Here is a 461,373-nt window from a genome sequence, read left to right as displayed (position 1 = left end):
AGGTGGTAAAGAAACTGCTGAGCCAAAAGACTATGGTTTTATGCAGCAACGCAGTTTTGAAGATTTAGACGGACACCTTTGGGAAGTTCTGTATATGGATCTGGCGAAAATTCCACAACAGTAACCCTATTAAAATGGCAAAGCTTAATTCTTATTTAACATTTAACGGTAATTGCAGAGAGGCGATGTTGTTCTACAAAGCATGTCTTGGCGGCGAACTCGATCTGCAAACTATAGCCGATTCACCTTTAAGCGAACAGCTGCCGGAGAAAATGAAAAGATGTATTTTGCACGCCACCCTTAAAAGCAATACTTTGACCATTATGGGATCGGATATGGCTCCCGAAAACCTGACAAAGGGAAATGCCTTCTCGATGATGCTCACGTTTGACAGCGAAGAAGAAACCCGAAAGGTTTATGCTGACTTATCGAAAGACGGTCAGGCTACCCATCCGTTAGAAAGGACTTTTTACGGAGCTTTGTTCGGAAATCTCACGGATAAGTTCGGACATCAATGGATGCTCTGTTACTCGTGCGAAGAAAAAAAATCTTTATCTGTTGGGTGTAATTAGTTTTTGATAATTATACCCAATCGGATAAAAACTCTACATTGACTATTAACGAGAACTAACAATAACAATAACAATAACTAAGAACTATCAACCAACAACTATCAACAACTATCAACCAACAACCTTTAAAATCATGAAAAAAGATAAAATTATATTCTGGACTACAACGATCATCATTTTTATTATGGAAGGAGTCATTCCGGCCTTGACCTCACAGACTGAACTGGCTAAAGAAGGAATAAGACACATGCAATATCCGGCCTATTTCGGTAACGCATTGGTGGTTTTTAAAATAATTGGAGCTCTGACAGTAATCATTCCTCAAGCACCAAAATTTGCAAAAGAATGGGCGTATACCGGTTTTGGCTTTGTATTTATATTTGCGAGTATCAGCCATTTCGCTGTTGACGGCTTTGGATTTCAGGCGATACTGCCTTTGATATTCCTGGGTATATTGGTGATTTCCTATAAATTATATCACAAACTAAATGAATACGATTATGCACTTTCGGAAAAATATCAGCTGCAATAAAAAAAAGTTGCAAACTATCGATATAAAATGAGACGCCTAAGCTAAAAGGTTGTCTCATTTTTTTATTTCTTTATATTAAACCAGACAGGTTTTTGAAACCTGTCCGGTTTATTAAATGTAACGTTTAGATACTATCATTTAATTTTTCCGCCCAGTCGATAATTTCTTTCTTCTGAGCCGCACTAAGTACAGCATCTCTGTGAATCAAAATATAGGAACTTAAAGGCATTTCGTTAGACTTTATCTGACTGATGATGCGGTTTAATTTAGTTCCTTGTTTTCTTTTCGAATATTCTCCCCATTTGCTAAAATTCAAATCATTTTTTCCTTTTTCGATATGATTTTCCATAAAACTCCGTATGGGCTGTAGATTAGAATACCAGGGATAACGGGTATTGTTACTGTGACAGTCATAACAGGAAGTTTGCAGAATGGCTTCAACATTTTTAGGAACATGATGAACTTTAGCAATAGAAACCGTACTAACCTGCCCGTAATCAGAATTTCGGGCAGGCTGGTACAATTGCAGGAGCAAAAAAATAAGGATTCCAATGAAGGCTATTTTTTTGGCACGCGATTTCATTTTACATTGTTTTTTTCACCGAGCCGCAATCCAGCATTTTTGCACCATAATAAGGGTTTTGGATCTCTTTTGTTTCACTGATCCACAAAGCACCTTTACCTTCGTTGGCCATTGGACAATATTCCTGATATAGAGTTTGCGTGGTTCCAAGTAGTTCTATGATATCATTTACATCTTTACTCAGCATTACAAAATGTTCTCTTTGGTGCACGATGTTTCCGCTGGCTTCACCTATATGTTCGGCGTGTTCTTTGGCATCCTCTGCAATCTCAATATATTCTGTTTTCAATTTAGCCTCTATCGAGTTCGTATCGAATCCTTTTAAAACCTGAAATAATTCCTTTCCGGCATCTGCTGCACCTTTGGAATCATCTTTCACTAATGCATTTTTCAATTGCAGATATTTGGTAACCGTTTCCTGAATCGGACCGTTTTGCATTTTTCCTGTATCAGCATCGGTTTCATTCTCTTTATGTGTAGAATGAGGATCCGTTTGAGAATCTGTTGTTATGGTTTCTTCGCTTTTCTTGTTACAGGAAATCATTACCAATGCTAGGACTAGTGTGGAGAGAATTATATTTTTCATTTGTTTAAATTTTAATTAATTGTTTTTTCTTGTTGTACTGCAATTCGGAAATTGAACTACAGCAAATTTTTGTGAATCACTTTTCAGTTTTATCTGCATAGATTTATGAAACAAGAACATGCGGTCGTAAACCGAAGTCTTGTTTGATGATTACTTAAAAAGTGAATAGAATACAGCTGGTGTATGGAATTAAGATTCGGCACACTATAGGCTGTCAAAAATACAATTAGCTTATTTTAGGGATTAACCAGAGAGATTGAAAACCCGAAGAAATAGGGGATTCTAAATTATGAAACTTTTGCTTTTTAGTAGAAGTACAAAAAAGAATGTCTTTAGAATGTTGTTCCTCAAAAACAATGATACCTCCGTTACAGGAAGACGCGCATCCACAGGCAGAACGTTTGCATTTTCCGCTATTGTTAGTATGATTTTTATCGTTTGAGCCGCTGATCTTGCAGCAGTCATCGTCCTTTTCAGTTGTAGCGATTTTCTCTTTCACAGCAGGTTTCTCACACGCAACAGTTGTCGTTGGCATCAGGAAGATACCAAGTAAAACAATGAGTATGAGGTGAAATCGTTTCATGAAAAAGAATGTGTGGGACGAAAGTACTTATATTATTTTGAAGCACATGAATTAAAAGTGTTAAAACTAATTTTTAAGAAAGTATAAAACAAATTGCATTTTGAAGAATTATTTTAGAAAAAATCTTACACAGAAGCGGAAGTACTGTTGTTTGTTAACTATTTTATTATAAGTTGGTTATCATTAATGGGTCGATTTATTTAACATTTTTTATATAAAAAAAAGAGTTAAAATTTTGGCTTTCGTTATTTTAATATACTTTTGTTCTATCAAATTAGTAGAATATAAAAATTACAAATTGATAAAGAGTATAGAAAAGAATATTGATTACTGTTTTCAGTTATTGAGAACTAATAGGAGATACATTTCCTTTAAATGTATGCTGATGGCAAAGTAATTTTTTAATCTGATTCTATAATTCCGGTGAGATGAAATCCTTGTTTGAGATTGAAATCCTGCACAGACCCATTTAAAAAATAGTAATCAAAAATAATAAAAAAATGAAGAAACGAATGCGTAGATGCTAAAGAAAAAGAACCATTTCTGCGGGAACAGAAATGGCAAAGCTTAAAGAAATTGTACATCTCTATAAGGAAAGCACGAGCGGAGTATATCCGACTTCGGGGCTCCTTATGTATTAAACTGAAACAAAGTAATGAAAAAAAAATTAAACAGATATATAGGATTATGTATTTTGTTGATTTCCATAGGTATTAAAGCACAGGAAATTAAACCCCTAATCCAGTCAAAACTTGAAGGAATTGTAATCGATGCTGTTACAAAAGAGCCCGTTATTGGTGCTTCAATAAACATTAAAGGAACTACTCACGGGGTTGTAACGGATATGGACGGTAAATTTTACTTTCAAACCGGACAAAAACTTCCTTATACGATAATTGTCAGTTATTTGGGTTATAAAAAAGCGGAAGTTATTGCCAATGAAAATCCAGTTGTGGTTAACCTTACTCAGGAACAAAATACGCTCTCAGAAGTGGTGGTTACTGCACTGGGTATTACAAAAGAAAAAAAATCTTTAGGATATACCACACAAGCAGTTAAAGGAAAAGAATTGTCGGACACCAAAGAAACCAATTTTCTAAACAGTCTTAGCGGTAAACTTGCGGGTGTTCGCATAACCAATTCGCAAGGTGATATGGGATCTTCGCGTATCATTATTCGTGGGGAAACGTCTATTTCCGGAAATAATCAGCCTCTTTTTGTGGTCGATGGGGTTCCGGTGGACAACTCACAGCTGGGAAGTACCGGAGGTACTACCCGTGATTTTAAAAATGCGATTGCCGATTTAAACCCACAGGATATTGAATCCTTAAGTGTATTAAAAGGCCCTAATGCCGCTGCTCTTTACGGTTCTCGTGCCGCACATGGAGTAGTACTTATCACCACAAAATCCGGGAAAAGTCAGAAAGGATTGGGGATAAGCGTTAATTCCGGAATCACGATCTCTCAGGTGGCTACTTTACCTAAATTTCAAAATTCATACGGACAAGGATCAAACGGTAAGTTTAGTTTTGTAGACGGTAAAGGTGGCGGAATCAATGATGGAGTGGATGAAAGCTGGGGCCCTAGATTAGACGGACGTCTTATTCCGCAGTTCTATTCCAATGGTGTTGCAGTACCATTTGTAGCTCATCCCAATAATGTAAAAGACTTTTTCAATACTGGTGTTACGTACGATAATAGCGTATCGATAGCCAAATCAGATGAAAAATCAGATTTTCGTTTAGGAATAAACAATCAGAAACAATTAGGAACAGTGCCTAACAGTGAAGTAAACAAAACAAACTTTACAGTTAATACCAATTATCAAATTTCTAAAAACATAAAAGTAGGAGTAACTGCTAATTATATTGTTACCGATGCGCCGGCACTTCCGGGTGGTCCGCAAGGTAACCGTGCTGCAGGTGTGATGTTGCAGTTCCTTTGGTTTGGACGTCAGGTAGATATTGACCAGCTTCGAAACAACAGAGAGGTGAACTGGAACAACAGCTATTACAGCAATCCATATTGGAATGCGTATTACAACACTACCAGCCAGCAGCGTAACCGTATAATTGGAGATATTCATTTGGATGCCAAAATTATCGACGGACTTAATTTTAAATTCCGCACCGGAGTTGATTATTATAATGATCGCAGAAAATACACGATTAAGTATGGTACAAACGGAACTCCATTTGGTTCCTATGCAGAAGATGCTTACACGGTAAATGAAAGAAATACAGAAGGAATTTTTACGTATACCAAAAAACTAACCGAAGACTTTAGTGTGGATGCTCTTGCCGGATTCAATATTCGTAACCATAGTGATGCCAATAACTATCAGAAAGCGCCACGTTTAGCCGTACCGGATTTGTATACCTTAACGAATTCAAGAGATCCGTTGACTTCATCCAATTCACTATCCAGATTAAGAGTATACAGTGCTTATGCTTCAGCACAATTTGGGTATAAAAACTATGCTTATTTAAACGTAACTGCCCGTAACGACTGGTCATCTACTTTACCAAGCAGTAACCGTTCTTATTTCTATCCTTCCTTCAATGGTAGTTTTGTAGTTTCTGATGCCTTTAATTTGAAAAGTAATACACTTGATTTCTTAAAGCTTCGCGGAGGCTGGTCTGAAGTAGGAAACGATGCCGATCCGTATCAATTGTCTACGGTTTACGATTTTCAAACGGCATTTGACGGAAACCCTATTCAAACTTCAGCGAAGAAAAAGCTTAATGAGAATTTAAAACCGGAAACCACTCGTTCTACGGAATTGGGAATAGAATCTTCGTTCTGGAAAAACAGACTGCACTTAGATGTAGCGTACTACAATACCAACAGTTTTGATCAGATTTTAGAAATCAAAACAACGGCTTCAAGTGGTTACAATTCGCAGTTAATCAACGCGGGTAAAATAAACAATCGTGGTATTGAAGTTCAGTTAGACGGAACTCCGATTCAAACCGAGAATTTTAAATGGAATGTAGGTGTTAACTATTCAAAAAACATCAGTGAAGTAAAAATTTTGGACTACGACAAACAAATCCAAAATTATACGATTGGTACATCAGGAGGTGTTGATGTATTGGCGTCGGTAGGGCAGGCTTATGGAGCACTTTATGGTACTGCCTATCAGCGTGATGCAAACGGAAACATAGTAGTAGGCACTAACGGATTACCGAAAGCTGATCCGCAAAAGCGAGTATTAGGACATTATACTCCGGACTTCTTAGCAGGTATAACCAACACTTTGAGTTATAAAAATCTGGAATTTTCATTCCTTATTGATGCCAGTGTAGGCGGAGATATTTTTTCGGGAACTAACAGAACAGGTACCTATACCGGAGTACTGGCAGAGACCTTGGCTGGTCGTGATGCAGCAAACGGAGGTTTAAATTACTACTATCCGGGCAACAATACAGCTAATCCAAAAACATTGGTAACAGGCGGTGGAGCACCAAGCGGAGTAACAGTTTATGATGACGGAGTGCTCTTTAACGGGGTTTATGCTGATGGAACTCCAAATACTCAGGTAATTAGTGCGCAGGAGTTTCATAAAGCATCTTACAATATTAGTGAAGCCTATATTTACAGCTCGACTTTTGTAAAACTGAGAGAAATAAAACTGGGATACAATTTCAATAAGAAATTTGCCAGAAGACTGGGATTAGAAGGAGCAAGTATTACTGCTGTAGGCCGAAACCTTTTATTCATTTACAAAGATGCACCGAACATTGACCCTGAAACCGCTTTCAACACCGGAAATGCTCAGGGATTGGAGAGTTTGTCTTTGCCAACTACGAGAAACTTCAGCTTGAATGTTAATCTTAAATTTTAAAAACGCGAAATCATGCTAAAAAAAATAGCTTACATAACACTATTTGCGGTAGCGCTTACTTCTTGTAGTGACACTCTGGATGATATTAATAAAAATCCAAATGCAACCGAAACACCTTTAGCGCCTTACTTGTTAACCGGAACGTTAAAGCAGGGAGCTGATTTGTACTGGGGATCTGACAACAACTTTAATGCCTCGTTATTATTTGTACAGCATTGGGCGAAGGTTCAGTATACAGAACCGGACAGATATGACGTATCGAACACTTCTTTCACTACTTTGTGGGATAAAGGGTACGCCACTTTGATTACAGATTTGAATACGATTCTGAAATTTCCGGATCAGCAAGCCAATCCAAATTACAAAGGAATTGCGTTAACCCTGCGTTCATGGACATTTTTATTGCTTACAGACGCTTACGGAAGCATTCCGTATAAAGAAGCAGGTTTAAAAGTAACTCCGGCATACAACACACAAAAAGAGGTGTACACCGGTTTACTGGAAGATTTAAAACAAGCGCAGTCTTTGCTAAATCCAACAAGTGGAAGCGTAACCGGAGATTTGGTTTATAAAGGTGATATTTCAAAATGGAAGAAACTGGTAAACTCACTTCGTTTGCGTATTGCATTACGAATTTCAGACAGAGAACCTGCTCTGGCAAAACAAGCGGCGATCGATGCCACTACAGATGCTGCCGGAGTAATCAGCAACAATAATGAAACTTTTAAGTTTACTTTCACCAGTTCGCCTCAGCAAAATCCTGCTTCGGCCTGGTTTGAAACCCGTGATGATTTCCGTATTTCGAAAACACTGGTGGATAAGTTAAACGAATTCTCGGATCCTCGTTTACCAGTTTACGCACAGCTGCCAACAGATGCAAGTGTTGGAAAATATGTTGGAGGTGCTAACGGATTATCGAACAGTGACGCCAACAGTCAGGGATTTGCTAAAACATCAAAGCCCGGAGCTTATTTTTTAACCTCGTCATCACCGGCTGTAATTGTTTCTTATTCTGAAGTATTGTTTAATCTTTCCGAAGCAGTGGCTCGAGGTTATATCGCCGGAGATGCAGAACAATTGTACAAAAATGCCATTACAGCATCGTTCAATCAGTTTGGAATTACAGATGCCATAACGATTTCAAATTACCTGAATCAGGCAGCGGTAAAGTATGATGCAGCAAATTATGCCAAATCGATTGGTACTCAAAAATGGATCGCATTCTTTGGACAAGGTCTTGATGCTTTTGCAGAATGGAGAAGATTGGACTATCCGGTATTGAAAGCAGGTCCGGCTACCGTTTTAAACGGACAGATTCCTTCTCGTTTCTTTTATCCGGGAACGGAGCAATCGTTGAATGGAGCCAGCTACCAAACAGCTGTATCTGTTCAGGGAAGAGATTTGCTGACTACAAAACTATGGTTTGACGCAAAGTAAGAGGTGTTGCATAAAAGCTACTCGGCTTAAATATTTCCATAATCAATTTATAAAAGTTCAGAGAAAATTTTCTCTGAACTTTTTTTGTATAAAATGTTTGTTGTAAAAAGGATGAATCTTCTATTTAAGTTCAAAATGTTGATTATCAATGAAAAAATGCCGAAATTTGTTAGAACTACAAGTCTGTTTATAATGCTGGAGATCAGATTTTTATTAGAGACAATTTAAAGTACAATTGAAAACTCATTATCTGCCATGAAAATCACGAAGCACTCGGGACATAAGGTTCCTTTCGACAAAGAAAAACTGAAGCTTTCCCTTAAAAAATCAGGAGCCGCTTCTGATGTTATAGAAGAGGTGTTATATCAAATAGAAAAGCAAATCTACGATGGTATCTCTACCAAAGAAATCTATAAAATGGCATTTGGACTTTTAAAAAAAGCAGCAAACGGACATGCGGCGCGTTACAATATCAGGCTAGCCTTGCAAATGCTTGGCCCCGCAGGTTTCTACTTTGAGAAATTTATCGCAAGATTGTATGCTGCAGAAGGATTCAAATCTAAAGTTAATCTGACGCTCCAGGGTAAATGCGTCTCTCATGAAGTAGACGTTGCCATTATGAAAGACAATATGATAACGATGATTGAGTGTAAGTTTCACGGAAGCAAAGAAGGCGCATCAGATGTAAAAGTGCCGATGTATATTCTTTCCCGGTTTAATGATTTGAGAGAAAAACGACATATTATTTTTTCTAATAATGAAACTTTCACGTCCTGTATTATAGTGACTAACAATCGTTTTACTAAAGACGCGCAGGATTTTGCAAATTGTAGCGGAATTTCTCTTTTAAGCTGGGATTATCCCGAAGATAAAAATCTTAAAAACAAAATTGATAGGGGAGCACTTTATCCAATTACCTGCCTGACAACACTATCTATGGTCGAAAAAGAAAAATTGCTTTTCCTCGATCAGATATTGGTAAAAGATCTTCTTGACGATCCTGAAGGACTAAAGAAAATTGGGATTAGTCCAAACCGAATCAAGAATATAGTACACGAAGCTTCACAAATCTGTAAACTTATTTAAGATGAAAGTAAAATTTATAGGAGGTGCAGGAACCGTTACAGGTTCAAAAACACTCATAGAAACTCAAAATAGCAGGATACTAATTGATTGCGGACTTTTTCAGGGGATAAAAGCACTGAGAGAACTCAACTGGGACCCGTTACCTGTTTTACCCTCCACAATAGATTTTGTACTTCTTACACATGGCCATCTGGATCATTGTGGCTGGCTGCCCCGATTAGTAGCACAAGGTTTTAAAGGAAAAATATACTGTACCGCTCCAACCAAAGCCATAGCAAGACTGGTACTTCTAGACAGTGCCAAAATTCAGGAAGAAGAGGCCGAAAGAGCCAACAAAGAGGAATACTCTAAACATGAACAAGCAGAACCGCTGTATACCGTAGAGCAGGCAGAAGCTGTTATGCCATTTTTCAAAATAATACCACCAAATACGACAGTTGAGATTGCAGATGATATAACTGCCGCGTTTGAAAATGCGGGACATATTATCGGAGCCTGTAGTATTACTGTAAATGCCGAAGGTAAAACGTTAGTATTTTCGGGGGATATCGGACGTGATGACGATGTATTGATGTTTCCGCCAACCAAACCCGTAAAGGCCGATTATATTTTTCTGGAAAGTACCTACGGAAACAAACTGCACGCAGAGTTAGACGTGAAAAAAGAACTGGAAACACTGATTAATAAAGCCATAGCAAAAAAAGAAACTGTAATCATACCTGGTTTTGCTGTGGAGCGCGTACAATCGGTGATGTTTTTATTGTGGAAGCTTAAAAAAGAAGGGAGAATTCCAGACGTTCCCTACATTCTCGATACTCCAATGGGGAGTAATGCTTTGCATGTGTTTTTAGAAAACCCGCAATGGCACAAACTATCGGTCGGGGATTGTCACGAAATGTCTAAAATGTTCACTATTGTTTCGGAGTACGAAGAAACCATGCGGATTATAGAAAATCCTCAGCCCAAAGTGGTTCTCGCAGCCAGCGGTATGGCAACAGGAGGAAGGGTATTGTCCTATTTTGAACATTACATAAGTCTCGAAAAAACCACCGTTATTTTTGTAGGTTATCAGGCAGAAGGTACGCGTGGAAGAAAATTGCTTGAGGGTGCGAAAGAAATCAAAATATACGGAAACTACTATTCTGTAAGAGCAAAAATCTTTCAGATAGAAGGACTCTCTGCGCACGGAGATCAAAAAGATCTTTTAAACTGGTTGTCTGCTCTTGAAAATACTCCGAAATGTGTTTTTCTCGTACACGGCGAAAACCTGCCTGCCGATGAATTACGAATTAAAATTCAGAAACAGTACCATTTTAAATGTACCGTTCCGTTAATGGGGAATGAAATTGATGTTTAGAATAGGTTTGCAAAATGGACAAAATGGAATTGCACACTAACGCATACAATATCAACAGCTAATCACAACTTAAACCATACAAATCCAATCCACCAAGAAGTATGGTTTTAAAAGTATTGTTTTTCCCTTGGATAAGGACTCTCCTCTCGGGAAATTTGCATTTTGACAGGTTTGCGTTTTTTCCCCACAAAAAATCGTCATTGTAAACAAAATAGGCTGGTCCTATATTGGCAAAAATTTTTGTTTTGGTACTGTCAGCATCACTGTAGCGGTATACGATACTATCATCCATTTTTTGTATTTTTCTTTGAATGGCGAAGTAGTTCTTTCCGTAATTAAGTTTTAAGGGTTTTATGCTACAAAGAAGAGGTTTACCATTTTTGGCAGTATCATAATTTTTGAGAGTTAAAGCTATAAAATTCTCTCTACAATCATCAATTCTGCAAAGTACTTCATCAACAGTCATTTCTGACACCCCTTTGGTTCCATAAATGTAGTATTTTGGTTCAATAATTTTCTTGATTTCTTTTTCTAAGATGTCGCTTTTAATAAGTTGAACAATCCCTAAAGTATCATAGAATTTGAATTTCATATTCTTTGAAGCAAACGGATTGTAAAAAAAAGTTTCTAATGAATCTGTCTCGTTTATTTTTTGGTAGATTTTCTCATATTCAGATATTTTTTCAGAATTAAAGATTTCAATAACTATGGCTGTCGTAGTAGGAGTCAGATTATAAACCGGATAAATAGTATTATCCTTTATTTCTGATTCAATTTGTGCAGTCTTAAAAGCTTCATTTTTTAAACTGTCGCTTATAATTGCAGTTTTTTGAGTTTTCTCCTTTTCAAAACGATTACAGGCATAAAAACATATAATGGAAGCTAAACAGAAAAGTATATTTTTAAACATGTGTAGTTATGATATTGGATTATAGTTAAGCCAAATGTACATTAGTATTTAGAAAAAAAGAAAACTAATTTTAGCAGAAAGAAAAGTAAATCTCTATATTCCGATCTAATTGTTATTGAATATAGCAGAAGAAGTAAAGAAAGTATTTTAACAATAAAAAAATGAAAGAACAACTTACTGAAATCATAAATCAGGTGTATCATAAAAACAATAGAAATCTTTTTACATTTTTAACAGGTGCGGGAATTTCTGCAGAAAGCGGCATACCCACTTACAGAGGTGCAGACGGTATATGGGTAAAAGGAACCAAGTTTCATAAACCGGAAGAATTTGGAACCTTTAAATATTTCAAAGAGAATCCAGAAGAAGTTTGGCAGTATTCACTGTTTAGAAAAAGGATGTTTGAGAGCGCTCACACCAATGAAAGTCATCATGAAATTGTAAAAATTGAAAATCTCCTGCAAGACAGATTCCATTTGATAACGCAAAATATTGACAATCTGCACAGACGCGCCGGTACCGAGAGAATCTATGAAATACATGGAAAAACCAGAGAAATTAAATGCTCGAACGGATGTAAGGAAATAGAAAGTTTGCCTGCTGAAATTAAAGGAAAAGATATCGATGAGGATTTGACCAAAGAATACATCGAATTACTTAAATGCAAACAATGCGGCAGCTGGATGAGACCCAATATTTTGTGGTTTGATGAATATTACGACGAAAAAACAAACAAAAAATTTAGTTCCTTAAAGATCGCCAAGAATTCGGGTATTCTTTTTATTGTGGGAACATCCGGAGCAACAAATCTGCCCATGGCTATTGCCGAAACTACTTTGAAGTACGGAGGAACTATAGTGGATATTAATACCGAAGACAATTTATTCACAGACCTGATTAAAGAAAAGAAGCATAAAATAATCATTCGCGAAACTTCGACCGTGACATTAAAAACAATAAGAGAGATATTGGAGACTATAATCGGGAAATAGATTATTTTATATTTTATCCACATCCGTTACATGGTGCATTGTAATTTATGAAATGCCTTTTTTAAGCTTAAAAAAGGTACTGTTTCTATGGGTCAAAGAAATTTCTTTCCACAAGTTAATTATAGCTTATTACTACTAAACTTTAAACTCTTTACCTTGAAGAAAACTGGGAAACTGTATCATAATATAGTCGCGGTTTATTTAACATTGCTTTAACATTATTGCTTTTAGGCGCTGTAGTTTTGTCTCCTAAAAACTTAAATATTGAACAATACAATGAGAAAAGTTATTTTTATTTTGATTATTCTTCTATCGGCCTATGGTCATGCTCAGGTTACAAGTTCAGCAATGTCAGGAACGATTAGATCAAACAAAGGAGAGCCCCTGCCCGGAGCTACAGTGGAAATAGTTCATAAACCTACCGGAACTAAATACTATTCGACAACAGGGTTTGATGGCGGATACGCAGCACAGGGTTTAAGACCGGGAGGCCCATATACTTTAAAGGTTACTTACATAGGTTACAAAACAACTGAAATTACAGATATTAATGTTGGTCTGGGGAACAATCTAACCGTAAACGTTAAAATCGACGAAGAGCCAAACGCTTTACAGGAAGTGGTAGTGACAACCAAATCCAATGGAAATTTTAATAAAGGAAAAACGGGCGCGTCACAGCAATTTACAAATAGGGAAATCGTAGCAGTTCCTGTATTAGGAGCACGTTCTGTAAACTCTATCACTAAATACAATGCAAACGCCGGTGCTAATGGTACTTTTGGTGGTCAGGATTCAAGATTGAATAATTTTACTATTGACGGATCCGTATTCAATAACGGCTTTGGTCTTGGGAGTGAATCTCAAGCAGGAGGAAGAACAGGATCAACAGCTATTTCGCTTGATGCTATAGAGCAGCTGCAGGTTAATATTGCCCCTTACGATATTCGTCAGTCGGGATTTCTTGGGTCCGGAATTAACGCCGTAACAAGAAGTGGAACAAACGAAATCGAAGGATCGGTTTACAACTCTTTCAGAAGCAATAAATCCAGTTTTATTGGAACACATCCCGGAAAAGATGTGACGATCAAACCTGGAAAATTTGATGAAAAAATATGGGGAGCACGTATTGGAGCACCCATTATTAAAGATAAATTATTTTTCTTTGGAAACTTCGAAACCATTGAAAATACAAGTCCGGCAACAACATGGACTTCAACAGGATCGCCACAAGGCGGGGCTCAGATATCAGAACCGACTTATCAGGAAATGCAGACTCTTTCTAATTATATGAGAGATAAGTTTGGTTATGAAACAGGTCCATGGGAAAATTATGACGCCACCAAAACCTCTAAAAAATTCTTAGCGAGAATAGACTGGAATATTAATGATAATCATAAACTTACAGCCCGTTATGTACATCATAATTCTTCGTCAGACGAGCTAACTTCAAATTCCAATTCATTAGGTTTTGGAAACAGAAGAACAAGTGCATTAGCAATGTCATTCAAAAACAGTGGTTATACGATCTTAGACAATACCAGATCTTTTGTATTGGAATTGAACAGTAAATTAGGCAATTCATGGTATAATAATTTTATCGCAGGTTACGATAAACAAATTGAAGACAGAGGACTTCAGGGAGGAGGATTGTTCCCTACAATTGATATTAAGAAGGGTACGGCAAATTATATATCTGTAGGTTTAGATCCGTTTACGCAAGGAAACAAACTTAGCTATTCAACGCTGCATTTCACAGATAATTTAACCAAAACTATTGGTAAACATTCCATTGTTTTAGGAGCAAATTTTGAATACTTTAAATCAAGCAATTTATTCTTCTCCGGATCAAATGGTGTTTATATATTCAACTCTTTAGCAGATTTTTACGCAGCAGCAGATCAATCAGCAGCAAATGGAGGAGCACCTTCTAATGCAACAGCTACTTCACCTGCTCGTTTTCAATACAGATATTCCGCTTTACCGGGCGGAGTTGAACCTTTACAGGTCCTGAAAACAAACAAACTGGATTTATACGCTCAGGACGAAATAAAACTAAGTGACAGATTTAAACTGTCAGTAGGACTTAGAGCGTCCAGAGTATGGTTTGCAGACACTGCGTTAGAGAACCCAACAGTAACGGCGATGACTTTTGCAAACGGAGAAAAATTCAATACAGGAGAAATGCCTGATGCACAATATTTATTTGAACCAAGAGTAGGTTTCAATTTAGATTTTAACGGAGACGCTTCAACTATATTAAGAGGAGGTTCAGGTGTATTTACCGGAAGAGCTCCTGCAGTATATCTGTCAAACCAAATTGGGAATAATGGTGTACTTACAGGTTTTATCGATGTAAGTGGTGCTGCTTTAGCCACAGGAGGTTATGGTTTCACGCCAAGACCTGCACAATATTTCACCCCGTCGACTCCAACGCTTCCTTCCACTTTTGACTTAGCCTTTACAGATAAAAAGTTTAAATATCCGCAAGTATGGAAAACCACGATGGCAATCGACCAAAAACTTCCATTTGGATTTGTAGGTTCGATTGAAGGAGTAATCCAAAAGAATATCAATGCAATCAATTATTATAATGCAAATTTTGATGCACCGGTAGGAACTTTTTCGGGAGCAGATAACCGACCAAGATATTCAAGAAATGACAACGGAACAAGAGTAAATGATAATGTTTCAAACGGGATTGTTTTGACCAATTCTGATAAAGGATATTTTTATTCTACAACCTTTAAATTAGAATATCCATACCAAAAAGGACTTTGGGGATCCTTCGCCTACACACATTCTGAAGCGGCAGATTTAATTTCTCCGGGATCTATTGCTTCAGGGTCATGGACAAGTGCCAGATCTGTTAACGGAAATAATGATTTGGATGTATCATTATCCAACAATAACACACCACATCGTTTAGTTGGTATCATTGGATACAAAATTGAATACGGAAAAGGTTTAGGAGGTGCTACTTCCATCAATCTTGGATATATCGGAGAAACAGCGAATCCTTTTACTTATGCTTACAGTGGTGATATGAATGGCGACAGAGTAAACGGAAACGATCTGTTATACGTACCAAACAGTGCATTCCAACTAAGTTTTGCTCCTTTAGTAGTATCAAGTACGGTAAATGGAATTACAACGACCAGAACTTATACAGAGGCAGAACAAAGAACAGCATTTGATGCCTACATTGATCAGGACAAATATCTTCGTACCAGAAGAGGTCAGTATGCAGAAAGAAATGCTGCTATTCTGCCGATGCTGCACAGATTAGATTTGTCTATTTCGCAAGACGTTTATATTAAAATTGCAGGTAAAAAGAACTCTTTCCAATTTAGAGCAGACATTCTGAATTTTACAAACATGATCAATAAAAACTGGGGAGTGACACAAAGAGCTACTAACCCGAACGTATTGGCTTATTCTTCTACAACCGCAGGAAACGTACCTGTTTATACCCTGGCTACACAAACAGATCCTGACGGGAATAGATATTTAATTAAAGATACATTCCAGAAAAACGCTTCCACATTTGATGTTTGGCAGGCTCAGTTTTCAATCAGATATATTTTTGGAAAATAAACGGATAGTTTCTTTTGAATACATTTTAAAAACGGCATTGAATTTTGTTTCAATGCCGTTTTTCTTTTTAATCTTCGGATTAAAAATAGAGAATCCGGGGTTCCTAATGTCATACTTCCGGAAAGCTCTTAAATGTAAGGCGATCTCACAAGAGTTTTAGTGCTGAACATACTTTGTACGATTCCTTTTTTAACTTATCTTCGCTGTCAACTCATTTAAAAATCTAATTTGTGAAAAATAATCAGGAAGTCGTAGAAGAGAATCAGCTTAAACGTGGGCTGACCAACCGTCACATTCAATTAATTGCTTTAGGAGGATCAATAGGAACCGGTCTTTTTCTTGGTATTGGCCCGGCGGCCGTACTGGCAGGACCATCAGTTATTTTAGGATATGCCGTTGCCGGAATTATTGCTTTTTTCATTATGAGACAGCTTGGTGAAATGGTTGTCGAAGAGCCAGTTTCGGGAAGCTTTAGTCACTTCGCGTATAAATATTGTGGTTCTTTTGCGGGTTTTGCCTCAGGTTGGAATTATTGGATTTTATACATTCTCGTGAGTATGGCCGAACTGACAGCTATTGGAGTTTATGTACAGTTTTGGTGGCCCGAAATTCCGCTGTGGGCGTCCAGTTTATTTTTCTTCCTGGTTATTAATGCATTGAATTTCGCTTCGGTAAAAGTTTACGGGGAAACCGAATTTTGGTTTTCAATCATAAAAGTGGTAGCTATTATTGCCATGATCCTTTTTGGTACTTATCTGTTGGTAAGCGGTACAGGAGGGGAGCAGGCGACCATTCATAATTTATACAATGATGGAGGTTTTTTCCCAAAAGGCTTCTTTGAAAAAACGCCATCAGGTAGTTTTCAGGGATTATTGTCTGCAATGGCACTGATTATGTTCTCCTTTGGCGGTTTAGAACTAATTGGAATTACCGCTGCTGAGGCAGAGAATCCGGAGAAAAACATTCCAAAAGCAACCAATCAGGTTATCTATAGAATCCTTATCTTTTATGTAGGAGCATTGGTTATTTTATTTGCTTTGTCACCATGGCAGCAAATTACCACAGACAGTAGTCCGTTTGTAATGGTTTTTCAAAATTTAAACGGAATGGAATTTGAATTGTTCGGTACCAAAATATATTTTACACGCCTGATTGCCAATGTGTTAAATCTAATTGTTTTAACCGCAGCTTTATCAGTGTACAACAGCAGTGTGTACAGTAACTCACGTATGTTGTATGGTTTAGCAGATCAGGGTAATGCGCCTAAGTTTCTAAAGAAGCTAAACAAAAAATTCGTGCCTATTAATGCGATTTTAATTTCTTCCTGCTTTGCAGCGATCTGTATTTTAATCAATAAAGTAATTCCCGAAGAAGCTTTTAGCATTTTAATGTCTTTAGTGGTATCTTCTTTAATTATCAACTGGGGAATGATTTCGTATACGCATTTACGATTCAGACGTACAAAAGAGCAGGAAAGTACCATAACAATGTTTCCGTCTATATTTTATCCGGTAAGTAATTATATCTGTCTGGTATTTTTAGTAGGTATTCTAGCTATTATGTGGATGACGGATATGAAGTTATCTGTAGAATTAATCCCTATTTGGCTGGGTATTCTTTTTATATTTTACAAAGTTTATAAAACAAAAAAATAAGTGACTTTTACGGGATTACTTTAATATTTCCGTTGGGAATTATTTTTAAACACATAGAAACATAGGCGCTGACTTCTCGAAAGGCGTTTCACTTCGTTAAAAAGCACAGAGTTCTTTACTATATGAAAGAAATATGTCTCTTTTTGTATCTTTTTTAGGTATAAAAACTATATTTCTGTGTGTTTAAATAAAAAACTTTGTAAGCAGCCTCCAAATACAATACTATGAGCAACACATTTTTGAACAACAACCAAATTGGAGTAACAGCTTCTTTTTCTGAATTGGTACAGACTCCTTTCAAAGGCGAAAGGAATGCGCTGTGCTGGCAGAGAAACCTGGATGGAGATTTTAGCGAAATTGTGGCCAAATTATCTTTAGAAGCAAATATCACAGAAGTTTACCCCGAAGATCTAATCGCACTTGAACTTACCGAAAAGGGGAGTATAGCCAGAGAAACAATCTTAAACGATCTACAACTATTAACGGATTATGGAGCTTTGCCTTCACTTAATTTACTAAAATGTTACGAACGTGATGACGAGTTTGATTACATATCGACAGATGTATATTCCTTCCATGTCGATCGTTCGCCCATTGCAACCGATACTTTTTTATGTACTTACCACGGGGCAGCAAGTGATATTGTTTCTAATTCGCAGGCAGAACAAAAAATCCTAATTCCGGAGATCAGGGCAAAGCTGCAAGAGCTACACGATGGACCGCCGGAAGAGTTTGAGAGTTTTTTAGAGGAAAATTATTTCGATTTGCATTATCAGTTACATCCCAATGCAGAACCTGTTAATTTAGGAGTAGGAAATCTTTGGCGTTTGGCGGTAGATCATCCGAAACAACAAGTACTGCCTTGCATTCACAGAGCACCCATAGAAAATGACGGAGAATATCGATTGCTGCTGATTTGTTGAGGAATGAAATAAAATTTGTTCCGGATCTTCTAAGAGGTAAATTACGAAGGCTTAAGGCAGTATAATTTTATCCATTATTTCCAGTTTGTGTTATTTTTTCGAATATTTCATTTAATGTATCTTCCATAACTTTGGCTGTGTTCGTGCCACTTTGATTCGTAATAATAAATGCACCCAGATCGTATTTTGGAATTATATAAATGTAACACTGAGAGCGTGGTACTCCACCATGATGAATGTAAAAAGTTCCCAGTTTTTTATCATCTGTGGCTATATTCCATAAATAACCAATACTAAACTCATCGTCAAATTTTACAATTGTTTTATGTGATTCAGCTGCGATTTTATTATTCTTCAACTGAAACTTAATATATTTCGCCATATCAGGTATTGTTGATTTCATATTACCGGATGCTCCCCATGGCAATTGCGGCATTGGTGAGGTGATTACATTATTATCACTGTGATAACCGACCGCAAGTCTTTTGGCTTCCTGATTAGAAAGACTAATTTTTGTGTTCTGCATTGCAATGTCTTTAGCAATGAAATTGGTTAATAGTTCTTCATACTTTGTTTTATAAACTTTCTCTAAAATAAAAGCTAAAAGTTGAGTACCTGCACTAGAATAAGAGTATTTATATCCCGGAACAGTATCAATTTTGACTTTATGAAGGTCTCTTAAAAAATCCTTTTGTCCATAATTTTTAAAGAGTTGATTAATTTTTGCGGGAGTATCGTGGTTTGTAAAATTCTGTAGAATTGTATTGGCTTCAAAGGGTAACATATTTGGAATTCCGCTTGTATGTGAAAGCAAGTGTTTGACAAGAAGAGGCTGCTTTCCATACTTTAGATTTGGATAATTTTGTGGTAAATACTTTTGCACTTCATCTTCAATATTCAATTTCTTCTCGCATACTGCTTTTGCAGCAAGTGTCCCTGCAAATGTTTTACTTAAAGAACCTATTTCATAGATCGTTTCATTATCAGGGCAGTTATTTTTTCCTTTTTCTAATTCTCCATAATGACCAATAAATTCCTTTCCTTGATAAACTAATACAATTGAAGTAGAATGAATTAAAGGTTTTTTTATCATTCTATTTGCAGCGCTATCGATTACTATTTTGATAGTAGTATTTTCTGGTTTTGAGTTTTGAGCCAAACAAAAGATTGAGGATAACAGAAGAATTAGAAGGAATCTATTTTTCATAGTTTTATAATGTTATATTTTTGATTCAGAGCTGGTTATGTTTTTAAACGCCTTTGTACACAATAGTTGGTTTCAAATATGCATATTAATCCATTAGAAAAGGAATAAATTTAGTGTTATTAAATTATTGTTTACTTTAAATTTTGCACCAAATTAGGGAAAGAATTGATAAAATTTTACATCATCTTTCATTTTTAAAGTTGCTTCTTACTTTATTTTTAGTAAATGAATTCTTAATAGTAATGTAAGGTAATTTTAAATCTGCCATAACTTTGGCTTTGAGATTAAATTGTTTTTTTGAAATAAAATTTTTTATGGAAAAGAACAAGGATTTAGGCAGAAGAAGGTTTCTTAGAAATTCTCTATTGGTTGCCGGAGGAGTTTTCATCGCCCCATTGATTGAAAGCTGTAGTAATGATGACAAAACAGACAATGATGGTGCTCCGGACGGAATGAAAAACGAAGGGTTTGAGACTGGTGTTGCCAGTTTTGATCCTACTGAAACCGGAGTGATTATCTGGACAAGATATTCAACTGGCTCAGATGCCGAAATTAATTGGGAAGTAAGTAAGAATGCCTCGTTTACTGAAATAACCAGAAAAGGACAGGCAGCAGCATCTTCTACAAACGATTTTACAATAGCGGTAGATGTTCAGAACATTCCATCGAATACAAAATACTATTATCGATTTTATAATGCCAAAACCAAGCAAGTAACGGTTACTGGTGAAACACGCACATTGCCGTCTAAAACAGACAGTGTAAATGAGGTAAAAATGGCGGTTGTTTCCTGTTCTAATTTTCCGGCAGGGCTTTTCAATGTGTACGGAGCGATCGCTTCTTCAGATGCCGATGTAGTGGTACATCTTGGAGATTATATTTACGAATATGCGCCGGGACAGTACGGAACAAACCCTTTTACCAATCCGCTGGGCAGAGAACACAAACCCGCCAGAGAAATTACAAGTCTTAGCGATTACAGGGAACGATACAGACAATACAGAGGAGATAAAAACCTGCAGTTGCTGCATCAGAAGAAACCTTTTATATGCGTTTGGGACGATCATGAATTTGCCAACGATACCTATAAATCCGGTGCCGAAAACCATCAGCCTTCCGAAGGAGATTTTCAGGTGAGAAAAATGGCCGCTTTCCAGGCTTATAGCGAGTATATTCCGCTTAAAACAGGAAAAGATTTTAGAATTTACAGAAGTTTTAATTTTGGTACTATTCTTTCTCTTTACATGATGGATACCCGAGTGATTGCGAGAGACAAGCAGTTGAGTTACGGTGATTATATCGATAATAGCGGAAATTTTGACCAGACAAAATTCAAAACCGATTTATTAAGCACCAACAGAAAATTAATCGGAAGCGAGCAAATGGCGTGGCTGGGATCGCAGATCAATGCAGATACCGCTAAATGGAAAGTATTAGGTCAGCAAATCCTGATGACCAAAATGCTGATTCCTGCGGAGCTATTAATGCTTCTGAATCAAATTTTAGGAGAAGTTTCTAAACTAGGAAGCGCAACACCGGCGACTATGAAAGCGCTTACCACTACAATCTCTCAACTTGTGGTGATTAAAATGAGATACAAACAAGGAGATCCTTCATTAACGGCTCAGGAAATTGCAAGAGTTACCACAACTTTACCTTATAATTTGGATGCCTGGGACGGTTATTTTGCCGAAAGAGAGCAATTATACGCGATGCTTTCCGGAAAAAATGTAGTGGTTTTGGCCGGAGATACTCACAATGCATGGATGGGTAAACTTACGGATATGCAGGGAAAACACATAGGAACTGAAATAGCGTGTAGTTCGGTTTCATCACCGGGATTGGAATCTTATTTCGGAATTACTTCAGACCCTACAAAAGCAATAGAATTAGCACAAGCCTTTACAGTCCTGATAGATGATTTAGAATATGCCAATTTGTACAAGCGAGGATATACCTACCTTAAATTTACAGCATCCGGTTCTGAAGCCGAATGGCGATTTGTAGACAGTGTAACAACCGAAACCACCAATACGGTTACAGAAAAAAAATATACGATAGCATAGGAATTTTATTCGACAGAGTTCCTTATGAAAAGCTGCTCAAATGTCTCTGACTTTGCGCATTTTTTGCACTTAAAAATTATTAAAGTTTATAAAACTAGTAGAGTCCCTTATGAAAAGCTGCGCAAATGTCTCTGACTTTGCGCAATTTTCTTATTAGTTATAAATCATAATCGTTTCAAGAGTCTCAGATTCTTTTTTTATCATTTAATAAGTATTTAAAAATAAGTTAAATCTTATATTTTTGTAAAAAAGATTTAAAAATGAAAGAGGGATACATAATAAGAGATCAAACGTTGCCACATTTTATAACTTCAACAGTTGTGGACTGGGTAGATATTTTTACACGTCAGGTTTATAGAGATATAGTCATTGAGAGTTTAGCATACTGTATTGAGAATAAAGGAATGATTTTATATGGTTATGTTATTATGAGCAATCATATACATCTAATTATTCAATCTAAACATGGAAAATTATCAGATTTATTAAGAGATTTTAAAAAATTTACCGCGAAAAATATACTTGGAAAAATTCAAAATATCCCTGAAAGTAGAAGAGAATGGATGTTAGAACGTTTTAAATTAGCAACCCACAGTCATTCAAGAAATAAAGAATACCAATTCTGGCAGTATGGAAATCATGCAGAAGAAATTTATAGTAATGAGTTTATGTGGTCAAAATTAGATTATATACATTTAAATCCAGTAAGCGGCGGAATTGTTGCTAAAGCATCAGATTATATTTATTCAAGTGCAAGTAATTATGTATGTGATTCAGGACTGCTAAAAGTTGAAAAAGCTGATAATCCAGTAATAAATGTTTTAGACCATAAATCGTTTGTTCGTTATAATAAATATTAATTTTTTAGTTAAAAGTCAGAGACTTATAGAGGCTTTTGTTCTTTCATGAAGACTTGAGTAGGTAGCGCAAAGTCGGAGACATTTGCGCAGCTTTGGAAAAGAACACTGCGGAGAGCTGAAGCAAAATGCGCTGAAAATTGCTGACGCCCTGATTGCCAACAAACAGCAAACCTATACCTGGCAGGAGGAACTTTTACCCAGTATAAAAAGCTCCGCCCAAAACGTCCTGAAGAAAAACAGTGTACTGATACAAGAGCAATATACCATAAAACTATTGGTATTACAGCAGGAAGAAGTAGTATTGAGAGAAAGACTAGCGGGTAAGTAGCTGCTTAAGATTTACAGGTATTGATTGATTTTATAGTAGGACTAGCGAATGGTTTTATTTTTTATTGAAAAACTTGAGTGGAGAACGCAGATTTTCTTGTTTTGCATTTGGAAATTTTCTCTTGTTATTTGAACCTTCTCCATTTTCAAAAATAAATTACCGGTTAAGTAAACTAGGAAAGTTTTAGAAAAAGTCCATTTCTTATGAAATAGACTTTTTAGTTTGAAAAAAGGAACAATCTGTAAAAATTGAGATAGGCAAGATTTTAGAAAATTTGCATATTTTTAATTGAATTTATTGATTTGTTACCTCTAAAGTGAAGCTTCCTATTCCAACTGGAGCACGGCCGTTGACTGCTTCAATAACTTTGGCTGCTCCAGATGCAGTGAATCCTCCGTAAAGTTCAATTAATCCAAAACCAGATTCTACAAGTTCTGCGGCAATCTTAGCTCCCATAGCTTCATCCGGTACCGGAATAAATGTGGTATGCTGCGGATGAAATGCTTGTTCGAAACGGTCTTGTATTGGGTCACTGCCACTTTCAAGAATAATGAAGGCTTCGCGAGGTGGATTACCTTCGTGAAAGGATAAACTAAAAGCAGCCGCCAAAGCCAGCGATTCGAATCCGAAAGTAACCGAACTCACTTTGGCTCGACTTCCAATTGCTTCACTAACCTTTGCTCTCCATACAGGTGAAATAGCACCACACAGTTCGATTAATTCTGCACCATCGTCTGCCAGTGTAATGGCAGCTGCCAGAGATTCAGAAGGGTCACCGATGGCTACAATTGTCAACTTACCAGATGCACTTTCACGAACAAACTTGGTTTTATTAGGTAGAGCTCCATAACCTTCATATATAATAGCCTTGTTTAGAGGACGTTGGTTTTCTTTTAAATCTACTTGTTTTACTGTTTTTTCCATGATTATTTTTTGTTTTATTATTTAGTAAGGCAAAGATCTGCGGAAATTTGAGCGCTTTTTTTGATGTAGATCAAAATCGTTTTTAGTATCGGAATACTACTTAATGCTTCTTGAGATATGTTCTAAAGACAAGCAATCAGAACAGGATAGAAATACAACAGGTTTTATTTATTGGTATTTTTTTAAGCAAAATTTAATTTAGTAAATTTGATTTTAAATCAAATGATGCACATCGGCAGGTGTTTATCTCAGAACTTATACAATCATTTCCCAAGAGCTATGAATAATACAAATCCATTAATTCAACAATTTAAGAAATATGGAGCGCTGAGTTCAAGCGTGGAAATGGCTATTGAGCAAAAAACTAAGGTATTTACAAAGAAAAAAAACGATCATTTTTTGAAGCAAGGACAGCTACTAACAAGTTATTTTGTGGTAAAGAAAGGTGTTTTCAGAGCTTATATTAATCGGAATGAGAAAGAAATAAACGTATGGTTTGGAGAAGAAAACCAAATTTTTGGGGCCATAATGCCGATGTATGCCAATAAACCTTCACCAGAGTACATACAATTTTTAGAAGATTCAGAAGTATATGCCATTGCAGTAGATGATTTAGAGATTTTATACGAACAGTACCCCGAGTTAAATCGTATTGGCAGAAAAATTGCCGAAGAGCTGTGTGTTATTCTCGAGGATAGAATTACTTCGTTGCATACCGAAAGCGCTACAGAGCGTTATCAATCACTTATGGAACAACAGCCTAGTTTAGTACAGCGTATTAATTTGGGGCATATTGCTTCTTTTTTGCGTGTAACACAGGAAACTTTAAGCAGAATACGCAAACGCTGACGATTTTGACCTACATCAAAAAATACAATCTTTTTGCTTGCGATCTTTGCAGAACTAAATAATTAAGACATGCAAAAAGATAAATTAAATTGGTTTAAGAATGTAGAACATCGTACGCATCCACATCCCGGACTGAACTGGTTAACCGTCACTCTAAGCGTACCGGACGTAGCCAGTGCAATAGATTTTTATACCGGAGTAATGGAAATGGTTTCCATTTCTGAGTTGGAAGATCAAAACAATGGAGAACTATTGTTTGCAAGAATTCGGTATCGCGGAAACAACTTTGTACTCAATAAAGAACATTGGGATTTTCAGGCAGTAGCTCCAATTACTTCAGGGCAGGTACCTCCTTTTGTTTTTTACCTGTATGTAGACGATGTAAAAACATTGGTTGCCGAAATTAGAAAAGATAAAGAGGCCAAAATTATTGCTGAACCGGAAATGCAGTTTTGGGGAGATTTAAAAGCAAGAATTCAGGATCCGTTTGGTTACATCTGGGATTTGGCAGAAAAAGCGAATTAAAGATGAAGTATTTATTTTTAGGTTTAGCCATTTGCGCAGAGCCAGGGCAAAACCAATGCAAATCGAACAATCCAAAAGCGGTAAATGTGGTGTTATTCAAATTCAAATCGGAAGCATCATTGGAGCAGGAGCAAAACTTTAAAAGTGAAATGCTGAAAAAGCACAGTACAGTTTCGGGACTTATCGATATTTCTTTTGGAGAAAACGTTACAGATATAGCAAAAGGATTTACCCGTGCGGAAGCAGCCCGGTTTAAGGACCAGAAATCGTTAAAAGTATTCAGTAAATCAGATCCTGTTGAAGAGCTAAATACCAGTTATATCAAACCGGTTTTACAAGAGATTCTGGTATTCAATTCTTTTTCTTAACTTAGTAAAAGCAATACTGACGCAAAATTGAATGGACAACGCAAAGTCGAAGATATGATTCAATGGCTTGCTGGGTACTTCACAGAGCAGGAGGGATGATAAAAAAATGTTAAAAACATTCTTAATTTTAAAGTGGCACAGTTCGTGCTTGAAAGGAAAACATTGAATAATCTGAATGCTTAATCGGTATTCTAAAAAATTAAAATAATGAAAAGATTTAAATGTATTTATGTTTTTGTAGCGGTATTATTATCAACAATTACATATGGCCAGGAAAGTTTAAAAATGTTTGTAAAAGAAAGTAAAGTGTCCTGTATGGGGGTTGGTCCTATGGAATGTCTGCAGGTAAAGTATGACAAGGACAAAGAATGGCAGTTATTTTACGATCATATTGAAGGTTTTAATTTTGAAAAAGGAAATCGATACGAGATCTTGGTAACGAGAACCAAAAGACAAGCGCCTATTCCTGCCGACGCTTCTGCCTACCAGTACAAACTGAAAAGCATTGTTTCGAAAACTCCTGTAAATGCCGAAAAAGGAATTTACAATACCAAAATGATCTTGACCCAGTTAAACGGAAAAAAGATAAATAGCGGGAAAGCATTTATTACCATTAATGATGAAACCGGAACAATAAACGGTAACAACGGATGTAATATCTTCAATGTAAAGTATACAAAGCTTTCTGCAAAAAATCAAATTAAGACCGATTCTCCTTTTGGAACTTTAATGGCTTGTGAGGGTGAAGGCATGAAATTGGAGCAAGATTTTAGTACTGCGATCACAAAGAAAAAGTTCAAAATTGTAAAGAAGAACAACAAAGTGCAGTTTAGAAATACTAAGAACAAAGTGGTGATGGAATTTTCGATACCCACTCAAAATCAACTGTGGAGTTTTATTGCAAAAAACAATTGGAAACTAATCGCACTTGAAAATGTTGGACAGGATTACGGAAAGGCTTCTATTAAGTTTAATCCTGCAGAAAAAAAAGTAAGCGGAAGTACAGGCTGCAACAACTTCGCTGGAACTTATGCAACTACTGGTGATCACATTTCTTTTGATAGGGTAGCGGCTACAGCTATGGCATGCATTGGTGAAGAAGGAAACAAAACAGAGCAAAAAATGCTATCTTATTTAAACAACAAAGACTTGCGTTTTGACGTAGCCGATCAAACTCTTAATTTTTATCTTAACGATAGACTAGTTATGATGTTTGGCACTATAAAATAAGTTTGTTCTATAAGTCATCTTAAAATAAAGGATGATTTATAAAAAATAATTGCAAAACCAGTGAATTAGCTTCACTGGTTTTTTTATGACTTAAAGTTTTAAATTACATATTTACAAATTGACGTAAAGTCAGAGACGTTTGCGCACTGTTTGTGAGGTACACTTTACAGATAAACTAAATAAAATTGACTATAAATTGAATATTTTTTTAACTGCGCAAAAACACTGCGTACTGCAAGAGTAGCTTTGTCCAATAACTAATTAAAACAAAAAAGATATGAGCGATTTTTTAGATTATGGTGTAATTAAACGTAAAATTGAAAGTGAAGTGTGTTCTGAACATAATGAATATTCCAAATTTATAAAAACCGCAAAGGGATTTCAAATTAACTCTTGTTGTGAAAGCTTCAAGATGAAACTCACTGAAAAAGTTAAAAAAATTATAACAAAACAAACAGAGATTGCTGTTCAGAAGATGTTTAAAAAAGTCTTCAAAAAATAAATTATTAATGAGCATTTATTGTTAAATTTTTTTAGACTTTTAATTGGTTCTTTTTTGGAAATATTGTGATTAAATAAATAATCTATTTGTGCGTGATGCACTTTAACTAAACTAAAAGAAATGGAAAATAACTTTGATAAATTAAAAGAGATTGCTGGAATTAATACAAAGCTGAGTCAGTTTGCTAAACTTGCTAACCCAATTCCAGAAAGTATAAGACAAATTATTGAAATGCAGGATAAATTAAAACTTGCAATTCCTACTTTCGATTTTCCAAAAGTTGATTTTCCAAAAGTTGATTTTCCAAATTTTGTTTTGCCTAAAATAGAAATACCAAAATTTGACAATTTATTTCATGATAAATTATTAGAAACTTTAAAAAAAATTTCTAATATAGGAGAAAACTTAAAAAACAATCCTGAATTACAATTTGGTTTTATTACCGATTTAGAAATCTTAAATTTAAAATCTGCCGAAGAGTTAAAAGAATCTTTAGTATCTGATCTTACTGACATTGATATTCAAGAAAAAGAAAAAATTTTGAATGATAATCTAATGCCATATTTAGAAAATCATAATCTTGAGAGTCTTTGGATTGGGGCCACCCAAGTCCTAGAATCAGAAAATAATCCTGATAGATTAAGACAATGTTTAATCTCTTTGAGAACTATCCTTGAGTATTTAATAGATCAAAAATTGGCGCCACTTGAAAAAATCAAAGACGAAGAGATGTTTAAAAATAATTTTAAAAAATATCATTTAGGAAAACAAAATATAGAATTGGTAAAAATTAAAAGAGCACAAAAAATAGAATATTTTACATCAAAGTTTGAATTTAGAACACTTGAAGATTTTACAAAAAACGAAATTCAATATGTTTGTAATTGTTACTCTATTTTATGTAATGTTCATCAACCAAATATTGGATTAACAGAAAATCAAGTTAGAAGTTTAAAAGTAAAAACAGGAATAACAATTTGGTTATTGATGTATTTGTATGATTTTTTAGAAAAATAAAGTGTTTTTGTCAGGGTATAAAATGAATAATTTTAGCACTACGTAAATTAGACTGCAAACTATAGGAATTTCTTAGCTAACTATAAAAATTAAGATAAATATTAAAACTATATGTTTAAGGTGATTAAACATATAGTTTTATAAAATAATAAAGAAGATAATGAATCAAGAAGATATAACTAAATATTTTGCGTTATTAGAAGAAGTTGAAACATCTAATAAATTAATTATGCTGGGGTTAGGAGAGATTCAAAACATTGGTTTAAGCAATAATTTTCATTTTTTACCTTTTCAACTTTTATCACAAGGGTTTGAGAGATTCATGAAATCATATATTTGCCTTGCTTATCAAAATGAAAAGAATCAATACCCAACTTTTAAATACCTTAAAAATCTGGGTCACGATTTAGAGTCATTATTAAAAGAAATTATCGATAATTATTATTTTGATTTTAAACAACCTCAATATAAAGATGATCTTGAATTTTTAAAAAATGATGTAGAATTAAAAGAATTACTTTTTATAATATCGGAGTTTGGCAAAAAGTCAAGATACTATAATTTTGATCTAATAACTGAAAATAAAGTGATTCCGTTAAACACAAAGGATTTATGGACAAAATTTGAAAACAAACATTTACTAAGAGATGAAAAATTATTATCAAAACTATTAAGCAGAGAAACTGAATATGAAGTTTTTTACAAATTAAATAGCACTGTAATAGTAATTTTTGAACGATTTGTTTCAGCCTTATCAAGACAAATTATTTTTAACTGTATTGGAAAAAAGGCGAAACAAATAGCTTATGTATCTTTTTGTGATTTTGGACTACTTTACGAAAAAGATTTTGGAAATAGAGATTATCGAAAAAATACAACCCGATATAAAGAAATACCAAAGAAAGTATATAAAAGAACTTTAAAAGATAATTTAGAGAGAAAATTAAATCCTAACATAAAATATAAGAAGATTTTAAAATCAGAGTTTGATGGAGATTGGCCATTTTATGCTGATGAAGTAGTCATTGAGTGCAGATATAAACATTGGTGTGTTATTGAAATTGAGGGGTATGATTATGCATTAAATGGATCTGCAAAAGCGCGATATAAACTTGAAAATCCGCTTGATGCTGGAATGGTAGTAATGGATAAAAATTCAAGTGATTTTATTAAAATGGCATTAGAATTATAAAAAAAATATTATCTAAAAATATTTCAAATAATAGGAAAAGTAATGTAAAAGTTGAATTTAAAACTATATGTAAGTGCCAAGCAATGTTTTCCTTTTCAAGAATCTTATGAAAAGTTGGGTGTATATCTCCTCCTGACTTCGAACTGATAAATATTAATCAGATTATAAATTGAATTAATAGTTTTAAACAGAAAAAGAGACTCTAAGGTCTCTTTTTTGCATTATATTTTCTATAAATAATCATTTACCAATCAACTTCTCAAGCCTCGCCATCATATCATCTTTCTCTTTCAACATACGCTCGTATAAAGCGATTTTTTCTTCGTGTATTCTTAAAACCTCTTGTATTGGATTAAATACTGGATGAAGATTAATTGCAGAGGCTCCATCTTTGAAATCTGAAAATGTATTCGAAATAATATTTATCGCTTGTTCTTCATCAAAGTTCTGAAAAGCTTCCACCGGAATTCTTAAGATGGCAGAAATTTGTTTCAGCAGCTTGTCTTCGATTACCTCTTTTTGTTCGAGCATCGAAATTTTCTTTTGGTTCCAGTCTTCTCCCAGATCATAAGCCAATGCTTCTTGTTTGATGTTAAGCATTTCTCTAAAACGTTTTACGTTTCTTCCCTGATGTATTTTCTGTTCCATAGCGATTGTCAATTTTTCTAAAGGCTCAAAGATAAAGCCATTTGGCTTAAAAACCCTGAGTTTCAAAGATAAAAAAATATCCGAGAAAACATCTTTTTTGTCAGATATTATACCAATTTTTATTTAGGGTATAATATCCACTTTTCGAATAGATTATCCTTTTTAAAGAACAGAAATTCGTTTGCGAATTTTAAATCACTTTAGCATGAACAAGAATACAATATCGTTCGAAACCAGCTCTTGGGCAGGGGAGGTGTCGGGAAATCCAATTAAGGCAGTCGAAGCCTTTTTTGCCTTTGCAGATCTTGATTATTACAAACAAAATCTAACCGAAGTGGTAGTTTACAGTTATAAGAGTGAAGTTTACGAAGCGAACAATCCCTCGAATGCTTTTGTTTTTTATACGGCTATGAACAATTTTCTTAAACTGTGTTACTGCCTGCAAGAAAAAAGCAAAAAATGGAAAGTTACAGCATCTTTGCCCAGTGAAATGTTTTCTCCTCTTTCTTCGCTGACAAAGGAAGAATACGACAATCCTTTTATAGTATTTCAAAAAGCATTTAACGAAAAGACTCTGGAAGAATTTGAATCATTTTTATGTCTAATGCTGGAGCTTTCAATGTCACCTAATCCTACAGATCCTTACTCAGACCTTACGACGCCCTACATTTATTTAATCAAAATGCTCGACGCAGTATATTTAATGAAAGAAAGAGGTATTGAGAAAATCAAGGAATGCAAATCGGCCTGATATTGTGGTGGGATAATTGTTTACGCTTTCTGCTTTTGCCCATTCAGGGCAATTTCATTTGTTTCATTTATATCATAGTGCGTTGCACTCTGCTTGCGCTATAGGACTTTCAGTCCTTAATTTCTTTGTGAATACCATTACATCAACTACAAATTATTTTAGGGGTGTACTTTGACGAAATACTAATCTTTCTAGTTTCTTTATTTGTATAGAATGGAAAATTGCTTTTACTTTAGTCAATGAATTTTATTTCATTATACTTAAAAGTAAAAGTTCAAGTTAATTGAAGTCAATTAAAAATTGAAGACCAATGAGAAACACTTTTTTTGCCCTTTTTAGTTTTGCACTGCTTTTTAGTTGTCAAAATAACCCTAAACCTGTAGAGAAAAAGGCTGTCAAAAAAGTAGAAAGAAAATCTCAGAATAAACTTCATGAAAATGATAATAAGGTATACAACTTTGGATCTGTTGGGGCTATACCTAAATATCCGGGCGGTATTCAAAAATTTCATATTTTCCTAACGAAGAATTATGTTGCACCTAAAGAAGTGGCTGAAGATGAACAACTGGCTGGTGCAGTTTTTGCCTCGATGATAATAGAAAAAGACGGAACCTTGTCTGATATAAAAATTCTTCGTGATTTTGGATATGGTTCAGGAGAAGAATTAGAAAGGGTTTTAAAATTATGTCCAAACTGGATTCCGGGAACTATAAACGGAGAACCGGTAAGATGTTTGTTTAGTATACCTTTTTATGTTCAATAATAATCAGCTATCAAAATATATGTGCGTAAACGGAAAAGAAATTAAACTTTGTACCTGTGTTCCAAATGGAATGAGTACTATTATTCACCACAAGAATTCTCGAAAAAACAGGCAAAAAAGACGTGTTGACTTTACCTGGACATTAGAAAAATGTATAGGCTACAGTAAAACTACTATGGATGGAATGGGATATATGCCTGAGAACGCTTTAACAGAAGATTTGACAAACGAGGCACTGCTTGTTTGTCTTAATACCAGAAACTGTTTTGATTTTGAGTACCAGCCCAGTGAAAAAGATAATCTTCAAATTTTTACTCCAGAAGGCTCTCTTAGAAGACACTTATCTTTTATTTTTAAAAATGGAGAATGGATAGCGGAATCGCATATGCCTTTTATGTATGAGATGGAAAAGATAAATTTTGGCAAAGTAACTTTTGAAGATAAAACGGAAAACCCCTTCTAAAAAAGTAATATTCCTTTAAACATTCTATTTTTCAGGACTTATACAAACAAAGCTTTTAACCATAATAGTTATAAAAATAAACTGCCCGATACAGGGCAGTTTACGGCTAAAGATTTTTACATTATTCTTTTATTGAAATCGCTAATACTAAGAGAACTGGAAAGACCAAATTCTTTAATACGATTTAAATACTCTTTTTTGAGCTCTCCACAATACTTTTCAATATTTTCTATGTCACCAAAAGCAAAGGATAGGGGGTCTAAATTAAGCCCGGCACCTTCATGATTATAAACAATTTTTACATTTTTTCTTGTTTTTATATCACAGTTTGTGACATTGTTGAAACCAATATCTACAACACATTCTTTCTCAATTCCAATAAAACTATCTTCCTTGATAACAGAAAACTTATTATTGCGTAAATCAATATATTCCAGATTTTTTAGATTTTTAATTCCCTCTATTTCTGATATTTTATTAGTAGCAAAATTCAACATGGTGAGATTACTTAATCCTTCTAATCCTTCTATTTTTGAAATCTCTGTTTCGCTTAAATCCAATACTCGTAAATTTTCCAGATATTCTAAGCACTCTATTTTTTCGATTTCGCTTGCGTTATGCAGCAAAAGCTGTTTCAAGCTGGTCATTTCTTTTAGACCTTGAAATGACTTTATAATACAAGAACTCAGATTTAATTTTTCTAAATTTTTCATTCTATCCAACCCTAATCTGTTGAAATCCAAGTCAAAACAAGAGGAGAGATCTATGTGGTTAATATTTTCCAGTTCTTCAATATCTTCAAAACTTTCGATTCTTGCATTTCTCAGACTTAACTTCCTCAATTTTTTTGCATGTTCTAATCCCTGAATAGATTTTACTTTAGTATAATCTAAGCTTAAAGACCTTAAGTTTTGAAGATTTTGAATGTTTTCAAATTTAGAATCAGAATCCACATCAGTAGCGGATAAATTCAGTTCCTGTAGATTTATTAAACCTTCAATACCTTCAATATTTGACAAGGGATTAATGCTTAAATCTAATTTTTTAAGCTGTTTAAAAACACCTATATCTTTAATATTTTTGATTTCACAATCTTGTACAATTAAGTCTTCTAAATTATCAGATACAGGTAATAAAAAGTCAAGGCTATTAATTGGGATTTCTTGTAAACGCAACGCTGTTATGTTATCATCTTTATCAACTGTATAAGTATTTTCGAAATCAATCGCTTCATCAGATTTGATCATTTTAATATCAAACTGATTCTCTATTTTTTTTATAAATGCTTTCATTATTTACATCCTAAACTCTTAAACCTTTCCAAATTAGTACTTCCTTTTACTGAAACATTAGGGTTTGCTTTCCCTATGATTGATTCAATATATCTAAAACAATCAAATTCATTAAGTTTATATTTTTTACCATTAAATCTTTGCGCTGATTTTGATATCGCATCATTCAAATTACGAGTTACTTCGATTGTTTTTTTGTCTGCTGCATCGATATCATCAAGAGATATTTTACTCGCTCCAGTTTTGATTTCGATTATATCATTTCTACCCATTGTCAAATGCGTCATTTGTTGAACTCCTTTTGAATCAGTAAAGATCAATCTATAATGATTTCCGCTGCCAATATTTACATCCTGCCTTATAATTGTAATTACATCAAGCGCAAAAAGATCAAATGTTGAATTACTATCTTCTACATAAGCATAAAAATTTGGGTTATTTCCATGTAACCCAATCGGATCCTGACTGATATATCCTCCAGTTTCAGGACTATAATATCTAAACCTGTTGTAATATAATCCTGTCTCAGCATCTTCGTACTGTCCCAACTGTCTAAAAGGAATAAAACTTCGATCACCTTTTAGATTGTGTAATTCACCATAAATATCATAATCGGTTTCCCAAACCAGCTTGCCCTTCTCATTATAAGCTTGTACAGGTCTGCCGATATAATCATTAATAATAGAAAACTTTTCCTCGCCAACAATTTTAGCGCTTGGTACAAAAGAACGGTCTTCGTAGACCAAAGTAATTAAATTCTCAATGGGTTCTGGCTTGTCGTATACCAAGTCATCTTCAGTAGCAATTAATTTAGGTCGATCTTTTAAATCATACTTCCATTCGTGAATAAGAACGTTGCCATCCCAAACATAGCGATTTATTTTTTCGTTTGCAATCTTTGCGGTGCGTCGGCCCAGGGCATCGTATTCAAAATGTACTTTCTTCCCATCAGGATTGGTGATGCTCTCGAGCATACCATTCGCCAGCCAGTTATACATGGTATCTCCGTCCTGCCACTGCTCGTGTTCTTGCTGTAATCTGGTTTCTTCGATTTTGTTACCCGCCAGTTTATCGATCCAGTTGGTTGGTTCTTCGAATTTTAATTCCTCATTGATGTTTCTGGAACTTTTGTGTATCAGGTTACCCAGTTCGTCGTATTTGTAATGGTACTTCTCATCCTGTAACAGTTTACCGCCTTTACCGTATTTACGATCGCTGCGATCGGGAGTTTTGTAAAGATTTCCTACTGCATCCGGGGTTTTGTACAGCTGTTCTTTTCCATTATAATCTGCCTTTGCCAGATTACCAAAATCATCATAATCAAAATAAGTGATATTGGAGGTCATTTGGTTTACTGTGCTGCGTAACTGCTGGTTGGTATCCCAGTTATAAAAACGAGATCCGGTGCGTTTGCCATTGGCAAATACTTCCTGTTCTTTTTGTTTTCCGCTGTTGTTGTAACTGGTTTTAATGTGGAGTCCACCAGTGGTAAAGCGTTCTATTTCTCTTCCCAGTTCGTCGCGTTTCAGGGTGGTTTCCCACTTCTGATGCTGTTCTTTGAGCTCGCTGCTTTGGGCTTCTATTCGTTCAAGTTGTCCTTTTGAGTCGTAATACGTACTGATCTCTGCTCCTAAACTAGTGCTTATATGGGTACGCTGTCCCAGTTTGTTGTAGGTCGCGGTAAGTACAATGGCATTTTCTGCTTTGTCGAGCTGCTGTTTTTGGGTTTCTTTTACGATACGATCCATTTCGTCTCGCTCTAAAAGAATGCTTACATTTTGATTTACGGCCTCCGTTAAAAGTCCATTTTTATTATAGCTATAGGTTTCCCAGCTGCCATCGTGGTAGTCGACTCTGGTGATACGTCCTAAAGCGTCCTGCTCATATTCGGTAAATCTGCCGTTGCCATGATCGATTCTGGTGACTTCACCTGCGAGATTCCGCTGGTATTTTTTGACCATACCATCAAATGCAGTTTCTTTTACAATTTGTCCGGCTTTGTTTCGGGTAAAATAGTAGACTTCGTTGTCTTCGTTTTTGATGGCTTGCAGCTGTTCCATCTTGTCGTAATCAAAACGCACTTTTACGCCATTTTGCTCGCGTGTAGAAAGACTTCCCATTGGGGTATAACTGAACTTAATACTGTTTTTATTGTCTTTTAAACCTATTACTTCATCATAATTGTTGTAGGTAAACTGTATGACATTGCTGTCTTTCTCTACAATTTGCCTTACCCTGTCCAATGCGTCATAACTAAAGTAATCAGCCATTTGCATTGGGGTGTAAATCGCCTGTACGCGTCCACGATGGTCGTACTCCCACGATTTTAATTTTTCACTATTCTCACGCCATTCGATAAGATTGTATCGATCATCATAAATCAATTCGAGTTTGTTGTTGTTTTTGGCCACTGTAGCCAGTAGCCCATTATTATAGTAACTAAAATGAGTAGTGGTTTTATCAGGTGCAATAATGGTTTTGAGCTGATCCGGTCTGTCTTCTTTGTACAGATAAACGGTTTTGTTCGCTTCGGGATCTATGGCTATCGATGGGCGGTTTTCCTCATCATAAATCATGATTTCTTCGGTGCCATCCGGATAAACGGTGCCGGTTTTGTTCCCTCTGTCATCATAATTAAAACCAAGAATGCGTCCTTCAGGATCAATCTCGCGATAAAGTTCCATAAACTCGGTATAATCGTAAAAGGTGCTATTGCCCATAGGGTCTTTAACCTGCGTAATCAGCTGACTTGGCTCGTAATAATAAGTGGTTACGGCATAGTTGGAGTCTGTTATCAGATTGTAACCTTCCTCAGGATGGTATTCCATCCAGCCTTCCTGCCAGCCGCCATCTCCCCAGGTATGGATACAACGGTTTTCATTATCGTATTCCCAATAAAAAGTTTGTCCGTTACGGTCGGTCTTTTTGACCATTAAATGATTTTCATATTCAATGGTTGTTGGTTTTTGAAGTGCATCGATAATCGCACTTATGTTGCCTTCCTGATCGTACTCGTAGGCTACCAAAAGTTCGTCCTGTTCCGGTCCGACAAGTTCCAACTTTTGAATGAATCCGCCTTTTGTGCTCACTTTGATCTCTCTGCCTGCAGCATCAATGATTTTTTTCAGACGATTGGCTGTAAATTCAAAAATGACACTAAGTCCGCTAACATTACTAATTTTGGTAAGCTGGTATTTTTTTCCGTCAAACAGAGTAAAATCATAAAAGAGTTTGCTATCGTGATCGTAAGCCTCATAACCATCCTGAGTTCTTTTTAAAGTTATTTTTTCTTCACGTAAGTAAAATTCTTCCTCAGGCAGTAGCATCGGAAAAGCCACAAGACGTCCGTCATCCATGCGAAGTCCAAGGGCATCGTCTTCGGGGTATAATTCAACTGCTCTGTCATACACACTATGGGTTCCATGACCAAGCCAACCCACATATGGAGAATCTGAATACCAACTGCGTTCCCAGTTTAAAGAAATTGGACTGGCAATACTAAAATCGCTTCCTTCATAAATTACTGCTCCATTGATTGCGTTTACGGGGTCATTAACACATTTTCGAAGTGCATCTTTGAGGCCATCAGGACCTTTTGATCCCTTAAGGTTAATCTTTTTAACAAGTCCTCTCACTTTTTTCATTAAGGTACTAAAACCAATACTTGCTAATAAGCCTGTAAGGACTCCTCCCCAATCAGGAGGATAGGGGCCGCCAACCATCACGGGTTTCCCGGTAGGGATAGGCAAGGAGAATGAGGTTGGAGCAAAAAGAGTTGGGGCAAAAGGTAACATTTTCTTGCCTATTTTGGTTTTCCCTAAAGACATCGAGAGGGGAATCCCAATATCATTACAAGTCATTAACATGTGTCCTTTGGGGCTCATTCTGGTACCGTCTGAGAAAACTGTTTTAGAAGCAAAAAAGTTCATACTTTCATGACCAATGATAGGAGTCATCAGCCAGGGCGGTGTAAAAAGCGGAATGTGCATCAAAGGTATTATGATACCGCTGGTGTCTGAGTTTCCACGTTTAAATCCGTTTACATGTACAGTGGCACCTAAAAACGGAATATAATCGAATGGATCGATGACAATACCTATATAAGGATGGAAAGGGTTAAAAGGGGGTAGGGTAGTGAAATGGATGTCAATCCCCACTACAATGGTTAAATGGTTATCGGTTAATAGCATAAGTAGGTGTTGCTTAATTATTTGGGGGTTCTCTTATATTTTGGGGCTTATTTATTTGGTATTAAAAAACATTATTTTATAAATGATTATCATCCTGATTAAAGTTATAGCTTTTTTATGGCGCATTATTTTTACTTTATTTCTTGTAGGAAGAAGAGGAAAATTGAAATACAGTTATGAACGAAAATACAACAGTATTTTGGATGTTCAAACTAATTTGTAAGATTTATTATAAAAAAATAATGGAAAATTGTTATGTGTTTTACTTTTCTAAAAACGACAAAATTGGATAATATCATATAGTTTAAGTTGTATCATATCAGCTGATTATGGCTAGTTTTTCAGGAAGATACTGTTTTCTAACGGTTACAACAATCTGGTTGGCTGTTCGAAATCTGTAGTCTATGACTTTACATTGGCTTTATAAATTTGGTTTAAATGCTCTGTTGGGATTAATCTAAAAAATGATTTGATTTTTTAAGTTAGCTTGAAAAGAATTACGTCTTAGCTTTCTGTTACACAATTGCAGGTAGTTCCGGAACGATATCTGAGCTCTCTAAAGAATAATTATCTGTTTTTTTTCTTATTGTAATTGCAAAAAGATTAATAATCTGATAAAATATATCTAAAAAGAATATTTCTCTGATTTTAGGTTTGAACTAAAATAAATCATCTTTTATTTCAAAATTTGCAAGGTAAAAAAACTAAACATTCCCATCAAATGAAAGCGAACATACAAGAAGATTTAAGAATAAGCGAAAAGCAAGATATTGAAAACGCCCAGAATACAATCAAAAATGATTTTGCATTCACATTGGAGAGTATTTATTTCAATGAAAACTATATTCCGTCCGAAAGTACGCGTACAACAACAAACTTTGCTAATTTGGCAAGAGGAGCGAGCCGTCAGGAAAATTTGCGCAACACTATTAACATGATTAACAATCGTTTTAATACCCTGGCGAACTGGGATAATCCTAATAACGATCGCTATACTGTTGAATTAGAAATTGTTTCTGTTTATATAGATATTGATGGCAGTGGCCAAACATTCCCAACGATTGAGGTTTTAAAGACGCATATTATCGATCATAAAACGGGTAAACGCATTGAAGGCATTGTTGGCAATAACTTTTCTTCTTATGTACGCGATTATGATTTTAGCGTATTGCTTTTAGAGCATAACAAGGATAAAGACAACTTTAGCATTCCTGATAATTTTGGCGAATTACACGGCAATATATTTAAGCACTTTGTAAATTCAGAAACGTACAAAGAAAACTTTATCAAACCACCCGTTATATGTTTGAGTGTGTCAGATAATAAAACGTATCATCGTACAGGAAACCATCACCCGATATTAGGTTTTGAATATCAGGTCAGCGATTCTTCTTTAACAGAGCAATACTTCAAAAAGATGGGCTTGCAGGTTCGTTATTTTATGCCCGCTAATTGCGCTGCACCTTTAACGTTTTTTTTCTTTGGTGATTTACTGGCTGATTATACAAACCTTGAACTAATCAGTACGATTAGTACTATGGAAACGTTCCAAAGGATTTATCGACCTGAAATTTATAATGCCAATTCTCTTGCAGGATTATCCTATAAGCCTAGTTTGAAAAATCAAGACCATTCTTTAACCAAAATTGTATACAACCGGGAAGAGCGCACCCAGTTAGCAATTGAGCAAGGTAAGTTTGCAGAAAAGCATTTCATTAAGCCTTACAAAAACATCCTGGAACAGTGGTCAGCCAGTTTCGGTCTTTAACTACAATACATTAAAATTATACTATATCATTATGAAGAAATTACTATTACCTACCTCAATTGTTGGGAGTTTACCCAAACCTGCCTGGCTTGCACCACCCGAAAAACTTTGGTCACCGTGGAAATTAGAGGGAGAGCAGTTACTTGAAGGGAAACAAGATGCTTTGCGTATTTCTTTGCAGGAACAACAATTGGCAGGTCTGGATATTATTTGTGATGGCGAGCAGACACGCCAGCATTTTGTAACGACTTTTATCGAGCATTTAAGCGGCGTAGATTTTGAAAATCGTAAAACAGTAAAAATCCGTAACCGTTATGATGCAAGTGTTCCGATGGTTGTAGGTGAGGTTGCACGTCAAAAAGCAGTTTTTGTTGAAGATGCCAAATTTTTACGTAAACAAACAAATAAGCCTATAAAATGGGCATTGCCTGGCCCGTTGACAATGGTAGATACCTTGTACGATGACCATTACAAAAGCAGAGAAAAACTGGCATGGGAATTTGCAAAAGCACTTAATGAAGAAGCCAGAGAACTGCAAGATGCAGGGGTAGATATTATCCAGTTTGATGAACCGGCATTTAATGTGTTCTTTGATGAAGTAAACGATTGGGGTATGGCAGCATTAGAAAGAGCCATTGAAGGTTTAAACTGTGAGACTGCGGTACATATTTGTTACGGTTATGGAATACAAGCCAATACTGACTGGAAAAAGACATTAGGCTCAGAGTGGCGTCAGTATGAAGAAATTTTTCCGAAAATTCAAAAATCTAAAATTGATGTGGTGTCATTAGAATGTCACAACTCCAATGTGCCTTTAAATTTAATGGAACTGGTACGTGGTAAAAAAGTAATGGTAGGTGCTATTGATGTGGCAGCCAATACTATCGAAACACCAGAAGAGGTAGCAAATACACTGCGTAAAGCTCTGGAGTTTGTAGATGCCGAAAATCTTTATCCTTCCACAAACTGCGGTATGGCTCCTTTGTCTCGAAGTGTAGCCAGAGGTAAGCTAAATGCTTTAAATGCAGGAGCAGAAATTATTCGCAGAGAACTTGGGATTTAGTTCCAATTTACCGATAAAAAAGGTATAAACAATACGCTCAAATAGCCATATGAAACTTTTAGAAAAAACACAGTTAGGTGATGTCAACCTAAAAAACAGAATGGTCATGGCGGCGATGACCAGAGGCCGTGCAGACATCAATGGGGTAGTGGGTGATATGGCAATAGAATACTATAGTCAAAGAGCAAGCGCAGGTCTGCTGCTTACTGAAGCCATTAGGATCACCGAAGAAGCAACCGGCAGTCCGAACACTCCGGGTATTTTCACGGATCAGCAAATAGAAGCATGGAGAAAGGTTACAACGGCGGTACACAATAAAGGGGGTATTATTATCGCTCAGCTTTGGCACACTGGTCGCATTGGGCATTCTACCGACAGGAACGGCAAGCTTCCCTTTGCACCATCACCGCTGTCTATTCGAGGTATGCAGCATTTCACGTCCCAGGGTATGAAAGATTATGAGATCCCTTTGGAAATGACAATCCCTCAGATCAAGCAAACTATAAAGGATTTTGGCCAAGCTGCAAGAAATGCCATAGCAGCAGGATTTGATGGAGTTCAGCTACACGCTGCTAATGGTTATTTACCCAACCAGTTTCTGGCTGAAAGTGCCAACCAAAGGACAGATGAATATGGCGGGAACATTCCTAACAATGCCCGATTTGTGTTAGAAGTAATGCAGGAACTAATCGGTTCTGTAGGGAGTGAAAAGGTGGGCATTAAAATAGCTCCTTCCCATACCTATGGTGATATAGTACTGGATGACGTTGCGGGTACCTACACTTATCTCATTGAAGAATTGAACAAACTCGATTTTTCCTATGTGGAACTCATGAGATCCGCATCCTACATCGCTTCACCTGAAGGTCATGGCAGTAACAACGAGATTGAATTCTTTGGCAGCAAAATTCGTCAGACGGTAATCGCTAATGCAGGGTATGACAGGACTTCTGCTGAGGCAGAACTTGAAAAAGGAATTGCAAAACTTATTTCCTTTGGCAGGTTATACATTGCAAACCCTGACTTGCCTGAACGGTTTGAAAAAAATGCAGCGCTCAATGCGCCGGACAGGACAACCATGTATGGAGGCGGGGAGCGTGGTTATATTGATTATCCGCTTTTGAACGAGTAAAATGCTGTACAGATAAAGGCAATTAAGGCCATAGTTTATTTGTGTAAAATATTTTTATAATCTTGCCTCTACGGGGGAATAATATTAAAAACAAATTGAAGAAATTATTAAAAGTATTAAAGAAAGCAGGTTTCGACGGTTTCCTGTTAATGATAGCCACCATGATTTTGCTGGCTTATTTTTTACCGCAGCCAGGAATGGTAAAAGAACCTGTTTCATTGGAGGAGATTGCCAATGCTGGTGTTTCCTTGATTTTCCTGTTTTATGGCTTACGGCTGAGTGTTGAGAAACTAAAAACCGGGCTTTCCAATTGGAAAATGCACATTGTCGTCCAGTTGACAACCTTTTTGTTTTTTCCGCTCATTGTTTTGGCATTTCGTCCTTTGTTTATAAACAACGGATTTGAGCTGCTTTGGCTGGGAGTTTTTTTTCTGGCGGCTTTACCGTCTACAGTATCTTCTTCTGTGGTCATGGTTTCTATCGCTAAGGGAAATATTCCTGCCGCTATTTTCAATGCGAGCATTTCCAGTTTGATCGGAGTAGTGGTTACGCCGCTCTGGGTTGGTCTGTACATCGCTTCGGCAACTGGCAATTTTGATGTTACTGATATCGTTATAAAGTTGATTCTTCAGGTTTTACTGCCTGTCATTATTGGCATTAGTCTTAATTCCCGTTTTGGGGCCTTTGCCGAAAAATACAAGAAACAGCTCAAATATTTCGATCAGGCAGTGATTCTCACTATTATTTATACCTCTTTTTGCAAATCATTCTCCCAGCATCTTTTTGAGGGTTTCACAGCCCTAGAACTTGTCGGACTTGCCGCAGGGATGATGGCTTTGTTTTTTGCCGTATTTTTTTGTGTCGGACTACTTAGCCGTATTTTTGGCTTTTCAGACGAAGACCGTATCACGGTATTATTCTGCGGATCTAAAAAGTCATTGGTACACGGTACCGTCATGTCAAAAGTACTCTTTCAGCACAGTACTATAACCGGCATCGTATTATTGCCGCTCATGCTTTACCACGCTTTGCAGTTAATTGCCGCTAGTATCATCGCTCAGGGTATGGCTCGACGAAAAGAAACATAGTTCTGACATTCAATTTGACGGATAAAGGATTTTTTCTTGAAACTGTACTTCAATGTCAGTTCCATTCTGTAAAAATTACTTTTTAGATTTTTATACTGTAAAGATGAGTTTTGCAGGTTAATATGTTCTTGGCTTGTTTAAAGTTAGATTTTTGTGTTGTTTTTGGTTATATTTGAAGAATTTTATTCTGATTTAAAATAACAAAACTTACTTAAAACAAAATAATTTATGGAGCAGATAGATGATATAGATCTTCAATTACTAAATATACTTCATAATAATTCTAAATACACGGTAAAAGAGCTTGCTAAAATGGTAAATCTTTCCCCGTCGCCTGTTTTTGAGCGAATTAAAAGACTAGAAAACAACGGTTATATTAAGAAATATATTGCATTGCTTGATGCTGAAAAATTAAACAGAGGGTTCATCGTTTTCTGCAATATCAAACTCAAACAGCACGACCGTAATATTGGAAATCAGTTTGTTAGTGATATTATGAAAATTGAAGAAGTTGTGGAATGCTATAATATCTCAGGAGATTATGACTTTTTAATGAAAGTCTCTGCCAAAGACATGAAGCATTATCAGGATTTTGTTTTTAATAAATTGGGATCCGTTGAAAGTATAGGAAGCACCCAGAGCACCTTTGTAATGTCGGAAATAAAAAATATGTATGGATAGTTTCGCGATGGTTAATTTATTTGGCGCAGACAAAGTTTTTTTTATCAGCTGTACAAAATCTGTAGAGGTTAAATAGTAAAAATTATTGATTAGACGTATATATGTTATTTTTTTATGATCTACGGAAGTAAATTTTAATGCTAATCTTTTGAAGAGAAAAAGCAATTAGTAATTCCATATATCTGTTAGTAAAATTCTTAAATTCATTTGTATTATAATTGCATAACTGAAATTTGCAAAAGAAAAGAGTGTAATAAATGACTTCAAAATTTGTTTTATTTTTTATTCTAACGTTATCAACCTGTTTTGGACAAAGTATTACAGATCCTTTGCCAACCGCTGAAAAAGGGCTTAACGAATGTATTAAAGCCAATAGCAAAGGAGAATTAAATTGCAGAAAAGAATACTACCATGAACTTCAATTCTGGGAAACTGAGGTTTTCAATGCTGTTTCAGAAATTATTAAACGAAATAAAACTGAAGAGGAAAGAGCCGCATTTGAAAAAGAACAAGTGGAATGGAAAGAGACAACATATTATTATTTTGCAAAGACTATGAAGGAGTTTCAGTTTAAGCATCGTGGTAAATTTGTGTGGGATAATGATCCTGGTTTAAAATCTGATGCCAGACTCTTTTATCAAAAAAATGCTAAATACTACACAGATAGGATTTCTTATTTATTAAGTTTAGTGCAAAAGTAAATGATTTATGAAGTTAAAAACTCTATTTACATAATTTAAAAATATCTATAGTGCTGTTTAAAAATAACTATTCACTGAAACACAATATTTATTCTATTGTTTTTGCATTTATTGTTCTGTCTTTTAGCAATGTAATACTAGCCCAAGATACAAAGAAGTATACATTGATTCCTGATGTTAATTTTGAATTAGCTTTACAGGCGTATAGATATGATCATGGGGAAGTTGATGGAAAAGTCCTGACATCTGATATTGCAAGGCTAACTGAACTTAATATCACAAATTTCGGTATAACCGATTTAACGGGATTACAGGATTTTGTTTCATTAAAAAAGCTTCTGTGCAATAGAAACAAAATAGGCGCTTTGGATTTATCAGGTAATTTGGCATTAACTACCTTATCCTGTGAAGAAAATAAGTTGAAGGTATTGAACTTAAGTAAAAATCAGGCACTAGTACATTTAAATTGTTCCGAAAACAAATTAACATCTTTAGATCTAACCGGTAACAAGGAATTAGTTAATTTGTTTTGCGAAAAAAATCAATTAGCAACCGTTGATTTGAGTCAAAATGCGAAATTGACATCCATAGCTATTAGCGGAAATCAATTGGAGAATTTAGATATTTCCAAAAATACAAATCTGGATAGATTGTTTTGTGGCGCAAATAGGCTTTCTGTCTTAAATACAAATGATAATATTGCTTTAACTGTCCTGGATTGCAGTGTAAACGGAATCAGACGATTGGATTTATCTCAGAATGTTAATTTGAAAAATCTCGGTTGTGTAGAAAATGAATTAGCAACTTTAGATCTGTCTCAAAATCTCCGTTTGTTTAATTTACATTGTGGAAAAAATCCGCTAACCGAATTGAATTTGACTCACAACCCAGACTTGAACTTTTTGTCTTGTACTAATACGCAAGTAACCAATTTAGATCTGAGTAAAAATATTGTTTTAACAAGAGCTTATTTGGACGAAAATCAGCTGAATGTTTTGGATGTCACGCAAAATTGCGAGTTAGAGTTTTTGAGCTGTTCTAAAAATAAACTGGAATCATTAAATATTTCTAATGCTCCATTAGTTGAGTTGATATGTCATAAAAATCGTTTGGTTGCAATTGATTTAAGCCAAAGCCCATTATTGTTAAGTGTGGAGTGTTCACAAAACCAATTAGTTAATTTGGATATTTCTAAAAATCCAAAACTTTATGCACTCAGTTGTCAATCAAATTCATTAACAAGTTTGAATATTAGCAATGGAAAAAATAAGCAACTGTCAAATTTCTATGCCTATTCTAATCCCAATCTGAAATGCATACAAACTGATAAAGATATTGTTCCTTTGTATAATTGGCGAAAAGACGACATTGCGGGTTATAATACAAATTGCAACTGAACATTTTTTTTAAAATTGACAACTATCTGCTGGTTATCACCTTTAGTGATCACTACAGAGCAAAACTTCAACATTTTTTATGCATGATTTGAAGAAGTTTTTTTGTTATTCTTGATAAGAAATACTCGAACTCATGTTTGGGATAATTACGCTCAACGGGTTAAATTAAATTCTGTCAATTAGTCTGTAATTAATTTGAATTTTACAGGTTGAAAAAATAGATTTGAGTTTTTCTCAAAATAAATTCCATTTTCTTTTCTATCAAATTTTACTTTGTAATTATGGATTATGGTAGTTTGTGCAATTACATTTACCTGGTAAGTATCTCCAATTTTATTTGCTTCGGATATATCCTGAACAATACCGTTAATCACAATCGATTTAGGAACAACAGCAGTGTCATTTAATTTAAAACTAACGATATATCCTCTTTCACTATTACGGTTATAACTTTTATAGGTTTGATTTTTAATATCTAAAAGTGGTCCGGAACAGGAAAAAAGAAAAAAAAGCCCAAAAGAAAGTAATAAAAAGACGGCTTTAGGAATACTATTTTTCATATTTTTAGCGTTTTACAACTACAAATTTAAATTAAATTAAACGATTCAAAAATAATGAAATTAAAACATATTATTAGAACACTACTTGTAGGATTGGTTTTTACAGCTTGCAGTAAAGATTCTGATTCTGACAGTAAAGGAGCTGCTACCACGCCAGACGAAATTAACAACTTTGTTTGGAAAGCTATGAATTCTTGGTACTACTGGCAGCCCAACGTTGCCAATTTGTCCGACGAAAAAATCACTAATACTGACGCATATAACAATTTAATCAACGGAAAAACACCCGATGCGCTTTTTTATTCACTCTTATATCAAAGAGGAACTGTCGATAGATTTTCCTGGATTGAAAATAATAATGAAATAGTGCGCGTTTCAAAAATTGCAGAAGTCGAGAAAAAAGGTGGTATTAATTACGCAATCTACCCTAAAGACGCATCCAATACCAATATGGTTGCATTAATTAACTATATTGTACCTAATTCACCAGCAGCTCTGGCAGGATTGAAAAGGGGTGACGTTATTACAAAAATAAATGGAAGCCAGCTGACTTCAGGTAATTATAATCAATTAGAAAATGCGCAATTCACCATTACCTTGGCGGCAAGCGTGCAATTTGCAAACAATAGTTTAGTAACTACAGATAAAACAGGAACTGTGACTGTAACAACAGCAGAAATTAATGAAAACCCGGTTGCTTATTACGAAAAGAAAGTATACGGAGCAAAGAATGTTGGTTATCTGGTTTTTAATGGTTTTAAATCCGATTATAATGATGAACTCAATTTGGCTTTCAGTAAAATGCAAGCGGATGGAATTAACGAATTGGTTTTAGATCTAAGATACAATGGAGGCGGTTCATTGGAAACGGCAGTTGCACTGGCTCAAATGATTAATGGCAGTTTTACCAATAAACCCTATATTTATTTAGACTTCAATAATAAACACAATAGTGAAGACGGCTATGAAAATCTTTCTGATAAGGTAAATATTTTTAATTTGGTTGACAATCAACCCACTTTTCAAAGGCAAGAAAATATAAACAGCCTTGCTTTGACAAAAATATATGTACTGATAAGTTTTCAAACTGCTTCTGCCAGCGAGCTCACGATACAATGTCTAAAAAAATACATTAACGTAATCACAATAGGAGAAGAAACCGTTGGTAAATTTGTTGGCTCAAACACATTATATGATTCTCCTGCTAATGATTATACGTCCTATGTCAATCGAAGCACTAAACACAAATGGCAGTTGCAACCCATTACTTTTTCATATTACAATAAGGATAAAGACGCAAATCCAACGAAAATTAAACCTGATTACGAAATCAATCCTTACAGCACTTTCTTAAATCTGGTGGAATTTGGAAACGTAAAAGATCCTTATCTGAATAAAGCTCTCGAATTAATTACAGGTCAAACTATGCGAACGACAGCAAAAACCGCCGATCCTTCTTTTTCATTAAAAATTGATAATCTTGCTGTATTCAATCCTACAAATACTGCCAAAGGTTTGTATATAGAGGATTTTGGAAGGTTAAGAAAAGAATAAATAGCAACGAAACTAAATTTAGAAATTAAAAACATCACTTTTAACTAAGACTATTTTAACTTAGATAAAAATGCATGTTTAAAGCATAAACCAGCTCTTTATAATTTCAATAAAAGAGCTTTTTTATGTACACAAACCTCTTTTGACTCAGTTGAGGGAATAATTAATAATTGAACGCATGGATTTGTTTTCGCTTAAACAGACCAGGCGATTTTCGAATTTTGTTTTCTGGAACCTTTTATAAGCTCTTCAGATAATTAATTAAGAAAGTATAATACTCCGGATAAAACGCACATAAATTTTTTCTTTGCACTAGTTTTACGCATTTTTCCCTTTTATTGTCCTGCATTATAAATCCATTTGCTTCGGTTATATAAGTTTCATCAGCCAGTAATTGTTCCAGATCTGATAAAGAAATGACAAATATGCCCTGAACTTCTTCCAGCTGAAGATTAAAGTCGTGCATGTTAAATTTACGTTCCAGCAAGTATACATTGGTGAATTCTCTGTCAATTATTGAAGGAAGCGTGATACTCATTGGTACAAAGCCTGCGTATTGCAACTGCGAGATTTCTACATCAATTCCAAGCTCTTCTTTTATTTCCCGGACTCCGTCAAGAGGAGTTTCTGTGTGAAGAAGATGTCCGGCTACTGTAGTGTCCAACAGGTCAGGATAATCCTTTTTTAATTTTGAACGCTGTTGAAAATAAAGATTTATTTCTGAACCTTCTCTGTAATACATCCAGCAGTGAAAAGTTTCATGCCACAATCCTTGTTTATGAACTTCATTTCTTGACGCTATTCCTGTCTTAGTATAAAATTTATCAAATACATTAAATATTTCGTCCATCTCTTCTTGTCATTAGTATCCGGATTAGAGAAATTCTTTTCTGGTAATCAGTAAATACTTTTATGTTCCTTATTTCAAATCAATACGTAAATGTAAAGGAAATACAAACAAATACCAGAAATTGAGAAGGAGAAATAAATCAATTTTTGAACTAAGTTGAACAGCAATATTTAATATCAAAAAAATACGATAAACCAAAAGAGAAAAAAATCCTATATCCTTAACGCAATTTCGAACCGTAGTTCAGCTCCAATTAATTCTCTGATAGCACCACTTTAAGACTGTTTATTTCAAACAGACTAAGAGTTTATTGTGAAAAAATCGAACCACAAATATTAGGCCGTGAAGGCTTGAAAAATCTAGATGTTTGTGTATAAAAAAAGAGACAACTATTATATAGTTGTCTCTTTAAGTGACCTCTACGGGACAAATTACAATAAATTTTTTGGAAGATTTGAAGCGATTGGCGTACTACAGGTAGACGCTGTCTTTCATTGGCTTTCTAATTTTGGTTTAGATGTACCGTTGGGGATTGATACAAAAAATATAAAAAACTCAATTGATTTATCGATTTAGCTAATATATAAATTTACATATTTTAGGGCGAATTTGAAAAGATTGCCGTATTTAAGGCAAAAGTGTCTTTGTTTGGCTCTGTGAATTACTGTCTAGGATTTTGGTTTTGTGGAACAAAGTTAATCCCTTTCAATAATGTTTTAAGGGGATTTGTTGTCATGGGAAAATTCTTGTTTGGTTATTTTTTAAAATATTGGTTTAATCCTGAAATGCTGAATTAAGTAAAGAAAGTTCTAAAAAGACAGTAAAGCTTTTAAAAAAAAGTGGATAATCTATTTCTATTTCATTATCATCGATGATTTTCAGTAGATTTCCAGGATAGATATACAAAAGATGAAAAGACGATAAACTTTCCATTTTGCCAATCATGGCATTATAGAGAATAAGTTTTATGTTCTTTCTTATATCTTCTTTAGAAAAAAGTTTAAAAATTTCCGAATCTGCAAGTGCGGAATAATTTTGATTAGCAAAGCCAGCGACATCATACGACTTCAGGGCTTTTTCCTTAATTAGTGCTTTATCTTCCTGTTTCAGGATTCCCTCTTTGAAACGTGAAGCGCTGTCTGACTTCATTCTTGCAGAGTTCTTGTCCTGCGGAAAAGTCACAAAATCAACAGCTTTGTTTTTCAGTATTTTTAGCTCAGGTGATTCTTCTTCAACGTTGATCCTGTATCCAAACATTGCCATAACTGACTTTAGTTCGTTTTCACGAGACGAACCCAGTACATTTGAAACATCTATGTAATCAATCTTCTTATCATAACTGTGAGTTCGTAAAATTCCATTGAGCGCGCGTTGAAAGATATTGTTTGGCAAAAGATTAATATAGTCAGTGGGCAGATCCAGCCATGAAATGGAGAGATCAGCAGCATCAAAATTTTCATTTATAAAATGGATTATGTCCGCCGGATGCTGTTTAATGTATGAAGCTAGCAGCTCACGGTAACCTTTTTCTGAAATATTCTGTATTTGATTAATGAGTTCTATGGAACGCAATGGATTTATAAAATCTTTGTCTTGAAATATTTTTAAGGTTACGTCAAGACTGTACATTGAGTAGTCTTTACGGTTGTAATACTTGCACCAGAAATGGCTGATTTCAGCTATGTTGATTTTTCTTTCCTCATGCAGGGACAGCCTTATGTAATTATGCACCATATCCCTCAGGGCGAAACTTCCCCTGTATTTGTTTTTTTTGATAAAATATTCAAGTGTAAGGCACTTGTAATCATTATGCTGCGGATGTAATCCATAAGCATACAGATATTTTTTTGTGGCTTTCAGCATCCAGAGCGCTTTAAAACTTTCTATATGATATAAAGCAATAAAGTCCTGCAGAATTTTATTGCCAAGGGTAGCATTCCCATTCATATAGTGATCAATTGCACTGAATAGATTTTTATACTTGCCTTGCTTTATCTGGTGTATATACAGATTTTGCAGGATATAAGGAATTACATCCTGTAAATCGAATTCATCACTTTTAGCCAAAAGCTCAGTGATTGCTGGTGCTGTAAGTGCTTTGGCATGTTTGCTGAAAAATGATTTCTCTTCTCTGATGTCCTTATCAAGTTCACGATAAAAATACCTGGTGTCGTAATGCTGAGAAGCCATAAGATTTAAAATTAACGATGCGTTATTGGTCGTGATGTAATACAGCATTGCAAATAGATAGCCGTCGCTTGTAATATCTTCTTCTGTATATCCATTATGGATCAAAGCTTTGAGGTAGGTAAATATAACCTGGTCCTGTGTGGAGATATGGTCCCTTTGAACCATGTTAATAATCAGAGATAGGTCATAAAAGTCTATGATTTCCAGTGCTTCAGGATCTATCGAGCAGAGATTTTCCCTAATCTGAAAATAAAAGGATTGGATGGCTTCAAAATCAATGACATTTTCCATAAGTTGACGGAACTGTGCGATTGAAATGTATTTTTTAGTGATGTTGTTTTTCTTTGTTTCAGAAAGTTCGTAAAAATTTAATCTCGACAGGAACCTTTTTTCGCCTGCCATTATTGAAGTGTAAACCTTGTTGCTTACCTTCTCAAGAGTCTTTGAGTAGTTTATATTTAATTTTCTGAGATAGGTCACAAGACTATCATGAAAGAGCGCTACACGGTTGAGACGGATTTCAAATAGATAGGGGTGTTCCTCTATAAATTCTTTTACGATATCACCTAGATCTGAGTCAAGAAAAAAATCAATTTCAGAATGCATGGTATAGGTGTGGGAACAGAGGAACAGAGCCAGTGCCTGTTTGCCTTTTTCATTGGTAATTATCTGCTGGTAATAATTATCAATGCTTTCTAACTGATCATACTGAGGTAGTTTTTTTTCTTTTTTGTAATGCTCTGCAACGTATTTCACCAAAATGGGATATCCCTGGGTGATAGTGAAAATTTTGCTTGCAATGCTGTATTTCGAAATGTGGTACAGTTCATTTAGCACTTTGGCCGTCTGCTCCAGATTCCAATTTCCTAAAGTATATTTTTCCCAGGATAACACTCGCTGCAAAGGACGGCTGAGAACGATGGTTTTAGTGCCTTTGTGCAGTTTATCAATGAAGGTGATAAATTTTTCTAAGTCACTTCTGTTGTAGTTCTCGACATGATCCAGTCCATCTATTATTATTGTTTTATTATTGGTTATAAGATGGTTTAGGATCACCTTTTCATCGCGTTCGCGATAATCACCGAAGATATTTTTAGATAGTTCACTTAGGAAGTTCTCGTATTTCAACCGTTTGTCATAGTCTTTGTCCTGACTTGAAGTCCAAAAACGGTATAGGATATTATTGGGGTACTGATCTGTAATTGTATTGACAAAATGGCTTTTTCCGACTCCAGGTTTTCCTTCGATAAGCAGGATATTTTCCACTAAAAGACGCTCACGAGCCACATTGACGGTCGTTTCCAGAAGCTCAGTACTGAAGAGTGCTATTGATGGGAGCTGTTCTCTTGATATTTTTAATATTCTCTGGTCAAGTCGGCCATTAAAAAAGTACTCAATGATATTCTTCCTGTTTTCATCCAGTGCATATAGCTCATGAATTTTTTCTATCATTTCTTTACGGCTCATGGAGATTATAAATACTCCTGAAAAATTATAGGCTGGCATGCCAAGTACTTCGCTATCTGGTATAATGTCGATCTCCTTAAAAATGATGATATTGCTGTGACCCGAGAGTTTATGGGATTTTCCTTTTATTGAAATCTCATTTCCGGAAACGGCCAGTTTATCAAGGGTCATTGCATCCATATCCTTGATTTGAAAAAAATAATGCTCAAGACCGCAACGTATTTTTACATCATCAAAATTGTTTTGAATGGCTGCCTCGATTTCCATTTCATCTATATTTCTTTCAGCATCCATTTTAGCTAGCAGCAGTGATGAGGCAAGCCATTGGTAAGAGTATCCGATAAAGGCGTATTTCATATTTTTTAAGTGTAATATTTTCAAAAAGGACAAATAGTTATCCAAACCATTTTTTATTCAATGGATCAACAATTATTTTGGAAGAAATAAAGATGGCAATTTCAACTCTTATTTATTCTGGAAACTCGTTTTCGCTACCTTGGAACAAGGTATGTTTGGTAAACCATCCCATTCTTTTAACATCCTGCCTGATCATTTCCTCATGATCTGGCTCATACTTCTCAATTTTGTCTATATGGGCGAACAAAAATCTATGGCTTCGGTTGGATGATATTAAGATTAAGGATTTGCTTTTATATCCTGTAAATAGATTAACACTTTCTATTGCCAGAGTATTTAGGGTATTTATCATTTCCATATCCATCTGGTCCGTGTAAAAAGTGAACAGCACACCCACGCCGTCATAATCGCCGAACCGCCTTCCGAAATTTAGTCCAGAAACGTCTTTGTAACGGTTGTGGAACTCGAAATAGCTTTTGGCGATGGATCGTCTGGTAAGCCTGTCGAATGACAGCATTGCTTTGGCAAGGTTTAACCGCATTGGTGTCAGATTTTGAAGATATTCATTTTTTAGGATTTCATTCTGCACAAAATCGTCGATGAAATAGCTGGCTTTATCTGCTTCTGCCTTATTTTTTACTTGCTGAATATCGGAAAACGAATCCCAGTCACCATCGATTTGCAGAAAGATGCCGTTAGAATCATCGTTGAGAAACGGCGGGAAATTTCTAGCATTTTTGAAGAAGTGGGAAAGAAGATCCTTTTCCGTACCCGAGATCAGAATGTAGTTTTGTGTCAGCTGCTTTTGGAGCGCAAAAAATTCCTTCTGCGTTTCGAGAGGAAAGTCGTACTCGTCGCCTGGCATGATTATGGTGATCCTCCCCTTAAATAGTTTCTCCCTTTTTTCAAGATAATCTATAAAATCAGGAAGCGTATCAAGCTGGCTGATAATAGTTTCGAAGGAATCTTTATCAAATAAGGTTACATAATCATCGTTTTTCGTGGAATGGTTAAAGGGATAAAATTTTACTCCTTCTCCCAAATTGATTACAATTCGAAATACTTTGGTGATTTGTTCTCTTGGAAAAATCTCCATTTCCCTGTCGGGATGCTTGATCTGCACTTCTGCAGCTCCGAATAAAGTACGGCAGGCACCATGGATCTGTTTTACAGCCTTTTCAATAGTGTTGTTGAAATACCTGAAATGATTTCCCTTAAATTCGTAGTTCTTAACTGAGATGACGATTAGCACCGAATTGAAAATAATCAAGAGGTCGCAGATTTCCTTTTTATCGCCATTTTCATATTTTGGTCCAGGAAAACACCAGTACTTCAAGAACGATCTGTAAGCAAGAGTGTTTACAAAATCTTCACCTAATTTGCCTTTGTCTTCAATTATCATAATTTTTTGCTTTTCGAGAACGAAATTTAGTAAAAAAATTAATGGATTTGAATTTAAGTTTGCGCGGGCTATTCCTATGCTCATGGTAATTCTGATAATTAAAGTAATTCCAATCAACAAGCTAACTGATATTTGGGAAGTATATAGAAACTATACCGTTGTACTTCGTGGGTCTTCTAACCGAAGTTTTAATTAATTTGTATATTTGATAAACTTAAAATCAAGCAGTTATGAAAGGATTTATATTTGTGCTGGATGAAGAAAACGTGCCGCACTTTATTAATGTCAATTCTATTGTCACTATTAACGGAACTAACAAAGGAAGGAATGCAGAACTTCATTTAAGCAATTGCTCCATGTTCACAGCGAAAAAAACGGTAGAGGAAGTAGCCAAATTAATCGAAGCTTCCCTTGAAGACTAGTTATATTTTCCATTTATTTTCTGGTTATAGTTGCTTGGACTTTCTGTTTTGGACATTGTCACTATTTCCTGTATCTATTGTCAGTTTTGCTGACCCTGCTAGCCCTGAATAGATAATTGTCATTCAATAGGTCTTCAAGTTCTTGGTCAAACACCCACTCATGATGGATGTAATTCCAGAAAATCTGAAAATATTCCTTATCATTTGGATCTCTAAACACAACAGCGCCTATGCATCTGCTGGCTTTGGAATCATACTTCAGGGCAAATGCATAATTGTCCAGGGCATTTGCCCAATTAGCCGCATTTTTCGAGTGCAGAGGAATAAAAACAAAAGCGCAGTCGGTTCTTGGAACGTACATTCTATAGGGAGTCGTAAAGTCCTGGTTTTCGGATTCCTGCACACACAATGAGTATTTCTGCTTGAAGGCGGCCAGCTCAAACCTATTCAGCAGGGCAAGTTCGGCCAAAATTGGATAATATTCGGTTTCATAGTTGGCCATTTTAATATTTTTTGCAAAGTTTTCCATTATACCCGAAATATCAAATTCTGAAGTTGTCTGGTCGAAATGCAATAGCGAATTGATGTATTTTGCATTGAAATGGTCAGCGTCGGGCGTCTCGAGAAAATGCGAAAGGAAATATTGTTCGGGAAGGGCTGCAGATGCCCTTTTGTCAAACAGGAACAGGCGTTCCCTGAAGGACAGATATTCATTGATTTCACAAGGTGTTAGGAGCAGTCTGCAGATCCATGTGTAATCCTCTTCATGAAATAGATGAATCAATCCAATTTCAGTGCTTTCGTAAAACTTGATCTGTCGCAGTTGTTCTGAAAAATCCTTTGCCTGATAGATTATGATTTTCCTGCTTGGATTGTCCTTGGCCTGGGCAATGTTAATTTTATGCCCTTTCTCGTTTTCTATGTGGATATCTGAGTATTCGCTGAGATATTTCGTGGTGGCTTTTATCTGTTTTACCGCCTTATTCAAAATCTTGCTTTGGAACAATTTTCTATCGTCGCTTGCATCGAGTTCCTTTTCCTTGATCTGGAAAATAAAAAAAATGTCCTCTATCCAAACCACATTGTCGGCAAACTCCAGCTGCTGTTTGCTGTTTAGCCCCTTGAAATCATTCTTGCTGAATGTGAATTCCCTAAAAAAGATATTTTGATTTATAAATGAAATTTGATTTTCCGACTGCGTTTTCATGTGTAATATTTTTTTTTGATGATGGAATTTTGAACGGGGAAAGCAAGTTTTTCTTTTAATTATTTCAGCAAGATTTGATGGATGGCGTGCCCAGTAATGAGGTTAGTTTAATATATCCTTTTCGCCCTCATTTTCATGGGGCATAATCGAAAAATCAAATGCTGGAAAATCCCTGATGGACCAGCGGGGCCTAAAAGCAAGCTCCTCTCTTGAAAGCATCCTGTAGCAGTCTATTCCCTCTTGCACAGCAAGATCCTGAATTCTGTTCATGTGTGAGGTGTATTTCGCAACGAAGTTTTCATGCGACGTTCCTTGATTGAAAATCGGTTCATATTCTTTTCGCAAACCCTCGAATTCAAATGCGTCTATAACTTCAAGTATTTTTTCTTTTGCATCGCAGGCTGCATTCACATTTCCGGAAAATTGCAGGATTTCATATTTAAGGATCATGCAGCATAGCATGTTTTCCCTGTATTCATTCTGTTCAAATGCTTCTGCAAGCTTGTCGAGATGATCGCAGTTCCTTCTTAGCTTCTCGAGCACTGACGGATCAACAGGCTGGAGCAGATCAAAGCTTCTGTATTTCCAGCATGAGAGATAATGAAGGTGAAACGCTTTCTGGTATTCCCATTTTATGCCCGCCAGGGTCAAGATGCCGATCGAGATGAAATATCCGCAATTCTCGGCATAATCCACTATGCTGTTAAGACGCCAGCGGAATATTTTTTCAAGTTCAAGCCATTGCTTAAAGACAGTGGTGTGAAGAAGATTCTGGACTCGTCCCGCAACGTAGACGGAATTCTTTGCCAGATCGCTGAAAAGGATGCTGGATTCGGCATCAATGATCTTATTGAAGGCAATGATTCGCAGTCCAATTTTTTTTTCATTTTCAATAACCTTCTGCATGGATTCGTAGAACTTCAGTATTGAAGAAGCTGGTTCTCCGCTATTGGAAGACAATTCTTCAAAAGCATTCTCAATCTGGAAAAAGGAGCCTGAATCCTCCAGATGGCCGATCTTTTTTACAGCCCGGTCGTACTGCTCTTTGGATATTATGTCCAAAAGATATCTGGTATTGAGTATAGTATGTTCGATTATCGCCCGACCCTCCGGGTCAAATTCGTCGGAATATTTCTTGGCGCTTTTCAGAAGGTCCATCGCCTTGTAGAGATCCCCGCGCTGAAAATAGGCAATGCCGCAAAAAAGGTAGAATCGGGGAGTTGCTGTGTTTCTTGGCCAGCTCCTTTTCTCCATTTCAATTACGGTGTCAAAACGGTGTGCATTTACAAGATCCGCGCCAAACTTGTCTATATATTCTATATTTTCCGATACGCTGTATACTATGTTGTCGGAATCAATGAGAAGGCTGCTGGAATTTGGGCTGTTTGACGGAAATCTGTAGCTGTTGATCCTTCTGAGAAGAACTCCGCTTGCATACGTTTCCTCGTAGATTTCCTGCACTGCCTGTTCAGAAAGAATTTTGGTGAAATAAATCTTCTGCTTTGCTTTTTGCTGCCATTTCCCATTTCTGCCCTTGATCTGATCCAGAATATTTTTGACGTTTTCGAAGTAGAAACAAGCTGAAGGATGGTGATAAAAAACATAGTAGGCGGGCATGCCGTTATTGAGCAGGTAGCTTATATTGGATGTTGAGATCTGAAGTCCGAAACTTCCATCGGTTCCCTGTTTGATTTTATTTGTCGCCTTCAGCTGGACAGCAAACCTGTAATTGGTGTATACGCTACCTCCTGATGCAGATTCTTTTTTCAGTTCGATATGAAAATCTATCCCTTTGTCACGCATCGTTTCAGATCGTATCTCAAATTTTTGTACAGGGAACCGCTTCCTGAACAAAACACTTGAAATAGTTTCAAGACTTTCATTTGGATTCACTTTTGGAAGATTTTCGTCGTCGAAGTCCTTGACTGCCATTTTAAAAAGCTTTATCTGTAAAATTAAATAAAAACTCTCATAATTTCATTAGGCGTGAAAAATCATGAAAAAAAACATTATCTGTATTTAGTGTGGGGATGTCCGTTAAAATCAAACAAAAAACTCAATCCAGGAATTGGATTGAGTTTGATAATTTGTAGTAGAGTGATTGTCTGGTGGCGATATCAATATAAAAAGCCTGTTGCGGACCAAGCACATTTTTTAATATGCTCTGCGAGAAAGGTATAAGTGCGCACCCTTTTTTAAAGTTTCAGCTATTTTTCTCGTATGTAAGCTGCGCTAATCCCGTTTCAAATGTTTGCGCGGATATAAACTCTAGTCTCTGTTCAGGTCTGCCGTCCTGAAAAAGCCTGGTGCCAGCACCTAAAAGAATAGGAATTACAGATATTACAAACCCGTCTATAAGGCTGTGCATCATCAGTTCATTTATGAGTTCGGCACCGCCGTCGCAATAAATATTTTTACCATTTTCATTTTTTAGATGTTTAATTAATCCGGGGATATCGCCATTATAAAAAATTGTTCTTCCAATTTGGGGCCTTTCGGTTCTTGTAATGACATAAACATCCCGATTCCCATTGTCATAATGTGATGGGCCTATTTCTTTGAGAACATAATCATATGTTTTTCGTCCAACTATCACGGTATCGATTTCAGAAATAAAGTCTGCATAGCCGTAATCCTCGCCCTGCTTTTCCACAAGCTTTAGAAAGCTTAGGTCATCATTTGGCTTTGCAATGTAACCATCTAAACTCATGGCAATGAAAAGTTTTATTTTTCGCATCTGTTTTAAATTTTTGTTGTTCTGCCAAATGTAGCGGCAGAAATTTAACCGCGCTTTGTAAAAATGCGACAAATTAAAGCAATGACGGTGAAAAGCCTGTATATCGCTTGATTTCATTGGTGAGATGGGCATGGTCATAGTAACCGCATTCAAAAGCAATATCTGACAGGCTTCGATTGTGATCTGATTTTCTGATAATATTCAGAGCATTCTGAAAGCGGATTATATTTGAGTATTCTTTCGGGGACAAGCCGATATAATTTTTGAAATTGCGTTCCAGCTGCCTAACTGTTGTGCAGTGCTTCTGGGACAATTCGTGGATGCCCATATATCCCTTAGCAGCATCAATGTCATTGATAACCGGCTGCAGGGGGTTGTAGCTGCTTTTCATCCGATCAGTGAAAAAGCATTCGAAATAATTAAAGGGGTCTGCTATTACCCTGTCGATATCAAATGATTTGGATTTTTCGAATTCGACAGTATTATTACTGAGTGCGCTTTGAGGATCATAGCAGTAGAAGTTGGAAAATGCTGCGGGCTTCAGGCATGCTCCCAATAAATGGGTATCGGTTTCAATTATGCTGTCTTTAAAAGAATTCATTGCTCCGACAACATAAGTTTTTCCACTGTCCATAGAAAGAGAACCGTTGTCTGTCATGCACTTGCTTCCAATATTAATCAGTATTCCCGAACATCCGTCCGGATATACGCGTTCCAATTCTGCTTTGGATTGGCTTCCTCTAAGTTCCCAAAAAAAGCTAATGAAAGGTTCCAGTTCTTTGCTGACTCTAATTATTTTGTATTCCATTTATTGCTGGTTTTAAGTTATAGGAAATGAATATAATAGGAATGCTTTGCGCAATTTTTATGTAAAGTTATGTATAAATCTGAAACACCAAGCATCATTGCACTGCAGGAAAAGAAAAAACGCAATGCTTATAGGACCGGCTGGAATTCCGAAGTGTTTTTCACTGTTCAATCAGGTAATTCTACCTGCGTTTTTTTCTGTTTTATTTTAATAAATTTGGCTAGCTGCATTTTTTATTCTGCGCCTTCTAAACTTAAATAATGCTTTAATTATAATTTGTAATAATGAAAGACTACTTTCAAAATGATGTGCCCATACTGCTAAAGCTGTCAGAGCATAAAGAACTGCTGGACGGCTTTCCTGGTGAAAGCGGAGATTCCCAGTTTGATGCGAGACTGATTTATAACCAGAGAAGACCTGAAGAGGCGCAGCTGATTATTTATTATAAGCCCTCTGATCATCTGTACCAGAAATTCAGAGCACTTGCAGAAGCAGGAACCAGCATCCTGGACTTGGTAAATCCTGCATTATCGCCATATGAATGGGTGAACCCGGAGTTTTTTGAGTTTTCTGAAAGCTCTCTGATAGATTTTCATGAAACTAATTATTTCGATCATGACAAGAAATCCGTCATACTGGTTCTTCGAAATTTCTGTCTTTTCCAGAATGGAAGGTATGCCGCTGCCGCAAGATTCAGCCTGGCAGACAATGCCCTTTCCCATCTCACAGGATATATCCAGTACGGCCAGCTTGGAACTTATGATTCAGATGACAAATTCATTGAACGGAATCATAACAGATGGACCAGGTTTGGTCCTGTCGAATTTATGCTGTCATTAAGCCATTCCTATAAACAGGGCGAACCAAAAAAGGATTTTGTAATAACCAGAGATGCACAGCTGGTTCTAAGGGATGACAGCGAGAAAGTAAAAGATCTGGATCTGCTTTCCCTCGGAGAAGACTTATGCCTGCTGATGTCCCTGTACTGGGAGAAGAACATTGATTTTTTCAATGCCCTGCTCAGGGTGAATGATAGGGATAATTATGGCACCAGGGAAGTCTTTAAGCTTTCCGGCGATAACTTTGATTCCTCGCAGGAATTTCATTTGAAGGACAAATATCAGAATATTTACGATTTTGCAGATTCGGTAAATTTTGAGAAATTCCAAACTTTCAGGGAGCTTATACAGGAGGCTGTTCCCAGACTGTTAAGGATAAAGCACCTTGATGATATTTCAGCTTTCATGGTCCTTTACAACATCGTTGAAAAGTTCAGGAATTATTTTTTAAATGAGCCCTTGGACGGCAGTGCTTTCACTGTAAAGGAAGAATATGTATTTACGGGATCAGAAGGCTCTATTAACAGGTTCATAAAAAAGAAGATAAAAGAAATCGGTGAAATAGTCGCGGACGCAGATAAACAGGAATTTGATTCTAAAGCTTTTGAGAAAGTATCCTTTATTAAAAAGACCGGCCTTATCGATCAGTTTGAGGGTTTTATAAAATATCTCAATCTGGATCCGGACGATTATGATGTGGAATTTGGCCAGCTTATTAAAGCCAGAAACCTCATTTATCATGGAAATCCGCCCGACAGGGATTTATCGCTGTGTAATAAGGAGCTTAAAGCGCTTGTCTATGATATCACACTTGCCATTATTGCCTGATACTTTTTAGCATTCAGCTTGTGGTGTCTTGGGAGCTTATTTTAAAAATCGGAGCATCCAAAATGGACGGGAAAACGATTATTGATCATCAAAACCATTCGCCTGCGCTTTATGTCAGCAGGAAAAGAGACAATTATTAGTTAATTGTCTCTTTAATAAGTGTGAAGATTTTCAGCGAAAGAATATCGCCTAGTATGTTGTTATTTAGTTCCTTGCAACTGAGAATACCGGAAGGCTTTCAATCTGTATGGTCTGCGTTGGATATGCAAGCTCAATTCCTTTTTCTGTAAAGGCACTGAAAATCTCAAGATAGACGGCCTGCTGGGCGTCCATATAGAAATTGTAATCCGGGTCATCGACGTAGTAGACGAATTCAAAGTTAAGGCTGAAATCCCCAAAACCTGAAAAATGCCCCCTGTCATAGCTCAGTTTATCTTTCGAGGCTATTATGTCTCCGACAATACCGGGAATGTCCCTAAGCTGTCTGTCAGTGGTCTGGTAGGTGACACGGATTGCGAAAACAATCCTTCTTCTTTCCATCCGTTTGAAGTTGCGCAGCCTGGAGTTGGTCAGGTCTGTATTGGAACAGACAAGCTGTTCTCCGTTCAGGGTTCTGATTCGGGTGGTCTTTATCCCGATATATTCGATAACGCCGCTGTCTGTGCCCACCGTCACAAAATCTCCGATTTCAAATGGACGGTCAAAGAAGATGACAAAATAGCTGAAGAGATCTCCAAGCACGGTCTGTGCCGCAAGCGCGATAGCAATACCTCCGACACCCAGACCCGCTACAATGGTTGTCACATTGTAGCCCATATTATCAATCAGAAATACGGCGCCTAATAGCCAGATGATGATATTGACGATAGCGATAAGCCCGCCTGCCTGCTTTTCTTTGCTTTCGCTGTCCTGGTCGCGTTTGATAAAGGACAGCACGAATTTTTTGAAAGCGGCAATTATAATTTTGATTATAAAAAAAGTGATGGCAATCATATATGCCGTATGAAGAATATTTTTTGCCCTTAGGCCCAAGGCCAAAGTCTGCAGGGCAAAATAAACGGTGCTTATGTACAGCAGGGGAAGAATGTTCTTCTCAATGACTTCCATTGCGAATTCATCCCAGGATGTGGCGGTTGCAGCCGCCCATTTTTTGAGCCGCTTGAAAATGTACACTTTGAATATTTTTATAATCGCGAAAAGGACAATTATAATTATCAGTGCTGTGAGCCATTTATATATTGTGTTTCCCCAAAGCGGGGTGGTTAAAATCTCATTCATGATCTTTGATTTAATTGTGTTAAAGAAATGGATACAGGCATGCAGTGCGCAGCGTAGTTATCTGTCTTGGCAGAAACTGCTCCAAATCGAAATCCAGCAGCTATTTCTGCTATTGGATCCTGTATCCGATGCAGATTACAGTTTCGTCAGCATTTACAGCATCTGCATCTGTTTTGTAAAGTACGGTGCCCGACTCGGGGGCTCTGAGAGTTTTTTTCCTGTTGCCGAAAATATCGGTCAGATTGCCTATCTTCTGGCTTTCTTTGATTTTATCCCCTGGCTTAATGGAGCTGCAGAATATGCCCTGAAATGGAACCTTTATGCAGGCCTTTCTGTTATACCTGAATTTCTTTGCGCGGGAAGGCTTTGTTGTGCCATTATTGTAGATTTCCAATTCTGCCATAATCCTGTAAAGCGCTTCTTCAGCCGATGGCTGGCTGGAGGATCCCTGTTTTTCATATCCGCCTAATGTCATGCTCAATGACGGAATTCCCAGCCTGACCGCCTGCTTCACGGCGCATTTTGAAGGCTCTCCTGATGAGAGCGGGTACGGATGGCTCAGGATGGTGCCGAGCCCGCTTGCTTCACTCAGGCGGTACGCCAGCATTGTCTGCTGCATGAATTCCGCATTGTCGTAGTAGCACATAAAAGCTATCGGATCACTGCCGGAATCGCAGCCGTTCAGCTCCAGAAATACATCAGTGGCATCAAAGACAGCTGTCGAAATAAAATCGGCGATCAATTCTGCCGCGGTTCCCTTGGCGCTGCCCGGAAAAGCATCGGAAAGATGGGACATTCGTATGTTGTCGGATTGGGAGCTGCGGCCGCTGTAGCGCTGCACATCAGCGTCGGGAATAATAATGAGGTTTCCCTTGAGCTTTTCAGGCATTATCTCACGGCGAAGCTGCAGCAGGGAAGCGGCGGCGGAAAATCCGCCTTCGCGGATTCCGGCGGCTAGGGTAAGGGTTGGACCTTTTTCACGCCCCCTGATTAGGGTCACAGGAAGATCAGCCCAGACCGAATCCGAGGATTTCAAACAGATGACCGTATCGGTTATGGAAGCATCCTGTTTTTCGAGGTATCTCTTAAGCGAGTTTTTTTGTGACTGGGCGCTATGGACTGCCAAAAGCGATATAAAAGAAAGAATTAAATTTTTCATTGCATTAAATGATCGATGATTATTCCGTCTGAATACAGAATAGCCATAGTGATTTGCAGACCGTCGGCGGGTCTGGTTTTAATTGGTTTAAACAGGTTTTCAGCTGTATTGGAAAGCGCCGCGGGAGTGCGGGCTGCCATAGTTTTACAGGGCATATCAGACTCTTGAAGCCGAATGTTAAAAACGGGCTTTTCTCGTAAGCCGTCACTTTTTATGTTTGGTTTTGCATCTGGATAGCGCGCTGTTATACAGGCTGGCAATCGCAGATGGCAGCAGAGAACATAAAAAACGGCCTTCTTTTACGTTATGCTGAGCTGACTATTGATAGTTATGCCATCGAATAGGTAAATTCGGAATTTAATTTTGAGTCTAGAAAAAATGGAGTCTGTGCAGTGAGTTTTTTAAAGCGTCTGCAAATGCAGTGTCCAGCTTAAAATAAGCGGTGCTTTTGCTGTGAGGAAGCGAAAGCGCGTCATCAGTAAATTTTTCTGTTAGGGATTTTAAAAGCGCAGCGGTTTTATGCTTCTCTTTCTTGTCTTGGGAAGAAGCGTTTATGCGGATTTTCTTTTTGCTATGGGGCGCATCAACGGCGCACTGGTGGGCTTTCCTGCCTGAAATATTCTGCATTTCGGCGCAATCGGCAAGCACGGAAGAGACGCTGTGGATTTCAACGCCGTAAAGCATCCGCATGGCAAGGAGCGCCATTATCAATATGCCTTTAAAATGCTTCATGCTAAAGAGAAAATGCTGATTTTATTGTTTGTTCCGGCCAAATATAAGGCATTTTAAACAAAATCAGCCGGCATAAAACAAATATAGCAAAGATTTAACTTCATGCCTTTATGCAGTCTTGCCCATCCAAAAGTGTAAATGCCGGTTCCGCATCAGAGTGCAAAAAATAATGCTGCGAACCGATAAAGGAAAATGCTATTTCGGCCTTTTCTATTCTATGGCTAAAATGGCGCGCTCTTCGGGTTTGCTTGACCATTGCACCTGCCAGACGCGTCCGTCGATCTGGTCCAGCAGAATGAAATTGTATATATTGGTGGTGGGGCTGAGGACAAATCTGTTGTTTTTTTCCTGATCGGGTGCTGCAAGCGCCTTGAGCGAAAGGGGAGACTCGAACCTGTTTTTTCCAGTGTCCCACTGAACCTGCCACATCTGTCCGTTTCGGGTGTTGAGTTTGATATAGGTCCACATATTATTAGTGGGGTATAGCCTGTATCCAGTGTCAATGCAGGGAAATGCATTTGCATTCGAAGCGGACTGGCTCTGGGCGGATGCGCTTATAGACATTGCGAATACCAGAAGAGAAAATAAAGTTTTTTTCATAATTTTCAGATAAGTTAGTTAGCAGTAAATTAATGTTTTATCAAGAAAAGCACCAAATAATGTGCCGTAAATTGCTAGATTTCCACATGTAAAAGATTCATGCACACTTTATTGTCTGAAACGTCAAGTACGGGCACCATATGGCTGGGACAGCAGAGATGCTAAGAAAAATTTCTTAAATTCGCCTTAAGTTGCAGGATATCGTGTCCTGTGGTTCTGCTGGACTAATAGCGAACAAAATTTTAAATAGTAACCTAAAGGACATAATATTGACAACAAAAGAATTCTTAGTGTTTCTACAGCAGGAACATCATTTGATAATAAATCATAAAGACGACTACGGCGAAGCCCAGACAGGCAAAATTATTTCAATTGATGGAGATTCTGTGAGGTTTTATTGGACCTGTGACGATGAAAAGACAAAAGCACGAGGCTTGGTAACTTATAACATGGACGAATTTAAACAGCAGGTCGATCCATTTGTGATTGTAGACAGAACGTGTACTTTTAGCGATGAAAAGTATGGTAGGCTCCAGAGCATGATAAAAAACAACTGGCACAAGGTAATCAATACGATGCATTCCTCCTCCCAGAAAAGGTTAAAGGTTGATGGCTGCATTGATCTATTAGTCAGCGAAATCGGAGTGTCTAAATTACAGGCTTCAGGGATTATAAAATCTCGCTTGGCCGCGGGCACATTTAAATATGTTAAATTAAAATTAGGCACATATATTGCGCTTGGCATTAACGAAATCGCACTAGAAAATAAAAAAAGATATCTTTCTTCGATTTCAAATGAAATCAGAAGCCAGAGCGAGCGTATCAATTATGTCATCAGCCACGGCCAGACTGTCGGAAATTACAGGGAGAGGCTTTTCATTTCCGTCCTGCGGAAATTTGTGCCCAAAAAATTTCACGTCGCAACAGGATTTATAGAGGGTAGCAGCAAGCAGATTGATATCATAATTTATGACCAGCACAATTATATTCCAGTTTTTAGGGAAGATGATCTTGTAGTGGTAAAAAAGGAAGCCGTGATTGCCGTAATTGAAATCAAAACGACATTAAGTTCGTCCACACTTAAAGATTCTCTTGAAGGTATTGACAGAATATGCGAAGGCCCGATGAGTTCTGTTCCTTTTTTCAAGGGAATTTTCGCTTTTGAAACAGAATGGAACAATAAAACGGCCGCCGATAACATTGCCATATTTTACGATGAGAATAAAATTGACGCCATTCATGAGCATCTAGATGTGGTATGCGTTCCTGGCAAGATCTGCGCTTTTATAGATTATAATAATCTGGATAATGATGAGTATTCCTGTCCTTCATTGTATACCTTGGAAGATGCTAAGGGCATAAGTATAGGGGAGTCCTTTTTCTTTCAAAGGCTATTTTCCTTCATGGAGGTTGAAGTTTCAGCGCGGAAAATTAATGGATTGTATTTTGACGTATTGCGTGAAACTGCACATAGACCGCTGCATAAGATATTGACCGATGAAGACTGGACACCATTTCATATATTTTTTACGGAACTCGGCAGCACGGCAGATTTCGACGCGGATGAATTTGACCAAGCAATGGAAATCAAAAAAAACAACGTCAAGCAGCGCGTGAAAGATGTCAGGGATTGGATGGCTGGTGAAATGGACAGAAACCAGCTGATAGAAAAGTATAACAGCATATTTTAAAATTTAAATCGTTCTCTTTTCTTTAAAGTGCTAGTCTAAATGGCTTAAGGAATATGAAAGGGAGAAAGCGGCATACCCAAAAAACATTGATATGAATTTAATTTTTAGAACTGCAGCAGCAGATGATCTGCCCGAAATCATCAGGCTTCTTTCTGATGATGCCCTTGGGCAGGGCAGGGAGGATTTCCAGCTTCCTTTGCCACATGCCTACATTAAGGCGTTCGAGAAAATCGATGCCGATCCCTCGCAGGAACTTATCGCCGTGACTAATGAGGCCGGAGATCTGGTGGGAACCATGCAGCTGAGCTTCATCCAGTATCTAACCTATCAGGGCGGAGTAAGGGCGCAGATAGAGGCGGTCAGGATAAGGAGGGAAGACCGCGGAAAGGGATTCGGAAGGCTTATGTTCGAGTGGGCCATAGAGAGGTCAAGACAGCGCGGGGCACATCTGGTCCAGCTTACCACAGACAAAAAAAGGCCTGAGGCTGTGAAGTTTTACGAGAGCCTGGGCTTTATGCCGACCCATGAAGGCATGAAGCTTCATCTATAATTGCTGCATGTGAGGCCTGCGCAGTTATTTCGTCATTAATTGGATGCAGAGAAAAAAAAACATTTTTTTTCAGCTGATCGCGCAAAAATTCAGAATGTCTACAAAATCAGGTTGTTACTTTGCGTAGCATAAAAATAGGAAGGAAGTAACCGCCTGCCTGCAATCCCGCTTTACTGCGGAGGGCAGGTTTCTAATTTTACAATGCAGGATGCCACTTTGCAATCGGATTGCATAAACTATTTTTTACATTTGTCCCATGAGATGGAAAACAACAATATTATTACTTTACATTCTAGGGCTGCTTGCGGTTCCGTGCAGTGACGTATACAATAGCTGTATTTCCTCTAAAACTGCGCAGAAAGAGCTGTCCCATAACCACAGCAGTGATAATGACGACCACTGCTCGCCATTCTGCCAGTGCTCCTGCTGCAGCGTTTCGGTAATAAAGTTCAGCTTTAAGATGCCGGACCTTAATCTTCCCCAGCAGCCTATCAGTTCCAAGAATACTGTCATTAAGGACTGCCAGGTAAATTCAACCTACACGGGCAGCATCTGGCAGCCCCCTAAATTTTTCGTTTAGATTTTTCGGATTGCGCTTATCACGTGAAGTGATTTTTGTCAGGACTTAACGGTCCTGCCCAGCATGCATTTGATTTTCCGTATCCATTCGGGATGCCTGCGCGCGCTTTTCATTGTCCCCATTTCTGCATGGGAGGACAGACTATTTTCTAAACGTTAAAATTAAATGCATAGTGTTAGATAGTATAATTAAATTCAGCATAAAAAACAAAATCATTATTGGGTTAATGACTTTGGTTCTCATATTATGGGGCGCCTGGAGCGCAACGAAACTGCCCATAGATGCCGTTCCTGACATCACAAACAATCAGGTTCAGATTTTTACGACCTGCCCTACGCTTGCAGGACAGGAAGTGGAGCAGCTGGTAACCTTTCCCATTGAACAGAGCATTGCCACTGTGCCGAAGATCCAGGAAATCCGAAGCATATCGCGATTCGGGCTTTCTGTTATCACAGTTGTGTTCGATGAAGAAACGGACATCTATTTTGCCAGACAGCTCATCAGCGAAAGGCTGAAGGAGGCAACAGACCGAATCCCGCAGGGGATCGGAACTCCTGAAATGGCTCCTGTGAGCACCGGTCTTGGCGAGGTGTACCAGTACATTATCCATCCTAAAAAAGGAAGCGAAAATAAATACAATGCCAAAGACCTGCGAACCATGCAGGACTGGATTGTGGCAAGGCAGCTCTACGGAACTCCCGGGATTGCCGAAGTGAACAGTTTTGGAGGGGAGCTCAAGCAGTATGAGGTTGCCGTGAACCCTGACAGGCTGAAAGCTATGGGGGTTAGCATCCCGGACATCTTTACGGCACTTCAGAAAAACAACCAGAATACCGGAGGAGCTTATATTGACAAGAAGCCAAACGCATATTTCATCAGGGGAATCGGTCTTGTGACCTCACTTGATGATGTAAGAAAGATCGTGGTTAAGAATACGGGAGCCGCGCCAATTTATGTAAGCGATGTTGCCGAGGTGCGCTTCGGAAAAGCTGTGAGATACGGTGCCCTGACCTATAACGGGCAGGTAGATGCAGTCGGAGGCGTGGTGATGATGCTTAAGGGTGAAAACAGCAACGAGGTGGTGAAGCGCATCAAAGAGAAGCTGCCGACCATCCAGAAATCGCTTCCAGACGACGTCGTTATCGAGCCATACCTTGACCGTACGGATCTTGTGGGACGCGCCATCAGCACCGTAGAGAAGAACCTTGTAGAAGGTGCATTGATCGTGATATTCGTGCTGGTGCTGTTTCTGGGGAATTTCCGCGCAGGGCTAATTGTGGCATCAGCAATTCCTCTTGCCATGCTTTTCGCGCTTGGACTGATGAATGTCTTTGGCGTAAGCGCCAACCTGATGTCACTGGGTGCCATTGATTTTGGCCTTATTGTCGACGGTGCGGTAATTGTGGTGGAGGCAACGCTCCATCATCTTGCTATGCGCAAGTCGCTCAATAATCTTACCCAGGATGAGATGGACGAGGAAGTTTTCGAGTCGGCATCCAAAATACGTACCAGTGCGGCCTTTGGAGAAATTATCATTTTAATTGTATATATCCCGATTCTTACCCTTGTGGGCGTTGAAGGGAAAATGTTCCGTCCGATGGCGCAGACCGTAGGATTCGCAATCTTTGGAGCCCTGATACTGTCTCTAACCTACATCCCGATGATGTGCGCACTGTTCTTGTCTAAAAAGCCGCAGCACAAGGAGACTTTCAGCGATAAGATGATGAACAGAATACAGAATATCTACCAGCCGCTGCTTGCTAAAGTGATCGAGATCAAGTATGCCGTGGTCGGCGTAACGGTAGCCATATTCCTTATTGCCGTATTCTGCTTTACAAGAATGGGAGGAGAATTCATCCCGCAGCTGCAGGAGGGCGATTATGCTTTCCACTGCATCCTGCCTCAGGGAAGTTCGCTGAACCAGAGCATTGAGACCTCGATGCAGGCCTCAAGAATCATCAAGCAGTTTGACGAGGTTAAAATGGTGGTTGGAAAGACGGGAGCCGCAGAGGTCCCTACAGATCCTATGCCTCCTGAGGCCACCGATCTTATGGTGGTTCTAAAGCCGCAGAAGGAATGGAAGTCGGGAAGGAGCTACACGGAACTTGCAGAGGCCATAATGGAGAAGCTCGAAGTGATTCCAGGAGTGTTCTTTGAGAAGAACCAGCCAATCCAGATGCGTTTCAATGAGCTTATGACAGGAATCAGACAGGACGTTGCCGTGAAAATTTTCGGTGAGAACCTGGACACGCTTTCGCAGTACGCCAAAGAAGTGGGGCAGGTGATCCAGAGCGTTCCCGGAGCGACTTCTCCGCAGATTGAACGAGTGAGCGGCCTTCCGCAGATCAATATCGAATATGACAGGACCAGAATTGCCAATTACGGGCTTACCATAGAGGATGTGAATGACGTTGTCAGCACGGCATTTGCAGGAAAGAGCACCGGACAGGTTTATGAAAATGAGCGACGTTTCGACCTTGTGGTGCGCCTTGACAGCGTTCACAGAAGCAGCATAGACGATGTGAGCAACCTTATGATCCCTACCAGCACAGGGGTTCAGGTGCCTCTGTCCCAGGTGGCAAAAATCGACTATAAGCTTGGACCTGCGCAGATCAGCAGGGAAGCAGGGAAAAGAAGGATTGTAATCGGATTTAATGTGGCTGGACGCGATGTCCAGAGCGTAGTGCAGGACATCCAGAAAAAGCTGGCTGAAAAAGTGAAGCTGCCGCCGGGATACTATTTCACCTATGGAGGACAGTTTGAAAATCTTCAGGCAGCCAGCGCAAGGCTTATGATTGCCGTGCCGGTGTCGCTTCTTCTGATTTTCGGTCTGCTTTATTTTACGTTCCGTTCCTTCAAGCAGGCTACGCTGATCTTCACTGCGATTCCAATGAGCGCCATTGGGGGCATATTTGCCCTTATGCTTAGGGGCATGCCTTTCAGCATCAGTGCCGGAATCGGATTTATCGCATTATTCGGGGTGGCGGTTCTAAATGGAATCGTGCTCATCGGAACATTCAACCAGCTTGAAAAAGAGGGTATGGACAACATTTTTGAAAGGGTGAAAGAAGGAACCATCACAAGGCTTCGTCCGGTGCTTATGACCGCGATGGTGGCTTCATTGGGATTCCTGCCGATGGCCATCAGCAGCAGCGCTGGTGCCGAGGTGCAGAAGCCGCTTGCCACCGTTGTAATCGGAGGTCTTGTAACCGCAACGTTCCTTACGCTTTTCGTTCTTCCCCTTCTTTATATCATTTTTAATACAAAGTTTGACTTTAAAGGAAAATTTAAATTGAGAAATACAACTGCCATCATTGTCCTTTTCATTGCAGGTCTGGGATCAGCAAATGCGCAGCAGCGCATCCCGATCGAGAAGGCTGTGGAAACTGCCCTGCAGAGCAATCAGCAGCTGGATATCAATAAATCCGAAATCCAGGCGGCCGGGCTGAATGTGAAGACAGCCTTAGACATCCCTAAAACGGGAGTCTTCGCGGAGAACGAGGATTTGAGGCCGTCTGACAGGACAGGGATTCTGAAAATCGGTATCTCGCAGAGTTTTGCATGGCCGGGGCTTTATGCCGCAAGAAAAAGCTATTTCAAAAACCAGCTCCAGTACAGCCAGCTCAATACGGTGCTTTTAAACGCCACAATCAAAAGGGATGTGCGAACGGCCTACTACAAGCTGTGGTACCTTCAGGACAAGCAGCTTCTGTACCAGCGTCTGGACAGCATCTATACCCAGCTAGCAAAAACTGCCGAAGTGCGCCTGAAGGCCGGTGATGTGGCGCAGCTGGACAGGATTGCCGCAGAGGCCAAACTTCTGGAATTGAAAGCTTTTTCAGAGCAGAACAAGAAAGACATGACCGTGCAGCAGCAACAGCTGATGATGCTTATGAACCTGAATGAGTGGCTGCTTCCTGTGGAAGCCCCGCTTGGAAAGGCGGAAGTGAGCTTTACCGAAAGCGGCGGGAAGCATCCCCTGCTTACCCTGCAGGAGCAGAATGTGAAGATTGCGTCGTCAAATGTTTCAGTAATGAGAAACAGCAATATGCCTGAGCTGTCCGGAAGGGTTTTCAGCCAGAAGCTTTATGGGCTTAATGATCCATACACGGGGTTTTCTGCCACTGCATCTTTCCCGCTTTTCGGGGCCGTATCGGCGCATAATAAGGTAAAGGCGGCTAAGGCCGAGAAGGAAGTGCAGGAAAAGAATCTTGCCTATCAGACCCAGCTGCTGGCGACCCAGAAGAATTCATCGGCGGCTGAAATTGAGAAAAACCTTTCCCTGCTGAACTTCTATGAGACTTCAGGGCTTAAGCAGGCGGAGGATATCATCAAAGCTTCCACGCTGAGCTACCGCTCAGGGGAAATCAGCTTTGCCGAGCTTGGACAGTTTCTGACCCAGGCGGTAGGCATACGCCAGAATTATCTTGATGTGCTGAACCAGTACAACCTGTCTGCGGTGCAGTTTGATTATTTCAACAATAAATAAATAATATAACAGCCTGCGGGAGCGGCAGAGCCCTTCCGCAGGATAAATCTAAATATAGAGCATTCATGAAAGTCAAAATTCAATTATTAATCGCGGCGGCCGCAATTTTCTCACTGGCAGGCTGCGGACAAAAAAGCGGCGAAAGCGAAAGCGGAGCCAAAACCGAAAAGGCCGAGGGAGCGAAAGAGGAGGGACACAGCGAAGGGGAAGCTGCCACAATTGCGGTGCTGACCCAGGAGCAGATGAAATCGGTGGGGGTTCAGCTCGGAACCATTGAGAACAAGAACCTGACTGCATCGATTAAAGTAAACGGCGCCTTAAGGGTTCCAAACAATAACAAGGCCAATGCAACCTCTCTGTACGGAGGTGTTATCCAGACCCTTAGAGTGCAGCTGGGCGACCAGGTGCGCAAGGGCCAGGTGATCGCAACAATCGAGAATCCCCAGTTCGTGCAGCAGCAGGAGGAGTACATCACCATCAACAGCCGCATCACCAATGCGGAGCAGGAGCTGCAGCGCCAGAAAGACCTTCAGGCGGGTAATGCCGGAGCCCTGAAGAATCTTCAGAATGCCACTGCGGAGGTAAATGCGCTGCGCGCACGCAAGGCCTCGCTTGCCAAACAGATCCAGCTTATGGGAATAAACCCCGGAAGCATCACCCCGGCGAACCTAAGGGCGGCATTAACGGTTACCAGTCCGGTTACCGGCACGGTAAGCGCCGAATTTGCGAAGATCGGAAGCTATGTTGACGTCTCATCTCCTGTTGTGGAGATAGTGGACAACCAGCTGATCCACCTTGACCTTCAGGTTTTCGAGAAGGATCTTCCCAAGGTAAAGGTGGGGCAGAGCGTAAGCTTCACCCTGACCAATAACCCTGAGGCAACCTACACGGCAAAGGTGTTCAATATCGGCTCTTCTTTTGAGAATCAGAGCAAGAGCGTTGCGGTTCACTGTACCGTGACGGGAAATAAGGCAGGACTTATCGACGGAATGAACATTACAGCGCTGGTAGGCGTAGGCACCGCTCTTACGGCTGCAGTGCCAAATGGTGCCATTGCCGAGGCGGACGGGAAGTTCTACATCTTTGTGAAAACGGACAAGAAACCTGAGGAGCATGAGGAGGCGGAAGCTGAGGGAGGCACCGAAGAGGGCGAAAAGCACAGTCCTGCAGAGGAAAAGAAAATCGATGCGGCAAGCATGAACTTTGAAAAAGTGGAAGTGACAAAAGGAGTTTCGGAAGTGGGATATACAGCCGTTACGCCTGTGAAGGAAATACCTGCGGGAAGCAGGATTGTGACCAAGGGAACCTTTTTCGTAAATGCCAAACTGAGCAATTCCGGAGGCCACGAACATTAAGAGACACTAAGGATTTAATGCAGATTCCTGTCCGACAGTAAGTGTTTGCCTGTGATTAAGCCAGGGAATAGGGATTCACCCCCTTTAATCTCTATTTCATGGTCTCGGACAGGAAAACCTGCATTAATTTAAAATATGCCGGCAATAAAGGCCGATTATGAAGTATCTGCCTGCTAAAAAAGTAAGCTGCGAACGCGGAAATTAAGAATAAGCTTCGTAAATTTACTGTAACTGCCTAACAGATAGGTCTTGTTGCCGGTTTTATTTTTAATGTAAAAATTATATGAAGAAAACGACAGAAGAAGCCTTTAACGGCAAAAGCATACGGCCTACCACGATGCGCATTCTGATCTACGAGTATATGGAAACCCTCACGGCGGCATTATCGCTTGCGGAGATCGAGAAGTATTTCCACAAGGCCGATAAGGTGACCATCTACAGGACGCTTCAGACATTTCTGGAAAAAGGGCTCGTGCATAAGATTATGGACGACAGCCAGGCCAGGTACCGCTTATGCGCCGATTCATGCGAAGAGGAAGAGCATAATGACAGGCATCTCCATTTCTACTGCAGGAGGTGCGGGCAGACTACCTGCCGCGAAGAGATCATGCTTCCGGAAAGCCTCTCGGGCAGCCTTCAGATCGATGAGATCCAGATTCTGGCCAAAGGAATCTGCGAGAAATGCCTAACTGCGAAATAATTCAGATCATATAATGGGAATAAAGGATAAATGTAAAATCTTAATTTTAAAATATGCTTCTAAACCGTAAAATATCAGTGCTGTACTTTGTCAGGGAAATCAGATCCCAGATCATTCTCATTGTCATTTTTGCCGCGGCTATCGGGATGCTGGATATGCTTCCGGTGTTCAGGAAAGTCTCGCTTCCCCTGAGCATCCCCGCACTGGTAGGAACCGCAGTTTCGCTGCTGCTGGCCTTCAGGACGGCGCAGTCCTATGAGAGATGGTGGGAAGCCAGAATGGTATGGGGGGCGATCGTAAACGATTCGCGCACCCTTATCAGACAGGTCATGCAGTCCGCTTCGAAAGAAAACAGGCATTTTTCAGAGCAGTTTGCCGAAAGGCAGATCATCTGGGTATATGCCCTTGGGGAGGCGCTGCGCCGCCAGCCCTTCAGCCCAAAGGTGGAAGCCTACCTGAAATTCCATAACGTGGCGGGGGCAAACATTCCCAACGCGCTGCTGGACAGGCACTCGCAGGATGTAGCCGAAATGGAGCATAAGGGCATTATAACGGATTTCAAGACCGTGCAGCTCAATGAGACCATATCGCGCCTCTGCGACCACATGGGAAAATGCGAACGGATCAAAAATACTGTTTTTCCAAAGTCATACAGCCTGCTGGTGCACACGCTGATCTATGTCTTTGCCGCGATACTTCCCTTCGGTCTTGAGGACTCGCAGCTGGCTGTTGAACTGCTGCTGACCATTCTGATTCCGCTGCTGTTCATTGCAATTGAATCAACTGCCATCATCATGCAGGATCCCTTTGAGAACACGCCGGTGGATACCCCTATGACCTCGCTTGCACTGACCATCGAGATCAACCTCCTTGAGATGACCGGTGCGAAGGATATTCCTGAGAAGCCTAAAAATAGGCTGTACTACGAGATGTAGGCCGCTCAGCCGCCAAAAATCTTATCTGATGGATATCCAAGTTGAACTATATATGTCTGCCAAACTGGTTCTGGCCGCTTTCCTGGGCGGGATTATCGGTCTGGAAAGGGAAAGGGAGCAGCAGAACACGGGACTGAGGACCTTTGCCTGCATCTGCGCGGCTTCCTGCCTGTTTGTTTCCATTGCGGGCCATCTTACGGAAGATGTCTCGGCTGTAGCCAGGATGCTTGCCGCCATTGCGACCGGGCTTGGATTCATAGGTGCGGGAATAATCTTCAGGGACCAGCGGAATCTTCCTAAAGGCATCACAACCGCCGCGGGCCTTTGGACCACATCGGCGGTGGGAATGGCCGTAGCACTGGATATGCTGGTAATAGCCGTTTCGGCAACATTCATCATACTACTGATTTTCAGCATAAACCATTTTTCATGGTACAGAAGACTGGTCGATAGATTAATTAAGAGTAAAAAAAGGACTAACTAAACCAATGGACTGCCTTTTATCGGCACTTGGACGCTGACAGCAGAATGGTGCCGAATTTTTTAACCTTATAAATTATATATCATGGAACACAAACATAAATACGATAAAGACGGTAAACAGATCTGCTGCACGCAGACCGAGAAGGTGTATGTGAACGCGGGCGCAAAGGAGCTCCTGAAGGGGCACGCTCCCGATGACGGCCACAATCATGCGCACAGCAGGGACGACGGGCACAGCCATACCCACAGCGATGATGACGGCCATGACCACAGCACTGCGGAAGGCGGAGCATTCAAGATGTTCCTTCCCTCGATAATTTCCCTGGCGCTGCTGCTTCTTGCCATTTCTTTTGACAACTGGATCAAACTGCCGTGGTTTACCGGCACCCTGCGCTTCGTGTGGTACCTGGTAGCCTATCTGATTGTCGGGTTTCCGGTTATCAGGGATGCCTTTAAAAGCATCACCAAAGGGGAGGTATTTTCCGAATTCCTTCTGATGAGCATAGCCACAGTCGGCGCCTTCATCATTAAGGAATATCCTGAGGGGGTTGCGGTAATGCTTTTTTACGCCGTGGGGGAAGTTTTCCAGACCCTTGCAGTATCAAGGGCACAGCGCAACATCAAAAGCCTTCTGGACCAGAGGCCCGATGAAGTGACGATCATTTCAGACGGAAAGGCGAAAACCATCAAAGCCGAACAGGCCCAGATAGGGGATATCATCCAGCTGAAACCTGGGGAAAAGCTTGGCCTTGACGGCGAGCTTTTAACCGACAGCGCTTCATTCAATACGGCGGCCCTTACAGGAGAAAGCAAGCCGGACACCAAATCCAAAGGCGAGGCGGTCCTGGCGGGAATGATCAATCTCAACGTGGCGGCACAGGTGAAAGTCACCGCGGCCTTTACCGACAGCAAGCTCAGCAGAATACTGGAACTTGTACAGAATGCGACCTCGCAGAAGGCTCCGACAGAACTGTTCATCCGCAGGTTTGCCAAGATCTATACGCCTATTGTGGTTTTTCTGGCTATCGGAATCTGCCTTCTGCCTTATTTCTTTGCGGACAATTATGATTTCAGCAGCTGGCTTTACAGGGCTCTTGTCTTTCTGGTAATTTCCTGTCCGTGCGCGCTTGTCATTTCCATACCGCTGGGCTATTTCGGCGGAATCGGTGCGGCGAGCCGCAACGGGATACTGTTCAAAGGGAGCAATTTCCTTGACGTGATGGCCTCGATCCAGAACGTGGTGATGGACAAGACCGGAACGATGACAGAAGGGGTATTCAAAGTGCAGGAGACTGTCTTCAAGCCTGAGTTTGACAAGGATGAGATCCTGAAAATGGTCAATGCGGTGGAGAGCCAGAGCTCGCATCCTGTTGCTACGGCAATCCATGAATACGTGGGTGAGGTTGACAGCTCGATAAAACTGGAAAGCACCGAGGAAATTGCGGGCCACGGACTGAAGGCGGTGATCGGCGGCAAGGAGCTGCTTGCGGGTAACTTCAAGCTGATGGACAAGTTCGGGATTTCCTATGATGTTGATCCGGCTTCGATAGTATACACGACAATCGCGGTAAGCTACGACAAAAAGTATGTCGGGTATATCACAATTGCGGACACCATCAAGGAAGACTCGCAGCTGACCATAGACCTGCTGCACAAGCTGAATATCAAAGCGACGATGCTCAGCGGGGACAAGGGAAGCGTTGTGAAATTTGTAGCCGACAAACTGGGCATCGATAATGCCTACGGCGACCTTCTGCCGGAAGACAAGGTTAACAAGGTGAAGGAGATCAAGGCGCAGTATGGAACGGTTGCCTTTGTCGGTGACGGGGTGAACGATGCGCCTGTGGTTGCGCTCAGCGATGCGGGCATCGCAATGGGCGGGCTGGGAAGCGATGCGACCATCGAAACGGCCGATGTCGTGATACAGGACGACAAGCCTTCAAAAATTCCCATGGCCATCAATATCGGCAGACAGACCAAGAAAATCGTATGGCAGAACATCACTCTGGCTTTCGTAGTGAAGGGCGTAGTGCTCGTTCTCGGAGCAGGCGGACTGGCCACGATGTGGGAAGCCGTATTTGCCGATGTGGGCGTATCGCTGATTGCGATTCTGAATGCCGTGCGCATCCAGAAAATGAAATTCTAAATTGGATAATGCAGAAATCCTAAAGACTTAAATCCAAAAGATTTAATGCCATCATTCAGCTGCCGGCCAAATGATATCCGCTTACGGATAATCATCTGGCTCTGACGGCAGGGATTCTTTGTGCCCTTATCCAATCGTAATATCCATCAGAAATGCCTGCCGCAAACGCACAGGCAGAAATATCAAACGTGCAGTTTTACCGGCAGTTCATGGTAATGCAATGCCGTATCTGCAGGTATAGCGCATTGAATCGAATTTTATGCGAAATGAAAAAACGAAAGAAGAAATACTATCCAAATATACAGAAGACATCGAGGGGACAGAAGGGCAGGCCGGTTAGAAAGAAGAACAGGTATTCTGCTGTCAATATCGGAAAAACGATCATACTGGCAATTCTGGGAATTGTGATTGTTCTTGGAATTTTTGCCAGGGCAAGACATTTTATCCTGTACCATGTGCAGGACAGGCCGCATGAGCAGGCCAACGGGAAATTGACCAATGAAGGCGCCGGACGCCTGCCCGCGTCCCCGAAATAAAAAATCTGAAAAAAACTTTATAGAAGGTGAATTGTTAATTCAAAACCGCAGGCTTTTTCGAAGGTTCTGCGGTTTATTCTATAAAAAAAAATAAACCGGGCATTAAAACCAAATGATTTGCAGAATATGAAAAAGTATGCCAATATTTCCAATGTAATCCTTACCATTCTAAGGGACAATCCTGATCGTGATTTTGCTCTGGAGGAGCTTTCGGGCTTAATTTTTCCGACAGATCCGATACAAGAGGAGAAGCATAACCAGGCAGCCGTTCTGGATGTGCTGATTTTTCTGGACGACCAGAAAATGATTTTTCTGGATTTTGAGACGGATCGCTCTAGGCTTGCCAAATAAAACTGATAAGATCAAGGGCGGCAGCCCGTATTTCCGGAGAGCCTTCCCCGAAGGGAAGGCAGTTCCGGAAAAGCCTAATTAAGCTTTCAGACCAGCACGCTGAGTACGGCAGGCTCTGCCGAAATTCTGCAGGTGTTGGTCCTTAATTTATAATGCTCCCCGTCGATCTGCGCGTCGGTGAAGATCTTCATGGGCATTTCGATCTGCAGGCTCTTCACCAGATGGTGCTGTGCCTTTTTGAATCTGCTGACCGATCGGGTCAGTATGCGGTATCCAAGGGCTATTTTTTCGAAAAAGGAAAGCTCCGGAATGAGGACCAGGTCAAGCTTTCCGTCGGTCAGCATCGCATCGGGGGTAAGGGTCATATTATATCCCATTTCATTGGAATTGGAAACAAAGACCATAAAGGGCTTTATTGGTATGACCCTGTCATCAAAGGATACGATGGCCGGCTGCGCGCTGTACTCGAAAGTTGAGGCAACCGCGGCCCTGACATAGGAAAAAAGCATCCTTTTTCCCGAATGCTCATACTTTCTGATGATCATTGCGTCGATGCCGATGCCGGTGTTGCTGAAAAAATAATGCTGGTTGATTCTTCCCGCATCGATTCTTATCTTTCTTCCTTCCCTGATCACTTCAAGCGATTTTCCGATATCATGAGGTATGTTGAGATGCGACGCAAGGCCGTTTCCAGACCCCAGCGGGATGATTCCCAGCTTCACATCGGTGCCGATCAGGCAGGAAGCCACCTCATTTATGGTTCCGTCGCCTCCGCAGGCCACGATGATGTCGGGATTCTGCTGCAGCGCCTTCTGGGTGAGGACAAGCGCGTGCTTTCTGCTCATGGTGTAATCAGTGCTGATCTTATACCGGTCAGAGGGAAAAAACTGCCTGATGTAAAAATCGGGCAGGCTGTGGCGTCCTCCGCCGGAGACGGGGTTTATGATGAAATGTATATAGATCATTGCTTATTTTAAAAGTTTGTTTGTAAAAAGGTAATCAGCGGTCTGGTACCAGGCGATGGTCTCTTCAAGAAAGGGCCTGTCCATCGGAAGGGGGCTCAGGCTGTTGTCCGATTTTTTCCAGCTGTAGAAGGCCTGCCTCTTCTGGTCGGAGAGTATCATCACCCGGCTGCCCTTCATGAGCGCGAGCTTGCGGTATGTTCCCAGGAATGCGCGCTGCTCGAAATCGGGGTCAAGGATGTCCCTGCCGAAGAAATCGGATTCGTAGTGCCATTTGAACATCGAAAATACGGTAGGCCAGAGATCGATCTGCGAGCACTGCTTATCCACCTTGCGGCTTGCCGTTTCGGGCATATTCACAATAAAGGCGGGGATATGGTAGTTGGCAATGTCTATCTCATCCTTTCCTGCGCTGCTGGCGCAGTGGTCGGCAACGACAATGAAGACGGTATTCCTGTACCAGGGCTTTTTGGACGCCTGGGCAAAGAGCCTTTTCAGGGCATAGTCGGCATACTTGACAGCCCCCTCGCGTCCCGTTCCGGACGGGATGTCAATGCGGCCCGAAGGATAGGTGTAGGGCCTGTGGTTGGAGGTGGTCATCACGAAATTCAGGAACGGTTTTCCCTGCTTATGCTTCTGGTCGGCAGTGCTGATCATTTTATTGAAAATATCTTCATCGCAGATTCCCCATGCATTTTCAAAGGTGACCTCGCTGTCTGCGATATTATGCCTCACTGTGCTGATGCGGTCGCTGAGCACGCTTCCGCGCCCGCGGTCATAAATGCTGAAGCCGTTGCCTCCGAAATAGGAGTTCATGTTGTCGAAATAGCCGTCGCCGCCGTAAAAAAAGCTGCAGTCATAGTTCTTGGACCTGAAGACATTGCTGATGGTGTACAGGTCTTGGTTTTCCGGCCTTTTGACGATCGACTGGCCCGGAGTGGGAGGAATGCAGAGCGTCAATGCTTCCATGCCCCTTACCGTTCTGGTGCCCGTGGCATACATGCCGGTGAAGAAAACGCTCTTCTGGGCAAGGCTGTCCAGGAAAGGGGTCAGGTTCTGCCTGTTTCCGAATTCGGCCATAAAATCCGCACTGAAGCTTTCCATGAGGATAAAGACCACGTTGCTGCGCTGCAGCGGAGACTGGGCGTCCTTTATGCTGCGGTGGATCGAATACCCTGTGGAGGCAAAGGATACCGTGCTGTCTGCCAGTTTTGATTTGACTATGCTGAACGCGCGGTCATTGCCGATGGAGGTGTAAAACTGCTCATACTTCATCTGGTTATTGCGGAAAGCGGCAAAAAAGGAATAGATCCCCGATTTGGAAATTTCGGAATTGTAGCGGTTTGGCGACCATTCGGCCTGGCTGCTGGAGATAAAAGTGATATAAAATGATGCCGCCGCCGTGAAGAGCAGCAATATGGAAACCCTCTTCACTATGTCCGTGTTGCGGGCGAATGCGGCGGCAAAGGCCTTTGATCTGTGGAAAAACAAAAGCACCATAGCCGTTACTGCCGCCACTGATACAATCAGAAGGGGAAGCGGATAGGACTCCTGTATATTGGCAATGACCTCGTAGGTGTAGATCAGATAGTCCACCGCAATGAAATTGAAGCGGGTCCTGAATTCCTCCCAGAAGGTGATTTCGGCCAGAAAGGTGAAAACCAGTATGAAGACATTCAGCGCCGTAAAGAACCAGATTATAATCCTGTCGGCCAGCGAGCCGGTCCATCTGCCCGCAAAAACGGTATAGTACAGAACGGCAGGGTAAGAAATCAGCGCAATGGTTCCGATATCAAAAAAAAGCCCTGTCAGCAGCGTGCGGATGACATCAAAAATGCTTAGCGAAACCTGGCCATGCTGCCAGATGAAAAGGATGATGCGCAGCAGCTGCGAAAACAGCAGAAACCATAAAATAAAATGAACCAGCAGCGCGTATCTGCCGGTTCTCAAAGACAATTTACCCATAACTCAATAATAACTCAGCAAAGTTTACATTGCAATGTTGTAGTCATTCTGAATTTTTGGTTTTTATTAAGAAATATTAACCCTGTTTATGAAAAAAAGCGCATTGCAGCCTGCAGCGCCGACCTGTTAAGACCCCAGCGGAAACGGCCTGCACAAGCAGATGCAGACTCTAGAACTTGACGCTGAAGCAGTGGAAATCGTTGTAATAGGAGTAGGAGATCTTCCATCCGCTTATCTCGGTTATCTTCCTGATGATGGCCAGACCCAGCCCGCTGCCGTTTGCCGAGGCGCCGCCGCTGAAAAAACGTCCGAAGAGCTTCTCAATGGGAAGCGGTTCGGCTTTTCCGGTGTTGAGGACCATCAGCTCGCGGTCCAGAGTCCTGATTATGATATTTCCCTCGGTGCGGTTATGGCGGATGGCATTAAGCACCAAATTGTTGATCAGGATTTCGGCAAGGACCGGGTTTGCTTCTATTTCGAGCCTCTGGGACAGCTGCACATTGACGGCGACCCATTTCTGGCCGGCCTGTTCCGTAAAGAAGTCCAGATGCTTTTCTATATGCTCATTGACGGAAAGGCTGGTTTTTTCCAAATAGATCTCATGCTCTATTTTGGAGAGCAGCAGCAGATTTTTATTGAGCCTGTTGAGCTTTGCCACATCCCTGCTCAATGCTCCCAGCACGCGTGTCTGGTCCCTGTCGAGCCGCATCTGGAAAAGGGTGTCGATCTTGTTCTGGAACAGCGCCAGGGGAGTCTGCAGCTCATGGGCGGCATTTTCGACAAACTCCCGCTGGCTTTTGTAGATGGCCGTATTTTTTTCGATCAGCGCCTCAAGGCTTCTGTTCAGGCGTTCAAATTCGTCGATGTCAGTCTCCAGGAAATGAGGGGGCTTGTTCTTGTCGATCTCAAATTCATGGATCTGGTCCAGGGTGTCATAGAAGGGCTTCCACCGCTTGGAGGCCGTCTTTTTGGAGAGCCATACAATGCCGAGGAAAAGCACCAGAAGGATAAAGGTGAACATGCCTGCGATGGTGAAAACCATCCTTTCCATTTCCAGAAGGTGGATCTTTTCGGTATACGTGTATTTTTTGCCGGCAATTTCCACAGGGGCGTATATGATTCGGAACGGCTCTTTCTCTTCTGCCGTCGAGTCTTCGATCATGGTGCCCACAATGGAATCTCTGGTGACTCCCATATCGGGCATAATGGTGAAATGCAGGTTGTACCTGTTCCAGGTTTTGATGTCTTCGGGAGTGAAGTTGCGGCTTGACTGGTTAATGAATGCGTTTTTATGCTGCACGAGAACCTCCTCGGTTTCGTAGATGAAAAGCCACTGGCTGACATAGTAGAAGATTGGAGCGCAGATTATCAGAATGACGGCGGCAAGCACGAGAAAATCCCTCGTGGTTTTGCCCAGAAGTTTTTTACGGTTCATTTTTCCCATTTGTATCCTTCTCCGTAAACGGTTTTAATATAGTCGCCCGAGCCGGCTTTGGAGAGTTTCTTTTTGAGGTTTTTGATGTGGGCGTAGATGAAGTCATGGCTGTCGAGCATATCGGCCATGTCGCCTGAAAGGTGTTCGGCGATGGCTGCCTTTGACAGGACCTTGTCATTGTTGCCGATCAGGAACAGAAGAAGGTTGAGCTCCTTTCTGGTCAGTTCTAGCTTTCGGTCATTGACCAGCACGGTTTTGGTGAACACCTCGATCCTGATCTCATGGAACACCACGCTGTTGCTTCCCTTGAAGTTCCTGCGCCGAACCAGCGCCTGCATCCTTACCAGCAGTTCGGCAAGATGGAAGGGTTTGGTGAGGTAGTCGTCGGCGCCCAGACTGAAGCTTTCCAGCCTTGTCTCCAAGGTCTCTTTTGCCGATATGATTATTACCCCGTCGGTCTTGTCTTTGCTTCGAAGCTCCCTGAGGATATCAAAACCATCTCCGTCGGGAAGGCCCAGGTCAAGCAGTATGCAGTCGTAGTCATAATTGTCAATCTTATGGATGGCCTGCGCATAATTGTGCGCCGTTTCGCATTTTACGCCGTTGTCCTTGAAATAGCTCTGTATGCTTTGAGCGATATCCTGTTCGTCTTCTATGATTAAAATTTTCATGATGCCTTTTTCTTACCTCCCCATGACAGTGCATATACCTACTAAATTTAAGAATTTATGGCCAAATATGCGCTGCGGGGGATCATTTTTTTAAATACGGCACTGCCGTGCATATTACAGGATGTAATAATACGGCTCAATTTTGAATTAATTCTGAATTTTTACCTCCAGAGTTTTTTTTTGCGCAAAAACTTCCTTTAGCTTTCCGGTCTCTGATAAAGATTCCCCCAGCAATGAAAACTGGATGCCGGGAGAATCAAATCAAAAAAAACAGAGTTTGGGTACATGCAAATGTTCCTGTTGGGCTATATTTTTCAGCGCTGGACCATGCTTGAAATTATGTTGATGCTCAATGCCAGTATGGTAGTGTTGAACATAAAGGAGAGCACCCCGTGCACCAGTGCGGTCCTTCTTATCTTCCTGTCCAGTATGGCAACATCGGACACCTGAAAGGTTGTGCCGATCACAAATGAGAAATAGACAAAGTCGAGATAGTCAGGTTCGCCTTTTCCGGGAAAATCAAGGCCATTGAGCGAATAATGCAGATTGGCGTATTTGAAGGCAAATGTGGTATGGACCACCGCCCAGGCCGTTCCCACCGATGAGAGTGTCATCACCACATGCAGCGCCAGCTCGGAGCCTGACTTCTGCTCGGCCGAAACATACAGCAGCACGATCCCCAGAAGGCTGACGGCCGTTGTAAGGAGCATGAACAGGGAAAGCACAGCGCGTCCCGAGTCCTGGTCTTTGGCATTCTTCTTGAGCTCGGCCACACGGCAGGTGAATATGGTGAACCAGGAGAAAAACAGCTGGGTGAGCGAAAAAGCCAGCCATACCGCCATGATGTGCACCGAAGGCCTGCTGGTTCCTATTTCAAGGACAACGGCTGTGAGCAGCCCCGCCGAAGCGGATATTGCCAGCCTTGACCTGTTGCTGAGCCGGTTGATAAATACTGTTCCATTCATATGAAATTATTTTTATGGCTTGTGCCGGTTGTTTGAATCCTATTGGTAAATGTTCATGTTTTCATCGTATACGGGGCTTTCCACATCCAGAAAGTTCAGCACGCTGTGAAAGACATGGTACTGCGACACCGTTTTATTGGTTTTCAGCTTTTTTGAGCCGGGAGATACCCAGACGACAAAGGGTATCTCGAACTGCTCTTTTGGAGCAATGCTCATCGGCAGGCCGTGCATGTAGAGATTATTTTCCCCGAGGGACTCTCCGTGGTCCGATACAAAAATCATCGTGCTGTCAAATTCCTTGAGCTCTTTCAGGTTCTGGATCACGCGGCTCAAAAGGTAATCCGTATAGACTATCGTATTGTCGTAGGCGTTCATCAGCTCCTCCTTTGAGCAGTCGGCAAGCTCGACGCTGGTGCAGACCGGATTGAAATACTGGAACGCCGGAGGATACTTTTTGCTGTAGCTGGGGCCGTGGCTTGTGCTGGTATGCAGCACCAGAAGTATCTTGTCGCTGCTGCTGGCCAGGATCTGCTCCCGGAAAAGGTTCAGCAGGATCTCGTCGTATGCGCATTCGCTGCCCGGACATGCAGCGCCCAGGTATTTCCGGTCCTGGTAATTTTTGATATGAAGCGGCGGCTCTCCCCAGTTGGCGGTCCTCCAGATGACCTCGACACCGTTACGGTACAGGTAGTTGGGCAGAATCTCATAGAGATCGCCGGTCTTTTTATGGTCCAGAATAGCCTTCACGCCGCCGGTGGTATAGGTTGCCGAGGAGACAGCATTGAAGATATGCAGGTTTTCAGTTTTGGAAAGCAGCGGATTGGTGTTCTTCGGATAGCCGTACAGCGAGAAATTGGCCCTTCTTGCCGATTCCCCGATGACCAGCACCACAATGGATTTCTTCCTGTTCCCGATGCGGGCATCGGGAAGCAGGATTTCCTTCTGGTTTTTCTTGTACTGGTGCACGTAAAACAGGGAAGTGTTGACCGCATAGGACCATGGCATTGCCAGCCCTCCCAATTTTTTGGAATTCTTGTCGATCCAAAGCCAGCCTGCCGAATTGATAAATACCAGCGCAAGGGCAATAAACAGGCTGCCTGAGCAGAGCAGCGCGAACCTTTTGAGGGGCTCCTTTATTATCTTTATCCTCAATAGCGCCGCCGCGGGAAGTATCCCGAGCGCGAGCACATAAAGCACCAGCCTGATCGAAAAGTAGGCGCTTGATTCCGCATAATTGGTGTTGAGGATATTCCCGATCATGCTTTCATCTATGATCACGCTGTAGGAATTGATGAAATACAGGGCTGCGGCGCTGAGCGCAAAAAAGAGCGAAATGAGCAGTCTGCCGAAAATTCCGGTAAGGTAAAGCAGCAGGTAAAAGACCAGGAAATCCAGCACCAGCATCAGCGCGATGAGGCTGGCAATGGTCATAATGCCGCTGAATCCCGCGTAATTCAGGTTCCCGAGCACAAAAGAGAAGAAGGGGATATGGAAGAACAGGCAGTTGGCCAGGCTGATTAAGGCTGCCATGCGGGCTGCCGGGAGTTTACCTTTTAACATACGCGGCGGTGATTTTATATAGTGATATGGTCAAAACGAACAAAGACAGGCAGAATATGAAAAGGTGCTCCTGCATGATCCTGAAGGCCAGCGCAAGCCAGCATCCCGTGAAGGCAATGATGAAGAAGGGGTGGTATTTCCTGTTTCCGATCCATTTCCAAATGCGGTACCTTGTTGAGATAAATATGCCGGCAAGGGCGCAGCTGTAGCCTATGATTCCCCCGACAAGAACATCAATGGGGTAATGCGCTCCCAGGGCAACCCTTGTGAGTACAAGCGCGAGACCTGCTGAAACAAAAAGTGCGCACCAGATGATCCTGTTTCGCAGCCTGGCAGGCATAAAGGCAAACATAAGGATGGAAAGCGCCGTAAAAATAGTGATCGAATGCCCAGAAGGCAGGCTGTTGTGCCCTGAGAGGGTCCTTCCGATTATGGTAAAGCTGCCGGTATCATAAAAAGCTGCCGGCCTTGGGACATGAAAGAGCTTTTTCAGCACGCTGGAAAACAGGCAGGAAACCAAAAGGGCAGAGGCAAGAGACTCCCATATCTTAGGCGCGTGCAGCACAAAAATGCTCAGCAGTGATGCCACCACCAGCGTATTTCCGGTTTCGGTGAGATTGTACTGCATTTCAGGATATTGGGACAGGGCGGCATTCAGCATAAAGAAATATTCCCGCTGGATCAGGATATACGATTCGGCGCGCAGCGCATCGAGCATGAAAAGGAATGCGGCGATGAGCAGCAGCAGCACCGCAGGCAGGAAAAAAAGCGAAGGCCGCAGCCTTGAGAAGTTGAATGAAACATAAAGATCCAAAAGGGGATTGGCCTTTTCGGACGTGATTTTTTCGATGGGCCCATCGGCATTTTCGAGGAATAACTGGCGCATTGTCTGGGACTTTGTTAATGATGGCTTTACATTGGCTTAACCAGGGCAAAACATATCGGATTATTTTTGCCGAAAGTTTACAATCCAATTTTGTAATCATCCTGAATTTCCGGACCATCATAAGCGGCGTAAGGAATTTTTTATGCTTCAATGCGCTTACATACAGCGCTTTACGGGTTTCGTTTTTTCTTCAAAATAATCTCCGGAGCGGCGGGAAAGGCGATAGGGGCAATGGAGGGATGGAGGCCAGGAATTTTACAATTGAAAATTAAAATTATATAATGGTGCGCATGTCATAATTTGCTAATTTTAGTCCGTGAAATTCATCTGCATCATACTGGCTCTGATCATAGTTGCCCTTTCCAGCATTCCATGCGAGAGGGGCGCAGGCCCGGCGCGCGGGGCGAACGCCGCTTTGAGCAGCCCTTCGGGCACTTTCCAGCCAGCAGATGCATGCTGTCCGTTCTGCACCTGCGTGTGCTGCCGCAATATCCCGGCTCTTGCGCCTGCTTTTGTGCTGCAGTCCCCTGCGGCGCCTTCAGCCGCTTTCTTATGTCCGGGCTATATGAAGCGCAATGCCTATTCCGCCTTTCGCTGCTCCATCTGGCAGCCTCCCCAGTCAGGCCGCTTTTTTTTCACCTAGGGTTCCGGAGAACCCTTAGGGTCGGATCTGCGCAGACCTGCTGCAGCTTCCGCTTTTCCATTCACGTCCAGACCGCTGCAGACGGGGCCCGGCCAATAGCGCCTGAGCCCCCGGCCGCCATTTCTGCGCTGTCCGCACCCTGCCCGCCGCCATGCTGATGGCGCGGTCCATGGCCGCAGGCTGCGGCGTGCGCGTCCGGCTTTTAAAAAACTACAGAATTACATTATGCAGAAAATATCCAAAGCGCTCTATGCGGCGGCAATGCTGCTGCTGGCGGCTGCGCTGGCTTCGAATGCCGCGCTCTATTTTTCAAAAAGGGGAATCCCGGAAACGGCGAAGGCCCTTAATATCATGACTCCCATTGTAACCCTGGCGTATCTGCTGTCGGTTATGATCATCTATAGAAGATCTAAAAAAAACGGCAGAAATGGGAAGCGCTAAAATAATATCAGCAATAAAAGAAAGGGCCAGAGTGCTTGGTCCGGGCCTCATTACGGGAGCCAGCGATGATGACCCTTCGGGAATCGCAACCTATTCCCAGGCGGGCGCCCAGACGGGTCTTGCCACCTTATGGACCGCGCTTCTGACTTTCCCCCTGATGGCCGCCATCCAGGGAATGTGCGCAAGGATCGGACTGGTCACCGGCAGGGGCCTCACCCTGACCATCAGGGAGCATTATCCCAAGGGGCTGCTGTACGGCGTGCTGCTGATGAGCTTTCCCGCCATTACCCTGAACATCGGAGCCAACATAGAGGGCATGGCTGCGGTTGCAAACATGATTTTCCCCGCTGTGCCGGTTCCGGCCTTCTGCCTATGCATCACGGCGGCGCTGATGTTTGCAATCATCACCTTTCCGTATCGGAAGATCGCCAGCATCCTAAAATGGCTCTGCCTTTCGCTGCTGCTGTACATGGCGGTGCCCTTTATGATGGACCAGGACTGGGCGGCTGTCGCGCGCAATGCCTTTATTCCCACTATTGCCCTGAATAAGGATTTTGTCCTGATACTGGTGGCCATATTCGGCACGACGATTTCGCCCTACCTTTTCTTCTGGCAGGCCACCATGGAAGCGGAGGATGCGGCCCACGGCAGGCAGGATCCCGCTTTGGGCAGACGCAGTCTGGCGGATATGAGAAAGGATGTAAATGCGGGGATGCTGCTTTCCAATCTGGTGATGTTTTTTATCATACTGACTGCGGGAAGCGTCCTTTATCCTGCGGGCATACGCCGGATCGATACTGTGGCCCAGGCGGCTGCGGCTCTGGAGCCCCTGACCGGCAGGCTGACCTATCTTATTTTCGCGGCGGGCGTGCTGGGGACGGGATTTCTGTCCATACCGGTTCTTGCGGGCTCGCAGTCCTATATGCTGGCCGAGACCTTCGGCTGGAAAACGGGCCTTGATAAGAAATTCCATAAGGCCAAGCTGTTTTACATTTCCATAATTTTCTCGCTGGCGGTCAGCGTAGGGCTTGACTTTTTTGGAATCAGCGCCATACAGGCGCTGCTCTACACGGCGGTCTGCTATGGGCTGACCGCGCCGGTGATGGTTGCGGTGGTCCTGCATATCGGCAACAACAGGAAGATAATGGGCGGGCACACCAATTCGAGGCTTTCAAACGCATTGGGCGCCATTGCCCTTATCATCATGTCGGCTGCGGCTGCTGCGCTGCTCTACTTCCTGTTTTTCTAGGGGATGCGCCAGGCGCGGCCCAGCGGATCGGGACAGCCCGATGCCCCAATGGGGCATCGGGTTTTTTTTGCCCCTGCCCGGCAGAACCCTTATATAAGTTTTAACACCGCATAGGCTGGAAATGTGCGGGCAAATGGCTATTTTTGGCAGGCAATCTGCCACCTAAAAAAAAAGAGATTTCTGCAATGGAAAAAACGATACGGCTCAAAGTGAGGAAAGATCTGGATGCACAGCAGCAGTCCGGGGTCATAAAGCTGAAAGGCACCCTCATTTCAAAAGGATATACCCAGATCATCCATATACTGGACCTGAATGAAGAGTTCCATGTCAATACCTTTGAAACGCCATCGGAGAAGACAGCCGAAGCGATGCAGTACATTGCGGCTTTCATCAGCGCGGAGAAGCTGCTTGATGCCGTGATGACAGACTAGCAGGGAGAAGATGATCTCGCGCGTCACGACGCGTCAGAGGCTCAGCCGATGGGTGAAACCGCCCGCTTTTCTGGCTTTTCGGACCACGTGACCTGCCAGGTTCGGCCATCGAGCTGGTCTACGAGGATAAACGTGTATGCATCGGCGGTAGGATAGAGGAAGAACCTTCCGTTTTTTTCCTGCGAGGCAGGAACAAGGCTCTGCAATGAAAGGGGCTGCAGGGACTTCTTTTTAACAGTGCCCCGCTGGAGATGCCACAGCTGTCCATTTCTATGGCTGTCTTCTGCTTTCCTGGGAAAGCAGGGTGTTGACGGACAGCGCTAAAAGGAATATGCAAATTTTTTTCAAATCCATAAAAATTAAATTGGGACGAAATTTTCCTCCTGTCTGAAGTTAAATGTGAAGTCCTGTAGGGGATATGCCCTGCATGGCAGCGCCCAGTGTGCCTGTCAATATTCCAGGCGGTCACGTTCTGCCTGGTCGTCATGATGTCCTGCAGTATTTAAATAATTCTCTGAAATCTGGATAAAAATTTCCGATAGGCTGGGATGGCTGTATTTGTGCAGACCGGCCAGTTTCTGGAAATAGGCGGCATTGTTCTTTTCAATTGTTCCCCCTTCAAAGACCCCTCTGCCTGTAGATCCCCTCTTATTTATAAGTGTCACAGCGAAGTTATCTTTTAGAGCCGGAGTGTTGATGCGTTCGATTGCAGCGCTGATTTCATCCGGCGGCCAGCTGCCGGTGCCTTCTTCGGGAAAATAAGCCAGAAGCATTCCGATATGGCTGTCAGCCGCCTCAAGGCGGCCTCTCTTTTGAGCCAGTTCCCTTACCTGTGCGATCCAATGGTCCATCACATCATTGTCAATTGTATTGTCAGAGCGCACACCCGGAATCATCATAAAATTGTCCAGCAGCTCGTAAGACTTTTGCGCGAGCTGCTCCAGATTTTCTTTAGGTATATTTTTCCTTTCAGGCTCAATATTTTCGGGATCAGCGGGCGTATAGTGCCATGAGAGCACATCCACAAAGAAATGGGGGTTATCTGCCAGTTCGCCGTACAGCTGGCTGGGACGGTAGTCTGAATGGTAGGAATTGAGCACTGAAAGATAAAGCCATTCGAGATTGAGCATTTCGTCTTTGGTTATGTCTTCCCTTTGTGCAGCTTCCTTGAAAAGGCTGGTGACTTCATGCAGCTCCAGCAAAAAATTATCTATGCTTTCTTCTGTTGCGGTCTTATGCAGCACCTGAGCGATTATCTGGGTAGACAGTTGTCTTTTAATGTGCCTTGCTGCCCTGAGAGCGCTTTTAAACCTTTTGTGCTCCATCAGCTTCTTTACGGCCGAAATGCTTTCCTCGGCCGTTGTGCGGTAGAAATAAGGGGGTATGGTTAGCCAATAGGTACTGTTTAGGCTTTCGCCCTTTGATTCGATATAATCCCATAGTTCCTGCGAGTGGTCCACCTGGCTGAAAAGCGCATATTGCTGCTTGTCGTCCAGATTAAGATATTCCAAGTCGGAACAGAGGACAAAAAGCCACTGCAGTCCTTTGGCCGCTGTTTTAGCCGCTATATAGAGGCTTACGAAATTGGCATTTGCATCTGCATTTTTTAAGGTAGAGACGATATAAGCAGTCTCTTCCTTTGTCTGTTCGATTCTGGATAGGGTAAATGCAAGGATGCCGGTTATTTCGGGCGAATCCGCCATAGCGGCAATGCCCTGAATTCCTATTTCTGCCGATAAAATATGAATGGCTTTAGTGCGGGCTTTGAGCACTCTGGCATTGTAGTCGAGCTCATCCTTTTCATCATCGTCGGTCTCCCGGGCGCCCTGCGGGAAATTCACCTGCGAGGATTCAAAGAGCCATCGGTATTTTGCCGTGATGTCTTCGGGTTCCAGCGCGTCGTAAAGAGGCTGGTAGCGGGAAAGGATCTCTTCATCCAATGCCCATGGGGCTTCGGAAGCTGAGCGGTGCAGGTGCAGGATCCTTCTTGCCTCATCTCTGGACAGGGTGCTGTCTTTGGGAATGCGTGCATAATTTTTCTCAATAAAAACCAGAAGCTTTTCACGCTCATCGGCAGAGCTCATTTCAGACGAATGTCTGATGATATCGGCAAGCCTTCCATCGCTGCCGTCAAACATTTCCAGCATGAGGTCCGAAACGGCCCTGAATCCTTCATTTGTCTGTTCAGGGGAATTGGAAGGTGCTGCGCTTTTATCAAAAAGGCGCCATCTCATCCTGCTGTTTGCAGTCCAGTTATCATGATGCTTGGGCATGAGCTTTCTTAGCAGCTCCCATCCTGATTTGGGATTTCTGCTGATGGCCGCTTTCAGTATTTCCATGCGCTCGCCAAGAGCAGCGGCTGTCTGTGGATGCGCGGGCCTGTAGATGTCAGCGAGGCTTCTTGCGGGCCTGTTGCTCAGATTTCCTCCGGGATCCAGTTCAGCGAGTTTTAACAGTATATCTGTTGCCTGAAAAAGATATTCAGGAAGCCATGCCAGACCTTCCAGCGCCCATAGCAGTCCTGTATGGCTGCTGGACTCGCCAAAATAACTGCTGTTTGTCCTGAACATGCCCATAATCTCGGGCTCGTCTTTCTGCAGGGAGCTCTGGACTGCCTTGAAGAAGCTTTTCGGTGATGCCTCGGCAATCAGGGGAAGCTTCCGGTTGGTTTTTCTCCACAGTTCGGCATCGGCATCCAGCAGCAGGCTGCCAACCAGCACGTCCACCCATTTTTCAGGCGCGGAAATTACGGCAGGATTTATGGCTTCGCCATACAGGCTGAGCAGTATCAGTGTCTGGACAAGCCCCTCGCGCGCCCATGGGGAGTACTTTTTCGGAGGGGTAAACGAAAAGGTTATCTGTATAAGATGCGTCTCGCCGCTGTTACCGGGATCGGTAAAGACAGACGGAAAATATTCTGCGAGAACCGAAAGGTCATCTGCTGTGATATGTTTCGAAAGGCTGTTCCAGAGATCGAGCGGGGAAGTCAGCCTCCATGTGCCGCCGATCTGCAGTATGGGGGAGTCCTCAAAGTCCCTCCACCGGTATAAAACTGCCAGATAATCGTTAAAAGGCATTTTAGAAAGCTTTTCCAGAATCTCGCGGTCGCCGGGATTATTGATATTCCATCGTCCGAGAATAAGGGCAGGGATGATTTCGCGTATGTTCTCCGATTTATGCCACGCAGCTTTATTGTCAATATATTTCAGCAGCCTTCGCAGCTTATTGATATCCCTGCCGGCTTCCCTGCTGAAGCGTTCGGCATCTTCTCTGGAAAGGCCCATTTCACGGAGCCCTTCGATCTGGCCCTCCCTGCCGATAGTAGGCAGGATAATGCGTTTGTGCGTTAGCTCGTCATCCGCCCCTGCAGGGATAATCACGTGGTGTCCCTGCGAGACAGCGGCCCCTACTAGGCTTTTATCATCAAATTTGGCAATAAGGTTCAATGAAGTCTTTACGTAGTTCAGCGAAAGGGTTCTGAAGCTTTCCTGATTTTCCACGACCATTGTTTTTGAAAAAAAACGCTGTTTCTCGTCTTGATCAAAACTGTCCGCCGCAGCAATTATAAAGGCAGCTGCCTCCGTTTTGGTTTTGGCCTGTACAGTGATGATGCCGGGATCCCCGCTGAGGAATCCGCTTAGCTTGGCGGTTTCAGCGTCCCTGCCTGAGGTTACGATTTTTGGCACGAGATGTCCCGCTTCTCCGCTTGACCATTCTGCCCAGAACTGTTCGGCGTCCAGAGCGCCTTCCGCCGGCGCCTTTCCGATTTCCCTGGCAAACCATAGTGCGGCGGGTCCGGACTGGTCCAGCCACTGCGTCATATCCACTGCATCATACACGCAGATATCCTTCCAGAGATTCAGCTTCAGCTTTTCGAGCCTCCAAGCCTCTTTGTCTTTCCAGATCCTAGGCGTGACAAATACGTAGGTGCAGTCTGAGGCATCATATCCCAATGGGTTTTCGGCCCTTTTATCAAAATCCCTATCGGCTTTCGCCCTGAAACCCTTATCGGTCCCGAATTCCCACAGCGATCGGCCTGCAGGGACATACGGCCTCTGCTGCTCGGAATATATCAGCCCATCCCAGCCGGGCAGATAGACAGCGCTGCCGTAGGGTATGCTGATCTGCGCTCCGGGAAGGGTGGAGAAATAAACCAGTTTTGAAACCAGATAGGGAAAAAATCCTTTTCCCTGATGTTTTTCCGCCCAGTGCTCTATATCGGTTCTGTCAATTAATTTCATGGGAATGCGATTAAAAATTTGGTTAGCAGTAAAGTTTTTTGATCAATTCAAATTTATGCAATATCCGAAAATCGAGCATATTTTTAAGTTGAAAATTCTTAATATTCTGCCAGTTAAAATACTGTGCCATCGCTGCTGAATCTCCGAGGGGCTTCTCGGTTTAGCGGCGGCGTACTAAACGGCTGATATTGAGCGGTCTGATGAAATTGAAGTGCAGATCATTTTTTAGGAGTCTGGAATTAAAAAATTAGCTAACTTTAGTCATAACAACTAATACAGTACAGTATGGATATTGATTATCAGGACCGCAATATTTTTGAAACGGATTATATTTTCAGGATACAGACCTTTGAGAAGTATCTGGAAAGCCCCGCCGCATCACAGCATCATTATGCGGAGTATAAGGCCGGACTCATTCCCAACATCTTTTACGCGCATAATATGAAGGATGTGCTGAGCATCTTCAAAGAAGAGTACGATGGCATAAAGTCGGGACTAGAGCGCTATGAAACGGATAACAATAATGATTTCCCAATGCTCAAGTCCTTTGTAAACACGGAAAGGGATCTGCGAAAAATATTGGACAGTGACCAGCTTAGAGACTATACTGAACTGCTGGAACGCTCCTTTGACAGCCAGAAGACCGATGCAAAGGCCGCTGCAGTGAGCAGGTTCTTCCTGCCGACGCCTCTGCTGGAAAACTATATCTATCAGGTGGAGAAGATATTCGGAAAAGGCATTCTGGACTGATCTTCTTTTCTCTGAGACATTCTCCCTAAATACCAATCTGCCATCTTAATTATCGATCTATGGAACTGCATTTTGAGGATTTAGCGGTGACCGTCAGAGCCGGAGAGCTGGATGTGCCGTACGGCTTGAGCGATGAGGCGCTGTTTTTATCGGTGCGCAGCCATCTGGCGGGACTGCTTTGCGGGGGCGCGGAGATTTTCCATTTTGGACCGGCGCCGGACAATACGGCCGACGGGCAGGATGAGCTGCTGGAGAACGGCATCTTCTACCGGATCATCGCATATGAAAAGAATCTTGGCATCGATAGGGAGAGTGCGACGGATGAAATACTGAGTGCCTTCAGTTTCCTGGTCGAAAATTTCGAGCCGCGATGGGCCACAATCTTCGTGGAGGAGGGATCCGCAAAAAGAGAGGTGACAATCGAGCTTCTGTATCAGGAGGTGTTCTGAAAATCGTTCCTCACTGCTCTTCTTTGCGCAAAAGGATCAAGCTGGCCAATTATAAATTTAAAATAGAGGAGCAATGAATACAGAAGACGGCATTGAAAGATTTATCAGGGCGCAGCAGGATGCCTATCCCCGAGCATTGGAAGAAATCAGAAGCGGACGCAAGCAGAGCCACTGGATGTGGTTTGTCTTCCCGCAGATCAGGGGTCTGGGTTTTACGGACTATAATGTATATTTTGGGCTAAAGGACCTGGACGAAGCCAGGGAATATCTTAACGATCCGGTACTGGGGAAACGTCTAGTCGAGATTTCACAGGCGGTCCTGGGACTGAACGGAAAAACCGCGCTGGAGATTTTCGGAAAGCCTGACCAGCGGAAGCTCAGGTCCTGCATGACGCTGTTCAGCAGGATTGCCGATGCGGATCCGGTCTTCGGAAAAGTGCTTCAGAAATACTATGGCGGAATTTTGGATGAGAAAACAATTTCCATTCTCGGGACTCAAAATTAGGCTCTAATGATTCTATCCAAACCTCACAGGTCGACGTAGATAATTTTTACCTTCTCGCGGTGCCCGTCGATCAGGCAATTTATCTCATCGCTCAGCTCCCTGTATTTGGCTGCCGACTCTTCCTTTTCCTGATTCTTTTCCATTTCCAGCCTATTGGTTTTTTCCTCGGGAGTTTCCTTGACCATCTGCCCCAATTCCATTTCGGTGCCTGGCGCGCCATCATTTTCCAGAGCCTCTCTCTGCTGCCGCCTTAAGGCAGCTTTTGCCTCCCTGTGGCAGACGATGATGTAGTCTTTCAGCAGCCCGACACATCTTTGCACATGCTCGCCGAAGCCGCCGTCTTCGTCAAGGAGTTCATGGGGATAAGTGTAATTGATGATCTCCATTCGGGAATGCAGGTCAATTTTAAAGTATTCTATAAAATCTGAGTCTGTGACTCCGTTAAACTTATCGATTTCCATAGCAGTATCTGTTAGATTTGAAAGCCGACCAGATTTCCCTGATAGGGAAAGGCGAAATCCTCGATTTTCACCGACTGGTCCAGCCATGCGGATTCGTCCTGCCGCTTCAGCATAATGGGCATTCTGAGCTTATGGTTATGGATGTACTGCATCAGGCCGTTTGCTTTTGTGGTCACCATGGTGTAGGTGTTTTTAATTTCATCGGTTAGGGGATCCGTCCAGGAGGAATACAGGCCGGCAAACGTAAAGATTTCATCATCCTGCGAGTTGATCTGGTACTTATCCTTGCTTTTTCCCTTCTCATCATTCCAATGCCATTCGTAGTAGGCAGATGCTATTATCAGGCATCGGTTATGGGTGATGTTTTTGAAGGAGGCCTTTTCGTCTATGCTCTCTATCCTTGCATTGAGCGTATTTTTTCTGAATTCTATATCCTTCGCCCATGACGGGAGAAGCCCCCAGGTGTAATCCGTTGTGATCAGGTGCGGAGAGGAATTAAGTATCACAGGGATATTTGGATGGGAGAACCCGTTTATAAAATCCGACTGCAGATAGGTTTCCTCATTGTCGAGTTCCGCATTAAAGCGTCTTTTGAGATCTTCTATTGAGGCATTCTGCTGGGTATAATAACACATAATATTCCGTTTTAAAGGCTGTTTTAAAAATGTCTTATCCTGATACTAATCTGCCCTTTTAAGGGCTTTTGTCTTTTTCATACGGCTTAAGTTTGAATAAACGATCTTATGGAATCTTACCCAATAGACATCAAACGCATCGAAAGGCTTATTAAAGAAAATGAAAAGCGAAAACAAAAGCTTAGAAAAAGAAACAGCAGAAAACTGATGTACGGCATGCTTGTTTTCCTCTTTCTGTTTCTGCTTTTCTATCAAATTTAGTTCATTCTTAGGACATTGCATAACTAAATATTCAAAATTTCATTCTGTGGCGCGGCAGATTGATTTCGTGATCCTGCGGATAAGGCTGGCGGTGGGTGCTGCTGACATCCTGTTTGATATTGTGCTGTGTGGTATACCTTTTTTCCGAGTCCGAATATCTTGGATCAGGGATAAATGGCATTTTCGCCATTCTGGAAATGGTGATCGTAGGGAAATGATAGTCAATTTCCACTGTGCCCAGAAGCAGGTAGCATCCGCCTCCCTGAAAAGGATTATTTACAAGACTGTCCGGGAAATGCGCCGTATCAAAATAGGCTCCCTCATGATCGATCCATGTCCCGAAATACATATTGCCCCTCTTTGTAGGCACCTGTTTTGTCGAGATGAGATAGGCAAGCATGCGAACTTCCTTCTTATGGTATTTTAACAAATCCCGAACCATCACATCCCCTCGGTATCTGGTTTTGAGCAGATCAAAAACGGTGCAGGAAACCGGGAAATTCAGCAGTTCGATTTCATCAAAGGCATCCTCAAAAATCGAGCGCTCCAGAACAGGCAGCTTAAATTCCTTTGCAGGCTGCTCGATGAGCATAAGCCCGCGATTTGCTGGCTTGAAATTATTCATCAAAAGGCTTACCTGCACCAGAAGCTGGTTTTTGGTTTTTCCCGTAAAACGGAAAGCGCCGATAAAAATAAGCGTCTTTACATTCTCAATTCCCATCGGCACCCTGTTTATGAAATCTTCCAGCGATTTGTAGATGCCGTTTCTCTCGCGCTCAGCAGCGATGAACTGCGAGAGTTTGGAATCCAGGCCCTGCAGGTGCATAAAGCCCAGATAGATATCGGTGCCGTAAAGAGCGGTTTCAAATCCGCTTCTGTTCACGCAGGGGGTATGGATGACAGCGCCGGCCATCCGCGCTTCGTGCACATAGATTTCAGTTCTGTAGAACCCTCCCTGATTATTGATTACGGCAACCATAAATTCAATAGGGTAGTGCACCTTCAGATAAAGGCTCTGGTAGCTTTCCACGGCGTAGGATGCGGAGTGCGCCTTGCAGAAAGAATAGCCCGCAAAGGATTCGATCTGGCGGTAGATTTCCTGGCTCAGCGCTTCGGGATGCCCATTTGCGGCCGCTGAAATAAAGAAATCGTCCTTCACTTTCTGGAGCGCCGCTTTAGAGCGTCCCTTGCCCGACATGGCACGCCTTAGTATATCGCCGTCTGCAGCCGACAGCCCGCCGTAATGCAGGGCAATTTTGATCACGTCTTCCTGATACACCATAATGCCGTAGGTTTCTCCTAGCTCCTTTTCAAAGACCGGGTGAAAGTATTCAAATTTTGACGGGTTGTTATGGCGGAATATGTATTCCTTCATCATTCCAGACTGCGCGACTCCAGGACGGATGATCGAAGAGGCAGCAACAAGGGTTTTATAATTATCGCATTTCAGACGGCGCAAAAGCCCCCGCATCGCAGGGCTTTCGATGTAGAAGCATCCTATGGTTCTTCCTTCCGCAAGATAGACGTTTGCGGAGGGTTCGTTTTTTGAGATACTCGTGTCGCGGATATTGATCCGGATTCCTCTGTTCTTCTCAATTATCTTCACGGTATCATCAATATGCCCAATGCCTCTCTGGCTGAGAATGTCAAACTTGTCAAAACCGATATCCTCTGCCGTATGCATGTCAAAGAGCACTATCGGGAATCCTTTCGGGGGCATTTCCAGCGGCGTGTAATTGGTCAGCGGCTCTTCGGAGATCAATATCCCGCAGGAATGCATGCTGCGCATATTGGGATATTTTTCCAGCATCATGCCGTATTCCTGCACCAGTTTGACTATGGAGTTGGTCTGATGGAGCTTCATGGGATTTTTGGCCAGCATGTCCAGCTCGTCTTTTGGAAGTCCGAATACTTTGCCTACCTCGCGGAAAATCGAGCGGTATTTGAACTCTACATTAGTCCCGCAGAAAGCTACATACTCACTGCCGTATCGGTTGGAGATGTATCTCAAGATTACATCCCGCTCTTTCCAGCTCCAGTCGATATCAAAATCGGGAGGGCTCTTGCGGTTTTCATTCAGAAAGCGCTCGAAATACAGGTCAAGCTCCAAAGGGCAGATGTCGGTTATTCCAAGACAGTAGGCAATTATGCTGTTGGCGCCCGAGCCCCTTCCGATATGAAGGAAACCGCAGAAGGTGCTGTAGCGTATGATATCCCAGGTAATGAGGAAGTAGCCGCTGAATTCAAGGTCATTGATGACTTTGAGCTCTTTCTCCACACGCGCTTTTGCTTCTGCATTATGGCTTCCGTATCTCCATACCAGACCTTCTTCGGCCAAAGTGGTCAAAAGGGCAATATCCCCTTTTTTACTTTTGGTATAATGCCTTTTGTTTTTCGGGCTTTCAAAATCATACTTAAAATTACAGCGTTCGATGATGTATCTTGTATTCTGGATTATTTCGGGATAATCTTTATACATGGCGGTAAGTTCCGCTTCAGGAATCATGACATCCGATTTGCTGCACCAGTCATCAGGTTCGAGTTTGGAGAGAAGCTCGTTTAGGTCGACTGCACGAAGAATCCTGTGCAGGTTGTATTCCCTTTTGGTGCGGAATACAACTGGCTGAAGAATAACCATCTCAGCTCGTCGTTTTCTCCACTGTGAGACTACAAGTTTTTGCAGCTGGTCGGGACGGATGCCTATGTATTCATTATGCCGAAGCTCTTCGGGCACATTTTCTAAAGGATAAATGATGAAAACATCCGAGAAGAACGGTGCGGTTTCTGGCAACGGTTTCTTTTCAAAGTTATGCTCGGTCAGAAAGCGGTTCATCTGGGCGAGCCCCACGGCATTCTGCGCAAGGCCGATATAGCGCAATTTATGGCTGCAGCGGAATTCTATGCCGACAAGCGGTTTTATGCCTAGAGCCTGGCAGCCTTTTATAAAATCATAAATGCCCGTAACGGTATTGATATCGGTCAGGGCTGCCGCCGTGACACCGCAATCCGCTGCCTGCCTGATCAGATCATCCAGCGGTATGGTGCCGTAGCGCAGGGAATGGAATGAGTGGCAGTTGAGAAACATGATTTATTTTTTTCGTTTTAAAATTTCGTCTTTATTGTTGGGCTTGAAAGATGCGCCTGCGCATCTCATCACGGCATCAAAGCCGTAGCGGTTCTTCATTCGGTCCATGGCCTGATACAGGGCAAGCATCTCCTCGGTGTCATTGAACAGGTCGATCTGGTAGGTTCCCCTGACCAGTCCGCTGAATCGCACACCGATAAGGCGGAGCCTCATGCGGCGCTGGTAGAGCCTGTTGAAGAGATCCACCACCGTCTGGTTCAGGATATGGTCGGCCGAGGTATACTGCACACGGGACTGCTTGGTTTCGGTATCAAAATTGGCGTACCTGATCTTGACGGTCACAGTCGAGGCGAGCCACTCTTCGGCGCGCAGCTCGTAGGCCAGCTTTTCAACCATTCCCTGCAGGATCCTGCTGAGTTTCAATATATCAATGGTATCCTGGGAGAAGGTGTGCTCGGTGGAAATGGACTTTCTTTCCGTGTATGGCTCCACAGGCGTGTTGTCGATGCCGTTGGCTTTCTTCCAGAGTTCTGTTCCGTTTTTTCCGATCATCTGCTGCAGGGACTCGGCTGGCATTTCGGAGAGCGTGCGGATGGTGCGGATGCCGATTCTCGAAAGGAGCTCAAAGGTTTTCTGTCCGACCATCGGAATTTTTCTAATGGAGAGCGGGTTCAGGAAGGACTGCACCAGATGCTCCGGGATTTCAAGGTTCTGCTTCTGCTTGCCTTCGCCCGTGCCGATTTTCGATACGGTCTTGTTGACCGAAAGGGCAAAGGTGAGGGGCAGGCCCGTTTCCTTTGTGATTCGCTGCGCCAGCTCATCTGTCCATTTGTAGCTTCCGTAGAAACGGTCCATGCCGGTGATGTCGAGATAGAACTCGTCGATGCTGGCCTTTTCCACCACGGGCGCCTTTTCCTGGATGATTTCGGTGATGTCATGGGAGAGCCTCGAGTAGAGCTCCATGTCGCCCTTCATGATTTTGGCCTGAGGGCAGAGCTTCATGGCCATGTGTATGGGCATGGCCGAACGCACGCCGAATTTACGGGCTTCGTAGGAGCAGGACGCCACAACGCCCCTGTCCCCGCCGCCTATGATCAGCGGAATGCCGTTAAGTTCTGAATTGGAAAGCCTTTCGCACGATACGAAAAAGGTGTTCATGTCGATATGCACAATTGCCCTGCTCATGGTCTGTTCATTTTTATACAGACCAAAATTAGTACAGATAATAACATTTTGTAAAAGTTATTATGTTACAAATAGCAACAATTTTAAAAAAGCCTTATTTTTCAGCAGGTATTCATAAAAGAAAAAAGAAGCCGGAAAGGCTTTATTCAGAATTTACGGCATAGGGAATTCTGAAAAGAATGCTGTTTTTATTTTTAAAAAGGATTAAATGAATTTTAAAAAAAAATGTTATAAAGTGTTATTGTTTCTATAATTTTCAATCTTTTGCTTCAATTGCTGAAAATTATGCAGGTAAATTCCGTATATTTAAGGTCTGTTAACCGCTAAACGGATATAATTCGATTATTTATCGATCTTCAATTCTTACTTATCTGATATGTATTTTTTGCAGATTCTTAGATTCTTGTCTTCTGCAGCAGCATAAAGCATGAGGCCATGTCGCAAATATATAATTCCAAAAAGATTATCTATCTGGCAGATGATGATGAGGACGACAGGCTGCTGTTTCTCGATGCCGTTCAGGAGCTCAGCCTTCCGGTGACTGTCAATACAGCCGAAGACGGGCAGCAGCTTCTGAGTGCTCTTAATAAGGCCGCCGGGAGCCTGCCTGAAATCATTTTTCTGGACATCAACATGCCTGTCAAAAACGGTTTTGAATGCCTTGAGGAAATACGGCGGGGAACGCTGCCGTTGAGCGGCGTAAAAGTGATTATGCTTTCCACGAGCAGCAATGCTGAAAACATAAAGCGCTCCTATGATCTGGGAGCCGATTATTATGCCGTCAAGCCCAGCACATTCAAGGCCCTTAAAGATCTTCTGCAGAGCATAATGGAAATGGACTGGAGCATTGCGGGAAGAAACAAGGCAGAATTCCTTCTGGTTTGAGACGGCGTCCATCATAAAAAAGTACAGCCCTGCAGTGTGAACTGCAGGGCTGTTATTTTATAAATGAAAGCCGGTTTTAAACATCGGCTTCTTCTGAAAGCGATTGATCAGAGGCATCTTCCTGCATATTTTCCGCAGCTGCTTCCCGTGCCGAAGCCTGCGGTGCGGGAGTCTTTTTCATTAGGATATAAAAATCCCTGAGATGCCACCATGCCGGACAGCGGTCCACAGGTCCGCTGAAGTTTCTGATGGTGCTGTAGCAGCTCCTGAGAAAAACCTGCGTATCGGTAATATTTGCCCATTCCGTCAGTCTTACTTCCTTGGGCGGGGGATTGCTTTCAAAATAGCGTTTTATTTCTTCGTGGTTCATTCCGCAAATTTAGGCAAAATGCCCCGCACTTACAAGGGAAGAACGGGAGCATAGCATTTGATTTGCTTCGGATTCATCCGCTTTTCCAGCAACGTTTTGAAGACCAACAGCATGCAGCTTGCTAAAAATCTGCCCACTTTTTGGGTATCGAGAATATTTCTTTAAGCCCTCAGCGAATAGGAAGATAATTGCTTATAGGAAAAATAGACCGTTTTTTATAAATAATGGATGAATTTTCATAATAATCACTCAATGCAATTGATCTAATTTGGCACTTTGAAATTGTGCTATAATTCAAATGATTTTTTAACAAGTGGAAAATATTATCTACTGACTATTGGCAAAGATGATAATCCTACACCTTAAAATTAAACCAATGAAAATACCGGAATCATTTAAAAAAGTGATACTTGAAGTAATCTGCCTGTTATATATACTTCTATTTGTTTATGCTTCAGTAAGCAAAATGATAGATTTTGAAAACTTCCAAATCCAGCTCGGGCAATCACCGCTAATAAGTGCATTTGCTGGCTTGGCAGCACCAAGTGTACTGTTTCTTGAGCTTTTAACAGCTCTGTTGCTTATGGTACCCAAATTAAGAATGGCAGCATTATTTCTAGCACTGGGCATGATGAGCTTATTTACTACCTATATTATAATTATTTTAAATTATAGTTCTTTTATACCTTGTTCATGCGGAGGCATTTTAGAAAAAATGAGCTGGCGAAGCCATCTCATCTTCAATATTGCATTTGTGTTACTGGCAATGACAGCTATTTTGCTGCACCATAATATAGAAAAGCCATATCATTCAAGAAAAAAAAGCTATTTAATTTTGGTGAAAATGATTTCCACAATTATCTGTACTACCGCCATTATAATAATTCTATTTCGACGCTCAGAGAGTATTATGCACTTTGAAAATCCTTTTATAAGACGTTATCCTCAACATCCAGCAGCGTTTGAAAACCAGCTGGACTTAAAATATAATTCCTACTACTTTGCTGGGGAGTCAGGAGGCAGAATCTATCTGGGTAACTATACCGCTCCCTTAAATATTAAGTCAGCAGATCAAGGACTGAAAAGTCTGAAAGCGGAGAGAATTACTTTTAGGACTAACGAAATTCCATTTAAGAAACCAATTGTATCTGTACAGGGATTTTACTTTTTTCTAAAAGAGGGATCCGTACCTGCAGTCTACCGGGGAAAAACTTCGGACTGGAAAATCAATTATAATTTAAAAGGAATACCCTATTTCACACAGTCGGTTCAAATCGACAGTACAACTACTGGATTCAGATCCAATAATGGAGAAAATCTAGGGAACATTTTAGGAGTCTTTAACCAATACTCTAGACCTTCAATTAAATATAATGGACGTCTACTCCAGAGACAGATCGATGGAGTTTTTGACACTGATGGAATATTGCTCTACAGTGAAAAGATACAACGGTTGGTATATGTCTACTTTTATAGAAATGAGTTTATTATAGCAAATAATAGCGGACATCTCGTAAGGAGAGGCAATACGATCGATACTGTTTCAAAAGCGAAGATAGGAGTGGCCTATCTTAAAGGAAATAAGGAGCGTACTATGAATGCCCCGCCGTTAATTGTAAACGCTAACGCCGCAGTATATGATAATCTACTTTTTATACATTCTAGAATCAAGGGAAAGTTTGAGGATAACAAACTGTGGGAGCAGGCGTCAATAATAGATGTTTACGATATCTCAAAAAATATATACCTGATGAGTTTCCCAATCTATAATTTAGAGGATAATAAGATGAGAAGCTTTTATATAACGAAAGAAAATTGCTTTGCTCTGATTGGAAATAGTATTGTAGTTTATAAATTCCGGGATATATTGAAAAAAGAGTTTAAAAATAATGGTTTTGTAAAAAAATGATATTAAAAATATACTGGCCAGTATCAGGAAACAGATCGAAAACCTGTAGAAAAAAGTAGATCAGAGTTTAATTTAATATTTATATTATGAAAACGCTATTATTTAAAAATGGAATTGCAGCAGCAACAGTTGTCGTTGCAATTACAGGAGCCTTTGCGTCCTCGATGCAGAGCAGTTCAAAAAGTTTGGCCCCTAGAGTCGGCTACACGCTGAATGCTAAGGACGATTGCAATATCCAAGTGGCTTGTGACGATAATCCGACACCATTTGTCTGCCGACTAAATGGTACCTCAGGACCACAGGCCTACGGTAAGAATGCACAAGGACAATGTGTTGAAATACTATATCGTCCGATGCAGTGAAAATTGAGTAATTAGCTTTACCGCTCCAGTGATATGGAGCGGTATTGTTAAATATAAAATCTGATTTTTTTAAGTAAACGAAGAGGCATATTTTGTATGCTGTCCAATGATAATAAACAATTATGAAGAGAATTATTCTTAAAAACCGTTTATCTATTCTAGCCGTAATCCTTGCAGCGTCCAGCGCGTTTGCCAATTCGTTCAAGCCGCAGCTTGAAAAACGTCGAGGTCCTGCTGTGGGTTACACTTTGAATGCTCAGCAACAATGTGATATTGCAGTCGCTTGTGATGATAATCCCAGTCCATTTATCTGCCGTTTAGGCGGAACAACCGGACCAATAGCCTATGGAAAGAATGCGCAGGGGCAATGTGTAATAACGCTCTGGCGTCCATTTTAAAAGCTTATTTAAAGATAAGCCGTTCAGACACATGAACGGCTTTGTTTATTGTATGAATTAATTCATAGCATTGTCTATCCAACCTGAGATTTTTTCTTCTTTTAGAAAATAGTCAAACCATTGCAAAACTCTGTGTGTCAAATCCTCCTGATTGGAAGGTATAGCCAATCCATGACCTTCATTAGGATACAGCAGCATTACATTTTTTTTACCAAGACGACGCAGGGCCATATGATATTCGACGGTCTGCTGCCAGTCAACCTGCGTATCTGCCCTCCCGCTCCATGTGAGAAGCGGAATCTTTAGACTGTTAATATAGGCGACTGGCGAGTTTCGATTATAAACATCGGGATAATTAAATGGATCCTTATTATTCATATTCCACTGATCACCTTGGAAGCGCCATATATCGGGCCTGCCTGTTTTCCAGTTTACAGTTAAATAAAAGCGGCCTAAATCTGTAATTGCCCCGCTGACTACAGCTGTTTTAAAGAGGCTGGATCGGTTTGCAATGAACGCAGACTCATAACCGCCGAAAGAATGGCCCATTAGGCCAACACCTTCGGGATTGACAATGTTCATGGAGAGTATTTTTTTTACACCTGATTCGGCGCAGTCCAATGAGGATAGCCCTTGATTTTCATCCTCAATGATGATATCAGGAAGAAAGAAAAAGTAGCCTTTAGAGGTAAAAACTGCCGGATTAAATCCTGTTTCATTCTTTAAGGTAGGAATGGAATATAAATGCAGATTTTTTGACTGGTTTTCATAAACATGGACAATCATAGGATATTTTTTTGTGGGGTCATATAAAGCCGGATAATATAAAACACCTTTGAGTTTCTGATGCTTTGAATTCTCAAAAGTTACGAGTTCGTTATTTCCCCAGTGATAATTACTATGCTGCGCATTGCTCTGGAAAATTGTACTTTGCCGCAGATCTTCCTGCTGAATGACCAGCCCAGGCGGAAGAGAAAATTTTTGAATCCTGTATAGAAACTTTTTGCCGGAAAATGAATATTTGAGCTGGTCAATATATGCATCCTCATAAACGATTGGTTTTTCGCCGATATTTTCTTTCCATAGAAAAAATCCTGTTTTTTCATCAGCACCTCTGGCATTTAAAATAATCTCTTTAGTTAGGTCATAGACTTCATGGTTCAAGCTTCCATATGTACTATTAAGTAGGGCACTGCCTGGATCACAACCAAAGCGAAACTTTATTTCTTTTTCCCTTCCGTGGGTAAGTCTTCTCGCTTTAGAACCGTCAAATCTTACAGCCCAGATATCAAATTGGTCATAGAGAAGTATTTCTGTATTACTGCTGCTCCATCCAGCTTGTCCAAATGCACTGTTGGAAACCAAAGTATGTACTTTGCCATTGAAAACTGTTTGTAAATTTTGAGTTAGGTTAGTATGCAGGTCTTTGATAATATTATAAGTCCACCAGTTGCCGTCTTTAAAATAAGCAAGATAACGTCCGTCAGGAGATGCTGTTAAATATTCATAATAAGATGAAAACCTGCTCAGTATTTTCTTTCGCTGCATCGTGGCAAGGTTAAGCAGATAATAATCTCGCGGTGCATAAAGAGTAAATTGTGGCTCATACTGCAGTTTATTGGACAGAATCGCATACTTTTGGTTTCCCGTGAAAAAAACTTCAGGAAGTTCATCTGTGCTTACCTCAATAGATCTTCCTTTATTCGGTTCCCACATCATAATTTTGAGAGTTTCACTGGGAATTTCACCGATATATGCGTACGAATATACTAACTTATCATTTGTGTTCCAGACTTCAGGCTGCGAATAAGATTTAGAAAGTTTGTCAGATTTTCTTTTCCTGATATGGAAAAAGACACGCTGGAGGTCTTCTGAAATTAAAATTTTATCTGGAGGTGAAGAAACAATTTCTGCGCCCTCAGGAAGTCCCTGCGGAACTCCACTATTAAATTCAAATAATCTTTTCAGGTCATTGCGGTACATAAATATTGAATTTATTTTCCTATCTGGCGACAACGAGTAAAAAGCGACTGCTCTGCCATGTGGATCCCATGAAAATTCCGTAAAATGATTTGAACCGGAAGCGATTTGTTTTTCGGACTTATCTTTTAAATTGATCAGTATCAATTTGCAACTGCCGCTGCTGCAAGTGCTGACGATTAGCCATTTATTTTTAGGACAAAGAGAGAACTGTGTGGCATGTTCTACTGATTTAATTATTCTTCCATCAGGACTTTGAATAAGTAGCGACTTTTCTTTTCCAGCGTTAGCTTTTAGTAATATAATAAGATTGTATTGCTCGTTATATTGATAGGAAGAAACATTCGAAATACTTTTCTGCTGCCCATTACTCAAATCAATAAAGCTAAGGCTGTCTTTTGTCTGGGCGTAAAAGTATTGATCTGAAGTAATGCAGGAGTTATATCCCATCGGAATATTAAATGTTTTTCCCGTGTCAGTTATGTTTCTGATAAATAACGTATCACGATTGTTTTCATATTGTAAGGAATAACTAGTCCATCTTCCATCAGAAGAAAATTTATCAATGAAAGTTTCCGCCCAGAGGCGGTAATCTTTCTCCTCTAGCTCTTTTTTCTGCAATGCCTGCCCATTTAAAGGGCAGGTTTCCAATTGCAAAACAAATAAAAAAAATAAATATATAAGACAATCCTTTAATTGAACTTCTTTAAGGGAGAACCGTTTATTTTTTGATGCCATATTGTATTTTATTTAGTAACCAGGATTTTGGGGTTGAAGATTTGGATTGGTGATTAATTCAGTTTGAGGTATAGGGAACAATTTGTCTTCTGAATTCCATCCTGCTTTTACTGGTTTGAGAGTTTTATCAAGCACTTCAAGACGTTTCAGATCAAAAAAGCGATGGCCAAGCTCGGTAAAATACTCCCATCTTCTCTCCTGCAGTATTGCATTTGCGATTTCATCTGCGGTCACTGCAGCTGTTTTGTCTAATCCAGCGCGTATCCTGATTTGGTTCAAATCTTCTTTTGATCCAGTTAAATTTCCTTGGCGCGCCCTGGCTTCTGCGCGGATGAGATACTGCTCGGCTAATCGGAACAATACAGAATATTCCTTGGATTGCGCCGTATTATCCCGTTCCTTATATTTGAAGGGATGATACCAAATTGAAGTACCATTTGAAACAGCTTTGATCCAATGAGATTTGCGCAGGTCATTTGCGGCAAAGGAATCAAAGAGCGAAGGGCTGAGAGAGGCTGCTGTTGGAGGGGTGCTTATAAAAATAAAGGATGACCCTTCCTTTGTGTTCTGCCCCGCAAATGCCGGCTGAAGCTGCCAGATAGTTTCTTTCGAGCTGACAAGAAAAGTGCGGTCTATATCCTGTTCCAATGAAAACAAATTATTTTCATTTAAAACTGCTGAGGCTTCATTAGAGGCTTCAGCATATCGATTGCTGTACAGATAAACTCTTGAGAGCAGTGCATGACAAACCCACTTGTTGGGACGGATTCTTTCCACAGTACTGTATGAAGTTGGCAGCAGGAGGACGGCACTGTTCAGATCAGAAAGAATATGCTCATAAACTTTCTGCATATCTATACGCGAGACCTTACTGTTTTTTCTGTAATCGGTATCAGTGATGTAGGGAATAGAACCAAAAAGATTTGTGAGATAAAAGTGCACCAATGCCCTGATAAAGAGTGCTTCCCCTTTAAGCTGTTTTTTATTTTCAGGGGAAAGATTCTGGCTCTTTTCTACTCCTTCTATAAGCGCATTTGAGGCATAGATCTGATTATAAGAAGTATTCCAGTAGTCCTGGACTGCCGTTGTGGAAGGAAGCAGTCTATTGCCATAAAATAAAGAGCCGGAGCTTGAAGCATTTTCATATGAAACTGTTTCATCGGCGTAGTTCCCAAGCTGGAGCGATAAACCTGTAAAGGAGCCTGTCAGCATGCCTGTGTCACGTATTTTGGCATAAATATTAGCTAAGGCTGCTGCAGCCGTTGCTTGATCTTCGAATACCTCTGAAGTTGAAAGCTGTGATTTAGGAAGACCAGTTTCAACAAAAGAGTCGCATGCTAGGAGCTGCCATAAAACTACAGCAACTGTTAAGACTGTTATTTTTTTCATTTTCTGATAGTTAAAATGTTAGTTGTATGCCTGCGCTGAGTACTTTAAGCGGCGGTAGAAATCCCGCACCTCCGAATTCCGGATCCCCGTCTTTGAATTTTGTGAATGTCAGTAAATTTTGTCCCTGAAGCATGATTTTTAGGCCTGTCTGTTTAAGTGCCAGCGGAACATCGAATGACAAGGCTATATTTTTAAGACGGATATAAGACCCGTCCGTCACAGTAGCATCGCTGAGGGAGTAATAATAATCAGCCATCAATGCTTCATAATTGGATCCAGTTGTTGCAATCTGGTACGATGCATTATCCCCGGGCTGCGTCCATGTTGCGCTCATATCCCGCAACTGATTAGACATCATTCCAGCAGGTCCCATCGGATAGATTCTGCTTTTTTGTTTTACAAACTGCAAGAGAAAGTCTAAATTCCATCTTTTATAGTTAATTTGGTTTTGAAGCCCCCCATAAAATGCAGGGTTAAGATTCAGGGCAGTCTGCCTATCATCCGGAAAAGAGATTGTATTGTCTTTGTTAGTGTCCTCAAATCGGTAAACACCCGTCTGTGGATCTACGCCTTTGTAATGATACAACAGCTCGATGTTTAGCGGCATACCTATTCGATACTTCTGGCTGTATGTTGAACCTTCTAGATTAGGAAAACGTAACAAGGTGTTTTTAGCAAAAGTTATGTTGAAATTTGTAGACCATTTAAATTTGGAATCATTAAAATTTACCGCCCTTAATGTGAGTTCAAGACCTTTGTTTTCTATCTGCGCATCTAGGTTTGTCTGTATAACCTGAAATCCCGTTGTGCCTGGCAATGGAAGACCGACCAGCTGATTTGAAGAGCGATTCCGGTACCAGGAAACAGTTGTGAAAATCCTATCCTTTAAAAATCCAAGCTCTAATGCGAATTCCAGTTTTTTATTAATTTCCCATCCAAAATCTGGATTGTAAAGTCTTGAGGGCTGTAATCCAGTTAAGCCTCCATAATTTATTCCAGATGTGGTATAGGTGTTAAGAAACTGATAGTCACCGATCTTGTCATTTCCTGTCGTTCCGTAGCTGCAACGGATTTTACCAAAACTTAGCCAATAGCTTTCAGTTAAAAAGTTTTCTTTTGAGAAAATCCATGCTGCACCAGCAGCTCCAAAAGAAGCGAACTGGTTTCCTGGCCCAAATCTGCTTGAACCGTCCCGTCGTCCTGTCAGATTAAGAATATAACGCTGCTGCAGGTTGTAATTGACTCTGGCGAAAAAAGCTTGATATTTATATTGATCCTGGTCGTTGCTGTAAATAGTTATGTTTTTTGCTGCTGCAAGGTTGTAAATTAAGCTGTTGGAGGCGAATCCGCTAGCAGTCTGATACAGGATATCGTTTGTCTGGCTCTGGAAAGTACCGCCGACCAGCACGTCAAATTTTCCATTAGCTATTGCCATGCTGTAATTGATCTGAGGTTCTATTATCCAAGATTTACGGTCCGTATCGTAGAGATAGATCGCAGAACGTGCACTGGTGACATTATTGGCCGGGTTAAAAATGGTGGAAGGCCGGGTTCTAGTTTCGGAACTGCCTAGATTGGTAAAACCAAAGCTGCTTTTAATGGTAAGATCTTTTAGGATTTCATATGAAAGCGTGCTATTAGCTATTAGATTATTTGTTTTTGAACGGAATTGTGCATTAAGATTTCTAAGCGGATTCTCCCAAGTACCGTTTTCCCAGTTAAGGCTTCCATCAGGTTTATATAGAGCAGGGGCATTAGGAGGGAGATATCTAGCATCAAAACTCAGGTCAAAGGAAGGCAGGTTATTATTCTGGCTGTTGTAGCCTCCTGTAAAACTAATGCGGAATCTTCCGTCTTCTGACTTATGGTTTAAATTAAGCTGCAGTCCGCCCGTCTTATAACGAAAGTCTCCGGGATATACAGTACTTTGCTGATGCCAGTTACCGTTGAACATAAACTGCGTCTGCTCTGATCCTCCCGATACAGTGCCTTGAAGGTCATTCATCTGTGCTGTACCTCCAAGAAGCTCCTTCTGCCAATCAGTATATCTTTTCTGATCCCAAGTTCCGTTTATGTCGTAATCCCAGTCATTAAATTCAGAAAGTCCATCGTTTTTAAAAGCCTGTCTTCGCATTGCCAGATACTGCTCTGTGTTCATCAGGTCAGGAAATATTGTAATTGTCCCTGCACCCGTCGAGCTATTAATGGTGAAAGATGTCTTTCCTTTTTTCCCTTTTTTGGTGGTAATGAGAACAACTCCATTTGCGCCCCTTGAACCATATATTGAGGTTGCATCTGCATCTTTGAGGACTTCAATGCTTTCGATCGAATCTGGGCTAATGCTATTAAGCGGACTGGAAACTGTCGGGAAAGGACTAGAGGTTTGCGCATGTCCGATTGGATCCGAAGAATACGGAACACCATCAATAATGTACAACGGTGCATTGGCATCGGACCGAAGGCTGTTCTGTCCTCTGATTTTAATATCAAATCCACCGCCAGGAGCACCTGTAGTCTGGGTGATGCTGACACCAGCCATCCTTCCCTGCATTGTGGCCAAAACATTTGTGACTGGCTGGGTATCGATATCTTTAGATGTAATTCGAGCAATGCTTCCAGTACGTTCGCTTTCTTGTACAGAGTAATATCCGGCATTAACTTTGACTTCCTGCAGAGTGGTGGCGTCAACCTGAAGTACAATATTAATTTTTGACCGGCTATTAATGGGTATGTAAGCGGTTTTGAATCCTAAATAAGATAATACTAAGGTATCTTGGGCAGATGCAGAAATACTAAAATGGCCGTTGTAGTCAGAAATCGCGGCAGTCATGGAATCTGCCTTTAATGAGATGGTAACGCCGGGCAGGGGACTAGAGCCATCGGAGACAGTTCCCTGTATCTGATGCTGTTGGATTAAAGAGGTGCTGCGCCGCAGACTGTTTTTGGCAAATGAAGGGGAGAAAGAGATTAGAAAGCCTGTAAAAACAAGGCAATAAAAAGCTTTCCCACCCTTGAAAAATGAAAAAATATTCATAATATTGGATTGGTTAGTTGAACTTGGTTTTGATTAGCTAAGGTCCTCTACACTAGTTTAGTCGCTGCGGTAGGGGACTGCTTTTTTGGAGCGGCATCTGATGCCGAGCTTCAAATTATGCTGTAAAATGGTTATTTCATTGGCGTATTTATTAAGATTTCAAAAACTAGATTGTGATTTTCCAGGCTGTGTCTAGGCATATGCTGAATCTGCTGGGCAATGACCCGGCCCTTAAACTAATTCAATGTCAATACCGGTTCGGGCCAGGCATTACAAAAACAGAACAATTTTACATCATAGCTGACCTTTTTAAAGGTTAAACAAATGAGTGCGTTTCTTTTAAATCTAAGGAATTTGCTTTGAGAAGTTGAGATATAAGCATAAAAAAGGCGTGGAAACTCAACAAATCCGCTACCGGGGTACTGGCGGTACCTTACCACGAATAAGTGAGCCCACGCCAAAAGCGTGAGCATCTTACTTATCATCTCGTGGTTATTTAAACGCCAGTTTTCGATAACGAGATTCAAAGCGAATGCTTCAAATATTTTTTAATGAAGAATCGCAAAAATAATAAAAAAAGGATACTTAAATACTAGTATCGAGCCAAATATAATAAATTTTATCGGTACGCCAAAACGTACCGATAAATTATTTTAGTTAATGTTAATTGCATTGTGAAAAAAGAAACAGACGAAAATATCAAATTACGAATTGCAATTAGCTTACGCAGGTTACTTGAAAGCACTGGTGAAGCACCTGTCGCTCAAAGCTATAATAAAATTGCATTGACTGCGTATATAAGAAAAGCTACTGTTTCTGATACTTTTAATGGTAAATCTATACCAAATTCTTTAACATTATTTTTAATAGTTGAATCGATGGGATTTTCTTTAACAGATTTTGCAAAAGTTTATGATTCAATTGATAATTCAGATATAAATATATTTAAGAAAGCTCTTACGAAATAATTTTCTTTAAATTTTTAAGGCTAGGAACTAATAAATTTGATCTTTAGAAGATAAACGAAAAAGTTAATTAAATAACATTTAAACAAAATACCTAAGGATGCTTAATAAGCATCTTTTTTTATGCTTATAATTTAGTAAAACAGGTATTTGTACTGTCACAAATTATATCATAAAACGATTATTTTGTAGATAGAATTGCTCGATTTGCGGAAAACCGTAAATATATATTCAAATAGTATTCTAGGTTTGTCCAATTAATAATTGAGATAGGGAATAATGTCCTTTAAAATAAAAAAAATAATAATTAATGATGGAATTTCACGAAAAAACACTTGAGCTAAACATAACGCACGAACTTCTTAACCTTGCCGACAGTTATTTTTGGTTTTTAAAAGATATTCCGTTATGGGACTACTGGAGACCAGCACATCGATTACCTTTTTTTAATGTTCCAAAGTCTACTGCTGGAGGGTTCCACATTACAACGGAAGGGAAGGATGATCCAACTGGAAATGCAGGTGGCGGATTTGATGTAAGAATAAAATCGGGCAGCGGCGGGCATCTGCTTTTTATACAATATAAAAAAGGAGACCTGCAAACTTCCAGCCCAGATCCTAAAAGTGAATTCAGCAAGACCCCACATGATCATTTTAAATTTAAGATAAATTCGACGAGCACGAATCAGCATTTTGTACTTCGCAGTCTTGCCAATGGCATAGGAGGTGATAAGGGCAATGCGGTTGTATATGCTTTTCCTTTGATCGAAGATATGGGGGATTTAGAAGCTAATGCAGGGAATTTAATTCGAAAAACAAAGTTTGTTTCAGTTGCCGATATTGATAAGCAGGCAAAAACGCAGACTCCAAAGGTGTCTTTCAAAAAAAATAAAGAACATAATTTCAGAATAGGGAAATTTGACATGAAACGCTGCGAAGTAAATTATTTCTTTTTTTTCTTTGGAGGGAAAGACAGGACTCCTGAAATAATTGCAGATGTAATAGGAGTAAAGGTTCAGGAAGCTTTGGAATCCTTTTTAAAATCTATCGAATACAATGAAGGGCAAAGTGATGCCTATAAAGAGTTTATTGCATTTCAGCTTAGAGAGTCCTTTATTAGATATTTAAAATATCTGCTTCATTATTTTGAAGTCTCTCCAGCCAAATTATCCGTGGTTTTTTTAGAAAAATACGCAGATTATTTTTATTCAGGCGAATTTGCATCCTATGATAATCAACAAAGAGATATTGAAATTTTGAATAAAGTATTTAATGCGTTAAACGAATTTGAAAATTTCATTACAAAATTGAATTCTAGAGAAGAAAATTTATACAGTAAAAATGTACCGCGCTATTTGACAGAGTTCTTGTTGGACGCTAGAGAAAGCGATGCGATAAATATCAGATTTGAGGGTGAGGAATCGAAAGAGATTATCGAAGGAATCAGCTATCTTTCAATTTAGATTTGTGTAAGTTAAAATTGCGAAAATCAGCGGAACAAGCGCTTTAAAAATTAATAGTGCTTTGTAGAAATATGGAAGAAAGGAATTGTAAAATTAAATTATAAAACTGTTAAATAATGGAGCCACTTATTTATTATCCGACTTTTGAGCCGCCAACTGATGCTTGGCTTAAATTTTCATTATTATATTTCGAAAATTTCAGGCCTATTATTCCTTACAGCCGTCGCGGTCAAGTGAGCGACAATTATGCAAGAATAATAGATGAAACTGATTTAATAAGACCTTATAGTCCTGGAGCGGATGTAGGATATAGAGCAACATTGAAAGCAATTGAAGAAGTAAATAAAATCTTTGACAATAGGCACGAGAGGAGCCTTTTATTCAATAATGCGAACTTGATCAGAAAATGGCAAAATCCTGAAAACTGGAATTTCAATGTTTACCACGAAAAATTTTCCGATGCGTGGGCGGATTATTGTCTGCGAAATAACATTGGACGCCAAACCGAGAACGGACTGACACTGCCTGAGGAGCTCGCATTTCTATTTATGACCTATCTGGCAAAAGAAATTGCCCATTTAGAATCTGCGGCGATAATTACCGATAATAACAGGTATGACAATTTTACCAATTACTCCCGTTTTACAACTCCGAGCTTAAATAGGACTACCAAATTTGCCAAAGGAATCATCAATCTTCTTATTCCAAAGAATCTAGCAGATGTACCTTTTGAACGACTAATAGAGTTTCGTGAAAAGAATAGAGATTACTTACGGGCATTCAACGCAGAACTACAAAATATCCAAGAGAAAATTGGTGAAGGCTACAGTGAACAAGATTTCATAAATAATTACAATAATATATATTCAGAATTCAGCAGACAGGTACTTTTGACAGGGTTAGGGCTTGCTTCAATACCTTTTGCCGCCTATATGCTAATCAAAAATCCAGCTGCAACCTCTCCTGAATATGTCAAAGAAATATTAGGCGCTTTAGGAGTTATTATTGGAGGAGGATATGCACTAAACAGAGCACTGCGTGATAACGAGACCGGTAGATACTGTAAAAAATATATGACCAACTTAGAGAGAATAAGGTAGCCAATAATCAGTAAATTGTAGAAGCGATGAATATTATCATTGAAAAAATATTTAAATAATCTGAGAAATAAAAAGAGTAAATAAAATGATAATAAATAACCTTACCAGGCAGAATCATTTGCATCAAGTAAATCAAATTTTTAAGGAGGCCAATAGTGCCACAATAATAAGTCCATATATCACAAAGAACATAGAACTCATAAACTTCAAAGAGCTGGTTTGTCTTCGGAAGGTCACAATTGTAACTACGTTGAAGCCATTTGACAAAGATCAGTATTCTAAAATCCATTTTTTCAAAGAGCTTTATGGGATTTTCAATTCCTTGAAAGTTGAGTTTGAAATCTTCATTGATAATTTCTTTCACGGGAAAATATTTATAGGCGAGTATGCCGATAACTCTGCAAGTGCAATCATAACTTCTGCTAATTTTACTGACAGCGGCCTTCGGATTAACAATGAGTGGGGGATTTTAATTAAAGATGCAATAGAAATAGATAAGATTAAAAATGGAATAATTGACAAAATAAAATTCAAGTGCTTCAACGAACATAAAATTGATGAATGTTTGGCAAAAATTATGGAAACGCCCATACCCGTAATCGAGAAAAACCCAATCAAACTCAATTTATCCTTATTATTTGAAGAGAGAGAGAATTATCTTGGAATAAAGACAAATGCAACTTTTTGGCTAAAGCCTATTGGTGTTTCAAATGATCTAATCCCTTTATCCGCAAAATTTGACGAGGTAGACAGCAATCTCCATTTTTCAAAATTAAAACCAAATGGAGTAAAGGAAGGCGATGTGCTGATTTGCTATGCGGTGGGACATTTAAATATTCTTTCAATATATAGGGTCAATTCGGAACTTAGAAATACAGGAAATGAAAATGATAGATGGCCGCATTATTTTGTTGGTGAGAACTTAACACCTAATTATGGCCGAGAATGGGCAAGCCAAAATGTAACTGTTACAAACCAGAAAAATTATTTTCTAGAAAATAATTTATTAAATATAACTCCCAGTGGAATAAACAGCTTTGGCAGCTTAATGCGTGGTGCTGATAAACTGAAATTAACCAATGAATTTGGAAATTATTTATTAAATAAAATTTTGAAAATAGATGCAGAGTTAGAAAAAGTCTAGGTTAATTGCTCTTTTAACCGATGCATATCGGAAAAATTAAATTGATATGCTTGTTGTTAGCGAAAAATAATAGCAATGTCTTTTATACAGTAATTTACCATCAAGGAAGATTTTCATCTTTCCTCAATTCTTCGATGAAGTATTTAGGAGTTATCCCCGTGCAGCTTACAAAAGCTTTTACAAAACGTCTTGTAGTGCTGAAGCCCGCTTCCAGAGCAAGGGCATCATGGGTGTAATTCTGCAGTGTTTTCTCATTTCTGATCCTTTTGGCTATATAATCTATCTTAAGTGAGTTAATGTACTGGCTGAAGTTTTGATTTCTGTGACGCGCGATGATGACCGACAGATATTTTGTGTTGGTATTGAAATGGCCCGCCAGTTTGGTAAGATTCAAACCTTTTTCCAGAAATTTCCTGCCCACCTCAAATTTTTTCAAGGACTGCAGCACCGCCTGCTCGACATCGCTGCTTATCGCAAAATCGAGCTCGTCGGTTTTCTCGGACTTGGCTCTGGTTTCAATTTCAATTTTCTGCAGCAGCTCCTCATATTTTTTTCGCGATTCGCTTCTGCTTTTGAAGAACCATATTATCCCTAACAAGATAAGGAGAAAAAGTATGCAGATAACCGATATGGATATTCGGTCGTTATTTTTTTGGCTGTCAACGGAATGCCTTAAAATCTGCTGCTCCCTCAAAAGATCCTGGGTTTCATATTCCTTTCTGATTTTTCCCTGAAGATAGGTATAGGTAATATGAAGCTTCTTATCCACCGCCAGCAGGCGTTCCACATAATGGAGCTGCGCCTCAATCATCTTCCTGTCCCTGTAATAGGAGATCATATATTCATAAGCCTGCCGTAGATCAGGCCTCATATATGCATGCTGCGAAAAACCAAGATCCACTTTTTTGAAGTATGACATTGCCTTTTCCTTCTCATTGAGGCCCCAAAAGCATTTGCCGATGTAAAAATTGCTTACCATTTCATTTGAAAAATCGCTATTGGAACGGATACCGGACAGCGAGGACTGCAATTTATGGAGCGCTGACTCGTAGTTGTGGATCAGACATTGGTTTATTCCCTCGGACTGCACAAAGTAATGCTGCATGTCCAGGTTTCCTCTTCTTATTCCCTCTGCAATTCCCAGCCTGTTGATTTCGGTACTCATACCATGGTTTCCGACCATTTTGTAGCAGGCTCCCAGCGAATGAAGGGAATTCAGGTAAGCCCTGTCATCATTATCCTTAAAATATTCTGTGCACTGGTTAAATAGCGAGATGGCTTCATGATAATATCCGAGATAGAATTTAATCTGCGCAATCTGGTATTTGGTCTTATGGATGAGGTAGCCGTCGTCTGTTTTGGATATATACTGATCTGCAATCAGATAGCTGTCCATAGCTTTTCTAAGACGTTTCTGCCCATAGTAGGCCACGCCTCTTGACAGATAAGCCGAACCGATGATTGAATTGTCATTTGATTTTTTGGCCGCCATGACCATACTGTCTGCATAGATGAGCTTTTGCGCTGCAGGAGCATAATGGACATAATTTTTATAGGCATTTGAAAGCTCTTCCCAGTTTTTCTCTGATCGGGCCTTATCCAGAAAAGCCTTAAGGAAGATCTCTCTTTTTGCGGAGTCAATATCCTGTTTTTCGATACAGTCGAAAAGATAGTCGAAATCTGCGCTTTTCAAGGAGTCCGGAATTCTGGGAACAGTTTTTTGTGCATTAACATTATAACCGAAGCACAAAGAGATAACCAGTAAATATTTTACCATAGATTAAATTTTAGCGGTTTGTTATGAAAGGAAATGACGTGGGCCAAAAATATTCCCACAGCCATGTTGTTAACAGGAAATCCAAATGGCTCAAATATAGCTATAAAAAAGCAAAATGCGATGAAATTTAGGGTTAAAAAGGTATGTCGATTTTCAGAAAAAAGACAGTAGTATTGCTGTAAATTGCTATATAAGTGTTTGTATGTGATGGTTTTACCCAATAGATTTGCTTTTGAATTCAAAGCAAAATTCTGGAAAGACTCCAGCGAATAGTTCTGCTTCTCCCGGGTGAAAAATGAACTGAATAAAAATCAGTAACATTTAACACATCAAACATGAAAAACATAAAACTATGGCTTGCAATTCTGCCATTTTTCACCATTGCCTGCTCCCAAGAGCCTTTAATGGCAAATATTGAGAATGGCCAAGCTGCCATGACAATGAGAGAAAACCAGGCGGATGCTGAAAATCCGGACAACCCCTATGATGCTGCAGGGAGCTTCTACAGCAAAATACTAGACATTATAGACACGGACAGTCTGGAACTGAATTCGGTTGAACATGCTGCCGTACTGATTGACTCGATAGCCGATACTTATCCGGAGCTGGATGGAATGGCGAACGACGCAGTTCTGCACCAGAGGCTTCATCAAATCACCCCGATAATTTCATCTGATGCCGAGCTTGATGATGTTCTATTATCATCAATTCTTGGCACAGAGGCCCGAACCAGCCTTCTGCAGCTTTCGGAGCTTGTGGAACTGCATGCCGAGGATACGTACCAGGAGTTATATGCACTGCTGGTTTCTTATGAGCAGGGCATCCAGGGAAATTCTGCCCTGAGCAACAGCGATAAGCAGATATTGCTTACCATATCTTCCGTTGTACGCTATTCAACTGAAAGGAAAAGAAAGGATAAGGATTGGGAGACCTCTGTTACTAAAATTGCACAGACCGTCTTTGCATCTGATCAGAACGTTGTTCTAGGACTTAAAATGGCGGCGGCAGTCGGAATATGCCAAAAGCACAGCGTCAGGGAATAAACCTGCGAATCATTTTGGAGCGTTACAAGCGATCTGCAGGAGTCTTCACCTGCCTCTTCCTTATAGCGCTGAATCTAGCAAGCCTCTATCTTGTCGCAGATCTTATGAGCTATGATGAGATGGTGGGCTATCTAAGCGGCGGGGAGATCAAGTATTCGGGAATACGGCATTTTATTTATGTCCTGGTTGCCATACTGATCAATATACTATTTATCTTTTTTGTGACATGCGGCTGGCTAGCCAAAAAAAAAGCCGGTCCTTGAAAAATGATCATACTTCACCTAAAATTACATGCAAATACAAGCAATATTTTGAATACAATGTCTGACAGTCTTTGGCGGAATGACCTTAAAGTGGTTTACCTTTATGATATCGGATCGGCAAAAGCGCTTTCCAAATTTATGGTTCCAGGCTGGATTACCCTTGTGGCGGTAGTGTCGGGTTCCATTACGTTCGCAGAATCTTCGTCCGGAGCAAAAATTGCGGCCGGCGATATATATGCTGTTCCAGGAAGCGCCGCGGTCGACTCCCTCTCGGGGGGTCTCCACATATGGCTGGTGTCATGCACTGCAGAATTTGCCGTTTCCAGCAGGATCATAAGGTTCGGTGCAGGCTATATGGAAATTTTTGCCCGAAAGGAATCTCCAGTTCTTGCAGTTAACGCGAAGGAACTGCGGCATGTCGTATCGCTTCTGCGTCTGCTGAAGAAAAAGATCGGCAGCAGGCATGCAGTCTTCAGGGACGAAATGGTGCTGCTTTACTTCAATATAATAGTTTACGAGTACATCGATCTGCGCTATAAATATGGCAAAAGCACGGCAAAGCTCCACTATCGAAATGACAGGATAGTAGTGGATTTCATCAGCCTGGTGCAGCAGAATTCGCCGAGGCACCATAATGTGAAATTTTATGCTGAGTGCCTGTATGTCAGCAGCGGCCATTTGGGAAAAGCCGTAAAAGCAGTTTTAGGGATCTCAGCCAAACGTTTTATAGAAATGACCGTATTGTCGGAAGCCTATCAGCTTCTGGCCGATACGCAGCTTTCCGTTTCCGAGCTTGCCGAACAGCTCAACTTTGACAGTCCTGCAGCGTTCAGCGGTTTTTTCAAAAAGAACACCAGACTTTCACCTACCCAGTATCGTCTGAGCCTCAAGTTTTAATCCAGCACCTAAACGAAAATGCTAATAAATTCACCTAACCGTACTATCTTTTACCAGCAGGTTTGTTTTTGAGAACGGCGCAATGAGTGTTTCTGATGCCAGAGCGGCAGGCAGTGCACTTTTTGCTGCGCCCGGAATTTTTGTAAAAGATATTACATTAAATCCTTCGAGTATGAATTCACTGCATTCCATTATTTCCCAAATCAGCATTAAAGAAGAGAAATTATCCTGCCAGACCGCCCACCTCATTGATGAGGCCCATCAGATGACGCTCTATCTGAAGGAAGTGCTTCAAACTGCACGGCAGCATGTGCTTGAAAAGGGATTCGAAGACGAAGCGGAGGAAATAGACTTTTTCAGAAACATCAAACCTCTGATTCTGGGCAAACTGATGTTCTATAATAAAGTTTTCCGCATTGAGACCATCTGTCCGGTCAGGGAAGGGCAGGTCCATCAGAAATTTTTCATGAGCCATCTCCAGCAGCTTAAAGCGCAGTTCAAGGAATGCATCTTCAGCACACATTTCTACCGTTACTACAAGTCCGGGAGAAATGACCGGGATGATGAATATTTTTTGCGGGGAAAGATCAATTACAGCGATGGACTGAACAGTTATGTTTTCGAGATCGACCACAGGTTCTCCACCTATTATGACAATAAGATTGCGAGGATTATCGCAAATGAGCTTATCTATAATTACCTTACCACGAAGATACATCCAGTAGTATCTCCGGATTCTTTTGCGGGAGGCGCGGAATTTTCCAAAGAAATTTTCTGGACGGATTCCAAAAACGCGCTAATTGAACTTATCTATGCGCTTTACGCCTCTGGAGTTGTATCGCACGGAAAGATCGGGATACGCAGGATAACCCTTGTTTTTCAGCTGCTTTTCCGTATTCCGCTCGGCGACGTGCATCATTCCTTCCACAGGATGAAAGACAGGGCTGGAACGAGGACTTCTTTTCTGGACCACCTTAAGACGTCCTTGGAGCAGTACATGGACAAAGAGCTTTAAACAGCTGCGGATTAACGGCTAAAAGTTTTCCTTTTTTACCCATAAGAGCCAATTGGCATGGACCACCATCCCACCTTTTTGAAAGCCCCATTTGACCGCGTGCGGACAAATGGGGCTGATTTATTGCGTCACTACAGAAAAAAAAATTATGTGCCAATGGGCACGGCTTGGCAGGTATTGATCTGCGTATTATACAATTTTGCGGTGTGCAACTCAAAATTACTGGATTATGAATGTGGAGAGATTGGAATTCATGGCCTGGATGGAACGCATTATGGAGCGGTTCGACATCCTGGGCGAGATGGTCAGCGAAAGCAGGAAGAAAAATATGGACATAGACGGGGAGGAGCTGCTTGACAACCAAGATGTCCTGCAGATGCTGAAAATAAGTTCTCGCTCCCTTCAGCGCTACAGGTCTTCGGGAAGGCTCTGCTATTATTCAATCAGCGGCAAGATCTATTACAAGCTTTCGGACGTGCAGCAATTCATAAGGGAGAGTTTTTCAGCACATACCGCCAGGAAAAAGCCAATTGGAGACTAACCCAGACAACCGGTGTCCGCAGCTGCATTAGCGAAGACGCTGGGGTTACTTTCGATTATCAACTAAAAAAATAAAGCTATGAGTGAACAATCCAGTGAAAAAATAAAATGGCCGGAGGAACTCTCGGACATCCTGCTTGTGTTCGATAAAGAAAAAAAGAAAATCCAGGCAGTGAAAAGCATCGATGAAAATGGAAAAATGCAGACCGTAGACCCCACAGATAAAAACCAGAACCAATTTATGAGAGTGGACAGGAACGGCGATTTCTTCTCCAATTTCTTTTCCAATTTTCTGAGCCAGCTGAAAAATCCCACCAACTTTTCATTTTTCAAGGTGCCTCTTGCCATTGGGGTCGATACGGCAAAGGAAATACAGCAGCATATAGACAATCCGACGCCAAAGGGCGAACTGCTAATGCAGCAGCATGAAATCAAAGCGGATGGGCCTGCGCAGGACAAAAAAGACAATAATCCAATAAATAAAAATCATATGGAAGCAACACAGACAAATGCCGAGACGAGCGAATACCGCTACAAGCCGGAACAGATCGACTGGGAGACCATGAACCATCTTGGGCTCAGCAAGGAAAAACTTGAGAAACTGAACCTTCTGGAGCCCATGCTCAAAGGCTACAAAACAAATGAGCTCGTGCCCATAAGCCTAAATCTCGGGACTGCCGTTACAAGGCTGGACGCCAGACTGTCCCTTAAAATGAACGAGGAAGGGGAGGTTGTCGTCGCCATACACGGCATCCGAAAAGGGCCCAACCTGAACTATCCCTTCTTCGGCCATGAGTTCAGCACGGAGGACAAGGACAACCTGCTGAAAACGGGAAACATGGGACGCGTTGTCAATCTGACCAATCCGAAGACCGACGAGGTTCTTCCTTCGGTGATCAGCGTGGACAGGCTGACCAATGAAGTAGTGGCTTTCAGGGCCGATTACATCAAAATACCCGATGAAATAAAAGGCGTAAAACTGAGTGAAGATCAAAAGCAGACCCTTTTGGAAGGAAAACCGCTGGCATTGGAAGGGATGATTTCCAAAAAAGGAGAACCGTTCGACGCGACTGTGCAGTTCAATGCCGACAAGCGCTTCGTAGAATTTCTCTTCGACAGGAGCATCGGCGGCAAACAGGTGCAGGGCAATCAACAGAACCAGACCGGGGAAGCCCCGAAAAACTTCAGGGGAAAAGAACTGGACGAGCAGCAGCAGCAGAAACTGCAGGACGGCCAGACCGTATACATCAGCGGTCTTATAGACAAGAAAGGCAGAGAGTACAACGGATACATCACTTTGAACAAGGAGAGCGGCAGGACCGAGTTTTCTTTCGACAACCCGACAAAAATGAAGGAACAGGCGAAGCCTGCTGAGGAAAACAAAGTACAGACGGCGGTGAATTCAGAGGGTAAAACCAATGAGGCGACCAAAAAGCTGCAGGAACCTTTAAGATCAGGACAGTCGGGTCCAGAGACGCAGAAACAGCAGGAAGAGCAGCAGGCTGAAACCAAGTCTAGAGGACGCAAAATGTAACGAGCCATGAAAGCTGTTATTGCAGAGAAACCAAGTACTGCAAGGGAGATAGCCGTACTGCTGGGAGCCACCGAAAAAAAGGTTGGCTATCTGGCAGGAAACGGCTATTTTGTTACTTGGGCTTTAGGACATCTGGTGGGCTTGGGCCTGCCGGAGGATTACGGCGTTAGGGGCTTTGAGAAGAGCTCCCTGCCTATAATTCCGGATCCCTTTCTACTTACCGTTCGTAAACAAAAAATTGAAACCGGCTACTCCGCTGATGCAGGCGCTTTGAAACAGCTCGAAGTCATCAAGCATGTTATTGGCCTTAGCGACTTGATCATAGTGGCCACCGACGCAGGGCGTGAGGGGGAGCTGATTTTCCGCTACATCTATGAATACCTTGAGTGCGGCAAGCCATTCGTCCGCTTATGGATCAGCAGCCTCACCGAGAAAGCCATCAGGAAAGGGCTGGAGAATCTGAAGCCGGGCTCTGAACTTGACGGATTGTACCTTGCGGCGCAGGCAAGGAGCAGGGCGGACTGGCTGGTAGGGATCAATGCCTCGCAGGCCCTGAGCCTTGCCCAGGGTGCCGGCGTCTATTCCCTTGGAAGGGTCCAGACACCGACACTGGCGCTTGTATGTCTGCGCTACTTGGAAAACAAGGCCTTCACCGTCGAGCCATACTGGCAGCTCCAGCTGACGCACAGCAAGGATTATACACTCTTCACAAGTATCAGCGAAAAGAGATGGGACAATAAAAGGCAGGCAACGGAAGCGCTCAGGGCGATCGAAAGAAATGCGGCGACAGCCTGGGCATCTTCTGTCGAGACCAAAAAATCTACAGAGCAGCCCCCTCTGCTTTTCGATCTCACAGGACTGCAGAAGCAGGCCAGCACGGACCTCAGCCTCTCGGCCAATGAAACTTTGAACATTGCACAGAGCCTTTATGAAAAGCAGTTCATCACCTATCCTCGAACGGGAAGCAGAAATATTACCGAAGATCTTTGGGAAGAGATCCCCCGCCTTATAAAAGCATTGGGGCAGCTCGAAAATTTCAAGGCGGCGATATCGGCATTGAAACTGGGGCGGCTGAATAAAAGGATCGTCAGCGAAGCCGGCGTTACCGACCACCACGGCCTGCTGCCCACCGAAAGAATCCCATCGGCGCTTACCGCAAAGGAGGCTTCTGTCTACAACCTTATAGCCGGGAGGCTTCTTGAAGCAGTGTCCGAGCCGTGCATCAAAGAGATTACCAGAATAAATCTGCAGGTGCTGCACTTTGATTTTACCGCTGCAGGAAGCAGGATCATCGAATCCGGCTGGCGGGGTGTAAAGGCTCTCTTTTTTGACAGCGGAGAGCCTGCACAGGAACTCCCTGATATCAGGAGGGGCGACGAGCTTAAAATCAAACAGTCTGCGGTCGTGGAGAAGGCCACCTGCCCGCCGGCCTTTTATACAGAAGCTGGACTTTTATCGGCAATGGAACACGCCGGAAACAGTATAGAAAACGTCCAGGACCGCAAGACACTGCAGAATATTGGTCTGGGAACGTCTGCAACTAGGGCGGCGGTTATTGAAACAATGTTTGACCGCAAGTATATCCAAAGGCATGGAAAATCATTGATTCCAACCGAGAAGGGACTTATGGTGTATGGGCTGGTGAAGGATAAAAAGATTGCCGACGTGGCGATGACGGCCCAATGGGAAACCGAATTGCGGAAGATTGAAAACAAAGAGGCAGACGCGGCGGCATTCCAAAAGCAGATGGAACAATACGCCGCAAGCATAACAAAGGAACTCCTTGAAACGTCCGTTCCGCAGAATACGGCGCCAAACCTGTGCTGTCCGAAGTGCAGGGCAAGCAGAATGATTGTCAGCGATACTGCCGTCAAATGCCCCGATAAGGAATGCCGGTGGATCCAGTTCCGAAATGTCTGCGGGGTGCAGATCAGTCACGCTGATATCGAAATCCTGCTGCGTACCGGGAAAACCCCGCTGCTCAAGGGAATGAAAAGCAGGTCCGGAAAATCATTTGATGCCTATATCGTATTGAATGGCAAGGCTGAGACTTCATTTGAATTTGCAAAGAAGTAAAATCCGAATGGAAATGACTCGTTGCCGGCGGCAAAAAGAAAAACCGTTTGGCTTATTAAAGAAATTAATGCGGCAGGAATATGAATTTTGAAATACTAAGCTTAAGAATACAGCAGACCAGTGATTATTTACGCACCAATGCCTTCAAGGCGGTGAACATGCAGGTCACGCTGAGGAACTGGCTTACCGGTCTTTATATTGTGGAGTTCGAACAGCACGGAAGCGACAGGGCGGAGTACGGTGTGAGACTGCTTGAAAACCTTGCCAAGAGAATCTCCGTCAAAGGATTGACCGCGCCTGAGCTGTCCCGATGCAGGCAGTTCTATCACAGGTATCCGCAGTTCCATGCACTTTTAGAAAAAGACCTAAAGAGCCTGCTTCCCGAGGCATTTTTTGAGGATTTTTCTTTTGAAAATTACAGTCCCGCAATTCTTGGGTCGGCAACCCAAGAATTGGACGGCACCTTTCAAGAGGGCAGGCAAACCCACCTTTTCGGCTTGTTCGAGTCTGTTTCCTACAGCCATTTTACCGAGCTTATCAAGATTGAGGACAGCTCCAAAAGACGATTCTACGAGGTTCTTATCCTAAAAACGCAGCCCACAGTAAAAGAGCTCAAGAGGCAGATCGACAGCCTTACCTACGAAAGGATAGGGCTTTCGCAGGACCATCAGCATTCTTTTGCTCAGGCGCTGAAGAGCATTGCCCCGCTGGAGTCCCATGACATGGTCAAGTCACATTATTTTTTTGAATTCCTAAATCTGGTGCAGCCTGCTCTGATTGAGGAAAACGAGCTGGAGTCCGCCCTTATAGAGCATCTGCAGCAGTTTATCCTTGAACTGGGAAACGGGTTCTGCTATGAGGCGCGGCAGAAGAGGCTGCTTATCGGTGACGAATATTATTTTGTCGATCTGGTATTTTACCATCGGATACTGAAGTGCCATGTCCTTGTGGAATTGAAGACTGAAAATGCCAAACATGAACATATAGGCCAGCTTAAAGCCTACCTGAGCTTCTACAGGAAGAACATCAGGGCAGCCAGCGACAATCCGCCTGTTGGAATCCTGCTTGTGACCAGCCAGAACAAAGCCCTGGTGGAATATGCGATTGCGGACAGCGATCTGGAAATATTTGTCAGCCAATACCAGCTGCAGCTTCCCGATAGAGCAGAATTAAGGGCATTTATCGAGAACGAGTTAAGGAAGGCAAAGTAAATTAGGCCAGCCGCTTATTTTTTTAGAAAATTTCATGGTTAAATTTATAAGCTGTAAAAAAGAAAGAGGATCATGTTTTCATTTATCCTCTTTTTTATTCTCCTTAACCAGCAGATGATGCAGGTCAGGGTCATTGGAAATCCGTTCCAGCTCATCCTCAATAATCTGGACAACATTCTTTTTTATCTGCCTGTAGTTGGCCTGAATTTCCAGTTTCATATTATCCCGTCCCTCTGCGTCCATAAAAGCCATGATCTCTGGTATAGGCTGATAGTCTTTCTCTTCGCGGGCCACCTGCTGTCCGTCCACCACGATTTCGGCATGAAAGATTTTCTGCTCGATGCGCTGGTCGAAATTATCCGATACCGCCCCAACGAAAATGCCCTGGGTAAGCGTTGAGATTTTGGATGCCGGAATAAGGCTGTCGAGCTGCGTGGAAATGGACGTGGAGGTATCGCTTCGGTTGATTGATATGCTCTGTCTTTTCTGCAGCACCTTGCCGAACCGCTCCGAAAGGCTCTTTGCCGTTTCCCCGACAACCTGCCCGCTGAAGATATTGCCGACGGTATTCTGGATCACCTTGCTTTCCTTGTCCCCGTAATCACGGTTCAGCTGAGAGAAATCCTGAAAACCCAAACAAACTGCCACCTTGTTGCTTCGGGCTGTCGCAATTAGATTGTCCAGTCCCCTGAAATAGATGGTCGGAAGCTCATCTATTATCACAGAGCTTTTCAGCTGCCCTTTTTTGTTGATCAGCTTTACGATTCGGGAGTTGTACAGCCCGAGAGCTGCAGAATAGATGTTCTGGCGGTCGGGATTATTGCCCACGCATAATATCTTGGGCTCCTTGGGATTGTTGATGTCCAGCGAGAAGTCATCACCGGTCATCACCCAATACAGGCTTGGAGAAATCATCCTTGACAGCGGAATTTTTGCGGAGGCTATCTGTCCCTGAAGCTGATCCTGCGCGCCCCCTTTCCACGCATCCATAAAAGGGGAAAGGTAGTTTTCCAGTTCCGGATAGGAAGTGAGAATGGTAAAGACATCGGCATATTTTTTGTTTAACAGCTCGATTGCATGGGGAAAGGTGCAGTATCTTCCATTTTGATAAATCTTAAGAAACCAGATGATTGCCGCAAGAAGTATTATGGGGCTCTCCACAAAAAAGTCTCCCTGTTTCTGTATCCAGCTTCGGTTCAGGTTGAGCATAATGGTATAGGCCGCCTCATAGGCGTCTGAGATATCCGTCATAAAAGCAGGATTCAGAGGGTTGCAGCGGTGGCTTTTTCTGGGATCGTCAAAGTTGATGATGTAGAATTTTGGTCTGACAGGATACTTATCATGATGATGCAGCAAATGGTTGTAGGCAATGGTGGAAAGGTCGTCGAACTTGAAATCGTATATGTACATTGCAAAGCCTTTTTCTATCTGCTGCTTGATGTAATTATTGATTATGGCATAGGATTTTCCTGATCCCGGCGTACCCAGTACTATAGTTGCTCGGAAGGGGTTTACGATGTTTATCCAGCCGCGGTTCCATTTGTTTTTATAGTAGAAGCTGGTGGGGAGATTGACTGAATATTCGTTTTCAAGCAGCCTTGTTTCCTGCTGAAAACTTTCATTTTCATTGTTGAACACATCTTCCATAAGCCCGGTTCGAAGAATTCGGCTGATCCAGATGCCGGCCACCATTAAGGCAGTATAGCCGATGCCAGAAGAAAGCATGTACAAAAAAAGCGAAAGCTCGAGCAGGAACCAGTTCAAGAAAAACAGCACTAAGCCAAGACCTAAAGTGGGGTAAATTTTATTCCAGCTAATTTTTTCGTTCTTGACACCCTTGGTTCCCAGACAGCTGAGGGAAAGCAGGAGCAGTGCAAAAAGCTTCGTGTAGAGGATACTGGCGAATATTCCGGCAGTTTGGTCGAAGCCGCGCAAAATAGTATTGATGGTTTCCAGCGTCCATCCTCTTTCAATAAAAAAGCCGTAACAGTACCAGTAAAAATGCATCATTAAAACGAGTATGCTAACCGCACGCATGAATGCCATAATTTTGGCAAGTCCCCTTAAATCATCTTCTCCCTGCATTTCATTCATAGTTAATTAAGCTGGTTAAATTACGAGGAGAAGATATATTTCAAGTTTAACAAGGACTTATGACAGCAGTTGTCGCTTTTTGTCGTTTAGATGCAGCAATACAACTGAATTATTTGCGTGATTGTTTATGTAGTGCTAATTTGGAGCAATGTAATTTTTAAATCGAATCATATGATCCAGCGAATGCCCTTATCACACTTTCCTGTACAGTTAGTTCACGAACCCGAGATTGAAAATGCGTACAAATGGATTAGAAATTTCATTTCTGAGGAAGCATGGAACGTGAGAAAGAAGGCAATCGAAGAATATCTGGGCAGTATCGCAAGAGAAGCCGAGCCGTTTTCCCAGCCGATCAATGAAGGCACCCGTCTGGTTATAGAAAAGGACCGTATAGGCTGGTATTTGTATCTTGTCCACACTTATCTTTATGAACCTCATAAATACGAATTCTATCAGGGAGCCAGGGTAGTCCCAATATTTAAACGTATCGGAACTGATCTTGAACTATTGAACGCTATCGCAGGGATCAATAAAAAAATGCGTGATCTGGTAAAGAACAGACCCTCAGAGGCCGATGCCATGCTGTTTGAAATCCTGACAGCCCTCTTATATGCGAGAAACGGCTGGGAAGTAAAAATAATAGAGGAAGGAAAATCAGGCAAATCACCAGATTTTTCGGTTTCAAAAGGAAAAGAAAAGTGGCAGGTTGAGTGTAAAAGACAAATGAAAACTGGTGAATATACGTATAAGGAATCTAAAAAAAGGCAGATACTGATTTCACAGGTCAGCAAAATGCTCACCCATTACAATGTGCTGCTGGATATTGTTTTCCATGTCGAATTGACTACTCTGCCGGATTCCTACCTGCATGATATACTAAAGGATGTAATTCCGACAGCCAAAAAGCCTGGCAGAATAGTTTCCAACGAAAAGGCAGACATTGATATTTCATTTGTTGATATTTCAGCGATTGAAAAACATTTGAGCAAATATTTTGTAAAAAGCAATTCACCACAGCATTTAGAGCTTGTATCAAAAAAGCCGGTTGACCATTCAAGCTTTACTTCCGGTTTTCTTGGGAACTTTTTTTATGTTGGGGAAGATTCGGTTAACAATCTGTACATTTCGGCTATGAGCAACGCATTTGGCGTGCATTGCTATTGCGACGCTCCCGAAGCCATTTCGGCCAAAGCAAGGGATGTGAGAAATCAAATCAATGATGCAACAAGGCAGTTTGATAATTATACCGATGGGATTCTTCATGTCGGCATGGAGACATTTGATGGACCGGAGGTGGAAAAGGCAAGATTGGAAAAGATAAAAAAAACTATGGGAAATCTAGATGTGGAGGACAATAGGCTCTGCTGGATATATTACCATTATTTTCAGTCGTATTCGAGATCTTACCGTGACTGGTTTTTTGACGAAACCGTAAGTATGGCGACATCGTTTATCAATCCGGTTCCTTTACTGAGAAACACATTTCTAATAATTCCCGAAAAAGACATTCCAATTAAAGATGCCTCCCATTGGGATAGAGACCTGCCTTAAGCAGCCGCCCGCTGCATCAGAAATTAACGGCCTGATGATGCCGCTATTTCTTTCTGCGCCTGATTTTTTTCTTAAATATAGGTTCAGTATAATCATTAAGGCCGCTGTCGGGATTAATTGGAAGAAGTCCTGCGAAAACGTCAAATATATTTTCGGTCTTTTTGACGGCATCAATGAAACTAAAGAGCTGATGCGGCTTCTCTGCAGGCATATCCTGATTCTGTCTGTTTAGGGAATGAGCCTTCAATTGGCTATTGCTATTGTTCATTTCAGTTTTAATTCCGCTGTTCCAGCAGTTGTTAAAAATATTGGCTGAGAATTCCTTGCCCAAACGGGAGCCGTTCCAAACTGTCTTTGAGTTATGGTCAACAAAGGTCATACCGTAAATTCTTCCCGCATCATTTCGCCGAACCATAACGTTAATGCCATGCTTTCCAAGAATTTCAATAAAATTCTGCTCGTCCTTTGCTGAATTGAAGGAATCTGTTATGGCAGCCTTTATTGCTTTTTTCGCAGGATGCCCGTCCATCAGTTTTCTGCTGGTGCCAAAATGCAGCTCCAAGCCGGCCATTCCTGCTTTTTTTCCAAATAATGAAGCTTTGATCGGATGCCCGGCTTTTTCACCTTTTCCATCCAACGGAGCATACAGCAATCCCTGCCGCATTATTCCGCTATGTTCAACTTCTAATTTCTGGGCCTGTATATTGAACAGCGACAGAAGCGCATTATATTCTCCCAGGCTCTGATAACTGTAATACTGCGGCAGGTATCTAACAACTGAAGCCATCTGGCTTTTAATGTTTCCTTTCTTGTAGTCAACAGCCTGGAAAATCATATTTTCATGTTTAGGCTTGTCCGCAGCAACCGGTATCAGCCCATATTTGGTTTCCAGTTCACGGCAGAGCTTCATAGAGCGCATCTTCTCATAGCTGTCCGATATTTTTTTTCCCTGCTCGTCAACACATACTGACACAATATGGATGTGGCTGCGTTCGATATCGGTATGCTTAAAGACCACGTAAGGCTGTTGCCCGTAGCCCATTTCACGCATATACTGATCGGCCATTTCGATATACCTGCTGTCGCTGACCTGATCTTTTGGATCTGGATTTAGAGATATATGCAGCGTATGTTTTTCTGTGTTTCGATTGGCAATAAGATAAGGCGCAAAAGACTGCATCAGCTGGGCAGCAGAATAATGGGCATCCGGGGTTTCGATTATTCTGCTAAATGAAAGAATCTTAGCGTTCTTATTTTCTACTTTCTGCTGATTGTAAGCCAATGCGCCGTATAAATTGCCGCTTCTGCCAATTTTTGCTATCATTTTTTAATGAATTTTTCTTCAAACTCCTGGCTTAGCTGCAGGATCTTCTGAAATAAGGAAGCCATTTCAGCCGTCTGTTTTTCTAATTTATAGAGATATGCAGCCGCTTTTTTCTCCGAAAAATGTCTGTACAGGAGTTTCACAAGCTGGTTGTAGTTCACTCCGATGGATCGGAACTGCGCATAGAAAGTGGTCAGACGCATGTAAAAGTCAATGGTTCCCTTGTCAATATTTATCGTCCTGATTTCCTTTTCGAACAGTCTGGCGGCTATAAATTTTGCCTTATTATCCATGCCGGATATTTCAAAAAGAGAAAGCAGTTTTGCGTTCTCCCTGTCTGTCAGTCGAAAAACATGACGGTGTATTCTCGGTTCCGCTTTTGGCGTGCGCCCCAGTTTTTTGCGTTCTTCATTTTTGTCTCCATTCATAATATTTAATCTTTTATCGTAATTAAAAACCCTGACTTCGGAAGGGTTTTCCGGCCCCCGGCAGGGCAAGTTGTTTTGGGGCACCATTCGAATTTCGAGTGCCTCAAAACACAACTTGCCGTGTTCTGGAGAACACTAAAAATCCGCCCTTCGGGACGGCTTTCATGTAGAGAGGGAGAAACATCCAGCTGCAGATGCCAGTCCCCAAGGTTTCTTTCATGCTACTGTAATTGGCTGCCCACTTGGATAATACAAAGTAAAAGACTCTTTGCTGCTCCATAATATCTAATACTCGCGCCAAACTGTGACAATGGAAGCCAAGGCACTCTCTTGGCAAATATTCAAGCTTATCTGTGCATTTCTTTGCCTGTACAAACCGGTGTACAGACGTAGTTATGCTGTTACGTACTTGTATGCTTTTATCAATGCCTGGACACGGAGATGTTACCATAGCTAAAGCCGAGCTCCTGCAATTATGTGCAGCTTTTTCTATGCAGTCGATTATAAAAAGATATGCAGATGCAGCTATAAGATTTTTTATGGCAGCAACTGTGTGCTCAAATAATTGTTAGCGCAGATAGCTGCCGGAATCTGCACCAATTAAAGTTTATGCATACCCGCCAGTGTGCATATTAAGTTCTGCCCGCCTTTACATAGCCGCACATTATTAAAAACAATTCATCATAGAAAATTATGGAAACGGAAAACAAAACAAAATTTATAGCTTTTTCCTCCCAAAAAGGAGGTGTGGGAAAATCGACTTTTACTGCCCTGGCAGCAAGTGAACTGCATTATCGTCTGGGTTTTAATGTTGCAGTATTTGATGCGGACTTCCCGCAGTACAGCCTTGTGAAAATGAAGAGTCGGGATCTGGGAATGGTTATGGAAAATGAGTTTCTCAAAAAGACGGCATTCAGACAGTTTACGGCGATTAACAAAAAAGCGTATCCCATCATTGAGCATAAGGCGGAAGGGGTCGTGCAGGCAGCGATCGAGTTTTTGGAATCATCAGACCTTCGGTTTGATTTTGTTTTTTTTGATCTTCCTGGCACAGTAAACACACCCGGGATTTTGAAGGCACTTGCGGGCATGCATCATATTTTCACCCCGATCACTGCCGATCGTGTGGTAATGGAGAGCTCGCTGGTATTTACGCAGCTGATGAAGGATGTTGTAATGAAGAAAGGAAGCACGTCGATTAAAAGCATAATTCTGTTTTGGAATCAGGTAGACGGCCGTGAACGTTCTCCTCTTTACGACTTGTACAGCAAGCTTATCGGCGAACTGGGATTGAAAGTTATGCGCACGCAGGTCATGAACAGCACCAGGTTCCGAAAGGAAAGTGAGGCTGCAGCCAAGACGGTTTTCCGTTCCACTTTACTGCCTGCGGACGAGCGGTTAATGAAGGCATGCCGAATGGACCAGTTTATTACAGAATTTTTGGAAGTAGTAAATTCTTGAGGAGATGGGAAAAGAAAATATCGAAAGGGACAGCAATGAAATCAATGAAGAGCTGATGATGAGCCTTATGGCCGATGGGGTTAAGAAAGATGGAATACGGCTGGAGGATAAAAAGATTGGAGAGGCAGTCGCCCCGACAGAAAAGCCAGGCGCGATTGGGCGCGACAAGAAAAAAAAGGACCACTGCGATTATGAGGCTATCTTTTTCAGAAGACCCGAGACCAATGCCCGCAATGGCAAGACTGTCTACATACGGCCCGATTTTCATGAGAGGCTGACGCGGATCGTACAGGTGATTGGAGAGGACAAAATAACTATTTACGGATACTTGGACAATCTGCTTGAACATCATTTTCAGGAATTCGGCGATCGTATCATCGCAAGTTTTAATGACAAGTATAAACCAATAATGTAGGAATGGAAGCTTTAATTGTGATATGTCTGCTTATCATCATAATGCTGCTTTTGCATGATAAATTTCAGGGAAGGATATCGAATGCTGAAAAAAAAACAGGATTTGATAAACGAAGCAGGAATCTTCCGGATCTAATGGGACTTACTAGGGAATTCAAGAGCCTTCTAACGCCGCACGATGCCAATGGCTGCCATATTAAGGCAGCAAGAGATGAAGCGCATAATTTTGATCCAGAAATCAGCGGGGAACAACACCAAACAGATTGGGAGGTCAAGCTCGATGATGCAAATGATTATTTGCCTGATTTGGAGGATGAGGAGGAAGAGCGGAATAGTTTTGGAATTTCCATAGGGAATAGCGGTTTTGCCCAAGGGGTTACCTTCGAAGAATTAAGCTCAGTGGGGATGATGCTGCAGGAGGAAAGCCTGGAGCCATCCCAAAAGGAAACAGCAGCAGCGTTGATTCAGAAAATACAAGGAACTGAATTATTCAACCTACTGGAAAATTCCATGGAAGATGCTTCTCGAAAAATGGCAGAGCTCTTGGACGGGAGGCTTTCTTCCATAAATAAAAAATCTACTTTAACGGAAGAAAAAAGTGATCCAAATGATTTCGATATTAGGGAGTTTGCGTAAGGCGGGCTCCCTTTTTTGCTGCAATAAAAGTTACTGAGTGGTGCAAGAAAAAAAAAATCAATATCTTTACGCGATATGCAATTTTAATGACAAAAAAAGCAATTAATAGATTAAAATTAATGCTTGCGGAGAAAAATGTGAGTAGTAAGTGGTTAGCATAAAAACTTTAGAAATGAAGCAGAGATTTGTAGTTGGCGCACCGTTGATATACCCTTGCTTAAATGCGTTAGCTGAGCATGCAGACCAACTGCGAGTTGCATCCACAGATTTAATCAATAACAATGGACAATAATTCATGGATAATGTAAATAAAATTTCGGAAATTAAAAAAAGATTATCTGAAGAAATAGCGAAACCAAACTCGGATAATAATTTAATTATTTCTTTATCTAATGAAATTGCTACTTTAGATGAGTCTGTAGTAAGATTTTCAGTTGATGCAGGGATAATAAACAGATTAGGTAAAGAACTGGTTGGAAAGCAAGAAACAGCAGTTTCAGAGCTTATAAAAAATGCTTATGATGCGGATGCAACGATAGTTGATTTAATGTTTGAAAATGCTTGGAATAAAGGTGGGACATTAACTATAGAGGACAATGGACATGGAATGAACCGGGAACAGCTGGTTAACGGTTTTATGAGATTGTCATCTTCTGATAAAATTCATAATCCGGTTTCTGATAAATACAAACGCCAAAAAGCAGGTAAGAAGGGTATTGGTAGATTTGCTACTCAGCGACTTGGAAAAAAACTGACAATCATAACACAAACAAAACATTCACAAGAAGCTTTGAAAGTTATTGTAAATTGGGAAGAGTTCGCTACTGATAAAAACTTACTTGCTATATCCAATTCGGTTGATTTAGTTCCGAAAGTCAGAGATTATGGCACTACGTTAATTATCGAAGAACTTAGAGAAGGATGGTCAGACAATATGATTAAAAGGGTTTATCGTTATACTTCTGAATTACTGCAGCCCTTCCCTTTATCTAAAAAGAAAGAAGAGGAAAAAGAAAACTCTATAGATGAAGGCTTCAAAAGTAATTATTATCGAAACGACAATGGATTTAAAACTGCAATCGTAGATGAAGAGAAAGCAATCTTTTCACATGCCTTGGCTGAAATTGAGGGCCATGTCAGTGAAGATGGACAGGGGCACTGGTCATTAAAAAGTGATAAACTGAGTTTTCCGAAGGAAATTTATTTAATTGGAAATGGTGGAAAAGATAAAGACGATACGACAACGCCTTTCAATCTAATAAAAGGGGTTCATTTCAAAGCATATTATTTTCTATTTGATGCTAAGCTTTTTGCACCTGGAACATTCACATTCATAAAGGAGCTCTTATACGAAAAAGGCGGGATAAGATTATACCGCAATGGTTTTCGAGTACTGCCATATGGCGAGGAAAGCGATGACTGGCTAGGTCTAGATAAATCAAATAATAGAAATATAATCTTGGCTCAACATCCAAACAGAAACTTCTTTGGATTTGTAGAACTCAACGATCTAGGTGAAAATTTTGAAGAAACCTCAAGTCGTGAAGGTTTAGTCGAGAACGAGTACTTAAATGAATTAGTAAATTTTGTTTATCGTTCTTTAACAAGTGCCGTAATGAAAATTCACGCATTGAGAGGAAGAAAGGTGACCGCTGGTCAAAAGGGATACAAAAAGGAAGATCCGTCTGACAAGGTGGATACTGCGATACAGAAAATTGAAGCCCTGTTTAAAGATCCTGATGCAGATGATAAAAATCCGGAACAAAAGATTTCTGGCAGAATAACTAGTGATGAAGCCAATCAGATTATTCTTGATTTGAAACAGGCAAGGGAAGAAGAAAAGAGTCAAAAACAGGAGTTGATCGATGAGAATAATATGCTAAGAATTCTTGCCGGACTTGGTTTAGTCATCGGTGAATTTGTACATGAAGTTCAACGATTTTTACCGGGATTTGACGCTGATATCCGTTTCTTGAAAAATGCCGTTAAAGATTATAAGGAAGTATATGAAAGAACTGAATTGTTGGAAACAAATGTCAGATCATTTAGCGCTTACACTTCATATTTCGATAAGACAATCTCAAGAAATGTTCATCGTGAATTGGAACCTATTGAACTAAGAGATGTGGTTAGAAACTTTGAAATCGTGATAACGAATGATTTGAAGAGAGCATCCATTGAATTGGTTCCTACTAAATATGAGGGGTATGATTTGTTTACCATCCCTATGCATCCATCAGAATGGGCTTCCATATTATTTAATTTGTATACCAACTCAAAAAAAGCTATAAAAAGATCAACAGCTGATGGCAAGATATTTATCAGGTGCGGTAAGGACGATAAATACGTTTTTCTTGAATTTTCAGATAATGGGAATGGCATTATCAAAGGAACTGAGGAATTAATATTTATGCCTTTTTACACTACATCTACAGCTTCGAACCATACAGCCGATGATGCAACAGCTCTTACTGGAACGGGATTAGGTTTGAAGATCGTTAGGGATATTATCGAATTTTACAATGGAGAAATTTATGTGTCTTCTCCCACGGATGGATATACAACAACTTTTAGAATAGAAATTCCAAAAAAATAATAAAATATAAATTATGTCTAGGCCAAAATATATATACGTTGACGATGAAAATGATGTGTCGATAACTTCTTTAATTCATGGTTTTAATGACACTGGATTGGTAGAAGTTCATCAGCTTTTAATTACTAAAGGAATGAATTTTTCCGATTTGGAAGAACTCATTAAGAGCAAAATAGTAGACGAGAATTTTGATGGATTATTGATTGACTTGAGATTGGATGGAGAAGGGCCTAACAGATTAAAGTATAGTGCCATCTCCATAAGCGCAGAGTTGCGAGCGATATGCGCTAGGCGGGAGATTCCTTCTTTTCCGATCGTTCTTTGTTCGACTTTGGATAATATAAAGGAAACCTACAAATCAGATAAGACAAGTCACGACCTATTCGATTACACATTTAGGAAATCCGAAAAGCCTGATTATGATAGATTTTCAATAAAATTAAAAGCTTTGGCTGAGGATTATAAAACATTGCCCTTTGATGCAGATAATTTGAGCAGTGTTTTCCAAAGGGAGGATTTAAAAAATCTGGACCAGCGGATATTTGAGCGTTTTTACAGTCAGGATATTAATGTAGCTTATGATTATGCGCACTTTACCGTAAAAACTTTGTTTCATTCTACCAATCCTCTAATCAAAGAAACTATTCTAGCGGCCAGATTTGGAGTTGACATAAAAGCAAGTGGAGACAGCTGGGCGGAATTATTGTCAAAATTCGATGACTGCAAATATAAAGGTGTTTTTTCTAGCGGATGGAATAGATGGTGGGCTGATCTGGTAAATTCTAAATTGAAAGACATTTCGGGCAAAAACTTTTCATTTTTAAAAGCTGAAGAAAGAGTTGCGATTCTATCTGAAGTGCTTATGATAGGAGGTTTAGTAGCTGCTAAACCTATTGACCTAAATACCAGCAGTGAATTTTGGACCATTTGTGAAGCTACAAAATGTCCTTTAGACCCTTTAGAGGGATTTAGAGTTAAATTATCACATGAATTGAAAGCATGGCAGGAACCGAAGTATATTTCTTTTTATGCTGTAGTCGAAAGATTAGGTATAGAAAAAGGAATTGAACCGCATTATTCAGAAACGGATAGGATTGAAGAACGTAAAAATAGTTGATAAAATATGGCCGTAAACAATAGAAATATGAGTTTCAGAAATGAAAGGGCTAAAGATCTAAGACAATTAAGCCAGGTACTGACGAGGGTTGTTGGTGGAGATGTGAACACCTCCGCCCTGGAATCTGTAATTTCACAACTTCAAAATAAGGAATTTATTCCAGTTCTAAAAGATGGGTCAACAAATGAAAACATTTGGGGATATGATATCGTGAATTTTAAAATGCCCTTAGATACTTTAAGCCATGTAAAACCTCAAGATATTACTAAAGGTGAAGTTATATTAAATATGAAATTGCGTGCCAAAATAGAAGATTGGAATACATTTCGTGATCCATTTATTGAGCTAGCATACAATGTGATGATAAAAGGCGTAGGTCTAAGAACTTATCATTTTGGTTTTCACATCGACAAACATATAGGCCAAGCAGACACTAAAGAGCCTCATCCAATTTATCATTTGCAGTATAATTTCAACCCAACAAAATCCAATAATCCGAATTTAGGAGATTTATTCTATATTGATACTCCAAGGATTATGCATAAACCAATTGATTTTATATTAGGAATCGGCTTTCTTACCTCTAATTTTTTCCCATTAGCATTTGAAAGTCTGAAAGCCGAAAGGGAATACGTAAAACTGCAAGAGAATTATCAGCATGCAATATGGAAACCTTATTTTCATACGTTAGCGAACCAGTGGAAACCTTTTGCTCCAGATAATATTACGTGGAGCCCTATTAACGATATTTGTCCAATTTTTACATGAGAAATATATTCAGATACTTAAAAAGTTATTCAACAGATCCGCTAAAAGTTGATAGGCTAATCGTGTCTGCTTTTTTAGTAATTAATCAATTAACAGTTCGTCAGAACCGTTTTTTGATAGAGTATTCTATTACACAAGAGCAACAAGAGCAATGGGATGCGCTAGGTAAATTCATTGAGATCATTAACGGCGAACTTCATACTTTTGAAATCGAGAAGCTAATCGAGCTTTTCGAGTTTGTTATTTCTCCATCGGATAGAATTGTTAATGGCGCCATCTATACTCCTGTAGATATTCGTGATTATATTGTTGAGCAGTCGATACATGAGATAGAAGGACAGTTGGCGAATATTAAAATTTCGGACATTTCATGCGGTTGCGGAGGTTTTCTTTACACTTCAGCAAAAGAATTGAAAAGGAGAACACAAAATAGTTACGAGCATATATACCAAAATCAGATTTTTGGACTTGATATTCAGGAATACTCGGTTACGAGAAGCAAATTGCTTTTAAGCCTTTTAGCAATATCGGAAGGAGAAGACATAGAAGAATTCCATTTTAATATACATCAGGGTGACACTTTGATTTTTGACTGGAATAATGTGTATCCAAACTTTGAAGGATTTCAAATAATTGTGGGAAATCCGCCTTACGTTCGCGGCCGAAACTTGGAAGATGCTGTAAAGGAGAACCTGCAGAATTGGGCCGTATGCGCATCCGGTAACCCCGATCTGTATATTCCATTTTTCCAAATTGGTTTTGAAAGCTTGGCACCGAACGGAATCTTGGGCTATATTACAATGAATTCTTTTTTCAAGAGCCTAAACGGCAGGGCACTAAGATCCTATTTTGAGGAAAATAATGTGGCTGTGAAGATTATTGACTTTGGCACGCTTCAGATATTCCAGCCGAAAAGTACATATACCTGCATATGCTTTCTCGAAAATAGGCAGCAAGAATTTGTTGAATACTATAAGTCTATTGAGAGAGAAATGCCAATACTTAGAACTGATTACATTAGAATAAATTATAACTCCCTAAACGCAAGGAGCGGATGGAATTTGAATAACAACGAGCTCATTTCCAAGATAGAAGCGACGGGAAGGCCGCTTGGGCAGATCTACAAAACAAGGCACGGAATCGCTACGCTTAAGAATGACCTTTATATATTTAGGCCGGTGGCTGAAGACGAGGACTTCTACTACCTGCAGAATGGAAATCTGTATCCAATTGAAAAGGGAATCTGCAGGGATATCTTCAATTCGAATAAACTGAGCAGAAGCGTTGATATTGACCAAGCCATCGAAAAGGTTCTTTTTCCCTATAGTGATGACGACAGGCCAAAGATAATGGAGGAAGACTTTTTAAAAGAGTGTTTTCCCATGGCTTATAACTATCTGCTGAATAAAAAGAGTATTTTAGCGACCAGGGACAAAGGCTATGGAAAATATGAGAAGTGGTTTGCATTTGGAAGAACCCAGTCTTTGGAGAAAATGGGCAATAAGCTGTTTTTTCCAAAGTTTTCCGATATAGTTCCAAGTTACATCATAAGCAATGATAATGACCTGCTTTTCTACAATGGTCAGGCAATTATAGGCCATTCCGAGGAAGAAATGCTTCTTATAAAAAAGATAATGGAATCGCGAATATTTTGGTACTATATCAAAACTACAAGCAAGCCTTATACTTCAAATTATTATTCATTGAACGGCAACTATATCAAGAACTTTGGAATTCCTAATTTTTCGGAAGAGCAGATTGATTTCTTGATTAATGAACAGGATAAACATGTGGTTGATCACTTTCTTGAAGACTTTTATGATGTACATCTATGCGATGAACAGATTTTGAATTGAGAAGCTAAGAAAAAAACATATTTTGAAAGCCCTCTTTCCTACGCTAGGAAAGAGGGCTTTCTTTTTCATATCCAAAATAGCCATTTAAATAGCCAATAAAAGCCAAAGAGTTCCTTTCGCTTTCAGTTTTCAGCAGTGCCTCTGTTTCTACAACACCTTTGCTCCAAAGCCCGCACTCGGCGGGAAACGACAATTCAAAAGTGTTTGGTTATGGAAAAACAGAGAAAAAAAAAACTGCTTTCGGCATCCCTGATGGTGCTGGCAGGCATTGGCGCAGCCGCGCAGGGAAACGGCACTGCCGGGATTACGGAGGCCACCCAGATGGTGACCTCTTATTTTGATCCTGCGACCCAGCTGATCTACGCCATAGGGGCGGTGGTCGGGCTGATTGGGGGAGTTAAGGTGTACAACAAATTCAGCAGCGGTGACCCCGACACCAGCAAAACCGCCGCCAGCTGGTTCGGGGCGTGCATCTTTCTGATTGTTGCGGCCACGATCCTGCGATCGTTCTTCCTTTAAATAAGTGCGAAATGAGTGCTTACAACATCAACAAAGGCATCGGCAGGACCGTTGAATTCAGGGGGCTCAAAGCGCAGTACCTGTTCATCTTCGCAGGCGGGCTGCTCGGCACGCTCATCCTTGTGATGATACTCTACATGGCGGGAGCCAATTCCTATTTCTGCCTGCTGCTGGGAAGCGGCGGAGCGGCATTGATCATCTGGCAGACCTTTTCCCTGAACAGGAAGTATGGGGAGCATGGGCTGATGAAGATAGCCGCGCGAAAAAGGCATCCGCGCTACATCGTGTGCCGCAGGCCGGTACGAAGATGTTTGAAATGTTCAGCTAAATCCGCCGCCTTATGAGGAATTCGTCAAAGACGGCAACGCTGGAGAGCAGATTACCCCTTCTGGCGGTGGAGCAGAACTGCATCATCTCCAAGGATGGAGATGTCACGGCCTGCTTTGCCGTATCCCTTCCGGAGCTTTTTACTGCGGGATCGGCAGAGTATGAGGCCATCCATTCCGCCTGGCACAAGGCGGTGAAGACCCTGCCTGATTTTACGGTCGTGCATAAGCAGGACTGGTATGTCAAGGAAAACTACAATCCGGATATGGAGGGGCAGGAGCAGAGTTTCCTTGCAAGAAGCTTCGAAAGGCATTTCAACGAACGCCCGTTCCTGAACCACTGCTGCTATCTGTTCCTGACCAAGACCACACGGGAAAGGATGAGGATGCAGAGCAATTTCTCATCGCTCTGCAGGGGAACGCTGATTCCGAAAGAAGTCAGAGATCCAGAGGTTGTCAGGAGATTTATGGAGACTGTGGCGCAGTTTGAGCGCATCCTCAACGACAGCGGGCTTGTCAGGCTCAATAGGCTGACGGAGGAAGACCTAACGGGAACCGATCATAGGCAGGGACTGCTGGAGCAGTACCTGACCCTTTCCAAAGAGGAGGGCGCATCATTGGAAGATATCGCCCTGGGAGCTGAGCAGGTTAGGGTGGGTTCGAAAAGGCTTTCGCTGCATACGCTTTCCGATACGGACGACCTCCCTGCGGCTGTTGCATCAGATACCCGCTACGAGAAGCTCTCGACTGACCGCAGCGACTGCCGCCTGTCTTTTGCCGCTCCCGTCGGCCTTCTTCTGGGCTGCAACCACATCTACAACCAGTACCTGTTTCTGGACAGCAGCGAGGAGAACCTGCAGAAGTTCGAGAAGTCGGCGCGCAATATGCATTCCCTTGCACGCTACAGCAGGGCGAACCAGATCAACAGGGAATGGATAGAGAAATACCTGAACGAGGCGCATTCGTTGGGGCTCAGCTCCATCAGGGCGCATTTCAACATCATGGCATGGTCGGAGGATCCCGCAGAGCTCAAACAGCTCAAGAATGACTGCAGCAGCGCCCTGGCGCTGATGGAATGCAAACCGAGGCACAACACGGCTGACGCCGCGACGCTGTACTGGGCGGGAATGCCGGGCAATGCGGGCGATTTCCCAAGCGAGGAAAGCTTCTACACCTTCATTGAGCCTGCGCTTTGCCTGTTCACACAGGAAACGAACTACCACAGCTCGCCATCGACGTTCGGCATCAAGATGGCCGACAGGCTCACCGGCAGACCGATCCATCTGGATATTTCGGACCTGCCCATGAAGCGCGGGATCATCACCAACCGCAACAAGTTCATCCTCGGGCCTTCGGGAAGCGGAAAGTCCTTCTTTACCAACCATATGGTCAGGCAGTACTACGAACAGGGGGCGCATGTGCTTCTGGTGGATACAGGAAATTCCTATCAGGGACTGTGCGGGCTGATCAACAGCAGAACCCGCGGGGAGGACGGTGTCTACTTCACCTATACGGAGGACAATCCCATTGCCTTCAACCCCTTCTATACCGATGACGGGGTATTCGACATAGAGAAAAGGGAAAGCATCAAAACCCTGATATTGACCCTGTGGAAGCGGGATGACGAGCCGCCGACACGTTCGGAGGAAGTAGCGCTTTCCAATGCTGTGAACGGCTACATCGAGCGGTTCAGGGCCAATGGACGGGCTCCATCCTTCAACGGATTCTACGACTACGTAAAGGGGGATTACCACGAAATCCTGAAAGAAAAGCAGGTGCGCGAGAAGGACTTTGACATCGCCAACTTTCTGAACGTGCTGGAGCCGTATTACAGGGGAGGCGAGTACGATTACCTGCTGAACTCGGACAAGCAGCTGGACCTGCTGGCCAAACGTTTCATCGTTTTTGAAATCGATGCGATAAAGGACCACAAGATCCTTTTCCCCATCGTGACGATCATCATCATGGAGGTCTTCATCAACAAGATGCGAAGGCTGAAGGGGGTGCGCAAGCTGATCCTAATCGAGGAGGCTTGGAAGGCGATCGCCAAGGAAGGGATGGCCGAGTACATCAAGTACCTTTTCAAGACCGTGCGCAAGTTCTTCGGCGAGGCCATAGTGGTGACGCAGGAAGTGGACGATATCATCAAATCTCCCATTGTGAAGGAGAGCATCATCAACAATTCCGACTGCAAGATCCTTCTGGACCAGCGCAAGTACATGAACAAATTCGATGGCATACAGGCGATGCTGGGGCTTACCGACAAGGAAAAGGCGCAGGTGCTTTCGATCAATATGAACAACAATCCCTCTCGTCTCTACAAGGAAGTCTGGATAGGGCTCGGGGGAACGCATTCGGCGGTCTATGCCACCGAAGTGAGCCTGGAGGAATACCTGGCCTACACGACCGAGGAAACCGAGAAGCTGGAGGTCATGCAGGCAGCGGCGGAACTTGACGGAAACGTCGAGCTCGCGATCAGGCACATTGCGAAGCTGAGACGGGAGAAGGAAAACGAGAATAATCAATAACCTAAAATACTATAGAAAATGAAAAGGATGCTATCAATGGCGTTTGCGGCAGTCATGCTTGCCGCCGCGCCGTGCGCAAAAGCGCAGTTTGTGGTTACAGACCCGGCCAATCTGGCCTCGGGCATACTCAACAGTGCCAATGAAATCATACAGACGTCCTCGACGGTCTCCAATGTAGTGAAGAACTTCAAGGAAGTGCAGAAGGTCTACACTCAGGGAAAGGAATACTACGACAAGCTGCAGGCGGTGAACAACCTGGTGAAGGATGCACGAAAGGTGCAGCAGACCGTTCTTCTGGTGGGCGATGTATCGCAGATCTACGTGCAGAATTTCGGCAGGATGATCAATGACCCCAACTTTACGCCGCAGGAGCTCATCGCCATCGGGAATGGGTATACGGCGCTTCTGGGAGAAAGCACCGAGCTTTTGAAGGAACTCAAACAGATCGTGAGCACATCGAGCCTGTCGCTGAATGACAAGGAGCGCATGGACCTGATCAACAGAATCTATAAGGAAGTCAAGGAATACCACAGCCTGGTGCGGTACTACACCAACAAGAACATATCGGTGAGCTATCTCAGGGCGAAAAAGAAAAACGACGCCAAAAGCGTGCTTGACCTGTACGGTACCTCCAGCCAGAAATACTGGTAGGCATGGAGTTCAATAATCTCCATGAGGTGCTCCGCTCGCTTTACGATGACATGATGCCCCTTGCGGGGGATATGGCGGCGGTTGCGAAGGGGCTGGCAGGGCTTGGAGCCCTGTTCTATGTGGCACTGCATGTCTGGCAGGCGCTGGCAAGGGCGGAACCCATTGATGCCTATCCGATGCTTCGTCCCTTCGCGCTAGGTCTGTGCATCATGTTCTTCCCGAGCATCGTTCTGGGAAGCATCAATGCGGTGCTGAGTCCGATAGTCAGCGGAACCCACGGAATGCTCCAGGGACAGGTTCTTGACCTTAACAGGCTGCAGCAGCAGAAGGACCAGCTTGAATATGAGGCGATGGTGCGCAATCCCGAAACCTCCTATATGGCTTCCGACGAGGAGTTCGACAAGAAGCTCGACGAGCTGGGATGGTCGCCCTCGGACATCGGGACCATGGCGGGAATGTATATGGACAGGAAGGCGTATGAGATAGAACAGGCTATAAAGGAGTGGTTCCGAAACTTTCTGGAGGTGCTTTTCCAGGCGGCTGCGCTGGTGATCGATACCATACGGACGTTTTTCCTCATAGTGCTTTCCATCCTTGGACCGATCGCTTTTGCCATATCGGTCTGGGACGGTTTCCAGTCGACGCTCACCCAGTGGATCACCAGGTATGTCAGCGTCTATCTGTGGCTGCCCGTAGCGGACCTTTTCAGTTCCATGCTGGCGCGCATCCAGTCGCTGATCATTGAAAGGGACATCGAGATGCTTTCGGACCCGTCCTTCATACCCGACACTTCCAACACCGTTTACGTGATTTTCATGATCATAGGCATTGTGGGCTATTTCACGGTGCCGACGGTGACAGGCTGGATCATCCAGGCCGGAGGCGGAGGCAATTTCATGCGCAATGTGAGCCAGACGGCCATGAAAGCGGGCAACATCGCCGGAGCGGGCGCCGGTTCCGCCGCAGGAAATATAGCAGGAAGGCTTATCAGCAGATCTTAATAACCTATAAAACAACAATAATGGAATTCAAAACTTTAAGAAACATAGAAAACAGTTTCAGGCAGATCAGGATTTACGCGATTGTCTTTGCGCTTCTCTGCACGGGAATCACGGGATCCGCCCTTTGGTGGTCCTACCGTTTTGCCGACAGGCAGCGTGAGAAGATCTATGTGCTGGACAACGGGAAATCCCTGATGCTGGCACTCTCGCAGGATGCATCGGTCAACAGGCCCGTCGAGGCCAGGGAGCATGTGAGGCGTTTCCACGAACTCTTCTTTACGCTCGCCCCCGACAAATACGCCATTGAAAGCAATATGAAGCGCGCCTTCAGCCTTGCCGACAAAAGCGCTTTCGACTATTACAAAGACCTGTCCGAGAAGGGCTATTACAACCGCATCATATCGGGGAATGTTCAGCAGCGCATCGAGATTGACAGCGTGGTGTGCAGTTTCGAATCCTATCCGTACCCGGTCAGATCCTATGCGAGGGAATTCATCATCCGATCCAGCAACGTGACCCAGCGAAGCCTTGTGACCAGCTGCCTTCTGGTAAACTCGGTGCGCTCGGACAACAATCCTCAGGGCTTCAATATTGAAAAATTTGCGGTGGTGGAGAATAAGGACATCGAAGTTATTAAACGCTGAAGAAACATTATGAAGAAGATCTTAAAAAATCTGGACAGGTGGACGGGGGCTTTTGACAGGCGATGGGACAGGATGCCTCTGGAAAGGCAGCACCGGCTCATACGGCTGTTTTTTTGGGGCTATGTACTGCTGACCGCAGCAGTGATAACCAAGGTGTGGCTGCAAAGGTCAGAGAACCGCCGCATCACGGTTACCGGACATATAGATAATCCAATGGATAGGCAAAAAAAAGAGCGCTATCAGGCAGTTCAACCAAAATAAAAAAAGAAAGGAAATTTATGAAAACAAATGAGAAAAGATCAGGGGTGATGATTAGGGAATCGGCTTCGGAAAATCAAATGGGTCGGGAAGATGTGAAAACCGGCAGGCTGGAGAGGCTGAAGAAACCTCTGATATTCGGTCTGATGGGCATCGTCTGTGCGGGATGCCTCTACCTAATTTTCAGGCCTTCCTCCGACAGCGGAAGAAAGCAGGAAATAGGGCTCAACAGCATCGTTCCGCAGGCCGCGGACAATGAAATGCAGGGCGACAAGGAGAAAGCGTACGAGCAGGAGATGCTCGAGCAGAAGCAGGAGCAGAAGCGCAATGCGCTTACCACGCTGGCCGATTACTGGAAACAGGACAGCGTAACAGGAAATGAGCAGCCCGCAGCTGAACATCCAGTGCCGCCGGGAAGACTTGAATCCAGAGAATCAAATTCGGGACTCATCACGTACCGAAATGCGCAGAAAGAACTTGGAAGCTTTTACAAGGACAGCGGCGGAGATGCCGATATGCTGCGCAGGGAGGTTGCGGAGCTCAAATCGGAGCTTGCCCAGAGGGATGCCGCGCCTTCGGTGACGGTCGACGGACAGCTGGCGCTCATGGAAAAGTCGTATCAGATGGCCGCCAAGTACCTGCCTTCTGCATCTGGTGCCCAGCCGCTGCAGAGAGCTGACTCGTCTGTACGTGCAAATAGGCCATCCAATGCAGATGCGCCATATTTTGCAGGAGCTGCGCCTCAGAGGAAAACTGCAGTATCATTTCTTCGCCCTACGGCGGAAGCTGGTGCGGATGCTGAACCTGGCGTGCTGCTGAATACCCGATCTTTTTACACGGCGGATGCCAAAGAGGGGGAGGTTCCTGTCAGGAACAGCATCAAGGCCTGCGTGGACCAGACGCAGACGGTAATAGACGGGAGCGCCGTGAAGGTTCGTCTTCTGGAGGATGCCGGCGTAGCCGGCGGCACTCTCGCAAAGGGAACGGTGCTTACGGCCACGACCAGGATGCAGACCGGACGCCTTCAGCTCAAGATCAGCTCCATGGTGCTGAACGGCACCATTACTGCTGTGGATATAAACGTTTTTGACCTGGACGGGCAGCAGGGGCTTGCGGTGCCTTTTTCGCAGGAGAGAACGGCTGCCGGGCAGATGGCGGGCAATATGGGACAGCAGTCCGCAACGAGCCTGATGCTGACCCAGTCGGCAGGACAGCAGGTTGCCGCCGATCTGAGCAGGGGCGTCCTGCAGGGGATTTCCGGCTATTTCTCCAAAAAGGTAAAAACGCCCAAGGTTATGCTTAAGGCTGGGTACCAGCTTTTTCTGGTTTCGAAAAAACAATAGCAATCAAAAGAATATAAAGATGAAAAGATATTATGAAAAATACTGGACGGCGCTGCTTGCAGTTCTCTGCGTCCAGCTGTGCTTTCCGCAGAGCAGCCTGCCGGTTATGGACGAGATCAAGGCCTGCGGTTTAGGCATAACCTATGACAAGACTTCGCACCTGATTTTCCCATCTGAAATCCGCTATGCGGATCTGGGAAGCGAACTGCTTATGGCAGGAAAGGCGGAAGATGCCCATAACGTGCTGCGGGTAAAGGCAGCTGTAAGGGATTTTGAGCAGCAGACCAATCTTTCGGTCATGACCATCGACGGGCATTTTTACAGTTTTGATGTGCATTATGATCCAAATCCGCAGACCCTGAACTACAGCATACGAAAGTCTGGCAGCATTGGATCTGAGGGAGCCCTTTTTGAGAATCTGGGACAAAGTCCTCCGCTGATGGTGGAAACACTGATGCAGCGCATCTATGAAAGGGACAAGCGTGCGGTTAGGCATATAAGGACAAGGAATGCCGGAGTGGAATTCAGGCTGAAAGGGATCTACGTCCATGAGGGAAAATACTATCTGCATACCGAGCTGAGAAACAGCAATAATGTGCCTTACAGGATTGATTTTCTCAGTTTCAAGATAGCCGACAGGAAGAAGGCCAGACGAACTGCGGTACAGCAGACAGCCATATTGCCTCTGCGAATCTACAGGCCGGTTGACCAGATCAAGGCTGGAGGCTCAGAGCATAACATATATGTGCTGGACCTTTTCACCCTCGCAGACGGCAAGCTGCTCCTTATCGAGATATTCGAGAAAAACGGCGGCAGGCAGCTGACCCTAAAAATTAAAAATTCGGACCTGCTGAAGGCCTGTCTTCTGAATAATCCATAGAGGAAATCCGTGCAGGATAGAAGTGCATGTCCAACGTAAATTCCTTAACGTGCGGACAAAATAAAACCGGCCAGATAGGTCGGTTTTTTATTTTTATTGTAAATTTTAAGATATTGTTTTGCAATGTTTTAAGTGCTGTAGTCTTAGGTTCGGCTTTAAGGCTGTTCCCGCGTCTACAGACCGCTGCGTTTGCCGAATACGGGCTGGAGAACGTCCCAGAGCTGCTGTTCCAGGATCTCCACAATGAAGCGCTCGACGGCCGGGTCGCTTTGCGAAATTACCTGATAGGCCGATATGGCCACCTCGTAATCCGGATCCCCGTCCCATTTGCAGAGGTGCATGGCATAGGTGCGGGAGCTTTGGGTTCCGAGATGGTCTTTGACCCTTTTTCTGAAATCGGTTGTCGAGCTTCCGACATAAAGAACCGAGGATGATTTCCTATTGTACTTGGAAAGATTTACCCTGTCCTCGTTTTTTGTTTTGAGAAGGTTCAGTGCATGATATGCTTCAAATGCCTTGAGCAGCGTTTTTACCTTGGCTGCAGATTTGATTTCAAAGACATAGATCAACGGAAAGCCGCTTTTGGCAATTTTGTGGAGATGTTTTTTAGCACTTTTTTGTCCCTGAATTCGGAGCAGTGGAATGAGGTTTCCAAAAATGGTTTTAACCTAATTTGTGATATCTGCTGCGATAAATCAAGGGCAAACCGCTCCGATTTTCTGACAAGGTCTTTTGTATCTATTTTCATTTTGCATGGAATAATTCCAAATATACAAAATGCCGGAATGGGATTGAAATAATAATAGGCGTGTTTAAGGGGTTTCTTTTGCTTCTCCTATGTTTGTATAATATAATCTAAGTGAAGAAGAGCGAGAGCAGATTTTGCTTTAAATAGCCTTTATGGTATATTCAAGAAAAGAGACTGCCTCCTCTTCTTTAACCTTTTAGAATCTGAACAGAATGTAAGGAATACACTCCTATTTGAGGTCGTATAGCCAGTATATCCACTCAGGAGAAAAGATAAAAAAAGGTTATCACTTACCTAAACCAAATAAGATGAAGATATTATTAAAGCAGACAGTCGGAATTGATGTTGCGCAAAAGGAATTAGTTGTGTCACTTGGTCGGATGGACGAGCAGATCAGTATTGAAATTTATGCTTACAAAGTATTTCCCAATACTAAAAAAGGATTTTCCAGTCTTGTATTGTGGGTTAATAAGCAAACATTAACCGCAACGGAAGTACGTTATGTAATGGAAGCAACAGGGGTTTACCATGAATCTTTAGCCTATTATCTATGCAGTGTTCAAAAACAAGTCAGTATCGTTTTACCAAACAAAATTAGTAATTATGTGAGAACACTTGATATAAGAACGATTACTGACAAGAGTGCCTCACAAGCAATTGCCAGATTTGGTCTGGAAAGGCAATTGGAAGTTTGGCAACCTCCTCTAAAAATATTCAACGATTTGAGGCAGCTTTGTCGGGAACGTGAGCAGTTGGTACAGGAACGTACCATGTTAAAAAATCAATTGCATGCTGAACGTACTTCTGCAAAATCAAGTGAAAAGTCAGTTAAAAGAACAAACAAAAGAATAGCTTTGATTGATACGCAGGAAAAGGAGATACGGGAAGAAATTGCTAAACTCATCAAAGGAGATGAGGTACTAGTAGAAAAGATGAAAGTAATATCTTCTATACCTGGAGTTGGAAATTTGACTGCCGTCACCATTATCGCTGAAACCAACGGTTTCGAACTCATAAAAAATAAAAGGCAACTGGTCAGTTATGCGGGATTAGATGTAAGAGAAAAGACATCTGGGACCTCCGTAAAATCCAAACCACGTATATCCAAACGGGGTAATCGGAATTTAAGGAAAGTCTTGCACTTTCCGGCACTGGCTGCGATTAGAACCAATGAAAGGTTCAGAGATATCTTTTTAAGATTGGTTTCAAGGCATGGCATTAAAATGAAAGCTATTGTTGCCATCCAAAGAAAAATATTAGAATTGACTTTTATCCTCTGGAAAAACAATTCTTATTATAATCCGGAATATGCATATCAAATTTTGCCTTCTGGAGCAATAGCTATGTAATGGAGAGTTGAGTTACTTATCGTTAAGTTATCTCACCACATAAATTCTTTGAAGAGGTATTAGTTTATTTGCTATTACCTATAAATACTATTGCCTTTTTATACCTATGAAAGTCAGATATTCAATACATTATTATAAAATTAAAATTGATATAATAGATAGCCAAGCAGTGCGCCACCCAAGACAATGAATGCACTGTTGATTATTTTGAATTTAAAAACGATAATAGCACTAATCATTGCTATGCTGATTGTCTTCCAATCGGTAATGGTTTCTTTACCCATTGTTAAACAAACAGCAATAATAATGGCAACAGATGCTATATTTACAGCATCCAGTGAAGCTGACAACCCCTTAGAATTTCTCATTTTTTTCATCAGAGGGTTAAGTAATGCTACCAATACAAACGATGGAAGAAAAATAGCAATCGTTGAGATAACAGCCCCGGATACTCCATTGATTTGATAACCAATAAATGTAACTGATGAAAAAACAGGACCTGGAGTGAATTGGCCAACTGCAATAGCATCCATCAATTGCTGTCGTGTAAGTAATCCGTTTGCTACCAATTCCGTATCTAAAAAAGCGAATAAAACGTAACCGCTTCCGTAGAGAATAGCACCAATTTTTAAAAACACCCAAAATAATCTGGTGTTTGTTTCTGAAAGTAATTGATTGTTTGCAATTTGAAAAAAAAGAACAGGAATAAAACTTTGCGACGTAATGTTTTTTTGATCTTTAATATAAAACACACCCAATGCGAAAAGGCCTGCACCAAACATTAAATACATTTCCCCGATCCCGAATAAAGACAAGACCAATACAGCGATACCTATAAATGCTAATAAAATTGACTTAATCGATTTTTTGGCTAATGGAAAAATTGCTCCGATAATGATGGCAATAATGGCGGGTTTGATACCGTAAATAAACGGCTGTATTTCGGGTAACTGTCCGTATTGTTTGTACAGCCAGGCAAAAATACCACTAATGAAAACCGCTGGTAAAATAAAACAAAGGCCTGCAACCAACAGTCCTTTCCAGCCCCCTTTGTCGTAGCCAATGTGTATCGCCATTTCAGTACTATTGGGACCGGGTATAAGATTGGTTGCTCCCAATAAATCTAAGAAATGCTGTTCGCTCATCCATTTTCTTTTGACGACAACTTCCTGCTGCATCATTGCAATATGTGCTGCTGGGCCTCCAAAACCGATGAATCCCAGTTTGAGAAAGAGTTCGGCAATTTTTTTTATACGAATATCACGCCCCATGCCTCATTAAGATTTTATCAATAGACCAATTACCGCCACCTTTAACTAAGAGAAATATACTTCCTAAAAGCATTGCCCAATCAGTACGGCTTCCATGAAGTAGCTCCCAGAAGCCCTCATTTGACAATACTTCAGCTTTGGTAGTTGCGAAAGCAACAAGCATTATTATGATTAACGGAATACTGGCTAAACGGGTTAGCAGACCCACTAAAAGTAAAATTCCACATAGGATTTCGAAAAAACCAACAAAACTTCCCAAAAAATCAGGTGATGGAAATCCGATTTTTTCAAAGCGGCCAGCACCACGAATGGCTGGAAATAAAAATTTTTGAACTCCCTCAGAAAAGAAAACTGCACCAACAATCAAGCGGATTATAATTGTGGTTTTTGAGTTGTCGGTATTAATGATTTTTTTGAACATATTAAGCGAATTTTTTTATTATAATCGGATTATACAAATTGTAAATTCGGGCCACAAGCAAAGCAATAGGAATACTCAGAACGGCTGGAACAACAATATCTGCTGGATAATGCACTCCAAGATAAACCCTGCTAAGACTGACAAATACTGCCCAGGGGATAAGAACAAAAGGCAGCCATTTCAGTTTGTCCCGGGCTACGAGCGTCAGGTAGAATACCAAGGAAAAAACATTGGCTGCATGGGATGATATGAAACCAAACTTTCCACCTCTGTAATTATTAACAATGTGCAGCTTATTTATTAAATCAGGATTGTGGCTAGGTCGTAATCTTTCAAATATTGGTTTGAATATTCCTGAAGCCAGCTGGTCACTTATAGTGATCAGTAAAACTATCAGCAATATCATAAAAATCCCATCTTTTCGATATTTCCAAATCAACATCGATAACAAAAATCCATAAAAAGGGAGCCATGTGTATTTTTCACTGGCAAACCACATTACATTATCCCAAAACTCACTATGGCTGCCATTTAGCCAAAGCAGGATATCTATATCTAATTGTTTTATAGACTCTATCATTATCTTCTTATCGGTGATTGTCTTTCTGTTGGAGTTTTTACAGTAAAAAATGGAACTCTTTCCATTGCATGGCAACTTATACAGCTATTGGTAAGCACTTGAAAATTTTTGTTGAATACAGCGGTGTCTCTTTTTACAAGAGCTTTTCCCATTTCTGGAAGAGTTACATTTAGAAAATGTTTTGCTGATTCCGAACGTTCAGGTCTTCGCTCCAATCCGTTTTCGATTGCTTTTTGTATTTTCTCTAATTGATAATGCGCATATTCCCAATTTTCATCCTGTCCCGCCCAAAATAATTCCTGGTAGCGATAGCCAGTTTCGACCATTGTGTTATCAAAACCCCGAAACTGATTTTCTATGATTTCCAGTTTCTCCTGTTCCGTACCTTTTATCCATTTGCCTTGCGCTGTTTCTATTTTTTGATTACAGGCAGGAAAGAGCGTTAACGATAGTAGAATTAAAAAATACCTCATGATATCCCTGTTTTTAGTTTGTCTTGCAAACTTCATACAATGAATTGTATAATGACGGTATATTTGAAAATAATATGGTAGCTCTTAAAGACTGCGAAATACCTGCGGTGTGGAACCTGTATGACGCTTGAAATATTTTATAAAGTGAGAAGTGTCATTAAAGTTTAAAGTATACGCTACTTCTGAAACAGTATTATCGGTATAGAGCAATAATCTTTTTGCCTCACTAATCATGTATTCTGCTATAACATCTGCCGCTGGCTGATTGAGCTCTTTTCTACAGATAGCATTTAGATTTTGGGGCGTCGTGTTTAATTGCCCGGCATAGTGAGCAACATTATTTTTTAAATCATCTGTCTGATTGAGGAGCTCCCTAAATAACAAGATAGTGTTATTGGTCTTATGTTTATTGACAGGAAAAGATGCAGGAGTACTGATGATTTTTGCCAATAATGCCTTTAATATCCCTTCTGTCACACTGAAATCTTTCTCATCAATAAGCAACTGAAATAATATTGATATGGCATTGTTCTGCTCAAGATGAAGGCAGCTTAATGCACTTACCTGAGACAAAATTCTTTTCAGCTCACTATCCAGCGATTTATCAACAAATCCTTTTTTCAGGAGCAATACATAACCTTCAGGTACTGAGGCAATATCCCAATGATGTACTTGTTCTTTTCGGACAAAAAATACAGTTGGCGGTAGTATAGGGAATTGTGTATAATCAATAGTGTGCGTACCGCTTCCCTGCGACAGATATATAATTTCAAAATAACTGCTGTGTTTATGCGGTTCTGTTTTGCGGATGCCTTTTCTGAATGTTGAAACTTTTATCAGTTCTGCAGATTCAATTTTACTCTTTATGGTTACGGATTTTTTCAAATTATTTTTATTACTAAATTACTCAATATAATTATCTGTAGTTAGCTTTTTTTAATGCTATTATCAAAGTCTAAACTTCTGCAAGTTATTTGTAAAAAGATTTGGATAATAACACAGAATCTTTTCTTTGGACGCCGGAGCGGAAAGAAAAGAAGCCCGCAGCACAGTTGAAGGGATAGGGGATCCCTTGTGAAAGCTTCCCGCATCGCTTATGGTAAAAGGGCGCTCTGTGCCTTTTGGCATTAGGGATGCACCGCCAAAACGCAAAAAGGCACCCGACCAGAGGAAGGGAGCCCTTTTTGCCGCCCGCATCTGCGGGTCATCACACCTTAAGTGGATTGGACTGGAAGTTTTTGAGGTTCAGGAAGAATCCCCTGTTTTCGGTCATCCCGAAACGGAACAGATTCCAAAGGAGCGAGCATCCCAACTGCGCAAGAGCCGAGTTGATAAACAGATCCTGCTTTTCTAGGCTTTCGGCAAGCGAACAGCTCGGTGTGCCGTCAAGCGCTTCGGATTCTTTGAGCAGTTCCCCGAATTCGTCGGTGACAAAGGGCAGGGCAGGGACGGTTTGATAGATTTGGGAATCGGGCTGTCTGATTTCCGAAATGGTGGACAGTACGACCTGCCCCGTATACTGGCTGTTGCCGAAATCCATCCAGTATTTTGGAGTGTCCCTCTGCGCGCTGTTTCGTTGAAGTGAGGCGAGGATTTCCGCAACATCAAATCGGGACTGCACGCTGTCCGTGCAGGTGATGTAAACGTTTGCCTGCGCATTTTTTGGCGGTCTTCCAAGCGCATCCTTTTCAAATTTTACGCTTTCGGCTTTCCAGTCCGTACCCATGAAGCGGTTGGCACGGTTGATAAGGGCAGCGGATTTGTACAGGCCTGTTTCGCAGGGTGCGAAGCGCTGTCTGCCGAGATTGGCATCGGTTATCAGGTCGTCATCCCAAAGGCGGACGGACAGTCCCGCATGTCCGAGCGCCACGAGGCTGTAATTCATTTCCATGAGGGCGGTCAGCACTTTCGAGCCTGTACCGCCTGCGCCTATAAGGTTTACGGTCAGCGGGTTTGTGGGGCTGACGAGATAAGGGTCTGCAAAATGCATTTTGGTCTTTACTGCTTTCATGGCAAAAGGCTTTTAAGTGTTCTGCTGTTTTTTTTCAGTACTTCGTTTGGGAAAGGTCGTCCTGATTCAATGAGGTCTTTCCACAGGCTTATGCAGCAGCCTTTTACGGGACTGTTGTTACCCATAAGGTGGCTGAAGTAGCTGTTGAAGAAATAATCCTCCCAAGCGCCTGTAAATTCTTCAAGCGAGGCGGAGTTCTTAATCCTGATGCTGACCGACCCCATGCAAACCCTTCCATCCTCGTAGATGTTCAGAAGAGGTGCGTGAAATAGCGGTGTATTCTCTGTAGGTCTTCTGTTTCCGACAACTGCAAAGACCCTGAGACCGTTTCTTGTCGCCTGCCATATCATGGCGGGCAGGCTAGCCCTGCCGTCCGCAATGCCGAGGCTTTCTATAAAGTGCAGGGTTCTTTTTTGGGGTTTGGTGTACCAAAGCACAGCGCCCCTGTCAAGGCTTGGAATGATGTGCAGTATGTTTGCTGCAAGGATGCCTTCGGATTTGAGAAAGGCGGTCTGCTTCTGCTTGTCGGTTACCAGTGCCTTGGCAAGCGCCTGCGCCTCACGCTCAGTCAGCGGGTGTGCATTGACTGGCGTTCCGTCCTTGTCCATATCGAAATGCTCCACATACACCGTCCTTTCCGCAGACTGGCTCTGATAGAATACAAGTGCGGACTTTGGATGGTAAAGGACGCCCAACTGGCTGGTAATATCTTTTGCATTATTCATCGTCGTCTGATTTATAGTTATACAGCAGTCCGCACAAGTCATCCAAAAGGGAAAAGAACCTGCGCTCGAAGTCCAGGCTTTGGTGCGTGTCGGCATTATCGTTGAATCTTTTGAAGATGGTCGGCTCGTGCATCTGGCTGTATTCGTTGAACTCGTTGTTGATGCTCTGCTCAAGGGTTTCATAGAGCCATCCTTTGGTATGCGCAATAAAGGAAATGTATTTGTGCATCGGGATGCTTTCGCTTTCTTCTTCGTCCTGCCCGTCCTCAGAGCAGGCGGGGGCGTTTCGGAATATGCGCTCTTTGGGATAGTCGCTGAACAGCCTGTGCGCTTTTTGTGCAGCCGACAGGCATTCCCTGTCGAATGCATCACGGCATTTGAAGGCGAGCAGGCGCTGTCCAAAAAACCTCAGGCTGATGGGATTGTATATCTTTTTTTCTATATAGACCCCGATAAGTTCAGCCCTGTCGAACTCATGCAAAAAGCGTTCTCTCTGTTCGCCTTCCTCGTCCTGCTCCGTCCATTCCCTGTGCATTTCATACATCCAGTAGAGGTAGCTGTCCTGCTGTCTGTAGTAGGGGACATCTGCAATATGGTACAGATAGCAAAACACGCTTAAAAGCAGTTTGGCATTTCTTTTGTACCTCGCATCGTGGCTCATCCAATAAAGCGGTTCGACTGGTATGTAATACAGGGTCGTCCCTGTATCGCAGGTTTCCTCACTGGCAAGATAGGTTTCCGCACCGTCCTGCATCAGACTGATTTGGGGGCAGTCCTTGTACTGCTTTTTCAGAATCCGCTCCGCATCCCACAGCGACAGCGCGAAATTGTAAGGGGATTCAAAGCAGTCTGTCTGCATGGGAGTGATGCCGTAGTGAGCCGTCAGATGCGAAAGGGATTTGTAGAACTGCGGCTGCATTTTTTCGAGTTCTCTGCGGGGCTGTACGGTTTCGCACTTCTCCAGTTTGGGCAGGAATGACGCTCTCAGAAAATTATCGGAAGCATTCGGACAGGGACTGATTTTCGTCTGTCTTTCTGAATTTCCCCCGCATCTTTTGGTCTGTGCATCCAAGCCATAAAACTGCCGAGCTGTTGGTGCAGAAGCATCTGCCTTTTGCGTTGTGGCGGGCTGATTGTGCCTGCTATGATGTTTTTTTGCATAATCCATGTCATTGAAATTTAGTTATCCTTTAGTTCCCATTACGGTTTCGAATCGGTATTCGACCATGTCGTCCTTGATGACTGGCGCTGAAATTTTGGAGGTCGTCAGGATAGGGTACGTCGGGGCGTAGAAATTCAGCACCGCCTCGACGCTCCATCTAGGTTCGGGGTCGCTCAGCCTTATCTGCTGTCCCTTTTCGATGATTATGAAAACCCGCTGTAAGTGTGTTGCTAGTAACATATCGCTCTATTTTTAGTATTCGTATTCGTCTTGTTCTTCCTCTTCCTGTTCATAATCCTGCTCCTCAAAGGACATTTCCTCATCGGGATGAATCTCGGCATGTTCGGGATAGAGCGCCTCTTTGGGCGGTTCGGGCTTTTCCTGCTCAGCCTCGAAGAGGCTTGGAGTGGAGAACCTGTCGGACAGGGAGGTTCTCTTTCTGCGTATCTCGTCGGCTTTGTCGGGAAATTCCGCCGCTTCGGGAACTTTCATCCATGCCTCACGGAATCTGCCCTGTTTTTCCAGTTCCTCCGCCTTTGCCATTGCATCGCTGAATTTTTTGTCTTTTGCTTGGTGCTGTTTTTTCTCCGCATCGGCTTTTTCCTTCTCCTTTACAGAATGCTTTTTTGCCTGCTCCAATTGTTTCATAAAGGATTCCATATCGGTCATCAGTCCCGAAGCGCTCTGCATCGGGGCGGTGATGGTCTGAAAGAAACCGCTGTCGAGTTCCTCTGCTGTTCCCCTGAGGTTGAGCGGGGGGATGATGTTTTTAGCATTGTCGCCGCAGGCTTCGTTTTGGAGCATGACCGATACGACAAGGATGCCGTCAGTCGATTTTGCGATGGTCAGGTGCAGATCCCCTGCAATGTCCATCTGTCTTATATGATTGAAAAAATTGCTGTTCATGGCTGTAGATTTTTAATGTCCGTATTTTGTCGACTTCATGTACTAAGAAGCTGTAAGGCGGCCGCCTTGCGGTCAGCCGCCCGTGCTTTATTAATTCAGCATCAGCGCCCTGCTGCCGTCCACGGCAAAAGAGGTGCAGAGTTCGAAGGCTTTCTGCGATTTCAGCTGTGCCGTTCCTCCCAACACGATGGACTGCAGTTTGGCTTCATCGTCCTTGTAGGTGCGCACGTTCTGATAATATCCCGTCACGGCATTGTAAGCGCCGTAGAGCGTGCCTTTTGTGGTTTCCATCTGTTGGGTGTCGCTTGCCATGGCATAGGCAAAAGCATCTTCCACGGTGTTTCTGAAAATGGCGGACACGGCATCATCTGCGCCAGTTTTAAGCATTTCCAGAGTTTCCCTGTTCGGGCATAATGCCAACTGAATCAATTTCTTGACCTCTGTATCCGTAACTTTTACTTTAGCCCAATGGTTGAAGATGTCCTGCAGCTGACTGCTCAGCGTGTCTGCCAGTCCCATGACCTTGTGCGCATCATCAAGGCGCTGTTTTGCTCCCGAAGTGTGTCGGATGCGCACCACGTTGCTCATGTTGCGGAGTGAGGCGTTAAGGGTGTTTTGGCATACGATTCGGATGGGAGTGAAGGCTGCTGTAATGCTTCCGCTTCCATCGTGGGAAGTGGTCAGGAAAATATATTTTTCAGTCACATCATCCCCGCTGCCGACCCTGATGTAGTCGGGAAGCTTGGCTGTAATGAAGATACGTTCCCCGTTCCCTAACGCCCCTGCGGTTTCATACAGGATGCCTTCGCCGCCCCCGACTATGGCGTCAAAAAAGCTGAACGCCTCACGGTTCTGCACGATATGGTAGTCTTTCCCCACTACGCCTAAAACCGTATTGCTGTCGGTGCGGATGGTCGAGAAATAATCGGGAACGTGCAGTTCTGCGCCTGCCGTCACAGTACCGTCCTGCATTTCCTCCTTTGCCAAGGCTTTGGTGTATAAAGGCGTTTTGGCGACCTCGTAATCCAATTGGGCGTGCCTGATGGCTTCTGCGCTTGTCGGATAGTCCTGCACCGTTTTTCCGAGATTGTGCCATGCTTTCTGCTTTACGCTGAAAAATGAATAATTTCCTGTGCTGCTGTTGTAATTGATATTGTGTGCCATGATAATTGTTTTAAAATTGAAACTTGATATTAATTCCTGTGCGCCTTAAAATGGCAGGTCTTCCTCAGGCTCCTGCACCGTAGGTCTGCTGTTTTGGGTCTGCGTTGCTGTAACTTCGCCCTGTACCTTTTTTACGCCTCCGTGCAGTTTAATCTGCGAGGTGTTGAAATTCAGCCCCGCATGCAGCTCCCCGTCGCTTCCTTTCCATGCTCTTGCGCTTACCCTGCCTGAGAGTTCCACAAGAGTGCCTTTGGTCAGTATGTCTGCCACTTTAGGGCTAATCCAGTAGGCGCAGTCGAAGTAGGTGGTCTGTTCCACTCTTTCGCCCTCCTTGCTTCTGTAGCTCTCGTTGGTTGCTATTGAAAAATTCACGACCTGTCTGTTTCCTGACAAGGTGCGCACCTCTGCGTCTTTTGTTACTCTTCCGATGATGTTCATGATTTCTAATTTTTAAGGATTATTTTTTTTAAATTTTATTTATTCGGCAATGACGAGGTGGAGCTGTTTTGTTTCATTTTCCGCTTTCAATATTTTATTTCTCATTGCTGACATTTTTTTTTATTCGTTTAAAGAGCCGGTGTATGCTATGTTTTGTTTCATGAGCAAAAAAAGGTTAGTGTTTAGCAGGAGCAAGGCTTTGATGGAAAATACTACCCGAATGGGTGGAGATTTTATAGCAAATCCGCAGGACTCGGCCTTGCTGCTGGGTTAAGAACACGTAGGTACCTTTGCTCCTGAAATAAGACAGAAGCATACGGGCTTTTTGATAAAACTTGATCGGGAAGCCATGAGGATTAATTGTTGCAGGGGGAACTTAAGGCGGTTTAATGTTATAATTAAATTATGTGCGGTATCGTTTTGTAAAACAGGTATTTATACTTGGTGTAAAAGGTCAATTATTTCTAAATTTATATCCATTAATAAAGGCAGGGATAAAAGTTTTTGATGCGGCTTTTATCGGCCTGCTCCGTGATGAAAAACATGGGGATCTTTACGCAACGGTGATTCTGACAGAACTAAGCATTGAACTGTTTTGTACTGATGGTTACCTTTTTTATGTACAGATTCGGTTTTTATTTGAAAGTATAGTTCTTTTTTAAACCATATTTATAACCTTCAGCTATGATCGTAAAAATACCTTGTAAGTTATGGACCTTGATTCTCTCCACGCTTATCTGCGCAGGAGTTTGTGCACAGAACAAATTTAAAAAACTGTCCGATACGCAATTTAAAGCGATTGTAAGTCAGGAATTTGGTACTCTGATGGCTTCACAGTCCAGAAGCGATATTGGAAATTTTGCAGGTCTTGATCTAAAGGAGGCTGAAGCGTCTTTTGCGGGAAGTATAGTTTTTAAAAACGCTTCTGTTTTAGGGATTAAGCTCGATGGAGGGTCTGCAGATGGGATTCTTCCGATTTTTACCAGCACCGAACTTAATTCAAAAATAGGTCTGCAATTACAGTACAGTTTTCTGGTAAGGAGAAAGCAGCTTACTTATGAAAGTTTATCTTTTGAAGATGTCGAAATGAAAAAGAAAGAACTTCTGAGGCAGTTTAAGTTGGATTCGCTTTTAGTGGAACGCAAAGTCGAACTCGTGGAACAGCAGGTTTTGGAGGTAAGAAAGAAAATAGTCGCAGCTGATAGTTTAATAAATCTGTATCGAAGTCACCGTTATAACAACCTACAGAATTCAATACTGCGGCAGGCTATGGGTAAACGTGATTCATTAAGTTATGAGTTAGAAAATGCCAAGACTGAAAAAGAGAAAAATCAGCTAATGCAAATGCTGTATAAACAGGATGCTTTAATAGCCGGCATAAATACGGATATCAAAACAAAAAGTGAAATAATTAAAATGGAATATGACCGCGATAAATTGAAAATAGAAATGTCGTTTCTGTTGAGTGACTTGCAAGAATTAAAATTGAAGGATAATGATGTTGTTGTTAGGCTAGAGTCTCTAAAAGAGCGATATGATTTGGAGAAAATCAAGCTTGAGAGTAATCAAGGTGATAAAAAAATAATTGTAGCTGGTTACAAGCTTCAGTGGCTAAGTTTAGGATACAATGTAAAGAACACGTCTTTCAAGTTGTTTAATCCTTTGAATAGCTTTGATAATCAAATATGGAAGGATCATTTTGTTTCGCATGGGCTAACTCTGATGTACTCATTCTATAATCTTTCAGATAAGGAATGGAACTCCCGTTTTATCTCAGGCAGTATTGAGGGAGCTCTAGAGAATAATTTTTCTAGCCTTACTAAAGTAACTATAAATGAAAAAAATAGTTTTAATAATGCCGATGACACGCGATATGGAACTGAGCAGTATATAGCATATACTGGAAGCTATAGGGACAATCTTGAAACGTTGCGGTTGAATTTCGATTATTATCAATTTTTCTTAAAGAATAATTTTGGTGCTATTCACTTATTTCCACAATATGTCATTAAAGAAAAGCTTAAGCCACAGATGAATTTTGGACTCGGTATAGTCTTTAGTTTTAAAGATAAAGATAATACTTCGAGCACCGTCAATGCCGAACTTTATTACAGAAGTACCGATTTGGCAAATGTCTCTGGCTCTGATAAGGAATTCTTTAAGAGAGGAGATTTCGGCATAAGGCTTTCTTTTCCGATAAAGTTTAACACAAAATAATATAGATATGGCTGATCAAGAGGGGTACATTGCAGTTTGTAATGACTGTAGGTTTAAAGGAGAAATTACAAGTAAATACAAGGCTTACAAAGACAGACAAGATCACATGAATAAAAAGCCATCGCACCTTGTTCGCGTGAAGATAGTTGAAAACAGGCCTTAAGTTTCCTGCAGATGAATCTGGCTTGCATTTTCTTTAGATTCGCAATTCTGAATGCACAATATTTTAAAGTCGATCGTATCTGAAATGCAATACAATCAGCACTAATGCTTAGTAAATATTATCAAGGTTTGTTTTGTTTTAGTTTTTCTTCTAATAAAAAGTAAAATCGAATTGATAAGAGGTCTCTGTTCTTGTCAATTCTATTAGGCATTGTTTTTTTTCGGCTTGATCAATTATGTATGCAAAATATGCAATAGGCAAGTTGGCTTTGTGTTTGTCAATTTCGATTTTTTTAGAATCTGGAGCTGTAACTAAATATTTGTCGAATTGAATCTGGTAATTCGAAAGTTCTGCCATTACATTTAAATTGTTGATAGTTGTTGCAGATAAATTTATATAAAAGTTATTTTTGTACTGGACGTCTATCAAAAAAACCGTCCATAAGCCAAATTGTTTTTCCGTTAGAAATCCGTCGTGTTGTCCACTCATTTTTTTTCTGCAAAAATAGGAAATGGACGATTCTTAAAAAAGTTAAGAAATGGGTGCTAATTTTCAATCGAACGAGAAGAAGTGTAGTTTTAATCAGAATAAGTGAATAATTAGATGTAACATTAGACTATACCCTGTGTAACATCGTTGTGGATGGAATTATTATTTAATTACCGTCAGAATACTTAATGTAAGCTTCAACTTCATGATGGAGCCGAAGTATGTCTGCAATGAATTTGGATGCTGTTGAATTCCTCTTTCCAAGCAGGGATCTGGCTATTGAACCCTTGTCAGCACCTGATGCTCCTTGTCCGCTGTAAAGCAGATTTTTTTTTATCTTATTTTTCAAGGGCGTTAGTTCATCAGGAACAGTAGCGCGCAAAGCGGACCTTATCTCAAGCTCGGATTCAATCAATCTTTCCTTTGCGTTGCCTTTTCCGATGCAGAGTTTATAAATTGCTGCGGAACTTTTAGCGATAAAATAATGGAAACTCGGATTCATAATTATGTGAAATTATCATAAGACGAAATTTGAATCATGGTTGAAAAAATCCTCGCACCTGTTTTTTACCATTTTATGGCTGCTGTCACCAAAATAGTATTTTTTTAGGCATTCTATCATAGTATGGCACCCGCTTTTGTCATAAGCTGCAATGGATCTGGCGACGGTCAAATCTATATTTTCGGTTCTGAAAGCTGGACTTCCTCCTCTATGCAGGGGTGTAGTTTTAAGCACTAGTTCGAAATGCCCAAATTTACCTGTAGGCGGATGTATCAGGTATTCCACTTCGTATTCTTCAGAGTTTTGTTTTGGGATTTTTATGTTCTTTATCCTTTTAAATATGTACTCTGCTTCCTGCTTTAGATGGGGATTTTTGAAAGCATTATTCTCATATGCCCAAATGAAATAATCTAAATCTGAGAAGACAATCTGCGGCAGCGTCTTGCCTGAATGCTTTTTTAAATTAACTGCTGTAAATACCATAGCTATTTCATTTTTTAAATTAAATTGCTGATTATTGGCGGAATTCTAATGTAAATATACTTTTTAAAAATAACAAAACAACTATCTCTAATTGATTGACATGTGCTTCCACTTTATGCCAGTGAAAGCCGATTTATACATTATCACATTTAATTAAAATAAATTTCTATCTAGTGTAATTATAATCTAAAATGGATAAGAAGATGGAAAACGAGACAGGTTACAATGAGTCGAAGATTACAACTGAAAAAGCGCTGCAGATGCTTAAATCTGAAGGCTTGGAGGTGACTTTTGAACAGGCTGAAGAAATCTTGTATTTCTTGAGAAAAATTGCTAATATCGCGGTGTTGAAACATTTAAATAAAACAGAATGAGTAAGATAGCAGATTTGTATATCAGGGTAAGCACTGATGAGCAGGCTGAGAAAGGCTTCTCTCAGCGCAATCAGGAAGAGATGCTGAGAAAGTACTGTGGCATCAACAGAATTCAGATACGCAATGTGATTTACGAAGACCATTCCGCAAAAACTTTCAACAGGCCACAATGGAAAAAATTTCTTGCCGACATCAAAAAGCACAAAAACAAAATAAGCCTGGTTCTTTTTATGAAGTGGGACAGGTTCAGCCGAAATGCAGGCGATGCCTATCAGATGATAAATCAATTAAGGGTCTTGGGAGTCGAACCGCAGGCAATTGAACAGCCGTTAGATTTAAGCGTTCCGGAGAACAAAATGATGCTCGCATTTTATCTCGCTGCGCCCGAGGTCGAAAATGACCGCAGGGCCCTAAATACATTTCAAGGGCTCAGAAGAGGTAAAAAAGAGGGCAGGCATATGGGAATGGCGCCGTATGGTTATGCAAACAAAGTAACTGAGGATGGGAAAAAATATATTGCCATTGTGCCGGAAAAGGCTGCAAACGTAGTTTGGGTATATGAACAGATTGCAAAAAATATTTTCAGTACCGAATCGATATATCAGACAGCCAAAGAAAAGGGCATGGGGATTTCCAAGAACAACATGTGGCTGATTGTAAGAAATCCGCTCTACTGTGGAATGATAGTTGTTCCAAAGTACCGCGATGAGGAGGAAAGGCTTGTTAAGGGGCAGCATGATGCAATAATCAGCCAAGACCTGTTTTACAGAGTACAGGATATACTGAACAGTAAAGCACGGACTTACAGGCCAAAAATCAAGACAATTGAGAATTTTCCGCTCAGGGGCTTTTTTGTCTGTCCTGAATGCGGGCAGAAATTGGGAGGCAGCAAGTGCAGGGGGAGAAGCAGAGACTACTACTATTACCACTGCGATAAAATATGCAAGTGGAGGGTAAATTCCGAAATGGCCAATAGTGTATTTAAAGGGCATTTAAATAAATTCAAGCCTTTGGCCGAAGTAAGAAAATTATACAGTGCAGTTCTGCTTGAAGCGTACAGGGAACATACAGGATTGGTTATAAATGAGAAAAAGAAATCCTTGGAACAGATTGGAGTTTACGAAAAAAAACTGGCTGTTGCCAGAAACCTGCTGGTTACCGAGAAGATAGATGCCGATGATTATCATCTAATGAAAACAGAATATAATGCTGAGATCAGCAGACTGGAAGATGAGATTGGAAATGTGGATGAAGACAGAGCCAATATTGAATCTTTGATGAACACAGGACTGCAAAACCTAATAAAGCTCGGTGAAGCCTTTGGTGACGGGTCTTTAGTTGATTCCAGAGAGATAATCGGTTTAATTTTCCCCGAAAATTTCACATTTCAAAACAATAAAATCCAAACCGCTAGGATCAACGAAATGTTCAAGTGCATCTATCTGGTAAACAATAGATTACGGGCAAAAAAAAACGGGACAAAAGATGATATTTTTCTTTTGTCCCGAGTAGTGACCTCGACTGGATTCAAACCAGTAACCTTCTGAGCCGTAATCAGATGCGCTATTCAGTTGCGCCACGAGGCCTTTTTGTTTTTTCAATTTAGCTATTTTTCAGTAGCTTTGCTGATTGCTTAGTGCGGGTGCAGAGATAAGCTTATATGTCTACTTTCTCAATAAAGGATTAAAGAGAAAAAAAAAGACAAAAGATAATTTATCCTTTGCCTTTAAGAGTGACCTCGACTGGATTCAAACCAGTAACCTTCTGAGCCGTAATCAGATGCGCTATTCAGTTGCGCCACGAGGCCTTTTGCTATTCAATCTGACTGCTTTTCAGTAGCTTTGTTGATTGCTTATTGCGGGTGCAAAGATAGGCATAAATGTGAGATATGCAAGTATGAAATAACATAAAAATAAAAAAAAATGCAGATTGAAAAATATATCCGTGATATTCAGGGATTTCCGAAAAAAGAAATTTTGTTCAAAGACATCACTCCGTTGCTAAATGATCCAATTGCGACAAAAGAAACCGTTTCTATTCTGGCGGAATCTTTGAAAGGACAGAAAATCGATAAAGTGGTGGGAGCCGAAAGCCGGGGTTTTTTCTTTGGAATATTACTGGCTCAGGAATTAGGTGCAGGTTTTGTTCCGGTAAGAAAGCCAAATAAGCTGCCCTACGACACGATTTCGGCTTGGTACGAACTCGAATATGGTACAGACAGTTTAGAGATGCATACAGACGCAATAAAGAAAGGAGACAGGGTTTTGATTCACGACGATGTTTTGGCCACAGGAGGAACCGCAAAAGCCGTTTGCGAATTGGTAGAACGACTAGGAGGGGAGATTGTACAGTGCAACTTTCTGATGGAGCTCAGTTTTTTGAACGGAAGAGAGAAAATTGGTAACTATCCCATTTTTGCTGCTATCACTTATTAATTGGATTTTAGAATGAAGATTAACTATTTTTGATTTGATAGTACTGAATGGTAAGATGGTTGATTTTGTATCGTCTTTTACATCTGAAATTATCTAAAAGATAAAATCTAAATAGAGCCAAAAAAAATCCCAATTCTAAAATTAAGTTTAGAATTGGGATTTGTAATTTTTAAAATTGTATTTTTTTAAACTTATCTTAAGGTTGCTCCAAGTTCAGTTTCGAAAGTCTGCTGTAATTTCGACATTATTTTGTCAATCTGAGCGTCTGTAAGCGTTTTAGTATTATCCTGGATGGTAAAACTCAAAGCATATGATTTTTTACCTTCCGGAAGCTTGTTTCCTTCATAAACATCAAACAGGTTAATGTCCTTTAAAAGCGACTTTTCTGTTTGTCTCGCAAGGTTGAAAATACTTTCGTAAGTAGTGCTTTTATCAATCAGTAAAGCTAAATCTCTACGAACTTCAGGGTATTTTGGAATTTCGGTATATTTAATCTTTCCGGTAATGATTTTTAAAATCAAATCCCAGTTGAAATCAGCAAAGTAAACCTCTTGTTTGATGCCGAAATGTTTCAATATTGATTTTTTAACAACTCCAATTTCTACTAAAGTCTCGCTATTGTAGCAAATCGCCGTTCCTTCTGCGAAAACATCCGATTGTACCGGAGCATTGGTGATTTTATCAATACCTAAACGTGATAATACACCTCTTACATATCCTTTTAATAAGAAGAAGTCAGTTGGTTTTTGAGGATTAGTCCAGCTTTCTTTGTTTCTGTTTCCGGAAATTAACAAAGTTAGGTGCTTGTGCTCCTCATATCCGTTAAGGTATTTATGATACGTTTTACCAAATTCAAATAATTTTAAATCCGAATTCTTTCTGTTAATGTTATATGAAATCGCTTCTAAACCTGAAAACAGTAAAGACTGACGCATAGTTGATAAATCACTGCTTAAAGGGTTCAGCATCGTAACATTGTGCTCTTCTTTTAAAGCGGTAGATAATTTTGCGTATGCTGCTGTGGTTAACGAATTGGCCATCATTTCATGAAACCCTTGTGAGTTTAATTGAGAGGCAATTACATTTTGAACCTTATAATCTTCTGTTCTTGGAGAATTGGCAACAGTTGCATTGAATTTCTTAGAAAAATTAATGTTGTTGTATCCGTAAACTCTCAGAATTTCTTCGATCACATCAATTTCACGCTGTACGTCTACACGGTAAGCAGGGATCGTCAAGCCTAAACCTGAATCTGAAACGCTGTTTACTTTTATATCTAAAGAAACCAGAATTTTTTTGATGGTATCCTTTGGAATTTCCTGTCCGATAATTTTTGAAACATGGCTAAAATTCAATAAAACTGAAAAATCTTCTACTTTTTTAGGGTAAACTTCTATAACATCAGAAGTGATTTTTCCTCCGGCTACTTCCTGAATTAAAAGTGCCGCACGTTTTAAAGCATATTCTGTAATCGTTGGGTCAATTCCTCTTTCAAATCTAAAAGAAGCATCCGTGTTTAGTCCATGCCTTTTAGCAGTTTTACGTACGCTAACGGCATCAAAATAAGCACTTTCTAAGAATATAGCCGTAGTTCCTTCTGAAACTCCTGATTTTTTACCTCCAAAAACACCTGCAATACAAAGTGGTCCTTTTTCGTCACAAATCATTAAATCTTCTTTGTGCAAGGTTCTTTCTACATCGTCTAAAGTCACAAATTTAGTACCTTCAGGAAGTGTTTTTACGATTACTTTTCCATTGATTTTTGCCGCATCAAAAGCATGTAAGGGCTGCCCTAATTCGTGTAAAACATAATTAGTAACATCGACAATATTATTTTTAGGTGTCAGTCCGATTGCTTTAAGACGATCTTGTAACCAGGCCGGAGATTCTTTAACGGTAATTCCGGAAATAGTTACTCCACAGTATCTTGGTGCCAAAAGAGGCTCTTCAACTGTAACGTCAATTTTTAACGTACGCATGTCTACTCTGAAATTACTCACAGATGGTGTAATCAATTCGATGTTCACACCACGCTGCAGCATTCCGGCTCTTAAATCACGGGCAGTACCCAGATGACTCATAGCGTCTGCACGATTTGGAGTCAGTCCAATTTCGAAAACTTCGTCATTAACTACTTTGAAAACTTCTGCAGCAGGAGTTCCCGGAACTAATCCTTCGGCCAAAACCATAATTCCGTCATGACTTGTTCCCAGACCTAATTCATCTTCGGCGCAAATCATTCCATGGCTTTCCATTCCACGAATTTTTCCTTTTTTAATAACGAATTCAGCTCCTTCTTTATCGTATAAAACGGTTCCTATTGTGGCAACAGGTACTTTTTGTCCCGCAGTAACGTTAGCAGCCCCGCAGACAATTTGAATAGGAGATTCTAAACCAATATTTACAGTGGTAACTTTTAATCTGTCGGCATCAGGATGTTTTTCGCAGGTCAATACGTGCCCCACAACAACACCTTGTAAACCGCCTTTGATCGACTGGTATTTTTCGACAACTTCTACTTCAAGCCCTAAATCTGTTAGTAATTCTGAAGTTTGATCAGATGGCCAGTCCGTTTTAATAAATTGTTTTAACCAATTGTAAGATATTTTCATTTTGCTTTTTTATTCTTTTATAAGGTTACAAATATAAGAATTGCACATTGTAGTAAGAAACAATTTATTTGCTTTTTTCGGACTGTTCATTAAAGGGGAAATTTTGTAACGTGTAAGTCTTATTCTAACACATAGAGACATAGTTTTGCATCTTTAAATGAGGCGTTCCACTTGGAATAAATTACATAGCCTTATGTGAGAGAAATGTATTTCTTTAGCAGGTTCTTTCAGCAGATAAAACTATGTTTTTATGTGTTTAGTTTTTTTACGGAGCTTTATAGGTCTAGCTTCCCGATGCTTTTTCTATCATTAAACTAAATCAGTTCTTCAATGTGTTTTTTAATGTTTTCGGAGATTTTTTTTGTTGGCAGATCGTTTTCATCATCACCAAACGGATCTTCGATTTCTTCGGCAATAAGTTCTAAACTTGCCAGTACATAAAAGATAAAAACCACAACAGGAGCCACATAATAACCCAGGCTTACCGAATAACCAAAAGGAAGTGTCATCGTGTAAAAAAAGATAAACTTTTTGATGAAAGCACTGTAGGAGTAGGGAATAGGGGTGTTTTTGATTCGCTCGCAGGCACCGCAGATGTCTGTAAATGATTGTAACTCCTCGTTTAAAATAATAAGTTGTTCTCCACTGATTTTATTGTCTTCATAGAGATCATTTATTTTTTGAAAAATTATTCTTTTAACCTGATTCGGTTTATGCTTGTGATGATCGATTTCTAAATCTACATCTTCAAAAAGCTGTTTTCCGGTATCAGAATCGTGCAGGTGTTTGTGCAATACGGAAGCATAGGCAGGAATAAATTTTCTGAAGAACTTTTTATCATTTTCCTCTTTCAGCATTACCGAAAGTTTAATGGCCAGATTTCGGCTGTTGTTCACAAGTCCTCCCCAAAGTTTTCGTCCTTCCCACCAGCGATCGTAAGCCGTATTGGTTCTGAAAACCAATAATAAGGAGATCACAAAACCCAACATCCCGTGCATGATCGGGATGTTATGGATATAATCGTTTTTACCAATTTTAAAATAAGAGATTTCCAAATATCCAACAATTGAAGAGTAAATTCCGATGGCAATCATAATCGGAAGCAGTTTTCTAACGGTATCCGATTTATGAAAATGAAAAATAAAAGAGAACCAATCTTTGGTGTTGTATGAAATCATTTGGACTTGTTTTGAAACAAATTTACTTTAAAAATTGATATTTCCGGCTAATTCTTTCAAAGCAATCTCAGATAATTTTGCCTGAAACTGTGCATTGCTGTGGCGTACTTTTGCATTTACATAGTTCAATTGAGCCGTTCTGAAATCCAATGTGGTAATAGTTCCGATTCTGAATTTATCTAAAGTAATATCTAAATTTTGTTTGGCAATCGTCACGTTGTCTTCTTCTAATCCAATTAATTCCAGATTGGTTAAATACGTTTGAAAAGCGGTGCTCAATTGAGTGTCCAGGATCATGTTTTGCTGATCTATGGCAATCTGCGAATTTTCGATTTGTAGTTTCGCTATCTTTTCATTTCGGTGCTGGTTGAAACCGTCAAAAACGTTTAGCGTAGCATTAAAACCATAGTTAAAACCTTTAGAGGAGTTCTGACTTGTAAACCCAAGACTGGACTGGCTTTCATTAAAGTTGTATCCCGAAGTCAGGTTTACTACCGGATAGCGGTCTGCTTTTACTTGTTTTAGCTGAAGTTCTGCAATACGTTTGTTAATAATCTGCGATTCTAAAGCCGGATTTTGCTTGTGAGCCAATTCTATTAAATCGACTAAAACGAGTTTATTATCTACAGTAACGACATTGGTTACGGTAAAATTTATTTTAGGATCACGTGCCAGATATTGGTTGAGTAAGATTTTAGCATTGGCATAGGATTCTTTTTGTCTCAGCAAAGCAACCTGATCGGAGTTTAAATCAACCTGAGCGTTTAATACTTCCAGTTTTGAGGCCTTTCCAATACTAAAGCGGTTTTGTGCCAGAGTTAATCTTTGTTTCGAAATTACAATTGTGGTGTCTAATGCTGACAATTGCTGTTGCTGTTGTACCAAATCAAAATAAGCGCTGTTGACCTGTCCAATTTTGACCAGTATCACTCTTTTCATTTCAGAATCACCCAGTTTTTGCAATTCTTTGAGCTGATCCAGTTTGGCAAACATTTTCATTCCGTCAAAAACCGTCCATCCCAGGCTTACACCGTAGGCTAAACTGTTGTTTTTGGCATTTCTTAAAGAAGTTGTAGTTCCGTCCTGACGTGTTTGCGACGAGTTGGTAACACTGTTATTGTCGGTTACCGAAGCTGTAGCTCTTGGTAACATCCCGGCGTTTCCAACCGTTACATTGGTTTCGCTTATTTTAAGGCTGTTTTTGGCAATCTTAATTTCGAAATTATTCTCCAAGGCGATCTTCATGGCGTCTTCAATGGTTAAGACTTCCTGCGCACTGATTCTTGCTGTACAGAACAACAATAAAACGAGACTTGTTATGAGTATTTTAGCTTTCATGTGATGAAGGATTAGCTGCAGACTAACTTGTTAGAAGAGATCCGCAGCTTCTATAGGATTTCAGATTTTATATCAATTATTTAGTGTTTCTTTCATATTCATCTATATGATCAAATTCGGGATAATGTTTTCTTGCTTTAGACCACATTAAATAAATAGCCGGAATCACAAATAGGGTTAAAGCCAATGAAAAGATGGTTCCTCCAACAATTACAACTCCCATACCAATTCTACTGGTAGAGGCAGCTCCAAGTGACATCGCAATCGGTAAAGCTCCTAAAGCTATCGCCAAACTCGTCATTAAAATTGGACGCAAACGTGCTTCTGAGGCTTCCAGAATAGCTTCCAGTTTTGGCTTGCCCTGTTCACGAAGCTGATTGGCAAATTCCACAATCAAAATACCATTTTTTGTTACCAATCCAATAAGCATTACCGTTCCAATCTGGCTGAAAATATTCCAGGTCTGGTTGAAAAGCCATAACGAGAATAAGGCTCCTGCAACGGCCATTGGTACGGTTAAGATGATGATAAGCGGATCGATAAAACTCTCAAACTGTGCCGCAAGAATCAAAAAAATCAGTAATAAAGCCAGTCCAAAGGCGAAAGAAGTATTCGAACTACTTTCAACAAAGTCTCTGGATTCTCCACTTAAATCGGTTGTAAAAGTATCGTTCAATACTTTTGCTTTAATTCTGTCCATTTCCTGAATACCGTCGCTGATACTTTTCCCCGGAGCTAAACCTGCAGAAACTGTTGCTGACATATAACGGTTGTTGTGATACAATTGAGGCGGATTACTTTGCTCTTCAATTTTAACGACATTGTCCATCTGAATCAATTCTCCGCTTTTGTTCTTTACAAACATCGAAGTCAGATCCAGCGGTTTTGAACGGTCTTTTTGATCAAACTGACCAATTACCTGATATTGTTTTCCGTTTTTAATAAAATAGCCAAAACGCTGTCCACTCAAAGAAAGCTGTAAAGTCTGTGCAATGTCAAGGATTGAAATTCCTAAACTTTCAGCCTTTTCACGGTCAATACTTACATTGATTTCAGGTTTGTTGAATTTTAAATTGACATCAGTAACGGAGAACACGTCACTTTTACCAACTTCTTCCATAAAAACCGGAATTTTTTCTCTCAATTTCTCAAAATTCGGTGCCTGGATGATGTACTGAATCGGTAATCCTCCACGACGGTTTACCGCAATGGTTGGCTGTTGAATTACAGATGTTTTAGCATCAGGATAACGTTTGGTCATTTTGGTCAATTGATCTGCAATATCTTTCTGAGATCTTTTTCTCTGATCCGGTTCAACTAATGAAAGTCTGATAAAACCTGAGTTAGTAGCCGAAGCTCCAAAGCCCGGTGCAGTGATAACCAAACTCACTTTTTTCTCCGGAATAGAATCGTCTACCAATCTGGAAATCTCCTGCATAAAACGATCGGTATATTCATAAGAAGATCCTTCTGGTGTAGTCATACGCATGGTTACAGAACTACGATCGTCATAAGGCGCCGTTTCTTTTGGCAGGATGGTAAAAAACAAATAGATCAATCCAAAACAAGCAATCAGAATAGGGAAACTAAGCCATTTTTTTGCAATAAAACGATTTAGAGAATCCGCATAACCACTGTTTAGTTTTTCAAAGAAAGGTTCGGTTTTTACATAGAACTTAGATTTTTTCTGTTCTCCGCCTTTCATCAGGTAGGCATTCAACATAGGTGTTAAAGTCAAGGATACAAAAGCCGAGATTAAAACGGCAGCTCCAATGACGACACCAAATTCCCTAAAGAGTCGGCCCACAAATCCTTCTAAAAAGATTACCGGTAAAAATACGGCTGCAAGGGTCACCGAAATCGAGATTACGGCATAGAATATTTCATTAGATCCTTTAATCGCGGCCTCAATCGGCGACATGCCTTCTTCGACTTTTTTGAAGATATTTTCGGTTACTACAATCCCGTCGTCTACCACCAGACCGGTTGCTAAAACAATAGCCAGCAGGGTTAAAACGTTGATCGAAAAGCCAAAAAGCCACATGATGAAAAATGTCGCAATCAACGAAACAGGAATGTCAATTAAGGGTCTGAATGCGATAGCCCAGTCTCTGAAAAACAAGTAGATAATGATGATTACCAGAATAATTGATATACCTAAAGTTTCGGCAACTTCAAGTACTGATTTTTTCACAAAGACGGTATTGTCCAGTGCAATATTAAGTTTAATATCTTTTGGAAGATCCTTTTTTAAGGCTTCGTATTTTTTGTAGAATTCAGATGAGATGTCCAGATAATTGGCTCCCGGCATCGGTACTATAGCAAGACCAATCATAGGTAAACCGGATTGACTTAGTTTAGTTTCGATGTTTTCCGGACCTAATTCGGCTCCTCCAATATCGCTTAAACGCACAATTTTATCTCCATCAGTACGAATGATAATGTTGTTGAATTCTTCCGGTTTTGAAAGGTTACCAACCGTTTTCACAGTTAATTCGGTATTGTTTCCCGTTAGTTTTCCTGAAGGTAATTCGACATTTTGGGAATTTAAAGCATTACGCACATCAGATACAGTGCATTTATAAGCAGTAAGTTTTACAGGATCAATCCATAAACGCATGGCGTAACGTTTCTGTCCCCAGATCTGAACACCGCTGACTCCCGGAATCGTTTCCAGACGTTGAGAAATCACATTCTCCGCATAATCACTCAATTCCAAAGAACTTCTGGTGTCACTTTGAACCGTCATCGATATAATGGCGTCACTGTCGGCATCAGCCTTAGAGACTACCGGCGGAGCATCGATATCCTGCGGTAAACTTCTGATGGCCTGAGAAACTTTGTCACGAACGTCGTTTGCTGCTTCTTCCAGATTTTTGTCCAGATTAAACTCTATGGTGATGTTACTGCTTCCCTGATTACTGGAAGAAGTTATGTTTCGAATCCCGTCGATGGCGTTGACCGCTTTTTCAAGAGGTTCAGTGATCTGAGATTCTATAATGTCGGAATTAGCTCCGGTATAATTGGTTCGGATAGAAACCTGCGCAGGGTCGATTGAAGGGAATTCCCTAACCCCCAAAAAGGTATAACCAATGAAACCGAACAGAATGATCAAAAGATTCAGTACGATGGTTAAAACAGGTCTTTTTATACTGGTTGTTGATAAACTCATAATGTGATTTATGGTTTTAGAGTTTAGATTTTAGATTTTTTTTGAATAACAGAAATAAGAGTATAGAATAAAGAAAATAGAGTTTAGAAAATAGATTGAAGAATATTAGGCTTCAAACTTCAGCTTTCACAACTCACATTTTACTTTTCACAAATCCACAGCTTTTACTTCTTTACATTCACTTTTATTGATGCTTCATTTTTAAGAGACATTACACCGCTGGTAATCAAAGTATCTCCAGCCTTTAATCCTGAGAGAATTAGAATAGAAGAATCTGTTCTTGTCGTAGCATCCACCATTACTTCTTTGGCTTTGCCCATATTGGCAATGTATACTTTTTTACCGCTTTGCACCGGAATTATAGCTTCTGATGGCACTACAATGGCATCTTTTACAATGTTAAGAGGCAGTTTTACATCAGCAAAAGTTCCCGGGAAAAGCTTTCCGTCTACATTATCCGCAATAGCACGAATTTGCAGCGTGCGTGTCGCTACTTCAACTTCCGGCTCGATGGCGTATATTTTTGCGGTATAAACTTTATCAGAACCTGAAACGCTAAAATCAATAACAGATCCGGATTTTACTTGTGAAGCATACTTTTCAGGGATTGAAAAGGTAATTTTTAGCTTACCGGTGTTTACCAGTTTGGCAACCAGAACGGTAGGAGTGATGTAGGTTCCCGGAGAAATAGATCGCAAACCAACTTTTCCTGAGAAAGGAGCTTTAACTGAAGTTTTAGCGATCTGAGCTCTGATTAACTGACTTTGTGCTTGTGCAGAGGCATGATCTGCTTTAGCAACGTCAAATTCTTCCTGACTGATCGCTTCTTTCTGAAGTAGTAATTTTGCTCTTCTCTCATTTTCCGCAGCCAGACCTTCGCGGGTTACGGCTTGTCTAAGCTGTGCTTTTAATTCGATGTCATTTACCTTAAAAAGTACCTGTCCTTTGTTTACAAAACTGCCTTCATTGAAATAAATCCCTTCAACGATTCCCGAAACTTCACTCCGAATCTCAATCTGCTCATTGGCTTCGATCGAACCTGATAGTGACAGATTGTTGTCGAAGGTAGCGGTTTTCACCACTATTCCGGTTACTGTAGTAGGAGTGTCTTTGTCTCCAAACTTTTTCGATTCGTCGTTTTTCTTTTTATTCGACACGACTCTGTAGGCAATAAAACCTCCTAACACAATGATCAGTAGGGCGTAAACTAAGTTTTTTACTTTCATAAACTTGAGGTAAATGTATTTTTTTGGTATATGTTTTTAGTAAGCACACAAATTTAACTTTTTGTTGTGAAATCTGGAGAGCTTAGCTTTTATTTAACATTTGTACGTACAAACATTACATAAAACCATATTTAGACTCTTTTTCTGTACCAAGGTTTAATGCGGAACTAAAAAAAAACTTTTAATAGTTTATAGTTGATAGTTGATAGTTGATAGTTTATAGTTTATAGTTGATGGTTTATAGTTGATGGTTTATAGTTTATAGTTTATAGTTTGTAGTTTATCGCTGATGACTCATAACTCATAACTCATAACTCATAACTCATAATCCATAACTAACAACTAAGTAATTGATAACTCCGTAAAAAAAATAAAAGTTCTTTTCTATGGTTTTACCCACAAAAAGGGTAGAACTACGGGTTCTGGAAATCAATAAAATCCGACAAAGATATTTTTAGATGTATTTTGTCCGATTTTATTTGCACTTTATCGATTTTATTCGTAACATTGATAGGCTTAAACAAAATGATCTGTTTTTTCGGGAATAATAATGTTTTTGAGGGTTAAGCGTTAAAATATGTAGGTTTTTTATTTGATTTAAAGTTAAAATAGTTGAATAAATAAACAGTGTTGTTAACAACTGTTTAGACATTTTTTAAGTTTCATCCCCAAATTTACTTGTTTATGCTGAAAAAATTACTTGTTGGTTTATGGATGGCATTGTTGGTTGTTGCTATCTCATTTCTCTTCTGGCAGAATGAATTTAAGTACAGTTTGCCTACACCGGTTCCTCAAAATTACAAAGCGATAGCTGTAGGAAGTAAGATTGATTTAAAATGCTGTTTGGCAGATCGAAAGCCTATTTTTATCCATTTTTTTAACCCTGACTGCCCTTGTTCTCGCTTTAACATTCCTCATGTTTCGGAACTCATTAAAAAATATGGTGACCGGATTAATTTTAAAATTGTGGTGCTTAACAAAGAACGATCTTTCTCCATAGCCGAAATTCAGAAAAAATTTGACGCCAGGATTCCGGTTTACTTCGATCAGGCCATAGCAAAGAGCTGTGGTGTATTCTCAACCCCGCAGGCTGTTCTTTTGGATGGTTCTCAGAATTTGTATTATCGCGGAAACTACAATAAAACCAGGTATTGTACCAATGCCGACAGTAATTATGCTCAAATGGCGATTGATTCCTTATTGAAACAAAATCATTCTCCTTCGTTTGATGCCCTAGCTCTAAGAGCTTATGGATGTTCGTTACCAAAATGCAATAAATAAACCAAATTCTTAACCTAAATCATTTTAATTTATGAAAACAAGAGCCAGTTTGAATGAACAAGATTATTTGCACAATTTCATGTCTACGATGACTCAACGATCGGACACCATTGTTAATTATGTTTTAGCGATTTATTTTCTTTTCGGGATTGCTTTAGCTTTTAAATACGATACGTTTGAAATTGGAGTAGGTGTAGGTGTTTTAAATTTGCTGTTGTATTATTCAGCAAAGTTTTTCTTTAAAAAATCTAATTTTTACCAGTATGTGCTGGCTATTGTTTTGGCTATATTTATGGCACAGTACATTTATCAAATGCATGGCTTGTTTGAAATGCACTTTACCGTTTTTATTGCCAGTACGATTTTAATTATCTATCAAAACTGGAAACTTCAAATTCCTTTGACGCTTCTGGTGGTATTGCATCACGGAGCTTTGGCATATCTGCAAAATCAGGTTTTCAATGACCCAAAAGGATTACAGTTGTATTTTTCCCAAGTCAATTTTGATGTGGAAACTTTTATAATTCATGTTGTTTTGGCCGCAGTGGTATTTTTTATGAATGGGTACTGGGCCTATTATTTTAAAGAACACAGTCAAAACCACATTTCTAAAATTTCAGACGAATATGAATTAGAGAACATGAAACTGGCTTCTGCAAAGTACAGTTCACTAACCGCTACTAAAGATTACAATGATTTCATTCACAGAACTACGCTGGATTTAAAATTACCGGTTAGCTCTGTGCTTAAACTTATTGACGTTTCGAAAGGACATACCGATAATGATAAATTATTAAATTATCTGGAAATGATGCGTGAAAGCGCCAAAAGAATTGATGATCTGGTAAACGATATTCATGTGAAATCTACTGATAGCAGGAATTAAAATAAGGAGTTGTATTGTGTTTTAAATCAGTATTTTAATGCTTTTAAAATGCAAACCCAAGATCAAAAAATGTTATTGCTTATTAATTTTAAATACAGGATTTATGGACAACAGAATTACCCGCCCGACTCCATCCGACAGAGAAGTCGACTGGAACAAAACAAAAGTATTATTAAGTAAAACAGATACAAAAGGAACCATTTTATATGCAAATGAGGCATTTATTGATGTTTCGGGGTATGATGAGCATGAATTAATCGGTCACGCTCATAATATTGTCCGTCATCCGGATATGCCAAAAGTAATTTTTAAATTTCTATGGGACAGTATTAAGTCAAGTCAGAATATCCATGTCATAATCAAAAACATGTCTAAAACGGGACGATTCTATTGGGTGGTAACCGATTTTAAGATTATCGCCGATGGTGATGGTGAAATTGTTGGCTACTTCGGAACCCGAAAATCAGTGCCCGAAGAAATTATTACTAAGTTTATTGACCCTCTGTATAAAAAACTGCTGCACATTGAAGAAGTAAGCGGAATGGGTGCTGCGGAAGATTATCTGATTGGCTTTTTAGAAGAACGCAAAAAAACATACATGGAATATGTTGATCATCTAATTGCTACCGGAAAAGACGACAAGAATAAAATAAGCAAAGGTCTTTTTAGTGGTCTTTTTGAAAAGAAAGCAACTCCTAAAAAATAGAAACTTCATTAGACTATATATACTTCATTGTAAAAGATAAGCATTCAACGCAGAAGAATTTGTCCCCCAACGAATTCAAATCACCAAAAACATCAGTTGTTGAAAGCAGGTTCTTTACCACAATGAAGTATATTTTTTTTGCATTTCCCACAAGCCTTCGACTTCGCTCAGGGTGACTGTAGCACACTTGTATTGAATTTAGTTTCCATAAGCCTTCGACTTCGCTCAAGGTGACTGAAGTATACCGATAATGAGTCTCGATTTGAAACCTTAAAACCTTAGCCCCTTTAACTAATATAATTCCAAATATTCTTCTTCTTAGTCAGTTCGATAAAAACAGCTTTAAGTATGGCGTGTTCCGGTTTTTGAAGCGGTCCGTCTTCTTTTAGAATTTTCATGGCATAGTTACGGGCGAGACCCAGAATATCCCTGTCGCGAACAATATCAGCAATTTGAAGGTTTAAGACCCCGCTTTGTTGTGTCCCCATTAAATCTCCCGGGCCACGTAATTTTAGGTCTACTTCGGCAATTTCAAAACCATCGTTGGTCTGAACCATGGTTTCCATTCGTGTTTTACTGTCGGAGCTTAATTTGAAACTCGTCATCAGAATACAATAACTCTGTTCAGCACCACGCCCCACACGTCCGCGTAACTGGTGCAGCTGCGATAGTCCAAAACGTTCTGCGCTTTCAATGATCATAACACTGGCATTAGGTACATTTACACCAACTTCAATCACGGTAGTGGCTACCATGATATTGGTTTTACCTTCAGAGAAACGCTTCATTTCAGCATCTTTATCAGCAGGTTTCATTTTTCCGTGGAGAATAGAAATAGCGTATTGAGGCAATGGAAAATCACGCGAAATACTCTCGTAACCGTCCATTAAATCTTTAAAATCCATTTTTTCCGATTCCTGAATCAGCGGATAAACAATATAAATCTGTCTTCCCAGAGCGATTTCATCACGTAAAAACTTCCATACTTTCAAACGATTACTGTCGTATCGATGTACGGTTTGAATCGGTTTTCGTCCGGGTGGTAATTCGTCAATTACAGAAATATCTAAGTCTCCGTACAAACTCATGGCCAAAGTTCTCGGAATAGGAGTAGCCGTCATGACTAAAATATGCGGAGGAATGTCGTTTTTCTTCCACAATTTCGAGCGCTGTTCTACGCCAAAACGATGCTGTTCGTCAATTACGGCAAGTCCCAGATTCTGAAACTTCACCTTGTCTTCCAGTAGCGCATGTGTACCAATCAGGATCTGCAAACTTCCGTTTTCAAGTTCTTCGTGGATTATTTTTCGGGCTGCAGTTTTACTTGAACCAGTTAAGAGTTTAATGTTGATATTTAGTGTTTTAGCCAATTCAGACAATCCGATAAAATGCTGATTGGCAAGGATTTCTGTAGGAGCCATTAAGCACGCCTGAAAACCATTGTCTATCGCCAAAAGCATGCTCATAAAAGCCACAATTGTCTTTCCCGAACCTACGTCTCCCTGCAACAATCGGTTCATCTGGGCATTGCTTCCCATATCAGAGCGAATCTCTTTGATTACTCTTTTTTGCGCATTTGTTAAGCTAAAGGGTAAATGATGCTGATAGAACTCATTAAAAAATGTTCCAACTTTCGTAAAAGGATGCCCTTTTATTTTATGCTTTCGGATCAGGTTTTTAGTAATTAATTGAAGCTGTATAAAAAACAATTCCTCAAATTTGAGTCGGTATTGCGCTTTCGCTAAAGCATCGGTGCTTTTAGGAAAATGGATGTTGAATAAAGCCGCTCTTTTAGAAATAAGCCTTAATTCTTCGATTAGATAAGCCGGAAAAGTTTCGGTGAATAAAGCCTGAGTTTCCAGAAACAGCTGCTCCATTAGTTTATTAATGGTGCGGTTCGAAATTCCCTTGTTAGCCAGCGTTTCCGTGGATGGATAAACAGGCTGCATGGCTGAACGAAGACTTCTTTCATGTTCGTTCCATAATTCAATTTCCGGATGCGCCATACTAAATTGGCTTCCGTATAAAGAACATTTTCCAAAAATCACACAAACTTCATTCAGCTTCAGACTCTCACGAATCCATTTATGGCCCTGAAACCAGTTTAGGTCCATTTGCCCCGTATCATCTACAAAAGTAGCTACCAGACGCTTTTTATTCTTGGCAAATTCAACGGTTTTGATATTAATTATTTTTCCAATAATCTGTACCTCAGAGCCTGTATTCTGAAGCTCGTTAATTTTGTAATAACGCGTTCGGTCTATATATCTGTTCGGAAAAAAATTAACCAAATCCCCATATTTATGAATGCCCAGTTCCTTTCGAAGCAGCTGCCCACGACTGGGACCAACGCCTTTTAGGTATTCAATGGGAGTTTCAAGGAGATTATTGGACATTTTATTTATTGTAGATTTTAGGTTTTCGATTGAAGAGTATAGAAAATAGAATAAAGAACATAGAGTATTTATTAATGAGTATATAATCTCGATTTAAGTCTTTTGTCTATATTCTTTATTCTATTCTCTACTTTCAGTAATTGCGAAGATAGATTTTAATTAGGAAATTTGAAAGTCTGAAATAGTTGATTACCTATTTTAATAAATAAAGATATTGAGTAGATTTGTTTAGATGTTTTAGACCAAAAACCTATATGATGACTAACGAAGAAAAAGTTCCTTTTGAAACCATGAATTTTGCGGGTGTTACTTTTAAGGTAATTAACCGACACGAAGCACACACTATTATTGGAGATCTTACTGATTTTAACAATCAAAAAATATACAATGTTTTTGAAGATACCTGGCGCTTTCCGGACTATGAAGAAAATCCCATATTTCTTTTAGCAGAAGATGATGTAGAAATCGATTCTTTTGAAATGGATTACAGTACGGATGAAAATCAGGATGTTTTTATACTCGGATTCATTTTCAAAGGCAATCTAACAGTTAAAAAACTGATCAGTTCTTTTGATACGGATAATTCGCCCACTTTAATTGTTTTAGGAGAAACAATCGCTGCAAATATTACTTTGTTTGGAAGTGTGCATTATTTGGGCGGAGGGTTAAAGTGCGATTCGCTTTTAGGAGAATACAATCATGGAGAACTTTTTGTAAAAGGTGATGTTACCGCCTGGTTGATCTACAGCGAGGATATGTGGATGCATTTTGAACGTTTTACCAATGTTCAGGCAATTGTTAATGTAGGAAGACCTGATGTTTTGATTTGCAGCAATCTGACGGATACTGACGGATCAATTGTTACCATTGAAAATTATCTCCCTTCAACACACCGATTGAGTGATATCGTAAACGATTCTTTTGTTGAATATTCTGATGACGGAACGGAGATTTTGGGCAATAATTATTATGATGATTTCTTTAAAAAAGGACTTTCAATTGTCGATCAGGATAAGGCAGATAAGTATCTGTACACCGATTTTCGTGCTCAGTTTAAAGAAGCTGTAGCATATATTTCTGAAATGGATAAATTCAAAGAAGATGAAAAACTTTACAGCAGCATTGAAAATACCACGTACCTCTTTGTTTCCTTTGATTATGAAGGAAAGAAATACAGTCAGCTCTCAGAAGAAATTGGAAACGGATTTAATATTAGAATGCGTGGCTTATGGTGTCATGATACAGAAGAGATTACACTCATTCTTGAATATCTCGACGATGAGGGGAATCCGAAATACCAATGGATGAACGATGAAACGATAAACGGAATAGAGTTTTATTGCGTAAAACGCGCTGTGATAGAAGCTTTCTATTTTCTTACTTCAGAGGCAGAAGAGGAAGAGGAGAGTGAAGAAATGGAAGAAGATGAAGAATACGATAATGGTTTTTCATTAGAAGAATTCGCTGTGCAGTTCGGTAATTATGCTTTGCCGGCAGATTTAGTGAAGCTGTATGAATTCGAGCAGGAGTATGGCCCGGAAACTTATTCGGAATGTTTTGGTTTGACGATTACAGAAGACAAGACCGGTATAAAAACGTGGTCAGAAAAAGAAGAGTTTTACAATAGTTTTATCGAGTTTGCAGGAGCCAACGGTTCCGGAAGTTCGTATGCGTACTGGCTGATAAATGAGGATTTAAACGATTGCCCAATAGTCGTTTTCGGCGATGAAGGAGGGATTCACATTGTAGCTGAAAATACGAGCAAATTAATTCATCTTCTCACTTTAGATACCGAAATTTCAGTTGATTTCGATTCTGTTTATTTTTACAAGGACGAAGAGTATTATGAAGAGAACGAAAATAAGGAGGAGTTTCAGCAATGGGTTAAAAAGGAGTTCAGCTTTGATCCGCTAGAAACCAATGAAGAAATAGAAGAAATTGTAAGCGAGGCTCAAAACAAATACAAAAAGCGACTGAATGATTTCTTAATCAGTTTTGATATTGAAATAGGCGAAGACAACGAATAGTTGAGATCTCTACAAAATCGAAATTTCTATCTTTGAATAAAATTTATAAAAATGACTACACATTTAGCACTTTTACGCGGGATCAACGTTTCCGGTCACAACATGATAAAAATGGAAGCCTTGAAAACAATGTTAGAAAACATGGGCTTTCAAAACGTACGCACTTATCTGCAGTCTGGAAATGTATTTGTGGATACAGAAGAAGAAAGTGCTTCAAAAGTAGGTTTTATGATCAAACAGGAAATTTTTAAAGTTTTTGGACACGAAGTTCCCGTAATTGTAATTGCGAAAGAAGATCTGGAATTGTGCTTCTCCAATAATCCATTTTTAAAAGAAAAAGATATTGATATCAAGAAACTCTACATCGTTTTTGTCTCGATTGCCTTGAAAAAAGAAAGCATCCACGATTTAAAAATAAGCCAATTTAAGCCCGATGAAGCCAGTATTGATGAAAACCGCATATATATTAAGTATGATATTGGTGCCGGAAAAACAAGATTGGAACTGAAATACATTGAGAAAAAACTAAATGTAATAGGAACAATGCGCAATCTGAATACTGTTACTAATTTGCTCAATATGTATGTTTAGATCTTTAGATTTTTGGATTTTGGGCCTTGATTGAAGAAATGAGAATCAGACAGAGTCCCGAAACTAGTTTTTTGGAATTAATTCTTCGTAAGATCTAAATAGTCTAAGCTAGTCTAACAATCCAAAAATCTAGCAATCTATCTACTCCCTAATCCATTTTAACATCATCGGAAAAGCCGGTTTTCCCTCTTTTTCGGCACGATCACTTCCTAAAGCAAGACCGATCCATTCGAGAAAAGGCAGACCGATATAATTTCCTGTAGTAAAATTAGAGATCAGCCATTCAGAATCATTTTTATAACCATTAGGATGAAAAACCAGCTCTAATGGTAATTTTAAATGAGTGCATGCGGCAAACGACCATAAAATAGCGCCCATTTCTTCGGCTTCAGTGGGCCAGTCGGAGGCCATTTTCTCCGTTCCAACGAGTTTTCTGTCGGAAGCAGGAGTTACCGCAAGATGCCCAGCTTCATGTAGAATATCTCCCGGGTATAGTAGTTTAACATAATCAATAATAACACAATTCGGACCTAAATCTAAGCCCGGCAGAAAAGTATCATTCAATTTCTTTTCAACTACATCTATTCCGATCTCAGTTAGAAAAGATAAAATTTTGCTTAATTCTGGATTTTCCTTCATGAATATATTTTGATTGATGAATTAATCTAATTGGTTGTCTACAGATTTTAAACTAAATCGCAATACCAAAAGCCAAAATCAAAAGCATCATTGGAATTGGTATCGCAAGCTGTATTTGAGGTTTCCTGCGCTTTAGGTTTTTCATACTTGCGATAAACGATTTCACCTATCTCAAAAGAAACAGGTTCAGAGAAAATTGGACCATCAAAAGTAAAAGTATGAAATTCACCGTTTTCGCCGCAAACATCCACATTTTCAGGTAAGTCATTAATGAAATCCTGATCGATAATGCGTCCCACAAAACTTTTATCTAAAAAACGTTCGTTCACGCATACCACAATCGTTTTAAACCCAAGGGCAATAAATTTCTGTATTAAATCCTGAGTCGGAATTTTCCAAAGAGGGAATACACCTTCAAAACCTATTTTAGCCAATTGAGTTTCGCGATACTTTCGTAAATCTTCCAGAAAAATATCCCCAAAAATTGAATGTGTGATGCCCTGACTTTTTAATTCAGCTAAGGTTTGATTCATAACATCTTCATAGGTTTCCATTGTGGGCATCTCAGGGATTTGCATTATTTTCAAAGGCAAACCGAGACTTTTCGCTTGTGCTTCCAATAATTCGACACGAACACCATGCATTGAAATTCGCTGATACTGCTGATTAACACTGGTCAGTAAACATTCAATTTTGAAGTCAGGATTTTGTAAAATTTTATATAGGGCAAGAGCAGAATCTTTTCCACTGCTCCAGTTGAATAACGCTTTTTTAGGTATTGGCATGCTGTTGTAATTTTGTATCGTAAACTTACAACTTTCATTCGATTTGTTTGTCAAACCTTTGTAACTTTGGAATTTCGCCCTCAATTTTGGTTCAATGAAATACATTCTTCTATTTTTTACCGCTTTTACTTTTGCACAGCAAACACAATTTGTTGATTTTAAATCCGTTTCCGGACAATTGTCTGTGAATGCTGTCGAAAAAACAATTTCAGGTACAGTCGATTATCAATTTGAGATTCTAAAGCCCATTGATACGATCAGGATTGATGCAAAAAACATGACCTTTTCTAATGTTCAAATTGACAACAAAGAAGTTGTTTTTATAAGTACTGATAAAGAATTGAAAGTTGTAGGTAATTTTCAAAAGGGAGAAAATCATCTTACTTTTCGGTACAGTGCCAAACCAAAACAAGCCCTGTATTTTGTGAATATGGATAATTCCGAAGTACAAATCTGGACACAAGGGCAGGGAAGGTATACCAGTAACTGGTTTCCAAGTTTTGATGACGTCAATGAAAAGATGGTTTTTAGCTTAGGAATTACTTACAATACTGCATATCAGGTGATTTTGAATGGTGTTTTAGTAAATAAAACAAATAATGGCAATCAAACTCATTGGCAGTATAAAATGGACAAGCCGATGAGTTCTTATCTGTTAATGCTTGCAATTGGAAAGTATGATAAGAAAGAGCTAAAGGCAAAATCCAGAATTCCGTTAGAATATTATCTGGAAAACAAAGATGCAGATCGTTTTGAACCGACGTATCGTTACTCGAAGCGTATTTTTGATTTTCTGGAGAAAGAAATAGGAGTTAAATACCCTTGGGAAATCTACCGCGAAATTCCGGTTCGTGATTTCTTATATGCCGGTATGGAAAACACAACTTCAACGCTTTTTGCTACCCGATATGTAGTGGATTCTATTGGTTTTGAAGATCGGAATTATACCAATGTAGATGCACATGAGCTGGCACATCATTGGTTTGGGGATCTAATTACAGCTGAAAGCAGTACGCATCATTGGCTTCAGGAAGGTTTTGCTACTTATTTTGCAGCTCTGGCCGAAAAAGAAATTTACGGAGATGATTTTTTCTACTCCAAATTATACGATACCGCACAGCAGTTAAAATTTGCCTCCAGAACTGATTCGATTCCGGTTTTAAATGCAAAAGCAAGTTCTTTGACTTTTTATGAAAAAGGAGCCTGGGCTTTGTTTGTATTGCACGAATCCATTGGCGATAAAGCCTTCAAAAAAGCCATAAAAAGTTATCTTAAAAAATACGCTTATCAAACAGTAAACACCCAAGACTTCTTCGATGAAATTAAAAAGGTCTCCGATTTTGATTTGGAAAAATTTCAGAAAACCTGGCTGGAATCTACAGTTTTTGATACGCCAACAGCAAACGCTTTATTGAGTAAAAACAAATCAATTCAGGTTCGATTAGAAGTAGATAAACTAAAAAAGACAGCTTTAGCAGAGAAAGAATCTTTTTTAAGTAAAACTTTAGATTCAGATATTTACTATTCTGTAAAAGAATCCATTGTTAATCAATTAGAAAACGAAAAATACGAATCAAAGAAAGCATTATTGTTACAAGCTCTGAAAACGAATAACCTTCAGGTTCGACAGGCAGTTGTGGCTACTTTGACTAAAATTCCGGAAGATTTTAGAGTAGAATACGAAAGCTTGCTTGACGACAAATCATATCAAACACAAGAAGTTGCTTTGTATTGGCTGTGGAGAAATTTTCCTGAGCATCGCACCCGATATTTGGATAAATCAAAAAATTGGATTGGTTTCAATGACTACAATCTAAGAACGCTATGGTTATCCTTAGCACTTTCAACAACTAATTACGCTAATGATTCAGAAGCCTTAATTTCAGAGCTAATCGCTTTTTCTTCTGCAAAATACGAAGCGACAACCAGACAAAATGCTTTGGAGAAACTTATTGCTTTTAAGATTATCAACGATGCTGTTTTAACCAACTTAGTTTCGGCAACAACTCATCACATGTGGCAATTTTCAAAGTTTGGGAGAGACACAATCCGACTTTTACTAAAAAATACAGATATGCGTGCTTCGTTTGAAAGAATTTTGACTAATTTAAACCCCGATGAACAATTTCAACTGAAACGTTTGTTGGCAGAGGAAGTGAAGAAATAGCAATTTTTAATATTAATAAAAAATAGAGTTGAGTAATCGTAAAAATAGTATTAGTGAATACTTTTAACTCAAAACTCAAAACGCATAACTTAAAACATATGAGAGCATTGGTTATTTCTGGTGGAGGAAGTAAAGGGGCATTTGCCGGCGGTGTTGCACAATATCTGATTGAAGAAAAGAATCACGAGTATGATTTGTTCATAGGGACTTCTACAGGTAGTTTGCTAATACCTCATTTAGCCTTAGGACACATTAAAAAAATTCACTCTGTTTATACCAATGTTACCATGGGCAGTATTTTTAATATTTGTCCGTTTGTCGTTAAAAACAAGGACGGAGTTGACATTGTAACCATAAATCATTTTAACGTATTACGTCAGTTTTTCAAGGGAAAACGGACTTTTGGTGAAAGTAAAGGTTTAAAGAGATATATTAAAAATAATTTCTCAATATCAGATTTCAATAAACTTAAAAAACTGAATAGTGACATAGTCATAACGGTAACTAATTTTACCAAAAATGAAGCAGAATACAAATCTGTAAAAGATTGTAGCTATGAAGAATTCTGCGAATGGTCTTGGATTTCCAGTAATTATGTTCCTTTTATGAGTCTTGTTGAGAAAAACAACTACGAATATGGCGATGGAGGATTTGCGAGTTTAGTACCTATTCGTGAAGCCATTAATCGCGGGGCAACAGAAATTGATGTCATCATTTTGGAAACCGAGGTAAATATGGATAGAACGGTCATCGGTAAAAATCCGTTTTCTTTAATGATCGATTTGTTCCGAATTGCTTTAGATCAGGTCGAAAAACATGATATTACTATCGGGAAGCTTCTGGCCAACAATAAAAATGTAAAACTCAATCTGTATTATACCCCAACTAAACTAACAGATAACGCCCTTATCTTCAATCAGGAAGTTATGAAAGAGTGGTGGGAACAAGGTTTTGAATATGCTCAGAATAAATCTGAAGTTATGAGTGATAACAGATAGTCTTTCTTAGACTTTATAGATTGTTAGATTATTCGAAAGACAGGAAAAGAACTCATCATAAGATTTAATTTCAGAATCAAAGTAGTCTAAGTCAGTCTAAAAATCTAACAATCTAAAATTCCAAATATCTAGAAAAGTTCCGCTACTTCATTCTTGATAAACGCTAAAGCTGCATTACTTGGAGATTGTTTCTCTAATAAGTCATTTAAAATGACCTCACGCAATTTATCGGCACTGTCTACGCGATCACTCATAGCAGTTTTACGGATGATCTGTATGGTTGAATTTTTTGCTGTGGTAATAATCGTCCAGCATTCATCTGACATATAAATTTGTTGCGTTAGATTGTGCTCAAATTCTTGTTCAATCTGATCGATTACGAAATTCTCGTAATCGTGTTTTTCATTTGAGATTGGAGCGATTCTGATCAATAATTTAGTCAGGTTGATGCGTTCCAAATATAAAGTCATACGCTCGTAAGCTTGCAAACGTATAGGTAACGATTCTTTATGTGCTTCTTTGTTAAGCAAAAAATTACGCTTTTTGTCGAAATTCTTAATGTGCAGTTCAAAAAAACTGTAGGCAACAAATCCGGTCACGACAGCAGGCAAAGTGTAACTGGCTAATTCTATAATTCTTGTAAAATCCATTGGGTTTAAATTTTTAGCAAAAATATACTTTTCGGGGAGAAATCCACTTTAAAATTATTGTAATAAATAAACTGGAAGCCTACTTTTGTGATGAGATTTTTAAATCACTTCAAATACAATCGGAATGGACTCCTACATTATAATTTTACTTTGTTTAGCTGCTTTTGCAGCAGGATTTATTGATGCTATAGTAGGTGGCGGTGGATTAATTCAAACACCAATGGGTTTGATTCTATTGCCAAATTTACCGGTTTCTACGGTGATAGGTACGCTAAAACTGCCGGCTTTTACCGGAACTTCTTTCGCAGCCTTTCAATATCTCAAAAAAGTTGTAATTCAATGGAGACTTTTAATAATCATGATGTGCCTGGCCGTTCCGGCTGCATTTCTGGGCTCTACCTTGTTAACTTATGTCAGCAATGATTTTATGAAACCTCTATTATTGGTTGTGTTATCCCTTCTACTGATTTATACTTATGCCAAGAAAAACTTCGGACAACATGAAGCCAAAGATCATTCGGCTGGAATACAAATACTGTATGCTGTTGTCATCAGTATCATTGTTGGCTTTTATGACGGTTTTATCGGTCCCGGAACCGGAAGTTTTTTTGTGGTGGCTTTTATAGCATTACTGGGATTTGATTTTCTTCATGCTTCAGCCAATGCTAAGATGGTAAATTTGGCTACCAACTTCGGTTCGATCTGTTTGTTTATGATGAAAGGAAAAATAATCTGGACAATTGCAATTCCAATGGCTGTCAGTAACGGACTTGGTGGATGGCTTGGTGCAAAACTTGCTATTAATAAAGGAAACGGGTTTATTCGTATCTTCTTTTTAATCGTTGTAATTGGTACATTAATACGATTTTCGTATGATGTATTTTATAAATAAGAGGTGCTGAGTTACTAAGGTTCTGAGGGACTAAGTTTTCATAAGTTTTCGTTTCTAGTAGTTTGCAACAAATATCAAATAATGCGTTTGTAAGCTTAACTCTAAACTCTCTTGAAATTTTAGATAAACTTGTCTATTAAAACTTTAGTATCTGATAATCTTGGTCATTAGAAAAAACAAAAAACTTAACACCTGAGAACCTTAGCTTCTTAGTAGCTTATTAAAGCTTTAATTCTTAATTTTGCATCACTATGGAGAAAAATTTCATGCAAAAGTACATTGATCAACTCAATGAAGCGCAAAGACAACCCGTTTTGAAAAAAGACGGGCCAATGATTATTATTGCTGGTGCAGGTTCGGGAAAAACCCGTGTTTTAACAATTAGAATTGCCTATTTAATGGCGCAGGGTGTTGATGCTTTCAATATCTTATCGCTTACTTTTACAAATAAAGCAGCGCGCGAGATGAAGCACAGGATCTCAGATATTGTAGGTGCTTCTGAAGCGAAAAACCTCTGGATGGGGACTTTTCACTCGATTTTCGCACGTATTCTTCGTGCCGAATCAGATCATTTAGGTTATCCTTCCAATTTTACGATTTATGATTCTCAGGATTCCGCCAGACTGATTTCTTCTATTATAAAAGAAATGCAGCTGGATCGTGATATTTACAAACCAAAACAGATTTTAGGCCGTATTTCCAACTATAAAAACAGCTTGATTACAGTAAAAGCCTACTTTAATAATCCTGAATTGGTTGAAGCCGATGCTATGGCAAAAAGACCGCGTTTAGGAGAAATTTATCAGCAATATGTAGAGCGCTGTTTTAAAGCGGGTGCTATGGATTTTGATGATTTACTATTGAAAACCAATGAATTACTAACTCGTTTTCCTGAGGTTTTAGCGAAGTATCAGAACCGTTTTCGTTATCTTTTGGTTGATGAGTACCAGGATACAAACCATTCTCAATATTTGATTGTAAGAGCGTTGTCAGATAAATTTCAGAACATTTGTGTGGTAGGTGATGATGCTCAGAGTATTTATGCCTTCCGTGGAGCAAACATCAACAATATTCTGAACTTTCAGAAAGATTACGAAGGTGTAATCATGTTTCGTTTAGAGCAAAATTACCGCTCTACCCGAAATATTGTGGAAGCAGCAAATACTGTCATGGAGCACAATAAGACCAAACTGGATAAAGTAGTTTGGACAGCAAATGATTCCGGTGGAAAAATTAAAGTCCACCGAAGTTTAACAGATGCAGAGGAAGGGCGTTTTGTAGCCAGCACGATTTTTGAACAAAAAATGCAGAATCAATTACATAATGGTTCTTTTGCAATCCTGTATCGTACCAATGCACAGTCACGTGCCATGGAGGACGCATTGCGAAAACGCGACATTCCGTACCGAATTTACGGAGGATTATCCTTCTATCAACGTAAAGAGATCAAAGATGTTTTGTGCTACCTTCGTTTGGTAATCAACCCAAAAGACGAAGAAGCGTTGATTCGTGTAATCAATTATCCGGCACGTGGAATTGGCGATACTACGGTCGAAAAACTTACGATAGCGGCCAATCATTACAAACGTTCGATTTGGGAAGTAATGGTGAATATTGATAAAATCGATTTAAAGCTAAATGCCGGAACAAAAAACAAAATAAAAGATTTTGTTACAATGATTCAAAGCTTTCAGGTGATCGATCAGAATCAGGATGCTTTTTATGTTACAGATCATGTCGCTAAGAAAACGGGACTTGTTCAGGAATTAAAGAAAGACGCCACACCGGAAGGAATGGCTAAAATTCAAAACATTGAAGAGCTTTTAAACGGTTTAAAAGATTTTACTGAAGGACAAAAAGAGGTTGATGGTGCCAGAGGAGCATTGTCTGAATTTATGGAAGATGTGGCATTGGCTACAGATTTAGATAAAGATACTTCTGATGAAGATCGTGTGGCATTAATGACCATTCACCTTGCTAAGGGACTTGAATTCCCACACGTTTTTGTAGTAGGAATGGAGGAAGATTTATTCCCAAGTGCGATGAGTATGAGTACACGTAGTGAATTGGAAGAAGAACGCCGTTTGTTTTATGTAGCACTTACTCGCGCCGAACATCAGGCTTACCTGACTTACGCGCAGTCACGTTACCGTTGGGGAAAACTAACAGACAGTGAGCCATCACGTTTTATTGAAGAAATTGACGGTCAATACCTGGAATATTTAACCCCGGCAGAAACCAATTATCGTTACAAGTCGCCAATCGATGGAGATATTTTCGGAGATATTGATAAGTCGAAACTACGACTGGTAAAACCAGTAGGAAGTACACCACCTAAACATGTTACGGCCAACGAACCAAAATCGGATTTGAATATTCGAAAATTAAAACCCGTTTCCGGTACCAGCCCAAACAACGGTGCCGCCAATTTGTTTGATAATAAACTCACCATTGGAAATATAGTGATGCACGAACGTTTTGGAAAAGGTGAAATCGTCAATATGGAAGGTGTTGGAGCAGATAAAAAAGCTGAAATAAAATTTGAAGTGGGCGGAATCAAGAAATTGTTGTTAAGATTTGCTAAATTAGATGTTGTGGGGTAAAAAGAGTATAGAGAAAAGATGATGGAAAATAGATTTTTAAAGTATTTTAATTTTTTATAACTGGATTTGATTTTCAACCCTCACAAATTTTCATTACTTTTCAAAAGAATAAAGATCAGTCTTTGTTCTATAATCTAACTTCTTTATTCTAAAAAAAATGGCTGAGTTCATAAAAATATATCCGGACAAACCCAGTGAAGCTGCAATAGCTAAAGTGGTAAAGGTGCTTCAGAGTGGTGGTTTGGTGATTTACCCAACCGATACTGTTTATGGTTTAGGTTGCGATATTACCAACTCGAGAGCTTTGGAAAAAATTGCAAAAATAAAAGGTGTCAAATTGGAGAAGGCGAATTTCTCGTTCATCTGTCACGATTTAAGTAATTTATCAGACTATGTACGCCAGATTGATACATCAACGTTTAAAATTCTGAAAAGAGCATTACCGGGACCTTATACTTTTATTCTACCTGGAAACAATAATCTTCCTAAAGAGTTTAAAAAGAAAACAACTGTAGGTATTCGTGTACCGGATAATAATATCATTCTTGAAATTGTACGTCAGCTTGGAAATCCGGTGGTATCAACCTCTATTCGTGATGAAGATGATGTAATTGAGTACACCACAGATCCTGAACTGATCTTTGAAAAATGGCAGAATCTGGTTGATTTGGTTATTGATGGCGGATATGGAGATAACGTTGGTTCTACAATTATTGATCTGTCAGAACATGAACCGGTAATCGTGAGAGAAGGAAAAGGAGATCTTGATATTTTGTAAGATAAAAGATGGTAATTTTCTAGGATTATATAAAAAGGTTTGATTAATTAGCTAAAAATTAATCAAACCTTTATTATTTTATGAAAAACCCCTTTTTAATCTTTTTCTTATTTGTTTCAATCAGTATAATTTCACAAAACACCTTAAGAGGTAGAGTTACAGGAAAAGATAACACTCCATTAGAAGGTGTAAATATTTATTTTGATGGGACTACAATTTCAACTATTTCAGATGCAAATGGAAATTACGCCTTGCAATATGAGCCTAGTTCTAATGGAATTTTAGTTGTGAGTTTTGTAGGATATGAAAGAGAGTACCTTACAAGTATAGATGCAAGCAAATCTTTAGATATAAGAATGAAAATTTCAAAAAATGAACTTAGAGAAGTTGTCATAAACAAGAACGATTTATTTACGCGTAAGCAAAAATTAAAATTGTTTAAGGAATACTTTTTAGGCACAACAAAAAATGCAAAATCCACTATAATAAAAAATGAAGACGATATTCATTTTAAATACGATAAAAAGAAGTTGCTTTTAACAGCTTCATCGGATAAACCTTTGTCAATTGTAAATACTTCATTGGGATATAGAATTGATTATGAGTTAGTAGGTTTTGAAATTACTTTTAATAAAATAAGTATCGATTCTAAAGATGTAGTAAATAATTTTTATCAAGGGGTAAGTCGATTTATAGAGATTGAACATTCTCCAGAAATATTAGGGCGAAGACAGAAAGCTTTTGAAGGATCACAACTGCAGTTTTTTAGAAATTTTGCAAGAAATAACTGGGGTTCAGATAAATTTTTATTAACAAATGATTCTAATAGTTTAGATTCCACTAAACGTTTTAAAATTACTAATGAGAATGATGCTGTAAAAGTTGAAGTTTTACGCCAGCCAAAAGGAGAAAGCAAAAATGAAGAGAATCTGCAAAATATTGTAGCTTCATACAATCTCATATACAATAATACCGAAACATCCAAAATAGTCTTTCAGACAAACTCTTTTTATATTTATAAATATGGAAATAATTCCAATATTGACAGTATCCTTTTTTTAGGAAAAATTACAGAAAAGAAAGTTGCAGACATGTTACCGCTAAATTACGGTATAGAATCGTTGTAAAACAAAAAAATAGCCCTTTGAAAGGCCCATTTGTAAAAAAAAACTTAAATGATATAATTATCTAAAATAATTGATTAACTTTAGATTTGTTAAAATTTAGTTAGTTAATTTAAAGATAATGCTATTCTTGATTTATATTTAATTGGTTATTAAAAAAATTAAGGATACATAAAAGCAGGTCAATTGACCTGCTTTTTCTGTTTAATAAAGTATGTAAAAACGAGATTATTTCGCTTGTTTCTTCATTTCTTTTTCAATCATATCGTAGAATTGATCGATTTTTGGCATAACCACAATACGAGTTCTTCTGTTACGAGCTTTATTCTCAGCACTATCATTAGCTACTAATGGTACATAAGAACTTCTACCGGCAGCGATTAATTTAGCAGGGTTTACACCAAGTTCATTGCTTAATACACGAACGATTGAAGTAGAACGTTTAACACTTAAATCCCAGTTGTCTAAGATAATTCCATTGCTTTTGTAAGGAACGTCATCTGTGTGACCTTCAACCATACATTCAAAATCAGGTTTGTCGTTCACTACTTTTGCAACTTTAGCCAAAACAGATTTTGCTTTGTCGCTTACGTCATAACTTCCACTTTTGAATAATAATTTATCAGCGATAGAAATAAATACAACTCCTTTTTCTACGTTGATTTCGATATCCGGATCATTGATTCCAACAGCTCCTTTTAAGCTAGTAACTAAAGCTAGAGTTACACTGTCTTTCTTAGTTAATGCATCCTGAAGTCTAGATATTTTTAAATCTTTTTCTTTTAAACTTTCTAAAGATTTCTCAAGATTTTCAGCTCCTTTAGTAGTTAAAACAGTTAAGTCTTTAGAAGTACTGATTAAATCCTGATTGTGTTGTTTATAGCTTTCAGCAGTTGCTGCTAATCCTGCTTTTTCTTCCAAACAAGTATTTAATTTAACTGTGCAAGAGTTTAATAAATCTTGTATCTCTTTGTTCTTAGCTTCTAAAGCAGCATATTGCTTTTTCGATACACACGAAGTTAAGGCCATTAGTACTGATAGTGCGATAACTATTTTTCTCATAGGTATTATATTTAATTAAACGTTGATTACAAATTTAGTTCTTAATATTTTGATTAATGTTAAAGATTTCTTTAAATACCTGTAATTTCTTCAGGTAATACAAGTAAACGATACTTTTAACCATATAGTATTCTTGTATCTGGAAATCTTTACGCTTTTTAAGGTATTTTAAAGATATGCAATAAAAAGAGAAATGCGCTTTCAGGATAGCAAAAGTATGGCCGAATTTCCCCTGAGTAAGGAAACGGATACCCGCTATTCCGTCTAAAACCATTCGGAAGAAAATCACGAAGAACAGTCTCTTTTTTGGCAAATTCTTGACAAGCATCAATAATGAATTTCTAAAATTCAAAAAAGTCTTTCTCGGATTTCCTTGTTGTAGAGTTGCTCCACCGACATGATAAACAGTGGAACCGGAGACGTATTTAATTACATGGCCTTCATTTGCAGCACGCCAGCACAAATCGATTTCTTCCTGATGAGCAAAGAAAGTTTCGTCAAAACCTCCGAGTTCATGATAAACTTCACTTCTGATAAAGAAACAAGCCCCGGAAGCCCAAAACAATTCACAATTATCATCATATTGTCCATTATCTTTCTCTATCGTATCAAAAATACGACCACGACAAAAAGGGAATCCATATTTATCAATGAAACCACCGGCCGCACCTGCATATTCAAAGTATTCCTTGTTTTTATAATCCAGAATTTTTGGCTGAATGATTGCAGTTAACTTTTCATTCTCAAAAGTTTCAAGGATAGGAGTGAGCCAGTTCTCTGTAACTTCAATATCTGAATTTACCAAAGCATAAATTTCAGCATCAATATGTTGCAAAGCATCATTGTAACCTTTAGCAAAGCCATGGTTGCCCGTGTTTTCTACTATTTTTATGGAAGGGAAATTATTCTTAACAAAGTCTATAGAATCATCCGTTGAAGCATTATCAGCAACATAAATTTGAGCGCCCTCAGAAAATCGGATAACAGAAGGTAAAAATTGTTCCAACAATTTTACACCATTCCAGTTTAAAATTACAACAGCTATTTTATCCAAAAGTAATTCTTATTTATTTTAATATTATTCTATTCTTTATAATCGGGCAAACTTCTTAAAAACTGATATTTTTCATTCTCAAAATCCATCTGACAGTAAAAATGATTCAGTCCGTTTGTGACATTCAAAAACCGTGCCTGCATTGTCATGTTATAACGGGCAATCTGATCAAAAGTTGCCTGAGAGATTTTAACTTCGGGTGCTTTACATTCTACCAATATATGTATAGAGCCATCAGAATTAAACACTACTACGTCATATCTTTTTCTTAAACCATTGACAGTAAGCACTTTCTCAACATTTATAAGTGATTTAGGGTACTTTTTCTCAATCATTAAAAACTGAACAACATGTTGACGGACCCATTCTTCAGGAGTAAGAATGATAAATTTTTTCCTGATTTCATCAAAAATAGACACTTTATTTTCGCTATTTTTGAATCGGAAAGTGTAGGTTGGGAAATTAAGTTTAAGCATAAAGCAAAAATATAAAATAGTTTCAGGTTTCAGGTTTAAAGTTTCAGGTTATTGAAACGCTAACCTGAAACTTTTAACTTGAAACAGAATTTGAATGGACGAAGTAGTAAAAATTGTTAATGATATAAAAGCCGGAAATATAAAACCGATCTATTTTTTAATGGGTGAAGAGCCATATTATATTGATAAATTATCGGAGTATATTGAACAAAATGTGCTTGCTGAAGAAGAAAAGGGATTCAATCAGACTGTTTTGTACGGAAGAGATGTAACGGTTGAAGATATCGTGGCAACGGCCAAGCGCTATCCTATGATGGCTGATCGTCAGGTTGTTATTGTGAAAGAAGCACAGGATTTATCACGAACAATTGATAAAATAGAGTCTTATGTAGGCAATCCGATGGAAACAACGGTACTGGTTTTTTGTTATAAATACAAAACACTGGACAAGCGTAAAAAAGTAACCAAATTACTGGCTCAGAAAGGAATTGTTTATGAAAGTAAAAAATTATACGAAAATCAGGTTGGTGACTGGATAAAACGCGTGCTTGCCGGAAAGAAATATACAATTGATCCAAAAGCCAATGCCATGTTGGTTGAATTTTTGGGTACCGATTTGAGTAAGATTAATAATGAGTTAGAAAAATTACAAATCATTCTGCCGCAAGGAACGGTTATTACACCCCAACATATCGAGGAAAATATTGGTTTTAGTAAAGATTATAATGTTTTTGAATTGCGAAAAGCCATAGGGGAACGTAATCAGTTGAAGGCCTATAAGATTGCGGAGAATTTTGCCCATAATCCTAAAGAATATCCACTGGTAATGACAACGGGATTGGTATTCGGTTTCTTTGTACAACTTTTAAAATACCACGGACTTAAAGATAAAAACCCTAAAAATGTAGCAACAGCCATTGGAGTCAATCCTTATTTTTTAAAAGAGTATGATTTAGCGATAAAAAACTATCCAATGCGAAAAGTGAGCCAGATTGTAGGCGCACTACGTGATGTTGATGTTAAAAGCAAAGGAGTAGGAGCAAATGCATTACCACAATCCGATTTGTTAAAAGAAATGCTCTATAAAATATTCAATTAAGTAATTTAATAGTAGTTTGTTACTAATATTTCCATGTATAATACCTAGTTGCAGGAATGATTTTCTAAGCTGGTAGGATATAATGTATTAAAATTTTGGTAAAAACAATCTAATTTTACTATATTACCTGAATAATTTATATAAAAAATTTCGGTGGCCCCATCTACTTTAAATTTACGCATTTCAAGAATAAGGACTATTCTTGCGCTATTTGTTTGTCTTTTAACTGGTTTTAAGAGTCATTCACAGTCTCAGATTCTCCCAAAAACAAATTCAGACATTATTCTGTCAAAGATTGATAGTATAAAAAAGTTAATCCAAACGGAGAATGTAGAAAATCATCTTTTAGGACTTAGAATCTTAAATAAAACAAAAGCTTATCTCGAAACAAAAAAAGACACGGCAGGTCTTTTGTTCTTTCACAGAGAGAGTATCAAACTAATTTCCTATTTACGAAGTTTTGGAACTCCAAATGCCTATCTGTTTGAAAATTTTCAAATCTTAAAAAAATACAATGATAAGCGTGAGTTAGCCTTATTGTATGAAGCTCTTGGTGATTTGAGATACTATGAAGGCAATAAGCTACTGTCGCATGAGTATGATTTGAAAGCACAAAGGCTAATAAAAAAATATGGCAACTATGAGGATAATATAAATATAAACTACAACCTCTCCGTTTATTACAAAACTTCTAAAGATTATAAGAGATCTATTGATTTTGCGATGACCTCGCTTGAAAACATTAAGAAGAGTAACACATTTGAGAAGAATAATTTCAAGATACCCAATTTATATCTCTTCATTTCTGAAGATTATTACCACTTAAAGGAAAACGACAGCGTATATAAATATCTGACACTTGCAGAAAAAACAAAAACGCCTGCGACAGACGGAAGATATCCTTATGGTGCTAAGCTGAATGAATTAAAAGCAATGTATTATTACAATATAGGTGATCTGCAAACAGCAGCAAAGCTGTACCAGGTTTCAGTATCAGAATACGTTAAACTCAATCAGTTTAGAATGAGGCTTGCTCAAAAATCAAACAAGTTAAATAGTACATTAAAGATAAAAAATATTGAGAATAAAGGGAAGATTAATGAAGCGAGACTTGAAAGCGTAAGTGAATCTTATAAAAATTATTTACTACTTTTTGCATTGTTGACTGTTCTAATATTGACAGTGCTATTTATAATTCAATTTAGAGCATCAAAGTACAAAATGAAGGTTAATTTAATTCTGCAGAAGAAAAACTTAGAGTTAAAAAAAATAAACAGAGAGCTAAATGAAGCATCAAAAATAAAAGATACTTTTCTTGATGTGGTAACCCATGAATTGAAAACTCCTTTAAATACGATCAAAGGAACAGCATATTTGCTTAAAAATGAAAAATCAGAACTTCTAAAAGAAGATTATATTAAAAATTTAAATTTTTCTTCGGATTATCTTCTGGGCTTTATCAACAATATGGTAGATTTTAAGAATCTAAAACGTCACGATACTATTAACTTAGAATACAAAGACATTAACCTGGAAATGATATTGAACTCCATCATTGAAATGTTTAAAATCAATAATCTGAATCAGAATAGGATCCTGCTTGATTTTGATGATAAAATTTCACAAATTTTAAAGTGTGATGAAATCAGGTTTACTCAGGTAATAATGGAATTGATGACGAATGCTGCAAAATTTACTAAAAATGGGGAAATAACTTTAAAAGCAGAATTAATGAATTCTGCTAATGGTAAAGAAAGCATTAAATTTGAAATTTCTGATACTGGAATCGGAATTTCAGAAGATGTTCAAAGTAAAATATTTGAACCTTTCATACAGGAATCGAGCGAGATTAATATGAATTATGGCGGTAGCGGTTTAGGATTGTCAATTATAAAAAGAACGCTGGAGCTTTTTGAAAGCCAGATAAAAGTTAAATCAAAAAAAGGTAAAGGAACTACTTTTTCGTTTCTAATAAATTTTGAAATTTCTAAAGAAAGCAATGATGAAATTATTTTTAATAATATTGAAAGACAAATTGAACAACTTACAGATATCGAGATTTTATTAGTTGAAGATAATAAAATGAATCAGCTGATAGCTAAGAAAATTTTAATCAATAAAGGTTTTAAATGTGATGTCGCTAATAATGGACTTGAAGCAGTTGAGAAAGTAAAAGCTAAAAGTTATGCCATAATATTGATGGATATCATGATGCCTGTTATGGATGGTTTTGAAGCATCTACAATCATTAGTGATTTAAAACCCGAAATACCAATCATTGCTCTAACAGCTATTTGCGAAAATATCGGTAACGAAGATTTTCAAAGGGCTAAAATTTTAGAGAAACTGGATAAACCAGTAGACCCGGATATTTTGTATGAAACAATTTTAAAATATGTTGTACAAAAAACAGTTTAAGATCTATGGAAATTCACGATATTTGCATCTCTGAAAAATACACTACTTTTAAAATAATAATAGCACAGATATGGGAATGAATAAAAACACCATTTTAGGATGGGCAACTTTTATAATGGTACTTATGGGATTGTTACTTATAGGTCTCGGCGCTTTTAGATACAGAGATGTTTCGGGCTGGGGATTTGCAGCAACCGGAGTTGGTTTTATTGCAAACGCCTGGGTTTTCAACGCTTTGAAAGGAAGAGTTTAAAATATATCTAAGCAGATTTCTCTGGAGAATCAAAAAAAATAAATATAAAAATAAAAAATAAATCAAATGTCAGACGATAAGAAAGTAATTTTCTCAATGCAAAAATTGAGTAAGACCTATCAGGGAGCAGACAAGCCTGTACTTAAAAATATTTACCTGAGCTTTTTCTATGGAGCGAAAATTGGTATTTTAGGACTTAATGGTTCCGGAAAATCTTCACTTTTAAAAATTATTGCAGGAGTTGATAAAAACTACCAGGGTGATGTTGTTTTTCAACCGGGTTACACAGTTGGTTACTTAGAGCAAGAGCCAATCCTTGATGATTCTAAAACAGTTATTGAAGTTGTTCGTGAAGGAGCAGCTGAAACTATGGCCGTTTTAGAAGAATACAATCAAATCAATGATTTGTTTGGTCTTCCTGAAAATTATGAAGATCAGGATAAAATGGACAAGTTAATGGATCGTCAGGCAGCTTTACAAGACAAAATTGATGCTCTTGGTGCCTGGGAAATTGATACAAAACTTGAAATTGCGATGGATGCCTTACGTACACCGGAAGGAGATACACCAATTAAAAACCTTTCAGGAGGGGAGCGTCGTCGTGTAGCACTATGTCGTTTGTTATTACAACAACCTGATGTATTACTTTTAGATGAGCCTACCAACCACCTTGATGCAGAGAGTGTTCTTTGGTTAGAGCAACATTTAGCGCAATATTCAGGAACTGTAATTGCTGTAACGCACGATAGATACTTCTTAGACAATGTTGCAGGTTGGATTTTAGAGTTGGATAGAGGTGAAGGTATTCCATGGAAAGGAAACTATTCTTCATGGTTGGATCAAAAATCAAACCGTATGGCTCAGGAAGAAAAAGTGGCTTCTAAAAGAAGAAAAACTTTAGAGCGTGAGTTGGAGTGGGTTCGTCAGGGAGCAAAAGGTCGTCAAACCAAACAAAAAGCCCGTTTACAGAACTACGACAAATTATTGAATGAAGATCAAAAACAATTGGATGAAAATCTGGAAATCTATATCCCGAACGGGCCTCGTTTAGGAACTAATGTGATCGAAGCTAAAAATGTTGCAAAAGCTTTTGGAGATAAATTATTATACGATAATCTGAACTTCACTTTGCCACAGGCCGGAATTGTTGGAATTATTGGACCAAACGGTGCAGGTAAGTCGACTATCTTCAAAATGATTATGGGAGAGCAGCAAACGGATAGTGGAGAATTTTCAGTTGGTGAAACTGTAAAAATTGCTTATGTAGATCAGTCACACTCAAACATCGATCCTAATAAATCAATTTGGGAAAATTTTGCTGACGGTCAGGAATTGGTGATGATGGGAGGTAAGCAGGTAAATTCAAGAGCTTACTTGTCACGTTTCAATTTTGGAGGTGGAGAGCAAAACAAAAAAGTATCAATGTTATCTGGTGGAGAACGTAACCGTTTACACTTAGCGATGACTTTGAAAGAAGAAGGTAACGTACTTTTACTGGATGAGCCAACGAATGACCTTGACGTAAATACACTTCGTGCACTTGAGGAAGGTTTAGAAAACTTCGCTGGCTGTGCTGTGATTATTTCACACGACAGATGGTTCTTAGATAGAATCTGTACTCACATTCTTGCTTTTGAAGGTGACTCAGAAGTTTATTTCTTTGAAGGAAGTTTCTCTGATTACGAAGAAAACAAAAAGAAACGTCTTGGTGGCGATTTAACTCCAAAACGTCTGAAATACAGAAAATTGATCCGATAAGTTTTAATTTTCAAATTTAAAAATCCCAAATCCCAATCTTAATTGATGGTATTTGGGATTTTTTATTAATACAATTTATGTGTCATTTCGATCAAAGGGAGAAATCGCATTTGGATCTCGACAACGATTGGAGAATTACCGTGCGGAATTTCTATTGTGATTTGCTTCGCCTATTCGCTACCGCTTGAGTCTAGTTCCTCGAAATGACAATATCATGCTAATTTGGAATTTCAATACTGGAATTTCCTAAAGAAACTTTGCCTTTAACTCCGGCGTTGGAATCATGCAGCTTTCTTTTTTGCCATACCAATTGTATCGATTTTTTGCAACATAATCGTAAATACGATCGCTGATAAAAATGGGAACAATCCTGAAAATTTCCGAAAGTCTCCAAAGACCACCAAATTCTTTCGCAATAGCAATTACTGCTGAGGACTTGTAAAAATAAGCAGAGCCCGGATTGAACAATAAAATACTGTCCATTTTTGCAAAACTAATCCCCAAATGTTTACAAATCGAAATTCCTAATTCTGATTGCAAAGCCACAAATCTAAAAACGTCTTTTTTGTCGTGCTTGATTATGAATTGTACGGCAGAATTACAGAGATTGCAGATGCCGTCAAAGAGAACTATTTTTTTATTTGCGGGTAAATCAATCATTTTTTCTAACCTGTGGTATTTTAACAGAATAACCTAGTTATTAGTTTTATCTATTAATAATTTATTTTAAATAGTATTTAAGAATCAGAAACTGCTTTAATAAAATGATTTTACAGCCATTTTAAAATAAAGCAACCTTCTGGTTCATTTTTGAAAAATTACAAGCTTAAATCGCTTTGTTTTAGTTTTGGTTGAGAAAAACGTCAATTTTGCTATTTTTTAACCGCTTCAACCAACTCTAATTCATCTAAACTTACTTTCGAAGTAAAAATGCCGTAATTTACCGTTGCTTTATTTTTTTCTATAGCATCAATACTTCCAACAGATCTTCCGTCGAGCATTCTTACGCGATCGCCAACTTTTAGAACTGGTTTCGGTTTTTCAACTACAGGTTTAAGTTTCTTTTCTTTTTTCTCTTTTCGAATTTCCTCCACTTTAACAGTGATTTCAGCAATTACTTCTTTTTTCTTTTCAATTATTGCTTTTGTTTCTTTCGGAGTAGCTTTTTTGCGTTTTGAGTTTTCAATCTCAACTATTTTCAAAAATTCACCAATAAGTTCTTTCTTGTTTTTGTTGTTGAAATACTTCTCTGAAATATCTTCGATTTTCTGACCGATATAAATGGTTTTCTGATTGCTATCGTACAATTCCTGATAACTTTCGAGTTTTTGCTTGATCTTTACATTGATGTTTTCCATCTTTTTACTCTCTTCACGAGCCCTGGTTTCTTCCTCTTTTAAATTAAGAGAAGTTTTTTCAAGCTTCGAACGCTCCTTTTGAAGGGTGGCAATCGTTTTATCAAAACGAACTTTACCCACTTCAATTTTCTTTTTGGCACGGTTAATCAATCCAAAAGGAATTCCGTTTTTTAGAGCTACTTCAAAAGTAAATGAACTTCCGGCCTGACCTAAAGCCAATTTGTACATAGGTTCTAAAGTTTTTTCATCAAACATCATGTTGGCATTGGTTGCATATGGCAATTCATTAGCCAAAATCTTTAGATTGGAATAATGAGTGGTTATAATTCCAAAAGCTTCACGATGATAAAATTCTTCCAGGAATATCTCTGCCAAAGCACCTCCTAATTCCGGATCAGAACCTGTACCAAATTCATCAATTAAGAACATGGTCTTCTTGTTGCATTTTTTCAGGAAGTAGTTCATGTTCTTTAATCGGTAACTATATGTACTTAGATGATTTTCAATTGATTGATTATCTCCAATATCTGTTAAAATTCTGTCAAACAAGAATGTCTCACTTCGTTCGTGGACCGGAATAAGCATCCCTGATTGAAGCATTAGCTGTAATAAACCTACTGTTTTTAGTGAAATGGTTTTTCCACCCGCATTGGGTCCTGAAATCACAATGATACGATTATCCTGCTTTAGTTCAATGGTTTGTGGATGAGTAACTTCGTTTTTCTGTTTGTTGTTCAGATACAAAATCGGGTGATACGCTTCTCTGAAAAACAACCTTCTTTCTTCTGTAATAGTAGGCAGGATTCCGTTGATGCGATTCGCATATTTTGCCTTTCCGGCAACAACGTCAATATCACTCAAAAATTCCTGGTATTCAATTAATAAAGGCAAATACGGACGAATTGCATTCGATAATTGCTTCAAGATTCTGGTAATTTCTTCCTTCTCTTCGTATTCCAAATTGGCTAATTCTCTGGAGTATTTTAGTGTAGCCTCAGGTTCGATATAGGCAATACTTCCTGTTTTTGAACTTCCTAAAATAGAGCCTTTCACTTTTCGGCGGTACATGGCTAAAACTGCTAAAACTCTTCGGTTTTGCACAAAGCTTTCTTTTATATCATCAAGATAACCAAGACTATTGTATTGCGTAAGAGCAACTCCGAAACTTTGGTTGACTTTACCGCGAACCAGGTTCATGCCCTGACGAATACTTAGTAAAGCTGGTGAAGCATTGTCTTTTATTTCACCATATTTATCTACAATAGCATCAATAGTGGTCACAATATCTTTCGTGTATTCAACACGTGAAGCTCTTGCATTTAGATTTGGATAATAATCATCAAACTTTTTAAGGAAATTAAGTAAAAAGTTTGAGGTAGAAGAAAGTGTAGCAATTTTTCTAAAACTTCCCACTTCAAGAAAACTGTCTTCAATTGCTAAAAACTTAATCTCATGAGTTATGGCGTCAAATCCGTGATTGGGAATGGCGTTATTATTTTGAAAGGAGGAAACATACTCCGATGTCTGCATCAAAGCCTGCATCAAAGTTTCCTGATCTCTAAAAGGTGTTATTTGTAAAGCTTTTTCTTTTCCTATATAAGTATTACAGCCTGCTGAAATGGTTTCGAGTACTGTTGGAAATTGTAAATCTTGTAAAGTTTTTTCGGTTATAGATATCATTATATATCGTAAGTTGTAAAAGTTCAAAGTTACAAAGTTTTGGAACGAAATAGCACTATTAATTAGTACTTTGAAGAAAACTTTGCTTAATTTGTGGTAAAATTTAAAAAAAATGAAAATCAATCTTTCTCCTGATTGGGAAGTGATATTAAAAGATGAAAATCAAAAAACTTATTTTTCAGAGTTAATGAAAACTTTGGAAATTGAGTATCAAACACATACTTGTTACCCTCCAGCAGAATTGATTTTCTCTGCTTTTAACACCTGTGCTTTTCAAAACTTAAAAGTTGTCATCATAGGACAAGATCCTTATCATGGAGAAGGAGAGGCGAATGGATTGAGTTTTTCTGTAAATGATTCAGTTAAAATCCCACCATCACTGCGAAATATTTACAGAGAACTAAGTGACGATCTCGATTCTATCTTTATGCCAACCTCAGGTAATCTTGAAAAATGGGCAGAACAAGGTGTTTTACTTTTAAATGCATCCTTGACGGTTCGCAAAGACAGTCCAAATAGCCATAAACATTTGAAATGGAATTTGTTTACTGACGCCGTAATTCAAGCTATTTCAGATCGAAAAGAGAATGTTGTTTTCCTGCTATGGGGAAGCTTTGCTCAAAAAAAAGGCGCTAAAATTGATCGTTCGAAACATTTTATTTTAGAATCCGGACATCCTTCACCTATGAGTGCTAATCAGGGAAAATGGTTTGGAAACAAACATTTTAGCAAAACCAATGAATTTTTGAAATCCAAAGCAATCAAAGAAATCGACTGGCTGTAGAAACGAAGAACTAGTTAAAATCAGCTTTTATTACAAAAACTGATTGCTGTTACTTATTAAATGACACACTTATTCTTTTGTGCCTTTTTTAATAATCTCTTCCAGAATAGCTTTGTTCTCGTAGTTGACTACTTTTAAAATAATCTCTTGATTTTTAGCAGTCTTACCTTCGATTAAATAAAGTTTTCCTTTGTTTACAGGGACATTACTTTTGTCAAAATCAACATCACCAAATGTCAGTGTACTTTTGATATCGGCTGTGTCAACCCATTTTTCATTCAAAGTTTGAATCGCTTTTTCGGAATACTGAAAAGGCTTAGTGCGTAAATTATTTAAAACTCTGGCGTTTGGAAAGTAGTTGCAACGTGTATCTTTTCCACTGAATACAAGGGCTACAAAAAAGCATCCCATAACCAAACCAATTAAATAATAAGCAAAACGATGTACGAACTTCATGAAAAATAATTTTTGCAAAGGTACACTAAAGTTTCCTTAAAAAACAAGTAAATTAATGTCGTTATCCGGTAAATCAAACCATTCGCCAATTGCTTTGCTGGTTAGAATTCCATGATACATGTAAATTCCGTTTTTTAATCCTTTATTACATCGTATAGCACTTTCCAAACCTCCGTCTTCCGCAATTTGAAGCAAATAAGGAGTAAGGATATTACTTATGGACAATGAAGCTGTTTTAGAATATCTGGAAGGAATGTTAGGTACACAATAGTGCAGCACGTTGCTTTTTATAAAAGTTGGTTTTTCGTGAGTGGTAACCTCTGAAGTTTCAAAACATCCGCCGGTATCAATACTTACATCTACAATGACAGCACCTTTTTTCATGTGTTCAACCATTGTCTCTGTAACAATAATAGGACAGCGTTCTTTACCACGCATGGCACCAATCGCAACATCACAACGTCTTAAAGCTTTTAACAATGCTTTTTGCTGGACAGTCGAAGTGAAAATACGCTGGTTAAGACTATTCTGTAAACGACGTAATTTAGTAATGGAATTGTCAAAAACTTTCACATTTGCTCCCAGTCCTATAGCTGTTTTTGCGGCGAATTCACCAACGGTTCCGGCACCCAGAATCACAACATCTGTAGGGGGAACTCCTGTAATATTACCAAACAAAAGGCCTTTTCCAAACTCGTCCGTAATCATTAATTCGGCAGCAATCAGAACAGAAGCTGTTCCTGCAATTTCGCTTAACGATTTTACGGCAGGATAGGAACCGTCTTCATCTTTTATGTATTCAAAAGCTAAAGCCGTTATTTTTTTCTGCGCTAAAGCTTCAAAATATGCTTTTTTCTTAGTTTTTAACTGAATAGCTGAAATTAAAATAGTTTCCGGATTGATCATTTCAATCTCGGCGGTTGTAGGAGGTTCTACCTTAAGAAGCATTGGGCAGCCGAAGACTTTCTTCGTGTCACTTGTTACTTCAGCTCCTGCATCTGAGTATTCTTTATCGGTATAACTGGAGCTTTCTCCGGCTCCTGATTCAATCATTACCCTATGTCCCTCATATGTCAACGCACTAACAGCATCCGGAGTCAGACAAATACGACGTTCCTGATAACTTGTTTCTTTAGGAATCCCTATAAAAAGTTCACTTTTGAATCGGCCAATTTCAAGTTTTTCTTCTTGTGGCAACAATTGCTGTTTCGTAAATGGAGTTAAGGTAATTGACATGGGTTGTGCAAAAAATTAAGAGTACAAATTACGTAAAAAGTTTTAAAATCAATGTAAAAATTCTGCTAATAGTTGTTTAAGAATTATTACAGAATTTTCTCCATTTTTATATCCGCTCTTTCATAACTTACATCGCCCAAAGGAACTTCAGTAAAACCAAACTTCTGATACAAATGAAGCGCCGGAAGCAGTATACGGTTAGAATACAAAAACAGTTTTTTAATATTGTTTTCTTTTGCAACAGTCATGCAGTGTGCTAGCAGTTTGTTTCCAACCCCAAGGCCCTGCGCCTGATCTGAAACAGCCATTTTACTCAGCTCAAAGCTTGTTTCGCTGGCTTTCATCAAAGAAACAGTTCCAATAATTTCATCATTGTACCTGGCATAGAAGATCAACCCGCCTTTATCAATAATTTCTTCCTGAGGGGAGGAAAGTACTATTTCGTCTTGTTCCTCTACTTTAAAGTACTTTTTAAGCCATTCCAGATTTAGGATCTTAATATGTTCTTTTAAATCAGGTGAAAAAGAGATTATTTCTACAGTATTTTGGGTATTCATTTCTGTATTCTTAGTGTATTTAAGTAGACCTTTCGACTTCTGTTGATGGTCTTAGGATAATTTTAATTCTCTTTTCCCGTCTGCCAAAAGTTGAATTGTGATGGTTGAAGTTTCTTCCGGAAGTAAGCTTGCGATTTTTTCTGACCATTCAATAAAACACCAGTTTCCGGAGTACAAATAATCATCAACTCCCATGTCGAGTGCTTCGGTTTCTTTGTTCAATCTATAAAAATCAAAGTGGTAAACCGTTTGATTGTCAGAAGTATTATATTCATTAACTAAAGAAAAAGTTGGACTACTGGTTGCGTCCTGAACTCCTAAACTTTTACATAATTGCTTGATTAAGGTAGTTTTTCCAACGCCCATTTCTCCATTGAAAAGAATGATTTTTTTTGGATTTGCTGCTAAAATTTGTGTTGCTACTTCTTTGATTTGATCTAATGAAAAAACGATATTCATTTCTTGTTTGTTTTAATTAGTCTCAGTGGCAGTTTTCAGTTTTCAGTCGCAGTTTACAGATGAGACCGTAAATTAAAAACTGGAAACTGAAAACTGTTACTGAGAACTTTTTCTATTTCGGATTAAATACCAAGAACGGAATAATCATTTCTTCTAACGAAATTCCTCCGTGCTGGTAAGTATTTTTATAATAACTCACATAGTGGTTGTAGTTGTTTACATAGGCCAAAAAGTAATCGTTTTTAGCAAAAATAAACGAACTGCTCATATTAATTGCCGGCAAACCAATTGTTTTAGGCTCCTTAACGACATATACATCTTTTTGCTCGTATGTTAAACTACGACCGGTTTTGTAGCGCAAATTTAAACTTGTATTTTTATCTCCAACCACTTTCGATGGATTTTTTACATTTATAGTGCCATGATCTGTTGTTAAAATCAATTTGAATCCTAAAAGTTGTGCCTGCTGAATAATTTCAAGAAGAGGGGAGTTTTTAAACCAGCTCAAAGTAAGTGAACGATAAGCTTTATCGTCCGAGGCCAGTTCTTTTACGACTTCCATTTCAGTTTTGGCGTGTGACAGCATGTCTACGAAGTTGTAAACTACGGTTACAAGGTCGTTTCCTTTTAAAGCCTTGAAATTTTCTGCCAGTTTTTTTCCGCCTGCGTAGTTGGTGATTTTGAAATAATCTTCTTTAATGTTTAAGCCTAAGCGTTTTAATTGCGCTGACAGAAATTCGGCTTCAAAAAGGTTCTTCCCGCCATCTTCAACATCGTTTTTCCAATATTGAGGAAACTGTTTTTCCATCTCTATCGGTAATAAACCAGAGAAGATTGAATTACGGGCATATTGTGTAGCAGTTGGCAGAATAGAGAAATACGGAACCTCTTTTTCCAGTTTATAATAATTGGAAACTACGGTTTCAAAAGATTTCCATTGATCGTAACGCAGATTGTCAATTACCACAAAAAGGATAGGCCTGTCCTTCTTTTTGATCTCCGGAACTACTAATTCTTTAAACAAATTGTGCGATTGAATAGGTTTGTCCGCCTTTGGAGCAAACCAGTCTTCGTAGTTTCTCTCAATGTATTTTCCGAATTGCGAATTGGCTTCTACTTTTTGAGATTCAAGGATCTCAATCATTGCCTGATCGTTAATATTCTCAAGTTCTAATTCCCAGAAAAGCAGTTTTTTGTAAAGTTCAATCCAATCTTCAAAAGAGTTGACCATAGCAAGTTCCATGGATATTTTTCGAAACTCCTTTTGATAATCCAAAGTCGTTTTCTCAGAAATAAGTCTTGAATGATCGAGATTCTTTTTCAGACTTAACAAAATCTGATTCGGATTTACCGGTTTTATGAGGTAATCGGCTATTTTAGAACCAATAGCTTCTTCCATGATGTATTCCTCTTCACTTTTCGTGATCATAATCATTGGAATAGCTGATTTTTTCTCTTTCATTTCCGAAAGCGTTTCCAAACCACTCATTCCGGGCATATTCTCATCTAGAAAAACAATATCAAAGTTGTCTTCTTCAAAAAGTGCAATTGCATCTAAACCATTGTTAGAGGTGGTTACAGCGTAGTTTTTTTTCTCCAGAAATAATATATGTGGCTTTAAAAGATCGATTTCATCATCGACCCAAAGTATTTTTATTTTGTCCATAAACGATTTTAATTTTTAATGCAATTTAGAAGTATAGAACTTAAAAAGTATTAAATATAGTATAAAATTCAGAATTAAGAATGGTTAATTTTTCTGAAAATCTTTTTAATGTAATGTTATTATATTGATTTTCAAAGGGAACATTTGTTGATTTTTAAGTAAAAAACGCAAAGTTGTTTATGGTTAATTACTTATATTTGTTCACCTAAAAATAACCAAATAGTGACTCATATCAATAAGTTAAAAATATTCAATGATCCCATTTACGGGTTTATCTCCATACCGAACGAACTTATTTACGATTTAATTCAGCACCCGTATTTTCAGCGTTTACGCCGTATTTCGCAAATGGGTTTGTCGTATTTGGTTTATCCGGGAGCCAATCATACGCGTTTTCATCATGCCTTAGGGTGTATGCATTTAATGCAAAAATCAGTAGATACACTTCGTTTTAAAGGAGTTGCGATTTCAACCGAAGAAGAAAATGCGCTTTATATTGCTATTTTACTGCACGATATTGGTCATGGGCCTTTTTCGCATGCTATGGAGAAAAGCATTGTAGAAGATGTGCATCATGAAGCCATTTCATTACTGTTTATGAATCGCTTGAATGAAGAGTTCGAAGGGAAGCTGAGTCTCGCTATTCAGGTTTTTAAAGGCGATTACCATCGAAAATTTATGCTACAGCTGATCTCAAGTCAGTTGGACATGGATCGAATGGATTATTTAAAAAGAGACAGTTTTTATACCGGTGTAGCAGAAGGTAATGTAAACTCTGAACGTTTGATTCAGATGATGAATGTTGTTGACGGTACTTTGGTAATTGAGGAAAAAGGAATCTATTCTGTCGAAAAGTTCCTGCTTTCAAGAAGATTGATGTACTGGCAGGCTTATTTGCATAAAACAAGTTTGGTAGCCGAGCTGATTTTGATGAAAGTACTAAAAAGAGCTAAAGAACTTACTCTAAAAGGTGTAATTCTGCCGTGCAGTGATCCACTTTTGTATTTTATGAAGAACAGGGTCACTTTGGAGGATTTTGATGCCGAAAAATTGGATTTATTCTCTCAATTAGATGATTTTGATATTATTAGCGCTTTAAAAGCCTGGCAAAAGCACAATGATTTTATACTTTCGACTTTGAGTAAAATGCTAATAAATAGAGACTTACTTAAAATTAAGCTTACGGCAGAAAAAATACCCGCGGAAGAATTACAATCTCTGAAGGAAGAATTTGCTAACGAACACCATATTACACAATTAGAAGCCGGTTATTTTATTTTTGGCGGAAAAATTAAAAATCAGGCTTACAGCAAAGAAGCTGAACCTATACGAATTTTGAAAAAAGACAAAACAATTGAAGATGTTGTTGAAGCATCTGACCAGTTGAATTTGAGGTCATTATCTAAATTGGTGACAAAATATTACATCTGTTTCCCAAAACAACTTATCTAAAATTAACATTTAAAATCTATTTTTTATATTTTTGTCGCAATGAAATTTACAGCAGAACAAATAGCGGGAATTTTAGAAGGAGAAGTTGTTGGGAATCCCAATGTAGAAGTTTCTCGGTTATCTAAAATAGAAGAAGGTGAGGAGGGATCGCTTACTTTTTTGGCCAATCCAAAATATATCAACCACATATATACTACAAAAGCATCTGTAACCATTGTTAATGATAGCTTTATTCCGGAACAGGAAATCACTACAACTTTAATAAAAGTAGAAGATGCTTATGCTTCTTTTTCTAAACTTTTACATTTTTACAACCAGGTTAAATTAAATAAAAACGGTATAGAAGCACAGTCTTTTATGACTGAAGGAACTAAACATGGAGAGAATCTGTACTTAGGAAGCTTTAGTTATATCGGACAGAACGTGGTTTTGGGTGATAATGTAAAAATTTATCCGAACAGTTTTATTGGAGATAATGTTGTAATTGGAGATAATGTGTATATTTTTGCAGGTGCTAAAATTTATTCCGAAACTATAATTGGTAACAATTGTACCATTCATTCCGGAACTATTATTGGTGCGGATGGTTTTGGTTTTGTACCAAATGACGAAGGAGTATACAGTAAGGTGCCACAAATTGGTAATGTTATTATAGAAGATAACGTTGATATTGGCGCTAATACTACCATCGACAGAGCGACTCTTGGTTCGACTATTATACGACAAGGAGTTAAACTGGACAATCAGATTCAGATTGCACACAATGTTGAAATTGGTAAAAACACTGTAATTGCAGCGCAATCAGGTGTGGCCGGTTCAACTAAAATTGGTGAAAACTGTATGATTGGCGGACAAGTAGGTATCGCAGGGCACTTGACCATAGGTAACAATGTAAGATTGCAGGCTCAATCAGGAGTTGCAAGAAACATTAAAGATGATGAAATATTGCAGGGTACACCGTCTCTTGGATATACTGATTTTAACAAATCGTATGTTCATTTCAAGAATCTGCCTAAAATAGTTTCCGAAGTAGAAGAATTAAAAAAACAAATAATAAACCCAAAAAATGGAAATAATGGTTAAACAGAAGACCATCAAAAATGAAATTTCACTAACAGGCGTTGGATTACACACTGGGAAAGAAGTTACAATGACTTTTAAACCTGCTCCAATAAATAATGGTTTCACTTTTGTAAGAGTAGATTTGCAAGGACAGCCAGTCATTGAGGCTGATGCTAATTATGTTGTTAATACGCAAAGAGGTACTAATTTAGAAAAACTTGGCGTAAAAATTCAAACTCCTGAACATGTTTTGGCGGCATTAGTTGGATGTGATCTGGACAATGTTATTATAGAATTAGATGCTTCAGAACTTCCTATCATGGATGGTTCTTCAAAATATTTTGTGGAAGCAATTGAAAAAGCTGAAATAGAAGAGCAAGACGCTAAACGTAACGTTTATGTAGTAAAAGAAGTAATATCATTTACAGACGAAACAACCGGAAGCGAGATCTTGGTTATGCCTAGCGATGACTATCAGGTGACTACAATGGTGGATTTTGGTACTAAAGTTTTAGGTACTCAGAATGCTACTATGAAAAGTATAGCTGATTTCAAAAGTGAAATTGCGAGTTCAAGAACTTTTAGCTTCTTACACGAATTAGAGTCATTACTAGAGCATGGCTTAATTAAAGGCGGTGATCTGAATAATGCAATCGTTTATGTAGACAAAGAAATTTCTGAATCTACAATGGCGAATTTAAAGAAGGCTTTCGGAAAGGATGAAATTTCGGTAAAACCAAATGGTGTTCTTGATAATTTGACTTTACATTATCCAAACGAAGCAGCAAGACATAAATTGCTTGACGTAATTGGAGATTTATCTCTTATCGGAGTTCGTATACAAGGGAAAATTATTGCTAACAAACCTGGACATTTTGTAAATACACAGTTTGCTAAAAAGTTAGCTAAAATTATCAAAATAGAGCAAAGAAATCATGTACCTGTTTATGATTTAAATCAGGAGCCTTTGATGGACATTCATAAAATCATGGCGATGCTTCCTCACAGACCTCCATTTTTGTTGATTGACAGAATTATAGAAATGTCTGATCGTCACGTGGTTGGTTTGAAGAATGTAACCATGAATGAAAATTTCTTTGTTGGACACTTCCCGGAGGCACCGGTTATGCCGGGTGTTTTAATTGTGGAAGCAATGGCACAAACAGGTGGAATTTTGGTTTTAAGCACCGTTCCGGATCCTGAAAATTATTTGACTTATTTCATGAAAATTGACAATGTCAAATTCAAACACAAAGTATTGCCGGGTGATACATTAATTTTCAAATGCGAATTGATTTCTCCAATCAGAAGAGGAATCTGTCATATGCAGGCAAATGCTTACGCAAATGGGAAATTGGTGACCGAGGCAGAATTAATGGCCCAAATTGCAAGAAAACAATAATAATTAATCAATTTTATTGTTTAGGTTTGTTGCCCAAATTAGATTATTTTAATTTAAAATATAAAAAACACATATGAATCAACCATTAGCATATGTTCATCCTGGCGCTAAAATCGCTAAAAATGTTGTAATTGAGCCTTTTACAACAATTCACAATAATGTTATTATTGGTGATGGTACTTGGATTGGTTCAAATGTGACGATCATGGAAGGGGCCCGTATTGGTAAAAATTGCAATATTTTTCCGGGAGCGGTTATTTCTGCGGTACCACAAGATTTGAAATTTGGCGGAGAAGATTCTCTTGCTATTATTGGAGATAACTGTACGATTAGAGAATGTGTTACGATCAACAGAGGTACAGTTGCCTCAGGTCAGACTATTCTCGGAAATAACTGTTTGGTTATGGCTTATGCTCACATTGCACACGATTGTGAGATTGGTAATAATGCCATCATCGTAAATGGTGTTGCACTGGCAGGACACGTAGTTGTTGGAAATCATGCCGTAATCGGTGGTTTGGCAGCTATTCATCAATTTATCCATATCGGAGATCATGCTATGATTTCAGGTGGATCTTTGGTTAGAAAAGATGTTCCTCCTTATACAAAAGCAGCAAAAGAGCCGTTGTCGTATGTAGGAATCAATTCAGTAGGTTTAAGAAGAAGAGGTTTCAGCACTGAGAAAATCAGAGAAATTCAGGAAATCTACAGAATTTTATACCAAAAGAACTATAACACAACACAAGCTTTAAGTATTATTGAAGCTGAAATGGAAGCAACTCCTGAGAGAGATGAAATTCTGGACTTTATCCGTAATTCATCGAGAGGAATCATGAAGGGGTATTCCGGAAACTATTAGAATAAGTTTAATCGTTTATTTGTTGAATCGTTTATTCGAATAAACAATAAAATGATTACATAATAATTAAACAAAAAAGGAATGTAAATTTTAGGATTTGAAAATCTAAAATCTAAAATCTACATTCTAAAATCTAAAATAAAACAAAATGGCATCTACATCAGATATTAGAAACGGATTGTGTATTAAATTTAATCACGATATTTATAAAATCATTGAATTTCTTCACGTTAAGCCTGGAAAAGGTCCTGCTTTTGTAAGAACTAAATTAAAAAGTTTAACATCTGGTAAAGTATTAGACAATACTTTTTCGGCAGGTCACAAAATTGATGTTATTCGTGTTGAAACACATACTTTTCAGTTTTTATACCCAGAAGGAGATGAGTTTCATTTTATGAATGCTGAAACTTTCGAGCAAATTTCATTAAACAAAAATATCCTTGATGCTCCGGATTTGTTGAAAGAAGGAACAAATGTAATGGTTCAGATCAATACAGAAACTGATTTACCTTTATCTGTTGATATGCCGGCATCTGTAGTTCTTGAAGTTACTTACGCTGAGCCGGGAGTAAAAGGAAATACAGCTACAAATGCAACTAAAAATGCGACAGTAGAAACCGGAGCATCAGTAAACGTTCCTTTGTTTATTAACGAAGGTGATAAAATCAAAATTGATACCGCTTCAGGTTCTTACATGGAGCGTGTAAAGGAGTAGTTCTTAAATTAGATAATTTGTCAATGTGTCAATTAGATAATTAAAAAAAATCTAATTGACATATTTGCCAATTGACACATTTTCTAATTGACAAATTTTCTAATTATAGAATATGAAATTTCCAAAGAGTCATTCTTTACAAGAAATTGCAAATTTGCTTGACTGCGAATTTATTGGTGATCAAAACTTTCCTGTTTTAGGCATGAACGAAATACATGTCGTTGAAGCCGGAGATATTGTTTTTGTTGACCACCCTAAATATTACGACAAAGCTTTACAATCGGCGGCTACTATAATTTTAATTAACAAAAAAGTAGATTGTCCGGAAGGTAAAGCCCTTTTAATTTCTGATGATCCTTTCAGAGATTTTAATATCTTAACCAAACACTTCAGACCATTTCAAGGCACAAATGTATCGATTGCACTCTCAGCTACGATTGGAGAAGGTACTGTTATTCAGCCCAACTGTTTTATCGGAAACAACGTTACCATTGGTAAAAACTGTCTGATTCACCCAAATGTTACTATTTATGATCATACTGTAATTGGTGACAATGTAATGATTCATGCCGGAACTATTCTGGGAGCCGATGCTTTTTATTACAAAAAACGCCCAGAGGGCTTCGATCAGTTAATTTCCGGAGGAAGAGTCGTTATCGAAGACAATGTTGGCATAGGAGCGCTTTGCACGATTGACAAAGGTGTTACCGGCGATACTACTATTGGCGAAGGTACAAAATTGGACAATCAGGTACACGTGGGGCATGATACAGTAATTGGAAAGAAATGTTTAATTGCTTCACAAACCGGTATTGCCGGCTGCGTGGTAATTGAAGATGAAGTTACCATTTGGGGACAAGTAGGAACTACCAGTGGCATCACAATAGGAGCGAAGGCTGTTATTATGGGACAAACAGGAGTTACCAAATCAGTTGAAGGAGGAAAATCATATTTCGGAACTCCAATCGAAGAATCGAGAGAAAAGTTAAAACAAATGGCCAATATCAAAAAGATTCCTGAAATTCTAACTAAATTGAAGTAATATGTCTATAAAAGAATTTGTTCAAAAATTTTACAAGTCAGATGCCTTAATTGATAGCGAAATCATGAAAACTTACTTGCATCCGGAAGTAAAGTTGGACTGGAACAGCACCAAAGGATTAATTGAGATGGATTATGATTCTATGATAGCTATGGCAAACGAGCTTAGCCGTGCTTATGTACGTTCTAAGGTTAGAATTAGCCACATCATTGCCGAAGAAGACTTAGTTTCAATACGATACTCTCACTTTGTAAAAACGATTGAGAACCCGAGAGAAGAAATGTTATTAGCTCATTTTGCCACGATTTGGCAAATAAAAGATGATAAATTATATCGCGGTTTTCAAATGAGTCAATTTTCTTAATTTTTTTAAAGACAAAAAGGTTAAAATACGTTACAAAACCTTACTTTTGCATCACAATTTTAAAAACTACATAAAATATATATCATGAGTGTTTTAGTTAATAAAGATTCCAAAATAATTGTTCAAGGATTTACAGGGAGCGAAGGAACTTTCCACGCTTCTCAAATGATTGAGTACGGTACAAATGTTGTTGGTGGAGTAACTCCGGGTAAAGGAGGAACAAGCCATTTAGACCGTCCGGTTTTTAACACAGTAAAAGATGCTGTCGAACAAGCAGGAGCTGATACATCTATCATTTTTGTTCCGCCAGCTTTTGCTGCTGATGCAATTATGGAAGCTGCTGACGCTGGAATTAAAGTAATTATTGCTATTACTGAAGGAATTCCTGTAGCAGATATGATTAAAGCTAATAACTATGTTAAAGAAAGAAATTCAAGATTAATCGGACCAAACTGTCCTGGTGTAATTACTCCGGGTGAAGCTAAAGTTGGTATTATGCCAGGTTTCGTTTTCAAAAAAGGATCAGTTGGTATCGTTTCTAAATCAGGAACTTTAACTTACGAAGCTGCTGATCAGGTTGTAAAACAAGGTTTAGGAATTACTACTGCTATTGGTATTGGTGGAGATCCAATTATTGGAACTACAACTAAAGAGGCAGTTGAATTATTAATGAACGATCCAGAAACTGAAATCATCATTATGATTGGTGAAATCGGAGGTCAATTAGAAGCTGATGCTGCTAAATGGGTGAGAGCTGATGGTAACCGTAAGCCAGTTGTTGGCTTTATCGCTGGAGAAACTGCTCCTGCTGGTAGAACAATGGGTCACGCAGGTGCTATCGTTGGTGGTTCTGATGATACTGCTGCTGCTAAAAAACAAATCATGAGAGACAACGGAATTCACGTTGTTGATTCACCAGCTGAAATTGGTAAAAAAGTAAAAGAAGTACTTGGATAATCTCAGGTATTTAAAATAATAAATTCCAAAAAAAAGTCTCAATATCACTTGAGACTTTTTTACATTTTAAAATGCTGGGGTATAAATAGAAAAAACTTAGTTGCTAAGAACCTCAGTACCTTAGAAGCTAAAAAAAGAAATATGTACAAAGAATTAGAAAAATTTAAAGTAAGCAGCAGCTTTACTTTTACAATTGAAGACAGTTTAGAACAAGTTTGCAACGCTCCGGAAGGCGGTGCAGGTGTTTTTGTAGTTTATGCAGTTGAAGGAAATGCAAAAGAATTGATCATGGTAGGATCTACAGGAACTGTTCAGAATGATGGTACTTTGAAAAGCAAAAACGGCGGATTGTACGATAAAATTATAAACGGACATCAATTTGCAAAAACAGGAAGAAAATACTCCTGGCCGGCACAAATGAAATTAGAAAACATTGCTGCTCTTGAAGTAGTTTGGTTCGAAACTTTCAATGCAGATTCAAAAGGGATTCCAACTACAGTAGAAGGACAGGTTTTGCAAAATTTCTTAGATGAAAATGCAAAATTACCAAGATGGAATGTAGCTTTCTAAAAGAAAACTTCAATATAAAATCGTCTAAAGCCTTGCTAAATATTTTAGTGAGGCTTTTTTTTAACACATAGAGCCATAGATTTGATGCTCTTTTAAAAGGCGCTTCGCTAATATTTGCTATAGAAAGGATATTATATTTCCTACAAAACCCTTGGATTAAATGAGCTGTAAGCCCTAAAGCGCAAACATACTGCAACGCACTATGACTAAATGAATATGACACATTACCCTGAGGGGGCAAGAGCATGCTTAGGCCACAATTATAAATGCGTTTTGTTTGAGATTTGGCTTTCGCCCTTTCTGGGCTTGAAAAAAAAATGTTTTACCATGCAATAGTGCTTTGTACTATTCTATTACTATGGCTCTTTCAGAGCAAGTCTTTAAAACTACGCTTGTGTACTCAATATAGGTTTATAAATAATTATTTGCTGATTAATTTTTCAAATCCTGACATCATTTCATCTTTCTCTTTCAACATACGCTCGTATAACGTAATTTTTTCGTCATAAAATTGAACAATTTTATCAATAGCATTGAAAGAGGGTTGGTAGCTAAATCCAGAAGCGACAGCATTATCTTTAAAATCCTGGAATGAATAAGTATTTGCAATAACATTTATCGCTTGTTCTTCATCAAAATTCTGAAAAGCTTCAACCGGAATCTTTAGTAGTACGGAAATTTGTTTCAATAAACTTTCTTCAATTACTTCTTTCTGCTCCAGCATAGAGATTTTCTTCTGATTCCAGTCTTCTCCCAGATCATAAGCTAATGCTTCTTGTTTGATATTAAGCATTTCTCTAAAACGTTTTACGTTTCTTCCCTGATGTATTTTCTGTCCTATACTGAATATTAATTTCTAAAGGCTCAAAGATAAAGTCATTTGGATTAAAAATCCTGAATTTCAAAGATAAAAAAATATCCGGTAAAACATCCTTTTTGTCAGATATTATACCGAATCCAGTACTGCTTCAGCTCAATGTTCTCTAGTTTGATATTAGTATTTATGATAAATTTTTTTTGAAAGGACAGGTGTTAATTTAAAATGATTTACAAATGATCATTTAAGCTAATGTTAAAAAAAACCAAAAGAAACTATGGCGATAAAATCTGACATTTGAAAAAAAATAGAAGAATAACTTTAATTTTATTTTTATATGCTAAAGCCCGTTAAGTCAATAAAAAAAGCTCTTTCCAGATGTTAAATGTTTATTTTTCTCCTATTAAAAAATTTGTTTTATATGTTTGCTTTTATATATTTATCGCATAGATCTAAAGAATAGTGTTAAAAAATCTTATTCTTTATGTTAAAAACCAGTGCTTATTTTCAAGAATTCTATTGCGATTTTATATGAATACCAAAACTCTACAATTCAAAACATCGGACGATCTTACGCTTTGGACTAACTTGAAAAATGGAGATGAAAAATCATTCTCTCTGTTGTTTGAAAAATACTATGGTGATTTGGTCAATTACGGAAATTCACTTTCTCCGAATGCCGAAAAGGTACAGGATTGTGTTCAGGATGTTTTTACAGATATTTGGGTTTACAAGAACGGTCTTCAAAGTTCAGTTGTAGTAAAAGCCTATTTATTGTCAAGTGTACGCAAGCGTATCGCACGTTTATACGAGCGTGATCATATTTTTCGCAAGTCTGCAAGCACAGATTCAATTTCTTTTCTTTTAGAATTCTCTGTAGAACATGATCTGATGGATGACGATTATGCTACAAAAGAAAAAGTAATTCATTTGAATAAATTACTGAACAATTTACCAGCACGACAAAAAGAGGCCTTGTATTTAAGATACCATCAAGGCTTAACGGTCGATCAAATTGCCGATATGCTGGAGGTAAATTATCAATCAGCAAGTAACTTACTACACCGCGGTTTACTTACTCTTCGCAAGGAATGGAAGGGTAGTGTTTCGTTAATTCTTCTCCTTTCCTCAACTACTTTTTAATTTTTTTTATACAGAATTAAAAAAAAATCACAATTTGGTGAGTATATAACAAGAAAGCCGTCCTCTATGTTTTTGTAACCCTATTTCTAAATGCAAAAACGTAATAAATATACCGAAATTGAAGATTTCTTATCTGATGAATCATTTCAGTCATGGATTTTATCCAAAATAGACAATGATGGTTGGGAAGAATGGACTTTAGAGAGTCGTCAGCGTGCTAAACTGGTAGAAGACGCGAGATTATTGTTGCTGGCTATGAAAGTACCAGACCAGCCAATATCTCCTGTAGATCTTCATCATGCTTTGCAGGCCACCTGGATTAAAATCGAAGAGAAAGAGAATCAGAACAATTCAACCTCAAGTTCTAAAATAAAATTTCTTAAGAAATATTTTCTTAGTGGTATTGCCGCCGCTTTAATTCTTGGTTTAGGAACAGTTTGGTTGTATAACAATCAAATAATCTCTAATAGTAAAGAAGTAACCTATAATGAGTTGATTAGTGAAAACAATGAAGGATTGGTTGAACAAACCAATAATTCAGACAAAGCTCAAATTATTACTTTATCTGATGGTAGTTCGGTTCTATTACAACCTAATAGTAAACTTAGCTATCCAAAGATCTTTACCGGAAACGAAAGAAAGGTGTATTTATCTGGCGAAGGTTTCTTTGAAATTAGTAAAAATCCAAAAAAACCCTTCTTCGTTTACGCCAATGAAATTATTACGAAGGTAGTTGGAACTAGTTTTAGAGTTAAGGCCTATTCTGACCAACCTGATGTTGAAGTTTTGGTTCGTACTGGTAAAGTAAAGGTAAAATCAAACAATTTGGTGGCTAAGTCAGATGATGATGAAGTTGTTTTGTTACCTAATCAGGCATTACGTTTTCAACGAAAAGATTTAAGTTTTAATAAAATTACAAATATCACGCAGGATATAGTCCTTACCCGTAGTGTTGGAAATATTGAACAGCTTAGCTTTGAGTTTACTGATATTCCTGTATCACAAATTTTTGAAACGATAGAGCAGGCTTATCTGGTAGATATTGATTATCCAAAAAACAAGCTGAAAGATTGTCACCTTACCACTTCTTTAAGTGATCAGCCCTTAATGGAAAAATTAAAAATTGTCTGTAATAGTATTGGTAATAATACTTCTTTTGAAATGATTGGAAATCAGATTATTATAAAATCTAGCGGATGCAATTAATCTTACTGTATAACTGTAATTATAGAGTAAAATTTAAAAATAAAAGAATAGAACAACCAAAATAACCAAAACAAAAAATAATTAAAATGCCTATGTAAAAGAAAATGCAGAAAAAAAGTGCCGAAATGCTGTAACATTATCGACACTTAAAGGAATCAAATTACTCTCTGTAAAGAGCAATTGATAATGTTTCTTAAAATACACTCGAACAGTATTAATCAAAACGAATCAAAATTATGAAAAAACCAGTTGTTAAACAACGATTACTCCATCGAATCATGAAAATAACACTATTTCAGTTTGTTCTGGCACTTGTGTTTTCAAGTGTTGCCATGGCAAATGATGTAAATGGACAAAAAAAATTAGATACTAAAGTTACAATTAATATTACAAATTTAACTTTAGACAATACCTTGTCTAAATTACAAAAGTCTGCAAATGTAAAATTTTCTTACAATTCAAGATTACCACAACTAAATCAGAAAGTTAGCATAGATGCTAATGATGAAACTTTGTCTAGTATTTTGAATCGAATTTTACTACCATTTAATATCACTTATACCGAAGTAAGTAATCAGATTATTTTGCAAAAAAGTGCTTTGTCAGATCCTTTTACAGGTGTTGAATCAAATAATTCTTTGTTTGAGAGCTTAACTGCTGCAGGTCCGATTATTAAGGGTACAGTTACCGATGTTAGTGGAAGCCCATTACCAGGAGCTACTGTATTGGCTAAAGGAACTAAGATTGCGGTACTAACCGATTTTGACGGTAAATTTTCTATCGAAATGCCGCCAAATAGTACTGCTTTAATTATTTCTTATGTTGGAATGGAAACAAAAGAAATAGGAATAAGTAATACAAATCCGGTTATCGTTTTAAATGAAGCAGGACAAAATCTAAAGGAAGTTGTAGTGACTACAGGTTACGAAAAAACTTCAAAAAGAACTTTTACGGGGGCAATCAGTAAAATTTCCGGCAGTGAATTGAAAGTCGATGGTGTTGTAGATGTAAGCAGAATGATTGAAGGTAAAGCTGCCGGTGTTACTGTACAAAACGTTACCGGATCTTTTGGTACGACACCTAAAATTACAGTTCGTGGATCTTCTTCTATTTTTGGAGACACCAAACCATTATGGGTTATTGATGGAGTTGTTCAGGAAGATATTATCAACGTTTCATTTGCTGATTTAGCTTCTGGAAATTCTGCAACATTATTAAGTTCTGCTGTAGCTGGTTTGAATGCAAATGATATTCAAAGCATTGAAATTCTTAAAGATGCATCTGCTACCTCAATTTATGGTTCAAGATCGTTAAATGGAGTGGTAGTAGTAACTACTAAACAAGGTCGTAGAGATTCTCCCCTTAAAGTGAGCTATTCTCTTGAAAATACAGTTAGAACTGTACCGAGTTATACTCAGTATGATATTCTAAATTCTCAGGAATCGATGAGTATTTTTCAAGAGATGAGAGGCAAAGGTTACCTGGATCAAAGCTCTTCTTTAACTGCCAGATTTAGCGGTGTTTATGGTATTCTAGCCAGAGAAATAAATCGTTACGATCAAACTAACGGACAATATGGAGTCAAAAATGAGCAGCCCTACATTAATGATTTTTTGAGAAAGTACGAATTAGGAAATACAGACTGGTTTAAAGTTTTGTTTAGACCTTCTATTACTCAAAACCATTCCTTAAGCTTTTCAGGCGGAGGTAAAAACAACACATTTTATGGCTCTCTGGGATACTATACTGATCCGGGATGGTCTATTGCTGATAATGTCAAACAATTATCATCAAACCTAAAAGGAACGTTCTATATTAACGACAGATTAAACATTACCCTATCAACTCTTGCTTCTATCCGTGATCAGGGAGCCCCTGGTGCGTATGAAAGTAAAGACGATGTGGTTTTCGGAAAAGTTAGCAGAGATTTTGATATTAACCCGTTTAATTATGTTTTAAGTACGAGCAGAACACTAAGACCTTATGATGAAAACGGTAATTATGAGTATTATCAAAACAACTGGGCACCAATGAATATCATTAAAGAATTACAAAATAATACACTTGGTATTAAAGTAAATGATATTCGTTTTCAGGCAGACATAGATTACAAAATCAATAAACATTTAACCTACAACTTTACCGGTTCAGCACGTTATGCCAACACATCACGAGAGCACAGAATCTATGAAGACTCAAATGTTGTTGGAGCTTATAATGCTGGTATAACTGTAAATCCGAATGCCTTGATTCAAAATGCCAACGTATTTTTGTATCAGAATCCAAATGATTTAACGGCACTAAAAACTTCGGTTTTACCCAATGGTGGTTTTTTGCGTAAGTTTACTGATGACTTAACTTCTTACAATGTTAGAAATAGCATTACGTACAGAAATACGTTAAATGACAAACATGAAATTGAAGGTTTCTTTGGAACTGAGTTCAGATCAGTAGATAGAAATAATGACAACTTTACAGCGGCCGGAATTCAATTTCAAAAAGGACTTACCCCTTTTATTGAGCCAAAATTGATTGAGAAACTGGTAAATGAAGGGAATTCTTATTATGATTTTGGTGCTGAAAGAGAACGTACCGTTGGTTTCTTTGGAAAAATTGGTTATACGTACGATCGTCGTTATACAGGATCGATTACAGGTCGTTATGATGGATCTAACAGACAAGGCGATACAGGTTCTTCCAGATGGCTGCCTACGTACACTTTGAGTGGTAAATGGAACATTAAAGAAGAAAAATTCATGAAAAATGTAGAGTCCGTTAACACATTAGCACTTAGAGCTTCTTATGGTTTGACTGCCACTGCAGGACCTGCAACAAATTCCTTAGCCATTTATAGAAGCTTTATCACAGATCGTTTCAATACAGCGGACAGAGAAAATGCAATTCGTATCTCTAATTTGCAAAACAAAGATTTGACTTGGGAGAAACAATTTGAAACCAATATTGGTCTTGATCTTGGAATGTTCAGAAACAGGGTGCAGGTAACAACCGATATTTACAGTCGTAAAGCATTTGATCTTATTGATTATGTAATTACATCCGGTGTAGGTGGAGAAAGTGTAAAACAGGGTAATAATGCCGATATGCATACTAAAGGTATCGAATTTGGTGTAACTACTCAAAATATTGCATCTAAAGATTTTAAATGGTCTACAACATTAAACTTCTCTGTTTACGATCAAAAAATTACAAAACTGGCCAATAAGCCGTCAGTATTCAATTTGATCGCTGCAAATGGGGGCAACACAGTGGGACACCCTAGAAACTCATTGTATTCTTATCAATTTACGGGGTTAAATAATCAAGGTCTACCAACCTTTAAATTGCAGGATGGAGCTGAAAACAATATCACGGAAGCTAACTTTCAGGATACGAATGATGTTAGTAAGTATTTAAAATACGAAGGATCTGTAGAACCAAATAAATCGATCGGTTTAGCCAATACCTTTAGTTATAAAAGCTGGTCCTTATATGTTTTTATAGTAGGATCGGGAGGAAACAAAATTAGACTGAATCCTGTGTACAATAATGTTTACACGGATCAGACCGTTTTCACAAAAGAATTTGCTAACAGATGGATTAATCCAGGTGATGAACAATATACAAATGTACCGGTTATTGCGGATCAATTGTTGAACAGAAATTACGGAGCTAATAACTTACAAATTGCATACAACACCTATAATTTTTCTGATCAGAGAATTGCAAGTGGTGACTTTGTACGATTAAAAAATATATCATTGGGATGGGAATTCCCTAGTGATTTTAAGAAAAAGTTAGGTCTAAGCAGTTTTACTTTAAAAGGTTCGGCAGTTAATCCATGGTTGATTTATTCAGACAAAAAATTAAACGGACAAGATCCTGAATTCCGTAATACGGGCGGGGTTGCTTTCCCAATTACGGCTCAGTATACTTTTGCAATTAATCTTTCATTCTAAAATTTAATTGACTATGAAAAATATAAAAATATTATTGTCTTTACTACTATTAACCAGTATTACAAGTTGCGATGATTATCTTTCAGAAGTACCGGATAACAGAACACAAATAGATACTCCTGAAAAAGTTTCGGAACTATTAGTTTCGGCTTACCCTAGTAAAACGTATATGCCTCTTGCAGAAGCAATGTCTGACAATGTTTTTGACAGTGAGCTGCTATCGCGCACTAATTTATATAATGAACAAAGTTTCAACTGGGAAATGCACACTCAGATCGGATTTGATTCCGAATCAGAATTCTGGGTAGCATCTTACGAAGCCATTGCAGCAGCAAACCAGGCACTCGAAGCCATTCAAAAGCTTGGGAGTCCGGCTAGTCTAAATCCTCAAAAAGGAGAAGCTTTAATAGCCAGAGCCTACAATCACTTTATGCTGGTTTCTTTATGGTCAAATCGTTACAATCCTGCCACCGCGGCAACAGACTTGGGGATTCCGTACATTAAATCTCCCGAAACTGAGTTACTGGTTCAGTACAAACGTAACAGCGTAAAAGAAGTTTTTGATTTTATTGAGCAGGATATTGTAGAGGGACTAAAATATGTAACTAATGATTACAAAGAACCAAAATATCATTTTACCGTGGAGGCAAGTAAAGCGTTTGCTACTCGTTTTTATTTGATAAAAGGAGATTGGGATAAAGTACTGGAGTATTCTGAAAGTTTAGGTTCTAAACCAACAAAAATTAGAGACTGGCCAACTTATACTGGTACGGCTTTTGCCCAAAGAGACATTCAATATTCAAGTGCAGATAGGGAAACCAACTTATTAATTAGTTATCCAAATTCACTTGCAAGTAGAGCAACTGGGTATAGATTTTCTCTTGCTGCAAATAGATCTAATGAAATTCTTGGCAATAGTACAAATATGTGGAATAAAGCCAATCTAACATTTACTAGTGGTCAATATGACGGAGGTACAGTTGTTTATTTTCCAAAAGCTTATGAATATTTCAAAATCACAAATCTAACATCTGGTATAGGGGTACCTTATGCTGCTACTGTTTTGTTTAGCAATGATGATGTGTATCTCAATAGAATTGAAGCATTAGTAATGAAAAATAAAATGGCTGAAGCCAATACGGAGTTGGGTTACTTTTTAGGTACCAGAACTAGCGGCTATAATCCAGCGACAGATTTATTAAATGAAGGAGTCGTTACTGCTAAATATCCTGTTATTTCAAATGAATTCACCCCTTTCTACACCTTAACCCCTGTACAAACTTCTTATATAAAAGCAATTGCTGAAGCACGCAGGAGAGAATTTATGCAAGAAGGGCACAGATGGTTTGATATTAAACGTTTTAATCTTGTAGTAACACATAATACACTTGCATTTGGAAAAATAGAAAGGAATAATGTTCTACAAAAAGACGATAAACGCAGAGCATTACAAATACCACTTAGAGCGTCAGATAATGGTATTGAAAAAAATCCTAGATAAATTTTAATTAGAAAGTAGTATGAAAATATTCAAAACATATAAAACAGTACTAATTGCAGGAGTTTTACTTCTTGCTTCCTGTGCTCACGAAAATCAGCCAAAAGAAAGTCAGTTTGATTATTCGATTCCTGTAAAAACAGATTTAGATAAATGGATTGGTACTAATTTTTTAACGCCATATAATATAAATGTATATTATCTGTGGAATCAAAATTTAGTAGACAACAATAGATATTTGTACCCACCAGATGTCACTAAAGTTCAGCCGGCGATGGAGGTAGTAAAAAAAATCTGGATTGATAGTTACTCTACTCTTGGAGGAGCTGATTTTGTTAAAAAACTTGCCCCTAGAGAATTTGTACTTGTTGGAGGTACAAATTTAAATACAAATGGGACAAGGACATTGGGACTTGCAGAGGCGGGGCAAAAGATAACGCTCTTTGAGGTAGACAATCTCAATAAAAAAAACAGAGCTGATGTAACAGAATTTATTCATACCATTCAGCACGAATATGTACACATTTTAAATCAAACAAAACCTTTCGATCAGCAGGCGTGGTATAAGTTAACTCCAGGCGGATACACAACATCGTGGTATACAGAAGCCACTGCTACTTCAAGAAACTTAGGATTCATCACAAGTTATGCACGCTTGAATATCATTGAAGATTTTGCCGAAACAGCTTCAACCATTTTAACAAGCTCAAAAGCGGAGTACGATGCCATATTAGCAGGTGCAAGCGCTACCGGTAGAGCGAGTATTAAAGCCAAGGAGGCAATTGTGGTGAATTATTATAAAAGTGCTTTTAACATCGATTTTTATGCTTTAAGAGATGAGGCACAAAAAAACACAGATGCCATAATAAACAATTAAGAATATTAAATTTTACAAAAAATATTATGAAAGCAAAATTTATATATAACTATTTACTGATTCCTTTTATAGCTTTACTATTAGGGTCATGTTCGAGCCCGGAAGTAGAGGCAAAATTTGATGAAAATGCAACGGATCGACTAAGCGGCCGTCAAAAAGAATTAAATGATTTGTTACTTTCTTCTTCTGAAGGATGGAAAGCGGTTTATTATACCGATAGTACACAACTAGGAGGTTGGACCCACTTGTTTAAATTTTTACCACAAGGAAATGTAGACATGGCATCTGACTTTAGTGATACAGGAACCTACAGAAGTCAGTACAATATACAAACAGGAAGTACTGTAAGTTTAGTCTTTACTACAAAAAACAAAATACATCTTTTGTCAGATGCCGCAAATTCTCCCACATCAGCACTTTATGCAAAGGGATATTTAGGAGATTTTCAGTTTTTTTATTATGGACAGCAAAAAAATGGGGATATTATTTTTAAAACCAACAGGAATGGGCATTTTCTGCGTTTTGCAAAAGCAACGGCTCAGGACTGGACTGATTTGCCTAAAAATGTACCAGTCATTAACGGTTTAGCTGGCGACGCAACAAGCCCGCTATTCCGATTATTGCAGATCAATGACGGAACGACAACTAAAGACTATCAATTTGATTATAACGCGCTTGCTCGTTTTGCAACTGGATCTTCTTTAGACCCTGCTGTTAAAGAAAGTTATGATTTTGCTTTTTCATTTAATCCGACGGGTGCTTTTTCAAAACTTCCTTTAGAAGTTAAGGGTCAAAAACTTTCCAATTTTACTTTTGATCCCACAAGCAAAAGTTTCACCGCAACCGGAACGGGAGGAGTTTCTGCAAGTATTAAGTATAGCAACACACCATTGTCCTTAACAGATGATTATAAAATATTACAGGTGGCAAATGCAAATGTAGTATATGGACATGACAGGTCAATATTAACAGCGGCAGCAACAAATTCAGCATTATTCCTTTCACTATTCAAAGATATTGAAGCTTCTATGCCGGCTGGCACAACTTTACTAAGAGTACAGCCTTGGTTTAGCACTCCTAACGGAAGTTATGTTGAATACAGATTTTCAAACGCAGCAGGTGTATTAACAAGAGTATACCATTTCTTTACATTATCAGTAGATGAAACTAAAAAGGTTATCATCTTAACGCCTACGCCTAAATGGACTTCCGGAGCTACTTTTGCCAGTGCACTTCCTATTCCTGCACCTGCAAACTTAAAGGCTATGGACGATCAGCTCATGAATCCGGCAGGGTTATACTTTAAAAGGGAAAACTTTACTGTTGGAGCAACGAATACCGTATTTACTTTTACGTCCGCTTCAAGTCCATTTAGAATGACAACCTGGGCATTTCAGTAAACTTAAAAAAAAAAAAAGAGAAGTTCAAATGAACTTCTCTTTTGATAATAAACTTTACACTAAATTCATATTTTAACAACTTAATTTAGTTATTATTCTTTCAAAATAACACATTTAAAATATGTTAATCATTAAAAAATATTATCATGAAAAAGTTAAAATTACTTGGTAAGTATGTTGGAAGAGTAAAATAATCTTTTACTTATGAAAAAATATATTCCATCATTTAGCATCACACTTATACTTATTTCATGCCAAATTTTGGGTTTGATATATCGTGAGTACAGTACATACTTTTTGTGTCTCGGTTTGCTTTTGATAACTCCAATATTGACTCTAAGTATGATAAAAATACGAAAAGAAGATAAGCTTAATGGTACACAAAATTTTAAGTTATCAATTGCCGCATTGTTAATTGCACTATTTATATTTGGAGTTTGTTATTTTTTACTCCTACAAAATTATGAATTTTAGTTTTATTTTTATTTTATTATTTTGAGTAGAGGCAGCCCGATTTTGGGCTGCTTTTTTAAGTGAGCAATCAGAACAACTAGTTTTACTTGATTTAGAAAGAAAATCAATATATTATTTAAGAATATGTTTATGTCTGAAACTCAACCGACAATAAATGATTGAGATAACCAACTATTAAATAACCAATTTTATGATGTTAAAAACTATTTTAAATTTCGCAGGAGTTGAAGTATTAAGTAAAGAAGAACTAAAAGAAGTAAACGGAAGCGGCGGAGTAAGATGCACTGTGCCTTGGTCACCATTACCTTATAATGGGCCATGTATTATGCTTCCACCTGTAACACCTGCCGAACCAATATGCAGAGTAACAATCGATGGTGTAATTTGTGAGTAATTTTTAAGATGTGTTCCTTACGGAATGATATTCAATAAATACTAACCGTTTCATAATTTGAAACGGTTTTTTTTGTGATGTTTATTAAAGAATCATTCATAATCTTAAATTATGCGGTGACTTAATTTTTTTAAAAAGGGAATTATCATATATTTGACAAGTCATTCACAGCACTGTTTTTTACTCTATTTTTAAAGAGAAAGTAAATCGCTGGTTAGCTGGAAATAATATTAACATTAATTTTGAATATGAAATTACTAGAAGGAAAAGTTGCCATTATTACAGGCGCTAGTCGTGGAATTGGAAGAGGAATTGCTGAAGTTTTTGCTAAACATGGCGCAAACGTTGCTTTTACATACAGCTCATCTGTAGCTTCTGCGGAAGCTTTAGAAGCTGAATTAAACAGTTTAGGAATTAAAGCAAAAGGATACCAGTCAAATGCTGCCGATTTTAATGAAGCACAAACTTTTGTTGATGCAGTTTTAGCTGATTTCGGAACCGTAGATATCTTAATTAACAATGCCGGAATTACAAAAGACAACCTGTTAATGCGTATGTCTGAAGCAGATTTTGATCAGGTTATTGATGTGAATCTGAAATCTGTCTTTAATATGACAAAAGCAATTCAAAAAACCTTTTTGAAACAACGTTCAGGATCTATCATAAATATCAGTTCAGTAGTAGGAGTTTCAGGAAATGCAGGACAAACTAACTATGCCGCTTCAAAAGCAGGTGCAATTGGTTTCACTAAATCTGTAGCACTAGAGTTAGGTTCCCGTAACATTCGTTGCAATGCAATCGCGCCTGGTTTTATTGAAACTGAAATGACTGCAAAATTAAACGAAGATGTAGTAAAAGGATGGAGAGAAGGAATTCCGTTAAAAAGAGGAGGAAGCGCAGAAGATGTTGCTAACGCCTGTCTTTTCTTAGCTTCAGACTTAAGTTCTTATGTTACCGGACAAGTACTTAATGTTTGCGGAGGAATGCTTACCTAATAAGTTAATTGTTGATGGTTTGTTGTTTATTGTTCTGCAGCCATAAACTATAAACAAAAAACTGTAAACCATAAACAAAATAATATATGACTACAAACACGATTCTATTAATATTACTTTCTTTAGTAATTGCAGTTGGTTTGTCGTATTTTCAATATTTTTTTAAAGCCAAAAACAAATCCAATGTGATTTGGTTTTTGGCTTTTTTACGTTTTTTAGCCATTTTTGGATTATTACTTTTATTGATAAACCCAATAATGACCAAAAATTCACTGGAAGTTACCAAAACTCCGTTGGCAATCGCAGTAGACAATTCAAGTTCTATTACCGCTTTAAATTCAGATAAAAAGGTGATAGAATTGCATCAAAAATTGATGTCGAATCCTGCACTTCGCGATAAATTCGAAATTCAGTCCTACCAGTTTGATGCCGATTTTAAACCTTCGGAGAAGTTTGATTTCAAAGGAAAACAAACCAATCTTGATGAAGCAGCCAAAAATCTGAAAAGCATCAATAAAAATTTGATTTTTCCAACTGTCGTAATAACTGACGGAAATCAGACTACAGGAAACGATTATGTTTATCGCTTTGATCCTGTCAATAAAGTTTATCCTTTGGTTGTGGGAGATACAACTACTTTTTTAGATCTTAAGATCAATCAGTTAAACGTAAACAAATACGCTTTTCACAAAAATAAATTCCCTGTAGAAGTTTTTCTTCAATATGCAGGAAGTAAAACCACAAATGCCGATTTTACAATATCACAAGGGGGGAAGGTTGTTGCCAAAGAAAAAGTTTCTTTTTCTCCTTCTAAAAAAACAGCAACCTTAAACTTGCTTTTACCAGCCGATAAGGTAGGTTTACAAATTTTTAAAGCAGCAGTTTCTTCCAATATAAAAGAGAAAAACAGTTACAACAATATCAAAAATTTTGCCGTCGAAATCATTGATCAAAAGTCAACGATTGCAATCGTTTCTGCCATAAATCATCCCGATATTGCAGCCTTAAAACGTTCGATTGAAACGAATGCACAACGTAAAGTGGTCTTAGTTAAGCCAAATGATATTAATCAGTTACAAGAAGCTTCAGTTTTGGTTTTATACCAGCCGACCACCGCATTCAAAGCCATTTTTGACAACAATAAGCTGGCAGGAGTAAACACTTTTATCATTACCGGTAACAATACTGATTTTAATTATCTGAATCAACAACAGAAAAGTTTGGTATTTAAAATGAGCGGTCAGAGAGAAGATTATCTGGCCGAATTTGAATCCCAGTTTAATCTGTTTGCTGTAGACAACATAGATTTTGAAAACTTTCCGCCATTGCAAAATTTATTCGGAACAGTCACAACTAATGGAAATGTATCAGTATTGCTTTCTTCAAAAATAAGAAATGTTTCGACAAACGCCCCATTACTGGCCTTTACAGAGAATCAGGGAAAAAGAACCGCTTTTCTTTTAGGCGAAAACAGCTGGAAATGGCGCTTGCAAAGTCATATTGACAATCAGTCTTTTGAGAAATACGACGTTTTTATAGATAAGGTTATTCAGTATCTGGTCTCAACTACTTCCAAAAAATCCTTGGTCGTTACACACGAAAGCTTCTACAATTCAGGTGAGGCTATTGTGATCAATGCACAGTACTTTAATAAGAACTATGAGTTTGATGAGAAAGCAAGACTTACGATTACCGTGACAAATACAGAAACCAAACAGGTAAAAAATTACGACTTGCTAAAAGGAAACAATTCATTCTCAGTAAATCTTGACGGTCTTTCAACCGGAAAATATAACTTTACAGTAAAAGAACTGAACACCAATACTTCTTATTCAGGACATTTTGAGATTTTAGATTTTGATATCGAGAAGCAGTTTGTAAATCCGGATGTTCAGAAATTAAAGCAATTGGCCTTACAAACGAATGGAAAAGCTTTCTTTGAAAATCAGGCAGATGAATTAATTCAGCAGCTTATAGAGAACAAAGAATACAAATCGATCGAAAAAAATATTTCTACCAAAACACCTTTAATTGATTGGGTTTGGCTGTTGATCTTAATTGCTTTTGTATTGACCGCAGAATGGTTTATCCGTAAATACAATGGATTACTTTAAATAGTAAAAAAGTTTCGTAGCATAAAAAACATTTTTTTGCGTAACTTGAAACTTTAAACATGAAACAAAACTAAGTAATACAATGGATTTCAGGCTAAAAGTATTCTACACCGTTGCACTCCGCCTTAACTTTACTAAAGCGGCAACTGAATTATATATTTCACAGCCAGCGGTTTCCAAACACATTCAAGAACTTGAAGAAGCTTATAAAACCAAACTTTTCGAACGAAACGGTTCTAAAATTGCTTTAACTCCGGCAGGAGAAATTCTGCTGAAACACACCAAAAACATCTTTGAGATCTATCGCGAAATAGACTTCGAAATGAGCAGTTTTATTAACGATCGTCAAGGATTACTGAGGTTGGGAGCAAGTACAACGATTTCTCAGTACATTATTTCACCGGTTTTGGCACGTTTTCATCAAAAGGAGAAAGACATCAAAGTCAATCTACTCAACGGAAATACAGAACAAATTGAGAATGCCTTAATCCATAAAGAAATCGAAATTGGAATTGTCGAAGGACAGTCTAAAAACCAATCGATTAAATACACTCCCTTTTTAAAAGACGAACTGGTACTGGTTTGCAATACCAAAAATCCGCTGATTAAACAAAATGAAATTTCATTAGAAGATCTGAAATCGATGAAATTCATCACCCGTGAGCGTGGATCGGGAACACTTGAAGTTATAGAATACGCCCTGAAACAAGTTGGGATAAAAATAAGTGATCTGCAAATCGAAATGCAATTAGGAAGTACCGAAAGCATCAAATCATATCTTTTAAATTCTGATTGTCTGGCTTTTATGTCCATTCATGCAGTAGGTAAGGAGCTTAAAAACAATGAACTAATGGTACTTGACGTCGCTAATTTGTCTGTAGAACGCTATTTTTACATTATTACTTTAATGGGAAAGCCTAACGCATTAGCAGAGCTGTTTATTCAAAACTTGTCTTCTTACTATAACTTGGAGCTATAGGCTATCGCGTTTTACGATTGGTAATATTGATACAAACGACGGACCTTTGTAGAAGAAATATCAAATTACTTATTTTGAAAACGAAACAACAAACATCGGTACATTTTTTTGAAATTAATCAATACATGCAACAGGCAATTTTTGCTTTCATCATTGTTCTATGCTTATTTTCAATTGTTTCACCTCCAATTGCTTTATTATTAGGGGTAATTCTGGTAAATGTCTTTGGAAATCCATTTGAAAAGTTCAATGCAGTAGCGATTACTTTTTTACTTCAATTTTCAGTTGTAGGGTTAGGCTTCGGAATGAATGCTACTGCAGCGCTCTCTGCCGGAAAAGAAGGATTTTTACTTACTGTATTATCTATTTTCAGCACTTTAATTTTAGGAACTTTCTTAGGGAAATGGTTCAAAACCGAGAAGAAAACCTCTCATTTAATTTCCTGTGGAACCGCTATTTGCGGAGGAAGCGCCATTGCAGCCATCGCACCGGTAATTAAATCTAATGAGAGTCAGACATCGATTGCTTTGGGAGTTATATTTATCCTTAACTCTATTGCATTATTCATCTTTCCATTTATCGGTCATCAACTGGATTTGTCACAAAAAGACTTTGGACTATGGTGTGCTATAGCCATTCACGACACCAGTTCTGTCGTAGGAGCAGCCAATAAATATGGTACAGAAGCTTTACAAATTGCAACTACGGTAAAATTGGCAAGAGCATTATGGATCATACCAATATCTCTGTTAACGGCTATACTTTTTAAAAATAAAAATTCTAAAATAAAAATTCCGTACTTCATTGGTTTATTCATTCTAGCCATGCTTTTCAATACTTATGTGCCACAAACGGCTGTCATAGCACCACACATTGTTTCAATTGCCAAAATCGGTCTTACCATAACTTTATTCCTGATAGGAGCTACTTTAAGTATCAATACTTTAAAATCTGTCGGAATTAAACCATTGATACAAGGAGTTGTTCTTTGGATATTTATTGCAGTTCTGGCACTTGTATCGATATTATACTTTCACTAAAGAAAAATATTTATTTCACGTTTGAGAACTTAACAACAGGTTTATCGACTAATTTATATTGTTTTCCTTTAAACGAATAACGTCTTTCGATCTCGAAATTAAATTTTTTTTTCGTTTTGGCCATTGCAGCTATTTCATCGGGTAAAACAACTTCAAATTCATCATTAACTCGCGCGGCTTTATTGAAAGAACCATTTGTTTTAACGATAATATCCCTAAAGTGTTTTTTGTTAGTATCTTTTACGACAGTATAAGACCCCGACCATTCTATGCTTGCCACATTGGTGAGTTTGTAATTGAAAGACTCTAAAATAGGCTGATATTTGCCGTCAAATCCGGCGATCAGATAGAGAATTCCTTCAAATGGACCGCCCGCACCGCCATTTACATGGGTGAACGTAAAGGCGTACTGATCTTCTCCAATTTCTATCAATTTTGGAGAAGGTGCCTGAGAAAATGAACCAAACGCTGCTACTGCGGGCTGAAAAGACCTCATTTGCCAGATCTTATCATTTTTTGCAAACTTGGCAACACCAACAAGTCCACCGGAAAATCTTCCGGTCTGCAACCCGTCTTCGTCATAAAAAGAATGATTAAAAAGCAGTAATTTAAACTGATTTCCTTTAGAATCCGTATAATCAAGAGTACCCAAAATTCTGGTCGCAACGCCATTTTCGTAAGGAAATAACTGATCACCTTCAACACCATTAACATCAACGTAGGCTGCTGGTTTGCAATTGCTACATTTCCAGCTTATAAAGGTATTATGATCGGAGAGGTCATATCTTTTTCCCGGAAACAATTGCTGCAGGATTTTAACGGCATCAAGAGGATCTGCTACCTGTAATGTTCTTTTGGTGTTGAGAATTGTATCATGAACATTTTTCAATTCGACAATATCTTCTTGTGCAAAACTGGTAGAAGTGAAGAGCAGGAAAAGAATTCCTATAGGAATAAGGCGCATATTTTTTAGATTTAGATAAAAAGAGACGAATTTACAAAGAAACTTTTGATTTGAATTTCAACTACTTCCAATTTTGAAAAAATAAATGAAGCTAAATTTTGCAATCTTTGCAATTATTCACTTTGAAATGTACATAAATAAAATAAATTTGCACCTCTAACAAAAATAAAAAATGAAAAACTTAAAAATGAAACCAAGACTAATCGCATTGTTCGCATTGGCAATTGGTTTTTTGACATTGTCCTGGGGGATGGTTGGTCACGAACGCATTAATAAAGCCGCAGTTATGGCTTTACCACACCCGCTTCAGGTATTCTTCTACAATCATATCGATTTTATTACACAGGAAGCTTCTGTACCGGACATTAGAAAATATGCCTTGAATTATAAAGATGAAAACCCAAGACATTATTTTGACATGGAAAGTTTTGGTAACGCAGCCGATATTCCACAGACTTTAGAAGCAGCAAAACAGAAGTACGACGCCAAATTCTTAAACGAGAACGGAATCCTGCCTTGGTATATGGAAGAGATGATGGCAAAACTAACCAAAGCTTTTAAAGATAAAAACAGAGCTGAAATTTTGTTTTTAGCGGCAGATTTAGGTCATTACGTTGGTGATGCACACATGCCACTGCATACTTCTTCCAATCATGACGGGCAGTTAACTGATCAAAAGGGAATTCATTCACTTTGGGAAAGCAAACTTCCGGAATTATTTGTTAAAAACTACAAATTAAACGTTCCACAAGCACAGTATTATGAAGATGTTCACAAGGCAATCTGGGATATGATTAATGACACTCACAGTTTAGTTCAGCCTTTATTGGATGTAGATAAAAAATTAAGAACAGCAACTCCGGAAAATGAGACTTTTAAAATGGGTGCTGATGGGAAAGTAGAAAAGAGCAAATACAATACACCTGTTTTCTCTGACGAATATGCTAAAAAACTGCACAAAGAGTTAAACGGAATGGTAGAGAATCAAATGAAAAAAGCCATTGTAGCAACATCAAGTTTTTGGTATACAGCATGGGTAAATGCAGGAAAACCTGATTTGAGTGATTTAGATGCATTTGAGCTGACACAAAGAAACAATCAAGCTTTAAAAGATGATGCCAGACTGTTTCAACAAGGAAACTTATTTGGAATGAAAAATCAAAATGATTAAATAGTTTACTGTCTCAGTATTCAGTCGCAGTCACAGTCTCTGAAACAGATTATAGCTAATTATTATAATGAGAACAGCCTCAAATTCTAATGAATCTGAGGCTGTTTTATTTTTGACTTCATCTGTGACCAACACCACAATAGTAAGCAGCATTCAAACTGAGACTAAATACTGAGACTGAAAACTGAAAACTAATACTGATATTTCTTCTCTTTCAGCATATAGGAAGCCGTTTGATAAAAAGAAATAGTTTCTTTTACCAAATCAGCTCTATCCACTTTCTTTGGAGTTTCGTTGTAATCAATTTGAAATTCCGGAGCAATACCCGCTTTCGGATTGATTTTTAATTCAAACTGTTTTACCTGCTGTTTAGGCGACAAAATCGTCAGAACATTGTCTTTTATTAGCCCCATGTCCTGATAGGTAGCTATAAAAGCTCTTGGTTTATAATCCGGTTTTAAAACATCCTGACCAAAAAACTTACTTTCATAAGTAAAGCTTAATAATCCAAAAAGCGTTGGCATCACATCAATTTGCGACATTAACTGATTGTATTTTTGTGGTTTTCCATTCGGATCATAAATAAACCCCGGAATTCTATACTTATCTAAAGGAAGTTCCGTTTTTCCTGCACTTGAGGCACAATGATCCGCTACCACAACAAAAATGGTATTCTTAAACCAGGATTGCCTGCTTGCCATTGCAAAGAATCTCTTCAGTGAATAATCTGTATACTTAACACCGCCTTCACGAGATTTCGCATCACCTGGAATATCAATTTTATTATTTGGATACGTAAAAGGTCTGTGATTGCTCACCGTCATAATATGATTAAAGAAAGGCTTGTTTTCCTTTTCCTCAGCATTCATAACCTTTATCGCTTTATTGTACATATCTTCATCACAAACACCCCAAACATTGGAAAAGGTAATTTCTTCGGGTGTGAAACTTGACTTGTCTACAATTTCATAACCATTACCGGAAAAGAAATCCTGCATATTATCGAAGAAAGCATCTCCGCCATACAAATACTTTACATTATATCCTTTTTTCTTAAAAATAGCTCCTGTAGAAAATTTATTTTTATTGTCTTCTCTTTTTACAACACTTTCACCCGCGGTTGGAGGCAAGCATAAAGTAACCGCTTCCAGTCCGCGAACGGTTCGGTTTCCTGTCGCATACAAATTGGTAAAAAGAAGACTTTTTTGACCCAGACTGTCTAAGAAAGGAGTAATGTTTTCTTCATTTCCATACATCTTCATAAAATCAGCACTATAACTTTCAATAGTAATCAGAACAACATTTTTATGATTTTCAAGTGAATCTCCGGTAATAATTCTTTTAGTACTGTTTCCGTTAATAGTAGGAAACTGTTTTTTTAGAAGTGCAAAAGCCTCATCGTCAGGTAGAGTCTTGTAGAATTTGAAATAATCCAGTTTACTGTTCTCAAAGGCCAGATAAAATTTATAAAGACCATTAGCCTGTAACTCGTTAACAAAAACATTCTTTGAGTTTTCCGTTTTCGCCAGCGTTGGGATAGCAATTAATGAAACAGCAAATAAACCAAGATAAATAGCCGTAATTTTTGCTTTTTCACTTATAGCTGGAATATTGTCAATATAGTTTCGGGACTTTTTAAGAATGAAATAAGTAACGATTCCGGTAACTAAAAATAAAGCAGAAAATATTGGAATGACAGGGTAAGATTCCATGATATTACCAATAACCTCATTAGTATAAATCAAGTAATTTACTGCAATAAAATTATACTTCACACCAAACTCATTCCAAAAGAAGTACTCGCTTAAACCATTTTGCAGAATCAGTAAAACATAGAGAAAAATTACAAATGCAAATAACCAATATCTGATTTTATCCCTTAGCTTAGGAAGAAACAATAAAAGCGCAAAGAGAGCCATCTTAATTCCGATGAAAATCATAACGATCATTGGTAAAGCCCCTCCATATTCGTCAAAAACACTTTTTCCAGAGGCTGCGTATATAAAAAGGACCACAAAAAATCCAAGAATGATGTAACCGGAAGGTTTGTTGTACTTAGAGTTGGATATAAAAATCAGATAAAGCCATAAGAAAACACTTGCCAGTACAAAAACAAAAAAATCAGAAATAAGCCCCAGGACAAAAATTTTAAAGCTCTGAATAATGGTAAATGAACTTTGTGTTATGGGATGAAAAAACAAAACAATTCTTAACAGAAAACTAACGATAAAATAAAATATCGCCAGATTGTAGATCGGGGAAAACTTTTTTAAAAGGTACATTAATTGCTTTTTTAGTTCAGATAATTATTAATTTAAAGGTGTTATTCGTTTGCTTAGGATTGTAAAATTAGTAAAAATAACATACTTTTTTTACGGATAAACAACGACTACTCTCTTTTATGGTTAAATATGAGAATATTACCTGTTTTGACTTCTTTTTCAAGCAAAAATAATCCCATTAAATTAATTCAGAATAAAGTTATGCTTTTGCCTTTCTTAGTGTTAACTTAAGGTTTCCTTAAGCAGGATAATTTTCAGCTATTCTAATGGTTTTAAGTCCTTTCTGACCTCAAAAGTCTTATCTTTGAAAGTAAAAAATAACAGTTTAACTAAAATTACACCATTAAAATGCACATTCTAATCGTTGAAGATGAGTTAGGTATTGTTCAGTTTCTGCAACAGGGTCTGCAGGAAGAAGGATACCAGATTACGACAGCCAATGATGGCTCTAAAGCTTTTGAACTGATCCACAGCCAACATTTTGATTTAATTTTGTTAGACTGGATGCTTCCTAAAATTAATGGTTTGGATTTGTGCAGAGCCATTAGAGTTAAAGATCAGAAAACTCCAATTATCTTTCTGACAGCAAAAGATACCGTGCAGGAAACGATAGAAGGTCTGAAAGCAGGCGCAAATGATTATATTAAGAAGCCTTTTAGCTTTGAGGAATTGGTTGAACGCATTAAAATTCACTTCAGAAATCAAAAAACATCAGAGGATCTGACTTTAGGGACTATCAAAATTGATCTGTTAAAACATATTGTTCTAAAAAACAATGAAGAAGTTGCGCTGACCCAGAGAGAATTTGAACTCTTAAAATATCTGATTCAGAACAAGGGGAAAGTCTGCACACGAAATCAGATACTAAAAGATGTTTGGGAAATTAACTTCGAATACGACACTGGTGTAATCGATGTTTTTATGAATGCCATCAGAAAAAAACTCAATTTAAAAATTGAAGAAGATTATATTAAAACAATACGTGGTATCGGTTATATCGCTAACGATCTATAAATGACACAACTTTCTTTTAAAAACAGAATTGCTTTAAATTATATCATTACAACGGGATTATTAATTTTAGCCGTTTTCTCCGTCATTTATTCTATTGTAAAACATACCGTTTATAGTCATATTGATGAGAAAATTAAAGTTGAAATCCAAAATCACCTCCAGGAAATTAAAGAGGTTAAGGGAAAAGTAATTTTAATCGATGAAGAAGAATGGAACGAAAGAGAACACAACACGGTAGATGTAAACCCCGTTTTTGTAGAGTTCCTTGATCTGAATAAAAAAATCATTGAAAAAGCACCGAATCTAAAAACCCAAACCCTTAAGTTCAATGATTCTGTTGAAGATTTTGAACTCTTTGACACCAAAATGGGAGATCATGCGATCCGACAAATTCAGGTTCCGCTTCATCTTAAGGAGAAGAAAATCGGATATGTAATTGTTGCCATGTCTCTGGCGGATTCAAAAATGGTATTGAACAACCTTTTCGAAATAATGTCTCTTTCTTTTTTAGGCATTTTGGTCCTGTTATTTTTTATAGCCCGATTCTTTGCGGGACGAAGCATAAAACCCATCAATGAAATCATTAATACCTCAAAAATCATCACCAAAGACAATCTAAAGACACGCATTGCATTGCCGAGAACTAAAGATGAATTGTATACACTTTCAAAAACGATAAACAACCTTTTAAACCGAATTGAAGATGCAATTGAACGCGAAAAAGAGTTTACGTCTGATGCTTCTCATGAACTAAGAACACCTCTTACTGTTATTAAAGGAACACTTGAAGTTTTAATTCGTAAACCACGTGATAACAAAGAGTATGAAGATAAAATAAACTATTGCATAAAAGAAGTTGATCATCTGAATATGCTTGTAGATCAGCTGCTGTTAATGGCTCGTTTTGAAAATCAGAAGCAAAATATCAATACAGAATCTGTTTATCTCAATGCTGTAATTTTAGACGTTTTCAGATTAAACTCCGAGAAAATTAACAATCAGCAGATTAAAATTAAATTTGATGCTCCTCAGGATTTCTATATTGAGTCGGATAATTTTTTAGTCATTACCATTCTTAGAAATTTAATTTCCAATGCTATTAAATATTCACATAGTGGAGGAGAAGTAACCGTTTTACTCACTGAAGAGAATGAAAAGACAATCTGCAGAATTTCGGATAACGGTATTGGTATCGCCAAGCAGGATTTGGATGCTATTTTTAGTCCGTTTTTTAGGTCTAATTCAACAGAACATCCGGAGATTAAAGGAACTGGATTAGGGCTTTCGATCGTAAAAAGGGTAACAGAATTACTTCATATCAAGTTTAAAATGGAAAGCGAAATAGGAGTAGGGACAACTGTTATTTTATACTTTAATCAAAATAAGAAAGCATTATTATAGATTCTGAAAGGCCTGTAAAACTAAGCCCTGAAGGATTTTTTAACAATAAAACATCATTAAGTTAAAATAAAAAAGACTTTTTTATGAAAATAACTATTATATTTGCAACCGAATCAAAGAATTAAAAAAATAAAACAAGACATGATTTCTAATCAATTACATCATCATCATTTTCATTATTGCTCTCAGGCGATGTGTTAATGGTATGCGTGTAAATCATCATATTTTAAAACCCGTTTGAGTACATCAAACGGGTTTTTTTATACCACTTCTTTGTACTCAGACTATTTAATTCTAAAAAACTAAAAAAAATGAGTACATTAAAAATTGCAATTCAAAAATCAGGTCGATTAAACGAAGACAGCATTCAAATTCTTAAAGATTGCGGTATTTCGATCAACAACGGAAACGATCAGCTCAAAGCCGAAGCTTCCAACTTTCCTCTGGAAGTTTTATACCTTCGAAACTCAGACATTCCACAATATTTAATTGATGGAGTGGTAGATCTAGCCATCGTTGGTGATAATTTACTGGTTGAGAAAGGCCGACAAATAGAAGTCATTCAAAAACTGGGCTTCTCTAAGTGTAAAGTTTCTGTTGCCGTTCCTAAAACCTTTGAATACAATTCGATACAGGATTTATCAGGTTTACGTATCGCAACTTCATATCCTAATACCGTTAACGAGTATTTTAATTCTTTTGGACTAACAGTCGATATTCACCAAATTTCGGGTTCTGTGGAAATCGCTCCTAATATTGGACTTGCAGATGCTATTGTAGATATTGTTTCCAGCGGAAGTACCTTATTCAAAAACAATTTAAAAGAGGTTGAAGTGATTCTTAAAAGTGAAGCTGTTCTCGCCGTTTCTCCAAAGGTATCTCCTGAAATTCAAAAACACATTGATACTTTAAAATTCAGAATCCAGTCCGTTTTAAGAGCGAGAAACTCCAAATACATCTTAATGAACGTCCCTAACAATAAAATCGAAGCAATTGGAAAAATTCTTCCGGTGCTAAGAAGTCTTACGGTTTTGCCGCTTGCACAGGAAGGATGGAGCAGTGTTCACTCGGTAATTGACAAAGACACCTTTTGGGATGTAATTGACAAATTAAAAGACGAAGGCGCAGAAGGAATTCTGGTTTGTCCAATTGAGAAAATGGTACTTTAATGTGCTACGCACGCTTTAAGCCTTAAGCTGTAAGCTGCAAGCCTAAAAAAACAAAATATTCCATAGTTAAACCGCATACAGACTAAGGCTTAAAGCTTACAGCTTATAGCATAAAAATAAAAAAAATGAATAAAATAAACAATCCGAAACCAGATACCTGGTCAGAAATACTAAAAAGACCAACGAAAACAATCGATGATATCGAAGTCACCGTAAAGGAAATCTTTAAAGAAGTACAGAAAAAAGGTGATGAAGCTGTTGCTAAATACACTTCAATTTTTGATGGAATCGCTTTGGAAAACTATGAAGTATCTACTGAAGAAATTCAGGAAGCCATTAATAGTATTTCAGAGGAACTAAAAGCAGCAATTCAGTTAGCAAAAGAAAATATATATAAATTTCACAGCGCTCAGAAATCAGATAAGATCTCAATTGAAACGACTGAAGGAGTAAACTGCTGGCAGGAAAAAAGACCCATTCAGAAAATTGGTTTGTACATTCCGGGAGGAACAGCACCCTTATTCTCAACCGTTTTAATGTTGGCTATTCCTGCCGGAATTGCAGGCTGTAAAGAAATAGTGTTATGTTCTCCGCCTGACAAATCTGGAAAAATAAACCCTGCAATTCTATATGCTGCTAATTTATGTGGTGTCACCAAAATCTTAAAAGTAGGCGGAATTCAGGCGATTGCAGGAATGACGTTTGGAACAAAATCAATCCCTAAAGTATATAAAATTTTCGGACCGGGAAATCAGTTTGTAACTGTGGCAAAACAACTGGCCACTCAATTTGGAGTAGCCATCGATATGCCGGCAGGACCCTCAGAATTATTGGTCGTTGCTGATGATACTGCTGTACCGGCATTTGTTGCCTCCGATCTACTTTCTCAGGCAGAGCACGGAACAGACAGTCAGGTGATTCTGGTTTCTACTTCCAAGAGATTGATTGAAGCCGTTGAAAAGGAGATTCAATTTCAAATCGAAGAACTTCCCCGTAAAGCAATTGCTAAGAAAGCCATTGAAAATTCAAAGCTAATTTATGTAGAAAACGATCAGATCGCTTTAGATCTAATTAACGAATATGGACCGGAACACTTTATAATTTGTTCGCAATACGATGATTTCTACTGTAACGGAATTATCAACGCGGGTTCTGTATTTATAGGTAATTACACCCCTGAAAGCGCAGGAGACTATGCGTCAGGAACCAATCATACTTTGCCAACAAACGGTTATGCTAAAAACTACAGTGGCGTAAATCTGGACAGTTTTGTAAAATCAATGACCTTTCAGAAAATATCGAAAGAAGGAATTCAGAAAATTGGCAGCGCTATTGAAATTATGGCTGAAGCTGAAGGATTACAGGCTCACAAGAATGCCGTTACATTGCGATTAAAGAGTTTGAAGGAAAGAGTGTAGAAAATAGAAGAAAGAGAATAGAGTCAAGAATATAGAATAAGCATAATAGTAAAAGTACAATAGTCACAAATGAGACAAGAAGTCTATTCTCTTTATTCTTTATTCTATACTCTAGAAAAAAACAAAAAAAATGAAATTCGATATAAACACCATAACAAGAGAGAATGTAAAATCTCTAAAGCCATATTCATCAGCACGTGACGAGTTTGAAGATTTTGACATTGCCGAGATGATTTTTCTGGATGCGAATGAAAATCCATTTCAGAATGGAGTAAATCGTTATCCCGACCCACAGCAGCTTTCGGTTAAAGCCATTTTAGCAAAGAACAATAAGGTAAAACCAAGTCAGATATTATTAGGAAACGGAAGTGACGAAGTTCTCGATTTACTTTTCAGAGCGTTCTGTGAACCTAAAACAGATAATATTATTTCGCTTCCGCCAACTTATGGAATGTACAGCGTTCTGGCAGATATTAATGCAGTCGAAAACAGAGAAGTTTTACTTTCATCCGATTTTCAGCCACAAGTGGATCAAATTTTAGATGCTGTTGACGATTCGACTAAAATTATCTTTTTATGCTCTCCAAACAATCCTACCGGAAATTCATTCTCAGACGAGAGCGTTGTAAAATTGCTTCAAAACTTTAAAGGTCTGGTAGTCATTGACGAAGCTTATATTGACTTTTCAAAGAAGGAAAGCTGGCTGACGGAACTTGATGAATATCCAAATTTAATCATCACGCAAACGCTTTCAAAAGCCTACGGACTAGCCGGAATCCGATTAGGAATTTGCTATGCTTCCGAAGCTGTGATTTCGGTTCTGAATAAAATAAAACCTCCTTATAATGTAAATGAATTAACCCAGCAAAGAGCCATAAATCGTTTAAATGACCCCGAAAAAATAGAGAACGAAATAGCTTCAATAATTGAACAAAGAGAAGAATTAATTATAGTTTTACTTGAGGTCAGTTTTGTAGAAAAAGTATACCCAACGGAAGCCAATTTTGTTTTGGTAAAAGTTGATAATGCCAATAAAAGATACGATCAGTTAATTGAAAAAGGAATCGTAATCCGAAACAGAACCAGTCAGCCTTTATGCGAAAATTGCCTTCGTTTGACGATTGGGATTCCGGAAGAAAATGCTGTTCTAATTAAAGAATTAAAACTATTGAAGTAAAAGTTTAACCACAAAACTTTTCGCCACGAACCTGAACGAATTAAATTAGTGAAATTTGTGTAATTCGTGGCTAACAAAAAATCATCATAATCTTTTTAATCTGTGGCAGAATAAAAAAACAAACTATGAAAAAAGTACTTTTTATCGATCGTGACGGAACGATTGTTTTAGAACCTGAAAATTACCAATTAGATGCTTTAGAAAAAGTAGAATTTTATCCAAAAGCCTTTCAATACCTAGCTAAAATTGCCAACGAGTTAGATTACGAATTGGTAATGGTTACCAATCAGGACGGCCTGGGAACAGATAGTTTTCCGGAAAACACTTTTTGGCCAACACAAAATTTCATCTTAAAAGCTTTTGAGAATGAAGGAATTAAATTTGACGCTATTTTCATCGACAGATCTTTTCCGGAGGATAATGCACCAACCAGAAAGCCAAGAACGGGAATGCTGACGCAATATATCAATAATCCCGAATATGATTTAGAAAATTCTTTTGTTTTAGGAGATCGTTTGACCGATGTTGAATTAGCTAAAAATCTGGGAGCGAAGGCTATTTTTATCAATGATAATGATGGAATTGGGAGCAATGAAATTTCTTCTAAACGTGAAGAATTAAATGAAACTATTGTTCTTCAAACCATGAGATGGAAAACGATCTACGAGTTTTTAAAACTGGAAGGGCGTTCGGCCTCGATTACACGTAAAACAAATGAAACAGATATTTTTATCAATTTAAATCTGGATGGCACCGGAAAAAGTAAAATAGAAACCGGAATTGCCTTTTTTGACCACATGTTAGATCAAATTTCCCGTCACGGACAAATGGATTTAGAAATATTGGTCAAAGGTGATTTGGAAGTAGATGAACACCACACTATTGAAGACACTGCAATTGCCTTGGGAGAAGTTTTCGCTAAAGCCCTTGGAAACAAACTGGGAATTGAGCGTTATGGTTTCTGTCTTCCGATGGACGACTGTCTGGCACAGGTCGCAATTGATTTTGGTGGAAGGAACTGGCTGGTTTGGGAAACTGAATTCAAACGCGAAATGGTAGGTAAAATGCCAACAGAAATGTTTTTTCACTTCTTTAAATCATTCTCAGATGGCGCAAAAGCAAACATCAACATCAAAGCTGAAGGAACTAACGAACATCACAAAATCGAGGCTATCTTTAAAGCTTTCGCAAAAGCGATAAAAGTGGCCGTGAAAAGAGATACAGAGAAAATGATTTTGCCTTCGACCAAAGGAATGTTGTAAAACGCTATAAGCTATAAGCAATAGGCAATAAGCTTAGAGCTTAAGGCTTACAGCATAAAGCTTTTATTAATGAAAATAGTAATTATAAACTACGGTGCAGGAAATATTCAAAGCATCATGTTTGCAGTAGAAAGACTCGGTTTTAAAGCTGTTTTGAGCAATAATCCTGATGAAATTCAAAAAGCCGACAAAGTAATTTTTCCGGGAGTAGGGGAAGCAAGTTCAGCAATGGGAAAATTGAAAGAAAGCGGTTTGGATCGTTTGATTCCGAACTTAAAACAGCCCGTTTTAGGAATCTGCCTTGGTATGCAGTTAATGTGTAATACAACGGAAGAAGGAAACACAAAAGGTTTAGGGATTTTTGACGTAGATGTCATAAAATTTTCGTCTAATGTAAAAGTACCGCAAATGGGGTGGAATCAGATTTACGATCTAAAATCGGATCTGTTTAAAGACATTGCCGAGAATGAATTTATGTATTTGGTTCACAGTTTCTACGCACCAAATTGCAAATATACGATCGCAACAACAAACTATGATGTAGAATACGCATCGGCATTACAAAAGAATAATTTTTATGGAACACAATTTCACCCAGAAAAGAGTGGTGATATCGGCGAAAAGATACTTAATAATTTTCTAAAAATTCCAATTTCGTAAATCCCAAATTCCAATTTGAAATATCAGTATCAAAAAAATCAGAAATCGAAAATCGTTAATCCACAATCACAAATCAAAATGAGAATAATACCAGCCATAGACATCATCGACGGAAAATGTGTTCGCTTATCAAAAGGCGATTACAATACTAAAATAATTTACAATGAAAATCCGCTGGAAGTAGCAAAATCATTCGAAGCGCATGGCATTGAGTATCTGCATTTAGTCGATTTAGACGGAGCCAAATCAAGTAAAATTGTCAACTATAAAATCTTAGAGCAAATTGCGACACAAACCAGTCTGCAAATTGATTTTGGAGGGGGTTTAAAATCAGATGATGATTTAAGAATTGCTTTTGAAAGTGGAGCGAACCAAATTACAGGTGGAAGTATTGCCGTAAAAAATAAAGAAATATTCCAAAAATGGATCTCTCAATATGGTTCCGAGAAGATTATACTGGGTGCCGACGCCAAAGACGAAAAAATTGCCGTTTCGGGCTGGTTGGAAAACTCCGAAGAAGATTTGATTCCGTTCATTCAGGACTATCAAAACAAAGGCATTCAGTACGTTATTTGTACCGATATTGCAAAGGATGGAATGCTGGAAGGTCCAAGTTTTAGTCTTTATGGCAAAATTTTAGAAAATTGTAATGTCAAATCGAGCGGAGTCCAGATTAAGTTAATTGCCTCCGGAGGAATTTCAACCTTCGACGAATTACCTAAACTAGCCGAACTTGGTTGTGAAGGAACAATCATTGGAAAAGCGATTTATGAAGGAAGAATTTCTTTGAAACAGTTGGAAAATTATATTATTGGCAAAATGTAAAAGGTGAAATGTGATATGCAAAATGTTATTTGTAAGATATAAGAACATTCAATCTACAATTCACATTTTACATTTTACATCTCACATCTCACACTCATCAATTAACACATTAAAGAAATGTTAGCAAAAAGAATCATACCCTGTTTGGATATAAAAAACGGTAGAACCGTAAAAGGAGTTAACTTTGTTGATCTTCGCGATGCGGGAGATCCGGTTGAATTGGCAGAAATCTATTCCGCAGAAGGTGCCGATGAATTGGTTTTTCTGGATATTTCAGCCACTGAAGAGCGTCGTAAAACACTTGTAAATATGGTAAGAAGTGTAGCGGAGAAAATTAATATTCCATTCACTGTCGGTGGTGGAATTTCAAGCGTTGAAGATGTTGAAATTTTACTGAATAATGGTGCTGATAAAGTTTCGATCAATTCCTCGGCTGTCAAAAATCCACAGTTGATTAATGATCTGGCTCAGAAATTCGGAAGTCAGTGTGTGGTCGTTGCTATAGATGCCAAACAAATTAACGGACAATGGATTGTACATTTGGTGGGAGGAAAAGTCCCAACCCAGCTTAACTTATTCGATTGGGCAATTGAAGTGGCAGCACGTGGAGCAGGAGAGATACTATTTACCTCGATGGACAATGACGGAACTAAAAACGGATTTGCGAATGAGGCACTTGCTAAACTTTCGGAACTTGTTAATATTCCGATAATTGCCTCAGGCGGTGCCGGTACAATACAGCATTTTGTAGATTCATTTAAAGAAGGAAAAGCCGATGCAGCATTGGCCGCAAGCGTATTTCACTTTAAAGAAATCGAAATCAAAACCTTAAAACAAGAATTGAAAAACAACAACATAGAAGTTAGAATTTAAAGAAATTCCAATTTTTAAATTCCAAATTCCAATAATCTGGGTCTGGAGATTAATCTAAAATCTGAACTCAAAAATATAAAATCACAATGAACGTAGATATAAAAAGTGCACACGGGTTAATTCCGGCAATCATTCAGGATGCAGAAACCAAGAATGTGCTGATGCTGGGCTATATGAACGAAGAATCACTTCAAAAAACAATAGAAACTCAAAAAGTTACTTTTTTCAGTCGATCCAAACAAAGACTTTGGACGAAAGGTGAGGAGAGTGGTAACTTTTTAAATCTGGTAAGCATCAAAAATGACTGCGACGGAGATACACTTTTGATTCAGGCAAATCCTGTTGGACCAACCTGTCACACCGGAGCAGACACCTGCTGGCAGGAAGAAAACAAAGAGAATTACGGCTTTCTTTCCTCCTTAGAAAACACCATCAAAACTCGTAGAGAAAATGCTGATTCAGAAAAAAGTTATGTGGCTTCTCTATTCGAAAAAGGAATCAACAAAATTGCTCAAAAAGTAGGCGAAGAAGCTGTTGAAGTGGTCATCGAAGCTAAAGATGATAATGATGATTTATTTCTTAGCGAAAGCGCTGATTTGCTTTTTCACTATCTTATCTTATTACAAGCCAAAGGTTATCAGCTTAATGATGTTGTCGATGTTCTGAAAAAACGTCAGAAGTAAAAAAGGTTACAGGTTTCAGGTTTCAAGTTTCAAGTTCTGTGCAGTAACCTGAAACTTGAAACAAATGAACAGGCAGTTACTCCGCAAACTCAAAAACAGCAAATTCCTGTGGTTGATGAAAACCAAATCTGGAACTTTTATAAGCCTGTAAAGCAAGATATTCAGTGATATTACCGTAATCAATTCTAAAAGCATTTCCTCGCCATTTAGTTCCCACTTTTGGTGTTGAAAAATTACCGTTTTTAATCGTGTTCAGACTTGAGAAAGGAATTTTAATTTCGGTATCGAATCCTTCGTTCGTTAATTTGCTTTGCGTTTCCAATCCCAAAGCATCAAATGCAATACTCATATTCCATCCGCCACAGGCTGGTGAGATGCATTTAAGCAGTAAATCATAATAAGAAGAGTAGGCATTGACTCCAATTTCGAGATAGTTTTCGCCATTACCGTCCGGATCTATAAAAATTTCAACCAAATCATCAGTATTAAAAATTTCAGTGTCTTTTTGCTGCGCCTTTCCAATAATTTTAGAATCAATCGAACGATAGGCTATATACAGATTATCATTATCCCATGCAAAAGAAACATACGTATCCTGAGTTGCTTTTCTTCCCGAATCATGAATCACAAACGGCCCAAGAAAAGAAGCTTTCCAATCTGATAAATCACCATCAATAGTAACTTTTTGAATAGTTCTTGGAATAAAAATGTTTTGCGAATACGTTGTGATCGAGCACATCAAACAGAGCAGGATAGCAATTTTAAGAATTCTCATAAATCGTGTATAGGAATTTGATTTGCTAAAATACAGAAGAATAAATGATTTTTAACATTAATTTTTAGAATCCTCCCTATAAAATCAGTTAAAACTTGATTCGAATGTTTACATTTGTTGAAGTGTAAACGGCTCAAAAAGCCTTCTTAATTTCGATTAAAAGAAAATATCTGTTTCATATGAAAAAATACTTCAGTGGCGTTTGTATCGCCTTTCTATTTGGCTTTACTGCCAATGCACAAGGACTTCTAAATAAGTCTGAAACTATTTTTACACATCAGGACACTTTACGCGGAAGCATCACAAAAGAAAGAGCCTGGTGGGATTTAAAATACTATCATCTTGACATAAAAGTGAGTCCAAAAGAGCGAACAATTTCAGGTTCTAATACCATCCGTTATACTGTTTTAACTCCATACGATAAAATGCAGATTGATTTGCAGGAACCTATGCAGATTACGAAAGTTACACAGGATGGGAAAGAATTGCAGTTTAAGAGAGATGGAAATGCTTTTTTCATTACCCTGACTGAAAAACAAAAAGTGGGCGATACCAAAGAAGTAGTAGTAAGTTTTACAGGAAAACCAAGAGAAGCTGTAAAGGCACCCTGGGATGGAGGAATCAGCTGGAAAAAGGACAAAAATGGTAAAGATTTTATCGCTTCATCCTGTCAGGGATTGGGAGCAAGTGTTTGGTGGCCAAACAAAGATCATATGTACGATGAAGTCGAAAACATGTTGATTAGTGTAAACGTTCCCGGAGATCTTACTGAAGTTTCAAACGGAAGATTAAAAAGCGTCAAAAAAGAGAAAGATGGAACTAAAACCTTTAATTGGTATGTTTCAAACCCAATCAACAACTATGGTGTAAACATTAATATCGGAGATTATGTTAATTTCTCAGAGGTATACAAAGGTGAAAAAGGAGATTTAGATTGTAACTATTATGTATTAAGAGACAATCTTGCTTTGGCCAAAGAACAATTCAAAGACGTGCCAAAAATGCTAAAAGCTTTTGAAAACTGGTTTGGACCTTACCCATTTTACGAAGACAGTTATAAGCTGGTTGAAGTGCCTTACTTAGGAATGGAACATCAAAGCAGCGTGACTTACGGAAATGGTTATAAAAATGGTTATTTAGGACGTGATTTAAGCGGAACAGGCTGGGGATTGAAATTTGATTTTATCATCATCCATGAATCTGGCCACGAATGGTTTGCTAACAATATTACTTACAAAGACATCGCAGATATGTGGATCCACGAAAGCTTTACTAATTATTCTGAAAGCCTTTTCCTGGAATACTATTACGGAAAAGATGCCGGGGCAGAGTATGTAATTGGATGTCGTAAAGGAATCCAGAACGATAAACCAATTATTGGTCATTATGATGTGAACAACGAAGGTTCAGGTGATATGTATCCAAAAGGAGCCAACATGCTGCACATGATGCGTCAGATTATAAACGATGATGCCAAGTGGAAATCCATTTTAAGAGGTTTAAATAAGACTTTTTATCACCAAACTGTGACCAGCAAGCAAATTGAGGATTACATCAATACACAATCCGGAATTAATTTTAATAGAGTATATGCTCAATATTTAACCACAACCAAGATTCCGGTTTTTGAGTATATGTTTAAAAATGGAACTTTCGGTTACCACTGGACCAATTGTGTTTCTAAATTCGATATGCCAATACGAGTAAAATTAAATGGTGTTGAAACATGGTTAAAACCAACAACCGAGTGGCAATCAGAAAAAACTACTGATGAATCACGTAAAGTAGAAGTAGATAAAGATTTCTATGTAACGACTTCTAATATTATAGAATAACGAAACTAAACGGGTCCGTTGCTATAAACAAACCCGACAGATTTTTAAAATCTGTCGGGTTTATAATTTTTTAAAATCTTAATTTAGATAATTAGTCCACCATCACATTTTCTAATTATCTAATTTTCTAATTGCTATCGACTATTCAATTTTGCCTTCTCTTTAATAATATCCGCTATTTTTCTGTTGTCGATTTTACTTTCCAGCCACGAAATAATATCAAGGTATAAAAAGGCCCTTTTCTCATAAGTATTTTTCTCCAGTTCAATAAAACGAGCCCTCATTTTGATAAATTCCTTCTTAATATCAGCAGGGTAGAAGTTATTCAGGTTTCTCATAAACTTGATAATCTCTTTCTGAACTTCATGTAAATCATTCATTTTTAAGAGAAACTTATACGTGTTCTTCAAATGATTTTCCAGATAATAATCTTTGCCCAATTCGTAATGCGCAATCAGTGATAAAAGTCTCGCAAAACACATTAAATCTTCACGCATCGACAAATTTTTATTATTGATGATCTTATCTAAATAATTAATCGATTCATTGTACTTTTCAGTACCAAAATAAATAGAGGCAATTTTATAATAAAACAACATCTCGTGATGCTCATCAAGATGTTCGCTATGAAGTTTTATTTTCTGAAGAATCTCCGGAATCAGATATTCACTTTCAGCAAAAGTACCTTCCAGTATGTGCAGATTTAACTTATTATTGTAAACATACAGAAAAGAAAGCGATGCAATATTATCATTTACCGGAAACCTTGGATCAGCAATCGTCTCTTCCAAAAGAGTCAGATACTTTTTGAAATTCGACTTGTATTTCAACATATACAATGACTCCAGAAAATAATGATTTCCCTTTAAGAAAAAGACCGGATTCAGATAAATCATATTCGGATTATCATAGAACAATCTCACCCATTTGTAAGCATATTTATAACTCGCTAAGAAGTCCTGAACCAGAAAACTGCGCCAAAGATTAGCATTATAAAACCAGTATTTTTCCCGAAAACCAAACTTACTTTCGTCTAATTTTGAAATATGCTTATTGAAGTAATCGTCAATGTATTTGTACTCTTCATCGCTTTTTACGTAGCCGGTTTTCAGCATGATTCCGTACAACTGCAGCGATAAATTAGATAATTTACTTGAAATCGTGTTGCGATAATTCAACTCTTTCGCCTGAATCACCAATTCATCAGCGCGGCCTTGAATACTTCGGGTAATGTATTGCGATTCGATTAGTTTTTCGAATTCTACAATCTCATACGCCATATATTTTTCGTCATTCTCAAGCGCCAGTTGTTTTGTTTTGTCCAGAATCTTCAAACTCTGCTTGTACAAACCTTTATTATATAGAATAACAGCAAAATCAATTTGTTCCCGCAGCTGATAACGAATATTCTGGCTCGGAATATTCAAACGTATACTCACTAAAATCTGTTTGTATAAATATGATTTTAAATTAGATAGCTGAACCTTTTTAATAATTCCGCTCTTAAGAATCAGCTTTTCATCATAAGTTTCAGACTTATCCAGAATGTTAAATAATTCGATGAATTTAGTATTCGAACTCGTTTCTAAACGGCTTGCAAAAATCTTAAACTGCCTTTTTTCGGATTTAGAAAGTGATTTAATTAATACAAATAAGAAATCTTTTTGATGGTTAGCCATTGTAAAATATAATAATATAACTTATTGATTTTTAGTTAATTAACTTGCTTTAAAATGTTTTATGAACAGTATAATTTCATTAAAATGAATTTCGTGCCGGCAAAGTACAATATATATTTGTTATCGAGATGTGAAATTACATTAAATAAATGAATATGAATAGAGAGAAAGTTCAAATTTTTGACACCACTTTGCGCGATGGAGAGCAGGTCCCGGGATGTAAGTTAGATACGAAACAAAAATTAGTTATCGCAGAACGACTTGATAAAATGGGAGTTGACATTATCGAAGCAGGTTTTCCAGTGTCAAGTCCAGGCGATTTTTTATCGGTTTCTGAGATTTGTAAAATTGTAGAAAATGCAACCGTATGCGGATTAACCAGAGCCGTTAAAAACGACATTGATGTTGCTGCAGCTGCCTTAAAGCATGCTAAGAAACCTAGAATCCATACTGGAATCGGAACCTCTCAATCTCATATACTCCACAAGCTAAACACAACACCGGAAGACATCATTGCAAGAGCAAAATTTGCTGTAGCACATGCCAAATCATATGTAGAAGATGTAGAATTCTATGCTGAAGATGCCGGAAGAACCGATAATGCCTTTCTCGCAAAAGTTTGCGAAGAAGTAATTAAATCAGGAGCAACAGTATTAAATATTCCCGACACAACAGGCTATTGTTTACCGGAAGAGTACGGAGCAAAAATCAAATACCTAAAAGAGAATGTAAAAGGAATTGAAAACGTAACCCTTTCCTGTCACTGTCACAATGATTTAGGAATGGCTACCGCAAACTCAATCGCGGGTGCCATCAACGGAGCTAGACAAATCGAATGTACTATAAATGGTATTGGAGAAAGAGCCGGAAATACAGCCTTAGAAGAAGTAGTAATGATCTTCAAACAGCATCCATACCTAAATCTATATACAGACATCAATACTAAAGAATTAAACGAAATGAGCCGTTTAGTTTCTGAAAGCATGGGAATGATTGTACAGCCAAATAAAGCTATCGTAGGAGCCAATGCTTTTGCGCACAGTTCAGGAATTCATCAGGACGGAGTAATTAAAAACAGAGCCACTTACGAAATCATGGACCCGCTGGATGTAGGAGTAAATGAGTCCTCTATTATATTGACAGCAAGAAGCGGAAGAGCTGCATTGGCTTACCGTGCTAAAAAAGTAGGTTACGAACTTACCAAAGTACAATTGGATATTGTATACGTTGAATTTTTAAAGTTCGCTGATATTAAAAAAGAAATTTTGGATACTGATATTCATCAAATTATCGAAGCAGCAAAAATTCAGGGAGAATTAATCAGAAACTAATTAGAGAACAAATACAAAAGGATTTAAATACATAAAGAACGAGACGTTATGAATTTGAAAATAGCAGTTTTACCAGGAGACGGGATTGGACCAGAGGTAATTTTACAAGCCAAGAAAGCTTTACATGCTATTGGTGAGGTGTACAATCATGAATTTGTTTTTGAAGAGGCGCTCATGGGAGCCATTGCCATTGATAAAACAGGAAATCCTTTACCAGAACAGACATTAAATCTCTGTTTAAACACAGATGCTGTATTGTTTGGAGCAATTGGAGATCCTAAATACGATAATAATCCATCAGCAAAAGTACGTCCGGAGCAAGGATTATTGAAACTGCGTAAGGAACTGGGATTGTTTGCTAACATTCGCCCGATAAAGCCTTATAAATCACTTATTGATGCTTCTCCGTTAAAAAGAGAAATTATCGATGGTGCTGATTTTACTATTTTCAGAGAATTAACAGGAGGTGCATATTTTGGAGCTAAAACCTTAAATGAGGAAGGTACACACGCTTCAGATTTATGCGAATACTCAGAAGAAGAAATCACCAGAATTGCACATTTGGCTTTTAAATCGGCACAAAACCGACGTAAAAAACTAACGATGGTAGATAAAGCCAATGTTCTGGAAACTTCCCGTTTATGGAGAAAAGTCGTTCAGAAAGTTAGCCAGAATTATCCTGATGTGGCTTTAGACTTTTTGTTTGTAGATAACGCGGCCATGCAGTTGATTTTAAATCCAAAACAATTTGATGTGATTTTGACCGAAAATTTATTCGGAGATATACTGTCAGATGAAGCAAGTGTAATAACGGGATCTATTGGTTTATTAGCCTCAGCATCTCTAGGAGAGAAGAATGCTTTGTTTGAGCCAATCCATGGTTCATACCCTCAGGCGAAAGGAAAAAACATCGCCAATCCGATTGCTTCTATTTTATCAGCAGCAATGTTATTAGAACATTTTGGTCTGTTTAAAGAAGCTGCCATGATCTATAAAGCAGTCGAAAAAGCAATCGAATTTAAAGTAGTAACTGTCGATTTAAAACCGGATTCGAAGTTCGGTACAAACGAAGTAGGGGACTTTGTATCTAATTTTATCTTCAGTAAAGACGATTTACTCTATTTCAATAATGACAACGTTCATATTGGACAATCGACAATTGTTTAATATTTTTTGTTAAAAGTTGAATAAATAACAAGAAGTATGTAAAATGTTGAGATTTTATTTTTTTAGTCCTTTAAGTTTTCATACTTTTGTCTCACTAAAAAAAAGAAAGATGCAAATCTCAATTATTATTACTATTTCTGTCATTATTGTAAATGTGATTATCACATATGCACGGGGAATGGTATAAATATAATTGAAAAACTATATTATAAACCTTCCAAATACTGGAAGGTTTTTTTTTGAATTAAAATTAACAAATAACACAATAATGGAATTAAATAAGTACAGCAAAACCATCACTCAAGATCAAACACAACCAGCAGCGCAAGCCATGTTGTACGGTATTGGTTTAACTGAAGAAGATTTGAAAAAAGCACAAGTAGGTATTGTGAGCATGGGTTATGATGGTAACACCTGCAACATGCACCTCAATGATTTAGCAAAAGACGTTAAAAAGGGTGTTTGGGATGCAAATCTGGTCGGACTTATTTTTAATACCATTGGTGTAAGTGACGGAATTTCAAACGGTACAGAGGGAATGCGATATTCCTTAGTTTCCAGAGATGTAATTGCCGATTCTATCGAAACAGTTGCAGGAGCACAATGGTACGACAGTATCATTGCAATTCCGGGCTGCGATAAAAATATGCCGGGTGCTTTGATCGCTATGGGACGTTTGAATCGCCCGTCTTTGATGGTGTACGGAGGATCTATCCATTCCGGAAAATGGAAAGGAGAAACACTGAATATTGTTTCAGCTTTTGAAGCTTTAGGAAAAAAAGTTAAAAATGAAATTACTCCGGATGATTTTAAAGGTGTTATTCAAAATGCTTGTCCGGGAGCTGGTGCCTGTGGTGGAATGTATACCGCAAACACTATGTCTTCAGCGATTGAAGCGTTGGGAATGAGTTTACCGTACAGTTCGTCAAATCCTGCTTTAAGTCAGGAAAAAAGAGACGAATGTCTTGCAGCCGGTAAAGCCATTAGAACATTATTGGAAAAAGATATTAAGCCAAGAGACATTATGACTCGTAAGGCCTTTGAAAATGCTATTACAATTGTAGCCGTTTTAGGAGGTTCAACCAACGCAGTAATGCATTTGATCGCTATGGCACATGCCGTTGGTATTGAAATTACACTTGATGATTTTCAGGCAATAAACGACAGAACTCCTGTACTTGCTGATATGAAACCAAGTGGTAAGTACATGATGGAAGATATTCATGCCGTTGGAGGTATTCCGTCAGTAATGAAATACTTGCTCAAAGTAGGACTAATTCATGGAGATTGCTTAACTGTAACCGGAAAAACAGTGGCTGAGAACTTAGCTTCTACTCCCGATTTACAAGACGGACAAGAAGTAATTCATGAAATACAAAAAGCTTTAAAACCTACCGGAAACATTCAGGTTTTATACGGAAATCTTGCTTCTGAAGGAGCTGTTGCCAAAATCAGCGGAAAAGAAGGAGAATACTTTGAAGGCCCGGCAGTAGTCTTTGAAGGTGAATTTGAAGTAATTCCAGGCCTTGAAGCCGGAAAAATTAAACCCGGTAATGTAGTCGTCATCAGGTATTGTGGACCAAAAGGTGGTCCGGGAATGCCTGAAATGCTAAAACCTACATCAGCCATTATTGGAGCGGGATTAGGAAGCAGCTGTGCTCTTATTACAGACGGCAGGTTTTCCGGAGGTTCACATGGCTTTGTGGTAGGACACATTACACCAGAGGCTTATGATGGCGGTGGTATTGCACTCGTAAAAGATGGCGATTTGATTGCTATTGATGCTGTAAAAAACACAATCAACCTCAAAATTTCCGACGAAGAATTTAAAGCTCGTAAAGAGAGCTGGATTCAGCCTCCTTTAAAAGTTGACAGAGGAGTTTTACTGAAATACGCCAGATCAGTCTCAAGCGCTTCAACAGGTTGCGTTACCGATAAATAATAATTTTAATAACAATATCAATGACAATATCAATAACAATATTAAAAAAAGCAATAGCAATTAAGAACAGAAAAAGATCAGTTTAAATTGATACTTCACATTGCCATTGAATTTTGATTTTGATTTTTGATATTGATTTTTGAAAAAAAATATACTATGAAAATATCAGGGGCAGAAGCCGTTATAAGATGTTTGTTAGCAGAAGGAGTAGACTTACTTTACGGTTATCCGGGAGGAGCAATCATGCCGGTTTACGATGAATTATATAAATTCCAGGATCAGTTACACCATGTGTTGGTGCGTCACGAGCAGGGCGCTACACATGCTGCACAGGGATATGCCCGTGCTACAGGAAAAGTAGGAGTGGCCATTGCTACTTCAGGACCGGGAGCAACCAATTTAATTACGGGAATTGCTGATGCTCAAATCGATTCAACCCCAATGGTTTGTATCACAGGTCAGGTAGGGAAGCATTTGTTAGGATCTGATGCATTTCAGGAAACTGATATTATCGGAATTTCAACTCCTGTAACCAAATGGAATTATCAGGTAACCGAAGCTTCGGAAATTCCTGAAGTTATAGCAAAAGCATTTTACATTGCACGCTCCGGACGTCCGGGACCTGTATTGATTGACATCACCAAAAATGCTCAGTTTGACCAGCTTGATTTTAGCTATGAAAAATGTACCGGAATCAGAAGTTATACTCCGGTTCCGAAACTAAACCTGGAAAAAGTAGCAGCAGCTGCCGCTTTAATCAATAGCGCTAAAAAACCTTTTATCATTTTTGGTCAGGGAATTATTCTTGGGCAGGCTGAGGAAGAGTTTAAAGCAGTAGTTGAAAAATCAGGAATCCCTGCCGCATGGACTATTTTAGGACTTTCGGCTATGCCTACAGATCATCCGTTAAATGTAGGAATGTTAGGAATGCACGGAAATTATGGCCCTAATTTATTAACCAACGAATGTGATGTTCTAATCGCATTCGGAATGCGTTTTGACGATCGTGTTACCGGAAAGTTGAGTACTTATGCGAAACAGGCAAAAGTAATTCACTTCGAAATTGATCCGGCCGAAATTGATAAAAACGTAAAGACAGAAATAGCTGTTCTTGGAGATGTAAAAGAAGCCTTAACTGCTTTATTACCATTAATCGATGCAAAATCACATGATTTATGGCATAACGAATTCAAAGAACTAAAGAAAATAGAGTACGATTCCGTTATAAAAGAAGAATTAAATCCAACCAATAATAAAGGAATTTCCATGGGTGAAACCATAGAAATGATAAACAAACACTCAAAAGGGGATGCTATTATCGTTTCAGATGTTGGTCAGCATCAAATGTTTGCCTGCCGTTATGCCAAATTCAATTCTACCAAAAGTAACATTACCTCAGGTGGATTAGGAACAATGGGATTTGCTTTACCTGCAGCCATCGGAGCTAAAATGGGGAAACCGGATCGTGAAGTAGTGGCTATTATTGGTGACGGTGGTTTTCAAATGAACATACAGGAATTGGGAACTATTTTTCAGACTCAGGTACCGGTTAAAATTGTCATCTTAAACAATGAATTTTTAGGAATGGTACGTCAATGGCAGGAACTGTTTTTTGATAACAGATATGCTTCAACTAAAATGATCAATCCAAATTTTGTAGCGATAGCAGAAGGGTATCATATTAAATCTAAAAAAGTAACTCAAAGGGAAGATCTGGATGCAGCTGTTGCCGAAATGCTGGCTTCAAAAGAATCTTACTTCTTAGAAATTATGGTGGAAAAAGAAAACAACGTATTCCCAATGATTCCAACGGGAGCCTGTGTTTCTGAAATTAGATTAAGCTAAAATTAAAGTTTCATGTTTCAGTTTTTTTGAGTTTCAAGTTGTAAAACGTGAAACCTGAAACCTGAAACAAATAAAACTAAAAACAAATGGAAAACAGAACATTTACCATATCGGTATACTCAGAAAATAATGTGGGATTGTTAAACAGGATATCAGGGATATTCTTAAAACGTCACATTAATATATTAAGCCTAAACGTTTCTGAATCAGAAATAGAGAATGTTTCCAGATTCATTATTGTTGTGGAAACAACAGAGAAATGGGTACAAAATATTGTGGGACAAATCGAAAAACAAATTGAAGTTATAAAAGCATTTTATCATACAGATGAAGAAACCATTTATCTTGAAAACGCTTTATTTAAAATTGCTTCAAGTTTGCTGTTCGATGAAAAGCAAATTCAGAATATCATCAAGGACAGTCAATCTACTATTGTCACGGTTTCCCGCGATTTCTTTGTGATTTCTAAATCGGGGAGACGTTCTGAAATCGAAGAATTGTACGCTAAATTCAAACCTTATGGTATCATGCAGTTTGTTCGCTCAGGAAGAATATCGGTTTCAAAGCAAAAAATGGAAATTTCAACGATGTTAGAAACATTCAAATAGTATTATTTCATCTATTAACCAATTATTAAATACAACATTCATTAAATATTTTTAAACAAAATGGCAAATTATTTCAACACATTACCACTTAGATTACAATTAGAACAATTAGGAGTTTGCGAATTTATGGAACAATCAGAATTTGCAGATGGGATTTCAGCATTAGCAGGAAAAAAGGTTGTCATTGTAGGCTGTGGAGCACAAGGTCTGAATCAGGGTTTGAACATGAGAGATTCCGGTTTAGACATTTCATACGCGTTGCGTGCAGATGCAATTGCAGAGAAAAGAGCATCTTATAAAAATGCCACTGAAAACGGATTTAAAGTAGGTACTTATGAAGAATTAATCCCAACTGCCGACTTAGTTTGCAACTTAACTCCTGATAAACAACATACTGCTGTAGTTACTGCCATCATGCCTTTAATGAAAAACGGAGCAACATTATCCTATTCTCACGGATTTAATATTGTGGAAGAGGGTATGCAAATTCGTAAAGACATCACTGTAATTATGTGTGCACCAAAATGTCCGGGCTCTGAGGTTCGTGAAGAATACAAAAGAGGATTCGGTGTTCCGACGCTTATCGCTGTTCACCCGGAAAATGATCCAAACGGTTTTGGTTTAGATCAGGCAAAAGCTTATGCTGTAGCCACCGGAGGACATAAAGCAGGAGTTCTAAAATCGTCATTCGTAGCCGAAGTAAAATCAGATTTAATGGGAGAACAAACCATTCTTTGCGGATTATTACAAACCGGTTCTATTTTATGTTTCGATAAAATGGTGGAGAAAGGAATCGACAAAGCCTACGCTTCAAAATTGATTCAGTACGGATGGGAAACTATCACTGAAGCTTTGAAACATGGAGGTATCACCAATATGATGGACCGTCTTTCAAATCCTGCAAAAATTGAGGCTTATGAAATTGCTGAAGAATTAAAAGACATCATGAGACCGTTATTCCAAAAACATCAGGATGACATTATCTCAGGAGAATTCTCCAGAACGATGATGATCGACTGGGCAAATGATGATGTAAACTTACTAAAATGGAGAGCTGCAACAGGCGAAACTAATTTTGAAAAAACAGCTCCGCAAGAAGCTCCAATTTCAGAGCAAGAATATTTTGATAACGGAGTATTGATGATTGCAATGGTAAAAGCGGGTGTAGAATTGGCTTTTGAAACCATGACAGAGGCAGGAATTATCGAAGAATCAGCTTATTATGAATCATTACATGAATTACCTTTGATTGCAAACACGATTGCAAGAAAAAAATTATTTGAAATGAACCGTGTGATCTCGGATACTGCTGAATATGGCTGTTATTTATTTGACCATGCCTGCAAGCCGTTGTTAACAGAATTTATGAAAACAGTTGAAACAAATGTAATAGGTAAGCCATTCTCTACTTCAAATGGAGTTGACAATGCTACTTTAATTGCTGTAAACAGAGAAGTTCGTCAACACCCTATTGAAGAAGTAGGAGCATGGTTGAGAGAATCAATGACAGCAATGAAAAAAATTGGATAATAAATTGGGAATTACCACACATACGGTTGTGGAATCTGCTCTGTATCTCCGTTTGATGTAATATTTTTGAATTAGTAAGCACTTATTAAGAAAAATGGATATAGATGCAAATTGCATTCACTTAACTTCTGAAAGTAAGTCTGTAAGTTAAGTGAAGCTAATCCCTAATGAAGGGGGTATATTTAGCAATAAATGTACTTGTTGAAGTTTCATTTTAATTAATAAAGTTGCTTCTATTTTCAAAAATAGTGCAGAACATTCTAATACAGAATTATAAAATTAATTGTTATTGAAATTGTTAAAATTAAAAAGGCATGGTATTCATTTATCGTGCCTTTTTTGCAAATACACCTTTTTCCATCAAAAAGCCATTTTTTATATTATACCTATTAAAAAGCAATATTTTTTTCAATATCTGTTTTTTTTTCCTGTTATTTATGAATTAAATAATTTTAAGAATAGACTGATATTTAATACATTTATAAAAAAAAAATTCTAAAAACGTATGAGTTATTATAAAATTGAAAATTTAGAACAGTATTTTAAACATTACAATAAGTCAATAAGAGAACCTAGAAAGTTTTGGGGAAAAATAGCTGAGGAAAATTTTACCTGGTACCAGCAATGGGAAAAAGTAGTTGATTTTAATATGGCTGATGCGGAAGTAAAATGGTTTACCGAAGCGAAAGTTAACATTACCAAAAATTGCATCGACAGACATTTAAGCAAAAGAGGAGAAAAAACGGCTATCATCTTCGAACCGAATGATCCTTCAGAAAGCGCTTTACATATAACCTATAACGAATTATACGAAAGAGTTTCAAAAATGGCGAATGTTTTGCGTGAGCAAGGCGTACGTAAAGGAGACCGAATTTGTATTTATTTACCAATGATTCCGGAATTGGCAGTTGCTGTATTGGCCTGTGCCAGAATCGGAGCTATTCATTCTGTTGTTTTTGCAGGATTTTCAGCTTCAGCTGTTTCTGCCAGAATAATTGATTCCGAATGTAAAATGGTTATTACTTCTGATGGAGGATACAGAGGTAATAAGAACATTGATCTTAAAGGCATTGTTGATGAGGCACTAGAAACTTGTCCGTCTGTTACTAAAGTTTTAGTGGTAAAAAGAACCCATAACGAAATCAAAATGAAAGAGGGCCGTGACGAATGGTTACAGCCTCTATTAGATAAAGCCTTAGACAATAGTGTTGCGGAAATAATGGATGCTGAAGATCCATTATTCATTCTGTACACATCAGGCTCAACAGGTAAACCAAAAGGAATGGTACATACCACAGCCGGATACATGGTTTATACTGCTTATACCTTTAAGAATGTTTTCAACCACGAAGAAAATGATATTTTCTGGTGTACTGCTGATATCGGTTGGATTACTGGTCACTCTTATATTTTATACGGACCTTTATTAAATGGAGGAACAACCGTAATTTTTGAAGGAGTTCCTTCTTATCCTGACTTTAGCCGTTTCTGGGATATTATTGAAAAACATAAAATTACACAATTCTACACTGCACCAACAGCGATTCGTTCGCTTGCAAAAGAAAGTTTAGATTATATCCAAAAATATCCTCTAAAATCACTTAAAGTAATTGGATCAGTTGGAGAACCAATCAACGAAGAAGCCTGGCACTGGTTCAACGACCACGTTGGAGACAAAAGATGTCCGGTTGTAGATACCTGGTGGCAGACGGAAACCGGTGGAATCATGATTTCGCCAATTGCCTTTGTAACCCCAACAAAACCAACTTATGCGACTTTACCATTACCAGGAATACAGCCTGTTTTGATGGATGAGAAACGTAATGAAATTGAAGGAAATCAGGTTGTTGGAAGTTTATGTATTAAATTTCCATGGCCGGGAATCGCCAGAACAATCTGGGGAGATCACCAACGTTACAAAGACACTTACTTCTCTGCTTTCCCTGGAAAATATTTTACAGGAGACGGTGCCTTAAGAGACGAAGTAGGGTACTACAGAATTACTGGTAGAGTAGATGATGTTGTAATCGTATCCGGTCATAATTTAGGAACAGCTCCTATTGAAGATGCAATTAACGAACATCCTGCTGTAGCTGAATCTGCTATCGTTGGATTCCCACATGATATTAAAGGAAATGCCTTATATGGTTTTGTAATCTTAAAAGAAACCGGAGAAGTTAGAGACCGATCTAATCTTAGCCGTGAGATCAATCAATATATTTCTGATCACATCGGACCAATTGCAAAATTGGATAAAATTCAGTTTGTTTCAGGATTGCCTAAAACACGTTCAGGAAAAATTATGCGTAGAATTCTACGTAAAATAGCAGAAGGAGATTTTTCTAACTTTGGAGATACTTCAACTTTGCTAAACCCTGAAATTGTTGAAGAAATTACAAAAGGTAAAATTTAGCATTTTCAGAACAAATACATATAAAAAGAAGCTGATTCAATTTGAATCAGCTTTTTTTTGTTGTTATCTCGTAGTATAACCCCCATTTGCAAAAATAGTTTGCCCGGTTACCCACCAGCCATCGGTTACCAAAAACTCCACCAAAGGAGCAATGTCTTTGATGTCCGTAAGTCCTCCCAGATCCGAGGCCTGCTTGTGATAAGCGACGGCATCAGCACTTTCCTGGCCGTAGAAAAATGGTGTATCCATAGGTCCTGGAGCAACAGCTGTAACAGAAATACCTCGTGAGCCAAATTCTTTTGAAGCCGCTCTTGTAAAATGTTCTACCGGAGCTTTTGCTCCTGCATAAGTAGAATAATATCCTGTAAATGCTGCCAGTAGTGAAGTAACAATTGTGTTAATTTTACCATTGTTGTTCAATTTCTTACCTGCTTCCTGAATAAAAAAGTATGCCACTTTAGAATTAATATCGCTCATACTGTCGTATTCTTCCTCAGTTGTTTCAGCAAAAGGTTTTTTCAAAACTTTACCAACGGTATTAATAGCTATATCAACACCACCGAATTTAGCAATTGCAGCATCGAACAACTTTGCAATATTCTTTACCTCAGTGAGATCGGCCTGAAACAAAAATGCTTCTCCTCCGGCATTTTCAATAGCGGCCAAAGTCTTTTCCGCATCTGCCTTTGTGCTTTCGCTGTTGTAATGAATGACAACTTTTGCGCCTTTAGCTGAAAAATTACGACTTAACAAACCTCCTAAGTTTTTTGCACCACCTGCAATTAGAACCACTTTCCCTTTCAAATTGTTTCTTGCCATTGTATCTAATTTTAAATTAATAACGTAAAGATGACAAAACAGCTCCTTTAATTCATGGTGAACTTTTCGGGAATTTTATTTTTGATTTTCCGCTCTGAACTGTCCCGGTGTCTGTCCAACAAACTTTTTGAAGAATTTAGAAAAATTTGATGGATCGTAGGTTAGTATTCTGGCAATTTCAGAAACAGATTTATTAGTGTGGGCAAGCATTTTTTTTGCTTCTTCGATAATTTTTAAATCGTAAAAATAACAAGGGTGGTTTCCGGTTTCTTTTTGAACCGTATCAGTCAAATGTTTATGAGAAACAAATAATTCACTTGCTATCTGGTTGATTTCCATAAAGTCAGTGCCATTTCCTAAAAGGACGTCTGCAATATGTTTATCCAAAAAAAGGAAATACTTTTCCGTGATTTCCTTACTTCTTTTTAATATATTTTGATTCATTTCACTCATTATCCAACATTTATAAAACAAAATTTAAATCTGTTTTACTCAAACAATCATTTATGGTGAAGCAAACAGGCTATTTAATTCCTAATCTCGATTTCAGTTTTAGAAACAATAATCCAATTTTATAAGCATCTTCCGCAGATGAATTTCTATCACTTTTCGGAATTTTAAAAATTTCACTTAAATCGTCCAGAGAAAATTGTTTGTCATTAATGTCCATTAATTTTCGGTACATCATATCGATATCCAGCGCTTCATTTTTCAATCTTCCACAATCCAAACGTTCCAATGCGGCATTCAGCATTTCTATATCGAAGTTAATATGATGCCCAACCAAAACTGAGTTTCCTATAAAATTAATAAAAGCTTCTATAGCATCAGGTTCCGGCATCTTCATCATTTTGCTTTCGATGATGAACTCATTAGAGAGTCCGTTATCCTGCAAAAATTTGTACTGCAGCAAAACAGCTTCAAAATTGTCTTTAATCACAATACTATCATCCGTAACCGAGAATGCACCTAAAGACAAAATAACATCTTTATTCGGATTCAAACCTGAAGTTTCAGTGGACAACACCACAAATCTGTTAGGTTTAACTTCAAATTTCGTTAAGTATTCCTTCCAAAAATCAGGATACTCTTTATTGATATTTTTAATCCAGTCTAGCATACTTATGAGAATTGTGTAAGTTGAAATTTACTCTTAATTAATTCCTCAAGGTCTTTCATTGGGGTTAAGGCATTTTTTAACTTTTCTTTGTCTGTTTTCGACATTTCCCTCAAATTAATATATTGTCCGGAGTCGTCATTTTTCAAACCTTCAACAGTTCTAAATTTAGACAAAGTCAGAAAAGCTTCAGCACAGCTTAAATAGATCTCCGCATTTTTAGAATCTGTAATCGCTAATTGTTTAAATCTCAAATAAGTATTTTTAATTCCCTTGATGTTAGCATTTAAAATCAGCAAACGAGCCGAATCAATTAAAGGCATTAACGCACGGGTTTTAATGTCAAATTTTGTTTTGTGTGGTCCTTCTTCTTCAACAATAAACTTTTTGAAAAAGCTTAATGGAGAATTGCGTTTTAGGGCATCATTCCCTAAAAAATCAAAAAACAACGTATTGTTTACCGCATTTTTAAAGATCACGTTCTCGATCACTTCTTCAATTTTTGGTTCTCCAAAAACAATCTCATAATCAAAGAAAATACTGCTCAAATCATTACTGTTTTCACCTGGAGTATTCATCCAGCTGTTGTATTGTTTCGTCCAGTCAGTCAATGATTTACACCAAAGCATATTACTTCCCATATGCCCGTTTGGACAAAGTTCATAACCTACTTTTTCTAAGATCGAAGTGGTTCTTTTGGCCAGCCTTAAAAAGTAATCTTTTACCTCTCTGTACTTGTCCGGTGCTACGTCCTCAAAAATCAGGATACTATCCTGGTCCGTAAGGAGAAGCTGCTCCTTACGCCCCTGACTACCAATGCTTAACCATGCAAAACGAGCAGGAGGGGAGCCCAAATCCAAAATAGACAGCTCTACAGCACGCTTAATGATAGCTAAATTAATTTCGCTTGCAATATTACTAACGTGCGAAATTGGAATATTTTTCTGAATCGAATTCTGAATTAAATCAGACAAACGATCGCGTATTTGTTTTAGATCTTTTGGTAACTGAGAACGCTTAACTTCTTTAATCAAAACACCAGGGTTACTAGCCTGAGCCACAATTAAATCATGCTCAGAAATAATTCCTTTTACAGCAGATTTACTTGTACCGTCTTTGGTAACACATAAATGAGTAACGTTGTGTTTCAACATGAGTAATTGTGCTTCGGCCAAAGAAACATTTTCAATAACCGTAACTACTGGCGAAGACATAATCTTATCAATCGTTTCAGTGATAGGATAGCGGCCCGTAGCAATTTTTGAAGATAAATCGGCATTGGTTACAATACCAATTGGATTGTTTTTTTCACAGATCACAACATTATCAACCATAGATTCAGTCATTAAAATAGCAACATCTTTGATAATCTGGTTGGATTCAGTTGTTAAAGGCGAATTATTATAGGCCAAAGATTGAATGTACTGCATTTCTGACTGCTGATCTACATAAAAAGCAGTGTCAGAAATCAATTTCCCGTTAGAGTTTACATTGTCCTTTGCATGTCTTGAGTTTACTGCAAAACTCTCCAATAGAAAATTCAAAACGTCTGAATTATTGGCAACAAATGGTCTGAAAACTGCGATTGGAATAGCATAAATAATACTTTCTTCACGAGCTTTAGCCGTCATCATATAGTTATTCTTGGCAAAAAACGGGCGTAATCCAAAAATATCACCTTCATGACATTTATTAATAATGGTTTCCTCAGCATCTGCAATTGTGGTCAGATTCACAACACCTGAAGCCACAACATAAAAGCTGTCATGAAGCAGGTCATTGTTTTGAAATAATACGGCATGTTTTTCTAAATTAATAACACGAATATTCGTTGCGATATCCGATAATTCCTGAAAAGTTAAATTATCAAATGGCGGGTATTCTTTTAAAAAATCTGCAATATGCTCAGCAATTGTATTCATACGATTGATAGTTTTTTTAAAGTATCGAATGTAAAAATAAGAAAATTATGTCTTAGAATGAAAGCATCCCATGCAGAATATAATTATTTTAAAGAAATCTTAAATATAGCGATTTTAAAGCGTTTAAAACAGCTAATTACAATTTTGAAGTTCAATTTAAATTGGTTATTGCTATTGATTTGGGAAAGTATCTGTACAGAGTAGAACTGAGAATCGATTATTTAGCTTTAAAATAATCTTTGTTTAAAATATCGCAAGGATAATGAATCACAGTAGAGCATTTCTTTAAATTTTCTATTTTACATAATATAAATTATGGTTCAAAAGCGTTAGTATATATTTGATAATCAATTTGTTAACTCTAATTCTTTTAGCATGTTTAACGTTGGTTTAATAGATTCGTTAAAGGTTCGCGTAAAGCTTGAGAAAGTAAAAATTCTCGATAAACGTTTGATTACGGACTACATAGCGTATTATCCGGATATTGAAACGTTGGATAATGATGGTAACGAACAACAAAAATTAGGTGATAATTTTCGTAAAGCTGAACCTTTTACAAAGATTATTAACGGTATTACGTATCGTTTTTACATTAAAGCGTTTATAGATGCTAGAAAATTGGCGCATGAATATGTTGTTTTTCAAATTTCTGCAAAAATGCTTAAGGAAAAGTATTTTGAAGGAATTTCCGCAGATAATTACAGAACTATTATTGATGATATAAATAGTTTTGGCGTGCTTTACATCTCACGTCATGACTTTTTAGAGGGTCTTGTCTCTGATATTGATATTTGCATCAATCAACTTATTGATTTAAAAAGCTTGAAAACTGCTTTTAGTTTAATCATGCACAATCCAAATTCTGGAAAAAAACCTTTACTACATCATATATCGCACTCAGATTCTTTAAAGAAAACGTATAATCTTGGTTTAGACTTTAATAAGCGTGAAAAAGCAACAAATACAACTCCATATTGTAAAATTTATCATAAAGGCTTTGAATTACTATCAAAAAGTATCGCCTTTTATAAGGCTTATCTTGAGCCGATGAAAGCTAGTGTAATTGATAATCTTGTGAGATACGAGTTTACAATAAAAGCGCATAAGCATAAAGAATTTTTGTGTAAACAAGGATTTAAAGCTGATTTCAAAACTTTTTATGATCTATTAAAAGCGCGTCAGGATGATCTAACAAAAATCGCTAAAAGCGGAATTCCTCATTATATAGAATCAAAAGTAAAATCAAAAGTAAATGCAGAGTTAAGTCCTATGGATGTTGCAATGCAGTTTTATATCGAAAACTTAATAAAATTAGGCTTTGATCAGGAAAAACTTTTGGGTTTTACTTATTTGATTGATTGCCCTGTGTCAAGATCTCGAACAAAATCTAAAGCAAAAAAGCTTATTGATGATCTAACAAATCGTGATAAAAATTTAACCATTCAAATACAAAATAATGAACGCAGTAATAAATTTCTGCAAAATCTTGGTGTTAACCTTTAAAACTAAAAATTATGAATATTGATTTAAGAAACATTTCATCTGAATTTGAAAGTCAAGTAAACAAAATTAAAAGAGAATTTGATATTAATACTAATTCAAAAGCTGTTGAGTATTCTGTCGTAAACTACCTTGATAAGTTGGAAGAAATAAAAAAACTGAAAGAAGAATTATCTCAAACCAAGCATAGTTTGGCACATTATGAAAGAAGATTGGATAATTTGAAAGATCTATTTAGTTGGATTATGCAAGAATAACGTTAAACGTTGTTCCGGATCTTTTCTGCAGCTGACTAAAATAACGTTAAAAGGTTTTCCGGATCTGCTTTTCCAGGAATAAAAATAACGTGATTCATAATAAAACTTATGTAAATTAATTTTAATTAACCAAATTCTTACAAAAATGAATGATATTTTGATATGTATAATTTGTGTTTTAATCGGCTTAATTGTCGGTCTTAAGATTTCCCAAAATCCCGACTAATGATAGTCGGGATTCAATTAACATTTTTGTTAAATCGCTAAACCAAAAACTATGATGAAAAACTGTGAAAATTGTATGTCTTTTGATAACTCGAAATTCTTACATAAACGCCAAACTAAAGATGCCGGCTTATGTACAAAGTTTACCGAAGTCACTTTTAAAAATGATTCCTGTAAATTTTATTTGCCAAAGCAGAATTTGACTGAAAAGGAAATTTTTGCGCCTGTCGTAGACACCCGTAAAACAACACTTAGACAATTAGACTTATTTCAATAACAAAGGAGGGTTGCACCCCTCCTCTATTCAACCCAAAATCTTATAACATGGAACAATTACAAGTAGTTACAGCCAAAGAATTGGCAACATTAATGGGCGTTCACGTCAACACCGCCAAAAGTTTTATATCAGATATAAAACAGGAATACGATATTTCAGTGGTCTTAAAATGTCATGTTTATTCTTATTTCAAAGTTAATGCCAAAAAAGCACAATAAAGCACAAATAAGACCAAAAGTAAATAAACCTCGATTTTCGGGGTTTTTTTATATCCAATTTTGATTTGTAATCATTTAATAATTAAAAAAAAATACAAATGGAAATTTACAACGGTACAGGTAAAACAACGACTGGTACAATTTTGCTAACTAAAAGTATTTCGACGATCATTGTTGCTTCGTCATTGGAATATGCGGGTTTGACAAATGAGACTATTCGTGTAGAAGTTGAGCGCGCGAACGGCTCTAACTTTGAGATTACAAAAGGTTCTATGAACTTAAAAGATTTCATTTTAGCAAACACCTATGGAGAGGACGCTATTATTAGTGATTCTGTTCGTGATCTTGGTTTAATTGCTGTCTGCGAGATCTGCAACGAGGGGTCTATTCACTTGTTTGAAAAAGATGTAATTAAAATTACATTAAACAACCTTGATGCTACTAAAACGTACATCTTGAACGGTATTGAGGAACCGGAAACAAGCACTCAAATTTTTTCTTTTGAACACAAATCAATGAGTTCTGAGGATACAAACAAAGATTTCAATGTGTTTGGTTATGATATCATGATCTTGGATAAATCCAGCACTATTGAGGAGATCAACTACACATTCGCAAATGGTCAGGTAGTAAAATACAGCCTTTACGAATTGGAAGCAATGAGCAAAAGTACAGATCCTGTAGCGTATGTGAAGAAAAACGCTTCTGTACTAAGTGCTTTCCCTGACAAAATACAGTTGCCTTTATTGGCCGTATCTAATGTAAATATTAGAAAAGCACAAGGTTCTGTAATCAATTTAATCTTAAGAAATCATTTGTAATTATGGGGTTTTTCAAAAAGATTGGCAAGGCCATTAAAAAAAACGTTTCGTTCAAAAATCTCGTAAAAGTGGCTACTCCAATTATGGGGGCTATTCCATTCGTAGGGGGAACTTTGCAAAATGTTTCAGAGGGGCTACAAGCTTCTCATCAGGCTAAAAAAGATGCCGAAAATGCACAAAATGAATACGATAGACAAGTTGCCGAAGCTAAAGCACAACAGTTGCAACAGCAGACATTAACATATGCAGGATCTTCTGTAGGTGCTATTGCCGGTGCTGGTGCAGGAATGTTATCGAAGTCAATTGCGGAAGGTGCTTATGATGGTGCATCAACAGGGTTTAAACAAGGTTTAGGGACTGTTGGCGCTGAAGTTGCAGATTCTACGATAATGGCTTGGTTTAAAAAGCATTGGAAACATCTTTTATTGGCTGTAGCTGCACTAGGTGCAATTTATCTAATCAGAAAGAACAATCAGAATAATTCTGGTCGTAAGCGTGTCTCAGGAAGAAGATAGCAAAAGAAAGTATTATCGTCTCTACGGTTTGATTTTCCTGATAGACACGGTAATACTTCTCTTAAAAAAGTTAGGCGATTTAATCGTAATTATAAAACAACTAATACATTAAGCAATGGCACAAACGTATTATAAAGGTAGTGATGGTAATTTTTACCCAGTACAAAATCAGAGACAAAATAATAATTCTCAGTCTCAACAGCAACAGCAAACGTATAAAAAAAGCGGAGCAGTTTACAGCCGTATCAGAAATGGAAATTTTGAAGGTAATACGATCGTAAATGCTTGGAGAAAAACCCGATTAGGTTTAATGAAAGCTACGGTTGCACCTTATGCAGGTCAAGGCAATAAAGGTCTTGAGATTGTAAATTCTCAGGGTAAGTCCGGTAACCAAGAAAAGGAGTATCAAAAAATGATCTGTACGATCACTAATGATACAGTCGGATCAAATCAAACTTATCATGTTTTGATGAATGTTAAAACTCAGGTAATTGTAATAAAGGAACTTGGTTTGTGTATCACTCCTAATGGTAGCGGTGTTACGAAAAGCGGTAAGCGCGTTACAGGTTATTTTGGGAGAAATTACAGAAAGTAATGCTTCGGGCTTTATCAAAATTACTGCCTTTGATTATTCATGAAATAGCCGAGGTAATTATTGAAAAAATAAAAGAGCGCAGAGAGCGCAAAGAAGTCGAACAATTAAAAAAACAAGAGGATGAAAAGTCTTAGTACAATTACAAACGTTCTTAAAATTATTGTAAAATATGGTGCGTTTATCGCAGTAGCCGTAAAAGTCGTTCAATATGCACACGATGAATTTGCGAAGCTTGCAGAGGATAAAGAGCCGAAAAAAATCGAAAAAGATGTCGAAGTCGTTTCTGAATAATCACAGCGTAAGAGGTCTGCGAAATAATAATCCGGGCAATCTAATCAGAACAAATAATGCGTGGCAGGGGAAAATCCCTTATTCGCAAAGTACTGATGAAAAATTCGAACAATTTGAAAATGTTCATTTTGGTATTAGAGCAATGCTTAAAGACTTGATAAATGACATTAATAAAGGTAAAAACACAGTCAAATCTTTAATTTCAGAATATGCACCGAGAACTGAGAACAATACAGATGCTTATATTGCGTCTGTGGCTAATACACTGGGGGTCTCTCCTACTCAAAGGCTTACGGAAATTAATTCCGCCTTTCTTCTTAAGCTATCGCGAGCAATACTTAAAGTTGAGCTCGGAAAGGCACATACTGAAGTAAAAGATTCTGATATCGCTAAAGCGTTAACCATGCTTGGTGATGTATCAACAGCAAAACTAAAAGTCACAATTGACAAATTTTTATTAGCAAAGCAGTACATAATCCCTGCTTTAATAACAATCGGGCTTTTTTTTTATTCATACGTAACAATAACAATTTAAAAAATCAAAGAAAATGGAGAAATTGAAAGAATTTTGGCAGAATAACACTAAGGCGATTTTGATCGTTGCAGGCGGGCTATTAGCTTATTTCATTTACACAAAAATTAAACAAAATCAGAAATAATGAGAAATACTAGGAACAATAAACCTAGCTTCTTAAATACCGCAATAATCCCGTTCTTTAAGAAGTACGGGATTTTTTTAATCGTTCTTTTCCTTGTATTTCCGTACGCTTACAAGTATTTAAAAAGGACTATTGCAAGTGTCAGAGACACTAATTTAGAAGCTGAGAAAATCGAAAATGCAAATCAAAATGCAAAGGCAGATCCTGTACTAACAAAACAGAAAGTTCAGGATATCAAAAAGAAATATCCTACTATCAATCAGAAAACTATTGATGCTATTACGGCTTCTGCTTTTAAGATTGCAAAGGCATTCGGTACAAATGTTGACGACAATCATGTTCTTCTGGGCGGTTCGATTGATCTTTATAATATTAGCGCTTGGACTGAGGATGAAAAGACAGCAATGTCTGTGCTTAAAAAGCATATTGGTACGTTTCCGATTTTAGAGGAGATTTATTATAAGACTGCTACAAAATCGAAGAATCTTCGCAATGATATTTTGAAGTATCTTTCTAAGTCTCAATATGATGAAATGGCACGTTTTTACAAATCAAAAGGCTATAATTGGCTTTAATTTTAAATAAATAATTTATGTATACATTATACTACTTAAATAGAAATTATCAGTTAGGAACGATCAAAGCAAGCACTTTAGATGCTCCTATTTTGATTCCGGAAGATCTTGTTTTTTGCAATCTTCGTAAAGGCATAAATTTTATTAAAGAACCTCATAAATGTATTGATTTTACTGATATTGAGCGTTTAATAATATCATCAGAGTTTACCGATACGGAACTTTTAAAAGATTATGATTTTCGTAAACAGAATACTTATCTAAATCCTTTATGTGAGATTGATACAAGTGCTCCTTTAGTGTTAGATAGAATGTTTACAAGTTGGTGTGAGTGGTTCTATCCTGCGGGTGTACAGGTGTATTGGTCTCCTACAGAAAATGGCACTTACACTCTAATTCCTGCTTTTACACCAATCCAAAGATTTTATAATAGAGCAGATATACCACCTGATACCCGTTATTGGGTTAAGTTATATGATCCGGATAGAGAGTTATTTAGTAATGCTTTGGAGCATTATCCGGCTGAATAAAAAAAGTTCTCCCCTCTCCCACTCGGGTAGGGGAGGATTTACAAACTAAAAAATTAACATTTTAAATAAGAATAATATGTATATTTGCTCAAACTTCTGCAAGATGTAAAATGACTAGTGGAATAGTCTCTTGCTGATAAAATCATACATAGCATGTCTAAAAAACTAAAAAACGGCTTACTTAAAGTCACTTTTTCGCATATACTTGCGAACGGCACTAACTCGTGTTGGTTCAAATTTAAAGAAGCTTCTTTACAATATCTCTGCTATTATTGGAGAAGTAAAGAAGCTTTTCGTTATTTAAAAATCTATCAAAAATTAGATGATGGTTCTTGTGGTCCAAAAATCGGATATATTACAAGAGATAAAGCAGAACTAAATTTCTAGGTTAAATTATTAATTCGTTAACTGGCGTAGCCTAACCCGCTCGAACGTATAACGTTAAAATGACAACCGGATCTTTTTCCAGGAACAACCTTTTAACGTTAAAATTAATAAAGATCCTGGATCTGGAGTATAAAAAATAACGTCAAAACAAACATTAACCCATAAAAAAAAGAGCCTCAAACGGTAGTGGAATACCTTGGCTCTTATTGATAAAATCATATGACAAAGATAAAAAACACTTCCGAAAAAACAAGCTTTTCATACTATAAATTATAGTTCAAATAGTATACGGCAAATAATCGCTAATTGTGTGGTTTTTAAAGCCTTTCTTGGTTTTCTTATCAATTGCTCTGTCCTCGTTAACGATAACTTATTTCTGAATATTACAAACATGTAGAAACTAAAATTTCAATATTCTACCATTGTCCCGTTTGCTGAGATTCTCATAAAATATTATTTTGGAAATTACTTTTCAAATACGGCAAAATTCTATTCAACTATTCGACAAGATTATCAGCTAAATTTCCAAATTCTATAAAACTTAATTTATAGCCTATGATGCGTCCTTTAAAAAATATCATAATAATTCCTGTTTGCTGAGATTCTCGTAAAAAATTATTTTACAATATATTTTTCAAATACGGCAAAATTTAATTCATAATGATCAACAACATTATCAACTAATAATTCATCCGGATAAATTTGGTATTTTCCAGGATTTTATCCAGCGCAAAAAAAATTGTCTTGAACTTTCTATAATATTGTTGATCTGGAAATTCTAACTTTATCCATTATGTATTCTTATTGTGTTTCGATTTTTCTATTAATTCATTAAATTTCATTTACTATTTGCATATAGATCAGAAATTCTAGCACCATAATAATCTATATTTCTATTTTACATAATACCAATCTCTTCTACTTCATAATACTGAAAAAGAATGATTTAGAAATTAATTTATTGTATAATTACACCTTTAAAACCCTTTAAATTAAAATGATTGACAGATTGGAGAAACTAATTCGAGAGAAATAATATTAGTATTTTTCCTTTTGCGCAATTATCTTTAAACACATAGAGACATAGATTCTATACCTCTAAAAGGGTATAATAGAAACATGTTTCTAACACATAGTCTCTGTGTGTTAGAAACAAGTGACACGCATTTTTTGAAACATAAAGTCTATGTTTCTATGTAGTAAATGGTTCTACTCGTACAACTTAGTTAGAACCGTTTCTTTTGGAACTAAATCATCTCCGCCTCTTTTTGAGAATTGTAGAACATCATCCTTTGCAAATAAAACTGCACCTGCAGAACCGTCTTTGCCTTTAATAGTAATTTGAGCTTTTTCGCCAAGCGCGTATACATTACCCGTAACTTCCATAACACCGCTGACAAATTTCTGATTGTCGCTTGTAATCTCAGCCGTTCCGAATATTTTATTATTGGATTGTGCCATATTAATTTTCAGGACATATTCTTTGCTGCAGGTTTTACAATTTTCGGTGCTCCAGGTTCCGGTAAATCGGTTGGTTTGTGAATATGACGCTATAGAAATAATCAGTGAGAGGAATAGAAAAAATTTCTTCATTTTGATTTAAAAGTATTTGTAATTCAATCAGCTTCAAATATAAAACAAAAAAGCATTCACCGTAGCGAATGCTTCTGTTTGATTTAATTTTTTAGTCTAAAATCTATTGTTTTAGTTCTGTTTTATCTTTTTAATGTAAACTGGTTTACCGTTTAGCGATACGCTAATTTCATTATTTTTTTCATTGAAAGTAGTTCGCAATGCATTTCCTTTAAAAATGGTTACATCTCCGTAAACTTTTCCGGTTTCATCGGAAACATATTCAAACAGCAATTTTTTGTTATCCGGCTCAAGTCCGATTTTGTAGCTTGAAAATTTTGAAGTTGTCAAATCAAACTCCTGATGCGTGTCAATAATATTGCCGTCTGCATAGAAATTAGTAACAGTTTTGTTTAAAGTAATGTCCGGGTAATATTTGTTTACTTTTTGCAGTAATGCGTACTGCTCTACATTTGCCTCTTCTTTTTTGGACGTAATGGTTTGTGCAAATGAAATTGTGGTAAAAATAAGCGCGAATACTAAAATGTAATTTTTCATAATTTTTGATTTTAAGATTAGTGTTAATAATACTTTTTTATAGTTCAATTAATGCGTAACCTAATCAAACGCTTTATTAAAAAACGTTTAAATTACACTACAAGATAGGAAATCTTTACCTTTGCAAAAAATGAAAAGCAATTTTTTAAGAAAATGACAACAAAAAAATACATTACCCTTATTCTTATTTTAGGTTCTTTAACAGCTCTCGGCCCTTTTTCCATAGACATGTATCTGCCTGGTTTCTCAGATATAGCAAAGGATTTGCATACTACAGTAGCAAAAGTGTCTATGAGTTTATCCAGTTATTTTATCGGGATTTCAGCAGGACAATTATTATATGGACCGTTATTGGATCGTTTTGGCCGAAAAAAACCTTTATTTGTAGGTCTGATGGTTTATATTCTGGCTTCTTTGGGATGTATTTATGTCACTAATATTGATTCGTTTATCCTTTTACGATTTGTTCAGGCCATTGGTAGTTGCGCTGCTACAGTAGCTTCTGTAGCAATGGTTCGTGATTTGTTTCCTGTAAAAGATATTCCAAAAGTATTCTCGTTATTGATGCTTGTTGTTGGGCTTTCGCCGATGCTGGCACCAACCATTGGAGGTTATGTTACAGAAGATTATGGATGGCATACCGTATTTTTTATCCTGATGTGTATGGGAATTGCTATATTGATTGCGTCACAGGTTGGTTTGCCAAATACTTATAAACCTGATACTTCGATATCATTAAAGCCAAAACCGATTATTACTAATTTTATCAGCGTTTTTAAAGAACCTCAGTTTTATACCTACGCATTTACAGGAGCGATCGCTTTCTCGGGCTTATTTTCGTACGTTGCGGCCTCACCTATCATTTTTATGGATATTTACCACGTTGATGCTAAGACTTACGGTTGGATTTTCGCTTTTATGTCGTTAAGTTTTATTGGTTCAAGTCAGTTAAACTCAGTATTATTAAAAAAATATTCTAGTGAACAGATGATTTTTGGAGCATTAATTTCGCAGTCTGTTATTAGTATTATTTTTCTAATCTTAGCTTTAAATGATCTTTTGGGATTGTATCAAACTATCGGAATGTTATTCTTATTTCTGGCTTGTCTGGGAATTTCGAATCCTAATACTGCGGGACTTACTCTGGCTCCATTTGCTAAAAATACAGGAAGTGCTTCAGCATTAATGGGAGCTATCCAACTTGGTATTGGAGCTTTGGCTTCTTTTGCTGTTGGAGTATTCGTTAAAGATTCTGTAGCGCCAATGGTGGCTATTATGGCTACCACTACTATTACGGCTTTTGTCTTTTTAAATATCAGTAAACGTTCTATCAGACAAAAGGTAGAATTGTCTGCGGAAGATGATATCTTAGTAAGTCACTAATATTAAATTTCAATTTTTAAATTCCAAATTCCAATGAATCTGGAGTATTTAATTGAGCATAAAAAAGCCAGAATTATTAAATTCTGGCTTTTTGTATTTTTCTCCTTGTATTTTGGAACTTAAAAATTAAGATTTATCTATTCTTTATTATCTCTTATCCGGTCTGATAATCATTCTTAGAGACTGATCTTTTGCGAAATAAGCAATCATCCAGTTCCAAAAAGTGTTCAATCGGTTTCTGTAGGTAATCAAAGACATTAAGTGCACAAATAACCAAATGAACCAGGCAAAAAAGCCTTTAAAATGCCACTTTGGACTTGGTAAATCTACTACGGCTTTCTTTTTACCAATAATGGCCATAGAACCTTTATCGTGATACATAAACGCTTTTAAAGGTTTGTTATGTACCATTGCTTTAAAGTTCTTTGCCAGATTGAGTCCTTGCTGAATCGCTACCTGAGCTACTTGCGGATGTCCGTCAGGGAAATTTTTATCACCTTCCAAAATTGCGGTATCTCCAATAGCATAAACATTTGTCAAACCGTTTACTTTATTGTATTGATCTGTTGCCATACGTTTTCCACGTCCATAACTTTCTGTTGGGATTCCTTCAAAAGTTTTGGCAGAAACTCCGGCCGCCCAGATCAGGTTTTTGGTTTTAATCGTTTCACCATTTGCAAAATGAACGGTATCGTCAACATAATCCACAACACGTGTTTGAAGTTTTACAACAACACCAAGTTTGGTAAGTGCCTCAAGGGTATCTTCCTGCGAAGCTGTACTCATAGGCGAGAGGAGCGCATCCCCCCCATCGACTAAATAAATATTACTGGCAGACGTTTCCAGTTCCGGATATTCTTTCAATAGAATACTTTTACGCATTTCAGCAAACATTCCAGATACTTCTACCCCTGTAGGGCCTCCCCCTGCTACAACAATCGTTAGCAGTTTGCGTCTTTTGCGAATATCTTTGGTAATTGCTGCCTTTTCAAGGTTCTTAAGCAATGCATTACGCATTTCGATGGCATCGTTTAGCGTTTTCATCGGAATGGCATTTTTCATCACGTTTTCCATTCCAAAATAACTCGTTTCGGCACCGGTTGCAAAAACCAAATGATCGTATGTTAATTCTCCATTGTTCAGGATAATTTTATTTTCGGACGGAACCACAGAAAGCAGTTCTCCTAAACGAAACTGAAGATTCTTTTTGCCTGCAAAGAATTTTCTAAACGGATAACTGATACTTGAGGGCTCTAAAAAAGCGGTTGCAACCTGATATATAAGTGGTGGAAAAAAGTTATAATTGTTCTTGTCTACAAGGGTTACCTGTATCTGAGGATGGTTAACAAGTTCTTTTGCAAGATTGATTCCTGCAAAACCACCTCCTATGATGACTATCTTCATATATGCTGTATATTAACTGGGATTATAATAAAAATACCTTATAAATATACAACATAAATTAGCAAAGTTAATCGGCTACAATATTACTTTTTGAATTTTTTAACAGGTTTTTCAGTCACTTCAACTTTGTTCTGTAAAACGTAATTGGCCATTAATTTTTCAATTAATTCATCCTTAGTCAGATGATGGAAAACAGTCTTTACCTTCGTTTTCAGATCGGCTGACATCTCATGATTGGGCTTTGTTTTGAAAATTTGTTTCGCCCATAAAAGCATATTATTTTCTTCAAGACTTACAGCCGACGGTTTTTGGAATTTAGTAAATTTAATTCCTAATTCTGCTTCAAATTCCGGAATTTCTACGACTTCTTCCTCCTGCAAAACGGTTAATGAAAGTCCCTTTGCTCCTGCTCTTGCGGTTCTTCCACTTCGATGAACGTAGTTTTCATAAGTATCCGGCAAATGATAATTTACCACATAAGAAATTTCTTTTACGTCAATTCCTCTGGCTGCCAAATCTGTCGCTACTAATATATTGATATGACCTTCACGAAATTGTTCCATAATTCTGTCACGTATTCCTTGTGTCAAACTACCGTGAAGTGCACCCGAAGAAAAACGATTGATCGCCAGGTTTTTGGCCAATTTATTGACTGCTGCCTTGGTTTTACAAAAAATAATACCGCGCTCGCCCTCTTTTGAATTCAGGAAATGCATTAAAACATCTAGTTTTTCAATTGGATCTACTACAATATATTCGTGATCAATTCCTTGATTACCTGCAGTTTCCATGTTTGCACTAACCTGAACTACATTTTTATTCAAATAATTCTGAATCAGCTGTTTGATGGTTCCCGGCAAAGTAGCAGAGAACAATAAAGTGCGGTGTTTTTTAGGAAGTTCAGCTACAATTTCATCTAAACTTTCTTTAAGAATTGAAACCATTTCATCAGCTTCATCCAGTACTAAATAAGAGGTTTGTTTTAAATCAATCGCTTTGCGCTGAATTAAATCAATTAAACGTCCCGGCGTTGCTACCACTATATGTGTAGGCTGTGTTAATCGTTCAATTTGCGGTTTTATTGGAATTCCTCCGCAAGTCGAAGCAATCGAAATATTCGGAATATGTTTTCCGAAATCCTCTAAATTTCTAAAGATTTGCTGTCCAAGTTCTCTTGTTGGAACTAAAATGACAGCCTGAACAACAGGAGACTCAGTATCCACTAATTGCAATAAAGGCAATCCGAAAGCCGCAGTTTTACCGGTTCCTGTTTTGGCTAAACCAACTACATCCTGAGTCTCAGCCAGAAGTAACGGAATTGTTTTTTGTTGAATTTCTGTTGGTTCAACAATATTCAATTCGCCTAATGCTTTTAAAATTGGTGCTGAAATACCTAATGATGAGAATGGTTTAGACATAATTTTTATTTTAGAGTTCTGATTTCAGATTTTAGATTTTAGATTCCTGCCACAGATTACTCAGATTAAAATGATTTTTTTTTAGAACCTTGGTTCTTGATTTTGTCATTTCGACGAAGGAGAAATCACATCCAAATATTTGACAAACTTTGTTTAATACTAGTGCGATTTCTCCTTCGTCGAAATGACAGATTGTGGAGCCTTCGCTTCACTAAACCCCAAACCCGAAACAAAATCTCTCTATTCGTCCGGCTCGTTCATGATTTTTTCACGATACTTTTTACCGATTAACAATGTCAGATTCTTTTTATAATCGTCAAGAAGCCATTCGCGGTAGTTTTTACTACACTGACTCAAACATTTTGCAAAACGTTTGATGCGGCATTCTATATCATCATCAAGTTCTTTTCCTAATGCTTTTGCTTCCTGTAAGGTTTCTGTATTGTCTACACACATTGATGCATGCTGCTCTAATGATTTATCCAGAACTACTTTTGAACGTAAATTTTGTTTGATAATCAATTTATGTTCTTCATCAACATCAAAAGTTACATCGGCTGTTTTACTAAATTTAGCACGTAATTCCGGTGGCATACTGTATTTAAAGTACATTTCAATCTCAGTATCATCACGCAGATTTTCCAAATAAAATTCAGGCGATTTAAAGATGTGCTGCCAGTTTACCGGCTCACTCCATAAACCAAAACGTGCTGCATTGTTTCCAAGATCAATTACTGTAAACTCATCTTTCCCTGGTAATTTACGGGATCCACGACCAATCATCTGATAATAAAGTGTTAATGACTTAGTCGCTCTGTTCAAAATAATCGTTTCAACCGTAGGTTCATCAAAACCTGTGGTTAAGATTCCCACAGAAGTCAGAATGGCATCAGGTGTTTTTTTGAACCATTGTAAAATATCCTTACGCTCTTCTGAACTGCTGGTATTATCAAGATGTCTGATATCGTATCCTGCTTCTCTAAACGTTTCATAAACATAAAGTGAAGTATGAATACCATTATTAAAAATCAAAGTCTTTTTTCCTAATGAACGCTCCGTATAGGCATGAAGTAATTTTTCCTGCATCATACTATTAGAGTATAAATCATCTGATGATTTTACAGTATAATCTCCATTAATCCCCACTTTAAGCGAAGTTAATCCCACATCATAACTATACGTAGTTGCGCGTGCCAAAAATCCCTTGTCAATCAATGAACTGATAGTATCTCCCACGATTAGTTCGTGGTAACTCTGATTCATTGGTAATTTTATATTCGAACTCAAAGGAGTTGCTGTTACTCCAAGAATAAAAGCATTTTTGAATGAGTTTAGTAATTTTCGGAAGGAGTTGTAATGCGCCTCATCAATAATAACCAAACCAATGTTGTCTAAATGTAACTTTTCGTCATTGATACGGTTTTTCAAAGTCTCGACCATGGCTACAAAACAAGAGAAATCGTTTTGATCCGGTAGTTCTTTTACTTTACTGTTAATGATTTTATTAGAAACACCAAACCCTTTTAGCATTTTTGAGGTTTGCTTACAAAGTTCGATACGGTGTGTCAAGACCACCACTTTTTTATCATTATTAGCTAAATAACGACGAACGATTTCGGAAAAAATTACTGTTTTTCCACCACCTGTAGGTAATTGATATAATAAATGATGTTTCGGAGGAGCGTTATCTAAACGATCAAAAATGGCATCAATATCGCCTTTTTGATATGCATAAAGTTCTTTTTTCTCTTCTCTTTCTATTTCTAAAGTGTTTTGAGACATTGTTTATTTTTGGATTTTTGCAAAAATACATCGAAAAAACAGTTTTTCACTTTATTTTAACCTAAAATAAATGTTTTTTTTAAATAAGATTTTTTATGAGAATCGATTTATTAGTCGATTTTCTCTAAAATTGCCTCAAAATCGTACCTATTTATCCATTTTTGTTGAAGAGTTTCTTGTTGGATACTGATGATTCTTTCTTTAAAATGAGGTAAAATTCCATTAGAAATCGAAAAATTCACTGCTTGTTCGAATGAATTGAAGATACTTTTGCAGAATAATTCCTGTTTCACCGGATTTTGCGAGGAATAAGTTTGTGCAATTTCTATATTGTAAAGCATGATATCAGCAATCACAAAAGGATCAACTCCTAACAGAATAAAATGTTTGATATATTTCTGCGCTACTGAACGTCGCAATTTTGCTTTCGGACGTTTCCTGGTTCCTGGTTTTTTGATCGGAAAATATTCGTGTGAAATCTTCACTTTACATTCCTGTAATAACTTATCTTCTTTAGGGTTAAAGACAAAATCGTAGTACACTTTTACAGGGCTAAACTTTTCATACAATTCGACAATCTGCTCTTCGAGCTGTTCCTTATCTAATTCGGCAAGGTATTTTTTTAAATCGCGTTTACTCATTATCAAAGTTTAAGATTACAAAAGTAAATTACTTTCAGGATTCATACCGCAAAAACCAACGATAATACTTAATTTTGCTGGTATTAAATTCAAAAATCAGAATATGCTCAAGATTTTCAAAGTTACTGCAATTTTAGAGGGAATCTCTTATTTAGTATTGTTTACCAATATGCTTTTCATCAAAACCAATAATCCTGAACTTTATCATACCTTATTACGTCCGTTAGGAATGACACATGGCGTTTTATTTATAGGATATGTATTATTGGCTATTTTACTTAAAAAACCTCAAAACTGGGATTTTAAAACTTTTGCAATTATACAGATCGCGTCACTTATTCCGTTTGGAACTTTTTATATAGAGAAAAAATACCTGGAGAATAATGCCTAGACTTCTGGATAAAATATTCAACTTTTTATACCCTATTTTCAGAGATTGGGGCATGAGCCGTAATATTGCGTCTTATGTGAGTCTGGTCTTTAATATTGCCATCATGGTAATACTGGCTTATGCCATTTATTATTTTGCAAAATTTGTTTTGGTTACGCTCACCGCCATTTTTGCGCAGCGCACCAAAACAAAATTTGACGATTACCTGATTCACAATAAAACCACAAAGTATACCGCTTATTTAATTCCATTTTTCTTTATTTACAAGGCTGTTCCAATTATTCTGGACAAATATGAATACTGGGAGTCTGTTTTTGGAAAAATAGTGGGCGTCTACATCGTTTTGCTGGGATTATGGATTACCCGCACCATTTTTAATGCTTTACGTGATTATTTAAAGCAAAAACCGGAATACAGCGACAAACCAATCGACAGCTTTGTTCAGGTTATTATGATTGTGCTTTGGATTTTTGGAGTTGCCATTATTATTTCGAAGTTATTTGGAATTAAACAAGGCGAATTGCTAACTATCTTAGGGACACTTTCTGCAATTATTATCTTAATTTTCAGAGATACTATCCTTGGGTTTGTTTCCAGTGTTCAGGTGGCGATCAACGATATGGTTCGTATTGGTGACTGGATTACGATGGATAAATTCGGAGCTGATGGTGATGTAATCGAGATTAACCTTACAACGGTTAAGGTTCGAAATTTTGATAACACAATTACTACAATTCCAACCTATGCTTTGAGTTCCGATTCTTTTCAGAATTGGCGCGGTATGCAGAAATCTGACGGCCGACGCATTAAAAGGCACGTTTTAATTAAAAGCAGCAGTATTCGCTTTCTGAATGACGAAGATTTGAATCAGATGAAAAAAGTGCAATTGATTTCTTCTTATATCGAAACCAGACAAGCCGAAATCGACAAATACAATGAGGTGCGCGGAGTAGATAAAACTTTAGCGCTTAATGGCCGAAACATGACTAATTTAGGGTTGTTTCGCAAATACATCATGCAATATTTAGTTACACATCCCGGTTTAAACAAAGACATGCACATGATGTGCCGTCAGTTACAATCGACTGCGAATGGAGTACCTTTAGAAATTTATGCTTTTTCGAGCGATAAACGCTGGGCCAATTACGAGTATATTATGTCGGATATTTTTGATCACGTAATGGCTTCTGTAGAATATTTCGATCTTGAGATATTTGAACTGCCGTCGAAGATTGAGGTATTCGACAGGTAAATTTTTAGTTTTCAGTCTCGGTTTTCAGTCACAGTACTTAGTTTCAGTCTCAGTTTTCAGTACCAGTGTTCAGTCTCGGTATAGAACTGAAAACTGAGACTGAGACTGAAAACTACTCCTTAACTTTTTCAAAAACAAACTCTGAATTCTCATACTCAATGGGTACTTCAGGCATATAAAGAGGAAGGTTAAAATAAGTTCCTATTACTCCTTTTCCTAAGAACAGTTTATTGTCTTTTTGTAGTAAAGCTAAAGGAACTCTCTTCCAACTTCCGCCATTAGAGATAAAATGATAATCACCTCTTAGTGTATCTCCTTTTATATCCCCTCTTACATCTCCGGAATCTTTGCCTATTTTATGGTAGAATATTTCATAACGTCCAAAAAACCTCTTATTGTTTATTTGAATATCTAAAACTGCTGTATCACCTTGATGAATCGCATGATAAACGGCATGTTTGTACTCTTCTTTGTTTTCTTTTGAATTACAGGATATCAGTGCAAGAGCCAATAAAGAAGCGAATATAAAACTTTTGGTCATTTTTAAGGTTTTAAAATGCAAATTCACTTCCGATCATATTCAGAATTTTAAATAATATGAAATTGCATAATATTTAGTTTAAATAGAAAAAATCGTATTGGATTTTTTTCTAAATTTAAAGAAAAAACATGGAAGCAAGAGACACTTTTTTAAAAGAATTCAGAGGCGAAACTTTAGGAACCATAAGTGCTCAATCTTCTGCGGATGAGTTGTTTCAGAATCAAACGATTAGGCCTATTTTAAAACTTCAGAACGATTTATTTGTTGCAGTTTTCATCAACTACGTCAATAAAAATAAAGCTGATTTTTACTCGTACACAGTAGAAAAGAAACTCCAAACCATTGAAAACTCTATCCAGAAAGACATAAAGTTTCGAAATTCTTTAAAAGGAATTGTAATGGCACTTTTTACATTGGAAGAATATGAGACTTATATTCAAAACTCTTCCAGCCTGAACAAACGAATGATGAATTTATTAATTGACCGATTGAAAAGTCAGGTACAACTGTTTGAACTGGAATCGAAGTCGAAATAGAATTTAAATAAAAATAGAATTTGACCTATAAAAACAAATCCGCCAGGTTTTTGAAACCTGGCGGATTTAAATAAATTACTATTTCAAACTCCAAAATAAAAAAGACTAACGGGTTTCATAACCTGTTAGCCTTTTTATACTCCACCTTTTGGGTGAAACTCTCAAAAAAATGTTTTACACTTATAAAACAAAATCTTGTAAACGACGATTCTATCCGTTTAAAATCAATCGTAACTGTTGTTGTTTTTATTCCTCAGACAACATTAATTCTTTAATGTATTTTACCGGAGCACTTCCAAAACTCAAGAATTTCTCATGAAACTTCTTCAAGTTGAATTTATCTCCTTCTTTCTTTTTCAATTCTTCTCTTAAATTGTAGATCTCTGTGTATCCTGTAAAATAAGAGCACAATTGTACTTGTGATAAAGTAACACGCTTCCATTTTCCGTCAGCCTCGGCCTGCTGTTGAAAAGCTTCTTTCGTTAATAAATCCAAAGCTGCTTCTTTAGACATGTTTTTAGTATGTACACTAATATCCAAAATGGTGTTGCAAGTCGCTCTTAAATTCCATTTGTAGTACATTAACCACATCTCATCGGAGTTTTTATATCCGCTTTCCAACATCATTTTCTCTGCATAAACAGCCCAGCCTTCTACCATAGCGCCATTTCCTAAAATAGATTTAATGATACTTGGTGATTGATTACTGTAAACCAATTGAGTATAATGACCCGGAACTGCTTCGTGAATGTTTAAAATCTGAAGGATATAATCGTTGTATTCACGTAAGTAACTTTCTGCATTTTCGGCCGTCCAGCCTGACATGCTTCCTACATTGTAATAGGTATTGGCATTTTTATCATAAGGTCCCGGAGCTGAAATAGAAGCTCCTGCCACTCCTGCCATATACGCCGGTTCTTTACGAACTACAAGTGGTTTTGAAGGATCGATATACAATAAATCTTTTGCTTTAACATAAGCCGTTAATTCCGGAATTTGTTTTTCAATTTCAGACTGGAATTTTTCCGGTGTCGTGTGCTGCAAAGAGATTTTATCAATTACTTGTTTGATTAAATCCAGTTTGTCAGCAGGTTTTGGTTCGTTTCCTTTGTACTTTTTCCAAAGTTTATCAGCCAAAACAAACATTTTTTCGTGTAAATCTTTCTTGTGATCTACAGCCACTTTAAAGATTTCCTCTGCTGTATAACTTGATTGAATATCAAAATTGAACTTTTTAGCAAACAACTCCGATCCAAGTCTGAAAGAACGTGGTGCTTTGTTGTCTAGCTTCTTTAACCAATCAGCATAATCTGTAACTGCTTTTTTAGCAACTTTTGCCTTATCAAGCATTTCTTTTTTCTCGGCAGCTGTTAATTTACTTTTTTCCAGAGCTGCAGCCAAATCAACGTCAAAAACGGTAGCACCTCCCAAATTTTGAGCTATAGCAAGTTCTGTATGTTCAACTGTTGGATTTTTAATATTCTTTTTAGCCGCTTCATAAAATGCGGGAACATTATTCATTTTAGCGTTGAAAGCACGTAAACGAACTTCCAATGAGTCGTATTTACCATTTAAGATTTCGGCGAAAGCCCCACAAACATTATATTCAGAAGGATTCCACTGAGAAGATTTTACTTCTTTAATACTAAAAACAGTAGCTTCCAATTGATTTTTTATCATTTGAAAATCAGTCTTATTGTTATCCGACAAATCTTCAAGTTTGAATTGTTTTAAAGAATCCAATTCAGAATTAACAAAATCAAGTTGTCTTTTTTCCTCAGCAGCATCCGGAACAACCAGAACACTGTCCAGTTTATGATAACCAACAGCTGAAGCCCAGCCCGGGTTAATCTTCCATAAATCAGTAACAAAACGATCCTTATAAGCGTCGAATTTTGTGTCTAATGCTTTGTCGCCCTCAGACTTCCCATTCTTGTTACAGGAAAAAAGTACCGTGATTGCAAAAATTGAAACAAACAGTTTTTTCATAAGTTATATTTTTTATGGTTTAAAGATAAAAAAAATGTTCTTTATGCAAAACTGTTTGTTATTTGTAATTAATATTTCAATAATTCTAATAAAACATCTTCAAATCGATTTTTAGCTAAAAACTGATCCTCCAATGCTTTGGTAAACGGAATAGGCGAATCTAAGCTGGCAACTCTTTTTACAGGACCGTCTAAATATTCAAAGCATTCTTCCATAATCAGGGCCGAAATATCACTCGCAATACCTCCAAACAAAGTATCTTCCTGATAAATGATTACTTTTCCTGTCTTTTTAACCGAATTAAAAATAGTTTCGGTATCCAAAGGCTGTAACGTTCTTAAATCGATTAAATCTGCTTTTATTTCAGGATTTTTATTCAGCGTTTCTAATGCCCAATGAACTGTAGCTCCAAAAGCAATAATAGTAACAGAGTTCCCCTCTTTCAGTAAAGCTGCTTTTCCTAATGGAATAGTATAATAATCAACAGGGACATCCTGATAAACGCTGCGATACAATTGTTTATGTTCGAAAAACAATACCGGATTCGGATCATTTATAGAAGTATTCAATAATCCTTTTGCATCATAAGGAAAGGCCGGATAAACGACTTTCAGTCCCGGAGTTTTGGTAAACCATGCTTCATTGGTCTGCGAATGAAAAGGTCCTGCCTGAGTTCCACCGCCACATGGCATTCGTACCACCACATCAGCTTTTTCACCCCAACGGTAATGTGATTTGGCCAGCAAATTTACAATCGGGTTAAAACCGGTAGAAACAAAATCGGCAAACTGCATTTCAACAATAGCTTTGCAACCATTAATCGACAGTCCCATTCCGGCTGAAACAACTGCACTCTCACAAATTGGAGTATTACGTACACGCTCTTTCCCAAACAACTTCACAAATCCATCTGTAATTTTAAAAGCTCCACCGTACTCGGCAATATCCTGTCCCATTATCACCAGATTCTCATGCCGCTCCATTGACTGCTTTAAGCTGCTGCTAATGGCATCAATAAATCTAATATTTGTTACTTCTGAATTAGCTTTAACCTCTTCATAAATAACCGGTTTATACACATCATTTAATTCATCGCTATAATTTGGAACAATTTCCGGCTCTGCATTTGCCACAGCCCAATTTTCATCAATTTCCTGTTTAAGAGTGCTGTGCAATTGCTCGTCAAATTCAGTCGTCAGAACACCGGTTTCTGTCAAATATTTTTTGTAATTCGCTACCGGATCTTTGGCTGCCCATTCGTCCATTAACTCCTGCGGAACATATTTCGTACCACTCGCCTCTTCATGACCACGCATTCTGAAAGTCTTAAACTCCAGTAAAACCGGATGCGGATCTTTCTGCATTTCTTCTTTCAGCTGTGCTAGTTTATTGTAGATTTCCAATATATTATTTCCATCAATAATATGACTTTCAATACCATAACCTATACCTTTATCGGCCAGATTTTCGCAAAAATATTGCTCGTTTGTTGGGGTAGATAATCCGTAACCGTTGTTTTCAATTACAAACATCACAGGCAGTTTCCACACGGCAGCTATGTTTAGCGCTTCGTGAAAATCACCTTCACTGGTAGCGCCTTCACCTGTAAAAACAGCTGTTATTTTATTCTCATTTTTAAGTTTATGCGCCAGTGCGATACCGTCTGCTATTCCTAGCTGCGGACCCAAATGCGAAATCATACCTATAATATTGTATTCCTGAGTACCAAAGTGAAAACTGCGGTCCCTTCCTTTTGTAAAACCATTGGCTTTTCCTTGCCATTGTGAGAATAAACGATGCAATGGAATATTTCTACTGGTAAAAACGCCCAGATTTCGATGCATTGGCAACACATATTCCGAGTCATCTAAAATAGAGGTTACCCCTACTGCGATGGCCTCTTGCCCTATTCCGGAGAACCATTTGGAAACTTTTCCCTGACGAATTAAGATGAGCATCTTTTCTTCGATTAATCGGGGTTTGAGAATTTTTTTATATAAGTCTAATAATTGAGTGTCAGTTAGGTCCTGTCTGTAAAAGATCATTAGCGGTTAGTTTTTAGTATTTCAAATATAGAAAAATATAACAATTTTATAGCTTTTTGTTAGAAAATTTTAATTTTAGTATAACTTTTAAAATTGAATTCTAAAATATTCTCTACCTTTGTTACTGAAAGGTTTTACAACGCCTTTTATCTTTAAATAAAAATGTAAAGTATGCAAAACATTCCTAGTGTAGACTTACGTGATTTCCTTTCGGACGACCCGAAACGTAAACAAAAATTTGTAAATGAAATCGGCAGTGCATTTGAAAACATTGGCTTCGTAGCCCTAAAAGGTCACTTTTTAGATGATCAATTGGTAGACGAGCTTTATAGCGAAATTAGAAAATTTTTCGCTTTGCCAATAGAAACTAAGCATAATTATGAAATTCCCGGTATTGGCGGACAAAGAGGTTATGTATCTTTTGGAAAAGAACATGCTAAAGGACGCAAAGAGGGAGATTTAAAAGAATTCTGGCATTTTGGCCAGTACGTGGATGCATCTTCTAAGTATGCAGCAGAGTATCCGGAGAACGTAAATGTAACGGAATTACCTCGTTTTAATGTTGTAGGTAAAGAAGCGTATCAAATGCTTGAAAAAACAGGTGTTTACGTATTAAGAGCCCTGGCTTTACATTTAGGCCTGGATGAGTTTTACTTCGATCAGTATGCGAAAGACGGAAACTCTATTTTAAGACCAATTCACTACCCGCCTATTACTACTGAGCCTGAAAATGCAATTCGCGCAGCTGCTCATGGTGATATCAATTTGATTACCTTATTGATGGGTGCTCAGGGTAAAGGATTACAGGTTCAGAATCACGATGGCGAATGGATTGATGCTATTGCTGAAGACGATGAATTAGTTATCAATGTTGGAGACATGTTATCAAGACATACCAACAACAGGTTAAAATCAACTATTCACCAGGTAGTTAACCCGCCAAGAGAATTATGGGGAACCTCTCGTTATTCTATTCCGTTTTTTATGCATCCGGTAAGCGATATGAAGCTGGATTGTTTGGAAAACTGTATTGATGCCGAGAATCCTAAAAAATTCGAAGATATTACAGCTGGAGATTATTTATACGAACGCTTGGTAGATTTAGGTTTAATCAAGAAATAAGCCTAAATTAGATTCCAAAATTTAAAAATTCCAAATCCCAGACTCATCATTGGGATTTGGAATTTGATTTTTACATACTATCTTTAATTAGCATTTATTTTTTAGCATAAAAAATTATGGACTTACAAGATCAATTAAAAAATTTATTTCCGGATCATGTCGAATCTAATGAACCTGAAGAGATTCAGGAACAAGATCATGTTCTTTACATCCAAAAGGAACCCATGATTTGCAAATTCGAAAAACGAAAAGGAAAAGCCACCACCATAATCGAAGGCTACGAGGGATCAGACGAAGATTTTAAAGTATTAGCCAAAGAAATCAAAACCAAACTTAGCGTTGGCGGAACTTTTAAAGATGCCTCTATAATCATTCAGGGAGATTATCGGGATAAAATTATGGAAATCCTTAAAGCTAACGGATTTAAAACTAAAAGAGTTGGAGGGTAATCATTTTAGATTGCAGATTGCAGATTTTTGATTTAAAAAATTTAACCGCAACGTACGCTAAAAATTTATAATTATAGCCCTTGAATAAAAACGCAAAGATCGCAAAGCTTTGACTGAAAAAATTCTAGATTTCTGATTTTAGAATTTTCAAAAGATCTCAGAACCTTAGAACCTTTGCTGCTTTGCACCTTAAAAAAACTTATACCCTTAAAAAAAATGATACAAAATTCAGAATTAATACTTAATCCGGACGGGAGTGTTTACCATTTAAACCTTCGTCCTGAACATATTGCACACGATATTATTTTCGTAGGAGATCAAAACAGAGTAGAAAAAATCACTCAGTTTTTTGATTCTATTGAATATTCCACACAAAAAAGAGAATTTAAGACCCAAACCGGAATTTATAAAGGAAAAAGAATATCGGTAATGTCAACGGGAATTGGTCCTGACAATATTGATATCGTGATAAACGAACTTGATGCTTTGGTAAACATCGATTTTGAAACACGTCAGCCAAAAGAAAACCTGACTTCATTGAATATCATCCGAATTGGAACTTCAGGATCTTTACAAACCGATATTCCGGTAGACAGTTTTGTGATGTCTAAATACGGATTGGGACTTGACAACATGCTTCGTTCTTACTTAATTGATGAAGTTTCGAATGCTGATATCGAAGAAGCTTTTATCAAGCATACGAACTGGGATGCCAGAAAAGGAAAGCCTTATGCAATTGCCTGTTCTGAAAAATTGGAGAAAATTATCGAATCAGATAAGATGTTCAAAGGAATTACCGCTACAGCCGGAGGTTTTTACGGACCACAAGGACGTGTTTTACGTTTGGATATTCAGGATCAGGAATTGAACAATAAAATGGATAATTTTAGTTTTAATGAACAAAGAATTACTAATTTAGAGATGGAAACTGCAGCGATATACGGACTTTCTGCTCTTTTAGGACATAATGCACTTTCTTTAAACGCGATTATCGCCAATCGTGCTTCGGGAACTTTCAGCGAGGATCCATATAAAGCGGTTGATGCACTTATTGCGTATACCCTTGATAAACTGGCAGGAAAATAATTCAATACTATAATCCATTCAGAAATTAGATTATTCATGGAAAATGCTATTTTAAAGTTTGAAAAATTACTGAATGAAAATTCGACCTATTTCCCTTCTCTGAAAAGTGAAATTTTGGAAGCTAAAAATCAGGGGAAATGGTCAAAAAAAGAAGTTATCGGGCATTTGATTGATTCAGGGATTCATAATCTGGTTCGTTTTACAGAAATTAATTATCTGGAAAAACCGTATTATCACAGACCCTACAATCAAATGGATCTGGTAAATTTAAATCAGTATCAAACCATGGACATTAATGATCTTACGCAACTTTGGCTTTCTATCAACCGTCAAATTGTAAGGATCATGAAGAATGTGGATGAAAAAGCTTTAGATTATGAGATCATATTAAGCGATGCATCTGTAATTGATTTAAAGTTTCTCATGACTGATTATGTAGAACATTTGGAACATCATATTAATCAAATAAGATCCTGAAATTATGTTTTTAAGAGTTGCCCGACATACCGATAATATTGAAAAAATAGCTAATTTTTATATCAATGTCCTTGGTTTTGAACTTTTGGGCAGCTTTGAGAAACATAAAGATTACGATGGTGTATTTGTTGGAATGCCACAATCCGACTGGCATTTCGAATTTACACAATCAAAAGTAAAAGCAAATCATACGTTTGATGAGGACGACGTTATTGTACTTTATCCAAAGTCAATTATCGATTACAACGAATTGATAGACAGAATTGAACGCAATAACATCTCAATCTTAACTGCAACCAACCCTTTCTGGAACGAGAATGGAAAAATGTTCTTAGATCCTGACGGTTATCGCATTGTGATATCACCTTTGAAAGCAGTGATTGATCAGATTAATTAAAAATACAGATTAAAATAATGGCAGAAACACATAAAAAAATCCTGTTCAAATATTACAGCACTTATCTGGAAGAAATAGTCTCAGAAACCATGTGGGCAGAGATTTTGGACTCGGAGAAAGGTCTTTTTAAACTGGATAATATTCCTTTTTTCGGTCCTTTAATTGCTACAGATGATATTTTCAGGGCAGAATATGATGAAAATGAAAAGTGTTTCATCCATAAAGAAACCATAGAACATTCGGGAAACTCGATTGTACAGGTTCTTATTCTTGAAAAAGAATTTGATAAAGAAATCATACGCGAAAAATTAAAAGCAATTAATTGTTTGTCAGAAGGATTAAACAATACTTTTCTTTCAGTGGAAATTCTAAAAAACACAGATTATTCGATTGTAAAGAATTTATTGTCAGAATATGAAGCAAATGCTATAATTGAATTTGCCGAGCCTTGTTTATCAGACAAACACAGAACTGATTTATTAAAAAATTAATACCCAACTCAACTTAGAATGAAAACTGTAAAAATTGTAGGTGTTCCTGAGCACTTCAATTTACCATGGCAAATGTGCATTGAAAATGGTGAATTTGAAGCCGAAAATATTGATTTGCAATGGAAAGACATTCCGGAAGGAACCGGTAAAATGTGCCAGATGCTTCGCAATGATGAAGCGGACATTGCCGTTATTCTGACCGAGGGTATTCTAAAAGATATTGCAGCGGGAAATCCAAGTAAGATTGTTCAGATTTACGTACAGTCTCCTTTAATTTGGGGAATTCATGTTGCTGCAAAATCAGATTTTGAAACCGTGAAAGATCTTAAAGATAAAAAAGCAGCCATTTCAAGATTAGGTTCAGGATCTCAGTTAATGGCTTACGTGAATGCACATGAGCAAGGATGGAAAACCGATAATTTACAGTTTGAAATTATAAATACGATTGATGGTGCTGTTGAAGCTTTGACTAACGGAACTGCCGATTATTTTATGTGGGAGCGTTTTATGACCAAGCCACTGGTTGATAAAGGTATTTTCAGAAGAGTCGGTGACTGCCCTACTCCATGGCCATCGTTTGTAATTGCCGTCAGAGACGAGTTTTTGAAAAAGAACCCAGAAATTGTCGAGCAGATACTGGAGATCATCAATAGAACAACTCAGGATTTTGCTCAGATTCCGAATATTGACAAAACTCTGGCAGGGCTTTTCAATCAAAAACAAGAAGACATTCGGGAGTGGTTAAAATTAACCCAATGGTCTCAGAAGCCACTGACAGAGAAAGCTTTTATCAAAATTCAAAATCAGTTATTTGATCTGGGAATTATTGAGAAAAAAAGTACTTTTGTTGAAACCGTAAAAGCGCTGTAAAAACTGCTTTTGAATCTTATGATAAAATTTCCTAAAATTGACTTTCCACAATTAAAATCCAAATTACAGGTGAAATCACCCTGGGACAGGATTATTATTATGCTGTTGAGTCTTTTAATTACGGTTCCAATTTTTATCATATTACACCAAAACCTGATCGATTTACAATGGGCATTCAATTTAGATCGTGTTTTGATTTTTGTACTGGTTTTTACTGCAATTTTCTTTCTTCTGATGTTGCTCAGAACCATTATCATACTCTGTATCGCGGTATATTTATTAGTATTGTTCTACGGATCGGTGATTGGAAATTACGGCTTCAGTGAAATCTCCGAAGATTACAATTCGATGATTTACACCATGTCTGACAATCCGTTTCCACAGGATATTATTGTGGCAAAACTGCTTCCGTTTCCTAATAAATCCAAAATTATCAATGCAATAGAGTACCAGAATCCAAAGGTTCGAAATTTTGCTATTATGGCCACCTCTAAACATTTTAAAGGAATAAAAGGCTATTCGGATTACAGAACCATTATTCAGTGTTTTGCCGTCTTTAAGGAAATCAACAGCCGTTGGAATTATGTTAATGATCCCAAAGAAGGAGATTATATTGCAACTGCGAGCGAATCTTTAGAATACTTTTCAGGCGATTGCGACGATCATTCGATTCTGATGGCCGCAGCAGTTCGATCAATTGGCGGAACTCCCCGACTGATTCATACTAAAGGGCATATTTACCCTGAAATACTTATCGGTTCCACAATCGACCTGGAAAAAGTAAATTACCTCATCAAAAATGTACTTTTTGTAAAAGAAAGTTACGGCAAAAAAATTCACTACCACATAGACGAACGCGGGCAGGTATGGATGAACCTGGACTATACGGCCAAATATCCGGGCGGACCTTTTATGTACGAAGAAATTCTGGGAGAGTTAACCTTAAACTAGTTTTTCCGAAGCTTTCCAGGCACAAAACCTTTTAGATTTATGGGTTTTCCACGTGTGATAGTAATTTTATAAATATTTGATTTTTAGATTTTTAATTAGAATAAATTTTGTAATTTTCTGTAGTTTAACATATAACCACAAAATCATGAAAAAATCTAAATTATTTATCTTCGCAATTGCATTACTGGCTGTATTAATGATTTCATGTCATAAAGGTCGAAATAAATTGGTGAACTCCTGGAAAATTACTGCTGTAGAGCCTAAATTACCAATTTCAGATTCTATGAAAAATGTAATTCTAACCCAAGGCACACTTACATTTACAGAAGACGGACATGTTACCGGATTTCTTACTTAGGAAATTAATGATGGTACTTATGCTTTAACAAAAGGTGGTAAAAATTTAGTAATAAAGGATGAAACCGGCACTCCATACCCTTGTGAAAGTATCATAACAGAAGATCAGCTGACGCTGGACAGTAAAGAAATGAAAATTACCCTCAAAAAAATATAATGTTTTACAGCTTAAAGCAATAAAACCACTCTTTTATAAACCGGAAAGAGTGGTTTTTTATTTGGAGCTCAACTCCAAAAACTCTTTAACCAATAAAGATACTTCTGAAAGTGAATTCTTTCATAAACATAATACTTTTTTGAATCAAACTATTGTAGTTTAAGATTTTAAGTCTAACTTTAATGACCCAAAACTAATAAACCCCAATAGAACCTATGACTTTAAATTCGAAAAAAATATTCCTGATCGACGGTTTAGGAGCCTTATTCTCTACCCTTTTGTTAGGCGTAGTATTGGTTGAACTGGAAATGTACTTCGGCGTTCCCCAAAAAACACTCTATCTTCTTGCTGTATTAGCCTGCCTGCTTATGGCATCTTCATTTGCGAGTTACTGGTTTGCGAATGAGAACTGGCGCGGCTGTCTAAAAATTATTGCTTTTGCAAACCTGTTATATTGTGGCATCACAGCAGGGCTGTTACTCTATCTTTATACTCACCTCACCTATTTAGCGGTATTCTATTTCCTTGTGGAAATTGCAATTATACTCTTTCTTGCCCGTATGGAATTTAAAATTGCAAACCGTTAACTTCTGATCTGCTGTACGATTTCATCGCTCGGAAGTCTTAAAAACACTGATAATCTTGTAATTGCAATAGAATATTTTTAAAAAAAGTTGTTCAAAATTTTGCGCAGTCAAATAACTGCATTATATTTGCTGTCAAATAACTGCATAATGGAAATTCGTAGAGATGTATTTCAGGCAATTGCCGACCCTACCCGCAGGGCAATCTTAAGCTTAGTAGCTATTCAGTCAATGACTCCGGGGGTTATTGCTGAAAATTTTAATTCTTCCAGACAAACCATTTCAAAACACATTCAAATATTAACCGAATGTGAACTCCTGGAGCAAACACAAAATGGAAGAGAAATTTATTACGTGACTAACGCCCGAAAAATGAAAGAAGTTGCTGATTTTATTGAACCGTTTCGTCAAATGTGGGACGATCGTTTTAATAAACTGGAAAGTATCATGAAAAACTATAAACCGAAAGAATAACTTAATTATGGAACGAAAAACGAAAATTACTGCCGAAGAAGGTCAGCAGGATTTGCTAATTACAAGAGAATTTGATCTTCCTCTAAAATTATTGTTCATGGCTTATACCGAGGCCGAAATAGTTGAGCAATGGATGGGAACCAAAGTAATACAACTCGAAAACAAGAAGTATGGCAGCTGGCAATTTGAAACTTCAGATCCTAAGGGAAATGTTGTTTTTAAAGCTAACGGAGTTGTTCATGAGTTTTTTCCGGAGCAGAAAATTACGCGAACATTTGAAATGGAGAACTCTCCTTTTCCAGTTCAGCTTGAATTTCTTGAATTTGAGGCGATAACAGAAGAAACCAGTCAGTTAAAAATGCATATTATTTACCGCTCTGCTGCACTTAGAGATCAGATGTTAAAACTACCTTTTGCTCAGGGAATCAATATGGCACACAACAGATTACAAGAATTTGTTGCTAAAAGACTAAACTAACATAAGCTAACTTAAACTAAACTATAAAACCATGAAAAAAAGAGACAAAATTATCTATTGGGTTGCTACATTATGGCTGGCACTGGGAATGACTGCAACCGGAATTGTACAAATGCTAAAAATAAAAGAACAGGAAGGCATGATACAGCATTTAGGATTTCCAATATACTTTCTGACACTGATTGGCATTTGGAAATTATTAGGTACTGTGGCCATCTTAATTCCTAAATTTCCATTACTAAAAGAATGGGCTTATGCCGGCTTTTTCTTTACGATGACGGGGGCAATTTTTTCACATTTAGTTGTCGGAGATCATCCAAAAGAACTATTCGGTCCGGTATTACTAATTGTTTTGACTATTGTATCCTGGTACTTCAGGCCTTTAGAAAGAAAAGTGATTTTAGCGAATTAGTCTAATTCTACCCATAACAGTGAAACTATTACAATCAAAACATTTAGCTTCTAAAAAAATTAAACCCAAATGAAAAACAAACTATCAACAGAACAAAGCGAAGAATTATTGAAAGTATTACAAATTCGTTTTGAAAATAATACGAAGAGACACCCAGGTCTCGTATGGGACAATGTTCAGCAAAAATTAGAGACGAATCCTGCGAAACTCTGGTCACTCGACGAGATGGAAAGAACCGAAGGCGAACCGGATGTTGTTGGATTTGACGAAAAAACGGGAGAATTTATTTTCTTCGATTGTGCTGCCGAAAGTCCGAAAGGCCGCAGAAGTCTGTGTTTTGATCATGAGGCACTGGAGAAAAGAAAAGAACACAAACCTGCCGGAAGTGCTGTAAATATGGCCGAAGAGATGGGAATTGAACTTTTAGATGAAGTACAGTACAAAGAACTTCAGAAACTGGGTAAGTTTGATACCAAAACCTCAAGCTGGATTGCAACACCTTCCGAAATTCGCAAACTGGGTGGTGCGCTGTTCTCTGATTTTCGATACAATACCGTATTCGTCTATCATAATGGCGCCGAATCTTATTATGCTGCCAGAGGCTTTAGAGGTTCTTTGAGAGTTTAAAAGGTAAGGGAGATCCAAAAAAGTATGAACTTCCTCTTATTATGTTACTAATTTAAATCTTTACTTTAGTTCGACGCGGATAAAACAGATTTACTTCGTAAAAACGCGGATAAAAACAGATTTTTTCCTCATTTAAAAGATTTTTAAATTTTTAGACCTTTGAATCAGTTCTTATGAGCGTTGAATTAAGACGTATATTTTTTTGCCAATTAATTATGCTTTTGGATTATAATTCAATCTAAATTATTATAAAAACAAGGCTGTCCATACTTTTCGGACAGCCTTGTTTTTATTCCCTAAGAATCTTTTCCATTTTTCTTCCTTTGGCAATTTCATCAATTAATTTGTCCAGATAACGCATTTTTTGAATTAATGGATCTTCAATCTCCTCTACCCGATATCCACAGATAACTCCGCTAATTTTGGATGCATTAGGGTTGATTTCCGGAGCTTCAGCAAAGAAAGTCTGAAAGTCGACTTTTTTCTCAATTTGTTCTTTAATTTGCTCATCACTATATCCCGTAAGCCATTTAATTACAGTATCCAGTTCTTCTTTCGTCCTTCCTTTTTTTTCGACTTTTTGAATATATAAAGGATATACGCTGGAAAATAGTATTTTGTAAATTCTTTCCGTTTTCATTGTAATATGATTTTGCTAGAAATGCGTTTATGTAAATATAAATAAAAGCGCATAGAATAAAAATACAAGCAATATTTAATACCTTAGAGTCTCGAAAAAAATCGAGTAACTTAATCTTTTTTCTATGGAAAATCAAAACAATAAAACACCAAAAGTAACGGGAGTTGGAGGTATTTTCTTTTTTTCAGAAAACCCAAAGGAAACCAGAGAGTGGTACGCCAAAAACTTAGGAATAGAAGTTAACGATTGGGGATCTACTTTTGAATCCAGAAAAATAGATGATCCTGAGATTGTTGAATCTCTTCAATGGAGCCCGTTTAAAAAGGATGACGCGTATTTCTCTCCTTCCAAAAAAGAGTTTATGATCAATTATCGCGTTCAACATATCGAAGCTCTTGTCCAACAGTTAAAAGAAAACGGTGTAACGGTACTGGATGATATTGCTACTTACGATTATGGAAAGTTTGTGCATATTATGGATACTGACGGTAACAAAATTGAACTTTGGGAACCCGCATAACTTAAAAACTAAACTTTAAATTTAAATCTTACTACAAACACCCGTCTGAATCAATTTAAATGAATTCATTAGTATTGTATTTTGCTAAACTTGGCTTTTCAGAAAAGGACATAGCCGAGTTTTTAAGCTGTATCAAAACACGTCAGTTTTCTGCAAACGAGTTAATTTTAACTAATGGTCAGCTGGAGAATTATTTGTCTTTTATAGATAAGGGAATTGTCCGCTATTTTGTACTTACCAATGACAAGGAAATCACCTTTGATTTTGCCTTCAAAAACTCCTTTTACTGTGCCTACGATTCTTTTTACAACAGAACTCAGACGCAGGTTTACATTCAGGCGCTTACAGATTGCCAATTATACTCTATCTCTTACGATCAGCTCCAGAAACTTTATGACAAATGTGAAACGGCAAAAAAACTGGGTCGCATCGCTACTGAATATTTACTGGACAAAAAAGTAAAAAGGGAACTGAATCTTTTAACCAAAACTCCTCAGGAGCGCTATCAAAGTCTTCTTGAAGAACAGCCTAAATACATTCAGCAGATACCGCTGAAATACCTTGCGTCCTATATTGGTGTTGTTCCGGAAACGCTCAGCAGAATCCGAAAACGCATTTCTTGACGAAAGTCAATTGGTAAAACGGTTATTAAACTCAATTTTGTTCTGCTTTTTAACTTAAAAATCACAACAAAATGAAAGTTACCATTACCCATATTGACACAGCCTGTGTTTTAATTAATATCAATGGATTTAAAATTATTACAGATCCGACACTGGATAAAAAAGACGGCTTTTTTCCACAATATGTAAGCCGTCCGATGGCCTTTTCAAAGAAATACATAGATCCTGCTTTATCAATAGCCGAAATTGGAAAGGTAGATTTGGTTTTATTAAGTCACGATCATCACAGTGATAATTTAGACAAAAACGGCAGGATCTTTATCAAAACAGTGCCTGTTGTTCTCTCGACAAAAGATGCTGTGAAGCGCTTAAAAAACAATAACACCATTGGTCTTGACAACTGGGAGGAATATGCTGTTCAAACTTCAAAAGTGAAAGGTCTGAAAATAACTGCTATACCTGCTCAGCACACCAACATCAAAAGACTGGATAAGGTTATGGGAAAAGTTATTGGTTTTACCATTGAATGGGAGGATCAAACTGGCGGCTGTCTCTATATTTCGGGAGATACCGTACTTTTTGAAGGTTTATTGGAACTGGAGAAAAGAAAGAAGGTTGAGACTGCGATTTTGCATCTTGGAGCAGGAGCTTTTCCTTATTTGAAAAGAAATTTAAGGGTTACTATGAATGGCGAAGAGGCTCTTGAAACAACACGACTTTTAAATCCTTCTACTGTAATACCGATTCATTATGAAGGCTGGTGGCATTTTAAACAATCGGTTAAATCACTGAAAAGTGACATTGAGAAATCGGAATTAAAGGAAAAATTCTTATGGCTGGAAAGCGGAATTGAAACTGCGTTGAAATTTTAGATAGATGTATTTTTCTAAACCGTTAAAGAACTTGTAAAAAAACACTCGTTATTCATCCTTTAACATACTAAACAAAGCTTTAATTCTAAAGATAATTCCTATATTCGCTGATGTGGATGTTAATTTTTAACAACACCAACTAACAATCAGAAAACGCCATAACCTTAAAAAAAAATCATGAAAAAAGTAACTTGTCTGTTTACATTAATGCTCTTTATTTGTTACGCTTCTACTCCTCTTTATTCGCAAATTACATCTGAAAAAATAGATCTTTTAATGCAGGACGCTTTGGAGAAATTTAAAGTGGCCGGGGCCTCAATTGCTGTTGTTAAAGATGGGAAAGTAATTCACCAAAAAGGATATGGTGTTGCCTCTATCGAAACAAAAAAAGCCGTAAATGAAAGCACAAATTTTCAAATAGCTTCTAACAGCAAAGCTTTCACAACTGCAGCACTCTCTATTCTGGAAGACGAAGGCAAATTGAAATGGACAGATAAAGTAAAAGACCATCTTCCAAATTTTAAAATGTATAACGATTATGTTACGGAAAATTTTAACATCCAGGATTTGCTAACACATCGCAGCGGACTTGGATTAGGTGTAGGTGATTTGATGTTTTTCCCCGATGGCTCCAATTTTACAATAAATGATGTTCTGACTAGTTTTCAATATTTTAAACCCGTATCTGCTTTTCGAACTAAGTTTGATTATGACAATTTATTGTATATCGTAGCGGGAGAATTAATTTCTAAAGTAAGTGGTATGGCTTACGAAGATTTTATACAAACCCGAATTATTGATCCTTTGCAAATGAGCAATTCTTTTGCGCAAAGCGACAGGATAAAGGATAAAAGCAATCTGGCGGTGTCACATTCATCAGAATCCGGAACTATAAAACGAATTGATGGATTCGGAATACAGATAAACGGTGCTGCGGGAGGAATCATTTCAAACGTAGCTGATATGGCAAAATGGATGACTTTATGCCTAAATAAAGGACAGTATGGAAGTGACTTGAAATCAACACTATTTTCTGTTAAAAATCATAACGAAATGTGGCGCATCCATACCGTTGAAGAAGTAGATCGTGATCCGAGATATAATTCACATTTTAGCGGTTACGGTCTGGGTTGGGGATTAACTGATGTGAAAGGAAATCTAAAAGTTTCTCATACAGGAGGTTTACCAGGAATGTTATCCATTGTTACGATGTACCCGGATCTAAACTTAGGCATCGTGATTTTAACTAACACCGAGAATGGCGGTGGCGGACTCTTTACTGCCGTTACCAATACTATCTCTGACAGTTATTTAGGCCTGGACGATTTTGGTTGGACCAATAAAATTGTGGAATGGATGAAACATGGCAGAAATAAAGGAGATGACGTTACCAAGAATGTTTGGGAAAAAGTAAAACTGGCAAAAAATGTGAAAGTAAAAAACGAAGACTTTACTGGCGTTTATACTGACAATTGGTTTGGAGAAATTGAAGTATTTGAAAAAAACAAACAGTTATGGTTCAGATCCTATCGTTCACCAAAATTAAATGGCCCTATGGCATTTTATAATGCTAATACATTTGCCATAAAATGGGAATATCAGGCAATGAATTGTGATGCCTTTGCGATGTTTTCACTGGATGAAACCGGTAAAGCACAATCAATTAAAATGAAAGGCATCTCTCCTAATATTGATTTCAGTTTTGACTTTCAGGATCTGGATCTAAAAAGAGTGAATAAGTAAACCTGTTTTTTATACTAAAATTAAAAAAAAGTCCGCAAAGTTTTCTTTATACTTTGCGGACTTTGTGTTTCTCTATTTAATCAAGTAATGCTTTAAGTTTTGATTCCTTCTGGTTAATAATGAAAAGCTGACTTTTATCGTCTAACAATATCTTGTAGTCAAATTCTTTGGTCGCATTGAATTTCCAGTTTTTTAATTCTTTAAAACTGTTTTTAATAAGTTTTAGATTTTCAGCGTTATTTTTAGAAACAATAATCATCTTAGTCAGATTTGATTTTTTCATCTTTTCAAGTGCACTGATGCTCAATTCTGTTTCATCCTCTGATCTGGAACGGTAGCGGTATTTTTGTTTGATGACATCGAAATCTTTTTCATTTTCAGAAATAACATATCGGTAAGCCATAAGATTATTCATTTCGTCTATCCAGTTTGGGAATTTAGCTTCATAGATTTCAATATAACGATCTATAAAACTTTTGTCAATGGCTTTCTTTTGAGAAATATACTCGTTAAGCATAGGATAAGTTTCTTTGGCCATGAGATTGATGTATTTTTTATTGTACCAGTCACCAGTATCTGCTTTTCCATTCAGCTGTTCGTATACATAACCATTGGCCAAGGAAGTTGCCAGCGCTTCGTTAAGCAGATGATAGGCATAATTGCTGTACTTTGACTTGTTCTCTTTGAAGCTGTTGTCGATCATTTTTTTGACTTCCAATGATTGTTCGTTATAGATAATATGATAAGTTTCGTGCAGCATTACACTAAAAAGATCTTTATAATCGTCTAAATCTGTTTGAATCGCGCTGATGAAATTATTATCAAAAGAATTCGCGGTAAAACCTTTAGAATTAGGCAAAGGATAAAATGCGATTTCAAAAGGAATTGAAGTATCCCAACTCGAATTGTAAAAGACTAAACCCATTTCAAAATAACGTTCCAAGTTGTTTTCCTTTGAGTATTTGGTAATTTCAACGAGCTGTTTTTCAAATTTCTCTTTATTGGGATTATATATCAATTCATTGTAAATTGGAGTAAAAGCAGTAATAATTCTCGTAAGATCATTCAACGTTTTGTTGGTTAAAATTCCAATAGTACGTGTTTTAAAATCCCTTAAATTTTCTGTTTCAATTAAGTTTTTTCTCAAAAGATCAAAGGACTGCATTGGTTTTTTAGAACCTTCCGGGAATTCTTCAAATGGATAGCTGTAATCCAATGACAAATGATCAAATTCTGCTGCCAGTTTCTGGAATTCCGCAGTATTGTATTTTGATTTTTGAAACTCGGTTTTAAAAACGTTATCGGGATAGTTTTCGGATAAATTCTGAAGGAAAACGAAAACAGCTAATTGTTCAGAATATTTAATATTAAATACTGCTTTTTGAGCAAAAGACCAATTTGTCAAAGCACAAAGCATAAAGATCAAAAGCTTAATTTTTAAAGTAATTTTCATTATTTCAGTGATTAGAATTTATTCGATAAGAACTAAAAGTAACTCAAAAATAAACAGATGATACACACTCACTATACCCTGTAAAAATTTAACTGCTCTATTATCTTCAATAACTCTCACAATCTCTTTTTAGTATCTAAAGCTTACTATTTTGTACTGGTTATCTTTTGTCTTAAATTTGCAGTCTGTTACAAGACAGCAAAATTTTCAAATGCTGAAGTGTCTAAATTAGGTAAAAAAGTGGGAATACATACGATCGAAAATGCAGAAGGAAACTGGACTATTTGTCGCGAATGTCAGGGACGCGGTAAAAAAAGCCAAAGACTCAGCAAGAAAATACGACTTCAGTATCAGACAGCACTGGAAAACTTTGAGAAATCAAAGAACTCCGGAGTTCCTCCTACTCGTCCTAAAGCGCATCTGAATGTTTGCACGAACTGTGACGGATCGGGATTGATTCCTTCGGAACATCCTACTACTATTGACAAAGAAAACTATCCTCATATCGCTATTATTGGAGCCGGTATCGGAGGAGTAGCATTAGCTGTTGCCTGTCTGCACCGTGGAATTCCTTTTACTCTTTACGAACGCGATACTAACTTTGATGCCCGATCGCAAGGCTATGGTCTCACCTTACAGCAAGCCAGTAAAGCCATTGAAGGATTTGGTATTTTCTCTTTGGAAGAAAAGGTAATTTCAACCAGACATTTAGTTCATACTCCGGAAGGAAAAGTAATCGGGGAATGGGGAATTCGAAAATGGATTCCATCGGATACCAAAACAGCTCCCAAGCGAACGAACATACACATTGCACGACAATATCTGCGATCAGCATTGCTAAAACAACTTGGCAAAAATAATGTAGTACAATGGGGACATCAACTCATCGATTTTACGGAATCAGAAGATCAAAGTATTTCCTTAAACTTTGAAGTAAATGGCGAAATCAAAAACGCTAAAGCTGATCTTGTGGTTGGAGCAGATGGCATTCGCAGTACGGTACGAAAACTGTTAATAGGTGATGAAGTTACTCCTCTACGCTATCTGGGGTGTATTGTGATACTGGGTATTTGTCCTTTAAACGCTTTTGAAACCACTGATACTTCGTTATTGGACTCAGCAACTGTATTTCAAACGGCTAACGGCAATGAACGAATTTATATGATGCCCTATACAGAGGATTCTATAATGTGGCAGCTGAGTTTTCCAATGTCCGAAGACGATGCTAAAATACTGAGTCTACAAGGACCGAAAGCGTTAAAGGAAGAAGCTTGCCGAAGAACACAATGGCACGCCCCTATTCCGCAAATTTTATCGGCTACTTTAGAAGCTCAAATTTCAGGTTATCCGGTATACGACCGCGAATTACTTCGTCCTGAATTATTGGCAAAGAACAAACTGGCCACTTTGATTGGAGATGCCGCACATCCGATGAGCCCTTTCAAAGGACAGGGCGCTAATCAGGCATTGTTAGATGCGCTTTCATTGGCTCACGGAATCGTAAGAGGATGCAGACCGCTATCCAACTGGAGAGATGCAGGAATAAGAGTAAGTGTATTGACTGAATTTGAATCTGAGATGCTTACACGAAGTGCCACCAAAGTAAAAGGTTCTGCCGAAGCCGCGGAATTCCTGCATTCTGAGATTGTTCTTTACAAAGGTGATGAACCCCGAGGAAGATGCTTAAAGAATAAATAAGCCTATTGGCTATTGGTTTTTGTATCTTTTTTTCTCGCAGATTTTGCAGATCAAGCAGGTTTTTCTTTATAACCTATATATTTTAAACTAAAAAAAGGAGCCACTTTTCAATGACTCCTTTTCGATATTCAATTTAAGTATTATTGAATTCTTTTTACAGAAAGCTTGTCCAAACAGAAATAAGCTGCAGTATTCATTCCGTATACCGGGTGTGAATCTGTTGAAGCCATTTGGAAAACCAGGTATTTTACATCTCCTAAACCTTGAAGCGCCGTAGTGTTCACGTTTACCCATCCTGTTGGCATCACCAAAGAACCTCCTGTGTAATCAGCCAATGATTGTGTAATTGGTGCTGTAATAGTTCCGCTTGAATCTACTCCGTAAATTAACAATTCAAAATGATCTCCTGATGAAAATGCCTGAGCAAAACCGTCTCCATACAAACAACCATAATAAGGCCACGGGTGCATGTTGATTTTTAATCCTTTTACATTATATAATCCTGTGTTTCCAATTTTAATCCAGTTAGAGAAGCTTGCCTCGCTGAAAGTAGTTCCCTGTGGATTTTTAGGATCTGTATAACTTGACCAATACGCTACGATGTACGGGTCTCCTGTTGTACCTGGAGTACCCGCTGAAATTGTAGAAGAAGTTCCGAAACCGCTTCCTGCCATAGTACCCCATTGATTGGCTACCCAACCGTTAGATCCGCCGGTACCTGCTCCTGAACCGTAATTTGTAATATCATTTACATTGGATACGATAAAACCATCCCAATAGTTGTAACCTGATGATGTTCCGCTATGTGAAAATTTAAAGATGTCAACTGTTAAATTGGTATTGGCTACATAGGTATTTTGCCAATACTTCCCTCCTGTTGTTGATGTTCCGCTGGTTAGTAGAGAACTTGTCAGGTTAAGCGTAGTAGTTGTTCCTACTGAAGGATCGGTCACTGCGCTTTTAGCAGTTAAGCCTGAGCTTTTTACCGCTGCACTACCGCTTTCGTTATTTAATAGATTTTCATCATTACTACAGGACGAAAGCCCCAGCATCAAACCTACTGTCAAAAAATAAAGTACTTTTTTCATGATTTATAAAAATTTTGGATTAATATTCTTGGTTGATTAATAAACAGTTCTATTCCTGCTTTTCGATTATTTACCTGCAGCAAAATTCAAATCTTCTGCCTGTTTGAAGGAATTCGTCACTAAATCCAGTGCACCAATCTCAGTAAATGTTGGTACGTATACTTTCACAAAGTCTACTCCCGGAAGATGTACTTTATTGCCATTGCTGTCTACAGCCCAGCTAATGTCTATCGAAGGATCTTTGATTCCGCCATAGCCCCATTCAAAAGTTCCAACATTGAATGCTGTACCTTCTCCATCGCTAATATCTTTTGTAGCCAAATTGACTTTTGTTCCCTTTAGCGTATAAGAATCACCAAGCCATTGCGGATAATAATTATAACGTTTCCATTTTTTTGTTCTGGTGATAAAACCTGAAGCACTTTTATTATTGGCCCATTTCAGATATTCTTTGTCAAATTGCCAGTCGTACTTTCCTGCTACGGCAGTTTTATTTGGATCCGGCTTGTAGTACGTCACCTCATAGTTCTTAACTGTAGTCGATTTATAATATTCACTTCCGGCTATTTCGTACCACTCATTGTCCTCTGCAGTTCCGTTTTTGTTCGCATCATAAGCAACCATAATACTCACAGGAGAAAACTTTGAAGCGTTCGTAACGGTATTCATCTGAACTGTAAAATCACGTTTACCATAAACATTAATCACTGTATGGTCGAATTTTGTCACGATATAACCTCCGAAAGTTCCCAAATCAACTAGAGATCCGTCGGCCAAAATAGCTTGTGCATTCTCTATTGCTTCCGCTTTCGTTGCAAACTCAAAACCGTCATTGTTATAATGCGGTGCCGGTACATAATCGATAATTGAAAGTGCTTTCGAAGTATATGTTTTACCGGTTTCGGCAACTGTAACTTTTGTCGAAGCCTGTTTTACCAGCTTATTCAGTGTTACGGTGAAATCTACAACGTAGCTCAGTGCTTTTGGTGCTATAAACTTTAAGGTCTTACTGTCGCCAATAACAGAATCTTTAGCTACTCCGTCTTTTCCGGTTACTTTTAAGGTCCATTTGTATTGAGCAACAGCGTCATTTGGGTTTTCTATTGTTACTTCCGGATCAATCGCTACAACATTGTATCGCTCCGTTGCAAAATCTGCCTGCAATTTTATAGTAAGAGACGGATCTTTAACCGGCTCCGGTTTAGGTTCTTCAATTACAGGCTCCGGCTTTGCATCATCGTTACTGCAATTATAAAAAGAGCAAACGATGGCGAGGTATAAACTATATTTTAAAAACTTTTTCATATTCTAATCTTCTTACTTTTTTAGATTGTATTTTTTAATTATTTGAAGATCTGCAGCTCCCGAGAATCGTGTAGCCATAGACGATTGCTGGTGGCAAAGTCCCATTGGCTCGCTTACACAGTTCACTACTTTAATAAAATGAATTCCCGGAAGATTTGCTTTATTTCCATTCTTATCAACTGCCCAGTCGATATCAATATCAGGATTTTTAGCATTGACATACCCCCATTCCGGAGCCTCAAAATTCCACAAAGTAGTTTGCCCCGGACGTACCGCTGCAAAATTGACATTTAACTTCGTTCCTTCGTAAGTAGCTGTATTTTGAGTATCCCAGGCCGGATAATACTCTTTCTTCGTTTTTGACCTTGGTAAAAAATAGGTTTGAGATTGGTTGTTCTCACAATAAATATGTTCACGATCTAAAAAAGGATCATTTGGACCGCTTACTACTACTTTTTTACCCGCCGCAGGTTTGTTATAGGTAATTTTAAAATTCTTGATCGTATTTTCTTTCGCGTGCTGACTTCCTATAATTTCATACCATTCGTCTTCATCAGGTTTTCCGTTAGCATTTTTATCATAAGCGACGTAAATTAAACCCGGAGCCGGAGGATTGGCTTTATCTGTTAAATCAGCACCGTAAACTCTGAAGTCTTTTTTTCCTGAAAGATTAACCACCATATGATCAAATCCAACCACAATTGAACCTCCAAAACCTCCTAAATCGATTGGATATCCTACACTAGTTTCACTTATTCTTCCCAATGCTACTCTCATAACATCGGCTTTTGCAAATCCGTCTTTGTATAAATCATTGGCAAACATTCCGGGTGCCGGAGTAAAATCCTGAATACTTGTTATATACGGATTGTAATTTTGAGTCTCATTTATTACATTGACAATGGTAGCACTTGTTCCTTTTTTGTCACCTTCAGTAACATTTAAGGTTAGTTCGTATGCACCCGGATATAAAGCAACAAATCGCAGATCTTTAGTCGTTCCTACAATCGAATCTTTAGTCTGATTAACCGGATTCTTTTTAAGCACCCATTGATAATTCGGATTACTTGTTTCAGCTGAAGCTGTAATATTCAAAACTTTAAAGGTGTTTACTTCAAATTTGTCCTGAAGCTTTACTGCTATTGGTATGGCGAGTCCTTCTCCGGTATTGGCATCATTTTTATCGTCATCGCTACATCCGGTAAATGCCGCCGCAAAAGCCAATACTAATAAATAGGCAAAGTTTTTTTTCATAATTCCTGATATAATAATTTAGTTTAATACACTTTTGAATGGGTTATCGCGTAGGAATGCTTTCTCCTGAAAGATGCAAATCTGTTGCTCCCATTATTTCGGTCGAAGTCTCTCCGAGCCATCCCGCCTGCTGATTAAGCCCATTGTACACTTTCACAAAATCAATCCCGGGAAGTATTACTTTGTTTCCCTTTTCGTCCACAGCCCAGTTGATATCTATTCCCGAATCATCGTCATTGTTTGGAGCATTGTCTGCATATCCGTATAAAAAAGCATACTGCACAAAATAACTTCCCGTCCCGCTTTCATCCACTGCGTTATCGGGTAATCTTGTTCCTTTATAGGTGATAGAAGATTGATCTCTAAGCCATTTTGGCCAGTAATCTAAAGAATGATTGTAAGCGTTATTTTGTACCAGATAACCGTTTTTCCCCTGATTGTCTTTCCAAAAAATATACTCCATATCCACAAAACCTACTGTACCCGTAGTTCCTCCCGGCACTGGAATTTTATTGGGGTCAGGTCGGTAATAGGTAATTTCATAATTCTGAATCGTTTTCGGCATCTTATGTCCGCCGCCTTCTATCTCGTACCACTGATCATCCGGAAGTCCGTTTTTATTTTTATCGTAAGCAACCATAATTACTCCTGCTTCACTGCTTCCGCCGCGCATGATACTGTTCGGATTTGGATTAGCCTCTGCCCAGAATGCATTTCCCAAAACTCTAAAATCACGTTTGCCCTTGACATTAACGATGGTATGATCGAACCCAAAAACAACATAACCACCAAAAGCCCCCAATGAAATCAAATCACCATTTTTCTTGGCCAGATAAGTATTGGCTCTTGATAAAATCTTTTCAGGAGTATCTCCATCATTGGCTATAGGCAGATCATTCACAAACTGCCCCGGAGCCGGTTTAAATTCAAATACTTTTGAGATGTAGGTTTTATACTCCTTCGTTTCTTTTGTAACGGTAACGGCTACTTTTTGCGTTTGTATACTTCCTTTGTTATTTACAGTTACGGCCAGTTCATACATTCCTGTTTCTGTTGCTGCAAAAAGGACTTCTTTCTCTGCTGTATTGCTTAGTGCATAACTTTCTGAGGGTGCTTTGGTAACACTCCAGTTGTAAATAGCTTCTGTCGTTGCGCTGATTGTGGGATTTAAAGCCACAATTGCAAATCGCTGCGTAGTAAAAGCTAAATCTGAACTAACAGGCGGCGGATTGCTATTTTCATTTGATGCATTATCATCAGAACAATTGGTTAAGGTGAGTACTGCAATAAGCAACAATAAGGATTGGAAGTTTTTGAAGATAGTGTGGTACATGTGGTATTGTTTAAGTTTGTAGTAGCAAAAGCGAGCGGAATTGAAGAAATAATGAACGAAGTTTTAGTTAAAATCTTCAATAGGGAGTAATGTTATTCTTATAATCGTTAGACAAACCGGGATCGTCAAGCGTACCCGAATGGTATTTCTTTTTTATGGGAAGAGGATTAAAGTAAGGGAAGACACCGAGAGACAATACATTCAAAAAATTCTGACTCCACTCGGATTTCTTTTTCAGAAGTGATGCTCTCAGAAAGAAAAAGCAACTATAAAACACCCCTGCCTGAAACAGAAGAGAAACAAAAACGATAACAATAAATAAGAATTCTCTTTTTGTATGATACATCACTAATTGAATTAAGAAAACTCCCGGATGTATAAACTAGAAACGCAATAAGGCAGAATCCCGTCATAAAAAATGACAGGTTCGTTTATTGTTCTTCAACTTTATTCCACGAAAGTCTTAAACTATGTGATTGTGGCAGGTCTCCTGACTTGTTCCATCTTTAAAACAGCCTTCTCATCCGCCGCGGCGGACAATGGCATGAGTAACGTTTAAAGACTTATACAGAACTTACAGTAGCGGGTCTGTTCAGGATTTACACCTGATTCCCTTTTAACCATTTTTTCTTAAGAAAAAACAGACCAAAATCTGGCGCAAATATATCATTATCTTTTACAATTGAAGGAATTTGGGGATGAAAAAATGAAATAACAAGACAAAAAAAAATCTTTTCGATGTCTAAATCAGGTGTATATACTTGATTTCAGAATATCTCGACTAGTTACTTTTATGCATAACTAAAACTTAAATATTATGGAAACAGTAAAAATCCCTGAGGGGGTTCAAGTTACACTAAATGTAGCAATAAGTTCTGATGCGATTGTTGGTGCGGCAATTCGTTTAAAAGGTGAAGTTACAACTTACCCCGAAAATCAATTTTCAAAAATTCTAGGAGATCTTTCAACACTTCAGAATGAAAAAATGACTGTGCAATCATTATTTCACGTTGATCAGAATATTGACCAAATAATGGCAACTACCCGATTAGACATCGAAGTTTCTTATGGTGGGCAAAGCCAGAAATTAACTGTCAAAAAAAGGAAAATATACAATCAACTGTTTATAGCATTTGCATACGTTCAATTTACAAAACAATAAACTTATGAAAAACTATTACATACTAATAATTATATTAGGCAACATCTGGTACATCAATGCCCAGGAAAAAAATGTTCCATTAAGTGAATTTCCAATGTCCAATTTAACCAGTCCTGCTTTTCAATTGTTAGAAGAAACAGTAACGGATATATACACTCCTGAGAATGTAAAAGCATTAGCATTACATGTACAAAACAATTTTGGTGAGAGTATGGCTATAGAAGTGACTCCATACTTTTTTATCAATACCAAAAGTAAAAAAAGAACCTATGATCGATATATTGGTGTAACCAAAGATAAAGCAACAGGCAACTTAAAACAAAACCCTTTTAGCGGGCTAAATACAACTACTCTTTCTTTTGCCTATTTAAAAAAGGATTTTGAAACTATTGCAGGAGACAACAAACGTCAGACCTTCTCTATAGGAGCAAGAACAACATTGTTACGTTTTTTTAGTAAGGAAAAAGTATATGAAACGAAACAAAATATTCAACGTGTATTAACAGATAAAGCATTAATGATTCCTGAGGAAATACTTCAAATAGTAGATGAGGCGGAACAACAAAAAGCTATAGAAAAATTCTTTTTAGAAGAACAAAAAATAAGAGATCGCCTAAAACCTTTCGAAAAGGTAATCAAGCCAATTTTCAAACTGGATGCAGCTGCTGCTTATAGCGATCTTTTCAAGGACAATTCTATAAATGGCGGTACAATTAATCGCTTTGGATCATGGCTAACCGGAGAATTTAATTTGATTTTAAATGAGGATAATGAAGAAAGTTCTACAAATAACTATGCAAATCTTCTATTTATTGGTCGATATATCGAAGACGGGTTTAATATGGATTCTACTAATGTCTACACAACAAATTACTATAGAGATTTTGGAAGTAAAATAAGTTTTGAATTTGGAAAATTTAGCTTAGGGTATGAATACATAAAAAGAAATGGAACTGTAAAAAGCGAAAGATCTGTAGGTAGTATAAATTTTAGAATAGATAAAAACATAAGCATCTCAGGAGCATTTGGGAAGGACTTTCAAAAAGAAGATAATCTTCTGGCGCTTTTTGGAGTGAATTGGGGATTAAACTTTGGCAATTCATCACCTTCTCTCGAATAATTAAACTAAAAAGAAAATAATCCATAAAATCTGTGAAAATAAACAACTTAATATTGAGGGTTCGATAAACAAAAAAATCCAAATCCTGATACTGCATTTAGTAGTACTGGATTTGGATTTTCCTTTAAAATCTAAGACCTTATCTTATAGAAAAACTTCTTTCAAATAAAAAACCTATTTCACTTTTAATAGCTTTTCCAGATACTCTACTTTATCTTTTTCAGCCTGAACTAAACGTTCGTAAAGCTTTTTGTTTTCATCATAAGACTCAATCAGTTTATCAAGGGGGTTAAATGTGCATTGATTGTTACTGGTAAATGCCCCGAAAGCACCATTAGTACTGCTAAAATCATTGTCAGTGAAAGTATTGAAATAATTAATCATATTTTCATCTGAAAAATTTTTAATTGCTTCAGCTGTCACTCCCAAAGCCTTTGCTACCTGTTCTAGTTTCTCATCCTCAATAGTTTCACTATTTTCCATTAAAGAAACTGCTTGTTGATTGGTTCCTAAAGCCTGAGCCAAAGCTTCTTGCTTCATATCTCTAAGTTCGCGAATACGACTAATTTTTCGTCCTATGTGATTCGGTTTTGTTAATGTGCTCATAATTCAAAGATAACAATTAAGTTTAATATCAGGCAACATAAAAAACATATTCAACTATGTATAATACTGCCAGGATGATGCTTCAATTCTATACTTTACAAAAATACGTTTTTTCTTATATTTCAAACAACATACATTTAAAACTTAGGAACGACACTAACAATATATAAAAATCAGAAATATAGAATCATTTTTCTTCAAACTATCAAACCATAAGCAAATGTTCCTGAACAGGTCCTAATGCAAAAACAATAAACATAGACATCACGGTTAAAATCATAATGACCATAAATAATAATGTTCCAAAAATACCCGAATCAACCCTCAAAGTACCCAGCGAAGAGGCTACAGCTTTTTTAGCACTTAAATATCCAATGATTAAAAACGCTCCAATTATCGGAATAAAACGACCGGCAAGCATGGTAACCGAAGTGGTAAGATTCCAGAAAGGGGTATTATCTGCCAGTCCTTCAAACCCGCTTCCGTTTCCTGCCATAGAAGATACATATTTATACACTATAGTGGTAAAACCATGCGGTCCTGTATTGCTCAGCCACTCCACAACCTCCGGAACATACAAATAAACATGAACCGCAATTGCCGAAAACAATAACGGAATTGCCAAAGCGGAAAGGTTAACCAAAACTGCTACCTGAACTTCCTTAGTTGAAATTTTCCTGCCAAACAACTCCGGAGTTCTTCCTACCATCAGTGAACCGATAAAAGTGGCTATGATCAGGTAAATAAACATGTTAATCCATCCTGTGCCCAGTCCTCCAAAAAAGGCATCTACCTGCATTCCTATAAACATTCCTATCGAAGACAACGGCATGTAACTATCGTGCATACCTGTTATGGTACCTGCCGGAATTATCATATTGACCGCGCTGTAAAAAGAGGAATAATACGTTCCAAAACGCACCTCTTTACCTTCCATATTAGCTAGTGATGAGTCAATACCCAATGCGCTGAGTTTGGGATTACCGGAAATTTCACCACAGACTAAGGGAATACAAGTTACAAAGAACCCCATGAGCATGACTCCCAAAAGCATTCTTGAAAATTTCTTATTATTGAGATATCGTCCTACGAAAATGATAAAAGACATCGGTAACAACCAAACGATAATAGTATGAATGATGTAAGTGAAAAAGTTAGGATTTTCAAATGGATGCGCACAGTTGGTTCCAAAAAAGCCACCACCATTAGATCCTAATTCCTTGATCGGAAGAAAAGCTGCAACGGGGCCCGTTGAAACTACTATTTCCCTGCCTTCAACCGACGTAATTCTCTCAGGTTCCTCAAATGTCATAGGCACACCATTAAACAAAAAAAAAGTTGCCGTAATTATACTTAACGGCAACAATATACGAGTAGATGATTTTACAAAATCACTATAAAAATTTCCTAATCCTTGTATCGATTGAGCAGCAAGTCCCCTGACAATCGCTACACCTGCACAAAGACTTGTGGCCGCACTTAAAAACTGTAAAAGCATAAACACACCTACCTGAGCCAAATAACTGGCTCCTGTCTCTCCTGAATAATGCTGCAAATTGGTACTCGTCAGAAAACTAACTGTAGAATTTAATGCTAATGTCCACTCCATACTGTCGATACCGACAGGGTTTAAGAAAAGTTTTCCCTGCAGCAATAAAACAACAAATCCCCAGAGAAACCATATGAATTGTACAGATAATAGTATTTTCAAATACGTTTTCCAATTCATTTGAACCGTGGGGTCAATTTTGCAAAACCGGTATATCAATCGGTCTAATGGATTAATGAAGTCAGTTATACTTCTTTCGCCGGCGTATATTTTTTTCATTTCACGCCCCACGATGACCGACAGCAAGATAACAGTAAGAAGAATACTAAGAGAAACTATTAATTGAGTTAACATATTTTTTAAGATTGAGGTTCTTTCCGAAAGCACCAACAACCAGTCCATACAAACAACAAAAATGCTAATCCCTGATTTACAACTAAAAGCAATTATATGAAACGCTACTACCTTATCATTTTGATACGATTACACTATCATTTTGATACTATTTTCTTTCAAATGATGAAAAAACTTAAAAAATAGCACACTAAAAATCAAATAATTAATTAGAAAATGCTTTTTACGGCACATCATTTGCATAAAAATCACAAAAAGTAACGCTGTTTACTTTTATTAAACTTAATTTCCAAAGTCATGAAAAGACATAAAAAAAATGCCGGTTACTTTAAAATTTTTAAGCAAGCTACTAAAGAGCGCAGACAAAAAAATAAAATCATACTTACAATACAAGTTATTTTTATAACCATTATAACGATTATGGTGTACCAAAGAATTATGACATAGTAATGTAGTGCAAAAAAACGTATCAGCTTATACAACGCTCTTCAGCTTCAGGAAAACAAGTTCAAAACAGTAATAACAAACAACTTATCACTCCCCGAATGAAGCGACTCAGAATAAAATCCGAAGAAAACTGATATGTTTTTTTGCTTATCGAATCAGTTTCACAAATGCACTATACACGTCATCTTTAATTGAGGTGCGCAAATAGACTTCGTTTTCGTCTTTGGTTTTATATTCAAACTGAATCAGAGCGGCATCAGAATAATAAAAAAAGTAATCGTCACCCAGAAATTCCAAATTTGAAATAGGTCTCGTTGATAATTTGTATTCAAATGCAATTTCACCGTTTGTAATATCCAATTGAAAGAGCTTACTTTTATGGGTATAGCCCCAAATATTATCACTTTCTTCAACCATATATTCAACATTGTCACCTTTAAAATCCGTTTTCCAAATTTGAGTTCCAGTTTTTGAATCTAAAGCGTATATCGAAGAAACTTCGGAGCCTTGTGCGGCAAAATATACCTTTTTGTCTTTGCAAAATATACGTTCCTTAATATTATTTTGAGTTTCATCCAATTTAAATTGCCACAGAACCTCCAATTTATCAGGATTTAGAGCAAAAACTACATTTTTTTCATTTGCAGTAAATATACTTTCTCCATCTGTTACCAATTTTCCGCGCATGGCTTCCTCAAAGCTCTTTTGAACCAAAAGTTTTCCGGTATTCGCTTCAAAACTATAAACAGAAGTTCCGCTTTGGATAAAAACTTTGTTATTAAATAAAAGAACCGGACTCTCATTATTTTCAGCGTCCAATTTATGATTCCATAGTAAACTGCCCGTTTTTAGATCAAGCGCATAAATATTACCGTTTTGGGAGGTTACAAATAATTTTCCCTCATTTATCACCGGAATCTGATTTTTCAGGATGATCTGATCTGTACTATTCCCCAATCTTGATTTCCAAAAAACAGCACCAGTCTGATTGTCAATTGCAAAAATTTCTCCATTAATAAAAGGAATATACACTACTCCATCTTGTAGTGTTATAGCGTTTGCACACAACTCCGTAAAAGAATCCGTTGCTTTTACTGTCCAGTTAATTTTCTCAGACTCTAAATTGAAGGAAAATAGAGAACCGTCGTAATCGTAAATCAAAATTGACTCTTTATCCAATGCCACTTTCGTCAACGGTTTTAGCACTTTATGAGTGACCTTATCATTCGTATTGCCGGCTGAATCCGTTTTATCCGGTACTGAAACCGTTGGTACTTGTCCAAACATATTTGTAACGGCACATACAAATAAAAAAGCGATTAGATTATTTTTCATTTTAGATTTGGGATTAAATGAATTGATTTCTTTTTAAACATGATGGAATTTCCTTTCCTGCAATTGCCTTTAAAGCCATTCTAAAATAGGATAAAGGTTTAAGATTATTCAGGCACTAATATAAAAACAATTTTCACTCATACATCAGTATTCAAAAAAATAAGACTAAAAAATGCAAAAAAACTAAGGAACTTCCTATACTGATACAAACCTGCCCACGAGCCATTATTTTCTTAATTTAAGTGAAATTTTAATTAAACCATGAAGCAAAAATCTTTTTTAATTTCTGTTTCGGAATAGTAAATTATTCGCTGTAATAATTCTTACATTCGCTCAAGGAAAAGTCAATTTTTATTAACCAAAAAAGTTATCCTAATCTCTCTTATTGAAGCTATAAACGGATTAATATAATAATCAAAAGGAATCTGTCTATCCAAACAAAAAACTAAACTATTCAATGAACCTCTTTTTTACACTCTTCAGAATTTTCTTTTTAGTCCTTTTTATAAGCTGCAACAATTACGGACAACAAAAAGACGACTTTTCTGCAAAAATTGACAGTCTCCTACAGTTAACAAATCCACGAAGCTTCAACGGAGTCGTTCTTATTAAGCAAAACGGAAAAATAAAATATGCAAAAGCGCATGGTTACTCTGATTTCAACAAGAAAACAGAACTGAAAATTGCAGATAAATTTTCGACAATGTCACTTGCTAAACAAATCACAGCAACACTTATCCTTCAGGAAGTAGAAAAAGGAACCATCAATTTAGAAACCCCTATTCGCAACTATTTACCGGATTTTAAATATTCCTGGGCTGATACTATTACTGTTCATCAATTACTCAACAATACTTCGGGTTTGAGTAGTGAAGATATAAACAAACCTCTTAAATTTATTCCGGGAACTGCTTTTAATTATTCTAATATTGGCTATTATGTAGCTGGTCAGGTTCTCGAAAAACAAAGTCATAAAACTTATGAAGAATTAGTGACTGCCTTATTTAAAAAATGCGGAATGACCGATAGTTACTACCCTAATGAAACGAACAGCAAGTTTTTAACCAAAGGCCGCTCTATAAAAAAAGACGGAAGTACTAAACAAAATGAGCAATTAAGTTTTGACATTCGTAACTTCTTTGGTAGTCATTTGATAGTTTCTGTTCCCGATTTAGCAAAGTGGAATGAATGTCTGCACGCGGACAAGTTATTGAAACCAGCCACTTATAAAAAGATGATCAGTTATTCTATAACCAATACACATCCGCTTTTTGGAGGTAAACCTATTGGCTACGGTTATGGATTGAGAGTAAATGATAAAACCAATATTATGGAAATTGGGCATACCGGTTTTCATCCAGATGAAGGATTTACAGCTGTCAATTTATATTATCCGAAAACCAAAACCAGCGTTATTGTCATGGAGAATCAGGCATACGAAGATTTTAGTATTGCTTATTATTTCGAACAGGGAATTAGAAAAATTATCAGAGAAAGCAATCTGCTGAATTCAAATTCAAATTTATAAAAACCAATGAGTAAAAGAAATTCAAGACAAGTTCTGGCAATGCTTTTTTTAACTTTGAGCCTAAATTTCGCTTCTGCACAAAGAAAAGAGTTCAGGGAGACAACCGTTGATAGTTTAACTTTCGTAAACAATCGAAAAGCACTGAACAGTCTAAATACCGATAGCTTTCTAAAAAGAATCTTTACTAAAGAAAATGTACAAATTCCTTATAGACTCCTAACGCCAAAAAACAATAGCAATAATCAAAAATATCCTTTAGTCATTACTTTCCACAACTCTACCCGAATTGGAAATGACAATGAAAATCAGCTTGAACCATTTGCCAAAATTTGGCTGAGACCTGAAATTTACAATAAATATCAATGTTACGTGATTGCACCGCAATTCAGCACTCGCTCTTCAAATTATGAAAAGAACAGTGATGGTATTCAAATTTCAAAACCTTCAAAGGATGTTTTTGCCTTACTGGAATTAATTCAAAATATTGAAAAAGAATACCCAAACATCAATAAAAACAGGATTTACTTAATTGGATATTCGATGGGCGGCTCGACGGCACAAAACTTACTAAATATAGCTCCAAACCAATTTGCTGCAACTGTTTCTGTTGCTGCGGTTCCTGATTTTTCCAATCTTAAAAAGTTAAGCCAGAAGAACATCTGGCTTATTCACGGTAAAAAAGACGATGACAATCCTTATATCGGAAGTATTGAATTGTTTAATAAATTATCTACAAACAAAAATTTGACCTTTACCACTTTAAATCATTTAAATCATAACAACATTGTGATTCCTTTTTTACTCACCGAGGAGATTCCAAAATGGTTATTTGACAAGCATAAGTAAAGCGTATTTTAATGGATTCAGAACCCGATAATCCACCTTATTGCTTCTTCTCTATCCATTCAATGATTTTTAAAGCGACACCATTTGAAGATTGAAAATTTTGTCCCGTAATAATGCGTCCGTCTTGTTCAACGTAAGATCCATTTCTCTTTGAAAACTTAAAATCTCCACCTCTCTCTTCTATTGTTTTCTGAATTAAGAACGGAAAATGTTTAAAGTATTCCCCATCTTGTTTTTCGAAAGAGTCAGGATAACCGCTTATTTTTTTTCCTTCAACCAAAAATTTACCATTTTTAGTTTTTAGGTTAACAATGCCCGCCGTTCCATGGCATACCGAAGAAATAACACCATTATTATCTTCATAAACCTGCATAGCAATTTGCTGAATATCTACACTTTCAGGAACATCATACATAGCGCTCCCCCCACCGATATAATGAACCGCTTTGTAGTTTTTATAATCAATTTCTTTAGGACTTACGGTATGTTTTATGGCGTACATAAAATCCTGATCGTATAAATATTGCTTTTGTAGATTATCGGAAGTATTAATGTAAGCTAAATGAATACTGCCGCTTTGCTGATTATTTTCCATTCCCCCTGAATTTTCTTCAGTAGAAACATATCCATAAATTCTTGTTTTTTCGCTGCAATAAGAATTTGCGCTTTTGCAATAGCGATATCATTATAAAATTCTATAGAAATAACTCTACCAAGACGACCATTAAATTCTCCTTTCTTAACCTTTTGAAACCAGCTGACATATTCCGAAGCTGGGACAATCCATAATGGTTTGTCTTTGTGACTCAAAAAAAGACTGGCCTCCGAATAAAAAGCCTTGCTAATACTGTCGGGCTGATTGTAAGATGTACCCTAAATATAGTTTTGAATGCAATACTGAATTAAAGACTCTTCTGATTGCGAAAAAGATAAATTTGATACTAATGCAAATAAGATTGAAAGAAAGATTTTCTTCATAAACTTGGAATTTAATGGTTTTAAAAATGTTGCTCAAAACTATAGTGATTGCATTTAAAAACGTTCCGGATTTATAATAACGAACTCCAATTTTCTACTTTTAGGAGTAGAAATTATTCTTTTGGCAAATAGCTTCAAAAAAAATCAGACATAAAAAAACTCCTTAATTTCTTAAGGAGTTTTTTTATAAACGATGGAGGATCAAAACAAAATCTCCATAAACTAACCCAATTCTTTTATTTATTTGAATCTGTTTAAGCTAACTGCAATGCGAATTCTATCATTTCTTTAAAAGAATTTTGTCTGTCATCTGCTGATAAAGCTTCCTTTTTAAGAATATGATCCGATACCGTTAAAATAGCCAGAGCCTTTTTTCTGTATTTCGCAGCTATAGAATACAACGCAGCCGTTTCCATGTCCACAGCCAAAACGCCGTAAGTTTTCCAATTTAAAAACGGATCACCTAAATGACTTTCAGTATAGAAAAAATCAGATGTCAATATTGACCCTGTATGAGCTTTTATTTTATTTTGCTCTGCAATTTCATAGGCCTTTTTTAATAATTCAAAATTGGCAGTCGGAGCAAAATCATTCCCGTTAAATTTAAATTTATTCATTCCGGAATCCGTACATGCACTCATAGCCAGAACAATATCCATCATATTGACATCATCCTGAATAGAACCACAAGATCCAACTCTTACCAGTGTTTCTACACCATACTCTTCGATTAATTCTGTAATATAAATAGAAATGGATGGCATCCCCATACCTGTACCCTGTACACTAATTCTCTTACCATTGTAATAACCGGTATAACCTAACATTCCTCTAACCTCATTATAGCATATCACATCTGTTAAAAATGTTTCCGCTATAAGCTTCGCTCTTTTTGGATCACCAGGAAGTAAAACGAAATCTGCTATATCCCCTTTTTTTGCATTGTTATGTGCACTCATATTATTATTTCATTTTGATTTATAATCTATATTTTTCTCCTCTAATTTAATTAATTCGCATACCATTACAAAGCATAATTCTGTAATCGCTTTTGATAAAAAAACAGAATGATATGAATAAGCTAATCCGGAGCAAGATCTTGCTTTCGCTTAAATCCTTTACAACACCTTAATAGAGGTCCCATAAAACAAAAAACCTCCAAAATCATTAGATTTTGAAGGTGTCTTAAAAAGTGGTGGGCGATGAGGGGTTCGAACCCCCGACCCCCTCGGTGTAAACGAGGTGCTCTGAACCAACTGAGCTAATCGCCCTATTTTACTAGGTCGCTATCATTTCGTGATTGCGAGTGCAAATATACAGCTAGATTTTGTATTTGCAAGCCTTTTTCGAAAAAAAATCTTTTTTTTTAAACTAATCACGCGTACAAGCCTTGTATTCAAAGTCAACAGATTTTTAAATATTCTTCAAAGAATAAAACTATTGAACTTTCCGGCCCTTTTATAAACTTTTGAAGACTCGGATATCTCAAGGTTTGCAACTATAATAAAACTCCATTATCATTTTTCTGTTCATTTATTATGTTTGCAACTCCTTCCTGATAAGTTGTAACCTTAAATTCTGGAAATGTTTTTTTAAATTTATCGGAAATAAAAATGTTATCGCACTTGTAGCGTGGCAACAATTCCTTTAATTCTTTTGTTTGTTCACTGAACAAACTAACAATTTGAAATACAAACATTTTTATAACAGAATAATTCAACTCTTTTTTATGTTCTTTTGAAGCAAGAGTAATTAGTTCCTTATAAGTAAGCCTGTTGTCGTCACAAGGCAAATGCCAGGTTTGATTGTAAGCAGCCGGGGTATTCCCAATTAACGCCATTGCGCGACTAGCGTCAGGTGTATATATTAAAGTTCTTTTCGTGCTGTCATTAATTGGAACTTTTAATTTTTTGCCCTTCTTAATATTGTCAAAAATTAAAGTATTAGTAATGCTTTGCGTTTTTCCTGTTCCATAAAATTCCGGTGCTCGGCAAATAACCGCTTCAATACTTCCGTTATCCATTTCGTTCAACAACATTGTTGTAATTTCTGCTCTTACAATTGATTTTTGTCCTATGGGATCAAACAGGCTTTCTTCTGTTTGCGGTTCGTCAGTCTTAGCATACATATAGGTATTATCAAAAAACACCAATTTCGTTTTATGTTTTTGGCAGGCAGTTATTACATTCTTCATCATAATAGGGAACTGCTCTTTCCACATTCTAGTGTTCATAGGTAAACCTACGGTAAAATACACTATTTTACTTCCTTCTATAGCCTTATCAGTTCTTTGTCGGTCTAACAAATCTGCCTGAAACAGCTCATCCGTCTCATTTATTTTTTTTGGATTCCTGCTTACCAAACGAATATCAGTGGTAAAATTCCTATGCAATTCTTTTGCTAATTCCTCCGCTATTTGCCCGTTTGCTCCAAGTATTGTTTGCATATTTATCTGTAATTTTATTTTTTTTTCAATACAAAGGAATGACTATTTAAAAATCCAAACAATGAACCCAAGTTAAGAAATTCGTTTGCGAATTCTACTCAAAGCCTGCGGTGTAATTCCAATACACGAAGCAATATATTTCAAAGGGATTTGTTGTATAAGCTTTGGTTGTTCATAGAATAAATTCAGATAACGTTGTTCGGCTGTTAGATTTAAAAGCGAAAGCTCACGTTTTTGTTTCTTTAAAAATAATTCTTCACTCGCTAACCTGCCAATAATATTACCAAATTCCGTTTCATTGTATATAATTTGCAAATCACTGTATGTAAGTTGTAATAGAGTACATTCGGTCAACGTCTCGATATTATAAGTTGATGGTGTTTGAGTTAAAAAAGAATCATAAGCACTAAGAAACCCGTTATCAAAGACAATATTAAAAGTCAAATCTTTTTCCTCATTCGGAATATAAAATCGGGCAATACCTTTTATAATAAAATTGAGATGATTTTCAGTTTCTCCTATTCTTGTAAGAATAGTTTTTTTTGAGAATTCTCGTTTAGTAAATCTTGAGGAAATAATTTCCCAATCTCTCTCACTTGGAATATATTCTCTCAATCGTGAATTATCTTTTAAGTATGCTTTCAATTGCTCCATTTGCTATTTTGTCTTTTGTTCAATATTTAATCGTTACAGGTTCAACAAAATCAAACTAAGTTATTGTAATTCAAGCACATTAATCTAACAAATGTCATACATTTATTTTACACTAATGCAAAAACAATTCATAGTCAACATTTTTTATAAATTATTTTTTATTCGTTTTGTTATCTCCTCGATAGTCCCCAGTCCGTCAAAAGTCAAAACTTTAATTTTAGACTTCATATATTCGATTGCAGGACGGGTTGAAGCTTCAAAAACTTTAATTCTCTTCAAATGAATTTCAACATCTTTATCGTCTTTTCGATTAGACGTTTCGGCTCTTTTTTGCGCTCTTTTTAAAAGTTCTTCTTTCGGAACTTCTATATTAATTACCTTGCTAATCTTCATATTCTTGGATGCAACGAGTTCCATTAAATCATTTACCTGTGGTTCTGTTCTCGGATAACCATCTAAAATAATCCCCTTAGCGGAACTGTTTTCATCCAGAATTTCACTAAAAAGATCTTTCATAATAGAATCAGGCACTAAGTCTCCCTTTTCCTCATATTGAGACATTATTATTCCAATCTCCGTTTTATTTTGCTTTTCCAGACGACATCTATCTCCTGTTGAAATATGATTAAACTTAAGCTCTTCTTTTAAAATTTCGCATTGAGTACCTTTTCCTGAGTACGGGGGCCCCATTATCACTAATATTTCCATTTATGTGGTATTTTTATTTTTCTTTTCAGCCTTCAAAAATTTGACTGAGTTATTTTGCTTTTATTTACAGGACATCACAAATTTACAAGAAAAACAAGTTGCTAATCGAACAAAAAAACTCCCTAAGAAATTTAAGGAGTTTTTTTTGTGGGCGATGATAACTTGTTCCGATTTTTCATCGAAAGGTTCGTCCCTCCCCAAGCACTTCCAATGAGAATTGAAATGCCATGAACCAGCTGAACTAATCTTTATTCTGAATTAACTCTTGAATTTTAACTCTGCTTATCCATGATTTTATCTGTAATTTTCTTTTCCGAGTTTCTTCTTCAGATTTATAATATTCCGCATAAACAATCTTACAATCATTAACGCTCACCGTAAAACCTTTGCTTTTTTGACTATGTCGAATAAGCCTTTCTTGAAATCTGAAGTAAATCCTATGCAGAATTTGTTCTTAATTTCACTAAACATAGATCAAGAACAAAAGTTACGAAGAAAAGGACTGAAAGTCTGAAAAGCAACAGTATAGTGCGAAGCGCTATTAGCTGGATTCAAGGTGTAGAATTGCCCTGAAAGGGCCAAAGCAATTTTCACCCCTACAAATCCCAATAAAAAGCCGTTCACAATCTTAGAAAATCTTACACAGAATATGCCGGATACTTCTCTTTGACATCAGGCTTTTGCCCTTTCAGGGCGCAAACGATAATTACCGTCATCATTTATAGTGCTTCGCACCATACTATTGCCGGAGCTCTTTCAGAGCAAATCCTAATTTTATAGATCATTTTTTCAATTCCATAAATCTAAAAAATAAAAAACCTCCAAAATCAAATTGATTTTGAAGGTAGTGTCATTTGTGGGCGATGAGGGGTTCGAACCCCCGACCCCCTCGGTGTAAACGAGGTGCTCTGAACCAGCTGAGCTAATCGCCCTATTTTACTAGGTTGCTATCGTTGTTGATTGCGAGTGCAAACTTACGACTAGATTTTGTATTTACAAGCTTATTTTGAAGAAAAATTACATCATTTTGCGAAATAATTTTTAGTCATCTATTTATCAATCTTTTAAAACCAAAATATTTTTCATCATTTTTTGCCATTTAGTTAAAAAACGAATTCTCAAAGCCTAATTTCGAATATTCTTTTGTATTCACTGGCTATAATCATACATTTGCATACCTTAATAGTATACTCAAATGCCTAGATATCAAGAAAACGATTTACCTAAAGCTAAATTAGACTCTAATTCACTTCAAAAAGCACTACGAATTTTTAAATACGGTAAAAATCACAAATGGAAATTCTTTCTGGGATTGATTTTTCTCTTATTAACCAGCGCCACCGCCCTCGCCTTTCCGAAACTAATGGGTATGCTTGTAGATTGTGTTACCAATAAAAATCTCAACAGAGCCAACGAAATTGCGGTTGGACTTATGGTGATCCTTACCTTGCAAGCTATTTTCTCTTTTTTCAGAATTTCGCTTTTTGTAAATTTTACCGAAAACTCGCTTTCAAACATCCGTTTTGCTTTGTATGAAAACTTAGTAAAACTTCCAATGTCATTTTATTCTCAAAAACGTGTTGGAGAACTAAACAGCCGAATCAGTGCTGATATTTCACAATTACAGGATACTTTTACTACAACCATTGCTGAATTTTTACGTCAGTCGATTCTAATAATTGGTGGATTTGTTATTCTAGGCAACATCAGTCCAAAGTTAACTTTAATGATGTTGGCTATTGTACCTGTTGTCGCTGTAGCAGCGGTTGTTTTTGGAAGATTCATTCGAAAATATGGGAAGAAAACACAGGATAAAGTAGCCGAAAGCCAGGTGATTGTCGAAGAAACTCTACAAGGAATAAGCAATGTAAAGGCTTTTGCCAACGAATGGTACGAAATTCAGCGTTATAAAAATAAAATTAAAGAAATTGTGAAAATCGCTATTAAAGGCGGTCAGTACAGAGGTTACTTTGCTTCTTTTATCATTCTGTGCCTTTTTGGCTGCGTGGTTGCTGTGGTTTGGTATGGAATTACTCTGACCATTAAAGGTGAAGTTGAAGGTGTAGGCGATTTGATCTCTTTTGTACTTTATACCACATTTATTGGAGCCTCTTTTGGAGGAATTGCCGAAATGTATGCACAGATTCAAAAAGCTGTTGGTGCAACGGAGCGCGTTTTCGAATTATTGGAAGAAACTCCGGAAAATATCAATGCCAAAACAAGAACTACTCCTATTGAAAAAATCAAAGGAAATCTTTCCTTCAAAAATGTTGCTTTCAGTTACCCTTCCAGAAAAGAAGTTGAGGTATTAAAAGAGGTCAATTTCACTGCCGAGTTCGGACAGAAAATTGCGCTTGTAGGCCCTAGTGGCGCCGGAAAATCAACTATATCTTCGCTTCTTTTGCGATTTTACGACAGAACATCTGGCGACATTATTGTTGACGGAAAAAGTATTTATGATTACGACTTAGAAGAACTTCGCGGAAACATGAGTATCGTTCCTCAGGACGTGATTCTGTTTGGCGGAACAATTAGAGAAAACATTGCTTACGGAAAACCGGACGCTACCAATGAAGAAATCATTGCTGCCGCAAAACAGGCCAATGCTTTTAATTTTGTAGAAGGCTTCCCTGAGAAATTCGAAACCTTAGTTGGAGAACGCGGTGTAAAATTATCAGGTGGACAACGTCAACGTATTGCAATCGCGAGAGCATTGCTTAAAAACCCAAGTATTTTAATATTAGATGAAGCAACATCCTCTTTAGATAGTGAAAGCGAAAAACTGGTCCAGGAAGCATTAGAAGTTTTAATGGAAGGAAGAACAAGTATCATCATCGCACACCGACTTTCGACTATTAGAAACGCTGATAAAATTCTGGTTTTAGATCATGGAAAAATTACTGAAGAAGGTACGCATCAGGAATTAATCAATCTGGAGAACGGAACTTATAGAAATCTAAGCAACCTTCAATTTAGCAACTCCTAATTAAGAATGTAAGCAGTATTAACTAACCTTAAACCAAAGAAATGCCACATTTAAGAATCATTTTAATTTTATTATTTATTGTTTTAAATACCATCAATCTTCTTGCTCAGGAAAAACCTTTTAATGTGGTTAATATTTCCAAAGACGGATCACAATACATCAAATTCGGAATAAACCTTCAGGTTTGGGGAAGATATGCCGAATTGAACGAAGGCAGTAAAATTGGTACAAATGAGGTTAGTGATACCTACGATATCGTCATCAGACGTTTGCGTCTACAGGCTATGGGTATGCTGACGGAAAATATTTTCTTTCATCTTCAGTTAGGCCAGAACAATATTAATTTCACACAGAATAACGGACCTTCAAACGCACCGCTTTCGGTTATGGATGCTTTAGGAGAATATCATTTTAGCAAAAAGCTTCATATTGGTGGAGGATTGACAGCCTGGGGAGCGGGAACAACTCGTTATTCAGCAAATAGTTCCTCCTCTCATCTTACTCTGGATACGCCAATGTACCAGCAGTTCGCTAATATTTCATCAACCTTCGGAAACAGAAATTTAAGTATTTATGCTAAAGGAGATTTAGGTAAGTTTAATTATCGTGCAGCTATTACCAATCCGTACCGAAATACGACTGACAATCTGGGAATCAATTCTTCGGTAAGCACTCAAACGCCAAGAGCACAATACGCAGGAATTCTAACTTACTCTTTCTTTGATAAAGAATCAGTTGAAGATGCTTATCACAAAGGAACCTATTTAGGAACAAAGAAAATCTTCAATGTCGCACTTGGTTATATGACTCAAGCCAAAGCGATGTGGCATTTAACTCCCGACGCGACTATTGCGTACGACGACATGAAAATTCTGGGCTTTGATGTTTTCTACGACAGCCCGATTAACAATAAAGGTGCTGCTATAACTGCTTACGCGGCTTTCAACAATAACAACTACGGAAAAAACTACATCCAGTCCGTTAATACACCTAATCCTGCTATAGGAGATAATTCTCTGATAAACGGTTCAGGTGCCGGATTTATCGGTGTAGGAACCGGAAATATATATTATGCGCAGCTGGGATATCTTTTTGGAAAATCGGATAATGAAGCTAAAAAAGGCCGTTTTCAACCTTATGCTGCCACACAAATTGCCGATTTAGAAGCATTAGATACTCCAATGTCTATGTATGAATTGGGTGTAAACTACTACACCACCGGTACTTTGGGACCAAAATTCAGTTTAAACTATCAAAACAGAGCGGTTTACGGTAAAACCCTTGCAGGGGCCTACAAACAAAGTGACCGATTAGGAATGGTCGTTTTACAATGTCAGGTTTCTTTTTAATTCATATATTTAAATCTGAGGGGTTTTAAAACCCGTCAGATTTAAAAAACAAAGTAGAATTAAAATCCAATAAAAAAATCCCAAATTCCAATATTTTACAATTGAAATTTGGGATTTTATATTTGAAATTTATTTACAAATCTGTAAATCTATTTTCCTTTTCTTCTTTTGCGTTCCGCTTTAATCATAGACAATTCACGGCTGGTCTGACCCGCAACTGAAGTATTCTCTTCCGCACGACGAATCAGGTAAGGCATAACGTCTTTTACAGGTCCGAAAGGTAAATATTTTGCAACATTATAGCCGTTCTCTGCTAAATTGTAACTGATATTATCACTCATTCCGTACAATTGCCCAAACCAGATTTTAGTATCGTTTTTCGCAATTCCTTTTTCCTGCATTATTTCCATCAATTTATAAGAACTCAATTCATTGTGAGTTCCTGCAAAGATAGACATGCTTTCCAAATGTTCTGCCATATAACGGATAGCTGCATCATAATTAATATCCGTAGCTTCTTTGGAAACACAAATTGGAGAAACGTAATTTTTCTCTTCCGCACGTTTGTTTTCTTTCTCCATATAAGCACCACGAACGATTTTCATTCCTATAAAGAAACCTTCATTCTTAGCCACTTCATGCAATTTTTTCAAATAATCCAAACGATCCCAACGGTACATTTGCAAAGTATTGAAAACAATTGCTTTTTCTTTATTGTATTTACGCATCATGTCGGTAACCAAATCATCGGCCGCATCCTGCATCCAGCTTTCTTCTCCGTCAATTAGCAAAGCCACATCTTTTCTGTGAGCTTCAGCACAAACGTGATCAAAACGAGCCACTACTCTGTCCCACTCTGCTTGTTCAGTTGGAGAAAGCGTTTGTTTCTCCCCTAATTTTTCATATAATTCGAAACGTCCAAAACCTGTTGGCTTAAATACTGCAAACGGAATCGCCAAACGTTCTTTTGCAAATTCAATGGTTTTTAAAGTCATTTCTAAAGCAGCATCAAACTGCTCTTCTTCTTCTTTTCCTTCAACCGAATAATCCAACACTGATGAAACACCTTTAGTAAACATTTTGTCTACCACTGTAATACAATCGTCTTCGTTTACACCACCACAAAAATGGTCAAAAACAGTTGCACGAATCAATCCTTCTACCGGAAGATGCGCTTTAATAGCAAAATTAGTAACAGCGGTTCCTATCCTCACCAAAGGCTGGCTGTCGATCATTTTAAAAAGAAAATAAGCTCTGTCAAGTTCCGTATCACTTTTTAGCGAAAATGCAACCTGAGTGTTATCAAATATTTTTTCCATTAAGGTCAATTTTTTATGCAAATATAGATAGAGTTTTGAATATTCGTCAATAATTACTACCCTATTTTTCAATATCATTAACAACATTGTTATATTTTTACAGCTTGCAACACAAGAGTTTGCCTCATAACAAACTTTTTGAAAGAAAATTACAGATAAACACTTTAAAACCTTATATAGAATGATTCGTTTTAATACAAATTAGAACAAAACTTTGAATATTATTTAGTTAAAAATGCCTTATTTTGCGGTTTCAAATCAACGACAGAGATATGCAATCTATTCAGGCCAATAATTATCTGGTGCATTTCAACCAAAATGCATACGAAGCTTTAAACAATCATTTAAAAGAGAATAAATATTCAAACCTATTTATCATAGTTGATAATCAAACTAATGAATATTGTTTACCAAAGTTTTTACCCTTATTAGAAACAGATCTGACCATAGAAATCATTGAATTTGAAGCAGGAGAAATCAATAAAAATATTGAAACCTGTATTGAAGTATGGAAAGTCCTTACAGAACTTGGTGCCGACAGAAAATCGCTTGTCATTAATCTTGGCGGAGGTGTTGTAACTGATTTGGGAGGTTTTGTCGCTTCGACTTTTAAACGCGGAGTAGATTTCATCAATATCCCCACTACCTTATTATCTATGGTTGACGCTTCTGTTGGAGGAAAAACCGGCGTAGATTTAGGAAATTTAAAAAACCAGATTGGTGTAATTAACGTACCTCAAATGGTATTAATTGACACCCAATATCTTGAAACGCTGCCTCAAAACGAAATGCGTTCCGGTCTTGCCGAAATGCTAAAACACGGATTAATTTATGATGCGGCCTACTGGAAACAGTTTTTAGATTTAAATTCAATAGATTACGCTGATTTTGACGAATTAATTTACCGTTCTGTTGAGATAAAAAATGACATTGTCATTCAGGATCCAACCGAAAAGAACATCCGTAAAGCCCTTAATTTCGGACATACCTTAGGGCATGCGATAGAAGGTTACTTTTTAGAAAGCGAAACAAAAACGACGCTATTACACGGTGAAGCCATTGCGATCGGAATGATCCTGGAAAGTTATATTTCGTTGCAAAAAAACTTAATTACAGCAGCAGAATATTCCGAAATTAAAACTGCAATTAAGAGTATTTACGAGGACGTAAAAATCGAAGAAAACGACATCGATCCGATCCTTGAACTGCTGATTCACGACAAAAAAAATGAGTACGGTTTAATTCAATTTGCCTTAATCGAAGGAATCGGAAAAATAAAAATTAACCAATCGGTTGAAAATAAATTGATTCTAGACGCGTTTCAGGATTATAAATCTTAAACTTTTTTTAATAAAAAAGCTTTGCTTTAGGTATATATTATTTTTTACATTTGCCACGATGAAAACGAACAGTAAACAAAGACATTTTAACTCTTACAGAAACCGCCTCAACAGTTCTTTATTAAGAATGTTGAACCGTTTTTATAATAGTAAAAGTCCATTTTGTTTTGATGTCTTTTTGTGCTCGAAAGCAGAACACGAAAAGCTGGAAATTATTTTTGCTAATATTAGGGTTTGAATTTTAGATTGAAATTTCGTCATCTAAAATTAAAAATTACATCCTTAATATTACAAAATAAATGAATACAAAATATTCTGACCTTATCAATCAAACTTACTATTTTCCTCAGGAAGAATTCAAATTAAACAAAGACAATCTACAATTTCACAACATCGATTTGATGAAATTGGTCGAACAATACGGAACTCCCTTAAAATTTACTTATTTACCTCAGATTTCAGAGAACATCAATAAGGCAAAAGCCTGGTTCAGAAAATCAATGGAGAAAAATAAGTACGACGCAAAGTACTACTACTGCTATTGCACAAAAAGCTCTCATTTTGAATACATTATGAACGAAGCTTTCAAGAATAACATTCACATTGAAACATCTTCAGCTTTTGACGTAAATATTGTTGAGAATTTATTAGAAAATGGTAAAATCAACAAAAGCACTTATGTAATCTGTAATGGTTTTAAAAGAGACGAATACATTAGTAATATTGCGCGATTAATCAATAACGGACATAAAAACACCATTCCGATTATTGACAATTATGAAGAGTTAGATTTGCTTCAGGCTGAAATCAAAGGGAAATTCAAAATTGGAATTCGTATCGCAGCAGAAGAAGAACCTAAATTTGAGTTCTATACCTCAAGATTAGGAATTGGATATAAAAACATCGTTTCATTCTATAAAAAACAAATTCAGGAGAATGACAAACTGGAGTTAAAAATGCTTCACTTTTTCATCAATACCGGAATAAACGATACTTCCTATTACTGGAATGAGCTGGTAAAATGTATCAAAGTATACATTGCACTTAAAAGAGAATGCCCTACCCTTGACGGATTGAACATTGGTGGCGGTTTCCCGATTAAAAACTCTCTTGCATTCGAGTACGATTATCAATACATGATTGATGAAATTATCAATCAGATTAAAATTGCATGTGACGAAGCCGAAGTTGATGTACCCAACATCTTTACAGAATTTGGATCATTTACAGTAGGTGAAAGCGGTGGCGCGATCTATCAGATTTTGTATCAAAAACAACAAAATGACAGAGAGAAATGGAACATGATTGATTCGTCATTCATTACCACTTTGCCGGATACTTGGGCAATAAACAAACGTTTTATCATGTTGGCGGTAAACCGCTGGAATGATACTTACGAGCGGGTTTTATTAGGCGGCCTGACTTGTGATAGTGACGATTATTACAACTCAGAGCAAAATATGAACGCTATTTATTTACCTAAATACAACAAAGAAAAGCCACTATACATTGGTTTCTTTAATACTGGTGCGTATCAGGAAACCATTGGAGGATACGGCGGTTTACACCACTGTCTGATTCCACAGCCTAAACATATATTAATAGATCGTGATGAAAATGGCATTCTGGCTACTGAAGTTTTCTCAGAGCAACAAACTTCGGACGATGTATTAAAAATTTTAGGATACACTAAAAAGGTTTAAAAAAAAATACTGCTAAATAAATGTTAATAAATATAAAATTATTAATTTGCAGTATAAACTAAAAGGTTAAACTTTTAATTCAAAAAAAAAATAAAAAAACAAGAACAAATGAAAGGACCAATCAGTCAGTTTATTGAAAAACATTATTTACACTTCAACTCTGCCGCTTTAGTAGATGCTGCAAAAGCATACGAACAACAATTGGCTAATGGAGCTAAAATGATGGTAAGTATGGCTGGCGCTATGAGTACAGCAGAAATTGGTAAAATTTTTGCCGAAGTTATTAGACAAGATAAAGTACAAATTATTTCTTGTACTGGAGCCAATCTAGAAGAAGACATCATGAATTTAGTAGCACACTCTCACTACGAAAGAGTGCCAAACTATCGTGATTTAACACCGGAAGACGAATGGGCTTTATTGGAAAGAGGATTAAACCGTGTTACTGATACTTGTATTCCTGAGCATGAAGCATTCCGTCGTTTACAAAAACATATCTATAAAATCTGGAAAGAGGCTGATGATAAAGGAGAACGTTATTTTCCACATGAATTCATGTATAAAATGCTGTTATCAGGTGTTTTAGAAGAATACTACGAAATTGATTTAAAAGACAGCTGGATGTATGCCGCTGCTGAGAAAAACTTACCTATCATAGTTCCGGGCTGGGAAGACAGTACAATGGGAAATATCTTTGCTTCCTATGTAATCAAAGGTGATTTAAAAGCCTCTACCATGAAATCCGGAATTGAGTACATGACTTTCCTTGCGGACTGGTATCCAAAAAACAGTGCTAACGGAATTGGATTCTTCCAAATTGGTGGTGGTATCGCAGGAGATTTCCCTATCTGCGTAGTACCAATGTTGTATCAGGATATGGAAATGCACGATGTTCCTTTCTGGAGTTATTTCTGCCAAATCTCAGATTCAACAACCAGTTATGGTTCGTACTCGGGAGCAGTTCCGAACGAGAAAATTACATGGGGTAAATTAGACATCAAAACCCCTAAATTTATCATAGAGTCGGATGCTACAATTGTGGCTCCATTAATTTTTGCTTATTTATTAGATCTATAAGATATATATGAAAAGAGTTATAGTAGACTACGCTAAACTTACCAACGAAATTTTAAACCTTTTGGTTGAAAAATTTCCTGATGGTTATGATGATTCGGATGTAATCCGTTTTAGAAATGCTAAAAATGAATTAGTTGAAGCTGTTGAAGTTCGTACCGAAGACACTATTTATTTGGTAAAAATTAGTACTAAGCTTGCTGACAGAATCGAAAATTATGATGAAGACGATGATATCGACGTAGACGTAGATACAATCGAACCTGTAAAAGGTCTTGATCTTGATGACGATATTGACGACGACGACGATGATGACAATCAGGACAAACCAGATGTTGACAATGGAGATGACGACGATGACGACGAAGACAAAGATGATATCGCTGACGATGAAGATGATGAAGACGAAGATTAAGCAATCTTTTTCAAGATAATTTAAAGGAACTCTATTTGGAGTTCCTTTTTTTATGACCTCAGAAATCGATTATTAAAAAATAAGAAAAATACTATACATTTGCTTTTTACTTTTCCTTGTAATTAATCAACGCCATGACTTCAGAAATTCTACATGCCAAACTAAAAGAAAATTTCGGATTTGAAAAATTCAGACCTAATCAGGAAACAATCATTACTACTGTGCTTTCCGGTCAGGACACTTTAGCCATTATGCCAACCGGCGGAGGAAAGTCAATCTGTTTTCAACTACCCGCTTTAGTATTACCCGGAATCACAATTGTGATTTCCCCTCTGATTGCTTTGATGAAAGATCAGGTCGATAGTCTAAAAACAAATGGTATCAATGCCTGCTACATCAACAGTAGTCAATCCAGTCAGGAACAGCAATTTTACATAGACAATTTAAAATCGAACACTTTTAAGCTTGTCTACATTGCGCCGGAGAGTTTATCTTATCTGGACGTTGTTTTCAATGAATTAACAATCAGCTTAATAGCAATTGATGAAGCGCATTGTATTTCTTCATGGGGACACGACTTTCGTCCGGCTTATACCAATTTAGGATATTTAAAGAGCCGATTCCCTTCTACTCCGGTTCTTGCTTTAACCGCTACAGCCGATAAAGCAACGCGAACTGATATTATAAAACAACTCAAACTGAGAAATCCAAAAACGTTCGTAGCCTCATTCGACAGAAAAAACTTAAGTCTTGAAGTACGCCCGGCCTTAGACCGAATAAAACAAATTGTTGATTTTATTGAAAAGAAACCCAATGAATCCGGAATTGTTTATTGCTTAAGCAGAAAAACAACCGAAGAACTGACCGATAAATTAAAGAAAAACGGAATCACCGCAAAAGCCTATCATGCCGGACTTGACAATAAAATCAGAGCCAAAACTCAGGATGATTTTATAAACGATGATTGTCAGGTGGTTTGTGCCACGATTGCATTTGGTATGGGAATCGACAAATCCAATGTGAGATGGGTCATACATTACAATTTACCTAAAAACATTGAAGGCTATTATCAGGAAATCGGACGTGCAGGTCGGGATGGTTTACCTGCCGAAACTGTAATGTTCGAAAGTTACGCCGATGTAATCCAATTGCAAAAATTTGCCTCCGAAGGATTAAACTCCGATGTGCAATTGGCAAAATTAGAAAGAATGAAACAATACGCGGATGCTTTAAGTTGCCGCCGAAAAATTCTGCTTTCGTATTTTGGCGAACTGGTAAAAGAAAACTGTGGTAACTGCGACATCTGCAAAAATCCACCAACTTTTTTTGATGGAACTATTTTGGCTCAAAAGGCCCTGTCTGCGATTGCTCGTTTAAAAGAATCTGAGCCATTAGCTGTAATTGTTGATTTTTTAAGAGGCTCGAGAAACGCGTATATCTACGAAAAAAATTATCAAAGTCTTAAAACGTACGGAATTGGCTCCGACATTTCCTGGTACGATTGGAATCAATACCTAATTCAGCTGATCAATTTGGGATATCTCGAAATTGCCTTTCATCAGCACAATAAAATTCTACTGACTTCTTTTGCCAAAAAAGTTTTGTTTGAAGGAGAAAAAGTAAAACTAAATACGGTCGTTAAAAAAGTAATCGATAAAAACGAAGCAAAAGAGGCTAATACAAAAACGGCTAAAAATTCTCTTTTTGAAACTCTTCGAAAACTACGCTATGAAATTGCTCAGGAAGAAGAAGTTCCGGCTTATGTAATTTTCAGTGATGCCGCTTTGAGACAAATGGAAACCTTACGACCTATGAGTGATGAAGAGTTTCTTGCAATTGACGGTGTCGGAAATGCAAAACTTGAAAGATATGGTTCAGAATTTATAAAGGCTATTATTGAATTTCAAAAAGCAAAAAAGGCAAATACAAAAGTTAAAAAAGAAAACAACACTTATAAGACTACTTTAGAACTTTTTAGAAATGGCGAAACTGTCACAGAAATTGCAGGAAAAAGAAATTTAGGATATACGACAATTATATCGCACTTAGCCAAGCTTTATCTTGATGGCGAGGAAATAGATTTAAGTTCTTTTGTCACAAATGAAGAAGTCAAACAATTACACAAAGCTCAAATCGAACTGGAGTATCCTTCTGCCCTAAAACCCTACTTTGATTATTTCGAGGAGAAAATGAGTTATGACAAAATTCGTTTAGGCCTTGCAATTGTTGAGAAAAATAAATAATAATACTTTCTTTTTTTGTCATTTCGACCGAAGGGTCGTCGCGGTAAAAATTCTCCACACTTTATTACTAAAAGATATAATAAAAAAATCCTGTAAAGTTAAACTCTACAGGATTTTTTCTATCAGAAAGAAATTTACAAATAACGTTCTTCAAAAACTTTCTGATGATGTTTTTGATGTCCGATTATTACGAATCCCAACGCACGCACAGAAATCTGAAGATTAGAAGCCGTACCAATTCTCTTAAGTTGCTCTTCCGACAAACTCTTAAAAAACAACAAATTAGAATGTCGCAAAGCTGATAACTCCGTAAGCAAACTTTGAATACTTCTGCTATTTGAATCTGTACTGATCGCATAGTCATTCTCTTCAAAACTTGGCAAAGCCGTTTGATCATTTCGTGAGAATCGCAAAGCACGGTAAGCAAAAATTCTCTCACAATCTATAATGTGCTGAATAATGTCTTTTATCGTCCATTTTCCTTCCGCGTAGCGATAATCAAATTTATCCATCGGAATATTTTGCACAAATTTGATAAACTCGTGCAATGAAATTTCGAGTTCTTCAAATAAATTCACATCACCGGCTTCTTTGATGTAATTGGCAAATCCGCCAGAATATTCATTTTGCGTTAATAAGGCTGTGTTCATTTTTTATAATTTTTAAGCTGAGTTTCTACTTGCATTTGTATTTCCGAAAAGTGACCTTGTTACGATTTTTTCATACACTTTAACCAAGTCTTCATCTACCACACTTTCCTTATTCAACTCGTTAATTCTTAGCAAAGCATATTGCTGTATAGTCAACAGCGGCAACACAATACGTTCTCGTATTTGAATCGACGCTATACCATCAGGGTAATTTTCCATTAGCGTTTTATGCCCTGCAATTTTCAATAAAAGACGTTTGGTTTCTGAAAACTCATCATAAATAATTTGCCAGAATTCACCAAATTCTGGATCCTTTTTCATGTAAGCCGTTAATGGTAAAAATGATTTCGCCAATGACATCATACTATTCTCCAACAATGTTTTGAAAAATAAGGAATCGTGATACAGATTTTGAACTTTGTCCCACTGTCCACTTTCTTCAAAATACTTCAAAGCTGAACCAACTCCAAAAAATCCAGGTACATTTTGCTTCAGCTGACTCCAGGATCCCACAAAAGGAATCGCTCTCAAATCAGCAAAATCAAGTGATTCTGATTTACTTCTTTTAGATGGTCGGCTTCCGATGTTGGTTTTTGAGTAATATTTTAGCGTACTCATCTTTTCCAAATACGGGATAAACTTAGGATGATTCTTGAAACTCAGATATTTTTCATATCCTAAATCAGCCAATTGTGTCAAAATTTTGGTTTCCTCAACACTTAACTCATTTTTCTCTTTACTAAAAACCTGATTGGTAACTCCGGCACTTAATAAGTTCTCAATATTATAACGACAGGAATCCAAAGTTCCAAAATTTGAACTAATGGTTTGTCCCTGAATCGTAATTTGAATTTCGTTGTTCTCGATTTTCGGCCCTAAAGAGGCGTAGAATTTATGTGTTTTCCCACCACCACGGGCAGGTGGTCCACCACGACCGTCAAAGAATATTGCCTGTATACCGTATTTCCTAGAAATTTCTGTCAATGAAATTTTAGCCTGATAAATACTCCAGTTCGCCATTAAATACCCGCCATCTTTGGTTCCATCAGAGAAACCTAACATAATAGTTTGTTTGTTTCCTCTGGCTTCCAAGTGTTTAGAATACTCTAAATTCGTATACAATTGCTCCATAATCTGATGTGCATTTTGCAAATCATCAACAGATTCAAAAAGCGGAATAATATCTACAGTCGGATTCTCCCAATTGTTCAGACGAATCATCGCAAAAGTTTCCATAACATTCAAAGCGCTTTCGTTATTACTGATAATGTAACGATTGGCCCCGGATTCACCATTTGCCTGCTGTATCGTTTTAATGGTCTGAACAGATTCTAAAGTAGATCTCGTAATTTCATTATCAAAATCAGCAGGATTCAAATCTCCTTTTACTTTCGACAAAACCCCTAATTTCTCCTCTTCAGACAAATCAAAGTAGTTTTTCGGAAATATCTCTGAGCCCGAATTCAGATAATAATCCACTACATCTTTAAATACAGCATTGTGAATTTTACTGTTCTGACGAATATCTAACGTAGCAAAATGAAAACCAAACAGATTAATTTTCACTAAAAAAGCTTCCAGTTCATCTAAATAAAGTGACTGGTGCTTCTCAATAATAATGGTTCTGATTTTATTTAATTGCGTCAATAATTCTTCCAAAGTGATATAAATCTCTCCTTTGGAATAGAAAACAGAACGGTAAAGCTTATGTTCAAGTTCAGAAACCAAAGTATCTACTCCTGAGAAGGTTAACTTTCTTTTTAAACTTCTCATTTCTATATAATAACACTTCAGGATTGAGGTACGCAAACGCTCTGCTACTTTTAAAGTAATATCGGTCGTAACAAAAGGATTTCCGTCACGATCACCTCCCGGCCAGAAACCTAATTTTATCAATTGGTTTTGAATAGAACTTCCCTGAAGGATATTTTTTTGCAAATAATGAACAATTTCTCCTGAAGTAGCGTAAAAGACATTTTCTAAATACCAGATCAAACTCACCGCTTCATCATAAGGATTTGGCTTTTCGTTCTGAATAAAAGGTGTTTTTCCAAGCTGCGCCAGCAATTGCTTGATTTTCAGCAAATCATTTGAACGAATAGCGTCTTTCAAGTCATTAATAATCCCCAAAACAGGCCCTGGATAAAACTGCGTTGGATGCGCTGTTAAAACTGTTCTGACATTAAAGTTCTCTAAAAACTCAATCAACTCCTCGTTCTTCTCCTTGGCATCTGATTTTTCTTTAATGTCACGCAGCGAACCACGTCCTTCCATATTATTAACTTCCGGAAAAGCGGCATCTTCAATTGCATCAAACAATACAATCTGACGTTCGATATACTGAATAAATCGAAACATTAAATCGATTTTATCTTTTTCTGAAGCATCATTCAGGAATTTGTTAGAGAAGAAGTTCACAATCTCTTTAGGAGTTTCCTGCTTTTTAAATCCTGTCTCACAAGTCTCTGTAAATAAAGGAAGTAAAACTCCTGTATTATCAATTGAATCAAAAGGCAATGTTATAAATACACTATTGTAAATATGGTATTTTGAAAGAACGTCCTGATTGAAACGTTCAATTTTTGGTAACGTGTACATAATTTATTGGTGGTTGGTTGGTTAATTGGTCATAAAAAAACCCCAAGAATAAACTTGAGGTTATATTTAGATATAGCATTCAAGAAAATATTACATATTTTTAAAAATAGTATGCATCAAACGCTTCTTATCGTTTATACTTTCTTCTAATGAAATCATAGTTTCTGTTCTGTAAACACCGTCAATATCATCAATCATAAAGATAACTTCTTTCGCGTGTTTAGTATCTTTTGCTCTAATTTTGCAAAAAATATTGAATTTTCCTGTTGTTACAGAAGCTACAGTTACGAACGGAATTTGATTGATTCGCTCTAATACAAATTTAGTTTGAGACGTATTATTAAGGAACACACCCACATAAGCAATAAATGAATACCCTAACTTATCATAGTCTAAGGCTAATGAAGATCCCATAATTATCCCTGCGTCCTCCATCTTTTTTACTCTAACATGCACTGTACCAGCAGATATCAATAGTTTTTTAGCAATGTCAGTAAACGGAACTCTCGTATTGTCTATTAACATATCTAAAATCTGGTGATCTACTTCATCTAAACGAAATTTACTCATAATTCTTTAATTAATATTACTAATTGCTATTACAAAGTATAAAAATATGTATAAAAAACAACAAATTCACAAAAAATCTAACTTTTTATCAACCCGTTAACAAATTTAACATTTTTATCTAAATAAAAATCTGCTTTTTGATTCAATTTCGGAAAACTACCAAAGTCATCAGAGTAACCAGCACCTTTTGCATCGTATTCATAATGTCCAAAATAATTTTCCAAATCGCCTACTTCAACTATGTAAGCATTGAAATGAATCTTATTTTCAATCAATTCCTCTTTGTATTGTGCGACAAAATTCGTAATAATTTCGATACCATCATAATTTATTTTGATATTTTTCCACATAAAATCATAAAAAACCACTTTATTTTGTGAAATATTCAAATAATCATTAATTCTATTATCAACTAAATCGTTTTCGCTAATCAGTTGAAAACTCGAAACAAGCGAGAAGAATAAAAACTTTCGCGTGATTTCGCGCTCATAATCACCAGGAAAATGACCCGCCTCAAACAAGATCGTCGGGACTCCCAAATGCTGAAATGTATCTCCTATACAATTGATATTAAACGAGTCATCAAAACGTCCGACCTGTCCGGGAATATATTGCTGCAAAACATCATTGATTCCGGCAATTACATTAATAGCTTTCAAACGATTCTCATTGACTTCTCTTTCCTCATTATAAGAAGGAGCCAAAAACGAGAGTGTTGCCGGTTTTCCAGTTTCACCAGCTCCAAAAATAGTACGCTGGTCATGCAGGTTAAAACAGAAATGAGGTTTAAAAGACTCGAATACCGATCTTAAAATATTACTTTCTGGTTGTGTTAGATTTTGCGAATCGCGGTTTAAATCTACTTTATTGGCATTCTCGCGTGTATAAAGCCTTGCACCATCAGGATTCAGCATTGGGATGCTACAAAAAGTAAAGTTTTTTAACATCTTCTCTGCAAACTCAGAACCGCTGTTTAACACATTTATAAAATCAAATAGTGCTTTTGTGGTGGTACTTTCATTTCCGTGCATTTGAGACCAGAGATAAATACGTGTTGGACCGCTCCCAATTTGATAGCTATAAACGGGTTCTCCTAAGACCGATTTACCAATAATCTCTACCTGATTATTGGTATTTAATTGATCTAATAAAGGCTGAATATGATCTAAAGTCAGATAACGTCCTTCAATGGTTTGTTCTTTATGCTGGTGAAATAATTCTTCTAAATTCATCGTGTTTTGATTAGTTTACAAAAGTAAACATCTTTATTTTTACAATTGTAAATAATTTGTAAACAAATTAATTTAGAATTGTAAACAGTTCTTGCTCTGGTTCTAAAAAGCCTTTCTTTTCATCATTAAACATTAGCCTTAACTTTAATCCGTAAAATTCAATTATTTATTTATCAATCCATTAACAATAATTAATTAAAGTAATAAACACACTATTCTTAGGCTTAATTGAAGATTTTCAACTCTTAAATTGTTTTGTGCGCTGCTTTTGATTACATTTGTAAACAGCGAATTTTGAAACAGTAATTTACAATGGTAAACATCGACGATTTTGTAAAACGGCTTGAAATTATACTAGACTATTACGCTTTAAATGCTTCTTCTTTCGCAGATCGAATCGGAGTTCAGCGTTCCAGCATGTCTCACCTGCTTTCCGGCAGAAACAAACCCAGCTTAGATTTTGTACTGAAGATTCTGGAGGTTTTTCCTGAAATTGATTTGTACTGGATTTTAAATGGTAAAGGAAATTTTCCAAAAACGGAAGACAACTCCGATCTAAAGAAAAATGAATCGGTGTCTGAATTTGCAAAATCTTTTTCCCCTATTCCACCCGACGAAAATTCTGCATCAGGAAATTCTTTATCAGAAAATGCAAATACAAAAAATGCATCCTCTGCAGCAATTAAAAATCAAAATGTAAATACTGCAGAAAATGAAATTGAAAAAATAGTGGTGTTTTATAAAAACGGAACTTTCAAGACGTACGTTCCTTAATTTGAAATTTTCGCGTATTTGAAAAACTTTAAAATTATTTTTCGTTTAAGCAATTCTCACATGATGGAATCTGAAGCAGAAAATCAGCTCCAAAATCCATTTTCAGGAATTTTACCCAAAACTCCTTCATAATGCTTTTTCAATTCAATCAAATCACAATCATAATCCCCTGTTGGATGAAATGGTTTTCCTAAATTAACTTCTTTCTTTCCCCAGTCAAAAGCGACGGGAACAATAGGCACATTTGCTTTAAGGGCAATATAATAGAAACCACTTTTTAATTCTTTAACTCCTTTGCGAGTTCCTTCGGGAGCTACTGCCAGACGAAAAACCTCTTTACGGTCAAAAATTGCAGCAATCGATTCTACTTTATTCAATCCGCCAGTGCGGTCTATAGGCTCTCCTCCTACATTTCTGAAATAATATCCAAACGGAAAGCGAAATAATTCTTTCTTTCCCACCCAATTCATCTCCAAACCGGAAATTCCACGGGTAAAAATTCCTAAATAAAAATCATGATTGCTTGTATGCGGCATCACCATCATCACACACTTTTTCACTTCAGCATTTTCGATACCTACTATCTTCCAGCCCATTAGCTTTAAAAAGATAAATTTGTACAATCGCTTTTTCATTAATTACTTTTTTACTGCAAAATAAAAGATTTAAAGTGGTATTTTTGAGTAAAAGCATTTAAAATGATTCAAAAATTGTTCAGTTATATTGTTCCTATAAAAATATTCAAAAAAAAATCACAAAGAAGCAAAATCATCGAAGTTACCTGGGCCAACGGTGAACTGGTCCTTGATTCTGAAAATACAAATTACTCTTATGGAAGCCTGCAACGCATCCTAAGGTACGGACTTCGAAATATCGGGTACGATACCATTCTTAAAATGGATCATATTTTATTATTGGGAGTTGCTGGCGGAAGTGTCGTTAAAACTTTGGTGGACGAAGTTCAGTATAAAGGTAAAATTACCGGTGTTGAAATTGACCCCGACATGATTAAAATAGCCAACGAATATTTTAACCTGAATCAAATCAAACAGCTTGAAGTGGTAATTGATGACGCTTTTGAGTTTGTTTTAAAAACAAAAAATAAATATAATTTAATTATTATTGATATTTTTGAAGATATCAAAATGCCTAATTTTTTATTCGAACGCTTTTTTAGTGAACGTATTTGTTCCTTATTGCAAAACCACGGATTTGTTTTATTTAATACCATGATTTTAGATGAAGCGCATAATGTTCGAAACCGAAAATACATTTCTGAAATTGACCCCAAACTGTTTGCTTCAAAAATGCTCCCACGAGTTGAAGCTCACAATGAATTAATAATTATCGAAAAAGTAGTTTAAATTTATGAAACCTCTTGCCTCTATTTTAAAAGCCTTACCTCCCACTAAAATAATTGATTCAACCATTGATATCTCAAAATACATCCCTTTAGATTTATCTGTAACCAATCAGGAACTTGCTGATTTTAAACCTACCTGTACTCAGGAATTTGAAAATTTTATTTCAGATTACTTAGAGAAAAATGATGCCGAAGTAGCCTTTGGCGGTTATATTGAAGGAAGAACGCTTTATCAGCGCAGTACCATTTTTAAGAACAATTCTATTCCGGAACGCAACATTCATATAGGATTGGACTTATGGACAAAAGCAGACACAGCAGTTCTGGCTCCACTTGATGGAAAGGTGCACAGCTTTAAAAACAATATAGGTCTCGGCGATTATGGTCCGACCATCATTCTGGAGCATCGGATAGAAAATGAGAAATTTTATACTTTATACGGACATTTATCGTTAGAAAGTATAGAGAACCTTAGTGTTGGGACATTTTTTAACAAAGGTCAAAAGATTGGAACTTTAGGAAATTCCTCTGTTAACGGAGACTATCCTCCACACGTACACTTTCAGATTATTCGAAACATCGAAAACTATTCCGGCGATTATCCGGGAGTATGTAACACCAACGATTTGAACTTTTACATTGAAAATTGCCCTGACCCTAACTTATTATTAAAAATTACTTAAATAGTTATGAAGAAAGCAGGATTGATTATATGTTTGTTGTTGTTAATTGGATGTAAATCGAAAACGATCCAAAGAGATACTGAAGATTTAAAAATCAAAAAAGTCACTGCTGCCGAAATAAATTCCAATCAGCAGAAAAAAGCGTATGAATTAGGAAAAAGGGTCTTAGAAACCTGTAATTCCTCAAAATTCAAACCTTTTAACGAGACTGAAGTCACCAAATCGGTAATGGAAAATACAACCGAGGAACGTCTGACCAAAACCTGTCAAAGGTTCAGACAATACTATGGAAGCTTCATCGATTTAAAGCTCGACGGTGTTTACAGAACCAAGCAAGAGGTTATTTATCGATATCATGCGCTGTACACCAAAAAAGTTGCCAATAAAGAATTACGCATTTTTGTAAACGAAGATAATCTGATCTCAGCAATAAAATCAATGGATTGGGACGAAAAATTTGATGCAAAAATAACAGAACAATAAAATAAAACCTATGAATGTAAAACTGCCTCTTTTAATCGTATTGTTAATTTCCGGTTTCGTAAATGCACAGCAAACCTTGAGTATAAAAGGCTCTAAACCATTCCCGGCAACCACCAGTTATACTTTTATATGTGAAAAGTATGTGTTTACCGGCGAAACAGAAGTTCAGATTGCAAAAACAGATAAAGGAGGGGTTTTAAAACTATCAATAGGGATTTCTAATGATAAAACCCAAATCTCAGGAGGCGTGTACGTTGACCTTGTTAATGGAGATGTAATTGCTTGTGTGGACAAAAACATCAAAGAAACCCTCGACGGAAAAACTACTGCTTATTACTATTTCACCCCTGCCGAAATGGCAAAACTTAAGAAAACAGATATTAAAGCTATTCGATTTATCATTAAAGCTAACAATACAGCAGCTTTTGGTGACCAGACCGGTTACTTTACCGCTTTAAACAGAATGGCGTACTTTTCGACAGCATTCGATAAATCTAAAAAAACTTTTGACACTGCAGCCGCAATTAGTGCTTTATAAGTGACTTTTTTAGTACAATAAATTCTATATTTATAATCTAAACAACTTTTTATGAATTCGAATGAAGCTTTAATTACAAAATTCTATACTGCTTTTGCCAATGCCGATGCGAAAACAATGAGCGAGTGTTACCATCCAAAAATTCATTTTATCGATCCCGCCTTCGGTTTACTAAAAGAAGAGCAGGTTTCTAAAATGTGGGAAATGTTGATTTTGAAAAGTAAAGGCAACATTAAAATCGAATTTTCAGATATTAAAGCCGATGATTCTTCAGGTAGTGCTAAATGGGTTGCTACTTATAATTTTAGCAAAACCAACAGAAAGGTAATCAATCGTATTTCTGCTGAATTTGCTTTTCAGGATGACCTGATTATCAAACATACAGACAGTTTTGATGTTTGGAAATGGTCGAAACAGGCTTTCGGTTTTACCGGATATATAATGGGCTGGACAGGATTTTTTCAAAACAAAATTCAGGAACAGGCACTCTTATCTTTAAGAAAGTTTCAGGAATCTAAACAAATTGGCTAAATTCAACTCACAAAGCAAACCGGACAGGTTTTAAAAACCTGTACGGTTTATTAATTTAATTTTACGATTTGAACCATCCGGCTACTAAATCGTCTTCAAACGAACCGGCGTTTTTATGAACAAATTCATTTGTATTTTTATTATAAGAATAGTCCAACGCCCACTCTTTATGGTTTTTCGCTAAATCTTTAATGCTTTCACAAACAAAAGCAATTTCTTTATCGGTAGTAGTTGGGTGAATTGACATTCTGATCCATCCCGGTTTTTTTATTAAATCTCCAATCGTAATTTCATTGACCAATTTATTAGATGTTTCCTGATCTACGTGCAACAGAAAATGTCCATACGTTCCTGCACAACTGCATCCGCCTCTGGTTTGAATTCCGAATCTGTCATTCAGTAATTTTACTCCTAAATTAAAATGAAGATCTTCTATAAAAAAGGAAATAACCCCTAAACGGTCTTTATGCTGGCCGGCCAGAATTTTAATATTGGAAACCGTATCCAATTCATTAAAAACATACTCTACAATCTCGTGTTCACGTTGCAGAATGTTCTCGATTCCCATTTCTTCTTTCAGCTCAATTGCTAAAGCGGTTTTAATTACCTGAAGAAAACCCGGGGTACCGCCATCTTCACGATCCTCGATGTTGTCAATATATTTATGTTCGCCCCATGGATTGGTCCAGCTTACTGTACCTCCACCAGGACAATCAGGAATCATATTATTGTATAACTTTTTATTAAAAATTAAAACCCCTGAAGTTCCGGGACCTCCTAAAAATTTATGTGGAGAAAAGAAAATAGCATCCAGGTATGCTTCCGGATCTTCGGGATGCATGTCGATTTCTACATAAGGTCCTGAACAGGCAAAATCAACAAAACAAACACCATTGTGCTTGTGCATTAATTTTGCAGCTTCGTGAAACGGTGTTTTTAAACCTGTAACATTCGAACAGGAAGTTATAGAAGCGATTTTAATAGTTCTCTCACTGTATTTCTCCAGCAGCTGCTCTAAATTATCCAGACAAAAAAGTCCTTTTTCGCAAGATGGAATAATTTCAACATCTGCAATGGTTTCCAGCCAGGAAGTTTGGTTGGAATGATGTTCCATGTGAGAAATAAAAACAACAGGACGCTTTTCAGCAGGAACAACAGTGCAATCTTTCAGATTCTCAGGAATTTTTAAACCCAAAATACGCTGAAATTTATTGACAACACCCGTCATTCCGGTTCCATCTGTGATTAGAACATCATCATTATTGGCATTTGTATGGCGCTTGATGATCGATCTGGCATGATGATAAGCTTTTGTCATGGCAGTACCTGACACTGTAGTTTCTGTATGCGTATTGGCTACAAAAGGCCCAAACTCATTAAGAATTTTCTCTTCAATCGGTCGATATAACCTTCCGCTGGCAGTCCAATCAGTATAAATAATCTGTTTTTTGCCAAATGGAGAAGAAAACTCCTGATTAATTCCTACAATATTCTTTCTAAAATCCTGAAAATAGGTTTCTAAAGTGATGGTACTATTTTTGCTGTTCATTAGTGTGCCTGAATTTAATTGCAAATATATTGCTTTTTTATAGAATTGCGAATTTATCAATTATAAACTTCAAATACCAAAAAACTGTTTGATATCTTTATCTTAACTATCTTTTTACTTATAATTTATCACAATATTCTATCGGATTAATAGGGCATTAAAACTTGAACAATACTATTTATGGGGAATTTATCAGTTGCCACTTTTGGTGGAGGATGTTTTTGGTGTATAGAAGCTGTAATTCAGCGTTTGAGAGGTGTAGAATCTTTAAAATCAGGATTTTCAGGAGGTTTTATTAAAAATCCGCCGTATCGTGAAGTTTGCACAGGCAGAACCGGTCATGCAGAAGTCATACAAGTTACTTTTAATGCTGACATAATTTCATATTATGACCTGATTTTCATATTTATGACAAGTCATGATCCTACAACTCTAAACCGTCAGGGTGCGGACAGCGGAACACAATACCGATCCATTGTTTTGTATCATAATGAAGAACAGAAAGCGATTGCCGAAAAGGTTTTTGAAGAAGTAAAACCTTTATACGAAGATCAAATTGTAACACAACTCGTTCCGTTTGAAGTTTTTTACGAGGCTGAAACAGACCATCAAAATTATTACAACAACAATCAGGAAGCACGTTATTGCCAGATCGTAATTGATCCTAAAATTCATCAATTAAAAAAAATGTACGCCAACCGATTAATGGATTGAGCAGACATTTTTATCATACTTTACAATAACACAATACAAACAGAACTCGTTTTAATCTGAAATCAGAGAAAGATTATTCTAATGAAAAATTTAAAAATAAACAATCGATTTACTGTCGAATTACCTGCAGACACAAATGAAACCAACGAGGTTCGTCAGGTTTCTAATGCACTCTTCTCGTATGTAAATCCAACACAACCATCTAATCCGAACTTGATTCATGCTTCGCAGGAAGTAGCTGAATCGGTTGGAATTTCGACTGAGGAAATTCAGTCCGAATCCTTTTTAAATGTTTTTTCAGGAAAAGAAATAGTACCTGACACTCGTCCGTATGCCATGTGTTACGCCGGACATCAGTTTGGGAACTGGGCTGGACAATTGGGTGATGGTCGTGCCATTAATTTAACTGAAGTAGAGTATAATGGCGAATCATTTATGCTTCAGTTAAAAGGTGCCGGAAAAACTCCATATTCAAGAACCGCAGATGGTTTGGCTGTTTTGCGTTCGTCTGTGAGAGAGTATTTGTGTGCCGAAGCCATGTATCATTTAGGAGTTCCCACCACCCGATCATTATCTCTTATATTGTCAGGAGATCCCGTTTTACGTGATATTTTGTACAATGGAAACCCTGCCTATGAAAAAGGTGCAATTGTTTGTCGTGTCGCTCCTTCTTTCATTCGCTTTGGAAGTTTTGAAATGCTGACGGCCCGAAATGAAATTCAGAATTTAAAACAGTTTGTAGAGTACAACATCAAATATTACTTTCCGGAGATAAAAGGAGAACCTAAAGAGAAATTCCTGCAGTTTTTTAAAACAGTAGCTGATAAAACCCGCGAAATGATTCTGCATTGGCAGCGTGTGGGTTTTGTACACGGGGTAATGAATACCGACAACATGTCGATTCACGGCATCACGATTGATTATGGTCCTTATGGCTGGCTGGAAAATTACGATCCAAACTGGACTCCGAACACCACCGACAGTCAGTACAGAAGATATCGTTTTGGAAATCAACCGCAGATTGCACAATGGAATTTGTACCAATTGGCTAATGCTATTTATCCTTTAATCAATGAAGCTGAGCCTCTGGAAAAAATTCTGGAATCTTTTATGATTGATTTTGAATCTGATTATAAAAATATGTTTTTAAGCAAGTTAGGCTTATTTATTTCAACTGAAACTGATAATACGTTAATTGATGGCTTGGAGACTGCTTTACAGCTATCTGAAACAGACATGACGATCTTTTTCCGAAATTTAAGCAGTGTACAAAAATCTGATTCCCCTGAAAAAGCGATCGAAAGAATTCAGGATTCGTTTTATATTCCGGAACAAATCTCAAGTACAATTTTAGAATCATGGCAGGAATGGTTTACACTTTATCTCGAAAGACTTCTTGCAGAAACACTTTCAGATAAAGAACGTTCTGAGAAAATGAACGCTATAAATCCAAAGTACGTACTTCGAAATTATATGGCACAGCTGGCTATTGATGCCGCAGATCAGGAGGATTATTCCTTAATTGATGAATTGTACCAACTTCTGCAAAAACCATATGACGAACAGCCGGAATTTCAAAAATGGTTTGCCAAACGTCCGGATTGGGCTCGCTCAAAAGTAGGATGCTCTATGCTCTCTTGCAGTTCTTAAGTTTTTTTAGCCACGAATTCACGAGTTATTTTTTATGAAGTTGTAAAGTTCTAATTCGTGAATTCTTGGCTTAAAATTATTTCGAAGTAATATAATCCACAATCATACTCGCATGGACACGAGAATTTTCGATAAACCATTTGTGCGTATGCATTCCTCCACAAATTACACCCGCTAAAAATAAGCCTTCCACATTGGTCTCCATAGTTTCGGGATTGTATGTTGGAGTTCTTAATTCATCTTCTGATAATTGTATTCCCATATTTTCCAGAAAAGCCAAATCGGGTTTGTATCCGGTTAGGGCCAATACAAAATCATTTTCGATAGTAATTTTCCCCGAAGGAGTTTCTATTTCTACTTCATTTTTCCTGATTTCAGTAATATTTGATTCGAAATAAGCTTTAATACTGCCTTCCGCAATTCGGTTTTCAATATCTGGCTTTGCCCAGTATTTTACACGGCTATTGATTTCCTTCTTCCGAATAACCATGGTAACATTGGCCCCTTTTCGCCAGCATTCCAAAGCTGCATCTACTGACGAATTGTTTGCTCCTACCACTAAAACATCTCTAAAAGCATACTCGTGAGCTTCTTTATAATAATGACGGACTTTAGATAATTCTTCCCCTTTTACTTCCATCTCAATCGGAATATCATAAAAACCTGTTGCAATTATCACATTCGAAGCTTGATAAAGTGTTTTATTAGTTGTAATTCTAAATGTGGTATCAGGAAGTTTCTCTACCTGAAGCACTCTTTCAAATAAATGAATGGAAAACTTAAAATACCGATGAATATTTCGGTAATATTCCAGAGCTTCCTGACGGCCAGGCTTCGGTGCCAGACAACTGAACGGTATGTCTCCGATCTCTAATCTTTCCGCAGTGGAAAAAAAAGTCATATACAAAGGATAGTTGAAAATACTATTGACTATAGCTCCTTTTTCAATTATCAAATAACGTAAACCTTTCTTTTGGGCTTCAATTGCACAAGCCAGACCAATTGGTCCGCCTCCTACAATAATCAAATCATATGTATTCATGTTTTTACTTCTCCCACTCTTTAAAAGGATTCTTACTCAAATAAGCATTATAATATCTTGGATCGTTTGTTACTTCTTCTCCTAACCAATCCGGCTTCTCAAAAGTTTCTGTTTCAGATTCCAGTTCTACTTCTGCCATCACCAGTCCTTCATTTTCTCCGTAAAACTCATCTACTTCAAAAATGTGCTTTCCTAATTTTATTTCGTAACGCGTTTTCTCAATTTTCCCTTTTTCACATAACTTAAGCAATTCCAATGCTTCATCCAGCGGAATTTCATTCTCCCATTCAAAGCGGGACATTCCGCCCTGCTGACTGACTCCTTTTATGGTAATAAAACCTCTTTCGCCTTTGATACGCACACGAACCGTTCTTTCAGGGACTGCACTTAAATAGCCCTGAGCAATTTTATTGTACGTAAAAGCCTGTTCTTTAAAATCAGCTGATTTTACCAGAAACTTTCTTTCTATTTCGACCATTTTAATGTCTGAATTTAATTTTTATGCAAGTTACTCAATTTAATTTGGTCAAAGAATTGAAACTTCAAGAATCATTGTTACACCTTAAATTTCATTTCCGTAATGCGCTCACAATAAGAATAATAACTTTAAAATAACTGATTTTTAATGGGTTATGCATTTATTTTTTTGTTAAATTTGATAGAATCTTAACTTCATCACCTATGTCTAAAAAAGCACTTTATCTGTTAGGCATTGTAATAACCATTATTTTAGGTACCTTTTTGTATTTGAAATTTTGCTGCAATTGCACTATGAAAACACCTGCGGTTGATACCGAAAAAGTATCGACAGTAGTGGCTCAGGACGAAATTATTGTCCCTTTTATTCTAAATGGTTCGGGAATTGATTACCACACCAATGATAATATCAAGTTCCTTAAAAACAGTCCTACAGCGCTTTTACCTGTGGGTGATTCGGTATCGATTGGAATTCAAAATCTTAAAACATTCCTGATCGCTAATCCAAAGCAAAAAATTACCCTAACCGGTTATGCTACTTCAGATGAAACGAATACAACAACTTTTGAAAATCTGGGTCTGGCACGAGCCAATGACATTAAAAAGTATTTTGTGTCTCAAGGTTTACCTGATGCGCAGTTAGACACAAAGGGGGAAGTGACCGATAAATGGCAAACGAAAAAGGATACACTTTTCGGGCCTGTCAAATACACTTTTGACGCTCCTGAAACTCCTGAAACCACTCCAACTGTAACCGATGAATGGGCTATTCTGAAAGAGAAAATCAACGGTGACCCGCTTATTTTACATTTCAATACCAACAAATCCAGTGATAAGTTAACAGCTCCGGAAAAAGAAAAAGTTGCCGATCTGGTAAAATATATGGAGCATGTGAAAGATGCGGCAATTGTAGTTGTCGGACATAGTGATAATGTTGGAAACCGTGATTCTAATGTAACTCTTGGTCAAAAAAGAGCCGAGTTTACTAAAAATTATTTGTCGAAAAATGGTATTGACGGAAATCGGATTACAGCAGAATCGAAAGGTCCTGACGAACCAATTGGTGAAAATACCACCGCCGAAGGGAGGGCAAACAACAGAAGAACAGTGATAACAATTAAATAATCAATCAAAATATACGATCATGAATATACCTTGTATCTTAATACCGGCTCTAGTGGGATTAATCTGTGGAATTTTGGGTTACTTACTGGGAAAAATGAATTCTAAAGGCGACGATTCACTTGCTTTGTCACTACAGTCCGATCTGGATGCCTGCAAAGCCAATACGCGAAACCTGAATGCTAAAATTTCTTCTCTGGAAGCTGAATTGGCCGCAAAAGCTAAAGTTAACAATGCTCCACAATCTTTTGCAGCAGCAGCGATACCTGCAATACCTTTTGACAGTGCATTGGCAGCAACCGCCTATGGCAAAAAAATTAAAGAAAATGATTTAAAAATAGTCGAAGGTATCGGACCAAAAATTGAAGCGTTATTTAACGCAGCAGGAATTAAAACATGGCACGAACTATCAGAAGCTTCAACCGAAAAGTTACAATCCATTCTGGATGGCGGAGGTGAAAATTATGCCATTCACAATCCAAGCACCTGGGCCAGACAGGCATTACTTGCTTACCAAGGGAAATGGCAGGAATTGAAAGACTGGCAAGATAGTCTTAAAGGAGGAAAAGAATAAAACCAAAATCAATATAACCATAAAAACTGGCTTTTGGCCAGTTTTTTTTATAAGCTAGTAAGAAAATCGAAATCCCAGTCTTTTGTTTTACTGTACCATAACTGTCCCTCCACGACTTCAAGCGGACAATCAAAATTATTGGTATAAAGTGCTCCGGTTCCAAGACCCTGAGGCATTTTTGAGTTTTGCAAAAATGTCCATTGTGCGATCGCATTAAGACCAATATTACTTTCTAATGCCGAAGTAATCCACCATCCTATTTGATACTTATCTGCCAAATCTATCCATTCTTTTGTTCCTCTGAAACCGCCAACAAAACTAGGTTTTAAAATAATGTATTGTGGTCGTATTTTTTGTAATAAAGCTTCTTTTTCTTCCAACGAAAAAACACCAATCAGTTCTTCATCCAGAGCGATGGGAAACGGTGTGGTTTTACATAAATCCGCCATTGCAGCAATGTTCCCTTTCTTGATAGGCTGTTCAATACTATGTAACTGATATTTATTCAGTTGATTCAACTTATCTAATGCTTCATTTAAGACAAAAGCGCCATTGGCATCCACCCTGATTTCAATTTGCTCTGCTGAAAAATGACTGCGAATAAACCCCAATAACTCCAATTCTTTTTCAAAATTAATCGCTCCTATTTTCAACTTTATACAATTAAAACCGGTAGCTAATTTCTCCTCAATTTGTTCTTTCATAAAGGAAGCTTCCCCCATCCAGACTAAACCATTTATCACAATTGACTTTGAATTACTGGTAAAATCGGAAGGAAACAAAACAAACGGATCTTCGCTTCTAAGAGATCGAAATGCCATTTCAACACCAAATTGTATCGATGGAAACTCTAACAAAGCATCCCAAAGTGCCTCTTCTCCTAAATGGATATTATCACACGTCCATTGTAATTTTTCTTCATAATCTTCACGATCATCCGCGCTCAAACCTCGAAGTATTCCACACTCGCCTATCCCTTTTTTACCGTTCTCTTCCAAAACAATAAACCAGGTTTCTTTCTTGGTCATAATCCCTCTGGAGGTCCCGGAAGGTCTTTTAAAATCAAGCATGTATTTGTGAAAAGTCGCTTTCATATAGTCAATTGATGAAAAAAAAATAAGCCTGAAATAGTAGGTGTCATACCATTAAACAGGCTTATTATTGATTTGATGTTTTTTAATTATACAGTTTCAATATTTTTTCAAAATCTTTTGAGGGTAACCCTGCTTTTTGAAAAATTACAAAATCCTGTTTTGTTTTCTCTACCCAGCTCAAACTGTCTGTTACGTTTTGCGATTGGTATTTTTTATAAATGGCCTTCGCTTCGCTATAATCATCACTAATCAGGTAAACATGTGCCAGATTTAATTTGACAAGCAACTCTGTGTCGTCTAATTTCTCCCCTTCTTTCAGGAATTTAATCGCCTTACCGTATTGTTTCGTCAAAATATAACAATATCCTATCGAACTGTAATCTAAAGCCGTTGCTTTTCCGTCGTTAATGATGGTATTCAGTTTCGGAATCGCTTCGTTGTATTTCTGAAGTCGGATTAAAGCAGCAGCTTGTTTTCTCAGGTCGTTGTAGACATTTTTAGAAATATCAGCATCTTTATAACAGCTATTTCCAAAATCCTTATAAGCTTTAGTCTTTTCAATTGGTAATAACTTTTGAAACTCTGTATAACGATACTGTTTCATGATTTTATCGAGTATACACACACAAAAATCATCTGAATTAGCCATTTTCTGAGCCATTGTAGAGGTTTTACAAAGACTTATAATTTCATTCTTATTGTCCTGATTCCATCCACGATTCAATTTGGTGTCTACCCATGGTACGACTTCCAGAACAATTTTTTGATTTAAGAGCCAGTTTTTGCTATGAAAACCAAACCAAAGCGTATTGACATTCTGTCCCAAACAGGACGACTTATCCAGTGACAGTTGCTTAGCGTCTTTGCTTAAAGGATCTTTCTGATCGTAGCAGGCTTTATCTGTTTTACCGTCCGTGATATATTTTTTTGCCGTTTCATTGGAAGTAAACAAAGCGTAGGTACAGGTATCGTCTCCTGAAATTTTAGACATCAAAAAAACTGCTCCGGCTGATCCCTGACTAATTCCTGTTGGATCCGGAATTGATTTTAGAACAGAAACCAGACTGTTTGCCATTTCCTGATTTTCATCTAAAAGTGTAATTCGGTATACAATTTCTGTTGTCCCTACAGGCAAATCTTCTGTTTTAAGAATAATTCGGTCACGGGCAGAGACTATAATTTCTTTTGTAGTAGCACGTTCTTTATCCCAATAACCGTCTTTTTGTGCAAAAATGCTGCACGAAGTCGTAATTAAAAGAAACAGGGCAATTTTTTTTAAAATCATTGTAGAAAATTTATTTTAAGATCACTTACAAAATTCAGGCCTTATTATTTAATATTCTGTAAATTCTTTTCTCCGCCTCCGCTTTTGTAATTCCGTTATAAAAATCTTTTACAAAAGGATGATCGAAATCCTGGTGTGGAAAAATCTCCGGTCTTTCATTGCCGGGTTTGGTCACTACTGTTGTGGGAATACTGCTTGAAAATTCATAATCCGGAATGTAATTGGAAAGCCATCCGAAATACTGTGCTTCGTGATTTTCATCTTCACCATTTTCGAGATAATCTTCAAAACTTTTTTCACTTAGCGAAACCCAGAAGCCGTACTCTAAATCTTCGCAATGATCATTCACTTGCTGAACCAAAACTGCTCTGATAAAACGATGTACCTGATCCGGACGTTTGATCACGCAAAAATCTTCATTAATCTCTGCAATTTCCTCTTTCTCTTCCGGAGAAAGTTTATCATAAGAAAAAGGTGAACTGTAAGCTAATGCCGGCCAGCTTTCATGCTCTTCGCCACAGCATTCGCAAATAAATTTAATATCTGACATTTTAATTACAGTTCAATTGATTCGCCAATTTCCAAAAGCATCAGATCTTTTCCTTTATCAAAGAACTTGCGAATAGCGTCTTCATGATCGATTTTGATGTAACCAAAAGTGTCGAAATGATAACCTAAAATCTTATCGCATTCCACAAAATCTGAAGCTATGATAGCATCTTCAACATCCATTGTAAAATTATTTCCGATTGGAAGAATTGCCAGATCCAGTTTGGTTCTCATTGGAATTAGCTTCATATCCATTGTCAGTGCAGTATCTCCGGCAATGTAAATATTTTTATGTTCGCCTTCGATTACAAAACCACCCGGGTTTCCGCCATAACTTCCGTCAGGAAAAGAGCTTGAATGAATTGCATTGACATATTTTACTTTTCCGAAATCAAACTGCCAGCTTCCTCCATGATTCATAGGATGTGAACTGAAACCTAATTTAGCATAATAACCTGCAATTTCAGCATTTGAAACGATCACTGCTTTGGTACGATTGGCAATAGCTTCAACATCCAGAACATGGTCACCATGCGCATGAGTAAGTAAAATATAATCTGCTTCTAAGGTGTTGATATCAACTCCTGCTGCTTGTGGATTCCCTGTAATAAAAGGATCTACAATAATGTGTTTTCCACCCACTTCAATACCTAAAGACGCATGTCCGTAAAAAGTTATTTTCATTTTAATTGATTTTTAAAATTGAACTTTGTTTTATCTTCCTCCTAAAAAGAGGTTTACAATAATGTCTGAAATCAATGAAATCATACATACTGTCAATAATATCGAAAGTAAAAAGGTGCTTAGTGCCAGTTTCTTCAATTCAGGATCTAACAATTTTGGGTTTTGATTTTTGTAAACCGTAATTAAATGTTTGGTTAAAGGAATAAAAGCCAATAAAAATAAATACTGATCAAAGTTATAATCGCTCAAAAAGGCAAAAGCAACTACTAAAATCATAGCTGTAATAATCAACGTGAAATGATAAATTTTAGCTTTTGCACCACCCATCTGAACAACGATGGTATTTTTTCCAGATTTGCGATCTGATTCTTCATCACGCATATTGTTCAAATTTAAAACTCCAACACTTAATAATCCAATTGAAACAGCTGGTAAGATCAAAAGCGGATCAACTTCTTTTGAATACAAAAAGTTTACTCCCAAAGTACTAACCAATCCGAAGAAGATAAAAACGAACAAATCTCCAAATCCTTTATATCCGTAAGCTGAATTTCCAACGGTATAACGAATTGCCGAAACAATTGCTGCTATTCCAAGTAATAAGAAGAAGATAGAGTATCCAAAATTACTTTCGCCAAAAGCAAAATAGATCAGTACAATTGCAGATAACAAGGTCAAAAATGAAGTAATTATAATGGCCTTTTTCATAGCCTGAGGCGTAATAACACCACTCTGAATGGCACGCTGTGGGCCAACTCTGTCGGCATTGTCCGTCCCTTTTACACCATCGCCGTAATCATTTGCAAAATTAGACAAAACCTGCAATCCAAGTGTTGTCAATAACGCAAAACCAAAAATCTTCCAACTGAATACCTCGGTTGGTGTATTGATGGTCGCTGTTGGGTTCGATAAGGCATATATACTTCCTACTATGATTCCGGAAACTGATAAAGGTAAGGTACGCAAACGAGCGGCTTCAATCCAATGTTTCATTCTGTTTTAATTTGTTAGTTTATTTTGTTTCAGACTTCAGGTTTCATGTTCACAACTTGAAACCTGAAACTATTTCTTTATAATAATTAAGGTAACCATTTATTCTCACCGAAGTTTGGCTTTCTTTTTTCCAAAAAGGCGTTTCTTCCTTCTTTTGCTTCTTCGGTCATGTAGGCTAAACGTGTTGCTTCTCCCGCAAAAACCTGCTGACCTACCATACCGTCATCTGTTAAGTTCATTGCAAATTTTAGCATTTTAATAGAAGTTGGGGATTTTTGCAGAATTTCCTGTGCCCATTCATAAGCAGTAGATTCAAGTTCATCATGCGGAATTACAGCGTTTACCATCCCCATATCCATAGCTTCCTGAGCAGAATAATTTCTACCTAAAAAGAAAATTTCACGCGCTTTTTTCTGCCCGACCATTTTAGCCAGATACGCAGATCCGTAACCACCGTCAAAACTGGTTACATCGGCATCTGTTTGTTTGAATATGGCATGCTCTTTACTCGCCAAAGTCATATCGCAAACAACATGCAAACTGTGTCCGCCGCCAACCGCCCAACCCGGAACAACCGCGATAACCACTTTTGGCATGAAACGGATTAAACGCTGTACTTCAAGAATATTTAAGCGATGTTGTCCGTCTTCGCCCACATAACCTTGGTGTCCGCGTGCGTTTTGATCGCCTCCGCTGCAAAAAGAATACACCCCGTCTTTTGTAGACGGTCCTTCTGCAGACAGTAAAACCACCCCTATCGAAGTATCTTCCTGCGCATCATAAAAAGCCTGGTACAATTCTGAAGTTGTTTTTGGACGGAATGCATTTCTAACATTTGGTCTGTTAAAAGCAATTCTCGCAACTCCGTTACATTTTTTATAAGTTATATCTTCAAATTCTCTGGCTGTAATCCAATCCATTTTTGTTTGTTTTGTTTTTTAATAATTGATAGTGTAAAAATAAAGCATTTTTATATTTTTACCTACCGCTATTTGTTTTTAGTCGTAACTAAAATCTGCTGTAATGTTAACAATTGGTATAATCTTACAAAAAATAATAATTTTAACACTAGTTTTAAAAAATAATATTTAATTTTACCACCTAGAAATCAATGAGATACATTTTATTTCATTGACTAGAAGATTGATTTTCTTTCACTGATTTATTAACCTAAAAAATGATTTTTTTGAGAAAATTTAAAAATTTTGTCGCTCATTATTTTACGGTTTTTATTCATACGCCGTTGATCAATGAGCAAATGATTTATTCATTTGTTGAAACTTCGAAAAGGAGATAGTAACACCTAAGGTTAAAAGCTGGAATTGTTTAATAATTAGTATCAGATTGATTACGAAAAGAGGAAAAAATACTAACTAAACTTTCTACAAGTTATTTTATCAAACCAAATGGGTCGAGCCGTGAAATTGAGTTTTTGCTTTTAATATGAATTTATAAATTGTTTAAAGACATACCCATTTCAGAAAATAGTTTCTAAAATTTTTAAAGCTATTATTTTTTGAATGGAATCGAGTTTATTTTATTTCTGTTTTTTTTTAATTACAATTTTTTTTAAAACTAGAATAAAAAGGGAAAGGTTACTTGTAATGAGTAGCCTTTCCTGTTATTAAACAAACTATAAAGATAAGTAGAATCATGGATCAGGTCTAAAATTTGACCATGGCTATATCAGGAAAAATAAATAGAACATCTCTTTACTTATACTACAAGTCTTCTATTCTTTAATAAACTGCTTACTACTATTCTTTATCTTAATGATATACAAACCTCTTGGGAGAATACTAACATTAATCTGTCCTGTCTGGGTACTGCCAGCTAATATTTGCTGTCCGGTTAAATTATAAATTACATATTCTTCATTTTTTATATTAGAAATAGTTAAAATATCTTTAACCGGATTAGGATATAAAACGATGTTTTGCGAGTTTTCTGCTTCTTTTTCCAAAGCCTCTCTCTTACTCCTGCCTGTTTTACCGGATCTTAAATCTGTCACTGTAATCTTAAGATCTGTATTGATCGCAGCATCCGTAGATTTCTGAGTAGTATATAAATCAGGGAAATCCTTTCTAATGGTATTCCTCATTACTCTAACCTGACCCGGGGTAGTCATAAATGTACAATTGCTATAATCCATAATATTCTCTATTAATCTTCTCTGCCCGGTACATTGAACAGGGGCAATACAATCCTTATAAAACTGTACAGATGTTTCTTCTGCCGGAGGAGTATCACTAATTCTATCATTTGGACCAATGCAACCACCCTGAAAAGTATGATCTAATCCAAAATAATGACCAAGCTCGTGCGAAGCTATTTCTTTCCTCTGCATTAAGTTAGGATCATTACTACCGTAGTTGTAATTTAAGATTATATAAGCAGTTTTTAATTTATTCCTTTCATAAGGATCAGGCCAACTAAGAGTCATTCCTGATAAATTATTATCACCTATATCAGATACATACTTAATGAATATTTGATCTTTAGTCGTACTCATCATGTTAATCTCACCGTCTCCCTCTACAGTTATTAACTTATCTGGGGCATACTTTTGCTTTAATCCTTTGCTAATAGTAATATCGATATCTTTGAATACAATCCTTGGGTTGCCCATTTTAGCACCCGCTACCACCGCATCATCTGGTAAAGTTTTACCAGTTTTATCAGTATATACTTTATTCGCCCACACAAATGAGTTCTGTATCAGATCTTTGTAATAATTAGCCGTATTATTGTCTTCCGGAGCTTCCAAAACCTCTACATTTACTTTTTTAATAATAAAATAAGGATACTCTTTTTGTATTATTGATTTTAGGTTTTCATTTGCTGCTACAGCAGGAACACGTGTGTCTACCAGAGTTGCATCTTTCATCGAAATTTTTACCACTACGGGCTGGTTTTCTAACTGTATCAGTTTATCCTTATCTATTTCCAAAGAACAGGAAGAACTTACAAGGCTGAAAGCCCGGAGCCAGTCCCTGGCCCAGCTTCCACAATTCGTTGTAACTGCATTCAATGATTGGGCACCCAGTATTTTTATATCATCGGAAGAAATCTTACCAATCTGAAGACCATAATCCCAGTATTGATAATTCACCTCTTTTGTTGTTTTAGAGAATACATTTGGGGAACTTTGAGTGATTTCCACATTATAGATCCGTCTGGTTACAAATGTCTTCTCATCGTTTGTCAATAGCTGCAACCCTCCTGCTCTCTTGCTGTCGTACGCATGCACCTCGATCTTGATGTAACCTCCGGGTTTATCTATGGTTCCTTTAATACCGCTCAAATAGCTGTTACGACGGTTGTAAAGTCCTTTGTAATATACGGTCAGTAAATCAGACTCACTGTTATTGTCTGTTTTGGGATTTGCAGACCAAAATATTTTCTCTCCAACTACCTTTATATTATTATCCGGATAGCTCATAACACCACTGCCTTCTGTTTTTTGAGCATACATAAAGCCCGAAAAACAAAATATAAAACTCAAAATAGTATATTTTTTTTTCATAATTGTCTCTTATTAAACTTTAAAATCAGTAAGAATTCAGCGGTATTTATCACCTATTCAGAATAAAAATTAAATCGTGAAGAAAACGTATATTATTTATGCTGACTACTCTGGCTTTCGAAGACTTCTATCTTTTACTCAATACATCATTTTTTTTGCTCAATGCTTCATTCTTTTCACTCAACGTTTCAATTTTCTTATTTTGGTCAATGATTTGAATCTGTGAGGATGTACGATTATTACTTCCGGTTACAAGTCCCAAGCCAAAGCGATATCCGACGGTCCAATCAAATCCCGGGATATAGGCTTCAGCAGTAAAAGGAAAATTTTGCTGACCCTGCCCTGTAGGTATATTACTGCCTAAAATATGTAACTTACTATCAGGGATAGTAGTCCCAATACCTATGTTTCCATTTTTATCCTGATAAAGTTGTGATAGATTAGACTGCGTATAACCTGTTTTTGCAGTAAAAACAAATAATACAGCAAACAATACATTTTTTGCATTTGCTGAAAATTTAGTTTTCTCAGAAATCAATTGTTTTTTACCATTTTTTAGTACAGAATTTGAATTTTTCATAATTGATAGTTTTAATTGATTAAACATTTTCTAAAATTTACTTCCTGATTTAGACTTTTACTTTTAAAATCAGCTTTGATTAAAAACAAAAATTTTTATAGTTTTAGAGTAAGGGAGAGCCTCTATTTTTTACTTATAACACTTATTTTAAAACACTTATTTCGACTCACATTCTAAGTACAAGTTATATGTCTGAATACATGAAAAAATGAGAACCTGCACTATTTATTTTACTTTAAAGCTTGTCAATACATATTAAGGTTATCAATTAATTATGTATTAACAAGCAAAACGCATTACATCTAAACTGATGTTGAATTTTGATTGATTATTTTATGTAAGTAAATTTATGTTAAAAAAATAAAATGTCACGACAAAACAAATAACTGTACTGATAGATGTAATAAATGGTCACATACAAACAACAACTTGTAATATGTGTTTTTTCCTACAAATAAATAATACTCATATCTGGTTTTATACTGAAATTCAGATAATCATTTTCAAATCATCTTTCTATATTCTTCTATTGAACCCTTGTATAAATTGACCCTTATGGCGAAAACTTTTTTTTACTTTACTTTCTCTACTTTTTCCAGACAGCAAAAACTTAAAAAAAAATCCAAATTTCAATACTAGTATTGAAATTTGGATTTTAAAATTTAATGAATCAGAAATTTTACTCTTTTACCAAATAAATTCCGTCTTCTTTTATTTCAATGAGTTTTTCTTTATACAAAGCTCCAATTGCCTTTTTAAATGTTTTTTTACTCATTTTGAGTACCGTTTTAATGTCTTCAGGATGCGAATTATCATTCAAACGTAAGAAACCGCGACTGGCTCTTAATTCATCTAAAATTTTCTCTGCATTTGGCTCAATACTTTGGTATCCCTGAACTTGCAATGCAACGTCGATTTTATGATCAGGACGAATGTTTTTAATGTAACCACGCATTCTGTCTCCGGTTCTGATGGCGTCATCATATACCTCGTCTTTGTACAGCAATCCTTTGTGTTTCTCATTAATAATTACATTAATACCAATCTCTGTAATATGAGAAACAATCAATTCTACTTCCTCCCCTTTTTCAACGGTCAGCTGCTCATTGCTCAAAAACTGATTGGTTTTGCTTGATGCTACCAAACGATTTGTTTTTTTGTCCATATACAAATAAACCAAGTAACGTTTACCTTTTTCCATCGGACGAGCTTGTTCTTTAAACGGAACAAGAATGTCTTTTTCCATTCCCCAATCCATAAAAGCACCTACGTTATTAATGTAGTTTACTCTCAATAAAGCAAATTCATTTAAAAGAATGTAAGGTTCTAAAGTGGTTGCTACCGGACGCTGTTCGTGATCCAAATAAACAAAAACGATTAATTCTTCACCAATTTCAAATTCGTTCGGAACGTATTTGTTTGGCAATAAAATATCATGAATTCCTTCCGGGTCTTTTTCAGGATTTCCTAAAAATAAACCAACTTTGGTATCACGAAGTATAGTAAGGGTATTGTATTTTCCTATTTCAATCATATACTAAAAATTCTAAGCTGTTAAAGCAGCTAAGTTTCGAGCTGCAAATGTACGAAGTTTGAAAATGGTAATCCTAAAAATGTTTCTAATTAAAAAAAGACAACTGCATCTTGCTCTAATTTATTCCTTTTGGTTACATTTGAGAACCTATAATTAATCCAAAACCAATGAAAAAGACCATTTTCTACTCTATTTTTACTTTCTTATTTATTACTCATATTTCCACTTCACAGGTCACAGAGGATCCCGAAATCAAAAAAATGATCGGAGAAATCAAAGCCGAAAATCTCGAAGCAACTATACACAAATTAGTTTCTTTCGGCACCAGACATACACTTAGCGATACCAAAAGTAAAACCAAAGGCATTGGCGCAGCACAGCAATGGGTGAAATCGGAGTTTGATAGATTTGCGCTGGAGTCCGGCGGAAGGCTGACTTCTAAAATTGATTATTTTGATGTAAAAGCCGATGGAAAGCGAATTGCCAAAGACAGTCAGATCGGAAATGTGATAGCCACCTTAAAAGGCACCGATCCAAACGATAACCGTGTTCTTATCATCAGCGGACACCTTGATTCGAGAGTTTCTGATGTTATGAATGTCAAATCTGATGCTCCTGGTGCTAATGATGACGGTTCCGGTGTTGCTGCGGTTATTGAACTGGCCAAAGTAATGAGCAAAAGATCATTTCCCGCTACCATCATTTTTGTCGCCGTAACCGGTGAAGAACAAGGGCTTTACGGTGCCCGTCATTTAGCAGAATTGGCCAAAACAGCCAACTGGAATATTGTAGCTATGCTTAATAACGATATGATTGGTAATAGTCTCTCAAGCGGTACCAATTTAAGAGATAACACTCAAATCAGAGTTTTTAGCGAGACCATTCCGTTTACAGAAACTGAAGAGGAAGCCAAGATGCGCAAGGCAACAAACCGTGATAACGACAGTCCGTCACGATTATTGGCTCGTTATATCAAAACTGTCACAGAGCAATATGTAGATCAGTTAAAAGTGAAACTGGTTTACAGAAACGATCGTTTTCTTCGTGGCGGAGACCATACTCCGTTCAGTCAAAACGGCTTTACCGCTGTTCGTTTCTGCGAAATGAATGAAAATTTCAATCATCAGCATCAGGATTTAAGAACTGAAAATGGTATTCAATACGGTGATCTTGCTGAATTCATGGATTTTGACTATTTGAGAAAAAATACCTGCTCAAACTTAGCAACACTGGCTAATTTGGCATGGTCGCCAAAAGCTCCTGTAAATGTGGGGATCGAAGTAAAAGAACTTTCCAATTCTTCTGCTTTAGCCTGGACTGCACCTGAAGGACAAACGCCTTTTGGTTATCAGATTTTAATGAGAGAAACTTCGTCATCACATTGGGAGAAAACTTTTTTTGTGAAAGAAACCAAGGCCGAAATTCCATATTCTAAAGACAATTACTTTTTTGCCATACAAAGTGTTGATGCTTTAGGACATGCCAGTTTACCAGTATTTCCGATTCCAATTCGTTAAGTCTAATAAGTCCGTCTGAACAAAGTCTGAAACTGGTCAATCGAAACGAAGGCTTCGACTCCGCTCAGCCGGACAGCATAACACTTTGCCAGAAGGGTAATTAAGCTAACTTGAATAAGCACAGCATTAATTCTATCCATCATTAAAATAAAGACTGAATCTTTTTTTTTTACAAAAAGAAATTCAGTCTTTTTTAATTAAATCAATTCTTTAAAGTATTGTTTTAAAACAACATCATTCTCCAAAGTTGGCGTGAATACTTCCAAAATACAAGGAGCATTGTTTGTCTCATAAAGCGACTTAATTCCTCCTGTTAAAGATTCCTCATCTTTCGCTGTAAAATAATTGATCTTATACATTTTGGCCAAATGCTCAGCGGTCAAATGATGTGAGGTTTCGAAATAGGTATTAAAAACCGGTTTTTCTTCGTGTCCCGGTAAAATCCTAAAAATCCCCCCTCCACCATTATTGATTAAAATAATCTTGAAATTTTCAGGTATGTACGAATTCCATAAAGCATTGCTGTCGTAGAGAAAACTAATGTCACCGGTAATAAAAACAGTTTGTTTTCCGCTTGCTAAAGCAGCTCCTATGGCAGTCGAAGTACTTCCGTCAATTCCACTGGTTCCGCGGTTACAATACACTTCAATCGAAGGATCAGTCTCAATTAACTGTGCATATCTAATGGCCGAACTATTGCTAATTTGCAACTGACTGTTTTTAGGAAGTGACCCGATTATTTTTTCAAATACTTTAAAATCTGAGAACGCAATTTTACGCAGATATTCTTCTTTTCTGATTTTTCTTAAATCGTAAATTTTATCAATTTTAGAAAAATAATCGCTTGAAACGAATTCTGTTTCCTGAAGCAATTCTTTGAAAAAGTCATTAGGTTCCATTACAAAATGCTTCGTTAAAGCATTGAATGTATCGTAAGCACGTAAAGTATCTATGTGCCAGTGATGTTCAGGTTTGTATTTTCGTAAAAAGGCTTTAATACGTTTGGACACAATCATACCTCCAAAGGTAATTAAAACCTCAGGCTCAAGATCTTTAAAATCAGCATCATCAAATGGTGTAATTAAAGTATCGATGCTGTTAATAAAACTCGGATGATGCAAATTGGATGTGGTCTCTGTAAGTACTACAATTGAAGGATCTTTGGCGAAGTTTTCCAGAATTTCTCTATCGACAGAATTGGCTTCGTTTATTCCCCCAATCAGAATTAATTTTCTTTTTGAAGTATTCCAAACGGAAACAGCTTCTGCTTTATTTTCTATGATTTTTGTTTCGATAATTTCCTTTAACTGGGTAATAGTTGGTTTTACAGAAAGTTCTGAAACAGTTTCGTACAAAGGTTCTTCAAAAGGGGCATTAATATGAACAGGACCTTTTTGAAGTATAGCCATTTCTATAGCTTTGTTGATCTTTAAATCATTTTCTGTTGAAGCTTCTTCAGTCAAATTTGCATTATAAACAGAATGATTCTGAAAAACATTCTCCTGACGAATGGTTTGTCCGTCACCAATATCAATCTTGCTTTGCGGACGGTCGGCCGAAATAACAATAAGTGGAATCTGACTGTAAAATGCTTCTGCTACAGCCGGATAATAGTTTAACAAGGCTGAACCCGAAGTACAAACAACTGCGGTAGGCATTTTAGTTTGCTGGGCAATTCCTAATGCAAAAAAAGCAGCGCAGCGCTCATCGGCAATACTGTAACAGTTAAAATTAGGGTTTTGAGCAAATCCTATCGTTAGAGGAGCATTTCTTGATCCCGGAGAAATAATAATATTAGTGATTCCTTTGCCTGAGCAAATTTCGATAATGCTTTGTGCAAGCGCTATTTTGGGGTAAATCATTCTTATGGTGTATTACTTTTGAAAAGAGATTTACAACTTTAAAACTCTTTTTTAACCTCACAAAGTTACAAACTTCACATTGGATTTAACTTATAAATAGGAAGATATTAAAGGGAGTTTCACTAAAAAGGGAATATATTTGTAAAACTGATTATTTCTATCCAAAACAAACCGTTTATGCGTTTCTTATATTTATTATTTCTTTTTATATTCATTCAGACTACATCGGCTCAAAATCAATTTGTTCCTGATGATGTGCCATATAATACCGCTCTAAACAATGCCAAAGCGCAAGGAAAACCTGTTTTTTTAATGCTTTATGCCGATTGGTGTCCGCATTGCAATCTGATGAAAAAAGAAGTTTTTAGTGATCCCGCTGTGATTGATTTTCTAAAAAAGAATTATGTCTGTGTCTGGAAAAATATTGAAAAAGACGAAGGAACTACGCTTAAGAATAAGTTCAATACAAAATCGCTTCCCTCCTTTTTATTCATAGACCCTGCTAATGAAACTCTTTTGTACGCCTTAAAAGGTGAATTAAAAAAAGAGTTTTTTATGACGGAAGTAAATAATGCCTTAAATCCGAAACTGCAATTGCCCTATCTCGAAAAAGAGTTTCTCGCTGATCCTTCTAATGTCAACAAATTTTTCAACTATCTGAACACATTGAAAAAAGGAAAAGATCGTACAGAATTATCAATTCCAACACATATTTATCTCAATACACAATCTGACACGCAATTGGTAAGTGAAATCAACTGGCGCGCGATTGCCAACGGAGTTACGGATATCAAATCGAGAGAATTTCAATATGTACTGAACCATCAGAAGGAATTTGCCGCAGTAGCTTCACAAAATCGTATTGACCGTAAAATTGAAAATATAATTACAGAGTCACTTCGTCCGTATGTCGATAATTTAGACACGACTAATTATTACAAACAAAGAGAAGTTGCAAAATCAATACGTTTGCAAAAAGTAGATTCTCTGGTTTTTAAATTTGATTTAACTCTGGCAGAAAGAACTGAAAAATGGCAATTTTACAAGAAAGTAACACTCGAAAACACCCAGAAATTGGTCTGGAACGATGCCAGCTTCCTGAAAGATATCGGGCAAACTTATTTAAAACATATTTCAGATACGGAAAGTTTAAAAAAAGCAATCGTATGGGTAAAACATGCTATTGAACTGAATGATTCTTACGATGGAAATCTGTTACTGGCAAGGCTTTACCAGAAAATAAAAGATAAGAAACTGGCCTTGCAATATGCCAAAGATGCCAAAGAAATCTCCAAAGAAATGAACTGGAATTCCAAAGAAGTTGACGCTTTACTGGCAGAACTAAATAAATAATTTTCTAGAAAAAATGCATATACCCAAAAACTATGAGCCTAAACCTTAGACCGGCAACAACAAATGATTTAGAAAAGATTCTGAATATTGTAAACTATTCCATTCTGCACACCACTGCAAATTACAGTTATGAAATCCAGACTCTAGAAGTTCAAACAAAATGGTTTGAAGACAAAAAAGCTAAAAACTTACCCATAGTAATTGCTGAATTAGATGGTGAGGTAGTTGGATTTGGGAGTTACGGGCAATTCCGCGAGAAAATTGGGTATCAATATACCGTAGAGCATTCTGTATATGTAGTAGATAATGTTATCGGAAAGGGCATTGGATCTCAGTTACTGTCAGAGCTCATTCGTTTGGCTAAAGAACAGGGCTATCACGTAATGATTGGAGCCATTGATGCCGATAATGCCAGTAGCATTGCTTTTCACGAAAAGTTTGGATTTGTTGTAACCGGAACCTTGCGTGAAGTGGGATACAAGTTTGATCATTGGCTCGATCTGGTTTTCATGCAACTGATACTACAATAGTTCTAACGCGATTCTATAAAAAAAACCACAAACCTAAATTTAATATTTAGATTTGTGGTTTTATTTTACATTCTTAATTCTTTAACTAGCTCTTGATCCAGTTGATTACTTCAGGATCTGTTGGCAATGTTCTTGGTTTAATTACTTTTACCAACTCTCCTTTTTCGTTAATCAGGTATTTTTGGAAGTTCCATTCTACCTCAGAATCCTTTAAGCCGTTTTTTGATTTTTGCGTTAAGAATTTATACACTTCACACATATCATTTCCTTTTACCGAAACTTTATCCATCATTGGAAAAGTGACACCATAATTTTGCTGGCAGAATGTCTCAATTTCTTTGTTGGTTCCTGGCTCCTGCTCTGCAAAATTATTAGCCGGAAAACCAACAATTACAAATCCTTTATCTTTATACTCCTTGTAAATTGCCTCAAGATCTTTGTATTGAGGAGTTAAACCGCATTTGGATGCCGTGTTAACAATCATCACTTTTTTTCCTTTTAGCGAAGCAAAATCAAAAGTATCTCCTGATAAATCTTCTACCTTAAATTGATAAATGGTTTCTTTTGTCATAGGTTTATCCGTTTTAGATAATTTCTCTTTACTGGTTTGTGCCTGAATTTTAGTACCAAACAAAAGGACGATACTACAAGCTATAAATACTACTTTTTTCATTGTTTATTTTTTTATAAAATTAGTTAAATTCTCTTCTCAAAATCACTTTAGATTCTTTATTTTTTGCTAAACATACGTTAAATAAAAAAATGAAGCCTAACGTTAATCAGACGTTAGGCTTCCCCCCATACAAACAAATCAAACCATGAATTAATTGTTATTCCCTTTTTATATCGTTAGATTAAAAATAGTTGATGCCCCGGTTTTAGTGCTCATACATTTTAAAATTCCAATCCCTCAGGCGTATCTTTTTTAACGGCTTTTATCTTTTATTCTGGGCAAGAGTTGGACTACCTACATTTTTTGGAAGTCCGAAGACATCAACTTATCTACTAATTCCTAAATAATGTATTATCGTTTATTACAAACTCTGAATTCTTGTGAACAAGTCCTTTGCGAAAATCATTTTTACTCAATCCCGCCATCGACAAAACTGTAGTCAAACCAACAATCAGTATTTTCAGTTTATTTAAGCTATTCATGACAAATAAATTTTTATTTATTAAGACTTCCTTTACGATTTACTCTTTCTAAATATTATTTTTCATTACTAATTATTAAAGCAAAAGTGCTGTTACTAAATTTGAATCTACTTCATTTCTAAGCTTTTGCTATTTACGACAATATAAATCTGATGTTATAATAGCATTTACGTAATTGGATTGCTTTTGGTTTTAAAAAAATCGAAAAAAAATGATATTTTTTTCGAACCCCTTGTTTTACTAGGTTTAAGACTACTAAAAAAATTGAAAATTTCATGAAAAAATAAATTATCTTTATCTCAGGTTAGACATAATGTGTCTCAAAATTTTGTTCCAACTTAAAATACCACACCTATGAGTCAAGAAGAATTATTAGTTTTAATTTACAAGAAAGACGAACGAGCTTTTACGCATTTGTACGATATGTACTCTAAAAGTTTGTTTTCTGTTATTAATGTTCTCATAAAAAACCGTGAGGAAGCCGAAGATGTTTTACAGGAAGTTTTTGTCAAAATCTGGAAAAACATCGATTCTTATAATGAGAGCAAAGGCCGATTTTACACCTGGATCCTTAATATTGCAAGGAATACCTCCATTGACAAGTTAAGATCCAAAAATTTTAATAACAGTCAAAAAAACCTTTCTTCAGATAATTTCGTAAATCTGTTAGATGACAGTAATAAACTTATTAATCGAATTGATACTATTGGAATACAAGAATTTGTAAAAAAATTAAAACCAAAATGTATCGAGATTATAGATTTATTATTTTTTAAAGGATATACCCAACAAGAAGCTTCAGAAGAATTGGCAATGCCATTGGGGACTATCAAAACGCAAAACAGAAACTGTATTAATGATCTAAGAAATTATCTAAAAATATAATGGAAGCAAAAGAGTATATAGAATCAGGAATTCTGGAACTATACGTTTATGGTTTATTGACCGAAACTGAAAATCTGGAAATAGCCGAACTGGCTAAGAAAAACCCGGAAGTTGATCAGGAAATTATTTCGATAGAGAAAGCTATTGTAGCTTTATCATCAAGTTTTTCTCCTTTTCACTCGGTAGCCAATTTTGAGAAGATAAAAGCCCGTTTAGAGCTGAAACACGGCAAAGTAGTCGAAATGAAACCAGCTTCGAACTGGTCGCAATATGTAGGCTGGGCTGCGGCAGTGTTACTGCTTTTAGGCTTTGGATATCAAACTCTGGAATTGACAAAAACGAAAGAAGCTATTACAACTGTTGGTACTGAGAAAAACAAAATTGAAAAAGATTACGCCTTCTTAGATCAGCAGAATAAGCAAACAGAAAAAAGTCTGTCCATCGTAAGAGATATCAAAAACACTGGTGTAACACTTGGCGGACAAGCCGTTTCTCCAAGCTCATTTGCAAAAGTGTATTGGAACAAAGAAACGAAAACAACCTATATTGATGCTGCCGGTTTACCGAAACCTCCAAAAGGAATGGTATATCAGGTTTGGGCTTTAAAATTAAGTCCTGTACTAACGCCAACCAGTATCGGTTTACTGAGCGATTTTGAAGGAAACTCTCAAAAGATATTCGCTGTAAATCAAACCGACTCGGCTGAGGCTTTTGGAATTACGTTAGAACCTGCCGGAGGAAGTCTGACTCCTACTATGGAACAATTGTATACTTTAGGAAAAGTTTAAAACACAATACATTTTACCACTTAAGAAACGCATATTCAATTCAATATGCGTTTTTTTTATTACTTTCAATCAAAATAAATCGAAAAAAACATGAATGGAAATTTACTTTTAAGAACTGCGGTCGCTATTATTCTACTAACTCATTCTGTTTTCGGAATGTTTAACAACGGAATCAATGACTTTGGAAATCTATATTTAAATCAAATTGGCTTCGCTCCTTTTGGCGTTTTTCTGGCCTGGTCTATCAAACTATCTCATGTAGTGGCAGCCTTTCTGCTGCTTATTAACAAATATGTTAAACCGGCCGGATTTGTCACTATTCTTATATTGATTATGGGAATAATCCTTGTTCATTTTCAGGAAGGCTGGTTTGTTGTAGGCGGTGGTAGAAACGGTGCGGAATATAACTTTCTATTAATAATTGTTTTAATAGTCATTATGTACCCTAATGGATTTAAAAAGAGTATTGTGTAATTATTCTTAACACATAGAAACATAGATTTCACACGCTTCAAAAAGGCGTTTCACTTTCTTAAAACACACAGAAACTACTATGCGTGAGAAATATGTTTCTTTTTTATATTCTTTTGACACACAAACATATCCCGATGCATCGGGACTATGTGTTAAATGTGTATACTTATTAATGTCACTCATCGGATTTAATCCTAATTAATTCTGGAGAAACTTACTTTTAAGCAAAAAAAAGATTCAGCTAAGCTGAATCTTTTTTTTATATTATTTACTACTTTTTCTTGCTTTTATAGTGTTTACGGTATTTAGGATACGTGATAGCTCCAATTAGCGTAATGGTTCCTAGCGAATACCAAATCCAGCTTAATGAATGTGCTTCTCCTGTGGCATAAGAGTGTAAACCTACTAAGTGGAAGTTTACTCCATAATACGTGAACAATATTGACACAAAAGCGAACATGCTCATTAAATTAAAGATCCATTTTCCTCTAAGTGCCGGTACAAAACGTGCGTGAATCACAAAAGCATATACCATAATCGAGATTAAAGCCCATGTTTCTTTTGGATCCCATCCCCAGTAACGTCCCCAGCTCTCGTTAGCCCACTGTCCTCCTAAGAAGTTACCGATCGTTAGCATGATTAAACCAATCGTAATCGACATCTCATTGATATAAGTAATCTCTTTGATATTTAAATCCATTTTAGCTTTGTTCTTTTCATTGGTAAAGAAAATCAATACCAAGGCCACAAAGCCTAAAATCATTCCTAATGCAAAAGGACCATAACTTCCCACAATTACTGCTACGTGAATCATTAACCAATACGAGTTCAATACCGGTTGTAAGTTCGCAATTTCAGGATCGATCCAGTTCATATAAGCTGCCATTACAATCATTGCGGTTACAAAAGCAGATGACGCTACGGTAAGTTTTGATTTTCTGTCAAAAGCCAATCCAAAGAACATTGTTGCCCATGCTACATATATAATCGATTCATAAGCATTACTCCACGGAGCATGACCTGAGATGTACCATCGTGCAATAAGCCCTAAAGTGTGCAGTGCAAACAATAGTCCTACCAGGATATGAAAAACATTTACCGTTATGCGAAGCCATTTTTTCTCAAAAAAGATATTTACAATAGTGAACATCAACATCAAGACTGAAACGGTAAGATACCAGTACGGTAATTTTTTGAAAATATCGTACTTGTTATACGTTATTTCGGCATCAATTTTCTCTTCGCTTGGTCGTACTTTAGCTCCAAACTTCTTTTGAAAACCATTAATACTTTCAACCAGCTGATCGGATGTATTAAAGTTTTTAGTCATTGAACCATTGTTTAACGCGCTAAAGTACATTGGCAGAATCTGCGTCACATAAGTCGAATCCATACCTTTAAACCCTCCCTGCTGTCTTTCTAAATAAGAAACCCATTTGTGATTTGGGTCATTCGGAATTGGAAAAATTCTCAAAATACTGCCGCTTAAAGCCGATTCCATCAGATTAACTCTTTTATCAGTATCGATAAAATCCTTCTCAAACTGGTTTGGATTTGCCGCTTTATAAGCTGCGTCTAAAAATGGTGACAGTTTATAATTTCCGTTAGCATCAAAAAATTGTACAAACGCAGCACGTTTAGCCTCTTTGTCTACGCCAATAATTTTACGAATACTGTCATTTCCTGCCCTTAGATGAATCAAAGGAATCTGTATCCAAACTTGAGCATACTGCGTCATAGACAAGAATACCTGATCAGAATTCATTCCGTTGTACGTATCACTCTGGCTTACTTTTCTAAGTAATTCAGATGAAAAAGTATTCACCGGTTTCATTCTTCCCCCTGCGTCCTGAATAATCAAACGCCCAAATTTAGCCGCATGCGATTCAGGAGCTTTGTAAATCGTCAATAACGAATCTAACTGTTTCTGACTTGGCGGTGCGGTTACGTGATTGGCATGATCGTTTGGATCTGTATTGTGATCGTGATTGTGTCCTGGTGTGTGCACATGCGGAGCCTGAGCGAAACCGCTTAAACCAATCATTAAAACTAAAATGGTAATTAGTTTTTCTTTTTTCTTTTTTACGCCTTCTAATTTGCGTTTCAAATCGCCAAAACGGGAATGTTTGGTAAACATAATAGCCATTAAGCCTATGTATAAAAGAAAATAGCCTAAATAAGTAATATTAGTTCCCCAGAAATCGTGATTTACAGACAATACTGTTCCTTTTTCGTCCGGATCAAATGAGGATTGAAAGAATCTATATCCTTTGTGATCTAAAACGTGGTTCATATAAATATCAGCATTAAATGTTTCTGTAGAATCCTGAACGGTTACTTTACTTTCAAAAGAAGAATAGCTTTTCTCAGTTCCCGGATATTTTGTAGCGATAAAATCGTTTAATTTCACTTTGAAAGGTAAAACATACGCTTTACTTCCGTAGAACAGACTGTATTCGATTTTTCCAATTTTAACTGTCTGAGGTTCTCCAACACTTCCTTTAGACCCTAAAAGTCTCACTTGTTTTTCTTGTCCGTCCGCTTTAATTTTTACAATCAAAGCATCATGATGTGATTTTGCTTTGTAATCGTTATTAGACTCATAATCAACCACTCCTTTAACAGCAGGGTCAGGAAATACAATTCTGATATCACCAATACTGTACAAAGAACGCATCATTAGAGGCTGTACGTTATCTTTACTCACCTTACCTTTTAACTGATCGGCCATTCGCATAAACTCTCCTTCAAAAGGCGTTTGAATAGTATATTTGTCTCCTGTGGTATTGATATTAATTGCACCTGCAGTTGGTTTGTTTAACGCAAATAGTACATTGTGAATGTTTTGTACTTCACCTTCTTTCAGGTAATGTTCCTCACGTCCGCCAGAACCTGCTTCTACCATTTTTAAGTATAACGTTCCTGTTGGATCCGGTTTTATAGTCTCTTTAGCTCCCATGATGTAATTCACATACGATACTTCGAATGGAGTTTCGTCGAATTTTCCGGAAATCGTAAAATCATTATTGGTAACAGGCGAAAATAACAGGTTTTTCTCAAAAACTCTGCGTTTCATTTCTCCCTTATATTCTCCGTCTGCAAAAATCGTCAGGAATGTTTTATCAGAATAAATTTGATTCTCAGCAGCCCCTTCTCGGATAGGCATCATTCCTTCATAACTGATATATCTCGTAATAAAAGCCCCTAAAAGAATAAAAATAAAGGCCAGGTGAAGTAATAAAGTAGCCCATTTTTCCTTTTTATGTAATTGGTAACGTTTGATGTTTCCAAAGAAATTAATCATAAAAATGACCATTATCGCCTCAAACCACCAGGTATTATAGATTAAAATTCGGGCTGTATCTGTGTTGTACTTACTTTCGATAAAAGTTCCAACACCCATTGCAACTGCGAATGCTATAAAAAGAACGGCCATTAATCGTGTAGAAAACAAAAAAGAGAATATTTTTTTATCCATTTTTAAGGAATTACATTGTATAAAAGTGGCACAAAAATACTTAAAAATGTTGATTTGCAACGGCTGTAATTTGTTAATAAAAACCAAATATAAATTAGTAAATCAAATCATTTTTTAAAAAAATATACGCTTAATCTTACAAATCAATAATTCAGTACATGAATCTGTTTTTTTATGCCACAGATTACAGGATTAAAAAAAGATTTATTCTTTTAGCAAGCTTTATTTAGTACAGTACGTACTTTCTAAACAAATCAACAAAATCATTACAATCCGTATAATCTGTGGCTAAACTTTACTTAACTTTTTGTTCAATTTTAGAAAGTCTTTCTGCCAGTGTTTTAAATGATTTATTCTCTTCTTTAAGTAGTTCAATCTCTTTTGATTGCTGAATGGAATATAATGTCAACTCTTCAATTTTCTGTAAAAGTTTAGCATTCATTTCTCCCAGACTGATTCCGTTTTCCAAAACTTCTTTCTCACTAGGAATATTTTCTAAATGTCCTTTCTCTTTAATGTGCTTTTCAACTTCAGCCAATGTAGGTAAATCATACTCTTTTTTAAAAACAAAATCTGACCAGCCAATCATATCGACTTTTACTTCTTTTGAGTGAATTGTTCCGTTTACATCTAACTTGTTTTGAGGAGTTGTTGTTCCAATACCAACATTTCCGTTATCCATTATGGTAAATCGATTACTACATAAACCTCCAGCACAACTTAAATTATCATATGCCCAAAATTGCAAACTGTTTCCATAAGGGCCTGTCATGTTATATATAGTCCATCTCGTAGCAGTTGAAGGAGATGTTTTTGAATAATTTACTAAACTTAAATACCCTCCTAAATCTCCTGAAGCTGAGCTCGAAATTCCACCATTAACAGCCTGATCTCCTGTAAAAATATTGGCCCCTCGTGTTGCCACTTCTACCCAAGAAGGATTTGATGACGATAAACTTCCTAAAACTGCTATTTTTCTAAAAAACAATCTATCATTCGTACTAAATGAGGATGCAATTTGTAACTGATGATTATTATCCGGATTATCATGTCTAAGTACAAACAAATGCTGCCAGCCGGTATAACTATTATCTAAAGTCATGCCCACAGGATTTAGACCTGAATAAACACCAGATTTTAAATCTGTAGTAAAATTGGAAATACTTGGTCCAAATCCACTTCCTATTTGTTGTGCAAAGGATACTCCACTTATAAATAATAGTGCAAGTGTTGTAAATGTTTTTTTCATTTCTTTTTATTATCAGTTTTTATTTTTCAAATTTAGTTCTTAAAATGATTTTTTAAGCATTAATTATCAATATTTACCTTACTTATCAGCTTTTTTTGAGAGGACAATTGAATTCTGAAATTTTAAACCTCTTTACCTAAAATGATTACTCTTTAAAAAAAATAATGCTAATTTTGCGCTATGATTCGAATTACAATTATTGGTTCCGGAAATGTTGCCCAGCATTTGATCAAGGCTTTCTCTAAAAGTGAAGCAATAGAAATTGTGCAGGTGTTTTCGAGAAAAAAGGAAGCCCTTGCTTCTTTGGTAAGTTTTGAAAAAATCACAGATAACTTTGACTCTTTGCTGGAAGCTGATCTGTATATTATCGCGATTTCAGACAATGCAATTTCCGAAGTTTCAAAACAACTGCCTTTTCAAAATCGTCTTGTGGTTCATACCTCAGGAGCTGCTCCAATTGAGACTTTGGACATTAAAAATCGTCGAGGTGTTTTTTATCCGCTTCAAACCTTTTCTAAAAATGCCTCAGTTGACTTTTCATTAATTCCGATTTGTCTGGAAGCCGAAAACACTTTTGATTTCCGTGTTTTGGAAAAAGCCGCCAAAAGCATTTCGCAGTCCGTTTCCCCTATTAATTCCAATCAAAGAAAGGCACTGCATGTTGCAGCCGTTTTTGTGAATAATTTCACCAATCATCTGTATCAAATCGGACAGGAAATCTGTAAAGAACATCAGGTGCCATTTGACGTTTTGAAACCTTTAATACAGGAAACTGCTCAAAAAATAAATACACTAGACCCGATTGACGCTCAAACCGGACCTGCTAAACGCAAAGATTCTTCTACAATCGAAGCGCATTTAGAGTATTTAAACCATGAAAATCAAAAGAATATTTATAAAATACTAACTCAATCTATACAAAATAATGGCAAAAAATTATAAAGAAATAATGAATGACATCACCACTTTCGTTTTTGATGTTGATGGTGTACTTACCGACAGTTCCGTTTTTGTAACCAATGAAGGAGAAATTCTTCGTACCATGAACATTCGTGATGGTTATGCGATGAAAGCAGCAGTTGAAAGCGGTTACAATGTCTGCATTATTTCAGGCGGAAGCAACGAAGGCGTTCGTGTGCGTTTGCGTAATTTAGGGATTAATGATATTCATTTAGGAACTCCCGACAAAGTAGCAACTTTTACAGAATATACGGAGACTTATAACATTCAACCGGAACAGGTTTTATATATGGGCGATGATATCCCGGATTTTCATGTTATGAAATTAGTAGGTTTACCAACTTGTCCGCAAGATGCAAGTCCGGAAATTAAGAATATTTGTCGTTATATCTCACACGTAAATGGTGGAAAAGGTGCCGCACGTGACGTAATCGAACAAGTAATGAAAGTTCAGGGAAAATGGACAGAACATTTTAACGGAAAACACGACTAGGGATTGTAGATTTTAGATTGTAGATCTTAGATTTTAGATTTTAGATTGCAGATTAATGATTACATTCAACATCTTACATCTTACATCTCACATCTCACATCTCACATCTCACAAATTACGTCTCACAAATTACGTCTCACAAAAAAACTTAGCCCCTCAGCCTCTCAGAACCTTAGCACCTTAAAAAAAAATGAAATTCCTCAAACTCATTCGATACAAAAACCTGCTCATGCTGGCTTTTATGCAGCTATTATTTCGTTATGCCTTTCTAAAACAGCAAAATATTCCTTTAGCTTTAGCGGACTGGCAATACGGATTATTGGTTCTAAGTACCGTTTTACTGGCAGCAGCGGGCTATGTAATCAATAACATTTACGATGTTGCAACAGATAGTATTAATAAACCTGCTGATGTTGTAGTTGGTAAAGGAATTTCTGAAACAACAGCCTATAACATTTATATTGGACTCAATATTACAGGAGTTGCTATTGGATTCTTTTTGTCTAATGTCATTATGCGACCGATGTTTGCTTCGATTTTTATTTTAATTGCCTCGCTGCTTTACTTTTATGCGACAACATTAAAACAAATCATGGTTCTGGGAAATTTTATTGTGGCCTTATTGCTTTCGGTAAGTGTATTGATTATTGGAATTTTCGACCTTTTTCCTGCTACAAATTCTGAGAATCAGGCGCAAATGGCGAGTTTCTTCTCGATCTTAACTGATTATGCTGTATTTGCTTTTATGATTAATTTTATTCGGGAAATCGTTAAAGACATTGAGGATCATAATGGCGACTACAATCAGGGGATGAACACATTACCGATCGCTATTGGAATTAGCAGAAGCGCAAAAATAGCTTTGGGACTTGCCATAATTCCTTTTATTTCTTGTTTACTTTATATCAAAACCTATTTTGTTGAGAATAATCTTTTTATCGCTGCATTGTATGCTTTTGCATTTGTTCTGGCTCCTTTATTGTATTTTATCGTAAAAATATTTGGAGCGAAAAGTCAAAAAGAATTTCACCATTTAAGTACCGTTTTAAAGCTAATTTTATTCTTCGGAATTTTATCCATTCTCGTTATCACCTTAAACATCAAGTACAATGCTTAAAGAAAAACTAAAAAAATATACCTTAATTCTGGCTTCGGGATCGCCTCGCAGACAGCAGTTTTTTAAAGACCTGGATCTTGACTTCGAAATTAGGTTAAAAGACATAGAAGAAATCTATCCGCCTGAATTAAAAGCAGTCGAAATCACAGATTATCTGGCAGCGTTAAAGGCCAGTGCATTTGAAGGTGAACTAAATGAAAATGAAATTCTGGTGACCAGTGATACCATTGTTTGGCATGAGAATAAAGCACTAGGCAAACCAAAAAATGCCGAGGAAGCCTTTGCTATGATCAAGTCATTATCCAACACTACTCATGAAGTGATCACGTCCGTTTGTTTTAAGACCAACAACTCTTCTACCCTGTTGAATGATATTACAAAAGTTACATTTAATGATTTATCAGATGAAGCTATTTTGTACTACATCGAAAATTACAAGCCGTACGATAAAGCCGGAGCTTATGGTATTCAGGAATGGTTTGGTTTTATGGCAGTTGCAAAAGTCGAAGGTTCTTATACTAATGTTATGGGATTGCCAACAGCTAAAGTTTATGAATATTTGAGTACTTTAGTGTAAAAATTTATTTATGTTTTCTTTCAAAGAATATAGCCAGGAGATCTTAACTACCATAATACTGATTCTCGTTCTGATAGCGTTGCGTATTATTGTTGCGAAACTAATTCGCCGTTATGCCAGTACAAGTCAGTTATTGGAGCATCGTACCAATTTAGTGATCAAGTACATTCATTTGCTCATGAATATACTGGTAATGATTAGTCTGATTGTAATTTGGGGCGTTGAAACCAAAGATATTTTTATAACAGTTTCTTCTATTGCAACTGTAATTGGAGTGGCTATGTTTGCTCAGTGGTCTATTTTGAGCAATATAACTTCGGGAATGATTTTGTTTTTTTCTTTTCCTTTCCGAATTGGAGATACTATTAAAATTCATGATAAAGACTTTCCAATCGAAGCAGAAATTGAGGATATTAGCGCCTTTCATGTGAACTTAAAAACAAAGGATGGCGAAAAGATTATTTTTCCCAATAATTTACTCCTGCAAAAAGGAATTTCGATAATGCCGGTTCAATACGAAGAAAAGGAGTTTTTTGATTAAGACAAACTCTTAAATCTTAATAAGACTTTATTCAACAAAATATTTTTTCTTCTCAAAGCGTTAGGGATGGCAGCGATATCCTTTTGCAATCCCTACACTTTTTTACATCTCCCCAATCTCCTATTGCAAAAGATTTAGCGTACAGCCCGACCCGGAGGGAAACGCCATAAACAAAATTGCCTTTACCGAAATACTAATCTATTGTTTTAAAGAGTGATAATAATTGCTTATATTCATCTACAAATTAACCTTTAAGCCGATAAAAAGTTATATAATGTCTGTAAATAAAAAAATAGTCGTTTTTATTCTATTATGCTTTTGCTTACAAGGCGCCTATGCACAGGTTAATCCACCACAGAAAAACGCAGAAACTAAAAAAGACAGCACAGAAGTTTACCAAAGAATTAGAAATTACTCTAAAAAAAATAAATTCACTCAAACCCTTCATAAACTGTTCTTCAGAGGAGACAAGACTCAAAAAAAAGAAATTGTAGCACAAAACGACACCACTGATTTTAGTGGAAAAATCATTCGGAACATTAATATTATAACACTTGATCCCTTCGGGCATTCAGTTACAGATACTGCCAAGATGCCTAAAAACTGGGGAGAAAGAACGGGAAACAGACTGCATTTAAAAACAAAAAAAATAGCGATCTACAACCTATTGCTCTTTAAAAAAAATACGCCTTACGATACCTACAAAGTGCAGGAATCCGAGCGTTTGATACGATCTCAACGATATGTGACAGCTGTAAGAATAACGAATAAGATAACCGGAGTAGCTTCGGATTCAGTTGATGTAACAATTAGAGTTCTGGACTCGTGGAGTACCATTCCCAGGTTTGCGATTTCGGGTAATCAGGTGTCTTTTGGAATTAAAGAAAAAGACTTTTTTGGAACGGGGCAGCAATTGGACTACAAACATACCAACCGATTTAAAGATGGCCGTACTGCCAACGAAGTAAGCTATAACATTCCCAATATCAAAAATACTTATATAGGAACCACTTTATACTACAAGATTGATCTTGATAACAACTACACGAAAAGCATCAACATTGAACGGCTTTTCTATTCCCCTTTAACAAAGTGGGCAGGCGGTGCATATTTAGGTCAGAACTATAGAAAAGACTCTTTGCAGGCACCTGATAAATCGTATGCTTTTCAACCCTTTAAAAATAATTTTCAGGACTTTTGGGCAGGACATGCCAGTAAGGTAACTCAGGATGAGGAGGGTATCACCAACCTGGTGGCAACTGCACGTTTTCTGAACGTCAATTATACTGAAGCTCCCACGGAACTCTACGATCCTACTCGTTTTTACTCTGATGAAAAACTCATTTTAAGCGGAATTGGTTTAAACCGACGCAAATTTATAAAAGACAGTTATATTTTTAGAAATGGTCAGACAGAGGACGTTCCCATTGGAAAAATCTACGGAATTACTTTAGGGTACCAATACAAAAACAAACAATGGCGCCCTTATGCAGGAGCGCAGTTCTCTTTTGGAAATTATCACCGCTGGGGATTTTTTAGTACTAATCTGGAAGCCGGCACTTTTTTTCATGATTCTAAAACCTACCAAACGGCCTTCTCATTTGAATCCAATTACTTTACAAAGCTATTTCGCATCGGAGACTGGAAACTTCGTCAGTTTGTAAACCCGTTCATCGTTATAGGTGCTAATCGGGAAAATATCATTGGAGATCAACTTAATATTAACGAAGAAAATGGTTTGGCTGGGTTTAATACTGCGATCTATGGAACAAATAAGGTGGTGCTGTCTCTTCAAACGCAAACTTATTCTCCTTATGCTCTTCTGGGATTTCGTATCAATCCGTTCTTTAATTACGGACTGGCTGTATTAGGAGGTCCAAACGATGCCGTTGGAAGAAATAAAGCCTACCAAAAAATAACCCTCGGTTTGTCGATCAATAATGACTACTTAGTATTCAGTTCCTTCCAGATTTCACTTTCTTACTACCCTACTATTCCTTTTCAGGGAGATAATGTTTTTAAAACCAATACTTTTCAGACCTCTGATTTTGGTCTACAAAGTTTTGAACTGGCTAAACCAAGAATTGTAGAGTATAAATAGTAAAAAATCTATTTTTCTTTATTTTTTTTCAAAAAAAACACAAACCACAAAATATCTAGTATTCAACACTTTAAAACCAATTCTTTTTTTTAAAAGTCGTCAAAATGCATCATTTATCCGATGAAATGCACGATGCTTTAATTTTTGGCACAGTATATGAATATCACCAAACAAGATCAACCTTAACTCTAAATTAAAAAAAATGAAAACAATAAAATTAGCAATCGCAGGACTTTTTCTCCTGGTTGCAAATGCCACGCAAGCGCAGGTATCTGTAAATGTTAACATAGGAACGCCTCCGGCTTGGGGACCGGCAGGATATGCAGAAATGGAGTATTATTATCTACCGGACATCGAAGCTTACTATGATGTTAGAGCTTCACAGTTTTTATACTTTGGAGGAGGCCGATGGGTAAGAACAACCTACTTGCCGAGACAATACAGAAACTATGATTTATATGGAGGTTACAAAGTAGTTTTGACTGATTATCACGGCAGAACTCCTTATGTTTACTTTGATCGTCACAGAGTAAAGTATTACAAAGGATACCATGGTGCTCCACAAAGATGTTACAAACCAAGACCAAGATATGGTTATGACGATCGTCATTATGATAAAAAGCGTTACGAAAAACGTCATAAACATGATAGAGACGACGATGATGACGATGATGATGACCACGATGGTCACTACGGTCGCAGAAGAGGCTAATTTTTGCTAAATCATTAAATTTCAATATAAAAGAGTATCAAAATCATGATACTCTTTTTTTATGCATGCATACTAAATAATTAAAACGTTAATTTAACGAGGAAAACATAAAAATATCGATCAAAACACTTTAAAAAGTTAAATTATACATAACAATATCAAGACATTACGTTTAAAACTGTAATTTTGCACAAAATTTTAAACCACTAAATATACCTTATATGAAAAAGCGTGTTTATTTATTTTCATTATCCGTGTTGTTCCTTTTTACATTTTGTACAAATCATGACGACTCTGCAACAAATGATCAGGCAGCAAATAACAACATCGAAATCAATAGCGATATTACAGCTTTAAATAAGAGACTTGATTATACCAATTCGGGAGTAATCTCTACTACAGCTTCATCAGCTTCAACAGGCAAACTGTTCAATAGCGCTCAAGCTTCGGCTACCGATTTTCCATTGGTCCAAATCGCAGAAGTTAATCCACCAAAAGACAATAGCGGGAGAACGTTACAGGCCAGTCATGTAGCGGTTAACGGAAACTATGCTTACGTTGCTTATACCATGAGTGGTGACGCATATTCGGGAGCTATCGATGTTATTGATGTATCTGATCCTTATAAGCCTAAATTGATCACCTCTGCTTTAATAGCCAACACCGATATTACTTCACTTACCTATTCAAATGGAAGTCTTATTATTGGTGCAGCGGCCGATATCGATAAAAATTCGACTCTAAAAAGCCCTGCAATTGTTATTAACATGCCTTTAAGTTCAGGTATGCTAACAGATAAATACACTACAACTAATGTAGAAGGTTACGTAACAACCGATGTTACTTCGAACTCAAGCTCTTATTTTGCAGTAACCGGAGATCAGGGAAGTTTGTTTAAAATCAATGCTGCTTCTAAAGCAATCTCAGGAAAGGTTTCCGTCGAAGACTTACGTTCTGTAGCGATTAACGGAGATAAAGTTGTGACTTTGAGCGGAACAAAAGGAGTAAACATTTATAACGAATCAACACTGGCATTACAAAAAAGCTTTACCACATCAACAGATGTAAAGGCTTCAAAAAGAACGATAGATTTTGATGGTACAAAAGTATTAGTATCAGAAGGATATAAAGGTTTAGGGGTTTATGACCTTAATAGCGGTTCAAAATTACAGACTATTCCATTAGCTGTTGCCGGCGAAGAGAATGTTACCAATGCCCTTTCTGTTAATGAAGGTTATGCCTTTGTAGCCAATGGTGCTGCAGGTTTAAATGTATATAAAACAGGGGCACAACTTGGTTTACTGGGAACTGTTGATATTTTAGGTTCGTCAAACTATGTAAAATCAAGTGGTAATTTTATCTATGTAGCCAGTGGAAAAGGCGGTTTGAAAATTATCAAGATGGAAAAACCAAACACCACTTTTGATGGCTGTACAGGATATGGAATTTATAATCAGGGACAAAATCTGATTCTGAACTCAAATGAAGTTAAATCGTATTCCGGTGCTACATCTATTAGCTCTGCTATCATTAATTCGGGTGCAGTATTAACGCATTGCGGTTCAATTACGGTTCAAAATAATCTAACCTTAAACAGTGGTGGAACTTTCAACATGAAAGGAACATTGTCTCAGGGAAAATACGGTCAGTCTAACCCAACACAGCTTATTATTAACAGTAATGCGACATTACAAGTTGAAGGTACTGTAGTGATTTGGGGAGACTTACTATTAAACAGTGGTGCTAAGATTAACTTTATTGGAAACAGCTCTTCTATTACCATTTATGGAAAAGTAACCAAGAACAGTAATGTTACCATTACAGGAAACTATAAAGACACAGAAAATAAATTGAAATAATTTACTGCAATCCTAAGAAATACCACTTTCTATAAAGCTGTCAGATTTAATCTGGCAGCTTTTTTTTTGAATCAATTTTCTTAAAAAAGCAAATCAATAACCAAACATTAACATTTCATTTAAATACTCTTCCATGATTTAATTAGTATTTTTGAAACGCTATCAAAAAACACCTAACCTTATTATGCGAAAAATTCAGATACAAATTCTTCTATTTTTTTTATCAGGCATTACCCTTTCTTTTGCACAACAACCACAAAAACCAAGTTCTGTTGAAATTTACAATCAGATTAAAAAATTAAACTTTTTAGGTTCCGTATTGTACATTGCAGCACATCCGGATGACGAAAATACCCGCTTAATTTCTTATATGGCCAATGAAGTTAATGCCAGAACAGGTTATTTGTCTTTAACCCGCGGTGACGGAGGACAAAATTTAATTGGTCCGCAATTACGTGAATTGTTGGGTGTTATCAGAACTCAGGAACTAATCGAAGCCAGAAAAATTGATGGCGGAGAACAGTTTTTCTCCCGTGCAAATGATTTTGGTTACTCTAAAACTCCTGATGAAACATTAGAAATCTGGAATAAAGATAAGGTACTGGCCGATATGATTTGGACGATCCGAAAATTTCAACCGGATGTTATCATTAACCGATTTGATCACCGCTCTCCGGGTACTACACACGGGCACCATACATCATCAGCGATGCTGAGCGTTGAAAGCTTTAAACTCACAAATGATCCGAAAATATATCCGGAACAATTAAAATATGTAAAACCCTGGCAGGTAAAACGTCAGTTTTTCAATACTTCGTGGTGGTTCTACGGAAGTCAGGAAAAATTTAACGCAGCAAACAAATCCAACTTTATTCAATTGGAAACCGGAGTTTATTATCCGGGAATTGGAAAATCAAATCAGGAAATTGCTGCTTTAAGCCGAAGCCGACATCAATCACAAGGTTTTGGAAGTACCGGATCACGCGGTGACGAAACCGAATTTTTAGAACTCATCAACGGAGATCGTCCGACAGACAAAAATAATTTGTTTGAAGGAATTGATACGTCATGGAACCGCGTTAAAAACGGAAAACCGGTGGGAGATTTAATCTCTTCTATCATCGCTAAATATGATTTCGGTAATCCATCAGCCAGCATTCCGGATCTGGTTAAAGCCTATACGATGATTGAAGCACTTGAAGACGATCACTGGAAATCTGTAAAATCAATTGCCATCAAGAACATCATCGCTTCCTGTACCGGATTGTATCTGGAAGCCTCTGCAATTGAACAGGAAGCTACTCCGGGAAGTTCCATAAAAGTAACTCTGGAAGCCATTAACAGATCTTCAGTCGAAATGCAGTTGAACAGTGTGACTTCATTACCGGATCTAAAAAATACACCGCAGAATATACTGTTAAAAAACAATAAGGATCAAAAAATAAGCTACCAAATTCAGCTTCCAGCTACATTAGAATATACGCAGCCTTATTGGTTAAAAGAAAAAGCAACCGAAGGAATGTACACGGTTTCTAATCAGGAAAATATTGGAATTCCGGATATTATCAGACAGGTTAAAGTTGTTTTCAATGTAAAAATAAATGGTGTAGAAATCCCCTTCGAACGCACCGTAATTTACAAATACAATGATGGTGTAAAGGGTGAGATGTATAATTTCCTTGACATCGTTCCTGAGGTTACAACTTCTGTCCTTGAAAAAGTTTTAATTTTTGGAAGTACGAAAAGCAAGTTGGTTCCGGTAAAAGTACGTGCCGGTAAAGACGGTATCAAAGGAAATTTGCAATTGGAATTACCAAAAAGCTGGAGCGTTTCTCCTAAAGAAATTCCTTTTGCTTTAGAGAAAAAAGGAAACGAACAGATCTTTTACTTTGAAGTTACGCCACCCGTAAATCCGGAAGAAGCTGTTGCTAAAAGTATTGCTATTGTTGATGGCAAACGTTTTGACAAAGATCAGACGATTATCGATTACAGTCATATTACCAAACAAATGGTTTTAAAACCGGCTGAGTCCAAATGTATCCGAATTGAGTTAAAAACAAATGGTGATTCGATAGCTTATATTATGGGTGCCGGCGATGAAGTTCCGGAAAGTTTAGCCCAAATGGGATACAAAGTCAGTGTTATTAAACCGGAAGAAATCACTCCTGAAAAGCTGGATTCCTTCAATGTGGTAATGACCGGAGTACGCGCCTACAATACCATAAATGCTTTGGCTCACAAACAAAATATTCTTTTCAACTTTGTGAAAAGTGGTAAAAACATGATTGTACAATACAATACATACGGACAAACGGTAACCGATCAAATTGCTCCTTATCCGTTAAAAATATCAAACGACCGTGTGACCGAAGAAAATGCTAAAATCACTTTTCTGGCTCCAAATCATCCTATCCTAAACACGCCAAACAAAATCAGTGCTAAAGATTTTGAAGGCTGGAAACAAGAACAAGGTTTGTATTATCCTGATCAGTACGATCCTGCTTTTACCCCTATTCTTTCCTCTCATGACAAAGGAGAATCAGCTAAAAATGGTGCTTTATTGGTGGCGCCCTATGGAAAAGGATACTATATTTACACCGGCTTAAGCTTCTTTAGAGAACTGCCTGAAGGTGTTGCCGGAGCTTATCGATTGCTATCGAATATGATTTCATTAAAACAGCCCATAGAAGCTCCCAAACAGGAATTAAAAAAGTAAACTATTCAGAATATGGAAACTAAAAAAATTAAAAAATGGAAGAAAAGCTACACTTATGTTTTAGTAGCGAACGCCATTTACATTCTGATTTTTTTCTTAATCATGAAATTATACTCATAACCTATGCAGCTATTTGATTGGATCGTACTGATCGTTACTCTTTTATTCATTGTTGGGTACGGCTCTTGGAAAACCAAAGGAAGTAAAAACGTCGAAGATTTTATTCTTGGAAACAACGAAACCCCTTGGTATACTGTCGGATTATCGGTTATGGCTACACAAGCCAGTGCTATTACTTTTCTTTCGACTCCCGGGCAGGCGTATCACGACGGAATGGGTTTCATACAATTCTATTTTGGACTGCCAATTGCCATGATTGTCATTTGTGTCACTTTTATTCCTCTTTATCATAAAAATAAGGTATTTACCGCTTACGAGTTTCTCGAAAAGAGATTCGACTTAAAAACCCGCTCTTTAGCTGCCATTTTATTTTTGGTTCAGAGAGGTTTAGGAACTGGTTTGACCATTTATGCTCCGGCGATTATACTCTCGGCTCTTTTGGGATGGAATTTAACAATAATGAACATCATGATTGGAGTCCTGGTTATCATTTATACCTTCTCCGGGGGAACAAAAGCAGTAAACGTAACACAAAAGCAGCAAATGTTCGTAATCATGTCAGGAATGTTTATTACTTTTTTCCTGATTCTGCATTACCTGCCAAACGATATGACTTTTACCAGTGCGCTGCACATTGCCGGAGCCAACGATAAAATGAATATTGTCGATTTCTCTTTTGATCCGGAAGAAAAATATACCTTCTGGAGTGGAATTACCGGTGGTTTTTTCCTTGCTCTTGCCTATTTCGGAACCGATCAATCGCAGGTTGGCCGTTATTTATCGGGAAAATCAGTTCGTGAAAGTCAAATGGGACTCATTATGAACGGAATTTTAAAAGTGCCAATGCAATTCTTCATCCTATTAACAGGTGTGATGGTTTTTGTCTTTTTTCAGTTCAATCCCGTTCCGCTAAACTTCAATCCCAACAATAAAATTGTCATTGAAAAATCACCTTACAAAGAGGAGTACCATGCTTTAGAGAAAAAACTAAGCACTTTATCGGAGGACAAAAAAGTGATTAATTTATTGTACATCGACCAGTTGAATCAGGATTTTGACAATCCGATTTTACGAAAAGAACTGGTTACTTTATCCAATAAAGAAAAAGACCTTCGTGATCGTGCCAAAGAAATCATTTCCAAGGCAGACAGTAACAGTGAAACTAATGATAAAGATTATGTTTTCTTTCACTTTATTCTCAATTACTTGCCTAAAGGATTAATCGGACTGCTTTTAGCCGTAATTCTTTCAGCAGCAATGTCTTCAACGGCTTCAGGGTTAAATGCTTTAGCTTCGACGACCGCAATTGATATTTACAAGCGAAATCTGAAAACGGAAAAATCAGAGAAACATTATCTGAACGCAACCAAGTTTTTTACTTTATTCTGGGGAATTGTAGCCATACTTTTTGCCTGTGTGGGAACTTTGTTCGAAAACTTAATTCAATTGGTAAACATTATTGGATCTATTTTCTACGGAACTGTTTTAGGTATCTTCTTGGTTGGATTCTACCTGCGCCGTGTAAAAGCCAAGGCCATGTTTTATAGCGCCATAATCAGTCAGTTAACCATATTTATCATCTATTATTTTATGATTGCAATTTACCCGAGCGGACAGGAAAAACTGGGGTACTTATGGTTGAACTTTATTGGAGCTATTCTAACAATTGTTCTTTCACTGTTCATGCAGCTGGCCTTTTTTAGAAATGAACCGGACACTGAAGAAATCATTATCGAATAATTGTAAAACCTAAATTTAGCATCCGCTTTTTTTTAATTCAAAAATTTAAAACCGGATAATTAAAAAATAATCTTCTAAATTTATTTTTAGAAGATTATTTTTTTTGAATGAGTTGTAGTGATAATCCAGGAAATTAAAACCACCATACATCTTACATCTTACATCTTACATCTAACTTCAAGCCAATTCTTCAGCAAAATTTCTATCTTTGAGAAAGCAACCGTTTAAATTCTAACTCTATGAAAGATTTGAAAAAATACAGCAATAAGACTAAAGCTGCTTTTATTTTATTGATTGTAATGCTTTTAATTCTTCTGGGGAATTTCAACACACTTCAAAACTCAAAAAATGTAAATGAAAATATTAACGCAATTTACAAAGACCGCTTAGTGGTTGCGCATTACATTTTTCAATACTCCAAAGAACTCCATTTTATAAAATCAGAAGCTGAAAAATTGGATTTAAGCGAGACAATCAAAAAAGATGAGATCATCCAGACGTTAAATGTTATCCACACCATTGACGATTTGTACGCCAAAACTGTACTGACCAATACCGAAAAACAGTATTTCGATGCTTTTTTAAGTTCCTGTAAAGAAATAAATGATCAGGTTACTGCTAAAAACTGGAATAAAATTGCCATTTCAAGCAATGAAGCTCTAAAAACCCTGGAAGCTTTATCACAAATTCAGATTCAGGAAGGAAAAGCAAAATTAGCGAGCGCCAATGCGATGTACAGTAAGAACAATAGCCTTGGACAATTGCAAATTGCACTACTCATTATTTTAGGCGGAATCACATTTTATCTTTTGATTGTCAAAAAGATTAAGAAAAATATTAGAATTCCTGAACCACCTGGTCTAAACTAGTTTTGCATGGGCTTTATCTTAGAGTTTTAGAATATGATACGCTGATTTTACAGATTCGTTTCACGAAAGCGCAGATTGACGCGGATTTGTTTTTTAATGTTTTAATCAATATTGTGGTCATTTGGTGTAACAAATCATATTACTCTCTTAAAATCAATTATTTATAAACTTCTCCCTCTGATAAATCATGCCGCTCCTCCGGAGCTTTTACCCTACAGGGCGATTTTTGCTACGCTATACCTATTTCGCTCCTTCGGAGCTAGACTCGAAATTTTCCTTTATGAAAATGAACATGAAAAAAAATCCGTGTCAATCTGCGTTTAATAATATGCACACAAATCAACCCGTAATCTGAAAATAAAAACGACCCCCTATTACTTTAATTTTCTATCCTCTTCCTTAATTGGTAAGTCGTTTATACTGGCAAATCGTTTTTGCATAAGTCCATTAGCATCAAATTCCCAATTTTCGTTTCCGTAAGCTCTGAACCAATTCCCTTCCAAATTCTGATATTCGTACTCAAATCGCACGGCAATTCTGTTTTCGGTATGTGCCCAATATTCTTTTTTTAGCTTGTAATGTCTTTCCTTCTCCCATTTTTGAGTCAAAAAGCGAATGATGGCCTCTCTTCCATTCACAAACTGATCTCTGTTTCGCCATTCGCTGTCAACGGTATACGCTTTTGAAACACGCTCAGGATCCTGACTGTTCCAGGCGTCTTCTGCCAATTGAATTTTCTCTAATGCCGTTTCATAAGTAAAAGGCGGCAATGGTAACTTCTGTTCCATAACTACAAAATTAAAGTTTGAATTATTTTCTTTGATTGCTCAATAAGATGATTGGATTTGAATAACTGACTTTCGATGATACAGCTTTCAAATAGTAAATAAATATGATCTGCCAAAAGTTCATTCTCAATCTCCGATTTAAAGTAATTTCGTAAGTCTGATTTATGGCTTTGAATTACACTCAGTACTTTCTCGTTATCTGAAGGTATTTCTGAAAGTAGGTTCAAAAAACTACATCCTCTGAAATTTTCTTTTTGATTCATGGCTACTAAAAAGTCAAAAGAAGTCAAAACTTTTAATTTAGAATCTTTTTGATCTGAAGTGAATTGTTCCAGCTTCGTAAACCAATATTCATGACGCCACTCTAAAAAAGCAACACATAAATCTTCTTTTGATTTAAAATGCTGATAAAAACTCGCTTTTGCCACTTTTGCTTCTTCAATAATTTGGTTGATTCCTGTGGAATTATATCCTTGGGTATGAAACAAAAAGGAGGCTTTTTCTAAAATTCGTTCTTTGGGTTGCATGTCTATTGTCTGTTTTGAATTACAAATATAAGCAATTTCCAGTAAATACAGACAAGTCTGTCTGTATTTAGATGAGTTTTTTTAACCGCAAAGAGCGTTGGGGTTTATACAAGGGACACCAGGTGAATTGTCAAACAATAACTTTGTCTAAAAAACTTTCTGAACAATTCTAAACAAAAAAAATCCAAACTCCAATTGAACATTGGAATTTGGATTTATATTTTTTTGGATTTGATACTCTGGTGAATCCTTATTTACTCCACTCAGCGATACTGTCTTTGTTTAATTTTACGTAATCCTGATTTTTAGCAGCTTCTGCAGCAGCAAGAGAAACTTTAGCGGTTTCAATCGCACCTTTTTTATCTCCTTGTTTTGCCTGAATTTGAGATTTTAATCTTAAGATATAGTAAGGTTTATCTGCACTTAAATCCAATGATTTATCAACATAAGTTCTGGCAGTATCGATATTACCATTCGACTGGAACAAATAAGTTGCTGCTGAAAAATAGTCGTTTGAACTTGGTCCACCTAACACTTTTTCGATGCTTGCCGTTGCTGTTTTTGCAGTTGGCACTTCAAATTTTAATGCTACATGAGAATTTTCCCAGGAGATTTCTAAATATCCATAATTTGGATCTAAACCATTAATTCCAATAGTGAAAGTCTCTACGGGAGTTGGCAATGCATCTTCTTTTACTGTAGTTCTCAGCGCCACATAAGCATCACTCCAGTTTTCAGGTAATCCCCAGTTATCAGTAGAAAGGTAAAAAATAACTTCCCAGCTTTCAATTTTAGGAATCGTATAAATTGCATATTTACCTTTTTTCAATGTTTTCCCATCGATTACTACATCATCACTAAAATTAATAATTGTGTTTTCATTAGCTCCGGTTCTCCATAATTTTCCAAACGGAACCAGATTTCCAAATACAGCTCTTCCTCTGGCACCCGGTCTTGAATACGTAACTTCTACGTCAGTCAATCCAACGGTTTGTTTGATATATCCTTTTGGACTCGCTTGCGGAGTTTTTATTTGTGCTTCTGAAGCAAAAGGAGCCAAAACAATGGCTAATGCAATAAGTAGTTTTTTCATTTTCTTAGTTTATTTTGTTCCCTCAAATTTACAAATTCAATTAACGAATAAATGTTAAATTTAACATAATTCAAGCGTCTAACTGTGATATTTTTTGCGCATTCAGCTCGCTAAAGTGATTGATAATCAAATCGGCATCTGATAAATCCTGTAATTTCGAATGATGACTGTTATACCCCACACAATATACGCCGGCACCTTTTGCTGCTTTTACTCCATTTGTGCTGTCTTCAATAATGATGCAGTTTTCTTTCGGAGCTTTTGATAGCGAAGCTGCATGCACAAAAATGGCCGGATTTGGCTTGGATTGCGGAAAATCTTCACCACTTACAATATCAGTAAAGTATTGATGTAAATTGAATCTGGTAAACACGCGTTCAATTGTTACTTTTGAAGCCGAAGAAGCCAAAATTAACTGTATTCCGTTGGCGTATAAATCTTTTATCAAATCTTCAACACCTTCTAACAAGTACAAATCTTCTTTGGTATCAAAGGCATCATTAAAAATATTTCTTTTTCGTTGAATTAAATCTTCAACTTCATGTTCAATATTTGGAAAAAGTCCTTTTAACGTTTGAAAGGTATTTCGCGTCGAAAATCCGGTAAACGAAGTGTACATTTCTTCTGTTACTGTAATATTCAGTTCGGCAAATTGTTTGTAATAGGCATAACGATGTACAGGTTCTGTGTCTACAATGACACCATCCATATCGAAAATTACTGTTTTTATCATTTTTTTTAAGGTACTAAGATTCTGAGAGGCTAAGGTTCTGAGGTTCTCGACTTCGCTCGAACTGACCAGCGTAAAAACTGAGACTGCGACTGAGACTGAAAACTAAACTATTCCTCCTTTTTATTAAGTAAATAGCGGATCACCGTTTCAGCAACATGCAAACCAAATAATCCCGGCATATAACTGTTAGTTCCGTAAAATGACTTTTTGAAGTTTTTTCCGTCTGTTAGTTTCAAGCTTTTATCGTCCTGAATTTCAGAAGAGAAAACTACTTTTAGTTTGTTTATTTTTTCAGCTTTTAAACGCTTTCTGATTGTTTTAGAGAAATAACAGTTTATTGTTTTTGAAATATCCGTTACTTTTACTTTCGAAGCCAGCATCTTTCCACCCGCACCCATACTGCTGATGATTTTTACTCTTTTGCGTTTCGCAGCGATAATCAGATTTAATTTTGGTGTAATACTGTCGATACAGTCCAACACATAATCAAATTCAGAAGAAACCATCTCAAAAGCTCTTTCAGGTGACAAAAACTCCTGTACTCTTGTTAGTTTTAATTCCGGATTGATGTCCATCAATCGGTCTCCGACAATCTTAATTTTTGGCTGTCCAACAGTGGAGTGCAAAGCCGGTAACTGTCTGTTAATATTTGTAATATCTACCACATCACCATCAACAATGGTCATACTTCCTACTCCTGCTCTCGCCAAAAATTCAGCTGCAAATGATCCAACTCCTCCTAAACCTACTACCAACACATTGGAATTTTGTAGGTTTTGCAATCCTTCTTTAGTAAATAAAAGCTCGGCTCTTTCTGTCCACTCTGCCATATGTTAATCTTGTTATTTTTGTTTATTTTTTTATTTGTTTCAGGTTTCTGGTTGTTCTTTTTGTTTCAAGTTTCAAGTTTCAGGTTTCACGTTTTGCACCCTACATTTTACGTCTTACATTTCACATTTTACACTCTACAATTTACACTCTACAATTTATGTTGGTCAGTTCGAGCGAAGTCGAGAACTTTTTGGAATTTGGATTTTCTAAAATTGAATTTTTAATTCTCATCACTTTCCCCAAAAACAGTATTGAAATTATCCGAAACAATCTTTTGCAATTCTTTAATGGTTAAACCTTTATATTGCGAGGCCAATTCGTAAACCTGCTCTATGCTTTCTTCGATTGTATCAGTTTCCAAAAAGAAGCGATCATTCGGAACAGCATGAAAAACAGCTTTCAAATCGGGATTTCGCAAAAGATATTTTCCAAACGAAATATAAAATCCTTCTTTAATTAGCTGCGCGGCAATCTGACTGTTTTTAGAAAAACCATGAACAATCATCGGAATCGAAATTTTCATTTTCTTCTTCAGTGCTATCACTTCCTGAAAAGCGGCAACACAATGGATGACTACCGGTTTCTGATACTTCTCCGCCAAAAGCAATTGCTTTTGAAAAACAATTATTTGTTGTTCCAACGGAATCTCAATTCTTTTGTCTAAGCCACATTCGCCAATAGCCAGACAGTTATTCGATTGCAATTTTTCTTCTATAATTTTCAATTCAGCATCAATTTGATCCTCTTTTATGTACCAGGGATGAATTCCTATGGAATAAAACGGAATCGAAGCATCAAACTCCTGCGGGTATTGATTGACCAATTCCAGCACATTGGTCAGACTTTTAAACTGATGGGTATGAAAATTAAAGAATTCCATTAGTGAAATGCTTTAACTCCTGCTTTGATTTCTACATTCAGATCGTTTTCCAAAGGAACTATCGGACATGAATATTTATGATTATAAGCGCAATATGGGTTGTAGGCCATATTAAAATCAACCGCAATTGTGTTCCCTTTTGGGACTTTTAAATCTATATATCTCCCTCCAATGTAACTTCCTTTTCCTGAAGTTAAATCTGAAAATGGTAAGAACAGATGATCTTTATATTCCTTCGTTTTCGAAAGCTCTATGTTTTTGTAAACATTCAATTTAAGGGCAACTCCTTCAATTGTGAAATATAAAGTTCCGTATTTGATGTATTTTGGTGTTCTTGTTCCGGTCGTTTTCATTTCGAAAACTTTTTCATTTTTTGCTTTCTCCAATCTAGCATTCACAAAATATTTGGCATTTATGGGGTAAAAATCTAAACTTTTAAAGGTTTTTAAATCTTCAGCCATTAACGGACTTGTCTTAGCATCAGCATATTCCGAATTTATTGTCTTTTGAAACTTCTCACTTTCCTTCTGATCAAATTTACTTTGTCCCAGGCAAAAATTAATCGTTAACAATACTAAAAAAACTATACTATTTTTCATCTTAGAAATTTTGAGCAAAAATAGTTCAAAAGTAACAAAGCAGCAACCGCTCATCCATACAAAGTTTGCTAACTTTGTTGCAAATAACTTATTTATAATGCTTAAAACCGCTTTTAGCCGCTACATCAATAATTTTAGAGGTTTTTCCAGAGAAATTTGGATTCTTGCTATTGTTACTTTTATCAATCGTGCCGGAACAATGGTGCTTCCGTTTTTATCCAAATATCTAAAAGAAGATTTACATTTTACCTATAATCAGGTCGGATGGATTATGGTGGCCTTTGGTTTCGGATCGATGTTAGGCTCGTGGCTAGGCGGAAAATTAACAGACAAAATCGGGTTTTACAAAATCATGATTTTTAGTTTGTTTACCAGTGGAGTTTCCCTTTTCCTTATTCAATATGTAACACATTTCTGGGCACTTTGCATCGCGATGTTTTGCTTAATGACCATTGCCGATATGTTTCGCCCGGCAATGTATGTTTCACTTGGTGCCTATTCTAAACCCGAAAACCGAACGCGTGCCCTTAGTTTGGTGCGTTTGGCCGTTAATTTAGGATTTGCCGCAGGTCCTGCATTAGGAGGTTTAATCATTATGAGTATCGGATATTCGGGCCTATTTTGGGTAGACGGTGCGTCATGTATCCTTGCTATTTCGATTTTTGCCTTATTGGTTAAAGAGAAGAAAAAAGCAGCACACGAAGATAAAATCGAAAATATTGAAATTCAAAAATCGGTTTTTCAGGACAGAATCTTTTGGGTTTTCCTGTTTGTGTGTTTCGCGACGGCTATCATATTCTTTCAGCTTTTTACCACTTTACCGCTGTATCATAACGAAAATTTCGGTTTAAGCGAATTTCAGACAGGATTGTTAATGACTTTAAACGGATTGCTTATTTTTTCTCTCGAAATGCCAACTGTTGCTTTTATGGAGAGGAAAGGGTTTCCTAAAATTAAAATTATTACCATTGGAGCCTGCATCATAACCCTGAGTTTCTTTTTATTACTGATTAATACCTGGGCTGGAATTCTGGTGATTAGTATGATTATTTTCTCGATTGGAGAGATACTCAACTTCCCTTTCTCGAATTCTTTTGCTTTAAGTCGCGCACCACGCGGACAGGAAGGCCGTTATATGGCGCTTTATACCATGAGTTTCAGTCTTGCTCATATTATAAGTGCAAAAATAGGTTTCGAGATCATCTCCCGATTCGGATACCAAATCAACTGGCTCTTTATGTCTTCTATTGGAGTTTTCGCCACGCTATGCTGCCTTTGGATCAAAAAGGCATTGGTTCAGGAGAAAATATCTTAAAGACATACTCCCTATATATTAAATCCGACAGGTTTTTAAAACCTGTCGGATTTGTTTATTCTACAAAACTCAAACCATTAAAAATCAATTACTTAAATTTGTAATTGATACAACTTTGCGCACCTGTATTTTAGATTCAAACTTAATTTTTAGTTAAATAACTATTTTTATAGTTGTGTAACTAAAAAAATAGTTGTAGGTTTGAATTAAAATTAGAAAACATGCAAAAGTTAACGAACAAAGAAGAGGAAATCATGCATATTTTATGGAGGCTTAAAAAAGCTTTCGTAAAGGAAGTTCAGGCAGAAATAACAGAAGATCAACCCCACTACAATACCTTATCGACTATAGTGCGTAATCTGGAAGAAAAGGGATTTGTGGCTCACAATGCTTTTGGAAACACGCATCAATATTATCCCATCATTACTTTAGAAGCCTACAGTAAAAAGTACATGAATACGGCAATTGACAATTACTTTAATAGCTCGTATAAAAATATGGTATCATTCTTTGCTAAAGAGGAGAAAATTTCGGCGGCAGAATTACGTGAAATTTTAGACATGATCGAAAATCCAAAAGGAGAAAAATAATTGTTTATGGAAGCACTTTTCTTATTTATCGCAAAATCCGGTGGTTTATTAATATTGTTTTATTGTGCTTACTATTTTTTACTGCGCAAAGAAACTTTCTTTAACAGCAACAGATGGTTTTTAATGGCTGGTTTGATTACTTCAGTAGTACTACCCTTTTTGGTATATTCAAAAACGGTTTGGGTGAACCCTACTCCAATGGCCAATGTGAATTATACTACTGTTTACCAACCGCCGCTTATCGAAAATAATGCTTCCTTAATCAATTGGAATCTGGTACTGCTCTCTGTTTACATTATTGTGTTTTTGGGACTGCTTCTAAAATTTGCTTTTGATTTTTATAGTCTGAATACCGTTTTAAAAGGAAAAAAAGTCACACAACAAGCCGATTTTAAATTCATCGATACCAACGAAAACATCGCTCCTTTCTCTTATTTTGATTATATCGTGTACAACTCATCAATGTATACGCCTTCGGAATTAGAAAGTATTATCGAGCATGAAAAGGTACATAGCGAGCAAAATCACACGGTAGATGTTTTACTGTCCAGAGTATTTTGTGTTCTCTTTTGGTTCAACCCTATTATGTGGCTGTATAAAAAAGCAATTCTTCAAAATCTGGAATTCATCGCCGATAGTGAAGCTGCACGAAAAATCTCCGACAAGAAAGCATATCAATACACTCTTTTAAAAATTACAACACATGAAAATTGTGTTGCCATTACCAATCATTTTTATCAATCATTAATCAAAAAACGAATCATTATGTTAAACAAAAATCAATCAAAGAAAAGAAATTCCTGGAAATTTGGAGCAATAGTTCCGGCACTTGCAGCATTTGTATTATTATTTCAAATTGAAGTAATTGCCAAAGAAAAACAACAGACTGCAAAGGTAATTTCAGGAAAAACAGAATCAGTAGATGTTTACAAAATCAAAAAGAATACGACAGATGCTGAATTAAAGGAAATCAAAGAAAAATTGAAATCAATTCATAACATTGAATTTAAGGCTTCTGAGATCAAAAGAAATGCTGATAACGAATTGATATCAATCAAAATTGATGTTAGAAATGGTAAACAGCAAACTCAATCTGTTCAGACTTCAGGAAATGAAGCTATTAAAGATTTTGGATTAATTGTTACAACGGATACCAATGGCAGCAAAAAAGTGGGAATTCAGACTGCTGACGAAAATAATTCCGAAAGCCACAAAGAATCCAAAAAAGTAAAAAGTAAAAAAGTAATCCTTAAACAAACTAAAGATGTTAACACTAATTCTGGTACTGATGAAAAAATTGCTGGCAATACTTATACAAATACTAGCACAACTACTGTAATCACAGATGATAATGGAACAACCAGCGTGTCCACTACAAATAATGATGGTAAAATTATGATTTCGACTTCAGGCAAAGGAAGCGGAAAAGGACCTAAGCTTACCATCGTGGATGGAGTTGAAATGCCTGCAAATTACGACCTTCAAGACCTTAAACCAAAACATATTAAAAAAATGAGTGTGTTTACGGGAAGTGAAGCAACTACAAAATATGGAGAAAAAGGGGCTAACGGTGTGATCGAAATCGAAACGCATCAATAAAAAGCTTAAAATGCAAAAGCTAACCAACAAAGAAGAGGAGATCATGCACATTTTATGGAAGCTTCAAAAAGCTTTTGTAAAAGAAATTCAGGCAGAGATCACTGAAGATCAGCCACATTACAACACGCTGTCTACAATTGTTCGTAATCTGGAAGAAAAAGGCTATGTAAGTCATAGCGCTTTTGGAAATACACATCAATACTTTCCTCTGGTGAGTATTGAAGAATATCGAAAAGGGTTTATGCATACTGCTATCGATAATTATTTTAACAGCTCTTATAAAAGTATGGTTTCATTTTTTGCCAAAGAAGAAAAAATCTCGGCCGCAGAATTACGAGAAATCTTAGTCATGATCGAAACTCCCTAAAAGAAAAAAATAGTTAGTTATGGAAGCCTTTTTCATTTTTATCGCAAAATCAAGCGGACTGGTAATATTGTTCTATTGCGCTTATTATTTTTTATTGCGCAAAGAAACCTTTTTTAACAGCAGCAGATGGTTTTTACTGGCAGGATTAATCACCTCCGTTGTTTTACCTTTTTTAGTTTACACCAAAATCGTATGGATAGAACCCACTCCTGTTGTTCAGACTCCTGTAATGGCTGCCTCAAGAGCAACAATGGCAGCAATGGATTATTCGAAAACATATCTTTCTCCCGCTATAGAAGAAGATACGTTTGAAATCAATTGGAATTATGTTATACTGGCTGTTTATGGTATCGGGTTTCTGGCTTTGGTGATAAAATTCATGATTGACTTTTATAGTCTTAATTCTGTTCTAAAAGGGAAAAAAGTACTGCAGCAGGCCGATTTCAAATTTGTCGATATCAACGAAAACATTGCTCCTTTTTCTTATTTTGATTATATCGTATACAACTCATCAATGTATACTGCTTCAGAATTAGAGAGTATTATTGAACACGAAAAGGTACACAGCGATCAGAATCATACGATGGACGTTTTAATTTCCAGAGTGTTTTGCGTCTTATTCTGGTTCAATCCTTTTATCTGGCTGTACAAAAAAGCAATTCTTCAAAACCTTGAATTTATTGCCGACAGTGAGGCAGCTAAAATAATAACCGACAAAAAAGCATATCAGTACACGCTTTTAAAAATAACAGCACACGAAAGCTGTGTTGCAATCACCAATCATTTTTATCAATCATTAATCAAAAAACGAATTGTCATGTTAAACAAAAATCAATCAAAGAAATGGAATTACTGGAAGTATTATGCCATCATTCCGGCACTAGCTGCTTTTATCTTTTTATTCCAAATTAAAACAATCGCACAAGAAAAAGAAGCCAGAAAAGTTAAAGAATCGAAAGAGGTCACTAAAAAAAATGACTCAACTGATGTTATTAAAATCCAAAAAAACACTACAGATCAGGAGCTTAAAAAAATTACCGAAGATTTAAAACAAAAGCACAATGTTGATGTTGTTATCTCGGATGTAAAAAGAAACAGCGAGAATGAGCTGACTGCTATTAAAGTAGATGTAAAAAAACAGAATGGAAAAACGCAAACCATTCACATCGAAAGCAATAACCCCATTAAAGGCTGTGGAATTGTGATCTCAGCTCAAAATGATGGCTCCAAAAGTGTAGCATTAATAACGGATGATGCCCCAAACAGACCAGGGATTTTCAGAAATCAGGTTGCAGAAAGAGAAAATATCAATGATACAGATGGCGATCCTCTTACACCCCCAACCCCTCCAACTCCACCTTCATTTCCTAATGGGGCGATGCCACCAATGCCTCCATTAAATGTTCCAATGCCTCCAATGCCTCCAATGAATCCAGGCAGTAAAGCTGAAATGGCTAATTTTAAGAAAGATATGGCCGAGTATGAAAAGAAATTAAAATCTATCGAACCAAGTATCGCAGCCTACGAAAAACAATTGAATGAATTCTTGTCGCAAAGAGATGCAAATTATGAGAAGGATATGCAAAAGTATGAGGCTGCAATGGACAAATTCAGTGCAGAAATGGAAAAATTTGCCGAGAACATAGAAGTTAAATACGGAAAAGATTCTAAAGAGTACGGCATCAATATGAAGCAGTACGAACAAGATATGAAACAGTACGAGCAGGATATGCGCAGATATGAAGTTGATATGAAAAGGCTTGAAAAAGAAATGAAGCAGGACGAGAAAGAAGCCCGAAAACTGGAAAAAAGAAACAGAAGATCTTAATCGACATCACATTCTAAAATCTTATAAACACTTAAAAATCAATTAAAAAGACTTTGCCTGATCGCAAAGTCTTTTTTTTATATCTTTGCAAAAAATTTAGCCGTTATGTACAAAATTTTAGCCCAAATCAACAAAATACTGTTGCCTAGTTTTACCAAACAAGGCCTGGACATTACAAAAGCAAAGAAATGGCAGATGGCCGTTATTGGTTACCGGGCTTATGTGACCAAAAGAGCTTTAGGATAGTATTCTAAAAAAATCTCTTCAAAACTCTACCTAACCGCCTTAGGTTATCGGCTATCTATTTGCCGTTTTTCTCTCCATTACATTTCCATGAAAAATAAAGAATTCAATATCCCCCCTGTTTACGCGGTGCTTTTAGCCATTGTAAGTGTTCAGTGTGGGGCTGCCATTGCAAAAAGTTTATTTCCAACCATAGGTGCTGCGGGAACAGCTTCTTTGCGAATCGGAATTTCGGCTGTTATATTACTTTTAGCCTACAGACCTAATTTAAAAGCAATCACTTCAAAACAATGGAGAATTGTTCTTCCATATGGTTTGACACTTGGCGCTATGAATTTAGTTTTTTATAGTGCAATAGAAAGAATCCCGATTGGTCTGGCAGTGACACTTGAATTTATAGGTCCGTTACTGGTTGCCATTGTCGGCTCGAAGCGTTTGCTTGATTACTGCTGGGTAGTACTGGCAGCAATTGGAATAGTTTTAATAGCTCCCTGGTCCAATGACAAAATCGATCCCATAGGTGTTTTATTCGCTCTTTTTGCAGGTGCTTTATGGGCTGCCTATATCGTTCTGGGTGGAAAAGTTTCTAAAATTATGCATGGCGGAGAAGCTGTTGCTACCGGAATGCTTTTCGGAGCCGTTTTAATTCTACCGTTTGGTATTTATGAAAACGGATTAGTAAATCTTACTCCAAAACTCTTCGGAATGGGTGTTGCTCTGGCGCTTCTATCCAGTGCCATTCCATTTACACTCGAAATGAAAGCTCTGGGCCAGCTTCCTCCTCGTACTTTTAGTATTCTAATGAGCTTAGAACCTGCTGCGGCAGCTATCTGCGCTTTTATTTTCCTGCAGGAACATTTAAACATTTATGAAATTTTAGCCGTTATATGTGTTGTAATTGCTTCGGCAGGATCCACTTTAACCGCAAAACGTTAAGTTAAATCTCAAAATTTTAAACTCCAAAATCCAAATTCCAATTTGTAAACTGGGATTTGGATTTTGGATTTTGAGATTTAGACTTTCGTCTATTTTTTTGGCAACAAAACAGCGTCAATTACATGAATTACACCATTTGACTGGTTTACATCTGCAATAGTAACTTTAGCCTTATTTCCACTTTCGTCACTGATGTACAAATCTTTCCCTTTCATCCAAGCCGTTAAAGTTCCTCCGTTAACAGCTTTTATAACCGCTTTTCCTTTACCTTCTTTAATGGCTTTTGCAATATCAGCAGCATTCCATTTTCCCGCTGCCACATGATAGGTTAAGATGTTTTGAAGCGATTTTTTATTTTCAGGTTTTAATAATGATTCAACAGTTCCTTTTGGTAATTTATCAAATGCTGCATTTGTTGGGGCAAAAACAGTAAACGGTCCCTTTCCTTCAAGGGTTTCCACTAATCCGGCGGCTTTTACAGCTGCTACTAATGTCGTGTGATCTTTTGAATTAACGGCATTTTCAATAATATTTTTAGTAGGATACATTGCAGCTCCGCCAACCATTACGGTTTTTTGTGCAAATGATGAAAATCCAAATCCTAATACCAGGATTGCTACGGCTAAAAAATTTCTAGTTTTCATAATTAATATTTTAGGTTATAAGCTCATTTACGCGGTAATATTAGTTTTGGTTTTAATACCTCTTCAAAAAAAATTAAGAAATAACAAAAAACACTCAAAATTGACTGCAAAACAAGCCTTTATTGTTAAAAAAATACTTTTAATTATTTTTAAATCTTTATCCTGAATTTTGTTAATTTAATTACTAACTTTAGAATCAAAACACATTTATTATGCAAAATCTGCCGAAAAAAGTAAGAAGTAAAAAATTAAATGCAAGAGTCGATTTAACGGCAATGGTAAGTGTTTCTTTCTTGCTGATTATATTTTTTATGGTAACTATAGAATTAGCCAAACCAAAAGTTATTCTATATGATACTGGCAGAGACAGAGGTTGTTGTGACTGTCCTCCTCGCCATTATGGAGAGAATAGATCAATGACTATAATATTAGGCGAGAATAACAAAATAATTGCTTACACAGGTTTACTATTTGCCCCCATTGTTTCCCCAAAAGAGATGCAATATGGTAAAAATGGAATCAGAAGAGAATTGTTCGAAAGAAATAAAACAGTTCTGGAATACTCAGCTGCTTTGGGGAAACCCGGACGCGGACTTACCGTTATAATAAAACCAAGCAAAAAATCCAGTTATGGCAATTTGGTTGATATAATAGACGAAATGAAAATTATAGGCATAACTTCCTATTCTATTGTTGATTATTATACTCCGGAGGAAGAAAATTTACTAGCTTCTAATTAATTCGTTTTTATAATTCAAACTAAAATCTATGCAAAATCTGCCAAAAAAAGTAAGAAGTAAAAAGTTAAATGCAAGAGTCGATTTAACTGCAATGGTGAGTGTTTCATTTTTGCTGATTATATTTTTTATGCTAACCATTGAATTAGCTAAGCCAAAAAGTATTGGTTTAGATTTACCTGATAATGGGGATATCACCTGCGGTCCTATTGGTTGTATCGATTCCAATCGTATTTATACAATCTTATTAGATGATAATGACAAAATTGTTACATATTCAGGATTATTGTTCTCTCCTCTTGAAAATTCAAAAAGTAGCGTATATGGAGAAACCGGAATTAGAAAAGAAATTTTTGAAACAAACAAAAGAATTACAGAATATTCGACCGCGATTGGAAAACCTAAAAACGGTGCAATTGTGATTATAAAACCCAGCAAGAAAAGTAATTTTAAAAATCTTGTTGATATTCTGGATGAAATGGCAATTGCTAAAATTGAAACCTATTCGATTGTAAATGAATTTACCCCCGAAGAAGCTAAATTACTGGCTTCAAAATAGATTGCAAGTTCTCCCTACAAAAGTTCTCGACTCCGCTCGAACTGACAAACCTGTGAAAAAAAAAGTCCCACATTGCTGTGGGACTTTCTATTTAGAGGAAACTAAGAATTATTTTTTCTCCGTTTTTTCCATTTTAGCTTTTAATGCAGCTAATACATCATTGTTATCTCCTAAAGTTGCAGCTGGTGCATTTGTAGTAGATGCAGATGAAGTATTTTCAGCAGCAGCTTTCACGTTTTTCTCTTCTTCTTCACGGAAGATAGCAGTGTGAGAAGCAACTACTCTTTTGAATTCTTTGTTGAATTCGATTACTTTGAAATCAGCAGTATCACCTTTTTTCAATTTCTTTCCGTCTTCTTTTTCAAGGTGACGAGTTGGAATGAAAGCAACGATATCATCTCCGAATTCTACAGTAGCTCCTTTGTCAACGATTTCAGAAATTTCACCATTGTGGATAGTTCCTACAGCGAAAGAATCTTCGTATTGATCCCAAGGATTAGCAGTAGTTTGTTTGTGACCTAAAGATAATTTACGTCCTTCAACATCTAATTCTAATACCACTACATCAAGTTTTTCACCAACATTTACAAATTCAGATGGGTGTTTGATTTTCTTAGTCCAAGAAAGGTCAGAAATGTAGATTAATCCATCAATTCCTTCTTCTAATTCTACGAAAATACCAAAGTTTGTAAAGTTTCTAACGATACCTGTATGTTTAGAACCTACTGGGTATTTAGAAGTAATGTCAGTCCATGGATCCTGAGTCAATTGTTTGATACCTAATGACATCTTACGATCGTCTCTGTCTAAAGTTAAGATAACTGCTTCAACAACATCTCCAACTTTCACGAAGTCCTGAGCAGAACGTAAGTGAGTAGACCATGACATTTCAGAAACGTGGATTAAACCTTCAACACCTTCAGCAACTTCGATGAAAGCACCGTAATCAGCGATTACAACTACTTTACCTTTTACTTTATCACCAATTGTTAAATTAGCATCTAAAGCATCCCATGGGTGAGCGTTTAATTGTTTCAATCCTAATTGAATTCTTGTTTTCTCATCATCGAAATCAAGGATTACAACGTTTAATTTTTGGTCTAATTCAAGAACTTCACTTGGGTGGTTGATTCTGCTCCAAGAAAGGTCAGTAATGTGAATTAATCCGTCAACACCACCTAAGTCAATGAACACACCATAAGAAGTAATGTTTTTAACAACACCTTCTAATACTTGTCCTTTTTGTAATTGACCGATGATTTCTTTTTTCTGTACTTCGATATCAGCCTCGATAAGTGCTTTATGAGATACAACAACGTTTTTGAATTCGTGGTTGATTTTTACCACTTTGAATTCCATCATTTTGTTTACATATACATCGTAGTCTCTAATTGGCTTAACGTCAATTTGAGATCCTGGTAAGAACGCCTCGATACCGAATACGTCAACGATCATACCTCCTTTAGTTCTGCATTTAACAAAACCGTTAACGATTTCTCCAGTTTCATTAGCTGCAATAACTCTATCCCAAGATTTGATAGTACGTGCTTTTCTGTGAGATAATACTAACTGACCTGTTTTATCCTCACGGATGTCGATTAATACTTCTACTTTGTCACCTACTTTTAAGTTTGGGTTGTAACGGAATTCGTTTAAAGAAATAACACCTTCAGATTTAGCATTGATATCAACGATAACGTCTCTATCTGTAATTCTAACAACAACTCCTTCTACTACTTCTTCCTGATCTGTAGCAATGAAAGTTTTTGATACTAGTTCTTCAAACTCTAATAAGTTTTTCTCATCAACTGCATCAATTCCTTCTTGGAAATTATGCCAGTTAAAATTTGCTAAAAACTCTTCTTGTGATTTTAATTGTTCAGACATGCTGATAAAAAATTTGTATTCTGTTTCTCTCGAGTTTCATAAAGCAGTAGAAAATACAGAAGTTGTTTTACATAAATAGTTGATACCTAAAGGAAACTCTTCTTTGCCAAAAGGACTGCAAAATTAATACATTTATTTGTAATAGCAAAACAAAAGTGTATTAGATGTTGATTGTTAATGGTTGATGGTTGGTGGTTACTACCTCACAGTTTACAGTTTACAGTTTACAGTTTACCTCTAACCTCTAACCTCTAACATTTCACAACTCACAACTCACACATATACAAATACTGCTCACTTATAAAAAAATATACCCTACAGGTTTTAAAAACCTGTAGGGTATTATATAATTGTTTAAACAATATGAATTGGCTTCTCTTAAAATGTCGAGGTTACATTGGTGTTTCGGCTTTTGGCCAGTAAAATATCAAGTTTTAAAACGGTAAATCTTCCGTTGTTGTCGATATAATTAAGGGTTTCTTTCCCTGCATTCAATGAAATTGTTTTTGGATAATTAAAGTTGGGCACTAACTCAGGTAGATTAATTACAATCTTTTCCCCTACACTGTTCTTATACTTTAAAACACCACTTTTGTTTTCAAATATTGCCTCGTAAAAAGTGTCATCACTTGTTGTCATTGAAAGCCACATCGATCCATTAAAAAAATACACATCTTTTGTAGAATAGTCAAAAAAGAGATCTCCTGCTTTTCCATTATTCTTAGGTAAACCGTCTTCTTCCGTCAGGTTCTTCAGATTGTTCCATTTATTCTCGTACCAATAATAATAACCCGGTAAAACTTGTGTGTTTTTTGCTGTATTAAAGACCAAAATAAATTTAGTGTCTCTATCTACAACGGTAGACTTGTCAAATCTGCTTTTTAATGTTGTTCGTGGTATCATTATTTCTTTACTTTTACAAATTAGATCTAAACGTGATGATACATTTGACAATTCTTTATGAGTGTTTGTCTGATGTTTTTGAGTGCCTGTCTGACACATTACTACCGCAGGAACTAACCACATAATACTCAAAATTATCTTTCTCATATTTACTCCATCTTTAAATTCAGGAGCAAATTTAATACACTCATTTACTGCTAATTACCCATATTTAACAAGCAGCAGTAATGATGTAACAAATAGTACTTTATTTGGAATAAGTGGTTTTGAGTTGTGTGAAATGTGAGAATTCTGGAATGTGTATACTGTAGAATTAAGTTGCGTTTACGGTGAAACGTAGGATGTGCAAACACTGCGACCTCTAAACTGTAAACTGAGACTGAAAACTATAAACTGTAAGCTATCTGATATGCTGTTTTTAATCACGAAGTTTGCGAAAATTATCATGAGATATTACGATCTGGTACATCTCACATTTTACACAGCAGTATCTATTTTCGATTTCGAAGCCATTTTTCGATTGGTTCAAGAACTGTGTTGACAATTGTAACTAAGAATGTACAAATCATGGCTTCGATAAAATAGCCTGACGCGGCAATACAGCCAATAGCAGCACTGCACCATATGGTAGCAGCAGAATTAAGACCATGTACATTGGTTCCTTCTCTAAATATAACTCCGGCACCTAAAAAGCCAACTCCCATAACGACCTGAGCTGTAATACGGGTTACGTCAATATTGGGTGCTGTTGCAGCTACTTTAATCGACAATAAAACAAATGCGGCTGCTCCAGTTGCTACAAGCATATTGGTTTTTAAACCGGTTTCTTTGTGGTGCCACTGTCTTTCGAAACCAATAATTAGTCCGGCGAAAAGTGCGATTATAAGTCGGGTTAGGAATTCTGTTGTACTCAAAGTTATTGTTTTTTAAATTAAATACCGTTGGATTTAGATTTTCACGCAGATTTAGCTGATTTTTTCTGTTTACTCTTTTCTATAAACTATTTAATAGAATAAATTTAAGAAATTAAATACAATCATTTTTTATCTGTATCATTAAAAAATAAATCTCTTTGTACTTCACAAAAAAGCTGCAAGATTACCTTGCAGCTTTTCATAACAATTTAATTAACTCAACTTCATTAAAAAAGCTAACTCTTTATTACATCGAAACAATAATGAACTCACTTCTTCGATTTGCCTGATGTTCTTCTGTAGTACATTTTACGCCATCAGCACATTTATTCAGTAATTGTGTTTCTCCATATCCTTTTCCGGTTATACGATCAGCAGCTATTCCTTTTTTAACAAGCCATGCCACTGTTGCTTTAGCTCGTTTGTCGGATAGTTTTTCATTGTACGCATGAGTTTGTCTGCTATCTGTGTGCGAGCGAACATCAATTTTCATGCTTGGATTTTGAATCATCACCTGACGGATTTTCTCTAATTCAATGGCGGCTTCTTTTCGAACAATCGATTTACCCAAATCGAAGTAAATCATTTTTATGTGTAAAATTTTTGCCAAATCATCGCCTACAATCAATTTTTCAATCGGTTTTTCAACCACTTTTTGAGGCGTTTTTTTCAAAGGCAATGTCAAACTTGTTTTATCGATTGCTTTAGGCAGTTCATTAGGTTCATAATTTTCTCTTGCAGCACGAACAAAGTATTCTTTATTGCAATTTACTTTAAAACTATACTTGCCATCAGCACTGGTTATTACCTCGCCTATTTTCTGAAGCTGATTGTCCAGTAAATTTACTTTAGCGTTATCCAGTACCAAACTTGTTTCGGCATCAATAACAGTTCCTGATAAAATCTCTTCACAAGGCAATTTTCTGGTTTCCGAAAAACGGTAAACGTCATCGTAACCATGTCCTCCATCTCTATTTGATGAGAAAAAGCCTGTCCTGCTTTTACTGTCTAATATAAAGCCAAAATCATCCAGTCTTGTATTTATAGGAGCTCCGACATTCTGAACTTCACTAAACGTCAAATCATTTTTAATAGTCGAAACATACACATCAAGTCCTCCTAATCCCGGACGTCCGTCGCTGGCAAAATACAGTTCATTATCTCCTGATATAAAAGGAAAAGTTTCTCTTCCTTCAGTATTTATCTTTTCTCCAAGATTTTCAGGTTTACCAAAACTGCCATCAGTATTAATAGTCACACTATACAAATCTGATTGCCCAAAAGTACCCGGCATGTCTGAAGCAAAGTATAACTTTTTTTCATCTGCGCTTAATGCCGGATGTGCCACACTGTACTGATCACTGTTAAAAGGTAATTCAACAATATTTGTCCATTTACCCTCTATAAAACTTGCCTTATACAATTTCAGTAAAGTGACTTTTTTGTCGTCTACTCCTTTTTTACCATTCAGAAAATTGTTTCTGGTAAAATACATTGTTAAACCGTCTTTTGTAAAAACTGGAGTCGATTCATTAAATTTTGAATTGACCTTTCTTTCAAAACGCTTCGGAATTCCCATACTGCCATCGGCAAGTAATTCTGCCGCATAAAGATTGGTAAACGATTTGTTGGTCCATTTGAATTTTTCTTTGGCAACTCCACCCGTATCTCTGGCAGAGGCAAATATCAATTTGTTATCTAAAAAAGAACTTCCATAATCGGAGTATTTTGAATTAATTCCGGCATCGGCTATTTCAAATCGCCCTGAATTATTTTTTATCTGCTCCAAATAATTTTTATTCTTTTCAAATAGCAATCCTCTTTTATCAGTACTTGCCTTTTCATTGAAAAGCTCTAATATTTTATTGGCTTTAGCATAATTTCCAGTCGCTTTTAGCGTTTGGGCATATCGATAATAATACTCAAATTCCTGTTGCTCATTCATTCCAAAAAGAGCTTTGTACCATTTTAATGCCTTCACCAACTCGCCATTAAAATAATAGGCATTACCCAATCGTTGGAGCATTTTTTCCTCTTTATACCCTTTTTCTGCTACCTTTTCGTACGCAGCAATTGCATCTATATACGCATACTGGATGTAATTTCTATCAGCTTTGTCTAAACCTGACTTTTGTGCCATTCCACTAAAAAAAACGGAAGACAGAAAAACGGTATATGCTATTTTTTTTATTTTCATAATTAGAAGAATCTTGGTGAAGTTATTCGGCTGTAATTTTTCAAGAATTCAAAACGCAAAAATATCTCATGCGACCCTGAGTTGTAGTTTACCAATCGGGTGGTTTCGCGATCATAGGAATATCCTAAATACATACTATCGGTGATCTGAAATCCTGCCAAAGCACTAAAAGAGGCACTCCATCTGTAAGCTAGTCCGATCACAAATTTATCGTTGAACATAAAATTGGCCGATGCATCTACTTGTAATGGCGAACCTTCTACCATTTTAGTCATTAAAGCCGGCTTGAATTTTATGGTTTCGTAACGATTAAGATTAAATACATAACCGGCTATGAAATAATAGTTGATACGGTCTTTATAGATTGAATAATCGTTATCATCAAAGCGGGTAGTTTGAATAAAATTAGGAACGGATAATCCCACATAAGCTTTATCCGTATGCCAGTAAATTCCAGCTCCGATATTTGGAGCAAATTTATTCTGAAAATCCTGAAACTGTGGATCTCCCTGATGTTCGGGGTTTAACTTTGTAGGATCCAGCTTAAATATATTGGCAGAACCTTTAAGACCAAAAGAAAGTTTCGCGGTTGCGGATGTTGGTATGGAGTAAGAGAAATCAGCTGAAATATTGTTTTCATTTGTCGGTCCTATTTTATCATTGACTAACGATACTCCTAATCCTACATTATTATTTATGGGTGTATTTAACGAAAAACTACTGGTTTCGGGTGCTCCATCTAATCCAACCCATTGGGTACGATACAATCCGAAAATGCTCATAACTCCGCGAGAACCGGCATAAGCGGGATTTATATTGATGGTATTATACATGTATTGTGTAAACTGCGCATCTTGCTGGGCAAAACCTGCGGTAGAACAAAACAATAAAACTAAAACTAATTTTTTCATTTATTTTATTTTTAAAGAATGGCTTAGCCTATTGACTAAGCCATTTTATTAGTACAGAATATTATTTGGTCAGGTATAAATATCCCGCCTCCTGATGTGGATTGGATTGGTTGTCTTTGTATTTAATGATGTAATAATAAGTTCCTTCCGGTAATCCATCTGAATCTTTGATTGTAACACGTCCTTCAGAAATACCTCTAAAAACAATATCATTATTATTGTAATGATCACGATCAAAAACCAAAACTCCCCAACGGTTAAAAATCTGAACCGTATTGTCAGGATAACATTCTAATCCCTGAATATAAAATCTCTCGTTCTTATTGTCTCCATTTATAGAAACCGCGTTGAATACTTTAATTACACAACCTTGTAGCGATAATACTGTTGGTTTATCACCCACTACACTACTATCATCTGATTTGTCTTTTACGACAATATTATCAGGACTTGTTCCAAAAACTTCGGCTTGATTCGATATACTTCCCGAATTAATATCAGCTTGTACAATCGAATAAGTTCCTGTAAAAGAAGTACTATCCTCTTCTCCCGCAGCTAAATTTATTGGCCCTCCGGTCATGTTAACTCCAGTTAACGGATCTACTATATAAACATTTGTCAACGCTACATTTCCTGTATTGGTTACTGTAAAATTATACGTAATGGTTTCCCCTACTTTTGCATTACCGTCACCATCTTCATCATTGAAATGTGCCGTTTTCACTACAGCAATACCTGGTCTTGATACAAATAGGGTTACCGTTGCGGCATCACAATTCGAAAGATTTGATTTCTCACAAATACTATACGTTAAGGTATAAGTACCTCCCGGTGTATTAGCCGGAACACTTATTATTCCAGTGGCAGTATCAATTACCGGAACTGCTGCTCCAGGTGTTTTTGGAACTGCCGGTGTTATCACTTTTAAATCAACCTGATTAATAACAACCGGTACACCATTTAAAGTATCCGAATTTGGATTACCAGCTAATACATTCCCTGCATTTGGTGTTCCTGTTATTCCATTTGCGTTTGGAATGTTATCATCATTCGCAACTATTGCTGTCACTGTAGTTGCTGTTACTTTGATTTCATCTGAAACTGTCCCACAAGTCGCCGGAGTCAATTTATCGCATAACTCATAAACTACATTATAAGTTCCCGGTGTGGTTCCTGCAGCAACACTTACTTTTCCGGTTAACGGATCTAAACTAATTCCTGTTGGCCATGTTCCTGACACCGCAACTGTAGCATTCCCTGTTGTTCCTAATACTGCCGGAACTCCATTTACTTTATCGTTACTTGCAATGTTTGTGAAAACAGTTCCTCCTGTTGACGCAATAGTTCCATTTTCGAATATTGGTTCAACAACCGGAGTTACTTTGATTTCATCTGAAACCGTCGCGCAAGTTACCGGAGTTAATTTGTCGCATAACTGATAAACTACATTATAAGTCCCCGGTGTGGTTCCTGCCGCAACACTTACTTTTCCGCTTAACGGATCTAAAGTAATTCCTGTTGGCCATGTTCCTGACACTGCAATTGTAGCATTTCCTGTTGTTCCTAATACTGCCGGAACTCCATTTACTTTATCGTTACTTGCAATGTTTGTAAAAACAATTCCTCCTGTTGATGCAATAGTTCCGTTTTCGAATATTGGCTCTACGATTGGAGTTACTTTGATTTCATCTGAAACTGTTGCACAGGTCGTCGGAGTCAATTTATCGCATAACTCATAAACTACATTATAAGTTCCCGGTGTGGTTCCTGCAGCAACACTTACTTTTCCGGTTAACGGATCTAAAGTAATTCCTGTTGGCCATGTTCCTGACACTGCAATTGTAGCATTTCCTGTAGTTCCTAATACTACCGGAACTCCATTTACTTTATCGTTACTTGCAATGTTTGTGAAAACAATTCCTCCTGTTGATGCAATAGTTCCGTTTTCGAATATTGGCTCTACGATTGGAGTTACTTTGATTTCATCTGAAACTATCCCACAAGTCGTCGGAGTCAATTTATCGCATAACTCATAAACTACATTATAAGTTCCCGGTGTGGTTCCTGCAGCAACACTTACTTTTCCGGTTAACGGATCTAAAGTAATTCCTGTTGGCCATGTTCCTGATACCGCAACTGTAGCATTTCCTGTTGTTCCTAATACTGCCGGAACTCCATTTACTTTATCGTTACTTGCAATGTTTGTAAAAACAGTTCCTCCTGTTGATGCAATAGTTCCGTTTTCGAATATTGGTTCAACTGTTGCTGTTACTGTAATTTTAGCTTCAGCCTGGTCACACATTGGTGTACCTGCTGCTGCCATTGCTTTTGAACATATACTATAAATTACAGTATAAACCCCTGGTGCAGTACCGGCATTAACTTTAATAGTTCCATCTGTATTTAATGTGATTCCTGTTGGTACAGAAACTACACTTAAATTCACTTCTGAAGCAATTACAGGCGTACCGTGTAACTTGTCATTCAACAATACAGAAACTGTATTACCTCCACTCACTCCATTAACTACTAACGGAGTTTCATCAATAGCATCAATAAAACTTATTACTGTACAGGTTGAACATGTAGGATCTATTGGTCTGCAAGTCACACAAATTGGACTTGGATCGGTTGACTTAGCTGTCACTGCAGGACCTGTTGGAGGGGTTCCGCTTACGGTAGCCACGTTGTCTACCTGACCGTTATTCATATCAGCCAGTGTAATGGTGTGAACGGCTGTAAAACTTGACGAATCTGTTGCGCCTGGTGCTAAACTCGCTAAAGTTCCTGTCACAACCGCATTTGCATCGGTAATGGTTACCGGAGCCAGGGTTACGTTTCCTGTGTTGGTAACAGTAAATGTATAGTCAATTCTATCGCCTACGTTTACGATTCCGTCTGCATTTGCATCTACGTAAGTTGCTTTTTTACTTACTGTCACTTTTGGTGAAGACGTTAAAGGAACTACGGTACATGTTGGACATGCAGCCGGATCTTTTGGTGGACAAGTCGCACAAATTGGACTTGGATCGGTTGACTTAGCCGTTACAGCAGGACCTGTTGGAGGGGTTCCGCTTACGGTAGCCACGTTGTCTACCTGACCGTTATTCATATCAGCCAGTGTAATGGTATGAACGGCTGTAAAACTAGACGAATCTGTTGCACCTGGTGCTAAACTCGCTAAAGTTCCTGTCACAACCGCATTTGCATCGGTAATGGTTACCGGAGCCAGGGTTACGTTTCCTGTGTTGGTAACAGTAAATGTATAGTCAATTCTATCGCCTACGTTTACGATTCCGTCTGCATTTGCATCTACGTAAACTCCTTTTTTGCTTACTGTCACTTTTGGTGAAGACGTTAAAGGAACTACGGTACAGCTTGGACATGCAGCCGGATCTTTTGGTGGACAAGTCGCACAAATTGGACTTGGATCGGTTGACTTAGCCGTCACTGCAGGACCTGTTGGAGGGGTTCCGCTTACGGTAGCCACGTTGTCTACCTGACCGTTATTCATATCAGCCAGTGTAATGGTGTGAACGGCTGTAAAACTTGATGAGTCTGTTGCGCCTGGTGCTAAACTCGCTAAAGTTCCTGTCACAACCGCATTTGCATCGGTAATGGTTACCGGAGCCAGGGTTACGTTTCCTGTGTTGGTAACGGTAAATGTATAGTTGATTCTATCGCCTACGTTTACGATTCCGTCTGCATTTGCATCTACGTAAGTTGCTTTTTTACTTACTGTCACTTTTGGTGAAGACGTTAAAGGAACTACGGTACAGCTTGGACATGCAGCCGGATCTTTTGGTGGACAAGTCGCACAAATTGGACTTGGATCGGTTGACTTAGCCGTCACTGCAGGACCTGTTGGAGGGGTTCCGCTTACGGTAGCCACGTTGTCTACCTGACCGTTATTCATATCAGCCAGTGTAATGGTGTGAACGGCTGTAAAACTTGATGAGTCTGTTGCGCCTGGTGCTAAACTCGCTAAAGTTCCTGTCACAACCGCATTTGCATCGGTAATGGTTACCGGAGCCAGGGTTACGTTTCCTGTGTTGGTAACGGTAAATGTATAGTTGATTCTATCGCCTACGTTTACGATTCCGTCTGCATTTGCATCTACGTAAGTTGCTTTTTTACTTACTGTCACTTTTGGTGAAGACGTTAAAGGAACTACGGTACATGTTGGACATGCAGCCGGATCTTTTGGTGGACAAGTCGCACAAATTGGACTTGGATCGGTTGACTTAGCTGTTACAGCAGGACCTGTTGGAGGGGTTCCGCTTACGGTAGCCACGTTGTCTACCTGACCGTTATTCATATCAGCCAGTGTAATGGTGTGAACGGCTGTAAAACTAGATGAGTCTGTTGCACCTGGTGCTAAACTCGCCAGACTTCCGCTTACCACTGCATTTGCATCGGTAATGGTTACCGGAGCCAGGGTTACATTTCCTGTGTTGGTAACGGTAAATGTATAGTCGATTCTATCGCCTACGTTTACGATTCCGTCTGCGTTAGCATCTACATAAACTCCTTTTTTGCTTACTGTTACTTTTGGTGAAGACGTTAAAGGAACTACGGTACAGCTTGGACATGCGGCCGGATCTTTTGGTGGACAAGTCGCACAAATTGGACTTGGATCGGTTGACTTAGCTGTTACAGCAGGACCTGTTGGAGGGGTTCCGCTTACGGTAGCCACATTGTCTACCTGACCGTTATTCATATCAGCCAGTGTAATGGTGTGAACGGCTGTAAAACTAGATGAGTCTGTTGCACCTGGTGCTAAACTCGCCAGACTTCCGCTTACCACTGCATTTGCATCGGTAATGGTTACCGGAGCCAGGGTTACGTTTCCTGTGTTGGTAACGGTAAATGTATAGTCAATTCTATCGCCTACGTTTACGATTCCGTCTGCGTTAGCATCTACGTAAACTCCTTTTTTGCTTACTGTCACTTTTGGTGAAGACGTTAAAGGAACTACGGTACAGCTTGGACATGCAGCCGGATCTTTTGGTGGACAAGTCGCACAAATTGGACTTGGATCGGTTGACTTAGCCGTTACAGCAGGACCTGTTGGAGGGGTTCCGCTTACGGTAGCGACGTTGTCTACCTGACCGTTATTCATATCAGCCAGTGTAATGGTGTGAACGGCTGTAAAACTAGATGAGTCTGTTGCACCTGGTGCTAAACTCGCTAAACTTCCGCTTACCACTGCATTTGCATCGGTAATGGTTACCGGAGCCAGGGTTACGTTTCCTGTGTTGGTAACGGTAAATGTATAGTCGATTCTATCGCCTACGTTTACGATTCCGTCTGCATTTGCATCTACGTAAGTTGCTTTTTTGCTTACTGTCACTTTTGGTGAAGACGTTAAAGGAACTACGGTACAGCTTGGACATGCAGCCGGATCTTTTGGTGGACAAGTCGCACAAATTGGACTTGGATCGGTTGACTTAGCCGTTACAGCAGGACCTGTTGGAGGGGTTCCGCTTACGGTAGCCACGTTGTCTACCTGACCGTTATTCATATCAGCCAGTGTAATGGTGTGAACGGCTGTAAAACTAGATGAGTCTGTTGCACCTGGTGCTAAACTCGCCAGACTTCCGCTTACCACTGCATTTGCATCGGTAATGGTTACCGGAGCCAGGGTTACATTTCCTGTGTTGGTAACGGTAAATGTATAGTCGATTCTATCGCCTACGTTTACGATTCCGTCTGCATTTGCATCTACGTAAGTTGCTTTTTTGCTTACTGTCACTTTTGGTGAAGACGTTAAAGGAACTACGGTACAGCTTGGACATGCAGCCGGATCTTTTGGTGGACAAGTCGCACAAATTGGACTTGGATCGGTTGACTTAGCCGTCACTGCAGGACCTGTTGGAGGGGTTCCGCTTACGGTAGCCACGTTGTCTACCTGACCGTTATTCATATCAGCCAGTGTAATGGTATGAACGGCTGTAAAACTTGACGAATCTGTTGCACCTGGTGCTAAACTCGCCAGACTTCCGCTTACCACTGCATTTGCATCGGTAATGGTTACCGGAGCCAGGGTTACATTTCCTGTGTTGGTAACGGTAAATGTATAGTCGATTCTATCGCCTACGTTTACGATTCCGTCTGCATTTGCATCTACGTAAGTTGCTTTTTTGCTTACTGTTACTTTTGGTGAAGACGTTAAAGGAACTACGGTACAGGTTGGACATGCAGCCGGATCTTTTGGTGGACAAGTCGCACAAATTGGACTTGGATCGGTTGACTTAGCTGTTACAGCAGGACCTGTTGGAGGGGTTCCGCTTACGGTAGCCACGTTGTCTACCTGACCGTTATTCATATCAGCCAGTGTAATGGTGTGAACGGCTGTAAAACTAGATGAGTCTGTTGCACCTGGTGCTAAACTCGCCAGACTTCCGCTTACCACTGCATTTGCATCGGTAATGGTTACCGGAGCCAGGGTTACATTTCCTGTGTTGGTAACGGTAAATGTATAGTCGATTCTATCGCCTACGTTTACGATTCCGTCTGCGTTAGCATCTACATAAACTCCTTTTTTGCTTACTGTCACTTTTGGTGAAGACGTTAAAGGAACTACGGTACAGCTTGGACATGCAGCCGGATCTTTTGGTGGACAAGTCGCACAAATTGGACTTGGATCGGTTGACTTAGCCGTCACTGCAGGACCTGTTGGAGGGGTTCCGCTTACGGTAGCCACGTTGTCTACCTGACCGTTATTCATATCAGCCAGTGTAATGGTGTGAACGGCTGTAAAACTAGATGAGTCTGTTGCACCTGGTGCTAAACTCGCCAGACTTCCGCTTACCACTGCATTTGCATCGGTAATGGTTACCGGAGCCAGGGTTACGTTTCCTGTGTTGGTAACGGTAAATGTATAGTCGATTCTATCGCCTACGTTTACGATTCCGTCTGCGTTAGCATCTACATAAACTCCTTTTTTGCTTACTGAAATGCCAGCACATTCACTAGCGATTACAACATCATTTGAAACTACTGAACTACATGTTCCTAATGTAGCAGTTACGGCATAAGTTCCTGCCGGAGCCGTTACTGTAGCTCCTGAAACTGTAACTCCTGTTGATGGATTTACAGAATAGGTATAAGCAGCATTGTAATTTGAAATTGTAAAACTTCCTGTAGCCACTGAACAAGTAGGCTGAGTTACTGTTCCTGCTGTTGGTTTTACAGGAGTTGTTGGTTGTGCATTGATCACAACATCATTTGAAACTACTGAACTACATGTTCCCAATGTAGCAGTTACGGCATAAGTTCCTGCCGGAGCAGTTACTGTAGCGCCTGAAATTGTAACTCCTGTTGATGGGTTTACAGAATAGGTATAAGCAGCATTATAATTTGAAATTGTAAAACTTCCTGTAGCCACTGAACAAGTAGGCTGAGTTACTGTTCCTGTTGTTGGTTTTACAGGAGTTGTTGGTTGTGCATTGATCACAACATCATTTGAAACTACTGAACTACATGTTTCTAATGTAGCAGTTACGGCATAAGTTCCTGCCGGAGCCGTTACTGTAGCACCTGAAATTGTAACTCCTGTTGATGGGGCTACACTATAAGTATAAGCAGCATTGTAATTTGAAATTGTAAAACTTCCTGTAGCCACTGAACAAGTTGGTTGAGTTACTGTTCCTGTTGTTGGTTTTACAGGTTTTTCTTTAACTATAACATCAATTCCGGTTCTGGCACTTTCGCAATTTCCAACCGTCTGAGTTACATAATAAGTCGTGGTACCAACAGTTGTTGTTGAAGGTGTCGGTGCAGTTGCGCTTCCAATACCACCTGTTTGAGCAGTATACCATTTCAGGTTTGAACCTGTTGCCGTTAAAGCAGTTGCTGTTTCATCCTGACAGTAATTTACCGGTGTCGTAACGACCGGAGCATCAGTACTGCTAATTTCTCCTTTAAAAGGATAATTGTGTGTTTCTGAACCGCCAATGTTTTGAATTAAATTTCCACCCACAATAAAACGACCGTTCATACCAATCATTTCATTGGTAACAGTACCTGTACGTTGTGGAATAACCATACTTCCCCAAAACTGAGCTCCTTTTAAAGAAACAGTAGTCGCGGTAGGTAAATTCCATAAAATTCGTAATGAAAAAGGGGTAACTTCGTTAGCGGGTACCTTGTTACCGCTACCTACTGCCTGAGTTACGCCATTAAATTGGAACGTAGCGATATTAAAGTTTGTTGTTGTACCAGGTACGTTAATTAATAAACTCGCTGTATCCGGAAAACCTACAAAATTAACGGTACCATTTGGTCTTGATGCTAAAACATTAGGAATGTTTATCACATACGATTTTGAAACCGAAGGTGTCAAACAAGTAAATGTATACGTTCCAAAGCCATCATTTGTAAAAGTAACCTTTGGATCACTTGGTAACTGATTCCAGGCCGTACTTGAAACCTGTAAAGCATTGAACGCATCATTATAAGGTGTTAAATCTAGAGTAGCTTCATTAATAACTTTAGACGCATCTCCTGTAATTTTAACATTAGGAGATTTAGTACCTTTATAAACTATAGTTCCATAGGACTTTTTACCATCGACTTCTCCTCCCAGTATTAAATTACCCGAAGCAGCTGAAGCATCAAAATTCCCCCCTATGGTTAAAATATTTTTATTATCATCCGGTACAATAAAAGACCCTACTCCGGCCACTCCCAAATTAAAAGCACTTGTTTTGTTCATGGTAAAATTTCCATATACAAAACTACGTCCTTCGTATTCGGCACCATTTGTTATCGTAAGATTCCCTCCAACGGCAAAGTTAATGGCGTTATCACGACCAATAAAATCTCCTGTAAAAGTTGCCGGTTTATAGATACTGGTTGGCGGATTAGACGAAATTACATCACTTAAAAACACTCCTAAACAAGAGTTTGTAGTAGATGGAAATGGCAAAGGAAGACTAGTAACCGTAAAAACATCAGTCTTTATATTGTTACAACCAACCCCGCTAGGCGTTCCGTCACATTCAACATCCGGATCTACCGGAGGTGTTCCAACATGTGTATCGGCAGTAGCATCCGGGTCTGTTAAATCTTCGGGACGCATGATCGTTGCTTTGACGTTTACATTAGTACCGGCCGGTGCTAATATCTTTCCGATAATTATAAATGTAATTGTCGCATCTTTTGGTAAATCAACCGTAGCATCAAGTACACCTCCACTAATAGTTTGTGCAGTAACTGCACCTCCTAAAGTAGAAGAAGAGGAAAAAGATTGCACCGCCAAATTTGCTCCCGAAACTAAATCCGAAAACTTAAATTTTGCCCCCGTTACATTATTGGGTCCTCCTATATTTTTTACAACCACTGTATAAGTAACATCCGTACCTACACTACCGCTAGTTACATCACTAATACTTGTTACTGCTAAATCGGCAGCATTCTGAACAACAGGAACCGTAACTACAGGAGATGTCGTAGTCATATATGCCCATGTATCCAATGTTCGGTTATCACCATAGGAACTTGACCATTTATGTCCATTAGAAGCACTGGATAGTCCCGGAAAAGTAATATTTGTTTTAGGGTTAGATTCTCCTGTCGCTGAAATAAATGATGGATCTGAATCATCCCAGTAAACTTTATCATCAGGACTGTTATTACCATTTAACCTGGAAACCCGAAAACCATTCGAATTATTTTCTGCATCTACATAAGGAAAATGGACTTCTCCATTAAAAATAACTACATTTAAATTTAAGTTTAAACCAGTAGAAGCATAAGTCCCATCTTTAAACTTACCATCCCAATATAATTTATTGGCACCCGTTTTGGCAGCTACAAGTATAATTCTGTCTTTGTTTCCTGTATACACGCCATCATTATCACCGTCCAGCTGAACTAAAGCATTACCATTTGTACTGGCAGTGAAATTTATATAACTTCCTAACGGAGGTGTTCCTACTCCAATTGAGCCTTCAGATCCCGAAATGAAGATATTCGAAATAGATGCTACTACCACATTATTCACCAACCAAGTTGTTACAGTTGAACCTCCTACATTAACCGAAGCTGAAGTTGGCATTGTCAAATCAGGATTCTGATAGAACAATTTATTCGTAACATCATTCCCTGAGCCAAAATTTTCTGGAGGATAATATAAATACGGAGTCGTCGAAGGTGAAGCTGAATTAGTATTGTTTTCCACATCGACCATAGCCGCACTCTTATAAATTGGCAAACCGGTAGTTCTGGATTTAACTCCGTTATTATTTGAAAAGAAAGCGAAAACAAAAGGATCCATTCCATTTCCTTCTACTAAATAACGATAACCATCAATCGTTAAAACATGAAATTTTCCATTGAAAGCCCTGCTATTTGCTCCCATATTTCCTGTAAATACATTTAAGAATGTACGTCCGGGTTGTACTCCTGTACTTGAAGCAACCGTAATATCCCAAGCCAAAATCAATGAATTATTGGTCGGTTGGTGCGCAGCGTTTGTTGAAGTCCAACTTGCATTAGCAGCTAATACAGTTGTTCCTGCATTAGGAGTTGCACTTGGAACAGGTGAAATAAATTCAATTTCCCAAATTCCCGCCTCCGAAGGCTCTACGATTTTTGAATAAGCTTTATATCCCCCAGGGCTTAAAGCAGCTGGTCCCGCAAGCTCTTCGGTTCGACTAGCTATTAAACCCGTTACTTTGTCCGTCCCTGACGAATAAACTGTTCCGCTTGGTGTTTTAAAGTTAATTGTACCGGAACCGATTCCCTGAGCACTTGAACCTACATAAATTGTTTCTCCGGCTTTGACATAAACATAATGCCGACCCTGATTAACACCTCCAATAAACATTCCGGAACCCAATCTAATATTTTGACTTGAACTGGTCATCCAACTTCTATTCCCTGTCGCCCCACTGGGGAACAAATCCTTAGATCCCTCAGCAAAGACATTCCATCCACTGAAAAGAGAAAGGAAGCACAGTACAAAGGTCAGCTGCAATTGCCTTAATTTTAATGTAATTTTATTCAACATTTTAATAGTTTTGATTAGTAATAACTGCTATAGTATTTATCTCCCGATAACAACCTGAATGCCACTTTAATTCCTGCTGCCATAGCGAACGCATGAGCGTAAAAAAAAATTTTAATACATGTATCGAGTGAAAAACGATTACTTTTTCGGATAAAAGCATCAAAATCAAGCGAAGTAAAAGAGATTAAGAAACCCTCCTCCAGAGCGCTTCTTCTAACAAAAAACCGGGGTTTAAAAAAAGTAAAGTTCACCATATAATAAATAATTAAAATTCCATACAAAGTCTCTTCGAATATCCCGTGATATTCAAAAATTACAGCGATTAGATTCAAGTCAAACTGACTTAAATCATCACACTATACTCTAGTTGATGTGCCCCAGTTTTGATGCCTCGCGCACCATACCGGCAACATTACTCACGTCGAGTTTGCTAAAAATGTTTTTTCTGTGATTTTCGACCGTATTGACCGAAAGCTTTAGTTCGCCGGCAATATCGGCTGTAGTAAATTCTCTAATAATGTATTGCATGATCGTAAGCTCTTTTGCCGTTAGCGTAATTGCTGTGCCTACCCTATTTTGTTTGGATAAAAAGGCATAGTCGTCCGGCAGATAAACTCCGCCTTCCCATACTAATCTAATAGCTTCTAAAAGATCTTCGCTGTCCTGATTTTTATTCACGTAACCTTTTACGCCCATAGCCAATAAGTTTTCGACTAATATGGGACTCGAAAGAGAGGTAAAAGCAATTACTCGTAAATCAGGGTGATTTTTGTGAAGGTATTCATAAACTTCCAGTCCCTGCACATCACTTGCAATCAGATCTACAATAATTAAATCTAATCCTGAATGCTCCTGAACTTTAAGATATAAATCTTGCTTATTTGTCGCGTAAAAAAGCACTTCCAAATCTTTTTGATTTGAAAAAAAACTAGTAAGACCCCCACAAACAATAGGTTGGTCTTCAAAAAATGCAATATGTATCATAGCACAAATTAGCGACAAAATAATTGTTAAATAAATAGCGGTTTTCCCTATTTCGGCAAGATAATTTTGAACGTACAACCTGCTGATTCATTGTTAAAAACGGCAAGTGTACCTTTATTTTTCAACATTAATTCCTGACACAAATAGAGCCCGATTCCAAACCCCGATTCCAGATTAGTGCCCAGTCCCGGATTTATTTTCTGTTTGAATAATTTGTCAATCTTCTTTTGTTCGATTCCTTTACCCGAATCTGTTACGATGATTTCATGATTTTCATATTCGATAACAATAGTACTGTCTGCGTAACTAAACTTAATGGCATTGTTGATAACGTTTCGCAAGACTATACTTAAAACGGCTGAGTTGAAAACTACGATTGTTCCTTTTGCGACCTTCAGTTCAATTGTAATATTCTTGGCTCTTACCTGATGTCCTAATTCTTTACAGGCCCCATTGATAAGATTGTGAAGCATGATCTCGCTATAACCCGATTGTGCGGTGATCAATTCCATTTTGGCCCAATCCAGTAAACTGGTAAGCATAGCATCCGATTGCTCCAATTGCTGCCCGATTGCTTTCATGTAAGTTGATACAATTTCATTTTCATTTTTAAGAATTTCTTCCTTTTCTAATAAAATTTTTAAGGTCGTAATGGGTTCCTTAAAATCATGAGAGATTACCGTAAAAATCTTTTGGTGCAATAAATTAAGACGTTTAAGATCATTATTCTTTACTTCAATTTGCTCTTTTTGCTGTTTTAGCGTTTCATTAGTAATTCGTTGTTTTTTGGTCAGCACTACAATCGAATACAATAATATGATTAATAAAGTAATTCCGATCAACGAAGCAACAAGAGCCACTTTCTGTTTTTGCAGACGCTCTTCTTTATTATCGTTAATTCTTTTCAGGTAAGTATTCTGCTGTTCTTTTAACCTGATCTTATTTGCAATTTCAAACGAGTCGATTCTGCTGTTTCGAATCTTCATGTCTTCTATCCCTACCAATCGATCGAGCCTTTCAAATGTTTTGTGGGCGGCCTCAAACTCTCCCCGCTCTACCATAATTTCTCGTAAGGTTCTCAAAGCATTAATTTTATTCTCTGTAGCATTACAGCTATCTGCAATTTTTATACTTTGAGCAATGGCTTCTTTTGCTTTTTCTATTTTATTTTGTCTGCTATAAACACGGGCTGTTTTAACATAAACTTCAGCCAGCTTACAAGGGTGATATTTTTTTGCTACACTTTCTGCGTGCAAAAATTCTTTCATGCTCTTTTTATTGTCATAGTTGATGTAATGATAATACCCCAGAATCAAATGAAGCACGATATAATTGCCCGGACTATCTGCAGGTGAAATTTTATCCTGACACAAACTGGCATAATGAAACGCTTTTTTATATTCTTTCTGAGTAAAAAATAAATCAGCCAATATGTATAAACTTCTGTTATAGGTTTTCTCAGATTCCTTTCCTTCTCCTTTAAACGCGACTGATTTGTCTAAAGCAAGAATAGCATCTGAAGGCCTTCCAATTATCTTATAATAATTTGCCTTAAAAAAATATCCCATCTGAAGTTCGAAAACACTTAAATTAGGTCTGGCTAAATGTTCATCAATGGAATAAATAAGACTGTCCAATTGATTTCGATTATCATAATTTCTTAGCTTCTCTTGTAAAACTTTGATTCTTGGACTAAATTCCTGAGCATTTAAATGAATCGAAAATAAAAAGAATAAAAAAAAGAAGTGTTTTATAAAGTTATTGGAAGTGCAGTTTGAAAACATAAATTTTATGAATTAAAATCGTTACTCTGATTTCTAAAGTAAATCCTTTCGTCACTTAATCCATACCCATTCAAAATTTACAGCGGCAAAATTATCAATAAGAACCTAATCAATTGCTATGAATTTGATAAAATAAGCAATTTAAACTTAAAGAAACTGTCATTAATTCAATATCTAATAAATTAACAAGATATTTAATGCTATTTTAAAAGCAATTCAATATAATCCTACTGTGTGATTCTCGTGCATATCCAGTCTTTACAACCTTTTAAACGCAATGACATTTTAAGCAAAGTAAAATGACATTCTGAACAAAGTCCCTCCTCCGGCTTCCCTATAACTTTGTCTTGTAATATTCATCTAAAAATCATTAAAATGAAACCAAACAATTATCAGGGGGCTTTGCAAAAACCAATCGGTTCAGGATTCAATGCAAAATCAACCACAAACGATGTCATTAAAGGAATTGATCTTAGCGGTAAAATTGCCATAGTAACAGGCGGAAATACCGGAATTGGTTTAGAAACCGTTAAAACGCTTGCCTCTGCGGGAGCAACCGTTATAGTGCCTGCCAGAGATCTTGCAAAGGCAAAGAAAAACTTAGCAGATATACCTAATATAGAACTAGAACTAATGGATTTAATGGATCCGGATTCTATCAGGCTGTTTGCCGAAAAGTTCGTCTTGTCAAACAGACCATTAGATTTACTCATTAACAACGCAGGGATTATGTGGGTTCCGTTTCGTCGGGATCATAGAGGTATCGAATCCCAACTGGCTACAAATTACTTATCGCACTTTCAGCTAACAGCCCAACTGTGGCCTGCTTTAAAGAAAGCCGGTTCAGCAAGAGTCATTCAGGTATCCTCTCAGGGACATCAGTTTGCTCCATTCCATTTTGATGATCCTAATTTTCTTTACCGAGAGTATGAAACCTTACAAGCCTACGGACAATCCAAAACAGCCAGTAATTTATTTGCTCTCGAGTTGGATAATCGCGGAAAAGAATTTGGTGTACGCTCCTATTCATTACATCCGGGATCTATAAACGGAACAGAACTTGCCAGAGAAGCCCCCTTAGAATTGTTTCAAAAAATGGGTTTCTGTGATCAGGACGGAACTATTTTGCCGGAAATATTGGCCAATTTAAAAACCATTCCACAAGGCGCAGCCACAACTGTATGGTGTGCCACAAGTCCATTGCTTGACGATCTTGGAGGGATATACTGTGAAGATGTAGAAATCGCTTCAGTAACCAATGATTCTACTGTAACTCCCGGAGTGAAATTATATTCCTTAGAGGAAGAAAATGCCAAGCGTTTATGGGTGCTCAGTGAAAAAATGGCTGAGGTTTCTTTTAATATCAGCTAACAAAACTTCGGCTAAAAAACAAAAGAAGTTACCGCAAGCTACTAGCGGTAACTTCTTAATAAAAACAAACGTTAGGAAAGTAACGAACGGTTAACCGCATAATTTTAGTACATTTGAAATTATGCCTTCTCAAAAAAAACACCCATGGAGTTTGAAGCAAAATACATCACCCCGGATATTAAACTATCTTGTTATTCCGATCGCTTTTTTAAATCGGATATCATGTTCGATCAGCACATGCTGGTCTGGTTTATCTCGGGCGAAACTAAGATTGTACAGGCCGATGGTGTTCATATTTTTAAGGAAGGAGATATTTTTCTCATTCCAAGAAACCAACTGGCTACTATTATCAACTATCCCAAAGATGGTCAGCCACATAAAACTGTGGTAATGCACTTAACTACATCCCTACTTAAAGATTTTTATACAAAACTTGATATTAAACCCAAAACCATAACACATCCTAAAATAAACCGTTATAACAATCATCCCTTATTAAAAAGCTGTCTCTCATCCTTAATTCCGTATTTTGACTTGAAAGAACTGCCTGAAAACATTGCTTCCCTTAAAATAACCGAAGCGATTAGTATTCTCAGAACAATTGACCCAAATGTTGATGATGTTCTGGCCAACTTTGAAGAACCGGGAAAAATTGATTTGGTCCGTTTTATGGAACGCAACTTTATGTTTAATATGCCTCTTGATAAAATTGGTTACCTCACCGGAAGAAGTCTTTCTACTTTCAACAGAGACTTCCGAAAATATTTTAACACCAGTCCGCAAAAATGGCTAACGCGCAAACGACTGGAACTGGCACACTATCAGTTAACGCATCATCAAAAAAAAGCGATCGATGTTTGTTACGAAGTTGGTTTTGAAAACCTTTCCCATTTTTCCCATGCTTTCAAAAAACAGTTTGGTTATACTGCCACAGCATTAACCCATATTAATAATGACCCGTTATAAAAGAAATATGAAAAGAAACATATTTCTTACACCTGGTGGGTTAATAATGATTTCACCTTAATAATTAATCTTAAACTATTCTTTAAAATCGCACTTTATAGCTCACTCCTGCCGTCCATGCCCGTGTAAGTCCATCCGGTCTCACTTCTCTCACTACAAAAGGTGTCGCCACTGAGGCTTCAATACTGCTTCCGGATGAAAAATGATATCCTGCAATTAAGTTTCCATTAATGGTAAGTCCGTCAGAACCTTTAATCGTCTGTCTTTGCCCGTAAATATCTTCGTAAGTATCTTCTCCTAAATGATAAATAAAAAGTAAATTCGGCTTGAACGAAAATTTACGACTGGCTGTATTTATGGTATAAGTTCCGCGCAAAAGAACGTCCGGTTTTCTCTCGAATAAATTGGTGGTCACGAAATCAGCTGTACCGGAATATTCGCTGAAATAGGAGTTCTTATTGATATTAAAGACCGGCAATTGTATCGCAGCATTAAAATCCCAGTTTTTATAGTTCAGATTCACACTTCCCAAAAAATCAAAAGTTCCAAGACTGCTTTGATAATCCATTGGAAGCGCATGATCGTTTATCTTAAGATTACTTTGATTAAACGGAACTTTAATCCCCGAAATAAAACTCCATTGATACAGTTTTGTCGTAACCGGAGTATAATTTGCCGTTAAAAAAGCATCTCCAACCGAGCCCCTTCCTCCAAAACTTCCATTGGCATACTGAGAAGTCACTTTTACATTTCCCGACCACTTTTCATTAAAATTTCTGGTGTAACCAATATAACCCGACCAATATTTCACATCCACATCGCCTTTTCCTAGAATAGTTCCAAATTCAATATGGTTATTCTTCTTATCGTCGTTTTCATGAAACGCTCCTCCAATACTGCAAATACCGGCATCACTACAGCCTTGCGCTTCACTATAATTGAATACAAACAACGAAGCTAAAACTATCAAAAACTTAATTTTCATAATGAGTTAGATTTTAAAGCAGCAGTGGCAAAAAGATGATTGAATTGCTGACAATGAATTAGTACATAAGGATAGGCCGCTAAATTTACTCCTGCCGGGATCGTATAGGTTTGTGAATTTCCAGTTCCTAAGCTACCCAGATTTACAAAACTGTCCGGTAGATTGGTTTTAGAAAGATAAACCTTAAGATCAGGTCCACTGGAAATGCTAAAATCTTTAAGTGATACTTTATACAAATCACCTTCTTTATAAATACGGGCCGAACCGGTAACAGTATTGCCCGATTCAGCTTCAAAGGTTCCCACAGAAAGCAAAGTTGCTTCCGGAGAAACCACCATTGAACCAATTTTTTCACGGGTTAATTCTCCTTCTGATTCACATCCGAAGAGTATTAAAATAGCGATTAAAGAAAGTAGTGTTCTCATATTGTTTCGTTTAGTAAAGCCAAATTAGTAAGTCTCCCCATTGCATAATGTCGGCTAGTTTACATATCCTGAACATTTTTGATATTCTCAGATTGTATTTTACATTTTTTTCTCCTTGGATTAAAAAAACACTTAAGCGCTCCATTATATTTTTCTACCTTTAACCTGTTATAAAAAATCATTTAACACATAGGAACATAGTCTTATATGTGTGTAAAAAAATGTAAAAAGAAACCTGTTTCTTAAGCATAGAAGTCTGTGTGTGTGTGTGTGTTTTAAACAAGTGAAACGCCTTTTTTTGAGAATGTTAAATCTATGTTTCTATGCGTTTAAAAATAATTACATCCAACGGGTTACTTTTAAATCAATTATACCAATCGAGATGACCATCCAACAATTAAAATATATTGTAGCATTAGACGAGGAGCGTCATTTTGCAAGAGCAGCAGAAGTCTGCCTGGTATCGCAACCCGGACTAACGATTCAGCTAAAAAACCTGGAAGAAGAAATTGGAATTAAAATTTTCGATCGAAACAAAGTCCCCTTGACCCCTACAGTTCTTGGAACCGAAATTATAAACCGAGCCAAAAAGATACTTCGCGAAGCCGATGAAATCAGAGATTTTGTGGTAAATGAGAAAAACAAACTCGAAGGAGAAGTTAAAGTTGGAATCATTTCGACTTTATCCCCTTATCTGATCCCTCTTTTTATTCAGGCCATGAAAAAAGCCACTCCAAAAATGCAATTCATCATAAAAGAAGCCAACACAGGGCAACTGATGAATGATGTTATGACAGGAGCTCTGGATGTAGCGATTATGGCAACTCCTACCGGAAATCCTCATTTAATTGAACATCCTGTTTTTAAAGAACCTTTTGTGGCTTATTTGAATACAGTGCACCCAATGGCCACGGCATCACACTATGAATTGCAGCCATCAGACCTGGCCGAATTGCTTTTGCTTCAAAACGAATATTGTTACAATGCCCAGCTTCTTGATATTTGTGATATCAAAAGTACAGGAAAAATTAAAGAGCAGTTCCGTTACGATATCAGCTCGATTGAAACGCTGAAAAATCTGGTACGGGCCGAATTAGGATTCGCTATAATCCCTCAGCTTTCGATGATTAATGAAGTAGAAACCGGACTTTTTAAGCATTTTAAAGATCCAAAACCTGTACGTGAAATCAGTCTGGTGGTCTCTGATACTTTTTCTAAGAAATTGCTGCTTGAAAAAATGAACGAAGCCATCTGGAATTGCTTACCGGAATCTTTGCAGCAAAACTTTGCTTACCGTAAAATAAGATGGAACGATTCTCCTTATTTTATTAAAGCTACCACAAGATAAACTATTACAAAAAAAGCCGAAATACAAAGTGTATCTCGGCTTTTGAGTTTTTAAAAAAGAGACTCAATCAATTATTTCTTAGCGCTTAAATCTTTAGCTGCACCAATAATTACGTTTGCCACAGCTTCCGGCTGTGAGATAAAAACACAGTGACTTCCTTTTACTTCTGTCACTTTAGTTTTGGAACGTTTGTACATGGCACGCTGAATTGAAGGATCGATACTTTTGTCCTGTGTAGCAATTACTGCATAAGCCGGTTTATCTTTCCAGGCCGCTTTTGTAATAGGTGTGATAAAACCTTTGGCATAAAAAGCACCTTGTGAAGCGTACATAAAAGCGGTATCTTCCTTACTAATGTCGGCACAGAAACCGGCATGAAACTTAGCTTCATCATAATAAACGATCCCTTTATCATTGGGAGCCAAAACACCATTTTCAGGAGCGGGAGCAGCCGTTTGTAACCATTGCAAAGCCGATTCTCCGTTATCTGGCTGGAAAGCGGCTACATAGACCAATCCCACAACATTAGGGTGATTACCGGCCTGTGTAATTACGGCACCTCCCCAGGAATGTCCCACCAAAATCGTTGGACCGTCCTGATTGTCCAATACCACATTGGTTGCTGCTACATCATCTTCAAGCGAGCTTAACGGATTTTGAACAATAGTTACTCTATATCCTTTTTTTGAAAGTACATTGTATAAATTTCTCCATCCGGAACCATCTGCAAATGCTCCGTGAACCAATACTACATTTTTAACTTTTGCAGCTGCTGTTTGTGCAATTGAAGTGGCAGACATTAAGAAGGTCAAAATTAAAGCGGCAGATATGAATATACGATTCAATTGTCTTTTTACATTTATTGTTTTCATTTTTTATTTTTTAAGATGTTGTTTGTTAGATTAAAATTGAAATACCCTGTAATAGCAATTATTTAAGACAATAAAGACACATTTAAAGCGATCTCTGTGTTAAGTAATTTTGAAATAGGACAAATCTCTTTTGCTTTTTGCGCTGTTTTCTCAAAATCTTCTGTAGTAATCCCCGGAACTGATCCCGAAAGTTCAAGTGTAATTAAAGTAATTGTCCCGTCTTCAAAAGTTACTTTGGCTGTAGTATTAAGATCTTCGGGAACAAAACCGGTCTCTGATAATAAAAAGCTCAATTGCATAGTAAAACATCCTGCATGTGCGGCCGCTACCAATTCTTCAGGGTTAGTCCCTACTCCTTCAGCAAAACGGGTTTTAAAAGAGAGTTGAGCATTGTTTAAAGTAGTACTTTGTGTTGTAATGGTTCCTTTTCCTTCCATTCCTGTACCTTTCCAATTTGCATTTGCGTTTCTTGTAAATTTCATGATTAAAGTTTTTAATGTTATCAATTTTTAATTTTCAAACCGTTGTTCTGATTTGATGGGACAAATTTATGGCAGGTATCTTCATAAATCAAATTGATAATTTTACAACATTATAAAATAAATTTATAATATTAATCTAAAATCCTGAAACTCTATTTAGTTTCAAAGGCTTCAGCCCAGTTTATCAGGAAGTATTAACGGCAAGATTCTTGTTTACGTTTTAATGTAATTTATTTTCTCTAAATTATAATGAAGAGGAAAACAACAGCAAAAAGAGATTTGTATTCACCTAAACAACACAAGCATCTGCGAAAAAAAACGTAAATTTATAACTGATTGTCTGCAGGTTACAAAACACTAGAAATAATTAACTTTTAGTAAATGCAATAAATAGTTATACTTAAATGTTATCTATCCGGATACAAACACATTCGTTTGATGTTTGTCTTAAAATTTAAAAATAATATGAAAAAGATACTATTAACGATTATACTAACCAGTGCTGTTTTACAGGGATACGCGCAGAAAGAACTTGGTGGCAAATACAAACCTATTGATTCTAAAAATTCAGAAATCAAAGACGTTCCGCCTCCAACAGAAACTCCTTTAAATCCGGATCTGCCACTGCCAAAAGAGCCTACTGTTTTAAAAATCAATCCGGAAGAGCTGTATAAAAACAACAGTCTGTACAAACCGGAAGCCAATGTAGAAGGGATTTTTTACAGAAGAAATGAATATTTGGGAGGTTTTGTCACCAATACGGCTGTATCGACCGTTCGTTATCGTGATGCCGCTTTTGTAGATGGCGATAAAATAAGAGTATATCTGAACGATAAAGTAATTGAACCCGAAGTAAGTTTAAACGGAGATTATCAGGGTTTTAAAATTACTTTGGTCAAAGGAATGAATAAAATTGACTTTGAAGCTTTAAACGAAGGTTCTGCCTCGCCCAACACAGCCGAATTTCAGGTATATGACGACAAAGGAAAAGTGATCGAAGCGAGCCAGTGGAATGTAGGGAAAGGTTACAAAGCTACTATCATTCTGTACAAAGAATAAAGTTTTTTACAAGTAAATATTCTTTCGTTAGGTTTTACGACCATAAAGTAAGAGTCTTTTAAAAGAATAGATAGCGGGAAGTTTGGGAAAACCTTCCGCTATTCTTTTTTTGTAGGTTTCGATAAAAAGGGCTTTCTCCTCTCCTTCCAGCCTTTCTGCATACGGAATCAAAGCCGAACCTGAGATAAAACTAAATAGGGTTTCATGATCGTTTGCGATAATGGGATATACTTTTTGCTGAATCTGAAGATCCTCCAATCCGCCATCAAACAGAATTTGTGCATAATCGTCGATACTCAAAACCGGTGATTCTCTTTTGAATCCTTTTAAAAAAGAGACAAAAGGCTCTTCCTGTACCAGCTCTAAAAGGATTTTATTGAGTTTATTTTCCGGTTGTACGGGCATTTGTACAGCGAATTGTCCTTTGGAATTTAACTGCTCCAACAACTGAGAAAACAACGTTTTATGATTGTCTGACCATTGCAGAGCCGCATTACTAAAAATCAGATCCCATTTTTCACCTGATTTTATCGTTTCTTCTGTGGTGGCTTTTCTGAAATGCAGACGATCCGTTTCTAAAGATTTCGATTGTTCCAGCATTTCTTCCGAAGAATCTACTCCCAGAAAGTACGCTTCTTCAAATTTATCAGACAAAATTGCCGTTTGTTCTCCCGTACCACAGCCCAGATCAATGACCTTCATTCCTTTTACTGGCTGAATAAAACTCGCCAAATCATAAAATGGCTGATAACGAATGTTTTTGAACTTATTGTAGATTTCGGGATTCCAGGGCATTGCTCACTTCTTTTTATAATCCATTCTGATTAGTAAAAAGTGTATAATCAGTACAGATTTCGATTAATAGTGACTAAGATACAAAATTATCCGAGGATTAAATAACAATAAAAACAGACATTACAATGCGTATTTATACGGTTTTTAGTAAAAGTATATTGTTCCGTAGTAGGTTGATTTACGAGTCTATAAATCCGACAGGTTTTTAAAACCTGTCGGATTTGGGTTAATCAGTATTTATACGTTTTTTGCCTTTTAAAGAATGCCTGTCGTTTTATTGACTTAGATCAAACTTTTGTGTCTGAAACAAGTCTAGCTTTGCTGCTCTTTAATTCAAAAAACGCAACAAAAGATGATCAGCACATTATCCTATCCATTAGAAAAATTTGGTTTAACCAGTATCGAACGTGTCGAAAATGCTTTACGACAACTGCGAAACGGAAAAGGAATTCTATTAACTGACGACGAAAATCGCGAAAACGAAGGTGATTTAATTTTTTCAGCACAGCACATTAACATACAAGACATGGCCATGATGATACGCGAATGCAGCGGAATTGTCTGCCTTTGTCTGACCAATGAAAAAGCCGATCAGTTGGAATTGCCTTATATGGTAAAAGAAAACACCAGCAGTTTCCAGACGCCTTTTACCATTACAATCGAAGCAAAAGAGGGTGTAACTACGGGGGTATCGGCAGCAGATCGAATTACCACCATTAAAACTGCAATTGCATTAAATTCTAAACCGACTGATCTTGCAAAACCCGGGCATATCTTTCCCTTACGTGCTAAAAACAACGGCGTGCTTGAACGAAACGGACATACCGAAGGCAGTGTAGATTTAATGAAATTAGCAGGCCTGCAACCGGAAGCTATTCTGTGCGAACTAATGAACGAAGATGGAAGCATGGCTAAACTGGACAAAATCATTAGCTTTGCAATACAACACGATTTGGTAGTACTCTCAATAGAAGATATTATTTACTACCGAAAATATGTAAAGGACTATGTTTGATTGTTAATGGTTAATTGTTGATGGTTGACGGTTAATTATTTATACTCATCATCCAACTATCTAATTATCCAAAAATCTAACAATCTAATTGTCTAATTATCTAATTGTCTAATTAAAAAAAATGCCCTACAATCAACTTGGTGCTTATATAAAAAGTCGTATTGCAGTTTCTGATGAAGATCTCAGTACCATTTTGTCTTACTTTAAACCTTTACAGCGGGACAAAAACGATCTGTTGCTTTCGTCGGGACAAACGAGTCAAAATAGTTATTTTGTAGATAAAGGCTGTTTGAGAATTTATTACATCAACGAAGAAGGAAAAGATGTCACGCGTTATATTGCATTCGAAAATCAATTCGCTACGGCTCTGGTGAGTTTTATTACCAAAATGCCTTCAACAGAATACATACAAGTCATCGAGAAATCGGAGTTGTTATATATTAGCCACGAAGATTTTAATCATTTGATGGAGATTGTCCCACAATGGAGGGAGTTTTATTGTTCGTATCTCGAAAGAGCCTATGTGAATAATACCAATAGACTGATGTCGTTTACAACTATGGGGGCTTTAGAAAGATACACCCAATTACTCAAAATCAATCCCACAATTGTAAAACGATTGCCTAATAAAATTGTAGCTTCGTACATCAATATTTCGCAGGAAACACTAAGCAGACTGAAATCTAAGGTTTTAATTTAGCTTTTTGTGAAATGTGCCATGTGAAATGTAAAATGTGAGATGTGAGATGGAAAAATTAAAGTCCGCGATAACCCATAACCCATAACCCATAACCCATAACCCATAACTCATAACTCATAACTCATAACTCATAACTAACCATCAACCATTAACAATGCACATAGATACCATTCTTGACAACATCTTTCCGCTTCCTGAGGAATCCAAAAATGCGCTGAAGCTTTGCATTAGTGAAATAAAATATCCCAAAGGACATATACTGTTAAATGCCGGAAAGGTTGAATCTGCGCTTTATTTTATAAAAAAAGGAATCGTACGGGCATATGTTGAGGAGAATGATAATGAAGTTACGTTTTGGTTTGGAAAAGAAGGACAAACGGTTGTTTCGATGAAAAGTTATGTGGAAGAACAAAAAGGTTATGAAACAATAGAACTTTTGGAAGACTGCGAACTCTACGAATTAAAAAAAGCACATCTTCAACAATTGTTTGATACCGATATCCATATTGCCAATTGGGGCAGGAAGTTTGCCGAACAGGAACTTGTTAAAACCGAAGAACGCCTGATTTCAAGGCAATTCAGAAATGCCACTGATCGCTATCTCGAACTTATGAAATACCATCCAGAACTGCTTCAAAGAATTCAACTGGGACATATTGCCTCCTATCTTGGCATTACACAGGTTAGTCTGAGCAGAATCAGAGCTGATCTGAAATAAATTCATTTTTTATCATTTGTTAAATTTTTATTGCGGGAGTTAAAGGAACTTTGCGCCATAAAAATATTACACTTATGAACTGGATTATTCTAATTATTGCGGGACTGTTTGAAGTCTCTTTTGCAACTTGTCTCGGAAAAGCCAAAGAAGCAACCGGTACCGATGTTTATTTATGGTACACTGGCTTTTTTGTATCACTGACCATAAGCATGCTGTTACTGATTAAAGCCACTGAAACCTTGCCTATTGGAACGGCCTATGCGGTATGGACCGGAATTGGAGCTGTGGGAACGGTGCTGATGGGAATTTTTATTTTTAAAGAACCAGCCGACTTCTGGCGATTATTTTTTTTGTTTACTCTGGTAAGTTCGATTATCGGACTGAAAGCGGTATCACATTAATCAGATTACCACCTTTACAATAGTTACTTCAAATTGATATGTCATTTCAGGGAACGGAAATTTTATTCAGCGCAAGTTGATTTTTTAGCCATTTTCCGTTTCCTGAAGCGACAAAAGAGGCCTAATCTGTCTTTTTACTTATAAGATTTATCCTTTTATTTTTTTCTTTATTTTTTTAATGAAACAATGTTGCATTTACAAATAAGAATTCTATATTTGTACTTCATTGCTTTAGTAGCTATGGATTCATTAGAATGAAAAAGAAATTTAAACTTATAAATCTTTTGATGCCGCTGGTGGTAGTATTTGCTATACTATTTCCAGCGATACATTCGTATGAACACATACACAGTCATAGTTCCGGCACTAAAAAAGCTGTACTTTATCATAGCGATAAAAGTGAATTTAAAATGCAGGATCACTCTAACGATGAGTGTGCTATTTGTCATTTCAAATTCAGTCCGGTCAGTACTTTTGACTTTGTAACTTTTCAGTTTTATAAAAATAGTACGCCAATTCCTTATGTACATTTTTATTCCAAATCGTTTACTCCTTTTTTCAAAGGTTCCTTATTTGCCCTTCGTGCACCCCCTATTGCCTAAAACGACAAAAGTAAATCATTTCAATTCTGAGATGGTGTGCTGTTATACGTTTTAGATACTCGCAACACCGAAAAAGTATTTCCCTTTTTTAAGACAGCTTATATTTTATATTTCTTTTCTATATCCGGAAAAGCACTTTGATCGATACTAATTGACACGATTGTTCCTTTTTTGAAATACAACTTTCGTACAATGCTATTCTTTCAAAAAACTTCGCTGTCAGCTGATTGTCTGCGACTTTACCATTCAATACCTCCAATTGGGTATTGAATTGGCTTCACTGTACACCTTTTTACTTTTTGTTTCCCAATTCCTTACCGACGAAAACAATGTTTTTTTTGCGACCTTATCCTGTGCCGTAAAACTGCCATTTGCCTAGTATTCTCCGGTTTGGAACATGCCTTTTGTAACCCACATTTTTTACATATGAATACCACAAAACTCAAACCAAATCGAATGAGAACTTCAAAAATGCTTTTGGCTTTTTTGGCAACCGGCTTTGCTTTCACAGGCTGTGACAGTGATAAAACTGAAATTGACACCGAATATCCTGTAATTGATGTTTCGGCAGCAAATGCATTTCCGATACAATGCAGTACGATTACCCGCGGACAAAAAATTACTTTCAGAGCAAAGTTCTCAGACAACGCACAACTGGGATCTTATAGTCTGGACATTCACCACAATTTCGACCATCACAATCACAGTACCGAAGTAGCGTCCTGCAATGAGGATCCAGTCAAAAAACCGGTAAACCCAATGCTTTACATCAATTCGATTACGATTCCTTCCGGGCAAAAGAGTTTTGAAGCTGTTCAGGAAATCGAAATTCCACAAAACATTGATGCCGGAGATTATCATTTTCTCATTCGTTTAACCGATAAGGAAGGCTGGCAGACGATCAAAGGTTTGAGTATTAAAATATTATAAATTGATTTTGATGAACAAGACTAAGTCAAATCAATTGCGGACTTATTGCGTGCTGCTCTTTTGTTTTGTTTTGGTTACAAAAGTAGCAGCCCAATCCGTTCGTGTTTCCGGCACCGTATTTTCTAAGGATCAAAAACCTTTGGAAGGTGCTTTGGTTACGCTGTATCCGGCTCATATTAGCACTATAACCAACAAAAAAGGAGAGTATTTCCTCAATCAGGTTCCTAAAAACACAAAGCGATTAACAGTAACCTATTCCGGGTATGCTTCTTATGAAACAGCAATTGCTATAAATCAGAACACAATTGTACTCCCTGCTATTTTCTTACAACCGGAAATACAGGAGTTATCAGAAGTTGTTATTAGCGAAGGCTATGAAGTACGTCGCAAAAAACAGGAATCCCTTAATCTTGAAATCGTAAACAGCAGTTTCATCCAGCGCAATCTTGGCGGAAGCTTAATGCAGTCTTTGCAAAGACTTCCGGGGGTTAAAACCATTTCTATTGGTTCTGGCGGCTCCAAACCACTGATTCGCGGACTGAGTTTTAATCAGGTCATTGTGGTTGAAAACGGTATCAAACACGAAGGTCAGCAATGGGGAGCAGATCACGGTTTGGAAATCGATCAATATGCGGTGAACCGCGTGGCAATCATTAAAGGTCCGTCATCGTTTATGTACGGTTCTGATGCGATTGGCGGCGCTATAAACATACAGCCTGTACCTTTTCCTGCTCCCCATGTGTTGGGCGGAACAGTTGATTTTACAGGCAAAAGTAATAACGAACAATTTGGAGGGTCGATCAATTTCTACGGTCGAAACGAAAAATGGTTCTTTGATTCCAGAATGACTGTTATGGATTACGGAGATTATCGCGTTCCTACTGATACTGTACACGTTTACAATTATGCTGTTCCATTATACAAAAATCACTTGCGCAATACGGCTGGACGCGAACTCGATGTACACGCCAGTACCGGTTATGTGACGGATCGACTAAAATCGGTTTTCTATTTCAGTAATATTTATACCAAAAGCGGTTTTTTTGCCAATGCTCATGGGCTTGAACCACGAAAGGTAGACACAGAGCTGCACGACCGCTCTAGCAGAGATATTCTGATGCCTTTTCAGGAAGTTACGCATACCAAAATTAGCAATACGACTTCCTTTTCATCAGGTTCACACCGCTTCGAAGCGCAGTTGGGCTTTCAGAAAAACTTTCGTCGGGAATGGAGTCATTATGTCAATCATGGCTATATGCCGCCTCTCTATCCTACTGATATGTATGCTCCGAAAGATCTCGAAAGGCAGTACGATAAAGAAGTTTTTACTGCCGCTTTCAAAGATGAGTTTTCTTTCGGAAATCATCAATTCATAGCAGGAATCAATGCCGAACAGCAGCAAAATAGTATTAATGGCTGGAGTTTTCTGATTCCTGCTTTTAAACAATTCAATGCCGGAGGATTTGTTTATGATAAAATTCAGCTTAACGAATTATGGCTGCTTCATGCCGCTGTACGACTGGATTATGGCAAAATCAAAATGAAACAATACACCGACTGGTTTCCAAGCGAAGTCACTGAAAATGGCCAAACAACTTCTGAATATCTAAAACGTTCTGAAGACCTGACCCGTGTTTTTCAAAGTTTCAACTGGTCAGCAGGCGTTAATTATACTCCCGGACAATGGTCTTTAAAAGCCAATTTGGGGACGAGTTTCAGAATGCCTATTGCCAAAGAACTGGCTTCAAATGGGGTAAATTATCATTATTTCAGATTTGAAAAAGGCAATCCCAATTTAGCAGCCGAACGTTCGTATCAATTGGATCTTGGTATGGAATGGAAAAATACGAAGTGGTCTTTTCAACTGAGTCCGTTCTTTAATTATTTCCCCAATTACATCTACCTTAATCCAACTTCACAGCATGATATTTATTACGGAGCCGGCAATCAGGTTTTTGAATATGAGCAGAGTAAAGTGATGCGTTACGGTGGTGAATTACAGCTGCGTTATCAGTTTCTTGAAAATTTAAGCGGTGAAGTATTAGCAGAATATCTATATAGCGAACAAATGTCGGGAGCTAAAAAAGGATATACACTACCCTTTTCTCCTCCTCCATCTGTTTTGTTTGGAATGACATACAATCCGAAAATTAAAGGTTTAACAGAAAGCTATTTCTCCCTTGATTATCGCTTTACCGCCGAGCAGGATCAGATTGTTCCGCCCGAAAAGAAAACGGCAAGCAGCAACGTCTTTAACCTCGCTATGGGAACTAAACTAAAAACCGGATCGCAGGATTTTATCATTAGTCTGCAGGTTCAGAATCTGTTCAACACAAAGTACCTGAATCACACCAGTTTTTACCGATTAATAGAACTTCCTGAAGCCGGTAGGAACATCATACTCTCGCTTAAAATTCCATTTTTAATACACAAATAAATACCACATGAATTCAATCAATCAACCCAATGCCCTTATGAAAACGCTAAAATTAATACTGCTCTTTCTGGCTGTTTCTCTGTCTTTTACATCCTGTAGTAATGATGACGACAAAGAAGTTCTAAAGCCCAAAGCGGAAAATATTGAAATTGGTACTGCCAACAATAAAAAGGCCCTGATTGGCCGTGACTTTCACTTTAATGCCGATGTACTTGCCGGAGATAAAATTGCCGATGTGCAGTTGAAAATCCTTCCTATAAAAGGCGAAACTTATACCAAAGACTGGAAATTTGAATTGTCCTGGGCAGAATTTAAAGGCACGAAAAATACTAACGTACACAAGCACTTCAATATTCCGGCCGATGCTCCGGAAGGCAAATTTGATTTCTTCTTTATTGTTACAGACGAAAATGGCTCCACTCTTGAAATTAAAGAGATCATTACCATTACAGACCCTGCTAATTTGCCTGTCGATCCCGTAATTGGCCGCGATAATCTGTCCCGAAACGATAATCTGATTTACTACATGAATACCTGGGTTGAACCGGAACTTATCTTCAAAAAAAATGATCTTCTGACGGCGCATGCTCAGATAAGTCAAATTATGGGGGATGGAATTTTATATTCTGTTTTGATTAAAAAAAGTGCCAATTATTATCCTGAAAGTATCGACAAACTCGATTTGAAGAAAGTTATTGTCCTTTCAAAAGTCGAACATAAGGGTCTGGGGCCTGCTTCAAAAATTACTACCCTACAAAAAATAAACGGTGTTCTGGGCGGTCAAAGCATCACTATTGGTGCGGCTACAGATTTCGAAGGAACTCCAATAACGGGTGACAAAGCATGGCAATCCGGAACCTACAATTGGGTGATACTTTATAAAAATACAACACACAATATCAGCATCTTTAAATCGATGCCTATTACCATTAATTTTTAATAATCAACCTTAAACCTTTACCATGAAAAACAATTTTTACAAACTCATTTTCCTATTCGCCTTATCTGCAACTGTATTTTCCTGCAGCAACGACGATGACAATACTCCCGAAACTCCCAAAGAAGCTTTAACCGAGTATAAATTTTTAAGGATTTTACTTTCTGATGAAAAAACAACCGAAATCACATTGGTTAATCCGGTTGAAGCCACGATCAGCTCTTTTAATGCTAAATTTGCAAAATCTACTGTTTATACTACAGAATCCAAGCGATATGCAGGAATCATTCACAGAGCCAGCAATACAGTTGAAACTTTCGACAGCGGTTTTGAAGGCCATGGCGATCACGTGGATGTAGACGGAATCCCTAAATTTGGCGCTTTAATTGGTCAGTCGCCTATGCCTACCCATTTTAAAAGCAAAAGCGGAGAACTGATGACTTTTAATGACGGAGACGGTACATTGTCTGTTGCCAAAGAATCTGAAATAAATACTGCAGGAGCTAAATTTAAGACTATAAACGCAGGTTTGCTGGCTCATCACGGTGCCATGGCAACGTTTTCTAACGGTACTTATGCTATTACTGAAAAAGACAATTCGGTAGCAGGAACACTTCCGGAAAAAGTAAAAATCATTGACAATTCCGGTAAGACTCTTTTTAACGCAACAGTTGCTACGAAAGGCATTCACGGAAATGCCTCAGACGGAACTTATGCTGTTTTCGGATCGGCAAGCGGTGTTCTGGTAGTCGAAAGTAACGGAAAACAAAAGCTTATCACACTTCCGGCTGATTTTGGAACTGCCTGGTTTGGGACTATTCTGGAAACAAAAGCCCAAGGAAAATTTGTGGGATATACTGCTGCAAAAGGAGCTTACTTAATTGACGTGGCAAGTGAAACGATTAAACCTATTTTGGCAAGTACTGCCATCATGCAATGCAAAGTAAGTTTTAATGCCACTAAACTGGGAATCCTATTGCATACGGGCGAATTCAAACTGTACAATCTTACCAGCCTGCAACTTGAAAAAGAAGGTAAAGTTATTCCTGAAACTGCTACAGATGCGGCTTTAAAACCACAAATTCAGTTAACAGAGAACTTTGGTTATATTACTTCTCCAACTACAGGAGAATTACTGCAGTTGAATTTGTCTACCATGGCAATTGCAAAGAAAATCAAAGTTTCAAGTACGCCATATATGATTACGATTCTTGGCTTTGAAAACAGCAAAGGACACTAAAAAATACTATCAGCATATATTTTATCAAAAGGTCGGGACTTTACCCGGCCTTTTTAATTTTATTCCCATATAAAGACTCTCCCTGTTTTCCCTATCTTTTTTAATGAAAGCTTTTAGATATGCATTTCAAAAAACACTGTTCTTACAAAAAAATATTACTTTTACACGTATAAACAAATGATATACAAATAATTACACACTTAAAATCTAATTTCACTATTACTATTTCACGACAAACAGGTACACTCTTAACAAACAAAATACATGTTAACCCTTAATAATTGAGTACTATGAAACAAGTGTTATTACAAAATTTAGACGAGAGCAGAAGTAAAGATATTTTTCCATCGCTCGAAATAAAAGAAAATTTAGTCAATGTTTTTTTTCCGGAAGATACCCTGACACTTACTCAGAACTTATCAAGTGTGACAGCTGGTTTTTACGGTCTGCTATTAAAGAATATTGGTACCGCTTTCGGAAATGATAAAATGGACGAGCATTCTAAGAAATTATTTTTTGAATTAGGAAAACTGAAGACCATGCAGGCTTTTCAGCTATACCCCGCTCTGGAAAAAGATACAAGAGCATTTGCTGCAGTTGTTATTTATACGATATACAATTCAAGTCCGGAATACAACTTCAGGTTATTAAAATACACCCCCGAAAATACCATTTTAGAGCTTACCGGAGTTGATCGGTATTTGAAAATTCTAACGGAGCTAGGAATCGAAAAACACATTACTATCCCTACGTTTTTGCCTTTTGTGGGAGGAATCAAAGAAATCGTAAACATTCCTTGTCAGATCGATTATACGTTTGAAAGAACCAATCAGGACTTTGCCATTAAATCGGTGTACAGTATCAAACGGCTTTAATAATGGAAGCGTAGATTCAAAAACACAACATTAAAACCACTAATAATCAATACTTTAAAAATAATAAAAACCAAAAGTCAGGAAGAAAAGGGCTGAAAGCCCGAAAAGCAACAACATTGTGCGCAGCACGATGAATTAAATTCAAGGTACAGTATTGCCCTGAAAGGGCAAAAGCAAGCTTCTACCTTACAATTTTCAATAAAGACTAAACCGCTCTTTTATAAAATACAATTCAAAATGGTACAAATCCAGCTTTTGCATGTAAGCATCTGCCCTTTCAGGGCGTAACCGATATTTGTTATTATTACTGATGGTGCTGCATACCATCCTGTTGCTAAAGTTCTTTCAGAGCAATATTCCCAAAATCAAATAAAAACATGAGTGATCCTTTAAACCATATATCTCAAAAAAAAGACCGGATGCGACATCCGGTCTTTCGTACTTTATGATTCACAGCTGCTGCAGCTCACCAAACTGGTTACCAGTTCTTTTGATACACTTTGACTGCGTTGATAATACAAACTTTTGATACCAAGCTGCCAGGCTTCGATAAGCAGTCGGTTTACTTCTTTAATAGGTAAATCGGCAGGAATGTTCAAATTGATACTTTGCCCCTGATCTACAAACTTCTGACGTATAGAAGCCTGCTGTACAATCTCTAACTGACTGATTTCTTTAAAGGTTTTAAAAACGTCTTTCTCTTCTTTGGTCAGCTGTGTCATGTGCTGTACGCTTCCGCCATTGAGCATAATTTCTCTCCACACTTCTTCATTGTCCAATCCCTTTTGCTCCAATAAGATTTTAAGGTATTTATTTTTACGCATAAAATTTCCCTTGCTCAGACCTGCTTTGTAGTAATTACTGCTGAAAGGCTCAATTCCCGGTGAAGTCTGCCCTAAAATAGCCGATGATGATGTTGTTGGCGCAATAGCCATGGTGGTGGTATTGCGTCTTCCGTATCCTTTTAACAATTCCGGTTCACCATAAATTCTGGCCAGATCCTGAGTTGCTTTATCGGCTTTGTCACTGATATGCTGGAAAATTTCGGTGGTTTTCATCTTGGCCTCCATTCCTTCAAACGGAATCATATTTTTTTGCAGATACGAATGCCATCCCAGAACGCCAAGTCCAAGTGCACGGTGCCTTTTAGCAAATCGATTGGCTGCCGAAAGGTAATAATTCCCTTCTGTTTTTTCGATGAATTCCTGCAATACGGCATCCAGGAAAAAGATTGCTAATTTTACGGCTTCAGTATCTTTCCATTCATCGTAAAGCTCCAGATTCATTGAAGAAAGACAGCAAATAAAGGATTCGTCCAAACTGGAAGGCAGCATGATTTCGCTGCACAAATTACTGGCATTAATACGCAGATTTTTATCTTTATAAACCTGAGGTTTGTTTTTATTTACGTTGTCACTAAAGAAAATATAAGGCAATCCTTTTTGCTGACGGCTTTCTAATACCTTCGCCCAGATTTGTCTTTTGTCGACATCACCATCAATCATTTCCTGCATCCAGTAATCCGGTACGCAGATTCCGGTAAACAAATTCTGAATCGGGTTTCCGATACTTTTAATCTTCAAAAATTCCTCAATATCCGGGTGATCCACGTCTAAATAAGCAGCAAATGCTCCACGACGCACGCCTCCCTGAGAAATGGTGTCCATCGTAGTATCAAAAAGTTTCATAAAACTTACCGCTCCGCTGCTCTTACCATTGTCTGTAACAGCGCTTCCTCTTTCGCGTAATTCCCCAAAGTATCCCGAAGTTCCACCACCAATTTTCGTCTGCATAATCACCTCCCCCAGTTTATGGGTAATTCCTTCGATTTCATCGGGAACATGCACATTAAAGCACGAAATTGGCAATCCGCGTTCGGTTCCCATATTGGCCCAAACAGGCGAACTGATGCTCATCCAGCCGCGTTCGATCATTTCTACAAAAGATTCCTTTAATTCAGGTTTGTATAATCTTCGGGCTGCGGCGGTACAAATTCTGTCAATTGCACCTTCTACAGTCTCTCCCTTCAAAAGATAACCACGATTTAAGATTTGTTCACTTTCAGAGTTTTTCCACCACATTTTATTATCGGCTTCACTTAACGGAAGGCTGTTTGCTGAAGTTGTATCTATTGTATTCATCATTGTAATTTTGCTTTTTAGAACAGGTCGTCTGCGGTAATGCTTTTGTCGTGTTTAGTATATTCTACAGGTCTTTTGGCAAAGAAATCGTCAAGACTGTTGGCAAAAACTTCCTCTTCAAACCAGGCCATCGCTTTATAATCGTCTGCCGGAACATTAAAAATAGTCGGGATATTGATCTGAACCAGACTTTCGTCTATTCTGAATTTCATGAAATTAACCAAATCCGTTTTATTGATCGTTTCAATTTCACCTTCTTCAAAAATCCAATCTAATATATCGGCTTCTACTTCTATTGAATTTTTAACGGCTTCCCGAATCAGGTTTAATGTTTCTTCATCAAAATAATCCGGAAACTCCTCACGGATTTTGTTTACGATATAGATCCCTCCATTAGCATGAATCTGCTCGTCAATAGAAGTCCAGGCAATGATGTTACTCACATTTTTCATGTAGCCTTTGAATCGCGTAAAAGACAATAAAATTGCAAACTGACTGAAAAGCGACACATTTTCAATCAGAATACTGAACAAAATCAGTGAGATGACATACTTTTTGTTGTCCTGAGATTTGGTATCCTTAAGTACATCCGAAAGATAATCGACTCGTTTGCGGATGACCGGAATCTCCATCAGCTTTTCAAATTCATCGTTGTAACCTAAAACCTCCAGAAGACGTGAATAAGCCTCAGAATGTCTGAATTCACACTCAGCAAAAGTAGTCCCCAGTCCGTTGAATTCCGGCTTTGGAAAATGCTCGTAAATGTTTCCCCAAAAACTTTTCACGGCTACTTCTATCTGTGCAATCGCCAATAGACTATTCTTAATGGCAGTTTTCTCCGCGTGGTTTAAATGAGAATGAAAATCCTGTGTATCGGCTGTAAAATCAACCTCTGTATGAACCCAATATGCTTTATTTATGGCTTCTGTAAATTGCAAAACCTCCGGGTACTCGAAAGGTTTATAATTGATTCTTTTATCAAATATAGACATATATATAAGTATTAAATGGTGACTGAACCTGGATAAAAATGCTTCGTTCTTGGGGAGGTATTTAACGACATTTCTATAGTTACAAATTTAACCCCGAGATCTTTTTTCACCCCTTTTTTGATGTTAAAAAACAACGCAATTATCAACAGTTGTGCACCGCAAAATTGCCCATTAAATTTGCTATTTATCAACAGGGGGAAAATAAAGCTTAAGAGGCGAAATGTCAGTTATTTATATTAAATCTAAATAGAGTTATCAACAGCATAAGGACTAAAAAACGGCCTGACCCTAAAAACAGTTATCAACAGTCCTTTTTTAAAACTTAGTCTTTATACTACAAAAAGCATTGTTTTGGACAACAAGGAAAACGCCGGCTACTGCCATTTTTGAAATTATAATACGAGACTAGCTGAATAAAAAAGCACACTCAAAAACACATGTAAACAACTAACAATAAACACTTTAACTAATTAAAAACTACCTCCCAGATCGCTAATCATTTCTTAAGAAATTATGAAAAAAGCAAAATTTTATCACAAATATGAAGCAAAATTGAGTCATCTGTAAAAGTTGGTGTAATTTTGTACACTAAACGCATTTATCATGATGATCAGAAAAGCAACAATAGAAGATTCAGAAAATATTACAGCACTTTTACTGCTGGCAATGGAGGACATTATCTATAAATTTACAGGTGAAAAGGATCCTAAAACTGCCTACTATTTCCTGCTTCATTTTGTTGAAACCGAGAATAATCAATACTCTTATCAAAATTGTTATGTAGCGGAGGAAGACAATGAAATTATTGGCGCTGTTTCTGTTTATGATGGAGGACAATTGCACGCGTTGAGAAAACCAATTGTTGATTATGTTCGTCTGAATTTCAATCCGGATTTTAACCCTGAAGACGAAACACAAAGTGGAGAATTTTACATTGATTCAGTTGGTGTGAGTCCAAATCATCAGGGAAAAGGAGTTGGCTCTAAACTGCTGCAATTTTTAATTGACGACTATGTAACTCAAAATCAAAGGACTCTGGGACTATTGGTGGAAGACGCTAACCCGAATGCGAAAAAACTATATTTAAAATTAGGGTTTAAAGTAATGGGTACCAGAACTTTGGTAGGTAAAAATATGGAACATCTGCAGATTTCATAGTTTTTTTGTTTCAGGTTTCAAGTTTCAGGTTTGAAATGAGAATAGAATTCTGATGTAATTTAACCGCAAGGTCCGCAAAGATATTCGCAAGGTTCGCAAGTTTAAATATAGCTTTGCGAACCTTATTTTTTACAAAATCTGGCGTAACAAAAAACCTTGCGAACTTTGCGATTAAATTCTCTAAGCTTACACATATTCCAAACTTGAAACCTGAAACCTAAAACTTTTTCACTGTTAACAAGATTTTTACTAAACGTACCCTTCGAAATACTGTTAACTTTTGCTAACTACAACAGTATCAAATAAAAAGTTTTATATTTGCACCCTGAAAAAAATAAAACTTATAGTTCTTTAAGGCCTGAGATACTGCCTTATCTTTTAATCCGCATCGTTGAAATTTACTTTTAAAAATACCTTTTCCCGCAGGAACTTCTTCATTTTAGGAATTATTTTCATTGTCCTCACACTGCTTTCAATTTATATTCTGAGCAGTTTTATAACGGAGATCACCGAAAAATCAAATACTGCCACTGAAGAACGAGGCTTTCTGAAAAAGCAGGAAGTACTTGTACAGGAATTGTCCCATTTTTTAGAAACTCAAAAGGAGTTAAAACGCATTGTGGAAATGAGCAATACCAGGAATCTGTCGGATAATCTGAAGGTACTTAGCACGATTCACGCCAATGACAGTCTTATTAAAAACAACTGGTTTCAGATTAATAAAGAGCATATCACTTTTGTAACGGCTAAAAACAGTCCTAATCTGGAAGCTTCCATCAAAGATTTTGCTGTCAAAAACGGAAATCTCAGTGCCTACAATTGCATTGTTGAAAATAATCAGGACTTCTTCTGGCGTATTTATTACAAGTATACCGCGACAAACGGCACGATCATTCGATACGGGTATGACATTGATTTAAAAGCTCTTCAAACCTATTTTTCTACTATTGACCAAAAAGCACTCAATTATGCTTTTGTATTTGATAAAAAAGGGACCATCCTCTACCATCCTGAAGTAAAATTGCTGAAGAAGAATGTTTTCAAAATCACTAACCTTCGTGCAAGTGATACTACTTTTGCCAATACAAACAGCTTCAACCGACAAATTGCACTTTCGGAATATCTGGGTCTTGACATTGTACGCTATACCAAACGTCTCAATCTAAAAGGAACGGATTGGTACATCTGTGTCAATTTTGCGGAGAAAATATCCAATGAAGATGTCAATACCGTAAAAAAGTATGCTTCACTAATTTACATCGTTACGACAGCTATTTTAATCGTGTTCTTTTACTTGTTTACCCTTTTCACCCGCAAAAATTTCAGGGAAAAGGAAGTACTGGCGCAGGAAAAAAACAACCTTTTGATCGAAAATGAAAAAATTAATAAAGAGAAAGCACTCATTCAGCTGCAGCAATTAAAAGAGCAGATCAATCCGCATTTTCTGTTCAACTCGCTGAATTCGTTATATATGCTTATTGAAAGTAACACGGCTGTGGCGCGGAAATTCACTCTGAATCTGTCCAAAATTTACCGATATCTGATTACGCCCCCGGTTAATAATATTGTTACGGTACAGGAAGAATTGCTTTTTATTGAAAAGTATATCTTTTTGCAGCAAACCCGTTTTACGAAAGAATTTGTCTTTTCGATCCAAATCGAAGACGAAAATAACCTGGCTAAAAAAGTGCCTTATCTGGCTTTTCAGATCGCGGTAGAAAACGCCATAAAACACAATATCGCTTCTGAAGAAACCCCTTTAAAAATAACAATTGACATTAAAGAAAACGTTGTAATTATTACCAATAATTTAAACGAAAAGCAAAACTTTGGCAAAGAATCCAAGTTTGGTCACAAATACTTAGAAATTATTTACAAATATTATGCTAAGGACGATTTCAAAGCCTTCAAAAAAGACGGCGATTTTACTTGCATTTTGCCTTTAATTGGATAAAAGAAAACATTCACTCCCGAAAAAAAGCCACTCACTCCATTTTGTTTTTTTTAACGTTACCCCTGCAATATTTTTAGCCAAAAATTAACCTAAACTTAACTTTCAATGAGAGAAAAGGCATTGTTGATAAACCTAAAAAATATCGTTTTATTGGTATTGGTACTGAGCACCAGTACGATGGTTTCTCAAAAAAAGAACAAAAAGAATAAAGAAGACAAAACTGTACAAGTTAAAGATTCATTAAAAGATTCGAAAGGAAAAAAGTATGACGATCTTGTTAAAAAAGGAACTTTCAAGAAAGGACTTTTTAACACCATCCAGGTCAAAACAGATTTATACCTGGAAATTAACGATTCTCTTTTTCAAAGAGAGTTTTTAGTAGTCAACAAAATCTCGAGTGTTCCTTTGCCTGTTAATGATGCCGGATTGAATAAAGGAATGAACTACGAGAATAAAATTATAACGTTTCACAAAGATTTAGTTGCCAAAAAAGTTTGGGTAAAATCTTCTGTTCCAAAAGTTTCATCGCCTGTTGGAGATGCTATTACGGCTTCGGTAAACAGTAATTTCTCAGAATCTATTATTGAAGTTTTTGATATTGAAACCAAGAATAACGATTCGACTTCGGTTGTCATCAAGGCCAATAAAGTTTTCGATGGTAAACAAAAGAGTTTCAATGATGTGTTGAGTAACATTGGCTTTGGCGGATCTGTGAAATCTGAACTATCCTATATCGAAAATGTAAAAACGTTTCCTAAAAATATTGTTGTAAAATCGCAGCTTACGACATCAGTAAGCGAAGGCGGTCCTGCCCTTTCGGTTACCCTTGGAGTGACATCCAACATTATTTTGCTGGATAAAACACCAATGCAGCCGCGTTTCGCAGACAAACGTGTGGGGTATTTCTCTGAAAAACACTGGTATTTCAGCGACAGCCAGCATGCAATGCAGGAGAAAGAGTTAATTACACGCTGGAGGCTGGAGCCTAAAAAGGAAGATATCGAGAAATACCGCAAAGGCGAATTGGTAGAACCAAAAAAGCCAATTGTGTATTATATCGATCCTTCGACACCAAAACAATGGCGTTCTTATATTATTGAGGGAGTTCGTGACTGGCAGGTTGCTTTTGAAAGAGCCGGATTTAAAAATGCCGTGATCGCCAAAGAACCTACTGAGGAAGATACAGATTTTGATGTCGATGATGTACGTTATTCTGTAATTACGTATGTGGCTTCACCAAAATCTAACGCTATGGGGCCTGCAGTGGTGGATCCGAGAAGCGGTGAAATTATAGAATCGGATATTATCTGGTGGCACAATGTAATGACTTCGCTGCAAAGCTGGATGCGCATTCAGACCGGTGCTATTGATCCGAAAGCCAGAGGAAACAAATTTAGTGACGAACACATGGGAGAAGCGATCCGTTTTGTATCGTCTCATGAAGTCGGACATACTTTTGGTTTAAAGCACAATATGGGGGCTTCGTTTGCTTATCCGGTGGAATCGTTAAGGTCTAAAGATTTTACAGCGAAAATGGGCGGAACTGCTCCATCTATCATGGATTATGCCCGTTACAATTATATCGCTCAGCCTGAAGACCATGTTGAAGCGATTACGCCAAAAATTGGTGAATACGATAAATATGCTATCGAATGGGGTTACAAATGGTATGCTGATCAAAAAGAAGAACACACTGCACTTAACGATCTGATTGCAAAACATCAGAATGATCCGGTTTATTTCTACGGAGAGCAGCAGGATGGTGACAGTACCATTGACCCGCGTTCGCAATCTGAAGATTTAGGTGACGATGCCATGAAAGCCAGCGAATACGGACTTAAAAACCTTAAAAAAGTGGTGGGTAAAATCCTTGAATGGACGTACGACAAAGATGAGTCTTACTATCAAACGGGTAAACTTTACATCGGAGCAATTGGTCAGTGGAATCTTTACAACTACCATGTGTTAACCAATGTGGGAGGAATTTATTTGAATACCACGGTACATGGTGACAACAAGGCGAGTTATATTCCGGTTCCGGCTGCCATTCAAAAAAGAGCTGTTTCGTATTTATTGAAAAACAGTATTGCACTTCCGGAATGGTTGTTTTTCAATCCGATTCTGGACAAAACAAATCCGTTGAAAGACTCTCCTCTTGGGCCTTATGAGTACACTCCTTATACCCTGGCAAGAGAATTACAATATGGAATTTTATACAACCTGTTAAGTGATGATCGTTTGTTGAGAATTACCGAAAATGAGCTGTTCCAACGCAATGAAGCGAAAGAAAATGTTTATACCGTAACACAATTATTCAAAACCGTTCACCAAAACATTTTCGCTCCTACGATTCAAAACAAATCGCTTACGATTATGGAACGTATGACGCAGAAGAACTATGTAGATGTATTGATTGTTTCCACCAATAAACTTTTTGAGAAAACAGACAGCAAGAAAATCATTCAGTTAGAAGAGACTTTAAGAATGCCTCATTTATGCGATTATCTGGACCAATCAAAAATGGCACGCAACATCAATCAGTCTTCCTTAAAGAGAGTTTCTGAAGTGACTTCTGATAAAAAAGGAGAATTGAATCAGATTCTGAAACTTTTAAAGACGAAAAGAAACATTGGAAATCAGGAGACAAAGAATCACTATTTCGATCTGATCCAGCGTATTGAAAAAGCATTAACTAACACACTTTAAATTAACATAATCCAAAAACAACCCAATGAAAAATTTATTTTACATGCTGAGTTTCCTACTTGCCCTCTCGGGGTTTGCGCAGGAAAGGACTATTAAAGGAAAGGTACTAGATGCCAAAGACGGACTGCCGATACCGGGAGTTACCATTGCTGTCGAAAACAGTTCCGTATCCAACAACACCTCTGAAAAAGGAGTAATTCAAAGTGCCGGTCTGGGAACCGTAAGTGACTTTGACGGTGCATTTGAATTGAAAATAAACAATAATGTCAAATCTCTGAGGGTAACTTATATGGGTTATCTACCTTATACCATTGACATTACAGATAAAAATCAGTACAATATTTCTTTAAAGTCAGATGTAAGCGAATTAAAAGAAATCGTAGTTACCGGTTATCAAAAAATCGAAAAAAGAAAGCTGACATCTGCTGTTGCCAAAGTGGATATGGCTGATATCAAACAAGCAGGTGTTGCGAGTTTAGATCAAATGTTAGTAGGTCAGGTTGCGGGTGTTGCGGTAACACAACAAACAGGAGCTCCGGGAACCATTGCAAAAATCAGAGTTCGTGGTACTGCCTCTCTTAATGGTGCACAAGATCCGTTATGGGTTTTGGATGGTTTGCCACTTGAAGGAAATGACGTTCCTCAAAATTATGACAAAGACAATATTGATGTTTTAAGCAATTTTTCTATCGCAGGTTTAAATCCTGAGGATATTAAAGATATTACCATATTGAAAGATGCTGCTGCAACTGCCATTTACGGAGCAAGAGCTGCAAACGGTGTTATTGTTGTAACGACTAAAAAAGGAAAAAAAGGAAGCATGAAAGTAGATTTGAATGTCAATACTTTTGTGACTCAAAAACCTGATTTTTCTAAATTAAACCTTTTAAATGCTTCTCAAAAAGTAGATTTTGAACTTTCGCTGGCTTCAAGAGAAGATTTGACTTACAGAGACGGTAACGGAGAAATTTCCCGTATTCTTAAACAGGCTAATGAATTAGGAGTCTACAGATCGGGAGGTTTTTCGTCTCTAAGTCCAACAACACAAAACTCAATCAACGCTTTAAGAAACACCAATACCAATTGGGGCGATTTATTGTACAGAAGTGCCATCAACAAACAATATACATTAAGTTTATCCGGTGGTGGAGAAAAATCTGATTACTATTTCTCTTTAGGAGCTTACAACGAAGAAGGTGCTACTATCGGAACTGGTTTTGACCGATACAACCTTACTTTAAAAAACAACTTTGATGTAACGGATAAATTACATGTTGGAGTTGGAATTTTTGGTACACAAAGTAAAAAATCATCTTATATTTCAGATACAGACACTTTTACAAATCCTGCTAATTACTCCAGAAACGCAAATCCATATTTAGCTCCATTAAACGCTGATGGAAGTTATAATTATGATAAAGACATGACCGGATATGGAAATGGAAGTGTATATATTCCTTTTAATTACTTAGAAGAAAGAGAAAATACCAATTACGAATTGACAACAAGATCTATAAAAGCATTACTTGACGTTGATTATAAGATTACAAAAGGATTAAAAGCAAGCACTCAGATTGGTTTACAGTTTGACAATAATGCTTCTGAAAAATATGCTGGTAAAGACACTTACTTTACAAGAAAAGAAAGAGAAAAAACAAGTGTATTTGCAAATGGAGCTTATACTTATTTCCTTCCTGTTGGCGGAATTATTCAAAATTCAAACACTGACTTTTTCCAATACAACTGGAAAACGATGTTAAACTACAACACTACTCTTGGAGGAAAACATGAGTTAGAATTTATGTTGGGTAATGAGTTAAGAAAAAATAAAAGTACAGCTATTAATACAAAAGGTTTTGGTTTTGACCCGAAAACATTGACCACAACTCAAATTATTTTTCCAACCCAAAGTTATGCATCTAATCCAACCTATAGAACGTATTTAAAGAGTGAAAACGAAAATGCATTTGCATCATTCTTCGCAACAGCATCTTATACTTATGACAGAAAATATACGTTCTTTGGAAGTGTTCGTTACGACGGTTCAGATTTATTTGGTGCAGATCCTAAATACAAATACTTACCATTGTGGGCTGTTTCAGGTTCATGGGCAGTATCTGAAGAAGATTTCTTAAAAGACAATGACGTAGTTTCTAATTTAAGATTACGTGCATCTTATGGTTTACAAGGAAATATCGACAAAAATACTTCTCCGTATGTAGTTGGAACAAATCAAACAACTATTATTTTACCAGGACAATCAGAACCTATTATTAGTGTAACTTCTCCTCCAAATGATAAATTAAGATGGGAAAAAACGACCAATACCAACTTTGGAATGGATCTGGGATTATTCAACAACCGTATCAACATTGTAACTGATGTTTACGGAAGAAAAAGTACTGATTTAATTGGTTTACAATCACTTCCTGTTGAAAACGGTTTTGAATATACAAATGCTAACTGGGCACAGGTAACCAATAGAGGTTTTGAGATTGCTTTGTCAACTTCAAACATCAATCGTCCAAACTTTAAATGGAACACGACTATTAATTTTGCTCATAATAAGAGTACTGTTGATCGTATTCAGACAAGATCTAACAGCTATTTACCTTCAAGACAAGGATTACCTGTTAATGCCGTATTTGCATTAAAAACGAACGGAATTGATGAAAGTGGTTTCCCTTTATTTGTAAATAAAAAAGGAGAAACGGTAAACACGCAAACTCTTTTTGGTCTTTTTGATCCTTATGCAGATTTTTTCCCGGGAGTTTTCTCGCAATCAAAACTTACGAATGAAGAAACAAGAGATTTGTTTACTTATGTTGGAGATGCAGATCCTAAATTTACCGGAGGTTTTATCAACACTTTTAAAGTTCATAATTTTGATCTTACTATTGCTACCACTTTCAATCTTAAACAAACTGTTGTTGAAAAACCAAATTTTAATGGTACACAATTAGATCGTGGTCAAAACTACACTACGGATGTACTTAATGCATGGTCACCTACTAATACTGGTTCCAATATCCCCGGAATTACTAGTCCAACTTCAGGAACAGGAGATTCATGGATGGCTTACCAATGGTTTTCTCCAGCAGGAGCGCCACTTAATGTTTACAACTATTTAGATACCTGGGTTCATGAAATGAGCTATATGCGTTTAAGCAGCGTTCGTTTAGGGTATTCATTGCCTAAAACAGCCACAAAAACGTTGTTTATGGACAGCATTAGATTTAGTATCGAAGGAAGAAACTTATTCGTAATCAGCTCTGATTATAAAGGTTACTTTGACCCTGAAACGTTCGGAAATATCTATGCACAACCAATCCCAAGATCAATATCTTTAGGATGTAACCTAACTTTTTAATCTGATTTAAAATGAAAAATATACTAAAATACGTATTCTTTGCCGGTGTAGCCATTACTACTGTAAGCTGTGATCATTATCTTGATGTTAAGCCGGTAGGCAAAGTAATTCCGGAAACTTTAACTGACTATAGAGCAGTAATGACAACCGGTTATTCTACAACTGCTATTCATAAAGCATTATCTACTATTAGAGCAGACGAATTGGTTTTAGATGAATTTAATGATAATGCTACTTTCTACAGAGACCATTATATCTGGAACGATGCCAATCCTGATAAAACTACAAACAGTTTTCCTTATGCTGCTTTGTACAACAGAATTTTCTATACCAATGTTATCATCAATGAAGCAAGCGCAAAATTAGCGCCTTCTGCAGAGAAAGATCAACTAATAGGAGAAGCTTACGCACTAAGAGCATTAACTTATTTTGATTTATTAAATATCTTCAGTAAACCTTTCAATGCTGCAACTGCTGCAACAGACAGAGGTGTTCCGTTGGCTTTAAAAATAGATTTAGAACAGGCTTACGTTCCTCAAAGTGTTGCTGTTATCTACGACCAGATTTTATCTGATAATGAAGAGGCTAGCAAATTATTGAATTTAGACACTCAGACAGCGGGTATCAACTACCGTTTTTCTAAAGCTGCTTTATATGCAATGGAATCCCGAATTTTCTTATATAGAAAAGAATGGGCAAAAGCTATTGCTGCTGCAGATAAAGCAATGACATACAAAAGTGCTTTAATCAACTTAAACACTACTGCTGCTTTACCGAATCTTTACAACGGACCGGAATCTATATTAGCACTTGAAGATCCTTTCATTAATCTTTTGAAAGGAGCATCATATGCTGCGCCAACTTTAACAGGTATTTATGATAAAACAAACGACTTGCGTTTTGCGTTGTATTATCAGGCAAGCGGAAGCAGATTCAGATTTAG

At 37.6% G+C, this 461,373-nt stretch carries 400 protein-coding genes, 4 tRNA genes and 1 riboswitch (2 of these 405 only partly in view); of the genes, 244 read left to right on the top strand and 160 right to left on the bottom strand.

What is annotated here, in order from left to right:
• From ACAM30_RS19475 to ACAM30_RS19465, 3 genes are all read left to right on the top strand, one after another.
• A protein-coding gene (locus ACAM30_RS19475; RefSeq protein WP_369616178.1) for a VOC family protein crosses the window boundary here: on the top strand, window positions 1-124 show its 3' end. The gene continues 284 nt to the left of window position 1, outside the view; 124 of the gene's 408 nt are visible here — the last part of the coding sequence; the start codon falls outside the window, past its left edge; it ends in the stop codon at window positions 122-124.
• Window positions 125-134: 10 nt separating this feature from the next.
• Window positions 135-572, top strand: a complete 438-nt coding sequence (locus ACAM30_RS19470) for a VOC family protein (RefSeq protein ID WP_369616177.1) — start codon at window positions 135-137, stop codon at window positions 570-572.
• A 133-nt stretch (window positions 573-705) separates the two neighbouring features.
• On the top strand, window positions 706-1,104 hold the full coding sequence (locus tag ACAM30_RS19465) for a DoxX family protein (protein ID WP_369616176.1): 399 nt from the start codon (window positions 706-708) through the stop codon (window positions 1,102-1,104).
• 124 nt (window positions 1,105-1,228) lie between these two features.
• On the opposite strand, the gene ACAM30_RS19460 is transcribed toward ACAM30_RS19465, so the two are convergent.
• The 3 genes from ACAM30_RS19460 to ACAM30_RS19450 form a co-directional block, all read right to left on the bottom strand.
• Window positions 1,229-1,687 (bottom strand): heme-binding domain-containing protein, encoded by a 459-nt coding sequence (locus ACAM30_RS19460; RefSeq protein ID WP_369616175.1) that lies wholly within the window; start codon window positions 1,685-1,687, stop codon window positions 1,229-1,231.
• Window position 1,688: 1 nt separating this feature from the next.
• Window positions 1,689-2,273, bottom strand: a complete 585-nt coding sequence (locus ACAM30_RS19455) for a DUF3347 domain-containing protein (RefSeq protein ID WP_369616174.1) — start codon at window positions 2,271-2,273, stop codon at window positions 1,689-1,691.
• A gap of 226 nt (window positions 2,274-2,499) precedes the next feature.
• Entirely contained in the window at window positions 2,500-2,856 is a 357-nt protein-coding gene (locus tag ACAM30_RS19450; protein ID WP_369616173.1) for a hypothetical protein, read from the bottom strand.
• A 655-nt stretch (window positions 2,857-3,511) separates the two neighbouring features.
• Between ACAM30_RS19450 and ACAM30_RS19445 the strand changes: the two genes are divergently transcribed.
• The 4 genes from ACAM30_RS19445 (at window position 3,512) to ACAM30_RS19430 (ending at window position 10,583) form a co-directional block, all read left to right on the top strand.
• Complete coding sequence (locus ACAM30_RS19445; RefSeq protein WP_369616172.1) at window positions 3,512-6,703, top strand: SusC/RagA family TonB-linked outer membrane protein; 3,192 nt, start codon at window positions 3,512-3,514, stop codon at window positions 6,701-6,703.
• 12 nt (window positions 6,704-6,715) lie between these two features.
• A complete protein-coding gene (locus ACAM30_RS19440) occupies window positions 6,716-8,140 on the top strand; it encodes a SusD/RagB family nutrient-binding outer membrane lipoprotein (RefSeq protein WP_369616171.1) in 1,425 nt (474 codons plus the stop codon).
• Window positions 8,141-8,395: 255 nt separating this feature from the next.
• Window positions 8,396-9,226, top strand: coding sequence for an ATP cone domain-containing protein (locus tag ACAM30_RS19435; protein WP_369616170.1), 831 nt, complete (start codon window positions 8,396-8,398; stop codon window positions 9,224-9,226).
• A gap of 1 nt (window position 9,227) precedes the next feature.
• Complete coding sequence (locus tag ACAM30_RS19430) at window positions 9,228-10,583, top strand: MBL fold metallo-hydrolase (RefSeq protein ID WP_369616169.1); 1,356 nt, start codon at window positions 9,228-9,230, stop codon at window positions 10,581-10,583.
• A gap of 58 nt (window positions 10,584-10,641) precedes the next feature.
• On the opposite strand, the gene ACAM30_RS19425 is transcribed toward ACAM30_RS19430, so the two are convergent.
• The gene (locus ACAM30_RS19425; RefSeq protein ID WP_369616168.1) at window positions 10,642-11,493 is read right to left on the bottom strand and encodes a hypothetical protein; all 852 of its coding nucleotides are present in this window, start codon (window positions 11,491-11,493) and stop codon (window positions 10,642-10,644) included.
• A gap of 161 nt (window positions 11,494-11,654) precedes the next feature.
• Between ACAM30_RS19425 and ACAM30_RS19420 the strand changes: the two genes are divergently transcribed.
• From ACAM30_RS19420 to ACAM30_RS19405, 4 genes are all read left to right on the top strand, one after another.
• Window positions 11,655-12,485 carry an NAD-dependent deacetylase gene (locus ACAM30_RS19420; RefSeq protein WP_369616167.1) on the top strand — a complete coding sequence of 277 codons (831 nt, stop codon included), beginning with the start codon at window positions 11,655-11,657 and terminating at the stop codon, window positions 12,483-12,485.
• A gap of 276 nt (window positions 12,486-12,761) precedes the next feature.
• Entirely contained in the window at window positions 12,762-16,079 is a 3,318-nt protein-coding gene (locus ACAM30_RS19415; RefSeq protein ID WP_369616166.1) for a carboxypeptidase regulatory-like domain-containing protein, read from the top strand.
• A gap of 230 nt (window positions 16,080-16,309) precedes the next feature.
• Complete coding sequence (locus ACAM30_RS19410) at window positions 16,310-17,734, top strand: amino acid permease (RefSeq protein WP_369616165.1); 1,425 nt, start codon at window positions 16,310-16,312, stop codon at window positions 17,732-17,734.
• A 224-nt stretch (window positions 17,735-17,958) separates the two neighbouring features.
• Window positions 17,959-18,657 (top strand): DUF1826 domain-containing protein, encoded by a 699-nt coding sequence (locus ACAM30_RS19405; protein ID WP_369616164.1) that lies wholly within the window; start codon window positions 17,959-17,961, stop codon window positions 18,655-18,657.
• Window positions 18,658-18,724: 67 nt separating this feature from the next.
• Here the strand turns inward: ACAM30_RS19405 and ACAM30_RS19400 are convergent, their stop codons facing one another.
• A complete protein-coding gene (locus ACAM30_RS19400) occupies window positions 18,725-19,864 on the bottom strand; it encodes a serine hydrolase domain-containing protein (protein ID WP_369616163.1) in 1,140 nt (379 codons plus the stop codon).
• A 314-nt stretch (window positions 19,865-20,178) separates the two neighbouring features.
• Between ACAM30_RS19400 and ACAM30_RS19395 the strand changes: the two genes are divergently transcribed.
• The 3 genes from ACAM30_RS19395 (at window position 20,179) to ACAM30_RS19385 (ending at window position 23,118) form a co-directional block, all read left to right on the top strand.
• Window positions 20,179-21,930, top strand: coding sequence for an alkaline phosphatase (locus tag ACAM30_RS19395; RefSeq protein ID WP_369616162.1), 1,752 nt, complete (start codon window positions 20,179-20,181; stop codon window positions 21,928-21,930).
• Window positions 21,931-22,190: 260 nt separating this feature from the next.
• On the top strand, window positions 22,191-22,790 hold the full coding sequence (locus ACAM30_RS19390) for a transposase (protein WP_369616161.1): 600 nt from the start codon (window positions 22,191-22,193) through the stop codon (window positions 22,788-22,790).
• A gap of 82 nt (window positions 22,791-22,872) precedes the next feature.
• The gene (locus ACAM30_RS19385) at window positions 22,873-23,118 is read left to right on the top strand and encodes a hypothetical protein (protein WP_369616160.1); all 246 of its coding nucleotides are present in this window, start codon (window positions 22,873-22,875) and stop codon (window positions 23,116-23,118) included.
• A 294-nt stretch (window positions 23,119-23,412) separates the two neighbouring features.
• Here ACAM30_RS19385 and ACAM30_RS19380 read toward each other — a convergent pair whose 3' ends face one another.
• Complete coding sequence (locus ACAM30_RS19380) at window positions 23,413-24,042, bottom strand: DUF6506 family protein (protein ID WP_369616159.1); 630 nt, start codon at window positions 24,040-24,042, stop codon at window positions 23,413-23,415.
• A gap of 279 nt (window positions 24,043-24,321) precedes the next feature.
• Here ACAM30_RS19380 and ACAM30_RS19375 point away from each other — a divergent pair, with 279 nt between their 5' ends.
• The 7 genes from ACAM30_RS19375 to ACAM30_RS19345 all read left to right on the top strand — a co-directional run bounded on the left by ACAM30_RS19375 (window position 24,322) and on the right by ACAM30_RS19345 (window position 29,725).
• A complete protein-coding gene (locus ACAM30_RS19375) occupies window positions 24,322-24,891 on the top strand; it encodes a Crp/Fnr family transcriptional regulator (protein ID WP_369616158.1) in 570 nt (189 codons plus the stop codon).
• A 69-nt stretch (window positions 24,892-24,960) separates the two neighbouring features.
• A complete protein-coding gene (locus tag ACAM30_RS19370; RefSeq protein ID WP_369616157.1) occupies window positions 24,961-25,416 on the top strand; it encodes a VOC family protein in 456 nt (151 codons plus the stop codon).
• Between the two features lie 2 nt (window positions 25,417-25,418).
• A complete protein-coding gene (locus ACAM30_RS19365; RefSeq protein ID WP_017497211.1) occupies window positions 25,419-25,784 on the top strand; it encodes a Dabb family protein in 366 nt (121 codons plus the stop codon).
• Between the two features lie 207 nt (window positions 25,785-25,991).
• Complete coding sequence (locus ACAM30_RS19360; protein WP_369616156.1) at window positions 25,992-27,014, top strand: META domain-containing protein; 1,023 nt, start codon at window positions 25,992-25,994, stop codon at window positions 27,012-27,014.
• 277 nt (window positions 27,015-27,291) lie between these two features.
• Window positions 27,292-27,516 carry a hypothetical protein gene (locus tag ACAM30_RS19355; RefSeq protein WP_369616155.1) on the top strand — a complete coding sequence of 75 codons (225 nt, stop codon included), beginning with the start codon at window positions 27,292-27,294 and terminating at the stop codon, window positions 27,514-27,516.
• Window positions 27,517-27,636: 120 nt separating this feature from the next.
• Window positions 27,637-28,533, top strand: coding sequence for a hypothetical protein (locus ACAM30_RS19350; protein WP_369616154.1), 897 nt, complete (start codon window positions 27,637-27,639; stop codon window positions 28,531-28,533).
• 160 nt (window positions 28,534-28,693) lie between these two features.
• A complete protein-coding gene (locus tag ACAM30_RS19345) occupies window positions 28,694-29,725 on the top strand; it encodes a hypothetical protein (protein WP_369616153.1) in 1,032 nt (343 codons plus the stop codon).
• Window positions 29,726-29,965: 240 nt separating this feature from the next.
• On the opposite strand, the gene ACAM30_RS19340 is transcribed toward ACAM30_RS19345, so the two are convergent.
• A complete protein-coding gene (locus ACAM30_RS19340; RefSeq protein WP_369616152.1) occupies window positions 29,966-30,373 on the bottom strand; it encodes an XRE family transcriptional regulator in 408 nt (135 codons plus the stop codon).
• A gap of 205 nt (window positions 30,374-30,578) precedes the next feature.
• On the opposite strand from ACAM30_RS19340, the gene ACAM30_RS19335 reads away from it, so the two are divergent.
• From ACAM30_RS19335 to ACAM30_RS19325, 3 genes are all read left to right on the top strand, one after another.
• Window positions 30,579-31,124 carry a hypothetical protein gene (locus ACAM30_RS19335; protein ID WP_369616151.1) on the top strand — a complete coding sequence of 182 codons (546 nt, stop codon included), beginning with the start codon at window positions 30,579-30,581 and terminating at the stop codon, window positions 31,122-31,124.
• A 310-nt stretch (window positions 31,125-31,434) separates the two neighbouring features.
• Window positions 31,435-31,887 (top strand): energy transducer TonB, encoded by a 453-nt coding sequence (locus ACAM30_RS19330; RefSeq protein ID WP_369616150.1) that lies wholly within the window; start codon window positions 31,435-31,437, stop codon window positions 31,885-31,887.
• Window positions 31,888-31,957: 70 nt separating this feature from the next.
• Window positions 31,958-32,350, top strand: coding sequence for a hypothetical protein (locus tag ACAM30_RS19325; RefSeq protein ID WP_369616149.1), 393 nt, complete (start codon window positions 31,958-31,960; stop codon window positions 32,348-32,350).
• A gap of 116 nt (window positions 32,351-32,466) precedes the next feature.
• Here ACAM30_RS19325 and ACAM30_RS19320 read toward each other — a convergent pair whose 3' ends face one another.
• Both ACAM30_RS19320 and ACAM30_RS19315 read right to left on the bottom strand, forming a co-directional pair.
• Window positions 32,467-33,642, bottom strand: a complete 1,176-nt coding sequence (locus ACAM30_RS19320; RefSeq protein ID WP_369616148.1) for a leucine-rich repeat domain-containing protein — start codon at window positions 33,640-33,642, stop codon at window positions 32,467-32,469.
• Complete coding sequence (locus ACAM30_RS19315; RefSeq protein WP_369616147.1) at window positions 33,642-37,832, bottom strand: DUF6531 domain-containing protein; 4,191 nt, start codon at window positions 37,830-37,832, stop codon at window positions 33,642-33,644. Before ACAM30_RS19315 ends, ACAM30_RS19320 begins: the two co-directional genes overlap by 1 nt.
• A gap of 721 nt (window positions 37,833-38,553) precedes the next feature.
• Between ACAM30_RS19315 and ACAM30_RS19310 the strand changes: the two genes are divergently transcribed.
• The 7 genes from ACAM30_RS19310 (at window position 38,554) to ACAM30_RS19280 (ending at window position 45,662) form a co-directional block, all read left to right on the top strand.
• Window positions 38,554-39,600: a DUF1852 domain-containing protein gene (locus ACAM30_RS19310; RefSeq protein ID WP_369616146.1), complete on the top strand. Its 1,047-nt coding sequence runs from the start codon at window positions 38,554-38,556 to the stop codon at window positions 39,598-39,600.
• A 31-nt stretch (window positions 39,601-39,631) separates the two neighbouring features.
• Complete coding sequence (locus ACAM30_RS19305; RefSeq protein ID WP_369616145.1) at window positions 39,632-40,663, top strand: methionine synthase; 1,032 nt, start codon at window positions 39,632-39,634, stop codon at window positions 40,661-40,663.
• Window positions 40,664-40,712: 49 nt separating this feature from the next.
• Complete coding sequence (locus ACAM30_RS19300; RefSeq protein ID WP_369616144.1) at window positions 40,713-41,795, top strand: alkene reductase; 1,083 nt, start codon at window positions 40,713-40,715, stop codon at window positions 41,793-41,795.
• 95 nt (window positions 41,796-41,890) lie between these two features.
• The gene (locus tag ACAM30_RS19295; RefSeq protein ID WP_369616143.1) at window positions 41,891-42,883 is read left to right on the top strand and encodes a bile acid:sodium symporter family protein; all 993 of its coding nucleotides are present in this window, start codon (window positions 41,891-41,893) and stop codon (window positions 42,881-42,883) included.
• Window positions 42,884-43,111: 228 nt separating this feature from the next.
• Window positions 43,112-43,564, top strand: a complete 453-nt coding sequence (locus ACAM30_RS19290; RefSeq protein ID WP_369616142.1) for an Lrp/AsnC family transcriptional regulator — start codon at window positions 43,112-43,114, stop codon at window positions 43,562-43,564.
• 257 nt (window positions 43,565-43,821) lie between these two features.
• The gene (locus ACAM30_RS19285) at window positions 43,822-44,265 is read left to right on the top strand and encodes a hypothetical protein (protein ID WP_369616141.1); all 444 of its coding nucleotides are present in this window, start codon (window positions 43,822-43,824) and stop codon (window positions 44,263-44,265) included.
• A 50-nt stretch (window positions 44,266-44,315) separates the two neighbouring features.
• Window positions 44,316-45,662 (top strand): leucine-rich repeat domain-containing protein, encoded by a 1,347-nt coding sequence (locus tag ACAM30_RS19280; RefSeq protein WP_369616140.1) that lies wholly within the window; start codon window positions 44,316-44,318, stop codon window positions 45,660-45,662.
• Between the two features lie 179 nt (window positions 45,663-45,841).
• On the opposite strand, the gene ACAM30_RS19275 is transcribed toward ACAM30_RS19280, so the two are convergent.
• Window positions 45,842-46,222, bottom strand: a complete 381-nt coding sequence (locus tag ACAM30_RS19275) for a hypothetical protein (RefSeq protein ID WP_369616139.1) — start codon at window positions 46,220-46,222, stop codon at window positions 45,842-45,844.
• A 54-nt stretch (window positions 46,223-46,276) separates the two neighbouring features.
• Between ACAM30_RS19275 and ACAM30_RS19270 the strand changes: the two genes are divergently transcribed.
• Window positions 46,277-47,776, top strand: coding sequence for a S41 family peptidase (locus tag ACAM30_RS19270; RefSeq protein ID WP_369616138.1), 1,500 nt, complete (start codon window positions 46,277-46,279; stop codon window positions 47,774-47,776).
• 238 nt (window positions 47,777-48,014) lie between these two features.
• On the opposite strand, the gene ACAM30_RS19265 is transcribed toward ACAM30_RS19270, so the two are convergent.
• From ACAM30_RS19265 to ACAM30_RS19255, 3 genes are all read right to left on the bottom strand, one after another.
• A complete protein-coding gene (locus ACAM30_RS19265) occupies window positions 48,015-48,626 on the bottom strand; it encodes an NUDIX domain-containing protein (RefSeq protein WP_369616137.1) in 612 nt (203 codons plus the stop codon).
• A gap of 774 nt (window positions 48,627-49,400) precedes the next feature.
• On the bottom strand, window positions 49,401-52,640 hold the full coding sequence (locus ACAM30_RS19260) for a hypothetical protein (RefSeq protein WP_073414703.1): 3,240 nt from the start codon (window positions 52,638-52,640) through the stop codon (window positions 49,401-49,403).
• A gap of 112 nt (window positions 52,641-52,752) precedes the next feature.
• Window positions 52,753-54,042 (bottom strand): hypothetical protein, encoded by a 1,290-nt coding sequence (locus tag ACAM30_RS19255; RefSeq protein WP_369616136.1) that lies wholly within the window; start codon window positions 54,040-54,042, stop codon window positions 52,753-52,755.
• Window positions 54,043-54,272: 230 nt separating this feature from the next.
• Here ACAM30_RS19255 and ACAM30_RS19250 point away from each other — a divergent pair, with 230 nt between their 5' ends.
• Window positions 54,273-54,464, top strand: coding sequence for a hypothetical protein (locus ACAM30_RS19250; RefSeq protein ID WP_073411748.1), 192 nt, complete (start codon window positions 54,273-54,275; stop codon window positions 54,462-54,464).
• Window positions 54,465-54,525: 61 nt separating this feature from the next.
• On the opposite strand, the gene ACAM30_RS19245 is transcribed toward ACAM30_RS19250, so the two are convergent.
• The 4 genes from ACAM30_RS19245 to ACAM30_RS19230 all read right to left on the bottom strand — a co-directional run bounded on the left by ACAM30_RS19245 (window position 54,526) and on the right by ACAM30_RS19230 (window position 59,216).
• Complete coding sequence (locus ACAM30_RS19245) at window positions 54,526-55,671, bottom strand: hypothetical protein (protein WP_369616135.1); 1,146 nt, start codon at window positions 55,669-55,671, stop codon at window positions 54,526-54,528.
• A gap of 102 nt (window positions 55,672-55,773) precedes the next feature.
• The gene (locus tag ACAM30_RS19240) at window positions 55,774-57,603 is read right to left on the bottom strand and encodes a DUF4365 domain-containing protein (protein WP_289877176.1); all 1,830 of its coding nucleotides are present in this window, start codon (window positions 57,601-57,603) and stop codon (window positions 55,774-55,776) included.
• 271 nt (window positions 57,604-57,874) lie between these two features.
• Window positions 57,875-58,408 carry a dihydrofolate reductase family protein gene (locus ACAM30_RS19235; RefSeq protein WP_073414712.1) on the bottom strand — a complete coding sequence of 178 codons (534 nt, stop codon included), beginning with the start codon at window positions 58,406-58,408 and terminating at the stop codon, window positions 57,875-57,877.
• Window positions 58,409-58,481: 73 nt separating this feature from the next.
• Window positions 58,482-59,216: a helix-turn-helix transcriptional regulator gene (locus ACAM30_RS19230; RefSeq protein ID WP_073414714.1), complete on the bottom strand. Its 735-nt coding sequence runs from the start codon at window positions 59,214-59,216 to the stop codon at window positions 58,482-58,484.
• Between the two features lie 284 nt (window positions 59,217-59,500).
• On the opposite strand from ACAM30_RS19230, the gene ACAM30_RS19225 reads away from it, so the two are divergent.
• Window positions 59,501-60,883, top strand: coding sequence for a hypothetical protein (locus tag ACAM30_RS19225; protein ID WP_289877177.1), 1,383 nt, complete (start codon window positions 59,501-59,503; stop codon window positions 60,881-60,883).
• 204 nt (window positions 60,884-61,087) lie between these two features.
• Here the strand turns inward: ACAM30_RS19225 and ACAM30_RS19220 are convergent, their stop codons facing one another.
• The 5 genes from ACAM30_RS19220 to ACAM30_RS19200 form a co-directional block, all read right to left on the bottom strand.
• On the bottom strand, window positions 61,088-62,161 hold the full coding sequence (locus tag ACAM30_RS19220) for a mechanosensitive ion channel family protein (protein WP_073414721.1): 1,074 nt from the start codon (window positions 62,159-62,161) through the stop codon (window positions 61,088-61,090).
• A gap of 109 nt (window positions 62,162-62,270) precedes the next feature.
• Window positions 62,271-63,320 carry a succinylglutamate desuccinylase/aspartoacylase family protein gene (locus ACAM30_RS19215; protein ID WP_073414724.1) on the bottom strand — a complete coding sequence of 350 codons (1,050 nt, stop codon included), beginning with the start codon at window positions 63,318-63,320 and terminating at the stop codon, window positions 62,271-62,273.
• Window positions 63,317-63,475, bottom strand: a complete 159-nt coding sequence (locus ACAM30_RS19210; protein ID WP_369616134.1) for a hypothetical protein — start codon at window positions 63,473-63,475, stop codon at window positions 63,317-63,319. The genes ACAM30_RS19215 and ACAM30_RS19210 overlap by 4 nt, the downstream gene beginning before the upstream one ends.
• A 214-nt stretch (window positions 63,476-63,689) precedes the next feature.
• Window positions 63,690-64,025, bottom strand: coding sequence for a hypothetical protein (locus ACAM30_RS19205; protein WP_139260427.1), 336 nt, complete (start codon window positions 64,023-64,025; stop codon window positions 63,690-63,692).
• A 237-nt stretch (window positions 64,026-64,262) separates the two neighbouring features.
• Window positions 64,263-64,652, bottom strand: coding sequence for a hypothetical protein (locus tag ACAM30_RS19200; RefSeq protein WP_289877178.1), 390 nt, complete (start codon window positions 64,650-64,652; stop codon window positions 64,263-64,265).
• A 269-nt stretch (window positions 64,653-64,921) separates the two neighbouring features.
• On the opposite strand from ACAM30_RS19200, the gene ACAM30_RS19195 reads away from it, so the two are divergent.
• The 11 genes from ACAM30_RS19195 to ACAM30_RS19145 all read left to right on the top strand — a co-directional run bounded on the left by ACAM30_RS19195 (window position 64,922) and on the right by ACAM30_RS19145 (window position 78,468).
• On the top strand, window positions 64,922-66,343 hold the full coding sequence (locus ACAM30_RS19195; RefSeq protein ID WP_369616133.1) for a DUF6602 domain-containing protein: 1,422 nt from the start codon (window positions 64,922-64,924) through the stop codon (window positions 66,341-66,343).
• A gap of 91 nt (window positions 66,344-66,434) precedes the next feature.
• The gene (locus tag ACAM30_RS19190; RefSeq protein WP_073414736.1) at window positions 66,435-66,893 is read left to right on the top strand and encodes a GNAT family N-acetyltransferase; all 459 of its coding nucleotides are present in this window, start codon (window positions 66,435-66,437) and stop codon (window positions 66,891-66,893) included.
• Between the two features lie 256 nt (window positions 66,894-67,149).
• The gene (locus ACAM30_RS19185) at window positions 67,150-67,473 is read left to right on the top strand and encodes a DUF6660 family protein (protein ID WP_354669343.1); all 324 of its coding nucleotides are present in this window, start codon (window positions 67,150-67,152) and stop codon (window positions 67,471-67,473) included.
• A gap of 172 nt (window positions 67,474-67,645) precedes the next feature.
• A complete protein-coding gene (locus tag ACAM30_RS19180; RefSeq protein ID WP_289877179.1) occupies window positions 67,646-71,962 on the top strand; it encodes a CusA/CzcA family heavy metal efflux RND transporter in 4,317 nt (1,438 codons plus the stop codon).
• A 65-nt stretch (window positions 71,963-72,027) separates the two neighbouring features.
• Window positions 72,028-73,317 carry an efflux RND transporter periplasmic adaptor subunit gene (locus ACAM30_RS19175; RefSeq protein ID WP_289877180.1) on the top strand — a complete coding sequence of 430 codons (1,290 nt, stop codon included), beginning with the start codon at window positions 72,028-72,030 and terminating at the stop codon, window positions 73,315-73,317.
• 283 nt (window positions 73,318-73,600) lie between these two features.
• Window positions 73,601-74,017, top strand: coding sequence for a Fur family transcriptional regulator (locus ACAM30_RS19170; RefSeq protein ID WP_008463790.1), 417 nt, complete (start codon window positions 73,601-73,603; stop codon window positions 74,015-74,017).
• A 53-nt stretch (window positions 74,018-74,070) separates the two neighbouring features.
• Window positions 74,071-74,952, top strand: coding sequence for a bestrophin family protein (locus ACAM30_RS19165; RefSeq protein ID WP_289877181.1), 882 nt, complete (start codon window positions 74,071-74,073; stop codon window positions 74,950-74,952).
• Window positions 74,953-74,980: 28 nt separating this feature from the next.
• Entirely contained in the window at window positions 74,981-75,436 is a 456-nt protein-coding gene (locus tag ACAM30_RS19160) for an MgtC/SapB family protein (RefSeq protein WP_073414745.1), read from the top strand.
• Window positions 75,437-75,517: 81 nt separating this feature from the next.
• Complete coding sequence (locus tag ACAM30_RS19155; protein ID WP_289877182.1) at window positions 75,518-77,581, top strand: heavy metal translocating P-type ATPase; 2,064 nt, start codon at window positions 75,518-75,520, stop codon at window positions 77,579-77,581.
• A gap of 266 nt (window positions 77,582-77,847) precedes the next feature.
• Window positions 77,848-78,117: a hypothetical protein gene (locus tag ACAM30_RS19150; RefSeq protein WP_073414750.1), complete on the top strand. Its 270-nt coding sequence runs from the start codon at window positions 77,848-77,850 to the stop codon at window positions 78,115-78,117.
• Window positions 78,118-78,243: 126 nt separating this feature from the next.
• On the top strand, window positions 78,244-78,468 hold the full coding sequence (locus ACAM30_RS19145; RefSeq protein WP_073411712.1) for a hypothetical protein: 225 nt from the start codon (window positions 78,244-78,246) through the stop codon (window positions 78,466-78,468).
• A gap of 86 nt (window positions 78,469-78,554) precedes the next feature.
• On the opposite strand, the gene ACAM30_RS19140 is transcribed toward ACAM30_RS19145, so the two are convergent.
• The 7 genes from ACAM30_RS19140 to ACAM30_RS19110 all read right to left on the bottom strand — a co-directional run bounded on the left by ACAM30_RS19140 (window position 78,555) and on the right by ACAM30_RS19110 (window position 86,912).
• Window positions 78,555-79,433, bottom strand: a complete 879-nt coding sequence (locus tag ACAM30_RS19140; protein WP_073411710.1) for a diacylglycerol kinase family protein — start codon at window positions 79,431-79,433, stop codon at window positions 78,555-78,557.
• A gap of 3 nt (window positions 79,434-79,436) precedes the next feature.
• The gene (locus ACAM30_RS19135) at window positions 79,437-81,395 is read right to left on the bottom strand and encodes an LTA synthase family protein (protein WP_073411708.1); all 1,959 of its coding nucleotides are present in this window, start codon (window positions 81,393-81,395) and stop codon (window positions 79,437-79,439) included.
• A gap of 169 nt (window positions 81,396-81,564) precedes the next feature.
• Complete coding sequence (locus tag ACAM30_RS19130) at window positions 81,565-82,830, bottom strand: HAMP domain-containing sensor histidine kinase (protein WP_289877183.1); 1,266 nt, start codon at window positions 82,828-82,830, stop codon at window positions 81,565-81,567.
• Window positions 82,827-83,501, bottom strand: coding sequence for a response regulator transcription factor (locus ACAM30_RS19125; protein WP_073411704.1), 675 nt, complete (start codon window positions 83,499-83,501; stop codon window positions 82,827-82,829). The genes ACAM30_RS19130 and ACAM30_RS19125 overlap by 4 nt, the downstream gene beginning before the upstream one ends.
• Before the next feature lie 314 nt (window positions 83,502-83,815).
• On the bottom strand, window positions 83,816-84,466 hold the full coding sequence (locus tag ACAM30_RS19120) for a DUF1345 domain-containing protein (protein ID WP_073411702.1): 651 nt from the start codon (window positions 84,464-84,466) through the stop codon (window positions 83,816-83,818).
• Window positions 84,467-84,505: 39 nt separating this feature from the next.
• Window positions 84,506-86,026 carry a phosphoethanolamine--lipid A transferase EptA gene (eptA, locus tag ACAM30_RS19115; RefSeq protein ID WP_073411701.1) on the bottom strand — a complete coding sequence of 507 codons (1,521 nt, stop codon included), beginning with the start codon at window positions 86,024-86,026 and terminating at the stop codon, window positions 84,506-84,508.
• Window positions 86,013-86,912 (bottom strand): phosphatase PAP2 family protein, encoded by a 900-nt coding sequence (locus ACAM30_RS19110; protein ID WP_073411699.1) that lies wholly within the window; start codon window positions 86,910-86,912, stop codon window positions 86,013-86,015. The genes eptA and ACAM30_RS19110 overlap by 14 nt, the downstream gene beginning before the upstream one ends.
• 868 nt (window positions 86,913-87,780) lie before the next feature.
• Here ACAM30_RS19110 and ACAM30_RS19105 point away from each other — a divergent pair.
• The 3 genes from ACAM30_RS19105 to ACAM30_RS19095 all read left to right on the top strand — a co-directional run bounded on the left by ACAM30_RS19105 (window position 87,781) and on the right by ACAM30_RS19095 (window position 89,676).
• Entirely contained in the window at window positions 87,781-87,996 is a 216-nt protein-coding gene (locus ACAM30_RS19105; protein WP_073411697.1) for a hypothetical protein, read from the top strand.
• Complete coding sequence (locus ACAM30_RS19100) at window positions 87,983-89,245, top strand: NRAMP family divalent metal transporter (protein ID WP_073411695.1); 1,263 nt, start codon at window positions 87,983-87,985, stop codon at window positions 89,243-89,245. Before ACAM30_RS19105 ends, ACAM30_RS19100 begins: the two co-directional genes overlap by 14 nt.
• Before the next feature lie 185 nt (window positions 89,246-89,430).
• Window positions 89,431-89,676: a hypothetical protein gene (locus ACAM30_RS19095; protein ID WP_073411693.1), complete on the top strand. Its 246-nt coding sequence runs from the start codon at window positions 89,431-89,433 to the stop codon at window positions 89,674-89,676.
• A 449-nt stretch (window positions 89,677-90,125) separates the two neighbouring features.
• Here ACAM30_RS19095 and ACAM30_RS19090 read toward each other — a convergent pair whose 3' ends face one another.
• The gene (locus tag ACAM30_RS19090) at window positions 90,126-93,917 is read right to left on the bottom strand and encodes a hypothetical protein (RefSeq protein ID WP_289877184.1); all 3,792 of its coding nucleotides are present in this window, start codon (window positions 93,915-93,917) and stop codon (window positions 90,126-90,128) included.
• A 285-nt stretch (window positions 93,918-94,202) separates the two neighbouring features.
• Between ACAM30_RS19090 and ACAM30_RS19085 the strand changes: the two genes are divergently transcribed.
• From ACAM30_RS19085 to ACAM30_RS19075, 3 genes are all read left to right on the top strand, one after another.
• On the top strand, window positions 94,203-94,667 hold the full coding sequence (locus ACAM30_RS19085) for a hypothetical protein (protein WP_073411689.1): 465 nt from the start codon (window positions 94,203-94,205) through the stop codon (window positions 94,665-94,667).
• Between the two features lie 59 nt (window positions 94,668-94,726).
• Complete coding sequence (locus ACAM30_RS19080; protein ID WP_073411687.1) at window positions 94,727-95,116, top strand: hypothetical protein; 390 nt, start codon at window positions 94,727-94,729, stop codon at window positions 95,114-95,116.
• Between the two features lie 73 nt (window positions 95,117-95,189).
• Window positions 95,190-95,621, top strand: a complete 432-nt coding sequence (locus tag ACAM30_RS19075; protein ID WP_073411686.1) for a DUF1810 domain-containing protein — start codon at window positions 95,190-95,192, stop codon at window positions 95,619-95,621.
• Window positions 95,622-95,644: 23 nt separating this feature from the next.
• On the opposite strand, the gene ACAM30_RS19070 is transcribed toward ACAM30_RS19075, so the two are convergent.
• The 4 genes from ACAM30_RS19070 to dinB form a co-directional block, all read right to left on the bottom strand.
• Window positions 95,645-96,082 (bottom strand): hypothetical protein, encoded by a 438-nt coding sequence (locus ACAM30_RS19070; protein ID WP_289877185.1) that lies wholly within the window; start codon window positions 96,080-96,082, stop codon window positions 95,645-95,647.
• A gap of 11 nt (window positions 96,083-96,093) precedes the next feature.
• On the bottom strand, window positions 96,094-96,717 hold the full coding sequence (locus ACAM30_RS19065; RefSeq protein ID WP_289877186.1) for an SOS response-associated peptidase: 624 nt from the start codon (window positions 96,715-96,717) through the stop codon (window positions 96,094-96,096).
• A 292-nt stretch (window positions 96,718-97,009) separates the two neighbouring features.
• Window positions 97,010-100,063, bottom strand: coding sequence for a DNA polymerase III subunit alpha (locus ACAM30_RS19060; RefSeq protein WP_289877187.1), 3,054 nt, complete (start codon window positions 100,061-100,063; stop codon window positions 97,010-97,012).
• 3 nt (window positions 100,064-100,066) lie between these two features.
• Window positions 100,067-101,248 (bottom strand): DNA polymerase IV, encoded by a 1,182-nt coding sequence (gene dinB / locus ACAM30_RS19055; protein ID WP_289877188.1) that lies wholly within the window; start codon window positions 101,246-101,248, stop codon window positions 100,067-100,069.
• A 435-nt stretch (window positions 101,249-101,683) separates the two neighbouring features.
• On the opposite strand from dinB, the gene ACAM30_RS19050 reads away from it, so the two are divergent.
• A complete protein-coding gene (locus ACAM30_RS19050; RefSeq protein ID WP_289877189.1) occupies window positions 101,684-102,133 on the top strand; it encodes a response regulator in 450 nt (149 codons plus the stop codon).
• A 76-nt stretch (window positions 102,134-102,209) separates the two neighbouring features.
• Here the strand turns inward: ACAM30_RS19050 and ACAM30_RS19045 are convergent, their stop codons facing one another.
• Complete coding sequence (locus ACAM30_RS19045; RefSeq protein ID WP_289877190.1) at window positions 102,210-102,503, bottom strand: hypothetical protein; 294 nt, start codon at window positions 102,501-102,503, stop codon at window positions 102,210-102,212.
• Between the two features lie 376 nt (window positions 102,504-102,879).
• On the opposite strand from ACAM30_RS19045, the gene ACAM30_RS19040 reads away from it, so the two are divergent.
• The 3 genes from ACAM30_RS19040 (at window position 102,880) to ACAM30_RS19030 (ending at window position 105,172) form a co-directional block, all read left to right on the top strand.
• Window positions 102,880-104,412 (top strand): MauE/DoxX family redox-associated membrane protein, encoded by a 1,533-nt coding sequence (locus ACAM30_RS19040; RefSeq protein WP_289877191.1) that lies wholly within the window; start codon window positions 102,880-102,882, stop codon window positions 104,410-104,412.
• Window positions 104,413-104,597: 185 nt separating this feature from the next.
• Window positions 104,598-104,774: a hypothetical protein gene (locus ACAM30_RS19035; protein WP_369616132.1), complete on the top strand. Its 177-nt coding sequence runs from the start codon at window positions 104,598-104,600 to the stop codon at window positions 104,772-104,774.
• 122 nt (window positions 104,775-104,896) lie between these two features.
• Window positions 104,897-105,172 (top strand): hypothetical protein, encoded by a 276-nt coding sequence (locus ACAM30_RS19030; protein ID WP_289877193.1) that lies wholly within the window; start codon window positions 104,897-104,899, stop codon window positions 105,170-105,172.
• Between the two features lie 57 nt (window positions 105,173-105,229).
• Here ACAM30_RS19030 and ACAM30_RS19025 read toward each other — a convergent pair whose 3' ends face one another.
• Genes ACAM30_RS19025 through ACAM30_RS19015 form a run of 3 tightly spaced genes read right to left on the bottom strand, consistent with a single transcriptional unit; the run spans window position 105,230 to window position 112,313 of the window.
• Complete coding sequence (locus ACAM30_RS19025) at window positions 105,230-107,890, bottom strand: prolyl oligopeptidase family serine peptidase (RefSeq protein WP_369616131.1); 2,661 nt, start codon at window positions 107,888-107,890, stop codon at window positions 105,230-105,232.
• Between the two features lie 12 nt (window positions 107,891-107,902).
• Window positions 107,903-109,279: a RagB/SusD family nutrient uptake outer membrane protein gene (locus ACAM30_RS19020; RefSeq protein WP_289877195.1), complete on the bottom strand. Its 1,377-nt coding sequence runs from the start codon at window positions 109,277-109,279 to the stop codon at window positions 107,903-107,905.
• Window positions 109,280-109,289: 10 nt separating this feature from the next.
• Window positions 109,290-112,313, bottom strand: a complete 3,024-nt coding sequence (locus ACAM30_RS19015) for a SusC/RagA family TonB-linked outer membrane protein (protein WP_369616130.1) — start codon at window positions 112,311-112,313, stop codon at window positions 109,290-109,292.
• A 674-nt stretch (window positions 112,314-112,987) separates the two neighbouring features.
• On the opposite strand from ACAM30_RS19015, the gene ACAM30_RS19010 reads away from it, so the two are divergent.
• The 4 genes from ACAM30_RS19010 to ACAM30_RS18995 all read left to right on the top strand — a co-directional run bounded on the left by ACAM30_RS19010 (window position 112,988) and on the right by ACAM30_RS18995 (window position 116,984).
• Window positions 112,988-113,281 carry a hypothetical protein gene (locus tag ACAM30_RS19010; protein WP_369616129.1) on the top strand — a complete coding sequence of 98 codons (294 nt, stop codon included), beginning with the start codon at window positions 112,988-112,990 and terminating at the stop codon, window positions 113,279-113,281.
• A gap of 307 nt (window positions 113,282-113,588) precedes the next feature.
• The gene (locus tag ACAM30_RS19005) at window positions 113,589-114,740 is read left to right on the top strand and encodes a hypothetical protein (RefSeq protein ID WP_369616128.1); all 1,152 of its coding nucleotides are present in this window, start codon (window positions 113,589-113,591) and stop codon (window positions 114,738-114,740) included.
• 116 nt (window positions 114,741-114,856) lie between these two features.
• Window positions 114,857-115,840 carry a DUF6236 family protein gene (locus ACAM30_RS19000; RefSeq protein WP_369616127.1) on the top strand — a complete coding sequence of 328 codons (984 nt, stop codon included), beginning with the start codon at window positions 114,857-114,859 and terminating at the stop codon, window positions 115,838-115,840.
• A gap of 85 nt (window positions 115,841-115,925) precedes the next feature.
• Complete coding sequence (locus tag ACAM30_RS18995; RefSeq protein ID WP_369616126.1) at window positions 115,926-116,984, top strand: phospholipase D family protein; 1,059 nt, start codon at window positions 115,926-115,928, stop codon at window positions 116,982-116,984.
• Between the two features lie 100 nt (window positions 116,985-117,084).
• Here the strand turns inward: ACAM30_RS18995 and ACAM30_RS18990 are convergent, their stop codons facing one another.
• Window positions 117,085-118,761, bottom strand: coding sequence for a helix-turn-helix domain-containing protein (locus ACAM30_RS18990; protein ID WP_369616125.1), 1,677 nt, complete (start codon window positions 118,759-118,761; stop codon window positions 117,085-117,087).
• 335 nt (window positions 118,762-119,096) lie between these two features.
• Here ACAM30_RS18990 and ACAM30_RS18985 point away from each other — a divergent pair, with 335 nt between their 5' ends.
• The 7 genes from ACAM30_RS18985 to ACAM30_RS18955 all read left to right on the top strand — a co-directional run bounded on the left by ACAM30_RS18985 (window position 119,097) and on the right by ACAM30_RS18955 (window position 127,340).
• A complete protein-coding gene (locus tag ACAM30_RS18985) occupies window positions 119,097-119,804 on the top strand; it encodes a hypothetical protein (protein ID WP_369616124.1) in 708 nt (235 codons plus the stop codon).
• Between the two features lie 266 nt (window positions 119,805-120,070).
• Complete coding sequence (locus tag ACAM30_RS18980; protein WP_369616123.1) at window positions 120,071-120,964, top strand: helix-turn-helix domain-containing protein; 894 nt, start codon at window positions 120,071-120,073, stop codon at window positions 120,962-120,964.
• Window positions 120,965-121,136: 172 nt separating this feature from the next.
• Window positions 121,137-121,979 (top strand): RteC domain-containing protein, encoded by an 843-nt coding sequence (locus tag ACAM30_RS18975; protein ID WP_369616122.1) that lies wholly within the window; start codon window positions 121,137-121,139, stop codon window positions 121,977-121,979.
• Window positions 121,980-122,208: 229 nt separating this feature from the next.
• Entirely contained in the window at window positions 122,209-122,520 is a 312-nt protein-coding gene (locus ACAM30_RS18970) for a helix-turn-helix domain-containing protein (protein ID WP_369616121.1), read from the top strand.
• Window positions 122,521-122,598: 78 nt separating this feature from the next.
• The gene (locus ACAM30_RS18965; protein ID WP_369616120.1) at window positions 122,599-124,053 is read left to right on the top strand and encodes a DUF3945 domain-containing protein; all 1,455 of its coding nucleotides are present in this window, start codon (window positions 122,599-122,601) and stop codon (window positions 124,051-124,053) included.
• Between the two features lie 6 nt (window positions 124,054-124,059).
• Entirely contained in the window at window positions 124,060-126,129 is a 2,070-nt protein-coding gene (locus tag ACAM30_RS18960; protein WP_369616119.1) for a DNA topoisomerase, read from the top strand.
• 80 nt (window positions 126,130-126,209) lie between these two features.
• Window positions 126,210-127,340: a YhcG family protein gene (locus ACAM30_RS18955; protein ID WP_369616118.1), complete on the top strand. Its 1,131-nt coding sequence runs from the start codon at window positions 126,210-126,212 to the stop codon at window positions 127,338-127,340.
• A 78-nt stretch (window positions 127,341-127,418) separates the two neighbouring features.
• Here ACAM30_RS18955 and mobC read toward each other — a convergent pair whose 3' ends face one another.
• Window positions 127,419-129,425 carry a conjugal transfer protein MobC gene (gene mobC / locus ACAM30_RS18950; protein ID WP_369618668.1) on the bottom strand — a complete coding sequence of 669 codons (2,007 nt, stop codon included), beginning with the start codon at window positions 129,423-129,425 and terminating at the stop codon, window positions 127,419-127,421.
• A gap of 180 nt (window positions 129,426-129,605) precedes the next feature.
• Between mobC and ACAM30_RS18945 the strand changes: the two genes are divergently transcribed.
• Window positions 129,606-130,985: a hypothetical protein gene (locus tag ACAM30_RS18945; protein ID WP_369616117.1), complete on the top strand. Its 1,380-nt coding sequence runs from the start codon at window positions 129,606-129,608 to the stop codon at window positions 130,983-130,985.
• A 43-nt stretch (window positions 130,986-131,028) separates the two neighbouring features.
• Here the strand turns inward: ACAM30_RS18945 and mobB are convergent, their stop codons facing one another.
• Together mobB and mobA are read right to left on the bottom strand one after the other, a co-directional pair.
• Window positions 131,029-132,309, bottom strand: coding sequence for a conjugal transfer protein MobB (mobB, locus tag ACAM30_RS18940; protein WP_369616116.1), 1,281 nt, complete (start codon window positions 132,307-132,309; stop codon window positions 131,029-131,031).
• Window positions 132,306-132,737, bottom strand: a complete 432-nt coding sequence (gene mobA / locus ACAM30_RS18935) for a conjugal transfer protein MobA (protein WP_369616115.1) — start codon at window positions 132,735-132,737, stop codon at window positions 132,306-132,308. The genes mobB and mobA overlap by 4 nt, the downstream gene beginning before the upstream one ends.
• Before the next feature lie 693 nt (window positions 132,738-133,430).
• On the opposite strand from mobA, the gene ACAM30_RS18930 reads away from it, so the two are divergent.
• The 16 genes from ACAM30_RS18930 (at window position 133,431) to traN (ending at window position 149,735) form a co-directional block, all read left to right on the top strand.
• Window positions 133,431-134,198: a ParA family protein gene (locus ACAM30_RS18930; RefSeq protein ID WP_369616114.1), complete on the top strand. Its 768-nt coding sequence runs from the start codon at window positions 133,431-133,433 to the stop codon at window positions 134,196-134,198.
• 4 nt (window positions 134,199-134,202) lie between these two features.
• The gene (locus ACAM30_RS18925) at window positions 134,203-134,613 is read left to right on the top strand and encodes a DUF3408 domain-containing protein (RefSeq protein WP_369616113.1); all 411 of its coding nucleotides are present in this window, start codon (window positions 134,203-134,205) and stop codon (window positions 134,611-134,613) included.
• A gap of 2 nt (window positions 134,614-134,615) precedes the next feature.
• Window positions 134,616-135,248 (top strand): conjugal transfer protein TraD, encoded by a 633-nt coding sequence (locus tag ACAM30_RS18920; protein WP_369616112.1) that lies wholly within the window; start codon window positions 134,616-134,618, stop codon window positions 135,246-135,248.
• Between the two features lie 295 nt (window positions 135,249-135,543).
• The gene (locus ACAM30_RS18915) at window positions 135,544-137,844 is read left to right on the top strand and encodes an ATP-binding protein (RefSeq protein WP_369616111.1); all 2,301 of its coding nucleotides are present in this window, start codon (window positions 135,544-135,546) and stop codon (window positions 137,842-137,844) included.
• A 13-nt stretch (window positions 137,845-137,857) separates the two neighbouring features.
• On the top strand, window positions 137,858-138,961 hold the full coding sequence (locus tag ACAM30_RS18910; protein ID WP_369616110.1) for a hypothetical protein: 1,104 nt from the start codon (window positions 137,858-137,860) through the stop codon (window positions 138,959-138,961).
• A gap of 27 nt (window positions 138,962-138,988) precedes the next feature.
• Window positions 138,989-139,729: a hypothetical protein gene (locus ACAM30_RS18905; protein WP_369616109.1), complete on the top strand. Its 741-nt coding sequence runs from the start codon at window positions 138,989-138,991 to the stop codon at window positions 139,727-139,729.
• Window positions 139,726-141,585: a class I SAM-dependent DNA methyltransferase gene (locus ACAM30_RS18900; RefSeq protein WP_369616108.1), complete on the top strand. Its 1,860-nt coding sequence runs from the start codon at window positions 139,726-139,728 to the stop codon at window positions 141,583-141,585. The genes ACAM30_RS18905 and ACAM30_RS18900 overlap by 4 nt, the downstream gene beginning before the upstream one ends.
• Window positions 141,586-141,795: 210 nt before the next feature.
• Entirely contained in the window at window positions 141,796-142,104 is a 309-nt protein-coding gene (locus ACAM30_RS18895; protein WP_369616107.1) for a DUF4134 domain-containing protein, read from the top strand.
• Between the two features lie 11 nt (window positions 142,105-142,115).
• Window positions 142,116-142,448, top strand: coding sequence for a DUF4133 domain-containing protein (locus ACAM30_RS18890; protein ID WP_369616106.1), 333 nt, complete (start codon window positions 142,116-142,118; stop codon window positions 142,446-142,448).
• Window positions 142,445-144,958, top strand: a complete 2,514-nt coding sequence (locus tag ACAM30_RS18885) for a TraG family conjugative transposon ATPase (protein WP_369616105.1) — start codon at window positions 142,445-142,447, stop codon at window positions 144,956-144,958. Before ACAM30_RS18890 ends, ACAM30_RS18885 begins: the two co-directional genes overlap by 4 nt.
• An 18-nt stretch (window positions 144,959-144,976) precedes the next feature.
• Entirely contained in the window at window positions 144,977-145,609 is a 633-nt protein-coding gene (locus ACAM30_RS18880) for a DUF4141 domain-containing protein (protein ID WP_369616104.1), read from the top strand.
• Window positions 145,610-145,611: 2 nt separating this feature from the next.
• The gene (traJ, locus tag ACAM30_RS18875) at window positions 145,612-146,610 is read left to right on the top strand and encodes a conjugative transposon protein TraJ (protein WP_369616103.1); all 999 of its coding nucleotides are present in this window, start codon (window positions 145,612-145,614) and stop codon (window positions 146,608-146,610) included.
• Between the two features lie 20 nt (window positions 146,611-146,630).
• Complete coding sequence (traK, locus tag ACAM30_RS18870; RefSeq protein WP_369616102.1) at window positions 146,631-147,254, top strand: conjugative transposon protein TraK; 624 nt, start codon at window positions 146,631-146,633, stop codon at window positions 147,252-147,254.
• A gap of 9 nt (window positions 147,255-147,263) precedes the next feature.
• Window positions 147,264-147,515: a nitrogen regulatory IIA protein gene (locus ACAM30_RS18865; RefSeq protein WP_369616101.1), complete on the top strand. Its 252-nt coding sequence runs from the start codon at window positions 147,264-147,266 to the stop codon at window positions 147,513-147,515.
• 17 nt (window positions 147,516-147,532) lie between these two features.
• The gene (gene traM / locus ACAM30_RS18860) at window positions 147,533-148,855 is read left to right on the top strand and encodes a conjugative transposon protein TraM (RefSeq protein WP_369616100.1); all 1,323 of its coding nucleotides are present in this window, start codon (window positions 147,533-147,535) and stop codon (window positions 148,853-148,855) included.
• A gap of 19 nt (window positions 148,856-148,874) precedes the next feature.
• Complete coding sequence (traN, locus tag ACAM30_RS18855) at window positions 148,875-149,735, top strand: conjugative transposon protein TraN (RefSeq protein ID WP_369616099.1); 861 nt, start codon at window positions 148,875-148,877, stop codon at window positions 149,733-149,735.
• Window positions 149,736-149,908: 173 nt separating this feature from the next.
• Here the strand turns inward: traN and ACAM30_RS18850 are convergent, their stop codons facing one another.
• Window positions 149,909-150,304: a hypothetical protein gene (locus ACAM30_RS18850; RefSeq protein ID WP_369616098.1), complete on the bottom strand. Its 396-nt coding sequence runs from the start codon at window positions 150,302-150,304 to the stop codon at window positions 149,909-149,911.
• A 487-nt stretch (window positions 150,305-150,791) separates the two neighbouring features.
• On the opposite strand from ACAM30_RS18850, the gene ACAM30_RS18845 reads away from it, so the two are divergent.
• On the top strand, window positions 150,792-151,832 hold the full coding sequence (locus tag ACAM30_RS18845; protein ID WP_369616097.1) for an IS110 family transposase: 1,041 nt from the start codon (window positions 150,792-150,794) through the stop codon (window positions 151,830-151,832).
• 140 nt (window positions 151,833-151,972) lie between these two features.
• Here ACAM30_RS18845 and chrA read toward each other — a convergent pair whose 3' ends face one another.
• The 12 genes from chrA to ACAM30_RS18785 all read right to left on the bottom strand — a co-directional run bounded on the left by chrA (window position 151,973) and on the right by ACAM30_RS18785 (window position 160,983).
• The gene (gene chrA, locus ACAM30_RS18840; protein ID WP_185291024.1) at window positions 151,973-153,103 is read right to left on the bottom strand and encodes a chromate efflux transporter; all 1,131 of its coding nucleotides are present in this window, start codon (window positions 153,101-153,103) and stop codon (window positions 151,973-151,975) included.
• A complete protein-coding gene (locus tag ACAM30_RS18835) occupies window positions 153,093-153,524 on the bottom strand; it encodes a DoxX family protein (protein WP_185291023.1) in 432 nt (143 codons plus the stop codon). Before ACAM30_RS18835 ends, chrA begins: the two co-directional genes overlap by 11 nt.
• Window position 153,525: 1 nt before the next feature.
• Window positions 153,526-154,104 (bottom strand): phosphatase PAP2 family protein, encoded by a 579-nt coding sequence (locus ACAM30_RS18830; RefSeq protein ID WP_260446417.1) that lies wholly within the window; start codon window positions 154,102-154,104, stop codon window positions 153,526-153,528.
• On the bottom strand, window positions 154,104-154,577 hold the full coding sequence (locus ACAM30_RS18825) for a hypothetical protein (protein WP_185291068.1): 474 nt from the start codon (window positions 154,575-154,577) through the stop codon (window positions 154,104-154,106). The genes ACAM30_RS18830 and ACAM30_RS18825 overlap by 1 nt, the downstream gene beginning before the upstream one ends.
• A gap of 84 nt (window positions 154,578-154,661) precedes the next feature.
• The gene (locus ACAM30_RS18820) at window positions 154,662-155,462 is read right to left on the bottom strand and encodes an AraC family transcriptional regulator (RefSeq protein WP_185291022.1); all 801 of its coding nucleotides are present in this window, start codon (window positions 155,460-155,462) and stop codon (window positions 154,662-154,664) included.
• Between the two features lie 322 nt (window positions 155,463-155,784).
• The gene (locus ACAM30_RS18815) at window positions 155,785-156,588 is read right to left on the bottom strand and encodes a PRTRC system ThiF family protein (RefSeq protein WP_369616096.1); all 804 of its coding nucleotides are present in this window, start codon (window positions 156,586-156,588) and stop codon (window positions 155,785-155,787) included.
• Window positions 156,585-157,313, bottom strand: coding sequence for a PRTRC system protein B (locus ACAM30_RS18810; RefSeq protein WP_369616095.1), 729 nt, complete (start codon window positions 157,311-157,313; stop codon window positions 156,585-156,587). Before ACAM30_RS18810 ends, ACAM30_RS18815 begins: the two co-directional genes overlap by 4 nt.
• The gene (locus tag ACAM30_RS18805) at window positions 157,306-158,481 is read right to left on the bottom strand and encodes a hypothetical protein (protein ID WP_369616094.1); all 1,176 of its coding nucleotides are present in this window, start codon (window positions 158,479-158,481) and stop codon (window positions 157,306-157,308) included. Before ACAM30_RS18805 ends, ACAM30_RS18810 begins: the two co-directional genes overlap by 8 nt.
• A 15-nt stretch (window positions 158,482-158,496) precedes the next feature.
• Window positions 158,497-158,715, bottom strand: a complete 219-nt coding sequence (locus tag ACAM30_RS18800; RefSeq protein ID WP_129022501.1) for a PRTRC system protein C — start codon at window positions 158,713-158,715, stop codon at window positions 158,497-158,499.
• A gap of 12 nt (window positions 158,716-158,727) precedes the next feature.
• On the bottom strand, window positions 158,728-159,381 hold the full coding sequence (locus ACAM30_RS18795; RefSeq protein ID WP_369616093.1) for a PRTRC system protein E: 654 nt from the start codon (window positions 159,379-159,381) through the stop codon (window positions 158,728-158,730).
• A 90-nt stretch (window positions 159,382-159,471) separates the two neighbouring features.
• The gene (locus tag ACAM30_RS18790) at window positions 159,472-160,545 is read right to left on the bottom strand and encodes a DUF932 domain-containing protein (protein ID WP_369616092.1); all 1,074 of its coding nucleotides are present in this window, start codon (window positions 160,543-160,545) and stop codon (window positions 159,472-159,474) included.
• Window positions 160,546-160,590: 45 nt separating this feature from the next.
• Window positions 160,591-160,983 (bottom strand): single-stranded DNA-binding protein, encoded by a 393-nt coding sequence (locus ACAM30_RS18785; protein WP_369616091.1) that lies wholly within the window; start codon window positions 160,981-160,983, stop codon window positions 160,591-160,593.
• 684 nt (window positions 160,984-161,667) lie between these two features.
• Between ACAM30_RS18785 and ACAM30_RS18780 the strand changes: the two genes are divergently transcribed.
• Window positions 161,668-163,200 carry a hypothetical protein gene (locus ACAM30_RS18780; RefSeq protein ID WP_369616090.1) on the top strand — a complete coding sequence of 511 codons (1,533 nt, stop codon included), beginning with the start codon at window positions 161,668-161,670 and terminating at the stop codon, window positions 163,198-163,200.
• A gap of 7 nt (window positions 163,201-163,207) precedes the next feature.
• Window positions 163,208-163,363, top strand: coding sequence for a hypothetical protein (locus ACAM30_RS18775; RefSeq protein WP_369616089.1), 156 nt, complete (start codon window positions 163,208-163,210; stop codon window positions 163,361-163,363).
• Window positions 163,364-163,513: 150 nt separating this feature from the next.
• Here the strand turns inward: ACAM30_RS18775 and ACAM30_RS18770 are convergent, their stop codons facing one another.
• The 3 genes from ACAM30_RS18770 to ACAM30_RS18760 form a co-directional block, all read right to left on the bottom strand.
• A complete protein-coding gene (locus ACAM30_RS18770) occupies window positions 163,514-163,852 on the bottom strand; it encodes a hypothetical protein (protein WP_369616088.1) in 339 nt (112 codons plus the stop codon).
• Between the two features lie 166 nt (window positions 163,853-164,018).
• On the bottom strand, window positions 164,019-164,354 hold the full coding sequence (locus ACAM30_RS18765) for a hypothetical protein (protein WP_369616087.1): 336 nt from the start codon (window positions 164,352-164,354) through the stop codon (window positions 164,019-164,021).
• 15 nt (window positions 164,355-164,369) lie between these two features.
• Entirely contained in the window at window positions 164,370-164,837 is a 468-nt protein-coding gene (locus ACAM30_RS18760) for a hypothetical protein (protein WP_369616086.1), read from the bottom strand.
• Between the two features lie 203 nt (window positions 164,838-165,040).
• On the opposite strand from ACAM30_RS18760, the gene ACAM30_RS18755 reads away from it, so the two are divergent.
• Together ACAM30_RS18755 and ACAM30_RS18750 are read left to right on the top strand one after the other, a co-directional pair.
• On the top strand, window positions 165,041-165,211 hold the full coding sequence (locus ACAM30_RS18755) for a hypothetical protein (protein ID WP_165765108.1): 171 nt from the start codon (window positions 165,041-165,043) through the stop codon (window positions 165,209-165,211).
• Window positions 165,208-166,758, top strand: a complete 1,551-nt coding sequence (locus tag ACAM30_RS18750; protein ID WP_369616085.1) for a recombinase family protein — start codon at window positions 165,208-165,210, stop codon at window positions 166,756-166,758. Before ACAM30_RS18755 ends, ACAM30_RS18750 begins: the two co-directional genes overlap by 4 nt.
• On the opposite strand, the gene ACAM30_RS18745 is transcribed toward ACAM30_RS18750, so the two are convergent.
• Together ACAM30_RS18745 and ACAM30_RS18740 are read right to left on the bottom strand one after the other, a co-directional pair.
• A tRNA-Arg gene (locus ACAM30_RS18745) sits at window positions 166,724-166,797 on the bottom strand. The genes ACAM30_RS18750 and ACAM30_RS18745 overlap by 35 nt on opposite strands.
• 147 nt (window positions 166,798-166,944) lie before the next feature.
• A tRNA-Arg gene (locus ACAM30_RS18740) sits at window positions 166,945-167,018 on the bottom strand.
• A 115-nt stretch (window positions 167,019-167,133) separates the two neighbouring features.
• On the opposite strand from ACAM30_RS18740, the gene ACAM30_RS18735 reads away from it, so the two are divergent.
• Window positions 167,134-167,646: an adenine phosphoribosyltransferase gene (locus tag ACAM30_RS18735; RefSeq protein WP_369616084.1), complete on the top strand. Its 513-nt coding sequence runs from the start codon at window positions 167,134-167,136 to the stop codon at window positions 167,644-167,646.
• A gap of 191 nt (window positions 167,647-167,837) precedes the next feature.
• Here the strand turns inward: ACAM30_RS18735 and pheT are convergent, their stop codons facing one another.
• The 5 genes from pheT to ACAM30_RS18710 form a co-directional block, all read right to left on the bottom strand.
• On the bottom strand, window positions 167,838-170,258 hold the full coding sequence (gene pheT / locus ACAM30_RS18730; protein WP_369616083.1) for a phenylalanine--tRNA ligase subunit beta: 2,421 nt from the start codon (window positions 170,256-170,258) through the stop codon (window positions 167,838-167,840).
• 314 nt (window positions 170,259-170,572) lie between these two features.
• A complete protein-coding gene (locus tag ACAM30_RS18725) occupies window positions 170,573-171,436 on the bottom strand; it encodes a bestrophin family protein (protein ID WP_369616082.1) in 864 nt (287 codons plus the stop codon).
• Between the two features lie 27 nt (window positions 171,437-171,463).
• Window positions 171,464-172,774, bottom strand: coding sequence for a TolC family protein (locus ACAM30_RS18720; RefSeq protein ID WP_369616081.1), 1,311 nt, complete (start codon window positions 172,772-172,774; stop codon window positions 171,464-171,466).
• Between the two features lie 76 nt (window positions 172,775-172,850).
• The gene (locus tag ACAM30_RS18715) at window positions 172,851-175,946 is read right to left on the bottom strand and encodes an efflux RND transporter permease subunit (RefSeq protein WP_369616080.1); all 3,096 of its coding nucleotides are present in this window, start codon (window positions 175,944-175,946) and stop codon (window positions 172,851-172,853) included.
• A gap of 164 nt (window positions 175,947-176,110) precedes the next feature.
• Window positions 176,111-177,172: an efflux RND transporter periplasmic adaptor subunit gene (locus ACAM30_RS18710; protein WP_369616079.1), complete on the bottom strand. Its 1,062-nt coding sequence runs from the start codon at window positions 177,170-177,172 to the stop codon at window positions 176,111-176,113.
• A 684-nt stretch (window positions 177,173-177,856) separates the two neighbouring features.
• On the opposite strand from ACAM30_RS18710, the gene ACAM30_RS18705 reads away from it, so the two are divergent.
• The 3 genes from ACAM30_RS18705 to ACAM30_RS18695 all read left to right on the top strand — a co-directional run bounded on the left by ACAM30_RS18705 (window position 177,857) and on the right by ACAM30_RS18695 (window position 180,045).
• Window positions 177,857-178,453: a TlpA family protein disulfide reductase gene (locus tag ACAM30_RS18705; protein WP_369616078.1), complete on the top strand. Its 597-nt coding sequence runs from the start codon at window positions 177,857-177,859 to the stop codon at window positions 178,451-178,453.
• Window positions 178,454-178,484: 31 nt separating this feature from the next.
• A complete protein-coding gene (locus ACAM30_RS18700; RefSeq protein WP_369616077.1) occupies window positions 178,485-179,339 on the top strand; it encodes a hypothetical protein in 855 nt (284 codons plus the stop codon).
• A gap of 103 nt (window positions 179,340-179,442) precedes the next feature.
• Window positions 179,443-180,045, top strand: a complete 603-nt coding sequence (locus ACAM30_RS18695; protein ID WP_369616076.1) for a PAS domain-containing protein — start codon at window positions 179,443-179,445, stop codon at window positions 180,043-180,045.
• 287 nt (window positions 180,046-180,332) lie between these two features.
• On the opposite strand, the gene recG is transcribed toward ACAM30_RS18695, so the two are convergent.
• The gene (recG, locus tag ACAM30_RS18690; RefSeq protein ID WP_369616075.1) at window positions 180,333-182,441 is read right to left on the bottom strand and encodes an ATP-dependent DNA helicase RecG; all 2,109 of its coding nucleotides are present in this window, start codon (window positions 182,439-182,441) and stop codon (window positions 180,333-180,335) included.
• 254 nt (window positions 182,442-182,695) lie between these two features.
• On the opposite strand from recG, the gene ACAM30_RS18685 reads away from it, so the two are divergent.
• Both ACAM30_RS18685 and ACAM30_RS18680 read left to right on the top strand, forming a co-directional pair.
• Window positions 182,696-184,468 (top strand): hypothetical protein, encoded by a 1,773-nt coding sequence (locus ACAM30_RS18685; protein ID WP_369616074.1) that lies wholly within the window; start codon window positions 182,696-182,698, stop codon window positions 184,466-184,468.
• A gap of 51 nt (window positions 184,469-184,519) precedes the next feature.
• Window positions 184,520-185,059, top strand: a complete 540-nt coding sequence (locus ACAM30_RS18680) for a DUF1697 domain-containing protein (RefSeq protein ID WP_369616073.1) — start codon at window positions 184,520-184,522, stop codon at window positions 185,057-185,059.
• 141 nt (window positions 185,060-185,200) lie between these two features.
• On the opposite strand, the gene ACAM30_RS18675 is transcribed toward ACAM30_RS18680, so the two are convergent.
• Both ACAM30_RS18675 and ACAM30_RS18670 read right to left on the bottom strand, forming a co-directional pair.
• Window positions 185,201-185,698: a hypothetical protein gene (locus tag ACAM30_RS18675; RefSeq protein ID WP_369616072.1), complete on the bottom strand. Its 498-nt coding sequence runs from the start codon at window positions 185,696-185,698 to the stop codon at window positions 185,201-185,203.
• Between the two features lie 47 nt (window positions 185,699-185,745).
• Window positions 185,746-186,483, bottom strand: a complete 738-nt coding sequence (locus tag ACAM30_RS18670) for a diphthine--ammonia ligase (protein ID WP_369616071.1) — start codon at window positions 186,481-186,483, stop codon at window positions 185,746-185,748.
• Between the two features lie 94 nt (window positions 186,484-186,577).
• On the opposite strand from ACAM30_RS18670, the gene ACAM30_RS18665 reads away from it, so the two are divergent.
• Window positions 186,578-188,650, top strand: a complete 2,073-nt coding sequence (locus ACAM30_RS18665; protein ID WP_369616070.1) for a M1 family metallopeptidase — start codon at window positions 186,578-186,580, stop codon at window positions 188,648-188,650.
• Window positions 188,651-188,748: 98 nt separating this feature from the next.
• Window positions 188,749-189,648, top strand: coding sequence for a patatin family protein (locus ACAM30_RS18660; protein WP_369616069.1), 900 nt, complete (start codon window positions 188,749-188,751; stop codon window positions 189,646-189,648).
• A gap of 128 nt (window positions 189,649-189,776) precedes the next feature.
• Here ACAM30_RS18660 and ACAM30_RS18655 read toward each other — a convergent pair whose 3' ends face one another.
• Window positions 189,777-190,298: a hypothetical protein gene (locus ACAM30_RS18655; protein WP_369616068.1), complete on the bottom strand. Its 522-nt coding sequence runs from the start codon at window positions 190,296-190,298 to the stop codon at window positions 189,777-189,779.
• Window positions 190,299-190,422: 124 nt separating this feature from the next.
• Here ACAM30_RS18655 and ACAM30_RS18650 point away from each other — a divergent pair, with 124 nt between their 5' ends.
• From ACAM30_RS18650 to ACAM30_RS18635, 4 genes are all read left to right on the top strand, one after another.
• Entirely contained in the window at window positions 190,423-191,190 is a 768-nt protein-coding gene (locus tag ACAM30_RS18650; RefSeq protein ID WP_369616067.1) for a sulfite exporter TauE/SafE family protein, read from the top strand.
• A gap of 266 nt (window positions 191,191-191,456) precedes the next feature.
• Window positions 191,457-193,793 carry an ATP-dependent helicase gene (locus ACAM30_RS18645; protein ID WP_369618667.1) on the top strand — a complete coding sequence of 779 codons (2,337 nt, stop codon included), beginning with the start codon at window positions 191,457-191,459 and terminating at the stop codon, window positions 193,791-193,793.
• Window positions 193,794-193,950: 157 nt separating this feature from the next.
• The gene (locus ACAM30_RS18640) at window positions 193,951-194,571 is read left to right on the top strand and encodes an L-threonylcarbamoyladenylate synthase (RefSeq protein ID WP_369616066.1); all 621 of its coding nucleotides are present in this window, start codon (window positions 193,951-193,953) and stop codon (window positions 194,569-194,571) included.
• A gap of 80 nt (window positions 194,572-194,651) precedes the next feature.
• On the top strand, window positions 194,652-195,698 hold the full coding sequence (locus ACAM30_RS18635) for a carboxypeptidase-like regulatory domain-containing protein (protein ID WP_369616065.1): 1,047 nt from the start codon (window positions 194,652-194,654) through the stop codon (window positions 195,696-195,698).
• Window positions 195,699-195,923: 225 nt separating this feature from the next.
• On the opposite strand, the gene ACAM30_RS18630 is transcribed toward ACAM30_RS18635, so the two are convergent.
• Genes ACAM30_RS18630 through ACAM30_RS18620 form a run of 3 tightly spaced genes read right to left on the bottom strand, consistent with a single transcriptional unit; the run spans window position 195,924 to window position 198,287 of the window.
• Complete coding sequence (locus ACAM30_RS18630; RefSeq protein ID WP_017497531.1) at window positions 195,924-196,757, bottom strand: OmpA family protein; 834 nt, start codon at window positions 196,755-196,757, stop codon at window positions 195,924-195,926.
• Window positions 196,758-196,791: 34 nt separating this feature from the next.
• A complete protein-coding gene (locus ACAM30_RS18625) occupies window positions 196,792-197,811 on the bottom strand; it encodes a glycosyltransferase family 2 protein (RefSeq protein WP_369616064.1) in 1,020 nt (339 codons plus the stop codon).
• Between the two features lie 29 nt (window positions 197,812-197,840).
• A complete protein-coding gene (locus ACAM30_RS18620; RefSeq protein WP_070908104.1) occupies window positions 197,841-198,287 on the bottom strand; it encodes a type I restriction enzyme HsdR N-terminal domain-containing protein in 447 nt (148 codons plus the stop codon).
• Between the two features lie 94 nt (window positions 198,288-198,381).
• Here ACAM30_RS18620 and holA point away from each other — a divergent pair, with 94 nt between their 5' ends.
• The 4 genes from holA to ettA all read left to right on the top strand — a co-directional run bounded on the left by holA (window position 198,382) and on the right by ettA (window position 203,815).
• Window positions 198,382-199,386 (top strand): DNA polymerase III subunit delta, encoded by a 1,005-nt coding sequence (gene holA, locus ACAM30_RS18615; protein WP_369616063.1) that lies wholly within the window; start codon window positions 198,382-198,384, stop codon window positions 199,384-199,386.
• Between the two features lie 153 nt (window positions 199,387-199,539).
• Window positions 199,540-201,804 (top strand): ATP-binding protein, encoded by a 2,265-nt coding sequence (locus ACAM30_RS18610; protein WP_369616062.1) that lies wholly within the window; start codon window positions 199,540-199,542, stop codon window positions 201,802-201,804.
• Window positions 201,805-201,874: 70 nt separating this feature from the next.
• Window positions 201,875-202,057 (top strand): CAL67264 family membrane protein, encoded by a 183-nt coding sequence (locus ACAM30_RS18605; protein WP_017497526.1) that lies wholly within the window; start codon window positions 201,875-201,877, stop codon window positions 202,055-202,057.
• Between the two features lie 66 nt (window positions 202,058-202,123).
• A complete protein-coding gene (gene ettA, locus ACAM30_RS18600) occupies window positions 202,124-203,815 on the top strand; it encodes an energy-dependent translational throttle protein EttA (RefSeq protein ID WP_369616061.1) in 1,692 nt (563 codons plus the stop codon).
• A 246-nt stretch (window positions 203,816-204,061) separates the two neighbouring features.
• On the opposite strand, the gene ACAM30_RS18595 is transcribed toward ettA, so the two are convergent.
• Together ACAM30_RS18595 and ACAM30_RS18590 are read right to left on the bottom strand one after the other, a co-directional pair.
• The gene (locus ACAM30_RS18595; RefSeq protein ID WP_369616060.1) at window positions 204,062-204,475 is read right to left on the bottom strand and encodes a thiol-disulfide oxidoreductase DCC family protein; all 414 of its coding nucleotides are present in this window, start codon (window positions 204,473-204,475) and stop codon (window positions 204,062-204,064) included.
• A 212-nt stretch (window positions 204,476-204,687) separates the two neighbouring features.
• The gene (locus tag ACAM30_RS18590; protein ID WP_369616059.1) at window positions 204,688-206,853 is read right to left on the bottom strand and encodes a DNA mismatch repair protein MutS; all 2,166 of its coding nucleotides are present in this window, start codon (window positions 206,851-206,853) and stop codon (window positions 204,688-204,690) included.
• 112 nt (window positions 206,854-206,965) lie between these two features.
• Between ACAM30_RS18590 and ACAM30_RS18585 the strand changes: the two genes are divergently transcribed.
• Entirely contained in the window at window positions 206,966-207,637 is a 672-nt protein-coding gene (locus ACAM30_RS18585; RefSeq protein ID WP_369616058.1) for a uracil-DNA glycosylase, read from the top strand.
• Between the two features lie 69 nt (window positions 207,638-207,706).
• Here the strand turns inward: ACAM30_RS18585 and ACAM30_RS18580 are convergent, their stop codons facing one another.
• From ACAM30_RS18580 to ACAM30_RS18560, 5 genes are all read right to left on the bottom strand, one after another.
• On the bottom strand, window positions 207,707-208,093 hold the full coding sequence (locus ACAM30_RS18580; RefSeq protein ID WP_369616057.1) for a DUF4258 domain-containing protein: 387 nt from the start codon (window positions 208,091-208,093) through the stop codon (window positions 207,707-207,709).
• 36 nt (window positions 208,094-208,129) lie between these two features.
• Complete coding sequence (locus tag ACAM30_RS18575) at window positions 208,130-209,329, bottom strand: alanine dehydrogenase (RefSeq protein ID WP_369616056.1); 1,200 nt, start codon at window positions 209,327-209,329, stop codon at window positions 208,130-208,132.
• A gap of 86 nt (window positions 209,330-209,415) precedes the next feature.
• Window positions 209,416-209,886 (bottom strand): GNAT family N-acetyltransferase, encoded by a 471-nt coding sequence (locus ACAM30_RS18570; RefSeq protein ID WP_369616055.1) that lies wholly within the window; start codon window positions 209,884-209,886, stop codon window positions 209,416-209,418.
• Window positions 209,887-209,937: 51 nt separating this feature from the next.
• Complete coding sequence (tsaE, locus tag ACAM30_RS18565; protein ID WP_369616054.1) at window positions 209,938-210,345, bottom strand: tRNA (adenosine(37)-N6)-threonylcarbamoyltransferase complex ATPase subunit type 1 TsaE; 408 nt, start codon at window positions 210,343-210,345, stop codon at window positions 209,938-209,940.
• Window positions 210,346-210,457: 112 nt separating this feature from the next.
• Window positions 210,458-212,011, bottom strand: coding sequence for a PglZ domain-containing protein (locus ACAM30_RS18560; RefSeq protein ID WP_369616053.1), 1,554 nt, complete (start codon window positions 212,009-212,011; stop codon window positions 210,458-210,460).
• 222 nt (window positions 212,012-212,233) lie between these two features.
• Here ACAM30_RS18560 and ACAM30_RS18555 point away from each other — a divergent pair, with 222 nt between their 5' ends.
• From ACAM30_RS18555 to ACAM30_RS18515, 9 genes are all read left to right on the top strand, one after another.
• On the top strand, window positions 212,234-213,463 hold the full coding sequence (locus tag ACAM30_RS18555) for an HD domain-containing protein (protein WP_369616052.1): 1,230 nt from the start codon (window positions 212,234-212,236) through the stop codon (window positions 213,461-213,463).
• A gap of 39 nt (window positions 213,464-213,502) precedes the next feature.
• Window positions 213,503-214,546: a UDP-3-O-(3-hydroxymyristoyl)glucosamine N-acyltransferase gene (gene lpxD / locus ACAM30_RS18550; RefSeq protein ID WP_369616051.1), complete on the top strand. Its 1,044-nt coding sequence runs from the start codon at window positions 213,503-213,505 to the stop codon at window positions 214,544-214,546.
• Complete coding sequence (locus ACAM30_RS18545; protein WP_369616050.1) at window positions 214,539-215,927, top strand: bifunctional UDP-3-O-[3-hydroxymyristoyl] N-acetylglucosamine deacetylase/3-hydroxyacyl-ACP dehydratase; 1,389 nt, start codon at window positions 214,539-214,541, stop codon at window positions 215,925-215,927. Before lpxD ends, ACAM30_RS18545 begins: the two co-directional genes overlap by 8 nt.
• 73 nt (window positions 215,928-216,000) lie before the next feature.
• Complete coding sequence (lpxA, locus tag ACAM30_RS18540) at window positions 216,001-216,786, top strand: acyl-ACP--UDP-N-acetylglucosamine O-acyltransferase (RefSeq protein ID WP_017497513.1); 786 nt, start codon at window positions 216,001-216,003, stop codon at window positions 216,784-216,786.
• A 148-nt stretch (window positions 216,787-216,934) separates the two neighbouring features.
• A complete protein-coding gene (gene efp / locus ACAM30_RS18535) occupies window positions 216,935-217,501 on the top strand; it encodes an elongation factor P (protein ID WP_053471427.1) in 567 nt (188 codons plus the stop codon).
• Window positions 217,502-217,613: 112 nt separating this feature from the next.
• Window positions 217,614-218,543 (top strand): UDP-3-O-(3-hydroxymyristoyl)glucosamine N-acyltransferase, encoded by a 930-nt coding sequence (locus ACAM30_RS18530; protein ID WP_369616049.1) that lies wholly within the window; start codon window positions 217,614-217,616, stop codon window positions 218,541-218,543.
• Window position 218,544: 1 nt separating this feature from the next.
• A complete protein-coding gene (locus ACAM30_RS18525; protein ID WP_369616048.1) occupies window positions 218,545-218,907 on the top strand; it encodes a nuclear transport factor 2 family protein in 363 nt (120 codons plus the stop codon).
• 84 nt (window positions 218,908-218,991) lie between these two features.
• Window positions 218,992-219,864, top strand: coding sequence for a succinate--CoA ligase subunit alpha (gene sucD, locus ACAM30_RS18520; RefSeq protein ID WP_369616047.1), 873 nt, complete (start codon window positions 218,992-218,994; stop codon window positions 219,862-219,864).
• A 141-nt stretch (window positions 219,865-220,005) separates the two neighbouring features.
• On the top strand, window positions 220,006-220,434 hold the full coding sequence (locus ACAM30_RS18515) for a hypothetical protein (protein WP_369616046.1): 429 nt from the start codon (window positions 220,006-220,008) through the stop codon (window positions 220,432-220,434).
• Between the two features lie 421 nt (window positions 220,435-220,855).
• Here ACAM30_RS18515 and ACAM30_RS18510 read toward each other — a convergent pair whose 3' ends face one another.
• The gene (locus ACAM30_RS18510; RefSeq protein WP_369618666.1) at window positions 220,856-221,275 is read right to left on the bottom strand and encodes an XRE family transcriptional regulator; all 420 of its coding nucleotides are present in this window, start codon (window positions 221,273-221,275) and stop codon (window positions 220,856-220,858) included.
• 507 nt (window positions 221,276-221,782) lie between these two features.
• Here ACAM30_RS18510 and ACAM30_RS18505 point away from each other — a divergent pair.
• The 11 genes from ACAM30_RS18505 to ACAM30_RS18455 all read left to right on the top strand — a co-directional run bounded on the left by ACAM30_RS18505 (window position 221,783) and on the right by ACAM30_RS18455 (window position 237,327).
• Window positions 221,783-222,394: an RNA polymerase sigma factor gene (locus ACAM30_RS18505; RefSeq protein WP_369616045.1), complete on the top strand. Its 612-nt coding sequence runs from the start codon at window positions 221,783-221,785 to the stop codon at window positions 222,392-222,394.
• Window positions 222,395-222,484: 90 nt separating this feature from the next.
• Entirely contained in the window at window positions 222,485-223,600 is a 1,116-nt protein-coding gene (locus tag ACAM30_RS18500) for a FecR family protein (protein ID WP_369616044.1), read from the top strand.
• Window positions 223,601-223,836: 236 nt separating this feature from the next.
• Window positions 223,837-227,556: a SusC/RagA family TonB-linked outer membrane protein gene (locus ACAM30_RS18495; RefSeq protein WP_369616043.1), complete on the top strand. Its 3,720-nt coding sequence runs from the start codon at window positions 223,837-223,839 to the stop codon at window positions 227,554-227,556.
• 13 nt (window positions 227,557-227,569) lie between these two features.
• Window positions 227,570-229,057 carry a RagB/SusD family nutrient uptake outer membrane protein gene (locus tag ACAM30_RS18490; RefSeq protein WP_369616042.1) on the top strand — a complete coding sequence of 496 codons (1,488 nt, stop codon included), beginning with the start codon at window positions 227,570-227,572 and terminating at the stop codon, window positions 229,055-229,057.
• A gap of 19 nt (window positions 229,058-229,076) precedes the next feature.
• Window positions 229,077-229,931: a putative zinc-binding metallopeptidase gene (locus ACAM30_RS18485; protein WP_369616041.1), complete on the top strand. Its 855-nt coding sequence runs from the start codon at window positions 229,077-229,079 to the stop codon at window positions 229,929-229,931.
• A gap of 26 nt (window positions 229,932-229,957) precedes the next feature.
• Window positions 229,958-231,331 carry a DUF4302 domain-containing protein gene (locus ACAM30_RS18480; protein WP_369616040.1) on the top strand — a complete coding sequence of 458 codons (1,374 nt, stop codon included), beginning with the start codon at window positions 229,958-229,960 and terminating at the stop codon, window positions 231,329-231,331.
• 664 nt (window positions 231,332-231,995) lie between these two features.
• Entirely contained in the window at window positions 231,996-232,199 is a 204-nt protein-coding gene (locus tag ACAM30_RS18475; protein ID WP_369616039.1) for a hypothetical protein, read from the top strand.
• A gap of 248 nt (window positions 232,200-232,447) precedes the next feature.
• A complete protein-coding gene (fabG, locus tag ACAM30_RS18470; protein WP_369616038.1) occupies window positions 232,448-233,194 on the top strand; it encodes a 3-oxoacyl-[acyl-carrier-protein] reductase in 747 nt (248 codons plus the stop codon).
• An 86-nt stretch (window positions 233,195-233,280) separates the two neighbouring features.
• A complete protein-coding gene (locus tag ACAM30_RS18465; RefSeq protein ID WP_369616037.1) occupies window positions 233,281-235,308 on the top strand; it encodes a hypothetical protein in 2,028 nt (675 codons plus the stop codon).
• 82 nt (window positions 235,309-235,390) lie between these two features.
• Window positions 235,391-236,287 (top strand): LysR family transcriptional regulator, encoded by an 897-nt coding sequence (locus ACAM30_RS18460; RefSeq protein ID WP_369616036.1) that lies wholly within the window; start codon window positions 235,391-235,393, stop codon window positions 236,285-236,287.
• Window positions 236,288-236,361: 74 nt separating this feature from the next.
• Complete coding sequence (locus tag ACAM30_RS18455) at window positions 236,362-237,327, top strand: YeiH family protein (RefSeq protein ID WP_369616035.1); 966 nt, start codon at window positions 236,362-236,364, stop codon at window positions 237,325-237,327.
• A gap of 10 nt (window positions 237,328-237,337) precedes the next feature.
• Here the strand turns inward: ACAM30_RS18455 and ACAM30_RS18450 are convergent, their stop codons facing one another.
• A complete protein-coding gene (locus ACAM30_RS18450) occupies window positions 237,338-238,291 on the bottom strand; it encodes a hypothetical protein (RefSeq protein WP_369616034.1) in 954 nt (317 codons plus the stop codon).
• Between the two features lie 172 nt (window positions 238,292-238,463).
• Between ACAM30_RS18450 and ACAM30_RS18445 the strand changes: the two genes are divergently transcribed.
• Window positions 238,464-239,462, top strand: a complete 999-nt coding sequence (locus ACAM30_RS18445) for a zinc dependent phospholipase C family protein (protein ID WP_369616033.1) — start codon at window positions 238,464-238,466, stop codon at window positions 239,460-239,462.
• 191 nt (window positions 239,463-239,653) lie between these two features.
• On the opposite strand, the gene ACAM30_RS18440 is transcribed toward ACAM30_RS18445, so the two are convergent.
• Window positions 239,654-241,744 carry an LTA synthase family protein gene (locus ACAM30_RS18440; protein ID WP_369616032.1) on the bottom strand — a complete coding sequence of 697 codons (2,091 nt, stop codon included), beginning with the start codon at window positions 241,742-241,744 and terminating at the stop codon, window positions 239,654-239,656.
• A gap of 348 nt (window positions 241,745-242,092) precedes the next feature.
• Here ACAM30_RS18440 and ACAM30_RS18435 point away from each other — a divergent pair, with 348 nt between their 5' ends.
• The 10 genes from ACAM30_RS18435 (at window position 242,093) to hisIE (ending at window position 252,226) form a co-directional block, all read left to right on the top strand.
• Complete coding sequence (locus ACAM30_RS18435) at window positions 242,093-242,758, top strand: response regulator transcription factor (RefSeq protein WP_369616031.1); 666 nt, start codon at window positions 242,093-242,095, stop codon at window positions 242,756-242,758.
• A complete protein-coding gene (locus ACAM30_RS18430; RefSeq protein ID WP_369616030.1) occupies window positions 242,759-244,159 on the top strand; it encodes a sensor histidine kinase in 1,401 nt (466 codons plus the stop codon). It abuts the gene before it with no gap.
• 311 nt (window positions 244,160-244,470) lie between these two features.
• Window positions 244,471-245,328 (top strand): ATP phosphoribosyltransferase, encoded by an 858-nt coding sequence (gene hisG, locus ACAM30_RS18425; RefSeq protein WP_369616029.1) that lies wholly within the window; start codon window positions 244,471-244,473, stop codon window positions 245,326-245,328.
• 125 nt (window positions 245,329-245,453) lie between these two features.
• Window positions 245,454-246,746, top strand: coding sequence for a histidinol dehydrogenase (gene hisD, locus ACAM30_RS18420; RefSeq protein ID WP_369616028.1), 1,293 nt, complete (start codon window positions 245,454-245,456; stop codon window positions 246,744-246,746).
• Window positions 246,747-246,876: 130 nt separating this feature from the next.
• Complete coding sequence (gene hisC / locus ACAM30_RS18415) at window positions 246,877-247,923, top strand: histidinol-phosphate transaminase (protein WP_369616027.1); 1,047 nt, start codon at window positions 246,877-246,879, stop codon at window positions 247,921-247,923.
• 125 nt (window positions 247,924-248,048) lie between these two features.
• Complete coding sequence (gene hisB / locus ACAM30_RS18410) at window positions 248,049-249,185, top strand: bifunctional histidinol-phosphatase/imidazoleglycerol-phosphate dehydratase HisB (protein WP_369616026.1); 1,137 nt, start codon at window positions 248,049-248,051, stop codon at window positions 249,183-249,185.
• 69 nt (window positions 249,186-249,254) lie between these two features.
• Complete coding sequence (gene hisH / locus ACAM30_RS18405; RefSeq protein WP_369616025.1) at window positions 249,255-249,845, top strand: imidazole glycerol phosphate synthase subunit HisH; 591 nt, start codon at window positions 249,255-249,257, stop codon at window positions 249,843-249,845.
• A gap of 78 nt (window positions 249,846-249,923) precedes the next feature.
• Window positions 249,924-250,670 carry a 1-(5-phosphoribosyl)-5-[(5-phosphoribosylamino)methylideneamino]imidazole-4-carboxamide isomerase gene (gene hisA, locus ACAM30_RS18400; protein WP_369616024.1) on the top strand — a complete coding sequence of 249 codons (747 nt, stop codon included), beginning with the start codon at window positions 249,924-249,926 and terminating at the stop codon, window positions 250,668-250,670.
• Window positions 250,671-250,787: 117 nt separating this feature from the next.
• Complete coding sequence (gene hisF, locus ACAM30_RS18395) at window positions 250,788-251,543, top strand: imidazole glycerol phosphate synthase subunit HisF (RefSeq protein WP_369616023.1); 756 nt, start codon at window positions 250,788-250,790, stop codon at window positions 251,541-251,543.
• 86 nt (window positions 251,544-251,629) lie between these two features.
• Window positions 251,630-252,226 (top strand): bifunctional phosphoribosyl-AMP cyclohydrolase/phosphoribosyl-ATP diphosphatase HisIE, encoded by a 597-nt coding sequence (hisIE, locus tag ACAM30_RS18390; RefSeq protein ID WP_369616022.1) that lies wholly within the window; start codon window positions 251,630-251,632, stop codon window positions 252,224-252,226.
• 76 nt (window positions 252,227-252,302) lie between these two features.
• Here the strand turns inward: hisIE and ACAM30_RS18385 are convergent, their stop codons facing one another.
• Window positions 252,303-253,001 (bottom strand): carbohydrate-binding family 9-like protein, encoded by a 699-nt coding sequence (locus ACAM30_RS18385; protein ID WP_369616021.1) that lies wholly within the window; start codon window positions 252,999-253,001, stop codon window positions 252,303-252,305.
• 179 nt (window positions 253,002-253,180) lie between these two features.
• On the opposite strand from ACAM30_RS18385, the gene ACAM30_RS18380 reads away from it, so the two are divergent.
• The gene (locus ACAM30_RS18380; RefSeq protein WP_369616020.1) at window positions 253,181-254,836 is read left to right on the top strand and encodes a M1 family metallopeptidase; all 1,656 of its coding nucleotides are present in this window, start codon (window positions 253,181-253,183) and stop codon (window positions 254,834-254,836) included.
• A gap of 134 nt (window positions 254,837-254,970) precedes the next feature.
• On the opposite strand, the gene ACAM30_RS18375 is transcribed toward ACAM30_RS18380, so the two are convergent.
• Entirely contained in the window at window positions 254,971-256,515 is a 1,545-nt protein-coding gene (locus tag ACAM30_RS18375) for a hypothetical protein (protein ID WP_369616019.1), read from the bottom strand.
• Between the two features lie 155 nt (window positions 256,516-256,670).
• Between ACAM30_RS18375 and ACAM30_RS18370 the strand changes: the two genes are divergently transcribed.
• The 7 genes from ACAM30_RS18370 to acs all read left to right on the top strand — a co-directional run bounded on the left by ACAM30_RS18370 (window position 256,671) and on the right by acs (window position 267,351).
• Entirely contained in the window at window positions 256,671-257,846 is a 1,176-nt protein-coding gene (locus ACAM30_RS18370) for a 2-isopropylmalate synthase (RefSeq protein ID WP_369616018.1), read from the top strand.
• A 48-nt stretch (window positions 257,847-257,894) separates the two neighbouring features.
• Window positions 257,895-259,013 (top strand): 3-isopropylmalate dehydrogenase, encoded by a 1,119-nt coding sequence (gene leuB / locus ACAM30_RS18365; RefSeq protein ID WP_369616017.1) that lies wholly within the window; start codon window positions 257,895-257,897, stop codon window positions 259,011-259,013.
• Window positions 259,014-259,281: 268 nt separating this feature from the next.
• A complete protein-coding gene (ilvD, locus tag ACAM30_RS18360; RefSeq protein WP_369616016.1) occupies window positions 259,282-260,955 on the top strand; it encodes a dihydroxy-acid dehydratase in 1,674 nt (557 codons plus the stop codon).
• Between the two features lie 156 nt (window positions 260,956-261,111).
• Window positions 261,112-262,800, top strand: coding sequence for a biosynthetic-type acetolactate synthase large subunit (gene ilvB, locus ACAM30_RS18355; protein WP_369616015.1), 1,689 nt, complete (start codon window positions 261,112-261,114; stop codon window positions 262,798-262,800).
• Window positions 262,801-262,886: 86 nt separating this feature from the next.
• Window positions 262,887-263,408 (top strand): acetolactate synthase small subunit, encoded by a 522-nt coding sequence (gene ilvN / locus ACAM30_RS18350; RefSeq protein ID WP_369616014.1) that lies wholly within the window; start codon window positions 262,887-262,889, stop codon window positions 263,406-263,408.
• Window positions 263,409-263,468: 60 nt separating this feature from the next.
• On the top strand, window positions 263,469-264,938 hold the full coding sequence (gene ilvC / locus ACAM30_RS18345) for a ketol-acid reductoisomerase (RefSeq protein WP_369616013.1): 1,470 nt from the start codon (window positions 263,469-263,471) through the stop codon (window positions 264,936-264,938).
• 505 nt (window positions 264,939-265,443) lie between these two features.
• Window positions 265,444-267,351: an acetate--CoA ligase gene (acs, locus tag ACAM30_RS18340; RefSeq protein ID WP_369616012.1), complete on the top strand. Its 1,908-nt coding sequence runs from the start codon at window positions 265,444-265,446 to the stop codon at window positions 267,349-267,351.
• A 63-nt stretch (window positions 267,352-267,414) separates the two neighbouring features.
• On the opposite strand, the gene ACAM30_RS18335 is transcribed toward acs, so the two are convergent.
• The 4 genes from ACAM30_RS18335 to ACAM30_RS18320 all read right to left on the bottom strand — a co-directional run bounded on the left by ACAM30_RS18335 (window position 267,415) and on the right by ACAM30_RS18320 (window position 271,209).
• A complete protein-coding gene (locus ACAM30_RS18335; protein WP_369616011.1) occupies window positions 267,415-268,170 on the bottom strand; it encodes an SDR family oxidoreductase in 756 nt (251 codons plus the stop codon).
• Window positions 268,171-268,245: 75 nt separating this feature from the next.
• The gene (locus ACAM30_RS18330; RefSeq protein ID WP_369616010.1) at window positions 268,246-268,623 is read right to left on the bottom strand and encodes a helix-turn-helix domain-containing protein; all 378 of its coding nucleotides are present in this window, start codon (window positions 268,621-268,623) and stop codon (window positions 268,246-268,248) included.
• Between the two features lie 70 nt (window positions 268,624-268,693).
• A complete protein-coding gene (locus ACAM30_RS18325; protein WP_369616009.1) occupies window positions 268,694-269,290 on the bottom strand; it encodes a PolC-type DNA polymerase III in 597 nt (198 codons plus the stop codon).
• 2 nt (window positions 269,291-269,292) lie between these two features.
• Window positions 269,293-271,209, bottom strand: coding sequence for a DUF294 nucleotidyltransferase-like domain-containing protein (locus ACAM30_RS18320; RefSeq protein WP_369616008.1), 1,917 nt, complete (start codon window positions 271,207-271,209; stop codon window positions 269,293-269,295).
• 375 nt (window positions 271,210-271,584) lie between these two features.
• Between ACAM30_RS18320 and ACAM30_RS18315 the strand changes: the two genes are divergently transcribed.
• From ACAM30_RS18315 to ACAM30_RS18265, 11 genes are all read left to right on the top strand, one after another.
• Window positions 271,585-272,712: a hypothetical protein gene (locus ACAM30_RS18315; RefSeq protein WP_369616007.1), complete on the top strand. Its 1,128-nt coding sequence runs from the start codon at window positions 271,585-271,587 to the stop codon at window positions 272,710-272,712.
• Between the two features lie 11 nt (window positions 272,713-272,723).
• On the top strand, window positions 272,724-272,966 hold the full coding sequence (locus ACAM30_RS18310; RefSeq protein WP_369616006.1) for a hypothetical protein: 243 nt from the start codon (window positions 272,724-272,726) through the stop codon (window positions 272,964-272,966).
• Between the two features lie 549 nt (window positions 272,967-273,515).
• Complete coding sequence (locus tag ACAM30_RS18305; protein ID WP_369616005.1) at window positions 273,516-273,686, top strand: hypothetical protein; 171 nt, start codon at window positions 273,516-273,518, stop codon at window positions 273,684-273,686.
• 98 nt (window positions 273,687-273,784) lie between these two features.
• On the top strand, window positions 273,785-274,507 hold the full coding sequence (locus ACAM30_RS18300) for a hypothetical protein (protein ID WP_369616004.1): 723 nt from the start codon (window positions 273,785-273,787) through the stop codon (window positions 274,505-274,507).
• Between the two features lie 2 nt (window positions 274,508-274,509).
• On the top strand, window positions 274,510-275,022 hold the full coding sequence (locus ACAM30_RS18295; RefSeq protein WP_369616003.1) for a hypothetical protein: 513 nt from the start codon (window positions 274,510-274,512) through the stop codon (window positions 275,020-275,022).
• Between the two features lie 115 nt (window positions 275,023-275,137).
• Window positions 275,138-275,617: a hypothetical protein gene (locus ACAM30_RS18290; RefSeq protein WP_369616002.1), complete on the top strand. Its 480-nt coding sequence runs from the start codon at window positions 275,138-275,140 to the stop codon at window positions 275,615-275,617.
• A 120-nt stretch (window positions 275,618-275,737) separates the two neighbouring features.
• The gene (locus tag ACAM30_RS18285) at window positions 275,738-275,908 is read left to right on the top strand and encodes a hypothetical protein (protein WP_369616001.1); all 171 of its coding nucleotides are present in this window, start codon (window positions 275,738-275,740) and stop codon (window positions 275,906-275,908) included.
• Window positions 275,886-276,443 (top strand): hypothetical protein, encoded by a 558-nt coding sequence (locus ACAM30_RS18280; RefSeq protein WP_369616000.1) that lies wholly within the window; start codon window positions 275,886-275,888, stop codon window positions 276,441-276,443. The genes ACAM30_RS18285 and ACAM30_RS18280 overlap by 23 nt, the downstream gene beginning before the upstream one ends.
• 123 nt (window positions 276,444-276,566) lie before the next feature.
• Window positions 276,567-277,142: a hypothetical protein gene (locus ACAM30_RS18275; RefSeq protein ID WP_369615999.1), complete on the top strand. Its 576-nt coding sequence runs from the start codon at window positions 276,567-276,569 to the stop codon at window positions 277,140-277,142.
• A 17-nt stretch (window positions 277,143-277,159) separates the two neighbouring features.
• The gene (locus tag ACAM30_RS18270) at window positions 277,160-277,672 is read left to right on the top strand and encodes a hypothetical protein (RefSeq protein ID WP_369615998.1); all 513 of its coding nucleotides are present in this window, start codon (window positions 277,160-277,162) and stop codon (window positions 277,670-277,672) included.
• A 153-nt stretch (window positions 277,673-277,825) separates the two neighbouring features.
• On the top strand, window positions 277,826-278,059 hold the full coding sequence (locus tag ACAM30_RS18265; RefSeq protein WP_184166105.1) for a hypothetical protein: 234 nt from the start codon (window positions 277,826-277,828) through the stop codon (window positions 278,057-278,059).
• A gap of 1,209 nt (window positions 278,060-279,268) precedes the next feature.
• Here ACAM30_RS18265 and ACAM30_RS18260 read toward each other — a convergent pair.
• Both ACAM30_RS18260 and ACAM30_RS18255 read right to left on the bottom strand, forming a co-directional pair.
• Window positions 279,269-279,652, bottom strand: coding sequence for a hypothetical protein (locus ACAM30_RS18260; RefSeq protein WP_369615997.1), 384 nt, complete (start codon window positions 279,650-279,652; stop codon window positions 279,269-279,271).
• Between the two features lie 111 nt (window positions 279,653-279,763).
• Window positions 279,764-280,189 carry a hypothetical protein gene (locus ACAM30_RS18255; RefSeq protein WP_369615996.1) on the bottom strand — a complete coding sequence of 142 codons (426 nt, stop codon included), beginning with the start codon at window positions 280,187-280,189 and terminating at the stop codon, window positions 279,764-279,766.
• Between the two features lie 153 nt (window positions 280,190-280,342).
• On the opposite strand from ACAM30_RS18255, the gene ACAM30_RS18250 reads away from it, so the two are divergent.
• The gene (locus ACAM30_RS18250; protein ID WP_369615995.1) at window positions 280,343-281,572 is read left to right on the top strand and encodes a multidrug effflux MFS transporter; all 1,230 of its coding nucleotides are present in this window, start codon (window positions 280,343-280,345) and stop codon (window positions 281,570-281,572) included.
• A 147-nt stretch (window positions 281,573-281,719) separates the two neighbouring features.
• On the opposite strand, the gene ACAM30_RS18245 is transcribed toward ACAM30_RS18250, so the two are convergent.
• The 4 genes from ACAM30_RS18245 to ACAM30_RS18230 all read right to left on the bottom strand — a co-directional run bounded on the left by ACAM30_RS18245 (window position 281,720) and on the right by ACAM30_RS18230 (window position 286,817).
• Window positions 281,720-282,976 carry an NAD(P)/FAD-dependent oxidoreductase gene (locus ACAM30_RS18245; protein ID WP_369615994.1) on the bottom strand — a complete coding sequence of 419 codons (1,257 nt, stop codon included), beginning with the start codon at window positions 282,974-282,976 and terminating at the stop codon, window positions 281,720-281,722.
• 83 nt (window positions 282,977-283,059) lie between these two features.
• A complete protein-coding gene (locus ACAM30_RS18240) occupies window positions 283,060-284,394 on the bottom strand; it encodes a DEAD/DEAH box helicase (protein WP_369615993.1) in 1,335 nt (444 codons plus the stop codon).
• Between the two features lie 240 nt (window positions 284,395-284,634).
• Window positions 284,635-286,176, bottom strand: coding sequence for a DEAD/DEAH box helicase (locus tag ACAM30_RS18235; protein WP_369615992.1), 1,542 nt, complete (start codon window positions 286,174-286,176; stop codon window positions 284,635-284,637).
• A 110-nt stretch (window positions 286,177-286,286) separates the two neighbouring features.
• A complete protein-coding gene (locus tag ACAM30_RS18230; protein ID WP_369615991.1) occupies window positions 286,287-286,817 on the bottom strand; it encodes a DUF6155 family protein in 531 nt (176 codons plus the stop codon).
• Window positions 286,818-286,920: 103 nt separating this feature from the next.
• Between ACAM30_RS18230 and ACAM30_RS18225 the strand changes: the two genes are divergently transcribed.
• Together ACAM30_RS18225 and ACAM30_RS18220 are read left to right on the top strand one after the other, a co-directional pair.
• Window positions 286,921-287,208 carry a DUF3817 domain-containing protein gene (locus tag ACAM30_RS18225; protein WP_369615990.1) on the top strand — a complete coding sequence of 96 codons (288 nt, stop codon included), beginning with the start codon at window positions 286,921-286,923 and terminating at the stop codon, window positions 287,206-287,208.
• Window positions 287,201-288,460 carry a mechanosensitive ion channel family protein gene (locus tag ACAM30_RS18220; protein WP_369615989.1) on the top strand — a complete coding sequence of 420 codons (1,260 nt, stop codon included), beginning with the start codon at window positions 287,201-287,203 and terminating at the stop codon, window positions 288,458-288,460. Before ACAM30_RS18225 ends, ACAM30_RS18220 begins: the two co-directional genes overlap by 8 nt.
• A 112-nt stretch (window positions 288,461-288,572) precedes the next feature.
• Here the strand turns inward: ACAM30_RS18220 and ACAM30_RS18215 are convergent, their stop codons facing one another.
• Entirely contained in the window at window positions 288,573-289,001 is a 429-nt protein-coding gene (locus tag ACAM30_RS18215) for a hypothetical protein (RefSeq protein WP_369615988.1), read from the bottom strand.
• A 128-nt stretch (window positions 289,002-289,129) separates the two neighbouring features.
• Here ACAM30_RS18215 and ACAM30_RS18210 point away from each other — a divergent pair, with 128 nt between their 5' ends.
• A complete protein-coding gene (locus tag ACAM30_RS18210; protein ID WP_017498289.1) occupies window positions 289,130-289,537 on the top strand; it encodes a hypothetical protein in 408 nt (135 codons plus the stop codon).
• Window positions 289,538-289,783: 246 nt separating this feature from the next.
• On the opposite strand, the gene ACAM30_RS18205 is transcribed toward ACAM30_RS18210, so the two are convergent.
• On the bottom strand, window positions 289,784-291,526 hold the full coding sequence (locus ACAM30_RS18205; RefSeq protein WP_369615987.1) for a DUF885 domain-containing protein: 1,743 nt from the start codon (window positions 291,524-291,526) through the stop codon (window positions 289,784-289,786).
• Between the two features lie 68 nt (window positions 291,527-291,594).
• Complete coding sequence (locus ACAM30_RS18200) at window positions 291,595-293,571, bottom strand: thiamine pyrophosphate-dependent enzyme (RefSeq protein WP_369615986.1); 1,977 nt, start codon at window positions 293,569-293,571, stop codon at window positions 291,595-291,597.
• Window positions 293,572-293,742: 171 nt separating this feature from the next.
• Between ACAM30_RS18200 and ACAM30_RS18195 the strand changes: the two genes are divergently transcribed.
• From ACAM30_RS18195 to ACAM30_RS18130, 14 genes are all read left to right on the top strand, one after another.
• Window positions 293,743-294,693: an isopenicillin N synthase family dioxygenase gene (locus ACAM30_RS18195; protein WP_369615985.1), complete on the top strand. Its 951-nt coding sequence runs from the start codon at window positions 293,743-293,745 to the stop codon at window positions 294,691-294,693.
• Between the two features lie 116 nt (window positions 294,694-294,809).
• Window positions 294,810-295,142, top strand: coding sequence for a translation initiation factor (locus tag ACAM30_RS18190; protein ID WP_369615984.1), 333 nt, complete (start codon window positions 294,810-294,812; stop codon window positions 295,140-295,142).
• 216 nt (window positions 295,143-295,358) lie between these two features.
• Window positions 295,359-296,228: a nucleoside phosphorylase gene (locus ACAM30_RS18185; protein WP_369615983.1), complete on the top strand. Its 870-nt coding sequence runs from the start codon at window positions 295,359-295,361 to the stop codon at window positions 296,226-296,228.
• Between the two features lie 36 nt (window positions 296,229-296,264).
• Window positions 296,265-296,705, top strand: coding sequence for a DinB family protein (locus ACAM30_RS18180; protein WP_369615982.1), 441 nt, complete (start codon window positions 296,265-296,267; stop codon window positions 296,703-296,705).
• Between the two features lie 4 nt (window positions 296,706-296,709).
• Window positions 296,710-297,102 (top strand): VOC family protein, encoded by a 393-nt coding sequence (locus ACAM30_RS18175; protein ID WP_369615981.1) that lies wholly within the window; start codon window positions 296,710-296,712, stop codon window positions 297,100-297,102.
• Window positions 297,103-297,119: 17 nt separating this feature from the next.
• Complete coding sequence (locus ACAM30_RS18170) at window positions 297,120-297,593, top strand: DUF4265 domain-containing protein (RefSeq protein ID WP_369615980.1); 474 nt, start codon at window positions 297,120-297,122, stop codon at window positions 297,591-297,593.
• 18 nt (window positions 297,594-297,611) lie between these two features.
• The gene (locus tag ACAM30_RS18165) at window positions 297,612-298,463 is read left to right on the top strand and encodes a substrate-binding domain-containing protein (RefSeq protein WP_369615979.1); all 852 of its coding nucleotides are present in this window, start codon (window positions 297,612-297,614) and stop codon (window positions 298,461-298,463) included.
• Between the two features lie 18 nt (window positions 298,464-298,481).
• A complete protein-coding gene (locus ACAM30_RS18160) occupies window positions 298,482-299,414 on the top strand; it encodes a transglutaminase (protein ID WP_369615978.1) in 933 nt (310 codons plus the stop codon).
• A gap of 145 nt (window positions 299,415-299,559) precedes the next feature.
• The gene (locus ACAM30_RS18155) at window positions 299,560-299,772 is read left to right on the top strand and encodes a hypothetical protein (protein WP_369615977.1); all 213 of its coding nucleotides are present in this window, start codon (window positions 299,560-299,562) and stop codon (window positions 299,770-299,772) included.
• A 371-nt stretch (window positions 299,773-300,143) separates the two neighbouring features.
• The gene (locus tag ACAM30_RS18150; RefSeq protein WP_369615976.1) at window positions 300,144-300,515 is read left to right on the top strand and encodes a hypothetical protein; all 372 of its coding nucleotides are present in this window, start codon (window positions 300,144-300,146) and stop codon (window positions 300,513-300,515) included.
• A gap of 147 nt (window positions 300,516-300,662) precedes the next feature.
• Window positions 300,663-300,986: a helix-turn-helix transcriptional regulator gene (locus ACAM30_RS18145; protein WP_017498276.1), complete on the top strand. Its 324-nt coding sequence runs from the start codon at window positions 300,663-300,665 to the stop codon at window positions 300,984-300,986.
• Between the two features lie 7 nt (window positions 300,987-300,993).
• Window positions 300,994-301,464, top strand: coding sequence for an SRPBCC domain-containing protein (locus tag ACAM30_RS18140; protein ID WP_369615975.1), 471 nt, complete (start codon window positions 300,994-300,996; stop codon window positions 301,462-301,464).
• Between the two features lie 31 nt (window positions 301,465-301,495).
• Window positions 301,496-301,876: a DoxX family protein gene (locus tag ACAM30_RS18135; RefSeq protein ID WP_369615974.1), complete on the top strand. Its 381-nt coding sequence runs from the start codon at window positions 301,496-301,498 to the stop codon at window positions 301,874-301,876.
• A gap of 69 nt (window positions 301,877-301,945) precedes the next feature.
• The gene (locus ACAM30_RS18130; RefSeq protein WP_369615973.1) at window positions 301,946-302,503 is read left to right on the top strand and encodes a DUF4256 domain-containing protein; all 558 of its coding nucleotides are present in this window, start codon (window positions 301,946-301,948) and stop codon (window positions 302,501-302,503) included.
• Window positions 302,504-302,792: 289 nt separating this feature from the next.
• Here ACAM30_RS18130 and ACAM30_RS18125 read toward each other — a convergent pair whose 3' ends face one another.
• Window positions 302,793-303,143 carry a DUF2200 domain-containing protein gene (locus tag ACAM30_RS18125; protein WP_369615972.1) on the bottom strand — a complete coding sequence of 117 codons (351 nt, stop codon included), beginning with the start codon at window positions 303,141-303,143 and terminating at the stop codon, window positions 302,793-302,795.
• Between the two features lie 124 nt (window positions 303,144-303,267).
• Here ACAM30_RS18125 and ACAM30_RS18120 point away from each other — a divergent pair, with 124 nt between their 5' ends.
• The 4 genes from ACAM30_RS18120 (at window position 303,268) to ACAM30_RS18105 (ending at window position 306,901) form a co-directional block, all read left to right on the top strand.
• Window positions 303,268-303,663, top strand: a complete 396-nt coding sequence (locus ACAM30_RS18120; RefSeq protein WP_369615971.1) for a VOC family protein — start codon at window positions 303,268-303,270, stop codon at window positions 303,661-303,663.
• Between the two features lie 59 nt (window positions 303,664-303,722).
• Window positions 303,723-304,286: a Crp/Fnr family transcriptional regulator gene (locus ACAM30_RS18115; protein WP_369615970.1), complete on the top strand. Its 564-nt coding sequence runs from the start codon at window positions 303,723-303,725 to the stop codon at window positions 304,284-304,286.
• Window positions 304,287-304,357: 71 nt separating this feature from the next.
• Window positions 304,358-305,158: an MBL fold metallo-hydrolase gene (locus ACAM30_RS18110; RefSeq protein WP_369615969.1), complete on the top strand. Its 801-nt coding sequence runs from the start codon at window positions 304,358-304,360 to the stop codon at window positions 305,156-305,158.
• Between the two features lie 177 nt (window positions 305,159-305,335).
• Window positions 305,336-306,901: a serine hydrolase gene (locus tag ACAM30_RS18105; RefSeq protein ID WP_369615968.1), complete on the top strand. Its 1,566-nt coding sequence runs from the start codon at window positions 305,336-305,338 to the stop codon at window positions 306,899-306,901.
• Between the two features lie 76 nt (window positions 306,902-306,977).
• Here ACAM30_RS18105 and ACAM30_RS18100 read toward each other — a convergent pair whose 3' ends face one another.
• A complete protein-coding gene (locus ACAM30_RS18100) occupies window positions 306,978-308,354 on the bottom strand; it encodes a hypothetical protein (RefSeq protein ID WP_369615967.1) in 1,377 nt (458 codons plus the stop codon).
• A 246-nt stretch (window positions 308,355-308,600) separates the two neighbouring features.
• Here ACAM30_RS18100 and ACAM30_RS18095 point away from each other — a divergent pair, with 246 nt between their 5' ends.
• A complete protein-coding gene (locus ACAM30_RS18095) occupies window positions 308,601-310,052 on the top strand; it encodes an FAD-dependent oxidoreductase (RefSeq protein WP_369618665.1) in 1,452 nt (483 codons plus the stop codon).
• A gap of 140 nt (window positions 310,053-310,192) precedes the next feature.
• Here the strand turns inward: ACAM30_RS18095 and ACAM30_RS18090 are convergent, their stop codons facing one another.
• From ACAM30_RS18090 to ACAM30_RS18075, 4 genes are all read right to left on the bottom strand, one after another.
• On the bottom strand, window positions 310,193-311,140 hold the full coding sequence (locus tag ACAM30_RS18090) for a DUF4465 domain-containing protein (RefSeq protein ID WP_369615966.1): 948 nt from the start codon (window positions 311,138-311,140) through the stop codon (window positions 310,193-310,195).
• Window positions 311,141-311,206: 66 nt separating this feature from the next.
• Complete coding sequence (locus ACAM30_RS18085) at window positions 311,207-312,445, bottom strand: hypothetical protein (protein WP_369615965.1); 1,239 nt, start codon at window positions 312,443-312,445, stop codon at window positions 311,207-311,209.
• Window positions 312,446-312,457: 12 nt separating this feature from the next.
• Window positions 312,458-313,699 (bottom strand): hypothetical protein, encoded by a 1,242-nt coding sequence (locus ACAM30_RS18080; RefSeq protein ID WP_369615964.1) that lies wholly within the window; start codon window positions 313,697-313,699, stop codon window positions 312,458-312,460.
• A 43-nt stretch (window positions 313,700-313,742) separates the two neighbouring features.
• On the bottom strand, window positions 313,743-315,032 hold the full coding sequence (locus ACAM30_RS18075; RefSeq protein ID WP_369615963.1) for a cell surface protein: 1,290 nt from the start codon (window positions 315,030-315,032) through the stop codon (window positions 313,743-313,745).
• 462 nt (window positions 315,033-315,494) lie between these two features.
• Window positions 315,495-315,697, bottom strand: a riboswitch (cobalamin riboswitch).
• Between the two features lie 152 nt (window positions 315,698-315,849).
• Here ACAM30_RS18075 and ACAM30_RS18070 point away from each other — a divergent pair.
• On the top strand, window positions 315,850-316,194 hold the full coding sequence (locus ACAM30_RS18070) for a hypothetical protein (RefSeq protein ID WP_369615962.1): 345 nt from the start codon (window positions 315,850-315,852) through the stop codon (window positions 316,192-316,194).
• Window positions 316,195-316,198: 4 nt separating this feature from the next.
• On the top strand, window positions 316,199-317,314 hold the full coding sequence (locus ACAM30_RS18065) for a hypothetical protein (RefSeq protein WP_369615961.1): 1,116 nt from the start codon (window positions 316,199-316,201) through the stop codon (window positions 317,312-317,314).
• 174 nt (window positions 317,315-317,488) lie between these two features.
• On the opposite strand, the gene ACAM30_RS18060 is transcribed toward ACAM30_RS18065, so the two are convergent.
• The 3 genes from ACAM30_RS18060 to ACAM30_RS18050 all read right to left on the bottom strand — a co-directional run bounded on the left by ACAM30_RS18060 (window position 317,489) and on the right by ACAM30_RS18050 (window position 321,605).
• Entirely contained in the window at window positions 317,489-317,920 is a 432-nt protein-coding gene (locus ACAM30_RS18060) for a helix-turn-helix domain-containing protein (protein WP_369615960.1), read from the bottom strand.
• A 205-nt stretch (window positions 317,921-318,125) separates the two neighbouring features.
• Entirely contained in the window at window positions 318,126-319,823 is a 1,698-nt protein-coding gene (gene kdpA, locus ACAM30_RS18055; protein WP_369615959.1) for a potassium-transporting ATPase subunit KdpA, read from the bottom strand.
• Window positions 319,824-320,417: 594 nt separating this feature from the next.
• The gene (locus ACAM30_RS18050; RefSeq protein WP_369615958.1) at window positions 320,418-321,605 is read right to left on the bottom strand and encodes a PQQ-binding-like beta-propeller repeat protein; all 1,188 of its coding nucleotides are present in this window, start codon (window positions 321,603-321,605) and stop codon (window positions 320,418-320,420) included.
• A 457-nt stretch (window positions 321,606-322,062) separates the two neighbouring features.
• Between ACAM30_RS18050 and ACAM30_RS18045 the strand changes: the two genes are divergently transcribed.
• Both ACAM30_RS18045 and ACAM30_RS18040 read left to right on the top strand, forming a co-directional pair.
• Complete coding sequence (locus ACAM30_RS18045; protein ID WP_369615957.1) at window positions 322,063-323,133, top strand: serine hydrolase domain-containing protein; 1,071 nt, start codon at window positions 322,063-322,065, stop codon at window positions 323,131-323,133.
• Window positions 323,134-323,139: 6 nt separating this feature from the next.
• Complete coding sequence (locus ACAM30_RS18040) at window positions 323,140-323,979, top strand: phospholipase (RefSeq protein WP_369615956.1); 840 nt, start codon at window positions 323,140-323,142, stop codon at window positions 323,977-323,979.
• A 37-nt stretch (window positions 323,980-324,016) separates the two neighbouring features.
• Here the strand turns inward: ACAM30_RS18040 and ACAM30_RS18035 are convergent, their stop codons facing one another.
• From ACAM30_RS18035 to ACAM30_RS18000, 8 genes are all read right to left on the bottom strand, one after another.
• Window positions 324,017-324,574, bottom strand: coding sequence for a type 1 glutamine amidotransferase domain-containing protein (locus ACAM30_RS18035; RefSeq protein WP_369615955.1), 558 nt, complete (start codon window positions 324,572-324,574; stop codon window positions 324,017-324,019).
• Complete coding sequence (locus tag ACAM30_RS18030; RefSeq protein ID WP_369615954.1) at window positions 324,538-324,789, bottom strand: nuclear transport factor 2 family protein; 252 nt, start codon at window positions 324,787-324,789, stop codon at window positions 324,538-324,540. Before ACAM30_RS18030 ends, ACAM30_RS18035 begins: the two co-directional genes overlap by 37 nt.
• Before the next feature lie 422 nt (window positions 324,790-325,211).
• On the bottom strand, window positions 325,212-325,916 hold the full coding sequence (deoD, locus tag ACAM30_RS18025; RefSeq protein ID WP_369615953.1) for a purine-nucleoside phosphorylase: 705 nt from the start codon (window positions 325,914-325,916) through the stop codon (window positions 325,212-325,214).
• Window positions 325,917-326,150: 234 nt separating this feature from the next.
• Window positions 326,151-326,228 (bottom strand) — tRNA-Val (locus tag ACAM30_RS18020).
• 227 nt (window positions 326,229-326,455) lie between these two features.
• Complete coding sequence (locus tag ACAM30_RS18015; RefSeq protein ID WP_369615952.1) at window positions 326,456-327,403, bottom strand: NAD-dependent epimerase/dehydratase family protein; 948 nt, start codon at window positions 327,401-327,403, stop codon at window positions 326,456-326,458.
• A gap of 72 nt (window positions 327,404-327,475) precedes the next feature.
• Entirely contained in the window at window positions 327,476-328,057 is a 582-nt protein-coding gene (locus tag ACAM30_RS18010; RefSeq protein WP_369615951.1) for a Crp/Fnr family transcriptional regulator, read from the bottom strand.
• 144 nt (window positions 328,058-328,201) lie between these two features.
• Window positions 328,202-328,765 (bottom strand): adenylate kinase family protein, encoded by a 564-nt coding sequence (locus ACAM30_RS18005; RefSeq protein WP_369615950.1) that lies wholly within the window; start codon window positions 328,763-328,765, stop codon window positions 328,202-328,204.
• Between the two features lie 857 nt (window positions 328,766-329,622).
• Window positions 329,623-329,697, bottom strand: a tRNA-Val gene (locus tag ACAM30_RS18000).
• A 263-nt stretch (window positions 329,698-329,960) separates the two neighbouring features.
• Between ACAM30_RS18000 and ACAM30_RS17995 the strand changes: the two genes are divergently transcribed.
• The gene (locus tag ACAM30_RS17995; protein WP_369615949.1) at window positions 329,961-331,751 is read left to right on the top strand and encodes an ABC transporter ATP-binding protein; all 1,791 of its coding nucleotides are present in this window, start codon (window positions 329,961-329,963) and stop codon (window positions 331,749-331,751) included.
• 41 nt (window positions 331,752-331,792) lie between these two features.
• On the top strand, window positions 331,793-333,100 hold the full coding sequence (locus ACAM30_RS17990) for a hypothetical protein (RefSeq protein ID WP_369615948.1): 1,308 nt from the start codon (window positions 331,793-331,795) through the stop codon (window positions 333,098-333,100).
• A gap of 149 nt (window positions 333,101-333,249) precedes the next feature.
• Here the strand turns inward: ACAM30_RS17990 and ACAM30_RS17985 are convergent, their stop codons facing one another.
• Window positions 333,250-334,419 carry a proline dehydrogenase family protein gene (locus ACAM30_RS17985; RefSeq protein ID WP_017498538.1) on the bottom strand — a complete coding sequence of 390 codons (1,170 nt, stop codon included), beginning with the start codon at window positions 334,417-334,419 and terminating at the stop codon, window positions 333,250-333,252.
• A 272-nt stretch (window positions 334,420-334,691) separates the two neighbouring features.
• On the opposite strand from ACAM30_RS17985, the gene aroB reads away from it, so the two are divergent.
• From aroB to recQ, 5 genes are all read left to right on the top strand, one after another.
• Entirely contained in the window at window positions 334,692-335,759 is a 1,068-nt protein-coding gene (aroB, locus tag ACAM30_RS17980) for a 3-dehydroquinate synthase (protein WP_369618664.1), read from the top strand.
• A 299-nt stretch (window positions 335,760-336,058) separates the two neighbouring features.
• Window positions 336,059-337,462 carry an arginine decarboxylase gene (locus tag ACAM30_RS17975; protein WP_070908026.1) on the top strand — a complete coding sequence of 468 codons (1,404 nt, stop codon included), beginning with the start codon at window positions 336,059-336,061 and terminating at the stop codon, window positions 337,460-337,462.
• A gap of 108 nt (window positions 337,463-337,570) precedes the next feature.
• Window positions 337,571-338,539 (top strand): deoxyhypusine synthase family protein, encoded by a 969-nt coding sequence (locus ACAM30_RS17970; RefSeq protein ID WP_369615947.1) that lies wholly within the window; start codon window positions 337,571-337,573, stop codon window positions 338,537-338,539.
• 7 nt (window positions 338,540-338,546) lie between these two features.
• Window positions 338,547-338,951: a DNA primase gene (locus ACAM30_RS17965; RefSeq protein ID WP_369615946.1), complete on the top strand. Its 405-nt coding sequence runs from the start codon at window positions 338,547-338,549 to the stop codon at window positions 338,949-338,951.
• Window positions 338,952-339,085: 134 nt separating this feature from the next.
• Window positions 339,086-341,194, top strand: coding sequence for a DNA helicase RecQ (gene recQ / locus ACAM30_RS17960; RefSeq protein ID WP_369615945.1), 2,109 nt, complete (start codon window positions 339,086-339,088; stop codon window positions 341,192-341,194).
• Between the two features lie 134 nt (window positions 341,195-341,328).
• On the opposite strand, the gene ACAM30_RS17955 is transcribed toward recQ, so the two are convergent.
• From ACAM30_RS17955 to ACAM30_RS17940, 4 genes are all read right to left on the bottom strand, one after another.
• A complete protein-coding gene (locus ACAM30_RS17955; RefSeq protein WP_369615944.1) occupies window positions 341,329-341,844 on the bottom strand; it encodes a DinB family protein in 516 nt (171 codons plus the stop codon).
• A gap of 12 nt (window positions 341,845-341,856) precedes the next feature.
• Window positions 341,857-344,442 (bottom strand): phosphoenolpyruvate carboxylase, encoded by a 2,586-nt coding sequence (locus tag ACAM30_RS17950; protein WP_369615943.1) that lies wholly within the window; start codon window positions 344,440-344,442, stop codon window positions 341,857-341,859.
• A 90-nt stretch (window positions 344,443-344,532) separates the two neighbouring features.
• A complete protein-coding gene (locus tag ACAM30_RS17945) occupies window positions 344,533-345,012 on the bottom strand; it encodes an Lrp/AsnC family transcriptional regulator (RefSeq protein ID WP_008468989.1) in 480 nt (159 codons plus the stop codon).
• A gap of 77 nt (window positions 345,013-345,089) precedes the next feature.
• The gene (locus ACAM30_RS17940; protein WP_369615942.1) at window positions 345,090-346,244 is read right to left on the bottom strand and encodes a M14 metallopeptidase family protein; all 1,155 of its coding nucleotides are present in this window, start codon (window positions 346,242-346,244) and stop codon (window positions 345,090-345,092) included.
• 312 nt (window positions 346,245-346,556) lie between these two features.
• Here ACAM30_RS17940 and ACAM30_RS17935 point away from each other — a divergent pair, with 312 nt between their 5' ends.
• Window positions 346,557-347,018, top strand: a complete 462-nt coding sequence (locus tag ACAM30_RS17935) for a helix-turn-helix transcriptional regulator (RefSeq protein WP_369615941.1) — start codon at window positions 346,557-346,559, stop codon at window positions 347,016-347,018.
• 83 nt (window positions 347,019-347,101) lie between these two features.
• On the opposite strand, the gene ACAM30_RS17930 is transcribed toward ACAM30_RS17935, so the two are convergent.
• Window positions 347,102-347,653, bottom strand: coding sequence for a 1-acyl-sn-glycerol-3-phosphate acyltransferase (locus ACAM30_RS17930; RefSeq protein ID WP_369615940.1), 552 nt, complete (start codon window positions 347,651-347,653; stop codon window positions 347,102-347,104).
• A 63-nt stretch (window positions 347,654-347,716) separates the two neighbouring features.
• Between ACAM30_RS17930 and ACAM30_RS17925 the strand changes: the two genes are divergently transcribed.
• Genes ACAM30_RS17925 through ACAM30_RS17905 form a run of 5 tightly spaced genes read left to right on the top strand, consistent with a single transcriptional unit; the run spans window position 347,717 to window position 350,616 of the window.
• The gene (locus ACAM30_RS17925) at window positions 347,717-348,382 is read left to right on the top strand and encodes a spermidine synthase (RefSeq protein ID WP_369615939.1); all 666 of its coding nucleotides are present in this window, start codon (window positions 347,717-347,719) and stop codon (window positions 348,380-348,382) included.
• A gap of 4 nt (window positions 348,383-348,386) precedes the next feature.
• Window positions 348,387-349,064 (top strand): peptidoglycan DD-metalloendopeptidase family protein, encoded by a 678-nt coding sequence (locus tag ACAM30_RS17920; RefSeq protein WP_369615938.1) that lies wholly within the window; start codon window positions 348,387-348,389, stop codon window positions 349,062-349,064.
• Window positions 349,065-349,070: 6 nt separating this feature from the next.
• Complete coding sequence (locus ACAM30_RS17915) at window positions 349,071-349,547, top strand: hypothetical protein (RefSeq protein WP_369615937.1); 477 nt, start codon at window positions 349,071-349,073, stop codon at window positions 349,545-349,547.
• A gap of 10 nt (window positions 349,548-349,557) precedes the next feature.
• On the top strand, window positions 349,558-350,085 hold the full coding sequence (locus tag ACAM30_RS17910; protein WP_369615936.1) for a hypothetical protein: 528 nt from the start codon (window positions 349,558-349,560) through the stop codon (window positions 350,083-350,085).
• A gap of 51 nt (window positions 350,086-350,136) precedes the next feature.
• Entirely contained in the window at window positions 350,137-350,616 is a 480-nt protein-coding gene (locus ACAM30_RS17905; protein WP_369615935.1) for a nuclear transport factor 2 family protein, read from the top strand.
• A 61-nt stretch (window positions 350,617-350,677) separates the two neighbouring features.
• Here the strand turns inward: ACAM30_RS17905 and ACAM30_RS17900 are convergent, their stop codons facing one another.
• A complete protein-coding gene (locus tag ACAM30_RS17900; protein ID WP_369615934.1) occupies window positions 350,678-352,165 on the bottom strand; it encodes an aminotransferase class V-fold PLP-dependent enzyme in 1,488 nt (495 codons plus the stop codon).
• Window positions 352,166-352,345: 180 nt separating this feature from the next.
• Here ACAM30_RS17900 and msrA point away from each other — a divergent pair, with 180 nt between their 5' ends.
• Both msrA and ACAM30_RS17890 read left to right on the top strand, forming a co-directional pair.
• On the top strand, window positions 352,346-352,879 hold the full coding sequence (msrA, locus tag ACAM30_RS17895) for a peptide-methionine (S)-S-oxide reductase MsrA (RefSeq protein WP_369615933.1): 534 nt from the start codon (window positions 352,346-352,348) through the stop codon (window positions 352,877-352,879).
• A gap of 81 nt (window positions 352,880-352,960) precedes the next feature.
• Window positions 352,961-354,529, top strand: a complete 1,569-nt coding sequence (locus ACAM30_RS17890; RefSeq protein WP_369615932.1) for a YdiU family protein — start codon at window positions 352,961-352,963, stop codon at window positions 354,527-354,529.
• A gap of 76 nt (window positions 354,530-354,605) precedes the next feature.
• Here ACAM30_RS17890 and ACAM30_RS17885 read toward each other — a convergent pair whose 3' ends face one another.
• Window positions 354,606-355,571 carry a YpdA family putative bacillithiol disulfide reductase gene (locus ACAM30_RS17885; RefSeq protein ID WP_369615931.1) on the bottom strand — a complete coding sequence of 322 codons (966 nt, stop codon included), beginning with the start codon at window positions 355,569-355,571 and terminating at the stop codon, window positions 354,606-354,608.
• Window positions 355,572-355,575: 4 nt separating this feature from the next.
• A complete protein-coding gene (locus tag ACAM30_RS17880) occupies window positions 355,576-356,049 on the bottom strand; it encodes a CYTH domain-containing protein (RefSeq protein WP_369615930.1) in 474 nt (157 codons plus the stop codon).
• A 203-nt stretch (window positions 356,050-356,252) separates the two neighbouring features.
• Between ACAM30_RS17880 and ACAM30_RS17875 the strand changes: the two genes are divergently transcribed.
• Together ACAM30_RS17875 and ACAM30_RS17870 are read left to right on the top strand one after the other, a co-directional pair.
• Entirely contained in the window at window positions 356,253-357,173 is a 921-nt protein-coding gene (locus tag ACAM30_RS17875) for an OmpA family protein (RefSeq protein ID WP_369615929.1), read from the top strand.
• A gap of 19 nt (window positions 357,174-357,192) precedes the next feature.
• On the top strand, window positions 357,193-357,744 hold the full coding sequence (locus ACAM30_RS17870) for a hypothetical protein (RefSeq protein WP_369615928.1): 552 nt from the start codon (window positions 357,193-357,195) through the stop codon (window positions 357,742-357,744).
• 47 nt (window positions 357,745-357,791) lie between these two features.
• Here ACAM30_RS17870 and ACAM30_RS17865 read toward each other — a convergent pair whose 3' ends face one another.
• The 9 genes from ACAM30_RS17865 to ACAM30_RS17825 all read right to left on the bottom strand — a co-directional run bounded on the left by ACAM30_RS17865 (window position 357,792) and on the right by ACAM30_RS17825 (window position 367,989).
• Window positions 357,792-358,838 carry an o-succinylbenzoate synthase gene (locus ACAM30_RS17865; RefSeq protein WP_369615927.1) on the bottom strand — a complete coding sequence of 349 codons (1,047 nt, stop codon included), beginning with the start codon at window positions 358,836-358,838 and terminating at the stop codon, window positions 357,792-357,794.
• An 82-nt stretch (window positions 358,839-358,920) separates the two neighbouring features.
• Complete coding sequence (locus tag ACAM30_RS17860; RefSeq protein ID WP_369615926.1) at window positions 358,921-360,123, bottom strand: tetratricopeptide repeat protein; 1,203 nt, start codon at window positions 360,121-360,123, stop codon at window positions 358,921-358,923.
• A gap of 34 nt (window positions 360,124-360,157) precedes the next feature.
• A complete protein-coding gene (locus ACAM30_RS17855; RefSeq protein WP_369615925.1) occupies window positions 360,158-360,673 on the bottom strand; it encodes a DUF2199 domain-containing protein in 516 nt (171 codons plus the stop codon).
• A 5-nt stretch (window positions 360,674-360,678) separates the two neighbouring features.
• The gene (locus ACAM30_RS17850; RefSeq protein WP_369615924.1) at window positions 360,679-361,356 is read right to left on the bottom strand and encodes a metal-dependent hydrolase; all 678 of its coding nucleotides are present in this window, start codon (window positions 361,354-361,356) and stop codon (window positions 360,679-360,681) included.
• Window positions 361,357-361,386: 30 nt separating this feature from the next.
• Entirely contained in the window at window positions 361,387-362,349 is a 963-nt protein-coding gene (gene menA, locus ACAM30_RS17845; protein WP_369615923.1) for a 1,4-dihydroxy-2-naphthoate octaprenyltransferase, read from the bottom strand.
• Window positions 362,350-362,435: 86 nt separating this feature from the next.
• Window positions 362,436-363,269: a 1,4-dihydroxy-2-naphthoyl-CoA synthase gene (locus ACAM30_RS17840; protein WP_369615922.1), complete on the bottom strand. Its 834-nt coding sequence runs from the start codon at window positions 363,267-363,269 to the stop codon at window positions 362,436-362,438.
• 812 nt (window positions 363,270-364,081) lie between these two features.
• Window positions 364,082-365,875 carry a zinc-dependent metalloprotease gene (locus tag ACAM30_RS17835; RefSeq protein ID WP_369615921.1) on the bottom strand — a complete coding sequence of 598 codons (1,794 nt, stop codon included), beginning with the start codon at window positions 365,873-365,875 and terminating at the stop codon, window positions 364,082-364,084.
• Between the two features lie 127 nt (window positions 365,876-366,002).
• Window positions 366,003-366,455 (bottom strand): hypothetical protein, encoded by a 453-nt coding sequence (locus tag ACAM30_RS17830; protein WP_369615920.1) that lies wholly within the window; start codon window positions 366,453-366,455, stop codon window positions 366,003-366,005.
• A 679-nt stretch (window positions 366,456-367,134) separates the two neighbouring features.
• A complete protein-coding gene (locus tag ACAM30_RS17825) occupies window positions 367,135-367,989 on the bottom strand; it encodes a S1 RNA-binding domain-containing protein (protein WP_369615919.1) in 855 nt (284 codons plus the stop codon).
• Window positions 367,990-368,156: 167 nt separating this feature from the next.
• Between ACAM30_RS17825 and ACAM30_RS17820 the strand changes: the two genes are divergently transcribed.
• A complete protein-coding gene (locus ACAM30_RS17820; RefSeq protein WP_369615918.1) occupies window positions 368,157-369,506 on the top strand; it encodes a M28 family metallopeptidase in 1,350 nt (449 codons plus the stop codon).
• A gap of 197 nt (window positions 369,507-369,703) precedes the next feature.
• Here the strand turns inward: ACAM30_RS17820 and menD are convergent, their stop codons facing one another.
• Window positions 369,704-371,368, bottom strand: coding sequence for a 2-succinyl-5-enolpyruvyl-6-hydroxy-3-cyclohexene-1-carboxylic-acid synthase (gene menD / locus ACAM30_RS17815; protein ID WP_369615917.1), 1,665 nt, complete (start codon window positions 371,366-371,368; stop codon window positions 369,704-369,706).
• A gap of 177 nt (window positions 371,369-371,545) precedes the next feature.
• Here menD and ACAM30_RS17810 point away from each other — a divergent pair, with 177 nt between their 5' ends.
• Together ACAM30_RS17810 and ACAM30_RS17805 are read left to right on the top strand one after the other, a co-directional pair.
• Window positions 371,546-372,721: a thioredoxin family protein gene (locus ACAM30_RS17810; protein WP_369615916.1), complete on the top strand. Its 1,176-nt coding sequence runs from the start codon at window positions 371,546-371,548 to the stop codon at window positions 372,719-372,721.
• A 32-nt stretch (window positions 372,722-372,753) separates the two neighbouring features.
• Window positions 372,754-373,251 carry an N-acetyltransferase family protein gene (locus tag ACAM30_RS17805; protein ID WP_369615915.1) on the top strand — a complete coding sequence of 166 codons (498 nt, stop codon included), beginning with the start codon at window positions 372,754-372,756 and terminating at the stop codon, window positions 373,249-373,251.
• Between the two features lie 85 nt (window positions 373,252-373,336).
• Here ACAM30_RS17805 and ACAM30_RS17800 read toward each other — a convergent pair whose 3' ends face one another.
• Both ACAM30_RS17800 and ACAM30_RS17795 read right to left on the bottom strand, forming a co-directional pair.
• Window positions 373,337-373,924, bottom strand: a complete 588-nt coding sequence (locus ACAM30_RS17800; RefSeq protein ID WP_369615914.1) for a glutathione peroxidase — start codon at window positions 373,922-373,924, stop codon at window positions 373,337-373,339.
• Window positions 373,925-374,256: 332 nt separating this feature from the next.
• Window positions 374,257-374,406, bottom strand: coding sequence for a hypothetical protein (locus tag ACAM30_RS17795; protein ID WP_369615913.1), 150 nt, complete (start codon window positions 374,404-374,406; stop codon window positions 374,257-374,259).
• A 354-nt stretch (window positions 374,407-374,760) separates the two neighbouring features.
• Between ACAM30_RS17795 and ACAM30_RS17790 the strand changes: the two genes are divergently transcribed.
• The 3 genes from ACAM30_RS17790 (at window position 374,761) to ACAM30_RS17780 (ending at window position 376,553) form a co-directional block, all read left to right on the top strand.
• A complete protein-coding gene (locus ACAM30_RS17790) occupies window positions 374,761-375,291 on the top strand; it encodes an RNA polymerase sigma factor (RefSeq protein WP_345139403.1) in 531 nt (176 codons plus the stop codon).
• Window positions 375,291-376,079 carry an anti-sigma factor gene (locus ACAM30_RS17785; protein ID WP_369615912.1) on the top strand — a complete coding sequence of 263 codons (789 nt, stop codon included), beginning with the start codon at window positions 375,291-375,293 and terminating at the stop codon, window positions 376,077-376,079. The genes ACAM30_RS17790 and ACAM30_RS17785 overlap by 1 nt, the downstream gene beginning before the upstream one ends.
• Before the next feature lie 90 nt (window positions 376,080-376,169).
• Complete coding sequence (locus ACAM30_RS17780) at window positions 376,170-376,553, top strand: DoxX family protein (RefSeq protein WP_369615911.1); 384 nt, start codon at window positions 376,170-376,172, stop codon at window positions 376,551-376,553.
• Window positions 376,554-376,824: 271 nt separating this feature from the next.
• Here ACAM30_RS17780 and ccsA read toward each other — a convergent pair whose 3' ends face one another.
• Window positions 376,825-380,031 (bottom strand): cytochrome c biogenesis protein CcsA, encoded by a 3,207-nt coding sequence (gene ccsA / locus ACAM30_RS17775; protein WP_369615910.1) that lies wholly within the window; start codon window positions 380,029-380,031, stop codon window positions 376,825-376,827.
• A 295-nt stretch (window positions 380,032-380,326) separates the two neighbouring features.
• Entirely contained in the window at window positions 380,327-381,280 is a 954-nt protein-coding gene (locus tag ACAM30_RS17770; protein ID WP_369615909.1) for a hypothetical protein, read from the bottom strand.
• Between the two features lie 180 nt (window positions 381,281-381,460).
• Here ACAM30_RS17770 and ACAM30_RS17765 point away from each other — a divergent pair, with 180 nt between their 5' ends.
• The 11 genes from ACAM30_RS17765 (at window position 381,461) to ACAM30_RS17715 (ending at window position 395,085) form a co-directional block, all read left to right on the top strand.
• The gene (locus tag ACAM30_RS17765; RefSeq protein ID WP_369615908.1) at window positions 381,461-382,222 is read left to right on the top strand and encodes a Rossmann-like and DUF2520 domain-containing protein; all 762 of its coding nucleotides are present in this window, start codon (window positions 381,461-381,463) and stop codon (window positions 382,220-382,222) included.
• The gene (locus tag ACAM30_RS17760; RefSeq protein WP_369615907.1) at window positions 382,206-382,733 is read left to right on the top strand and encodes a KdsC family phosphatase; all 528 of its coding nucleotides are present in this window, start codon (window positions 382,206-382,208) and stop codon (window positions 382,731-382,733) included. Before ACAM30_RS17765 ends, ACAM30_RS17760 begins: the two co-directional genes overlap by 17 nt.
• Before the next feature lie 190 nt (window positions 382,734-382,923).
• Complete coding sequence (locus ACAM30_RS17755) at window positions 382,924-383,850, top strand: geranylgeranylglycerol-phosphate geranylgeranyltransferase (protein WP_369615906.1); 927 nt, start codon at window positions 382,924-382,926, stop codon at window positions 383,848-383,850.
• Complete coding sequence (locus ACAM30_RS17750; RefSeq protein ID WP_369615905.1) at window positions 383,843-384,427, top strand: Maf-like protein; 585 nt, start codon at window positions 383,843-383,845, stop codon at window positions 384,425-384,427. Before ACAM30_RS17755 ends, ACAM30_RS17750 begins: the two co-directional genes overlap by 8 nt.
• A gap of 10 nt (window positions 384,428-384,437) precedes the next feature.
• Window positions 384,438-384,968 (top strand): mechanosensitive ion channel domain-containing protein, encoded by a 531-nt coding sequence (locus ACAM30_RS17745; protein WP_202702829.1) that lies wholly within the window; start codon window positions 384,438-384,440, stop codon window positions 384,966-384,968.
• A 274-nt stretch (window positions 384,969-385,242) separates the two neighbouring features.
• Window positions 385,243-387,069, top strand: coding sequence for a hypothetical protein (locus tag ACAM30_RS17740; RefSeq protein ID WP_369615904.1), 1,827 nt, complete (start codon window positions 385,243-385,245; stop codon window positions 387,067-387,069).
• Window positions 387,070-387,271: 202 nt separating this feature from the next.
• Window positions 387,272-387,781, top strand: a complete 510-nt coding sequence (locus ACAM30_RS17735; protein WP_369615903.1) for a hypothetical protein — start codon at window positions 387,272-387,274, stop codon at window positions 387,779-387,781.
• A gap of 221 nt (window positions 387,782-388,002) precedes the next feature.
• On the top strand, window positions 388,003-389,640 hold the full coding sequence (locus ACAM30_RS17730; RefSeq protein WP_369615902.1) for a hypothetical protein: 1,638 nt from the start codon (window positions 388,003-388,005) through the stop codon (window positions 389,638-389,640).
• Window positions 389,641-389,824: 184 nt separating this feature from the next.
• Window positions 389,825-392,356, top strand: coding sequence for a PIG-L family deacetylase (locus ACAM30_RS17725; RefSeq protein WP_369615901.1), 2,532 nt, complete (start codon window positions 389,825-389,827; stop codon window positions 392,354-392,356).
• A gap of 123 nt (window positions 392,357-392,479) precedes the next feature.
• Window positions 392,480-394,216, top strand: coding sequence for a sodium:solute symporter (locus tag ACAM30_RS17720; RefSeq protein ID WP_369615900.1), 1,737 nt, complete (start codon window positions 392,480-392,482; stop codon window positions 394,214-394,216).
• A 239-nt stretch (window positions 394,217-394,455) separates the two neighbouring features.
• The gene (locus ACAM30_RS17715; protein WP_369615899.1) at window positions 394,456-395,085 is read left to right on the top strand and encodes an MCP four helix bundle domain-containing protein; all 630 of its coding nucleotides are present in this window, start codon (window positions 394,456-394,458) and stop codon (window positions 395,083-395,085) included.
• Between the two features lie 374 nt (window positions 395,086-395,459).
• Here ACAM30_RS17715 and ACAM30_RS17710 read toward each other — a convergent pair whose 3' ends face one another.
• The 7 genes from ACAM30_RS17710 to ACAM30_RS17680 all read right to left on the bottom strand — a co-directional run bounded on the left by ACAM30_RS17710 (window position 395,460) and on the right by ACAM30_RS17680 (window position 400,536).
• On the bottom strand, window positions 395,460-395,873 hold the full coding sequence (locus ACAM30_RS17710) for a DUF1348 family protein (RefSeq protein WP_369615898.1): 414 nt from the start codon (window positions 395,871-395,873) through the stop codon (window positions 395,460-395,462).
• A gap of 2 nt (window positions 395,874-395,875) precedes the next feature.
• Complete coding sequence (locus ACAM30_RS17705; protein ID WP_369615897.1) at window positions 395,876-396,400, bottom strand: TetR/AcrR family transcriptional regulator; 525 nt, start codon at window positions 396,398-396,400, stop codon at window positions 395,876-395,878.
• A 250-nt stretch (window positions 396,401-396,650) separates the two neighbouring features.
• The gene (locus tag ACAM30_RS17700) at window positions 396,651-397,493 is read right to left on the bottom strand and encodes a DUF2911 domain-containing protein (RefSeq protein ID WP_369615896.1); all 843 of its coding nucleotides are present in this window, start codon (window positions 397,491-397,493) and stop codon (window positions 396,651-396,653) included.
• 70 nt (window positions 397,494-397,563) lie between these two features.
• Complete coding sequence (locus ACAM30_RS17695; RefSeq protein WP_369615895.1) at window positions 397,564-398,226, bottom strand: HAD family hydrolase; 663 nt, start codon at window positions 398,224-398,226, stop codon at window positions 397,564-397,566.
• A gap of 107 nt (window positions 398,227-398,333) precedes the next feature.
• Window positions 398,334-399,056, bottom strand: a complete 723-nt coding sequence (locus ACAM30_RS17690; RefSeq protein ID WP_369615894.1) for a ThiF family adenylyltransferase — start codon at window positions 399,054-399,056, stop codon at window positions 398,334-398,336.
• A 221-nt stretch (window positions 399,057-399,277) separates the two neighbouring features.
• The gene (locus ACAM30_RS17685; protein WP_369615893.1) at window positions 399,278-399,937 is read right to left on the bottom strand and encodes a TatD family hydrolase; all 660 of its coding nucleotides are present in this window, start codon (window positions 399,935-399,937) and stop codon (window positions 399,278-399,280) included.
• On the bottom strand, window positions 399,937-400,536 hold the full coding sequence (locus ACAM30_RS17680) for a DUF1684 domain-containing protein (RefSeq protein WP_369615892.1): 600 nt from the start codon (window positions 400,534-400,536) through the stop codon (window positions 399,937-399,939). The genes ACAM30_RS17685 and ACAM30_RS17680 overlap by 1 nt, the downstream gene beginning before the upstream one ends.
• A 97-nt stretch (window positions 400,537-400,633) precedes the next feature.
• Here ACAM30_RS17680 and ACAM30_RS17675 point away from each other — a divergent pair, with 97 nt between their 5' ends.
• The 7 genes from ACAM30_RS17675 (at window position 400,634) to ACAM30_RS17645 (ending at window position 407,414) form a co-directional block, all read left to right on the top strand.
• Entirely contained in the window at window positions 400,634-401,851 is a 1,218-nt protein-coding gene (locus ACAM30_RS17675; protein WP_369615891.1) for an MDR family MFS transporter, read from the top strand.
• A gap of 221 nt (window positions 401,852-402,072) precedes the next feature.
• Window positions 402,073-402,441 (top strand): BlaI/MecI/CopY family transcriptional regulator, encoded by a 369-nt coding sequence (locus ACAM30_RS17670; protein ID WP_017498597.1) that lies wholly within the window; start codon window positions 402,073-402,075, stop codon window positions 402,439-402,441.
• 6 nt (window positions 402,442-402,447) lie between these two features.
• Window positions 402,448-404,040: a M56 family metallopeptidase gene (locus ACAM30_RS17665; protein WP_369615890.1), complete on the top strand. Its 1,593-nt coding sequence runs from the start codon at window positions 402,448-402,450 to the stop codon at window positions 404,038-404,040.
• A gap of 10 nt (window positions 404,041-404,050) precedes the next feature.
• Window positions 404,051-404,407 (top strand): BlaI/MecI/CopY family transcriptional regulator, encoded by a 357-nt coding sequence (locus ACAM30_RS17660; RefSeq protein ID WP_369615889.1) that lies wholly within the window; start codon window positions 404,051-404,053, stop codon window positions 404,405-404,407.
• 19 nt (window positions 404,408-404,426) lie between these two features.
• Window positions 404,427-406,235 (top strand): M56 family metallopeptidase, encoded by a 1,809-nt coding sequence (locus ACAM30_RS17655; protein WP_369615888.1) that lies wholly within the window; start codon window positions 404,427-404,429, stop codon window positions 406,233-406,235.
• Between the two features lie 105 nt (window positions 406,236-406,340).
• The gene (locus ACAM30_RS17650) at window positions 406,341-406,481 is read left to right on the top strand and encodes a hypothetical protein (protein ID WP_017498601.1); all 141 of its coding nucleotides are present in this window, start codon (window positions 406,341-406,343) and stop codon (window positions 406,479-406,481) included.
• Between the two features lie 87 nt (window positions 406,482-406,568).
• Complete coding sequence (locus ACAM30_RS17645; RefSeq protein ID WP_369615887.1) at window positions 406,569-407,414, top strand: DMT family transporter; 846 nt, start codon at window positions 406,569-406,571, stop codon at window positions 407,412-407,414.
• Between the two features lie 89 nt (window positions 407,415-407,503).
• Here ACAM30_RS17645 and ACAM30_RS17640 read toward each other — a convergent pair whose 3' ends face one another.
• Window positions 407,504-408,058 carry a fasciclin domain-containing protein gene (locus ACAM30_RS17640; protein WP_369615886.1) on the bottom strand — a complete coding sequence of 185 codons (555 nt, stop codon included), beginning with the start codon at window positions 408,056-408,058 and terminating at the stop codon, window positions 407,504-407,506.
• A gap of 212 nt (window positions 408,059-408,270) precedes the next feature.
• Between ACAM30_RS17640 and ACAM30_RS17635 the strand changes: the two genes are divergently transcribed.
• Both ACAM30_RS17635 and ACAM30_RS17630 read left to right on the top strand, forming a co-directional pair.
• Complete coding sequence (locus tag ACAM30_RS17635) at window positions 408,271-408,798, top strand: ExbD/TolR family protein (RefSeq protein WP_369615885.1); 528 nt, start codon at window positions 408,271-408,273, stop codon at window positions 408,796-408,798.
• Window positions 408,799-408,826: 28 nt separating this feature from the next.
• Window positions 408,827-409,354, top strand: a complete 528-nt coding sequence (locus ACAM30_RS17630; protein WP_369615884.1) for an ExbD/TolR family protein — start codon at window positions 408,827-408,829, stop codon at window positions 409,352-409,354.
• Window positions 409,355-409,462: 108 nt separating this feature from the next.
• Here ACAM30_RS17630 and rpsA read toward each other — a convergent pair whose 3' ends face one another.
• The 8 genes from rpsA to ACAM30_RS17590 form a co-directional block, all read right to left on the bottom strand.
• Window positions 409,463-411,241 (bottom strand): 30S ribosomal protein S1, encoded by a 1,779-nt coding sequence (rpsA, locus tag ACAM30_RS17625; RefSeq protein ID WP_369615883.1) that lies wholly within the window; start codon window positions 411,239-411,241, stop codon window positions 409,463-409,465.
• A 378-nt stretch (window positions 411,242-411,619) separates the two neighbouring features.
• Complete coding sequence (locus tag ACAM30_RS17620; protein WP_369615882.1) at window positions 411,620-412,291, bottom strand: hypothetical protein; 672 nt, start codon at window positions 412,289-412,291, stop codon at window positions 411,620-411,622.
• Between the two features lie 344 nt (window positions 412,292-412,635).
• The gene (locus ACAM30_RS17615; protein ID WP_369615881.1) at window positions 412,636-413,058 is read right to left on the bottom strand and encodes an MgtC/SapB family protein; all 423 of its coding nucleotides are present in this window, start codon (window positions 413,056-413,058) and stop codon (window positions 412,636-412,638) included.
• A gap of 247 nt (window positions 413,059-413,305) precedes the next feature.
• The gene (locus ACAM30_RS17610) at window positions 413,306-415,255 is read right to left on the bottom strand and encodes an OmpA family protein (protein WP_369615880.1); all 1,950 of its coding nucleotides are present in this window, start codon (window positions 415,253-415,255) and stop codon (window positions 413,306-413,308) included.
• 2 nt (window positions 415,256-415,257) lie between these two features.
• Window positions 415,258-416,166, bottom strand: coding sequence for a type IX secretion system membrane protein PorP/SprF (locus tag ACAM30_RS17605; RefSeq protein WP_369615879.1), 909 nt, complete (start codon window positions 416,164-416,166; stop codon window positions 415,258-415,260).
• A 61-nt stretch (window positions 416,167-416,227) separates the two neighbouring features.
• Window positions 416,228-427,183, bottom strand: coding sequence for a choice-of-anchor A family protein (locus tag ACAM30_RS17600; RefSeq protein WP_369615878.1), 10,956 nt, complete (start codon window positions 427,181-427,183; stop codon window positions 416,228-416,230).
• A gap of 363 nt (window positions 427,184-427,546) precedes the next feature.
• Window positions 427,547-428,167 carry a response regulator transcription factor gene (locus ACAM30_RS17595; protein ID WP_123923512.1) on the bottom strand — a complete coding sequence of 207 codons (621 nt, stop codon included), beginning with the start codon at window positions 428,165-428,167 and terminating at the stop codon, window positions 427,547-427,549.
• 47 nt (window positions 428,168-428,214) lie between these two features.
• Window positions 428,215-429,951, bottom strand: a complete 1,737-nt coding sequence (locus tag ACAM30_RS17590) for an ATP-binding protein (protein ID WP_369615877.1) — start codon at window positions 429,949-429,951, stop codon at window positions 428,215-428,217.
• Between the two features lie 375 nt (window positions 429,952-430,326).
• Between ACAM30_RS17590 and ACAM30_RS17585 the strand changes: the two genes are divergently transcribed.
• Both ACAM30_RS17585 and ACAM30_RS17580 read left to right on the top strand, forming a co-directional pair.
• On the top strand, window positions 430,327-431,322 hold the full coding sequence (locus ACAM30_RS17585) for an SDR family NAD(P)-dependent oxidoreductase (RefSeq protein WP_369615876.1): 996 nt from the start codon (window positions 430,327-430,329) through the stop codon (window positions 431,320-431,322).
• Between the two features lie 144 nt (window positions 431,323-431,466).
• The gene (locus ACAM30_RS17580) at window positions 431,467-432,288 is read left to right on the top strand and encodes a helix-turn-helix domain-containing protein (protein ID WP_369615875.1); all 822 of its coding nucleotides are present in this window, start codon (window positions 431,467-431,469) and stop codon (window positions 432,286-432,288) included.
• An 82-nt stretch (window positions 432,289-432,370) separates the two neighbouring features.
• Here ACAM30_RS17580 and ACAM30_RS17575 read toward each other — a convergent pair whose 3' ends face one another.
• Window positions 432,371-433,273, bottom strand: coding sequence for a hypothetical protein (locus ACAM30_RS17575; RefSeq protein ID WP_369615874.1), 903 nt, complete (start codon window positions 433,271-433,273; stop codon window positions 432,371-432,373).
• Window positions 433,270-433,698, bottom strand: coding sequence for a DM13 domain-containing protein (locus ACAM30_RS17570; RefSeq protein WP_369615873.1), 429 nt, complete (start codon window positions 433,696-433,698; stop codon window positions 433,270-433,272). Before ACAM30_RS17570 ends, ACAM30_RS17575 begins: the two co-directional genes overlap by 4 nt.
• A gap of 382 nt (window positions 433,699-434,080) precedes the next feature.
• Between ACAM30_RS17570 and ACAM30_RS17565 the strand changes: the two genes are divergently transcribed.
• The gene (locus ACAM30_RS17565) at window positions 434,081-435,046 is read left to right on the top strand and encodes a LysR substrate-binding domain-containing protein (RefSeq protein WP_369615872.1); all 966 of its coding nucleotides are present in this window, start codon (window positions 434,081-434,083) and stop codon (window positions 435,044-435,046) included.
• Window positions 435,047-435,117: 71 nt separating this feature from the next.
• On the opposite strand, the gene ACAM30_RS17560 is transcribed toward ACAM30_RS17565, so the two are convergent.
• Window positions 435,118-435,918: an alpha/beta hydrolase gene (locus ACAM30_RS17560; RefSeq protein ID WP_369615871.1), complete on the bottom strand. Its 801-nt coding sequence runs from the start codon at window positions 435,916-435,918 to the stop codon at window positions 435,118-435,120.
• Window positions 435,919-435,980: 62 nt separating this feature from the next.
• Window positions 435,981-436,400 carry an OsmC family protein gene (locus ACAM30_RS17555; protein ID WP_369615870.1) on the bottom strand — a complete coding sequence of 140 codons (420 nt, stop codon included), beginning with the start codon at window positions 436,398-436,400 and terminating at the stop codon, window positions 435,981-435,983.
• A 465-nt stretch (window positions 436,401-436,865) separates the two neighbouring features.
• On the opposite strand from ACAM30_RS17555, the gene ACAM30_RS17550 reads away from it, so the two are divergent.
• Entirely contained in the window at window positions 436,866-437,459 is a 594-nt protein-coding gene (locus tag ACAM30_RS17550) for a hypothetical protein (protein ID WP_369615869.1), read from the top strand.
• Window positions 437,460-437,486: 27 nt separating this feature from the next.
• Here the strand turns inward: ACAM30_RS17550 and ACAM30_RS17545 are convergent, their stop codons facing one another.
• Window positions 437,487-438,254, bottom strand: coding sequence for a methyltransferase domain-containing protein (locus ACAM30_RS17545; RefSeq protein ID WP_369615868.1), 768 nt, complete (start codon window positions 438,252-438,254; stop codon window positions 437,487-437,489).
• 352 nt (window positions 438,255-438,606) lie between these two features.
• Between ACAM30_RS17545 and ribB the strand changes: the two genes are divergently transcribed.
• The 10 genes from ribB (at window position 438,607) to ACAM30_RS17495 (ending at window position 448,109) form a co-directional block, all read left to right on the top strand.
• On the top strand, window positions 438,607-439,269 hold the full coding sequence (gene ribB / locus ACAM30_RS17540) for a 3,4-dihydroxy-2-butanone-4-phosphate synthase (protein WP_369615867.1): 663 nt from the start codon (window positions 438,607-438,609) through the stop codon (window positions 439,267-439,269).
• Window positions 439,270-439,390: 121 nt separating this feature from the next.
• Entirely contained in the window at window positions 439,391-439,969 is a 579-nt protein-coding gene (locus ACAM30_RS17535) for a Crp/Fnr family transcriptional regulator (RefSeq protein WP_369615866.1), read from the top strand.
• Window positions 439,970-440,123: 154 nt separating this feature from the next.
• Entirely contained in the window at window positions 440,124-440,687 is a 564-nt protein-coding gene (locus tag ACAM30_RS17530) for a Crp/Fnr family transcriptional regulator (protein ID WP_369615865.1), read from the top strand.
• A 74-nt stretch (window positions 440,688-440,761) separates the two neighbouring features.
• The gene (locus ACAM30_RS17525; protein WP_369615864.1) at window positions 440,762-441,088 is read left to right on the top strand and encodes a multidrug efflux SMR transporter; all 327 of its coding nucleotides are present in this window, start codon (window positions 440,762-440,764) and stop codon (window positions 441,086-441,088) included.
• Between the two features lie 254 nt (window positions 441,089-441,342).
• Window positions 441,343-441,690, top strand: a complete 348-nt coding sequence (locus ACAM30_RS17520; protein WP_369615863.1) for a hypothetical protein — start codon at window positions 441,343-441,345, stop codon at window positions 441,688-441,690.
• A gap of 456 nt (window positions 441,691-442,146) precedes the next feature.
• Window positions 442,147-442,620 carry a DUF4625 domain-containing protein gene (locus ACAM30_RS17515; protein WP_369615862.1) on the top strand — a complete coding sequence of 158 codons (474 nt, stop codon included), beginning with the start codon at window positions 442,147-442,149 and terminating at the stop codon, window positions 442,618-442,620.
• 10 nt (window positions 442,621-442,630) lie between these two features.
• Entirely contained in the window at window positions 442,631-445,057 is a 2,427-nt protein-coding gene (locus ACAM30_RS17510) for a TonB-dependent receptor (protein WP_369615861.1), read from the top strand.
• 7 nt (window positions 445,058-445,064) lie between these two features.
• Window positions 445,065-445,997: a DUF4625 domain-containing protein gene (locus ACAM30_RS17505; protein WP_369615860.1), complete on the top strand. Its 933-nt coding sequence runs from the start codon at window positions 445,065-445,067 to the stop codon at window positions 445,995-445,997.
• Window positions 445,998-446,019: 22 nt separating this feature from the next.
• Window positions 446,020-447,234 (top strand): hypothetical protein, encoded by a 1,215-nt coding sequence (locus tag ACAM30_RS17500; RefSeq protein ID WP_369615859.1) that lies wholly within the window; start codon window positions 446,020-446,022, stop codon window positions 447,232-447,234.
• 290 nt (window positions 447,235-447,524) lie between these two features.
• Window positions 447,525-448,109, top strand: a complete 585-nt coding sequence (locus ACAM30_RS17495; RefSeq protein WP_369615858.1) for a hypothetical protein — start codon at window positions 447,525-447,527, stop codon at window positions 448,107-448,109.
• A 443-nt stretch (window positions 448,110-448,552) separates the two neighbouring features.
• Here the strand turns inward: ACAM30_RS17495 and ACAM30_RS17490 are convergent, their stop codons facing one another.
• Window positions 448,553-450,250, bottom strand: a complete 1,698-nt coding sequence (locus ACAM30_RS17490; protein ID WP_369618663.1) for a ribonucleoside-diphosphate reductase subunit alpha — start codon at window positions 450,248-450,250, stop codon at window positions 448,553-448,555.
• A 17-nt stretch (window positions 450,251-450,267) separates the two neighbouring features.
• A complete protein-coding gene (locus ACAM30_RS17485; RefSeq protein ID WP_369615857.1) occupies window positions 450,268-451,242 on the bottom strand; it encodes a ribonucleotide-diphosphate reductase subunit beta in 975 nt (324 codons plus the stop codon).
• 603 nt (window positions 451,243-451,845) lie between these two features.
• On the opposite strand from ACAM30_RS17485, the gene ACAM30_RS17480 reads away from it, so the two are divergent.
• The 5 genes from ACAM30_RS17480 to ACAM30_RS17460 form a co-directional block, all read left to right on the top strand.
• Window positions 451,846-452,400, top strand: a complete 555-nt coding sequence (locus ACAM30_RS17480; protein ID WP_369615856.1) for an N-acetyltransferase family protein — start codon at window positions 451,846-451,848, stop codon at window positions 452,398-452,400.
• Window positions 452,401-452,791: 391 nt separating this feature from the next.
• Window positions 452,792-454,354: a histidine kinase gene (locus tag ACAM30_RS17475; RefSeq protein ID WP_369615855.1), complete on the top strand. Its 1,563-nt coding sequence runs from the start codon at window positions 452,792-452,794 to the stop codon at window positions 454,352-454,354.
• Window positions 454,355-454,459: 105 nt separating this feature from the next.
• A complete protein-coding gene (locus ACAM30_RS17470; protein ID WP_369615854.1) occupies window positions 454,460-457,060 on the top strand; it encodes a zinc-dependent metalloprotease in 2,601 nt (866 codons plus the stop codon).
• A gap of 25 nt (window positions 457,061-457,085) precedes the next feature.
• On the top strand, window positions 457,086-460,430 hold the full coding sequence (locus ACAM30_RS17465; protein WP_369615853.1) for a SusC/RagA family TonB-linked outer membrane protein: 3,345 nt from the start codon (window positions 457,086-457,088) through the stop codon (window positions 460,428-460,430).
• An 11-nt stretch (window positions 460,431-460,441) separates the two neighbouring features.
• Window positions 460,442-461,373 carry the 5' portion of a RagB/SusD family nutrient uptake outer membrane protein gene (locus ACAM30_RS17460; RefSeq protein WP_369615852.1) on the top strand. 388 nt of this gene lie beyond the right edge of the window, so 932 of the gene's 1,320 nt are visible here — the first part of the coding sequence; its start codon is at window positions 460,442-460,444; its stop codon lies beyond the right edge, outside the window.

The sequence above is a fragment of the Flavobacterium sp. CFS9 genome (assembly GCF_041154745.1).
Classification (GTDB): domain Bacteria; phylum Bacteroidota; class Bacteroidia; order Flavobacteriales; family Flavobacteriaceae; genus Flavobacterium.
This window is presented reverse-complemented; position numbering and strand designations above follow the sequence as displayed.

Bases quoted from the DNA above. Each gene is read 5' to 3' on its own strand.
- ACAM30_RS18900 (WP_369616108.1), top strand. From the start codon at position 139,726: ATGAGAAATATATTCAGATACTTAAAAAGTTATTCAACAGATCCGCTA.
- ACAM30_RS18815 (WP_369616096.1), bottom strand. From the start codon at position 156,588: ATGAAAGCAGTAAAGACCAAAATGCATTTTGCAGACCCTTATCTCGTC.
- ACAM30_RS17920 (WP_369615938.1), top strand. From the start codon at position 348,387: ATGAAACCTCTTGCCTCTATTTTAAAAGCCTTACCTCCCACTAAAATA.
- ACAM30_RS17620 (WP_369615882.1), bottom strand. From the start codon at position 412,291: ATGAGAAAGATAATTTTGAGTATTATGTGGTTAGTTCCTGCGGTAGTA.
- ACAM30_RS17830 (WP_369615920.1), bottom strand. From the start codon at position 366,455: ATGAAAAATTCAAATTCTGTACTAAAAAATGGTAAAAAACAATTGATT.
- ACAM30_RS19025 (WP_369616131.1), bottom strand. From the start codon at position 107,890: ATGGCATCAAAAAATAAACGGTTCTCCCTTAAAGAAGTTCAATTAAAG.
- ACAM30_RS17790 (WP_345139403.1), top strand. From the start codon at position 374,761: ATGAGTCAAGAAGAATTATTAGTTTTAATTTACAAGAAAGACGAACGA.
- ACAM30_RS18885 (WP_369616105.1), top strand. From the start codon at position 142,445: ATGAGGAATTCGTCAAAGACGGCAACGCTGGAGAGCAGATTACCCCTT.
- ACAM30_RS19315 (WP_369616147.1), bottom strand. From the start codon at position 37,832: ATGCTATTAACCGATAACCATTTAACCATTGTAGTGGGGATTGACATC.
- ACAM30_RS18945 (WP_369616117.1), top strand. From the start codon at position 129,606: ATGATCCAGCGAATGCCCTTATCACACTTTCCTGTACAGTTAGTTCAC.
- ACAM30_RS18270 (WP_369615998.1), top strand. From the start codon at position 277,160: ATGTATACATTATACTACTTAAATAGAAATTATCAGTTAGGAACGATC.
- ACAM30_RS19345 (WP_369616153.1), top strand. From the start codon at position 28,694: ATGAATCAAGAAGATATAACTAAATATTTTGCGTTATTAGAAGAAGTT.
- ACAM30_RS17705 (WP_369615897.1), bottom strand. From the start codon at position 396,400: ATGCAACCCAAAGAACGAATTTTAGAAAAAGCCTCCTTTTTGTTTCAT.
- ACAM30_RS17715 (WP_369615899.1), top strand. From the start codon at position 394,456: ATGAAAGATTTGAAAAAATACAGCAATAAGACTAAAGCTGCTTTTATT.
- ACAM30_RS19040 (WP_289877191.1), top strand. From the start codon at position 102,880: ATGAAAATACCGGAATCATTTAAAAAAGTGATACTTGAAGTAATCTGC.
- ACAM30_RS19420 (WP_369616167.1), top strand. From the start codon at position 11,655: ATGAAAGAACAACTTACTGAAATCATAAATCAGGTGTATCATAAAAAC.
- ACAM30_RS19325 (WP_369616149.1), top strand. From the start codon at position 31,958: ATGAGTACTATTATTCACCACAAGAATTCTCGAAAAAACAGGCAAAAA.
- ACAM30_RS17985 (WP_017498538.1), bottom strand. From the start codon at position 334,419: ATGGAAAAAATATTTGATAACACTCAGGTTGCATTTTCGCTAAAAAGT.
- ACAM30_RS18335 (WP_369616011.1), bottom strand. From the start codon at position 268,170: ATGGCAAGAAACAATTTGAAAGGGAAAGTGGTTCTAATTGCAGGTGGT.
- ACAM30_RS18630 (WP_017497531.1), bottom strand. From the start codon at position 196,757: ATGAGAAAAATAGTTATCGCACTATCAGTACTAATGGCCTTAACTTCG.
- ACAM30_RS19465 (WP_369616176.1), top strand. From the start codon at position 706: ATGAAAAAAGATAAAATTATATTCTGGACTACAACGATCATCATTTTT.
- traK (WP_369616102.1), top strand. From the start codon at position 146,631: ATGGAATTCAAAACTTTAAGAAACATAGAAAACAGTTTCAGGCAGATC.
- ACAM30_RS18880 (WP_369616104.1), top strand. From the start codon at position 144,977: ATGAAAAGGATGCTATCAATGGCGTTTGCGGCAGTCATGCTTGCCGCC.
- ilvC (WP_369616013.1), top strand. From the start codon at position 263,469: ATGGCAAATTATTTCAACACATTACCACTTAGATTACAATTAGAACAA.
- ACAM30_RS18640 (WP_369616066.1), top strand. From the start codon at position 193,951: ATGGCTGAGTTCATAAAAATATATCCGGACAAACCCAGTGAAGCTGCA.
- ACAM30_RS18130 (WP_369615973.1), top strand. From the start codon at position 301,946: ATGAAAAACAAACTATCAACAGAACAAAGCGAAGAATTATTGAAAGTA.
- lpxA (WP_017497513.1), top strand. From the start codon at position 216,001: ATGAATCAACCATTAGCATATGTTCATCCTGGCGCTAAAATCGCTAAA.
- ACAM30_RS18290 (WP_369616002.1), top strand. From the start codon at position 275,138: ATGGCACAAACGTATTATAAAGGTAGTGATGGTAATTTTTACCCAGTA.
- ACAM30_RS17825 (WP_369615919.1), bottom strand. From the start codon at position 367,989: ATGATTGAAATAGGAAAATACAATACCCTTACTATACTTCGTGATACC.
- ACAM30_RS19220 (WP_073414721.1), bottom strand. From the start codon at position 62,161: ATGAATGAGATTTTAACCACCCCGCTTTGGGGAAACACAATATATAAA.
- ACAM30_RS17605 (WP_369615879.1), bottom strand. From the start codon at position 416,166: ATGAAAAAATTAGTTTTAGTTTTATTGTTTTGTTCTACCGCAGGTTTT.
- ACAM30_RS18975 (WP_369616122.1), top strand. From the start codon at position 121,137: ATGAATTCACTGCATTCCATTATTTCCCAAATCAGCATTAAAGAAGAG.
- traJ (WP_369616103.1), top strand. From the start codon at position 145,612: ATGGAGTTCAATAATCTCCATGAGGTGCTCCGCTCGCTTTACGATGAC.
- ccsA (WP_369615910.1), bottom strand. From the start codon at position 380,031: ATGGATAAAAAAATATTCTCTTTTTTGTTTTCTACACGATTAATGGCC.
- ACAM30_RS17875 (WP_369615929.1), top strand. From the start codon at position 356,253: ATGTCTAAAAAAGCACTTTATCTGTTAGGCATTGTAATAACCATTATT.
- ACAM30_RS17905 (WP_369615935.1), top strand. From the start codon at position 350,137: ATGAATTCGAATGAAGCTTTAATTACAAAATTCTATACTGCTTTTGCC.
- ACAM30_RS17700 (WP_369615896.1), bottom strand. From the start codon at position 397,493: ATGAAAAAACTACTTATTGCATTAGCCATTGTTTTGGCTCCTTTTGCT.
- ACAM30_RS17485 (WP_369615857.1), bottom strand. From the start codon at position 451,242: ATGTCTATATTTGATAAAAGAATCAATTATAAACCTTTCGAGTACCCG.
- mobB (WP_369616116.1), bottom strand. From the start codon at position 132,309: ATGATAGCAAAAATTGGCAGAAGCGGCAATTTATACGGCGCATTGGCT.
- ACAM30_RS18220 (WP_369615989.1), top strand. From the start codon at position 287,201: ATGCCTAGACTTCTGGATAAAATATTCAACTTTTTATACCCTATTTTC.
- ACAM30_RS19125 (WP_073411704.1), bottom strand. From the start codon at position 83,501: ATGAAAATTTTAATCATAGAAGACGAACAGGATATCGCTCAAAGCATA.
- fabG (WP_369616038.1), top strand. From the start codon at position 232,448: ATGAAATTACTAGAAGGAAAAGTTGCCATTATTACAGGCGCTAGTCGT.
- ACAM30_RS18090 (WP_369615966.1), bottom strand. From the start codon at position 311,140: ATGAAAAAAGTACTTTATTTTTTGACAGTAGGTTTGATGCTGGGGCTT.
- ACAM30_RS17680 (WP_369615892.1), bottom strand. From the start codon at position 400,536: ATGAAAAATAGTATAGTTTTTTTAGTATTGTTAACGATTAATTTTTGC.
- ACAM30_RS19210 (WP_369616134.1), bottom strand. From the start codon at position 63,475: ATGCCCTGTAAAACTATGGCAGCCCGCACTCCCGCGGCGCTTTCCAAT.
- ACAM30_RS17725 (WP_369615901.1), top strand. From the start codon at position 389,825: ATGCGAAAAATTCAGATACAAATTCTTCTATTTTTTTTATCAGGCATT.
- ACAM30_RS17595 (WP_123923512.1), bottom strand. From the start codon at position 428,167: ATGATACATATTGCATTTTTTGAAGACCAACCTATTGTTTGTGGGGGT.
- ACAM30_RS19455 (WP_369616174.1), bottom strand. From the start codon at position 2,273: ATGAAAAATATAATTCTCTCCACACTAGTCCTAGCATTGGTAATGATT.
- ACAM30_RS19270 (WP_369616138.1), top strand. From the start codon at position 46,277: ATGAAATTAAAACATATTATTAGAACACTACTTGTAGGATTGGTTTTT.
- ACAM30_RS18515 (WP_369616046.1), top strand. From the start codon at position 220,006: ATGTACAAAGAATTAGAAAAATTTAAAGTAAGCAGCAGCTTTACTTTT.
- ACAM30_RS17760 (WP_369615907.1), top strand. From the start codon at position 382,206: ATGGCAAAAAATTATAAAGAAATAATGAATGACATCACCACTTTCGTT.
- ACAM30_RS18910 (WP_369616110.1), top strand. From the start codon at position 137,858: ATGTCTAGGCCAAAATATATATACGTTGACGATGAAAATGATGTGTCG.
- ACAM30_RS17685 (WP_369615893.1), bottom strand. From the start codon at position 399,937: ATGGAATTCTTTAATTTTCATACCCATCAGTTTAAAAGTCTGACCAAT.
- ACAM30_RS18990 (WP_369616125.1), bottom strand. From the start codon at position 118,761: ATGGTAAAATATTTACTGGTTATCTCTTTGTGCTTCGGTTATAATGTT.
- ACAM30_RS19215 (WP_073414724.1), bottom strand. From the start codon at position 63,320: ATGAAAAATTTAATTCTTTCTTTTATATCGCTTTTGGCAGTCCATAGC.
- ACAM30_RS18215 (WP_369615988.1), bottom strand. From the start codon at position 289,001: ATGACCAAAAGTTTTATATTCGCTTCTTTATTGGCTCTTGCACTGATA.
- ACAM30_RS17835 (WP_369615921.1), bottom strand. From the start codon at position 365,875: ATGAAAAAAAAATATACTATTTTGAGTTTTATATTTTGTTTTTCGGGC.
- ACAM30_RS18845 (WP_369616097.1), top strand. From the start codon at position 150,792: ATGAAGATATTATTAAAGCAGACAGTCGGAATTGATGTTGCGCAAAAG.
- ilvN (WP_369616014.1), top strand. From the start codon at position 262,887: ATGGAAAACAGAACATTTACCATATCGGTATACTCAGAAAATAATGTG.
- ACAM30_RS17665 (WP_369615890.1), top strand. From the start codon at position 402,448: ATGGAAGCACTTTTCTTATTTATCGCAAAATCCGGTGGTTTATTAATA.
- ACAM30_RS18280 (WP_369616000.1), top strand. From the start codon at position 275,886: ATGTCGAAGTCGTTTCTGAATAATCACAGCGTAAGAGGTCTGCGAAAT.
- ACAM30_RS17505 (WP_369615860.1), top strand. From the start codon at position 445,065: ATGAATTCAATCAATCAACCCAATGCCCTTATGAAAACGCTAAAATTA.
- ACAM30_RS18460 (WP_369616036.1), top strand. From the start codon at position 235,391: ATGGATTTCAGGCTAAAAGTATTCTACACCGTTGCACTCCGCCTTAAC.
- ACAM30_RS17910 (WP_369615936.1), top strand. From the start codon at position 349,558: ATGAATGTAAAACTGCCTCTTTTAATCGTATTGTTAATTTCCGGTTTC.
- ACAM30_RS17525 (WP_369615864.1), top strand. From the start codon at position 440,762: ATGAACTGGATTATTCTAATTATTGCGGGACTGTTTGAAGTCTCTTTT.
- ACAM30_RS19140 (WP_073411710.1), bottom strand. From the start codon at position 79,433: ATGATCTATATACATTTCATCATAAACCCCGTCTCCGGCGGAGGACGC.
- ACAM30_RS19030 (WP_289877193.1), top strand. From the start codon at position 104,897: ATGAAGAGAATTATTCTTAAAAACCGTTTATCTATTCTAGCCGTAATC.
- ACAM30_RS18040 (WP_369615956.1), top strand. From the start codon at position 323,140: ATGAGTAAAAGAAATTCAAGACAAGTTCTGGCAATGCTTTTTTTAACT.
- ACAM30_RS18650 (WP_369616067.1), top strand. From the start codon at position 190,423: ATGGACTCCTACATTATAATTTTACTTTGTTTAGCTGCTTTTGCAGCA.
- ACAM30_RS18295 (WP_369616003.1), top strand. From the start codon at position 274,510: ATGGGGTTTTTCAAAAAGATTGGCAAGGCCATTAAAAAAAACGTTTCG.
- ACAM30_RS17805 (WP_369615915.1), top strand. From the start codon at position 372,754: ATGAGCCTAAACCTTAGACCGGCAACAACAAATGATTTAGAAAAGATT.
- ACAM30_RS18285 (WP_369616001.1), top strand. From the start codon at position 275,738: ATGAAAAGTCTTAGTACAATTACAAACGTTCTTAAAATTATTGTAAAA.
- ACAM30_RS17995 (WP_369615949.1), top strand. From the start codon at position 329,961: ATGCCTAGATATCAAGAAAACGATTTACCTAAAGCTAAATTAGACTCT.
- ACAM30_RS17570 (WP_369615873.1), bottom strand. From the start codon at position 433,698: ATGAGAACACTACTTTCTTTAATCGCTATTTTAATACTCTTCGGATGT.
- ACAM30_RS18305 (WP_369616005.1), top strand. From the start codon at position 273,516: ATGGAACAATTACAAGTAGTTACAGCCAAAGAATTGGCAACATTAATG.
- ACAM30_RS19130 (WP_289877183.1), bottom strand. From the start codon at position 82,830: ATGAACCGTAAAAAACTTCTGGGCAAAACCACGAGGGATTTTCTCGTG.
- ACAM30_RS18235 (WP_369615992.1), bottom strand. From the start codon at position 286,176: ATGTCTCAAAACACTTTAGAAATAGAAAGAGAAGAGAAAAAAGAACTT.
- ACAM30_RS17990 (WP_369615948.1), top strand. From the start codon at position 331,793: ATGCCACATTTAAGAATCATTTTAATTTTATTATTTATTGTTTTAAAT.
- ACAM30_RS18070 (WP_369615962.1), top strand. From the start codon at position 315,850: ATGGAAACAGTAAAAATCCCTGAGGGGGTTCAAGTTACACTAAATGTA.
- ACAM30_RS18665 (WP_369616070.1), top strand. From the start codon at position 186,578: ATGAAATACATTCTTCTATTTTTTACCGCTTTTACTTTTGCACAGCAA.
- ACAM30_RS17590 (WP_369615877.1), bottom strand. From the start codon at position 429,951: ATGTTTTCAAACTGCACTTCCAATAACTTTATAAAACACTTCTTTTTT.
- hisD (WP_369616028.1), top strand. From the start codon at position 245,454: ATGAATAAAATAAACAATCCGAAACCAGATACCTGGTCAGAAATACTA.
- ACAM30_RS17550 (WP_369615869.1), top strand. From the start codon at position 436,866: ATGAAAAAGATACTATTAACGATTATACTAACCAGTGCTGTTTTACAG.
- ACAM30_RS19090 (WP_289877184.1), bottom strand. From the start codon at position 93,917: ATGAAATTAATTGACAGAACCGATATAGAGCACTGGGCGGAAAAACAT.
- acs (WP_369616012.1), top strand. From the start codon at position 265,444: ATGAGTTATTATAAAATTGAAAATTTAGAACAGTATTTTAAACATTAC.
- ACAM30_RS17645 (WP_369615887.1), top strand. From the start codon at position 406,569: ATGAAAAATAAAGAATTCAATATCCCCCCTGTTTACGCGGTGCTTTTA.
- ACAM30_RS19190 (WP_073414736.1), top strand. From the start codon at position 66,435: ATGAATTTAATTTTTAGAACTGCAGCAGCAGATGATCTGCCCGAAATC.
- lpxD (WP_369616051.1), top strand. From the start codon at position 213,503: ATGAAATTTACAGCAGAACAAATAGCGGGAATTTTAGAAGGAGAAGTT.
- ACAM30_RS18700 (WP_369616077.1), top strand. From the start codon at position 178,485: ATGAAAACAAGAGCCAGTTTGAATGAACAAGATTATTTGCACAATTTC.
- ACAM30_RS19135 (WP_073411708.1), bottom strand. From the start codon at position 81,395: ATGGGTAAATTGTCTTTGAGAACCGGCAGATACGCGCTGCTGGTTCAT.
- ACAM30_RS17650 (WP_017498601.1), top strand. From the start codon at position 406,341: ATGTACAAAATTTTAGCCCAAATCAACAAAATACTGTTGCCTAGTTTT.
- ACAM30_RS19060 (WP_289877187.1), bottom strand. From the start codon at position 100,063: ATGTTTCTCAACTGCCACTCATTCCATTCCCTGCGCTACGGCACCATA.
- ACAM30_RS18085 (WP_369615965.1), bottom strand. From the start codon at position 312,445: ATGAAAAAGTTTTTAAAATATAGTTTATACCTCGCCATCGTTTGCTCT.
- ACAM30_RS17640 (WP_369615886.1), bottom strand. From the start codon at position 408,058: ATGAAAACTAGAAATTTTTTAGCCGTAGCAATCCTGGTATTAGGATTT.
- ACAM30_RS18955 (WP_369616118.1), top strand. From the start codon at position 126,210: ATGAATTTTGAAATACTAAGCTTAAGAATACAGCAGACCAGTGATTAT.
- ACAM30_RS18890 (WP_369616106.1), top strand. From the start codon at position 142,116: ATGAGTGCTTACAACATCAACAAAGGCATCGGCAGGACCGTTGAATTC.
- ACAM30_RS18725 (WP_369616082.1), bottom strand. From the start codon at position 171,436: ATGATTTCATACAACACCAAAGATTGGTTCTCTTTTATTTTTCATTTT.
- ACAM30_RS18180 (WP_369615982.1), top strand. From the start codon at position 296,265: ATGGAAAATGCTATTTTAAAGTTTGAAAAATTACTGAATGAAAATTCG.
- ACAM30_RS18050 (WP_369615958.1), bottom strand. From the start codon at position 321,605: ATGAAAAATAATCTAATCGCTTTTTTATTTGTATGTGCCGTTACAAAT.
- ACAM30_RS19065 (WP_289877186.1), bottom strand. From the start codon at position 96,717: ATGTGTTATTATACCCAGCAGAATGCCTCAATAGAAGATCTCAAAAGA.
- ACAM30_RS19085 (WP_073411689.1), top strand. From the start codon at position 94,203: ATGGATATTGATTATCAGGACCGCAATATTTTTGAAACGGATTATATT.
- ACAM30_RS19075 (WP_073411686.1), top strand. From the start codon at position 95,190: ATGAATACAGAAGACGGCATTGAAAGATTTATCAGGGCGCAGCAGGAT.
- ACAM30_RS18110 (WP_369615969.1), top strand. From the start codon at position 304,358: ATGAAAGTTACCATTACCCATATTGACACAGCCTGTGTTTTAATTAAT.
- ACAM30_RS18605 (WP_017497526.1), top strand. From the start codon at position 201,875: ATGGGAATGAATAAAAACACCATTTTAGGATGGGCAACTTTTATAATG.
- ACAM30_RS18375 (WP_369616019.1), bottom strand. From the start codon at position 256,515: ATGGCTAACCATCAAAAAGATTTCTTATTTGTATTAATTAAATCACTT.
- ACAM30_RS18480 (WP_369616040.1), top strand. From the start codon at position 229,958: ATGAAAGCAAAATTTATATATAACTATTTACTGATTCCTTTTATAGCT.
- ACAM30_RS18795 (WP_369616093.1), bottom strand. From the start codon at position 159,381: ATGAACAGCAATTTTTTCAATCATATAAGACAGATGGACATTGCAGGG.
- mobA (WP_369616115.1), bottom strand. From the start codon at position 132,737: ATGAATGGAGACAAAAATGAAGAACGCAAAAAACTGGGGCGCACGCCA.
- ACAM30_RS17490 (WP_369618663.1), bottom strand. From the start codon at position 450,250: ATGAATACAATAGATACAACTTCAGCAAACAGCCTTCCGTTAAGTGAA.
- ACAM30_RS17480 (WP_369615856.1), top strand. From the start codon at position 451,846: ATGATGATCAGAAAAGCAACAATAGAAGATTCAGAAAATATTACAGCA.
- ACAM30_RS17880 (WP_369615930.1), bottom strand. From the start codon at position 356,049: ATGGTCGAAATAGAAAGAAAGTTTCTGGTAAAATCAGCTGATTTTAAA.
- ilvD (WP_369616016.1), top strand. From the start codon at position 259,282: ATGGAATTAAATAAGTACAGCAAAACCATCACTCAAGATCAAACACAA.
- ACAM30_RS19235 (WP_073414712.1), bottom strand. From the start codon at position 58,408: ATGCGAAAAATAAAACTTTTCATTGCCATGAGTTTAGATGGTTACATT.
- ACAM30_RS17495 (WP_369615858.1), top strand. From the start codon at position 447,525: ATGAAACAAGTGTTATTACAAAATTTAGACGAGAGCAGAAGTAAAGAT.
- ACAM30_RS18965 (WP_369616120.1), top strand. From the start codon at position 122,599: ATGAGTGAACAATCCAGTGAAAAAATAAAATGGCCGGAGGAACTCTCG.
- ACAM30_RS18185 (WP_369615983.1), top strand. From the start codon at position 295,359: ATGATACAAAATTCAGAATTAATACTTAATCCGGACGGGAGTGTTTAC.
- ACAM30_RS17765 (WP_369615908.1), top strand. From the start codon at position 381,461: ATGATTCGAATTACAATTATTGGTTCCGGAAATGTTGCCCAGCATTTG.
- ACAM30_RS18635 (WP_369616065.1), top strand. From the start codon at position 194,652: ATGAAAAACCCCTTTTTAATCTTTTTCTTATTTGTTTCAATCAGTATA.
- ACAM30_RS17520 (WP_369615863.1), top strand. From the start codon at position 441,343: ATGAAAAAGAAATTTAAACTTATAAATCTTTTGATGCCGCTGGTGGTA.
- ACAM30_RS18075 (WP_369615963.1), bottom strand. From the start codon at position 315,032: ATGTACCACACTATCTTCAAAAACTTCCAATCCTTATTGTTGCTTATT.
- ACAM30_RS19080 (WP_073411687.1), top strand. From the start codon at position 94,727: ATGGAACTGCATTTTGAGGATTTAGCGGTGACCGTCAGAGCCGGAGAG.
- ACAM30_RS18645 (WP_369618667.1), top strand. From the start codon at position 191,457: ATGCAAAAGTACATTGATCAACTCAATGAAGCGCAAAGACAACCCGTT.
- ACAM30_RS17930 (WP_369615940.1), bottom strand. From the start codon at position 347,653: ATGAAAAAGCGATTGTACAAATTTATCTTTTTAAAGCTAATGGGCTGG.
- ACAM30_RS18930 (WP_369616114.1), top strand. From the start codon at position 133,431: ATGGAAACGGAAAACAAAACAAAATTTATAGCTTTTTCCTCCCAAAAA.
- ACAM30_RS19290 (WP_369616142.1), top strand. From the start codon at position 43,112: ATGGAGCAGATAGATGATATAGATCTTCAATTACTAAATATACTTCAT.
- ACAM30_RS18995 (WP_369616126.1), top strand. From the start codon at position 115,926: ATGATAATAAATAACCTTACCAGGCAGAATCATTTGCATCAAGTAAAT.
- ACAM30_RS19380 (WP_369616159.1), bottom strand. From the start codon at position 24,042: ATGGAAAAAACAGTAAAACAAGTAGATTTAAAAGAAAACCAACGTCCT.
- ACAM30_RS19225 (WP_289877177.1), top strand. From the start codon at position 59,501: ATGAAAGACTACTTTCAAAATGATGTGCCCATACTGCTAAAGCTGTCA.
- ACAM30_RS18205 (WP_369615987.1), bottom strand. From the start codon at position 291,526: ATGAAAAAACTGTTTGTTTCAATTTTTGCAATCACGGTACTTTTTTCC.
- ACAM30_RS17555 (WP_369615870.1), bottom strand. From the start codon at position 436,400: ATGAAATTTACAAGAAACGCAAATGCAAATTGGAAAGGTACAGGAATG.
- mobC (WP_369618668.1), bottom strand. From the start codon at position 129,425: ATGCAGGGAGAAGATGATTTAAGGGGACTTGCCAAAATTATGGCATTC.
- ACAM30_RS19350 (WP_369616154.1), top strand. From the start codon at position 27,637: ATGGAAAATAACTTTGATAAATTAAAAGAGATTGCTGGAATTAATACA.
- ACAM30_RS19450 (WP_369616173.1), bottom strand. From the start codon at position 2,856: ATGAAACGATTTCACCTCATACTCATTGTTTTACTTGGTATCTTCCTG.
- ACAM30_RS18655 (WP_369616068.1), bottom strand. From the start codon at position 190,298: ATGGATTTTACAAGAATTATAGAATTAGCCAGTTACACTTTGCCTGCT.
- ACAM30_RS19245 (WP_369616135.1), bottom strand. From the start codon at position 55,671: ATGAAAACGCAGTCGGAAAATCAAATTTCATTTATAAATCAAAATATC.
- ACAM30_RS18450 (WP_369616034.1), bottom strand. From the start codon at position 238,291: ATGCGCCTTATTCCTATAGGAATTCTTTTCCTGCTCTTCACTTCTACC.
- aroB (WP_369618664.1), top strand. From the start codon at position 334,692: ATGCAATCTATTCAGGCCAATAATTATCTGGTGCATTTCAACCAAAAT.
- ACAM30_RS19340 (WP_369616152.1), bottom strand. From the start codon at position 30,373: ATGGAACAGAAAATACATCAGGGAAGAAACGTAAAACGTTTTAGAGAA.
- ACAM30_RS17660 (WP_369615889.1), top strand. From the start codon at position 404,051: ATGCAAAAGCTAACCAACAAAGAAGAGGAGATCATGCACATTTTATGG.
- ACAM30_RS17935 (WP_369615941.1), top strand. From the start codon at position 346,557: ATGGTAAACATCGACGATTTTGTAAAACGGCTTGAAATTATACTAGAC.
- ACAM30_RS18835 (WP_185291023.1), bottom strand. From the start codon at position 153,524: ATGTTCAAAAAAATCATTAATACCGACAACTCAAAAACCACAATTATA.
- ACAM30_RS19320 (WP_369616148.1), bottom strand. From the start codon at position 33,642: ATGAAAGCATTTATAAAAAAAATAGAGAATCAGTTTGATATTAAAATG.
- ACAM30_RS18440 (WP_369616032.1), bottom strand. From the start codon at position 241,744: ATGTACCTTTTAAAAAAGTTTTCCCCGATCTACAATCTGGCGATATTT.
- ACAM30_RS18675 (WP_369616072.1), bottom strand. From the start codon at position 185,698: ATGAAGGAAAATCCAGAATTAAGCAAAATTTTATCTTTTCTAACTGAG.
- ACAM30_RS18010 (WP_369615951.1), bottom strand. From the start codon at position 328,057: ATGGAGCAATTGAAAGCATACTTAAAAGATAATTCACGATTGAGAGAA.
- ACAM30_RS18695 (WP_369616076.1), top strand. From the start codon at position 179,443: ATGGACAACAGAATTACCCGCCCGACTCCATCCGACAGAGAAGTCGAC.
- ACAM30_RS18525 (WP_369616048.1), top strand. From the start codon at position 218,545: ATGTCTATAAAAGAATTTGTTCAAAAATTTTACAAGTCAGATGCCTTA.
- ACAM30_RS18150 (WP_369615976.1), top strand. From the start codon at position 300,144: ATGACTTTAAATTCGAAAAAAATATTCCTGATCGACGGTTTAGGAGCC.
- ACAM30_RS19070 (WP_289877185.1), bottom strand. From the start codon at position 96,082: ATGGAAATCGATAAGTTTAACGGAGTCACAGACTCAGATTTTATAGAA.
- hisIE (WP_369616022.1), top strand. From the start codon at position 251,630: ATGAACGTAGATATAAAAAGTGCACACGGGTTAATTCCGGCAATCATT.
- ACAM30_RS18170 (WP_369615980.1), top strand. From the start codon at position 297,120: ATGGCAGAAACACATAAAAAAATCCTGTTCAAATATTACAGCACTTAT.
- ACAM30_RS18760 (WP_369616086.1), bottom strand. From the start codon at position 164,837: ATGGTATTTACAGCAGTTAATTTAAAAAAGCATTCAGGCAAGACGCTG.
- ACAM30_RS17885 (WP_369615931.1), bottom strand. From the start codon at position 355,571: ATGAATACATATGATTTGATTATTGTAGGAGGCGGACCAATTGGTCTG.
- ACAM30_RS18735 (WP_369616084.1), top strand. From the start codon at position 167,134: ATGCAGATTGAAAAATATATCCGTGATATTCAGGGATTTCCGAAAAAA.
- ACAM30_RS17515 (WP_369615862.1), top strand. From the start codon at position 442,147: ATGAGAACTTCAAAAATGCTTTTGGCTTTTTTGGCAACCGGCTTTGCT.
- ACAM30_RS17580 (WP_369615875.1), top strand. From the start codon at position 431,467: ATGGAGTTTGAAGCAAAATACATCACCCCGGATATTAAACTATCTTGT.
- ACAM30_RS18325 (WP_369616009.1), bottom strand. From the start codon at position 269,290: ATGCTAGACTGGATTAAAAATATCAATAAAGAGTATCCTGATTTTTGG.
- ACAM30_RS18330 (WP_369616010.1), bottom strand. From the start codon at position 268,623: ATGAGTGAAATGAATCAAAATATATTAAAAAGAAGTAAGGAAATCACG.
- ACAM30_RS17900 (WP_369615934.1), bottom strand. From the start codon at position 352,165: ATGAACAGCAAAAATAGTACCATCACTTTAGAAACCTATTTTCAGGAT.
- ACAM30_RS18310 (WP_369616006.1), top strand. From the start codon at position 272,724: ATGAATATTGATTTAAGAAACATTTCATCTGAATTTGAAAGTCAAGTA.
- ACAM30_RS18225 (WP_369615990.1), top strand. From the start codon at position 286,921: ATGCTCAAGATTTTCAAAGTTACTGCAATTTTAGAGGGAATCTCTTAT.
- ACAM30_RS19120 (WP_073411702.1), bottom strand. From the start codon at position 84,466: ATGAATGGAACAGTATTTATCAACCGGCTCAGCAACAGGTCAAGGCTG.
- ACAM30_RS18960 (WP_369616119.1), top strand. From the start codon at position 124,060: ATGAAAGCTGTTATTGCAGAGAAACCAAGTACTGCAAGGGAGATAGCC.
- ACAM30_RS18245 (WP_369615994.1), bottom strand. From the start codon at position 282,976: ATGAAGATAGTCATCATAGGAGGTGGTTTTGCAGGAATCAATCTTGCA.
- ACAM30_RS19430 (WP_369616169.1), top strand. From the start codon at position 9,228: ATGAAAGTAAAATTTATAGGAGGTGCAGGAACCGTTACAGGTTCAAAA.
- ACAM30_RS19305 (WP_369616145.1), top strand. From the start codon at position 39,632: ATGAAGAAATTACTATTACCTACCTCAATTGTTGGGAGTTTACCCAAA.
- ACAM30_RS18720 (WP_369616081.1), bottom strand. From the start codon at position 172,774: ATGAAAGCTAAAATACTCATAACAAGTCTCGTTTTATTGTTGTTCTGT.
- ACAM30_RS18430 (WP_369616030.1), top strand. From the start codon at position 242,759: ATGACACAACTTTCTTTTAAAAACAGAATTGCTTTAAATTATATCATT.
- ettA (WP_369616061.1), top strand. From the start codon at position 202,124: ATGTCAGACGATAAGAAAGTAATTTTCTCAATGCAAAAATTGAGTAAG.
- ACAM30_RS19100 (WP_073411695.1), top strand. From the start codon at position 87,983: ATGGGAAGCGCTAAAATAATATCAGCAATAAAAGAAAGGGCCAGAGTG.
- ACAM30_RS18190 (WP_369615984.1), top strand. From the start codon at position 294,810: ATGGACTTACAAGATCAATTAAAAAATTTATTTCCGGATCATGTCGAA.
- eptA (WP_073411701.1), bottom strand. From the start codon at position 86,026: ATGTTAAAAGGTAAACTCCCGGCAGCCCGCATGGCAGCCTTAATCAGC.
- hisH (WP_369616025.1), top strand. From the start codon at position 249,255: ATGAAAATAGTAATTATAAACTACGGTGCAGGAAATATTCAAAGCATC.
- ACAM30_RS19405 (WP_369616164.1), top strand. From the start codon at position 17,959: ATGAGCAACACATTTTTGAACAACAACCAAATTGGAGTAACAGCTTCT.
- ACAM30_RS18790 (WP_369616092.1), bottom strand. From the start codon at position 160,545: ATGGCACACAATATCAATTACAACAGCAGCACAGGAAATTATTCATTT.
- msrA (WP_369615933.1), top strand. From the start codon at position 352,346: ATGGGGAATTTATCAGTTGCCACTTTTGGTGGAGGATGTTTTTGGTGT.
- ACAM30_RS18780 (WP_369616090.1), top strand. From the start codon at position 161,668: ATGATCGTAAAAATACCTTGTAAGTTATGGACCTTGATTCTCTCCACG.
- ACAM30_RS18105 (WP_369615968.1), top strand. From the start codon at position 305,336: ATGAAAAAAGTAACTTGTCTGTTTACATTAATGCTCTTTATTTGTTAC.
- ACAM30_RS17755 (WP_369615906.1), top strand. From the start codon at position 382,924: ATGAAATTCCTCAAACTCATTCGATACAAAAACCTGCTCATGCTGGCT.
- ACAM30_RS18135 (WP_369615974.1), top strand. From the start codon at position 301,496: ATGAAAAAAAGAGACAAAATTATCTATTGGGTTGCTACATTATGGCTG.
- ACAM30_RS17870 (WP_369615928.1), top strand. From the start codon at position 357,193: ATGAATATACCTTGTATCTTAATACCGGCTCTAGTGGGATTAATCTGT.
- ACAM30_RS18925 (WP_369616113.1), top strand. From the start codon at position 134,203: ATGGGAAAAGAAAATATCGAAAGGGACAGCAATGAAATCAATGAAGAG.
- ACAM30_RS19160 (WP_073414745.1), top strand. From the start codon at position 74,981: ATGGATATCCAAGTTGAACTATATATGTCTGCCAAACTGGTTCTGGCC.
- ACAM30_RS19200 (WP_289877178.1), bottom strand. From the start codon at position 64,652: ATGAAAAAAACTTTATTTTCTCTTCTGGTATTCGCAATGTCTATAAGC.
- ACAM30_RS18505 (WP_369616045.1), top strand. From the start codon at position 221,783: ATGAATACCAAAACTCTACAATTCAAAACATCGGACGATCTTACGCTT.
- ACAM30_RS19360 (WP_369616156.1), top strand. From the start codon at position 25,992: ATGAAAAGATTTAAATGTATTTATGTTTTTGTAGCGGTATTATTATCA.
- ACAM30_RS17470 (WP_369615854.1), top strand. From the start codon at position 454,460: ATGAGAGAAAAGGCATTGTTGATAAACCTAAAAAATATCGTTTTATTG.
- ACAM30_RS18495 (WP_369616043.1), top strand. From the start codon at position 223,837: ATGAAAAAACCAGTTGTTAAACAACGATTACTCCATCGAATCATGAAA.
- ACAM30_RS18775 (WP_369616089.1), top strand. From the start codon at position 163,208: ATGGCTGATCAAGAGGGGTACATTGCAGTTTGTAATGACTGTAGGTTT.
- ACAM30_RS17585 (WP_369615876.1), top strand. From the start codon at position 430,327: ATGAAACCAAACAATTATCAGGGGGCTTTGCAAAAACCAATCGGTTCA.
- rpsA (WP_369615883.1), bottom strand. From the start codon at position 411,241: ATGTCTGAACAATTAAAATCACAAGAAGAGTTTTTAGCAAATTTTAAC.
- ACAM30_RS17575 (WP_369615874.1), bottom strand. From the start codon at position 433,273: ATGAAAATTAAGTTTTTGATAGTTTTAGCTTCGTTGTTTGTATTCAAT.
- ACAM30_RS18570 (WP_369616055.1), bottom strand. From the start codon at position 209,886: ATGAATACCCAAAATACTGTAGAAATAATCTCTTTTTCACCTGATTTA.
- ACAM30_RS17795 (WP_369615913.1), bottom strand. From the start codon at position 374,406: ATGAATAGCTTAAATAAACTGAAAATACTGATTGTTGGTTTGACTACA.
- ACAM30_RS18320 (WP_369616008.1), bottom strand. From the start codon at position 271,209: ATGAATACAATTGCTGAGCATATTGCAGATTTTTTAAAAGAATACCCG.
- ACAM30_RS18575 (WP_369616056.1), bottom strand. From the start codon at position 209,329: ATGTCAATTACCTTAACTCCATTTACGAAACAGCAATTGTTGCCACAA.
- ACAM30_RS18770 (WP_369616088.1), bottom strand. From the start codon at position 163,852: ATGAGTGGACAACACGACGGATTTCTAACGGAAAAACAATTTGGCTTA.
- ACAM30_RS17465 (WP_369615853.1), top strand. From the start codon at position 457,086: ATGAAAAATTTATTTTACATGCTGAGTTTCCTACTTGCCCTCTCGGGG.
- ACAM30_RS18060 (WP_369615960.1), bottom strand. From the start codon at position 317,920: ATGAGCACATTAACAAAACCGAATCACATAGGACGAAAAATTAGTCGT.
- ACAM30_RS18825 (WP_185291068.1), bottom strand. From the start codon at position 154,577: ATGAGGTATTTTTTAATTCTACTATCGTTAACGCTCTTTCCTGCCTGT.
- ACAM30_RS17965 (WP_369615946.1), top strand. From the start codon at position 338,547: ATGAAAAGAGTTATAGTAGACTACGCTAAACTTACCAACGAAATTTTA.
- ACAM30_RS18200 (WP_369615986.1), bottom strand. From the start codon at position 293,571: ATGATCTTTTACAGACAGGACCTAACTGACACTCAATTATTAGACTTA.
- ACAM30_RS19255 (WP_369616136.1), bottom strand. From the start codon at position 54,042: ATGATAATTGAAGACAAAGGCAAATTAGGTGAAGATTTTGTAAACACT.
- ACAM30_RS17675 (WP_369615891.1), top strand. From the start codon at position 400,634: ATGCTTAAAACCGCTTTTAGCCGCTACATCAATAATTTTAGAGGTTTT.
- ACAM30_RS18380 (WP_369616020.1), top strand. From the start codon at position 253,181: ATGAAAAAATACTTCAGTGGCGTTTGTATCGCCTTTCTATTTGGCTTT.
- ACAM30_RS17610 (WP_369615880.1), bottom strand. From the start codon at position 415,255: ATGAAAATAAAAAAAATAGCATATACCGTTTTTCTGTCTTCCGTTTTT.
- ACAM30_RS17780 (WP_369615911.1), top strand. From the start codon at position 376,170: ATGAATGGAAATTTACTTTTAAGAACTGCGGTCGCTATTATTCTACTA.
- ACAM30_RS17850 (WP_369615924.1), bottom strand. From the start codon at position 361,356: ATGAAAATAACTTTTTACGGACATGCGTCTTTAGGTATTGAAGTGGGT.
- ACAM30_RS19150 (WP_073414750.1), top strand. From the start codon at position 77,848: ATGAAAAAACGAAAGAAGAAATACTATCCAAATATACAGAAGACATCG.
- ACAM30_RS18385 (WP_369616021.1), bottom strand. From the start codon at position 253,001: ATGAGAATTCTTAAAATTGCTATCCTGCTCTGTTTGATGTGCTCGATC.
- ACAM30_RS18810 (WP_369616095.1), bottom strand. From the start codon at position 157,313: ATGAATAATGCAAAAGATATTACCAGCCAGTTGGGCGTCCTTTACCAT.
- ACAM30_RS17740 (WP_369615904.1), top strand. From the start codon at position 385,243: ATGTCTGTAAATAAAAAAATAGTCGTTTTTATTCTATTATGCTTTTGC.
- recQ (WP_369615945.1), top strand. From the start codon at position 339,086: ATGACTTCAGAAATTCTACATGCCAAACTAAAAGAAAATTTCGGATTT.
- ACAM30_RS18595 (WP_369616060.1), bottom strand. From the start codon at position 204,475: ATGATTGATTTACCCGCAAATAAAAAAATAGTTCTCTTTGACGGCATC.
- ACAM30_RS17690 (WP_369615894.1), bottom strand. From the start codon at position 399,056: ATGGCAGAGTGGACAGAAAGAGCCGAGCTTTTATTTACTAAAGAAGGA.
- ACAM30_RS17560 (WP_369615871.1), bottom strand. From the start codon at position 435,918: ATGAAAACAATAAATGTAAAAAGACAATTGAATCGTATATTCATATCT.
- traN (WP_369616099.1), top strand. From the start codon at position 148,875: ATGAAAAGATATTATGAAAAATACTGGACGGCGCTGCTTGCAGTTCTC.
- ACAM30_RS19330 (WP_369616150.1), top strand. From the start codon at position 31,435: ATGAGAAACACTTTTTTTGCCCTTTTTAGTTTTGCACTGCTTTTTAGT.
- ACAM30_RS17510 (WP_369615861.1), top strand. From the start codon at position 442,631: ATGAACAAGACTAAGTCAAATCAATTGCGGACTTATTGCGTGCTGCTC.
- ACAM30_RS19365 (WP_017497211.1), top strand. From the start codon at position 25,419: ATGAAGTATTTATTTTTAGGTTTAGCCATTTGCGCAGAGCCAGGGCAA.
- ACAM30_RS17785 (WP_369615912.1), top strand. From the start codon at position 375,291: ATGGAAGCAAAAGAGTATATAGAATCAGGAATTCTGGAACTATACGTT.
- ACAM30_RS17695 (WP_369615895.1), bottom strand. From the start codon at position 398,226: ATGATAAAAACAGTAATTTTCGATATGGATGGTGTCATTGTAGACACA.
- recG (WP_369616075.1), bottom strand. From the start codon at position 182,441: ATGTCCAATAATCTCCTTGAAACTCCCATTGAATACCTAAAAGGCGTT.
- ACAM30_RS18705 (WP_369616078.1), top strand. From the start codon at position 177,857: ATGCTGAAAAAATTACTTGTTGGTTTATGGATGGCATTGTTGGTTGTT.
- efp (WP_053471427.1), top strand. From the start codon at position 216,935: ATGGCATCTACATCAGATATTAGAAACGGATTGTGTATTAAATTTAAT.
- ACAM30_RS19015 (WP_369616130.1), bottom strand. From the start codon at position 112,313: ATGAATATTTTTTCATTTTTCAAGGGTGGGAAAGCTTTTTATTGCCTT.
- ACAM30_RS19285 (WP_369616141.1), top strand. From the start codon at position 43,822: ATGACTTCAAAATTTGTTTTATTTTTTATTCTAACGTTATCAACCTGT.
- ACAM30_RS18035 (WP_369615955.1), bottom strand. From the start codon at position 324,574: ATGGAAAATAATCAGCAAAGCGGCAGTATTCATTTAGCTTACATTAAT.
- ACAM30_RS18715 (WP_369616080.1), bottom strand. From the start codon at position 175,946: ATGAGTTTATCAACAACCAGTATAAAAAGACCTGTTTTAACCATCGTA.
- ACAM30_RS19470 (WP_369616177.1), top strand. From the start codon at position 135: ATGGCAAAGCTTAATTCTTATTTAACATTTAACGGTAATTGCAGAGAG.
- ACAM30_RS18015 (WP_369615952.1), bottom strand. From the start codon at position 327,403: ATGCAAACAATACTTGGAGCAAACGGGCAAATAGCGGAGGAATTAGCA.
- ACAM30_RS18115 (WP_369615970.1), top strand. From the start codon at position 303,723: ATGAATTCATTAGTATTGTATTTTGCTAAACTTGGCTTTTCAGAAAAG.
- ACAM30_RS17745 (WP_202702829.1), top strand. From the start codon at position 384,438: ATGTTTTCTTTCAAAGAATATAGCCAGGAGATCTTAACTACCATAATA.
- ACAM30_RS19170 (WP_008463790.1), top strand. From the start codon at position 73,601: ATGAAGAAAACGACAGAAGAAGCCTTTAACGGCAAAAGCATACGGCCT.
- deoD (WP_369615953.1), bottom strand. From the start codon at position 325,916: ATGAGTGCACATAACAATGCAAAAAAAGGGGATATAGCAGATTTCGTT.
- ACAM30_RS19045 (WP_289877190.1), bottom strand. From the start codon at position 102,503: ATGAACCACGAAGAAATAAAACGCTATTTTGAAAGCAATCCCCCGCCC.
- ACAM30_RS19395 (WP_369616162.1), top strand. From the start codon at position 20,179: ATGGAAAAGAACAAGGATTTAGGCAGAAGAAGGTTTCTTAGAAATTCT.
- ACAM30_RS18145 (WP_017498276.1), top strand. From the start codon at position 300,663: ATGGAAATTCGTAGAGATGTATTTCAGGCAATTGCCGACCCTACCCGC.
- ACAM30_RS18255 (WP_369615996.1), bottom strand. From the start codon at position 280,189: ATGAAAAATTACATTTTAGTATTCGCGCTTATTTTTACCACAATTTCA.
- ACAM30_RS18475 (WP_369616039.1), top strand. From the start codon at position 231,996: ATGATGTTAAAAACTATTTTAAATTTCGCAGGAGTTGAAGTATTAAGT.
- ACAM30_RS18165 (WP_369615979.1), top strand. From the start codon at position 297,612: ATGAAAACTGTAAAAATTGTAGGTGTTCCTGAGCACTTCAATTTACCA.
- ACAM30_RS18260 (WP_369615997.1), bottom strand. From the start codon at position 279,652: ATGAAGAAATTTTTTCTATTCCTCTCACTGATTATTTCTATAGCGTCA.
- ACAM30_RS19105 (WP_073411697.1), top strand. From the start codon at position 87,781: ATGCAGAAAATATCCAAAGCGCTCTATGCGGCGGCAATGCTGCTGCTG.
- ACAM30_RS19400 (WP_369616163.1), bottom strand. From the start codon at position 19,864: ATGAAAAATAGATTCCTTCTAATTCTTCTGTTATCCTCAATCTTTTGT.
- ACAM30_RS19265 (WP_369616137.1), bottom strand. From the start codon at position 48,626: ATGGACGAAATATTTAATGTATTTGATAAATTTTATACTAAGACAGGA.
- ACAM30_RS17710 (WP_369615898.1), bottom strand. From the start codon at position 395,873: ATGGAACAGAAGTTACCATTGCCGCCTTTTACTTATGAAACGGCATTA.
- ACAM30_RS19425 (WP_369616168.1), bottom strand. From the start codon at position 11,493: ATGTTTAAAAATATACTTTTCTGTTTAGCTTCCATTATATGTTTTTAT.
- ACAM30_RS18530 (WP_369616049.1), top strand. From the start codon at position 217,614: ATGAAATTTCCAAAGAGTCATTCTTTACAAGAAATTGCAAATTTGCTT.
- ACAM30_RS18750 (WP_369616085.1), top strand. From the start codon at position 165,208: ATGAGTAAGATAGCAGATTTGTATATCAGGGTAAGCACTGATGAGCAG.
- ACAM30_RS18045 (WP_369615957.1), top strand. From the start codon at position 322,063: ATGAACCTCTTTTTTACACTCTTCAGAATTTTCTTTTTAGTCCTTTTT.
- ACAM30_RS19155 (WP_289877182.1), top strand. From the start codon at position 75,518: ATGGAACACAAACATAAATACGATAAAGACGGTAAACAGATCTGCTGC.
- ACAM30_RS18970 (WP_369616121.1), top strand. From the start codon at position 122,209: ATGAATGTGGAGAGATTGGAATTCATGGCCTGGATGGAACGCATTATG.
- ACAM30_RS19000 (WP_369616127.1), top strand. From the start codon at position 114,857: ATGGAGCCACTTATTTATTATCCGACTTTTGAGCCGCCAACTGATGCT.
- ACAM30_RS19335 (WP_369616151.1), top strand. From the start codon at position 30,579: ATGAACAAGAATACAATATCGTTCGAAACCAGCTCTTGGGCAGGGGAG.
- kdpA (WP_369615959.1), bottom strand. From the start codon at position 319,823: ATGTTAACTCAATTAATAGTTTCTCTTAGTATTCTTCTTACTGTTATC.
- ACAM30_RS18140 (WP_369615975.1), top strand. From the start codon at position 300,994: ATGGAACGAAAAACGAAAATTACTGCCGAAGAAGGTCAGCAGGATTTG.
- ACAM30_RS17945 (WP_008468989.1), bottom strand. From the start codon at position 345,012: ATGAGTAAATTTCGTTTAGATGAAGTAGATCACCAGATTTTAGATATG.
- ACAM30_RS17670 (WP_017498597.1), top strand. From the start codon at position 402,073: ATGCAAAAGTTAACGAACAAAGAAGAGGAAATCATGCATATTTTATGG.
- ACAM30_RS18685 (WP_369616074.1), top strand. From the start codon at position 182,696: ATGATGACTAACGAAGAAAAAGTTCCTTTTGAAACCATGAATTTTGCG.
- ACAM30_RS17655 (WP_369615888.1), top strand. From the start codon at position 404,427: ATGGAAGCCTTTTTCATTTTTATCGCAAAATCAAGCGGACTGGTAATA.
- ACAM30_RS18580 (WP_369616057.1), bottom strand. From the start codon at position 208,093: ATGAAGTTCGTACATCGTTTTGCTTATTATTTAATTGGTTTGGTTATG.
- ACAM30_RS18805 (WP_369616094.1), bottom strand. From the start codon at position 158,481: ATGGATTATGCAAAAAAACATCATAGCAGGCACAATCAGCCCGCCACA.
- ACAM30_RS19370 (WP_369616157.1), top strand. From the start codon at position 24,961: ATGCAAAAAGATAAATTAAATTGGTTTAAGAATGTAGAACATCGTACG.
- ACAM30_RS19250 (WP_073411748.1), top strand. From the start codon at position 54,273: ATGAAAGGATTTATATTTGTGCTGGATGAAGAAAACGTGCCGCACTTT.
- ACAM30_RS19145 (WP_073411712.1), top strand. From the start codon at position 78,244: ATGAAAAAGTATGCCAATATTTCCAATGTAATCCTTACCATTCTAAGG.
- ACAM30_RS18785 (WP_369616091.1), bottom strand. From the start codon at position 160,983: ATGAACATCATCGGAAGAGTAACAAAAGACGCAGAGGTGCGCACCTTG.
- ACAM30_RS17730 (WP_369615902.1), top strand. From the start codon at position 388,003: ATGAAAAAGCGTGTTTATTTATTTTCATTATCCGTGTTGTTCCTTTTT.
- ACAM30_RS17915 (WP_369615937.1), top strand. From the start codon at position 349,071: ATGAAGAAAGCAGGATTGATTATATGTTTGTTGTTGTTAATTGGATGT.
- ACAM30_RS18915 (WP_369616111.1), top strand. From the start codon at position 135,544: ATGGATAATGTAAATAAAATTTCGGAAATTAAAAAAAGATTATCTGAA.
- ACAM30_RS18120 (WP_369615971.1), top strand. From the start codon at position 303,268: ATGGAAAATCAAAACAATAAAACACCAAAAGTAACGGGAGTTGGAGGT.
- ACAM30_RS19310 (WP_369616146.1), top strand. From the start codon at position 38,554: ATGAAAGCGAACATACAAGAAGATTTAAGAATAAGCGAAAAGCAAGAT.
- ACAM30_RS18830 (WP_260446417.1), bottom strand. From the start codon at position 154,104: ATGATAGAGTCTATAAAACAATTAGATATAGATATCCTGCTTTGGCTA.
- ACAM30_RS18265 (WP_184166105.1), top strand. From the start codon at position 277,826: ATGTCTAAAAAACTAAAAAACGGCTTACTTAAAGTCACTTTTTCGCAT.
- ACAM30_RS18560 (WP_369616053.1), bottom strand. From the start codon at position 212,011: ATGGACAAAATAAAAATACTTTGGGTCGATGATGAAATCGATCTTTTA.
- ACAM30_RS17970 (WP_369615947.1), top strand. From the start codon at position 337,571: ATGAAAGGACCAATCAGTCAGTTTATTGAAAAACATTATTTACACTTC.
- ACAM30_RS18445 (WP_369616033.1), top strand. From the start codon at position 238,464: ATGAAAAACTTAAAAATGAAACCAAGACTAATCGCATTGTTCGCATTG.
- ACAM30_RS17860 (WP_369615926.1), bottom strand. From the start codon at position 360,123: ATGATTTTAAAAAAAATTGCCCTGTTTCTTTTAATTACGACTTCGTGC.
- hisG (WP_369616029.1), top strand. From the start codon at position 244,471: ATGAGTACATTAAAAATTGCAATTCAAAAATCAGGTCGATTAAACGAA.
- ACAM30_RS19095 (WP_073411693.1), top strand. From the start codon at position 89,431: ATGGAAAAAACGATACGGCTCAAAGTGAGGAAAGATCTGGATGCACAG.
- pheT (WP_369616083.1), bottom strand. From the start codon at position 170,258: ATGAAAATATCTTACAATTGGTTAAAACAATTTATTAAAACGGACTGG.
- ACAM30_RS19375 (WP_369616158.1), top strand. From the start codon at position 24,322: ATGAATAATACAAATCCATTAATTCAACAATTTAAGAAATATGGAGCG.
- hisA (WP_369616024.1), top strand. From the start codon at position 249,924: ATGAGAATAATACCAGCCATAGACATCATCGACGGAAAATGTGTTCGC.
- ACAM30_RS18620 (WP_070908104.1), bottom strand. From the start codon at position 198,287: ATGCTTAAACTTAATTTCCCAACCTACACTTTCCGATTCAAAAATAGC.
- ACAM30_RS17810 (WP_369615916.1), top strand. From the start codon at position 371,546: ATGCGTTTCTTATATTTATTATTTCTTTTTATATTCATTCAGACTACA.
- ACAM30_RS17950 (WP_369615943.1), bottom strand. From the start codon at position 344,442: ATGTACACGTTACCAAAAATTGAACGTTTCAATCAGGACGTTCTTTCA.
- ACAM30_RS18800 (WP_129022501.1), bottom strand. From the start codon at position 158,715: ATGTTACTAGCAACACACTTACAGCGGGTTTTCATAATCATCGAAAAG.
- ACAM30_RS18465 (WP_369616037.1), top strand. From the start codon at position 233,281: ATGACTACAAACACGATTCTATTAATATTACTTTCTTTAGTAATTGCA.
- ACAM30_RS18895 (WP_369616107.1), top strand. From the start codon at position 141,796: ATGGAAAAACAGAGAAAAAAAAAACTGCTTTCGGCATCCCTGATGGTG.
- ACAM30_RS17635 (WP_369615885.1), top strand. From the start codon at position 408,271: ATGCAAAATCTGCCGAAAAAAGTAAGAAGTAAAAAATTAAATGCAAGA.
- ACAM30_RS19445 (WP_369616172.1), top strand. From the start codon at position 3,512: ATGAAAAAAAAATTAAACAGATATATAGGATTATGTATTTTGTTGATT.
- ACAM30_RS18230 (WP_369615991.1), bottom strand. From the start codon at position 286,817: ATGAGTAAACGCGATTTAAAAAAATACCTTGCCGAATTAGATAAGGAA.
- ACAM30_RS18660 (WP_369616069.1), top strand. From the start codon at position 188,749: ATGAGAGCATTGGTTATTTCTGGTGGAGGAAGTAAAGGGGCATTTGCC.
- ACAM30_RS18275 (WP_369615999.1), top strand. From the start codon at position 276,567: ATGAGAAATACTAGGAACAATAAACCTAGCTTCTTAAATACCGCAATA.
- dinB (WP_289877188.1), bottom strand. From the start codon at position 101,248: ATGAGCAGGGCAATTGTGCATATCGACATGAACACCTTTTTCGTATCG.
- ACAM30_RS18195 (WP_369615985.1), top strand. From the start codon at position 293,743: ATGCAAAACATTCCTAGTGTAGACTTACGTGATTTCCTTTCGGACGAC.
- leuB (WP_369616017.1), top strand. From the start codon at position 257,895: ATGAATTTGAAAATAGCAGTTTTACCAGGAGACGGGATTGGACCAGAG.
- ACAM30_RS19230 (WP_073414714.1), bottom strand. From the start codon at position 59,216: ATGGAATACAAAATAATTAGAGTCAGCAAAGAACTGGAACCTTTCATT.
- ACAM30_RS18500 (WP_369616044.1), top strand. From the start codon at position 222,485: ATGCAAAAACGTAATAAATATACCGAAATTGAAGATTTCTTATCTGAT.
- ACAM30_RS18100 (WP_369615967.1), bottom strand. From the start codon at position 308,354: ATGAAAATTACTTTAAAAATTAAGCTTTTGATCTTTATGCTTTGTGCT.
- ACAM30_RS17890 (WP_369615932.1), top strand. From the start codon at position 352,961: ATGAAAAATTTAAAAATAAACAATCGATTTACTGTCGAATTACCTGCA.
- ACAM30_RS18920 (WP_369616112.1), top strand. From the start codon at position 134,616: ATGGAAGCTTTAATTGTGATATGTCTGCTTATCATCATAATGCTGCTT.
- ribB (WP_369615867.1), top strand. From the start codon at position 438,607: ATGATCAGCACATTATCCTATCCATTAGAAAAATTTGGTTTAACCAGT.
- ACAM30_RS18300 (WP_369616004.1), top strand. From the start codon at position 273,785: ATGGAAATTTACAACGGTACAGGTAAAACAACGACTGGTACAATTTTG.
- ACAM30_RS18485 (WP_369616041.1), top strand. From the start codon at position 229,077: ATGAAAATATTCAAAACATATAAAACAGTACTAATTGCAGGAGTTTTA.
- ACAM30_RS19050 (WP_289877189.1), top strand. From the start codon at position 101,684: ATGTCGCAAATATATAATTCCAAAAAGATTATCTATCTGGCAGATGAT.
- ACAM30_RS17750 (WP_369615905.1), top strand. From the start codon at position 383,843: ATGCTTAAAGAAAAACTAAAAAAATATACCTTAATTCTGGCTTCGGGA.
- ACAM30_RS18490 (WP_369616042.1), top strand. From the start codon at position 227,570: ATGAAAAATATAAAAATATTATTGTCTTTACTACTATTAACCAGTATT.
- menA (WP_369615923.1), bottom strand. From the start codon at position 362,349: ATGAAACATTGGATTGAAGCCGCTCGTTTGCGTACCTTACCTTTATCA.
- ACAM30_RS18985 (WP_369616124.1), top strand. From the start codon at position 119,097: ATGAAAAACATAAAACTATGGCTTGCAATTCTGCCATTTTTCACCATT.
- ACAM30_RS18080 (WP_369615964.1), bottom strand. From the start codon at position 313,699: ATGAAAAAAAACTTTGCCTATTTATTAGTATTGGCTTTTGCGGCGGCA.
- ACAM30_RS17545 (WP_369615868.1), bottom strand. From the start codon at position 438,254: ATGCCCTGGAATCCCGAAATCTACAATAAGTTCAAAAACATTCGTTAT.
- ACAM30_RS18370 (WP_369616018.1), top strand. From the start codon at position 256,671: ATGAATAGAGAGAAAGTTCAAATTTTTGACACCACTTTGCGCGATGGA.
- ACAM30_RS19110 (WP_073411699.1), bottom strand. From the start codon at position 86,912: ATGCGCCAGTTATTCCTCGAAAATGCCGATGGGCCCATCGAAAAAATC.
- ACAM30_RS19020 (WP_289877195.1), bottom strand. From the start codon at position 109,279: ATGAAAAAAATAACAGTCTTAACAGTTGCTGTAGTTTTATGGCAGCTC.
- ACAM30_RS17955 (WP_369615944.1), bottom strand. From the start codon at position 341,844: ATGAACACAGCCTTATTAACGCAAAATGAATATTCTGGCGGATTTGCC.
- sucD (WP_369616047.1), top strand. From the start codon at position 218,992: ATGAGTGTTTTAGTTAATAAAGATTCCAAAATAATTGTTCAAGGATTT.
- ACAM30_RS18435 (WP_369616031.1), top strand. From the start codon at position 242,093: ATGCACATTCTAATCGTTGAAGATGAGTTAGGTATTGTTCAGTTTCTG.
- ACAM30_RS18175 (WP_369615981.1), top strand. From the start codon at position 296,710: ATGTTTTTAAGAGTTGCCCGACATACCGATAATATTGAAAAAATAGCT.
- ACAM30_RS19460 (WP_369616175.1), bottom strand. From the start codon at position 1,687: ATGAAATCGCGTGCCAAAAAAATAGCCTTCATTGGAATCCTTATTTTT.
- ACAM30_RS19205 (WP_139260427.1), bottom strand. From the start codon at position 64,025: ATGGCGCTCCTTGCCATGCGGATGCTTTACGGCGTTGAAATCCACAGC.
- ACAM30_RS18980 (WP_369616123.1), top strand. From the start codon at position 120,071: ATGATCATACTTCACCTAAAATTACATGCAAATACAAGCAATATTTTG.
- ACAM30_RS19390 (WP_369616161.1), top strand. From the start codon at position 22,191: ATGAAAGAGGGATACATAATAAGAGATCAAACGTTGCCACATTTTATA.
- ACAM30_RS19355 (WP_369616155.1), top strand. From the start codon at position 27,292: ATGAGCGATTTTTTAGATTATGGTGTAATTAAACGTAAAATTGAAAGT.
- ACAM30_RS19240 (WP_289877176.1), bottom strand. From the start codon at position 57,603: ATGGCAGTCAAGGACTTCGACGACGAAAATCTTCCAAAAGTGAATCCA.
- ACAM30_RS18670 (WP_369616071.1), bottom strand. From the start codon at position 186,483: ATGCCAATACCTAAAAAAGCGTTATTCAACTGGAGCAGTGGAAAAGAT.
- ACAM30_RS17855 (WP_369615925.1), bottom strand. From the start codon at position 360,673: ATGTCAGATATTAAATTTATTTGCGAATGCTGTGGCGAAGAGCATGAA.
- ACAM30_RS17565 (WP_369615872.1), top strand. From the start codon at position 434,081: ATGACCATCCAACAATTAAAATATATTGTAGCATTAGACGAGGAGCGT.
- ACAM30_RS18315 (WP_369616007.1), top strand. From the start codon at position 271,585: ATGTTTAACGTTGGTTTAATAGATTCGTTAAAGGTTCGCGTAAAGCTT.
- ACAM30_RS18125 (WP_369615972.1), bottom strand. From the start codon at position 303,143: ATGAAAACGGAAAGAATTTACAAAATACTATTTTCCAGCGTATATCCT.
- ACAM30_RS18765 (WP_369616087.1), bottom strand. From the start codon at position 164,354: ATGAATCCGAGTTTCCATTATTTTATCGCTAAAAGTTCCGCAGCAATT.
- ACAM30_RS18250 (WP_369615995.1), top strand. From the start codon at position 280,343: ATGACAACAAAAAAATACATTACCCTTATTCTTATTTTAGGTTCTTTA.
- ACAM30_RS18065 (WP_369615961.1), top strand. From the start codon at position 316,199: ATGAAAAACTATTACATACTAATAATTATATTAGGCAACATCTGGTAC.
- ACAM30_RS18590 (WP_369616059.1), bottom strand. From the start codon at position 206,853: ATGATATCTATAACCGAAAAAACTTTACAAGATTTACAATTTCCAACA.
- ACAM30_RS17800 (WP_369615914.1), bottom strand. From the start codon at position 373,924: ATGAAAAAAGTAGTATTTATAGCTTGTAGTATCGTCCTTTTGTTTGGT.
- ACAM30_RS19300 (WP_369616144.1), top strand. From the start codon at position 40,713: ATGAAACTTTTAGAAAAAACACAGTTAGGTGATGTCAACCTAAAAAAC.
- ACAM30_RS18865 (WP_369616101.1), top strand. From the start codon at position 147,264: ATGAAGAAGATCTTAAAAAATCTGGACAGGTGGACGGGGGCTTTTGAC.
- ACAM30_RS19440 (WP_369616171.1), top strand. From the start codon at position 6,716: ATGCTAAAAAAAATAGCTTACATAACACTATTTGCGGTAGCGCTTACT.
- ACAM30_RS19165 (WP_289877181.1), top strand. From the start codon at position 74,071: ATGCTTCTAAACCGTAAAATATCAGTGCTGTACTTTGTCAGGGAAATC.
- ACAM30_RS17865 (WP_369615927.1), bottom strand. From the start codon at position 358,838: ATGAAAGCGACTTTTCACAAATACATGCTTGATTTTAAAAGACCTTCC.
- ACAM30_RS18585 (WP_369616058.1), top strand. From the start codon at position 206,966: ATGAAAATCAATCTTTCTCCTGATTGGGAAGTGATATTAAAAGATGAA.
- ACAM30_RS17600 (WP_369615878.1), bottom strand. From the start codon at position 427,183: ATGTTGAATAAAATTACATTAAAATTAAGGCAATTGCAGCTGACCTTT.
- ACAM30_RS19175 (WP_289877180.1), top strand. From the start codon at position 72,028: ATGAAAGTCAAAATTCAATTATTAATCGCGGCGGCCGCAATTTTCTCA.
- ACAM30_RS17940 (WP_369615942.1), bottom strand. From the start codon at position 346,244: ATGAATTTAGAAGAATTATTTCACCAGCATAAAGAACAAACCATTGAA.
- holA (WP_369616063.1), top strand. From the start codon at position 198,382: ATGGACGAAGTAGTAAAAATTGTTAATGATATAAAAGCCGGAAATATA.
- menD (WP_369615917.1), bottom strand. From the start codon at position 371,368: ATGATTTACCCCAAAATAGCGCTTGCACAAAGCATTATCGAAATTTGC.
- ACAM30_RS18710 (WP_369616079.1), bottom strand. From the start codon at position 177,172: ATGAAAGTAAAAAACTTAGTTTACGCCCTACTGATCATTGTGTTAGGA.
- ACAM30_RS19005 (WP_369616128.1), top strand. From the start codon at position 113,589: ATGATGGAATTTCACGAAAAAACACTTGAGCTAAACATAACGCACGAA.
- ACAM30_RS17735 (WP_369615903.1), top strand. From the start codon at position 387,272: ATGAAAACAATAAAATTAGCAATCGCAGGACTTTTTCTCCTGGTTGCA.
- ACAM30_RS19415 (WP_369616166.1), top strand. From the start codon at position 12,762: ATGAGAAAAGTTATTTTTATTTTGATTATTCTTCTATCGGCCTATGGT.
- ACAM30_RS17720 (WP_369615900.1), top strand. From the start codon at position 392,480: ATGCAGCTATTTGATTGGATCGTACTGATCGTTACTCTTTTATTCATT.
- ACAM30_RS17840 (WP_369615922.1), bottom strand. From the start codon at position 363,269: ATGGATTGGATTACAGCCAGAGAATTTGAAGATATAACTTATAAAAAA.
- ACAM30_RS17975 (WP_070908026.1), top strand. From the start codon at position 336,059: ATGAATACAAAATATTCTGACCTTATCAATCAAACTTACTATTTTCCT.
- ACAM30_RS17770 (WP_369615909.1), bottom strand. From the start codon at position 381,280: ATGAAAAAAACATTTACAACACTTGCACTATTATTTATAAGTGGAGTA.
- tsaE (WP_369616054.1), bottom strand. From the start codon at position 210,345: ATGAATATCGTTTTTTCATTAGATCAAATCAAAGAAGTAGCAACACAA.
- ACAM30_RS18545 (WP_369616050.1), top strand. From the start codon at position 214,539: ATGGTTAAACAGAAGACCATCAAAAATGAAATTTCACTAACAGGCGTT.
- ilvB (WP_369616015.1), top strand. From the start codon at position 261,112: ATGAAAATATCAGGGGCAGAAGCCGTTATAAGATGTTTGTTAGCAGAA.
- chrA (WP_185291024.1), bottom strand. From the start codon at position 153,103: ATGGGGCGTGATATTCGTATAAAAAAAATTGCCGAACTCTTTCTCAAA.
- hisC (WP_369616027.1), top strand. From the start codon at position 246,877: ATGAAATTCGATATAAACACCATAACAAGAGAGAATGTAAAATCTCTA.
- ACAM30_RS17535 (WP_369615866.1), top strand. From the start codon at position 439,391: ATGCCCTACAATCAACTTGGTGCTTATATAAAAAGTCGTATTGCAGTT.
- hisF (WP_369616023.1), top strand. From the start codon at position 250,788: ATGTTAGCAAAAAGAATCATACCCTGTTTGGATATAAAAAACGGTAGA.
- hisB (WP_369616026.1), top strand. From the start codon at position 248,049: ATGAAAAAAGTACTTTTTATCGATCGTGACGGAACGATTGTTTTAGAA.
- ACAM30_RS18210 (WP_017498289.1), top strand. From the start codon at position 289,130: ATGGAAGCAAGAGACACTTTTTTAAAAGAATTCAGAGGCGAAACTTTA.
- ACAM30_RS19275 (WP_369616139.1), bottom strand. From the start codon at position 46,222: ATGAAAAATAGTATTCCTAAAGCCGTCTTTTTATTACTTTCTTTTGGG.
- ACAM30_RS17500 (WP_369615859.1), top strand. From the start codon at position 446,020: ATGAAAAACAATTTTTACAAACTCATTTTCCTATTCGCCTTATCTGCA.
- ACAM30_RS18680 (WP_369616073.1), top strand. From the start codon at position 184,520: ATGACTACACATTTAGCACTTTTACGCGGGATCAACGTTTCCGGTCAC.
- ACAM30_RS18160 (WP_369615978.1), top strand. From the start codon at position 298,482: ATGATAAAATTTCCTAAAATTGACTTTCCACAATTAAAATCCAAATTA.
- ACAM30_RS17630 (WP_369615884.1), top strand. From the start codon at position 408,827: ATGCAAAATCTGCCAAAAAAAGTAAGAAGTAAAAAGTTAAATGCAAGA.
- traM (WP_369616100.1), top strand. From the start codon at position 147,533: ATGAAAACAAATGAGAAAAGATCAGGGGTGATGATTAGGGAATCGGCT.
- ACAM30_RS18755 (WP_165765108.1), top strand. From the start codon at position 165,041: ATGGAAAACGAGACAGGTTACAATGAGTCGAAGATTACAACTGAAAAA.
- ACAM30_RS17925 (WP_369615939.1), top strand. From the start codon at position 347,717: ATGATTCAAAAATTGTTCAGTTATATTGTTCCTATAAAAATATTCAAA.
- ACAM30_RS19435 (WP_369616170.1), top strand. From the start codon at position 8,396: ATGAAAATCACGAAGCACTCGGGACATAAGGTTCCTTTCGACAAAGAA.
- ACAM30_RS19185 (WP_354669343.1), top strand. From the start codon at position 67,150: ATGAGATGGAAAACAACAATATTATTACTTTACATTCTAGGGCTGCTT.
- ACAM30_RS18155 (WP_369615977.1), top strand. From the start codon at position 299,560: ATGAAAAAATCTAAATTATTTATCTTCGCAATTGCATTACTGGCTGTA.
- ACAM30_RS18005 (WP_369615950.1), bottom strand. From the start codon at position 328,765: ATGGAAATATTAGTGATAATGGGGCCCCCGTACTCAGGAAAAGGTACT.
- ACAM30_RS18905 (WP_369616109.1), top strand. From the start codon at position 138,989: ATGAGTTTCAGAAATGAAAGGGCTAAAGATCTAAGACAATTAAGCCAG.
- ACAM30_RS18240 (WP_369615993.1), bottom strand. From the start codon at position 284,394: ATGTCTAAACCATTCTCATCATTAGGTATTTCAGCACCAATTTTAAAA.
- ACAM30_RS19260 (WP_073414703.1), bottom strand. From the start codon at position 52,640: ATGAAATACGCCTTTATCGGATACTCTTACCAATGGCTTGCCTCATCA.
- ACAM30_RS17530 (WP_369615865.1), top strand. From the start codon at position 440,124: ATGCACATAGATACCATTCTTGACAACATCTTTCCGCTTCCTGAGGAA.
- ACAM30_RS17820 (WP_369615918.1), top strand. From the start codon at position 368,157: ATGAAAAAGACCATTTTCTACTCTATTTTTACTTTCTTATTTATTACT.